General features: G+C 57.0%; 399 protein-coding genes, 7 tRNA genes, 2 pseudogenes and 2 riboswitches (1 of these 410 cut by a window edge). Of the genes and pseudogenes, 222 read left to right on the top strand and 186 right to left on the bottom strand.

Annotated elements, in window-relative coordinates:
• Positions 1-205: 205 nt before the first annotated feature.
• From FMN63_RS27320 to cydX, 6 genes are all read left to right on the top strand, one after another.
• Entirely contained in the window at positions 206-1,705 is a 1,500-nt protein-coding gene (locus tag FMN63_RS27320; RefSeq protein WP_148587205.1) for a CoA-acylating methylmalonate-semialdehyde dehydrogenase, read from the top strand.
• 286 nt (positions 1,706-1,991) lie between these two features.
• Complete coding sequence (gene cydD / locus FMN63_RS27315; protein WP_209001341.1) at positions 1,992-3,770, top strand: thiol reductant ABC exporter subunit CydD; 1,779 nt, start codon at positions 1,992-1,994, stop codon at positions 3,768-3,770.
• Positions 3,767-5,473: a thiol reductant ABC exporter subunit CydC gene (cydC, locus tag FMN63_RS27310; protein WP_148587203.1), complete on the top strand. Its 1,707-nt coding sequence runs from the start codon at positions 3,767-3,769 to the stop codon at positions 5,471-5,473. The genes cydD and cydC overlap by 4 nt, the downstream gene beginning before the upstream one ends.
• 345 nt (positions 5,474-5,818) lie before the next feature.
• Positions 5,819-7,423: a cytochrome ubiquinol oxidase subunit I gene (locus FMN63_RS27305; protein WP_148587202.1), complete on the top strand. Its 1,605-nt coding sequence runs from the start codon at positions 5,819-5,821 to the stop codon at positions 7,421-7,423.
• Positions 7,424-7,429: 6 nt separating this feature from the next.
• The gene (gene cydB / locus FMN63_RS27300; protein WP_148587201.1) at positions 7,430-8,587 is read left to right on the top strand and encodes a cytochrome d ubiquinol oxidase subunit II; all 1,158 of its coding nucleotides are present in this window, start codon (positions 7,430-7,432) and stop codon (positions 8,585-8,587) included.
• Between the two features lie 12 nt (positions 8,588-8,599).
• Positions 8,600-8,719, top strand: a complete 120-nt coding sequence (cydX, locus tag FMN63_RS27295) for a cytochrome bd-I oxidase subunit CydX (protein ID WP_148587200.1) — start codon at positions 8,600-8,602, stop codon at positions 8,717-8,719.
• Between the two features lie 86 nt (positions 8,720-8,805).
• Here cydX and FMN63_RS27290 read toward each other — a convergent pair whose 3' ends face one another.
• Positions 8,806-9,348 (bottom strand): peroxiredoxin, encoded by a 543-nt coding sequence (locus tag FMN63_RS27290; RefSeq protein WP_148587199.1) that lies wholly within the window; start codon positions 9,346-9,348, stop codon positions 8,806-8,808.
• 429 nt (positions 9,349-9,777) lie between these two features.
• Here FMN63_RS27290 and FMN63_RS27285 point away from each other — a divergent pair, with 429 nt between their 5' ends.
• The 3 genes from FMN63_RS27285 to FMN63_RS27275 are packed head-to-tail and all read left to right on the top strand — an operon-like array spanning position 9,778 to position 12,898.
• On the top strand, positions 9,778-10,251 hold the full coding sequence (locus tag FMN63_RS27285) for a TRAP transporter small permease subunit (RefSeq protein ID WP_209001340.1): 474 nt from the start codon (positions 9,778-9,780) through the stop codon (positions 10,249-10,251).
• Positions 10,248-11,813: a TRAP transporter large permease gene (locus tag FMN63_RS27280; RefSeq protein WP_148587198.1), complete on the top strand. Its 1,566-nt coding sequence runs from the start codon at positions 10,248-10,250 to the stop codon at positions 11,811-11,813. Before FMN63_RS27285 ends, FMN63_RS27280 begins: the two co-directional genes overlap by 4 nt.
• Before the next feature lie 20 nt (positions 11,814-11,833).
• The gene (locus tag FMN63_RS27275; RefSeq protein ID WP_148587197.1) at positions 11,834-12,898 is read left to right on the top strand and encodes a TRAP transporter substrate-binding protein; all 1,065 of its coding nucleotides are present in this window, start codon (positions 11,834-11,836) and stop codon (positions 12,896-12,898) included.
• 43 nt (positions 12,899-12,941) lie between these two features.
• On the opposite strand, the gene FMN63_RS27270 is transcribed toward FMN63_RS27275, so the two are convergent.
• Positions 12,942-13,823, bottom strand: a complete 882-nt coding sequence (locus FMN63_RS27270) for a DMT family transporter (protein ID WP_148587196.1) — start codon at positions 13,821-13,823, stop codon at positions 12,942-12,944.
• Between the two features lie 217 nt (positions 13,824-14,040).
• On the opposite strand from FMN63_RS27270, the gene FMN63_RS27265 reads away from it, so the two are divergent.
• Positions 14,041-14,871 (top strand): peptidoglycan-binding domain-containing protein, encoded by an 831-nt coding sequence (locus FMN63_RS27265; protein ID WP_148587195.1) that lies wholly within the window; start codon positions 14,041-14,043, stop codon positions 14,869-14,871.
• 403 nt (positions 14,872-15,274) lie between these two features.
• Complete coding sequence (dusA, locus tag FMN63_RS27260) at positions 15,275-16,276, top strand: tRNA dihydrouridine(20/20a) synthase DusA (RefSeq protein WP_148587194.1); 1,002 nt, start codon at positions 15,275-15,277, stop codon at positions 16,274-16,276.
• Positions 16,277-16,301: 25 nt separating this feature from the next.
• Here dusA and FMN63_RS27255 read toward each other — a convergent pair whose 3' ends face one another.
• The 4 genes from FMN63_RS27255 to FMN63_RS27240 all read right to left on the bottom strand — a co-directional run bounded on the left by FMN63_RS27255 (position 16,302) and on the right by FMN63_RS27240 (position 19,492).
• Entirely contained in the window at positions 16,302-17,015 is a 714-nt protein-coding gene (locus FMN63_RS27255) for a retropepsin-like aspartic protease family protein (protein ID WP_148587193.1), read from the bottom strand.
• Positions 17,012-17,194, bottom strand: a complete 183-nt coding sequence (locus FMN63_RS27250; protein ID WP_162530123.1) for a DUF1289 domain-containing protein — start codon at positions 17,192-17,194, stop codon at positions 17,012-17,014. Before FMN63_RS27250 ends, FMN63_RS27255 begins: the two co-directional genes overlap by 4 nt.
• Before the next feature lie 72 nt (positions 17,195-17,266).
• On the bottom strand, positions 17,267-18,472 hold the full coding sequence (locus tag FMN63_RS27245; protein WP_209001339.1) for an alpha/beta hydrolase: 1,206 nt from the start codon (positions 18,470-18,472) through the stop codon (positions 17,267-17,269).
• Between the two features lie 39 nt (positions 18,473-18,511).
• On the bottom strand, positions 18,512-19,492 hold the full coding sequence (locus FMN63_RS27240) for an adenosylcobinamide-GDP ribazoletransferase (protein WP_209001338.1): 981 nt from the start codon (positions 19,490-19,492) through the stop codon (positions 18,512-18,514).
• On the opposite strand from FMN63_RS27240, the gene cobT reads away from it, so the two are divergent.
• Positions 19,491-20,516 carry a nicotinate-nucleotide--dimethylbenzimidazole phosphoribosyltransferase gene (cobT, locus tag FMN63_RS27235; RefSeq protein ID WP_148587191.1) on the top strand — a complete coding sequence of 342 codons (1,026 nt, stop codon included), beginning with the start codon at positions 19,491-19,493 and terminating at the stop codon, positions 20,514-20,516. The two genes, FMN63_RS27240 and cobT, sit on opposite strands and share 2 nt — an antisense overlap.
• A 57-nt stretch (positions 20,517-20,573) precedes the next feature.
• On the opposite strand, the gene FMN63_RS27230 is transcribed toward cobT, so the two are convergent.
• The gene (locus FMN63_RS27230; RefSeq protein WP_148587190.1) at positions 20,574-22,130 is read right to left on the bottom strand and encodes a sensor histidine kinase; all 1,557 of its coding nucleotides are present in this window, start codon (positions 22,128-22,130) and stop codon (positions 20,574-20,576) included.
• Between the two features lie 129 nt (positions 22,131-22,259).
• On the opposite strand from FMN63_RS27230, the gene FMN63_RS27225 reads away from it, so the two are divergent.
• Both FMN63_RS27225 and FMN63_RS27220 read left to right on the top strand, forming a co-directional pair.
• A complete protein-coding gene (locus FMN63_RS27225; RefSeq protein WP_148587189.1) occupies positions 22,260-22,904 on the top strand; it encodes a uracil-DNA glycosylase family protein in 645 nt (214 codons plus the stop codon).
• 158 nt (positions 22,905-23,062) lie between these two features.
• Positions 23,063-23,554: an Lrp/AsnC family transcriptional regulator gene (locus tag FMN63_RS27220; RefSeq protein WP_209001415.1), complete on the top strand. Its 492-nt coding sequence runs from the start codon at positions 23,063-23,065 to the stop codon at positions 23,552-23,554.
• 45 nt (positions 23,555-23,599) lie between these two features.
• On the opposite strand, the gene FMN63_RS27215 is transcribed toward FMN63_RS27220, so the two are convergent.
• From FMN63_RS27215 to FMN63_RS27205, 3 genes are all read right to left on the bottom strand, one after another.
• Positions 23,600-24,010, bottom strand: a complete 411-nt coding sequence (locus tag FMN63_RS27215; protein WP_148587187.1) for a VOC family protein — start codon at positions 24,008-24,010, stop codon at positions 23,600-23,602.
• 67 nt (positions 24,011-24,077) lie between these two features.
• Positions 24,078-24,947 (bottom strand): helix-turn-helix domain-containing protein, encoded by an 870-nt coding sequence (locus FMN63_RS27210; protein WP_148587186.1) that lies wholly within the window; start codon positions 24,945-24,947, stop codon positions 24,078-24,080.
• A 54-nt stretch (positions 24,948-25,001) separates the two neighbouring features.
• A complete protein-coding gene (locus tag FMN63_RS27205) occupies positions 25,002-25,655 on the bottom strand; it encodes a TetR/AcrR family transcriptional regulator (RefSeq protein ID WP_148587185.1) in 654 nt (217 codons plus the stop codon).
• A gap of 169 nt (positions 25,656-25,824) precedes the next feature.
• Between FMN63_RS27205 and FMN63_RS27200 the strand changes: the two genes are divergently transcribed.
• The 4 genes from FMN63_RS27200 (at position 25,825) to FMN63_RS27185 (ending at position 30,922) form a co-directional block, all read left to right on the top strand.
• Positions 25,825-27,861, top strand: coding sequence for an NADH:flavin oxidoreductase (locus FMN63_RS27200; protein WP_148587184.1), 2,037 nt, complete (start codon positions 25,825-25,827; stop codon positions 27,859-27,861).
• Positions 27,862-28,008: 147 nt separating this feature from the next.
• Positions 28,009-29,244 (top strand): aromatic ring-hydroxylating oxygenase subunit alpha, encoded by a 1,236-nt coding sequence (locus FMN63_RS27195; RefSeq protein ID WP_148587183.1) that lies wholly within the window; start codon positions 28,009-28,011, stop codon positions 29,242-29,244.
• A gap of 4 nt (positions 29,245-29,248) precedes the next feature.
• Positions 29,249-30,322, top strand: coding sequence for an FAD-binding oxidoreductase (locus FMN63_RS27190; RefSeq protein WP_148587182.1), 1,074 nt, complete (start codon positions 29,249-29,251; stop codon positions 30,320-30,322).
• A 99-nt stretch (positions 30,323-30,421) separates the two neighbouring features.
• On the top strand, positions 30,422-30,922 hold the full coding sequence (locus tag FMN63_RS27185; protein WP_148587181.1) for a DUF302 domain-containing protein: 501 nt from the start codon (positions 30,422-30,424) through the stop codon (positions 30,920-30,922).
• A gap of 35 nt (positions 30,923-30,957) precedes the next feature.
• Here the strand turns inward: FMN63_RS27185 and FMN63_RS27180 are convergent, their stop codons facing one another.
• From FMN63_RS27180 to FMN63_RS29455, 3 genes are all read right to left on the bottom strand, one after another.
• Entirely contained in the window at positions 30,958-31,668 is a 711-nt protein-coding gene (locus FMN63_RS27180) for a DNA alkylation repair protein (RefSeq protein WP_148587180.1), read from the bottom strand.
• Between the two features lie 13 nt (positions 31,669-31,681).
• Positions 31,682-32,563: an NAD(P)-dependent oxidoreductase gene (locus FMN63_RS27175; RefSeq protein WP_148587179.1), complete on the bottom strand. Its 882-nt coding sequence runs from the start codon at positions 32,561-32,563 to the stop codon at positions 31,682-31,684.
• A 98-nt stretch (positions 32,564-32,661) separates the two neighbouring features.
• Positions 32,662-32,814 (bottom strand): hypothetical protein, encoded by a 153-nt coding sequence (locus FMN63_RS29455; protein WP_153297112.1) that lies wholly within the window; start codon positions 32,812-32,814, stop codon positions 32,662-32,664.
• A 100-nt stretch (positions 32,815-32,914) separates the two neighbouring features.
• On the opposite strand from FMN63_RS29455, the gene FMN63_RS27170 reads away from it, so the two are divergent.
• Complete coding sequence (locus tag FMN63_RS27170) at positions 32,915-33,805, top strand: LysR substrate-binding domain-containing protein (protein WP_148587178.1); 891 nt, start codon at positions 32,915-32,917, stop codon at positions 33,803-33,805.
• Positions 33,806-33,811: 6 nt separating this feature from the next.
• Here the strand turns inward: FMN63_RS27170 and FMN63_RS27165 are convergent, their stop codons facing one another.
• From FMN63_RS27165 to FMN63_RS27145, 5 genes are all read right to left on the bottom strand, one after another.
• Positions 33,812-34,978, bottom strand: coding sequence for a trans-sulfuration enzyme family protein (locus FMN63_RS27165; RefSeq protein WP_148587177.1), 1,167 nt, complete (start codon positions 34,976-34,978; stop codon positions 33,812-33,814).
• Positions 34,979-35,164: 186 nt separating this feature from the next.
• Positions 35,165-35,992: an ABC transporter permease gene (locus FMN63_RS27160; RefSeq protein ID WP_148587176.1), complete on the bottom strand. Its 828-nt coding sequence runs from the start codon at positions 35,990-35,992 to the stop codon at positions 35,165-35,167.
• A complete protein-coding gene (locus FMN63_RS27155) occupies positions 35,989-36,702 on the bottom strand; it encodes an ABC transporter permease (RefSeq protein WP_148587175.1) in 714 nt (237 codons plus the stop codon). Before FMN63_RS27155 ends, FMN63_RS27160 begins: the two co-directional genes overlap by 4 nt.
• A gap of 127 nt (positions 36,703-36,829) precedes the next feature.
• On the bottom strand, positions 36,830-37,606 hold the full coding sequence (locus FMN63_RS27150) for an ABC transporter substrate-binding protein (RefSeq protein WP_148587174.1): 777 nt from the start codon (positions 37,604-37,606) through the stop codon (positions 36,830-36,832).
• A gap of 262 nt (positions 37,607-37,868) precedes the next feature.
• Positions 37,869-38,348, bottom strand: a complete 480-nt coding sequence (locus FMN63_RS27145) for a hypothetical protein (protein ID WP_148587173.1) — start codon at positions 38,346-38,348, stop codon at positions 37,869-37,871.
• 120 nt (positions 38,349-38,468) lie between these two features.
• On the opposite strand from FMN63_RS27145, the gene FMN63_RS27140 reads away from it, so the two are divergent.
• A complete protein-coding gene (locus tag FMN63_RS27140; RefSeq protein WP_148587172.1) occupies positions 38,469-39,110 on the top strand; it encodes a glutathione S-transferase family protein in 642 nt (213 codons plus the stop codon).
• A 36-nt stretch (positions 39,111-39,146) separates the two neighbouring features.
• Here FMN63_RS27140 and FMN63_RS27135 read toward each other — a convergent pair whose 3' ends face one another.
• The gene (locus FMN63_RS27135; protein WP_148587171.1) at positions 39,147-40,130 is read right to left on the bottom strand and encodes a LysR family transcriptional regulator; all 984 of its coding nucleotides are present in this window, start codon (positions 40,128-40,130) and stop codon (positions 39,147-39,149) included.
• A gap of 181 nt (positions 40,131-40,311) precedes the next feature.
• Between FMN63_RS27135 and FMN63_RS27130 the strand changes: the two genes are divergently transcribed.
• A complete protein-coding gene (locus FMN63_RS27130; protein WP_148587170.1) occupies positions 40,312-41,307 on the top strand; it encodes an MBL fold metallo-hydrolase in 996 nt (331 codons plus the stop codon).
• Positions 41,308-41,343: 36 nt separating this feature from the next.
• On the opposite strand, the gene FMN63_RS27125 is transcribed toward FMN63_RS27130, so the two are convergent.
• From FMN63_RS27125 to FMN63_RS27095, 7 genes and pseudogenes are all read right to left on the bottom strand, one after another.
• Entirely contained in the window at positions 41,344-42,621 is a 1,278-nt protein-coding gene (locus tag FMN63_RS27125) for a molybdopterin molybdotransferase MoeA (protein ID WP_148587169.1), read from the bottom strand.
• Entirely contained in the window at positions 42,618-43,139 is a 522-nt protein-coding gene (mobB, locus tag FMN63_RS27120; protein WP_148587168.1) for a molybdopterin-guanine dinucleotide biosynthesis protein B, read from the bottom strand. Before mobB ends, FMN63_RS27125 begins: the two co-directional genes overlap by 4 nt.
• Positions 43,136-43,789, bottom strand: coding sequence for a molybdenum cofactor guanylyltransferase MobA (mobA, locus tag FMN63_RS27115; protein ID WP_148587167.1), 654 nt, complete (start codon positions 43,787-43,789; stop codon positions 43,136-43,138). The genes mobB and mobA overlap by 4 nt, the downstream gene beginning before the upstream one ends.
• A complete protein-coding gene (gene fdhD, locus FMN63_RS27110) occupies positions 43,786-44,664 on the bottom strand; it encodes a formate dehydrogenase accessory sulfurtransferase FdhD (protein WP_148587166.1) in 879 nt (292 codons plus the stop codon). The genes mobA and fdhD overlap by 4 nt, the downstream gene beginning before the upstream one ends.
• A 423-nt stretch (positions 44,665-45,087) precedes the next feature.
• Positions 45,088-45,546, bottom strand: coding sequence for a BLUF domain-containing protein (locus FMN63_RS27105; protein ID WP_148587165.1), 459 nt, complete (start codon positions 45,544-45,546; stop codon positions 45,088-45,090).
• A 204-nt stretch (positions 45,547-45,750) separates the two neighbouring features.
• Positions 45,751-46,170, bottom strand: a pseudogene (locus FMN63_RS27100) (GNAT family N-acetyltransferase); the annotation flags it as partial.
• Positions 46,171-46,176: 6 nt separating this feature from the next.
• The gene (locus FMN63_RS27095; RefSeq protein WP_148587164.1) at positions 46,177-46,857 is read right to left on the bottom strand and encodes an SDR family oxidoreductase; all 681 of its coding nucleotides are present in this window, start codon (positions 46,855-46,857) and stop codon (positions 46,177-46,179) included.
• Positions 46,858-47,230: 373 nt separating this feature from the next.
• Between FMN63_RS27095 and FMN63_RS27090 the strand changes: the two genes are divergently transcribed.
• Both FMN63_RS27090 and FMN63_RS27085 read left to right on the top strand, forming a co-directional pair.
• Entirely contained in the window at positions 47,231-48,385 is a 1,155-nt protein-coding gene (locus tag FMN63_RS27090; RefSeq protein ID WP_148587163.1) for an Mrp/NBP35 family ATP-binding protein, read from the top strand.
• A 364-nt stretch (positions 48,386-48,749) separates the two neighbouring features.
• Complete coding sequence (locus FMN63_RS27085) at positions 48,750-49,988, top strand: multidrug effflux MFS transporter (protein WP_209001337.1); 1,239 nt, start codon at positions 48,750-48,752, stop codon at positions 49,986-49,988.
• A 63-nt stretch (positions 49,989-50,051) separates the two neighbouring features.
• On the opposite strand, the gene moaA is transcribed toward FMN63_RS27085, so the two are convergent.
• Complete coding sequence (gene moaA, locus FMN63_RS27080) at positions 50,052-51,041, bottom strand: GTP 3',8-cyclase MoaA (RefSeq protein ID WP_209001411.1); 990 nt, start codon at positions 51,039-51,041, stop codon at positions 50,052-50,054.
• 395 nt (positions 51,042-51,436) lie between these two features.
• Here moaA and FMN63_RS27075 point away from each other — a divergent pair, with 395 nt between their 5' ends.
• The 3 genes from FMN63_RS27075 (at position 51,437) to FMN63_RS27065 (ending at position 54,215) form a co-directional block, all read left to right on the top strand.
• On the top strand, positions 51,437-52,873 hold the full coding sequence (locus FMN63_RS27075; RefSeq protein WP_148587161.1) for a cryptochrome/photolyase family protein: 1,437 nt from the start codon (positions 51,437-51,439) through the stop codon (positions 52,871-52,873).
• A 75-nt stretch (positions 52,874-52,948) separates the two neighbouring features.
• Entirely contained in the window at positions 52,949-53,317 is a 369-nt protein-coding gene (locus FMN63_RS27070; protein ID WP_148587160.1) for a gamma-butyrobetaine hydroxylase family protein, read from the top strand.
• Positions 53,318-53,504: 187 nt separating this feature from the next.
• Positions 53,505-54,215: a DNA helicase gene (locus FMN63_RS27065; RefSeq protein WP_148587159.1), complete on the top strand. Its 711-nt coding sequence runs from the start codon at positions 53,505-53,507 to the stop codon at positions 54,213-54,215.
• Positions 54,216-54,330: 115 nt separating this feature from the next.
• Here FMN63_RS27065 and FMN63_RS27060 read toward each other — a convergent pair whose 3' ends face one another.
• Positions 54,331-54,801 (bottom strand): nuclear transport factor 2 family protein, encoded by a 471-nt coding sequence (locus FMN63_RS27060; protein ID WP_148587158.1) that lies wholly within the window; start codon positions 54,799-54,801, stop codon positions 54,331-54,333.
• Positions 54,802-55,195: 394 nt separating this feature from the next.
• On the opposite strand from FMN63_RS27060, the gene FMN63_RS27055 reads away from it, so the two are divergent.
• Positions 55,196-55,765 carry a TetR/AcrR family transcriptional regulator gene (locus FMN63_RS27055; protein WP_148587157.1) on the top strand — a complete coding sequence of 190 codons (570 nt, stop codon included), beginning with the start codon at positions 55,196-55,198 and terminating at the stop codon, positions 55,763-55,765.
• 130 nt (positions 55,766-55,895) lie between these two features.
• Here FMN63_RS27055 and FMN63_RS27050 read toward each other — a convergent pair whose 3' ends face one another.
• From FMN63_RS27050 to FMN63_RS27030, 5 genes are all read right to left on the bottom strand, one after another.
• Complete coding sequence (locus FMN63_RS27050) at positions 55,896-56,489, bottom strand: L,D-transpeptidase (protein ID WP_148587156.1); 594 nt, start codon at positions 56,487-56,489, stop codon at positions 55,896-55,898.
• 438 nt (positions 56,490-56,927) lie between these two features.
• The gene (locus FMN63_RS27045) at positions 56,928-58,565 is read right to left on the bottom strand and encodes a fumarate hydratase (RefSeq protein WP_148587155.1); all 1,638 of its coding nucleotides are present in this window, start codon (positions 58,563-58,565) and stop codon (positions 56,928-56,930) included.
• 151 nt (positions 58,566-58,716) lie between these two features.
• Entirely contained in the window at positions 58,717-59,274 is a 558-nt protein-coding gene (locus FMN63_RS27040; protein ID WP_148587154.1) for a YceI family protein, read from the bottom strand.
• Positions 59,275-59,297: 23 nt separating this feature from the next.
• Positions 59,298-59,882 carry a cytochrome b gene (locus FMN63_RS27035; protein WP_148587153.1) on the bottom strand — a complete coding sequence of 195 codons (585 nt, stop codon included), beginning with the start codon at positions 59,880-59,882 and terminating at the stop codon, positions 59,298-59,300.
• Positions 59,883-59,934: 52 nt separating this feature from the next.
• A complete protein-coding gene (locus FMN63_RS27030) occupies positions 59,935-60,519 on the bottom strand; it encodes a YceI family protein (protein ID WP_148587152.1) in 585 nt (194 codons plus the stop codon).
• Between the two features lie 421 nt (positions 60,520-60,940).
• On the opposite strand from FMN63_RS27030, the gene FMN63_RS27025 reads away from it, so the two are divergent.
• From FMN63_RS27025 to FMN63_RS27010, 4 genes are all read left to right on the top strand, one after another.
• Positions 60,941-61,660 carry a glycerophosphodiester phosphodiesterase family protein gene (locus FMN63_RS27025; protein ID WP_148587151.1) on the top strand — a complete coding sequence of 240 codons (720 nt, stop codon included), beginning with the start codon at positions 60,941-60,943 and terminating at the stop codon, positions 61,658-61,660.
• Positions 61,661-62,111: 451 nt separating this feature from the next.
• Positions 62,112-63,110, top strand: a complete 999-nt coding sequence (locus tag FMN63_RS27020) for a FecR domain-containing protein (RefSeq protein ID WP_162530122.1) — start codon at positions 62,112-62,114, stop codon at positions 63,108-63,110.
• Between the two features lie 392 nt (positions 63,111-63,502).
• A complete protein-coding gene (locus FMN63_RS27015; protein WP_148587387.1) occupies positions 63,503-64,591 on the top strand; it encodes a FecR domain-containing protein in 1,089 nt (362 codons plus the stop codon).
• A gap of 79 nt (positions 64,592-64,670) precedes the next feature.
• The gene (locus FMN63_RS27010) at positions 64,671-67,436 is read left to right on the top strand and encodes an EAL domain-containing protein (protein WP_209001335.1); all 2,766 of its coding nucleotides are present in this window, start codon (positions 64,671-64,673) and stop codon (positions 67,434-67,436) included.
• A gap of 41 nt (positions 67,437-67,477) precedes the next feature.
• On the opposite strand, the gene FMN63_RS27005 is transcribed toward FMN63_RS27010, so the two are convergent.
• The 6 genes from FMN63_RS27005 to FMN63_RS26980 form a co-directional block, all read right to left on the bottom strand.
• Entirely contained in the window at positions 67,478-68,935 is a 1,458-nt protein-coding gene (locus FMN63_RS27005; RefSeq protein ID WP_148587149.1) for an NAD-dependent succinate-semialdehyde dehydrogenase, read from the bottom strand.
• A gap of 436 nt (positions 68,936-69,371) precedes the next feature.
• Positions 69,372-69,722 (bottom strand): helix-turn-helix domain-containing protein, encoded by a 351-nt coding sequence (locus tag FMN63_RS27000; protein WP_209001334.1) that lies wholly within the window; start codon positions 69,720-69,722, stop codon positions 69,372-69,374.
• Positions 69,723-69,940: 218 nt separating this feature from the next.
• Positions 69,941-74,287 carry a translocation/assembly module TamB domain-containing protein gene (locus FMN63_RS26995; RefSeq protein WP_148587147.1) on the bottom strand — a complete coding sequence of 1,449 codons (4,347 nt, stop codon included), beginning with the start codon at positions 74,285-74,287 and terminating at the stop codon, positions 69,941-69,943.
• A gap of 5 nt (positions 74,288-74,292) precedes the next feature.
• Positions 74,293-76,119, bottom strand: a complete 1,827-nt coding sequence (locus FMN63_RS26990) for an autotransporter assembly complex protein TamA (RefSeq protein ID WP_209001333.1) — start codon at positions 76,117-76,119, stop codon at positions 74,293-74,295.
• Positions 76,120-76,514: 395 nt separating this feature from the next.
• Positions 76,515-77,426 (bottom strand): bifunctional methylenetetrahydrofolate dehydrogenase/methenyltetrahydrofolate cyclohydrolase FolD, encoded by a 912-nt coding sequence (gene folD / locus FMN63_RS26985; RefSeq protein WP_148587146.1) that lies wholly within the window; start codon positions 77,424-77,426, stop codon positions 76,515-76,517.
• A 136-nt stretch (positions 77,427-77,562) separates the two neighbouring features.
• Positions 77,563-78,747: an AGE family epimerase/isomerase gene (locus FMN63_RS26980; protein ID WP_148587145.1), complete on the bottom strand. Its 1,185-nt coding sequence runs from the start codon at positions 78,745-78,747 to the stop codon at positions 77,563-77,565.
• Between the two features lie 236 nt (positions 78,748-78,983).
• Between FMN63_RS26980 and FMN63_RS26975 the strand changes: the two genes are divergently transcribed.
• From FMN63_RS26975 to FMN63_RS26965, 3 genes are all read left to right on the top strand, one after another.
• Positions 78,984-80,114, top strand: a complete 1,131-nt coding sequence (locus FMN63_RS26975; RefSeq protein ID WP_209001332.1) for an SLBB domain-containing protein — start codon at positions 78,984-78,986, stop codon at positions 80,112-80,114.
• Between the two features lie 73 nt (positions 80,115-80,187).
• Positions 80,188-81,537 (top strand): capsule polysaccharide biogenesis protein, encoded by a 1,350-nt coding sequence (locus FMN63_RS26970; protein WP_209001331.1) that lies wholly within the window; start codon positions 80,188-80,190, stop codon positions 81,535-81,537.
• Positions 81,521-82,843, top strand: coding sequence for a capsule polysaccharide biogenesis protein (locus tag FMN63_RS26965; RefSeq protein WP_148587144.1), 1,323 nt, complete (start codon positions 81,521-81,523; stop codon positions 82,841-82,843). Before FMN63_RS26970 ends, FMN63_RS26965 begins: the two co-directional genes overlap by 17 nt.
• A 23-nt stretch (positions 82,844-82,866) precedes the next feature.
• Here FMN63_RS26965 and FMN63_RS29515 read toward each other — a convergent pair whose 3' ends face one another.
• Complete coding sequence (locus tag FMN63_RS29515; RefSeq protein ID WP_162530121.1) at positions 82,867-83,061, bottom strand: hypothetical protein; 195 nt, start codon at positions 83,059-83,061, stop codon at positions 82,867-82,869.
• Between the two features lie 168 nt (positions 83,062-83,229).
• Here FMN63_RS29515 and FMN63_RS26960 point away from each other — a divergent pair, with 168 nt between their 5' ends.
• Positions 83,230-84,579: a capsular polysaccharide export protein, LipB/KpsS family gene (locus tag FMN63_RS26960; RefSeq protein WP_162530120.1), complete on the top strand. Its 1,350-nt coding sequence runs from the start codon at positions 83,230-83,232 to the stop codon at positions 84,577-84,579.
• Between the two features lie 20 nt (positions 84,580-84,599).
• Positions 84,600-85,409 carry an SDR family NAD(P)-dependent oxidoreductase gene (locus FMN63_RS26955; protein ID WP_148587142.1) on the top strand — a complete coding sequence of 270 codons (810 nt, stop codon included), beginning with the start codon at positions 84,600-84,602 and terminating at the stop codon, positions 85,407-85,409.
• Between the two features lie 74 nt (positions 85,410-85,483).
• Here FMN63_RS26955 and FMN63_RS26950 read toward each other — a convergent pair whose 3' ends face one another.
• The 3 genes from FMN63_RS26950 to FMN63_RS26940 all read right to left on the bottom strand — a co-directional run bounded on the left by FMN63_RS26950 (position 85,484) and on the right by FMN63_RS26940 (position 96,384).
• Positions 85,484-86,839: an aminotransferase class I/II-fold pyridoxal phosphate-dependent enzyme gene (locus FMN63_RS26950; RefSeq protein WP_148587141.1), complete on the bottom strand. Its 1,356-nt coding sequence runs from the start codon at positions 86,837-86,839 to the stop codon at positions 85,484-85,486.
• Positions 86,840-86,865: 26 nt separating this feature from the next.
• On the bottom strand, positions 86,866-94,476 hold the full coding sequence (locus tag FMN63_RS26945; RefSeq protein ID WP_209001330.1) for a type I polyketide synthase: 7,611 nt from the start codon (positions 94,474-94,476) through the stop codon (positions 86,866-86,868).
• Between the two features lie 369 nt (positions 94,477-94,845).
• Entirely contained in the window at positions 94,846-96,384 is a 1,539-nt protein-coding gene (locus tag FMN63_RS26940; protein ID WP_148587140.1) for a trimethylamine methyltransferase family protein, read from the bottom strand.
• Between the two features lie 382 nt (positions 96,385-96,766).
• On the opposite strand from FMN63_RS26940, the gene bmt reads away from it, so the two are divergent.
• A complete protein-coding gene (bmt, locus tag FMN63_RS26935; RefSeq protein ID WP_148587139.1) occupies positions 96,767-97,795 on the top strand; it encodes a betaine--homocysteine S-methyltransferase in 1,029 nt (342 codons plus the stop codon).
• 112 nt (positions 97,796-97,907) lie between these two features.
• Here the strand turns inward: bmt and FMN63_RS26930 are convergent, their stop codons facing one another.
• Positions 97,908-98,819: a hypothetical protein gene (locus FMN63_RS26930; protein WP_286192773.1), complete on the bottom strand. Its 912-nt coding sequence runs from the start codon at positions 98,817-98,819 to the stop codon at positions 97,908-97,910.
• Positions 98,820-99,066: 247 nt separating this feature from the next.
• On the opposite strand from FMN63_RS26930, the gene FMN63_RS26925 reads away from it, so the two are divergent.
• From FMN63_RS26925 to FMN63_RS26910, 4 genes are all read left to right on the top strand, one after another.
• Entirely contained in the window at positions 99,067-99,492 is a 426-nt protein-coding gene (locus tag FMN63_RS26925) for a PaaI family thioesterase (protein WP_148587137.1), read from the top strand.
• 390 nt (positions 99,493-99,882) lie between these two features.
• On the top strand, positions 99,883-100,350 hold the full coding sequence (rplM, locus tag FMN63_RS26920) for a 50S ribosomal protein L13 (RefSeq protein ID WP_006935155.1): 468 nt from the start codon (positions 99,883-99,885) through the stop codon (positions 100,348-100,350).
• A gap of 2 nt (positions 100,351-100,352) precedes the next feature.
• Positions 100,353-100,829, top strand: a complete 477-nt coding sequence (gene rpsI, locus FMN63_RS26915; protein ID WP_148587136.1) for a 30S ribosomal protein S9 — start codon at positions 100,353-100,355, stop codon at positions 100,827-100,829.
• Positions 100,830-100,931: 102 nt separating this feature from the next.
• Positions 100,932-102,380: an MATE family efflux transporter gene (locus FMN63_RS26910; protein ID WP_162855092.1), complete on the top strand. Its 1,449-nt coding sequence runs from the start codon at positions 100,932-100,934 to the stop codon at positions 102,378-102,380.
• Here the strand turns inward: FMN63_RS26910 and FMN63_RS26905 are convergent.
• A complete protein-coding gene (locus tag FMN63_RS26905) occupies positions 102,369-102,836 on the bottom strand; it encodes a helix-turn-helix domain-containing protein (RefSeq protein WP_148587135.1) in 468 nt (155 codons plus the stop codon). The two genes, FMN63_RS26910 and FMN63_RS26905, sit on opposite strands and share 12 nt — an antisense overlap.
• A 71-nt stretch (positions 102,837-102,907) precedes the next feature.
• Here FMN63_RS26905 and FMN63_RS26900 point away from each other — a divergent pair, with 71 nt between their 5' ends.
• Positions 102,908-104,131 (top strand): MFS transporter, encoded by a 1,224-nt coding sequence (locus tag FMN63_RS26900; protein ID WP_148587134.1) that lies wholly within the window; start codon positions 102,908-102,910, stop codon positions 104,129-104,131.
• 43 nt (positions 104,132-104,174) lie between these two features.
• On the opposite strand, the gene guaD is transcribed toward FMN63_RS26900, so the two are convergent.
• The 3 genes from guaD to FMN63_RS26885 all read right to left on the bottom strand — a co-directional run bounded on the left by guaD (position 104,175) and on the right by FMN63_RS26885 (position 106,880).
• Positions 104,175-105,479, bottom strand: coding sequence for a guanine deaminase (gene guaD, locus FMN63_RS26895; protein ID WP_148587133.1), 1,305 nt, complete (start codon positions 105,477-105,479; stop codon positions 104,175-104,177).
• Between the two features lie 171 nt (positions 105,480-105,650).
• A complete protein-coding gene (locus tag FMN63_RS26890; protein ID WP_148587132.1) occupies positions 105,651-105,836 on the bottom strand; it encodes a hypothetical protein in 186 nt (61 codons plus the stop codon).
• A 96-nt stretch (positions 105,837-105,932) separates the two neighbouring features.
• On the bottom strand, positions 105,933-106,880 hold the full coding sequence (locus FMN63_RS26885) for a cation diffusion facilitator family transporter (RefSeq protein WP_148587131.1): 948 nt from the start codon (positions 106,878-106,880) through the stop codon (positions 105,933-105,935).
• A 284-nt stretch (positions 106,881-107,164) separates the two neighbouring features.
• Between FMN63_RS26885 and speB the strand changes: the two genes are divergently transcribed.
• Both speB and FMN63_RS26875 read left to right on the top strand, forming a co-directional pair.
• On the top strand, positions 107,165-108,127 hold the full coding sequence (gene speB, locus FMN63_RS26880) for an agmatinase (protein ID WP_148587130.1): 963 nt from the start codon (positions 107,165-107,167) through the stop codon (positions 108,125-108,127).
• A gap of 19 nt (positions 108,128-108,146) precedes the next feature.
• On the top strand, positions 108,147-108,791 hold the full coding sequence (locus FMN63_RS26875) for a hypothetical protein (RefSeq protein WP_148587129.1): 645 nt from the start codon (positions 108,147-108,149) through the stop codon (positions 108,789-108,791).
• A 43-nt stretch (positions 108,792-108,834) separates the two neighbouring features.
• On the opposite strand, the gene FMN63_RS26870 is transcribed toward FMN63_RS26875, so the two are convergent.
• Positions 108,835-109,440 (bottom strand): DUF6653 family protein, encoded by a 606-nt coding sequence (locus tag FMN63_RS26870; RefSeq protein WP_353619243.1) that lies wholly within the window; start codon positions 109,438-109,440, stop codon positions 108,835-108,837.
• Between the two features lie 326 nt (positions 109,441-109,766).
• Here FMN63_RS26870 and FMN63_RS26865 point away from each other — a divergent pair, with 326 nt between their 5' ends.
• A complete protein-coding gene (locus FMN63_RS26865) occupies positions 109,767-112,088 on the top strand; it encodes a sensor domain-containing protein (protein ID WP_148587127.1) in 2,322 nt (773 codons plus the stop codon).
• Between the two features lie 42 nt (positions 112,089-112,130).
• Here FMN63_RS26865 and FMN63_RS26860 read toward each other — a convergent pair whose 3' ends face one another.
• Complete coding sequence (locus FMN63_RS26860; RefSeq protein ID WP_148587126.1) at positions 112,131-113,936, bottom strand: PHA/PHB synthase family protein; 1,806 nt, start codon at positions 113,934-113,936, stop codon at positions 112,131-112,133.
• Between the two features lie 725 nt (positions 113,937-114,661).
• Between FMN63_RS26860 and FMN63_RS26855 the strand changes: the two genes are divergently transcribed.
• The 11 genes from FMN63_RS26855 to FMN63_RS26805 all read left to right on the top strand — a co-directional run bounded on the left by FMN63_RS26855 (position 114,662) and on the right by FMN63_RS26805 (position 127,324).
• Complete coding sequence (locus tag FMN63_RS26855) at positions 114,662-115,795, top strand: GGDEF domain-containing protein (RefSeq protein ID WP_162530119.1); 1,134 nt, start codon at positions 114,662-114,664, stop codon at positions 115,793-115,795.
• A 345-nt stretch (positions 115,796-116,140) separates the two neighbouring features.
• A complete protein-coding gene (locus tag FMN63_RS26850; RefSeq protein WP_148587124.1) occupies positions 116,141-117,358 on the top strand; it encodes an LL-diaminopimelate aminotransferase in 1,218 nt (405 codons plus the stop codon).
• A 22-nt stretch (positions 117,359-117,380) separates the two neighbouring features.
• Positions 117,381-118,703, top strand: coding sequence for a homoserine dehydrogenase (locus FMN63_RS26845; protein ID WP_148587123.1), 1,323 nt, complete (start codon positions 117,381-117,383; stop codon positions 118,701-118,703).
• A gap of 51 nt (positions 118,704-118,754) precedes the next feature.
• Positions 118,755-119,750 (top strand): class II fructose-bisphosphatase, encoded by a 996-nt coding sequence (glpX, locus tag FMN63_RS26840; protein ID WP_209001329.1) that lies wholly within the window; start codon positions 118,755-118,757, stop codon positions 119,748-119,750.
• 10 nt (positions 119,751-119,760) lie between these two features.
• A complete protein-coding gene (gene recJ, locus FMN63_RS26835) occupies positions 119,761-121,578 on the top strand; it encodes a single-stranded-DNA-specific exonuclease RecJ (protein ID WP_148587121.1) in 1,818 nt (605 codons plus the stop codon).
• Between the two features lie 85 nt (positions 121,579-121,663).
• Positions 121,664-121,855, top strand: coding sequence for a hypothetical protein (locus FMN63_RS26830; RefSeq protein WP_148587120.1), 192 nt, complete (start codon positions 121,664-121,666; stop codon positions 121,853-121,855).
• 221 nt (positions 121,856-122,076) lie between these two features.
• On the top strand, positions 122,077-122,967 hold the full coding sequence (locus FMN63_RS26825; protein ID WP_148587119.1) for a nitrilase-related carbon-nitrogen hydrolase: 891 nt from the start codon (positions 122,077-122,079) through the stop codon (positions 122,965-122,967).
• Positions 122,968-123,080: 113 nt separating this feature from the next.
• Positions 123,081-123,566, top strand: a complete 486-nt coding sequence (locus tag FMN63_RS26820) for an NUDIX hydrolase (RefSeq protein WP_209001328.1) — start codon at positions 123,081-123,083, stop codon at positions 123,564-123,566.
• 31 nt (positions 123,567-123,597) lie between these two features.
• Entirely contained in the window at positions 123,598-125,106 is a 1,509-nt protein-coding gene (locus tag FMN63_RS26815; protein WP_286192772.1) for an inorganic phosphate transporter, read from the top strand.
• A gap of 121 nt (positions 125,107-125,227) precedes the next feature.
• Positions 125,228-125,713, top strand: coding sequence for an NUDIX hydrolase (locus FMN63_RS26810; RefSeq protein ID WP_148587118.1), 486 nt, complete (start codon positions 125,228-125,230; stop codon positions 125,711-125,713).
• A gap of 120 nt (positions 125,714-125,833) precedes the next feature.
• A complete protein-coding gene (locus FMN63_RS26805) occupies positions 125,834-127,324 on the top strand; it encodes an inorganic phosphate transporter (protein WP_148587117.1) in 1,491 nt (496 codons plus the stop codon).
• A gap of 10 nt (positions 127,325-127,334) precedes the next feature.
• On the opposite strand, the gene FMN63_RS26800 is transcribed toward FMN63_RS26805, so the two are convergent.
• The 6 genes from FMN63_RS26800 to FMN63_RS26775 all read right to left on the bottom strand — a co-directional run bounded on the left by FMN63_RS26800 (position 127,335) and on the right by FMN63_RS26775 (position 134,704).
• Positions 127,335-128,051, bottom strand: a complete 717-nt coding sequence (locus tag FMN63_RS26800; protein WP_148587116.1) for an endonuclease/exonuclease/phosphatase family protein — start codon at positions 128,049-128,051, stop codon at positions 127,335-127,337.
• Positions 128,052-128,123: 72 nt separating this feature from the next.
• A complete protein-coding gene (locus FMN63_RS26795; RefSeq protein ID WP_148587115.1) occupies positions 128,124-129,485 on the bottom strand; it encodes an HD-GYP domain-containing protein in 1,362 nt (453 codons plus the stop codon).
• 78 nt (positions 129,486-129,563) lie between these two features.
• Positions 129,564-130,139, bottom strand: a complete 576-nt coding sequence (locus FMN63_RS26790; protein ID WP_148587114.1) for a sarcosine oxidase subunit gamma — start codon at positions 130,137-130,139, stop codon at positions 129,564-129,566.
• Positions 130,132-133,134 (bottom strand): sarcosine oxidase subunit alpha, encoded by a 3,003-nt coding sequence (locus tag FMN63_RS26785; protein WP_148587113.1) that lies wholly within the window; start codon positions 133,132-133,134, stop codon positions 130,132-130,134. Before FMN63_RS26785 ends, FMN63_RS26790 begins: the two co-directional genes overlap by 8 nt.
• Positions 133,131-133,436: a sarcosine oxidase subunit delta gene (locus FMN63_RS26780; protein ID WP_148587112.1), complete on the bottom strand. Its 306-nt coding sequence runs from the start codon at positions 133,434-133,436 to the stop codon at positions 133,131-133,133. Before FMN63_RS26780 ends, FMN63_RS26785 begins: the two co-directional genes overlap by 4 nt.
• Before the next feature lie 14 nt (positions 133,437-133,450).
• A complete protein-coding gene (locus FMN63_RS26775; RefSeq protein WP_148587111.1) occupies positions 133,451-134,704 on the bottom strand; it encodes a sarcosine oxidase subunit beta family protein in 1,254 nt (417 codons plus the stop codon).
• 391 nt (positions 134,705-135,095) lie between these two features.
• Between FMN63_RS26775 and FMN63_RS26770 the strand changes: the two genes are divergently transcribed.
• Both FMN63_RS26770 and fghA read left to right on the top strand, forming a co-directional pair.
• Positions 135,096-136,208 carry an S-(hydroxymethyl)glutathione dehydrogenase/class III alcohol dehydrogenase gene (locus tag FMN63_RS26770; RefSeq protein ID WP_148587110.1) on the top strand — a complete coding sequence of 371 codons (1,113 nt, stop codon included), beginning with the start codon at positions 135,096-135,098 and terminating at the stop codon, positions 136,206-136,208.
• 162 nt (positions 136,209-136,370) lie between these two features.
• The gene (fghA, locus tag FMN63_RS26765) at positions 136,371-137,198 is read left to right on the top strand and encodes an S-formylglutathione hydrolase (RefSeq protein ID WP_148587109.1); all 828 of its coding nucleotides are present in this window, start codon (positions 136,371-136,373) and stop codon (positions 137,196-137,198) included.
• A 1-nt stretch (position 137,199) separates the two neighbouring features.
• On the opposite strand, the gene FMN63_RS26760 is transcribed toward fghA, so the two are convergent.
• The 5 genes from FMN63_RS26760 to FMN63_RS26740 all read right to left on the bottom strand — a co-directional run bounded on the left by FMN63_RS26760 (position 137,200) and on the right by FMN63_RS26740 (position 143,061).
• Entirely contained in the window at positions 137,200-138,273 is a 1,074-nt protein-coding gene (locus tag FMN63_RS26760; RefSeq protein WP_148587108.1) for a lysophospholipid acyltransferase family protein, read from the bottom strand.
• Positions 138,270-139,700, bottom strand: a complete 1,431-nt coding sequence (locus FMN63_RS26755; RefSeq protein WP_148587107.1) for a cytochrome P450 — start codon at positions 139,698-139,700, stop codon at positions 138,270-138,272. The genes FMN63_RS26760 and FMN63_RS26755 overlap by 4 nt, the downstream gene beginning before the upstream one ends.
• Before the next feature lie 58 nt (positions 139,701-139,758).
• Entirely contained in the window at positions 139,759-140,145 is a 387-nt protein-coding gene (locus tag FMN63_RS26750) for a DUF423 domain-containing protein (protein WP_148587106.1), read from the bottom strand.
• Positions 140,146-140,216: 71 nt separating this feature from the next.
• The gene (locus FMN63_RS26745; protein ID WP_205514294.1) at positions 140,217-142,259 is read right to left on the bottom strand and encodes a M3 family metallopeptidase; all 2,043 of its coding nucleotides are present in this window, start codon (positions 142,257-142,259) and stop codon (positions 140,217-140,219) included.
• 193 nt (positions 142,260-142,452) lie between these two features.
• Positions 142,453-143,061: a pyridoxamine 5'-phosphate oxidase family protein gene (locus FMN63_RS26740; RefSeq protein WP_148587104.1), complete on the bottom strand. Its 609-nt coding sequence runs from the start codon at positions 143,059-143,061 to the stop codon at positions 142,453-142,455.
• A 481-nt stretch (positions 143,062-143,542) separates the two neighbouring features.
• Between FMN63_RS26740 and FMN63_RS26735 the strand changes: the two genes are divergently transcribed.
• From FMN63_RS26735 to lhpI, 7 genes are all read left to right on the top strand, one after another.
• The gene (locus FMN63_RS26735) at positions 143,543-144,889 is read left to right on the top strand and encodes a substrate-binding protein (RefSeq protein ID WP_148587103.1); all 1,347 of its coding nucleotides are present in this window, start codon (positions 143,543-143,545) and stop codon (positions 144,887-144,889) included.
• A gap of 89 nt (positions 144,890-144,978) precedes the next feature.
• Positions 144,979-146,007 carry a branched-chain amino acid ABC transporter permease gene (locus FMN63_RS26730; protein ID WP_148587102.1) on the top strand — a complete coding sequence of 343 codons (1,029 nt, stop codon included), beginning with the start codon at positions 144,979-144,981 and terminating at the stop codon, positions 146,005-146,007.
• A 3-nt stretch (positions 146,008-146,010) separates the two neighbouring features.
• Positions 146,011-147,147: a branched-chain amino acid ABC transporter permease gene (locus tag FMN63_RS26725; RefSeq protein ID WP_148587101.1), complete on the top strand. Its 1,137-nt coding sequence runs from the start codon at positions 146,011-146,013 to the stop codon at positions 147,145-147,147.
• 11 nt (positions 147,148-147,158) lie between these two features.
• Positions 147,159-147,914: an ABC transporter ATP-binding protein gene (locus FMN63_RS26720; RefSeq protein ID WP_148587100.1), complete on the top strand. Its 756-nt coding sequence runs from the start codon at positions 147,159-147,161 to the stop codon at positions 147,912-147,914.
• Complete coding sequence (locus FMN63_RS26715; RefSeq protein WP_148587099.1) at positions 147,911-148,690, top strand: ABC transporter ATP-binding protein; 780 nt, start codon at positions 147,911-147,913, stop codon at positions 148,688-148,690. Before FMN63_RS26720 ends, FMN63_RS26715 begins: the two co-directional genes overlap by 4 nt.
• Positions 148,691-148,822: 132 nt before the next feature.
• Positions 148,823-149,923 carry a calcium:cation antiporter gene (locus tag FMN63_RS26710; protein WP_162855091.1) on the top strand — a complete coding sequence of 367 codons (1,101 nt, stop codon included), beginning with the start codon at positions 148,823-148,825 and terminating at the stop codon, positions 149,921-149,923.
• A 101-nt stretch (positions 149,924-150,024) separates the two neighbouring features.
• Positions 150,025-150,969, top strand: coding sequence for a bifunctional Delta(1)-pyrroline-2-carboxylate/Delta(1)-piperideine-2-carboxylate reductase (gene lhpI, locus FMN63_RS26705; RefSeq protein WP_148587098.1), 945 nt, complete (start codon positions 150,025-150,027; stop codon positions 150,967-150,969).
• A 34-nt stretch (positions 150,970-151,003) separates the two neighbouring features.
• On the opposite strand, the gene FMN63_RS26700 is transcribed toward lhpI, so the two are convergent.
• Positions 151,004-151,855, bottom strand: a complete 852-nt coding sequence (locus FMN63_RS26700) for a GNAT family N-acetyltransferase (RefSeq protein WP_148587097.1) — start codon at positions 151,853-151,855, stop codon at positions 151,004-151,006.
• 393 nt (positions 151,856-152,248) lie between these two features.
• Between FMN63_RS26700 and FMN63_RS26695 the strand changes: the two genes are divergently transcribed.
• The 7 genes from FMN63_RS26695 (at position 152,249) to FMN63_RS26665 (ending at position 162,146) form a co-directional block, all read left to right on the top strand.
• On the top strand, positions 152,249-154,864 hold the full coding sequence (locus FMN63_RS26695; protein ID WP_162530118.1) for a caspase family protein: 2,616 nt from the start codon (positions 152,249-152,251) through the stop codon (positions 154,862-154,864).
• A gap of 20 nt (positions 154,865-154,884) precedes the next feature.
• The gene (locus FMN63_RS29660) at positions 154,885-155,217 is read left to right on the top strand and encodes a hypothetical protein (protein ID WP_148587095.1); all 333 of its coding nucleotides are present in this window, start codon (positions 154,885-154,887) and stop codon (positions 155,215-155,217) included.
• A 24-nt stretch (positions 155,218-155,241) separates the two neighbouring features.
• Positions 155,242-156,867, top strand: a complete 1,626-nt coding sequence (locus tag FMN63_RS26685) for a caspase family protein (protein WP_148587094.1) — start codon at positions 155,242-155,244, stop codon at positions 156,865-156,867.
• Between the two features lie 160 nt (positions 156,868-157,027).
• Positions 157,028-157,708, top strand: coding sequence for a hypothetical protein (locus FMN63_RS26680; protein WP_209001327.1), 681 nt, complete (start codon positions 157,028-157,030; stop codon positions 157,706-157,708).
• Positions 157,709-157,737: 29 nt separating this feature from the next.
• On the top strand, positions 157,738-159,642 hold the full coding sequence (locus FMN63_RS26675; RefSeq protein WP_209001326.1) for an adenylate/guanylate cyclase domain-containing protein: 1,905 nt from the start codon (positions 157,738-157,740) through the stop codon (positions 159,640-159,642).
• 315 nt (positions 159,643-159,957) lie between these two features.
• On the top strand, positions 159,958-161,742 hold the full coding sequence (locus tag FMN63_RS26670; protein WP_162530117.1) for a M23 family metallopeptidase: 1,785 nt from the start codon (positions 159,958-159,960) through the stop codon (positions 161,740-161,742).
• Between the two features lie 107 nt (positions 161,743-161,849).
• Complete coding sequence (locus FMN63_RS26665) at positions 161,850-162,146, top strand: PAAR domain-containing protein (protein ID WP_148587091.1); 297 nt, start codon at positions 161,850-161,852, stop codon at positions 162,144-162,146.
• Between the two features lie 94 nt (positions 162,147-162,240).
• On the opposite strand, the gene tssH is transcribed toward FMN63_RS26665, so the two are convergent.
• The 9 genes from tssH to FMN63_RS26620 form a co-directional block, all read right to left on the bottom strand.
• Entirely contained in the window at positions 162,241-165,048 is a 2,808-nt protein-coding gene (tssH, locus tag FMN63_RS26660; protein ID WP_148587090.1) for a type VI secretion system ATPase TssH, read from the bottom strand.
• Positions 165,049-165,074: 26 nt separating this feature from the next.
• Complete coding sequence (gene tssG / locus FMN63_RS26655; protein WP_162530116.1) at positions 165,075-166,691, bottom strand: type VI secretion system baseplate subunit TssG; 1,617 nt, start codon at positions 166,689-166,691, stop codon at positions 165,075-165,077.
• Positions 166,655-168,652 carry a type VI secretion system baseplate subunit TssF gene (tssF, locus tag FMN63_RS26650; RefSeq protein WP_148587088.1) on the bottom strand — a complete coding sequence of 666 codons (1,998 nt, stop codon included), beginning with the start codon at positions 168,650-168,652 and terminating at the stop codon, positions 166,655-166,657. Before tssF ends, tssG begins: the two co-directional genes overlap by 37 nt.
• Positions 168,649-169,281, bottom strand: coding sequence for a type VI secretion system baseplate subunit TssE (gene tssE, locus FMN63_RS26645; RefSeq protein WP_148587087.1), 633 nt, complete (start codon positions 169,279-169,281; stop codon positions 168,649-168,651). Before tssE ends, tssF begins: the two co-directional genes overlap by 4 nt.
• A gap of 63 nt (positions 169,282-169,344) precedes the next feature.
• On the bottom strand, positions 169,345-169,830 hold the full coding sequence (locus FMN63_RS26640; RefSeq protein WP_148587086.1) for an Hcp family type VI secretion system effector: 486 nt from the start codon (positions 169,828-169,830) through the stop codon (positions 169,345-169,347).
• A gap of 205 nt (positions 169,831-170,035) precedes the next feature.
• Positions 170,036-171,559 carry a type VI secretion system contractile sheath large subunit gene (gene tssC / locus FMN63_RS26635; RefSeq protein ID WP_148587085.1) on the bottom strand — a complete coding sequence of 508 codons (1,524 nt, stop codon included), beginning with the start codon at positions 171,557-171,559 and terminating at the stop codon, positions 170,036-170,038.
• Complete coding sequence (gene tssB / locus FMN63_RS26630) at positions 171,560-172,114, bottom strand: type VI secretion system contractile sheath small subunit (protein WP_148587084.1); 555 nt, start codon at positions 172,112-172,114, stop codon at positions 171,560-171,562.
• Between the two features lie 270 nt (positions 172,115-172,384).
• A complete protein-coding gene (locus FMN63_RS26625; RefSeq protein ID WP_148587083.1) occupies positions 172,385-173,668 on the bottom strand; it encodes a type VI secretion system protein TssA in 1,284 nt (427 codons plus the stop codon).
• 116 nt (positions 173,669-173,784) lie between these two features.
• Complete coding sequence (locus tag FMN63_RS26620) at positions 173,785-174,474, bottom strand: OmpA family protein (RefSeq protein WP_162530115.1); 690 nt, start codon at positions 174,472-174,474, stop codon at positions 173,785-173,787.
• Between the two features lie 391 nt (positions 174,475-174,865).
• On the opposite strand from FMN63_RS26620, the gene FMN63_RS26615 reads away from it, so the two are divergent.
• Genes FMN63_RS26615 through FMN63_RS26565 form a run of 11 tightly spaced genes read left to right on the top strand, consistent with a single transcriptional unit; the run spans position 174,866 to position 191,372 of the window.
• The gene (locus tag FMN63_RS26615) at positions 174,866-176,692 is read left to right on the top strand and encodes a type VI secretion system Vgr family protein (RefSeq protein ID WP_148587081.1); all 1,827 of its coding nucleotides are present in this window, start codon (positions 174,866-174,868) and stop codon (positions 176,690-176,692) included.
• A gap of 52 nt (positions 176,693-176,744) precedes the next feature.
• Positions 176,745-177,338, top strand: coding sequence for a DUF6931 family protein (locus FMN63_RS26610; RefSeq protein WP_148587080.1), 594 nt, complete (start codon positions 176,745-176,747; stop codon positions 177,336-177,338).
• A gap of 22 nt (positions 177,339-177,360) precedes the next feature.
• Positions 177,361-179,079 (top strand): type VI secretion system-associated FHA domain protein TagH, encoded by a 1,719-nt coding sequence (tagH, locus tag FMN63_RS26605; RefSeq protein ID WP_148587079.1) that lies wholly within the window; start codon positions 177,361-177,363, stop codon positions 179,077-179,079.
• A 59-nt stretch (positions 179,080-179,138) separates the two neighbouring features.
• On the top strand, positions 179,139-180,473 hold the full coding sequence (gene tssK / locus FMN63_RS26600; RefSeq protein ID WP_148587078.1) for a type VI secretion system baseplate subunit TssK: 1,335 nt from the start codon (positions 179,139-179,141) through the stop codon (positions 180,471-180,473).
• Positions 180,473-182,077 carry a type IVB secretion system protein IcmH/DotU gene (icmH, locus tag FMN63_RS26595; RefSeq protein ID WP_148587077.1) on the top strand — a complete coding sequence of 535 codons (1,605 nt, stop codon included), beginning with the start codon at positions 180,473-180,475 and terminating at the stop codon, positions 182,075-182,077. The genes tssK and icmH overlap by 1 nt, the downstream gene beginning before the upstream one ends.
• A gap of 33 nt (positions 182,078-182,110) precedes the next feature.
• The gene (gene tssM / locus FMN63_RS26590; protein WP_148587076.1) at positions 182,111-185,764 is read left to right on the top strand and encodes a type VI secretion system membrane subunit TssM; all 3,654 of its coding nucleotides are present in this window, start codon (positions 182,111-182,113) and stop codon (positions 185,762-185,764) included.
• Position 185,765: 1 nt separating this feature from the next.
• Positions 185,766-186,440: a type VI secretion system-associated protein TagF gene (gene tagF / locus FMN63_RS26585; RefSeq protein ID WP_148587075.1), complete on the top strand. Its 675-nt coding sequence runs from the start codon at positions 185,766-185,768 to the stop codon at positions 186,438-186,440.
• On the top strand, positions 186,437-187,201 hold the full coding sequence (locus tag FMN63_RS26580) for a PP2C family protein-serine/threonine phosphatase (protein WP_148587074.1): 765 nt from the start codon (positions 186,437-186,439) through the stop codon (positions 187,199-187,201). The genes tagF and FMN63_RS26580 overlap by 4 nt, the downstream gene beginning before the upstream one ends.
• A complete protein-coding gene (locus tag FMN63_RS26575) occupies positions 187,201-189,180 on the top strand; it encodes a serine/threonine protein kinase (protein ID WP_148587073.1) in 1,980 nt (659 codons plus the stop codon). Before FMN63_RS26580 ends, FMN63_RS26575 begins: the two co-directional genes overlap by 1 nt.
• A gap of 39 nt (positions 189,181-189,219) precedes the next feature.
• The gene (locus FMN63_RS26570) at positions 189,220-189,642 is read left to right on the top strand and encodes an ExbD/TolR family protein (RefSeq protein WP_148587072.1); all 423 of its coding nucleotides are present in this window, start codon (positions 189,220-189,222) and stop codon (positions 189,640-189,642) included.
• Between the two features lie 2 nt (positions 189,643-189,644).
• Complete coding sequence (locus tag FMN63_RS26565; RefSeq protein WP_148587071.1) at positions 189,645-191,372, top strand: hypothetical protein; 1,728 nt, start codon at positions 189,645-189,647, stop codon at positions 191,370-191,372.
• Here the strand turns inward: FMN63_RS26565 and FMN63_RS26560 are convergent.
• From FMN63_RS26560 to FMN63_RS26550, 3 genes are read right to left on the bottom strand one after another with little or no spacing between them, the layout of a single operon-like run.
• Positions 191,364-192,035, bottom strand: a complete 672-nt coding sequence (locus tag FMN63_RS26560; protein WP_148587070.1) for a MotA/TolQ/ExbB proton channel family protein — start codon at positions 192,033-192,035, stop codon at positions 191,364-191,366. The genes FMN63_RS26565 and FMN63_RS26560 overlap by 9 nt on opposite strands.
• Before the next feature lie 35 nt (positions 192,036-192,070).
• Positions 192,071-192,502: a hypothetical protein gene (locus FMN63_RS26555; RefSeq protein ID WP_148587069.1), complete on the bottom strand. Its 432-nt coding sequence runs from the start codon at positions 192,500-192,502 to the stop codon at positions 192,071-192,073.
• Positions 192,503-192,558: 56 nt separating this feature from the next.
• Positions 192,559-193,017, bottom strand: a complete 459-nt coding sequence (locus tag FMN63_RS26550; protein ID WP_148587068.1) for a DUF1036 domain-containing protein — start codon at positions 193,015-193,017, stop codon at positions 192,559-192,561.
• A 145-nt stretch (positions 193,018-193,162) separates the two neighbouring features.
• Here FMN63_RS26550 and FMN63_RS26545 point away from each other — a divergent pair, with 145 nt between their 5' ends.
• The gene (locus tag FMN63_RS26545) at positions 193,163-193,588 is read left to right on the top strand and encodes an ExbD/TolR family protein (RefSeq protein WP_148587067.1); all 426 of its coding nucleotides are present in this window, start codon (positions 193,163-193,165) and stop codon (positions 193,586-193,588) included.
• Between the two features lie 126 nt (positions 193,589-193,714).
• Here the strand turns inward: FMN63_RS26545 and FMN63_RS26540 are convergent, their stop codons facing one another.
• Positions 193,715-195,283 (bottom strand): caspase family protein, encoded by a 1,569-nt coding sequence (locus FMN63_RS26540; protein ID WP_148587066.1) that lies wholly within the window; start codon positions 195,281-195,283, stop codon positions 193,715-193,717.
• Between the two features lie 470 nt (positions 195,284-195,753).
• On the opposite strand from FMN63_RS26540, the gene FMN63_RS26535 reads away from it, so the two are divergent.
• Complete coding sequence (locus tag FMN63_RS26535) at positions 195,754-196,608, top strand: hypothetical protein (protein WP_148587065.1); 855 nt, start codon at positions 195,754-195,756, stop codon at positions 196,606-196,608.
• Between the two features lie 55 nt (positions 196,609-196,663).
• Here FMN63_RS26535 and FMN63_RS26530 read toward each other — a convergent pair.
• Positions 196,664-196,739: transfer RNA gene (locus FMN63_RS26530), tRNA-Glu, on the bottom strand.
• 125 nt (positions 196,740-196,864) lie between these two features.
• Positions 196,865-197,305, bottom strand: coding sequence for a VOC family protein (locus FMN63_RS26525; RefSeq protein ID WP_148587064.1), 441 nt, complete (start codon positions 197,303-197,305; stop codon positions 196,865-196,867).
• A 54-nt stretch (positions 197,306-197,359) separates the two neighbouring features.
• On the opposite strand from FMN63_RS26525, the gene FMN63_RS26520 reads away from it, so the two are divergent.
• The 5 genes from FMN63_RS26520 to FMN63_RS26500 all read left to right on the top strand — a co-directional run bounded on the left by FMN63_RS26520 (position 197,360) and on the right by FMN63_RS26500 (position 200,667).
• Positions 197,360-198,121 carry an SIR2 family NAD-dependent protein deacylase gene (locus tag FMN63_RS26520; protein ID WP_148587063.1) on the top strand — a complete coding sequence of 254 codons (762 nt, stop codon included), beginning with the start codon at positions 197,360-197,362 and terminating at the stop codon, positions 198,119-198,121.
• 153 nt (positions 198,122-198,274) lie between these two features.
• Positions 198,275-198,856 (top strand): cold-shock protein, encoded by a 582-nt coding sequence (locus FMN63_RS26515; protein ID WP_148587062.1) that lies wholly within the window; start codon positions 198,275-198,277, stop codon positions 198,854-198,856.
• 170 nt (positions 198,857-199,026) lie between these two features.
• The gene (locus FMN63_RS26510) at positions 199,027-199,512 is read left to right on the top strand and encodes a DUF192 domain-containing protein (RefSeq protein WP_209001325.1); all 486 of its coding nucleotides are present in this window, start codon (positions 199,027-199,029) and stop codon (positions 199,510-199,512) included.
• Positions 199,513-199,649: 137 nt separating this feature from the next.
• Positions 199,650-199,726: transfer RNA gene (locus FMN63_RS26505), tRNA-Pro, on the top strand.
• 230 nt (positions 199,727-199,956) lie between these two features.
• Positions 199,957-200,667, top strand: a complete 711-nt coding sequence (locus FMN63_RS26500) for a hypothetical protein (RefSeq protein ID WP_148587061.1) — start codon at positions 199,957-199,959, stop codon at positions 200,665-200,667.
• On the opposite strand, the gene FMN63_RS26495 is transcribed toward FMN63_RS26500, so the two are convergent.
• Positions 200,639-201,145, bottom strand: coding sequence for a hypothetical protein (locus FMN63_RS26495; RefSeq protein ID WP_148587060.1), 507 nt, complete (start codon positions 201,143-201,145; stop codon positions 200,639-200,641). The two genes, FMN63_RS26500 and FMN63_RS26495, sit on opposite strands and share 29 nt — an antisense overlap.
• A gap of 95 nt (positions 201,146-201,240) precedes the next feature.
• A complete protein-coding gene (locus tag FMN63_RS26490; RefSeq protein WP_148587059.1) occupies positions 201,241-201,474 on the bottom strand; it encodes a hypothetical protein in 234 nt (77 codons plus the stop codon).
• A 348-nt stretch (positions 201,475-201,822) separates the two neighbouring features.
• On the opposite strand from FMN63_RS26490, the gene FMN63_RS26485 reads away from it, so the two are divergent.
• Both FMN63_RS26485 and FMN63_RS26480 read left to right on the top strand, forming a co-directional pair.
• Entirely contained in the window at positions 201,823-202,128 is a 306-nt protein-coding gene (locus FMN63_RS26485; protein ID WP_148587058.1) for an ETC complex I subunit, read from the top strand.
• 229 nt (positions 202,129-202,357) lie between these two features.
• A tRNA-Arg gene (locus tag FMN63_RS26480) sits at positions 202,358-202,434 on the top strand.
• Between the two features lie 194 nt (positions 202,435-202,628).
• On the opposite strand, the gene FMN63_RS26475 is transcribed toward FMN63_RS26480, so the two are convergent.
• On the bottom strand, positions 202,629-202,883 hold the full coding sequence (locus FMN63_RS26475; RefSeq protein ID WP_148587057.1) for a hypothetical protein: 255 nt from the start codon (positions 202,881-202,883) through the stop codon (positions 202,629-202,631).
• A gap of 182 nt (positions 202,884-203,065) precedes the next feature.
• Here FMN63_RS26475 and FMN63_RS26470 point away from each other — a divergent pair, with 182 nt between their 5' ends.
• The gene (locus FMN63_RS26470; protein ID WP_148587056.1) at positions 203,066-205,060 is read left to right on the top strand and encodes a BTAD domain-containing putative transcriptional regulator; all 1,995 of its coding nucleotides are present in this window, start codon (positions 203,066-203,068) and stop codon (positions 205,058-205,060) included.
• On the opposite strand, the gene FMN63_RS26465 is transcribed toward FMN63_RS26470, so the two are convergent.
• A complete protein-coding gene (locus FMN63_RS26465; protein WP_148587055.1) occupies positions 205,052-205,339 on the bottom strand; it encodes a hypothetical protein in 288 nt (95 codons plus the stop codon). The two genes, FMN63_RS26470 and FMN63_RS26465, sit on opposite strands and share 9 nt — an antisense overlap.
• Positions 205,340-205,418: 79 nt before the next feature.
• Positions 205,419-205,709 (bottom strand): hypothetical protein, encoded by a 291-nt coding sequence (locus FMN63_RS26460; protein ID WP_148587054.1) that lies wholly within the window; start codon positions 205,707-205,709, stop codon positions 205,419-205,421.
• 285 nt (positions 205,710-205,994) lie between these two features.
• Here FMN63_RS26460 and FMN63_RS26455 point away from each other — a divergent pair, with 285 nt between their 5' ends.
• On the top strand, positions 205,995-207,356 hold the full coding sequence (locus FMN63_RS26455; protein WP_148587053.1) for a YcaO-like family protein: 1,362 nt from the start codon (positions 205,995-205,997) through the stop codon (positions 207,354-207,356).
• A 152-nt stretch (positions 207,357-207,508) separates the two neighbouring features.
• Here the strand turns inward: FMN63_RS26455 and FMN63_RS26450 are convergent, their stop codons facing one another.
• Both FMN63_RS26450 and FMN63_RS26445 read right to left on the bottom strand, forming a co-directional pair.
• A complete protein-coding gene (locus tag FMN63_RS26450) occupies positions 207,509-208,057 on the bottom strand; it encodes a CAP domain-containing protein (RefSeq protein WP_148587052.1) in 549 nt (182 codons plus the stop codon).
• Positions 208,057-208,893, bottom strand: coding sequence for a phosphodiesterase (locus tag FMN63_RS26445; RefSeq protein WP_209001324.1), 837 nt, complete (start codon positions 208,891-208,893; stop codon positions 208,057-208,059). The genes FMN63_RS26450 and FMN63_RS26445 overlap by 1 nt, the downstream gene beginning before the upstream one ends.
• A 180-nt stretch (positions 208,894-209,073) precedes the next feature.
• On the opposite strand from FMN63_RS26445, the gene FMN63_RS26440 reads away from it, so the two are divergent.
• The 4 genes from FMN63_RS26440 (at position 209,074) to FMN63_RS26425 (ending at position 212,922) form a co-directional block, all read left to right on the top strand.
• A complete protein-coding gene (locus tag FMN63_RS26440) occupies positions 209,074-210,891 on the top strand; it encodes an ArnT family glycosyltransferase (RefSeq protein ID WP_148587051.1) in 1,818 nt (605 codons plus the stop codon).
• Positions 210,875-211,786 (top strand): phosphatase PAP2 family protein, encoded by a 912-nt coding sequence (locus FMN63_RS26435; RefSeq protein WP_148587050.1) that lies wholly within the window; start codon positions 210,875-210,877, stop codon positions 211,784-211,786. Before FMN63_RS26440 ends, FMN63_RS26435 begins: the two co-directional genes overlap by 17 nt.
• Positions 211,783-212,544: a glycosyltransferase family 2 protein gene (locus tag FMN63_RS26430; RefSeq protein WP_148587049.1), complete on the top strand. Its 762-nt coding sequence runs from the start codon at positions 211,783-211,785 to the stop codon at positions 212,542-212,544. The genes FMN63_RS26435 and FMN63_RS26430 overlap by 4 nt, the downstream gene beginning before the upstream one ends.
• Before the next feature lie 63 nt (positions 212,545-212,607).
• A complete protein-coding gene (locus tag FMN63_RS26425; RefSeq protein WP_148587048.1) occupies positions 212,608-212,922 on the top strand; it encodes a lipid-A-disaccharide synthase N-terminal domain-containing protein in 315 nt (104 codons plus the stop codon).
• Between the two features lie 28 nt (positions 212,923-212,950).
• Here FMN63_RS26425 and metC read toward each other — a convergent pair whose 3' ends face one another.
• Positions 212,951-214,129, bottom strand: coding sequence for a cystathionine beta-lyase (gene metC / locus FMN63_RS26420; RefSeq protein WP_148587047.1), 1,179 nt, complete (start codon positions 214,127-214,129; stop codon positions 212,951-212,953).
• A 41-nt stretch (positions 214,130-214,170) separates the two neighbouring features.
• Between metC and FMN63_RS29450 the strand changes: the two genes are divergently transcribed.
• From FMN63_RS29450 to FMN63_RS26395, 6 genes are all read left to right on the top strand, one after another.
• Positions 214,171-214,311 carry an HIT family protein gene (locus tag FMN63_RS29450; RefSeq protein WP_153297111.1) on the top strand — a complete coding sequence of 47 codons (141 nt, stop codon included), beginning with the start codon at positions 214,171-214,173 and terminating at the stop codon, positions 214,309-214,311.
• A gap of 287 nt (positions 214,312-214,598) precedes the next feature.
• Positions 214,599-215,618 (top strand): amino acid ABC transporter substrate-binding protein, encoded by a 1,020-nt coding sequence (locus FMN63_RS26415; RefSeq protein ID WP_209001323.1) that lies wholly within the window; start codon positions 214,599-214,601, stop codon positions 215,616-215,618.
• Positions 215,619-215,852: 234 nt separating this feature from the next.
• Positions 215,853-217,058, top strand: a complete 1,206-nt coding sequence (locus FMN63_RS26410) for an ABC transporter permease subunit (RefSeq protein ID WP_205514333.1) — start codon at positions 215,853-215,855, stop codon at positions 217,056-217,058.
• Positions 217,059-217,070: 12 nt separating this feature from the next.
• Complete coding sequence (locus FMN63_RS26405) at positions 217,071-218,222, top strand: amino acid ABC transporter permease (RefSeq protein ID WP_148587045.1); 1,152 nt, start codon at positions 217,071-217,073, stop codon at positions 218,220-218,222.
• A 69-nt stretch (positions 218,223-218,291) separates the two neighbouring features.
• Entirely contained in the window at positions 218,292-219,095 is an 804-nt protein-coding gene (locus FMN63_RS26400; protein ID WP_148587044.1) for an amino acid ABC transporter ATP-binding protein, read from the top strand.
• A gap of 17 nt (positions 219,096-219,112) precedes the next feature.
• Positions 219,113-219,817 carry a TIGR02117 family protein gene (locus FMN63_RS26395; RefSeq protein WP_148587043.1) on the top strand — a complete coding sequence of 235 codons (705 nt, stop codon included), beginning with the start codon at positions 219,113-219,115 and terminating at the stop codon, positions 219,815-219,817.
• On the opposite strand, the gene FMN63_RS26390 is transcribed toward FMN63_RS26395, so the two are convergent.
• Complete coding sequence (locus FMN63_RS26390; protein ID WP_148587042.1) at positions 219,800-220,432, bottom strand: TetR/AcrR family transcriptional regulator; 633 nt, start codon at positions 220,430-220,432, stop codon at positions 219,800-219,802. The genes FMN63_RS26395 and FMN63_RS26390 overlap by 18 nt on opposite strands.
• Before the next feature lie 85 nt (positions 220,433-220,517).
• Between FMN63_RS26390 and FMN63_RS26385 the strand changes: the two genes are divergently transcribed.
• Entirely contained in the window at positions 220,518-221,291 is a 774-nt protein-coding gene (locus tag FMN63_RS26385) for an HD domain-containing protein (RefSeq protein ID WP_209001322.1), read from the top strand.
• 282 nt (positions 221,292-221,573) lie between these two features.
• On the top strand, positions 221,574-222,914 hold the full coding sequence (locus FMN63_RS26380) for a globin-coupled sensor protein (RefSeq protein WP_148587040.1): 1,341 nt from the start codon (positions 221,574-221,576) through the stop codon (positions 222,912-222,914).
• Positions 222,915-222,930: 16 nt separating this feature from the next.
• Here FMN63_RS26380 and sseA read toward each other — a convergent pair whose 3' ends face one another.
• The 4 genes from sseA to FMN63_RS26360 form a co-directional block, all read right to left on the bottom strand.
• A complete protein-coding gene (sseA, locus tag FMN63_RS26375; protein ID WP_148587039.1) occupies positions 222,931-223,776 on the bottom strand; it encodes a 3-mercaptopyruvate sulfurtransferase in 846 nt (281 codons plus the stop codon).
• Positions 223,777-223,785: 9 nt separating this feature from the next.
• Positions 223,786-224,259: a GFA family protein gene (locus FMN63_RS26370; protein ID WP_148587038.1), complete on the bottom strand. Its 474-nt coding sequence runs from the start codon at positions 224,257-224,259 to the stop codon at positions 223,786-223,788.
• A gap of 26 nt (positions 224,260-224,285) precedes the next feature.
• Entirely contained in the window at positions 224,286-225,002 is a 717-nt protein-coding gene (locus FMN63_RS26365; RefSeq protein WP_148587037.1) for an alanyl-tRNA editing protein, read from the bottom strand.
• A 143-nt stretch (positions 225,003-225,145) separates the two neighbouring features.
• Entirely contained in the window at positions 225,146-225,571 is a 426-nt protein-coding gene (locus tag FMN63_RS26360; protein WP_148587036.1) for a hypothetical protein, read from the bottom strand.
• A 118-nt stretch (positions 225,572-225,689) separates the two neighbouring features.
• Here FMN63_RS26360 and FMN63_RS26355 point away from each other — a divergent pair, with 118 nt between their 5' ends.
• Positions 225,690-226,724 carry a helix-turn-helix domain-containing protein gene (locus tag FMN63_RS26355; protein ID WP_148587035.1) on the top strand — a complete coding sequence of 345 codons (1,035 nt, stop codon included), beginning with the start codon at positions 225,690-225,692 and terminating at the stop codon, positions 226,722-226,724.
• A 58-nt stretch (positions 226,725-226,782) separates the two neighbouring features.
• Here the strand turns inward: FMN63_RS26355 and FMN63_RS26350 are convergent, their stop codons facing one another.
• From FMN63_RS26350 to FMN63_RS26340, 3 genes are all read right to left on the bottom strand, one after another.
• On the bottom strand, positions 226,783-227,427 hold the full coding sequence (locus FMN63_RS26350; RefSeq protein ID WP_148587034.1) for a LysE family translocator: 645 nt from the start codon (positions 227,425-227,427) through the stop codon (positions 226,783-226,785).
• Positions 227,428-227,633: 206 nt separating this feature from the next.
• Positions 227,634-229,148 carry a cardiolipin synthase gene (gene cls, locus FMN63_RS26345; RefSeq protein WP_148587033.1) on the bottom strand — a complete coding sequence of 505 codons (1,515 nt, stop codon included), beginning with the start codon at positions 229,146-229,148 and terminating at the stop codon, positions 227,634-227,636.
• A 28-nt stretch (positions 229,149-229,176) separates the two neighbouring features.
• Complete coding sequence (locus FMN63_RS26340) at positions 229,177-230,211, bottom strand: cysteine synthase A (RefSeq protein WP_148587032.1); 1,035 nt, start codon at positions 230,209-230,211, stop codon at positions 229,177-229,179.
• 314 nt (positions 230,212-230,525) lie between these two features.
• On the opposite strand from FMN63_RS26340, the gene FMN63_RS26335 reads away from it, so the two are divergent.
• Both FMN63_RS26335 and FMN63_RS26330 read left to right on the top strand, forming a co-directional pair.
• Positions 230,526-231,182: a ChrR family anti-sigma-E factor gene (locus FMN63_RS26335; protein WP_148587031.1), complete on the top strand. Its 657-nt coding sequence runs from the start codon at positions 230,526-230,528 to the stop codon at positions 231,180-231,182.
• A 58-nt stretch (positions 231,183-231,240) separates the two neighbouring features.
• Positions 231,241-232,047, top strand: a complete 807-nt coding sequence (locus tag FMN63_RS26330) for an SDR family NAD(P)-dependent oxidoreductase (protein WP_148587030.1) — start codon at positions 231,241-231,243, stop codon at positions 232,045-232,047.
• A 47-nt stretch (positions 232,048-232,094) separates the two neighbouring features.
• Here FMN63_RS26330 and FMN63_RS26325 read toward each other — a convergent pair whose 3' ends face one another.
• From FMN63_RS26325 to FMN63_RS26285, 9 genes are all read right to left on the bottom strand, one after another.
• The gene (locus tag FMN63_RS26325) at positions 232,095-233,324 is read right to left on the bottom strand and encodes an SAM-dependent methyltransferase (protein ID WP_148587029.1); all 1,230 of its coding nucleotides are present in this window, start codon (positions 233,322-233,324) and stop codon (positions 232,095-232,097) included.
• 19 nt (positions 233,325-233,343) lie between these two features.
• Positions 233,344-234,186 carry a DUF1365 domain-containing protein gene (locus FMN63_RS26320; protein WP_148587028.1) on the bottom strand — a complete coding sequence of 281 codons (843 nt, stop codon included), beginning with the start codon at positions 234,184-234,186 and terminating at the stop codon, positions 233,344-233,346.
• Positions 234,183-235,481, bottom strand: coding sequence for an NAD(P)/FAD-dependent oxidoreductase (locus FMN63_RS26315; RefSeq protein ID WP_148587027.1), 1,299 nt, complete (start codon positions 235,479-235,481; stop codon positions 234,183-234,185). Before FMN63_RS26315 ends, FMN63_RS26320 begins: the two co-directional genes overlap by 4 nt.
• Before the next feature lie 289 nt (positions 235,482-235,770).
• Complete coding sequence (locus tag FMN63_RS26310; RefSeq protein WP_209001321.1) at positions 235,771-236,370, bottom strand: hypothetical protein; 600 nt, start codon at positions 236,368-236,370, stop codon at positions 235,771-235,773.
• Positions 236,371-237,255: 885 nt separating this feature from the next.
• The gene (locus FMN63_RS26305; RefSeq protein ID WP_148587026.1) at positions 237,256-237,669 is read right to left on the bottom strand and encodes an MlrC C-terminal domain-containing protein; all 414 of its coding nucleotides are present in this window, start codon (positions 237,667-237,669) and stop codon (positions 237,256-237,258) included.
• Between the two features lie 138 nt (positions 237,670-237,807).
• Positions 237,808-239,718: a beta-N-acetylhexosaminidase gene (locus tag FMN63_RS26300; RefSeq protein WP_148587025.1), complete on the bottom strand. Its 1,911-nt coding sequence runs from the start codon at positions 239,716-239,718 to the stop codon at positions 237,808-237,810.
• A gap of 9 nt (positions 239,719-239,727) precedes the next feature.
• Complete coding sequence (locus tag FMN63_RS26295; RefSeq protein WP_286192770.1) at positions 239,728-240,522, bottom strand: SDR family oxidoreductase; 795 nt, start codon at positions 240,520-240,522, stop codon at positions 239,728-239,730.
• Positions 240,515-241,381, bottom strand: a complete 867-nt coding sequence (locus FMN63_RS26290; RefSeq protein ID WP_148587024.1) for a MurR/RpiR family transcriptional regulator — start codon at positions 241,379-241,381, stop codon at positions 240,515-240,517. The genes FMN63_RS26295 and FMN63_RS26290 overlap by 8 nt, the downstream gene beginning before the upstream one ends.
• A 4-nt stretch (positions 241,382-241,385) precedes the next feature.
• A complete protein-coding gene (locus FMN63_RS26285; protein ID WP_148587023.1) occupies positions 241,386-241,772 on the bottom strand; it encodes a RidA family protein in 387 nt (128 codons plus the stop codon).
• A gap of 87 nt (positions 241,773-241,859) precedes the next feature.
• Between FMN63_RS26285 and FMN63_RS26280 the strand changes: the two genes are divergently transcribed.
• The 3 genes from FMN63_RS26280 to FMN63_RS26270 are packed head-to-tail and all read left to right on the top strand — an operon-like array spanning position 241,860 to position 244,972.
• Positions 241,860-242,381, top strand: coding sequence for a hypothetical protein (locus FMN63_RS26280; RefSeq protein WP_205514290.1), 522 nt, complete (start codon positions 241,860-241,862; stop codon positions 242,379-242,381).
• Between the two features lie 2 nt (positions 242,382-242,383).
• A complete protein-coding gene (locus FMN63_RS26275) occupies positions 242,384-243,901 on the top strand; it encodes a M81 family metallopeptidase (RefSeq protein WP_148587022.1) in 1,518 nt (505 codons plus the stop codon).
• 3 nt (positions 243,902-243,904) lie between these two features.
• A complete protein-coding gene (locus FMN63_RS26270) occupies positions 243,905-244,972 on the top strand; it encodes an alanine racemase (RefSeq protein ID WP_148587021.1) in 1,068 nt (355 codons plus the stop codon).
• A gap of 90 nt (positions 244,973-245,062) precedes the next feature.
• Here the strand turns inward: FMN63_RS26270 and FMN63_RS29445 are convergent, their stop codons facing one another.
• From FMN63_RS29445 to FMN63_RS26250, 5 genes are all read right to left on the bottom strand, one after another.
• Positions 245,063-245,239, bottom strand: a complete 177-nt coding sequence (locus FMN63_RS29445) for a hypothetical protein (protein WP_153297109.1) — start codon at positions 245,237-245,239, stop codon at positions 245,063-245,065.
• An 8-nt stretch (positions 245,240-245,247) separates the two neighbouring features.
• On the bottom strand, positions 245,248-246,417 hold the full coding sequence (locus FMN63_RS26265) for a Gfo/Idh/MocA family protein (protein ID WP_148587020.1): 1,170 nt from the start codon (positions 246,415-246,417) through the stop codon (positions 245,248-245,250).
• On the bottom strand, positions 246,414-247,160 hold the full coding sequence (locus FMN63_RS26260) for a copper homeostasis protein CutC (protein WP_148587019.1): 747 nt from the start codon (positions 247,158-247,160) through the stop codon (positions 246,414-246,416). Before FMN63_RS26260 ends, FMN63_RS26265 begins: the two co-directional genes overlap by 4 nt.
• Positions 247,157-248,068, bottom strand: a complete 912-nt coding sequence (locus FMN63_RS26255; RefSeq protein ID WP_148587018.1) for an ROK family protein — start codon at positions 248,066-248,068, stop codon at positions 247,157-247,159. The genes FMN63_RS26260 and FMN63_RS26255 overlap by 4 nt, the downstream gene beginning before the upstream one ends.
• 235 nt (positions 248,069-248,303) lie before the next feature.
• A complete protein-coding gene (locus tag FMN63_RS26250) occupies positions 248,304-249,185 on the bottom strand; it encodes an N-acetylmuramic acid 6-phosphate etherase (protein ID WP_148587017.1) in 882 nt (293 codons plus the stop codon).
• 204 nt (positions 249,186-249,389) lie between these two features.
• On the opposite strand from FMN63_RS26250, the gene FMN63_RS26245 reads away from it, so the two are divergent.
• The 3 genes from FMN63_RS26245 to nagA are packed head-to-tail and all read left to right on the top strand — an operon-like array spanning position 249,390 to position 252,348.
• Positions 249,390-250,151, top strand: coding sequence for a GntR family transcriptional regulator (locus tag FMN63_RS26245; RefSeq protein ID WP_148587016.1), 762 nt, complete (start codon positions 249,390-249,392; stop codon positions 250,149-250,151).
• Positions 250,152-250,156: 5 nt separating this feature from the next.
• Complete coding sequence (locus FMN63_RS26240; RefSeq protein ID WP_148587015.1) at positions 250,157-251,197, top strand: SIS domain-containing protein; 1,041 nt, start codon at positions 250,157-250,159, stop codon at positions 251,195-251,197.
• Entirely contained in the window at positions 251,194-252,348 is a 1,155-nt protein-coding gene (gene nagA, locus FMN63_RS26235; protein WP_148587014.1) for an N-acetylglucosamine-6-phosphate deacetylase, read from the top strand. The genes FMN63_RS26240 and nagA overlap by 4 nt, the downstream gene beginning before the upstream one ends.
• Positions 252,349-252,422: 74 nt before the next feature.
• Here nagA and FMN63_RS30095 read toward each other — a convergent pair whose 3' ends face one another.
• The 3 genes from FMN63_RS30095 to FMN63_RS26220 all read right to left on the bottom strand — a co-directional run bounded on the left by FMN63_RS30095 (position 252,423) and on the right by FMN63_RS26220 (position 253,774).
• Positions 252,423-252,848, bottom strand: coding sequence for a cupin-like domain-containing protein (locus FMN63_RS30095; protein WP_148587013.1), 426 nt, complete (start codon positions 252,846-252,848; stop codon positions 252,423-252,425).
• A gap of 3 nt (positions 252,849-252,851) precedes the next feature.
• A complete protein-coding gene (locus tag FMN63_RS30090) occupies positions 252,852-253,331 on the bottom strand; it encodes a cupin-like domain-containing protein (protein ID WP_148587012.1) in 480 nt (159 codons plus the stop codon).
• Between the two features lie 367 nt (positions 253,332-253,698).
• Positions 253,699-253,774, bottom strand: a tRNA-Asn gene (locus FMN63_RS26220).
• 334 nt (positions 253,775-254,108) lie between these two features.
• Positions 254,109-254,326, top strand: a riboswitch (cobalamin riboswitch).
• A 33-nt stretch (positions 254,327-254,359) separates the two neighbouring features.
• Here FMN63_RS26220 and cobU point away from each other — a divergent pair.
• Genes cobU through FMN63_RS26190 form a run of 6 tightly spaced genes read left to right on the top strand, consistent with a single transcriptional unit; the run spans position 254,360 to position 262,298 of the window.
• Positions 254,360-254,911, top strand: a complete 552-nt coding sequence (cobU, locus tag FMN63_RS26215; RefSeq protein ID WP_148587011.1) for a bifunctional adenosylcobinamide kinase/adenosylcobinamide-phosphate guanylyltransferase — start codon at positions 254,360-254,362, stop codon at positions 254,909-254,911.
• The gene (gene cobW / locus FMN63_RS26210) at positions 254,908-256,023 is read left to right on the top strand and encodes a cobalamin biosynthesis protein CobW (protein ID WP_148587010.1); all 1,116 of its coding nucleotides are present in this window, start codon (positions 254,908-254,910) and stop codon (positions 256,021-256,023) included. The genes cobU and cobW overlap by 4 nt, the downstream gene beginning before the upstream one ends.
• Positions 256,024-256,057: 34 nt before the next feature.
• Positions 256,058-259,816, top strand: a complete 3,759-nt coding sequence (cobN, locus tag FMN63_RS26205) for a cobaltochelatase subunit CobN (RefSeq protein WP_148587009.1) — start codon at positions 256,058-256,060, stop codon at positions 259,814-259,816.
• Positions 259,813-260,451, top strand: coding sequence for a cob(I)yrinic acid a,c-diamide adenosyltransferase (gene cobO, locus FMN63_RS26200; RefSeq protein WP_148587008.1), 639 nt, complete (start codon positions 259,813-259,815; stop codon positions 260,449-260,451). The genes cobN and cobO overlap by 4 nt, the downstream gene beginning before the upstream one ends.
• A 50-nt stretch (positions 260,452-260,501) precedes the next feature.
• Entirely contained in the window at positions 260,502-260,801 is a 300-nt protein-coding gene (locus FMN63_RS26195; RefSeq protein ID WP_148587007.1) for a YrhK family protein, read from the top strand.
• 6 nt (positions 260,802-260,807) lie between these two features.
• Positions 260,808-262,298, top strand: coding sequence for a cobyric acid synthase (locus FMN63_RS26190; RefSeq protein WP_148587006.1), 1,491 nt, complete (start codon positions 260,808-260,810; stop codon positions 262,296-262,298).
• A 1-nt stretch (position 262,299) separates the two neighbouring features.
• On the opposite strand, the gene cbiB is transcribed toward FMN63_RS26190, so the two are convergent.
• The gene (gene cbiB, locus FMN63_RS26185; RefSeq protein WP_148587005.1) at positions 262,300-263,277 is read right to left on the bottom strand and encodes an adenosylcobinamide-phosphate synthase CbiB; all 978 of its coding nucleotides are present in this window, start codon (positions 263,275-263,277) and stop codon (positions 262,300-262,302) included.
• Between the two features lie 9 nt (positions 263,278-263,286).
• Positions 263,287-264,270: a threonine-phosphate decarboxylase CobD gene (gene cobD, locus FMN63_RS26180; RefSeq protein ID WP_353619240.1), complete on the bottom strand. Its 984-nt coding sequence runs from the start codon at positions 264,268-264,270 to the stop codon at positions 263,287-263,289.
• Positions 264,271-264,565: 295 nt separating this feature from the next.
• Between cobD and FMN63_RS26175 the strand changes: the two genes are divergently transcribed.
• Positions 264,566-264,859 (top strand): hypothetical protein, encoded by a 294-nt coding sequence (locus tag FMN63_RS26175; protein ID WP_209001320.1) that lies wholly within the window; start codon positions 264,566-264,568, stop codon positions 264,857-264,859.
• A 44-nt stretch (positions 264,860-264,903) separates the two neighbouring features.
• Here FMN63_RS26175 and FMN63_RS26170 read toward each other — a convergent pair whose 3' ends face one another.
• Both FMN63_RS26170 and FMN63_RS26165 read right to left on the bottom strand, forming a co-directional pair.
• Positions 264,904-266,034, bottom strand: coding sequence for a carboxylate-amine ligase (locus FMN63_RS26170; RefSeq protein ID WP_148587003.1), 1,131 nt, complete (start codon positions 266,032-266,034; stop codon positions 264,904-264,906).
• A 417-nt stretch (positions 266,035-266,451) separates the two neighbouring features.
• A tRNA-Cys gene (locus FMN63_RS26165) sits at positions 266,452-266,525 on the bottom strand.
• A 250-nt stretch (positions 266,526-266,775) separates the two neighbouring features.
• Here FMN63_RS26165 and FMN63_RS26160 point away from each other — a divergent pair.
• From FMN63_RS26160 to FMN63_RS26150, 3 genes are all read left to right on the top strand, one after another.
• Entirely contained in the window at positions 266,776-267,438 is a 663-nt protein-coding gene (locus FMN63_RS26160) for a protein-L-isoaspartate O-methyltransferase family protein (RefSeq protein WP_148587002.1), read from the top strand.
• Between the two features lie 210 nt (positions 267,439-267,648).
• Positions 267,649-269,040 carry a TolC family outer membrane protein gene (locus FMN63_RS26155; protein ID WP_286192769.1) on the top strand — a complete coding sequence of 464 codons (1,392 nt, stop codon included), beginning with the start codon at positions 267,649-267,651 and terminating at the stop codon, positions 269,038-269,040.
• A 284-nt stretch (positions 269,041-269,324) separates the two neighbouring features.
• Positions 269,325-270,053 carry a PopZ family protein gene (locus tag FMN63_RS26150; RefSeq protein WP_148587001.1) on the top strand — a complete coding sequence of 243 codons (729 nt, stop codon included), beginning with the start codon at positions 269,325-269,327 and terminating at the stop codon, positions 270,051-270,053.
• 20 nt (positions 270,054-270,073) lie between these two features.
• Here FMN63_RS26150 and FMN63_RS26145 read toward each other — a convergent pair whose 3' ends face one another.
• Positions 270,074-270,502 carry a DUF1284 domain-containing protein gene (locus tag FMN63_RS26145; RefSeq protein WP_148587000.1) on the bottom strand — a complete coding sequence of 143 codons (429 nt, stop codon included), beginning with the start codon at positions 270,500-270,502 and terminating at the stop codon, positions 270,074-270,076.
• A 183-nt stretch (positions 270,503-270,685) separates the two neighbouring features.
• Between FMN63_RS26145 and FMN63_RS26140 the strand changes: the two genes are divergently transcribed.
• Entirely contained in the window at positions 270,686-273,616 is a 2,931-nt protein-coding gene (locus tag FMN63_RS26140; protein ID WP_148586999.1) for a valine--tRNA ligase, read from the top strand.
• A 177-nt stretch (positions 273,617-273,793) separates the two neighbouring features.
• Entirely contained in the window at positions 273,794-274,276 is a 483-nt protein-coding gene (locus FMN63_RS26135; RefSeq protein WP_502706278.1) for a DUF2155 domain-containing protein, read from the top strand.
• A gap of 72 nt (positions 274,277-274,348) precedes the next feature.
• Here FMN63_RS26135 and FMN63_RS26130 read toward each other — a convergent pair whose 3' ends face one another.
• The 3 genes from FMN63_RS26130 to FMN63_RS26120 all read right to left on the bottom strand — a co-directional run bounded on the left by FMN63_RS26130 (position 274,349) and on the right by FMN63_RS26120 (position 276,443).
• Positions 274,349-275,140: a hypothetical protein gene (locus FMN63_RS26130; RefSeq protein WP_148586998.1), complete on the bottom strand. Its 792-nt coding sequence runs from the start codon at positions 275,138-275,140 to the stop codon at positions 274,349-274,351.
• Positions 275,141-275,237: 97 nt separating this feature from the next.
• Positions 275,238-275,714: a GNAT family N-acetyltransferase gene (locus FMN63_RS26125; RefSeq protein ID WP_286192784.1), complete on the bottom strand. Its 477-nt coding sequence runs from the start codon at positions 275,712-275,714 to the stop codon at positions 275,238-275,240.
• A gap of 60 nt (positions 275,715-275,774) precedes the next feature.
• Positions 275,775-276,443 (bottom strand): alpha/beta hydrolase, encoded by a 669-nt coding sequence (locus tag FMN63_RS26120; RefSeq protein WP_148586996.1) that lies wholly within the window; start codon positions 276,441-276,443, stop codon positions 275,775-275,777.
• Positions 276,444-276,744: 301 nt separating this feature from the next.
• On the opposite strand from FMN63_RS26120, the gene FMN63_RS26115 reads away from it, so the two are divergent.
• The 8 genes from FMN63_RS26115 to tenA all read left to right on the top strand — a co-directional run bounded on the left by FMN63_RS26115 (position 276,745) and on the right by tenA (position 284,491).
• Complete coding sequence (locus FMN63_RS26115) at positions 276,745-277,914, top strand: cysteine desulfurase family protein (protein ID WP_148586995.1); 1,170 nt, start codon at positions 276,745-276,747, stop codon at positions 277,912-277,914.
• 103 nt (positions 277,915-278,017) lie between these two features.
• Entirely contained in the window at positions 278,018-279,490 is a 1,473-nt protein-coding gene (gene sufB, locus FMN63_RS26110; protein WP_148586994.1) for a Fe-S cluster assembly protein SufB, read from the top strand.
• Between the two features lie 66 nt (positions 279,491-279,556).
• Positions 279,557-280,312, top strand: a complete 756-nt coding sequence (gene sufC / locus FMN63_RS26105) for a Fe-S cluster assembly ATPase SufC (RefSeq protein ID WP_148586993.1) — start codon at positions 279,557-279,559, stop codon at positions 280,310-280,312.
• A 14-nt stretch (positions 280,313-280,326) separates the two neighbouring features.
• Positions 280,327-281,646, top strand: a complete 1,320-nt coding sequence (gene sufD, locus FMN63_RS26100; protein ID WP_148586992.1) for a Fe-S cluster assembly protein SufD — start codon at positions 280,327-280,329, stop codon at positions 281,644-281,646.
• 35 nt (positions 281,647-281,681) lie between these two features.
• A complete protein-coding gene (locus tag FMN63_RS26095; RefSeq protein WP_148586991.1) occupies positions 281,682-282,938 on the top strand; it encodes a cysteine desulfurase in 1,257 nt (418 codons plus the stop codon).
• A gap of 11 nt (positions 282,939-282,949) precedes the next feature.
• Positions 282,950-283,345 (top strand): SUF system Fe-S cluster assembly protein, encoded by a 396-nt coding sequence (locus FMN63_RS26090; RefSeq protein WP_148586990.1) that lies wholly within the window; start codon positions 282,950-282,952, stop codon positions 283,343-283,345.
• A 73-nt stretch (positions 283,346-283,418) separates the two neighbouring features.
• On the top strand, positions 283,419-283,796 hold the full coding sequence (gene sufA / locus FMN63_RS26085) for a Fe-S cluster assembly scaffold SufA (RefSeq protein WP_148586989.1): 378 nt from the start codon (positions 283,419-283,421) through the stop codon (positions 283,794-283,796).
• A gap of 32 nt (positions 283,797-283,828) precedes the next feature.
• Positions 283,829-284,491, top strand: coding sequence for a thiaminase II (gene tenA / locus FMN63_RS26080; RefSeq protein WP_148586988.1), 663 nt, complete (start codon positions 283,829-283,831; stop codon positions 284,489-284,491).
• Between the two features lie 74 nt (positions 284,492-284,565).
• On the opposite strand, the gene FMN63_RS26075 is transcribed toward tenA, so the two are convergent.
• The 4 genes from FMN63_RS26075 to parE all read right to left on the bottom strand — a co-directional run bounded on the left by FMN63_RS26075 (position 284,566) and on the right by parE (position 290,372).
• The gene (locus FMN63_RS26075; protein WP_148586987.1) at positions 284,566-285,627 is read right to left on the bottom strand and encodes a GGDEF domain-containing protein; all 1,062 of its coding nucleotides are present in this window, start codon (positions 285,625-285,627) and stop codon (positions 284,566-284,568) included.
• 122 nt (positions 285,628-285,749) lie between these two features.
• Complete coding sequence (locus tag FMN63_RS26070; protein ID WP_148586986.1) at positions 285,750-287,198, bottom strand: DEAD/DEAH box helicase; 1,449 nt, start codon at positions 287,196-287,198, stop codon at positions 285,750-285,752.
• Positions 287,199-287,496: 298 nt separating this feature from the next.
• Positions 287,497-288,246 (bottom strand): sulfotransferase family 2 domain-containing protein, encoded by a 750-nt coding sequence (locus FMN63_RS26065; RefSeq protein ID WP_148586985.1) that lies wholly within the window; start codon positions 288,244-288,246, stop codon positions 287,497-287,499.
• A gap of 80 nt (positions 288,247-288,326) precedes the next feature.
• Positions 288,327-290,372, bottom strand: coding sequence for a DNA topoisomerase IV subunit B (gene parE, locus FMN63_RS26060; RefSeq protein WP_148586984.1), 2,046 nt, complete (start codon positions 290,370-290,372; stop codon positions 288,327-288,329).
• Positions 290,373-290,958: 586 nt separating this feature from the next.
• Between parE and FMN63_RS26055 the strand changes: the two genes are divergently transcribed.
• Positions 290,959-291,816 carry a tetratricopeptide repeat protein gene (locus FMN63_RS26055; protein WP_205514330.1) on the top strand — a complete coding sequence of 286 codons (858 nt, stop codon included), beginning with the start codon at positions 290,959-290,961 and terminating at the stop codon, positions 291,814-291,816.
• 147 nt (positions 291,817-291,963) lie between these two features.
• On the opposite strand, the gene FMN63_RS26050 is transcribed toward FMN63_RS26055, so the two are convergent.
• The 3 genes from FMN63_RS26050 to erpA all read right to left on the bottom strand — a co-directional run bounded on the left by FMN63_RS26050 (position 291,964) and on the right by erpA (position 293,676).
• The gene (locus tag FMN63_RS26050; protein WP_148586983.1) at positions 291,964-292,281 is read right to left on the bottom strand and encodes a hypothetical protein; all 318 of its coding nucleotides are present in this window, start codon (positions 292,279-292,281) and stop codon (positions 291,964-291,966) included.
• Between the two features lie 204 nt (positions 292,282-292,485).
• A complete protein-coding gene (gene xth / locus FMN63_RS26045) occupies positions 292,486-293,268 on the bottom strand; it encodes an exodeoxyribonuclease III (RefSeq protein ID WP_148586982.1) in 783 nt (260 codons plus the stop codon).
• Between the two features lie 66 nt (positions 293,269-293,334).
• The gene (erpA, locus tag FMN63_RS26040) at positions 293,335-293,676 is read right to left on the bottom strand and encodes an iron-sulfur cluster insertion protein ErpA (RefSeq protein ID WP_148586981.1); all 342 of its coding nucleotides are present in this window, start codon (positions 293,674-293,676) and stop codon (positions 293,335-293,337) included.
• Positions 293,677-293,830: 154 nt separating this feature from the next.
• Here erpA and FMN63_RS26035 point away from each other — a divergent pair, with 154 nt between their 5' ends.
• From FMN63_RS26035 to FMN63_RS26025, 3 genes are all read left to right on the top strand, one after another.
• Positions 293,831-295,048, top strand: coding sequence for a deoxyguanosinetriphosphate triphosphohydrolase (locus FMN63_RS26035; RefSeq protein WP_148587366.1), 1,218 nt, complete (start codon positions 293,831-293,833; stop codon positions 295,046-295,048).
• Between the two features lie 97 nt (positions 295,049-295,145).
• Positions 295,146-296,915: an arginine--tRNA ligase gene (gene argS, locus FMN63_RS26030; RefSeq protein ID WP_148586980.1), complete on the top strand. Its 1,770-nt coding sequence runs from the start codon at positions 295,146-295,148 to the stop codon at positions 296,913-296,915.
• 103 nt (positions 296,916-297,018) lie between these two features.
• The gene (locus tag FMN63_RS26025; RefSeq protein WP_162530113.1) at positions 297,019-299,448 is read left to right on the top strand and encodes an SPOR domain-containing protein; all 2,430 of its coding nucleotides are present in this window, start codon (positions 297,019-297,021) and stop codon (positions 299,446-299,448) included.
• Between the two features lie 57 nt (positions 299,449-299,505).
• On the opposite strand, the gene FMN63_RS26020 is transcribed toward FMN63_RS26025, so the two are convergent.
• The gene (locus tag FMN63_RS26020; protein WP_148586978.1) at positions 299,506-300,423 is read right to left on the bottom strand and encodes a LysR family transcriptional regulator; all 918 of its coding nucleotides are present in this window, start codon (positions 300,421-300,423) and stop codon (positions 299,506-299,508) included.
• Positions 300,424-300,555: 132 nt separating this feature from the next.
• On the opposite strand from FMN63_RS26020, the gene FMN63_RS26015 reads away from it, so the two are divergent.
• Entirely contained in the window at positions 300,556-301,479 is a 924-nt protein-coding gene (locus FMN63_RS26015; RefSeq protein WP_162530112.1) for a DMT family transporter, read from the top strand.
• A gap of 23 nt (positions 301,480-301,502) precedes the next feature.
• Here FMN63_RS26015 and FMN63_RS26010 read toward each other — a convergent pair whose 3' ends face one another.
• On the bottom strand, positions 301,503-302,516 hold the full coding sequence (locus FMN63_RS26010) for an alpha/beta hydrolase (protein ID WP_148586976.1): 1,014 nt from the start codon (positions 302,514-302,516) through the stop codon (positions 301,503-301,505).
• A gap of 118 nt (positions 302,517-302,634) precedes the next feature.
• Here FMN63_RS26010 and nagZ point away from each other — a divergent pair, with 118 nt between their 5' ends.
• The 11 genes from nagZ to FMN63_RS25955 all read left to right on the top strand — a co-directional run bounded on the left by nagZ (position 302,635) and on the right by FMN63_RS25955 (position 312,628).
• Complete coding sequence (nagZ, locus tag FMN63_RS26005; protein WP_148586975.1) at positions 302,635-303,654, top strand: beta-N-acetylhexosaminidase; 1,020 nt, start codon at positions 302,635-302,637, stop codon at positions 303,652-303,654.
• An 11-nt stretch (positions 303,655-303,665) separates the two neighbouring features.
• Positions 303,666-304,505, top strand: coding sequence for a segregation and condensation protein A (locus FMN63_RS26000; RefSeq protein WP_148586974.1), 840 nt, complete (start codon positions 303,666-303,668; stop codon positions 304,503-304,505).
• On the top strand, positions 304,495-305,202 hold the full coding sequence (scpB, locus tag FMN63_RS25995; protein ID WP_148586973.1) for an SMC-Scp complex subunit ScpB: 708 nt from the start codon (positions 304,495-304,497) through the stop codon (positions 305,200-305,202). The genes FMN63_RS26000 and scpB overlap by 11 nt, the downstream gene beginning before the upstream one ends.
• Positions 305,202-306,341: an ABC transporter ATP-binding protein gene (locus FMN63_RS25990; protein ID WP_148586972.1), complete on the top strand. Its 1,140-nt coding sequence runs from the start codon at positions 305,202-305,204 to the stop codon at positions 306,339-306,341. The genes scpB and FMN63_RS25990 overlap by 1 nt, the downstream gene beginning before the upstream one ends.
• Positions 306,342-306,467: 126 nt before the next feature.
• Positions 306,468-306,692, top strand: a complete 225-nt coding sequence (locus FMN63_RS25985) for a twin-arginine translocase TatA/TatE family subunit (RefSeq protein ID WP_148586971.1) — start codon at positions 306,468-306,470, stop codon at positions 306,690-306,692.
• 41 nt (positions 306,693-306,733) lie between these two features.
• Positions 306,734-307,162 carry a Sec-independent protein translocase protein TatB gene (gene tatB, locus FMN63_RS25980; RefSeq protein ID WP_148586970.1) on the top strand — a complete coding sequence of 143 codons (429 nt, stop codon included), beginning with the start codon at positions 306,734-306,736 and terminating at the stop codon, positions 307,160-307,162.
• Positions 307,159-307,959 (top strand): twin-arginine translocase subunit TatC, encoded by an 801-nt coding sequence (gene tatC, locus FMN63_RS25975; RefSeq protein WP_148586969.1) that lies wholly within the window; start codon positions 307,159-307,161, stop codon positions 307,957-307,959. The genes tatB and tatC overlap by 4 nt, the downstream gene beginning before the upstream one ends.
• 71 nt (positions 307,960-308,030) lie before the next feature.
• A complete protein-coding gene (serS, locus tag FMN63_RS25970) occupies positions 308,031-309,311 on the top strand; it encodes a serine--tRNA ligase (RefSeq protein WP_148586968.1) in 1,281 nt (426 codons plus the stop codon).
• A 192-nt stretch (positions 309,312-309,503) separates the two neighbouring features.
• The gene (gene surE / locus FMN63_RS25965; protein WP_148586967.1) at positions 309,504-310,262 is read left to right on the top strand and encodes a 5'/3'-nucleotidase SurE; all 759 of its coding nucleotides are present in this window, start codon (positions 309,504-309,506) and stop codon (positions 310,260-310,262) included.
• A gap of 18 nt (positions 310,263-310,280) precedes the next feature.
• The gene (locus tag FMN63_RS25960; RefSeq protein WP_148586966.1) at positions 310,281-310,973 is read left to right on the top strand and encodes a protein-L-isoaspartate(D-aspartate) O-methyltransferase; all 693 of its coding nucleotides are present in this window, start codon (positions 310,281-310,283) and stop codon (positions 310,971-310,973) included.
• Between the two features lie 239 nt (positions 310,974-311,212).
• Positions 311,213-312,628 carry a peptidoglycan DD-metalloendopeptidase family protein gene (locus FMN63_RS25955; protein WP_209001318.1) on the top strand — a complete coding sequence of 472 codons (1,416 nt, stop codon included), beginning with the start codon at positions 311,213-311,215 and terminating at the stop codon, positions 312,626-312,628.
• Positions 312,629-312,748: 120 nt separating this feature from the next.
• Here FMN63_RS25955 and FMN63_RS25950 read toward each other — a convergent pair whose 3' ends face one another.
• Positions 312,749-313,621, bottom strand: a complete 873-nt coding sequence (locus tag FMN63_RS25950; protein ID WP_148586965.1) for an ATP-binding protein — start codon at positions 313,619-313,621, stop codon at positions 312,749-312,751.
• 243 nt (positions 313,622-313,864) lie between these two features.
• Here FMN63_RS25950 and yajC point away from each other — a divergent pair, with 243 nt between their 5' ends.
• The 5 genes from yajC to FMN63_RS25925 all read left to right on the top strand — a co-directional run bounded on the left by yajC (position 313,865) and on the right by FMN63_RS25925 (position 318,114).
• On the top strand, positions 313,865-314,200 hold the full coding sequence (gene yajC, locus FMN63_RS25945; protein ID WP_148586964.1) for a preprotein translocase subunit YajC: 336 nt from the start codon (positions 313,865-313,867) through the stop codon (positions 314,198-314,200).
• A 72-nt stretch (positions 314,201-314,272) separates the two neighbouring features.
• The gene (gene secD, locus FMN63_RS29950; RefSeq protein WP_148586963.1) at positions 314,273-315,883 is read left to right on the top strand and encodes a protein translocase subunit SecD; all 1,611 of its coding nucleotides are present in this window, start codon (positions 314,273-314,275) and stop codon (positions 315,881-315,883) included.
• Positions 315,884-315,899: 16 nt separating this feature from the next.
• Positions 315,900-316,850: a protein translocase subunit SecF gene (gene secF / locus FMN63_RS29945; RefSeq protein ID WP_148586962.1), complete on the top strand. Its 951-nt coding sequence runs from the start codon at positions 315,900-315,902 to the stop codon at positions 316,848-316,850.
• 10 nt (positions 316,851-316,860) lie between these two features.
• A complete protein-coding gene (locus FMN63_RS25930; protein WP_148586961.1) occupies positions 316,861-317,238 on the top strand; it encodes an Mth938-like domain-containing protein in 378 nt (125 codons plus the stop codon).
• Positions 317,239-317,262: 24 nt separating this feature from the next.
• Positions 317,263-318,114, top strand: a complete 852-nt coding sequence (locus FMN63_RS25925; protein WP_148586960.1) for a phytoene/squalene synthase family protein — start codon at positions 317,263-317,265, stop codon at positions 318,112-318,114.
• A gap of 115 nt (positions 318,115-318,229) precedes the next feature.
• Here the strand turns inward: FMN63_RS25925 and trmFO are convergent, their stop codons facing one another.
• The 4 genes from trmFO to uvrA all read right to left on the bottom strand — a co-directional run bounded on the left by trmFO (position 318,230) and on the right by uvrA (position 324,225).
• On the bottom strand, positions 318,230-319,648 hold the full coding sequence (trmFO, locus tag FMN63_RS25920) for a methylenetetrahydrofolate--tRNA-(uracil(54)-C(5))-methyltransferase (FADH(2)-oxidizing) TrmFO (protein ID WP_148586959.1): 1,419 nt from the start codon (positions 319,646-319,648) through the stop codon (positions 318,230-318,232).
• A gap of 291 nt (positions 319,649-319,939) precedes the next feature.
• Entirely contained in the window at positions 319,940-320,089 is a 150-nt protein-coding gene (locus FMN63_RS25915) for a DUF1127 domain-containing protein (protein ID WP_148586958.1), read from the bottom strand.
• Positions 320,090-320,939: 850 nt separating this feature from the next.
• Positions 320,940-321,089 carry a DUF1127 domain-containing protein gene (locus tag FMN63_RS25910; protein ID WP_006933294.1) on the bottom strand — a complete coding sequence of 50 codons (150 nt, stop codon included), beginning with the start codon at positions 321,087-321,089 and terminating at the stop codon, positions 320,940-320,942.
• Positions 321,090-321,333: 244 nt separating this feature from the next.
• Positions 321,334-324,225 carry an excinuclease ABC subunit UvrA gene (gene uvrA / locus FMN63_RS25905; protein WP_148587364.1) on the bottom strand — a complete coding sequence of 964 codons (2,892 nt, stop codon included), beginning with the start codon at positions 324,223-324,225 and terminating at the stop codon, positions 321,334-321,336.
• A gap of 621 nt (positions 324,226-324,846) precedes the next feature.
• Between uvrA and FMN63_RS25900 the strand changes: the two genes are divergently transcribed.
• Positions 324,847-325,407 carry a single-stranded DNA-binding protein gene (locus FMN63_RS25900; RefSeq protein ID WP_148586957.1) on the top strand — a complete coding sequence of 187 codons (561 nt, stop codon included), beginning with the start codon at positions 324,847-324,849 and terminating at the stop codon, positions 325,405-325,407.
• Positions 325,408-325,467: 60 nt separating this feature from the next.
• On the opposite strand, the gene FMN63_RS25895 is transcribed toward FMN63_RS25900, so the two are convergent.
• On the bottom strand, positions 325,468-325,944 hold the full coding sequence (locus FMN63_RS25895) for a hypothetical protein (RefSeq protein WP_148586956.1): 477 nt from the start codon (positions 325,942-325,944) through the stop codon (positions 325,468-325,470).
• Between the two features lie 439 nt (positions 325,945-326,383).
• Here FMN63_RS25895 and FMN63_RS25890 point away from each other — a divergent pair, with 439 nt between their 5' ends.
• On the top strand, positions 326,384-328,369 hold the full coding sequence (locus tag FMN63_RS25890) for a L,D-transpeptidase family protein (RefSeq protein WP_209001317.1): 1,986 nt from the start codon (positions 326,384-326,386) through the stop codon (positions 328,367-328,369).
• A 74-nt stretch (positions 328,370-328,443) separates the two neighbouring features.
• Here the strand turns inward: FMN63_RS25890 and FMN63_RS25885 are convergent, their stop codons facing one another.
• Positions 328,444-329,541, bottom strand: coding sequence for a zinc ABC transporter substrate-binding protein (locus FMN63_RS25885; protein WP_148586955.1), 1,098 nt, complete (start codon positions 329,539-329,541; stop codon positions 328,444-328,446).
• 267 nt (positions 329,542-329,808) lie between these two features.
• Here FMN63_RS25885 and FMN63_RS25880 point away from each other — a divergent pair.
• Positions 329,809-330,164 (top strand): annotated as a pseudogene (locus tag FMN63_RS25880) (hotdog family protein); the annotation flags it as partial.
• 206 nt (positions 330,165-330,370) lie between these two features.
• Here FMN63_RS25880 and paaK read toward each other — a convergent pair.
• From paaK to paaG, 3 genes are read right to left on the bottom strand one after another with little or no spacing between them, the layout of a single operon-like run.
• Positions 330,371-331,681, bottom strand: a complete 1,311-nt coding sequence (gene paaK, locus FMN63_RS25875) for a phenylacetate--CoA ligase PaaK (RefSeq protein WP_148586954.1) — start codon at positions 331,679-331,681, stop codon at positions 330,371-330,373.
• 37 nt (positions 331,682-331,718) lie between these two features.
• A complete protein-coding gene (gene paaI, locus FMN63_RS25870; RefSeq protein ID WP_148586953.1) occupies positions 331,719-332,144 on the bottom strand; it encodes a hydroxyphenylacetyl-CoA thioesterase PaaI in 426 nt (141 codons plus the stop codon).
• Positions 332,145-332,156: 12 nt separating this feature from the next.
• Complete coding sequence (gene paaG / locus FMN63_RS25865; RefSeq protein WP_148586952.1) at positions 332,157-332,951, bottom strand: 2-(1,2-epoxy-1,2-dihydrophenyl)acetyl-CoA isomerase PaaG; 795 nt, start codon at positions 332,949-332,951, stop codon at positions 332,157-332,159.
• Positions 332,952-333,191: 240 nt separating this feature from the next.
• Here paaG and FMN63_RS25860 point away from each other — a divergent pair, with 240 nt between their 5' ends.
• Complete coding sequence (locus FMN63_RS25860; RefSeq protein ID WP_148586951.1) at positions 333,192-334,511, top strand: HlyD family type I secretion periplasmic adaptor subunit; 1,320 nt, start codon at positions 333,192-333,194, stop codon at positions 334,509-334,511.
• 106 nt (positions 334,512-334,617) lie between these two features.
• Here FMN63_RS25860 and FMN63_RS25855 read toward each other — a convergent pair whose 3' ends face one another.
• Entirely contained in the window at positions 334,618-342,189 is a 7,572-nt protein-coding gene (locus FMN63_RS25855; RefSeq protein WP_148586950.1) for a beta strand repeat-containing protein, read from the bottom strand.
• A gap of 274 nt (positions 342,190-342,463) precedes the next feature.
• Here FMN63_RS25855 and FMN63_RS25850 point away from each other — a divergent pair, with 274 nt between their 5' ends.
• The gene (locus FMN63_RS25850) at positions 342,464-344,110 is read left to right on the top strand and encodes a peptidase domain-containing ABC transporter (RefSeq protein ID WP_162530111.1); all 1,647 of its coding nucleotides are present in this window, start codon (positions 342,464-342,466) and stop codon (positions 344,108-344,110) included.
• Positions 344,107-346,323, top strand: a complete 2,217-nt coding sequence (locus FMN63_RS25845; protein ID WP_148586948.1) for a peptidase domain-containing ABC transporter — start codon at positions 344,107-344,109, stop codon at positions 346,321-346,323. The genes FMN63_RS25850 and FMN63_RS25845 overlap by 4 nt, the downstream gene beginning before the upstream one ends.
• A gap of 74 nt (positions 346,324-346,397) precedes the next feature.
• Here FMN63_RS25845 and FMN63_RS25840 read toward each other — a convergent pair whose 3' ends face one another.
• The 5 genes from FMN63_RS25840 to eutB all read right to left on the bottom strand — a co-directional run bounded on the left by FMN63_RS25840 (position 346,398) and on the right by eutB (position 351,910).
• Complete coding sequence (locus FMN63_RS25840; protein WP_148586947.1) at positions 346,398-347,765, bottom strand: aspartate aminotransferase family protein; 1,368 nt, start codon at positions 347,763-347,765, stop codon at positions 346,398-346,400.
• Between the two features lie 32 nt (positions 347,766-347,797).
• Positions 347,798-349,294 carry an NAD-dependent succinate-semialdehyde dehydrogenase gene (locus FMN63_RS25835; protein WP_148586946.1) on the bottom strand — a complete coding sequence of 499 codons (1,497 nt, stop codon included), beginning with the start codon at positions 349,292-349,294 and terminating at the stop codon, positions 347,798-347,800.
• A 90-nt stretch (positions 349,295-349,384) separates the two neighbouring features.
• A complete protein-coding gene (locus FMN63_RS25830) occupies positions 349,385-349,900 on the bottom strand; it encodes an Lrp/AsnC family transcriptional regulator (RefSeq protein ID WP_148586945.1) in 516 nt (171 codons plus the stop codon).
• A gap of 17 nt (positions 349,901-349,917) precedes the next feature.
• Entirely contained in the window at positions 349,918-350,913 is a 996-nt protein-coding gene (locus FMN63_RS25825) for a cyclodeaminase (RefSeq protein WP_148586944.1), read from the bottom strand.
• Complete coding sequence (eutB, locus tag FMN63_RS25820) at positions 350,903-351,910, bottom strand: hydroxyectoine utilization dehydratase EutB (protein WP_148586943.1); 1,008 nt, start codon at positions 351,908-351,910, stop codon at positions 350,903-350,905. Before eutB ends, FMN63_RS25825 begins: the two co-directional genes overlap by 11 nt.
• 176 nt (positions 351,911-352,086) lie before the next feature.
• Here eutB and doeA point away from each other — a divergent pair, with 176 nt between their 5' ends.
• The 3 genes from doeA to FMN63_RS25805 are packed head-to-tail and all read left to right on the top strand — an operon-like array spanning position 352,087 to position 355,179.
• Positions 352,087-353,271 carry an ectoine hydrolase DoeA gene (gene doeA, locus FMN63_RS25815; RefSeq protein ID WP_148586942.1) on the top strand — a complete coding sequence of 395 codons (1,185 nt, stop codon included), beginning with the start codon at positions 352,087-352,089 and terminating at the stop codon, positions 353,269-353,271.
• 7 nt (positions 353,272-353,278) lie between these two features.
• A complete protein-coding gene (gene argE, locus FMN63_RS25810) occupies positions 353,279-354,454 on the top strand; it encodes an acetylornithine deacetylase (protein WP_148586941.1) in 1,176 nt (391 codons plus the stop codon).
• Positions 354,451-355,179 carry a GntR family transcriptional regulator gene (locus FMN63_RS25805; protein ID WP_148586940.1) on the top strand — a complete coding sequence of 243 codons (729 nt, stop codon included), beginning with the start codon at positions 354,451-354,453 and terminating at the stop codon, positions 355,177-355,179. The genes argE and FMN63_RS25805 overlap by 4 nt, the downstream gene beginning before the upstream one ends.
• 219 nt (positions 355,180-355,398) lie before the next feature.
• On the opposite strand, the gene FMN63_RS25800 is transcribed toward FMN63_RS25805, so the two are convergent.
• Positions 355,399-355,899, bottom strand: a complete 501-nt coding sequence (locus tag FMN63_RS25800; RefSeq protein WP_148586939.1) for a hypothetical protein — start codon at positions 355,897-355,899, stop codon at positions 355,399-355,401.
• 143 nt (positions 355,900-356,042) lie between these two features.
• Here FMN63_RS25800 and FMN63_RS25795 point away from each other — a divergent pair, with 143 nt between their 5' ends.
• From FMN63_RS25795 to FMN63_RS25775, 5 genes are read left to right on the top strand one after another with little or no spacing between them, the layout of a single operon-like run.
• Complete coding sequence (locus FMN63_RS25795; protein ID WP_148586938.1) at positions 356,043-358,010, top strand: SARP family transcriptional regulator; 1,968 nt, start codon at positions 356,043-356,045, stop codon at positions 358,008-358,010.
• 25 nt (positions 358,011-358,035) lie between these two features.
• Positions 358,036-358,452 carry a hypothetical protein gene (locus tag FMN63_RS25790; protein WP_148586937.1) on the top strand — a complete coding sequence of 139 codons (417 nt, stop codon included), beginning with the start codon at positions 358,036-358,038 and terminating at the stop codon, positions 358,450-358,452.
• 51 nt (positions 358,453-358,503) lie between these two features.
• Complete coding sequence (locus FMN63_RS25785; RefSeq protein WP_162530110.1) at positions 358,504-359,676, top strand: YcaO-like family protein; 1,173 nt, start codon at positions 358,504-358,506, stop codon at positions 359,674-359,676.
• Positions 359,670-360,398 (top strand): TfuA-like protein, encoded by a 729-nt coding sequence (locus FMN63_RS25780; RefSeq protein ID WP_148586935.1) that lies wholly within the window; start codon positions 359,670-359,672, stop codon positions 360,396-360,398. Before FMN63_RS25785 ends, FMN63_RS25780 begins: the two co-directional genes overlap by 7 nt.
• 6 nt (positions 360,399-360,404) lie before the next feature.
• Positions 360,405-361,643: a hypothetical protein gene (locus FMN63_RS25775; RefSeq protein WP_162530109.1), complete on the top strand. Its 1,239-nt coding sequence runs from the start codon at positions 360,405-360,407 to the stop codon at positions 361,641-361,643.
• 67 nt (positions 361,644-361,710) lie between these two features.
• Here FMN63_RS25775 and FMN63_RS25770 read toward each other — a convergent pair.
• Positions 361,711-361,784, bottom strand: a tRNA-Gln gene (locus FMN63_RS25770).
• A gap of 1,004 nt (positions 361,785-362,788) precedes the next feature.
• On the opposite strand from FMN63_RS25770, the gene FMN63_RS29940 reads away from it, so the two are divergent.
• The 4 genes from FMN63_RS29940 (at position 362,789) to FMN63_RS25750 (ending at position 367,556) form a co-directional block, all read left to right on the top strand.
• Positions 362,789-363,799, top strand: coding sequence for a Ppx/GppA phosphatase family protein (locus FMN63_RS29940; protein ID WP_286192767.1), 1,011 nt, complete (start codon positions 362,789-362,791; stop codon positions 363,797-363,799).
• Positions 363,796-364,503 (top strand): RlmE family RNA methyltransferase, encoded by a 708-nt coding sequence (locus FMN63_RS25760; RefSeq protein ID WP_148586933.1) that lies wholly within the window; start codon positions 363,796-363,798, stop codon positions 364,501-364,503. Before FMN63_RS29940 ends, FMN63_RS25760 begins: the two co-directional genes overlap by 4 nt.
• Before the next feature lie 207 nt (positions 364,504-364,710).
• Entirely contained in the window at positions 364,711-366,213 is a 1,503-nt protein-coding gene (gene guaB, locus FMN63_RS25755) for an IMP dehydrogenase (RefSeq protein ID WP_148586932.1), read from the top strand.
• A 50-nt stretch (positions 366,214-366,263) separates the two neighbouring features.
• Positions 366,264-367,556 carry an RsmB/NOP family class I SAM-dependent RNA methyltransferase gene (locus tag FMN63_RS25750; protein ID WP_148586931.1) on the top strand — a complete coding sequence of 431 codons (1,293 nt, stop codon included), beginning with the start codon at positions 366,264-366,266 and terminating at the stop codon, positions 367,554-367,556.
• Between the two features lie 19 nt (positions 367,557-367,575).
• Here FMN63_RS25750 and FMN63_RS25745 read toward each other — a convergent pair whose 3' ends face one another.
• Entirely contained in the window at positions 367,576-368,790 is a 1,215-nt protein-coding gene (locus FMN63_RS25745; protein ID WP_148586930.1) for a tetratricopeptide repeat protein, read from the bottom strand.
• Positions 368,791-369,056: 266 nt separating this feature from the next.
• On the opposite strand from FMN63_RS25745, the gene guaA reads away from it, so the two are divergent.
• From guaA to FMN63_RS25730, 3 genes are all read left to right on the top strand, one after another.
• The gene (gene guaA, locus FMN63_RS25740) at positions 369,057-370,628 is read left to right on the top strand and encodes a glutamine-hydrolyzing GMP synthase (protein WP_148586929.1); all 1,572 of its coding nucleotides are present in this window, start codon (positions 369,057-369,059) and stop codon (positions 370,626-370,628) included.
• Between the two features lie 298 nt (positions 370,629-370,926).
• Positions 370,927-371,640: a methyltransferase domain-containing protein gene (locus tag FMN63_RS25735; protein WP_148586928.1), complete on the top strand. Its 714-nt coding sequence runs from the start codon at positions 370,927-370,929 to the stop codon at positions 371,638-371,640.
• A 114-nt stretch (positions 371,641-371,754) separates the two neighbouring features.
• Entirely contained in the window at positions 371,755-372,282 is a 528-nt protein-coding gene (locus FMN63_RS25730) for a hypothetical protein (RefSeq protein WP_148586927.1), read from the top strand.
• On the opposite strand, the gene FMN63_RS25725 is transcribed toward FMN63_RS25730, so the two are convergent.
• Positions 372,266-372,484, bottom strand: coding sequence for a hypothetical protein (locus FMN63_RS25725; RefSeq protein ID WP_148586926.1), 219 nt, complete (start codon positions 372,482-372,484; stop codon positions 372,266-372,268). The two genes, FMN63_RS25730 and FMN63_RS25725, sit on opposite strands and share 17 nt — an antisense overlap.
• Positions 372,485-372,742: 258 nt before the next feature.
• Positions 372,743-373,705: a cation diffusion facilitator family transporter gene (locus tag FMN63_RS25720; protein ID WP_148586925.1), complete on the bottom strand. Its 963-nt coding sequence runs from the start codon at positions 373,703-373,705 to the stop codon at positions 372,743-372,745.
• Between the two features lie 124 nt (positions 373,706-373,829).
• Here FMN63_RS25720 and FMN63_RS25715 point away from each other — a divergent pair, with 124 nt between their 5' ends.
• Complete coding sequence (locus FMN63_RS25715; RefSeq protein ID WP_286192766.1) at positions 373,830-374,207, top strand: hypothetical protein; 378 nt, start codon at positions 373,830-373,832, stop codon at positions 374,205-374,207.
• A 7-nt stretch (positions 374,208-374,214) separates the two neighbouring features.
• Here FMN63_RS25715 and FMN63_RS25710 read toward each other — a convergent pair whose 3' ends face one another.
• Entirely contained in the window at positions 374,215-374,850 is a 636-nt protein-coding gene (locus tag FMN63_RS25710; protein ID WP_148586924.1) for a MarC family protein, read from the bottom strand.
• A gap of 226 nt (positions 374,851-375,076) precedes the next feature.
• Between FMN63_RS25710 and gyrA the strand changes: the two genes are divergently transcribed.
• Positions 375,077-377,887: a DNA gyrase subunit A gene (gene gyrA, locus FMN63_RS25705; protein WP_286192765.1), complete on the top strand. Its 2,811-nt coding sequence runs from the start codon at positions 375,077-375,079 to the stop codon at positions 377,885-377,887.
• A 94-nt stretch (positions 377,888-377,981) separates the two neighbouring features.
• Here the strand turns inward: gyrA and FMN63_RS25700 are convergent, their stop codons facing one another.
• Positions 377,982-378,398 (bottom strand): phosphopantetheine adenylyltransferase, encoded by a 417-nt coding sequence (locus FMN63_RS25700; protein WP_148586922.1) that lies wholly within the window; start codon positions 378,396-378,398, stop codon positions 377,982-377,984.
• Between the two features lie 165 nt (positions 378,399-378,563).
• Here FMN63_RS25700 and coaD point away from each other — a divergent pair, with 165 nt between their 5' ends.
• The 5 genes from coaD (at position 378,564) to tgt (ending at position 382,600) form a co-directional block, all read left to right on the top strand.
• Positions 378,564-379,070, top strand: coding sequence for a pantetheine-phosphate adenylyltransferase (gene coaD, locus FMN63_RS25695; RefSeq protein WP_148586921.1), 507 nt, complete (start codon positions 378,564-378,566; stop codon positions 379,068-379,070).
• A 40-nt stretch (positions 379,071-379,110) separates the two neighbouring features.
• On the top strand, positions 379,111-379,650 hold the full coding sequence (locus tag FMN63_RS25690) for a peptidylprolyl isomerase (RefSeq protein ID WP_209001314.1): 540 nt from the start codon (positions 379,111-379,113) through the stop codon (positions 379,648-379,650).
• Between the two features lie 44 nt (positions 379,651-379,694).
• Positions 379,695-380,168 (top strand): peptidylprolyl isomerase, encoded by a 474-nt coding sequence (locus FMN63_RS25685; protein ID WP_148586920.1) that lies wholly within the window; start codon positions 379,695-379,697, stop codon positions 380,166-380,168.
• Positions 380,169-380,362: 194 nt separating this feature from the next.
• Positions 380,363-381,436 (top strand): tRNA preQ1(34) S-adenosylmethionine ribosyltransferase-isomerase QueA, encoded by a 1,074-nt coding sequence (queA, locus tag FMN63_RS25680; RefSeq protein ID WP_148586919.1) that lies wholly within the window; start codon positions 380,363-380,365, stop codon positions 381,434-381,436.
• A gap of 9 nt (positions 381,437-381,445) precedes the next feature.
• The gene (gene tgt / locus FMN63_RS25675; RefSeq protein ID WP_148586918.1) at positions 381,446-382,600 is read left to right on the top strand and encodes a tRNA guanosine(34) transglycosylase Tgt; all 1,155 of its coding nucleotides are present in this window, start codon (positions 381,446-381,448) and stop codon (positions 382,598-382,600) included.
• A gap of 36 nt (positions 382,601-382,636) precedes the next feature.
• Here tgt and FMN63_RS25670 read toward each other — a convergent pair whose 3' ends face one another.
• The 3 genes from FMN63_RS25670 to galU form a co-directional block, all read right to left on the bottom strand.
• The gene (locus FMN63_RS25670; protein ID WP_148586917.1) at positions 382,637-383,071 is read right to left on the bottom strand and encodes a DUF4864 domain-containing protein; all 435 of its coding nucleotides are present in this window, start codon (positions 383,069-383,071) and stop codon (positions 382,637-382,639) included.
• A gap of 186 nt (positions 383,072-383,257) precedes the next feature.
• Positions 383,258-384,562 carry a nucleotide sugar dehydrogenase gene (locus FMN63_RS25665; protein ID WP_148586916.1) on the bottom strand — a complete coding sequence of 435 codons (1,305 nt, stop codon included), beginning with the start codon at positions 384,560-384,562 and terminating at the stop codon, positions 383,258-383,260.
• A 111-nt stretch (positions 384,563-384,673) separates the two neighbouring features.
• The gene (gene galU / locus FMN63_RS25660) at positions 384,674-385,567 is read right to left on the bottom strand and encodes a UTP--glucose-1-phosphate uridylyltransferase GalU (protein WP_148586915.1); all 894 of its coding nucleotides are present in this window, start codon (positions 385,565-385,567) and stop codon (positions 384,674-384,676) included.
• Positions 385,568-385,957: 390 nt separating this feature from the next.
• On the opposite strand from galU, the gene kdsA reads away from it, so the two are divergent.
• Together kdsA and eno are read left to right on the top strand one after the other, a co-directional pair.
• The gene (gene kdsA / locus FMN63_RS25655) at positions 385,958-386,806 is read left to right on the top strand and encodes a 3-deoxy-8-phosphooctulonate synthase (protein ID WP_148586914.1); all 849 of its coding nucleotides are present in this window, start codon (positions 385,958-385,960) and stop codon (positions 386,804-386,806) included.
• Between the two features lie 143 nt (positions 386,807-386,949).
• Complete coding sequence (eno, locus tag FMN63_RS25650) at positions 386,950-388,224, top strand: phosphopyruvate hydratase (protein ID WP_148586913.1); 1,275 nt, start codon at positions 386,950-386,952, stop codon at positions 388,222-388,224.
• 80 nt (positions 388,225-388,304) lie between these two features.
• Here eno and FMN63_RS25645 read toward each other — a convergent pair whose 3' ends face one another.
• From FMN63_RS25645 to FMN63_RS25630, 4 genes are all read right to left on the bottom strand, one after another.
• Positions 388,305-388,979 carry a DsbA family oxidoreductase gene (locus tag FMN63_RS25645; RefSeq protein ID WP_148586912.1) on the bottom strand — a complete coding sequence of 225 codons (675 nt, stop codon included), beginning with the start codon at positions 388,977-388,979 and terminating at the stop codon, positions 388,305-388,307.
• Between the two features lie 120 nt (positions 388,980-389,099).
• Positions 389,100-390,140, bottom strand: coding sequence for a PleD family two-component system response regulator (locus FMN63_RS25640; RefSeq protein ID WP_209001313.1), 1,041 nt, complete (start codon positions 390,138-390,140; stop codon positions 389,100-389,102).
• A 153-nt stretch (positions 390,141-390,293) separates the two neighbouring features.
• Positions 390,294-391,925, bottom strand: coding sequence for an AMP-binding protein (locus FMN63_RS25635; RefSeq protein ID WP_148586911.1), 1,632 nt, complete (start codon positions 391,923-391,925; stop codon positions 390,294-390,296).
• 24 nt (positions 391,926-391,949) lie between these two features.
• Positions 391,950-393,821, bottom strand: coding sequence for an extracellular solute-binding protein (locus FMN63_RS25630; protein WP_148586910.1), 1,872 nt, complete (start codon positions 393,819-393,821; stop codon positions 391,950-391,952).
• 196 nt (positions 393,822-394,017) lie between these two features.
• Between FMN63_RS25630 and FMN63_RS25625 the strand changes: the two genes are divergently transcribed.
• On the top strand, positions 394,018-394,698 hold the full coding sequence (locus tag FMN63_RS25625) for an invasion associated locus B family protein (RefSeq protein ID WP_209001312.1): 681 nt from the start codon (positions 394,018-394,020) through the stop codon (positions 394,696-394,698).
• Positions 394,699-394,801: 103 nt separating this feature from the next.
• On the opposite strand, the gene hspQ is transcribed toward FMN63_RS25625, so the two are convergent.
• The 3 genes from hspQ to FMN63_RS25610 form a co-directional block, all read right to left on the bottom strand.
• Positions 394,802-395,125: a heat shock protein HspQ gene (hspQ, locus tag FMN63_RS25620; protein WP_022998644.1), complete on the bottom strand. Its 324-nt coding sequence runs from the start codon at positions 395,123-395,125 to the stop codon at positions 394,802-394,804.
• A gap of 102 nt (positions 395,126-395,227) precedes the next feature.
• On the bottom strand, positions 395,228-396,268 hold the full coding sequence (locus FMN63_RS25615; RefSeq protein WP_148586909.1) for an HpcH/HpaI aldolase/citrate lyase family protein: 1,041 nt from the start codon (positions 396,266-396,268) through the stop codon (positions 395,228-395,230).
• An 81-nt stretch (positions 396,269-396,349) separates the two neighbouring features.
• On the bottom strand, positions 396,350-397,315 hold the full coding sequence (locus FMN63_RS25610; protein WP_148586908.1) for a lysophospholipid acyltransferase family protein: 966 nt from the start codon (positions 397,313-397,315) through the stop codon (positions 396,350-396,352).
• Between the two features lie 224 nt (positions 397,316-397,539).
• On the opposite strand from FMN63_RS25610, the gene FMN63_RS25605 reads away from it, so the two are divergent.
• Together FMN63_RS25605 and FMN63_RS25600 are read left to right on the top strand one after the other, a co-directional pair.
• On the top strand, positions 397,540-398,496 hold the full coding sequence (locus tag FMN63_RS25605) for an AEC family transporter (RefSeq protein WP_148586907.1): 957 nt from the start codon (positions 397,540-397,542) through the stop codon (positions 398,494-398,496).
• A gap of 42 nt (positions 398,497-398,538) precedes the next feature.
• Positions 398,539-398,961 carry a DUF1801 domain-containing protein gene (locus FMN63_RS25600; RefSeq protein WP_148586906.1) on the top strand — a complete coding sequence of 141 codons (423 nt, stop codon included), beginning with the start codon at positions 398,539-398,541 and terminating at the stop codon, positions 398,959-398,961.
• Positions 398,962-398,980: 19 nt separating this feature from the next.
• Here FMN63_RS25600 and FMN63_RS25595 read toward each other — a convergent pair whose 3' ends face one another.
• Complete coding sequence (locus FMN63_RS25595; RefSeq protein WP_148586905.1) at positions 398,981-400,183, bottom strand: UbiH/UbiF family hydroxylase; 1,203 nt, start codon at positions 400,181-400,183, stop codon at positions 398,981-398,983.
• A gap of 179 nt (positions 400,184-400,362) precedes the next feature.
• Here FMN63_RS25595 and FMN63_RS25590 point away from each other — a divergent pair, with 179 nt between their 5' ends.
• The 12 genes from FMN63_RS25590 (at position 400,363) to FMN63_RS25535 (ending at position 415,380) form a co-directional block, all read left to right on the top strand.
• Positions 400,363-401,298 carry a DUF2182 domain-containing protein gene (locus tag FMN63_RS25590; RefSeq protein ID WP_148586904.1) on the top strand — a complete coding sequence of 312 codons (936 nt, stop codon included), beginning with the start codon at positions 400,363-400,365 and terminating at the stop codon, positions 401,296-401,298.
• 184 nt (positions 401,299-401,482) lie between these two features.
• A complete protein-coding gene (locus FMN63_RS25585; protein ID WP_148586903.1) occupies positions 401,483-402,199 on the top strand; it encodes a CDP-alcohol phosphatidyltransferase family protein in 717 nt (238 codons plus the stop codon).
• A 230-nt stretch (positions 402,200-402,429) separates the two neighbouring features.
• Positions 402,430-403,407, top strand: a complete 978-nt coding sequence (locus tag FMN63_RS25580; protein ID WP_148586902.1) for a quinone oxidoreductase family protein — start codon at positions 402,430-402,432, stop codon at positions 403,405-403,407.
• Positions 403,408-403,420: 13 nt separating this feature from the next.
• On the top strand, positions 403,421-404,371 hold the full coding sequence (locus tag FMN63_RS25575) for a LysR family transcriptional regulator (RefSeq protein WP_148586901.1): 951 nt from the start codon (positions 403,421-403,423) through the stop codon (positions 404,369-404,371).
• A gap of 258 nt (positions 404,372-404,629) precedes the next feature.
• Entirely contained in the window at positions 404,630-406,114 is a 1,485-nt protein-coding gene (gene xdhA / locus FMN63_RS25570; protein WP_148586900.1) for a xanthine dehydrogenase small subunit, read from the top strand.
• Positions 406,098-408,434, top strand: a complete 2,337-nt coding sequence (xdhB, locus tag FMN63_RS25565; protein ID WP_148586899.1) for a xanthine dehydrogenase molybdopterin binding subunit — start codon at positions 406,098-406,100, stop codon at positions 408,432-408,434. Before xdhA ends, xdhB begins: the two co-directional genes overlap by 17 nt.
• Entirely contained in the window at positions 408,434-409,447 is a 1,014-nt protein-coding gene (xdhC, locus tag FMN63_RS25560; RefSeq protein WP_148586898.1) for a xanthine dehydrogenase accessory protein XdhC, read from the top strand. Before xdhB ends, xdhC begins: the two co-directional genes overlap by 1 nt.
• A gap of 93 nt (positions 409,448-409,540) precedes the next feature.
• The gene (locus FMN63_RS25555; protein ID WP_162530130.1) at positions 409,541-411,055 is read left to right on the top strand and encodes an ABC transporter ATP-binding protein; all 1,515 of its coding nucleotides are present in this window, start codon (positions 409,541-409,543) and stop codon (positions 411,053-411,055) included.
• Positions 411,055-412,143 (top strand): ABC transporter permease, encoded by a 1,089-nt coding sequence (locus FMN63_RS25550; protein ID WP_148586896.1) that lies wholly within the window; start codon positions 411,055-411,057, stop codon positions 412,141-412,143. Before FMN63_RS25555 ends, FMN63_RS25550 begins: the two co-directional genes overlap by 1 nt.
• Entirely contained in the window at positions 412,136-413,050 is a 915-nt protein-coding gene (locus tag FMN63_RS25545; RefSeq protein WP_148586895.1) for an ABC transporter permease, read from the top strand. The genes FMN63_RS25550 and FMN63_RS25545 overlap by 8 nt, the downstream gene beginning before the upstream one ends.
• A 98-nt stretch (positions 413,051-413,148) precedes the next feature.
• Complete coding sequence (locus FMN63_RS25540; RefSeq protein ID WP_148586894.1) at positions 413,149-414,213, top strand: BMP family ABC transporter substrate-binding protein; 1,065 nt, start codon at positions 413,149-413,151, stop codon at positions 414,211-414,213.
• 222 nt (positions 414,214-414,435) lie between these two features.
• The gene (locus FMN63_RS25535) at positions 414,436-415,380 is read left to right on the top strand and encodes a patatin-like phospholipase family protein (protein ID WP_148586893.1); all 945 of its coding nucleotides are present in this window, start codon (positions 414,436-414,438) and stop codon (positions 415,378-415,380) included.
• 25 nt (positions 415,381-415,405) lie between these two features.
• Here FMN63_RS25535 and FMN63_RS25530 read toward each other — a convergent pair whose 3' ends face one another.
• Positions 415,406-417,055, bottom strand: coding sequence for an alpha/beta hydrolase (locus tag FMN63_RS25530; RefSeq protein ID WP_148586892.1), 1,650 nt, complete (start codon positions 417,053-417,055; stop codon positions 415,406-415,408).
• Positions 417,056-417,525: 470 nt separating this feature from the next.
• On the opposite strand from FMN63_RS25530, the gene FMN63_RS25525 reads away from it, so the two are divergent.
• A complete protein-coding gene (locus tag FMN63_RS25525; RefSeq protein WP_148586891.1) occupies positions 417,526-419,484 on the top strand; it encodes a putative bifunctional diguanylate cyclase/phosphodiesterase in 1,959 nt (652 codons plus the stop codon).
• Positions 419,485-419,521: 37 nt separating this feature from the next.
• Here the strand turns inward: FMN63_RS25525 and FMN63_RS25520 are convergent, their stop codons facing one another.
• The 16 genes from FMN63_RS25520 to FMN63_RS25445 all read right to left on the bottom strand — a co-directional run bounded on the left by FMN63_RS25520 (position 419,522) and on the right by FMN63_RS25445 (position 434,501).
• Positions 419,522-419,755, bottom strand: a complete 234-nt coding sequence (locus tag FMN63_RS25520) for a hypothetical protein (protein ID WP_148586890.1) — start codon at positions 419,753-419,755, stop codon at positions 419,522-419,524.
• Positions 419,752-420,258, bottom strand: a complete 507-nt coding sequence (locus FMN63_RS25515; protein ID WP_148586889.1) for a hypothetical protein — start codon at positions 420,256-420,258, stop codon at positions 419,752-419,754. The genes FMN63_RS25520 and FMN63_RS25515 overlap by 4 nt, the downstream gene beginning before the upstream one ends.
• Before the next feature lie 4 nt (positions 420,259-420,262).
• Positions 420,263-421,501: an agmatinase family protein gene (locus FMN63_RS25510; protein ID WP_209001311.1), complete on the bottom strand. Its 1,239-nt coding sequence runs from the start codon at positions 421,499-421,501 to the stop codon at positions 420,263-420,265.
• Between the two features lie 10 nt (positions 421,502-421,511).
• Positions 421,512-422,330, bottom strand: a complete 819-nt coding sequence (locus FMN63_RS25505) for an ABC transporter ATP-binding protein (RefSeq protein ID WP_148586888.1) — start codon at positions 422,328-422,330, stop codon at positions 421,512-421,514.
• Entirely contained in the window at positions 422,327-423,148 is an 822-nt protein-coding gene (locus FMN63_RS25500; RefSeq protein WP_148586887.1) for an ABC transporter permease, read from the bottom strand. Before FMN63_RS25500 ends, FMN63_RS25505 begins: the two co-directional genes overlap by 4 nt.
• A gap of 73 nt (positions 423,149-423,221) precedes the next feature.
• Complete coding sequence (locus tag FMN63_RS25495) at positions 423,222-424,292, bottom strand: putative urea ABC transporter substrate-binding protein (protein WP_148586886.1); 1,071 nt, start codon at positions 424,290-424,292, stop codon at positions 423,222-423,224.
• A 107-nt stretch (positions 424,293-424,399) separates the two neighbouring features.
• Positions 424,400-424,515: riboswitch (guanidine-I (ykkC/yxkD leader) on the bottom strand.
• Between the two features lie 262 nt (positions 424,516-424,777).
• Positions 424,778-424,963 carry a hypothetical protein gene (locus tag FMN63_RS25490; protein WP_148586885.1) on the bottom strand — a complete coding sequence of 62 codons (186 nt, stop codon included), beginning with the start codon at positions 424,961-424,963 and terminating at the stop codon, positions 424,778-424,780.
• 60 nt (positions 424,964-425,023) lie between these two features.
• Entirely contained in the window at positions 425,024-425,629 is a 606-nt protein-coding gene (locus FMN63_RS25485) for an SRPBCC family protein (protein ID WP_162855089.1), read from the bottom strand.
• 21 nt (positions 425,630-425,650) lie between these two features.
• Positions 425,651-426,523, bottom strand: coding sequence for an XdhC family protein (locus tag FMN63_RS25480; RefSeq protein WP_286192762.1), 873 nt, complete (start codon positions 426,521-426,523; stop codon positions 425,651-425,653).
• A gap of 18 nt (positions 426,524-426,541) precedes the next feature.
• Positions 426,542-427,741: a vWA domain-containing protein gene (locus FMN63_RS25475; RefSeq protein WP_148586884.1), complete on the bottom strand. Its 1,200-nt coding sequence runs from the start codon at positions 427,739-427,741 to the stop codon at positions 426,542-426,544.
• A 3-nt stretch (positions 427,742-427,744) separates the two neighbouring features.
• Positions 427,745-428,626, bottom strand: coding sequence for an AAA family ATPase (locus tag FMN63_RS25470; protein ID WP_148586883.1), 882 nt, complete (start codon positions 428,624-428,626; stop codon positions 427,745-427,747).
• A 129-nt stretch (positions 428,627-428,755) separates the two neighbouring features.
• A complete protein-coding gene (locus FMN63_RS25465) occupies positions 428,756-431,176 on the bottom strand; it encodes an aerobic carbon-monoxide dehydrogenase large subunit (RefSeq protein WP_148586882.1) in 2,421 nt (806 codons plus the stop codon).
• Positions 431,173-431,682 (bottom strand): (2Fe-2S)-binding protein, encoded by a 510-nt coding sequence (locus FMN63_RS25460; protein WP_148586881.1) that lies wholly within the window; start codon positions 431,680-431,682, stop codon positions 431,173-431,175. The genes FMN63_RS25465 and FMN63_RS25460 overlap by 4 nt, the downstream gene beginning before the upstream one ends.
• Positions 431,683-431,704: 22 nt before the next feature.
• Positions 431,705-432,571, bottom strand: coding sequence for an FAD binding domain-containing protein (locus FMN63_RS25455; protein ID WP_148586880.1), 867 nt, complete (start codon positions 432,569-432,571; stop codon positions 431,705-431,707).
• A 422-nt stretch (positions 432,572-432,993) separates the two neighbouring features.
• Positions 432,994-434,256 (bottom strand): MHYT domain-containing protein, encoded by a 1,263-nt coding sequence (locus FMN63_RS25450; protein ID WP_148586879.1) that lies wholly within the window; start codon positions 434,254-434,256, stop codon positions 432,994-432,996.
• 155 nt (positions 434,257-434,411) lie between these two features.
• Positions 434,412-434,501, bottom strand: a tRNA-Ser gene (locus tag FMN63_RS25445).
• Between the two features lie 755 nt (positions 434,502-435,256).
• Between FMN63_RS25445 and FMN63_RS25440 the strand changes: the two genes are divergently transcribed.
• The 9 genes from FMN63_RS25440 to FMN63_RS25400 all read left to right on the top strand — a co-directional run bounded on the left by FMN63_RS25440 (position 435,257) and on the right by FMN63_RS25400 (position 443,400).
• Positions 435,257-436,402 (top strand): septal ring lytic transglycosylase RlpA family protein, encoded by a 1,146-nt coding sequence (locus tag FMN63_RS25440; protein WP_502706276.1) that lies wholly within the window; start codon positions 435,257-435,259, stop codon positions 436,400-436,402.
• A gap of 201 nt (positions 436,403-436,603) precedes the next feature.
• On the top strand, positions 436,604-437,683 hold the full coding sequence (locus FMN63_RS25435) for a D-alanyl-D-alanine carboxypeptidase family protein (RefSeq protein ID WP_209001309.1): 1,080 nt from the start codon (positions 436,604-436,606) through the stop codon (positions 437,681-437,683).
• 35 nt (positions 437,684-437,718) lie between these two features.
• Positions 437,719-438,444, top strand: coding sequence for a dTMP kinase (tmk, locus tag FMN63_RS25430; protein WP_148586878.1), 726 nt, complete (start codon positions 437,719-437,721; stop codon positions 438,442-438,444).
• Positions 438,444-439,505, top strand: coding sequence for a DNA polymerase III subunit delta' (locus FMN63_RS25425; RefSeq protein WP_148586877.1), 1,062 nt, complete (start codon positions 438,444-438,446; stop codon positions 439,503-439,505). The genes tmk and FMN63_RS25425 overlap by 1 nt, the downstream gene beginning before the upstream one ends.
• A 149-nt stretch (positions 439,506-439,654) precedes the next feature.
• Complete coding sequence (locus FMN63_RS25420) at positions 439,655-440,461, top strand: TatD family hydrolase (RefSeq protein WP_148586876.1); 807 nt, start codon at positions 439,655-439,657, stop codon at positions 440,459-440,461.
• Complete coding sequence (locus tag FMN63_RS25415) at positions 440,458-441,297, top strand: MBL fold metallo-hydrolase (protein ID WP_148586875.1); 840 nt, start codon at positions 440,458-440,460, stop codon at positions 441,295-441,297. Before FMN63_RS25420 ends, FMN63_RS25415 begins: the two co-directional genes overlap by 4 nt.
• Entirely contained in the window at positions 441,290-441,811 is a 522-nt protein-coding gene (locus FMN63_RS25410; RefSeq protein WP_148586874.1) for a regulatory protein RecX, read from the top strand. The genes FMN63_RS25415 and FMN63_RS25410 overlap by 8 nt, the downstream gene beginning before the upstream one ends.
• A gap of 254 nt (positions 441,812-442,065) precedes the next feature.
• On the top strand, positions 442,066-442,725 hold the full coding sequence (locus tag FMN63_RS25405; RefSeq protein ID WP_286192759.1) for an RNA ligase family protein: 660 nt from the start codon (positions 442,066-442,068) through the stop codon (positions 442,723-442,725).
• Positions 442,726-443,019: 294 nt separating this feature from the next.
• Entirely contained in the window at positions 443,020-443,400 is a 381-nt protein-coding gene (locus FMN63_RS25400; RefSeq protein WP_286192783.1) for a GNAT family N-acetyltransferase, read from the top strand.
• Positions 443,401-443,656: 256 nt separating this feature from the next.
• Here the strand turns inward: FMN63_RS25400 and FMN63_RS25395 are convergent, their stop codons facing one another.
• The gene (locus FMN63_RS25395; RefSeq protein ID WP_148586872.1) at positions 443,657-444,199 is read right to left on the bottom strand and encodes an AAA family ATPase; all 543 of its coding nucleotides are present in this window, start codon (positions 444,197-444,199) and stop codon (positions 443,657-443,659) included.
• Between the two features lie 401 nt (positions 444,200-444,600).
• Here FMN63_RS25395 and FMN63_RS25385 point away from each other — a divergent pair, with 401 nt between their 5' ends.
• Positions 444,601-445,101, top strand: a complete 501-nt coding sequence (locus FMN63_RS25385; protein WP_148586871.1) for a GNAT family N-acetyltransferase — start codon at positions 444,601-444,603, stop codon at positions 445,099-445,101.
• A 112-nt stretch (positions 445,102-445,213) separates the two neighbouring features.
• Here the strand turns inward: FMN63_RS25385 and FMN63_RS25380 are convergent, their stop codons facing one another.
• The gene (locus tag FMN63_RS25380; RefSeq protein ID WP_148586870.1) at positions 445,214-446,017 is read right to left on the bottom strand and encodes a class I SAM-dependent methyltransferase; all 804 of its coding nucleotides are present in this window, start codon (positions 446,015-446,017) and stop codon (positions 445,214-445,216) included.
• A gap of 286 nt (positions 446,018-446,303) precedes the next feature.
• Between FMN63_RS25380 and FMN63_RS25375 the strand changes: the two genes are divergently transcribed.
• A complete protein-coding gene (locus FMN63_RS25375) occupies positions 446,304-447,380 on the top strand; it encodes a D-alanine--D-alanine ligase family protein (RefSeq protein ID WP_148586869.1) in 1,077 nt (358 codons plus the stop codon).
• Between the two features lie 149 nt (positions 447,381-447,529).
• Here FMN63_RS25375 and arfB read toward each other — a convergent pair whose 3' ends face one another.
• Both arfB and FMN63_RS25365 read right to left on the bottom strand, forming a co-directional pair.
• Entirely contained in the window at positions 447,530-447,991 is a 462-nt protein-coding gene (gene arfB, locus FMN63_RS25370; protein ID WP_148586868.1) for an alternative ribosome rescue aminoacyl-tRNA hydrolase ArfB, read from the bottom strand.
• The gene (locus tag FMN63_RS25365) at positions 447,988-448,668 is read right to left on the bottom strand and encodes a TetR family transcriptional regulator C-terminal domain-containing protein (protein ID WP_148586867.1); all 681 of its coding nucleotides are present in this window, start codon (positions 448,666-448,668) and stop codon (positions 447,988-447,990) included. Before FMN63_RS25365 ends, arfB begins: the two co-directional genes overlap by 4 nt.
• Before the next feature lie 481 nt (positions 448,669-449,149).
• Here FMN63_RS25365 and aptA point away from each other — a divergent pair, with 481 nt between their 5' ends.
• From aptA to mazG, 9 genes are all read left to right on the top strand, one after another.
• Positions 449,150-450,478 carry an omega-aminotransferase AptA gene (gene aptA, locus FMN63_RS25360; protein ID WP_148586866.1) on the top strand — a complete coding sequence of 443 codons (1,329 nt, stop codon included), beginning with the start codon at positions 449,150-449,152 and terminating at the stop codon, positions 450,476-450,478.
• Positions 450,479-450,524: 46 nt separating this feature from the next.
• A complete protein-coding gene (locus tag FMN63_RS25355) occupies positions 450,525-451,781 on the top strand; it encodes a Zn-dependent hydrolase (RefSeq protein ID WP_148586865.1) in 1,257 nt (418 codons plus the stop codon).
• A gap of 97 nt (positions 451,782-451,878) precedes the next feature.
• Complete coding sequence (locus FMN63_RS25350; protein ID WP_148586864.1) at positions 451,879-452,649, top strand: endo alpha-1,4 polygalactosaminidase; 771 nt, start codon at positions 451,879-451,881, stop codon at positions 452,647-452,649.
• Between the two features lie 67 nt (positions 452,650-452,716).
• Positions 452,717-454,174 (top strand): dihydropyrimidinase, encoded by a 1,458-nt coding sequence (hydA, locus tag FMN63_RS25345; protein ID WP_148586863.1) that lies wholly within the window; start codon positions 452,717-452,719, stop codon positions 454,172-454,174.
• A gap of 122 nt (positions 454,175-454,296) precedes the next feature.
• Complete coding sequence (locus FMN63_RS25340; protein WP_148587351.1) at positions 454,297-455,103, top strand: ABC transporter ATP-binding protein; 807 nt, start codon at positions 454,297-454,299, stop codon at positions 455,101-455,103.
• A gap of 15 nt (positions 455,104-455,118) precedes the next feature.
• On the top strand, positions 455,119-455,352 hold the full coding sequence (locus FMN63_RS25335; protein WP_148586862.1) for a hypothetical protein: 234 nt from the start codon (positions 455,119-455,121) through the stop codon (positions 455,350-455,352).
• Positions 455,349-456,269, top strand: a complete 921-nt coding sequence (locus tag FMN63_RS25330; protein WP_148586861.1) for an ABC transporter permease — start codon at positions 455,349-455,351, stop codon at positions 456,267-456,269. Before FMN63_RS25335 ends, FMN63_RS25330 begins: the two co-directional genes overlap by 4 nt.
• Positions 456,269-457,414, top strand: a complete 1,146-nt coding sequence (locus FMN63_RS25325) for an ABC transporter permease (RefSeq protein WP_148586860.1) — start codon at positions 456,269-456,271, stop codon at positions 457,412-457,414. The genes FMN63_RS25330 and FMN63_RS25325 overlap by 1 nt, the downstream gene beginning before the upstream one ends.
• A 78-nt stretch (positions 457,415-457,492) precedes the next feature.
• Entirely contained in the window at positions 457,493-458,314 is an 822-nt protein-coding gene (gene mazG / locus FMN63_RS25320; protein ID WP_148586859.1) for a nucleoside triphosphate pyrophosphohydrolase, read from the top strand.
• Between the two features lie 44 nt (positions 458,315-458,358).
• Here mazG and hflX read toward each other — a convergent pair whose 3' ends face one another.
• The 4 genes from hflX to trkA all read right to left on the bottom strand — a co-directional run.
• Complete coding sequence (hflX, locus tag FMN63_RS25315; RefSeq protein WP_502706275.1) at positions 458,359-459,684, bottom strand: GTPase HflX; 1,326 nt, start codon at positions 459,682-459,684, stop codon at positions 458,359-458,361.
• A gap of 75 nt (positions 459,685-459,759) precedes the next feature.
• Positions 459,760-460,017 (bottom strand): RNA chaperone Hfq, encoded by a 258-nt coding sequence (hfq, locus tag FMN63_RS25310; protein ID WP_173006241.1) that lies wholly within the window; start codon positions 460,015-460,017, stop codon positions 459,760-459,762.
• Between the two features lie 187 nt (positions 460,018-460,204).
• A complete protein-coding gene (locus FMN63_RS25305) occupies positions 460,205-461,068 on the bottom strand; it encodes a D-amino-acid transaminase (protein WP_148586858.1) in 864 nt (287 codons plus the stop codon).
• 103 nt (positions 461,069-461,171) lie between these two features.
• Positions 461,172-461,373 carry the final stretch of a Trk system potassium transporter TrkA gene (trkA, locus tag FMN63_RS25300; protein WP_148586857.1) on the bottom strand. The gene runs 1,175 nt beyond the window's last position, so the window shows 202 of its 1,377 coding nt (coding positions 1,176-1,377); the start codon falls outside the window, past its right edge — the gene reads right to left on this strand; its stop codon occupies positions 461,172-461,174.

The raw sequence follows: 461,373 nt of genomic DNA, 5'->3' as shown, positions 1-461,373 counted from the left end.
GCCGGGATGACAACTGAGGGCTATTGGTCCTATCGTTCGTTTGAAACGCTAATGGAGCTTTATTGGCATAACTTTAAAAAACGCACAACGGCTCCGGAATTCTGGTTCTTGTTTGCAGCAAAAATAAAAGTCAAAAAGACAGCACCTCGGACGCTCGCCCAAAATCCTTTTGGCTGGTGTCAGAACATATTGGGAGAAACGCGACATGCGGAAGATCGGTCATTTTATTGGCGGCAAACAGGTGGAGGGCACCTCTGGCCGCTACGCAGACGTCTTTAATCCGGCAACCGGTGAAGTCGAGGCGCAGGTCGCCCTGGCCAGCCAGGAAGAAATGGATGCTGCGATTGCCAACGCCGCTGCTGCACAGCCGGCCTGGGCTGCCACGAACCCGCAGCGCCGCGCCCGCGTGATGATGAAGTTCGTCGATCTTCTGAACCGCGACATGGACAAGCTGGCTGAAGCTCTCTCCCGCGAACACGGAAAGACGCTGCCGGACGCCAAGGGCGACGTTATTCGTGGTCTTGAAGTTGCAGAATTCTGCATCGGCGCACCGCATCTCCTGAAGGGCGAATTCACGGAAGGCGCCGGCCCGGGCATCGACATGTATTCCATGCGTCAGCCGCTCGGCGTTGTTGCCGGCATCACGCCGTTCAACTTCCCGGCCATGATCCCGATGTGGAAATTCTGCCCGGCCATCGCTTGCGGTAACTCCTTCATCCTGAAGCCGTCCGAGCGCGATCCGTCCGTGCCGATCATGCTGGCCGAACTGATGATCGAGGCTGGACTGCCGGAAGGTATCCTGAACGTCGTCAACGGCGACAAGAGCGCGGTCGATGCCATCCTGGACGATGAAACCATCCAGGCTGTCGGTTTTGTCGGCTCCACGCCGATTGCCCAGTATGTTTATGCCCGCGCAACCGCGTCCGGCAAACGTGCCCAGTGCTTCGGTGGCGCCAAGAACCACATGATCATCATGCCGGATGCCGACCTTGATCAGGCAGCCGACGCTCTGATCGGTGCCGGTTACGGCGCGGCCGGCGAGCGCTGCATGGCCGTTTCCGTCGCTGTGCCGGTCGGCGAGAGCACTGCAAACGCCTTGATCGAAAAGCTTGCTCCGAAAATCGAAGCCCTGAAAATCGGGCCGTACACGGCAGGTAACGATGTCGACTTCGGCCCGCTGGTAACCAAGGAAGCCCTTGGCCGCGTCAAGGGTCTTGTCGAGCAGGGCGTCAAGGAAGGTGCGAAGCTGGTTGTCGACGGTCGCGACTTCTCCATGCAGGGCTATGAAAATGGTTTCTTCATGGGCGGCTGTCTGTTCGACAACGTCACCAAGGACATGGATATCTACAAGACCGAAATCTTCGGTCCGGTTCTGTCCGTGGTGCGCGCGGAAAACTACGAAGAAGCTCTCGATCTGCCGCTCAGCCATGAATATGGCAACGGCACCGCGATCTTCACCCGTGACGGCGACACTGCGCGTGACTTCGCGTCCCGCATCAACATCGGCATGGTCGGCATCAACGTGCCGATCCCGGTGCCGCTCGCCTACCACACCTTCGGCGGCTGGAAGAAGTCCGGCTTTGGCGATCTCAACCAGCATGGTCCGGACGGGTTCAAGTTCTACACCCGCACCAAGACAGTGACGTCCCGCTGGCCGTCCGGTCTGAAGGATGGAGCTGAATTCGCCATTCCGACGATGAAGTAAACACAACGAACGAATGTTCGACAGAACGCTCCCGGTCACCGCAGGGAGCGTTTTTGTTTCAAAACCGCGGCTCTCTGCGTCAGGGGCAGGCAAACACCTGGTGCCTGGATCGCTGAACTGGCATGGGTGGCTGCAGCTCTTTTTGTGCAGCAATATAAATTGGCCGAAAAAGGCATGGCTCCGACATGGCAAACCGGAATGCGCCGTGGCAATGTGTCCCTTGCATTTGAAATGGGAGAGCGACACTAAACGCCCGATGAAAACGAAAAGGCAAAAGATCGGGAATGTGGCTGAGGATGTGGGGCAGGGCTGCGGAACCGCAGCTGCTTTCGGCTGGCCGGACGATAGAGAAAGCCGATGCCTCAAAAGGGCCGGCAGGCTTCTTGCCGTATCCGATCTGCTGTGGATCGCTCAGGCCGGATTGATTTCCTGGGCGCTCGGATCGCTTCCCGACATTTTTTCCGCTACAGACACCGGCCGGATCGCTGACAGCGATTTGACCCGGTCAGCGTTGCTGGCTGCTGCCGGCATAGCGCTTGTCGCCCTGTTGAGAGTGTTTCTGCAAAACCGCGCAGAAACGGTTGCCCGGCAGACTGCCCGTGCGATCCAGAGCAGGGCCCGCGGAGACCTTCTCTCCATTGCGGCTACCCGCTCACCGTCGGCAGAGTTTCCCTCTTCCGGTGCCTTTGCCGCGCATATCACCGAACAGGTCGATCTGCTTGGACCCTACTATCGGAACTTTGAACCGCAGAAACTGCGTTTGCGCCATGTGCCTCTTGGGATCGTTGCCGCCACTGGTTTTTTCAGCTGGCTAGGCGCTCTTATCCTTGTTGTCTGCGGGCCGCTCATTCCGGTTTTCATGGCGCTGATCGGCCTGCGCGCCAAGGCGGCAAGCGAGCGACAACAGGAAGAACTTGTGCGGTTGAGCGGCAGCTTGCTCGACAGGATCAAGGGGCTGGAAACGCTGACGTTATTCGGCGCAATCGGGCGAACGCAGCAGCAAATTGGGGACGCTGGCGAACGCTTCCGGACCGGAACCATGCGAGTCCTGAAGATCGCGTTCCTGTCGTCTACAGTGCTGGAGCTTTTTTCTGCACTCGGTATCGCCTTTTGCGCGGTCTATGTCGGCTTCTCGCTGTTGGGGGAAATCCAGGTCGGCACCTGGGGAGGGCCTTTGACCTTCGCGCAGGGCCTTTTCATTCTCCTGCTCGCACCGGAATTCTTCGCGCCCTTGCGTGCCTACGCCGCTGCCTATCACGACCGGGCGGGGGGGCTTGCCGCCCGGGAGAGACTGGCGACGCTTTTCCCGCCGGAAGACAATCCAAAGCCGCGTCCGATTGTTGCAGTTGCCGCCGAGAAGGCCGGCGCTTGTCAGCTTTCCAGCCCGCCGGCGATAGAGTTCAGGTCTGTCTGCATTTCCCATAAACAGCGAGATGTCTTCAAGGATTTCAGTCTGGAAATTGGATCTGCCGAAACGCTTCTGCTGGAAGGACCGAGCGGCAGCGGCAAGACCACTTTGATTGATGGAATACTCGGATTTCAGGAACCGGATGACGGTGAAATCCTGGTGGATGATCTGCCCGCAGCTGCGCAGGCTGCATTGCTGCGCCGAAAAGTCATCTGGCTCGGCCAGTCTCCACGTCTGTTTCACGGCAGTCTCCGGGCAAACCTCTTGAAGGCGGTGGAAACACCAGAAGCGGTTACGGAAGACGATCTGTGGCATGCGTTGCGGCTTGCCGGGGCTGAAACGCTTGTGCAACGACTGCCTCGGGGTCTTGAAACGCTCTTGGGGGAAGATGGTTTCGGCCTTTCCGTGGGTGAGATCCGCCGGGTCGCGCTGGCACGGGCGGCCATGAGAAAAGATGCCGTTCTTTTGCTGGCGGACGAGCCGACTGCTTCGCTTGACGAGGAAACGGCGGCTGACGTCATCGACGGTCTGCGGAGCCTTTGTGAAGGGCGCACTGCCGTCATCGCCACACATGACAAGGATCTTCGGCAAATTGCCTCGCGGCGGATCGATCTGAAATCTGTAGGCGCTGTTGCCGAGGGGAGGGCCCTCGCGTGAAGTCTGTCTGGCAAATCATTCGCACCCAGCACCGGTACGACAGCTTTCATTTCTGGCTCGGGATATTTGTGGCCCTGCTGCCTGCAACTGCCGGGCTTTTGCTGCTCGGGGTCTCCGGCTGGTTCATCACGGCGGCTGCCATCGCGGGACTAAGCGGTGCATTCCTGAATATCTTTGCACCAAGCGCGCTCATTCGTGCCTTTGCGATTGTCCGCACTGCGGGCCGTTACGGTGAACGCGTTTTGACCCATGATGCGACGTTTCGCTTTCTGACCAGGTTCAGAAATCGTCTGTTTGCGTCCATGGCGCACAGGACGAGCGATGGGCGAAGATCAGGGCTGCTGCTGAACAGGTTGACGCTCGACATCGCCGTCCTCGACACTGTTTATCTGCGCCTGGTGGTTCCCCTTGTGCTGGCGCTCGTTGTTGCGGTCACGCTGCTTCTCGTATGGAGCACCATCTCTCCGCTTTTGCTTGTCACCGGTGCGGTTTTCATATCCGCCTGGGTCTTTTTGGCGGTCTGGACCTTTGTACAGTCCGATACCAAAAACGCCCGCCGTACGGATGCGGCGCTGGATGCCATGCGGCTTCGGGCGGCTGATCTGGCTGCAGGGCGGCGGGATCTTGCGATCTACGGTGGGCTGGAGACTGCGGCCGAGACGGTCCTGGCCGCGGAAAACCGCCTCGCGGAGGCACAGGAGACTGAGGATCGCCGAACCAGCAAACTGACAGCTGGATCAGCACTTCTTGGCCAGTTGTTTCTTGCGGCCACACTTCTGGTCTGTCTGCAAGAGGTTGGTCGTGGCACGCTGACGGCTGCTTTCGGCGTTGGCCTCATACTGGTAGTCATGGGGCTTCCGGAAATCTTTTCGATGAGCCTGCCAGGTCTTGCCAAATTGCCACGCGTTTCGCTGGCTGCAGGCCGGATCATGCGCTTGATGGATGATCGCCGGGAGTCTGAACCTGCTGGTAATCGGGAAGCGACACTATCGGACGTCACTACGCCTACGCCTGTACTCTCCTTCAAGGACGTCAGCTTTGGCTATCCTGGGGCTGAGAGAAGCGTGCTGGAGGGACTGAGTTTCAACGTTGCGCCGGGAGAAATTCTCGCACTGGCCGGGCGCAGCGGTTGCGGCAAGTCAACGGTTGCGGCATTGGCCGCACGGTTACGACATCCGGGGCAGGGGCGGATTGTTCTGGGCGCGGAAGATGTTAGCCGGATCCCGGAAGCTGAGCTCCGCCGCAAGATCACGGTCATTGGCCAGAAGGCCTATCTCTTCAACGAGACGGTCGCGGAGAATTTGCGTATCGCAAATCCCGATGCCAGCGATGCAGACCTGTGGCGTGCGCTCGAGCAGGCAGCGCTTGCCGACCGTATTTCGGAAAATCCGGAAGGGCTGCAAACCATTCTGGGTGAAGGTGGGCTTGGCCTCTCCGGCGGAGAGCAGAGGCGTCTGGCCCTGGCCAGAGCCTTCCTGACACAGCCGGTTCTGTTTGTTCTGGACGAGATGACCGAGGGACTGGACGCTGCAACTGCTGGCGATGTTCTGGACCGGTTTCTGTCCTATCGTGGAAATTCCGCCGTCTTGATGATTGCGCATCGTCGTCAGGAAATGGAACGGGCCGATCGCGTGCTGGATCTGACAGCGCCAACTGAGGGCGGTAATCCGTCGCCGGAAATAATTCTGTCCGAATTTCAATGAGTTCCCGCACGGTTTTCAGCAGCTTATGGTTGCCGCGTCCTATCTGTCGCATTGACCTTGCGGGGGCTCTGGGCCACGATCACTCCATAGGAAGACTCGTTTTCTAAGCCGGTTCATTGACAGGATTGGCGGTTGCAATCCGCTTTCACTGCGTAGTTGCGTGCCGCCGCTGGATCGGGACGAAATCAGGGTTTTCGATCAAGATCGACAAGGCTCTGTCCCCTCCCGACCGGGCCTCAACACGTCGATCGTCCTGATGTGCCGAAGTACCTTTTTCTGTTCGATAGAATATTGGGTGCTTTGGCGAAAATGCTCGGACCGTGTCCGGTCCGTAAGGGGTATACGATGGAACTGAACGTCGTTGACCTGTCTCGGCTGCAATTTGCCATGACAGCGCTCTACCACTTCCTGTTTGTGCCTTTGACCATCGGCTTGTCGATTCTGCTGGCAACCATGGAAACAGTCTATGTGATGACCGGCCGCGAGGTCTGGAAACGCATGGTCAAATTCTGGGGCACTCTTTTTGGAATCAACTTTGTCCTGGGTGTTGCCACAGGTCTGACCATGGAGTTCCAGTTCGGTATGAACTGGGCTTATTTCAGCCAGTATGTCGGCGACGTCTTCGGCGCGCCGCTGGCCATTGAAGGCCTGATGGCCTTTTTTCTGGAAGCTACCTTTGTCGGTCTGTTCTTCTTCGGCTGGGATCGACTCTCCAGACGCCAGCATCTGGCGGCCACCTGGGCCGTTGCAATTGGAACGAACTTGTCCGCGCTTTGGATTCTGATCGCCAATGGCTGGATGCAGCACCCCATCGGGGCGGCGTTCAACCCCGAAACCATGCGTATGGAAGTCAACAGTTTCTACGACGTGTTGTTCAATCCGGTGGCACAGGCCAAATTCGTTCATACGGTGTCCGCGGGTTATGTCACTGCGTCGATGTTCGTTCTCGGTATTTCCGCCTGGTACATGCTCAAAGGCCGCCATATCCCGATTGCCAAACGGTCCATGGCTATTGCCTCCGCCTTCGGTTTTGCATCGGCTCTTTCCGTTGTGGTTCTGGGCGATGAAAGCGGTTACGAAGCCAACCTGAACCAGAAGATGAAACTGGCGACAATCGAAGCCATGTGGGATACGGAGCCCGCGCCGGCCTCGTTCAACGTGGTTGCCTGGGCGGACATGGAAAAGCGTGAAAACGTTTTTGCCATCGAAGTGCCTTATGTGATGGGCCTGATTGCAACGCGCTCTCTCGACACGGTCATTCCGGGCATCAAGGATCTGGTGTCCCGAACCGAAGATCGCATTCGGCAGGGTGCCATCGCCTGGGACGCTCTGCAGAAGATTCGCAAGGATCCGGCCAATGTCAGTGCCGATGTCCGCGAGACCTTCCTGCAGAACGAAAACTCGCTCGGTTATGCCTATCTGCTGCTGCCGTTCACGGACAATCCGATGGAGGCGACAACCGAACAGGTGGATGCGGCTGCCTGGTCGACCGTTCCAGAAGTCATGCCGATGTTCTATGCCTTCCGGATCATGGTGGCGTGTGGCTTCTTCTTCATCCTGATAACCGCGATTTTCTTCTATTATTCCTCGTCCGGAAAGCTGGACATCCTGAGTGAAAAGCGCCGTTGGCTGTTGCACGTCGCGGTCTGGTCAATCCCGTTGCCGTGGATCGCCTGTGAAATGGGCTGGTTCGTGGCAGAATACGGCCGTCAGCCCTGGATCATCGAAAGCATGCTGCCGACATCCGTCGGCGTCTCGAACCTGAGCGTAACAGAAGTTCTGATGACGCTTGCCGGTTTCGTTGCGCTCTACAGCACGCTTCTGGTGATCGAGATCATGCTGATGTTCAAATACATCAAGATCGGTCCTGAAGACGGCGTGAACCCGGATGCAGCTCGCCCCGCATTCCGGCAGCCGGCTCCGACCGCAGCCTCAGTTCCAGCGGAGTAATCGAAAATGATCCTCTATGAAATGATCGACTACTCTGTCCTGAAGATGATCTGGTGGCTTCTGCTGGGTGTCCTTCTGATTGCCTTTGCGGTGATGGACGGATTTGACATGGGCGTCGGCGCGATGCTGCCCTTTGTTGCCGAGACGGATATCGAGCGCCGCGTCGTCATCAATACGATTGGCCCTACCTGGGAAGGAAACCAGGTCTGGTTCATCCTGGGGGGCGGGGCGATCTTCGCTGCCTGGCCACCGCTCTATGCCATCAGCTTTTCGGGATTCTATCTTGCGATGTTCGTGGTGCTGGCGGCGATGATCCTGCGGCCGGTCTCCTTCAAGTACCGGTCCAAGCGGCCAGACCCGTCCTGGCGGAATTCCTGGGACTGGGCGCTGTTTACAGGGTCGTTCGTGCCGGCGCTCGTCTTCGGTGTTGCCGTCGGCAATGTGCTGCTCGGCGTGCCGTTCTCGCTCGATAACGACCTGCGCATGACCTATGAAGGCTCGTTCTTCGGGCTGTTCTCGCCGTTCTCGCTACTGTGCGGGGTCTTGTCCGTAGCCATGCTGGTAACGCACGGCTCGGTCTGGCTGGTGATGCGGACCAACGGCGATATTGCCAAGCGCGCACGGCGGTTTGGAACCGTCGCGGCCGGTCTCAGCATCGCGCTGTTCGCCCTCGGCGGTTATCTGATTGCCAGCGGCTATGTGGAAGGCTTCCGCATCACGTCCGAAATCGATCCGAACATGGCAGCCAATCCGCTCGCGAAACAGGCGATTACGGAAGGCGGGGCATGGATGGCCAATTACACTGTCCACCCCATTCTCTGGCTCGCGCCCGGTCTCGGGTTCCTGGGACTGTTCGGAACCCTGGTGCTGTTGCAGACCCGTCTGGAAATGCCGATCTTCCTCTTTTCGAAGCTGGCGGTTTTCGGAATCATATCGACGGTCGGTGTCTCGATGTTCCCATTCATCCTGCCGTCCTCGATACAGCCTGGTGCCAGCCTGACGGTCTGGGATGCATCTTCCAGCCATCGAACACTGTTCAACATGCTGGTGGTGACACTCATCTTCCTGCCGATCATCCTTGTCTACACCGCTTGGGTCTACAAGGTCTTGTGGGGCAAGGTGGATGAAGAAACCATCGAACGCGACAACCACACCGCTTACTGAGGAGACTGCTTCATGTGGTATTTTGCCTGGGTCCTCGGAATGCCTCTGGCCTGTGCTATGGCGATTCTGAATGCGATGTGGCTGGAGCTGCGGTCGGAAGACGAACGTCGCCGCCTCGAAGGCCGCGACTAGGCGAGGCTTTTTTCCAAAGCATTGTCACGAAACGAAAAAAGCCCCGGATCGCTCCGGGGCTTTTTGCTGAGCTTGTGCCTGTTGGTTCAGGCGGCCTGCACTTTTGCAGCGCGCAGCTTTTCCAGGATGTTCTGCGGTGCAGAAACACCATAAGGGTCGCTCTCGCAGTTGTCGGAGAAGCCTTCTTCTTCGAACCACTGCTCGACAACGCCGTCGTTGACGACAGCGCCATAGCGCCAGGAGCGCATGCCGAAGCCGAGATTGTCCTTGGCAACCAGCATGCCCATCTTGCGGGTGAACTCGCCGGAACCATCCGGGATCACTTTGACATTCTCGACGCCTTGCGCTTTCGCCCAGGCATTCATCACGAAAGCATCGTTGACGGAGATGCAGTAGATGTCGTCGACGCCTTCAGCCTTGAACTCTTCGAACAGCTTTTCGAAATCCGGCAGCTGATAGGTGGAGCAGGTCGGAGTAAAGGCACCGGGAAGCGAAAACAGAACGACCTTCTTGCCTTTGAAATAGTCGTCGCTGGTCTTGTCTTCCCAACGGAACGGGTTCGGACCTTCGATGGATTCGTCGCGGACACGGGTGCGGAAGGTAACGAACGGAACTTTTTTGCCGAGCATCGCAAACTCCAGAAATTGAACGGTTGCAAACTGTCCAGAGCGCTAAAAACTGACCTTGCCCGAGGGAGGAGAACCGGGCAGGGCACGGACGCCCTGAAAGCGGATAAGGTTTTGGCCTAACGCATTTGTTGCGATGCCGCAATCCATTTTGCTCTGCAAAATCCAAGAACTTCGTGCGAAACAGCCCGCCGGGGCGATATGCCGCTTCGCACATGCGAACAACTGTCCGTTGAGGACCTTGGCGAGCAGGCGGAATTTTCCGTAATAAGCACCCAAATCATTGTATACACGCCCAATTTCGGTGTTTAAGTTCGGGCGTCCCCCCGGTTCGCTCTGGGCTTGGTGCGGGGCAAAGCCGGGGGCTCCACAGGGCCGGGTCGAGCATCCGTGCCCCGGGGCGAACATGACTTCCAGCGTCACGAGTGATGAATGCATAGGGTCTTTCGAGCGGTGCACATGCTTTGCATGGGATTGGCCGCGATTGTCTTTCTGGGCCAATTGGCTATGGTGCTGATGCGCTATCTGCTCGGCTTCGGGTTTCTGGAAATTCAGGACGCGGTCAATTATGCCTTCGCAGCTCTTGTCGCTCTTTCTGTCGCCGTTTCCTTCGATGCGGACAAGCACGTGCGTGTAGACGTCTTTCGCCAGAACTGGAGCGATCGCACGAATGGCCGCATCGACTGGCTTGGGTACCTCCTGCTGGCACTGCCGGTTTTCGGGCTCATGCTCTGGACGGCATTTCCGCTGGTCCGAAGCTCCTGGGCGATCCTGGAAGGTTCTCCTGAAACCGGCGGCCTGCCTGGCCTGTTTCTGGTAAAGACCTGTCTCGTCATCCTTCCGGCCCTTGTCGTCATCTTCATTCTTCAAAAGCTGTTTGGCGCGACCCGGCGGAACGATTCATGACAGCCGATATCATCTGGCTCATCATCCTGGCCCTGTCCGTATTCGCCTGCATTCTTTCCGGTGTGCCTGTGCTGCTGGCAATTGCCGGCGCCCCGACGCTTGTGGCGCTTGTCGCAGCCGCGACCGGGCACTTCGACCTTGTGTTCTTCCAGGCTGTTCCCCAGCGTGTCTATGGTGTGATGACCAATCCGCTGCTGCTGGCGGTGCCGTTGTTCGTGCTCATGGGGCTCCTGCTGGAAAAATCACGCCAGGCAGAGCGGATGTTGCAGAGCCTGACGGCTGCGATGGGCGGGCAGCAGTCTGCCCTGGCGCTTTCCGTCGTTCTGGTAAGTGCGCTCATTGCCGCCTCCACCGGCATCATCGGGGCAACCATCGTCATGCTTGGAACGATCACTCTGCCCGCGCTGCTGGCGGCCGGGGTCAACAAGCACATGAGCAGCGGTCTCATCTGCGCCAGCGGCACGCTCGGTCAGATCATTCCGCCATCCATCGTTCTGATCCTTCTGGGCGACCAGGTGTCCAATGCCTACTTCGAGGCGCAGCAGGAAGCCGGCAACTTCGCGCCGGACCCTGTCACGGTGGGCGATCTGTTCGCCGGGGCGTTGATCCCGGGTCTGCTTCTGGTTGCTCTCTATGCAGCCTACGTTCTGCTGCGCCTGCGCCGAAACACGCCGAAAGGGCAGGAGGGGCAAACCCGGTCAAGGCAGCCGCGCGTGCCGGGCCGTGAATTGGTCCGGAACATTGCCCCCACACTCGGGCTGATCGTGGCCGTGCTCGGCAGCATCCTGATAGGCATCGCAACACCCACGGAAGCCGCCAGCGTCGGCGTCGCCGGTGCCATCCTGATTGCTGCGGCCGCAGGCGACGGCAAGGCCGCCCGCATCGCCATGGCGTGTGCGGGCTTTGCCATCGTGCTGCTTGTCCTGCGCCGGCTCGGACTGTTCGGTCTGGAATTCGAAGGCGGGCGGATCAGCTGGACTGCGCTGACGATTGTCTCCGTTGCGATGACGGCAGCGGCGTTCGTCATGCTGGCCATCGCGGCAGCGTCTCTGATGCGGGAAGGCGTGCTTGTGCCCGCGCTGCGGGAAACAGTCACAATCACCGGGATGATCTTCGGCATCGTGATTGCCGCCAGCATCTTGTCGCTCGTCTTCCGCGGCTTCAATGGCGACGAGCATGTCGCCGAACTGCTGCATGCCTTGCCGGGTGGCGCCTACGGCATGTTGCTGCTGACCATGCTGGTCATCTTTCTGCTTGGGTTCATTCTCGAATTCGTCGAAATCATTTTCATCGTCGTTCCGATTGTCGGGCCGATCATCCTGCAGTCCGACATCAGCCCGGTCTGGTTCGCGGTTCTGATTGCGCTCAATCTGCAAACTTCGTTCTTGACGCCGCCATTCGGGTTTGCACTTTTCTATTTCCGGTCGGTCGCACCGGCGGATATCCGCACCTCTGACATCTATGTTTCGGTGATCCCGTTTGTCGCCATTCAGCTTGTGGCGCTCGGTCTGGTCGCTGCCTTTCCGGCCCTGGCGACCCAGTTGCCGGACGTCCTGTTTTGAACACCATGGGAGATTCAACAATGAAAAGACGTGATTTTCTGAAGGCAGGCGCCGTTGCCGCTCCGGCCAGCCTGCTGGCGGCCCCCGCAATTGCGCAGGGCAAGATCCATTGGAAACTGCCGACGTCCTTCCCGGCCAAGGCGCCGGGTGTCGGCACCAACGTGACTGCCTTTGCCAAACGCGTCGAGGCGATGTCCGACGGTCAGCTGACCTTCAAGGTTTATTCCAGCGGCGAACTTGTGCCGCCCTTCGGTGTCGAGGACGCCGTGGAGCAGGGCACCGCCGAAATCGGGCACTCGACGCCGTACTATGCCGCTTCGAAGAACTCGGCCCTGCATTTCTTTTCCGCCGTTCCCTTCGGCATGACCGCCGTGGAAACAACCGCCTGGCTGCGGTATGGCGGCGGTCAGGACCTGTGGGACAGCCTTTACGAAGAACGCGGCCTCAAGCCGTTCTACTCCGGCAGTTCTGGGGTTCAGGCTGCCGGCTGGTTCAAGAAGCCAGTTGAAAGCCTGAATGACCTGGCAGGCCTCAACATGCGCATCGCCGGCCTTGGCGGCGAAGCCATGCGCAAGCTTGGCGTCAACGCGGTTTTGCTGCCGCCTCCGGAAATCTTCCCAGCCTTCCAGTCCGGTGCCATTGATGCTGCCGAGTGGGTCGGTCCCATGCTGGACCAGGCGTTCGGTCTGCAGAAAGTCGCCAGCTATTGCTACGTTCCGGCCTTCCACGAACCCTCGGCAGCACTTGAAATCGTCGTCAACAAGGAAGCCTATGACAGCCTGCCGGCAAACCTTCAGGCAATCATCGCTTCTGCGGCGGAAGCTGCCTCGGTCGAGACCACAGCTCAGTTCGACTATTACAATGCAGTTGCGATGAAGAAGCTGAAGGAAGACGGCGTGACCTTTGCCAACTTCCCGGATGATGTTCTGGCCGCGTTGAAGAAGGCAGTTGCGGAAGTGATGGCGGAAAACGCTGCCGCCAATCCGAAGTTTGCCGAAGTGCAGAAGAGCTACGACGCGTTCCTGGATCTTGCCAAGGACTACGCCGCATTGGTCAAGGCGACAACCTTCACCCAGCGCATGTAAGCAGGCCTTGCCCCGCCGGCCGGCAAACCGCGCCGGCGGGGCTTCAGGTTTCAAGCTGCCGTTCGCGCAGCACGATGGCGATACCGCTGGCAATGATGATCGCCGCTCCGACGTAGGTCGCCATGTCGGGAATCTCGTCCCACAGTAGCCAGCCCAGCAAGGTCGCCCACAAGAGTGCGGTATAGTCGAAGGGCGCGACAACCGCTGCTGGAGCAAGACGGAAGGCCTGCGTAATCAACGTGATGCCAATCGTACCGAACAAGGCAACACCCAGGAACAGCCAGATGTCTTCAGCGTGTGGCTGCACCCAGACGAATGGCATCGCAAGTGCGCTGATGAGGGCACCGGCTCCGGTCAGGTAAAGCATCAAGGTCCACACACTCTCTCGCGGGTCTACAAACCGTGCGCTGAGCATCAGCATCGCATAGACGAAAGCCGTTGCGATGGGCAAAAGCGAAGCTGCCTGAAATGCGCCCGAACCCGGGCGGACGACCACCAGAACGCCAACAAATCCAACGAGCACTGCTGTCCATCGCCGCCAGCCAACTTGTTCGCGCAACACCAGTGCGGAAATCGCTGTCACGAAAACGGGCATGATGAAGACCAGTGCCGTCGCCTCGGCGAGGCCCATGAGGCTGAGGCCGGTGAAAAACAGTGTGGCGGCGCAAATCCACAGCGCGCCGCGCAGAAGGTGGGCCGCCGGACGGTGAGAAATCAGGGCGGTTCTACCACCCATTTTCAGTGCAATCAGAATGGCTATCGGCAGAGCGATGATGTTGCGCAGAAACAGGATCTGGATCGGGTTGTAGTCAGCGGTCAGTGTCTTGGCTATGGCGTCGTTGAGGCACAGGCACACAACGCCTGCGCACATCATTCCTATTCCTGCCGTTACCCGATTGCGGCTGCCGGTCATGGCCATTTCCATTCCACTGCCTCCCTTTTTGGCGCAGTGAAACACCGGGCAGGGCAGGGCAGCAAGGTGTGATTGAGAGGAATCCGGCCTGTTGGGATGCAGACAGAGATGTCCATATAAAAATGCATTTCCGCTACGTAATTTGTTTCGGTGTGTGCGTGTTTTGCAGTAAAAATCAATCTTCGATTGTTGATCGTTTACCCCTGCAATTTCCCGGAGTTCTCGTCCCATGGCATTGACGTCTCCCTATTTCCGCAATGTTCCGCAGTTGGAGGCAGCCGCAACCAACACCCCCTGGCTCAGCAGCGGATCCAGTGGGCACGGTGTGCATCTGGTTCAGTTCGGCTTGATAGACTTGGGATTTCCCATGCCAAAGTCCATCGGTGGAACAGGGCTCAGTCCTGATGGCATCTACGGCAATGAAACCGTGCAAAAGGTCAAGGAGTTCCAGCGTTCCACACATGGTGGGCCGCCTGTCAAGGACGATGGCGCCGTGGGTCGAAATACCATGACCAAGCTCGACCGGGCACTTCCGGTCTTCAAGCACAAGGTTCGTGTGCATATCTTCGTCGTGGTGACGCCGGACGCCCCGGTCTCGACAGCGGAAAGCACCGCCAGGGAACTCTACGGCCACTACGGCATCAACTTCGAGGTGACCTCCATCCAGTCTCTGGCTTTGACGGCCGCCGAAGAGACGGAGTTTTCCCAGCACGGTCTTTTGTTTGCCCGCATGAAGGAACTGGCAGAGGCACATACGTCTATCAGGGTGCTGCCGAACGAAATCATGGTGTTCTATATCCGCCGCTTCAATCCGGACAATGACCTGGCCCTTTCCAAGGCAAACCATACGGGCGCTGTCACGCGGATCAAGAAAAACGCGGATGCCAGTACTCTGGCCCATGAAGTCGCTCATAACCTCATCGACAGCCCTCGGGGAATAAGCGAGCATGTCGGGAACAAGCAGAACATCCTGGCGACGCTGCCCCGTACCACACCCTTTGTGCTGAGTTTCGAGCAAGTCGAGCAGATGCGGCGAAACATACGGTTGTTGCGGGCCTGATCTGGAAAAGCTGCGGTTCAAGGAACTGGTCAGCATCGCCTGCGAACCTGGCTTTGCGCACGCCCATCCGATTTTCCAACGACAGCGAGAGCCAAGACAGGCTTTCTTTCCAGCAAATACCGGCGATGCCGTCATCTCCTTGCCAGAACTCTGGCGTCGTTTGGAGACGGGTACCTGCGGCGCCGACGCTCTTGGCGCCACGCTGGCAGTCTTAACTGAGGTCGACGATCACGACGTTGAAATGACCCTTTCCGCAATCCGGAGCTTTTGAAAAGCGCGCAAATTTGCTATCTCGCGTCAACTTATCATGTTCGACATGAGATCTAACTCGGACAAAACCGTACGACAGTCGTCCCAGCCGGATGATGGATATCCGGTGTCAGTTCCGTGCAAATGAAGAAAAATGCAGAAGTATCAAGAGCATAAGTTTTCCGTCGCGCCGATGATGGAGTGGACAGATCGTCACTGCCGTGCGTTTCACCGGCAGCTGACACGGCATGCGCTGCTCTACACGGAGATGGTGACGACTGGCGCGGTGATCCATGGCGACCGGCAGCATCTTCTGGGTTTTTCCGATATCGAGCATCCGATCGCCTGTCAGCTTGGCGGATCGGATCCGAAGGATATGGCGGAAGCGGCGCGGATCGTTGCCGACTTCGGTTATGACGAGGTCAATATCAATGTTGGCTGCCCGTCCGACCGGGTTCAGTCTGGCCGCTTTGGTGCCTGCCTGATGGAAGAGCCGGCTTTGGTGGCCACATGTGTCGCGGCGATGAAGGCGGCCGTCGATATTCCCGTGACCGTGAAATGCCGGATCGGCGTGGACGAACAGGACACTGAAATGGCACTAGATGCCATGGCGGATGCCATTTTTGCCGCCGGAGCCGATGCCCTGTGGGTGCATGCGCGCAAGGCCTGGCTCAAAGGCCTTAGCCCGAAGGAAAACCGGGACATTCCGCCTCTCGACTATGAGCGGGTTCTGCGGCTGAAACAGCGGCTGCCGGACAGGTTCATTGGTCTCAATGGCGGACTGCAGACGCTGGATCAGGCGGAACCGTTTCTGGAAACGCTGGACGGGCTGATGTTCGGCCGCGCGGCCTATCACACTCCGCAGATCATGGGCGAGGTGGACCGGCGGCTTTATGGTGCCGCTGGGGCGGATATCTCGCCCTGGGACGCGGTCAAGGCACATATGCCTTATCTGGAAGGGCAACTGAGCAGGGGCGTGAAGCTGGCGCATATGACGCGGCACATGCTGGGCCTGTTCCATGGGCGTCCGGGTGCCCGGTCCTGGCGGCGCATTCTGACAGTGGAAGCGATCAAGCCCGGAGCTGGATTGGAAGTTGTCGAAAAGGCGCTGGCAGCGGTCAGCCCGACCGGCGCCGATCTGGCGGCTGCTGAATAGCACCCCTCCGAAAGTTTCAATCCGCTCAAGGCGTCATGATCAACTTGTCGCCCTCAATCCGCCAACTGCGAAGATGGTCGAGCGCCGTCATGCCGAAGAGGCTGGAATCGAGCGTGCCTTGACGGCCGACGAAACCCCGGATGTTGCGCAGCGTGTGATCGCCAATGGTGATCGTGTCGATTTTGACGGGGGCGACGAGGGCGCGACCATTTGCGGTTGAAACGGGCACGGAGAAGGTCAGATCCTGCGGACGGTATCCTGCCCGTATTGCGTCTTCATAGGTGAGGACAACGGCACTGGCTCCCGTATCGAGCAGAAACTCTGCGCGGGCACCGTTGATACGACCATCCAGCACAAAATGCCCGCCCGCATCCCGGACGATCAGGATGGTTCCATCCGGCTGGGTGACGGCGAGACCGGGGGCCAGCGCACCGAGAACCCGGTAACCGGCCTGAACCAGTTCCGCCTTGTAGACATAGCCGACAACAAGCAGAGCGCAGAAACCGCCCCAGAAGACAGTGCCGTGAAGGATCTCGCGTGCCTTCGGCTGGCCGAACAGGAAACTGGCCAGAAACACGAAGGCAAGAGCGGACAGCGCCACAATCCGGGGGCCACTGTCATCGAAATTGACATTTGCCGGGTCGGTCGGGTCGCCAAAAAAGGCATAGAATGCGGCAGCGGCCATCACCAGAACCAGAATGACGACCATCAATCCGCGGAAGCGTTTCGAGTTGTTCATCCGCGCTCTCCGGCCTCTGGATACTGCCTGGTCCGGTTTGGCAATTCCGCAAGGATCTGGCTGCGTTTGGCGTCGGAGTAGCCCGCCCAGGACGCGATTTCGTCCAGCGTGCGCAGGCAACCAGTGCACAGGCCTGATTTGGCGTCGATCTGGCAAATGTTGATGCAGGGTGACTTCATGAAGCGCATATGGCCGCAGATTATGGCGTTGCCAAGACTAGTTTGGGCGGAAAGCTGCGAAATGTGACAGCATCAATACCCGCCAGACGAATAGGTAAACGGTGCGGTGATGACCTTGATCGGCAAGGTGACGGCTGCCTGTGCCGTCGTGCCCACAAAGGATCCCAGATCGTCGCCGAGATTGGCGCCGCGCTGTCGGTCAGCACTGGAGCCAAGCGCCGAACTTCCGAGCGCCTTGCGCAACTCCGGCCTGAGTTGTGCCAGCTGCGCGAACTTCGAGTGGTTGGTGCTGTCCAGCGATTGCAGTTCGGTCACGTCGATAACGACCGCGCCGAGCTCTGCAAGCTCCTGGTCATTCGAATAAGCGCCAACACGTTCCTTGCCACCGGCAATGGCGCGCGAGATACGCAGAGCCTTGTCGTCCTGGGAAACGATAACCGTAAAAGGCCGGGGCTGTGGACCAAGCCGCTTGAGTTGAGCCTTGAAGAGGTCGATGTCGATGTCCGGTGCAGCCATTACGATGTCGTCGACATGTTCCGCGACCAGTCGGCGGTTCTCTGTCCGTGCCTGAACCGCGGTTTCCATCAACAGCCAGTTGCCCATGGAGTGGGCCAGGACGGTTATGTTGTCGGCCCGGGTCTTGGACAGTTCGACCAAAGTTTCTTCGAGCGCGCCACGCGCGATCGCGGCACTGTTGAGGTCATAGACATAGTCCCTCAGGTTGCCGCGTGAGGCCCAGGTAAACAGAACCGGCACACCCTCGAACTGACTGTCATTGACGAACTGGACGAAACGATAGAGCCCTTCCGCAAAACGCGTATTGTAGCCATGAATGAACAGGATGATGTTGCGTTTGCCGGGTGGCAAGGCGGCCAGCCTGGCATTGACCGATTTCCGGAAGGCAGCCTTGTCGGCGATATAGCTGGCTTTTCGCGCGACAAAATCAGTCTCGGGGTTTCCGGGCAGTCTGTCCGGCCATTCAATCTCGCCGGGTTTGTGATCAGGCGGTACGGAAATCGAAGCCTCGGCGTAATTGACCTCCGACGCGCGTTCACCGTTGAAATAGGTGTCCGGCCGCTCATCTCGTTTGCGGGTGGTGACGATCAGAATATCGCTCACCTTGGCACCGGCGGCGGGATCTTCGTTCAGAGCAAGGACGCCAACATCCGGCCGGCCGGAACAGGCGGACAAGACGGCAAGAACGATCAGCAGGACTGTCGACCGCAAACCCCACCCCTGGCGTTCCATTGAACTGCCCGATACCAACATGTCAGCCATTCCCGTGTCGCCCCGGCCTTGTGCCGGTAAATCTGTTTCTCAAGGCACCATAAGCATCCCGGTCAGAAAGCCAAGGCCGCTGAGCTGCTGAACTGCGCCTAAAACATCGCCCGTGGTTCCGCCAATTTTCGACTGGGCAAGCTGGCCGGTGCTATAGGCTGCCGCTAAGGCAATAAAAAGGGCTAGCAGCAGGGCGGGCAAGGAGAGCAACAGGACGGCCGGCAGCAGCAGGGGAAGCGTGACCAAAGCAGCCTGGAGCACCGTTTGGCGGGATGGCTTGCCGAAGCGCGCTCCGAGCCCGCCCGGTCTGGCAGAGGGCAGACACTGCCACTGCCAGACAAGCAGTGTCCGACTGAGAGCTTCGCCAGCAAGAAACAGCAGTGCCGCATCTGCCGGATCGAACTTTTGCCACAGCGCTGCAAGCAACGCGACGCGCAGCAGCACCGAGATCATCATGGCAAGGGCACCGAAGGCACCGATGCGGCTGTCCTTCATGATGTCGAGCCGTCTATCCCGTGTTGCTCCGCCAAAAAAGCCGTCGGCAACATCGCTTAGGCCGTCCTCATGAAGAGCGCCGGTGGTCGCGGCAAGGATGCCGGTTATAAGAATGGCGATGACCAGAAACGGCAGTTGTGAAAATCCGAGCGCAACGCCGACGCCGGCTGCAGGCAGCGCGATGACGGCACCCGCCAGAGGGGCTGCGCGAGCAATACGCAAAAAGTCTGGCGGAGCCAACGGATTGTCGAGTGCGTTCACGGATGGCAGTGAGAGACGGGAGAAGAATCGCACGCAGGCAGCGGTGTCCGCGACGAACTCCGTCAGCCCGTGTAGGGCGGACTGGCTTCGATCCCTTGTTTTCTTGGACCGCGATTTCACCTGTGAATCAGGCTCTTGGTCGGTTTCAGAGCTCATCAGGCCGGTCCCATGCTTGAGTTTTTGCCGGGCGAAGTTATAGAACAGCGGCAAAGCCAGACCAAGTGGCCGTTGAACGGCCGCGAACAACCGGAACCTAAAAAACATGTCCCTTTCCGAGACCGCGTTGCCTTTTGACGATATCCGCAATCTGGTGAAGTCCATGCCGGGGCCGGACGAGGATGCGCTTGCGAAGGTGAAAGCACGCGATGCGGAACTGACCAAACCTGCCGGTTCGCTCGGACGGCTTGAGGAAATCGCCGAATGGCTGGCGGCATGGTCCGGCAAGGCGCCGCCGAAGATCACACGCCCGATGGTCGGTATTTTCGCGACAGCCCACGGCGTTGCAGATGAAGGTGTGTCCGCCTTTCCAAGTGCGGTAAACCGACAGATGGTTGAGAACTTTGCGGCCGGTGGGGCTGCAATCAACCAGCTTTGCCGTTCCTATGATGTTGGCCTGAAGGTATTCGACCTGGCGGTTGACATGCCGACCCCCAGCATCACCCGGGAAGACGCCATGGACGAGGCCAACTGCGCTGCGACCATGGCTTACGGCATGGAAGCGCTCGCCGGAGGCATCGACCTCATCTGTCTCGGCGAAATGGGCATCGGCAACACCACCGTCGCCGCCGCGGTTATCAATGCGCTCTTCGGCGGCAAGGCCGAGGACTGGATCGGCCGCGGTACAGGTGTTGATGACGAGGGCCTCGCCCGCAAACGGGACGCCGTCGACAAAGCGGTTGCACGGTTGAACGGTGAGCGGGATCCGCTTGAAATCCTGCGCCGTATCGGCGGTCGCGAAATTGCAGCCATGACCGGCCTCATCATTGCCGCGCGCTTGCAGCGCGTTCCGGTGATTGTCGATGGTTTCGTCACGACGGCGGCGGCCGCTGTCGTCTATGCAATGGATCCGGCGGGTCTCGATCACTGCCTGTTCGCCCATGTTTCCGCGGAACAGGCGCATGGGAAGGTGCTGGACCATATGGGCAAGGAAGCGCTGCTTGATTTCGGCATGCGGCTGGGTGAGGGCTCCGGCGCCGTGCTTGCGGCCGGCATTGCCAAGGCGGCGGCCGAAATGCACTCCGGCATGGCGACCTTTGCCGATGCCGGCGTGTCTGAAAAGGACGACTGAGGCTTTGAAAGGCTTCGAACCGGCTGAAACGGCCCGACACTGCAGACGCGGGCTGGTTCAGGCAGACCGTGCTTTGCCCGAGGGATAACCGCTGTCCTTGTCGTTCGGATCCACCCAGATGACATCCGGCGAATAGTTCATGATCCGCGCCCTTGGCAGGGTCACGATCACTTCTGTGCCTTCGCCCGGTTTGGACGTTAGCGAGAACTTGCCGTCATGCATGTTGACAAGAGCCTGCACGATGGACAGGCCGAGACCCGTTCCCGGTTCCGCCGACTTGATGGCATGGGACCCCTGGCCAAAGGCTTCCAGAACGGTTGGAATTTCATCTTCTGGAATGCCAGGGCCTGAGTCCTTGACCGAAACATATTGGCCACCGTCTGAGGTCGGACCGACCTTGATCCAGACGTCGCCATTCACCGGTGTGAATTTCACGGCGTTGGACATCAGATTGAGCACGACCTGACGCAGGGCACGTTCGTCGGCCCACACGCGCGGCAGGTCCGGCTCGTGCGTGTGGTGCAGCGAGATGCTCTTTACGTTTGCCCGAACCTTCATCATGGTCCCGCATTCCTCGACAATGTCGTCCAGAAAGATCGGTTCCTCGTGCAATTCGTGCCGCCCGGCCTCGATGCGAGACAGGTCCAGAATTTCGTTGATCAGGTTGAGCAGATGCTGTCCGGAGCCGTGAATGTCCTCGGCGTAGGACTGGTAGTTCTTGTTGTGCATCTTGCCGAGCACTTCATCCTTCATGATTTCGGAAAACCCGAGGATGGCATTAAGCGGCGTCCGCAGTTCATGGCTCATCGTGGCCAGAAAACGGGACTTGGCAAGGTTTGCCGCTTCCGCGCGGCGGCGGGCTTCGTCCGACATCGCGTTCGCCGCTTCCAGTTCGACGATCAGGTGGTCCTTGTCGGCACGGTATTCCAACATCGTATTTGCATTTTTCAGAAGCTGGTTTCCCAGGATCAGGAAAAAGCCTTGCGCCCCGATCGCCATGGCGGCGAGCGTGTAATGGATCGGGTTTACCTGCTGCAGAAAGCTGACAGTGACGACCAGGGTCATGGGCAAGGTGCTGGCCAGCAGGCACTTCGGCAAAGTTGCCGACTGCATCGTATTCATGGCAACGACGATCAGCAGTGTCGCGAAATGAAAGATGACAAACCCGTCTGCGGATTCGCTTGTCTGCGGCAGCAGAAAAAAGCTGGCCCAGCTGCAGCCATAAATGAAATCGCCAAAGGCGAACCTGCGCCGCCAATAGATCCGGGCCTTCTGGTCGGGCTGTGCCTTCTCATAGGAATGGCTTGTGATCACCATCATGAAGTGGGTGCAAAGCGTGACCGCGAACCAGGCGCCGATGAAGAGGGGATTGATCCACAGCACGGATATGGCCGCAACGATCAACGCCAGCAGCGGCACCGCATAGGCTGCGTTGATGCGCGTGTCGGCAAACAGATGTTGGCGTTCGAGATCGAAAGTCGTGTACCTGTTGTCGGGCGCACCGAGTCGTGTGCGCACATCATTGACCGACCGCGCCATCTCCCGACGGCGCTTGGCGCGCTGTTCGTTGATGGTGACTTTTTCGTCGCCGGTATCTGATGCAACGGAGCCCATTTGCCGCCCAAGTTTTGATTTGGTTATCGCGCTACCGCGTGTTTATTCAACCTGACTCACCATTCCTTAAGATCGTCCTCAAGATCGTGGTAAGAGAAGTGTTAACCGGCTGTGCCAAGGTGCAACTCATTGTCAGAAAAGACGAATTCAGAAACGCTCGAGACACTTGCTGCTGACGTGCGCGCGTGTCGGATCTGTGTTGAGAAACCGGAAAAGTCCACCTTGCCGCATGAGCCCAGACCCGTGCTGCAAGTGTCTGGAACGGCAAGGCTTTGCGTGTGCGGACAAGCCCCTGGAACACGGGTTCACCAGAGCGGCAGGCCGTTTACCGATCCATCGGGTGACCGGTTGCGGAACTGGATGGGCATTGATGAGGAAATTTTCTACGACGCCGGTAAATTGGCGATCGTGCCGATGGGGTTCTGCTTCCCGGGACTGGACTCCAAAGGCGGAGATCTTCCGCCGCGCCCGGAATGCCGCAAGGCCTGGCATGACCGTTTGTTCGCCGCCATGCCGCAAATCGAACTGGTACTGGTCATCGGTCAATACGCCCAGGCCTATCATTTGGGCCCCAACCGGCAGAAATCCCTGACGGAGACAGTGTCGAACTGGCGCCAGCATTTCGACAAACGGGAAGCCGGTAAACCAGCCGTTTTGCCGCTTCCGCACCCATCGTGGCGCAACAATGCGTGGCTTCGGAAAAATCCCTGGTTTGAAACAGATCTGTTGCCGGTTCTAAGGGAAGAGGTGCAGCGCCTCACAGAGACGGCATAAATGCCAAAATTCGAAAATAATTCTCATTTCAGTGAGAATTGACATTTTCATTGAAACTCAGTTACGGGTTTTTATCTTCAACGAAAATGATTTCCCAACATAGTGCGGTCAGCGCGGTCGGGAATGTCTGTCGTTCCAGGCCGGATCTTGTAATCATGATTGATCGTATCGACCGTCGCATCCTGTCCATTCTTCAGGAAGACTGCACCGTGCCCGTGGCCGAAATTGGCCGCAGAGTGGGCCTGTCGACCACACCTTGCTGGCGGCGCATCCAGAAGATGGAAGAAGACGGGGTCATCACCGGCCGCGTTGCATTGCTGGATCCGGCAAAGGTCAACGCGAAGGTGACAGCCTTTGTCGCTATCACCACCAGCCAGCATTCCGAAGACTGGCTGAAGAAATTTGCCGATGTCATTCGAGAGTTTCCGGAAGTGGTCGAATTCTACCGGATGGCCGGGCAGGTGGACTATCTGTTGCGTGTCGCCGTCCCGGACATTGAGGCCTATGACGCGTTTTACAAGAAACTGATCGCCAGGATCGACATTTCCGATGTGTCGACGACCTTCGCAATGGAGCAGATCAAGAACACCACGGCCCTGCCACTCAGCTATGTGGCGCCGGAAAAACCTAAGCCCGACCGGGACAAGTGATCTGGCGGGCAACGGTATCCATTCCAACCAGTGAACTCTGCCGGTTCAGGTATCTGTCTTTGGCCAATAGGTGCCGATGCTCCAGATATTTCCTTCGGGATCCTGGCAGGTGAACTCCCGGCTGCCGTAGTCCCGCTCCGTCAGGCCTTCCAGGATCGTTGCTCCCGCTGCACTGGCACGGCTGAAGAGCGCGTCGGCATCCTCTACGGCCAGATAGATAGCCTTGCCGCACGGGCCGCTCGGATGGCCGATGGCCTTTGCAAAAGCATCGTCCCGGGCCTGACCGATCATGATCATGGCCGATCCGAACGCCAGTTCTGCATGAACGACCACGCCTTGGTCGTCTCTGAACACTTCGTGTTCGACGAACCCGAATGATTTGCCAAGCCAGGTGATCATCGCATTCGCATTTCCAAATCGGAAAACGGGGTAAACTCTGCTTGCTTCGTGAGACATGTCGTACCTCCTTTGATGAAAGGAGGTGATAGCGCGTCGCAATCTGGCTGGATTGAAGGTTTGTTACCTACCAGGCGCTGGCAGAGCCATTCAGGACCGACGCGTGCCAGGCTGCGGGTGACCTGCCGGAGAATTCGGAAAAATCCCGAATGAGATGCGCCTGATCCGCGTAGCCGCAGTCGACAGCCACACCGGCCCAATGGATGTCACCACCGCTTTTCAGATGTTTCAGTACCTGACCGAACCGAATGACCCGCGCGACAGTCTTGGGCCGAAGGCCAATGTCCTTTCGGAATTTTTGGGCCAGGTGTTTGCGGCTCCAGCCTATTTCAACCGCCAATGTGCGAACCGAAACTTGCCCACCGGTCTCGACAAGCCGGCGCAGAACGTGGTCGGCGGGTGTTGTCTGGACAGGGTTCTGACGCAAACGTCTGGCAACGGAGGCAAGGGCATGGTCGAGCCGCTCCGCCCAGCTTGTCATGTCTTCGATCTGCCGGACAAACACGGCAAGATCAGCTTCGGCAACATCGGCAAACGGCAGCATCTGGTCCGTCAGCAGGTCCATGGGAAACCGGAAAAAATGGCGCGCACCGATAGGTGTAAAATTGATCTGCAGGCATCTGGCACGGCCGTTGGACTGAATATAGACCGGCGCACAGCTGAGCCCGGCGAGGAAACTGGGAAGCCCATTTTCTGCGGTTGGAACCTGGCCAAGAGCGATTTCGAAGGGATCGCCGAAACTCAGGATAAGCGGAATGGTCAGCGATGCGGCTTCAACCTGCCTGTTCGTCTTCAGCTGCCGTTCTTCATAACCGATGATGTCGGTAAAAAGGCTGCGCAGGTCCGGTGGTGCGACACGGCGCCAGAACCCGGCATCAATGCCGGATGGAGCCGATGACGAAGGCGGTACTGGTGCCGGCGATTGCGAGGTTGTCATGATCCTTCCTGGTAAGGTCAGGATAGGATCAACTTCTGCCGCGGTCACCCATAATCAATCAGATTGGGTGGATGGCAGCTGATGGCGTGACTGAAACCTCGCAAATTCGGCGTCGGATGCGGGCTTTCCGGTAAAGATCTCGATATAATAGGGCATGCGCTGCAGCCTGGGGCCCAGCGGTTCGCTCGGTCGGTCCTTGACGATGGAGATGTAACCGATCTGCGTCAGATACATGGTGTTGGCTCTGACATCAGCAGACGCGTGTTCATAGCCGAAACGTTCGAACATTGCCGTAAACGCCTCGATGCGTACCCGGTCAGCCTCTTCCAGCATGGGTGTAAGGCTGGTGTCCGCATGTGCCCAGTTGCGCATGGCAAATTCCAGTCGAGAATCGAACAACTCCGGCAACAGCCACAAATCGAAGAGGTTCAGGATCGCTTCGGTAATGGTCTCCGCATAGTCCTCGGTCCGCTTCACCAGATTGCCGGTGTTTTTCGTTTGCCACAGGGTGATCAAGGCGTCGAGCAGGTCGTTCCGGTCTGAGAAATGACCATAGAAACTGGTGCGAGAAAGGCCGAGCCTGTCCGCAAGAGGCATCACCTTGACGGCATCGATGCCATGTTCGATCAGCGCCTGGTAGGCAGCTTCGATCCAGACCTCGCGTGTGCCTCGCCAGCCGGATGTTTTTTCGATCAATAGGTCGCTCATCAGCTTGCGATAACAAAGCTCAAGGCGTTCAACAATCAAAATTGACACCAACGTCGACAAAACCGACACATATGTCGCTTTCGTGTCTTTTCAAAAGCGTTCAGCGGGATTTAGTCTTGGCAAACCTGAGTGAATTCGCGATGCGATGGCGCGCCTGGAGAGGGAAGAGATGTCGAAAGATCCGTTGTTGCAGCCCTATCAGCTGAAGCATTTGACGCTGAAAAACCGGATCATGATCACATCGCATGAGCCTGCCTATCCCGAAGATGGCATGCCCAAGGATCGCTATAGGGCCTATCACGAGGTCCGGGCAAAGGCCGGTGTCGCGCTCACCATGACGGCAGGTTCCGCGGCGGTGGCGCGTAACTCTCCTCCTGTCTTCAATAACATCCTTGCCTACAAGGACGAGGTGGTGCCGTGGATCAAGAAGATGACGGACGCCTGTCACGAGCACGATTGTGCCGTGATGATCCAGCTGACCCATCTTGGCCGGCGTACGCACTGGAACAAGGGGGACTGGTTGCCTGCGGTTTCCTCCAGCCATCAACGCGAACCGGCGCACCGGGCCTTTCCCAAGCAGGTGGAAGACTGGGACATCACCCGCATCATCTCCGACTTCGCCGATGCCGCGGAGCGTATGAAGGCAGGTGGGATGGACGGAATCGAACTGGAGGCTTACGGCCACCTGCTGGACCAGTTCTGGTCGCCGATCACGAACACGCTGGATGGCCCCTATGGAGGGTCTCTCGAGAACCGTATGCGTCTTTCACTCGAGGTGATCGAGGCCATTCGGAAAAGGGTTGGTGACGACTTTATCCTGGGCATCCGTTTTACGGCGGACGAAACTCTGGAAGGCGGGATCACAGAGGACGAAGGGCTGGAAATTGCCCGGCGGCTGAAGGCAACCGGACATATCGATTTCCTGAATGTCATTCGCGGACATATCGAGACCGATGCGGGATTGACCGACGTGATTCCGGTTCAGGGGATGCGCAATGCTCCGCACCTGGATTTCGCCGGCCGCATCAAGAAGGAAATCGGCATGCCGACCTTCCATGCGTCCAAGATCCCCGATGTTGCAACGGCCCGACATGCCATCGCTGAAGGCCTGTTGGATATGGTTGGCATGACACGGGCTCATATGGCCGACCCGATGGTCGTCAGGAAAATTGCCGAGAAGCGGGAAGGGGATATTCGCCCCTGTGTGGGCGCTACCTACTGCCTCGACCGGATCTATCAGGCAGGTGATGCGCTGTGCATTCATAACCCGGCAACTGGCCGGGAACTGACCATGCCTCATGAGATCCCGCCTGCGGAGACAAAAAAGAAGGTGGTTGTCGTTGGGGCAGGACCGGCTGGCATGGAAGCTGCGCGCGTCGCGAGTGAGCGGGGGCACGATGTAACCGTGTTGGAGGCAGCTCCCCACGCCGGTGGTCAGATCCGGTTGACCGCGCAGTCCGAGCGCCGGCGTGAAATGATCTCGATTATCGACTGGCGCATGGATCAGTGCCTGGCAAAGGATGTGAAGTTCCGCTTCAACACTTTTGCTGAAGCAGATGATATCAAGGAAGAAAATCCGGATGTTGTAGTCATCGCTACTGGTGGCTTGCCGCACACGGACGTCCTGAGCGAAGGCAATGATCTTGTTGTCTCCTCGTGGGATATCATCGCCGGCGACGTCAAGCCTGGCAAACGCGTTCTCGTCTACGACGATGCTGGCGATCACCCTGCACTTCAGGCAGCCGAGGTCATTGCAAAGTCGGGTGCACATGTGGAGATCATGACGCCGGACAGATCCTTCGCACCCGATGTGATGGCCATGAACCTCGTGCCATATATGCGGTCTCTGCAGGACAAGGACGTCCGCTTCACCGTGACCTACCGTCTGAAAGCGGCAAAACGCTCCGGGAACATGATCACCGCTGTTGTCGGCACGGACTATTCAAGCCACACCGAAGAACGGGAATTCGACCAGATCGTTGTCAATCACGGAACGATACCGATGGACGAACTCTATTTCGAGCTGAAGCCGCTGTCGAAAAACCTTGGTGCCGTCCAGCAGGACGCCTTGATTTTCGGCCGCCCACAACCGCTTGATGCCAACCCGGAAGGCTCTTTCGCGCTCTATCGCATTGGGGATGCGGTCGCCGCACGAAACACTCACGCGGCGATCTACGATGCGTTACGTTTGGTCAAGGACATTTGATGGGATGCTGCACTGCACGCGTAAATTTTGGGCAGCGTCTTACACGGATAAGCAAATGACGCTTTTGCGCTATGGCGGCATGGGGGTGTGAGCCTAACCTGCCGGGCAAAGAAGGGCCGGGAGACTCGGCCGTAAGGGATGTTCACAATGTTCAGCGATGCAGAAATTCTGTCACTATTGATGAGCCGCCGTTCCGGGTATTCTTTGCCCCAGGCCTTTTACACCGATGCCGATGTCTACCAGGCGGACCTGAAGAATATCTGGCAGAAGGAGTGGATTTTCGCCATTCCATCGGCCGAATTGCCGAAATCCGGCAACTACGTCACGCTTCAGATCGGCGATTATTCCGTCATCATCGTGCGTGGTGCCGATGGTGTCATTCGCGCCTTCCACAATTCCTGCCGTCACCGGGGCAGCCGCATCTGTGCGGCCGCCAAGGGATCGGCTCCCAAGCTGGTCTGCCCCTACCACCAGTGGACCTATGAACTCGACGGCAAATTGCTTTGGGCGCGCGAGATGGGGCCGGACTTCAAGCCGGAAGACCACGGCCTGAAAACCGTGCATTGCATCAATGTCTCCGGAATGGTGTTTATCTGTCTCGCGGCGGTTGCTCCGGATATCGCGGAATTTGAAAAGCAGGCGGAACGCTATCTCGGCCCGCACGACCTTTCCAACCTCAAGATTGCCCATCAGTCGACCATCGTCGAGCAGGGCAACTGGAAGCTCGTGCTGGAAAACAACCGCGAGTGCTATCACTGCTCCGGATCGCACCCTTCGCTTTGCCGGACGTTCCCGGAAGATCCCAACCTCGTCGGGAGTGACGATTCCACCACGTCGAGCGTTGGCAAGGCCCATGTTGAACGCTGCGAAAGTGCGGGGCTCCCGTCCAGATACATGATCTCGCCGTCCGAACAGTGGCGTTTCGTGCGCATTCCGTTCCTTGGCGATGCGGTCAGCTATACCATGGACGGCAAGGCTGCTGTTTCCAGGAGGGTCGGATCTGTACCGTTCGACAATGCCGGCACCTGCCTGTTCTTCCACTACCCGAACACCTGGAACCACTTCCTGTCCGATCAGGTGCTGACGTTTCGTGTTCTGCCGATAAGCCCCATGGAATCCGAAGTGACAACCACCTGGCTGGTGCACAAGGATGCTCAGGAAGGCGTCGACTACGACCTCAAGCGTCTGAGTGAAGTGTGGATGCACACAAACGACGAGGACCGTCAGATCGTTGAAGAAAACCAGATTGGCATCAAATCGCCGGCCTATGAACCGGGGCCGTATTCTCCGGTACAGGAAAGCGGCGTCATCCAGTTCGTCGACTGGTATGCCCGAACTCTGGAAAACGGCCTGATGGGTCGTTTCCGTATCGCAGCGGAGTAGACCCATGATCCCGATGCCCGGACGCGATACGCCAGTCTGGTCCGACACTGAAGTTCTGGAATGCGTCAACGTTTTGCCGGAAACGCCAGGGGTGAAGACTTTCACCTTCCGTCCGCCTTCGGGTGCAACCTTCCTCTATCGGGCTGGTCAGTTCATCACGCTTGACCTGCCGGTGCCTGGCGGAAACATCCAGCGGACCTATACGATTTCCTCTTCGCCTGTAAGCAACGCCTACATATCGGTGACGGTAAAGGCTCAGAAGGACAGTATCGGCACGAAGTGGATGCTGGAAAACCTCAAGCCCGGTATACGCATCAAGGCTTATGGTCCAGCTGGCCTGTTCCATCTGCCGCGCAATCCGGACAGCAAGTATCTGTTCATCTCCGCCGGTACCGGTGTCACGCCCATGATGTCCATGGCGACGACGTTGTTCGAGCGCGGCGAGGACCCGGATGTCTGTTTTATCCAGTGTGCAAATCGGCCCGTCGATCTGATTTTCCGCAAGCGGCTTGAATATATGGCAAGCCGCGTCAACGGCCTTCAACTGCATTTCGTCGTCTCCGACAGCGATCCCTATGATGTCTGGACCGGATACCGCGGACACTTCAACCAGTTGATGCTGGGCCTGATGTGCAACGACTATCTGGAACGCGAGGTCTATTGCTGCGGCCCGGAAAGCTTCATGGAATCCGTGCGCGAAATCCTGAATTCGCTCGGCTTCAACATGGAAAACTATTTCCAGGAGAGTTTCCAGGCACCGGCAGAAACCAAGGAGGAACTCACCGAGTTTGATGACGTCGTGCCTCAGGACGACGTTAAGGCCCAGATCGTTTTCGCCAACTCCAAGGTGTCTACCTGGTGTTCGGAAACCGATACGGTGCTGGCGGTTGCCAAGGATGCCGGGCTCAATATCCCCTCAGGTTGCACGTTCGGTGTCTGCGGCACCTGCAAGGTGAAGAAGCTTTCCGGGGATGTTCATATGGTCCACTCCGGTGGCATCAGCGAAGAGGATATCGAGGCCGGTTACATTCTGGCGTGCTGCTCAAATCCGATCGGAACCGTCGAGGTCGACATCTGACGCAGTGGTAGTCGAGGAAATATTCAAAAATTGCGATGTATCAATGGCGCGGGCACGAAGAGCAGAGTATTCTGCTCTTCATATTCGGGAGGACGTCGCATGTTTGATCATTTCAGGAAGCCACTTCAGGTGGCAATCGCCTTTGCCGGTATCGCAGCTTTCGGCACGATGGCCGCCAGTGCCCAGTCCATGCCGGAGGGTGTTACCGCCTATCAGGTTTCGGCAGCCTTTGACGACGTGCGTTTCGATCTTGAAAATGCCATCGTCAACCACGGCCTGGTCATCGATTATGTCTCACACATCGGCGACATGCTGGATCGAACTTCGGAAGATGTCGGCGGCAAAAAGCAGATCTTCGTCAAGGCCGAGTCCATGCTGTTCTGCTCGGCAAATCTGTCCCGCAAGGTGATGGAAGCCAATGCTGCCAACATCGCCTATTGTCCCTATTCGGTGTTCGTTTTCGAGACCCCGGATCAACCCGGTACGGTAACCGTCGGATACCGTCACCTGGGCGAGACAGGCTCGGAAGCCTCGCAGGCTGCCATCAAGGAAGTGAATGCCTTGCTGGATGCCATCGCAAAGGAAGCGACTGGTCAGTAGAGAATGCGGTGAAGGACGTCGCCGGCGGCAACTGGCTAGACGTCCTGAACCTTGTTCAGTCGGATCAGAACCTTTTCGGATGAAAGCTCGCGCTCGGCTGCGTTGCCGACCTTGCGTGCCGTCCGGTTTTCGGAAGATGCCAAATCCTTCGCAAGTTCGAGAGCTGAGCCGTGCAAGGGCAACGAGCGCTTGCCGATCTGGCGAAGGGACCAGTGCACCGCTTTCCAGACAAAATTTCTCTCGTCGGTGGCTGCTGCTCGGATCAGGGGCAGGTAGCCCAGAAATTCGCTGTCGGGTGAAGTCTTTGCGTGAACGGCGCGCCAGGCAATCAACGCAAAGGCAGCACGGCGGACAAATTCCCGTTCGTCGGCGGCCAGTGCGGGAACGAGTTCGTTTGACCCGGCCCGGCGGGCGAGGACGTTTGTGAGCTGATCGCAAAGATCCCAGGAGCCGATGTCGTTCAGCCACTCAAGGGCAAGCTCTGTTGCCAGGTGTTTGGGCGGCGTCAGGAGGATGGCAAGCAGGCGAGCCTCGTGAAAGCCGCTGGCCCAAAGCTCTCGCGCTAGGTCCGGGCAGGGGCCAATCGACCGGGCCAGAGGGCGAAGCACCGAGAGCGGCACACCAAAGGCCTTGTCGGTTGCGATGCCGAACCGCGCCATTCCGGCACGGTTCGTTTCTGTTCCCGCTTCGCGCAGATCGTTCAAGACGCTTTCGAGCGTGAAGGTGTTGTCCGGGGAGCGGGGCATGGGTCGCGCCCGTTTATGACTTGTCGGCGTTTTCCAGACGGGCAATCAGGCTGGAGGTATCCCAGCGCTTGCCGCCCATGGCCTGAACCTCGGCATAGAACTGGTCGACGAGCGCCGTGACAGGCAGACGGGCACCGGTTTCATTGGCAGTCTTCAGGCAGATACCCAGATCCTTGCGCATCCAGTCGACCGCAAAGCCATAGTCGAACTTGCCCTCATTCATGGTCTCCCAACGGTTTTCCATCTGCCAGGACTGGGCAGCGCCGCCCTTGATCGCGGAGATAACCTTGGCAACGTCGAGATCAGCTTTCTTGGCGAAGTGAATGGCTTCGGAAAGGCCCTGTACCAATCCGGCGATGCAGATCTGGTTGACCATCTTGGTCAGTTGCCCTGCGCCGCTTTCGCCCATCAGACCGGCGAACTTGGCGAAACATTCTATGAACGGCTTGGCCTTGTCGAAAGCATCCTGGTCACCACCGCACATCACGGTCAGAGCACCGTTTTCAGCGCCCGCCTGTCCGCCGGAAACCGGAGCGTCGATGAACCCGCAGCCCTTTTCCCCTGCTGCGGCATAGAGCTCGCGGGCAACTTCAGCGGAAGCGGTGGTGTTGTCGATGAAGATTGCGCCTTTCTTCAATCCATGAAAGGCACCGTCCGCACCGGTCGTGACGGAGCGTAGATCATCGTCATTACCGACGCAGGCAAATACGAAATCGCAGCCTTCGGCCGCTTCCTTTGGCGTTTTGGCAAAGTTTCCGCCAAATTCCGAGGCCCATTTCTCGGCCTTTGCGGTGGTCCGGTTGTAGACCGTGACGTCATGGCCGCCCTTGGTTTTCAGGTGTCCCGCCATCGGATATCCCATGACGCCCAGACCGATGAATGCAACCTTTGCCATGACGACGCTCCCTTCGCATGCGAAGGCCCGGTACGAGCCGGGCCTTTTGACTGAATTGGTTCATCATGGTTTTAGGCTATTTGCCGCCTGCTGTCAGCTTAGATCCAGTAAGGACCGCGCTGCCAGAGACGGAAATGGCGTTCCCGCTTGTTCGACTTTGCATCCAGGTGCTGCTGGGTGCGCGGATCGGGACGGGTGTTGCTGGTGAAGCGGGTTGCTTCCAGGAAGCTATGTGCGTAAATACCTAACATGTTCTTACATCCTCTCGCTGCGTTGTGTGAGAATAATGTGACCGGTACTGGCGATTCATGCCAGTCAGGAAGATTTTTGAAATGTAAGGAAAAGTTACATATGGACTGGCGCTCGCTTCCATCCCTCAACAGTCTGAGAACCTTTACTGCCGTTGCCGAGACCTGCAGCCTGTCAGCTGCGGGGCGAGAGTTGAACGTCACGCACGCTGCCGTCAGTCAGCAGGTCAAGGCTCTGGAGCAGTTTCTGGGATTGAAACTGATCGTCCGCGAGGGCAGGGGAATTGCGCTGACGCCCGAAGGCAGGCAACTGTTCGAAGGCGTGAGCGAAGGCTTCGAAATCATCCACGCGACCGTCGATGAATTGACACGGGAAGATCTGGTTCGACCGCTCAATATCACCATGACGCCATCCTTCGCCGTAAGCTGGCTCATGCCGAGAATTAGCGACTTCAGGCACAAGAATCCGGACGTTGAACTGATGCTCAATCCGACGGCTGAAGTGGTGGAACTCAAACCCGGTGGTGTTGATCTTGCCATTCGCTTCGGCAGGGGCAACTGGACGGGCTTTGAGTCGGAACTGTTCATCCCGACGAATTTTGCGATTATCGGGGCGAATTGCCTGATCGGCGACAAGAAGATCGAAAGCCCCGAAGATCTTCTGGAATTTCCGTGGCTTCAGGAATATGGCACCAATGAACTGACCATCTGGCTGGAGCGCCAGGGTGTCGTTCCCAAGGGCAAGCTGAACATCACGCACTTGCCGGGCTACATGGTGCTGGAAGGGTTGCGGCGCGGCGACGGCATTTCGGCCACCGCCAAGACCTTTGTCGAACCGGAGATCGAGGCGGGCAACCTCAGGGTCTTGTTCGAAGACGGCGTTTATCCCGGAACCGGGTACCATCTGGTGACCCGCCCGGGCGTCAAACGTCCGCCGCTCAAGGCCTTCATGAGCTGGCTGCGCAGCATGCGGGCCGAGCAGCTTACCGATTAAAGCCCGTCAGGTCGCAGCGAGAGCCTGTTCCATGTCTGCAATCAGATCGTGGCAATGCTCGATGCCGATGGACAGGCGCAGCAGGTTTTCCGGAATACCGGAGCCTTCGCCTTCGATGGTGTAGCGATGTTCGACAAGGCTTTCGGTGCCTCCAAGGGATGTCGCGCGCTGGAACAGGGCGAGCGCCCCTGTGACCTTCAATGCTTCCGTCTTGTCCCCCTTGACCAGAATGGACATCAGTGAGCCGAAGCCGCCTGTCATCTGGCTCTTTGCAAGCTCGTGGTGAGGGTGGCTTTCGACGCCGGGATAAAGCACGGCTTCCACCTTCGGGTGCTTTTCGAAATGCTCCGCAAAGGCCTGCGCAGTCTGGTTCATCCGCTCAACGCGCAATCCAAGCGTTCTCATGCCCCGCAGCAAGAGCCACGTTTCGAAGGACCCGAGAACGGCGCCTGCCAGTTTGCGTTCCTCGGTGAGAAAGGCCCAGGCCTCGCTGCCGGCATCATTGGTTGTCACTACACCACCCAGCAGATCGGAATGGCCGTTAAGGGCCTTGGTTGCCGAATGCATCACGAGATCGGCGCCAAGCGACAAGGGCTTGAGAATAAGCGGGGTCGCCGCTGTTGCATCGACTGCAAGCAGGGCGTCAACCTCTTTACACTGGCTGGCAATGCTCTTGATGTCGGCGACTTTCAGGAACGGGTTGCTGGGCACTTCCAGCCAGACTAGGTCCGGGCGTGTCACGGCCATTTCGTCTTGAAAGGCCTGAAGATCACTGGCATCGGATTCCACCAGCGCGATCTTGTTCCGTGCGCACAGTTTGCGCAGGAACAGGGTGGTGCCCCAATAGATGCCGGACTGTACAAGGAGCGTACCGCCCGGCTTGACGATGCGGGCGACGGCGGCAACAGCAGCCATGCCGGAGGCGAACAGGCGGCTATCCTCGCCGCCTTCAAGCGCGGCAATCAGTTTTTCGGTCTTCTTGTAAAGGGCATTGTCGTCACGGCTGTAGATATGACCCGGATTGACCAGCTCATAGGTTTCGTCCCGCACGAAAGTTGTCGCCGTCTGGAGCGGCGGCACGACGGCACCCGTTGCCGCATCAAAACCGCCGCCGCCATGGGCAAGCAGGCTGTCAAAGTGAAGGCCATGGGCGATAGAGGGTGTTTTCGGCATGGGAGGGCTCCGTGATTGGGTGCCTTTCCGGGTTATCGCGCTCTGGTAGAATAATCAAATGAAAACAAGTGGTTTGAAACTGCAGATGCAGGTCTGAAACGCCGCGTTAAGCCGGGAGGTTGCCGCCTCGCAAACGGGCCGAGCTCAAAACGCTCGGTCCGTGTGCGATGAGTATGTCGTTCAAGCTCAGCGGATCAGGTGCCGCGTCAGACGCGCTTCGATCTTGTCCCAAAGTCGGCGCAGCATCTCCACCAGAAAGAGGTAGATAACCGCTGCCCAGATATAGGCCTGGAAATCATATGATCTCGAGTAAGCCCGTCTCGTTTCTCCAAAGAGGTCAAACACCGTCACGATAGCCGCAATGGCAGAGCCCTTCAGCATGAGGATGATCTCATTGCCATAAGGACGAAGGGCAACAATCAGGGCCTGAGGCAGGATGATCTTGTAGAAGGTAATCTTCTTGCTGAGGCCCAGGGCGGCGGCCCCCTCCCATTGACCTTTCGACACATTTTGAATGGCGCCGCGCAGGATCTCGGCCTGGTATGCAGAGGTGTTCAATGAAAATGCGAAGATCACGCAGAACCAGGCTTCCCTGAACATGCCCCATAGGCCAATTGCTTCCAGCTGCGGCTGGAAGGTTCCCGCGCCATAGTAGACAAGGAAGGTCTGCGCCAGAAGCGGTGTGCCGCGGAAGAAGTAGACGAAGCAATACGCGGGCTTTGATATGAACCACCATTTCGAAGCTCTGGCGGCCGCGATAGGGATGCTCAACAGGGCGCCAATCAGCAGGGACAGGCCGACGATTTGAAGGGTGACAAAAAAACCGCTGAGATACTCTGGCCAATATTTCAGTACGAACGGGCTGGCGATGTTTATCGCCAGATAGTAGAGCAGCCAGGCGCCCGAAACGATCCAGAGGGCCATCAGGACATGGCCGAGTATTCTTGTCTTGGTCCAGCGGCGAGCGGGTGCTGGCGGGCGGCTCATGCCGGTGGTCGGGTTTGCGGAGATCATCGCGTCGCTTCTCCCCGTTTGCTCCAGCGCTCAATGCGCACCAGCCCGGTAGACGAAATCATCGCCAGCACAAGGTAGATCAGGCAGGCGACACCAAAGAACATGAAGGGTTCCTTGGTTATGCGCGCCGCGATCCCGGACTGTCGCATCACGTCCGACAAACCAACCACGGAAACAAGGGACGTGTCCTTGAGCAGAACGAGCCAGCTATTTCCCAGTGCTGGCAGAGCAAGGCGGATCAACTGCGGTAGAACCACCAGGCGAAGCGTTTTGCCCCTGGAAAGACCTAGCGCATATCCACCTTCGTATTGTCCTTCCGGGATGCCGCGAAAGGCGGAGAGAAAGGCCTCGGAGGCGTAGGACGAAAAGACAAAGGAGAGGGCGATGACACCGGCCACGAAGGAATTGACTTCGAAATAAAAGTCGAAGCCGGCCATCTTCAGCAAGGCCTGCACCGCGATCTGAAGGCCGAAATAGACCAGGAACAATGTCAGCAGTTCCGGCAAGCCGCGGAAAAGGGTCGTGTAGAGGTTGGCCGCCAATCGCAGGCTGGGTTCCGATGACTTTTTTGCAAGTGCAATCAGAAATCCCAGAAACAATCCGAACGGCAAGGTTACGATCGCCAGGCAAACGGTCACGACCACGCCCCAGGCAATCTCGTCTCCCCAGCCCTCGGGTCCGAAGGAGAGTAGCGTCAAAGCTTTGTCCATAAGCCGGCGCTTCTTTCTGTTTGTTGTTGTTATTCCGGCCGCCCCTACGGCCTTACTGCGGGATTTTTCCCTGCAGGCGGTGCGGCACGCTCAGCGCCGCACCGATTTTCCGTCAACAGAAGGCTAATCAGCCGCCGTAAACGTCGAACGTGAAGTACTTGTCGTTGATTTCCTTGTACTTGCCGTTCGCCAGGATGCCTTCGATGGCCTTGTTGAACATTTCCTTCAACTCGCCATCATCCTTGCGGATTGCGATGCCGGCGCCTTCGCCGTTGATCACCGGGTCCGGCGTCAGGGTGCCAAGCAGCTTGCAGCAAGCGCCGTCTTCGGTGGCCAGCCAATCGGACAGGACCACAACGTCGTCGATCACTGCGTCAATGCGGCCGCTGGCAACATCGAGCTTGTACTCATCCGGCGTCGGATAAAGTTTCAGGTCCGCGGACGGCAGTTTTTCTTCCGCATAGTTGGAATGGGTGGTGGAGGACTGTGCACCAAGCGTTACACCCTTGAGGTCTTCGTCCGACGTACCGGTCAGAGTGGAATCCTTCGGCACGGCAATTGCCGGCGGAGTGTTGTAATATTTGTTGGTGAAGTCGACCTTTTGCTTACGCTCGTCGGTGATCGACATGGAGGCGATGACGGCGTCGAATTTGCCTGCCTGCAGAGCCGGGATCATGCCGTCCCAATCCTGAGTGACGAATTCGCATTCGACTTTCATTTCTTCGCAGAGTGCCTTGGCAATATCGACGTCGAAGCCAACCAGCTGGCCATCTGCAGTCAGGGAGTTGAATGGAGGATAAGCGCCCTCGGTGCCGATACGCACCTTCGTCCAGTCTTTCGCCTCGGCGCCACTCACGGCCGCCAATACTGCTACTGCTGCAGCAGCCATACGCAAAACACGCATATTTTGTTCCCCTAAAATTATCTTCGCGGCGCAAGCGGGTTCTTCCCACCTTCTTGCCCGAACGCACTATTCCATACACTTCGGGCCAAATTTCAAGCAGACAGGCGAAAAAAACAGAGCGCGATTTGGCCGTATTCTCAGTTTTTTCGGCGTATCGTTGGGGAAGAGGCGGGCCGTTGTGGAAACTTGGCGGGTGCGCCAGGCCGTCGTCGCGGCTTCAGAAGGCGCGCAACGGGTTCGAATGCCTGGCACAGGGTACGCATCAGGCTTTCGAGTCGGCTGTCGCGTCGGCGGCTTCAGCTTCCTGAGAGGCGTCATGGACCTCGAGAACGGACTGCAGGGTTATGACAGGACGGGACAGCACATCACCCGCCTTTGCACCTCGATAAGGTGTTGGCGATACAATCGGCTGCTTGGTCAATTCGGCAATCTTCTCTTCGTGGATAGCCCGGTTTCTGGGGGACAGATTGTCCAGGCTGAGTTCGGTCAATCCGTGTTCTTCCAGGTACTCGTGCCGAATTCTTTGCTCTTCGGGAAGTTCCCTCCAGTCCTGATATTGTTCGGCCAGAAAAGTCCGGAACTGCAGGAAGCGGTTTTCTGTCTCGCTCGGTTGCTTTTGTTGCGTTCGGGTGGTTTGCGGTAACGCGGCGGGGACGGGCGGAAGGGCAGACGACATCGGGTCCTCATTCTGGTAGCGGCTATCTCCATAAATACAAGCAATAAGTGTGCCGGAAAGGGACATTCCAAACCCTGATGAATTTCATGAACTTATTGAATTTGAAGCCTGAAGCCGATGCTCTTAGGAAAAGTTTACCCGGCGGCGCATGGAGATTTCTGCCGGGTATCGGAAAAGGGCGTTGATATGTCGGATTATGAACTCTTCATTGGAAACAAGAACTATTCTTCCTGGTCGTTAAGGCCGTGGATTGCTCTCAAGCACAAGGACATTCCGTTTCGGGAAACACTGGTTCCTTTTGATTTTGAAAATGGCAATCCGGAATTCGCATCATTCTCGCCGACAGGAAAAGTTCCCGTGCTCAAGGATGGCAATCTGACGGTCTGGGACAGTCTTGCGATCCTGGAGTATCTGGCCGACAGCTTTCCGGACAAGGGCCTGTGGCCGCAGAACAAGGCAGAGCGCGCCTGGGCCCGCTCTATCTCTGCGGAGATGCATTCCGGTTTTTCGGGTCTTCGCGGCGAATGCTCGATGAACATGCAGCGCCCTGCGGCGCCGAAGACTGTCAGTGAAGCTGTGAAAAACGATGTCGCGCGGATCGTGACCATCTGGAAAGAATGTCTGGAAGCGTCTGGCGGTCCGTTCCTGTTCGGCGACTTCACGATTGCCGACGCCATGTATGCGCCTGTCGTCAGCAGGTTCGAAACTTACCAGCTTTCCAGCGATCCTGTGGTCCGCAAATACAGTGAGGCTATGACGGCAACACCGGCCTGGAAGGCTTGGGAAGAGGACGCGCTCAAGGAAACCTGGGTAGTCGATACCGAGTGAGGCATGACGGCCCGGCAAACACAGCCGGGCCGTTTGCTATCGCACCACCGCGCTTCCGGTCTCGGCAGTGTCTTCAGGCCGCTGTCCTCCGAGGCCTTTCGGCGCGCGGAGATCAGTGTGCAGGAAAGCACCTTCCTCTTCGAAGAAGCTGAACAGGCTGTCGACAAAACGGCGGACCTTCAGCGGAATGAACCGGTTGGAAGGATAGACCGCATGCACAGGGTGGGGTGGATATTGCCATTGTGGCAGCACGACCTCCAACTCACCTGTGCGCAGGAGAGGCTCGATAAGCCACCGGTTGGCAATCGCGATGCCGAGACCAGCAAGCGCTGCCCGGCGCAGGGTGGAGGAGTTGTTGATCTGCATCGTCGGTGTGATCGTGATCGAGAGCTGTTCGCCAACCGGACTGATGAAAGGAACACGGTTGCCGGTCATGATGTTCTTGTAGAGAAGATAGTCGTGGTCCGGCAGTTCCTTGGGATGCGTGGGGCGGCCACGCCTGTCGAGATAGTCCGGCGATGCGACCAGGCACCGCTGCGCCAGCCCGAGCCGTCGAACGATAAGGCGGTCGTCTTCGATGTCACCCATGCGGATCGCCACATCGAGGCGTTGTTGAATCACATCCACAAACTGGTCTGACAGCGACACATCCAGCAAGATGCCAGGGTGATCGAGCTTGAAGCGGATCAGGAAGTCCGAAAGCACCGTTTCGGTAAACCCGAGCGGTAGCCCCACGGCCAGCGGGCCGGACATTTGCGCTTCCTCGCTCTGCACCGACCGGTCGGCCTCGGCGAGACGTTCCAGAATATCCCGCGCATAGGCGTAGTAGCGTTCGCCAGCCTCGGTCAGGCTGAGTTGTCGCGTTGTCCGGTTGAGCAGTCTGATGCCGAGGTCGTCTTCAAGTGCGCGGACTTGCTGGCTGACAGCGGGTTGGGAAATGCCAAGGTATTTCGCGGCCGCTGAAAAACTGCCGAGATTGACGGCCTGCACGAAGCCGGAAAGAGAGGAAAGCTTGTCCAAATCGGCCTCGTGTCTTTTGAGAGAAAACCTGAGCACTCTCATACATAAGCACGGATTATGAGTAATATAAGATATTAGGCGCTTCAAAATTGAAGCGAATGAAACACCTTTAAGGCTGCCGAACCGATCCCAAAGGTTCGAGCGTGATCGTTTTCCATCAGGTCGAGCCGGGAGGCCCCATATGACCAGTTCTCAGATTTCAGTTTCCAGACGAACGCTGCTCGGTGCGGCAGCCGGGGCAGGGGCGCTTGCTGCTGCCGGCGGAGTTTCATTCGTTTCTTCACCCGCACAAGCCGCCGCTGCCAAGGCGGGCAAACCCATGGCCGGTGCGCTTCGCTACAAGGTTGGCGACCTCGAAATCACCGCCTTGCTCGATGGGTACCTTGATGTGACGCCGGAACTGGTTATCGGCTATGAAGCCGAAGAAGGCCAGCGCCTCAGGGACACCGCAATGATCGAAGGCGAGGCGCTTCGCATTCCCGTCAACGCCTACCTCGTCAACGCCGGTGACCGGTTGATTCTTGTAGATTCCGGCACTTCGGATGCTCTCGGTCCGACAATGGGGCGCTTGCCTGATGCCCTGGCTGCAGCAGGTGTAACGCCTGATCAGGTCGACGCAATCCTGATTACCCATATGCATCCGGATCACCTTTTTGGTGTTGTCGATGGTGACGGCAACAAGGTGTTCAAGAATGCGGAATTGATCTTGCCGGAAGTCGATAACGCCTTCTGGTTCGATGATGCCGCCATGAACAGCGCTCCCGAACAATTCAAACCGTTCTTCGTGGGTGCGCGCAGGGCTGCCGACGCCTACAAGGGTAGTCAAACACTGATTTCCGGTGACAAGGAAGTCCTGCCCGGCATCCGCCCGATGCCTCTGCCGGGCCATACCCCGGGGCACACCGGCTACCTGTTTGACAGCAACGGTGAAACCCTCGTGATCGCGGCTGACATCGTTCATATGGCCGCCTATCAGTTCAGCCGGCCGGACTGGGGCATCGGGTTTGACATCGATCCGGCGCAGGCCGTCTCGACGCGCAAGAAGTTCCTGGATCAAGCCTCGGCCGACAAGCTGTTCTTTGCAGGCGCTCACATTCCCTTTCCGGGCATGGGCCGCGTTGCCAAGGACGGTGAGGGGTATCGCTTTGTGGCTGCCAGCTGGCCTTACGCCTACTGAGGAAATTGGCCTTGCTGACCCGGAGAAAGCGCCGGGTCAGCGCAATCCGAAGCCGGAGAAGGGCAGGAACGAGACCATGTCTCCCTTCCGGATCGAGGTGACGTCTTCGGGGATCTCGACAAGACCGTCCGCTTCGCGCAGGCCCGTGATCAGACCGGATCCGTCGCGCTGGAATTTATGCGCGGCCATTGACCCGTCGGGGCGCGGCTGCAGGAAGGCGCGGTAGAATTCGCGTCGGTCCGGCTTTTTCTTGGGAACGTCAAACGCCGCCGGAACCTCAAAGGCCTGAGGTTCCAGAAACGCACCTCCGCCAAGGAGGCTGAAGACCGGCCGCGCGTATAGCAGAAAACAGACCATTGCAGCGACCGGGTTGCCGGGCAATCCGAGGACGACGCACGATCCGATATTCCCAAACATCATCGGCCGGCCCGGTTTGATCGCAAGCTGCCACATGTGGCGGGTGCCGATCTTGTCCAGAACCGCGAGCATGTGATCTTCCTCACCGCGGCTTGCTCCGCCTGTGGTCAGGATCACGTCATGGCTGGCTGCAGCTTTCGCCAGAGTTTCTTCAAGCGTGTCTGCATCGTCTTTCAAAATGCCTAGGTCATCAATCTCCACGGGCAGCGTCGCGCACAGGCCACGCAGGAGAAAGTGATTGGAATCATAAACATCGCCAAGGGTGATGAGATCGCCAGGCCGGCGCAGCTCGTCGCCTGTTGACACAAGGGCAACCCTCAATTTCCGGTAAACGGAGACGTCAGCCAGTCCGGTGGAAGCAATGGCCGCGACATCTTGCGGGCGCAGCCGTTGGCCCGGGCTCAGAAGCGTTGTTCCCTCTGCCACATCCTCACCCGCCTTGCGGCAGTTCGCGCCCGTCTTCAGCCCCTGCGGCACGATCACGAAGTCCTGGCCGTCCTGCTGGTGGGGTTCGCAATCTTCCTGCATGGCGACGGTGTCAGCCCCTGGTGGCATCACCGCACCAGTGAAAATCCGGGCCGCCGCCCATGGGCCGAGGTCGGCATTGCTGGCATGGCCGGCTGCGATCCTCTGTTCCAGGCGGAAAAAACCGCCGGCTTCCTCGAAATCGGAATTGCGGAAGGCATAGCCGTCGACGGCTGAATTGTCTGCCAGCGGTATGTTGCGGGGTGCTGTCACCGCAGTGGCCAGGATGCGCTCGCCAGCATCTTCCAGGCGTACGGTTTCGGTCTTGGCTATGCTCTGCAGCCGTTCTTTCAGGATGGACAGTGCCTCGTCGTGACGCAAACGGTCCTTGTCGTGCAGGAAACAGTCGTCCAGGAGTGGTTTGCCGGTCATGCTGACGACCTCTTCAGACCGAGATGGGTTTCGATGAAATCCGCCATGGCGCCTATGTCGTCCAGATGAAACACCGGCAAGACCTCATCCGGCAAAGCGTGATCCGTCGCGATGGCCAGAATGTTTGGGTCGGAGACAGTCAGCGGCCCCCGCTCACTCGCTTCGGTTCTGCGCGCCTCGATTTTCGGATGGGGTTCCTTCTTGTATCCTTCGATCAGGATCAGGTCGCAAGGCGCAAGGCGCTCCAGAACGTCTTCCAGCGGCGGTTCGTCTTCCTGTTTCAGTTCATGCATCAACGCCCAACGGCGCCCGGAGACAAGCGCAACCTCCACCGCGCCGGCCTCACGGTGCCGGAAACTGTCCGTGCCGGGCTTGTCGACGTCGAAACCATGATGGGCGTGCTTGACGGTGGAGACCTTGAGCCCACGAGCTGTGAACTCGGCCACAAGACTGGCTACAAGTTGGGTCTTGCCGGAGTTCTTCCAGCCGGTAATGCCGAATACGGGTGTGGTGGTCATCTGGGGGGGGAACTCAGCGCGTCCCTGACGGTCGCCAGATCGTCAGGTTTGTTTGCATTGAAGAAGGGGTCCAATCCGCTGACAGGGTCCGCGTCGAAGGCGACTTCGACGCTGTCGTAACAGTCGACAAAGGCAAGCACCTTGCCGGTCTTGCCGGAGCGCAGCCAGTCTTCAAGATCCGCCTTCAGGCTGACAGGCCAAAGTCCGAAGACCGGATGCAGCTTGTCCGCAGAAGAGGCCAGCGCGATCACCGGTCTGTCGCCTGGAACGGCAGCGCAGAAGCGGGCGACAAGGCTGGTCGGAAAAAAGGGGGTGTCCCCGGCGACGGAAATAACGTGAGTGACGTCTGGCCTTTTGGTTTGTGCGTAAGTCATTCCGGCCAGAACGCCGGCAAGAGGTCCGGCAAAGTCGCCGACTGGGTCGGCGGCAACGGGCAGATTGAAGCGCGCAAACCGGTCCGGATCGCCATTGGCGTTCAGGATGATGTCGTTCAGTTGAGGTTTCAGCCTGGCAAGGATCAGATCCAGCATGGACTTGCCGCCCAGATCCATCAGGCTCTTGTCGCCGCCACCCATCCTGCGGGACTGTCCACCGGCGAGGATACAGCCGAGCACTTTGTTGCTTTCCAGCGGCTTTGCGTGTCTCGTCATGCTGCCGGCATGCTCCCTTTTCTGCGGGCGGTCTCAGGCTCGTCTTCAACATCGCCTGCCGACATGTCGAACACGATCCTATCGTGACCGGACAGAGCCACGAACCGCTTGCCGCGGGCACGCCCGATCAGGGTCAGGCCGGCCTGGCGCGCAAGCTCTACACCCCAGGCGGTAAAGCCCGAACGTGAGACGAGGATCGGAATGCCCATCATGACGGTCTTGATGACCATCTCGGAGGTCAGTCGGCCAGTGGTGTAAAAGATTTTATCGTGCGCGGGGATATCGTTCAGGACCATCCAGCCCGCGATCTTGTCGACTGCATTGTGGCGGCCGACGTCTTCCATGTAGACCAGCGGTCGGTCTTTCTGACACAGAACACAGCCGTGGATCGCCCCGGCCTCAAGATAGAGGGAAGGCGTTGTGTTGATGGATTTCGTGAGCGCATAGAGCCAGGAGGTGTTGAGGCGGGCGTCCTTGGCCAGTTGAACGGTCTCGAACCCGTCCATGACATCGCCGAAGACCGTGCCCTGGGCGCAGCCGGATGTGCGCACCTTCTTTTTCAGCTTTTCCTCGAAGTTGGTCTCACGCTCGGTGCGAACCACGACGACGTCCAGATCATCGTCATGGTCGATGCCGGTGATGACGTCGTCATCGGCAAGCATGTTCTGGTTCTTGAGATAACCGACGGCCAGAAGATCCGGATGATCGCCAATGGTCATCATCGTGACCACTTCCTGAGAATTCAGATAAAGCGTCAGCGGTTTTTCCGTGACAACTCGCGTTTCAACCGGCTGTCCGTCCTGATCGATACCGGTAACGGATGTTGAAAGGCGCGGATCTTCCGGGTCGGGTTGCAACACATATGAGCCTGACACAGGCGAACGACTCCACTTGCTTCGATTGTCCCAACACTATGGGACGCGATTGCCGGGGGGCAAGGTGTTACTTTGCCGTTTTGGTTCGCGAAAGTGTCATGAAAGGCGCCACCTGCACGCAGCGCCCGAAGTGCCCTAGAGGCACCGGATTATCAGACGCCTGAGGTTGGGCCATGAGGGCAATGATCGTGTCGTTCCTGTCAGCTGGAACTTTGGAGGCTTCGCTGATGAAGAAGGCAAAGCCGTCAATGGCGGCAAGCAAGCCGGCTGAAGGCTGGAGCGCCAGCCTGACAAGTGGCGCCTCCAACGGAGCAGGGGCGCGACGTATCAAGACTGTAGGCAAAAGGACCATGGCTCTGCGGCCACGGGCAGTATTTTACGGAACCGGTGATGAGCCGAAGCACTTTGCTGGGCCGGAGCGCCTCAGATCATCAGCATCTCGTTGGTCAGGCGGCCTTCCTGAAGCTCCTGCGCGAAGTGGCCGAACGCCCTGTAGGCTTCTTCCCGCGTTACATCAGCCGGATGGTCAAGCAAGGGGCGCAGCACATCGTGCTCGGAAGCGGCAAGGCCATCGGTCAGATCCCGGAAAAACATCAGCGAATTCGGGAACAACCGGAAATCAGCCGGTTCGTGAATGATGCCCTCAATGGCTTCCAGACGCGGATCGTTCATCACACAATAGACGGTATCAAGCACCGGACCTGTCCGGCCTTCCAGAACCTGAATAATGTGCTGATCGACCAGCAGAAGCGCTCCGGTTACACCGGCCTTTCGGTTGATCCGGCGAATGCGCAGCAACGTTTTGTCGATTTCGTCCGGCAGGGCCAGGTGCATCTTGCCCCAGTTGATCTTGCTTCGGTAGCAGGCGCGGTAAAGTTCCATGGCGTTTCCATCCTTTTGCCGATGAAACCAGCCTGCGCCTCAATTCCTCACATTTGCTTAAAATTTGAATCAAATAGGAAGAAGATCACACGGTGTTACCGGTGGGTTGCAAAGTCCTCCGCAAATGTGTGCTTTGCTGCCTGGTGAACAGAACAAGAAAACTGTGCAAAACAACGTGAGCACTTCTTTGTGTGGAAAAGGAGGTTAGCCCCGTTCTTCAAGCTTGAAATCGAGGCTGGCTTTTACCGCGGGCCACTCATGGGGAAGAATCGAATAGACCACCGTATCGCGAAGCGCCCCATAGGGTGAGCGCTGGTGAGACCGCAATACGCCGTCCAGTTTGGCGCCTAGCCGTTCAATGGCAGCGCGACTTTGGCGGTGCATGAAGTGGATTCGAAATTCAACCGCGATGCAGTCCAGCTCCTCAAACGCGTGCGCCAACAGCATGCGCTTGCATTCCGTGTTGAGGCGGGGGCGCTGGACGGCCTTGCCGGTAGAGGTCAGCACGGCAAAAGGAGGCATTGATCCAGCTTCCTGAAGCGACAACCGTCGGTAAGTTTCAGCTGGAACAGCCTCCGGCTTCGGCACGCGGGTGTGCCAAATCTTCCACAGCTCCCCCTCGGCGGCTCATCAGAACGGGCGCTCTTCACCACTCCATTTGAAGAATTTGCCGGTATCGGCGACGGTGAGGGAAGCTGCGATCTTCAGAACTCCCCGCGCAACATCCGCCGGGTCATTGTCGGCCTGCTGACCACCCATATCTGTACGCACCCAGCCCGGATCGATCAGAGCGACGGGAATGCCTTCTGGTTCCAGATCGGTCGCAAGTCCCTGCATCACCTTGTTCACCGCTGCTTTGGAAGCACGGTAGGCGAGTGTGTCGGATTTCCGGTATCCCATCCAGGCCATCTGGCTGGAGATAGTCAGGATCCGGCCAGCCCCTGACTTGCGCAGATGCGGCAGGAAGGCTTGCGAGACTGCCAAAGGCGCAAGGGTGTTGACGGCCAGCGTTTCGGCAAAGCCCTCAAAATCCATGTCCAGAGCGCTTTGACGTTCCGGAGTGATGATGCCTGCATTGTTGATCAGCAGGTCCAGCGGGCTGTCGAGGCCGCTGGCAACAGAACGAACACCGGCATGATCGGTCACATCGAAAACAAGCGGATGAAAACTTTTGCCCAGCCGTTCGGCCGTCGCGTTCGCAGCTTGCTGCGTCCGGACTGAACCATAAACGGTCCAGCCGTTCTCAAGGGCTGCGCGGGCAAGCTCGAAACCGATCCCGCGATTGGCCGCGGTGATGAGGCAGGTTGGCATGACGGGGTCCTGAGGCTTGAAATACTAGGAAGAGAGTTTGCGCAAGGCGGTTCCAAATTACCCAGGCAGTGACCCGGTTCAATGAAAACATTGTCCCCATCGCGGCTGGGTAACAATCTCGGCGTCCAATGGCACTCGGCTTCACCTTCGGTTTGGCAAAGACCCAGGGCGACAAACCATTCAGCACTGCGCGGCCATCAACTGTTGAATGGTTGGGCTTGTGTCGGAAAATGACCCCTTCTATGACTCCCCATCAGAGAGCGAAACGCGCCATGCTTCATTTTGGCAGCTTGCCTGAGTGAGGCGGCGGCCTAGATTTTGCACCGGAAAATCGGCTACGGGCAGTGGCCGGTGAACGAAACAGGACCGAAGAATGACCGACACCATAAAAAGCGCAGTCATGGAACGATTAAGGCAAATCAAGGGACCGGACCTTGAGGGCGATATTGTTTCATTGGGCCTTGTTTCGGACGTGTTCGTGTCCGATGGCCGTGTTGTCTTCTCCATCACCGTTCCCGCAGAGCGCGCGCAGGAATTAGAGCCTCTGCGTCAGGCTGCCGAAAAGGTGGTCAAGGAAGTTGAAGGGGTGGAAACGGTGATGGTCGCGCTGACAGCCGAACGGGCAGCAGGCAGCACCCGCAACACAGCGCCTCCACCAGCTGCGAAACCCGCTCCGCAGCAGCCTCGGCGCGCGGCTGAGGAACAGGCGCCAGCAAAACCCGGCGTTCCCGGCATCAAGCACATTGTTGCTGTCGCCTCCGGTAAAGGCGGCGTTGGCAAGTCCACGACAACGGCGAACCTTGCTCTTGCAATGGCTGCTCTTGGCAAAAGGGTAGGGGTTCTGGACGCTGATATCTACGGCCCGTCCGTACCGCGGCTTTTCAACGTCTCCGGCCGTCCCGAAGCCTTGTCGGGCAGGATGCTCAAGCCAATGGAAGGTTATGGCATCAAGGTGATGTCCATGGGTTTCATGGTGGAAGAGGAAACCCCCATGATCTGGCGCGGGCCAATGGTCATTTCCGCGCTCACCCAGATGCTTCGCGAAGTCGCCTGGGGGGAACTGGACGTTCTGGTGGTCGACATGCCACCGGGCACCGGCGACGCTCAACTGACCATGGCTCAACAGGTGCCTTTGGCCGGCGCGGTGATTGTGTCGACACCGCAGGATCTTGCCCTGATCGATGCCCGCAAGGGGCTCAACATGTTCAAACGTGTCGACGTTCCCGTGCTGGGGATCATCGAGAACATGAGCTTTTTCCTGTGTCCCGACTGCGGCGGCCGCCACGATATATTCGGCCATGGCGGCGCTCGGGCGGAAGCCGATCGGCTGGACGTGCCATTCCTGGGCGAAGTCCCCTTGACCATGAAGATCCGCGAAACCTCGGATGCCGGTACACCTGTTGTTGTTTCCGATCCGGAAGGTGAGGTTGCCGGTATCTACAAGGACATTGCTGGCAAGGTGCTCGCCAGCATCGATCGCGAAAGTGCCGAGCCTGCCCGCGCCGCCCCGAAAATCGTCTTCGACTGAACCGGGAACTTCCCATTCGCCTGCCGAGGAAGACCCGCAGCAGGCCGATAAAACGAAAACAGGCACGGCTTACGCCGAGCCTGTTTTTTTATACCCGTGTCAACGTCGGCAACCACTGCTGAAGATGGTGCGCCAACGCATGAAAAGTTGCCACTTGCGGACACGAACTTTCGCACCCGATACGGATTCGCGGGGGATACAATGCATGAAACAATTGCTTGAAATCGCTGAATTTTTGCGTCGCCTCGAGGCTATCGACTGTATCAATTGAAGTTTTCACGCCCGGATCACGGAACCAATATACATATTCAAAGTTGAATATTTAGCCCGCAAGGCATGACGATAAAAAGGTTCCTTCCCGGGCATGGTTACAAGCAAATCCCACACTTCCAGCGCCGGTGCGAAACCTTCGCTTGCGGTGCTTATGGCGATTTCATCTGTCAGCCCGCTTGCCATGCAGATCTACCTGCCATCCCTGGCAGGAATGATGCTGGTCTTTTCCGCGACCGCGGGCGAGATTCAGTTATCCATGTCCGCTTTCTTCATTGCGGTTGCCGTATTCCAGCTCTTCTGGGGGCCCCTGTCGGACCAGTTCGGCCGACGGCCGGTCATCATACTCGGCTCGGTGCTTTTCGTTATTGGCACCGTTTTTTGTCTGTTCGCACAAAGTATCGAAGCGCTGATCGCCGCTCGCGTGATTCAGGCTGCAGGCGGCTGCACGGGACTGGTGCTTGGCCGGGCAATCCTCCGCGACCTATATAGTCCCAAGCAAGCGGCCAGCATGATCGGCTATGTCACCATGGGCATGGCGGTGATGCCGACCGTCGGACCGGCAATCGGCGGCTTGCTGGATCATTATTACGGATGGCAGGGAGGCTTCATGCTGCTCCTGGTGTTCGGGGTTGCCACTCTTTGTGCGAGCGTTTTCCTCCTGCCGGAAACCCATATGAACCGCAATCCGGTTGGAGGGCGCCAGATCTTTAAAGCCTATGCAACGTTGTGCCGTGAACCGCTCTACTGGTGCTACACGCTCACCGCTGCTTTCAGTGCGCTCGCCTATTTCGCATACCTTGGGGGCGCACCTTTCATTGCTGCCGATCTTCTGTCCCTGAGCGCCGGCGAAATGGGCTTCTATTTCATGTTCGTTGCACTCGGCTATATCGCCGGCAACTTCATATCCGGCAGGTATTCCGAACGGGTCGGCCTGTTTCCAATGATCCTGTCGGGAACGCTCATCGCGATTGTCTGTGTGGCCGTCATTGCAGGGTTTACCTATTTTGGCGCTCTAAGCGCCCCCAGTCTGTTCCTGCCCATGTTCCTGCTCGGGCTTGGCAATGGCGTTTGCCTGCCAAGCGCCTTGTCTGGCGCGGCAAGCGTTCGGCCGGAACTGACCGGAGCGGCCTCTGGCATGACGGCGTCTTTTCAGGTTTCCATGGGAGCCCTGGCAGGATCAGTCGTTGCCTGGCTGTATGCCAACGGCATACTGGCCGGATCGCCCTGGGGAATGATCCTGGTGATGGGTGTGGGGATCGCCTGCAGCCTGATTGCTGCCCTGAGCATTCGTTACTACACCACGCGCTCCAATCTGGTCGCAGCAGAGTAGCGCCGCTGATCCAACGATCAGCAGCTGCGTCGGCTGGTTGCTTTGAAAAAAGCTCCGGCGGCTTTACCCGCCGGTGACGCTCATATGCCGGGAAACGGCAGGCTGGTTGCGGTTCCGGTCGATCACGAAATCATGACCCTTGGGCTTGCGGCCAATGGCTTCGTCTATCGCCGCATTCAAGAGGTCGTTGCCTTCCGAGGCACGCAGCGGCGCGCGCAGGTCCGACATGTCCTCCTGACCAAGACACATGTAAAGCTGGCCTGTACAGGTGACGCGTACTCGGTTGCAGCTCTCGCAGAAGTTATGTGTCATCGGCGTGATGAAACCAAGACGCCCACCGGTTTCCTCAATCGTCACATACCGCGCAGGACCCCCGGTCTTGTACGGAATGTCTGTCAGCGTGAATTCGTCAGCGAGCCGTGCCCGCACCGTTGACAGCGGCAGATATTGGTCGGTGCGATCACCGTCGATCTCGCCCAGAGGCATCGTCTCGATCAGGGTTAGGTCATGGCCGTGCTCATGACACCACTTCAACATGGTCACGATCTCGTGCTCGTTGACATCCTTGAGCGCAACCATGTTGATCTTGATCTGCAGACCTGCGGCAGTCGCCGCGCGGATCCCGTCCATCACTTTGCCAAGATCGCCCCAACGTGTAACGGCCTTGAATTTCTGCGGATCGAGCGTATCGATCGACACATTTATCCGGCGTACACCGCAATCGTAGAGCTCCTGCGCATAGCGGGAGAGCTGTGAGCCGTTGGTGGTCAAGGTCAGTTCTTCAAGAGCGCCGCTGTCCAGATGCCGACCAAGGCTGCGGATCAAGCCCATGATATTCTTGCGCACCAGGGGCTCTCCGCCGGTAAGGCGTAGCTTCCGGACACCTTTTTCAATGAAGGCCGTGCACAGGCGGTCGAGCTCCTCCAGGCTCAGCACTTCTCGTTTCGGCAGAAAAGTCATGTCTTCCGCCATGCAGTAGACACAGCGAAAGTCGCAACGATCGGTTACGGAGACACGAAGATAGGTGACGGCACGACCGAAGGGATCGATCATCGGACCTTGCGCGTCCACCTGTCCGATTGCCGCTTGTGCCGGGACCACAATCTTGCCGTCTGTCACGTTTCGCTCTCCCTAGATTTTTCTTATCCAGATCATATGGCGTCGATGCGGACAAGATCAATTGAAACCGGACTGCAGATATCCAGTTTACGGTGTCAGGTAAACTTGTCGGTGTACAGTTGTCAATTCACGAGCAGAAACGTCGCATTGCGACTTCTGCCTCAAAACGCGAAGTGCCGGAGCTGCTGCGGCGGATGAATGGATGCGCACCGACTGACGAACGCTGCCGATCCTGTATCTTGAAAACATAGGAACCAACAAAACCCTTACATCGTTGATCCGTTGGCGCTTTGCGGCGTATCTGACCAGTGGAAAGCGGTAGGAGCAGCATGACAACACTCGTTTGGTTTCGGCAGGATTTGCGCATCAAGGACAATCCAGCTTTGTATGAAGCGGCGCGCAACGGGCAGGTTCTTCCGGTTTTTATTCTGGAGCCTGCGGAGCAGACCGGCGAAACACACCCGTTAGGCGGTGCCAGCCGTTGGTGGCTTCATCACAGTCTGAAAGCCTTGAAAGAGGATCTGCCAGGACTGGTCTTGCTCAAGGGCAGTGCAAGACATCTGATTCCCGAGGTTGCGAAGGAAGCTGGCGTTGAGGCTGTCTTCTGGAACAGATGCTACGAGCCGCAAGCGATCGAGCGAGACACCGATCTGAAATCGTCGCTGAAAGACGACGGATACGAGGTCAAGAGTTTCAAGGCCTCACTCTTGAACGAACCTTGGGAAATCGAGACGCAGTCCGGTGGCCCCTACAAGGTCTATTCGCCCTTCTGGAAAGCTGCGCGGCAGATCGAGATTGATGATGACTTGCCGGCTCCGGAGAAACTGGAAATTGCCGATTATGACGGCGGTGAGGGCCTGGAGAGCTTTGGCCTTCTACCGAAGAAGCCGAATTGGGCAAAGGGCTGGGAAGACCTTTGGACACCGGGCGAAGCAGGTGCTTCGGAACGGCTCGCCAGTTTTTTACAGGAAGGCTTGAAGGGCTACGGCAAACTTCGTAACCGCCCGGACCTGCCCAATGTCTCTCGCCTGTCTCCACATCTCCATTTCGGGGAAATCTCGCCACGCCAGATCTGGCATGAAACCCAGGAGGTCATGGACAAGAAGCCGTCGCTCGGTGACGACGGCATGAAATTCCTGTCCGAGATCGCCTGGCGGGAATTTTCTCATAATCTGCTGTACCACTTCCCGAAGCTGCCATCCGAAAACTGGCGCTCCACCTTTGATGAATATCCCTGGAAGGAGCCGGATGGAGAGCTGGAGAAATGGCAGCAAGGTCAAACAGGCTATCCGATTGTTGACGCAGGCATGCGCGAACTTTGGCAAACGGGTTACATGCACAACCGCGTGCGCATGATCGCAGCAAGCTTTCTGATCAAGCATCTGCGTTTGCACTGGCGTCATGGTGAGGCCTGGTTCCGGGACACCCTGGTGGACGCGGACCTGGCGAACAATTCCGCTGGCTGGCAATGGGTCGCGGGGTCGGGTGCGGATGCGGCTCCCTATTTCCGCGTGTTCAATCCGATCACCCAAGGCGAAAAGTTTGATCCAGACGGTGAGTATATCCGCAAGTGGGTGCCTGAATTGCGTGACTTGGAAACGCAATATCTCTTTGCGCCGTTCGATGCGCCTGCTGAAGCCTTGAAAAAAGCCGGGATCGATCTTGGCAAGACCTATCCGAAGCCCCTGGTTGACCATGCCAAGGCCCGCGAGGCCGCGCTGGAGGGCTACGAAGCCGTGAAGAAGGCGGCGCAAGACGACGCTTGACGATATCGGTTCTGCCGGTATCGTCCGCGCGCAATTCCCGGTGCTGTTGGCCGGGTGGAATCAGAGGATCCGGATATGACCGACCCGACCGCGCCATGGCCGACGGAGCTGCGCGTATCGAAAGACAGAAAAAGCCTGACCGTTGCCTTCAACACGGGTGAACGGCACGAACTGTCTGCCGAATATCTGCGGGTGTGCTCGCCTTCGGCGGAAGTGAAGGGGCACAATCCATCCCAGAAACAAACGGTTCCCGGCAAGCGCAATGTCGAGATCATGAAGATTGAGCCTGTCGGCAATTACGCTGTCCGTATTCATTTCGATGACATGCATAACTCCGGGATTTTCACCTGGACGTATTTCATCGACCTGGGCAGGGACCCTGAAGCCCATTGGGGTGTCTATCTGAAGGAACTGGCAGACAAGGGCCTGAGCCGCGATCGTTGATGGGAGGTATCGCGCGCTGGCTGGTGTCTGAGCGAATCTGCTAGAAAGAAGGCGGCTCGACCCACGCCATCCCCCTCCAACTGGAGCAGCAGCCGAACTGCAGGGTCAATTCATGTTGGCAACCAGGTAATCGTGCGTTCGCATATGGAGGGACTGCGGCTGATGCACGCGATCTGGAGGTCGCAATATGAAACTCTCCGCACCCGTTTTCCGTTTGAAGCGTGAAGCCCGGGCTCTCGCCCGTAGCAAGACCATCGCGTTGAACCGGGCACTGGACGCAATTGCTGTTCGCGAAGGCTTCAGAAGCTGGAGCCATCTCGTATCAGCAACTCGTAACCAGGGCCCTTCGATCAGACTTCTGTCAGCGTTTGAGCCAGGCGATATGGTGATCCTCGGAGCACGGCCCGGTCACGGCAAGACGGTTCTGGGGCTCGAATTGCTTGCTGAAGCGGCAAAGAGCGGACGATCTTCCGTCTTCTTTTCATCCGAATGTTCTTATCGGGATGTCCGCACGAAGCTTTCCGACTGCGGATACGCCGATCCTGGAAAAATTGAAAAGTTGAGCATTGTGCTCTCAGACAGCATTTGTGCCGGAACAATTCAAGAAACGCTGGCAGATCCGGCGCCGGGCACGATAGCCGTAATCGACTACCTTCAGGTCATGGATCAGCACCGCTCGCAACCGCCGCTCGGTGATCAGATCGAAGACATGAGACAGTTTGCAAAAAAGCGGCGTGCGACGCTTGTCTTCCTCTCGCAGGTTCATCGAAGCTTTGATCCCCAGAGCAAATCGCTGCCGGGGTTCGCCGACATCAGGACAACAAATCCAGTCGATCTTGCGCATTTCGACAAGGGGTGTTTCCTGCACGACGGCAGGATGATCCTGTCTGCGCATTGAGCAAGGACTCCTGACAGGAAGATTGTTGACCGGTGTCCGGCAGAGGGCCGGGCACCGGTTGCCAGAGTGTCTTAAAAGATTCAGAGGTGGCAGTAATTGCAAGACCTTAGGCTGATCAAAGCCCGAGTTCGCTGAGCCCGGGATGATCTGCCGGGCGCGGTCCCAGAGGCCAATGCATCTTCCGCTCATTTTCGAATATGGCGAGATCGTTGATGCTTGCAAAGCGGCGATGCATCAGGCCATTCGGTGCAAATTCCCAATTTTCGTTGCCATAGGAACGGTACCATTGTCCTGTCGCATCGTGCCATTCATAGGCAAAGCGGACAGCAATCCGGTTGCCAGCAAAGGTCCAGAGTTCCTTGATCAAACGGTACTCGTGTTCCCGCTGCCACTTGTTAGTCAGAAACTCCACCACTTGCTGGCGACCGACTGGAAAATCTGACCGGTTCCGCCAGATTGTATCCGGCGTGTAGGCAAGCGAGACCTTTTCCGGGTTTCTGCTGTTCCAGCCATCTTCGGCGGCGCGCACCTTCTGGCGGGACGTTTCCAGCGTAAATGGAGGCAGGGGCGGGCGCTGTTCTGTCATCGGGTAAGCTCCAGGGCATAGATTTGAGGAGATGAGGACAGTCCCGCGTGAAGGCGTGCATCCAACGGCTGTGTAGCAGGACGCAGGGCGGAAACGATCAGCAGCGCCCCGGCGACGAATGCACCAAAGAGATAAAAACCACGTGGATATGCAGGTCTTGGTGTGAACATGGGTCTGCCTCACAATTTTAAACAGGATTAGGTGTACTGATCTGTTCATTTACAATTCGATATATGTACCGATCTGTTCATATTCGCAAGGCTGGAAGCGAGAGTGTGAGATCATATGTTTGTGAGAATAGCGCGTCGGGCAGCAGTGAGGCGCGTGTTTCCGTGCATACCTTGACCGGAGGACGATGAATGCCTATTTACTGATCGGTACAGAAAGGGAATTCATGCGACCTAGCAAACGCGATGAACTGGTGCGAAAGTCGCTGGCTGTCTTTTACAGGGACGGTTTCCACGCGACCGGAATGGACACGCTTGTTGTCGAAACGGGCATATCCAAGACCACGATGTTCAAGCATTTCAGAACCAAGGAAGATCTGATCCTTGCGGTGTTGAGATACCGGGACGAAACCTTCCGGAACTGGTTTTTGCGCAGTCTTGACGAACGCGATCTTCCCCCAAGGCAAAAACTGTTGGCGATATTCGATGTTCTCAGGGAGTGGTTTGAGGAATCCGGTTTCAGGGGATGCATGTTCATCAAGGCATCTTCGGAATTTCAGGACCCCGCCCATCCGGCTCATACCCAGTCGACTGAGCACAAACGATTGCTTTTGTCGGCGTTCAAGAGCCTTGCGGAAAAAGCGGGGGCTGCCCGGCCGGAGCTGCTGGCGCGGCAACTTCTTTTGCTCAAGGAAGGGGCGATCGTCGCAGCACAAATGGGTTTCGATCCAGACCCTGCAGGCGCGGCCAGGGAGGCAGCATCGGCTTTGATCGAGGCTCATATTCCGGACACCTGAACGGCGGCCGATTACTGGCGAGCCGAGCAGACGGCGAAGCGCTGGCGATGGTCCGATAAGGTACCCGGCACTTAAAATGAAAAAGCCGGGAGTGACCCGGCTTTTCGTTGTCGCAACCGTTGCAGCGGGATTAGCGCTTGACGATAACTTTCGACCCAACCTTGACGTGGTTGTAAAGGTGGATCACGTCTTCGTTTGCAAGACGGATGCAGCCGGATGAAACGGCAGAACCAATGGTCCACGGCTCGGTCGTGCCGTGAATACGGTACAGGGTAGAGCCGATATACATGGCGCGTGCACCCATCGGGTTGTTCGGACCGCCCGGCATGTAAGCCGGCAGGATGCGGCCCTTTGCACGTTCACGAGCACGCATCTGCGAGGGCGGAGTCCAGCTCGGCCATTCTGCCTTGCGGGTGATACGGTGCGTACCGGCCCACTGGAAGCCTTCCTTGCCGACGCCAACACCGTATTTCATTGCCTTGCCGCCAGGCAGGACATGATACAGGCGACGCTCGGACGTATCGATGATGATCGTGCCCGCAGGGTAGGGGCCATCGTATCTCACACGCTTGCGCTTGACCGGAGACGGTCCGCCCGGGTGGTATTTCGGTGTGACCCAGGTGTTCGTGCTATGGTCAAAATAGCCATATCGCGGCGCTGCCTGGGCTGTCAGCGCGAATGCGCCCGCCAGAACTGCAACCATTACAAAAAGTAGTTTCTTCATTCCGATCCCCCATCAGCATCGGGCCCATGCCTCAAAGATGCGATTCTCAATCAAATTGACGTTACGAAAATGTCGTTGCCTCACTCTTAATAAGTATGTCGCAAAACGAAGATTGGGAAAATCTCACGTTGATGTGACCGGGTCTCATGTCCCGCCTGTGTGCCGAAATTGCAACGAATTTTTCGTGAAAAACGCGTCGGTTGCGGGGGTACTCGCCGAGATTGCAGGATTTCCCGATCCCCGGCAAAAGTCGCCAGCCATTTTTGATGGAATTTTGAATATACCGCGTTCAGGTTCGAATCGAATTTATGCGGATTGCAGTGAATCAACGTGCGGTTCCCGGGGACTGCGCGCTGTCTGCAACTGGAGGCCAAAGAATAGACAAAAAAGAACCCGCGGCAGGGCCGCGGGTTGTGTTTAATCGGCAAAAGCAGGTGCTCAGCTGAGGTTCAATTCCTTGAAGAAGTCGTTGCCCTTGTCATCGATGACGATGAAGGCCGGGAAATCCTCGACTTCGATCCGCCAAACGGCCTCCATGCCGAGTTCCTCGAATTCGACGACTTCCACCTTCTTGATGCAATCCTGCGCCAGGCGGGCAGCCGGGCCGCCGATGGAGCCGAGATAGAAGCCGCCATGGGCCTGACAGGCGCGGCGGACCTGTGCGGATCGGTTGCCTTTGGCCAGCATGACCATGGAACCGCCGGCTGCCTGAAACTGGTCGACATAGGCATCCATGCGTCCGGCTGTTGTCGGGCCGAAAGATCCCGACGGCATACCCTCAGGCGTCTTGGCAGGCCCCGCGTAATAGATCGGGTGGTTTTTGAAATAGTCCGGCAGCGGCTCGCCGCTTTCCAACCGGTCACGCAGCTTGGAGTGGGCAAGGTCGCGCGCAACGATCAACGGACCGGTAAGGGACAGGCGGGTCTTGATCGGGTGCTTGGAAAGTTCACCCAGGATCTCGGACATCGGTCGGGAGAGGTCGATCTTGACCACACTGTCGGACAGATGCTCGTCTGTCACCTCGGGCAGATATTTTTCCGGGTGCATCTCGAGCTGTTCCAGGAAGATCCCGTCTTTGGTGATCTTGCCGACGGCCTGCCGGTCTGCGGAGCAGGAAACTGCGAGGCCGATAGGCAGCGAGGCGCCGTGACGTGGCAGACGGATGACGCGTACATCGTGGCAGAAATATTTGCCGCCGAACTGTGCGCCGACTCCCGTCGCCTGGGTCAGCTTGTGGATTTCCTCTTCCAGTTCAAGATCGCGGAAGGCATGTCCCAGTTCCGAGCCTTGTGTCGGCAGTCCGTCGAGATAGCGCGCGGAAGCCAGCTTTGCCGTCTTCAGATTCATTTCCGCAGATGTGCCGCCGATGACGATGGCAAGGTGATAGGGCGGACAGGCCGCGGTGCCGAGTGTGAGGATCTTTTCCTTCAGGAATTCCACCAGCCGGTCGTGCGTCAGCAGCGAGGGCGTGCCCTGGAACAGGAACGTCTTGTTGGCCGAGCCGCCGCCCTTGGCCATGAACAGGAACTTGTAGGCATCTTCGCCTTCGGCATAGAGCTCTATCTGCGCCGGCATGTTGTTGCTGGTGTTCTTTTCCTCAAACATGGAAAGCGGAGCAAGCTGGGAATACCGCAGGTTCTTCTTGAAGTAGGCATCGCGGGAGCCTTCGCCGAGGGCAGCTTCGTCGGAACCGTCGGTCCAGACCCTGCGGCCTTTCTTGCCCATGATGATCGCGGTGCCCGTGTCCTGGCACATCGGCAGAACGCCATGAGAGGCGATATTCGCGTTCTTCAGGAGATCGAAGGCGACGAACTTGTCGTTTTCCGTCGCTTCCGGGTCCTCGAGGATCTTTTTCAGTTGCTCCAGGTGACCGGGGCGCAGGTAATGGTTGATGTCCTTGAACGCTTCTTCGGCAAGCAAACGGAGGCCTTCAGCCTCTACCACCAGCACCTCTTCGCCGTTGAACTCGGCCGTCTTGACGTGGTCTGACGTTAGTTTGCGGTAAGGCGTTTTATCTTCTCCCTGCGGAAAAAGAGCACTGTGCTGGTAGGTGGGAGGTGTGAGCGGAGCGTTCATAGGAGGCTTTCCTGATCTGGCTGCTTCCACTTGCGTCCGGAAGCGCTGGAACGTTGAGTGCTGTTCTCATACGGCAAAAAGGCTGCGGACGCCAAGTGCCGCAGCCTGATCAAATGGTCGGAACTGAAAGTCTTGATTGTCCGGCTGGATCTCAGCGGATCGCGGTGAGGTCCAGGGTCACGGTCACGATGTCTCCGACAGTGTCCTTGCCGACGCCGCTGCCAAGCTGATAGTCAAGCCTGTTGACAATCGCCGTGCCCTTGGCTGTTGCGGTGTCGCCTTCAATGTCCAGCGTGAAGTCCATTTCGACAGGCTGGGATATTCCCTTTATGGAAAGCGTACCTTCAGCCCGGTAGCTGTTGCCTTCGACCAGCTTGACAGTGTCTGACTTGAATTCGGCAGTCGGGAAGTCTTCCGTGTCGAACCAGTCCTTGCCCGGCAGAGTACCGTCGAACTGGGCGTTGCCGGTCGTTGCGCTTGTCGGTTTGATTTCGGCACTGATTTTAGCGGTTTCCGGAGCTGCCGGATCAAAATCAATGTCAGCTTCCCAGGAAGCGAACACACCCGTCAGCGTGCCGCCACCCTGTTTGACTTCGAAACCGAGCTTGCTCTGGTCCGGATCGACTTTCCAGGTGTCGGCGAAGGCCGGTACGGTAAAGGTCGTCGCCGACAAAACAGCAACGGCGTAGGAAAAATGCTTCAATGTCATCTTCGGATTTCCAGTTCGTTTTGTCAGCTCTCGGCTCTGGCCGGAGCCGTCGAAATCATGCGTTTCAGCGTGGCGTCGCGTGCAATGAAATGGTGTTTCAGCGCTGCAGCCACGTGAACCACGATCAGCGCGATCAAAAGGTAGGCGCCGTATTCATGCAGCAGTTTGAAGAAGCTCTCAGCTTGCTCTTGCGAGCCGAGTGCACCCGGCACAGGAAGATGCGGCACAGGCAAGACATTGAACAGGACGGTTGGGATGCCCCAGGGCGACGCAGACACCATGAACCAGCCGGTCAGGGGCATCGCAAACAGAAGCGCGTAGAGCCCGACATGACCCAGATGCGCCCCAGCCTTTTCCAGCGGGTGCATGTTTTCGGGCAGCTTCGGTGACGGGTTGAGAAGGCGCCAGACAAGACGGAACACGGCAAGGGCCAGCACGACAAAGCCAATGGACTTGTGCAACTGGTAAAGTTCAAACGTCGCCTGCTCGGTCTGGGGCAACTGCTGCATATAAAGGCCGAGGCCCAGCATGCCGATGATCAAAAGGGCCATCGTCCAGTGGAAAGCAATCGCGATCCTTCCATAACCGGTTGAGGTGTTGCGCAGCATGGCAGCTCCTGGAAAGCGGAGGCCGGTCGGTCCGGCCCCCGTCGGTGTTTTATCAGTTGGTCGCGTCAGCCTTGAGCGCTTCGGAATAGAAGGTCACGGTGACCTCGTCCCCTACATAGGGAACATACATGTCCATTCCATAGTCAGAGCGCTTCACCACTGTGGATACGGCAAAACCAGCAGCTTCTTTCTTGGCCATCGGGTGTTCGCCAAATGCGGTAACGTCAACGGTCAGGGTCACCGGTTTGGTGATGTCCTTGATGGTCAGGTCGCCCGTGACTTCCAGCTGGTTTTCACCGGTCCGTTCGACTTTGGTGCTTTTGAAGGTCGCTTTCGGAAAATTTTCCGCGTCAAAGAAATCCGCACTCAGGAAGTGTTGGTCGCGCTCCGCCCAGAAGGTATCGAGGCTGCCGACATCGATCGTGAATTCGATGGAAGAGTTCTCAGGCTTGTCCTTGTCGATCAGCAGCGTGCCTTCCCATTCGCCGAACCGGCCTTCGGTCGTGGAGTAGCCGAGGTGATTATAAGAGAACGACAGGTTGGTATGGGACTTGTCGAAGTCGTAGGCAACAGGCTCGGCGAGGGCCGAGCCCGCGACGAGGGAAAGGGCAAGCGCAGAAGCTGCGAGACGGATCATGATCAAACCTCATAGTGTTTTCAGTGGCGTTCGCTCATGAACGCTGAAATTGGAACATAGGTTTAAAATTGTGCGGTGCAACTTGACTGACTGTTCGCAAATACTGAACAAAAATTCAGTTGATTTCTTCGTTGTTAACTTTCCAGCACCTCGGAAAACTTCAATTGAAGAGGCTTGGCTTCGGCCGCCCTGCTGTATCTCGATAGAATCGGGATAAGATGCAGAGCGTCAGGTGAAGTAAAATTTCACGCAAGTAAGGGTTGTTTTTGCCGATAAGCGTATGAAATCGTGATGGAAGTTGAACTGTCATCATTTCATCAAGAATTTCAGGCACCTATCACACCAACTTCCCTCTTAGTATCGGGGCCGGCCAGTCCCACTCAAGCTCTCGACCCCGGTCTTGAGACACAGGAGATCAAACGTGAAACAAGCCGTCGTTGTGTGTCACCGCGGAGCCAGCCTTCAGGCGCCGGAAAACACCATCGCCTCTCTGGAAGGAGCCATCGCCCTTGGCGCCGAGGTTGTCGAGTTCGATGTGCGACCGTCCAAGGATGGCGTGCTTTATGTGATGCACGATGCAACAGTAGACCGGACCACGGATGGCACAGGACGCATTTCGGATATGACCTCGGATGAGGTCGACCGTCTTGACGCCGGTTCCTGGTTCGATGAGGCGTTCGTGGGAGAGCGTGTTCCGAGACTGGATGTGTTTCTCGATGCTTGCAAGGGCCGCATCAACACCTATGTCGAAATCAAGGAAGGCGATCCCGCGGAAATCCGCGATATGCTGGCCGCCCGCGGTATGCTGGCCGATGCATGGACATTCTCATTCGACCAGGCTATCCGCGCCGAAGCGCGTGCGAAGGTACCTGACCTGAGGCGGATGGTTCTTTATGCACATGTCGGATCTGTCGAACGCGCCGTTGCGCTTGGTGCGCACATTCTGGAATTTCATGAAGACGATCTCGAAGAAGACTTGATCAACGAGGCAAGGCAGGCGGGTTTGATTACGCAGATGTTCTATGCCGGTTCTGACCGGGGTGTATTCGAAAAAGCCGTTCGTTGCGGCATCGAGCAGATGAACATCGATCAGGTGGAAATCTTCAGAACGGTTGAAAGAGACTTGCTGACGCCCGTCTGACACCGAAACACAATGTGATTTGTGCGAATATGGCCGTCTCAGAGTGCTGTGGCCCGAATTTTTCGGGAATTAGGCCACCAGTACGGGGATCTGATTGCAAAAAAATTCTGATTACAGAACACAGTTTTGACGGTGGCGCGCAGGTATCTGCGATTGCGAAACCTAGCCAGAATCCCAAAAACACAATCTTAAATAGTTTTAAAGCTAAAATTTTATCGAATGTGTGAAAATGTTGAAAACGTTAGAAGATAGAGAAAACTTTACTAAGAGTAAGAAATAAAAAAGTTCCTCAGCATAATTCAAGTCTTGTTAACGGGCCCAGAATAGCGTTCCGGAGTTAGAAAGCCTGACCAAAAAGGGGCCACTTATGTTTAGCGGGAAGATTGTCAGCGGATCAAGTAGATCAGGTCGCTCTACGGCAATTTCTGATCGCGCTGGACGTTTCTGGGAGATGAAAGTCCGCTTGGCGGCCTCGTTTCTGCTCGCAGCCCTCGCAATCTTCTGGTTCTCGCAACAGGCATTTTCCCAAGATGCGGAAACAAGTGGCGCCCCGTGGCACTGGTCCGTGGAACGAGTCAGCGGGCGTGTGATGGTTGAAACACGATCTGGCGAAACCTTTGCCATCAAGCGCGGAATGACAGTCCGAAAAGGGTGGAAGTTAAAGACCGGGGGCGGACGTGTTGTGGTCAGCCGCGGCAAGGAAACATTCGTCGTTTCACCGCATTCTGTCGTAACGCTCGAGCCCAAGGGCGTGTTGATCAAACGCATGGTCGTCTATCAGGACCGCGGTCGGGTTGATGTTGACGTACAGCGCCGGTGGTACAGGCATTTCAAAGTGGAAACGCCGTTTCTGGCAGCTGTTGTCAAGGGAACACGCTTCACAGTCCAGGTGGGAAACAGGACGGCATCGGTCAAGGTTGGCCGGGGTGTCGTTGGCGTTCACGACTTTGCGTCAGGGGACCGCGCCAACGTTGGGGCGGGACAAGCAGCTGCCACCAACCCTTCGCGCCGCGTCGGATTGTCCGTCAGCGGCAAAACCAGACCTGAGGTGCACTCCGGGCCCAAGCGGGCACCGGCATTTGAAACGCGTGTTGTAAAGAACGTGCCGGCATCGAAGGCGCAGGCGAGAGCCGCCAACGGTTTCAACCGCGGCAACGCCGTAAGTAACCGCTCAGGCAACAATGGTAACTCGGGCGGGAACGGTAACTCTGGAGGTAACAGTAACTCCGGAGGTAATGGCAATTCGGGTGGTAACGGCAACTCCGGCGGTAACGGAAACTCGGGCGGTAACGGCAACTCCGGTAACGGCAATTCTGGCGGGAACGGAAACGGCAACGGTCATTCCGGCAACAATGGCAACTCCGGCGGAAACTCCGGAAACGGAAACGGCAACGCCGGCGGCAATGGCAACGGCAACGCAGGCGGAAACGGAAACGGCAAGGGACGGTAACAGACCTCGCCCCTGAACTTGTCCAGCTCCATGCAAGCGTTTGGAGCACTTGTTCGATACGGCTTTGGGCCGAGAAAGCAAGTAGCCCGGCAGGAGTTGTTCAAGATATGGAGCGGACTGTGTAGCTCCATGAATTCCTAAATAATACTTAGTAATTTTCTTCACTAATGTGTTGTTTTGTCCTGATTAATAACGAGCATAGGTAATATTTCGGGCTCAAATTTACGTCGGGTTAAGTGCTCAAATGCTACACAATTTATGTGGTGTTTGAAAATTGATCGCGGTTTTGCCGCTTGGTTTTAAAAGTCACTCGCAGTGTGTTGAAGAGTACGATGAGAAAAGTCGCTATGTATTCGCTAAAACGAAAAGCAGTTTCATTTGTGTGCACGCTCTTGCTTGCGGCTCTGGTCCTGCATCCTGCTTCCGCGAATGCGTCAGACTGGGTCGTGAAACGTGTGTCAGGCATCGTTTATTTTGTCGCACCTGGGGTGGAAGCCTTCCGCGTTAAACGGGGCATGGTGTTCAAAAAAGGCTACACCATCGGAACGCGCGCAGGTGCCCGTGCCCTGATAGCGCGAGGCGCTGAGACCATCGCAGTCGGACCAAACACAACCTTCGCCATGTCAAACTTTCGCAGCAACGGGGTAAAAACCACTTTGCTGCAGAGAAAGGGGACAATCGAAGTCGACGTTCAAAAGCGGCAACGGCCACATTTCACAGTGGAAACCCCGTTCTTCGCCGCGGTTGTCAAAGGCACGCGATTTGAAGTGCGGGTACAGGCAAAACAGGCCCGCGTTTCCGTCGATCGCGGCGTGGTCGCGGTGGAAGATTTCGCCTCCGGCGACCGGGTGGATCTGACAGCAGGACAAACAGCAGCCAGCGCCCCCTCCAGCCGGGTTGGCCTTTCTGTCGGCGGTCGTACCAAGCCATCTGTGAAACCGGGCGCAAAGCGTGCTCCAGCCTTCGAAACGCCTGCGGTCAAGAATGTGCCCTCAAATGCAGCGGCCGCAAAATCCGCCAATGCCAACAGGAAAGCAAACAATTCTGCCAACGGGATTGGCAGAAGAAACTTCGGTGCTAATGGCAATGGAAACGCCGGCGGCAACGGCAACTCCGGTGGCAATGGTAAAGGTAATTCCGGTGGCAACGGGAACGGCAATTCCGGGGGGAATGGCAACGGGAACTCCGGTGGTAACGGCAACGGCAATTCCGGCGGGAATGGCAACGGCAACTCCGGCGGGAATGGCAACGGGAACTCCGGTGGCAACGGCAACGGCAACGGCAATTCCGGTGGCAACGGTAACGGCAATTCCGGTGGCGGTAACAACAACTCCGGCGGTAACGGAAACGGCAACTCCGGCGGTAACGGAAACGGCAACTCGGGTGGCAATGGGAACGGCAACTCGGGAAGCGGCAACAACAATGCCGGTGGAAACGGCAAGGGAAATTCCGGTAACGGAAACGGAAAAAACAGGAATTGAAGATATTCAGTACGCCTCAAGACAGCGCAGTGCTGTTGTCAGCTGATTGCGTGCTGAATGAGAAAGTGGGGCGGTGGGTGTGCTGATCGTTAGCTCGGAGCGGCTGAAAAGAATTGCGAGTGCGATTCTTATCGTGATCGGCGTCATCGCTACCGTCGCCGTTCTGCGATCAGTTGCTCTGACAACCGCCTTTGACCGGTTTCTTTGGGAATTCCGCTTTCAAAGCATCCATAGGCCGGTTACCGGCGACCTTGTGGTCGTTGATATTGATGCCAGAAGCTTGAGTGAACTTGGCGTATGGCCATTGCCCCGCCGACTTTATGCAGAGCTCACGGACCATTTGGCCGAAGCCGGCGCACGCGACATCGTATTCGATGTCGACTTCAGTTCTGCCTCCAATCCGGAAGACGACGCGCTGTTTGCAGACGCCATAGAGCGTGCTGGCAACGTCAGCCTTGCTGTCTTTCAACAGGCTGCTTCATCCGACCAAAATTCCGGTGAGATCGTCAACCAGCCCATCGACGAACTGCTGAAGGGGGCCTGGCCGGTTGTCGTCATGGTGCCGATGGAATCCGACAGTCGCATCTGGCGGAATCTTTACGGCTTTGGAATCAACGGAAATTCAGAAGTATCTGCGGCCGCTCTGCTGGGGGAGCACACCGGGAACACATTCGGGAGTTTTGGCCTCGATTACAGTATCTCTCTGGATGGCCTGGAGAGGGTGTCCCTTGTGGATGTCCTTAAAGGTACGCCGGCCCCGGGGCTCTTTCTCGACAAGAAGGTAATCGTTGGCGCAAGCGCGCAGGAGCTTCGCGATCTTTTTCCCGTTCCCGTCTACGATGTGCTGCCAGGCAGCGTTATTCAGGCCCTTGGTGCCGAAACGCTCTTGCAGAACAGGGCCATCGAAATTCGGGGCGAGTGGATCACGATCCTCCTCGCGGTGTTTGTGTTTTTCGTTCTGCTGCTGACCAAGATCGAAGGCTGGGCCCTGAAGATCGGCATTCTTTCGCTGTGCGCGATCACGTTCGAAGTTACGGCCATTGCAATTCAGAAGTCGTCTCCCATTCTTGTGCCGACTGCAAGCGCTCATCTGATCCTTATGCTTGCTGCCGCCAGCATCGTTTTGCGGGAACTCGGCTTTCACAAATTTCTCTCTCACATTGCAAATGTCAGACGCCGCAACAGCGAGCGCATGCTTGGCCTGGTGTTTGACGACAGCTTCGATGCAATCGTCGTTGTTCAGAGCGATGGACAGGTTTCTGCTGCCAGTCAGATGGCTCGAAAACTGTTTCAAAGCGAAAGCCTGGTCGGCAAGGCGGCAAGGTCCGTCCTACCGCTGGAACTGGTTGAGGAAGCCCAGTCTGTGCTTGCCAACCCGGAAAACCGGCAGCCGGTGACCAAGGTCCTGGATATGCGCCTGGACGACGGCCGCCGCCGGTTCATCGAATACGTCGTCACGCGCTCTGTGCACACAATAGCGAAATCGAAGAAGCTGAGAGATGTTGAAACGGAAGCGGTGGCCTGTCTCACGTGCAGAGACGTGACGGAAGAAAAGGAATCCGCTGAACGGCTGGCCTATCTTGCGCGGTTCGACCCTGGCACCGGACTGTTCAACCGGAACGGTTTTGAAGAAAAGATTGCTGCAACACTCAAACTTGCTCGCGGGACAGACGAGGAGGTTTGTCTGGTGCAGTTCGCGATTGCAAATTTTGACCAGATCGTTGCATCGCTCGGGTTTTCCTACGGTGACCAGCTTCGTGAAACTGTCGCGATGCGCCTGAAAAACCACCTTTCGTCACGGGTGACATGGGGCGCCATGACCGCAGACGTATTCGCCGGCGTCTTTCGATGTGAGACGGATCAGGACCTGGACTTGATCGAGGCGCTTCAGGAGGTCATCGGCGAGGACTACAAGATCGAAGGTGCCAGGGTCTCGGTGCAACTCAAGTTCGGGTACATCGTCTCCAGAGGTGATATCACACCCGAACATCTGATGAAGAAGTCGGGCAACGCCCTGGCCAAGGTACGGCGCGACAACCGTTCGCCAGTCTTGCGCTTTTTGCCGGAAATGGATGCGGCGCTGCAACGCCGCCGCCAACTGGAAACCGAACTTTTCAAGGCGATTGTCCGGGACGAACTCCATATGGTCTATCAGCCCCTGACCAATCTAGCCGACCAGTCGATCTTCGGTGTCGAGGCCTTGCTGAGATGGGACCACCGGGAACTCGGACCGATCTCACCCGTCGAATTCATCCCGATAGCCGAGGAAAACGGATACATCGTGGAGCTGGGGGCCTGGGCGCTCAACAGGGGAATGAAAGAGGCACTGACCTGGTCGAACGGTCTCAGGCTGTCCATCAATGTATCGGCTGTTCAGTTCACGCGCGGCAATCTCGTTGCCACCGTTGAGGAAGCCTTGCAGAGAACGGGATTTCCGTCTGAACGTCTGGATCTTGAGATTACGGAGTCCCTGTTCATCGATGAAACAATCGACCTGAAATTCGCGATGGAGGAAATGCGCGCATTCGGCTGCAATTTCTCGCTCGACGATTTCGGAACCGGCTATTCCTCGCTCGGCTATCTGCCGAAGTATCCGTTTTCAAAAATCAAGCTCGACAAGACATTCGTTCGTGAGTCAATCGCTAACAAGCAGGATGTCTCTGTGATTGAGGCGGTGCTCCATATGGCCAAAGGCCATGGAATGTCTGTCCTCGTCGAAGGGATCGAAACCGCCGAACAGGCGGAGAAGCTGCGCGACCTTGGATGTGTATACGGCCAGGGGTATTTCTTCGGGCGTCCCATGAGTTCCGCGCAACTTCAGTCGTTGCTCCTCAAGGCCGCATAAGGATGTCCCGGCACGAGGCCGGGACGCCAGACGTTAAAGGCCTACATGCCGAGGCCGCCGATACAGCTGTATTTAACGTTCAGATAGTCATCCAGACCGTACTTTGAGCCTTCGTTGCCCATGCCGCTGTCCTTGACGCCGCCGAACGGTGCGACTTCTGTAGTGATGACACCTTCGTTGACGCCGACGAGACCATACTGAAGCTGCTCCATGACACGGAAGGTGCGGCCAAGGTCCTTGGAATAGAAGTAGCAGGCGAGGCCAAATTCGGTGTCGTTGGCAAGACGGATGGCTTCTTCTTCAGTGTCGAACTTGAAGAGGACGGCAAGCGGGCCGAAGGTTTCTTCTCGGGCCACTTTCATCTCGGAGCTTGCGTTGGTGATCAGTGTCGGCTCGAAGAATGTTCCCGGACCATTGGGGCGACGCCCGCCCGTTACCAGCTCACCGCCCTTGGACAGGGCATCCTCTACGTGGCTGGAAACCTTGTCGACTGCGGCTTCGTTGATCAAGGGCCCCTGTGTGACCCCTGCATCGAGACCATTGCCCACCTTCAGTTGCGCATCCATCGCTGCCTTGAGCTTTTGCGCAAAAGCATCATAGACACCTGCCTGCACATACAGCCTGTTGGCACAGACACAGGTCTGTCCGGAGTTGCGAAACTTGCTGGCAATGGCTCCGTCTACAGCCCGGTCGAGATCTGCGTCATCGAAAACGATAAAGGGCGCGTTGCCGCCCAGTTCCATCGAGATCTTCTTCATGTTCCGGCCGGCATTGCCTGCCAGCAACTTGCCGACACGGGTCGAGCCGGTGAAGGTCAGCTTGCGCAGCGCCGGGTTCTCGCACATCTCTTCGCCAATTGCCGGCGCATCGCCGGTGACGATGTTGATCACTCCTTTTGGAAGGCCGACTTTTTCCGCCATCACGCCGTAGACCAGTGCGGAGAACGGCGTAAATTCGGCAGGCTTCATCACCATGGTGCAGCCTGCCGCAAGAGCTGCCCCGAGCTTGCGAGCGATCATCGAATTCGGAAAATTCCAGGGTGTGATCGAGCCGACAACACCAACCGGTTCCTTGGTGACCAGAATACGCCGGTCTGCCCAGGGCGAGGGAATGGTATCGCCGTAGATCCGTTTGCCTTCCTCGGCAAAGAAACGGATGTATTTCACACCAAGCGAGATTTCGCCCTTGGCCTCGGCCAGCGGCTTGCCCATTTCCGTGGTCAGAAGGACGGCAAGATCATCAAGGTCGGCCATGATGGCATCGCACAGCGCGTGCATGTGTGTGGCGCGTGCTTCTGCGGTAAGCGCCTTCCAGCCGGGGAGGGCAGCTTCGGCCGCTGCAATCGCTCTGGCGGTTTCAGGCCGGCCGCAGAAGGGCACGGTACCGATTGTCTCTTCGGTCGCCGGATTGGTAACGGCAACGGTCTGGCCGCTGTCCGCGTCGCTCCATGCGCCGTCGATAAACACCTTTTCCTTCAAGAGTGCAGCATTCAATGACATGGGACGTTTCCTGAACCGTGATAGGGGCAGACGCTTTCGGTCTGAAGATCTCACGGCAAGGACTGTGTCCGGTTGAACACAGAAAGCGAAGCCAGAAAGTCTGGTGGGGCCAGCTTTCAGACAGTCACTCGAGCCCGATCGTGAGAGCGTTGTCCATAGAGATAGGGGGGAGGCGCGAGGTCTGGCAAGGGATTTCCCCGGCTAGGCGTATGGGGCCACGCAAAATGAGACACGAGACAAGTGACTGACATCCGACTTGGCAGCAGTTCTCCCATCACGCACCGCTCGAGGTCTTCGCGCTGACGGATGCAGCAAAGACCTTGGTCTCAATGACCTTGACCTTCCAGACCTGCCGTTCTCGCAAACGGCATACGTCACCCGCTCTCTTCAGAGGTGGCGAGCGGAAGTCCAATGAACTGGCGACAAGAAAGAAGGATCAGGCGTCGAGCCGGTCCTGAAGTGCTGCAATCTCATCGGCAAGCGTCTGAGCCTGGCGTTGCACCCGGTCGAGGGCGACGCGCATGCTGTCGAGATCGGATGTTGGGGTGTTTTCCGAGAACGGAGGTGTACCCCGGCCAACGAGCAGCCAGGTCGGGCTGACATTCAGGATGCCGGCAAGCAATACAAGCTTGTTGGAGCGCGGCTCAGAGCGGTCGCTTTCCCAGCTTTGCAGAGTGGAGGTCTTGATGCCCAGGCGACGCGCAAGCTGGGCGGTCGAAAGACTGGAGGCATCTCTTGCCTTGCAGATTCGCTCTCCCAGAGTGTAGTCACTGCTGTTCACCGACATGATGTCACTCCCGTCATTCCCAGCTGACTCCCTCACCGAAAAAACGGTTTCCTCCGGATAGGACGGAGCGTTACTTCCATTTTGTTTGATCATGCGGGCACACTCGCACGAGACATGAGGCCACCGCAACAGCTGCCGGGAAATTTGTCGCAATAGCGGTTTCCCGCGGCGGCTACACGCTCTGACCCTGTAAGATTTGCGAGGACAAGGGGGCCGCTTTAGTATTCCCGTTCAAAAAAGATGCCGGCCTTTGAAGAACCGTCCGCACCAACTTCGCCGCGCACCTTCAATCCGCGATCCAGATCAATATCGACCTTCACACGGCTGGAGCCGGTTCCCGTTCCCTGTTCGACGCCAACATAAATATTGTCATTTATGTATTTTCCGACGGCGACCGAGGGGCCGTTTTCTCCGTCCGTGTTGATGTCGATGGCATCCAGACCGAGAGATTTCCGGATCGTTGCAAGCGGTCCGTTATCGCTGCCACCTGTGAGTGTGGCGATGGCTGCCGCAAGGCGTGCCACCTGTGTGGGCGACAGATTGCCGACGCTTTTGCCAAACAGAAGCAGGGCAAGCACCTCGTCCTGGGGCAGTTCGGGGGACGAGGAGAATGCGATCTGAGGATCATCTGCCTGACCGCTTACGGTGACGGTGATGGTTGTATCGCTCACCACGGTCGCCGCCGCGAAATCAAGGACGGGGGTCAACGAGCCCTCGAACGTGGCGTTGCCGCGTGAGAAGATCAGGCGGCGCGTGAGAATATCGAGTTGGCCGCGTTTCAACCCGAAACCACCAATGGCCTGCGGAGACGCGGTCGTGCCGACGATCTTCAAATCGCCCTGAAGTTCCGCATCGAGGCCTCGGCCGCGAATGAAAATCCGTCCGGGCGCGGACAGGACAATGTCCAGGCGCGGGGGGAAAGTCTTTTGCTGTGTCTGCGTTTGCGGAGCCTCTCCGCCCAGATCGGCAACCTGCTGCTGGACGGCCTTAGGGGCATTGATGTGCCGGACATCGACTGGGGGAATGGCACCAGGAAGATATTCGGGAATGGAGACGTCCGCTTTTTTGATCGCTACCTTTCCGCTGATCAGGGCCGAGGAGCTTGTGGAGGCAAGCGGCCCTGAAACCTTGAGATCCGCATCGACTTCCGCCGTTACCAGGCCAGGATCCACATAGCGCCCATTTGCCAGTTTGAGGCTGAGGTCTGCCGGGAAACCATCCTTCATGCCCACGGTTCCGGAAGCCGACATCGAACCGCCAGTCGCCAGATCGCCTGCAATGCCATTGAGCGAGGCCTGGTTCTGGCTGACAGATGCCGTGCCGCGGATGTTCTGTACGGTAATACCGGTCGACAGGCTGGTGATCTTCAAACTGTTTGGTGTTGCTGTGATCTGATATGTGGGCGCTGCCGCGGTGCCACCGACATTTCCGCTCAACGCAATTGTGCCTTCGCCGCGCAGACCGGAATTGAGCATCGGACGCCTGAGGGCTGCTGTCGGAACGGTCCCGTTCAGGGTGAGCGAGATCGGATTTGGTTTTTGCAAGCCGACGGTTCCGGCTGCGGTCAGGTTCAGGCCATTTGGATCCGTAACCTTGGTCGTCTGTTTGATCCTGTTGTCCTTCAAGGTGCCTGAGGTTGTCAGGTTGAGCGCCGCAAGACCGTTTTTGCGCAGCTCGCTTGCTGTCAAACCTGAACCGGAAATCGACCAATTCGCTTCGGGAGCAGACGAACTGCCGGTCGCGGACACGTTACCTGAAAGCGAGCCGCCAAGACCCAGCGATGGCACAAAGGCGTTGGCCAGGTTGAGCGGGATGGATTTCAGGTCCGCATTCAGGTCAAGCGTTTGACCCGCCTTTCCGGAAACCGCAAGCGACCCGTTGCCAAGCTGAAGCTCCAGAGGTTCGATCGTCGCTTCGCCGCCAGCGTAGGATATCGTCGTCGGGTTTTTCAACTGGCTGGCAATGCCCTGATAGCGCATGGCAAGGTCCGATAGGGCGACGACGTAAGACCCGGCTTCCGGTTCGTTTACCTGCGCGGCCAACGTCACACCGTCCTTGCCGTTCTTGTCCAGCTTGACATCCGCCGTGATCGAGGTTCCCCCACCTTGCGGCTGAGCTTGAAGCTTCACGGCATGGACCGGGGTGGCATCCGTCAGGATGTCGGAAAGTTCGATATCCGCTGTAACGGTTTGTGGTGCATAGGGGGCCTTCAGATTGGCTTTCAGCTTTACGCTGCCAATGCTGACCGACGGAACACTGATATCTTTGCCGGACACATCGAAAGCAAGTTGCTGCGTTTCCGGGGTTGCAGTCACGGTTCCCTGAACTTGTCCGGCTATTTCCGTCAGGAGCAGCGGGGAAAGCGAGGCAAGATCCGGGGCATCTATGTTCAAGGTGCCTTTAAGCGTTTCGACCGGTTTGTCGAGGTCCGCGAGGGAAAGTGAGCCGGTTACGGAATTGCCAGCCAGCTTCACGGAAAGGGGGCTGACACTTGCGCCGCCATCCTTGCTGGTTAGTTCGACATCGACTGCAATGGGCTGACCGTTCAGGCTGGCGCTGCTGGTAATCTTGGCCGTTGGGGCGGCAGGGTTGGCAGTCGCCTCGGCAGAAAGGTCTAGGTCGTCCAGAGGCGTTCCGGCGAGCATGATCTGTTTCGAAGAGGCAAGGGCCTGCACTTCGAGTGCATTGAGTGGCCCCTTCGTGCTGGCTTCAAGATCCAGAGAACCGGCAAGTTGCGGATCGACCTTTGAAAGATCGGCAAGGCTGGCAGTCAGGCTGGAGCTGAGTTCGTTCTGCTGGTAGCGAGCGTCCCCTTTGGCTTCCAGCGCCTTGTTCGAAACGGCGAGGCTGGTGACAGCAATATCGTCCGATCCCTCAAGATCGACGGAAACGTCAATGCGTGTCTCGCCTTCCAGAAGGGCGTCAGCCTGTGGCATTGCCGTGGTGATGTCCTTGGCGACAAGGGCGCTGGTGATCGTGCCCGACAATTGAGAGGGATCGAGGTCCAGCGAGAATGTACCGTCCAATGAGCCCGTGAGGTCGCGGCCTGCCAGACCGGAAAGAGCGGAAAGGTCGGCAAGGGAAAGCCTGCCGGATCCGTCAATATTGTCAGCCGAAAGACTTGTATCCGACAGGGCAAGCCTGCCGACTGCGGTCGACAGGGTCAGGTCCTTGATGTCCGCCGACTGATCGGCGCCATTCAAGGTTCCCTTGGATTTCAATTCAAGGGCGCCCGTCAGGGGCTCTGTCTGTGGCGTAATGCCTTCCAGTTGGTCAATGACGAGCGTCAGCGAAAAGGGAGAGGTCATCACGCCCTCGGAAAGGTCTGCACCGTTTCCGAAAGCTGTCAGCGTGAGGGCCCCGGTCCTTGCTTCCGTGGTCTGGAGGGACTTCAGATCGATGTCGGTTTTCCAGTCGACTGCGGACCGTTGCCCCGAAACACGGACCGATCCGTTCAATGGGCCAAACGCAATGCGCCGTTCGCCCAGATCGACCGCGATCAGTGCTCCGTTTCCGGCACCAACAGAAAGATCTGCGGTTGCATTCACCGCGTCGTTTTCCAGATCCGCTTTGGCGTCAAGGGAAACCGTCTGCGTTTTCAATGTCAGGTTTGCTGCCAGAGGTGCAAACTCCGTTGAGAACTTGGCAGACCCTTTTGCATTCGTCGTACCGAGCAGAAAGGCTTGCGCTGCAGGAGGCGCAAGGGGGGCCAGGTCGCCGTCCAGGTCGAAAGCCAGATGCCGTTCGGACGCTTTTTCCTCGATGCGGGCAGACCCGGTGACGGTGGTTCTGCCGTCCAGGGCCAGACTCAGTTTTGCCGCCCAGTCGGTCAGTGGTCCATCGCCCTTGAGGGATAGATCCAGCGCAGGCAGGTCGGGCACTTCAAGCAGACGTGCCGCCAGGCCACCGCGCGGCTCTGAGGCTTCAATATCGAAGGCCAGCGTTTCGGCCGCAGGTTCAAACTGCGCCTTGGCCATGAGGCCGGCTTCGATGCCGTCAATCCGGTGCACGTCAAGATCGGCCGTCACAAGAGCCGGATCGAGTGCGAACGAGCCAGACCCGGCAGCCGTCAGGGAAATCGGCGCACCGAGAAGCGGTGCGCCAAGATTGATTTCGTCAAGGCTCAGGCGGTCGAGAGTGACATTGAAGGGCAGTGAGAAACCACCAGAAGCGCTGCTTTCCTCCACCGCACCGGTTTCTTCTGCCGGCGGCGAGACAGGTGTTCTCTCCAGGTCAATCCGGTGTGCCGTCAAAGAAGAGATGTCAAGGTCGCCGGAAAGCAGCCGAATAGGATGCCAGTCGGCTGCGATATCCTCCACATTCAGCCAGGTTCCTTCCTGGTCCGCCAGCGTGACCTTGCCGACTTCGGCATTCAACCCGAAGCTGATGTAGAGACCTTCAATCGTGATGGTCTGATTGTCGGAAGATGCAAGCGAACTGACGACATTCGACACGAAGGTGCGTCCCGCCGGTACCTGCAGGGCACCGAGGGCAAGAACGGGAACAGCGATCGCAAGCGCGATCAGGAATCCGAAGATCCGTAAGGAAAGTTTTAGAAAACGCATGTGCGTTAGAACGCCTGGCTCAAACCGACATAAAGGGCAAAATCCGGATCATCCTGTCCCGGATCCAGAGGCACCGCTGCATCGACTCGAAGCGGGCCTATTGGAGTAAAGTAGCGCACACCAGCGCCGACGCCCACCTTCAGGCTCTCGGAAAAATCGGGAATACTGTCTTCATAGGCGTTGCCTGCGTCGACAAATCCAACAATTCCAATGGTTTCAGTTACCATCACCCGAACTTCACCGGAAAGCTCGATTATCGAGCGCCCGCCAATAACCTGCCCGTCCTTGCGAGGGCCGACGTTGCGATAGGCATAGCCCCTGATGGAGCCTCCACCGCCTGCAATGAAGCGCCGGCTGGCGGGGACCGATTCCACGGATGGCGCCAGAATGGTGCCGGTGGAGACACGGCCCGCAAGAATGAAGCGTTTGGCCTCATCAAGCGCATAATAACTTGAAACGGTGCCCTTGATGAAACCCATCGGATTGCTGTTCAGGGCATCGTAGGCGGGCTCTGCAAACAGTGCTGCGAAGATGCCCTTGGACGGATTGAGCTTGTCATCGCGATTGTCGAACGTCAGTTCGGCAGGCAGACCGATCAGAAAATAGTCATTATCGCCGAAGGCATCATCTTCGTTGGCGAAGAAAACTTCCGCGCCTGCACGGCCTTTCAACTGCTCGGAAAATTCCCGATTGAGGAAGGCGTCATAGGTGATCGACCGGCTCTTATAGGCGTCGGGATGTTCCTGGCGTGCCTGCAGGCTGGTGGAAAAACTCGTAAGTGGTCCGAAAACGCCAGGCTTTTCAAAGGCAATTCGGGCGGAGTACTCCATGTCGAGCAAGCTCTCATTGCCAATTCTGCCCACAGAGCCTTCGAGAGAAAGCAGCTCGCCTTTTCCGAAAAGATTGCGTCTGCGCCAATAGGACTCGACGCCGAACCCTTCGGTGCTGGACCAGGAGGCACCTGCACCAATTACGTGGCGCTTGCGTTCGCTCACCTCGATTGTGACCGGCATGGTGCCGTCAGGGCCTTCGATTTCTCCTTCCACCAGACGGATGGACGAGAAGATACCGAGTTCGTTCAGGCGCTTGCGTGCCCGTGCAAGATCTTCCGGAGAGTAGACTTTCCCAACGGGCAGCATCGCTTGCTGGACCACGAAATCAGGGTCGGTAACTTCCGTACCCTTCACGGAAACGGTGCCGAAACGTGCCTGATAGCCGGCGTCGGCTACGAGAGTTACGGCAAGTGTCTTGGTGCTGTGATCAGCGGTAATCCTGCGTTCGGCAATTCGCGCTTTCGGGTATCCACGCTCACGCAGAAGCACGATCATGCGCTTTTCCGCCGTGAGGATCTTGCCGGAGTCAGCGACATCGCCCTTGGTCAGCCCCCAGAAAGACGGGTCTGTCGAGAGATCGCCGTGCTGGGAAGACACATCAATGTCGCCGAAGCGGAACACCGGGCCAGGATTGACCAGAATGTCAACCTTTACGGGGCGCGCATCCGGCAGGTCGCTCTGCTCGAGGGCGGTTTCCAACGGAATGCCCGCAAGGGTGATGTCGACTGTGCCACCGTATCTGCCGTCGGCGTAGAGTTGGGCGACCAACCGTTCCCGATCTGAAAGAGAACGTGCAAGCAGACCGGCTTCGCCGGAGGGCGGCTTTTCCTGTTGCTGGACCAGCAATGAGGCGTCTTTCAGCTCCTTGGAGAGGTCTTCAGCGCCGTCGGAAATCGTGAGGTCAGCTTCATAGGGCAGGGGATCGGGAACCGCGTTCTCCTCGTCTTCCGCCGATTCGAAGAATTTCCAGCCGAAAATCTCAAACGAATGTGCCGGCACCAATCCGGCCATAAGCAGGGCGCAGGCTAAACCGGCGCCAGCTGGCCGCAAGGCAGCAAAAGAAGCACCGCCAGCCAACCGGGCTGCCAATGAAGACAATGCGTTGAAACGCGTGCCGGCGACTTTGCCGGACTTGCAAGACGGTAGACCCTTCACTCACTGCCGCCTGTTGATTTGGCCTGTTGAATTGCATCTGGTCCCTATGCAATTCAACAATCTGCTTTTGCAGCCCCTACGTTACACACCTTAAAGGGCCATGGTTAAGCGAATACAAACACGATAGAACATGGCACCGGATCGAGTTCAAGAGAGAAGGTGGCACAACACTTTAGGGGATGAGCTCATAGGTCGAGAAGCTATTTCTTGTATGCGTATTTTTGTCAGTGAGTGAATACTCAAAAAAGCGCTTCTTCCTCTGGAAGGCCAAGTAGACGGCGGGCAGCCGTCAAGGTGTTGACCATCAGCATGGCGATCGTCATGGGGCCGACGCCACCAGGAACCGGTGTAATTGCTCCGGCAACGTCGACAGCTTCAGAAAAAGCAACGTCGCCAACAAGCCGCGTTTTGCCTTCCCCGCGTTCCGGGGCTGGAATTCTGTTGATGCCGACATCGATAACGGTCGCGCCTGGCTTGATCCAGTCGCCCTTGATCATTTCCGGGCGGCCCACCGCGGCAACGACGATGTCCGCTGCGCGAACGACATTTGGCAGGTCTTTCGTACGGCTATGGGCAATCGTGACTGTGCAGCTTTTCTGAAGCAGAAGGCTGGCCATGGGTTTTCCAACGATGTTGGACCGACCGACCACCACTGCGTTGAGGCCCGAAAGCGTGTCGCCCAGTGCGCGCTTCAGCAAGATGAGGCTGCCGGCAGGGGTGCAGGGCACCAAGGCGCTCTCCAGTTCACCAGCCGTCAGCAAACCGACATTGACCGGGTGGAAGCCATCGACATCCTTCTCCGGCCGGATCAGTCGCAGCACCTTGCTTTCATCGATATGCTTGGGCAGCGGCAGCTGCACCAGAATGCCATGAATGTCGGCATCGTTGTTCAACTGGTCGACAAGCGCCAGCACATCGGCTTCGCTGGTATCGGCCGCCAGGGTGTGTTTGACCGAGTGAAAGCCGCAGGCCTCCGCCGCCCTGTCCTTGTTTCGGACATAGACCTGGCTCGCAGGGTCTTCCCCCACGAGGACAACCGCCAAACCGGGGCGTTTGCCGCTGGTTTCCAGCAGCCTGGCTGCCCGGTTGGTGATTTCTTGCCTGACACTTTCCGCGATAGCCTTGCCATCGATGATCTGAGCCTTGGGCATTCGGCCTCCTCATTGGTCGCGCGCATAACTAAAACCGGCGACAAGCTATAGAGGTCTGTCTCGAAATGAAAAAGACCGAATGCGTCTTTTCCTGCTCTGGTTTCGCCATGTCTGTGGTTTACGGCAACCAGTCAGGTCACAGTGTCCTTGCGAAGTCATGGAGTTCGGAAATCGCGCAGACGATGTGATAGAGCGAACTCGCCGGTGCCGGCTCGTCGGTAAAGGTTCCGTCAGGTGCCAGCTTGTCCCGCCAGAGACCAGCAGGAACGTCGGCAAAGTAAATCTGCAATGCCCTGCCGGCTTCGGGGATATCAGCAAGATAGGCATCGCGCTCCGTTCCGGTAGAAACATCGGCCAGCGCAATCGCTGCCTTGATCCATTCCGTCTGCCCCCAAAGGCGGGCCATCGGATCACGAACGGAAAAATCGTCGTTCAGGGCCATGAAGGCAACGCCGCGGCTTTCATCTATGCCGTAGGTCCAGGCGATATCGTAGAAGCGCCGTGCAGCGATCAGGGCACCTGCGTCCTTTCGCGATTGTCCCCATCTCGTCAGCAGCCAGGCCCATTCAAACTGATGGCCTGGTTCCATGACGCGGCCTTTGTCACCATCAAACGGAGTCCAGTCGCTGTTGAAGAATTCCCGCAGCCCACCGGAAACCGGATCTATGAAGCGTGTGAGAGCGAGTTCGGCAATTTCATCAGCCAAATCAGCCCAACAGGCGTTTTCGGAAACGGCTTCCCACGCCAGACAGGCCTCGAACATGTGCATATGAGGATTGGAGCAAAGCGGTACTCGTGCGGGAGAGGCTTCCTGAAAGCCGGCTTCCGGATGGCGATAGGTCGTCATCAGGTGTTTCAGCAAATTGTCCGCATTTTGGATGGCGCTGGCTTTACGGTCCGGTAAAGCCGCAGCAATCTGTGCGAAGCCGAAAAGAGAGAACGACTGATTGTAGAGGTCGAAGCGCGGGTCGGTGACCTTGTTGTCGATGTCGACACTAGAAGCGTAATGTCCTTCCGGCATCAGGAACGTGTCCGTGTACCAGTCGAAAAGCGCCGACGCTCTTTCCTCTGCCGGGCCCGTCCACCCAAGTCTCTTACCTTCAAGCAACGAATAGATCTGCCTGTTCACAACCCTTGCGCGCCGCGGAACTGGTAGCCCGGCCTGGGTCTTGAGATCGATGGCGTCGAGCGTGGTGTTGGTTTGCTGGTCGATGCCTGCGGTCGACCAGAGAGGCAAGGCGGAATCTCGTAGCCAGTTTGTTAATTCTGACGAGAGGTTTTTAATGTTTTTAATGTCATCATGCCGGTTGCTTGCGGTCATAAGATACCCCGAAAAGAGATGTTGGGCGCTCAGGCGGTGAATTCGATTATCGACGCTCACATGCCGAACAGAAGACGATAAATTGGAATTTTATCAATTCACTAGGAAAAGCGGGTGTAGTGTTACAGCAAAGTCACAGCCGGTAGGTTTCTCCCGGGGAAAGCCACGATGCGTCTTGGACATCCTACCAAGAGGGTGTTACCAGACTGGGCAGCAAATGGGTGGATTGGGTACTAATGCGTTTTTTGTCAGTATTGGCGGCTGCCGGGGTTCTGTTTGGATGCTCCGCCCTGCCGGGCGAAGGTCCGGCTGCAATAAATATTTCGTCACAAGACGTCGAGAACAGTGCGCAGACTGGCGATTATACCGTCGTCGTTGTCTCCCCATCCAACATTGATACCATCAAGAGCTATCGTCCGCTCGCGTTTGCTAACCAGTTCCACGGTGTGGGAAGTGGTGGTTCTTCGACCCTCCTAGGCGTTGGTGATACGTTGAACGTCACAATCTGGGAGGCGTCACCCGACGGCCTGTTCAGCAGTGCCGGTGGTGGGTCGAGCAACATCCCCTCCGTCGTTGACGAAAGCGGCTATATCTTCGTGCCCTATGCTGGCCGCATCCGGGCTGCCGGTCTGAGCATCGAAGGTCTGCGCCAGTCGGTGCAGCAGAAGCTCGTCGGAAAGGCCGTTGAACCGCAGGTTCTCATTTCCCTGAGGGACAAGCTGAGTTCGACCGCTGTTGTCGTCGGCGATGTCGCCAAGCCCGGCGTTTATCCGCTACCGCTTCGAAACACACGGCTTCTCGACCTCGTTGCGCAAGCAGGCGGCGCACGTGATGCAACCTACGAAACCGTGGTGACCCTGAAGCGCGGCAACCGCGCAGGAACCACCCGTCTGGAAGATCTCATCGATTATCCGGAAAACAACGTTCTGGTCGCGCCGAACGACAATATTCTGCTGTCGCATCGCCCGCGCACGTTCTCCGCTTTCGGAGCTCTCAAGGCCAATCAGCTGGTTCCGTTCAGAACAAAGACGGTAACGATGGCCGAGGCGCTGGCGACAGTCGGTGGTCTGCGAGATGACCGTGCAGATGCCAACGGCGTCTTCCTGTTCCGCTTCGAAGATGCGGCACTGGTGCGGAAGCTTAAGCCTCAAATTGCCGACAAACTGACAGGTGCGCAGAGCGTACCGCTTGTCTACAAGTTGAGCCTTCGTGACCCCAAGGGCTTCTTCCTGTCGCAGAAATTCGAGATGAGAGACAAGGACATCCTGTTCGTTTCGAACCATCCGACTGCTGAGCTTGGCAAGTTCCTGCAAATTATCGCGCCGCTCATCAGCAACTACTCTGTGGTAAGTAACCTCACGGATTAACAGTTGCCGTAAGAAGATTTAACGGCTCAGATAAACAGGGTGGGCCGTTAAAGCCGGTAGGTTGGCAAATTGCATGGTTTCAGTCAGTTCAATGGTGGTGCTGTTTCTGCAAGGGCCGCCTGGTGTTTTTGCGAAAACCATTGCCGACAGTCTTGAAAAGGCGGGAGCGTCGACACGCAGGATAAATCTGTGTGCCGGAGACTGGATCGCTTGGCATGATCGCAGGTGCACGTCCTATAGAGGGTCTTTGCGCAAATGGCCCGACTGGCTGAGAACCTACTGCCGGGAAGAGAAGATCACCCACATCGTTTATTACGCAGACCGCGTGCCCTATCACGTGGCTGCCGCGGAAGTGGGGGCTGAACTTGGCATAACCTGCCTGACCTTTGAAAACGGCTATCTTCGCCCGGACTGGATAACGTTGGAACATTGCGGAATGTCCGCGCATTCCAGGTTCCCGGACAGTCCGGACCACATCATGCAGGCTGGCAGCAGCCTTCCTGATATTGACCGTCAGCCACTCTACAAATACCCGTTCATAAACGAAGCGGTGAACGAGGTGACCTATAATATGGCCAACGTAATCTTTGCGTTGTCCTATCCACGATATGTCCGGGACAAGCTCTATCACCCGCTGATCGATTACCTGAGCAACATTCCGCGGTTTGCGCGTGCGAAAAGCCGGAACAGGCATGCGCACCACGTGATTGACGACATCATCGCAACCGGCTTGCCCTATTACGTCTTTCCTCTTCAGCTCCAGAGTGACTATCAGCTTCGCTACAATTCCCAATACGATCATATCGCCGATGCTGCGGAGGAAGTGATCAAGTCCTTTGCAGGAAACGCTCCATCCTCTGCACGTCTTGTCTTCAAGGTACACCCACTAGACAACGGCATGGAGCCCTGGGGCCGTATCCTGCGGACCCTTGCCAAAAAGTACCGGGTGAAAAAGCGCGTCTTGCTCGTGGATGGGGGGAACCTGAACCGTCTTCTGGAGCATGCAGCAGGATCCCTGACGATCAACAGCACCACCGGGCTGCATGCTCTCAGAGCGAATTGCCCCACGAAAGTGCTTGGTATCGCGCTTTACGACATCGCAGGGCTGACCTGTCAGAATCCTCTCGATGATTTCTGGCGCAACCCGACGATGCCAGATCAGAACCTGCTGGATGCGCTTGAGCGGCTGCTCGCAGCGTCCATTCAGGTCAAGGGATGTTTCTACACCAAGGAAGGCAGGGAAGCGGCTGCCGATCTCATGGCGGAGCGGATGATTGCCGACACGGTAAATCTGCCGCAAGCCTTCTGCGAAACGCCACCGCGTTTACAAAAGGCACAGGCAAGAGGGATTGTGACCACCTTTGCCGAACAGTTGGACCGTCGTGGCAAAACCGAAAGGTGGACGCATGTCTGGCGTGGCTGAGCATTCTGTGCCTACGGAAGCTCGCTCAAACGCTGAACGACAGGTCCTTTTTCTGCAAGGGCCGTTATCTCCACTCTACAAGCTGACGGGGGATCGTCTCAAAGCCCAGGGCTTCGGTGTTCACCGGATCAACTTCTGCGCGGGCGACTGGCTGCATTGGCACGGAAAGGGCTGCGTCAGCTACAAGATGCACCCGTCGGAATGGCCGGTCTTCATAGACGACTACCTGCGCAATCACGGAATAACCGATCTCGTCCTTCATGGGGACCAGCGCCTTTATCATCGCGTGGCAATCGAAAAAGCGATTAAGCAGGGTGTTTATGTTGCCGTGACAGAACTCGGGGCTTTGCGGCCCGGCTGGATGACACTGGAGCGCAATGGCCTCTCCACTCTCAGTCATTTTCCTTCCGATCCGGCTTCGATCCGGCGCGTAGCGGAAGCTGCAGGTCCGGTGGACCTAAGCCCTCGTTACCCTTCAAGCTTTTGGCTGCAGACGGCCCCTGATGTTGTCTACAATCTGACCAATGTGTTTCTGAAACCTTTGTATCCAGCGTATCAGCGCCATACGATCTATCCGCCTATTCAGGAATATCTGAGAGGCGCGGCGCGGCTGTTGAAAGAAAAACAGAGAGATCGGGCAGCGGAAAGCTTGCTGGCAGGCCTCAGGGATAAGGCGGTTCGCTACTATGTTTTGCCATTGCAGCTTGAAGGTGATTTCCAGCTTCGCAGACACTCTCCATTCGAGAGTTTTAAGCAGGTCCTTGAGATCGTGTTCCGGTCATTGGCCAACGAGGCCCCTGAAGACGTCCATCTGGTTTTGAAAAGTCACCCGCTTGATGTCGGCTTTGAAGATTGGCCGGGTGTTTCAAAAACGCTGGCGGATCGCTTTGGTGTGCGAGACAGGGTTCATTTTCTCGATGGCGGAGGCCTCGCAAAGCCATTTGAAGAAGCTCTTGGGGTTGTGACGCTGAATTCAACCGCTGGACTTGAAGCCTTGCAAGCTGGCCTGCCGGTAAAAACACTGGTACCGGCCCACTATGACATCGCTGGTCTGACCCACCAGGACGATCTCGCAACTTTCTGGCATGCCCCGGCCTATCCGGATAAAGACCTGCTTTCTGCATACATTCAGGCTCTCGCCGCTTCGACGCAGGTTCGTGGATCGATCCACAATGCCGAAGGTGTGTCGGTTGCCGCGGACAACATTGCCCGCAAGGTTGCCGAAAGGGACTTGAATGCCTTCGGTGCCTACGTCGATCCTCCACCGAGGCTTGCAAGGGCGCGTGCGCTCGGGGTGCCGTTATGATCGGTTGGTTGAAAAGACAAAGGTCAGCGGTAAAGATCATCGACCCGGACCTTCACCCAGTGGCAGACCGACTGCGTGCGGCTGTAGAAGCCGGACTTGCAGAGGGGGCCGGTACCAAACCGTTGCACGCGGGGTGGCTGAGGAATGCCAATCTGCCTGGCAAGGCGCTTACTAATGCCGGTGGAGCCCTTCTGATCCTGGAAGGACCGACGCCTCATCAAGCACGTCGCCTGCCATCCAGCCTCATTCTTTTACCGGTGTCGGGTTCCAAGCAGAACGACCAATCCTTGAGGAGTGCCGCCTGTAAAGCGTTGCTCAGGCAGTTCGACAAATCGAATGGGAGCAACGCGTCGGTCTACGATTTTACAGGGATATGGCGTAAGCGTTTGTTTTCCTGCGCCGCGGCGGGCGAGGATGCCAAGCTCGGAACAGATGGTCTAAGCCTGGAGAGAATTCTGGCCGGCGAAGAAGGCCAAACAGACGGCGAAACGTTCTGGACCGAGCTACTGAAGAAGGCTGCGCGCGAGCAGATAGCTATCGACAGCCTTCTTAATTGGGTTCTTTCTTGCCGGACCGCCTGGTTCTCGCCTTATGGAAATTCTCTTCTGAGCCCTGACGAAGCGATAGAAATCTATACGCTGATGCAGGAGCAGTGGCAGGCCAATTCCGTTCCCGGCCATTGTTACGGCGCACAGTACTGGAACCACCCGTCCATCAATGCCACCTTTTCCGGAAAAGGTGGGGCAGTCAGGTTTCACGATGTACAGCAAGACGCAGTCGCAGCCGCCCGAGCCGACAGCGGACGCATATACTCCTGGGCCGGCCGAACCGATCCTGCGTTTGAAGCGCTTTGCGCACGGATTTCAGTTCCGTTGTTGCGCATTGAGGATGGTTTCCTGCGATCTGTAGGTCTTGGCGCGGGCCTTGCAAGGGGGGCGATGCTGGCGGTAGACGACCTCGGGATCTATTACGATCCTTCGCGACCTAGCCGGCTGGAAGTTCTGCTGAAGGAATACGAGCTGACGCCTGCTGAAAGGCAACGCGGCGAAGCGCTGATCGACCTCATCATTCGCGCCCGAGTTTCGAAATACAATTTCGGCAAGTCGCAGGAGTTTGACTATCCGGCCGACAGGGAAAAGATCCTTGTGCCGGGCCAGGTCGCTGACGATGCGGCAATCAGAAAGTCCAGGTCCGCGACAATCGATTGCGCCAACACGCCGAATGTCAATCTAGACCTGTTGCGGCTTGCTCGTGAGCGTCATCCGGAAGCATTCCTGATATTCAAACCGCACCCTGACGTTGAAACAGGTTTGCGCAAGGGCCGGGTGCCGCGTGAGACTGCTTTGCAATACGCTGATGATATTGCTGAAGATGCAAATATCATCGATCTCATCGAGGCCGTTGACGTCATCGAGACCTTTTCGTCCTTATCCGGCTTCGAGGCGCTGTTGCGAGGCAAGAAGGTTTGCGTTCACGGAGCGCCCTTTTATGCGGGTTGGGGGCTTTGCGAGGACCTGACGGAAATTGAGGGCAGGGGCAAAAGCCGCACCTTGCCGGAACTGGTCTATCTGGCACTCGTTAAATACGCCCGTACAATAGACCCGGTGTCCTTGCTGCCTTGTTCTCCGGAATTTCTGGTCGCAAGGCTTGCAGAGCAGCGGACTGACAAGCGGCACCTTCTGGTGACCTCCCTCAAGCGTCATTCATCGTGGCTGGGCAGAAAACTTGGAATTTAATCCTCATGGGAGAGGCGATTATGGCAGGCGAAACGCAGAAGGTCATCGTATTGACCGGTGCCAGTGGAGGCATAGGACAGGCGCTCGCGCGTGAATTCGCCGGCCCCGGCATCTATTTCGCCCTGATCGCCCGCGACCAAACCCGGCTTGAAGCTCTGTTGACGGAAATACGGGCGCTTGGCGCCGACGGCGAAACCAGCGCTGTCGACATTCGTGACCGAGACGCATTGCACGCCTACCTGAGCGACCTGGACATGCGGCATCCACTGGATCTGGTCATCGCGAATGCCGGCGTTACGGCAGGACTTGGTCCGAACCGGACACGGGAATCGAACGCTGACAGTGATCGGCAGATCGACGTGAATTACCGCGGCGTGGTCAACACCATCTCCGGTGTTGTCGATGGGATGCAAAAACGCCGGAAGGGACAGTTGGTGCTTATTTCATCTCTGGCTGGAATGCGCGCCCTGCCTGACATGCCAAGTTACAGTGCCACCAAGGCGGCGCTGATAAGCTACGGCCATTCTCTGCGTGGCTGGCTGAAACCCTTCGGTGTGTCCGTGACGATCATCTGCCCGGGCTTCGTGACTTCACCGATGTCCGCCCGCCACCAGGGGGCAAAACCTTTTGAAATGCCGGCCTCTAAAGCCGCAATGTTGATGCGGCGCGCCATCGATCGCCGCAAGCCGTTTTACGCATTTCCGTTTTTGCTTGCGTGGGGGATCCGGCTTCAGAACCTTCTGCCGACGAAAATCGGCGATCTGTTCATGGGCGGTTTTGACGTAACAATTGATCAGGACCCACGCTACCGGGATGGTTCCGACAAGTAGATTTTGATCCCTTCCGGACACGACACAAACGCCGTGTCCGGGTCGTTCTGCAACGAGGCTGAGCCGCTGGAAGTTTAGCGCGCTGCCTTGATCAGCCTGTCGACGGCAGTTCCATCGGCGCGCATTGCGTCCAGTTCCGAAGCCGTTGTCTCGACGGCGCGACGGATCTGCTCTTCCGTATGTTCGCTCGTGATGAAGAACCGGATACGTGCGGACTTCTCCGGAACTGCCGGGAAAATGATCGGAAGGGCGTTGATTCCCTTTGCGAGCAAACGATTGGAAAGCGTTGCAGCACTTGCAGAATCGCCGACAATCACTGGAACAACCGCATAGCCGGCACTGGGGCCGGTGTTCAGTCCGGCTTCCTTGGCAAGTTTCAGAAAAAGAGCACCGTTTTTCTGAAGTTTTCCCACCCGCTCCGGTTCCTGCTCTAGCAGTTCGGCAGAGGCAATGGCTGCCCCTGCAAGCGCGGCAGAAAGTCCGACGGAAAAAACGAAGCCCGGAGCCGATACCTTGAGATAGTCGCAAAGCACTTTGGAACCGGCGATATAGCCGCCACAGGACGAGAAGGTCTTGGACAGTGTACCCATCCAGATTTCGACTTCCGTAGGGTCTATTCCGAAATGTTCTGCAATGCCCTTGCCGGTCTTGCCGAGGACCCCGATGGAATGTGCTTCATCGACCATCAGCCAGGCGTCGTAAGCCTGTTTGAGCTTCACGACACGTTTCAGATCCGGGAAATCTCCATCCATCGAATAGAGACCTTCGACGACAACCAGCACCTTGTCGAACTTGTGCCGCTGATCTGCGAGCATCTTTTCCAATGCATCCAGATCATCATGCGGGAAATTCATTCGGGTAGCGCCGGACAGACGAACGCCTTCGGCAATGGAGTTGTGGACAAAGGAATCGGTCAGAACCAGATCGCCTTTGTGAACAAGATGGCCAATCGTTGTGACGTTGGTGGCATGCCCGGACACCATCACGATTGCTGATTCCACACCGTGAATTCTGGCCAGGGCTGCTTCCAGCTCCGCGTGAAACGGCCGCTCACCCGCAACGATCCGGCTTGCTGAAACGCTTGTGCCGAACTTGTCGACATGCGCTTTCGCAGCTTCATTGACCTTGGGATGCCCGTTGAGACCAAGATAGTTGTAGGAGGCGAAATTGTCGTAGTTGTTGCCGTTGATGAAGCTCGTTCCCGCAGCAAGTCCATCATGCGGGCGGAAAAACGGGTTTTCAATTCCCATCATGTCCGCCGCAGCCCGGTGCATTTGCAACTGCTTGACCTGCGGAAGCTCCTTGAAATCATAGACCTTTCGCTTCGGGGCTGCTTGCGGGCGAGCCGACGAAGACGCCGTACGTCCGCGCGCAGAACGGCGGTTGGCTTTCAAGCTGTCCATCAGCTTGGCGCGATCATCAGCGCCCATACCAGTAAATCCTTTTATGAGGCCGCTTACAGGAAGGAACCAAGTTCGCGGCTCTTGTTCTCAACTTGAGTAGCGATATCGGAAAGATCTTCCGATTCCTGACGCTGGTCATCCACATGAATGCTGGCAAGTTGCTGTGTTTCATCCGAAATACCGGAGGCATTTTCTTCGCCCAGAACCCGGTTGGCAACTCGGCCAGACAAGTCGATCAGTGTTGCGCCATTTGCCAGAGACATCAATGGAATGTCGATCCCCAGCTGCCGTTCCGCACTCATGCGCAGTTCCAGAGCCATCAGCGAGTCCATGCCGATATCGGACAGCGGCTTGTGCGGATCAATCTCCTCGGGAGCAATTCGCAGGATCTTGCCGATTTCAGCAGCCAGAAGCTTGGCAACCGTCTGAGCGGCAGTTACCTGATCCATGCCGTCCAGCATGGCAGCCAGATTGATTGCTCCATCTGCGCCGGTCTCGTCCTCGTCGCCAAGGCCGAGCAGGCTGACAAGCGGGGTTCCAACGAGAGTCAGATCTTTCCGTGCTGCTTGCCAATCGATACGCGCGTAGCCCATAGCGGCAAGGCCGGTATCTTCCTGTGACGGCTGCACCATAAGCGACATCAGGCCATCGAGAGCTTCCTTGGCGGTCAAGGCATGGCGCCCGAGCTTGCGGGACAGCATCTCGTTGACCTCTTCGTTGCGGGCAAGGTAGCCCGCATCGGAGATCGCACCCCACGCAACAGCCAGTCCGGGACGGCCTTCTGCGCGGCGTTTGCGCGCAAGCCCTTCCAGGTAGCCGTTGGCGGCAACATAGTTTGCCTGCCCCGGATTGCCGACAAGCGTCGTGGCGGACGAATACAGCACGAAGTGATCGAGCGGATCGTCGGCCGTCAGCCTATCCAGGAGCTCCGCACCGCGAATTTTGGGTGCCAGCACTCTGGTCAGGCCATCGTGATCCATGTTGGCGATCAACACGTCATTCAGCACCATCGCGGTATGGAACACGCCCTTGATCGGGCGCCCTTCGCCTCGGATCTCCGCAAGCGCTTTCTTGACAGCAGCTTCATCGGTGATGTCGCACGCGTAACCTTTGATGGAGACGCCACGCTTGGTCAGTTGGCGGATGACTTCCTGAGCGTCTTCACTGGAATCGCCCCGCCGGCTGAGAACCGCCAGTGACTTGGCTCCGTGATCGGCAAGGCGGTGAAGCAATGCCGCACCGAAACCGCCGAACCCACCAGCAATGAGGTAGACGGCGTCGCCGTCGAACGAGATTTCACGCTTGGTCGGCACGCTTTCGGGAACTGCCGGTGGGCGGATCACGATCTTGCCGATATGTCCGGCCTGCTGCATCAGGCGGAAAGCATCGACCACATCCGCCGCCTCGAACAACCGATGCGGCAAGGGACGCAAGGTTCCGGCTTCGAAGAGCTCGACCAGCTTGACGAACAGATCGACAGCCAGTTGGGGTTGGCGGGTCAGCAACTGGTCGGCGTCGATACCGAAGTAGGTCAGGTTCTGACGGAATGGACGCAGGCCGATCCGGGTGTTGCCGTAGTAATCGCGCTTGCCCAGTTCCAGGAAGCGGCCGAATGGTTTCAGAACCTCAATGCTGCGTTCCATGGCCTCGCCAAACAGCGAGTTCAGAACCACATCGACGCCTTCGCCGGAAGTTTCTTCCATGACGGCATCAACGAACGCCAGGCTTCGAGAATCCAGAACAACGTCGGCCCCGAGCAGTTTCAGCGTGTTGCGCTTGTCTTCCGATCCGGCTGTCGCGATAATTTTGGCACCGCGCCACTTGGCGATCTGCAAAGCAGCCAGACCGACACCACCTGCGCCGCCGTGGATCAGGACGGTTTCACCTTCGCTAAGGGCAGCCAGATGCACGAGGGCATAATAGGCGGTGAGGAAGGTAACCGGGATCGTAGCTGCTTCTTCCGCGCTAACCGTACTCGGCATCGGTGCACAGCCGCTTTCATCGACCGTCACATGAGAGGCAAAGCAGGCCGGGGCGAAGGTGATGACCTTGTCGCCCGGTTGGAAGCGGGTCACATCCGGACCGCAGCCGACGACATGACCACAGCATTCCATACCCAGTGTCGGGCCGGCAAAACCGTCTTCGAGAGCTTCTTCCGGCAGCAGGCCAAGCGCCCACATCACATCTCGGAAATTGAGGCCGCTGGCTTCAACGGCGATTTCGATATCCTTGCCTTCAAGCGGCTTGCGCTCCACGGCATGCCAGGCGAGCTGGTCCAGAGATCCTTGCCGAAGGATATCAAGCCGCATGGCCGGTTTTGCGCCTTCTGGCAAAGTGAAGCTTGAAAGCACACCGCCTTTTACCAGGCGGATGCCGGAGCGAGTCTTGCTGTCGAGTACGATTTCCCGTTCGCAATTGGCAATCAGAATTTCATCTGCCACTCGGGCGGCGGCAATGCCCGGTTCCAGATCTGGCGAAACGTCGATCAGCTTCAGGTTCGCATCCGGGTATTCGTTCATGACTACGCGGCCGAACGCCCAGATACCGGCCTGCTCGGGGGCGGCGGGTTTGCCGCCGGCAATATCCTGAGCACCGGCTGGAGCCAGAAGCGTGAATTCACCACCATTCGGCCCGAGCGCCTTGAGGAGTGTCATCAGGCTGTAGGCACGGCCATCGACAGAGGCCAGAGCATCTGCCGGAGCAGCATAGGCACCCAGCAGATGAATGACCCGGCCATTGTGGGCCGCCACGAGTGCGTTGAGCGCTTCGTCTTGTGCTTGGGCGTCACCTTTGTCACCAAGCGCGACGCTCCAGATGTCGTCGCCAAGTTGTTCGGTAACTTCGCCCGGTACCAGAAGGGTGGCCGCGTGACCTTTCCGATTCAGGCAAGCCTTCAGGCCTTCCGCGAGACGGTGAGACGCGCCTTCGGAACTGGTCAGGAGCAGATACTTTTTCTGCTCGGCCTCAACGTCCGATGCTTCCTCGCCTGTCGTGTCTGCCACTTCGGCGACGTGCTCGCCAGCACGTGCGCAGATCAGATCGGCTTCGATCAACGCACTCTTGAGCGGCACGGTCTGGACGTCCGTCAGGCCTGCAGCTTCCAGCGCCTTGGTCCAGTCGGCTTGCTGTCTGGAAATCGGGAATTCGGCAGTGGCGCCTTCGTCCCACCAGGAAGAACCGACACCCATGATAAGGTCGGTGAGAGGATGCGGCAGCGGTTCCGCGCCCAACACAAGACCGCCGGGGACAATGGACTTCGTGAAACGCTTCAAGCTGTCGGCATCGATCTCGGCAAGAGACGTGTCGAACAACACGATGTCGAAATGCCGGTCATACGTGAAGGAAGTTTCGCCCGGTTCGACAAATTCTGTCGCCGAGCTACCCTGCCAAAGCCGCTCGCCGCGACCGACTGCAGACGATGTAGCATCGGTCACAGTCAGCGCCATGTAGGTAGGATCGAGCGCGTTGTCGATTGCCGCCGCAAGTCCGCTGTTGGCTCCAACCAGAAGCACTCTGAGAGCCTGATCATTCGGCCAGCCGGCAATGAGGCTCTGTACACCCGCCTGCAAGGCAGAGGAAAGCGCGTGCTTTGCCGGAGACGACGTACGGTAGGCATCGAACAGGCTTGAGGAATATTCCTTACCGGAAGCTTCCTGCAGGCCGAATTTGAGAACATCCGGCAAACCGGTCCAAAGACGTGCCAGCAAGGCCGCCTCGGCAATATGTTCGCCGCCACCATCGGTCAGGGCTTGCAGAAGCTGTGAAGCATCCGGATTGCCGGATGGGTCCGAAAGCTCGAAACCATCGTCGCTTTGCGTGCACAGACCACTTTCCACCAGCCAGCCGAAGAGGCTCGCTGCCAGAGGGATCGCGCTTTCATGCAACTCTCCAGCTGTGACCAGCGCTTCCAACTCGACCTTTCGACCCGAAAAGAGATCGAAGAGAGTCTTATGCGCAATCGTTCGGCCAAGAGCTTCTATCAGAACCCTGCTGTCGTCGAGTTCCTGATCGTCCGAGCCCAGAAGATCGAGGTTGCCAGCCAATGCAGGTAAACCTTCGAAGGTTTCCTTTAGCGGGGAGATACGGTCCTGTGCGGGGAGAAGTGTAGCAATCTGCCGATAGACCAGATCATCGGGGCGTGTATCCTGCCCAAGGGTCACCGCTTTGAAGCGGGTCTTGGTGAGGCGGGCGATTGTCAGCCCCTCGGCATCCAGGAACTCGAAGCTTGCTTCGATTGACCGCGGCGAGGCCTTGGTCACTTCAATGCGCACGGAAGCTGGAAGAGTTTCCGGCGCCAGAAGACGCAAGGTGCCGAGACGGATCGGAAGGAACGACGTGTTTTGCGGAACGTCCTTGACGCCGTCGAGCAACGCAAACAGGCCGTGGAAACCGGCATCCACCAACGTCGGGCAGAGCGAGAACGAGTAGTCAGCCAGGATTTCGTCCTGCGGCAACAGCGTGACGGTTGCGCTGGTGTTCGAGTGTTTGACGACTTTATCTGCCCGGCGGAAGGCCGGGCCGTAGTTAAGGCCGAAGCCCTTGGTGACCGTATAAAGGGTCTCGTGATCAAGTTCGGAAACGACGCCGTCACCTGTCTTCAGCCAAGGCGTTCGGGATGTGGTCGAAGGCGTCAGAAAAGTTCCGCGGGCGTTCAGCGACCAGTCGTTGTCGGACAGGCGCGGGCGCGACAGGATCTCAAGCACATGGTCGTCGGGCGAAATACGGACCTGAGTCTCCCACACTTCGTCGCCTTCGATCACCAACGGGCGCAGAATGTCGAAATCGCGCAGTTCGATCTGGTCGCTCCGGCTCCAACGGAGCGCTGCGCGCAGGCTCATCTCGATGTAGCCAGCAGCCGGATAGACGACGCTTTCCTCAACCTTGTGATCCTGCAGGAAGGGAAGGGAAGCGCTGTCGATGTGGTTGAACCACTCGGCGGTATCCTGACGCAGCCGGTAGCCGAGCAGCGGCCAGGTCTGACCGAACATGAAATCGACGCGTTCAGAGCTGTTTTCCGGACGATACTCGGAATTCTGCCAGGGATAGGATGGCAGCGGAACCAGATGGCCTGGGCGTTCACCAACGAAACTGAGCAGATCCGTCTGACCGCCATGGGCAAGAACGGACGCCGCGATCCGATCAAGCGGGTTGCCTTTGGTCGCAACTGCCTTCTTGGACGGTTCCTTCAGTGTTTCCAGAACCTTGGCCTTCTTGCCCTTCGCCCGGAGAACATCGTTCACATAGGTGCCGAGTACAGGCTTCGGGCCGATCTCGATGAGGACGGAGAAATCATCGGCAGCCATGTTTTCCATCGCGGCTGCAAACCGGACCGGCTGGCGCACGTTGTGCCACCAGTATTCGGCATCAACGCTCACATCGCGCTCATCCGGGGTAACGGTGGAATAAAAGGGCAGTGACGCGGCGGTGGGCGAAAGGCCATCCAGAGCTGCAAGAAGCGGTTTCTCGATCGGGTCAACCAGGGCGCTGTGGAAAGGGTACGCCAGGTTAAGGCGGCGCATGGCCCACTTTTTCTTGCGGGCAAATTTCGCGAAGGCATCAAGGCTTTCGCTGTCGCCGGAAATGGTGACGCTGCGCGGGCTGTTGTCTGCGGCAAGCTCCAGCTTGGGTAGACCGCTTTCCTTGATCGCGGCAATTGCCTGATCTGCCGGCTGAAGCAGGGCGGCCATCGAACCCAGGTCGCGAACGACTTCCTGTTCACTGGAACGCGCACGGATAACCCGAACCGCCTGTTCGAGGTCAAGAGCACCTGCACACCACGCTGCGGCCACTTCACCGACCGAATGGCCTGCCGTACCGGCCGCGGTAATGCCCCGCTGTCGCAGGGACTCCACGATACCGACCTGAATGGCAAACAGAAGTGGCTGAGCGATCTCGGAGCGCTCCAGATCGGCTTCAAGGTCTTCCGCAAAAAGCGTCGTGACGAGAGACCATCCGCTCAGACCCATGAAGATCTTGTCGACCTTGTCAAAAGCAGTCCGGAAGGCGGTATCAGCCTGATAGGCTTCCTGCCCCATGCCGGCCCATTGAGACCCGTTACCGGAAAAGACAAACCCGACTTTCGCGTTTGCCTTGATGACGCTTCCGGACACAAGGTCGGTGCTTTCATCGCCACTTTCGGCAAACGACCGCAGTGCGTCGAGTTTTTCCGCTCTTGTCTTGCCAAGCACGACCAGACGCTCCGACAGAAGGTCGCGGCCATGGGCGCTCGAGGCAATGATGTTTCCGGCGGTTTCATCCGCTTCGCTGTCGAGGCAGTCGGCGAATTTTCCGGCGAGTTGCTGCAAGGCATCCTTGGATCGGGCACTGATCACGAGAGGCGCTTCGACCGGCGCGGACGAAGCCGCGTTGGTGACGGGATCCGGATCGCCGATGACCGCGTGCGCATTCGTACCGCCGAAACCGAAGGAATTGACACCTGCAAGCCTGCGGCTGCCATCACGCTCAAGGGCCATGGCTTCGCCGGCAACCTTGAGGTTCAGCTCGTCAAAGGGAATATCCGGGTTGGGGTTCCTGAAATGGAGCGACTGCGGCAGCAGATCTTCCCGCAGAGCCATGATGGCCTTCAGAAGGCCGACGAGGCCCGACACAGGTTCTAGGTGACCGACATTTGTCTTGACCGACCCGATGGGCAGCACCTTGTCGCGTTTCTGACCGATAACCTTGCCAAGCGCGTCAGCTTCTGCGGGATCGCCGACACGCGTACCCGTGCCGTGAGCCTCGATGAAGGCAAGCTCGTTCGGATCGATCTCCAGGCCGTCGTAAATTTCGCGCAGAAGATCTGCCTGTGCGTACGGGGAGGGCAGCGACAGGCCAACGGTGCGGCCATCGGCGTTGATGCCGGTCGCCAGCAGCTTGCCGTGGCTCTTGGCACCTTCCGGAACTCCCGCCCGGGCTGAACGCAGAACGATCACTGCGCCGCCTTCCGAGCGAACGTAACCGTCACCATTGGCATCGAATGCCTGGCAGAGGCCGGTCGGAGACAGCATCGTGGCGCGAGAGAAGCCGACAAAGGCAAATGGGCTGAGCAGAAGACTGACGCCGCAGACGATGGCAGTGTCTATCTGGCCGGACTCGATGGCTGAACCAGCTTCGTGAAGGGCAACAATGGACGAGGAGCACGCGGTATCGACTGTAAAGCTCGGGCCGCGGAGGTCGTAGATGTAGGAAATCCGGTTGGAAACGATCGACAGCGTGTTGCCGGTCATGAACTGCATGTCGGCCATGGCCGGATCGACCAGGAAACGATGGTGGTAATCCAGCGAGGACGCACCTACATAAACGCCGGTATTTGATCCCGCCAGGTCGCTCGGGCGGATGTTCGCGTGTTCCAGCGCTTCCCAGACCAGCTGCAGCAGCAGGCGCTGCTGCGGATCCATCTGCACGGCTTCACGCGGGGAGACGCCAAAAAAAGACGGGTCAAATCCCCAGACGTCATCAAGCTGTCCGGCGGCCCAGGTGTAGCTTTTGCCCGAGGTGCTTTGAACAGGATGGCCAAACCGGGCGAGAGGCCAGCGGTCATTGGATACGGATGTGACGGCACATTTGCCGTTTTTCAACAATGTCCAGAATTCGGCAGAATCATTGGCGCCGGGAAGTCGGGTAGAATAACCAAGAATATCGATGTTTGATGTAAGCGACGCCACAGAACAACCTGTTTTTATTAGTTGGGAACAGTCAAGTTATTGAGTTACATATGGAAACTTACAATTTGTAAACAGTCATTCGTGCAAGCTCCCTCAAGAAAAATCGAAGACCGGCGCGACCCAGTCCCACTGCTGCCCTGCGTAAGCTTATCCCATGCCAAACAGCGTTTCCAGCTACCTCGCAAACGCAGGGTTTGGCAACCTTTATCCCATGCAGAAATGCTGGAAAAGGCTACATACATAAAAAAACGTAGTTCTTCTGATTGTTGTTAAAAAACGTGGCAGGTTTGCAAGAGCAGGATTTGAAAATCACTTTAAAACAAACGCCCCGCAAAATTGCGGGGCGCGTAGCTGAATTTATGAACAGGATCAGACGTTGCTGTCCGGGAAGGAGCTCTTGCGCTCGGTCATGAACGCTATCAGGGCCTCGTCAATGCCAGGGTCCAGCTCAGGGCCGGTATAGCCCGCCAGCTGTTCCTTCCAGCGTGCGTTGGCCCGCTGTGCGGCATTCAGTTGCCCGTCGGCAAGCCATTGCTCGTATGAGTTGTTGTCCGCGATGGAGGACCTGAAGAAGGCGCTCTCAAAGTTGCGCTGCGTGTGCGCGGCGCCAAGGAAATGGCCGCCTGGGCCCACTTCCTGAAGCGCATCCATCGCCAGGGTCTCTTCGGAAATCTCGATCCCCTTGGCCAGAACATGCATCATGCCGAGCTGGTCCGCGTCCATCACGAATTTTTCGTAAGACGAGCACAGGCCACCTTCCAGCCAACCTGCCGCATGCAGACAGAAGTTCACACCGGATTGCACTGTCGCCAGAATGGTCTGGGCGGACTCCTGTGCGGATTGCGCGTCCGGGGTCTTGGAGGCGGTGAACGAACCGCCCGAGCGGAATGGCAGATTATGCCTGCGGGCGAGCTTCGCTGCACCATTGAGAAGCAGGGACCCTTCCGGGCTGCCGAAGGTCGGTGCGCCGGACTGCATGGAAATCGAGCTCACGAAGGCACCGAAAACGACCGGCGCACCGGGACGAATCAACTGTGTGAGGGCGCAACCTGCCAGGGCTTCTGCCAATACCTGCGACAGTGTACCGGCAACCGTCACCGGGCTCATGGCACCTGCCAGAATGAACGGCGAAACGATACAGGCCTGATTATGCCGGGCGTAGACCTTCAGGGCGCCAAGCATGGTCGCATCGAAAACCAGAGGTGAATTGGCATTGATCAACTGGATCATGACGCAGTTCTGGTCGACGAATTCTTCCCCGAAGGTGATCTGCGCCATCTTGACGGAATCTTCGGCGCGCTCCGGCGCGGTGACCGATCCCATGAACGGTTTGTCGGAGTACTTGATATGGGAATAGACCATATCGAAATGCCGCTTGTTGACCGGCAGGTCGACAGGCTCGCACACGGTGCCCCCGGAATGGTGCATCCAGGGCGACATATAGGCCAGTTTCACGAAGTTGCGGAAATCCTCGATCGTGCCATACCGACGACCCTTGTCGAGATCGGTGACGAAGGGAGGACCGTAGACCGGAGCAAAGACGAGGTTGTTGCCGCCGATCTCCACGTTGCGGGCAGGATTGCGTGCGTGTTGGGTAAATTGCGAGGGAGCCGTTTTCACCAGCTCCTGCAGCATGCCTTTGGGAAAGCGGACGCGTTCGCCGTCGACATCAGCACCGGCTTCCTTCCAGATGCCGATAACCTCCGGATCGTCCCGGAATTCGAGGCCGATTTCGGCGAGAATTCGGTCGGTGTTGGCTTCAATTCGTTCCGCGCCTTCGTCGCTCAGAATGTCGAAGTTCGGAATGTTGCGCGAGATATACGGAATGGCCAGGCTGGCGGGGCCTGCTTGCCGGCGTTCGCGGCGTGCGCTTCTTCCTCGACGGCCAGATGGGGCGGCGTCTGACATCTTATGCTCCCAAGATGAGTTTGGTTGCGCTTAGTCTTTCTCAGGAGCCTTGACAACCCGGCTCCATAACCGTCGCACAATACCGTAAAAGCGTCATAGCGCTTTGTTGCTTCATTTTGGCAGGAAAGTCCATTGACTTTGCACCCTGAAAAGTGATTTCGGAAATGGCATTCAGGCGAGGGAAGACGTTTCGTTTCCAGGATGGCCCGGCAGTCGTTTCAGGGGAGTGACCCACCGAGGGCAACACTCGCTCGGCAACAACCGCAGGTTCGATTATTTTGGAAGAAAAGAGGCGTCTATGGATTTTCTTTCGCGGTCTGCTATTGCAGGCGAAAGCCCCCGAACGGGTACAAACGACACCAACAAGACGAAAGACTGCTGAATGTCCAAGCTGGAAGAGCTGCTTGCCCGAAAGGGAGCGTTGCTTGCCGACGGCGCTACCGGAACCAATTTGTTTGAAATGGGTCTCGTTTCCGGCGATGCGCCGGAACTGTGGAACACAGACGAACCGGAAAAGATTATCGCGCTTCACAAGTCCTTTGTCGATGCCGGATCCGATATTATTCTGACGAACACCTTCGGCTGCAATCGTCATCGGCTGAAGCTGCACAAGGCGGAAGGTCGCGTTGGGGAACTCAATATTGCCGCCGTGAAACTGGCGCGCGATGTGGCGCAAGCCTCGGGACGAACGGTTCTGATCGGCGGTTCTGTCGGACCAACCGGTGAGCTTTTTCAGCCTCTGGGTGCGCTCAGCTATGAAGAGGGCGTCGCAGCCTTCAAGGAGCAGATGGAAGCACTGGTCGAAGGTGGCGCCGACATTCTGTGGGTGGAAACCATGTCTGCCGTCGAAGAGATGAAGGCGGCCGCAGAAGCTGCGCAGAATTTCGACGTGCCGCTTGTCATTACCGCCAGTTTCGACACTGCCGGCAAGACGATGATGGGCCTGTCTCCCAAGGGGCTGGGCGATCTTCAGGCGCAATTTGCCTGCACGCCGGTTGCAATCGGTTCCAATTGTGGTGTCGGTGCTTCAGATCTTCTGGCAGCCATCATGGACATAACCGAAGCCTACCCGGATGCCATCGTTGTTGCGAAAGCCAACTGCGGCATCCCGCAGATCAAGGGCGATGAGGTTGTCTACACTGGAACCCCGGAACTGATGGCCAAATACGCACATATGGCGCTCGATGCGGGCGCACGGATTGTCGGTGGTTGCTGCGGCACGTCACCGGTTCATCTCGCGGCAATGCGTGCCGCGGTGGATGCGCATCAGGCAGGTGACCGGCCTACGCTCGAAGAGGTCATCACCGAAATCGGCCCGCTTGTATCCCCGCCGAACAAGGAAGCCGACGCTGCCCGCGCGGAAAACGATGCCTCTGGTTCCGGACGACGCAGAGGCCGCCGGCGCGGCTAGAGGCCGCCCGTCAGCTTAACAACAAAGCCCTCGCTTCTGGAGACAGCCAGAAGCGAGGGCTTTTTTCGACTGGTTCAAGAACTCCGGGGGATCTGCAATCCTGCTGCAGGCTTCACTGCAGCCAGGGAGCCGATGCGCTCCAGAAGATGATGTCGACCCCGAGATATCCTGTGGCATACTCGACAAATTCCGACCGGGTAAACGCCTTGCCCGTGTCCGGATTGACGTATTGCAGGGTGGGCTCCTGAATCGCCATCGCGATCACCGGCAATTTGTCCTGATACTGGTGGAAGAAAGGGTAGGAGTTTTTCATCTGCGCCTTTCGGTTTGGAACGATGTCCGGCCCACCCAGACCAATGCCCAGTTCTGCTGCCTTCTCAAAACTGCGCTGCATATAGCCTTCGCTGTTTGCCCATTCGCAGGGCCAGAAGTTTATGTATTGCACCACTTGGGATTTCTGGAAGGCGCTTCGGGCAAAGGCCATGTTCTCCAGGGTCGCATCGAAATAGGCATCGCAGGTGAATTCTGTCTTGTCCTTTGCTCTATCGATGTCCATGGAGCTTTCCGGCAGGTTGAGACCTTCGATGCGGCCATCGAAATTCTCCGCGAGGGCGGTCAAAAGGGCCTGAAACCGACCGCGAAGGGCTTCGTTCCACTGAACGGCGACCCAGCCCTCCGGCTTTGGGTTTTCAGCTTCGCTGTCATCGACCTGACGGGCCAGGCCACCTGCATAAACAGGATCTTCCAGAATGTAGTCCGGCAGGTAGCGGGCATCTTCGGAGAAGAAACGGTCCTGAAGCTGAAGGAAGAATGCCTTGTCATACTTTTCAGCAATGGCCAGATCGCGTTCGATTGCCGTGAAATCGTAACGCCCTTTTTCAGGTTCAAGCATTCTCCAGTTGTAGAGGATCTGTACTCCGGAAAGCTCTGGATTGGTCAGCAGAGACTGCGTCTGCGAGAACGCGCCGGCGCTTGTGTAGAGATAGTTTCTGACCTCGGCCAGGGCGGCCTGAGGTGAGATCACGGCAGAGACCACCGCTACAAGCGGGGGCAAAGAGTGAAAACTTCGAACGGAAAACACTTTGCTTAAAGCTGAAATCAGTTTGGTCAACGGACGAACCCTTTGTCTGAAAAAGGAAGGCAACCCGACAAAGGTTTGAAGTGAGGCACTTGTGTGACCGGATATGGTTTTGCTCAAGAAACAAATTGACGCAAACGTAAGATGAAATCAGATTACGGTCGGAAAATGAGAAGGATAGGGGGGAGGCTGAATGACGCCGGTAATGACAGGTACGGAAATCATGGAGATGCTGGACAGAGAGTTCCCGCAAATCCATGCCGGTGGGCGCGTTTACGCGATCGACAGTGTTTCACCCGGAGAAGCGGTGGTACGCCTGTCTGCCAACGAGTTGCATCTGCGTCCAGGTGGTACTGTGTCCGGTCCTTCTATGATGGCGCTGGCTGACCTTGCCGCCTATGTCGTGATTCTGGCTCACATCGGCCCGGTGGCGCTTGCGGTCACCACCAACCTGAACATCAACTTCCTGCGCAAACCGGACGCGGGCGATCTTCTTGCCACGTGCCGGCTCCTGAAGCTTGGCAAGCGTCTTGCGGTGGTTGATTGCTCAATCGCAGGTGAGGGGCAGGAAGAACTCGTTGCCCACGCGACGGCTACATATTCCGTACCGCCGCGATGATCGCACCCCGATCAGTTCGTGTTGATCCCGGATATCCGCCTGATCGTCGCCGGGATCTGCCAGGCAAGCTGCAAATTTGGAATGTGTTTCGAGGCCAACAAACAGCGCAATCAAGCTTCCATTTGGGGTAAAGCGTGCTGAGAAATTCTCGGGACGCCTCGAATTGCAGGAGTCTGGTACGCTCAAACAGGCGAAAATATACGGTATTATGATACCGTTTTTTTAAGTAATTGAAAAATAAAAGAAAAATAGAACGTTGTGAGAAATAAGGTTCTTGACGCCCATTCCGGGTAAGCGTATAAGCGCCACCGAACGAAATTTTGGTCCGTTCGCTGGCTTGATACAGGCCGCGCGGGCCTTTTCTTTAACCGACCAGTACGGATCAATCTCATGAAGACCTTCTCTGCCAAGCCGGCTGAGGTCGAGAAAAAGTGGATCTTGATCGACGCAGAAGGAATGGTTGTCGGCCGTCTTGCCGCATTCATCGCCAATCACCTGCGCGGCAAGCATCTGCCGACCTTCACGCCTCACATTGACACTGGTGACAACGTCATCGTCATCAATGCCGACAAGGTTGTGTTCACCGGCCGCAAGTACGACAACAAGAAGTACTACTGGCACACCGGCCATCCGGGCGGCATCAAGGAGCGCACGGCTCGTGCCATCCTGGAAGGCCGTTTCCCGGAACGCGTTCTGGAAAAAGCCGTACAGCGCATGATGCCGGGCGGTCCTCTGTCCAACAAGCAGCTTAAGAACCTCAAGGTCTACGCTGGTCCGACCCACCCGCATGAAGCTCAGTCGCCGGAACTCGTCGACGTCAAGGGCCTCAACGCAAAGAATGATGGCAAGAGGGCTTAACGATGGCTGAGCTGCAATCCCTGGAAGAACTGGGCGGCGCGGTCGAAACCGCTGCCCCCGAAGCTCCGGTCCATGTCCAGAAGCTGGACTCCAATGGCCGGGCCTATGCAACTGGCAAGCGTAAAGACGCTATTGCCCGCGTCTGGATCAAGCCGGGCACCGGCAAGATCGTGGTCAACAAGAAGGACTACACCGAGTATTTCGCTCGTCCGGTTCTTCAGATGATCCTTCAGCAGCCGATCATGCTGACCGACCGTGCAGGCCAGTACGACGTTATCGCAACGGTTACCGGCGGTGGTCTGTCCGGTCAGGCTGGCGCCGTGCGCCACGGCCTGTCCAAGGCTCTGACCCATTACGAGCCGGAACTGCGTGGCGTTCTGAAGAAGAACGGCTTCCTGACCCGCGACAGCCGCGTTGTTGAACGTAAGAAGTTCGGTAAGCGCAAGGCACGCCGGTCGTTCCAGTTCTCCAAGCGTTAATCGCTGGATCTGGAAGTTACCAGTTCGGAAAACCCGCCGGAGCGATCCGGCGGGTTTTTTGTATGTAGCAATACCTGCCGGCGCTTGGGATAGTCTGGGGCCATGCACGACGAGGGCAAGCCGCTGAATTCGAATGTGAAAGATCAGGAGCCTGCAACAGAGGCAAAATTTCTGTCCGGCAGTCTGTTTCGCCATGTGACCGTGATGTCGCTGACAGCATCTGTGGGACTGATGGCGATCTTTGCCGTCGATTTTGTCGACATGATCTTCATTTCCATGCTGGGCAAGGCTGAACTGGCAGCCGCGGTGGGCTATGCCGGCGCGATCCTGTTCTTCACCACATCGTTCAACATCGGAGTTGCCATCGCTGCGGGTGCGCTTGTGTCCAGGGCGCTGGGGGCAGGGGACAGAGAAGGTGCAAGGCAGCAGGCCTCCAATGCCCTGACAGTGGGCGTTCTCTTCAGCGCTGTCTTTGCCGTGGCTGTCTGGTTTTCCCTGGGGCCGCTGGCCACGTTGATCGGTGCAACAGGACGAACGCACGATCTTGCGGTTCATTATCTGGCGATCATCGTACCGACCTTGCCCTTGCTGTTGCTTGGTATGGCGGGCGGCGCCGTTCTGAGGGCGCATGGCGATGCCCGTTGGGCAATGATGTCAACCATCATCGGAGGCATTGTGAATGCGGTGCTCGATCCGATCCTGATCTTCGGCTTCGACCTGGAGCTGACGGGTGCGGCGATAGCAAGTGCAGCGTCTCGGGTTGCCATAGCCGTTTTCGCGCTCGCACCAATCTTTCGTTTTCACGGTGGTTTGGCTTTGCCGCGTCCTATGGCTCTTTTCAGGGATATGCCGTCGATTGCGGCAATTGCCTGTCCTGCCATACTGACCCAGCTTGCGACGCCAGTCGGGCAGGCCTGGGTAACCCGGTCCATGGCCGAATTCGGAGAAGACGCCGTGGCGGGAATGGCAGTGGTTGCCCGCATGTCGCCTCTGGCCTTCGCAACCATCTTCGCCCTGTCCGGTGCTGTGGGCCCGATTGTGGGCCAGAACTACGGGGCCGGACGGTTTGACCGGGTTCGTGACACGTTGCGCGAAGCGCTTCTGTTCACAGCCCTTGTGGTCGGCTTTGCCGCACTTGTTCTGTTCTTGCTCCGCGGTCCGATTGCACATCTGTTTGAAGCGGATGGCGTCGCCCTGACCCTGATTTATCTGTTCTGCGGCCCCTTGGCTCTGGCCTTCTTTTTCAACGGCGCGATTTTCGTTGCGAATGCCTGTTTCAACAACCTGGGCCGTCCGTTCTATTCCACCATGCTCAACTGGGGGCGGCACACCGTCGGCACCATTCCCTTTGTCTGGGTCGGTGGAATGCTATACGGAGCGCCCGGGGTTCTGATCGGACAGGCGGCCGGAGGTATCTTGTTCGGGGTTGCCGCCATCCTGATCGTGCGCGGTGTCATTCGGTCGGTCGAAGAACATCACGAAAAGCCACCGAAACGCGGGCTCTTCCAGCGGCAGGCACGTCAGCTCATCTTGTTCTTTTCAAGACGGTGATGACCTGCGGCGTCCGGAAATCGATCCGGCTGGTTTTGGTGGCCAAAGAACCCGTTCACCACGGTTTCTACGTCCGCTGATCCGGATCAACTGCTGAAATTTCGGACATTCCGTGTGTGAGGAGGCCGGACAGTCGGCGACGTGACGGATCATGTCGCGCAGCGCTTCCAGGGTGTGGATCTGCCTGTCGAGTTCATCCGCTCTCTGGTGAAGGCCTGGCCGGGAGAGGGCGGGTCGACCGTCAGGACCGAACATCGCCTTGATCTCTTCCAGTGAAAACCCGCCGGTCTTGCCAAGGGTGATCAGCGCGAGCTGGTCCAGAACGTCGGGCCCGAACAGACGTTTCAGCCCCCGGCGCCCCACCGACGTGATCAGGCCTTTTTCCTCATAGTGGCGAATTGCGGACGCTGCGATGCCGGTATGCTTCGACACTTCTGAAATATCCATGAATTTCATCTATTGACCTCAAGTCGACTTGAATTTGTAGGCTGTGCTCCTGGCTTTCAAAACGCAAGGAAAAAACAAACATGTCGGATAAAGCTTCATCATCGGGGCGACCGCTCTGGCTGGAAACGGCGGCAATCGCGCTGCTGATGACGGCTACTTTGAAAATCATGGCCAATGCCACCATAAGCCCGGCCTTGCCGGCGCTTGAGGCAAGTTTCCCGGATGAACCCGGCGCGGCCTACCTGACCCGCTTCCTGGTCGCAGCGCCGTCTCTCTCGGTTGTCCTGATTGCACCGTTTGCAGGTTTGGCGGCTGACAGGTTCGGTAGAGGGCCGCTGCTTTTGTTCGGCGTTCTGCTGTTTGCCCTTGCTGGCAGCGCAGGCGCATATCTGCCGGATCTGCAGTCGATCCTGATCAGCCGACTGTTGCTGGGTGTTGCTGTCGCCATAACGATGACAGCCCAAGTTGCGCTGGTAGGAGACCTGTTTTCCGGTCAGCGCCGAAGTGCCTTCATGGGTTGGCAGACAGCGGCGGTCAATTTCAGTGGGTTCCTGTTCATCGGCTTTGCCGGTTGGCTCGCGGGACTGTCCCCCCGATTGCCGTTCCTGGTCTTTATGTTGCCGGTTCTGCTTGTGCCATTGCTGCTGCCGATCCTGAAGCGGGAACGGAACACCCGGCGCGAAAACTCTGGCGACAGATCGGCAAGCCACGTCGCTGTGCCACCAAAAGGCTGGTTCGTTCCCGCTCTGGCCTTGGGCTTTCTGACAATGGTCACCGTGATGTTCTTTTTCCTGATGCCCAGTCAGTTGCCGTTTTATCTGGAGGAAAACGGCCTTGAGAGCGCGTCGGGCACAGCGATGGGGCTCGGTGCACTAACGCTCACGGGAGGCATCGTTGCGATAGCCTACCGGCGGATCAGCACGCTTCTGGGTCTGTCAGCGTCTTTTGGTGCCGGATTTGCGTTGATGGGGCTGGGCTTCGCCGTTCTTTCGGTTGAAGCCATCTGGCCGCTCATCCTTGGTGGGGCCGCACTGGTTGGGGCTGGCTATTCTCTGGTCCAGCCGTCGTTTCTGCTGCTTGCCTTGCAAGTCGCGCCTGAGGAACGGCGTGGCAGTGTTTCGGGAATCGTGACGACGGCGATGTTTCTGGGGCAGGTCGTCTCGCCGCTACTCTTGACCATGCCCATACAGGAATTCGGTTTTGCTGCTGTCTATCGTGGGACGGCTCTGGCGTTGTCCCTGTTTGCGGCAGCCGGGTTCAGTCTGCTCCTGTTCCGCCCTTTCCGGGCAGGGCACGCTGGCTGATGCGGCCGAACGCCGGGGCATGTTGTATGCCCCGGCCAAAGTGTCACGACTTCAGGGCTGTTCCGGCAGCATAGGTTTCAACGACAGCACGATCATCGCCAAGGGTTTGCAGCACGAAAAGTTCTTCCGACAGTGTTTCGGCAGTTTCCATCCGCAAGGCCATCGGCTGGGTCGCCCGCGCATTCAGCACCACCAGGTCTGCGTCCGTGCCAGGCTCAAGGGTGCCGATCCTGTCTTGCAGGGACAGCGCTTCGGCATTGCCGAGCGTAACCCAGAAGAAACACGCGAGCGGGTGGAGGCGTTGGCGCTGGAGCTGCAGCACCTTGTAGCCTTCATCAAGGGTTCGCAGCATCGAATAGTTTGTACCGCCGCCGACATCGGTGGCAATGGCCGTGCGAACGCCGGCTTGCTCCAGCCCGGCCTTGTTGAAGAGACCACTGCCCAGGAAAAGGTTGGATGTCGGGCAGAATACGGCAACGGCGCCGGTCTCCCGCATGGCACCCAGTTCCCGCTCGTTCATGTGGATGCAGTGACCGAGCAAGGTCTTTCTGCCAAGTAGACCGTACCCTTCGTAAACGCCGAGATAGTCTACCGCTTCCGGATAGAGCTCCAGCGTATAGGCGATTTCGTTTTGGTTCTCGTTGATATGCGTCTGCAAATGGCAGTCAGGATGTTCCTTCAAAAGCGTTCCGGCGGCTTCAAGTTGCCCGGGCGTCGACGTGATAGCGAAGCGCGGAGTGATGACATAATACGCCCGTCCGCGCCCGTGCCACTTCTCCAGCAAAGCCTTGCTGCCGTCATAGCCACTTTGAGCGGTGTCACACAGGTCGGCAGGCGCGTTCCTGTCCATCATTGTCTTGCCGCCAAGCATCAGCAATCCGCGCCGCTCCGCTTCCTCGAAATAAGCATCGACCGAGGCAGGATGACTGGAGCAATAGGCGGACGCCGTGGTGGTGCCGTGGGCGGCAAGCGCGTCGAAAAAGGCGGCTGCGATCCGGTTCGCGTGCGCCTTGTCGGCAAACTTCATTTCCGCTGGAAAGGTGTAGTCGTTCAGCCAGTCCAGAAGTTGATCGGCCCAGGACGCGATCACCTGTGCCTGCGGAAAATGAATATGTGTGTCGATGAAGCCGGGCAGGATCAGATGCGGCCGGTGATCGATCACGGCCGTTTCTTCACCTGAAACGGAAACCACGTCCTGAAAGCTTCCTCTGGCCGCGATCTTGCCGTCCCGAACCAGCAGGGCGCCGTCCTCGATATACCTGTAGGCCTGCGTATCGTCTGGTCCCTTGGGGGCCGCGGAAAAGGAGAGCAGCCTGCCGCGCAGGATCTTCTGGGTCTTGTCTGCCACGGCAGGAAATCCTCATGGAAATGGAACGGCGTTCGCCGGTTTGGTTTCCCGTTTTAATCCCGGGGGCTGAAGGCGACAACGGCTCAACCGTATTTGCCAGAGGGAATCAGACACTTTTTCGGGAAGGTCGAGGAATATGCCCGAGGACACTGGGGCCGTGGCGAGCGAGGATTACGAACCGAATCCGGCCGCGGCAGACAGGGCGCCGCCCAGGGCAACAAGCGTTCCCAGAATGGCAAGGCACACGTAGACCGTAAATATGGCTGGAGCACCGTCCGAAGGAGCGGTGTTTTCGCTTCTGGCGTTCCAGGCCGGAGGAGCCGGATCCTGCGCCGAGTTTCTGTCATAGCCAGCCATCAGACCCGCACCTTACCTGCCAAGATATAATCCTGTGTAAACGGGCCGAATATTTGGCCGCCGCTGTTTTCGTGCCCGAAGTCCGGGCCTGGACCCTCAAGAGCGTTCGCTTGTCTCGATGGTTACGTGGCCGATTCCGTGCCGGGCTTTCAACCGCTCGCGAATTTGCCTGAGCACGATTTCCGCATTGTCTTCCCGCTTCAACGTGGCATGCATGGTTGCGTTGACCTTGCCCTCTGCGAGCGACCAGAGATGGATATGATAGACATCTTCCAGGCCGGGAACTGCGTTCAGCAAATCGGTTTTCAAGGTTTCCCTGTCGATGTCATTCGGCGCCCCTTCAAGCAGAATATGGGCAGACTGGCGCATGACCGTGACAGCGGAGCGAACAATCAGCAGAGCCACGAAAACTGACAGGATCGGATCAATGGGATACCAGCCCGTGAAGTAGATCACGACGGCGGCGGCAATCGCTGCAACCGAGCCGAGGAGGTCACCAAGCACGTGCAGGATAGCGGATCGCATATTGAGCGATCCGTCACCACCGCGCTGAAGGATGAAAAACGCACCTATGTTCACCAAAAGACCGATGACGGCGATCACGAACATCGGTCCTGCAAGCACGGTTTCAGGCGTCATAAATCGCCCGGCGGCTTCGATGCAGATCCAGCCTGTTACCACCAGCAGGAAAATGGAATTGGCGAAGGCAATCAACACCGGTAAACGGTCACGGCCATAAGTGAGCCGGGCGTCTGCCGGTTTCTTGGATTGCTGGAACGCCCACCAGGCCAGCCCCAGCGAAGCGGCATCCGTTACCATGTGGACGGCGTCCGCCATCAGTGCCAGCGATCCTGCAAGCCAGCCTCCAACCAGTTCGGCAAACATGAAGGCCGCGATCAGCAAACCGGCCCACGCGACGGCGCGCGCGTTCCTGTCGGTCACTTCCGGCGTGTGATCGTGACCATGTTCGTGGTTGTGGCTGTGACCGTGAGAATGACCGTGGGAAGCGCCGTCGGCATGGTCGTGTTGGCCGTTGTCGCTCATGACAATTTCCTTTGGTCGGAGGCTGAAAAGATCATGCAATCTTTCGACATGTACCACCGGTTGACAAGAACTGCATCCGGATCAGCCCCCTTCAAAGGGGATGAACACAATCGCAGGTGCTACCAACGGGCATCGCCGGCCGGGATTGGCGGGAGGTGACTTCGCTGGTAAAACCTGAAGCACCGTCCTCGGGTGTCCGGTAAATGACACACCCGGCAGTCCGTGCCGATTGATCCGGATCGGCACACCAAGATCCTGCCACACCAGACTTCAAGGAAATTGTCATGTCAGCAGAATTGCCTCGGGAAACCGACAACGCATTTCTGGGTAAATCGATCAAGGGCGGTTCGCATGAACCGACGTATGCTGGGGCGCTGTCTTTCATGCGCCGCCGCTACAGCCGCGATTTGACGGGGATTGACCTGGCCGTTTGGGGCATCCCGTTCGATGCTTCCGTTTCCAACCGCCCCGGCGCCCGGTTCGGGCCTCAGGGTGTTCGCCGTGCATCCGCCATTTTCGATGGCGATCCGCAATATCCGTTCGACATGGATCCTTTCGAGGTTCTCGCCTGCGTGGACTATGGCGATTGTGTTTTCGATTATGGTCGCAACGCGGACGTCCCGGGGCACATTCAGGCCCAGGCGGCCGACATTCTCGCCTCAGGCGCCCATTTGTTTTCCATTGGCGGGGACCATTTCGTCACCTATCCGTTGCTCAAGGCCCATGTTGCCAAGCATGGACCGCTTGCCCTGGTGCAGTTCGATGCCCACCAGGACACCTGGAACGATGAAGGCGACAGGATCGACCATGGCACCTTTACCGGACGAGCCGTTCGCGAAGGTCTGATCGATCCGGACAGGTCAATCCAGATCGGCATCCGGACCCACGCGCCCGAAACTTGCGGGTTGGATATCATTTACGGCTACGAGATGGACAACCTGGGCATCAGTGGCGTGATCGAAAGGATCAAGGAACGTGTGGGGACCGGACCGGCCTACATGACCTTCGATATCGACTGTCTGGACCCGGCTTTTGCTCCCGGTACGGGAACACCGGTTGCAGGTGGCTTGTCATCTCGCGAGGCGCTCTCGGTGCTGCGGGAACTGGGGTCTTTGAACTTCGTGGGCGGTGATGTCGTCGAAGTCGCTCCGGCCTATGACCATGCGGATATCACGTCCATAGCCGGTGCAAGCGTCGCATTGACCTACATTGGCCTGTTTGCTGAGAAGCGCAAACAGGCTGGCTAGACCAGGGCAGGGCTGCAACATGGCGAAGGTCCTCAGTTTGCGGTTTGTGAAAACGCCGGGCAGCATTTCCTTGCCGCCCGGTGTCGCCCGACAGTTCAAGGTGTTCTCGGGGGATCACTGCCTTGAAGGCACTCCTGCGATCGTGTTTGAACTGGACAAGGCGCATATGAGAGGCGTCACATGCATTCACTTGCGTGAAAGGCCTGATTGGTCGCTCGAATGCACGGCCAAGGCCGGAACCGGAAGCTGGGATCTGATTTCCGATGCCGGTGTCAGGACGGGCCACATCGCCGGACGCGGATCATTGAAGCAGGGCTGGAAACTTGAGCTGCCGAGGAGCGGTGCGCTTTATGAACTTGCCGATCCTGACAGCATCGCCAGGCAGACCGTTCGAACCATGCTTGGCGGTGATATGGACGCGTTGGTGCTTCTCGAAAACGGTAATCTCGCGGGAACATTGATCCGCAAACACCGGGATCAGTCAAACGGCAAGAGGGCCGGGTTGCTGGCGGGGCTGAAAAGGTTTGTCACTGGCAGGGACTGGGTGCTCGACGTTCAGCAACAAAATGGCCGGCTGGAACTCGCGGGCACGGACCACCTGGCCGCTCTGGCTTGCCTAGGGTTGGTCGCTGTTGTGAGCCTTGACCTGAGCACTGCCGACTGAACTCGCTTATTTCCCGATGACAGGTGCTGAAAGCGAAGCAGGTTTAACGACGGTTGCTGCGCGCGACGGTTTTCGGGAGATTGTCGTTTTGCGGAACGGCCGTCCAGAAGCGATAAAGCGCGGTTTTATCCTTCATGGTCCGGTAAAGCTGGACCAGCTTGACGAAGCTGACGAACTGGGCCGCGTGCGCGACGGTCAGGCCGGTCAGCGAGAGGATCGGCGACATCAGGAAGCCACCAAGCAGGGCGATCATCCCCCCCATCCAGAAAACGAGGTAAAGCGTCGTCAACCTGGTGCTGTCAGTAGCCGGGACCGGGAGGAACAACCTGTTCAGCCAGACCTTTTCGCCGAAGCTCACCTGTTTGGCCCAGGATGTTGTCTTGCCGGTTTCTCCGATGAGCCCCGGAAGGATTATGACGCATGCCAGAACGCCGACAGCAACCAGAAGCGCGCCCCAAATTCCAAGCCAGACCTGCGACCACAAGGCGGCGGTCAGCAAGCCTGGGGCAACGATCTTCATCATTGTAGAAAGAGCTGGCGCAGGTTTGCCCGATGCAGCTTTCGGCAAAAGAACGGGAGCCTTCGGGCCATTGGCATTTTTCAATGCCGGACGGGCAAGGGGACTCAAGTGACGTCGCGAGGTTTGCATATGCCGCAGCCAGCCTTTCAGATAGGCATCAATCTTACTCGGCGACATGGGGGCTTGGCAAATGACAATCTGTCTCAAGCAACATCAATTTCCGTAAATTTACCAATGTGGACATGTGGTGCGAGGAAGTATTGAGTGCGACGTCACGCGGAGGATTCGGTGTATCCTCAAAGAGCTCGACCGTAATGGCCGGCTACAGGAATGAATAATAAATAGTCAAGAAGCTAACCGAGCCGCCTTCTATTCGATTCATTGTTTTTTAGTCTGAAATCAGTAAAAACATACTAATTGTTGAGTGCGTTAATTTCTATCAATTGGGTTGGGGCATGGTCTTACATACGAGCCAAGATGAAAGGGGCGTTGAAAACAGCGAGATTATTGCGTCTCTGGGCTCCGAGCTGGACCGGCTGAACCGCATTGCGACGTTGTCCGCAAGCGATGAACTGCGGCTAAGCAGTGTCTCGCTTCATACGCTGCTGAACGAGGTTTCCGATTACCTTTTCGTGAAGGATCGGAGCTCTCGCTTCGTTATGGCCAACCTCCAAGTTGCACTTGATGTTGGACTGCAAGACGTTTCTCAATTGATCGGCAAGTCGGATCTGGACCTTCAGCCGAAAGAGGCAGGCTTGAAATTCTATGCCATCGAACAGGAAATCATGGCATCGAATATTCCGCGCATCGATTTCGAAGAACCCTTGGTTCTGGAAAACGGCAAACGGAAATGGTTTTCCTCTTCCAAGTATCCGGTGACAAACAGCAAAGGTGAGGTTGTCGGCATCATCGGTTTGTCCAGGGATATCACTGATCGCAAGAGAGCCCTGCTGCTGCAGCAGGGGCAAAACAAGGTTCTTCAGGAAATTGCTGCGGGCAAGCCGCTGGAACAGGTGCTGACAACCCTGGTGCTGACCATTGAAGACCAGCTGGACGGTGTCATGGGGTCGGTCATGCTGCTGGACGACGCCGGCGAAAAGCTCTTGTCGACCGCAGGGCCCAACCTGCCACAGGAATACCTGGACCTGACGCACGGTGTACCGGTGAGCCCCAAAATGGGGTCATGCGGTACAGCTGTTTTCCGTCGTGAAAGCGTTATCGTTGAGGATGTCCAGAAAGACAGCCTCTGGGAGGATGTCCGCCATCTCATTGCGCCCTTTGATCTGCGATCCTGCTGGTCAGTGCCGTTTTTCGGCAAGGATAGCAAGGTTCTGGGCACTTTCGGGCTCTACACAAGGTCGGCTCGCAGCCCGACCGATCACGAGTTGAAACTGGCGTTCGAGGCGGCCCGGCTGGCTTCAGTGGCGGTTGAACGTGACCGTGCCGAACGCAAGATTCGCTATCTGGCGAACCATGATGTTCTGACCGGCCTGCCCAACCGGCAGGAGTTCAAGACCAAGCTGGAAGAAAAGGTTTCCGAAAGCGACAGAACCGGAGATCCCGTTGCCGTCGTTTTTGTCGACCTCGACAATTTCAAGTTCGTCAACGATAGCTTTGGACATGCGATCGGCGATCAGGTCCTGATGATTATCGCCGAGCGCATCATGTCCGTTCACACCGGCACACATCAAGCCATCCGGTTCGGCGGGGATGAGTTTGTCCTGATCGTCGATGGCGAGTCGGCGCTGAAACCCGCTCTGAATGAATTCATGACGAGGTTGCGCGACGAGGTTACCAAGACGATCCACATTGATGATTTGTCTTTCCACGTTACCTGCAGCATAGGGGCCGCCTGTTACCCGCAGGATGCGGACTGTGCGGCGAAGCTGCTGAGCAATGCCGACAAGGCCATGTTCGAAGCCAAGTCCGCCGGGCGTGACAGCTACAAGGTTTACGAGAAGACCCGTCCGGAACGTTCAGTCAACAAACTGACGCTTTTGGAAGAAATGCGGAAGGGCATCGATAACGGCGAGTTTTTCCTCGAATATCAGCCACAGTACAACCTCGTCAGTGGACGTATCGTGGGTGCAGAAGCGCTGGTCCGCTGGCAGCATCCTGTCCTCGGGCGCATGATGCCTGGCGAGTTCATTGCTCTGGCTGAAGAAAGCGGTCTCATCGTGCCGCTCGGCAGATGGGTGACGCGAGAAGCCTGCCGGCAGAACAAGGAATGGCTGGACAATGGCCTGTTGCCGATTACGGTCGGCGTCAACGTGTCCGCCCGCCAATTCCGGGACGACAGCCTGATTTCGGACGTCCGTGAGGCGTTGTTGGAAACGGGGCTCGGATCGACGTATCTGGAGCTGGAACTGACGGAAAGCCTGTTGATTCAGAATGCGGAGCAGGCCGTCGAACTGATGGACGAATTCCGCCGGCTGGGCGTGAAACTTGCGATAGACGACTTCGGAACGGGGTATTCAAGTCTTACCGCATTGAAGATCTTTCCGCTGACCAGGCTCAAGATTGACCGCAGCTTCATCAGCGATCTGGACTTTGACGAGAGTGACCGCTGTATCGCAAAGGCGATCATCTCTCTTGGCAGGGAACTCGGTCTTTGTGTTGTGGCTGAAGGCGTGGAGACGGCAAAGCAGCAGGCGTTTCTCGCCAGTTGCCAATGTGAAGTCGTGCAGGGCTTCCATTTCGGACGTCCAATGGAAGCGAGCAAGTTCGGCAAGCTGCTAGCGATGACGCTGACACCTCTGGACGCACATTTCGGCTGAAAACTCATTGCACGTAGATGCTTGCTGACTAGCCTGCGCGCGTCACACCTTCATCATCACATACGATCCCGGTGCATCTTCCAGGATCTTGATCCGGTTTGCACCCGGTTTGCGGGCCTTGACCTTGGTGTCGTCGTGCGAACGGATCCACTGATCCCAGTACGGCCACCAGGAGCCGGGATGTTCCTCGGCATTCTTGAGCCAGTTTTCCAGCGCGCCCTTGGCAGCAGGACCCGTCCAGAACTGATACTTATTCTTGGCAGGCGGGTTGACCACACCGGCGATATGACCTGAGCCGGCCAGCACATAATCGACCGGACCGCCAAAGCAGCCTGAGCCAAGAAAGACCGATTTCGGCGGGGCAATATGGTCTTCACGCGTTGCCAGGTTGAAGATCGGGATCTCGACCTTGGCAAGATCAAGCTGTTCTCCGGCGATTTCCATCTCACCCTTGGACAGCTTGTTGTCCAGGTAGCAGTTGCGCAGGTAGAAAGAGTGGTTGGCGGCTGGCATGCGCGTGGAATCGGAATTCCAATAAAGCAGGTCGAACGGGAAGGGGTCTTTGCCTTTCAGATAGTTGTTGACCACGTAAGACCAGATAAGGTCGTTTGAGCGCAGCATATTGAAGGCAGACGACATCTTCGAGCCGTCCAGGTAGCCGTGCTCGGCCATCCTCTTTTCAAGTACCGAGATCTGTTCTTCATCGACGAATACCTTCAGGTCACCAGCGAAGGTAAAGTCCACCTGCGTGGTGAAGAAGGTTGCTGTCTTGATCCGTTCGTCACCGATCTTCGCCATATAGGCGAGCGTGACTGCAAGCAGAGTACCGCCGACGCAATAGCCGATGGCATTGACCTCTTCCTGTCGGGTTGCCCGTTTGATCAGGTCGAGCGTATTGAGGATGCCTTCCTTCATGTAGTGCTCAAAGCTCTTTTGAGCCTGCCGCTCGTCCGGATTGACCCAGGAGATAACAAATACGGTGTGTCCCTGGTCCACCGCCCACTTGATGAAGGATTTTTCCGGATTGAGGTCGAGAATGTAGAACTTGTTGATCCAGGGTGGAACGATCAGCAGAGGGCGTTTGAGGACCTCATCGGTAGACGGCGAATATTGGATCACCTGACAGACGTCGTTCTGCGAGATCACCTTGCCGGGGGTCGTGCCAAGGTTCTCTCCGAGCTTGAACTTGGTCGGATCGGTCTGCCGGATCTTGAGGTCGCCCTTGCCGGTTTTCAGGTCCTCGACCAGATGCCGCATGCCTTTGACCAGGTTTTCGCCATTGCTTTCCAGCGTCAGGCGCAGCAGTTCCGGGTTCGTCAGAACGAAGTTCGAGGGAGAGACGGCGTTTGCAATCTGTGTGACGTAGAACTCGGCCTTATGACGCGTGTGTTCATCCAGCCCCTGGGCGTCATGGACCATGTCCTCCGCCCATTTGCTTGTGATCAGGTAGAGCTGCTTGATGAAATCGAAGAACTGGTTCTTCTCCCATTCCGGATCGGCAAAGCGCTTGTCCCGGACCGGCGTTTCGATTGCCGGTGCCGAGGGTTCGCCCATCATCCGCTTCAGCGAGGAATTCCAGAGGTCGATATAGCCGCTCCACAAGCGCGACTGCGCTTCGATGGCGCGCTGGGGATCTGACACCCAATACTCGCCAACCTGCGCGAGGGTTTTGACGACACCCGTCAACTCGTCGGTTGACTCGTGAGTGATCTTGCCTTGTTCCCGGGGCTCGATATAGGCCGCCAATGCCTTGCCTGCCTGCTCGAGTGTCTTTGCCAGATTCTGTGCAAAGGCCTCCGGGTTGTTGATGATATACTGCAACATGGGATGGTCGCGGTCATCAGCCATAGGCAGGATCTTCCTCCGGTTTTTTGCCCCGTTTGGCCCAGGGAAGGCCAGCGAGCCCTTGTTATTAAATCGCGTTATCTTGTTATTTTTTCGCCGATATTTTGAACTATCGGCTATTTATGACACAAGGTAACAGCTCCGTCGATTGGATTTCAATCTACAGTCATGCGCTCTGGCTAGAGTAACTTTGTGACGATGGAAAGGACAAGGAGCCAAAGTTGTGGAGGAACGATTGATCTGCAAGCGGAACATGCTGGCTCTCGGAGGATGCCTTTTTTTGCTTCTTGCTCTATCGGCTTGTGCGGTTGGGCCCGGAACACCCTTGATTGATGCAATGAAGACCGGGCCTGGAAAAGGCAACGGCAACGTGCCGCGGCCGGAAGGGTATGGAGCAATCGTCAATCCTGGTGAGTCCGCCGGTCTTATCAATCCTGAGGAGAGGAAAGAAACGCAGGCCTATCTTGAGACGCTTGCGTCGCAGTGACGCAGGGGATTCTGCGATGCAGCCGTGAAAGAGTCGTGTCCAATATAGATGAAGTAGTATTGGCGAATATACTGATTAAATCATTCCTTTACGACTGACGATCTAGGCTGCAAACCTTGATCGCAAGGCCCTCTTTTTCATGACGCTCGACATACCGACATTGTTTACCTGCATTATGATCGCCGAGTTTGCCGGTAGCGTCATCCTGTTGGTTTTTTACTTGTTCTGGCCAAGCCGAAGCATGGCTTGTTCAAGAAGCCTGGCTCTGTGGTCCGTCGGTATGTTCCTGGCCGGGTGCGGCACCGTTCTCTTCGCGCTGCGCGGGACGGCTCCGGACATCTTGAGCATCGTCGCCGCCAATTTCCTGCTCATTCTCGGAACGGGGATAAGGCGAAGCGGGTTCGCCGTCTTTCTGGGGCTTCGCAGCCATGTCTGGCTGTTTGCCACGATCGCCTTCGCCTGGATCGTTCTGTACCAGTTTCCGGAATTTCGCGACAATTTCATTGTCCGCGTGAACTATGTTCAATCGGTCATGATCCTGAGTGCGCTCTGGATGGTCTGGATGGCGTTTTTCGAAAACCGGGAAAAACTGTATTCCGCCCGAATGCTCGGCATGACGACCCTCGTCGAAGCGGCAGCCTTCATGTGGTACACGGTGAACCAAAACATCTTGGCTTTACCGTCCTTCCAGTCGGGCTACGCGGAAGGCTTCATGAGTGTCTATCTGCTCATCGTCATGTTCTCGATCATCATGACCATCGTGTTGCCGGCCTCCATGGTGATCGAACGATCCCAGCATGGTTTCAGGGAGCAGGCACTTCAGGATGAGCTCACAGGATTGCCGAACCGGCGTGCTTTTCTCAACGATGCGGAGGACTGGATTTCCGTAAACGCATCGCCATCGGGCGTCTACAGCCTCATCCTGTTCGATATGGACCAGTTCAAGTTGGTCAACGAGCGTTTCAACCAGGCAATGGGCGATGCATTGCTTCAGCTTTTCGCGCGCATTCTGAAAGACACCTTGGCCGAAAATGCTGTTCCAGGCCGCGTTGGTGGAGCGGAGTTTGCTGTGTTCCTTCCGGCGGGCGACAAGGAACTGGCTAATTTGACCGCACAGAGAATCTGTCGACGCTTCGGACTGGAATGCCAGGAAGCGTCCGGCGGCCGGTTGATCGTGACGACGAGTGTTGGCCTTGTCAGCGCGGGTGTCTCGACGCCGCTGGAACGTGCCATGGAAGCGGCTGAAGGTGGCCTGCACCGCGCCAAAAAGCAGGGGCGCGCCCAGATTGTCACCATGGATCTGGCGCCCAACGGAAAGCTTGTAAAGGATGCGAAAACAACCGGTTTCTCGGTTCTTCGCAAAAAGGCAGCCTGATCTTTCCGCATCCTTGAACCGCTAATGCTCTCACCCGAAGCTGGGTGGCGAAGGTCGTTCTGAAACCGCCGGGGCTTTCAGGAGACCAATTGCCTCGTTCCCGTAGGCTTCGATGCCAGGCGTACCACTTGTATTTGTAGGACATTTTCGCCCGCTTATCGGCTTGGGAGTGGGCTGCCCGGTGTTAGAGCAATCCTGTTCTAAAAAACGATACAAATTTAGTCTGCCAGCGACGCAAAGACGGGTGCGCATTTTTTTCCGGACTGCTAAAAGAGCCCCGCTGCGCTGCCATCGCGCCTGGCATGGGCGCGCAGCTGATACTGTCAACTCGCAAGGATATGCGCCATGGAGGAATTCCATAAGATCAAGCGGCTGCCGCCGTATGTCTTCGAACAGGTGAACCGTTTGAAGGCGAAGGCGCGCGCGGCGGGAGCGGACATTATCGATCTCGGCATGGGCAATCCGGACCTGCCGACACCCAAGCACATCGTCGATAAACTGACGGAAGTCGTGCAGGACCCGCGCACGCACCGCTACTCCGCGTCCAAGGGGATCGGAGGTCTGCGCAAGGCGCAGGCGTCTTATTACGGTCGTCGCTTCGGCGTCAAACTCGATCCGGAGACGCAGATCATAGCGACGCTCGGCTCCAAGGAGGGCTTCGCCAACATGGCACAGGCGATCTCTGCGCCCGGCGATGTTATCCTGAGCCCGAATCCCAGCTATCCGATTCATACATTCGGCTTCCTGATGGCCGGTGCCTCGATCCGTAACATTCCAGCAGAACCCGGACAGGCGTTCTTCGACGCGCTGGAACGTGCGGTGATCCATTCCGTACCGAAGCCGATTGCCATCATCCTTTGTTACCCGGCGAACCCGACGTCCTATTGCGCGGATCTCGAGTTCTACAAGGATGTGGTCGCATTTGCCCGCAAGCACGACATCTTCATTCTGTCCGACCTGGCGTATTCCGAGATCTATTTCGGCGAGACACCTCCGCCCTCGGTTCTGGAAGTGCCCGGTGCGATGGATGTGACGGTGGAATTTACGTCGCTTTCCAAGACATTTTCCATGCCAGGCTGGCGAATGGGATTTGCTGTTGGCAACGAGCGTTTGATTGCCGCGCTGTCCCGGGTGAAATCCTATCTCGACTACGGAGCCTTCACGCCCATTCAGGTGGCTGCGACCGCTGCCTTGAACGGACCCGACGACTGCATTCGGGAAACGCGCGAAATCTACAAGAAGCGCCGCGATGTTGTCGTCGACACGTTCGGCAGGGCCGGCTGGGACATTCCGGTGCCGGAAGCCAGCATGTTCTGCTGGGCGCCAATTCCTGAAAAATTCCGGTCACTTGGCAGTCTGGAATACTCGAAACTCCTGTTGGAGCAGGCCGAAGTGGCCGTCGCACCGGGAATTGGTTTCGGTGAGCATGGCGACGATTACGTCCGCATCGGACTGGTGGAAAACGAACAAAGACTGCGGCAGGCAGCCAGAAATATCCGTCGCTTCCTTGAAACAGCCGACCAAAAGCTGCACAACGTCATCCCGCTTGGGACCAAAAGTTGATAAGAACTGGACTCATTTTTGTATGGCAGACGCATTGAAGGTAGGCATCGCTGGCCTTGGCACCGTGGGGGCGGCCGTGGTGCAGCTCCTTTCAAAACACGGCGGACGGATAGCAACGAAAACCGGGCGCGCGGTCACCGTGACAGCGGTCAGTGCCCGTGACCGAACCCGTGACCGCGGCATTGATGTTTCAGCATTTGAATGGTTCACCGATCCCGTGGAAATGGCGCGGTCGGCGGATGTCGACATTTTTGTCGAACTGATCGGCGGCGACAACGGTCCGGCTGAGGAAAGCGTGCGCGCTGCGCTGTCGCGTGGCATTCACGTTGTCACGGCCAACAAGGCTCTGCTTGCGCGCCATGGTGTGGAGCTGGCGGCGCTGGCGGAAGCCAACAACGCTTGCCTGAACTACGAGGCTGCGGTTGCCGGGGGCATTCCGATCGTCAAGACGCTGCGCGAATCCATGGCCAGCAACGACATCAGCCGCATCTACGGTATTCTGAACGGCACCTGCAATTACATCCTGACCCGCATGGAAGCCGAAGGCATCAGCTTTCAGGACTGTCTGTCGGATGCGCAGCGGCTCGGTTATGCCGAAGCGGATCCAACCTTCGATATCGAGGGCAACGATACCGCGCACAAGCTTGCCATTCTCACCAGCCTGGCCTTCGGAACGGAAATATCGAGCGACGACATTTACGTCGAAGGCATCACTTCCATCACGACTGCCGATATTCAGGCCGCCGACGAACTCGGCTTCCGTATCAAGCTCCTGGGCGTTGCGCAGCGCACCGATACGGGCATCGAGCAGCGGGTCCATCCAACCATGGTGCCGAAGTCATCGGCAATTGCACGGATCGACGGCGTCCTGAACGCTGTGGCGGTGGACGGTGACTTCGTCGGCGAGATCATTCTTGTCGGTCCCGGTGCCGGTGGCAATGCCACCGCGTCATCTGTCGTTGCCGATCTGACCGATATTGCCCGCGGGGATGAAACGCCGGTTCTTGGCATGCCTGCTGCCGAGCTGGACAGTTATCAGCGCGCCCGAATGCGTCTGCACGAAGGCGGCTATTACATCCGCCTGTCCGTTTACGACAGGCCCGGCGCTTTTGCCGAAATCGCCAGATGCATGGGCGAAGCCGGCATTTCGCTGGAATCGATTGTCCAGAAACGTCACGCAAATAAGGACGTTCGTGTGAAATTTGATGCGGACATGCCTCAACCTGTCATCCTGATTACATATGAAACGACGGAAGTGGCGATCAAAGAGGCGTTGGACGTGATCATGTCCAAGGGGGTCGTTTCCGAACAACCCCAGATGATCCGCATTGAAAAACTGAATTGATGAGAGAGTGCCCGCCGTTGTTTCTTGTGGGGGGATAGACTGGAGATGTTGATGTCCAATACTGATAAACAACCGTCGAGTGGCCTGGACCGTATTCTGACGCTCGAGTTGGCCCGTGTGAGCGAAAGAGCTGCTGTATCGGCGGCTCGGTTGCGCGGTCACGGCGACGAAATGGCAGCCGACCAGGCGGCCGTGGACGCAATGCGGCGCGAGCTGAACCGGCTTCCTATCGACGGCACTGTGGTTATCGGTGAGGGCGAGCGCGACGAAGCTCCGATGCTCTACATCGGCGAAAATGTGGGCACCAAGCAGGGGCCGAAGGTCGATATTGCACTCGATCCTCTGGAAGGCACCACCATCTGCGCGAAGAACCTGCCGAATTCTCTGGCGGTGATCGCACTGGCTCCGGCAGGCGATCTTCTGAACGCTCCCGACAGCTACATGGACAAGATCGCCATCGGCCCGGGCTATAAAGCCGGTTTGATTGATCTGGATGCGCCGATTGCCGAAAACATTGCTGCTGTCGCCAAGGAAAAGGGTGTCAAGGTCAACGAAGTGACCGCCTGCGTTCTCGACCGTCCGCGCCACGCCCGCCTGATCGAAGAAATCCGCGCAACAGGGGCCTCGATCCGCCTGATCGGCGATGGCGACGTTGCCGGCGTCATTCACACCACTGATCCGGATGAAACCGGCATCGATATCTACGCCGGTATCGGCGGTGCTCCGGAAGGTGTGCTTGCCGCTGCCGCCCTGCGTTGTATTGGTGGTCAGATGCAGTCTCGCCTCGTCATCACACGTGATGAGCAAGTCGAGCGGGCGCATCGCATGGGCATCGAGGACATCAAGAAGAAATACACGCTTGAAGAAATGGCCGGCCCCGATGTGCTTTTTGCAGCAACGGGCGTGACCGACGGCAATTTCCTGCAGGGCGTGCGCTTCGGCCGTCATCACATCACCACGCACACCGTTGTCATGCGGTCCTCCACGGGCACGGTGCGCTACATCAAGGCCCAGCATACGGATCTTGAGAAATTTCATTTGGATTAAGCGCGGCTGAATGCTGGGACAATCCGGAGAAGATGACAGGCGGCTCGTACTTGGGGTCGCCCGTTCCGCAAATGACAACGCCTGGCGTGAGCGTCTGAGCGCGGCCGACCTGCGAACCGCCATGGCTATTTCGCAGGTGCACGGCCTTCCGGACGTTCTGGCACGTGTCATGGCGGCGCGCGGTGTTCAGGCGGACGAGGCGACCGCTTTCCTGGAGCCGTCGCTCAAGCAGCTGATGCCCGATCCCTCCGGCCTGGTTGACATGGATGCCGCCGTGGCGAGGGTTGCGGATGCGGTTCAGGCCGGTCGCAAGATCGCGATTTTCGGCGACTATGACGTCGACGGAGCAACCTCTTCGGCGATTTTTGCCAAGTATCTTCAGTGGCTCGGCCTGGATCCGGTGATCCATATCCCGGACAGGATCATCGAAGGTTACGGACCCAATGGACCGGCCATTGAGCACCTTCGACAGGGCGGTGCAGATCTGCTGGTGACCCTCGACTGCGGCAGCACTTCTTTCGAAGCTTTTGAAACCGCCCGGCAACTCGATCTCGATGTTGTCGTGATCGACCACCACCAGGTCGGCGAAACGCTGCCGGCTGTCGCAGCACTCGTCAATCCAAACCGGCAGGACGATCTGTCCGGGCAGGGGCATCTGGCGGCTGTTGGCGTTACGTTCCTGTTTCTTGTCGGACTGAATCGAGAATTGCGGCGGCGTGGGGTGTTTCAGGGCGCGCAGGAGCCCGACCTGATGGCTCTGCTCGATCTGGTGGCGCTTGGCACCGTATGCGACGTTGTTCCCTTGCAGGGGCTGAACCGCGCCTATGTCACACGCGGCCTTGCGGTGATGCACCAGCGCCGGAACTACGGTCTGACAGCACTTGCCGACACAGCCCGCGTCAGCGGAAAGCCCGCTCCCTATCACCTCGGTTTCCTGATAGGTCCGCGGATCAATGCGGGCGGCCGCATCGGTGATGCTGCCCTTGGAGCTAGACTTTTGACGACGGAAGATCTGCACGAAGCCAGAGCAATTGCCGAGCGGCTGGACCAGCTCAACACGGAACGCCAGGCCATGGAAGCGGTGATGCTGGAGCAGGCCGGCGCCGAAGCCGAAATGGCAATCCAGGCGCGTGATCCGGCGGTGCTCCTGACCGGTTCCGACGATTGGCACCCGGGTATCGTTGGCCTGATTGCCTCCCGTCTCAAGGAAGCCCATCGCAGGCCTTCCTTCGCAATAGCCTTCGACGAGACCGGCAAAGGCACCGGTTCGGGGCGCTCGATCCCCGGTGTGGACCTCGGCAAGGCTGTTCGCAGCGCGGTCGATCAAGGTCTGCTGGAAAAGGGCGGTGGCCACGCCATGGCGGCGGGGCTGACCGTTCTGCGAGAAAAGAGAGAAGATCTGGAGGCGTTCTTCAACGATGTTCTGAAGGACGACGTCGAAGCGGCAAGCGCGAACCGGGAACTGAAGATCGATGCCGCACTGACGGCAACGGGTGCGAATCTCGACCTTCTTGAACTTCTGGAAAAGGCGGGTCCTTATGGTGCCGGCCATGCCGAGCCCGTGTTCGCCTTTCCCGCCCACCGGATTTCCTTTGCCGATGTGGTTGGCAAGGGGCATGTCAGGGCATCGATCACGTCAGGTGACGGCACGGCGTTGAAAGCGATCTGCTTCAAGGCGGATGACAAACCGCATGGTCAGATGCTCCTTCAGGGCAGGGGGCAATCGTTGCATGTGGCTGGCACGCTCTCGATCGACACCTGGCAAGGTACACCCAAGGTGCAATTGCGTATTCTGGATGTCGCGGATCCGCGGAAAACCAAGCTTTGACAAAGTAACTGTTGGTTCGAATTAACCAAACGCTAAGTCAGCACGCCTACACTTTGATCCTACGAAGAAATCGTGAGGATCAGGCATGCGCGCTCAGAATGAGCTTTCGCCATATTTCGCGGAAATCGACAGGCGCACCGACCGGGCCCTGAAGGGGATTCGGGAAGTGAGACGTTCAGCAAAGCTGACAGCTCTGCCGCAGGAGCCGAAGGCAGCTGTTGTCGGCACCGGATTTCTGATTGTCCTGATGGCCTTCCTCGGATTGTTTATCGACTAGAACGCGTCGCGCTTCACCGGGAGCATCATGCATCGCTTCTTGCGTTGAAATCTTTGATTTCAGACAGCGAAATGCGATTCCGATAAAACGTGACATGTTCTAAAGCAGCGGAAAATCCGCAAAGCTTCCATATTCGGAGGTTTGTGGGACAAACGGGGCTTGCAACGCTCCGTGGGCTGTTCTTAAGTCTGGCGTCTGATTTGAACGAGACACCGGACACCATGACTGATTATCCCATTGCACTTTGGTCCTTTAACCTCGGGCGCGCTCCGTCTTCTGTGTCTGCATTCGCTTCGCAGATAGAAGAGGGACTGAAACGCGCGGCCGCAGACGGTGCCAAGCTTGTGATGCTTCCGGAATACCTGGTGGAGTGCTGTCTGGCGTTCAAACCGGAAGGACTGCCGCCTGATCGGGAGATGGCGTATCTGGCAGAGGTTGGAACTGATCTTCTCAAGCTGCTTGCGCCCTTGCCAGCCAGATATGGCGTGTCGCTGATCGCCGGATCGATGCCTGTTCACACCTCAGCAGGCTTCACCAACACAGCTGTTCTGCTGACCGCCGATGGACGGGAGATCCGCCAGGACAAGTTGTGTCTCACGCCATTTGAGCAAGATCCGGAAATCTGGCACCTGGTGCCCGGTGCGGAGTTGAAAACGTTCGAACTCGACGGCCTGAAAATGGCGATTCTGATCTGTCTGGATGTGGAAATGCCGGCGCTTAGCAGCCTGCTGGCCAAACAGGATCTGGATCTTCTTCTTGTGCCGTCGATGACGGAAAAACTCTCCGGTTACCACCGTGTGTTTGGGTGCGCCAAGGCACGTGCGGTCGAACTCATGTGCGCGGTTGCCGTATGTGGTGTTGTCGGCACGTCGAAGGGGACGACCCAGAACGAAACAAATGTTTCGGGTGCCGCACTCTATCTTCCTTGCGAGGAGGAATTCGGTTTTTCAGGTGTTGCCGCAGAGGTAGCCGCGACTTCTGGAAGCAATGGTGAAGAACCGTTTCTGGTTACTTCTGTTCCACTCGATGAGTTGCGAACGCTGAAGTCCGGAAAGGCTGAGGTTTGGCCGGGGGCATGGACCGCTGATCATGTTTCCGTCACGGTCGCCTGAAGGCAAATTGTAATATTTGTAATAAAAATGTGCGCGCACCGAGTGCACTTTTCTGTAGACCTTCCTAAAGGAAATCCCTATACACCTGCAGTTCCTGAACAACAGGTGTGGAGATGGGATTCGCTAAGGCACTTACAGCGCGGGATACATCATGGCTGCACGGGATTACCGGTTTGTTTGTCAAACCGCTCCGTCTGCAGATCGCGGCTGTGTGCGTGCGTCCAGGCGAGACAGAACCAGAAATCCTGCTTGTTTCGACACGGGACACGGGCCGGTTGATCTTGCCCAAGGGCTGGCCGGAAAAGGATAAACCTGCATTTGAAACGGCGTTGATCGAGGCATATGAGGAAGCGGGCATTGTCGGCAAAGCCGAACCGCGTGCCATCGGCAGCTTCCGGTCTTACAAGGGTCTCGCAGACGGATTGAAGATCCGCACCAAAGTGGTTGTCTTCAAGATCCGTTTTGAAAAGCAGTTGAAGGAATATCCCGAACGCGGACAACGCAAAACAGTATGGCTGCCCTTCTCAAAGGCAATCGAAACGGTGGAAGAGCCGGCGCTGAAGCGGTTTTTACGGCGGCACAAACCGCAAATCTGCTAGACGTTTCCTGGGGATAGCAAGGCGTGTTTGAGTGCTCACCAGCAAGGATTTGAACAAGAAGGCACTGGACAAGGATCTCGACAAGATCAGCTTTGTCAGTGAGGCGGGAGAGGCCATGGGCCGGCGCCTCGTCGGACCAGGGCTTGCGTTGGTCTTTCTGGTGATCTGTTCCTGCGTGGCTGCGTTTCAGGTGTCAGCCAGCGGTTTTTCCCACATTGTCATCCTTGTTGCCGCCAGCGCCATCGGTGGCTACATGGCGCTGAACATCGGCGCAAACGATGTTGCCAACAATGTCGGTCCGGCCGTCGGCGCGCGCGTTGTCAGCCTCACCGGTGCCCTGCTGATTGCTGCTGTTTGCGAAAGTGCGGGAGCCCTTCTGGCCGGGACGGATGTTGTGTTGACTGTTTCCGGCGACATCCTGAGCCCTGGCGATGTCCGCAACAGTTCGGAATTCACGCTGGCAATGCTGACCGCAATGGCGGCCTCTGCTTTGTGGATCAACTTTGCAACCGTGGTCGGCGCGCCTGTTTCAACAACGCATTCGATTGTCGGTGGTGTTGTCGGTGCTGGTATTGCGGCAAGCGGTTTTGCGGCCATCAACTGGACGACCATTTCGACAATTGCGGTTTCCTGGGTTCTCTCGCCGGTGCTGGGTGGTCTCGTCGGGGCCGGGATCATGGCCTTTATCAACTCAAGGGTCATCTATACGCCCGACCGTTTGCAAGCGGCCCGATACTGGTTGCCGATACTTCTGGGTCTGATGGGCGCAACATTTACCGGTTATGTTCTGCTGAAGATCTCCGCTCGGCTGGTGTCTGTTCCCGAATGGCTTGCCGTCGTCCTGTCGCTTTCCGTCGGCTTCATTGTCTGGCGAATCTATTGCCGAGTGATCGTTGCCCAAACGCTGACGCTCGAGAACAGTGGACGCGCCTTTCGCAACCTGTTCGCGGTTCCGCTCATGATCGCAGCCGGTTTGCTGTCCTTTGCGCACGGCGCCAATGATGTTGCAAATGCCATCGGACCGCTGGCGGCCATTGTGCTGAGCCAATCCAATGATTTTCCGGACCTCGTGTTCTGGTATCTTGGAGCTCTGAACCCCGAGGTGCCGATCTGGGTGAGTGCAGTCGGGGCATGCGGCATTTCCGCTGGCCTGCTGCTGTTCGGCAGGCGTCTTGTGACCGTTGTTGGCAAGAAGATCACCAAACTTAGCCCGGTACGGGCCTTCTGCATCACATTGGCAACTGCCGCCACGGTGCTGACAGCGTCTGGCGTAGGGCTGCCGGTGTCGTCCACCCATATTGCGATTGGTGCCTTGTTCGGTGTCGGCTTTTACCGGGAATGGTATCGCAACAAGTATGTTGCCGAGGGCGGCGTCATGAAACCGCGCAAGATGATGAAAAACAGGGAAGAGCGCCGCAGACGTCTTCTTGTCCGCCGGTCAAGCCTGATTACCATAGTCGCTGCCTGGGTGGTTACTGTTCCGGCATCGGCCCTCCTGGCTGCGGTTCTTTTTACGGTGCTCAAGCTGGTCTTGTCTTGAGATGCCGACCCCGGCCAAACAAGTTGCCAGGATAAATAACGGCACACAGTGCGCATTTTCTGGACAGGTGCCTCTTTGCGCCGTATCCTGTTGATGCTGTCAACTATCGGGAAAGGGCACTATGGCGCAGCTTTATTCAGCAATCGATGAGCGGACTTACTGGTTCCAGAACCTTCTTCTGATGTTCAGGAGACCGTCAAGATTGCAGATCGCGGCGCTGTGTCATCGTTTGCGCGACGGGCAGCGAGAAGTGCTGCTTGTGACGACCAAGTCGACGAATCGCTGGATTCTTCCCAAGGGTTGGCCAATCCTCTCTCATAATGCGCACCACACCGCAGCTGTGGAAGCTTTCGAGGAAGCAGGCGTAATCGGAACCGCGCAGAAGAAACCTTTTGCCAGCTTCCAGTCCCACAAGGGCGGCGAGGGTGGTTTGCGTTTGAAAACGGAAGTGCTTGTTTTTCTGGTGGATGTCGAGAGCACGACGAGCAGTTTTCCGGATAAGGAGGCGCGGGACGTCCGTTGGCTTCCGATACAGGAAGCTGTCCGACTTGCCAGCGATCCGGGGCTGGCGAAAGTGCTTCGAAAGCTGGAAAATTTACCCAACTAAGAAATATTGGCGAATAAGGGCCGTTTTGGTTGACCTTTTCGGACGATTGTTTAAGGCAAGCGCCAGAAGACGCTTGGCTTGCAACACTTGCCTTCAAAGGACTTCCCGACAGGAACGCCCATGCCAAATTTGAAAAAGCCAACCCTCGACAAAGATCTCGACAAACTGAGCTACATGGAAGAGGCCGCTGGGTCTCTTGGCCGTGGGTTGATTGCGCCCGGTATTTCTCTGGTCTTTATCGTCTTGTGTGCCCTAGGCGCCGGGGCTTCCATGTCGGGAGCGCCGGGAACGGTTATCATCGTGGCCGCTGCCGCCATTGGCGCCTACATGGCGCTCAACATCGGCGCGAACGATGTTGCCAACAATGTTGGCCCCGCCGTTGGTTCACGGGCCATGACGCTGCTGACAGCGTTGATCATCGCAGCCGTCTTTGAAAGTGCCGGTGCCCTTATCGCCGGCGGGGATGTCGTCAGCACAATCTCGAAGGGCATCATCGATCCCGCTTCGGTTGCCGATGCCAACGTCTTCATGGCAGCGATGATGGCGGCGCTGGTGTCCTCCGCGCTCTGGATCAATCTGGCCACCTGGATCGGCGCCCCCGTATCGACCACGCATTCGATTGTTGGCGGCGTTATGGGCGCCGGCATTGCAGCGGCAGGTTTCAGCGCGGTCAATTGGGCAACAATGGGCGGCATCGCAGCAAGCTGGGTCATTTCGCCGTTCCTTGGCGGTCTGATCGCCGCCGCGTTCCTGGCCTTCATCAAGACCTTCATCATCTATCAGGACGACAAGATCGCCGCGGCCCGCAAATGGGTTCCGGTCCTGATCGGGGTGATGTCCGGAACCTTTGCCAGTTATCTGGCGCTCAAGGGCCTGAAGAAAATCGTGAAAATCGACATGCCGATGTCACTGATGCTCGGGGTTGTCGTCGGGCTTGCCGTGTGGGCGATTGTTCGCCCGCTTATCCGGCGTCAGTCGGAAGGGTTGGAAAACCGCAACCAGTCGCTCCGCATCCTGTTTTCCGTGCCGCTTGTGTGCTCGGCGGCATTGCTGTCTTTTGCCCATGGGGCCAACGACGTTGCGAATGCCGTCGGGCCGTTGGCCGCCATCGTGCATACGGCGGCACTCGGTGATGTGGCCTCGAAGGTGAGCATTCCGCTGTGGGTGATGGCCGTCGGCGCTTGCGGTATATCTTTCGGCCTGCTGCTCTTCGGGCCTCGTTTGATCGAGATGGTCGGCCAACAGATCACCAAGCTCAATCCCATGCGGGCCTACTGCGTCTCGCTGTCCGCCGCCATCACGGTGATCGTTGCCTCGGGTCTCGGGTTGCCCGTCAGTTCCACCCATATCGCTGTGGGTGCGGTCTTTGGCGTCGGGTTTTTCCGGGAATGGTATACGGAGCGCTCGCAGCGGCGGCTGGACTATGTGAACAAGATGCAGGGCGACGGCAAAGTGGTGCGGCCTGTCCGCAATCGCGAGGAGCAGGCCCGCCGCCACCTTGTGCGCCGCGCGCATTTCATGACCATCGTCGCCGCCTGGGTGATCACCGTTCCGGCAGCTGCCGTGCTGTCAGCGGGGCTCTACTTCGTCATGGTCAAGCTGATCGCCTGATTTCAGTGTTTTATCCGGGAAGATGTCCGGCCGGTTCAAGGGTCAGGTTGGCCCAGACCGGCAGGTGATCCGATGCAACGCGCGCTGTCTTGGATTTATGAACGCCTGCCTGCCTGACGATGAATTCCGGGCTGGTGATGATCCGGTCCAGGCTGCCGACGGGAAGGGGGCTTGGAAAGCTTCGTCCCGGGGTTGTCACTTCATAGCGTTCTTCGAACAGTTTGATGCTGCCTGCCGAATCGCGCCACTCGTTCAGATCGCCGATGAGTACTGTGGGCAGATAGGCGAGATGCTCATGCAACTGGTGCATCAGAGACGTTATCTGCTTCTTGCGGAAGTGGCTGAGCAGGCTGAGGTGCATGGCCGCCACACGGATTTTTTCTCCGGCAACCATCAGGTCTACAGCAACGGCTCCACGTGGTTCCAGCGTCGGCAGATCCAGCCGGCGGTGTTCCAGAATGTCGATGGAATTTCGCACAAGAATGGCGTTCCCATGCCAGCCGAGGCTTTTGTCCCCGGTCGCGAAGGGCACGGGACGATAGTCGGTCTCATGCAGAATAGTCTCTCGGTCGAGCGTGCTTTCGCGCGGTCCGAACCGTTTATCGGCTTCCTGCAGGGCCAGGATGTCGCAGTCCAGTTCCTGAATCACCTTGAGTGTCCGGTCGGGCCGCCTGCGCGCATCGACACCTATTGATTTTTGAATGTTGTAAGAACCGATTTTCAGCATGAGCGCAGAATGAGAACCTTGCGGGAAAGGAAAGGAGAGTAACAGATTGTTTTGGGCTTCCGTGCGTTCAATTTAGGCAGCGTTGGAGTGCTCCATGCGTTCCGTTGCCCGTTTCAGCGCCGCAAAGCATTTTGGATCCAGCGCTGTGCCCGTGTCTCCTTCCATGATGCCAAGAGCCTTTGCCATTGGCATGGGACCACGATACGGCCGCGATGCAGTCAAGGCATCAAAGATATCTGCAGTGGTAACGATCCGCGTTTCCATGGAAATCCTGCTCGCTGTCAGCCCGTCCGGATACCCGCGGCCATCCAATTTTTCATGATGACCCCGCGCAATAGGCGAAAGGTCCTTGAAGGTGTCGATCCTCGACAGGATCTCATCGGAATAAACGGGATGCATCCGGATTTGTTCCCACTCCAGATCATCTAGCTTGCCGGGTTTGTCGAGAACCGAATTGCTGACACCAAGTTTTCCGATGTCGTGCAGCAGTGCGGCTCGCTTCAACAGTTGGCGGTCGCGTGTTCCATATCCCAACTCCTCGGCGATCATGTCCGTGTAGAGCGTGACCCGCTCACTGTGACCTGCGGTGTAGGGACTTTTGGAATCGATTACCAGCGCGAAGCCATGGGCAATGTCGTCGAGCTGTTCTTCATCTACAAAACGGGTGTTTTGCGCCGGCTCGAGACCATAGACGATCTGGTCGAGGTTATCTGATTTCAGTGTGTTCCAGAACACGGGATCACTCGCAACACGTTCTGCTGCTGCGACGAGAGCCGGGTCAAACCAGCTGCCGGCCCTTTCCCTAATTTCCTGCAGGGCGGCCTGTTTGCCGGCATTGATCTGAAAGACATCAATCACCTGCGCCAGCAAGGCAATCTGGGAAAATGGCGAAATGTCTGAGCCCGCAATGCCGTGGGGCCGGCCCTTGCCGTCCCAATGCTCATCTAGGCTGTAAATTCCGGAAACGACCGTTTCGGAAAAATGCATCTGCCGGGCAATGTCGCCCCCGCGCGTACAGCGCGTTTCGATCATCTCGTTGGCAATGTCACCGCCATTTTGAAGTATGTTGACGATGGCACGTACCCGTTCTGCAAACCCGTGTTTCAATCCGGTATGGGAAAGAACGAAACGCAAAGCTGCAGGCAGACTGTCGCTGATCGTCTTGAAGTCGTGTTTGAAAGTCAGATCGTCGGTGAGATACAGCTCGCAGATCCTGGCGGCATTGCTTGAGCAGCCGAGATCTTTCAGAAGCAGGGTGTAATAGAGGTCGCTGAGTTGGGTATTGTCGAGGCCGATTTGCCGACCGACATGAATGCCGATCCAGCAACAGCGCACGCAGTGGCCTCGGGGCTGCCCTTCTGTCAGGTCCAGTGCGTGACTGAGCGCACCTAGCAGCTCGGCCAGCCTGAGTTTTCTGGAAACCTGTTCGGACATAAAGCGAGCCTCGCGCAGCAATCAGTTGCGCGAGGCTCGCAGAGCTTTGTTAAGATCGGGTGTTTGCACCAAGTCCTGTCAGGCTGCTTCAAGCTCTCCCGCGGATTGCACCAGCAGACCGGCCACATACTCCATAAAGGAGACCCAGGCTTCGACCACGAAGGTGTCCGGGCCGGTGCGCCAGATCATGACCGGTGCCTTGTGAAACAGTGTCCGCGTCACCGTGCCGACGGGAAAGAGCTCCAGCGAGAAATCGATGAAGATCCCGGTGTTGAGCAACCAGACGGCTTTATCGCCGCTGACGATGACGGCTTCTGACCTGTCGGAAATATCGACCAGGGCATGTGGCTGTGCAGAGAGCTTTTCCTCGATCCCGTCAAAAACAGTCCGGAGGTCGTCTTCCGGAGCCAGCAACGTCCACTCGTCCGGACCCATCCAAAGTGCGGCCCGCTTTGCCGCTGTCGAGTTCGACAGGGGCGACAGCGGTAGCTCGGCACCAAATGCAGCACCGGCGTCCTTTTGAGCGGCTTCACGGCAACGCAGCGAAAGGCGCGTCAACGGGGCGGCTTTCAGTATCGAGATCGACGGCAGGCTGAGGAGCGGCGTTTCACCTGCATCCGGCGTGATCAGGTCGCTTGCCAGAAGTTCAGACATTGATCCGTGCTCCTTCCTTGTCATAGAAAACCGTGCCGGTCACCTCGACCGGAATGCTGCCGGTCGGCATCGGCACATAGAGCGTCTTGCCTTCCAATGCGTGGCCGTTTTTGACGATCGCAAGAGCAATCGTTCGGTCAAGCGCCGGGCTGTAGTAGGAAGATGTTACGTGACCTTCTGCAGGCGTCCCTGTCGCGGGCTGTTCGGCAGTCGTGATCTGCGCGCCTTCTTCCAGCTTCACTTTCGGATCCTTCGTCAGAAGGCCGACAAGCTGCTTGCGACCGTCAGCAACAAGGTCCGGACGGGCAAGACCACGCTTGCCGACGAAGTCGAACTTTTTCTTGCCGATGGCCCAGGTCATGCCCGCATCCTGCGGGGTTACAGTACCGTCCGTGTCCTGACCGACGATGATGTAGCCCTTCTCTGCGCGCAACACGTGCATGGTTTCCGTGCCATAAACGGTGCCGTTGTGTTTTTCGATTTCCTTGGCGAGCGTTTCCCACATCATCTTGCCGTGACGTCGAGGCACGTTGATTTCGAAACCGAGTTCACCGGTGAACGAAATCCGGAACAGCCGACAGGGAACGCCGCAGAAGGTGGCTTCCTTGACGCTCATGTGCGGGAACGCATCCGCCGAGAGATCGAGACCTTCGATAAACGGCGCGATGACTTCGCGCGCTTTCGGCCCCTGAACCGCAGCGACCGCAAACTGTTCCGTGGTCGAGGTGATCCAGACATCGAGATCCGGCCATTCGGTTTGCAGGTAGTCTTCCATGGTCGCGAACACGCTCGGCGCACCGCCGGTCGTGGTGGTCACGTGGAACCGGTCTTCCGCGAGACGGCCGATAACACCGTCGTCGGTGATGAAACCGGCATCATTGAGCAGCAGGCCATAGCGGCAGCGCCCTGGTGCCAATTTCTTCCACGGGTTGGTGTACATCCTTTCCAGGAATTCAGCCGCATCCGGACCGACAATCTCGATCTTGCCGAGGGTGGAGGCATCGAATAGGCCGACGCTTTCCCGAGCCGTTTTGCATTCGCGCGCAACGGCCGCATGCATGTCTTCACCGGACTTCGGGAAATACCAGGCGCGTTTCCATTGGCTGACGTCTTCAAAGACACCGCCGTTCTCGACCACCCAGTCATGAGACGGCGTCTTGCGAACCGGGTCGAAAAAGTCACCACGGGAGATACCGGCAAAAAGACCGAAGGTCGTCGGCGTATAGGGCTGACGGAACGTTGTGAGACCAACATCCGTCATCGGCTTCTGCAAGGCGCCTGAAGCGATTTCCAGAGCGTTCATGTTCGATAGGCGGCCCTGGTCTGTGGCCATGCCGGTTGTGGTGTAGCGCTTGATATGCTCGATGGACTGCATGCCTTCACGCACGGCCAGCTTGACGTCCTTGGCGGTCACGTCGTTCTGATAATCGACGAAGGCCTTGACCCGTGACGCGTTGCGGTCGTGAGGCAGGGCACCAAGGATTCCACCGGACCCGGCTTCTCCACCGCTTGCGGAAACATAGGTGACTTTGGCGGACTTGCCGGTTGCGGTCTTTGCGGCTTCTTCACCAGCCGCATAGCCGTCTTCAAGAGTAGCCTGCAGGCCATAAAGACCTTTGGCGCCACCCGCGGAACGTTCTTTCTGAACGGAGCGACCTGGAACATAGGCGCCCTTGTCCGCATCCCAAACGACCTTGCCGCGAGACTGGGAATAAAGGCTGACAGTCGGTGTCCAGCCGCCGGACATCAGGAGTGCATCGCAGTCGATCTGGCCGCCGGAGGCAACCTGGCCGGAGGTCATCATGCGGCCGAGCAAGGCTCCCTTGACCCGTTTGCGACCGAGCGTGCCGGTGACAACGCATCCGGCCTCTACGCGAATGCCACGGGCTTCAGCGATGGACATCAGGCTTTCCGGCGGTGTTTCACGCATATCGACGATTGCGGCAACGTCTACACCATGATCGGCAAGGTCGAATGCTGCCTGCCATGCGCTGTCGCAAGCCGTTGCCACAAGAACCTTGTGTCCGACCTTGACGCCGTAGCGGTTGAGATAGGTCCGTCCAGCGTCCGCAAGCAGAATGCCGGGCCGGTCGTTTTCCGGAAACACCATCGGACGTTCGATGGCACCGGCTGCGATCACCACTTCCTTGGCTCTAACCTGCCATAGCCGTTCGCGCGGCAGCTTGGGATCCGGGGTCGGCAGGTGTTCGGTAACGCGCTCAGCAAGCGAAATGTAGTTATGCGCAAAGTAGCCGAAAGCCGTTGTTCGCGGAAGCAGTGTGACATTGTCCATCGCTGCAAGTTTGGCGATGGTTTCCGCCACGAATTCCGCAGGGTCCTTTCCGTCGATGCTCGCACCGGCTTCAGACAGCAGTGAGCCGCCGAATTCAGCCTGCTCGTCAACCAGCATGACCTTGGCACCGGTTTCCGCGGCAGCCAGTGCAGCGGCAAGGCCGGTGGGACCCGATCCAACGACGAGGACGTCGCAGTGGGCATAGATGTTGCCGTAGAAGTCGTGATCCGGATTCTTGGGCGGTTTGCCGAGCCCGGCAGCCGAACGAATAATCGGCTCATAGACCCTGTCCCAGAAAGCGTGCGGCCACATGAAGGTCTTGTAGTAGAAGCCGGCCGGAAACAGCGGCGACAGCAGGTCGTTCACGGCGCCGATATCAAACCCAAGCGACGGAAACCGGTTCTGCGAAACGGCTTCGAGGCCTCGATAGAGTTCGACCTGGGTCGCGCGCAGGTTGGGCGTCTGGTCGCCGTTGCGGTAGACCCCGACCAGAGCGTTCGGCTCTTCCGAACCAGCGGTCAGAATCCCGCGCGGACGGTGATACTTGAACGACCGGCCAACCAGATGAACTCCGTTGGCAAGAAGCGCTGAGGCAAGGGTGTCGCCCTTGTGACCCTGCATCTCCTCGCCATCAAAGGTGAAGGTCAGCTGCTCGGCGCGGTCGATCCGGCCGCCTTTTTCAGTACGGAATGGCTGGCTCATTTGCCGGCCTCCTTGGCAAGCGCTTCAAGATCCGGCTTCGGTTCGCCGGCCTTGTAGAATTTCAGGAAATTGTCGCTCACGGTATCGCGGACCGCGTTGAAAAAACGCCCGCACCCGTGGATATGTCGCCAGCGTTCAGCGGCGATGCCCTTGGTATTGTCGCGCATGTACAAAAACTCCACCCACTCTTCGTCGGTGGTCTGGCTCGGATCGGCCGGACGCGCGATATGGGCTTCACCGCGGCAGGCAAATTCCGTTTCCGCGCGCTCAACCTGGCAATAGGGGCAATAAATCAGCAGCATTCTTGTGATCTCCCCTAGTGGGCTACGGCCGCGGCAGCGGCTTCGTCGATGAGGCGGCCGGTGCGGAACCGGTCGATGCTGAAAGGTGCGTTGATCGGGTGTGGCTCATCCTTGGCAATCGTATGCGCAAAGACATTGCCGGACCCGGGTGTCGCCTTGAAACCGCCAGTGCCCCAGCCACAGTTGACGTAGAGACCCTGAACAGGCGTTTTGGACAGGATGGGCGAACGGTCAGGGGTCGTATCGACGATGCCACCCCAGTTGCGCAGCATGCGCATCCGCCGGAAGTGCGGGAACAGTTCGCAGATCGCGTCGATGGTATGGTTGGTAATGTGGATGCCGCCTGCCTGGGAATAGGAGACGAACTGGTCCGTACCGGCACCAATGACAAGCTCGCCCTTGTCGGACTGCGAAATGTAGGCATGGATCGTGTTCGACATGACCACGCAAGGGAAGGCGGGTTTCACCGGTTCGGATACCAGAGCCTGCAGCGGGAAGGATTCCAGTGGCAGACGGACGCCGGCCATGTCCATGACGACGGACGTGTGACCGGCCGCGACGACCCCGACCTTCTTGGCCTTTATGAACCCCTTGACCGTTTCGACACCTTCGACAGCCCCGTTCTGGCCACGGCGGATGCCGGTAACGGCGCAGTTCTGGATGATGTCGACACCAAGGGAATCCGCACCGCGTGCATAGCCCCAGGCAACGGCGTCATGGCGTGCGGTTCCCCCAACACGTTGCAGGGCCGCACCCATGACCGGATAGCGGATGTTTTTGGAAATGTTCAGCGGCGGGCAGTATTCCTTCGCCTCTTCGGGCGACAGCCATTCGTTCTGAACGCCAGCCAGACGGTTGGCGTGGATGTGTCGCTGCGCGCTCTGAACGTCGTGGACCGTGTGCGCCAGCATCAGCACACCACGTGCGGAATACATGACGTTGTAGTTCAGTTCCTGCGACAGGTTTTGCCACAGACCAATGGCGTGATTGTAAAGCGCGGCGCTTTCCTCCCAGAGGTAGTTGGAGCGCACGATTGTCGTATTGCGACCCGTATTGCCACCGCCGAGCCAGCCTTTTTCGATCACGGCGACATTGCGGATGCCGTGTTCCTTGGCAAGATAATAGGCCGTTGCCAGGCCGTGCCCGCCAGCACCGACGATGACGACGTCATACTCGGCCTTGGGTTCCGGAGCGCGCCATTGACGGCCCCAGTTCTGGTGCGCGGAAAAGGCGTTTTTCGCCAGTTCCAGAAAGGAATATCGCTTCATGAAGCAGCGGCTCCGCACGTTGCCGGCAAGCAAATCGGGTGAATCCGTTCGGCAGGCCGTCAGGGTCAATACGCAATAGGAAGATGACTTTACCGTTGCCGATAGAGCTTCATCCATTGCGAGCATATTCGCGATTAGGGTCGAGGTTGCGTATAAGGTTTCAGTCGCATGCTTGTCTGAATGCGACATGGGTGTCGCAGGGCTTGCGGCGAATTGCTCCAGGCGAGCGATATCCGCCGGGAAACAAGGAAATTCAGCGCTTCACGCAAGGTGTTGGACAGAGCAAATTTCGTTGAGATGCGTATTCTCGACAAGGTAAGCCGCATCGGTTCTTGCATTTGCTGATATGGAGGTTAACTCTGCCGGAGAAACACACATCAGGAGATCCTTCATGGAAGTTCGCGCCGCTGTGGCCGTTGGGGCCGGAAAACCGCTTGAAGTTACCACTGTAAGGCTGGAAGGTCCGCGCGCTTTTGAAGTGCTGGTGGAAATCAAGGCCACCGGCATCTGTCACACTGACGAGTTCACGTTGTCGGGAGCGGATCCGGAAGGCTTGTTTCCAGCCATTCTCGGGCACGAAGGGGCAGGCGTCGTTGTCGAGGTCGGCCCGGGCGTGACCACCTTGAAACCGGGTGATCATGTCATTCCGCTTTATACGCCGGAATGCCGGACCTGCGAATACTGCCTCAACCCGAAAACGAACCTCTGCCAGTCGATCCGTACGACACAGGGGCAGGGGCTGATGCCGGACGGCTCATCCCGATTCTCGACCCTCGATGGCGATCCGATTCTGCACTACATGGGCACATCGACGTTCTCCAACTACACGGTCGTTCCCGAAATCGCTCTTGCAAAGATCCGTCCGGACGCGCCTTTCGACAAGGTTTGCTACATCGGCTGCGGCGTCACCACAGGCATCGGCGCAGTGATCAACACTGCAAAGGTCGAAATCGGTTCTCGTGCGATCGTCTTCGGTCTCGGTGGAATTGGTCTCAATGTGCTTCAGGGCCTGCGTCTCGCCGGTGCCGACCAGATTGTAGGCGTTGACCTGAACCCGGAAAAGAAAGAGATGGCCGAGCGCTTCGGCATGACCGATTTCGTCAATCCAAGCGAGGTCGACGGAGATCTGGTCGCCCATCTGGTGAACCTCACCAAGGGCGGCGCCGACTACACCTTCGATGCAACCGGCAACGTGAACGTCATGCGCACCGCGCTGGAATCTGCCCACAAGGGCTGGGGCGAAAGCATCATCATCGGTGTTGCTCCGGCAGGCGCCGAAATCTCGACCCGTCCGTTCCAGCTTGTGACAGGACGCGTTTGGAAAGGCACCGCATTCGGCGGCGCTCGCGGTCGTACGGATGTTCCGAAGATCGTCGACTGGTACATGGACGGCAAGATCGAGATCGATCCGATGATCACCCACACGATGCCGCTCGAAGACATCAACAAGGGTTTCGACCTGATGCACTCCGGTGAGTCTATCCGTTCTGTGGTGGTCTACTGATCGGACGCCAAGCGTAGAGCGCCGACACTTTACCGAAGCGTCGTCCCTGCGGTAGCAGGGACGCGTTTGCTGTGAGCACAGACATCTCTCTGGTCTGGCGCCACAAAGCCGGAGAGACACCATTCGGGTTCGCGGCTATTCAGAGATTGGAATTGACTGACGATGAAAACCCTTTCCGAAAACAAGTCCTTTGGTGGCACGCAGGGTGTCTACAGCCACATGTCGGAAGCCTGCGGCTGTGAAATGACCTTTGCGGTCTACATTCCCCCACAGGCCCAGGACGGGCCAGTGCCGTGCCTTTGGTATCTGTCAGGTCTGACCTGCACCCATGAAAACGCCATGACCAAGGCCGGGCTGCAAGCCCATGCTGCGGAGTTTGGTATTGCTGTCGTGTTCCCGGATACGAGCCCGCGCGGCGAGGGTATTGCCAACGACGAGGCTTACGATCTGGGTCAGGGCGCCGGATTTTATGTCAATGCCACCGAAGCACCTTGGGCACCACACTTCCAGATGGAAACCTACATCGCCAGTGAACTGCGCGACCTGGTGACCGAAAACTTCCCGGTCTCGGTCCATCACGGAATCACGGGGCATTCCATGGGCGGACACGGCGCGCTGACACTGGCGATGAAATATCCTGGGCACTACCAGTCGCTGTCCGCCTTTGCGCCAATTGCAAACCCGACAGCTTCCGACTGGGGCCGCAAACAGCTTGGTGCTTATCTCGGAGACGACGAAGCGCTTTGGAAAGCGCATGACGCAACGCTTCTGGTCGGGGAAACGGGCTGGTCCGGCGACGTCCTGATCGATCAGGGTGCAGGCGATCAGTTCTACGATCTGCTCAAACCCGCTGCGCTCATCGACGCTTTGACCGAAACGAAGACGCCTCATACCTACCGGCTGCAGGCAGGCTATGACCATTCCTACTATTTCATCGCGACATTCGCGCGCGACCATGTTGCCTGGCACGCCGAGCGATTGAAGGGATAATCTAGCGCCTGCTGGCCTGGTTCTTCTTGCTCAAAGCTTTGATATAGGCACTTTGGGCGTATTCTGCGGGTAACCTCAGTTCGCTCAACATGTACCATTCTTCGATGTGTTCGAGGACGACTGGCTCGAACACATCGTTCATGGACTGAACAGTTTCCCGAACATCGTAGCTGTCGCGGCCTTCTTGCCTTTCCAGGGGCGGCAGAAGGACCATCTTGAAACGGGCCGGTCCAAGCCGGGTCAGATAGGTCGGGATGATGGTACCGCCGCAAGAGTTGGCGAGTTTTACGGCAACAACCGCATTTCCCTTGGTCGGCAGCGGACGGCCGAAACACGGTAGATGAACCTGTTTGTCGCGAACTTCATCCACGAATATGGTCATGGAATACCTGCCACTGGTCATCAACCGGTGCAGCCGATAGGCGCTTCGCTGGCCTGGCGGGAAGAGATACTGGTTCCGTTCCTTGCGGATGGCATGAACGATGCGGTTCTTGAAGCGGTTTGGTTCCGGTTGAAACGGTCCAATACTCGGTCCGGCAAGACCCTCGTGGATTGCAACGAAAAGCGCTTCCCAGGTGGCAAGATGCATGGAAGTGAAGATCACCGGCGCGCCATTGGACTGCGCGTTTTTCAGATGCTCTAGTCCTTCTACTTCAATCTGAGAGGTTTTCCATAACCTATTGACAATACAGAACTCTGATATTGTCCGCCCGATGTTGCACCACCACCTGTCCAGTGCCGCTGCCTGGTCTGCTTCATCGCTCCAGCGGCCCTGGGTCAGGGTTTCAAAGTTCCAGCTGATACGCTGTGGAAACAGTTTGTCGCGATAGGACCAGCGCATCATCGGTACGAGCAGATTGCCGAAGCCCGAGACGAAGGTCGGGGGACACACTTTCAGCACATGATGAAAAACGCTGTTGAGCACACCGTCTTTCACATGACGGAGCCAGTGAAGGCGAGCGGCCTCCCGCTTTGCATCATCCTGAGATAAGACATCACGAAGGCGAGGGGCAGCCGGCTCATCCGCAAGGGTTTCGGCGAAGGGAATATCTTCCAGCCGTGTCTGTTTCGTCATCTATGGCGCGGGTGCAGTGTCATCGGCAGGTTTTCGCCCGGGCGTAGTGTCAGCCGGGCGACCGGTTGAACGTCCGTTCCCTCTTTCAGCTTCAGCTCAAAATCCTGAGCGAGAATAGCCAGACTGAGAATGGCTTCCGTCATGCCGAACTGAAGTCCGGCACAAATGCGCGGTCCGATGCTGAAGGGTACATAGCCATATTTGTTGGGCTTCTTCGACTTCGGATCAAGGAACCGTCCCGGATAAAAGACATCCGGTTTTGACCACAGCACCGGATTGCGGTGCATCAGCCATGGCACCACCATGACCAGGGACCCCTTGGGAACGGATTTGCCGCCAATGCTGGTGTCCGCCATTGCTTCGCGTGCAAGGATCGGCACCGGCGGGTAAAGCCGCAAGGTTTCTTCAATCACAGCCTTGGTGTAAGGCAGGTTCGGAACGTCCTGGAATGTCGGTGACCGGCCGGCAAGGACCGTATCGAGTTCGGCCTGTAGTTTGGCGCGGCTCTTGTCGCATTGGGACAGCAGGAACCAGGCCCAGGCGAGTGTGTTGGCGGTTGTCTCATGTCCGGCCATGAAGATGACCGCCGCTTCGCTGATGATCGCGTCGCGGCTGAGCGGCTCACCGTTTTCATCTCTCGCGTCCAGCAGGCCTCCAATGACGGATGCCTCACCATTTTCCTTTTGCGCTTCGTAGCTGGCGATAATCTTGTCGAGCACCGTCATGATACGCTCGACAGGCTTTTTGATCGCGCGGCCACGAAAGCGCGGCAGCCACTCGGGCAGACCGAGCAGGGACAGAATATCGATCTGGTCGATATGGCGCTGGTAATCTGAAAAACCCTGAACGACTTCCGCAGCATAGTCCTTTCCGAGTTGCCGTCCGAAAATGGTTCGGCAAATGATTTCTGCGGTCAGGTGGGCCATGTCGGCCAGTGCGTCAACTTCAACACCTTCGCCCTGGGTAGCCCAGTCGGCGCGTTTTTCCTCAATGGTTTCGATCATGATCGGAGCGAAGCCTCTGACCCGCGAGCCGTGGATGATCGGCGCTACCACCTTGCGGCGTCTGGCCCAGGTCTCCGTATCACTGATGAACAGTCCGTCGCCGAGCAAAGGCTGCAGCGCATGGCGCATTTGTGGGCTTTTGCGTTGCAGCACTTCATGATTGGTCTGAAACGCCTCTCGCACCACGTCCGGCCGGTTGCAGATCACCAGTTCCCGCGTGAAGATCTTTTTGCTTCTGAGGCGGCCTTGAAAATCGTCAACACCCCAGATGGAAAGGAAATTGCGCTTGGCCATCCCGATCAGACTCCACACCGGCGGCATCTTTTCATAGCGGAACGGGTAGGGTGGCACGAAGTCTTTGGCTTTGGCGGTTGTTGCTCCGCCCTTGCGGGTGTCACCTGAATTTTGCGCGGAAACAGTCACTAAAAAAATCCGAATTCGGTCTGGTTTTACCGGGAATAACCTACCAGATGGCTTTTAGTCACTTGGGTCGAACACGTAAAGCACAGAGCGCAAGCACCAGCCATCCAAGGATCACCATCATGCCGCCGATCGGAGCGGACATCGGAAAGAGGCGCCTTTCCAGAAAGGCGCGCATCAGCAGATCACCGCAGAACAAGGTCAGGCCCGCAGCAAGCAATACCAGAACGGCAGGAAGCAGCGGCACTCGTCGGATTTGAGCGAGAAGGCCGATGCCCAGAATAACCGGCGCGTGAAACAGAAGCATATGTGCGGCGGTTTCGATCAGGCTCGATGCGTTGGCATGGGCGGAAAGCGCCAGGCTCACGACACCGCCAGCACCCAGGATGCCGGCCAGGATCAGGCCCACTCTGAGCATTGGGGCAGTTGCGGTGGCCTGTGGCTGCATGATGGTGATGTCCGGTGCTTGGGAAAAATTTGCCCGCCGGGTTGACCCGGCGGGCAATGATGATGAGTTGATCAGGCGGCGAACCCGCGCTTTTCCAGAAGAGCATCAATTCGGGGAGATCTGCCCCGGAATGCCAGGTAAGCAGCTTCCGGGTCCTGTCGGCCACCGGCAGAGTAGATGTGAGTCAGCAGTTTTTCTGCCGTTTCCGGATCGAACACATTGTCCTTCTCCTCGAAGGCTTCGAAAGCGTCGGCGTCCATGACTTCCGACCACATGTAGCTGTAATACCCGGCCGAATAGCCATCGCCCGAAAAGACATGCTGAAAGTGCGGAATGCGATGACGCATCGTGATGGCACGCGGCATGCCAATCTTGCCGAGCTCTTCCTTTTCAAAGGCCGCAATATCGAGTTCAGATGGTGCGTCCAACTGATGCAGTTCGAGATCCATCAGTGCGGAGGCGGTGTATTCGACGGTTGCAAAACCCTGGTTGAAATTGGCGGCAGCGAGCAGCTTGTCGAGAAGCGCCTCAGGCATCGGCTCGCCAGTTTTGTAATGAACTGCATATTTCGAAAGCACTTCGGGCTGGGACAGCCAGTGTTCGTAAAGCTGCGACGGCAACTCGACGAAATCGCGCGAAACGCTGGTGCCCGAGATGATCGGGTAGGTGACGTTCGACAGAAGCCCGTGAAGGCCGTGACCAAACTCGTGAAACAGCGTGCGGGCGTCATCGAAGGTCAGAAGTGTGGCCTGCCCCTTGGCGCCTTTGGAGAAGTTCATCACATTGACGATAATCGGCGTGACGTCGCCCTCCAGCCTGTGCTGTGAGCGGAAAGCACTCATCCAGGCACCGGACCGTTTCGATGACCGTGCGAAATAGTCTCCAAGAAAGAGACCCACATGTTTGCCGTCCTTGCCGAAAACTTCAAACACCCGAACATCGGGATGGTAGACCGGCACGTCTTTCAGTTCTTTGAAAGAAAGCCCGAAGAGACGCGTTGCGGTGTCAAAGGCGGCTTGGATGATGTTTTCAAGCTGCAGATATGGCTTCAGTTCCGTTTCATCCAGATCGTGCTCCGCCTTGCGGACTTTTTCTGAATAAAAGCGCCAGTCCCAGGCTTCTATCGAATGGTTTTCGCCGGCACTGCGTGCCATTTCCGCCAGCTTGGCTTCTTCTTCCCTGGCCTGGGCGACAGCCGGTTCCCAAACTTTTTCGAGCAAACCTCTGACATTGTCAGGCGTTTTGGCCATCGTGTCGTCGAGCTTGAATTCCGCAAAATTCTTGAAACCCAACATCCGGGCTTTCTCGTCCCGTAGCTTGAGCGTTTCGATGATAATGGCCTGGTTGTCCGTCTGGCCTCCGTTTTCGCCGCGGGCAGACCAGGCTTTGAAGGCTTCTTCGCGCAGGCGCCGGTTCGTGGAAAACTGCAGGAAGGGCTCAATCGAAGATCGGGAAAGCGTGATGACGTGTTTTCCATCCAAGCCGCGTTCGTTTGCAGCTTCGGCTGCCGACGTCAGCAGAAAGTCCGGCAGTCCGGCAAGGTCTTCCTCGGTTTCCAGAACGAGCTGATAGTCCGCCTCGTCCTTGAGAACGTTTTGGGAAAAGCTGGTGCCGAGGGTGGCGAGCCTTTGCGAAATTTCCGCCATCCGTGCCTTGCCCGCCTCGTCGAGACCAGCTCCGGCGCGCTGGAACATTTTCTGGTACCGCTCCAGAACGCGTGCATCCTCGGCGTTAAGGCCGAGCGTGTCCCTCTGTTCCCACAGCGTCTCTATACGGCTGTACAGCTTGGAGTTCAGCAGCATTTCCGATGAGTGCTTGGCAAGTTTGGGTGCGACGTCGCGTTCGATCTTTTGCAAAGCCTCGTTGGTATGGGCGCCGCTCAGGTTGAAGAACGTTCTTGCAACCTTCGTAAGCGTCTTTCCCGAGGTTTCGAGAGCGACAATGGTGTTCTCGAATGTCGGCGGCGCATCCTGGTTGGCAATCCTGTCGGTGTCTGCCTGGGCTTCTGCCATGGCAACGTCGAACGCTTCCTCGAAGCGCTCTGGAGCGATGGCTTCAAAGGGCGGCAGGTCGAACGGTGTGGTCCAGTCGGCAAGAAGCGGATTCGCGGTCATTTGAGCCTCGGAAGGTAGCTTGAGGGGTGTGAGCGACATATGGCGTAGTTTACAGCCGGTTCCAAGCACTCGGCTGCCAAATTTTCGATCGAGGCTACACCGGCAGCGTTCAGCGCGGAGGGCCTGACGATGGGAAGACCTTTGCTATGTCTGTTGCCGGCTGGGCGGTGCGGCTGCAAAAGCCTGGAGGTTTCTACCACATGGAGGTTTTCGCACGCTCAGGCCACTCCTGATCATAGGTTTCGCCATCGAAACTAGATTTGATTTCCTGCATGATTGCACCGGGTGTCGGAAGATCCCCTCTGGCAATTTTGTTCTCGGGGTCCCAAAGACCGGCGCGCATGATCGCCCGGGCACATTGAAAGTAGACAGAGCCGACCGTGACGACGATGACGGAACGCGGCAAATGGCCTTCCTTTTCGAAGCTGGCGATAAGGTCTTCGTCGACAGAGACGACCGCCTTGCCGTTGATTCTCAGAACGTTGTTCCAGCCGGGCACCATGAACATGAGCGAGACGCGCGGATCGCGAACGATATTGCGCAGTGAGTCGATCCGGTTGTTTCCGCGCCTGTCGGGCATCAGCAGGGTCCGGTCATCTCTTATCCTGACAACCATTCCGTCGTCTCCGCGCGGAGAACAATCCAGCCCTTCTGGCCCGCTGGTTGCGAGCGTGCAGAAGCTCGACGCTTCAATAATGGTTCGGTAAGCGGGGCTCAGGTGGTCGATTTCCTTGACCAGGGACGCTTCACCGGCCGTGCCGTAATGTGCGTGAAGGTCCTCAAGGGAGGTGAGGATGCTCATGTAAGTGAATCCGGGCGGTTTGCGCAAAAGAAGGCGAGGGCCGCAGCTTATCCGTCCGGATTGGTCTCCGTCAATTTTGCACCGGAGGCACTCGGACCTTCATACGGCATTGCACTTTGGTCTAACGCCTTGAATTCTTGGAATTTTGACTTCTTCCGTTAAGGTAATTGTGCATTGCGGTAAAAGAGAGGCGCAAGTAGCTGAATTTGAACAATATTAAAAATGATGCAATGCAAAATTGATCGAAAGAAAATCGTGCATTCTCTGAAAATACTTCAAAAGTATAATGACTGTTTGAGGCTAGTCGATCCGATAGTCGTATTGCTGTTTTGTAGATGAATTTTTTACAGTCATTGCAGCTTGCAGTTTTGGTTCGGAGGAATCGGGTTCCCACACGGGAAAAAGCCGGAATTGCTTGCAGCTGTACAGCTATTGCAGGCGTGCCCGAGGTGGGCACGCAACGCCTTTCTGGGAGGAAAGTATGAGCTTTTTTCGTAAACCCCTCAATCGTCGCTCCATTTTGCGCGCTGGTGCTCTGGGCGGTGCCGCTTTGGCAACACCGACCATTTTCACAAGCCGCGCATGGTCTGCCGGTTATCTCAACGAGCCGACCGGCGCTGAAGTCGTTCTGGGCTTCAACGTTCCGCAGACCGGCGCTTACGCCGACGAAGGGGCAGACGAACTGCGGGCCTATCAGTTGGCTGTGAAACACCTGAACGGTGAAGGCGACGGCGGCCTGTTGAACACCTTCTCGTCCAAGGAGCTTCAGGGCAACGGCGTCAACGGCAAGAAGGTTGCCTTCGTAACCGGTGACACGCAGACCAAATCCGATGCGGCCCGTGCATCCGCAAAGCGCATGATCGAAAAAGACGGCGCTGTGATGATTACCGGTGGTTCGTCCTCCGGCGTGGCGATTGCCGTGCAGTCGCTCTGCCAGGAAGCTGGCGTCATCTTCATGGCCGGCCTGACCCACTCCAACGACACCACCGGCAAGGACAAGCGCAAGAACGGTTTCCGGCACTTCTTCAATACTGAAATGTCCGGCGCTGCGCTGGCTCCGGTGCTGAAGAACGCCTATGGCACCGACCGCAAGGCCTATCATCTGACTGCCGACTACACCTGGGGCTGGTCTCAGGAAGAATCCATCAAGAAGTACACCGAAGGCATGGGCTGGGAGACGGCAGCTGCCGTACGTACGCCGCTTGGCGCAGGTGACTTCTCGCAGTACATCACGCCGGTTCTGAACTCCGGTGCCGACGTTCTGGTCCTGAACCACTACGGCAAGGACATGGTGAACTCCCTGACCCAGGCCGTTCAGTTCGGTCTGCGTGACAAGCAGGTCAACGGCAAGGAGTTCGTAATTGTCGTTCCGCTGTATTCCCGCCTGATGGCACAGGGTGCCGGTGATAACGTGAAGGGCATCTTCGGTTCCACCAACTGGCACTGGTCGCTGCAGGATGAAGGTTCCAAGGCTTTTGTGAAATCCTTCGGCCAGGAATACGGCTTCCCGCCGAGCCAGGCTGCCCACACCTGCTACGTGCAGACACTGCTTTATGCCGATGCTGCGCAGCGGGCAGGCACGTTCGATCCCTGCGCGATTGCCGCAGCCCTCGAAGGTTTCGAATTCGACGGCATGGGCAACGGCCCGACACTTTATCGCGCCGCAGACCACCAGTGCTTCAAGGACGTTCTGGTTGTGAAGGGTAAGGAAAACCCGACCTCCCAGTTCGACCTTCTGGAAGTGGTGGAAATCACTCCGCGTTCGCAGGTTGAATACCCGGCAGAGATGCTCGGTGGCGAACTCGGCGCGTGCAACAACGGCGCATAAGCCCTTGAACGTTTGCAGCCGCCGGAGGGTCTCCGCCGGCGGCTGCTGCTTATCAAGAGGCAAGTGACGCAGCAGATAGCGGCAAAACCATGGATGTGATTATTCTTCAACTGCTGAACGGGTTGGACAAGGGCGGAGCCTATGCGCTGATCGCTCTCGGGCTGACCCTGATTTTCGGAACCCTCGGGGTCGTCAACTTCGCGCACGGTGCCTTGTTCATGCTGGGTGCGTTCTGCGCGGTAACGTTCAACAAGCTGCTCAGCCTGGAGATCGTGACCACGGACCCGACCAAGACAACGGCCTGGGGCACTCCTCTCGAGATTCGGACTCCGTACATCGAAGCTTATCTCGGCGATTTCGGTCACTGGGTTCTCAATTACTCGGTGCCGTTTTCCATCCTGCTTGCCATTCCCGTCATGCTGCTTTTCGGCTTCATCATGGAACGTGGCCTGATCAAGCACTTTTATAACCGGGCGCATGCCGATCAGATCCTCGTTACGTTCGGTCTGGCCATTGTCCTTCAGGAAATCATCAAGTCGATTTTCGGGGCCAACCCGATCCCGCAAGCAGCGCCCGATGCTGTGCGGGGTGCCGCAGATATTGGCGCTGCCCTCGGTATGGATCCAGGTGTGATCGTCTATCCTTACTGGCGCATGGTCTATCTTGCCTTTGCAGGCGCAGTCGTCGCGGCCGTGTTTGCCTTTCTGCAATTCACCACATTCGGCATGGTCGTGCGTGCCGGCATGGCTGACCGCCATACGGTCGGGCTGCTCGGCATCAACATCGAACGCCGTTTCACCATTGTTTTCGCGATTGCTGCCGTGGTCGCCGGTCTGGCCGGGGTCATGTACACGCCGATCCTGCCTCCGGACTATCACATGGGGATGGACTTCCTTGTCCTCAGCTTCGTCGTGGTGGTGGTTGGTGGCATGGGCTCGCTGCCGGGTGCGGTTGCTGCAGGTTTCCTGCTTGGCATCCTGCAGTCCTTCGCGTCGATGAACGAAATCAAGGCCATCCTGCCTGGCATCGATCAGATCATCATCTATCTCGTTGCCGTGGTCATTCTTCTCGTGCGTCCGCGCGGGCTGATGGGCCGCAAGGGCGTCATGGAGAACTAAGAAATGTCAGCAAAAACATCTCCTGCACGCGACTACATCCTCTTTGCGGTCTTCGCTGTCGCGGTGCTGACCATGCCGATCTGGCTCGCGCCTATCGGCGCCGGTTATCCCGATCTTCTCCAGAAGTTTGCAATCTTCGGTCTCTTTGCAACCGGGTTCAACATTCTGTTCGGTCTGACGGGATACCTGTCCTTCGGTCACGCAGCCTTTCTGGGTGTCGGGTCCTATACCGCGGTCTGGACGTTCAAGCTGCTTGGAATGAACCCGGTCCCTGCCGCAATCATGGCGATCATCGCGTCCGGTATCTTCGCGCTTGGCATTGGCTACGTTTCGCTGCGCCGGTCGGGCATCTACTTCTCGATCCTGACGCTGGCGTTTGCCCAGATGTCTTACAATCTGGCCTATTCGGTTCTGACACCGATCACCAACGGCGAAACCGGCCTGCGTGTTCTGCGCAGCGACCCACGCCTGTTTGATGGCAAGGGCGCTGAACAAGGACCGTTGATCGCAAACCTGTTCGGAATTGATATGACCGGGTGGGGCGGGTTTTACTTCTGCGCAGTCATCCTGTTGATTGGCTTCTTCATCGCCCAGCGGATCTTCCGTTCGCCTTTCGGCATCATGCTGCGCGCCGTGAAGACCAACCAGAACCGCATGACCTACACCGGCCTCAATCCGCGTCCCTACACACTGGCGGCGTTTGTGATCTCTGGCATGTATGCAGGTCTCGCCGGAGCTTTGATGTGCATCACGGATCCGCTCGCAGGTGCTGAACGCATGCAGTGGACCGCGTCCGGGGAGGTTGTTCTCATGACCATTCTCGGCGGTGCGGGCACATTGCTCGGTCCAATCTTCGGTGCAGCCCTGATCAAGTATTTCGAGAATATCTTCTCAGCCTTCAACGAGCAGACCCTGCACGAGATTTTCAGTTTCCTTCCGGATTTTATCGAAGGGCCGGTCATTTCTGTTGCAGGCCTGTTCGTGGGTGAAGGCTGGCATCTCACGCTCGGTGTTCTCTTCATGCTGATCGTTATCTTCCTGCCTGGTGGCATCATGGAAGGCGTGTCCAGGATCGGCAAGCTGTTCAAGCGGTCGTCCGGCAAGTCCGAGCCGAACCGCGCAACGGCCCCTGCAGAGTAAGGAACAAGAAAATGGAAATCCTACGTGTAGAGGGTGTCAATAAGTCGTTCGGCGGTTTGAGAGCTCTCAACAATGTCAACTTTTCAGTAGAGCAGGGCACCGTTCACGCGATCATCGGACCGAACGGTGCAGGCAAGTCGACCTTCCTGAACTGCATGATTGGCCGGTTGGTGCCGGATACGGGCACCGTCAAGTTCGGTAATGTCTCGCTGACAGGCATGAAGCCCTACGAGATCAACCAGGTCGGGGTATCGCGGGTGTTCCAGACACCGGAAATCTTCGCAGAACTCACTCTCCTGGAAAATGTCATCATTCCAACGATGGCCAAGCGTGACGGCCAGTTTTCGCTGCGACCGTTCAAGCGGCTCGATGGGGATGCAGAGATCCAGGACAAGGCGCTCCACATGCTGGAGGACGTTGGTCTGGCGGAGAAGAAGGACGTCATCTCAGGTTCCCTGTCACGAGGTGACAAGCGCCGGCTTGAACTGGCCATGTGCCTCTCGCAGGATCCGAAGCTTCTGCTTCTCGACGAACCGACTGCGGGCATGTCCCGTGCCGACACGAACAACACGATCGATCTTCTGAAACGGATTGCCGGTCGCGGTATCACCAAGGTGGTCATCGAACATGACATGCACGTCGTGTTCTCGCTGGCCGACAAGGTGACCGTGCTCGCACAGGGAACGATCATTGCGGAAGGCAAACCCGAAGAAATCAAAGGGGATCCGCGCGTGCAGGAAGCTTATCTCGGAGGAGCGCATCTGTGACCCTAATAGACGATCAGTTCAGCGGCAGATCCGCTCCCGGCGTGCCGCCGCGCAAATCAAAAGGCGGGGCCCCGGCGTTTTTCTCGGCGTGGGATCTGCATGCCTACTATGGCGAAAGCTATATTGTTCAGGGTGTCAGCTTCGACATTCGCGAAGGCGAGATTCTCGCTCTTCTTGGCCGCAATGGCGCTGGCAAGACCTCGACATTGCGTGCGATCGCCCGCATGGACGACCCGCAACTGAAGCATGGCGAGATCTGGCTTGATCACAAGCCGCTCCACTCCATGAAAAGCTATCAGGCAGCCCGTCAGGGTGTTGGCCTTGTGCCGGAAGACAGGCGTATCATTCCGGGGCTCACAGTTCAGGAAAATCTGGAACTGTCGCAGATCGCCGAGCCGGTTGGCTGGTCTATCGAGCGAATCTACGAGCATTTTCCCCGCCTGGCAGAACGCCGGTCGCAAGAAGCAATCACCATGTCCGGCGGCGAACAGCAGATGCTGGCCGTTGCGCGTATTCTTGCACGCGACATCAAGCTGCTGTTGCTGGACGAGCCCTACGAAGGTCTTGCACCGGTGATCGTTCAGGAGATCGAGCGCATTCTTGAAGGCGTGAAGGATCTCGGAATCACGACCATAATCGTCGAGCAGAACGCGATTGCGGCGCTTCATCTGGCGGACAGGGCTGTCATCCTTGACATGGGCGAAGTCGTGTTCGATGGATCGGCACAGGATGTTCTCGACAATGCCGACTTGCGTCAGGAATACCTGGCGATCTGACCCGCCGAAGTATTTAGGGATAATCGACCGGCGCAATGCGCCGGTCTTTTTTGTTTGCGGGGATTGATTGAAGGTAGTCGCAGCGGCCTATAGTGTGTTCTCAATGCTTTCATTTCTTAATCGGGTTTCTTTGTGACCAGCCTAAAATCGGAATTGCCTAGCCTCGCAGGTTTCGCGGTCTTCGCTGCCTTCATCTTCTCGGGCGATGTGTTGAAACCGGAAAAAATCGGGATCGTCCCATCGCTGTTGCTGCTTGCAGTCATTTTCGTGACGGTGATGTGGTGCGCATTTTCGGTTGTCCGGCATGCGGAATGCCTGGCAACACTCCTCGGAGAACCCTTCGGGACATTGATTCTGACACTGGCTGTCATCGGCATCGAGGTTGCGCTGATCGTTGCGGTCATGCTGTCGGGAGACGCCGTGCCGACAATGGCGCGCAACACAATGTTCTCTGTGGTGATGATCGTCCTCAACGGACTGGTTGGGGTGTGTCTTCTGGCGGGAGGTCTGCGTCACAAGAACCAGACCTATAACCTGCAGGGTGCAAATGCGTTCTTGTCGGTTCTGGTCCCGCTTGCCATTTTTGCGCTGGTGCTGCCGCGCATTACCCACTCGGCGCCCGGTGGAGAATTGTCTCCGTTGCAATCGGTGTTCGATGTCAGCATGTCCTTGCTGCTTTACGGCGTCTTCCTGGCGATCCAGACGGTCACGCACAGTGATATTTTCCGGCAGCCTGATCTCGACGGCGAAGAGGAGGGGCATCATCCTGTAGTCGTCCGGTCAATGCCGTTTCACATCGTTGGTTTGCTTGCTTCTCTGCTGCCGATCATTCTCCTTTCGAAGAAGCTCGCGCTCTATGTTGAATTCGGCATCGAAGGACTTGGAGCGCCGCTGGCGCTGAGCGGCTTTATCGTCGCAGCTCTCGTCTTGATGCCCGAAGGTCTCAGTGCTCTGCAGGCCGCCCGCGAAAACAAGCTGCAGCGCGCTGTGAATATTTGTCTCGGCTCTGCCGTGGCAACTATCGGTCTGACAGTACCTGCCGTTCTTCTCGTTGGGTGGGTCACCGGTTTGAAAATAGAACTTGGACTGGAACCCGCTGAAATCATCTTGCTTGTTCTAACTCTGTTCATCAGCTTGCTGACGTTCGGCAGCAAGGCAACGAATTATCTCCAGGGCGCTGTCCATCTGGCACTTTTCGCCGCTTACGTGATGATGATCTTTGATTTGTCCTGAAATTTCGGCGCCACATAGATTTCAATCAGTCTTTTACTTGGACTGCTCTCGCGAATGTGATTTGTATCCTTAAAAGTTAACTCTCAACAGATTGGCCCAACATGCTGCTTTTGACCGAAAACCAGACCCGCGATGCGTTGCCATTTCCTGATTTGATAGACGCATTGGCAAACATGTTCCGGTCGGGCTGCGTGATGCCGACACGTCATCATCATGACATGGAAGTGCCCGGCGAACCGGATGCAACAGTGCTGTTGATGCCGGCCTGGGTACCGGGAGGCTACGCTGGGGTGAAGGTGGTCAACGTGGTTCCGGGCAATTCAGAACGAAATCTTCCCGCTATTTCCGCGCAATATCTGTTGTCCGATGCCCGGACCGGGGAAATGCTTGGATTGATCGACGGCGGTGAACTGACTGCCCGCCGCACCGCGGCCGCTTCCGCACTGGCTGCCAGTTATCTGGCGCGCTCTGACGCGCGGCACCTGTTGGTTCTGGGAACGGGACGGCTCGCGCCCAACCTCATCGCCGCGCATATGGCCGTTCGTTCCATCGATGAAGTCACCATCTGGGGGCGGTCCAGAGACAAGACCGACGAACTCGTGCGTTCGCTGACTGAACAGTTTCCGGTGAAGCTCAGGACTGCAGTAAGTTTGAAGGAAGCGCTCGGGGAAGCGGATATCGTGAGCGCTGCGACGCTTTCATCAGAGCCGCTGATAAAGGGGGCTGTATTAAAGCCGGGCACGCATGTCGATCTGGTCGGAGCCTTCAAGCCGAGCATGCGTGAGAGTGACGATGATCTGATCAAACGAGCCGAGATCTTTGTCGATACGCGAGACGGATGCCTGTCTGAAGGCGGCGATATCGTGCAGCCGATCAAGTCCGGTTTGTTGACGCCAGGCGAAATCAAGGCTGATCTTTACGAGCTTTGCCGCGGCGAACACCCTGGCCGGCAGAGCGACGACGAGATCACCATGTTCAAATCCGTCGGCGCTGCCCTGGAAGATCTTGCCGGCGCCATTCTCGCCTATCAGTCCGTCGAACATTGATTGAACGAGCAGAAGGGTGGGGCCGTCCACGGCCTCAACCCAGTTCGAATGTCGTGATGCCATAGAGCTGGTCAAGCGGCAGATCGGGCACCGGGCCGCGGTACATCCGGAAGGTTTCGAATTCCGGTGACAGCTCGTATTTCTCTGCCATCAGCAGCGCTGCGGCGTTGGGCTCGGGCGTATCCAGGATAACGGTTTGTCCTTTGACCTGGCCGGCGAGCGTGCGGAAGAGGGTGTCGGCGATTTCCGGTTCATCGGCAAACAGCGGCCCGATCTTGAAGCCTTCATGGCACTGGCGGATCACGCCGTAGCCCCTCACATGGCCATCTTCAACAAATGCGAAGCCGCGGCGTGTTTCCAGCATGGGCGCAACCCATGTTTTTAGAAACTCAGTCCGTTCTTCGGGGAAAAAGCGCCGGTCGTAATCCCTGATACCGGGAAAGAGGCCATGGCCGAGCGGCGCAAGGCGCGGGTCCATGGGGGTGTCGCACATCGAAATCCCTGCATGCCGAATGTTCCGGTACACGGACTTGAAGCCATGCTGGGCATAACTTGCGGTTTGTTCGTTGACCGCATCCAGCCCGATAACCCTCGGTCCCAGGTATTCCATCGCATGGGCCCATATCCGGTGGCCATAGCCCATGGTCCGGAATTCCTGCTTGCAGATGTAAAGTCCGATGAAACCGAATGTCTCGCCGTAGCGCACAGCGGATATGACGTTGATCAGCTTGCCGTCAATTTCGCCGGCAAAGAACCCGTTCGGGTCTGCCCTGAAAAAGGCTGCCCCGTCTTCCAGTCCAGGATTCCATCCTTCCTCCATAGCCAGCTCCAGCGGGATATGGATCTCGTTGTCAGTCAGTTGGCGAATCCTGAATGCGTCAGTCATCTGGCCTCCGAAGAATTTGCAGGCTGTTGTCTCAGCGTAGGATGACTCGGAATGAAAAGAAACACTTGCACCAGAAACGGATTTTAGCCGTACTTACATAAGCTGGCGTCGATTGCGAACGCCGTCTCCCTTGTTTCGGCATTGCAAGTGTGCGTCACTTTCCCCTAGGTTATCTGGCTGTTGGGCACGTCGCATACATTGGAGTTGGAAGCGCCTCTATGTGAGTCTTGTCACAGACATGCAGTTCCTCTCGCGCTACAGTTGTGCGCGAATATTAACGCTGAGGATGTTATGCAACGCAGGGATTATCGAGCTCTAGCCACTCAGGTTGGCAAATTAATGAGCCCCAATAAACCGGCCGTTAAATTGAAGAAAGCTGTCAGGATTGGGCTTTTGAGCCTTCCGGTCGGCATTGCTCTTGCGTTTCCATCCACTGATGTGAACGCGCAGACCGACGACGGCAGGAGAGTAGCGCTGGTCATTGGTAATCAGGATTACCAGTATGTCACGCCACTGGACAATCCCGTCAAGGACACAACGGAAATCGCCAGGATCCTCCGGGAGGCGGACTTCGACGTAACTGTTGGCACCAACTTGGACAAGAAGGATCTGGAGCAGGTCGTCCGCCGCTTCCTTCGCGAGCTGAATGATGGCGATACCGCTCTGTTCTATTACTCAGGTCACGCGCTGCAGGTTGGCGACGCCAATTTCATTCTTCCCGTCGATGCGAAGCTATCGTCTCAATATGATCTGGAGTTCGAAAGCCTCAACGTTTCCAATCTCCTCGACTACATGAAGGCTGCGTCGAGCCTGCAAATCGTCATGCTGGATGCGTGCCGTGACAATCCGTTCGAAATCGCCAGCCTTTTTTGGGGTGAGGAAGAATACTCGCTCGGCAAGACCAGAGGGCTGCGCCGGATTCCGAACAAGCTCGGCACTTTCATTTCCTACGCAACGCGTCCGGGTCAGGTTGCCTATGACGGCAAAGGTCCGTTGAGTCCGTTCACATCCTCGGTGGTCGAGAATGCGCTCGATCCGGCGCTCGAAATCAAGGACCTGATGACCAAGGTTCGGGACGATGTGGTGCGCAAGACCGGTGGACAGCAGATCCCCTATGAGGATTCTACACTCGTCACCAGTTTCTACTTCGTGCCGCCCAAGCCGGCGCCGATCGTGACGGCCCATCATAGAGTGAGTGTCCCGGCATCCGCGGATCCCGTGCCGATTGGAATACCCGAACCGGTCCAGCCGGAAGGCGGATGGCTCAAGGCGAAGCTCACCCTGGTTCCCGAAAAGGGGTCCCTGAAGCTTCCCGGCGGAAGGGCCGTTGCCGAAGGTGACGTAATCGACGCGGCACAGCTTGCCAGTCTCCAGTTCGTCCCGGAAGGTTCACAGCCAGGCGACGTGGAACTGATTTCCTACGAGGTGGAAGACCAATGGGGCGGGGCAGCGTCGGCGATCGCCTCGATTACCGTGGCGCAGGCTGAAGCGCCGGTTCAGGACAACAAGGCGGATGAAAACCGCACCAAGCGTCTTGAGGCCCTTTTGGCATGGCTTGAAAATGCGGCGTCCAAGGGCGCGGTTGAAGCCGACATCGGTGTTGGCGCTGTACCTGTCTATCCGGAAGCTCCGGTTCAAGATCTGCCGGCCACCAGTGAGTGGCTGAAGGTCGTTTCGGTCGATGCCGATCTGCAGCTTTCTTCCGACAGCCGTCTTCTGCAGGCTGGCGACAGGTTCCCTGTCTCTGCACTTGCGTCGTTGACTGTTCGCCCGCAGATCGGCAGCGAACGCGAAGCGCAGAAATTTGCTCTGGAATTGCCGGCTGTCGAAGGCGAGGCAGCTCAAACCATTACGCAGATAGTGCAGCCCCGCGTCACGCAATGCGACCGCCTGGCAACCCAGCCGTTCGATCTGCAGGCCGTGACGGAAGGTCGTCTGGCAAATGATCTGGATGCGGCTGCAGTGGATGCAGCCTGTGCGGACGCGATGGCATCTTATCCGGAGATTGGCCGTTTCGTTTTCCAGCGTGGCCGTGGTGCATTTGCCGACGGTAACCTGCAGAAGGCAATCGGCTACTTTGAACAGGCCTACCAGATGGGGCACGTCCGGGCAGGCCAGGTGCTGGGCCGGATGTATTTTCTGGGCGCCGGCATTGACCGTGACCGCAAGAAGGCCGTCGAACTTTATCGCAAGGCTGCGGAGCGCGGCGACGCCTATGCGCTTCATTCCCTTGGAATGGCTGAAATCAAGGGCGAGGGTACCGCACAAAACGAAAAGGACGGGCTGCAGAAACTGCTTCAATCGGTGGAAGCAGGGCACACGTTCTCGTTCAATGCCATCGGTGGGTTCTATCTCAATGGCCAGCACGTGGAAGAAAACATCGACCGTGCCGTTTATTACTACAATCGCTCGGCATCGCGGGATGACATTTACGGCTTCCTGAACGTGGGAACGCTCTATCGCGATGGCAAAGGCGTGCCGCAGGATTATGAAGCGGCACTTGGCTGGTTCATGAAAGCGCACGAAGGTGGCCATCCCGCCGCAGGGACCGCCATCGGACTGCTTTATTACAACGGCCAGGGTGTAGAGAAAAACGACGAAGAGGCGACGCGCTGGTTCCGCGAGAGCGCCCAGCATGGAGACCCCTGGGGCGCGTTCAACACTGCGTGGATGCTCGGCCAGAAGAATGGAGAAGCGGCCGGGAAGGACCGTGTTCGCATGCTGGCCATGGCAGTGGCTGTCGAACCTTCCTCGCAGGCTGCGGACCAGGCAAGGAAAGCTCTCGGCGAAGCGGGGAAAAACCTCAAGGCGAAGGTGCTGCAGCAAACCCTGACCGACCTTGGTTTCGATCCGGGTCCGGTCGATGGTCAGCCTGGCCGGAAAACCCGTGAGGCCCTTGCGGAGTTTTTCAAAGAATCGGGACGCTCGCCTACCGACGGCGACCAAGCCCTGATTGCACTGATCAAACATCAGTGGGAACAGGATCGTCCCAGATATGATCTGTTTTAATCACTGAAGGAGATAGTCAGGTGAAAGCCTTTTTGTATTTATTGCCGGTCACCGGAATGCTCGGACTGATGCTCGCAGGATGCCAGACACAGCAAAACCCGGCTCCGCAGACAGTAACGCAGCCAGTATCAGCTCCTTCAACGAGCACTCGGGCATCCAGACCCACGTACGACCCGATCAACGACCCAACCGCACGCGATAACGACAATGGCGGTGGCAACAGCGGCGGCGGCAACAGCGGCGGTGGTAATAGTGGCGGCGGTGGCAACAGCGGGGGTGGCAATAGCGGCGGAGGCAGCGGCGGCGGCGGCGGTGGCGGCCCGAGCGGAGGTGGCGGTGGTAGCTGGGGCTGACCTAGCGCAGAAAAGGTAACACCGATGTATGTTTCAATTGGCCTGGCAACCAGACGAGATGTCTGGGCCAGACTGTGCGGCCTGTTTTTCCTTGCAGTAAGCTTCAGCACGTCTGCTGATGCCGGGCAGTGGCGTGCGCTTGTCATTGGCGTGGATGCCTATCAGCATGTATCGCCTTTGAAAGGGGCCGTGAATGACGCCAGGGACATTGCCGAAACATTGACCGCCGCCGGTGTTACCGATCTGACCGCGTTATTCGATGAAGATGCGTCCAGGCAGGCCATTCTGTCGTCCTGGGAAGACATGATTTCCCGATCCGATTCCGATGATGTTCTTGTTTTGTCCTACGCGGGGCACGGAGCCCAGGAGCCCGAATGGGTAAAGGGATCGGAAGAAGACGGCATGGATGAAGTGTTTCTTCTTGCAGGCTTTGACACTTCTGCTCCGGGAAATGGCGAAAGACTGAGAGACGACGATATCGCTGCAATGCTTCGGGCCGCAGGAGGGCGCAATGTGCTGGTCCTGGCCGACAGCTGCCATTCAGGAACAATGACCCGGTCTGTGGACCCTCGTATCACGAAGTTGGGAACACGGCTGGTCGGTCTGCCTCCATTCGAGAACGATGCCCTGCGCTCTCAAGCTCTTCCCCCCATGTTGGCCGAAAACGCGCCCCAGTCCGGGGACGTTCAGGACCTTCCCAATGTCATCTATGTCGGAGCTACAGTAGACGGACAGGTGATCCCTGAATTGCTGATCGGCGGAGAACCGCGTGGTGCGCTGAGCTGGGCGTTTGCGCGGGGTGTTGAGGGAAGGGCAGATCTCGATCGCGATGGCGGAATATCCATGGAGGAGCTTAGCCTGTTTCTGAAGGAAACCGTGCGGGTTGCCACAGAGGGCCGCCAGTCGCCCAGCCTGAGCATCAGCAGTCAAAGCCGCGCCGCTGTCCTGCCACGCGTCAACCAGCAGCTTTTTGTAAAGGAAGCAGGTGTCTTGACCCTCTCCGCAAGCACGGACAAGGCCACGCCGGCGTTGCAGCAACTTGCCCACAAACAGGAAGGCCGCTTGAAAGTGGTTGAGGATGGAACGGCGGATCTGTTCTGGGATGTGGAGGAAGGTGACGTCCTGACAAAATTCGGCGACGTGGTGCTGCGTGGCAAGGCGGCAAATATCGACCGGTTTGCGGACGTTGTGACCAAATGGGGCTTTCTTGCCGATCTTTATGCCTTGTCCCGAGAGCGGCAGCCTATCGAAGGAACGCTCCAGCCCTCTGTCGGTCATATACCCGAAGGCGATCCCTTCAAGGTTGGACTTACCTCGGACCAGGCAGGGAATATGGTTGTGTTCGCACTGGAGGCAGATGGCACGCTGCGTCTGCTTGCGCCCAACAAGAAGGCAGACCCGCTGGGCAAGGACACCATGGTCGAGGCGCAAAGGCCCTACGTGCTGAATCTGCGAGCGGCCTTGCCGTTCGGTGCCGATCACATCATCATGGTGCGGTCATCTAAACCGATGCCTCAATTGGTCGGTGTGTTGTCTGCGCTGGACGGAACACCTCTGAGCGCTGAGCTGACCCCTAAATTGCTGGAGTTGATCAAGCAAAATGCCGATGCCGTTGGTATCGCAGGTGTCTATACGCAGCCTGCCGGCTAAGGTCTGGGATCGGCTACTATCCCGTTGCGGCTGAAGTGAATTTTTGTGACCATGGCCACACTCATTTCGCCATGCTCTGGTAATATCGAAAAATAGTCAGCGCCTGGCTGCAAAATAATGGCCGGGCGCATTGGAAAGACCAGGGAATCAGGAGCCTTTCATGAAAAAGATTTTGAAGCATGCCTGTTCAAGGCGAAGTCTGCGGAGCACTTGTGCTTTCGCCGGTATGATGTTCGCAGTGTCTGCGGGGTCTGCACTTGCCGACCCGATCGCGCTTGTGCTCGACAAGTCGGAAGATGTTGATGTGTCCGCATTCACAGAACTTAAGCCTGGCGATGTCGTGGAGCTCGGTACCGATGGACATGTCGATCTGCTCGATTATTCGGCGTGTCAGGAAGTAAGGATTCAGGCAGGTGTCCTGAAGGTATCTTCCGAAGGCTATACGACCGAAGGATCTGAGCAACAGGTTCTAAGGGCAGGCAACTGCCTGCAGGCCGACAGCGGAACCGAAAGCGAGAAGGCAGACAAAGGCCTGACTGTTACGCTCCGTGGCCTGACGTTGGAAAACAAGAAAGCCGCGTCACTGATGCTGCGTTTCGACAACAAGTTGCGCGATCAATACGACACTGTCTTTGTTTCCTTCGGTGGAGGCGAACCCAAACGCTTCGACATGCTCGACAACATCCTCACCGACATGCCAGACCGCGAGCCGGAAGACGAGGCCGTTGAAGTTGAGCTGTTCCTGCAGGGCAAGGCACCGGACTATGGTGTCGTCATGCGTACGATCACCATAGACCCGGTCCAGGTCGGACGGAAAACCGCTGTCGTCATCGTGAAATGATATTTGGCGGCCGATTTACGGACGCAGCCATGGGACGAAAGCAGCTCATTTTTCTCATCGCATTCGTTGCGGTGGGGGCTGGCATCGCCATCGGTTTATCCGCCCAAAAGGCCATCTGGGAAGGGTGGGTGACAGACCGCCTGTTCCAGATCAAGGCCCTCTTGCACAACAAGGAGCAGGCAGAACCTGCGCCTGTGGTGGTGGTCGGTCTTGACCAGAAAGCCCTCAACTCCGACCGGCTGGCGCCTATACCGCGGGTTCTGATGACCCCGGTTCTGGCGGAAGCCGGGCAAGCGATGTTGAACGCCGGGGCAGTGGCGCTGGGCTATGATTTCGTGTTCGCCTACAGCGCAGATGGTTTTGTGGATCCAAGTACAGGCGAAGCAAGGTTGAAAGGGTTTGACCAGCCATTTCAGCGGTTTCTCTATCAAAACCGGGGCAAGGTCTTTATTGCGCACACCGAAATAGGCGTGCCCCAACGCATGTTTTCCGCTGCGGCCGGTGAGGGAGGGGTGAGGTCGGTCATCGTATCGACGGATAGCGACGGTGTGGTGAGACGGCACGAGCCGCAGTTGCCTCTCGGCGCCTCACCCCATTTGATCGATGCGCTGCTCGGCATTGCGGAGGCAGAGGTCACTGAAACCTATATTCCGGTTCCCTCAGCCCGCCTGGCAACCTCCATTCCATATCTTTCCCTGATCGATGTCTTGCAGCTTTTGGAAAGTGAGGAAGGCAGACAGGAATTGGCCCGGTTTGCCGAAGGTCGGATCGTGCTGTTTGGGGGGCTGCTGCCTTATGAAGATGAGCACCTGTTTTCCGACCGTTTTCTGCCGCATAACGCAGGCGAGCAGGCGGAAACAGGACCAAGCGGAAGGCCTCGGGTGCAGCCTCAAACGGCTGGTGTGTTCGTACTGGCCGATTTCATCGGTGCTCCGCTGGCTGGCAAGATCGTGACCGAGCCGCCTGCCGGGTTTGTTCCGGCTATTGCCGTGCTGTTCGCAGTGATCGGCACCCTTGCTGGCCTCTCCCTGCCATTGTTCGTTTTGCCCTTTGTTGTCGTGGGCGGTGTGCTCTGCGGCCTTGGGGTCAGCCTTGGCGGCATCGAATTTGGGATGTTTCTTTCACCGGGTGTCGCGCCGGTTGCCTTTGTCTCCGCAACCGTTGTCGCCGCTGTCGGAAAAGTTGGCATCCTGCAACGCCGTCAAAGATCTCTGGTCAGGCTCTTCGGTCACTACCTTGCACCCGATGTCATCAAGCTGATGGCGAGTTCAGAACAATTGCCGGCGCTTGGAGGGGAGACCCGGCATGTTGTCGTGGCTTTCATCGACATCGTCGGGTTTACCAAGATGTCGGAGAAGCTCGCGGATCAGGACGTGGTGCGCGTGGTAAACTCCTGTTTCGACAGGATCGGGCAGGTGATTACCGCCCATCAGGGGTACATCGACAAATACATCGGCGATGCCATCATGGCGGTCTGGAACGCACCCAATACGGTCGATCACCCGGAACAATCGGCCGTCGACGCCGCGACAGAAATCATAAATCTGCTCGACCGGTTACGGGAAATCACCGGTCAACCGCCCCTGGACTTGCGTATTGCGCTGAATGCAGGACCGGTCCTGGTCGGTGATATTGGCGGCGAACATCGCCGTTCCTTTACGGTTATGGGAACGACCGTCAACACGGCCAGCCGGGTTGAATCCGTTGCAAAGGACCAGAAGGTTCGTCTGGCGGTCAGCCAGACGGTCGCTGAGAAACTGCCCGGGTCCTATCCGGTTTCGGAGATCTGGCGGGGGCAGTTGCGTGGTCTCAGTTCCGACATTTGTGTTTACACACTGGACCTTCCTGAAATGTACATGGAGCCGGAAGATGCGCGGGTGAAAGCCGGCGAAGAGCAGAACAGGAGCAAGCTGGTGACCTTTCCACGTTCCTGAGGAAGTTCCTTCAATCACAGCATTTTTTGCATCTTTTCCAATCATCCGGCATGATCGGATAACTGTTTTCGGCAGCCTGAGCAGCTTAGGCGCTGCGCTTAAGGTCTCACTATGGTCCAATGGTCTGATAACCAAAATCCGGGTGCAAATCGCCCTGAGTTTGACAGGACCGTTATCCGTCCGTCGCACAAGGCCCCTCCAGCAGCTGGCTCTGCCGGCAACGGGTCGGCGAAGCCAGCCGCTTCAACTGAAAAAGCAGCAGTTCCAAAACGGTCACCCATAATTCTCTATGCCGCACTGGCAATAGGCTTTCTCGTGCTGGGCGGCGCTGCAGGAGGGATTGCGCACCTGATTTCCACCGGCGCGATTTCCCTCTCTCCGCCCGAGGAAGCAGGACCGCAGCAAACCGCCGACACGCTGGCGAGGAGTTCGGAAACGGAAAATGCTCCGCCACAAGATCCAGAGGAAACCGGTGGCACTGACCAGCCCCTTGAAGAGGAGGGTGAGAATGCGGCACTGACCAACGAGGAGGATCTCGACGTCCCGGCTGACCCGTTTTTTGATATGGCTTTGTCAGCCGTCATTCCGTTGGCAGGAGACCCGGTACTCTTGAAAGACGGTGCTGCCAACCGGCGCATCGATCTGTCGGAACGGCCGGTACCTGCTGCTGCAATCGGCGACGGTTCAGCATCAGTGCCATCTGCCGCGGCGTACATTCTCGACAGTCAGATGCTGGACGATGATGGCAATCTGGTTATTCGTGCACCTGGCAGCGAAGCGGACTTTCAATTCGGTAATTTCGGCGGTGGCGACGAGGCTGAGGGCATTGTGGTTGAAGAAGACGCCCGTCCCGCGGACGATAGTTCACCCGACTTGCCGGTGTTCTTGAAACCGTCGACCGACACGCTGAACCTTTATCTGACCGAGCGCCCGATCGGCCAGGGACGAAGCCGGATCGAAGTTCGCGAAGAGGTGGAAAAGCCTGGCTCACTCAAGGATTTTCTGAAAGGCAAGGGCTTTGACGAGGAGGTCCTTGAGCCGCTGGTGAAATTTGTCCGGGACCGTTTTGATAAAGGCGATTTGATCGCGGGCGATAAAATCGCCGTTCGTGGTGTTCGTATACCGAATAAGCTGGGTCGGATCGGCGACTACTACCGGCCTGTGCAGTTATCGATCTACACGCGCGAAGGATACCTTGGGACAGCTGCATATTCAGTCGGCCGAGATGGGGACGGTTATGTCGCTGGCGCCGATCCCTGGTTCGGCAAGACCATCGTTGCGGAGAAACCTTCGGGCGAGGAGGCCAAGCAACCTGCCAGCACTCATCGCCTGATCGACGGGCTTTATGCGACAGCGGTCCGCAATGCCGTGCCCGCTTCTATCGTGGGCGAGGCAATCGCGTATCTCGCTCCGATGACCGACCTCAAGCGGGCGATCAAACCGGACGAAAGGGTCACACTCGTTTTCACGGACACCGCCCGGGACGAGAAGCGTGGTGGTGGCAGGGTGCTCTTTGCTGGTGTTCGGCGGGGAGACGATTGGTCAGTTCGCTGCTACGTGCTCAAGGCACCTGGCAATCGCGGTTTTGCCTGTGTGAACGAAGGCGGCAAGGTCAGCCTGTCGGGTGCGATGCTTGTGCCGGTGAAAGGTGTCCTGACCTCAAAATTCGGGTTGAGGTTTCATCCGATCAAGAAGACCGAACGCCTCCACGCCGGGGTCGATTGGGCGGCTCCCACCGGAACTGCGATTCACGCGGCATTTTCCGGAAAGGTCACTTACCGGGATGTCCGAGGAGGCTACGGCAACTTCATTGAACTTACCCATAAGGGCGGCATCACAAGCCGCTATGCGCATATGCATGAGTTTGCCGACGGTATTCAGCTTGGATCGGTTGTGCAGGCTGGCGATCTGATCGGATATGTGGGAACCACGGGACTTTCTACCGGCCCGCACCTGCATTTTGAAATCAGGCACAACGGCGAACCGACAGATCCGCTGGCCTTCGAAATGGAAACCGGAGCAGATTCACCGCAGTCTGTCGGAAGCAAGGATCTTAAAGATTATCGGACGGTGATCGCCGACATTCTGAGCGTGCAGTGAAACAGGCCTTGCACAAGCGCTGAAATGCCCCAGACTGTGATCCATGTCCCAGTAATTTTTGCAGGAAAGTTCATTCTGGCAAGAGCGTAACAGCACAAGAGGCTGCCATGACGAAACCAGCTGCCCGACTGGGCGACTTACATATGTGTTCGATGACGCCGGTCCCTCCCGGACTGCCGATCGCACCACCTTGCAAGATCAATGTTCTGATCGGCATGCGTCCTGCCGCGAGAATGACGGATCTATGTGTCTGTGTCGGTCCACCACCGGCAAATGTTGATCCCATCGTAATGGGGTCTATGACGGTTTTCCTCGGAATACTGCCGGCTGCACGCATGGGTGACCCAACACTCAAGGGCGGGATGATCACCACGGGTGACTTCACCGTCCTGATCGGTGGCTGACTTCAGGTTTTCAATAATCTGAGAAATTTCTACTGCACAGATTCGAAACGCCGGACAGGTATAAATTCCTGTCCGGCGTTTTCTGTTCGATCCATCAACTTTCCGGTTCGATTTCGATACCGGTCTCTGTGGCCTTCAAGGTAACGCTTTTCAACTCCTCACCGTTCATCTGCGCAGTCAGGAACGCGCGCGAGAGTTTGGGCAGAAGATCGTTGGTCAGAATGTTATCGATCATGCGCCCGCCACTATCCGGATCGCGGCACAGCGATACGATGTAACTCACAACATCTTCACCATAGTTCAGCATGGCGCCCCGGTTCTGCTTGACCCGTTTGACAATGCGGTTGAGCTGCAGCCGGACAATAAACCCGAGCATCGAAGGCGATAGCGGATAATAGGGTATGGTCACGATACGGCCGAGCAGGGCCGGGGGGAACACGTCGAGCAAAGCTGGTCTCAGGGTCTCCGCAAGCTTTTCCGGATCGGGTGCATTGGGGTCAGTCGCCGCGAGTTCCGGATCACTGGAAACCGGCGCATCCAGCATATGGCTTGCCGCATTCATGATGATGTCGGTGCCGACATTCGAGGTCAGCAATATCAAGGTGTTGCGGAAGTCGATCTTCCGGCCCATGCCGTCTTCCATCCAGCCCTTGTCGAAAACCTGGAAGAAAATTTCATGAACATCCGGGTGAGCTTTTTCGACCTCGTCCAGGAGGACTACCGAATAAGGCTTGCGGCGCACCGCCTCGGTCAACCGCCCACCTTCGCCATAGCCTACATATCCTGGAGGAGCGCCTTTAAGACCGGAAACTGAATGCGCTTCCTGGAACTCCGACATGTTAATGGTGATCAGGCTTTCTTCACCACCGTAAAGTGTTTCTGCAAGCGCAAGCGCGGTTTCGGTCTTGCCGACACCGGAAGGACCGCACAGCATGAACACCCCGATGGGTTTGTCCGGATTGCCCAACTGGGCACGGCTGGTTTCGATGCGCTTCGAGATCATCGCCAGCCCGTGAGCCTGACCGATCACCCGTTTGTTGAGACTGTCCGTGAGCGAAAGGATCGTTTGCATTTCATCTTGCACCATCCTGCCGACGGGAACGCCGGTCCAGTCGGAAATAATGCTGGCCACAGCTTCATCGTCGACATAGGCATAAACCATGCGCTCGTCTTCCGGGATTTCTGAAAGCTCCGTGCGCATGGCCACGAGGGCTTCCCGAATGGCGTCTTCGCTGGTCAGGTCGACATCGAGATCAAGCTCGATCTCATCGATAGAAACGAGAGCAGGTTTGTCGTCCTGCGGATCTTCGATTTCCTCGCTTTCCGGGTGAGGCGCAGGATCACCGCCGCGCAGCTTTGCGAGTGCAGCATTCAGGCGCCGGATGCCGGCAACAAGTTTGCGTTCGTTTTCCCATTGCGTGCGGACAGTCTCGATATCGCGTTCGGTTTCCGCAATCGCATCGGAAAGAGCGTCGAGCTGTTCCTGATTTTCCATGCCCAGTTCGGCGTCGTTCGTAAGAGCCTTTTTCTCGGTCTCCAGAAAGCCTTTCCTTGCAACCAGGTCCAGCAATCGGGCGGGCTGGGCTGCTTGCGAAATGTTGACCCGTGCCGAGGCAGTGTCCAGAACACTCACTGCCTTGTCCGGCAACTGGCGCGCTGGAATGTAACGGTGGGACAACGACACGGCAGAGCGAACAGCACTGTCCAGAATGCGAACCTGGTGATGATCTTCCATCGGGCCGAGAAGGCCACGCACCATGGCAAAGCATTTCTCTTCGTCAGGTTCATCAACCTGAACCGGCTGAAAACGGCGGGTCAGGGCCGGGTCTTTTTCAAAATGCTGTCGGTACTCCGACCAGGTCGTGGCAGCGACGGTTCTGAGTGTGCCGCGCGCAAGCGCGGGCTTCAGAAGGTTGGCGGCATCACCTGTTCCCGCTGCGCCGCCGGCGCCGATCAGCGTGTGCGCTTCATCAATGAACAGAATCGTCGGGACGATGGACCCGTGAACCGCATCAATCACCGCACGCAACCGCTTCTCGAACTCGCCTTTCATGGAGGCGCCAGCCTGAAGCAGTCCAAGGTCCAGGGCACAAAGACGTGTGCCCAAGAGTGCAGGGGGAACGTCCCCGGCGACAATTTTCTGCGCGAAGCCCTCAACGATAGCCGTTTTGCCAACGCCGGCTTCCCCAGTCAGGATTGGGTTGTTCTGGCGGCGACGCATCAAGACGTCGATGACCTGACGAATTTCCTCGTCCCGTCCCACGATTGGGTCGAATTCCTCGGCGCGTGCGCGGGCAGTGAAATCCACTGTGAACTGGCTGAGCGCATCTTCTCCAGGACCGCCCGCGGACAGGGGCTCCGATCCCGGCTCGCCGGAGGCTGAACCGGGAACAGGGCCGGAGCCATCGATTGGCCGGGCCCGTACTTCGCCGGATGATCCGGCAATGGCATCCAGTTGGCTCTCTATTTCATCGTGCTTGAGCTTGTTGAGAGCTTTAGACAGCCGGAAAAGCTGCGTCCGCGTGCTCTCGTCCCCAAGGATTGCAAGAAGCACGTAGGCTGTCCGTATCTTGTAGTCGCCGTGGGTAAGCGTTCCAACGAACCAGGCTCCCTGCAAGGCTTCGCGAAAGGGCTTCGACATTGTGGGGAGTTCGGTTTGATTGATCTTCAGTTCCGCGAGGGCAGCCTGCAGATCCTTGTCAACGGCACTCAAATCGACATCGAAATGGCGAAGAATATGAAACAGGTCGGAATTTTCGTTCCGGATCAGATAATAAAGCCAGTGGAGCAATTCGAGATGCCTGTGGCCGGCATCCTTGGTAAGCCGCATGGCCTTGTCCAGGCTTTCGTAGGCAACCGAGTTAATTTTGCTGGTAACTTTTTCAACCGTAATGTCACTCATAATTTCCGGTCCTTCGGACTTGAGACCTATTGATAGACGGTAGTGTGGCGGCGCACTGGCCGGAAACGGGTGTCGGTAAGCATGTCTTCTTCCTCTGCCTCCGGGGCGGCATCATCGCCGGATCCGGAAACAGCTGGCTTCAGCCAACCGATATGTCCCAGTGTTGCAGAATTGGTCGCATCCATCCGAACGGAAGACGCGCATCTCTTGGGCAGGGCCAACTCGATTTCGTATTCGATCTCGAGGCCAAGATAAAAATCGATGAGGTCAAATAGTTTTTCTGTCCATGGATTGGGTTTAACCCGTGTTGGTGGAAGAAACTTCCGGTATTCCTCCAATGTGCTGGTAAAAATTCTGATCCGGATCTTGTCGCTAACACTGTAGACTTTTGAACCCACAATGGTGTCGGCGCCAAGTTGCCCGGCACCTCCCGGACCGAAACCGCCCAGCTTGAGCTGATCATCCTTGTCCAGATGAAGCCACGTTCCCACGCACTGATCGATTTCCACCTTCACGTCGAAAACACCCGTGATGAGGGCTTTCAAACGGGCAGCGCTTTTTGTCTTTGGCGACATAAGCCCGCCATAGAGCAGCTTGAGCCGGTCATCTATCCTGTCGAGATCGCGGTAGATGGGAGAGCCGATACCAATTGTCGAGCCGAGGTAGGCAAGGAACCGGTCATCGTCTGGCCGGTCATGCTGAACGATTGGTCGCGCATCCGCCCATGCGCGGTAAAACAATTGCACGAAGCGATTGTTGAACATGTCCAGGAACCGCGGAAAGCTGTCTTCGCCCTTCAGCCCGCTCATAATCGCTTCGTCGGTATAGGCGGAGGGAAGGGCGCCTTGCGGGCCGAGCATGCCGAGGAAACGCTCCAGCAAAACGAGCCCGCCGTCACCGTCACGCGTAGCGCGTTCTATTGTGGACGTCGCGAACTCGCTCGACGGGTCCTGGCCGAAGCGAACGATGTCTTCCATCATGCGCCGACTCTTGCCGATCCTGGGAGGGGCAGGTTCTTCGGCGTTCTTGGGTTTCACGCCAGGCTCGGAATGTCCGGGTGCTGTCTGCCCTTCAAGCATTCTCAACACGGCCAGAAGGTCGTGTCCGCCGGGATGTTTCTGGATGCGCTCAGCCAGCGCTGCGAGCAGTGAAGCGTATTGCTGCTGGACAGGGACTTCGATACGAGGCGCTTCCGGCAGAGATTCTTCATCTGCTGGTTCTGTCGTGGGAGGCAAGGCTTGCGGGCGCAGGTCCTCGTCAACCTTCTCCGGGACTGCATCGTTATCAGAAGAAACTTCTCTATCTCTCGTTTCTGACTGCTGTGGTTCGGACAAGGTAGGGGTGGCGTCGACTACTGCCGAAGCAGGCCTTGCCTGTTCGATCGCGTGCGATTTTCTTTCGTGCGATTCAATCGAGTGCTCGGACGGGTCGTCTTCTTGAGCGACTTCGGCCCAGACCGTGTCCGAACTGGCGGTTTCGGAGCCGTCTGCCGTCGTCGTCTCGTCTTCTTTTTCAGGCCACAGCGGAGCCTTCCGTGCAGACGATGGTACGACGGTCTTGTCTCGTGCAACGCTGGTTTTGGTCAGATCCTTGTCCGCCGGCCCAGTCATAGAATTCCTTTCGCCCCTATACGCGGCGGCCACTTCATGATTATCCCGCGCTCAGTCGTTGCGATCACGCATTGGGTGAAATGGTTGATTGAAGCGTATTCCGCCAGGAACCGGTCAAGAACAGCCCCCAACAGGAAAGCACTTGCACCTTCGAAGGCCTTGTCATCGAGTGTGATCGTGACTTCCAGACCTCTTGCAACGCCTGTTCCGGACTTTTGTTGCAAACGACGCACCACCGGCCTGGTCGATACCGACTGGACGGATTGGGCCTGACGGTCAGCTGCACTGTCTGAAAGCGGCGCGAACACGCTCAGCACATCGCGAAAGGACTGGCCGTCGCGGCCGGCAGCATCGTGAACGAGACCAGTATGGTTCAAAGCCAGAATATTGATCAGTCTCCAGGCAATGGCTCCGGCATGGCCCTGTTCCCCGAGCCTTTCGTTGTAGGATAGCAGCGGCGGTCTTGGGGATGTCGGTCCGGCCACGCAGTCCACCTTGAGACCCGTATCTTCCAGGATCCGGAAATCCCCCATAGTGGACTTATCCGGATTTGTTCCCACGGGGAGATCTGCTGCGAGTGACCGGTTGGACGCCAGCACCTTCAGCGACAACTCCGAAAGGCGTTTCTTGCCTGTTTGCATGAGAGCGGCGGCCTGAGCGCCGCTGGAAATGGAGATGAAGGTTTCCGTACCAATGTAAGAGCTCGGCTGCATACGCCGGACTTCGGAAGATGACTGACGCCTCGGCAGACGGCGGATGGTATAAAACCATTCGTGGCCGGCTTTTTCAGTATCTGGAGCAACACTGTAGAGCGGTTCGACCGGGCGCTTTTCGCCGCCCGAGAAATGAGCTGACACCTCTGTAACCGCATGTACCTCGTAATCCAGCGGCCTCGTCCGGTCCGTTATGACCGCAAATTCGTGCTGTCCTTTCTTGATCGGTACCCTGTCAGTCTGCCGCTCGAAAAGGTTGACGGCGGGTGCTGAATGGAGCGCGAAAATCTTGCGCTCAACGTGCGCCGGCAAGCGGTTTTCTACTTCGTCAAAGACAAAGATCAAGTCGAAGGACTTGGCTTTGATCCTGTCCAGGTACCGGCGCAAGCCTGTCAGGCGGAAGCCCAGGAAACTGCGTGGAAAATTGAAATAATCGCGAAGATGGTCGAAGCCGGTGAACAGGCGCAGATCATTGTGCAGCAGGGCATCTTCTTCGTCGAAACCAAGTTGTTCGATGGCATCGACAGGCAGACGCTGCAAACTGGACTGACCGAAGGCGTCCTCGGTGCGGATGTAGAGCGCAATCGTGTGTCCAAAGATCTGCTCGTAGACCTTTGCCGCCAGATCCAGTGGCCCAATCAAGCGGACAGGAAGCGTGTCGATCCTGCAACCCGATACCTGGTACTCAGGTTTTTTCAGAGCCTCCTCGGCGGATACTTCGTTTTCCGCATCATCGGACATCCTGTGGGTCATCGAGATCGAAAGGCCCGCGCGGGTCCGACGGTCCTCGGCCATCTCGGCACCGAGACCAGACACCTGAGCCGCCGAACTCAGATACTTTGCCCCGGTGAGTTCAAGCGGAGTGAGTGTGATCGGTGAGGTGAGGGTGAACCGGCAGCGAACCTCTCCCTGCCGTTCACGGAACACAGCTTCCATGGGAGCGTGACGTTCGATCTTTATGCCATTTCGTAGATTTGCATCGCCATACTTCGGAGTGATCCGTGCAAGTACGAGAGAGGGAATCGGTGCAAGCGCGGTCGGATAGAGTTGCTCGAACAGGTTTGAGGTGAATTCGGCAAATTCGTGCTTCATTTTCAGTTGAACGCGCGCCGAAAGGAAAGCTGTGCCTTCAAGCAAACCGGACAGCATGGGGTCGGACCGGTCTTCCAGGAGACCGCCCAGACGTTCTGCGACAGCCGGATAAGCCTCCGCAAACGAGGCCCCTTGTTCCCGCAGATACGTCAGTTCCTGATTGTAAAGGTCGAGAAATTCGCGGTTCATGCAGTCGCCCCGATGATCTTGATGCGGCCAAAGGCAGGATCGACGTCTGCAACGAATTCACTTGCGACCCGGATCGGATCGCATCGAATCTCAGCCTTGATGATAAATCTGACCTTGAACGTATCGCTTTCGAGACTGTCGTCGCGCTCAACCTTCAATGTGCGAGGATCCATGCGAGGTTCGAAATGAACAAGTGCCTGGCGGATGTCTTCGGCGAGCCGATTGATACGGATGGTATCGACGATATGGACAGACAAGTCTGGCAGGCCGTAATTGATGATTGAACTCTCGACTTCCGGAAAGTCTGATAGGTCCTGCGCGGAATTGAGGTTGACCGTGTTGAGCAGCGCTTGAAGGTCGCGGCGGACTTCGGCAAGTAACGCGTGCTCCGAAACACCGTAGGATCTGGAAAGTCGACGGCCGGACCTGAGGTTTTCGTCACCCTGTGTCTCTTTTTGTTTGGCTTGAGCGGCCTTGTAGTCCGGGTCGTCCATTGCACGGAAGGCCCACATCAGCGGGGAGTGCATTTTCACATTTGATTTAGCCATCGGCCAAGCCCACGCTGACTGCTGCCTCAGAAATTCTAAAGTATGACCTTCGCGGAACTGCTTAGACGGGCGAAATTCCACATCGCAGGTCCAAACCAAAAAAGGCTGCCGCACCGAAGCGCGGCAGCCTGACCGGCCGAAGCCTTATTTCTTTTCGTTTGCTGCAATGTCCCAGGCAAACTCGGGAGTTGCACCCTTGGAACCGTCCGGCTTCTGCTCGGTGTACATATATTTGTACTCACCGAAGTTCAGCGTAACGCTTTCCGTGATGCGGTCATCAGAGCCGCTGCCGCCGCTCGACACGTTGGTCACGATAATGTCCTTCATTTCGAGTTTGATGTATTCCAGCGGGGTTTCACCGGCAGCCTTGCGAACGAACAGGGTGCCTTTGGCGATATGCTTGCCGGTCGACACATGCTGCAGCAGTACCGGGGTTGATTTGTCGACGAACTTGGTGACGCTCAGGTCCTGGAAATGTGCCTTGCCGGAGCCTGAACCCGAACCCATGTGGGTGGTACCGGACTGGGAGGCGCCCCACGACCAGGACAAAACGTCAATCTCATCCTTGTGGCTCTTGTCCTGAGATTCGCCGTTGATGCCGTCAAGTTTCAGAAAAAAATCTACAGCCATTTTAATAAATCCTTTTGGTTGTTGAGGGCCAGGTAAATAGTCCTGGCTCAAACTCTGCTATTTCTAACAACTACCTCGGACCTCATGGTCCAAACCCCTAAGCGCATGCGCGCCATGTTCTTACCTCCGCCCGGGAAAACCGGGTTGCATCCGGTGAGGATGCTTGCCGTGGGGCGGGCTTCCGCCCCGCCGGCAATTCGTGAAATCAGTTGCCGTCTTGCGGAATGCGGGACGCCAGGCTCATGCCGATGTCCATGCCTTCCAGCTGATAGTGCGGACGAAGGAAGAACTGAGCCCGGTAATATCCGGGATTTTCCTCGTCGGGCACGATCGTGACCTTGGCTTCCCGCAGCGGCTTGCGCGCCTTGGTTTCCTCGGTCGAATTGTCCGGATCACCATCGACGTAGTCCATGATCCAGTCGTTCAGCCAACGTTGAAGCTGCGCCGTTTCCTTGGTCGAACCGATCTTGTTGCGCACCATCACTTTCAGGTAGTGGGCGAAACGAGTGGTTGCGAACATGTAAGGCAGACGGGCGGACAGGTTGTCCGATGCCGTTGCGTCCTTGCCGTCCGGTCCGGAGAACTGGCGAGGCTTGAAGACAGACTGTGCGCCAAGAAATGCTGCCTGGTCCGTGTTCTTCCGGTGGATCAGCGGGATCAGACCCAGACGGGAGATCTCGTGTTCGCGCCGGTCGGAAATCGCAATCTCCGCAGGGCACTTCTGATCCACACCGCCATCGTCGGTTTCAAAAACGTGGGTCGGCAGATTTTCCACCAGACCGCCACTTTCGACACCGCGGATACGCACGGTCCAACCGAATTCCTTGTAGGCGCGGTTGACATTGGTCGCCATGGCGTAAGCCGAACTCATCCAGGCGTAATTTTCGTGGCTGTCTTCGCCAAACTCTTCTTCGAAGGCGAATTCTTCCACCGGGTCGGACTTTGCTCCATATGGCTGGCGGGCCAGAACGCGCGGCATTGTCAGGCCCAGGTAACGGGCGTCTTCGGATTCCCGCAATGTCCGCCACTGAGCATGGATCTCTGTATCGAAGATCTTGGACAGGTCGCGCTTGGCGGGCAGTTCCGTCCAGCTTTCCATCTGCATCAGCTGCGGATCGGCCGCAGCCAGGAACGGTGCGTGTGCAGCCGAGGCAATCTTGGCCATGCCGCGAAGGACGGTGATGTCCTGCGGATCGTAGGAGAATTCGTAGTCCCCCACGAGGCAGCCATAGGGCTGACCACCGAGCTGTCCGAATTCGGCTTCATAGATCTGCTTGAACAGCGGGCTCTGGTCCCACTTTGCGCCACGGTAGCTCTTGAACACGCCTGCAAGTTCTTTCTTGGAGATGTTCAGGAACTGAAGCTTGAGCGACGCGTCGGTCTCGGACTGATGCACGAGGTAATCGATACCGCGCCAGGCGCTTTCCAGGGTCTGGAATTCGGGCGCATGAATGATCTCGTTCACCTGTGCCGTGAGCTTTTCGTCCAGCTTGGCAATCATCTCGTCGATCGTGTCGTAGACGTCTTCCTTGATGAGCGCCTGATCGGAAAGGGCTTCGGCAAGGAAGGTCGACATAGCGTTGTCAACCAGCTGATTGGCCGTATCGTTTTCGTTCTTGATCCGGAAATTCTGCTTCAGGATCGAGGCGAATTCCTCGGGGCTTTTTTCAACCGCGACTTCGCCGGCTGCTGCGCCACCTGCTTGGGCGCTGGTATCGGTGTTGCTCATTTATGCCTCCTCCGTGCCTTCGCCGTCTGCCGGCTTGTCGGCGGACGTTCCCTTGTCAGCTTCCATTTTCTGAGCAAGTGCCTGCATCAGGGCCGGGTCTCGCGTCAGCTCTTCCAGCTGGGAGATCGCCTGAACACGCCCGTCCATCATTGTGCGCAACGCGGCAAGGCTGCGACGTGCATCGAGCAATTTTTTCAGGGCAGGAACCTGTTCGGCAACATGGCCCGGGGTGAAGTCGTCCATGCTTTTGAAGCGCAGCTGAACGCTCATCTTGGAGCCTTCGTCGCCGGACAGTTTGTCCTTGACGGTGAAGGAGGTGCCGGGTTCGATCGCTTCCATGCGCTTGGAAAAATTATCCATGTCGATGTCGAGAAATTTGCGATCATCGATGTCGGCTTTTTCAGCGCCTGGGTTGTCGCCGGAAAGGTCGGCCATAACGCCCATCACGAAAGGCAGCTCTACCTTTTGTTCCGCGTCAAAAGGATCTTCGTAGAAAATGTGGACCCGCGGAGGTCTGTTTCGTTTGATAAAACCTTGCCCACTGTTCGATGCCATTTTACTTGCCTTTCAGTTTTTTGACCCAGAAGAAAAAAGGTCAATTTTAATCAAAAACTATCGCGCAACTCTTTTTGTCTAATTTTCTTATTGGGTTGGCGCTGTGTTTCGTTGATATCTATGTACTTCGTTTTTGAGGGTTTGGAAGTGATGACTGTCACACTATCTATGGTTTGTATTTTTCTGAAAATATTGAGGACCCGTTGGCGTTTTGAGTCAAGTAAGAAGCTGGAAACCCAAGGTAATGGGCGGGTTGTATCTCCTGTCGGCTCAGTCCTCTTCGGGCCGCAGAAACAGGTTGAGAAGACCGGCAAATGACCCGGAACTCATGTTTTGAGCCTCATCCAGCAACAGGGGAATAGGGCTGGTGGGTTCGTTGGACGTATAGTAACCCTTGACCGCTGCAATTCCCTTCATTGCGTCGTTCCTGCTTTCGATCACCATCACGGTAAAATCGTCAATTTCACCCAGGTCCCGATCACCGCCGTCGTTCAGATCGACAAGACGGTCGTTGGAAAGCTGAAGGCCACTTGCGCCCAGTATCAAGGAAACATCGTCGAACCGGCGAGGCATCAGGATTTTCAGGGCATCCAGATAGGACTTGCCGACCAGGCCGCGCGCTTCGCGAACGAGAAAAAGAGCAGGGTGGGAAGGTTCCCGTGTGGCAAAGTATTCCTCGACCGCATCAAGAATGAGTTTCGCCTGGGCAGCGTTCTTTATTTCAGACTGAGCCGCCTGCGGGGTGGTTGCTTCTGCCGTGTTCGAATCGTCGTCTTCGGCTGAAGACGCTTCCGTCTCCTCGGGAGAGAGACGTCCGAGGCGAGTGTTCAGCTCGACATTCATCTCCTTCAGGAGAGTCGACAAGGTCTCGTAATTTGGAGGCGCGGCCTTTGCGCCGCTCGCCTTCAGCTTCTCGGTACACAGCTCGGCAATCTGCTGTAGTTCATCAGGAAGCTCGCCGAGATCCTTCAGAACTTCTTCGATGGCATCTTGTTCAAGCTCGCCAGAGGTCAGTGCGGCCTCGATGGCGCCGAGCGAAATCGTATGCTCATCCGGTCGCGGGGTTGTGTCGCCGTTGGCAATCTGAATGGCGCGATAGCTGATAGGCCCTGTTCGGCGGGTCTTCAGGAGCGGCGCAGCTTCCAGTGGAAGTATGACTGAGGGCCGATCATTGAGTGACTCTAGAGCTCCGATTCGCTCCATATGGCCGAAATCGGCATCGCTCGGATGAACGTCGTCCCAATGGTTTTCCAGCAGCTTACGAATGATTCGAATGGCGTTTGCAAAGGTATGGACCTGCCCGCCCAACAAACCGAACTGAGCGAGAATCACCAGCAATCTCAGGTCTCTGGACTGCTTCAGAAAACCGTCCATCTGCTTGAAGAGATCGGTGAAGTCGATCTCCGTCCGGTCGAATTCGCTGAACCGTTCAGGCAGCAGCTCCTCGCACGAATCCAGCAGTGCCGCGAAGGCAGGCTCCGTATCGTATAGGTCCGGCCCGCAGCCTGCACCCGGCGCAATCTCAGTGCCGTAGGTTTCCGGATCGAAATTCATTCGTGCTCCCCAGCCCGGTGTGCATGCCGGATCTATTTTCGGGACCGGTCCCGCTTATTGTTCAGGCAAGCCGGACCGGAAAGCTCACCGGTCCGGCGTTTTCGATGTGTGGAAAGTTACTGTTCAAGCACGAGCTTGCTCTCGACGCGGCGGTTGGCCGGGTCGTTGACGTCGGCAACCTTCGGCCGTGTTTCGCCATAGGCAACGGTCTTCAGACGTGCCCGGCTAACCCCGAGGTTCACCAGAAACTGCGTAACAGCTTGTGCCCGGTCTTCGGAGAGGCGCTGGTTGTAAGAGGCAGAGCCAATTCCATCCGTGTGGCCTTCGATGACGAAGGTGGCTTTGGCGAGATCCGGGTCGTTGATGCCCTTGGCAAACTCGCGCAGATTCGCCTGCGCGGATGGACTTAGTCGCGCCGATGCATATTCGAATGAAACCAGCAGATTGAAAGCCGCGTCGATGGCGTTGGTTTCCGGGTCGACAACAAGTGTCTGCTCGGTTTCACCGCCATCCTTGGAGACTGCAACCTGGCCGCCTTCGTTCGGTTTGGCATTCGGATTACATTCATCTCGCGTCCCGATGCACAGTGCCCGGGTTCCGCCGGCCGGCTTCAGCGAACGCGTTTTGAGTTGCTTGAAATGCTTGCTGACTTCATCGGCCGAGTAGGTGGCATCCTGGGCGAACGCAGGCGCCGAACCCACGATCGGCAACGCTGTGGCAAGCGAAATCGAGGCGGCAAGCAAAGAGCGGCGAAGGCCGGAGCGAACGGCAGGGGCTTGAGCGAGCGAAGTTGCAAAAAGGGTCACGATTTCAATCCTCCCTTGTGGAGTGTTCAGATGCGATAGCGCATTGGGCTTCGAAATGGATCGTGCCATATGAATAAGAATAATAGTGTGGCGTAAGTCACTAAAGTGCGATTTGATGTCAGTATGTCGTTTTGCAGGCAAGAAGCAAGAGGAGAGCTTTGGGGGAGACGTGGGTGAGCTGGTCTTAATATATTAAGGCGGCAGGAGCCCTTCCGACCGCAGTCGGGGAGGGGTTTACCCTCTTCGTCACAAAAGGGTTTGAAGTTCAAAATAATTGCATCAACTGTGTTGTTGAGCACACTATTTTTGCCGGAAACGCCCTAGTGTCTGAAACGTGGTAGCCGCCAGGCTGCCAGATGCTCAAAGCGCGTTATTTCCGAGGAGACTTTTCGTGGCCGTAGGACAACTCAAACAAGCCAAGCGAATGGCCGAGCTGACATCGGTCTTTGGCCAAGACGAGCTTTCCGTTGTCACCATCGAGTGCGACGAAGGACTCAGCGAGGATTTTGAGATCAGGCTTGAGGTTCTGAGTCAGAAAGAAGACCTGAATTTCGACAATGCCATCGCGACTCACATGACGGTGAAGGTCGTCACCAACAACGGTGACACGCGACATTTCGATGGTCTGTTGACCGACGCGAAATGGATGGGCTATCGAGATTCCTATTACATTTACAAATTGACACTGCGTCCCTGGTTTTGGCTGCTCACCAAGAATTCCAATTGCCGAATCTTCAAGGACATGTCCGCGCCTGAGATCATTTCTTCTGTTCTTGGGGAACACGATTTTGCCGATTTCCAGAACAAACTCACGGAAGCCTATGACCAGATCCACTACTGCGTCCAGTACAGGGAATCGGACTACGATTTCTGCTGCCGGTTGATGGAAGAATTCGGCATTTCCTATTTCTTCGAACAGCGCGACGGCAAGCACACCATGATCCTGGCGGACGCGAAATCGTCCTTCAGCTCAATCGTGGGAAGCAGCTCCATCCCCTATATCGCTCTTGGCGGTGACAGCCAGAGGAAGGAGGAGCACCTCTACCACTGGATCCCGACCCGCAAGTTCCGGACTGGAAAGTTTGCGGTCAATGACTATGATTTCGAAAAGCCGAGCGCGTTGCTGGAAGCTGAACGCGACGCCGGGGCTCGCTATCGGGCTGGGTCACTTGAAAATTACGACTATCCGGGCCGCTACACCGAAACGAACCAAGGCACCAAATTCAGCAAAATTCGCCTGGAAGCCGAACAGGCTGCCGACAAGCGAATTGAAACTGCGGGTGAAGTACCGCGTTTCTTCGCAGGCGGTCTGTTCACGCTGAAAGACCATCCCCACTCTCCGCAGAACAAGGAATACCTGATCGTGCGGGCGAGCCATCAGATCATCACCGAGCAATATCGTACCGGTGGTAGCGGGGCCCAGGGAGAGGCCTACACCGGGACATACGATGTTCTGTCTTCAGACATACCGTTCCGCTCGCCAGCCGTGACTCGCAAACCGCGGATCCCCGGTCCTCAAACGGCGAAAGTCGTGGGACAAGGCGAGATCGACGTGGACGAGTACGGCCAGATCATGGTCGAATTTCACTGGGATCGCGAGAAGACTCAGTCTCGGCGCGTGCGTGTGGCTCAGGTGTGGTCAGGCAAGAACTGGGGTGGCATCTACATCCCGCGTGTGGGTCAGGAAGTCATTGTGCAGTTCCTGGAAGGTGACCCGGATCAGCCGATCATCGTCGGCACGGTCTATAATGCCGAAAACATGCCGCCATACGATTTGCCTGGAGAGAAAAATAAGGCCGGAATCAAGTCTGATTCGACAGTTGGCGGCGGTGGATACAACGAGTTTGTGCTCGACGATACCAAGGGGCAGGAACTCATTGGGATGCATGCCCAGAAAGACATGGAGACCGTTATCGAGAATAACGAATTGCTGCATGTCAAGAATTGCCGGGAAACGAAGATCGATGTCGACCGGACAGAAAAGGTCGGCAAGAACACGACAGAAAAGATCGGCATGAATTGGAAGGTGACCGCTGGTACCCAGATTCAGTTCATCTGCGGCACAAGCAAGATCACCATGACCCCGGCGTCGATCAAGATCGAGGCATTGAAGATCGATGTGGTGGCAACGACGGCGGTGACGACGAAGGGCCTTTTCAACAACGTGAAAGCCGACGCCTTGGTCACGGTCAATGGCGCTCTTGTGAAGATCAACTGATGCATTGGTCCTTAGCCGCGGAAACGACAAGACAAGAAACGGAGTAGAGCTGATGGGATCACGAATCCGCTTTACAAAGGCAAAGCAGGTTTTCGAAACATATCCGGAGTTGTCGGAGACGGTCAGCGAACCAGGTGGTGATGTAGCTCCTGAAGACTATACGATTGAACTTCAGGACAGCGAGGAGCCGAACACGGCAATTGAATACTTCGCCCATGTTTTGCCGAAGCGCGAGGCGGTCTGGTGGGCCATGAATTGCGTCAAGGGACTTGAGAACGTCACAAGCGAACATGACCGTGAAATCCTGAAGCTGAGCGAAAACTGGGTCCGCGAAGGCGATGAAGAGGCCCGGGCTGCCGTGCACGCGGCGGCGGAAGCTGCAAAGAGCGACAGCGCCTCCGTTTGGGTTGGATTTGCCGCCGGCTGGTCCGGTGGGTCGTTGTCTCCGAACCCGGAATACCGCGTCGAGATGCCGGACCATCTGACGGCAAAAGCCGTGAATGCAGCCGTCCTGATTGCTCTTGGAAAACTCCTGCCGGACGAACGCGAGCAAGCTCTGAGATCCTGTCTTTCGGCAGGTCTGTCCTTCGCTGGTGGTGATGCCATGCCGGTGGTGAGAGTGAAATCTTCGGCGTCTGCCGTTTAAAAAACAAAGGAAAGACGCGGGAATGCGCATAACGCTCCAGATTGAAAATGTTGACCGGTTGGAGACCGGCGGTCAGCTGTCTTACAGCTGTGCCGACCGTGGCTTTGATATTGGCCGGCACGAACATCTGGACTGGAGCCTGCCGGATCCGCAACGTGTGATTTCCGGCAAGCATTGCGAAGTGCGTTTTGAAGACGGGCAGTTCATTTTGTACGACTGCTCCACGAACGGCACCTTCCTGAATGGCAGCCAGACGCGTATGGATAAGGCACATGTGCTGCGTTCAGGCGACCGTCTGATGATTGGCGATTACATAATTGCGGTTTCGCTGGAAGCCCCTTCCGCCTATCAGGCGGGGTCGGCGACACCAGTTGCCACTGCACAATCTCATCCGTGGGACGCCCCGCAACATTCGTCCCCGCCCGCAGGCTCGGCGTGGCCTACTGGTCCCGGTCCGGCCGGTGCTGCGCCGGCTCACTATCCGATGGACAACCAGGGTGGCCCCTGGGCATCTCCGGTAACCGGCATGGAAGGGCGGCACGCACCGCCGTCTTCTAACCCGGGCGTCGGCACGCCAGTAGATGATGTCTGGAGCCAGCAGGGCCATGGCTGGGGAACGGCTGACCCGTCGCTCTACGATCCAAATGCGCATGTTGGTGAACGGGAAGCCGCGCGGCCTGCTCAGGCGGATCCGCTCGATCATCTGGCCCAGCAACCCCACCTGCAATCTGCCGGGTCGTCTCCGGTCGATCCGGTTTTCAGCGCCCCTTCGCCGGACGCGCAGTCTCCTTTCCCGGCTCTTTCCGACAATCCAGGCGGGGAAGCTGGCGAACCGCTCTTCCAGATGCCGGAACTTCAGCAGGACACGCCACCGCAGGAGAAAGCTTCGGAAACGGTACCGGCACAAGCAAGCGAACCAAGCGCATCACCTTTTCCAGAGGCCCCGGTCTGGACCGCTCCGGTTTCAGAAGCAACGCAAAGCGAGCCTGTGCCTGCGCAACTGCCTGAACAACCAGCGCCCGTAAAGCAGGCTGTTGAGGAGGCACCTGTCATTGGTGCCACACAAGAAACTGGACAGGCATCCCTTGCACCGCGAGAAATGGCGGTCACTTCCGAGGCCGGGAACGTGGCGGCCAATCTCGACTTCATAAAGGCCTTCGCGGAAGGAGCCGGTATTCCGGTAGCCGCGTTGGAAGGGCGCGACCCGGAGGCATTCGCTCGGGAAATCGGGGCCATTCTGCAAGGCATCACCGGTGATCTCATGGGGCTGCTCCAAGCCCGCAGCCAGGTCAAGGCGATGACGCGCAATACGAACCGCACGCTGATCATGCGCAGCGGCAACAACGCCCTGAAGTTTTCGCCAACCCCGCAGATGGCGTTGCAGACAATGCTGGCACCGGGCGCAGAGGAAAACGGCTATTTGCCAATTTCAAAGGCGATGCAGGCGGCGTTCAAGGACATCCAGAAACATCATGTCTGGACGTATGCAGCCATGCAAAAGGCTGCCGGAAGGTTTGAGGAAAAGCTGTCCCCAAAGGCAATCGAAGCGGAAGGCCAGATTGCCAAAAGCACGTTCGGCAACCAGAAGGCCAAGCTTTGGGAGCGAATTGAGGAACGCTGGAGTTCCCTGTCCGGTTCGTATGACGATGGCGTGGTCGGGCTTTTCACGCAATACTTTACCGAAAGCTATGAAGAATTGAGCAGTGACGATCCGGAACAGAACTCCGGATTGATGAATTAAGACCTTCGTGAGTTTTCAAGAACGCGAAGGCGCGAAAGCGTTAAGGGAGCAGTACCTTTATGTCGTGGTATAGCAAGGTTGCATGGACCGAAGGCCTGTTTCTGCGGCCTCATCATCTCCAGCAGAGCGACCGCTACGCGGAGCATCTGGTGGACGAACGGGTCCGTTTTGCCTCTCCCTATCCCTGGGGTTTCTCGGAACTGGAAATAGACCAGGACGTCGGCCAGCAATGCCGATTTGCACTGCGCTACGGGCGCGGCATCTTCTCCGATGGGACAGTGTTCAATTTCCCGGCAGATGGTACGCCGCCGCCTGCCATCGACGTTCCAGAGGATGCTGCTGGACAGATTGTCTGGTTGGGCATTCCTGAGACGACCGTCAATGCGGTTGAAGTCGCCAACGGCGGCGACGATGCCGCCACGCGCTACATTCAGGGCAGAGAGACCATAATAGACTCGACCTCCACCATTCGGCAGGAGGAAGAGATCGACGTCGCGCACCCGCGCTTGCAGTATTCAATCCGCTCGACACCGCACCCCGGGCAGGTCTGCTTGCCGGTTGCCCGTATTACGGAAATCAAGGACCGTATCGTCATCACCGACGGCACCTTTGCTCCGCCGGTCCTGGCCTGCCACGTTCATCCGGTCATTACCGGCTGGATTGATTCCGTTATCGGCTGGGTGGAGCGAAAACTGAGTGAACTGGCGCGTTACGCGGCCGACACGTCGGCTGGTGGCGGGCTGCAGAATTTCGATTATCTGACCCTTCAGTTGCTCAACCGCACGTACCCTTTGCTGATGCATCTGCGCAAGTCGGCGTATGTGCATCCGGAACGGCTCTATTCCCAGTTCTTGCAGCTTGCAGGAGAACTTGCGACCTTCGCGACGGAAGAACGCCGGGCCCGTAACTACCCGGTTTACGATCACGACAAGCTGCATGATGTTTTCAAGCCAGTCCTTGCCGATATTCAGGCGTTCCTGTCTGCCGGATACGACAGGCGGGCCATCCGTCTGCCTCTGGAGCAACTCGCGCCGAATGCGTTCAAGTCGACCATTGTCGATCGCAATCTGTTCTCGCAGGCGGGCTTTGTCATCGAAGTGGCTGCCCGCAGGCCATTGACGGAAATTCAGAACGAGTTTCCCCGGCTCTTCAAGGTTGGCCCTTTCGGCCAGATGCGCCAGATCGTTTACTCCAACCTTCCAGGCATCCCTCTGATCCACATGCCGGTGCCGCCGGCGCAGATCAGGGCGCTGACCGACCGGGTGTATTTCCGGTTGGACAAGACAACGCCTCTTTGGCGCGAATTCAGCCAGGATTCGGCAATCGGGCTGCAATTTTCCGGCAACTGGCCGGACCTGCAGCTTGAGTTCTACGCCGTCCGGGAGGGCCGCTGATGTCGGACAATGACGATCCCTTTGGCGTCTCCAAACGCAAGGGAAAGACAATTGTTATGCCCAATCCGGGCGGGCGATGGAGCGAAGGGCAGCAGGGGCAACAGCCACCGCAGCAACCAGCTCCGCCGCAGCCGGCACCACCTCATGCGCCGCCCGGACACGCGGCGCCTCCGCCGCCCAATCCGCCAGCCGGGGGGCGTGACCCCTGGCAAAGTGGTGGAGGAGGTGGCCGGGACCCTTATGCGCCGACGCCGGCCGGTTACGAATATGGCGAGCAACAAGCACCGGATCTCAGAACGCCGCCGGGAGGATATCAGACACCGCAGGCCGCGCCTCCGCAGCCGGGTGCAGCTCCAGCGCAAGGGGCCGGGAAATTGGCCCATATGCCGGACATCAACCAGATCCGCGTTGCCAACAGAAACCCGATTTCCCGCGCGGCAGCACCGCTTCTTCTTCTTCTGGGCCGGCTTCACCTGACAATGACGGATGCCCAGTTCGACCAGTTGATGCGGGATGTTTACAGCTCCATCAAGACGTTCGAAAAAGAATTGCGCAGCGCCGGAATTACGGACGATCAGATCCGTTCTGCTGCCTATGCGCTGTGCGCGACTTCCGATGATATCGTGCAGAATCTCCCCTCGGCGGGACGTCATCAATGGACACAATATTCCATGCTGACGCAGTTCTTCGGTCAGGCAACCGGCGGCGTCGAGTTTTTTCAGTTGCTGGAAAAGGCGAAGCAGGACCCAGGCCGCAATTATGGTGTGCTGGAGGTTATGCATTCCTGTCTGTCGCTCGGTTTTTACGGAAAATACCGCGCGATCCAGGGAGGGCAGCAGGGCCTTGAACGCGAGCGTCGCGACCTTCACGAAATTCTGCGGCGCGTCCGGCCGCGGCCTGGCGACGATCTTTCTCCTCATTGGCGCGGCCTCGACCTGTTGCAGAAGCGGACAGGGTTTACTGTGCCGATCTGGTCTGTTGCGGCAGTCGCGGGCGCCTTGCTCCTCGGCGGCTATGTGACCCTGATGCTTCTTCTGTCCAGTGGTAGCGAAGTTGTCGCCGGACGGGCGACCGCGCTTTATCCGTCAGGTCCGATAGAGTTGGCGCGCGAGGGCTATCAACCCAAACCGCCGCCAGCGCCACCGCCGCCCGAAGACGCAACCATCGATGAGGTTTCCGCACAATTGGCTGGTCTCGAGGGGCTCGAAATTTCCCAGGCCGGTCCGGCGATCATGCTGCGCATGCGCGCGCAATTCGATGTCGCAGCGGCCACATTGCGTCCGGAATTTCAGCTACTGGTCGAGCAGGTCAGCCAGACACTCGATAAGGTGGATGGGGAAATTCTGGTCGTCGGTCACACCGATAGCGACCCGATCCGCAACAATCCAAGGTTCCCGACCAATTGGCACCTGTCTGTCGAAAGAGCGAAAGCCGTCGCAGCCGTCATGGAAGCCGTCTTGCAGGAACCTGGGCGGGTCGAAGTGGAAGGCCGCGGCGCCGACGAGCCGATTGCTCCCAACACGAGCAGGGAAGGCAAGGCGCTTAACCGACGCGTGGAAGTCTTCCTGAAACCACCGGCCAAAGGGCTGGTGATTGACAACTGATATCCGGGGCAACCGCAGAACAAGGCTGTATTTATGAAATTCTGGCTCGGAATAACGGCAATCGTTATCGGCATACTCGCCCTGATCGGTCTGATCTGGTTTGGCGGGCCGTTCCTGTCGATTGCCGGTGTGAGGCCCTTTGAACCTCTCTGGGTAAGGTTGTCGCTGATCGCTCTTGTTCTGCTGACAATTGGCGGTTGGACTGGCTACCGGATCTACAAACGCATCAAGGCAAATCGGGAGCTTGAACGCGAGATCCTGCAGCCCAAGGCAAGCGACGCCGACTTGCAGATCATGTCGGAGCGGATGAAGGATGCTCTGAAGACACTCAAGAGTTCGAGTGGAAACGGCCGCACCTATCTCTATGACCTGCCCTGGTACCTGATGATCGGCCCTCCGGGCGCCGGCAAGACCACGGCCCTCATGCATTCAGGTTTGAAATTCGCAGGCTCGCGCGCCAAGGGGGAGGCCCAGAAACTGGAGGGCCTTGGCGGCACCCGGTATTGTGATTGGTGGTTCGCTGAAACCGCTGTGCTGATCGACACGGCAGGGCGTTACACGACACAGGATTCCGACGAAGAACATGACCGCGAGGCCTGGCTCGGCTTCCTCAATATCCTGCGCAAGGCCCGGCCGCGGCAGCCGATCAATGGCGTCATGGTGTCGATCAGCCTTGAAGACCTGATGACGCTGTCGGACGATGAACTGAAGCAGCATTCCGATGCTATCCGGACCCGGTTGATCGAACTCTACAAGACCTTGAAGGTCGATTTTCCGGTCTACGTAATCTTCACCAAGGCCGACACGGTTGCAGGCTTCATGGAGTTTTTCGGTTCCTATCCGGAAACCCGCCGCAATCTTGTTTGGGGTGCGACCTTCCAGACGCGCGAAAAAACCAAGAACATGGTGTCGGAAGCCCCTGCGGAGTTCGACCTTCTGGTGGAACGCCTCAACGAGGAAATGGCGGACCGTCTTCAGGAAGAACCGGATCCGCGCGCCCGCTTGATGCTTTACGGTTTCCCGACACAGGTCGCGGCGCTCAAGGACCGTTTGACCGGGTTCCTCAATGCCATTTTCGAACCGAGCCGGTATTATCCGAACGCCGTCCTGCGTGGTTTCTATTTTACCTCCGGCACCCAGAAGGGCACCGCCATCGACCGCGTGATTGGCTCCATGAGCCAGGCCTTTGGCACAGCCTATCAGGCAGCGGCCCTGTCCGGTCAGGGCAAGAGCTACTTCCTGCGTGATCTGCTTTCGAAAGTGATTATCGGGGAAGCGGGCTGGGTGACGCACAACCGTCAGGCCGTGCGAATGGCGACAGCATCCCGCATTGCGGCTTATGCGGCCATTGCCCTTGTAACCCTGGGTCTCGGCAGCTTGTGGGGGATCAGTTATCTCAACAACAAGGCGTTGATCGACGAAACCGCCAAGGCCGTGGACACGGTGCGCGTCAACGGTGAAACCGTTCTTGCGGAGCGAGTGGTGCGTGACGATAACTTGGCGGACACAGCCTACATCCTGTCCATGTTGCGTGACTTGCCTGCCGGCTACGACACTCGTGACACGCCCACGCCCATCATGGAGCAGTTTGGTCTAAGCCAGCGTGATCGTCTGGAAGCGGCCGGAGTGACCTCCTACCGAAGTGGTCTGGAACGGCTTTTGCGACCACGATTGCTTTTGAGAATCGAAAAGCAGATGACCGAGGTGCTCGACAACCGCACCGGGCCGGGTGGGCAGGATGTTGACACGCTCTACAGTCTTGCGAAGCTCTATCGCATGGTCGCGGGCGACGCGCCGGAGATCGACAAGGATCAGATCAAGAATTCGTTCCGCGCCGACTTCCTGCAGAGCTTTCCAGGTCCGCAGGGCGAGCTCCTGCGGAATGAACTTAACACCCATGTCGCGGCGATGCTGGATCTCGACTTTGGCGGCAACGTCCTGACCGATCAGCTTGACGGCATTCTTGTTGCCGAGGTGCAGCGGGAACTTGGTCGCGTCAGCCTTGCAGAACGGGGTTATGCGCTACTCAAGTCACGCGCCAAGGGGTTGGCCAGTGAGGACTGGATCGCGGAACAGCGTGGCGGGTCCGACATGGAGACGGTTTTCGAAACCGTAAATGGCGACACGCTGGATACGGTCTCGGTCGACAAGTTCTTCACCTACCCGGGTTTCCATCTTTCGGTGCTGCCCAACCTTGCCGGTATCCGTGAGGAACTGGAGCGTGACAAATGGGTGTTTGGCGACGTGGGTGAAGCCGATGCCTTTTCCGATCAATACCAGTCGCTCCCCGGTGAGATTCTGGCTCTCTACACCCAGGATTTCATCGAAGCCTGGGAAGAGGCGCTCAGTAACCTGAAGTTCAAGTCGATGCGCAACGACAAGCCGCTTTATACGACGCTTCAGGCCGTGTCGGCGCCCACGTCACCCGTCGTGCAGCTTCTGGAAAGCATTCGACGCGAGACCCTTCTGACACAAGACATCTCCAGCGAAGGCCTTGCCGCAAACCTGTCAGGTAGCAGTGCGCAGAATGCTGGCACTGACGCAGCGCAAAAAATATTCCAGCGCTACGTGTTGGATTCGTCGGGCGGTTTGAAGCGTATCGGCCTTGAAGCCGGACTTCAGGCAATCGCTCCGGGAGGTTTGTCCGGTGCGCTTGGTGCGGCCACAGGCAGCGGTGGTCCGGCCATCATTCCAGGCAAGGCAATCGAAGATCATTTCCGGCCCTATCATGTGCTGGTGGAGGGGGAGAACAGCCGCAAGATCGATGCCTTGCTGCTGAACTTCAAGAACATCCTCGACAACCTTCTGATCGTGGCCAACAACCCGCTGCAAAGTGAAACCGCGAATTCCAACGTGCAGATCCAGGCGTCTCTTCTGAGAAGCAACGCCACGCGTTTCCCGCCGCCTTTTGACAAGCTGATCATTCAGGCCGCGAAGGAATTCGACGAGGAATACAAGGAAACCTCGATCACGCAGTTGAACGAAAAGCTGAGTACCCAGGTTGTTGGTGAATGCCGCAGGATCGTTGCCCGGAACTATCCGTTTGAAAACGGTCGTTCCGAAGTGCCGATGACGGAGTTTGCGAAGCTGTTTTCTCCCACCGGCATCATGCAGCGGTTTTTCGACGAAAACCTGAAGCCCCTTGTCGATACCTCGACGCGACCGTGGAACTGGAAACCAGAAGTCTCGCAGGCAGACCGCCTGTCGAATGCAACGCTCAGACAGTTCGAACGCGCGGACCTGATCAAACAGGCCTTCTTCCCGACAGGCAATGCGTTCCCGTCCGTTGGACTTCAGGTGGTTCCCCGGGCGCTGTCACAGCAGGCTGACGCGGCCAGCCTGGAGGTAAACGGTAATCTTGTGCTGGTGACGCGTGGCCCCGGTTTCAATGCGGAAATCGAGCCGCTGCCGGCCAACTTCGACTGGCCCAGCAACACGGCAACGCCGCGTGTGGTTCTGGTGATTCAGCCGGAAGTTCCGGGCTACCGGTCACGCCGAGAAATCCATGGCGACTGGGCCTTTTACCGCTTCGTCCGCGACAACAGGGTCAGTTCCGGTCAGAACAAGTTTGTTGTTCGTGAGACGCTCGGCGGCAGACAGGTTGCCTTCACGGTGACGTTGAGAACGAAACCGAACCCGTTCTTCCTGTCGGCAGTGGGGGACTTTAGCTGCCCCACGAGTTTCTAGAATGTGGGCCGGCTATTTCGGCAAGTTGCCGGCACGTGCGGATTTCGTAACGGGGCAGTGCCCCGCCGGGTTTCTGAAAAGCTGGGAGGCTTTTCTGATGGCAGGACTTGCACAGTCTCGTCAGGATCTGGGTGAGGGGTGGGAGGAGGCTTTCATGACCATGCCGGTGTGGCGCTTCTGGCTGAAGCCCCGCGAAGAAGGTGAAGCGTTTGCTCAGCCTGTCGCAGGTGCTCTGATGCCGAGTGTCGACAAGGTTGGCCGGACATTTCCGCTGACGCTGGTCAGCAGCATTGAACCGACCAAGCAAAACAGTCGGCCCGCGGAGGACTGGTACGACCGTGCCGAAGAGATCTTGCGTGCCACGCTGCGGGAAGAGGCGAGTCTGGAAGATTTTCAGCAGGCAGTCGCTCACCTGGAAATGCCGCACGTAGGAGAGGTCCGCAGCGTGAAAGGCCGCGAGGCCGAACTGCGGCCGATGCCTGGATCGGAGGCTGTACGGTCCGAATTCTGGTGCCAGGCAGGCGACGCGGGATTTGAGTTTTCGTGTGCCGGCCTGCCGGATGCAGGCGCCTTTAGATGGCTGCTGCTGCCGGAGGCTTTTGCCGACACGGAAACTGCAGAAAAAGTGGTGGGGAATAGTCATGGGCGACTTCTTCCGGAGGATCATCGAACATGATCGAGCAAATGGACGCTTCCATGCGTGGTTTTGCGATTGGACTGACTCACGTTGGGCGGGTTCGGCAGCAAAATGAGGACACGTTTTACGTGGACGAAGACAAAGGTATTTTCGCGGTGATGGATGGGGCAGGCGGTATGCACAACGGTGCAATGGCGTCCGGTCTCGTCAGGGAGGCCCTTACCAGCATAGCGCAACCCCGCAGCGCGGAAGAGCTATTGGAACAATTCGAAAGCAGGTTGATTACTGCGAAGGAGCGGATTGAAAACGCGGCCGCCAAAGCGAACGGGGCTGCCATGGGCACGACGATCGCGGCGCTTTTGATTTCCGGGTCGAACTTTGCCTGCCTGTGGGCAGGTGATAGCCGCGTCTACCGATTGCGCAACGGTCGTCTCGAACAGTTGACGACAGACCATACAGAGGCTCAGGAACTTGTGGATCAGAACGTTCTGACACCTGAAGAGGCCAGGACCTTCGCACGCAGGCATGTCATTACGCGTGCAATCGGATCCGGGATTGAGCTTGAGCTTGAACTCGTGTCGGGAAATCTGCGCCAAGGCGATCGATTTCTTTTGTGTTCCGATGGCCTGACGGGTCACCTGGACGATAATGTAATCGGTACTTTTTTGATGAACGGTGCACCCAAGGCTACGGCACAAAGCCTTATCAACGGTGCTCTTGAAGAGGGTGGGTCGGACAACGTGACCGTTGTGATTGTCGATATCGATGCAATGTCTGCGCGCGAAGGAGTTCGCAACTGATGACCGTTGGTGACCACCTGTTGCCCGCCGGAACCCGGCTCAACAATCTCTATGAGATTGAAGAACATCTTGCCGATGGCGGTATCGGGACGGTTTATAAGGCGAAGGACGTGGAAAGCGGCGACCCGGTCGCCATCAAGGTCCTTCTGGCAAGTTTCTCACGCGACCCGATGATCCTTGATCTGTTCAAACGGGAAGCCAAGATCCTTCGCAAACTCAAGCATGATGCACTGACGCAATATTACGTCTTTGCAAAGGAGCCGACGCTCGGCATCTACTACCTTGCAATGGAATTTGTCAGCGGCCCGTCACTGAGCACTCGTCTTGAAGCCGGCCCGCTGGAGCCGGAAGCCGTCTTCCGGCTCATTAAGCGGCTCGCCGAAGCCTTGCAGGCTGTTCACGATCGGGAGGTGATCCATCGGGACCTTTCGCCGGACAACGTGATCCTACAAAATGGTGATGTCGCCCAGGCCAAGATCATCGATTTTGGTATCTCCCGGGCCAATACGGGCGGCCCAACGATCATCGGTGACGGATTTGCTGGAAAGGTGAACTACGTCTCGCCTGAACAGGTCGGTATCTTTGACGCCAAGGTCACCCCGCGCAGCGATATCTATTCGCTGGGGCTCGTCATAGCGGAAGCGCTCACTGGCAAGCAGATCGACATGGGTGGCACGCAGGTGCAGATCGTCGACAAGCGACGCCAGACACCGCCGCTGGAGGGAATCGACAATCGTTTTCGCCCTTTGCTGGAAGCGATGCTGCAGCCCGATCCCGCGAACCGCCCGGCCAGCATGAAGGAAATTGCGGACTGGACCCTGGGTGCCCCCATGGGGCGGCAGGATCAGGACCGCACGATAATTCGGCCGTCCTCCGCTCCGCCACCGGAGCAATCGTCACTTGATCAGCCACCGCCTCAGGCAAACTGGGGCAAACGCATTTTGGTCGCTTTGTCCCTTCTTGGGTTCGCGGGTATCGGTGCTGGCGGCGTCTATTTCCTTGTGGGGCAATCGGTGCCAGAGCAGGACCAGAAACCCGTCCTCGTTGCCTCGCCGCGACCGAATGCGCCTGACGCGCCCACGCAGCAGACAAATCTGAAACCTCCAGCTCAGACGCCAGCACCCCAGCAACAGGCGCCTCAACAACAGACGACCCAGCAACCGCCTGAAACGCAAACACCTCCGGTGCAGCCATCTTCAGGGCAAACGCCGGAAACTCAAAAGCCATCGACGTCACCAAGCACAACCGTGCCGGAAATTCCGACCAAGCCTGCACAGGCGCCAGTCGAAACCAAATCCGAACCGACTGAAACCGTTAGGCCACCGGTGGCAACCAACACGCAGCAGGCTACCGAAGACGTAAGTCCCGAAACGCGCATCCGGAACTTTATTGGCAGCTATCAGGCTGGCGACTGCATGTACTTGCAACCGATTGAGATTGCCAACCGAACTGCAAGGATCGAGGGGTTCGCCTCGAGAACGCCGCCTTTCATCAGTTTCGATAGCGACTTTACGCAGTCCCAAGGGTTTGAAGCGAAGATCCAGGTCAATCTGGTCAGCGATGCCCAATGTCCGGCGATTGCCTTTCTGAGGGGAACACCTCAGGGGAGCGCGAACACCGAATTGCATCTCGATATGCAGCGAACGGTTGTCCCGAATGGCAGCAACATGGCAGGACGTATTTCCGGCTATGACCCATCGACAGGCGGGCTCGGGTTGATATTCGTCAACAGCAAGGGTGAAGCGGTCAACCTGTCGCCATATCTCCAGATGGAGGACCGTGGAGCGGGCTTCGTTGTACCTCTGACGTTGAAAACGTCTACGGAAGAAACCGGTTTGATCATTGCGATGGTCGGGACGGACATTTCCAAAATGCTTGCCGAACGACGAGAAAAAGACCCACAGGACTATTTCGAAAAGCTGATGCAGGATGTTCCGGTCTTGCGGGCGACAGCAACCACGGTCAAAGTGGTACCCTGACCGGGAAAGACCCTGGCGCAGCGGACCTTCTGGCCAAGCATGAAACGCTACACCAAACCGATCCACTTGCAGGAGTTGAAGCCGCATCGCAGGGCGGACAGTTCGCTCGCGCTGATCAACGTGGTGTTCTTGCTGCTGCTTTTTCTGCTGGTCTCCGGAACGCTTCGGCCACCATTGCCAGAGGGGTTCGACTGGGCTGAAACGCAGCAAGGCGAGGGCAGCGGCAAGTTGGAGGGAAGTCTTGTTCTGGACAGGGAAGGGACTGTCTGGCTCGATGGTGACATTCTCTCCGAAGACGGCCTCGGCTCATATCTCGAAACCCGGCAATCCGACAAAAGCCGCATGGTGGTTCAGGTCGACAGGCGGACCCGCATGGAGGCTGTTTCTGCTCTTGCCGACCGGTTGAAGGCTGGCGGCGTAAAGCGACTGACACTGATGACCGTTGAGGCAGGTGCACCTTGACGGTGGCGGCCTACAACCAGGACCGGCAATCGGATATTCCGGGATATGTCTGGCCGGCTGTTCTGGGTGTTTCAGCAGCTATGCACATTTCAGCTCTGGTCTATGGTTTGCCGGCTGTGCCTTGGGTAGAGGAAGCCCCTTTGCCGCCGGTCGAGACCGAAGTGATCTTGGAAAGTGGCGGTCTGCCGTTCGAAGAACTTTCAAGTGTTGAAGGGGAAATAGCGCGCCCGCTTGAGCCGGAAACTCCCCTGATGGTTCCGACGGAGACCCTGGTGGAAACAGTTCCTGGTTCCGGCAACACAGCTGTCTTGGAACCGGTGACGGCAGAGCCGGTCTTGATGGAAAGTCAGGAGACTTCCCTGATTGAACCAACTCCAGTCAACGTTGTAGAACAAGCGGTTACCAGCAATTCACCCATTATTGAAGCTGAAGATGTTGCACCGGCCAACCCTGAAACGGTCTCGGCAGCATTGCCGGAGCAAGGTGAAATCCTGCAGCCATCAACCGTTCCGGAAGTGGCTCCTGCTGTCGTTGCGGTCACACCTGTTCCTGAAGCTGTGGCTGCGCTAACGCCAAACGAACCGAATTTCATGGTGCAACCGGACGTTCCAGTAACCAGTGTTCAAGTTCCTACTTCTGTCCAAGTGGTTCCATCAGCGTCCGTCGTAACGGAAATTGGTGAGGTTGTTCCAGCAGGAACGCCAGCTACCGTCACTTTGGCCGATAAGGACAGCCCGATTCTGGCCCCGCTCGCACTCGATCAGCTTCCTGGCGAAACAGTAACCAGCGCAGCCTTGCCAGAGGTTTTTATACCGCAAACTCAAGCGCCGGAAGGCGGTGGCATCGATGTCACACCGCACACCGTTGTTCCTGTGGATCCGGTGGTTACGGCAGAGGTCGAGGCTGTGTTGCTGACCGAACAGCAGATTGCTGCTCTCCAGCCGACCGAAACGGAAACGCCGGAGATAGCCCCCAGCGCACCTGTTTCCTCAACAGTTCCGGCAACTCAGCCTCAAGGTGAGCCAACGGAAAACGTCGCGCCTGTCGCCGTTGCCTCCATCGATCCGCTGGCAAAGGTGACGGACTATGTCACCAGCTACGCATTCGGCGACTGTACGCACATGTCCGTTCTTTCGGCGGGGCCAGACAGCGCGGAAGTCACGGCCTTTGGTGCGGGCATCGCACCTTTCGCGATCTTCGATAAGCGGTTCAAGGACGAACAGGGCTTTGAAGCGAAGATCGAGGTCAGGCTGGTGACGCGTAAGCAATGTGCCTTGCTGAATGCCCTCGGCATGTCCGAAGGGATCGAGACTGCAGGGCTTGTCGATCTCGATCGGACAGTGGTTCGCAGCGGAACGCAGGTATCGGGCGTGATCCAGCGTGATCTTCCGCTGGAGCGGATCGCAACTGCGGAGCAGTCCGGACTGGATCTCAGCGGGAAGGGACCACCCGAGCTTTATCTGATCGACAATACCGGACAGATACACGATGGCCGGGAGTTTCTGCTTCCCGCATCGAACAGCCAAACGGCAGGCGGCTGGCGTTTCAGAGTGCCGGTCACTATGACAGCCAGTGACGAAACTGATGAGACTGCGCTTGTACTGGCCATTTGGAACAGACCCGCTAACCGTCAACCAGCCCGTTTCGGACGGCTTCCGGCAGAACGGGTCGCAAAGATACTGGCAGAGCCGGGCGTCTACTCGCTGACCGCGTTCAAGGTGTCACGCTGACGTTTGCGAAGTTGAGGCCCCGGCTGTGAAAACACCGGTCAGGAGAACCTCCAGAGCAGCGCGTTCCTTTTCCAGTCTTGTTTCAAACCAGGTGACTGCAATGGATACGGGCATGGCGACAGCCAGGCCGCAGGCTGTTGTCAAAAGCGCTACCCAGATACCGCCGGCAAGTGTTGCAGGGTTGGCGGAGGCTCCCGATTCCTGAAGGGTCTGAAACGTCTCGATCATCCCGAGGACGGTACCGAACAGGCCCAGCAAGGGCGAAATTTGCGTCACCAGATCAAGCGCTTTCAGCCAACTGGCGAGCCCGAACAACCGATCCGCTGCCCGTGCCGAGATTTCCTCGCGTAGCCGTTCCTCCCTGATGTCCCGCACCTGGGAAGCCAGAGCTTGCTGATCCAGCATCTGGATGGCGTCCATTGCACTGCGTACCAGGGCACCAGACATAGACCGGTCCTTCAGAAGGTTCTGGGAGGCTTTGGCGCGTTCGCCGCTTCGCCATTGCGAAACCGCTTGCCGGACAGGTCCGTGTCGGCCCACACGGGCGGTCGAAAACTGGACGGCTTTCGCAAGGATGACAGCGATTGCGGCAATGGAGATTGCAAGCAGGATGAGCACGACCGGCCCGCCAAGTTCCAGAAGGGAGGAAGATGTCTCGACCATGCGCAAGACGCTCCATCAGGTGTTGAAGGGAAGGGTCAGTCGCCGAATTCGATGGGGGTGCGATTGCTCAGGTCAAGCAGATCCGGGCAATAGACATCGGTGATGCTGGGCGGTACACAATTCTTGACATCGTTGATATGAAGCCTGGAAAGACTGTCACATGCCTTTCCGGCCAGGTCGAATTGGAGGACCTTGGTTTTTCCAGCGGAAATGCGGGAGAACTGAAGCCTCAGAAACTGGTCAACGAGACCTTCTTTGTTGAACGCGACCATTTCCAGGCCGAGCTTGTCCATGGGGCGTTCCAGTCCATTGGTTGCGATGATTGACAGGCGGCAGCCGCCGTCTGCAGTTGGCTGCAACTGATTGAGCTCCAGGCTGATCTTGCCCGTGACTTGCTGCGCCTGCACTGGCGCTGCGAAGACCGCAATCGCAATCCCTAAAATGGCTCGCTGGACAAATATCCGCATCTTGTTCCCCCGATTATGCGTCAATGAATGATGGAAAGGTATCGTGGTCGCCGACCTTAGTCATAGGACAAAAGAACCGTCCAATCCTGTTTCCCTTCGGTTTCAACCTGAAAGAAGTCTGCCTCGATCAGGCCGCGTTGCCAGCACTGGTCGCCATCATAAAGAACGAATTTTTCCTCGCGAATGCACAGCGTGATATCGCCCCCAAGCCGGCTTTCACCGAAACCATCCGCCACATGCAGATAGTAGCGAGCTTTCTTGAGCGGCTCCTGCAGCACCTGGCTGCAGGCATTGGCGGTAATGGTCCACCAGCCTTCAGTGCGCATGCCTTCATCGGTCTCATAACCGAGCGCAACATTCACGAGATCGACAGAGCCGTTACACACGCGCAGCCCCGCGTGCGCGCTAGAGGCCGACAAAATGCCGCCCAGTGCCGCCGCGCCCAAAAAAAACAACCAGCGGGTACCTGTCAGGTGTCTTGCGAGGAGTTTGCCGCTGTCGCGGTCAATTGTCATGGGCGTGTTTCCAGTTTGCCAACCTGCAAAATACGCTAAGGAATTGCACGTCCCTGGTCAATTTAGGAAAGACGATTGAGTTGACGAAGTATTCGGTTGAAACTCGATGTGTTGAAAGACCAGCAGCTCCGGAATTGCGTGATCCATGATTTCCATTGAAACACCGCTCGTGAGACGGAAACGCATTCCGCTGACCCCTCTGATCGATGTCATTTTTATCCTGATCATGTTCTTTTTGCTGTCATCCACCTTCGGCGTCTGGCGTCCACTGGATGTGGTTCTTGGAGGCGGCGCTCCGGCCGGGGGAACTGAGGAACAAAAGCCCGCAAGCGTGGCAGCTGTTTTGATCGTGGTGAAGACAAGACCCGGCGCCGAGGCAATTGCCCTTACGGTCAACGGCCGTGATCTGGCTCTTTCGGCTCTGGCGGAGGAATTGGACCGACTGGCAGACGCTGGTGCAAGGGATGCGGTGCTCTTGCCGGACAGGGGGATGGATTTCCAGCAGGTTGTTCGGATCCTGGATGAGGCCCGAAGCTCAAAACTGACAAGTGTTCGTCTGCATCTGAACTGAAAAGGTGCGTGTTTCCGCTCACATCCGAAAAACGCAGAATATGCGATGTATCGCACCGACAAACAAAACGGCCCGGTCTTTGAGATCGGGCCGTTCTGATTTTGCAGATGGTGATGTGGTGTACGATCAGCGGCCAATAGCACCGCCGATGATGCCACCCACAACACCACCAATGAAGGCTGCACCAGCCGGGTTGAAGCTACCACCGTTGTTATTGTTGGTGTTCGCACGGCGGGTCGTGGTGTTATTCGTGCGGCGGGTGGAGGTCGCACTGCGTGACGCGCTTGCAGCAGCCTGCTTCTTCCGGTTCACTTCAGCCAGGTACGCCGAATATTGCGTTGCTGTCTGGGTGGTCAGCAAGGCATATTGAGCGGCTGTGAAGTAACCGGTGGCAACGATACCGTTTGCAGTCTGCCAGGCAATTACACCGGCGCGGGTCTTCGGACCGAAGGCACCATCCGGGCGGCCAACATTCTGACCGGCCAGGTTCAGGCGGGTCTGAACTTCGCGGCGCGCTGTCCGGTTCCAGCCGAGAGACGCTTCAGTTGCCTGAGTGCCCGCAACAGCCTTTTGCGGATCAGGCAGGGTTGCTGTGACGCCGGCAGTGCTTGCTGCAGGAGCCGTTGTTGCACCCGGGACGACGGTCGGGTTGACCGAAGCGACCTGATTGCCGGCTTCAAGCCGTTTGATGGAATTGCGCGCGAAATCCGCGAACAGACCAGACGGGTAGGCGTCCAGGTAAGCCTTGTAATCGGCAACAGTGTTGCTCGACTTGGCTGTTTCCCAGATCAGCTTTTCGCGTTCCCAGGCAATCGCGGACTGGCTGGGGGAGGTGCTGACGGCATTGTTGACGGCCGGCTGCTGCGGAGTGGCAGTTGCAGTGTTGCCAAGCGATGCGACGGTCGTCGTTGCAGCAGGAGCTTCCTGCTTGTTCAGGAACACTTCTCCGATCAACGAGGCATTCACCCACGGGCGCTGCTTTTTTTCCGTCTCTTCATAGACTTCGCCGGTGACGCGGGTCATGACGGTCTGGATAGACGCGTTTGGTGTGTCGATGTGTCTGATCAGGGCGGACGTGAAGGGCGAATTCGCACCATCGCCGTCCAGAGCGACATCGCCCGGGCTCGTCGCGAATGCGATCACGGAACCTTCGCCACCGGTTTCCTGAATTTTGATTTCAGCAAGTCCTGCCCCCACGCTGCCGGAGCGGCTCGGGCCCATGCGGCGTGCGAGTGTGCGTGCCAGCGGGTTGTCCCGGCAGGCATCCAGGAACACCATCTGAACCTTCACGTCCTTGGACATCTGACGCATGATGAAATCGACTGTGATCGTTTCAAAGTCGAGTGAGGTTTCATCCTCAATCGTTGCGTCGATTGGTACCAGATGGTTCTGACCGGCGACTTGCAGGCCGTGCCCGGCGTAGAACAGAATGGCGATATCAGCGCCATAGGCCTTTTTCGCAAAATCCATGACGGACCTGCGCATTTCACCGTAAGTCTGGTCCTGACCGGCAACGACATCGAAACCGAGAGACCTTAGTTTTGCGGCCATCTGTTCGGCATCGTTCGCCGGATTTGGAAGTTGTACTGTGTGCTCGTAAGCGCCGTTGCCGAGTACGAGGGCAACGCGCTTGGCCAATGCCGGAGCCGTCCCTGCGAGAATTATCGTCAGCACGGCGATCAATCGTTTGAACATGTCCTGTCCTCTCGTAGATCAAGGTTGCCTGTCGGTTGCACCGATCTTTACACGAGGTTTTTTGTCCTCTTGAGAGGAACAGGTACCCCGGATGGCCCCATAGTTCTGTAATAAGCGTCACAGGAACGTCAAAACGAGAAAGCTGTCCTGCAACAATTGAAGCAAGTCCGGAATGACCCGGTCATGGCTTCATTAAAATCAGGCTCGTAGAATAGCCATATAATTCCTAAAAAAGCCACTTTTCAACGGTGGGTTGTCACCATACTTGCATCGCATCAAAAATACCTTAGGGAAAGTGGTCAACGCCGGTCTTTAGACTCCGCGTGATGTGAAAAGCAACTCCTTTCGATCATCAAAATCAGGTTTGTGACGTCAGTCACTCCGGTGGCACGCCGAACTGGTAATCTGCATTCCCTGCAAATTGCAGTTCGGCATACTCATGGAGTTTGCAAGCGGCGGAGGAGCGACTGATGGCCGGAAGAGCAGATATCCTCAAACATCTTGAAACCAAACATATAGGCGTCTTCCAGTCTGCGGCCCGGCTCTACAACGTTGCCATTCTCGTGCGGCGGACCAACACTGCATCCCTGCAGCATATCGGGGAACCCCACGCCACGCCAAAGCGTCTGGATTGCAAGGCCAAGACAGCGGACTATGACATCAGGCCAAGAGAAAGCACGTGTGCGGAGGCTCGGCGCAAAAGTTTTGCCGGACTGGTGGTCGACCCAAAACTTGCCAGCGAAAAGGCCTTCAAACCAGGCAAATACGCGAATGTGATCGAGGCCTGGAACGACTTCAAAAAACAGTTGCGACCGGAAATGGCCACGTTTGAACAACAAAAAGCGATGACATACGTTCCCCGTGGCGGACTTTATTTCGTCGAGCGGAACCCGGAAGACCCGTATTTCGCCTGTGTGAAATTCACATCCAGTTCACTGATCACCGCGGCGAAATGTGTGCATGGAGACTTTGATCTCTACGGTATCGTCGATATGGATGCCCCGCACCTGATCGTGCGTGTGAGGGAAGACCGCCTGGGCGCCAAACATACGCGCTCGCCGAAGTTTTTTGACGTGCAGAATTTCGTCAACAGTCGTCTGGGAACTGCGATGGTCCTGCATGGATCGCAGGAAACCTACGCAACGGAGCACAAGGACGACGATCTGGACATTTTCTTCCCGAGCGGGCGCGTTGAATATGCCGGCCCGTCGGCGATGGACATCGAAGCATTCTACAAGAAGGAATTTCCAGGCCGGACCTTGTTTCGAAAGAACGAACCTGCGCAGGAAATCGAGGGCAGGTACATTTCGCCAGGTTCCGTTTGACATCCAGCATGTGCTGAATGTCATGTGCCTGCTTCTAAGCCGAAAGGGAAGAAATTGGCACGCCCAACGGGACTCGAACCCGTGTTTCCGCCGTGAAAGGGCGGCGTCCTAGACCGCTAGACGATGGGCGCGCGGTCGACGCGGCTGCGTCGTGGGGAGGCTTATAGGCGGGATTGGATCAGCCCGCAAGAGCCTTTACGACAATTTTTTGCAAGCCCGGAAACCCGGGCCTGCACCTGTTGAAAACTGATCGAATTTACCATTCGCCGGTGTTGGGCATGGAGGCCCAGGGTTCTTTAATTTCAAGCGCTTCACCCTTTTGGAGCAGCTCGAAGGAAATGTTGTCCGGCGAACGGACGAAGGCCATGCGGCCATCGCGCGGAGGCCGGTTGATGGTGACGCCCTGTTTCTGAAGGTTCTCGCAGAAATCGTAGATGTTATCGACTTCATAGGCGAGGTGGCCGAAGTTGCGTCCGCCCGAATAGGTTTCAGGATCCCAGTTGTAAGTCAGCTCAAGCAGCGGCGCTGAATTGGCCTTGCCGGCTTCGACGTCGTCGGCACCAGCGAGAAAGATCAGGGTGAATCTTCCTTTTTCGCTTTCATGACGGCGGATCTCCGTCATGCCCATCTTGTTGCAATAAAAATCGAGAGAGTCTTCAATGTTGGTCACGCGGACCATCGTGTGCAAATAACGCATGTCCTATCCTTTTCCTCATCCGAGGTTTTTTCCCAACGGGCACCGGACCAGCCGATGAATTGCATTGACACCTTGCCCGAAGCTCAACGCTTTGTGGCACAGTTCAAAGTCGGTTCCTACCGGCGGATCGTTGCCCTGACCGGGGCGGGAATATCGACGGAATCCGGAATTCCGGATTTCCGTTCACCCGGCGGGATATGGTCCCAACGCCAGCCTGTTCAATACCAGGACTTCGTCGATGACGAGAACAGCCGTCTGGAAGACTGGGACAGACGCTTCGAAATGATGGATTATTTTGCGAGGGCAGAGCCGAACGCGGCACACTTGGCGCTCACAAATCTGGCGCGCGCAGGAAAGCTCACCTGCCTCATTACGCAGAATGTCGATGGTCTGCACCAGCGTGCCGGGTTTCCGGAAGATTTACTTGTCGAGATACATGGCAACTCCACCTATGCGACCTGTCTGTTCTGCGGCGCCCGGGCCGACCTGGAATCGCAGAAGCCGGCTGTCGAGATAGGGAGAAGTCCGAGATGTTCTCGATGCGACGGATTGTTGAAGGCAGCGGTTATCAGTTTCGGCCAGCAGATGCCGGAACTTGAGCTTCAGCGTGCTGCTGAAGCCGCGGCAGACTGCGACCTGTTTCTGGTCCTTGGGTCTTCACTGGTGGTACACCCGGCCGCGCAATTGCCAGCCATCGCGGTGCGTGCGGGCGCCGAACTGGTGATTCTCAATGGTCAGGAGACGCCCCTGGATTCCTATGCATCAACAGTCGTTCGAACGCCCTTGGCGCAAACATTTGCTGATTTCGGCGAATAAAGGGACTGATTTCCGTAAATGGTCTGTGGTTAGTCCGACAATTTTCCTTCTCGCAAGAAAGCGCAATGTTATCCTTTTGTTAGGAATCAGCTGGCTGGTGAGTCGAATTTGCCTTCAGCTTTATAATGCGGACCAGAGACGGGACAAAAGGCTATGGGGGTCAAAACCGCACGGGAAGCCCGCGCACTCGAAACATTGACGGACGATGTTGCCGTCGATGTACTTGAGATTGCCGGAACGATTAAGTGGTTCGACGTCGGAAAAGGTTATGGCTTCATCGTGCCGGACAGCGGCAATGGCGATATCCTTCTGCACGTCACCTGCCTCCGACGGGACGGGTACCAAACTGCTTATGAAGGCGCGCGCGTTGTGTGTGAAGTGCTCGACCGGCCTCGTGGGCTTCAGGCGTTTCGCATTCTGTCGATGGACGAAAGCACGGCGACACACCCTTCGCAGCTCCCCCCGTCGCGCACACATGTTCAGGTTGTTCCGGAAGGCGGCTTCGAGAAGGCGACCGTGAAGTGGTTCAACCGTGTAAAAGGCTTCGGGTTTCTGACGCAGGGTGAGGGATCGGAAGACATCTTCATTCACATGGAAACCCTGCGCCGGTTCGGAATCACCGAATTGCGCCCCGGTCAGGATGTTCTGGTGCGCTTCGGTGAAGGTCCTAAAGGGCGTATGGCCGCCGAAATCCGGCCGATGGGTACGGGCACGCATATTCCCGCCTCCCACTGATTGCTTGTTTCCGTCATTCTGCACATCGACTCGGCCGGACATGATCCGGCCTTTTTGTTTGTCGACCTTGAGACGATCAGTTTCGACCGGCGGGAAATGGTATTGAATGCCGACCATTGACTGCCAGACATTCAATCCGGTCCGGCCGGGTCTTTCAGGAAGTTTCCAGAATGCGTCCTCTCTTAATGTTCCTCTCGATTTTTGCTGCAACGCTTTGGATCGCCTTGCCGGGCTCGGCAGGACCGGCGATGGCACAGGAACCGCAACTGGGCTTGCCGGTAGAAGATCTTGTCATCCAGTCCGGTGACAAGGAACACAGATTCGAGGCCGAAGTCGCGTCGACGGACAAACAGCGCTCAAAGGGCTTGATGTTCCGGAAAGAAATGCCGGAACAACGAGGCATGCTGTTTCTGTTCGAAGGGGAGGGGGACCGCTATTTCTGGATGAAAAACACACCGCTTCCGCTCGACATCATTTTCATCGACGCTTCAGGGGCTATTGTCAGCATTGCTGACAATACGACACCGTTCTCCGAAGATGTCATCCCCTCGCTTGGCCCGGCGAAATTCGTGTTCGAGATCAACGCTGGTCTGGCAGAAAAACTTGAGATTTCTGCCGGAGACGCCGTCATCAGCCCGTCACTGGGGCTGGATTGAACCAAGTGGAATTCAGGCCAAAATGTCGGGCTAGCCCTTGCCTGCGATGTTAGCCTGTCCACAATCAACCGTATAAGCTGATGCTTCTCCCTTGACGAATGCGGCCCTTGGAGATACACCCGCAAAAATCAACGGATCGGGGTATAGCGCAGCCTGGTAGCGCATCTGGTTTGGGACCAGAGGGTCGCAAGTTCGAATCTTGCTGCCCCGACCACTCACTCTTCCCAAAATCTATTCTTTCACGCCCATGTGAACAGGCATTCGGAAACGAACAGCCCTGCGACTCCGGCTGTGCTGTGTCTAAAGGCCGGGATAACTACGGCCAAGCTGCGCTCGCGTCTTGTGCAACTTCTCGCAGAACAACAGACTGTTCCAATGGGCGTTTTCACGCCTTGGGAGCTGACACAGTCTGCGAGGGCATGCAGGCTGCGCCGGATGGGGTGTATGATACCGGATCCTGACGACCAGGCGACGCTGGATGTATCGGCGGCGATCGCCGCGCTGCAGTCCAGAATTGAAGAGGCCGGGCTTTCCCTCAAAGAAAGCGCGGATTTTTCGCTTTTCGAAAAAACCGTCAGAGGGACAGAAGACAAGTACCTGATGGAAGATTTCTCCCCGCGGTTTTTCGATCTGCATGGGGCGACAGCATTCTGGGTGGCTGCCGTCAACAGTCACGGAAACGTGGTGTCAGTCCAGGCTGCCAAGGTGGAAGACCTGAAAGACCGGAGCCTGGCCGAACACTGGCAGCAGCAGCAGCGCCGGATCTTTGTCGATCCCGATCCTCAGGTCCGGTTCGGAACCGACCACGCGCATGACGCTTATTTCATGCGCGGGCGTATCGTTTATCACGGCAATCTCTGGCTGCGGCGCGACATACGGGGGCAGGGCCTTGCAGAGCCCTTGACCCAGCTGGGCTTTTTGCTGTCCCTTCTGAAATGGTCACCGGACTATCTCTATGGACTGATGGCTGCGAAAAGTGCCGAGAAAGGTTTCGGCATTCGAGTTGGCTACCGGCGCTTCGTGCCGCGCGGCACTCATTGGGAAATTGCACCCGGGCATATCAGGCCGGATGACTGGCTGGTCTACGCGACCCGAAGCGATCTTCACGGCCTGGTCAAACTCATCCTCAGAACGTGCGCTGAAGATCCTGAATAACGCCAAGATAGGCACAAAAGCGAAGATCAGAGTGGGCAGATGGCCGCACTGCGACGATCAGCCGTTCGAATGCGATCTCGTACAGTTCGCCGTTGACCTGAATCTTCGTACGGGCATAGCCGTAGTAGGGAGTGCCCTCCAGAGCCTTGCGATATCCGTCCGCCGAAGCCTCTTCCAGATCCGGGTCGGGGGTACGCAGCCCTGAGGTGGATTTTGCAGGGCTTGCCCAATCTTCGCCGAACAGGTGCCGTTGACCGCTTTCCTTGCCCACATAGAAAATTGGAGGCGGAGCGTTGTCGGGCATCTTGTCCGAGCAGAGGCTCAACTGCGGCAGAAACGGTTTCAGACATTGCTGGATATGATTCGCGTCTGTCGACATGATGCTGTCGTAGAACGCAGACACAGCAGGATCGGCAAGTCCCTTTTCAATGGACTTGATACCGAGTTCCGAAAAATAAGTGTCGGGGCGTGTCAGCACGTTCCTCTCTCGGGTTCTGGTATGCTGAAACCGGGATGAGTTCACATCGCTCAGCACATTGATTTGCCGGCTCGCCAACGGTTGTTGGGGTCAGCCTACCGGTCGAAGGCCTTTAGCAGCAGCGACATGACGTTGATAAATTCATCGCGTTTCTCCGGCGAGAGTTCATCTGCGTCTGAAACAGAATAATCCAGCGCTAGGATCATATCCCACATTTCGGTGAGATTGGCTGCGTCGATTGCATCTTTCAGATTGGCTGGCGCTGCCGGGACCGGCTGCACGTGTTCTGGAACATAGTTTTCCAGTCTTTTTAGAAATTCGTAATGCATGTCAGAGCCTTATCGTATTCTTCCGGGAAAAGGACGTAGTGCTTTGTCCGGCCCTTAGATACTTTTTTTACGGAACATGTACTGTTTCCGGAACGTCGGCGACGTAAAGACAAGTTCACGCAAGGGTAGTTAATAGCACGAAATGCGCTTCCCTGTCATGTTACGAGATTGTTATAAACTGCCTCTCCGCCAACACCGTTAACGCTTGATTGTTCGAGAGGTTGACGTGCTTCCCGGATAAAGATTGCGGGGTATGGCCAATATCGGTGTTGACACCGGCGGCAAAGGCAGGAAAAAGCTGATGCAAGGAATTGCATCTCACACTTTCAGACTTGAGGGCACTGTCACATGGTTGCGCGCATCTACCGTCCGGCTAAAACCGCCATGCAGTCAGGCAAGGCGAAGACCCAGAGATGGGTTCTGGATTACGAACCGGAGGTCGCCAAATCCGTCGAACCGCTGATGGGCTACACGTCTTCGTCCGATATGAAGCAGCAAATCCGGCTTTACTTCGAAACTTCGGAAGACGCTGTCGCTTATGCGAAGCGCCACGGCATTCCGCACAGGATTGAAAAGCCGCAGGAACGCAAGGTGCGCGGTTCCGCCTATGCGGATAATTTCAAGTTCAACCGCTCAGCGCCCTGGACACACTGAACCTGTCTATCCGGTCGCGAGATAACTCCGTAGAAGCCGGATTGCCTGTTGAAAGCGGCAATTTCGGATCGACAGAGACCGGAGTTTTGTCGCAATAGGGCAACCGAGGCAATTGCGGGATCGATTTTGCCTCCGGAAAAGCAGGTCGATCCAAATTTGCCGGATTTCTTTCCGGCCCTGGTTGCAATCGCAAGCGGTCCGATGTGGAACGATTGCCATTGCTGAAAATGGCTCCGTAGCTCAGCTGGATAGAGCACTCGCCTTCTAAGCGAATGGTCGCAGGTTCGAATCCTGCCGGAGTCGCCATCCCCCTGAAGATTCTTTGAAAACGCCTGCCGACTGGCCAGATATGCTGCATTCCGGTTGTTCAAGAGCGTGCGAGTTCGCCGGATAGGCTCGTCGTGGGAGGCGCCGGAAAATCCACTGAAAAACAAAAAAAACCGCCAGCCCCTGCAATATAGGGGCATGGCGGCATGTCAGAACACAAGCATATTGAAGGTTCAGAGTGTCTCGGACTTGGCCGTTTCCACCTTCTGTCCAACCATCAGCGGCGTGATCTTGGTTTTAAGGATCATGTCCACGTCTTCAGACCCATCCTCAAGGGACTGAAGCGCCATATCCAGGAAATAGGAACAGAACGTCCGTCCGTCCTTGTCCGATTCTTTTTTCGTGTACCGGATCATGCGCTTGATAGCTTCGATTGCAGGTTCCTGCTCGAGCCCTGCACGGTCCGGTTTGCTAACGGTCTTAGACATTTTTACTACCCACCAGTATTAGATTTGCCGATTGCAGCAACGCTGCTGTGACCATCCGATAAAAGCATGCTGTTGCAGCGTGAAATGAGCGTGATAAGGTGCTGTTGTGTTTCAGGTTGCATTATATTCGCGGTTGCGTAACGGCAACATATAAAAGTCTGCATTTCAATTACGGGGAATTAATGGCAAACGCGTTCTGCTTTGCGTGCCTTGGGCGGCCTCTGCTCCTTAATAGTGAACAGGAACCTGTTGCGGTAAAGACGCGGAAGGCCCTGGCGATTATGGGGTATCTGAGCCGCATGAGCGGCATGGCGTCACCAAGGGAAACCTTGGCGGACCTGCTGTGGAGCGCTGCGGACCGCCACAAGGCAATGCAATCATTGCGTCAGGCATTGCGCCAGTTGAAGACCGCCGAGGAGGCTGCGGGCATTGATGTTGTCAGGTCTGCAGCTGGCCATATTCAGCTTGACCCATCCACTTTCACTTCCGATCTCATGCGCATCCATTCGCTTCTTGAGCATGGGAAGGCCGCTCATTTTCGAGAAGCGGAGACACTGTGGCGCGGTGAATTCCTGACCGGTTACGACGACATTGATCCTGAGTTTTCTGAGTGGCTGACGGTTGAGCGTGAGCGGGTGCGCTCAGAACTCATAAGTGCCGCGTTCAAGCATCTGAACAGGATATCCACTGATGACGGCGGCGTTCTGGCTGAGGCAGGGGCGCGTTTCGTTCTGAAACTCGATCCTGCGTTTGAAGCGGCCCACCGTGTGCTCATCCGTCTTTATGTGATGCTGGGTCAGATTGAACGTGCGGAACAGCAGTTGGTGTCGTGCGAACGGGAGATGCGGCTGCAACTGGATGCAGAGCCCGATGAAGAGACGCGGAACTTGCTGAGTGAGCACGACGTCGGCGCTTCGGCATCTACTTCCGTGCCAAATGATGGGAGCAACACCACCAACAGAGGTTTCCTGCCCAACTATGACGACCAGGTGCCGTTGCCCGAGATATCCATTGTTTCATCGTCGTTGATGAAAAAGGGCTTGAATGACGCTATTCACCTGAGAGAGGAAATCGTCTCCGGTCTGTCTTCGTTCCGTTCCTTCGAGCTGTTTGAATCTGAATATTTCGGCGAGGAAAACATTCCTAAGCCGACATTGATGGAAGGTCATGAACTTGGTAGCTACATGCTGCGTTTCCGTCATGATCAGCGATCTGGCAAAGTCGTCGTTCAGTTTGAAGACAGGGGCAACGGTCAAATTGTCTTTAATGAAATCATCGATATGCAGTTCTGGGATGGGCTGGTCCCTGCAGCGAGCCAGATTGTAAGCCGGATCCACAACCACGCGACCAACAGGCTGCGAAATCCTGCCAAGACTTCCGTTTTTGCGCGCTGGTGTCAGGCAGAAGCCCTGCTTTGGGATTTCACACCACAGTCTGATGAAAAGGCAATGCGGTTGCTGGATGAGCTGGAACGCACAAACCGCTCATTCTCGATGACCTATGCAGGCAAGGCTTCGATCATCATGAAGCAGGAACTTCATTTCCCGCTCCTGAACAAGCCATTTGCCGGCGAAGAAAACAATCTCCTGAATCTGGCCGAGAAATCGATCAGGCTTGATCCTTGGCAGGCCGTCAATCAGCGTGTCTATGGTTGGGCGCTTATCCTGTCCAATATGCCTGAAGAAGCCCGGCGGGCGTTCCACAACGCAGGCCGGTTGAGTTCCGCAGATCCGGCCAACCTGATGTCCGTGGCTGAGGGGTTGGCTTTTTCCGGTGATATCAACGAAGCGCGCGCAACCGCAGACAGAGCGTTCTCGCTCTTCGCTTTCGTCCCGCGCGTGTTTTACGAGTACCTGGCCAACATCTTTTTCGCAGCAGAAGACTACGACAGCGCTATCAAGCAGATTGAGCGTGGATCGGGTGTGGGTATCAGTGGATTGACGACACGCGTGGCAGCGCTTGTATGCTCTGGTCGGGAAGAAGAGGCGATACAAACACTCCAGCGCTTTGGAGAAAACCGGACTGCCTTGTTGAAAAATTCGCCTGTGCTTGCTCAAGACCCGCAGAGCTGGAGAAAGAAGATCAATTTCTTTCAAAACGAAAAGGTCCGGAACGATTTCGACAAAGGCGCTGCCTTGGTGCAACGGTTCCTTTTTAACGGGACGGGCTCAATTTAGAGAGAACGTTGCGCTCAGGCCCTTCAAGTATGCCTCATTGGAGCTTTCCAGCTTCTTGTCGTTCAGACGAAACGGCAATGCCACTGCATTTGGATTGCTTTTCTGATCGACGATCTTGAATCGCATCAGTGCAACAGTTTCTTTGGGTAAGCCGATTTGGGACAGTGCTCCCTCCGGGTCTCTTTCGAGTTCGCGTCGAAAAAGCTCGTCGGTCGCCGCTTTGGCAATAAGTCTGCCTAGTTCTTTTACGTTGCGCTGATAGTAGGGAAATCTGGCCATCGTAGCATCCACTCGGAAGAACGGCGGCCTCCCTGCACCAGGCAAGGAGGCCAGAGAAATGTCGTGATGATCGTGCCGGTTACTCCGGCATATCTTCGTAGAAGCAGTTGCCAAGAGCTGCCTTGCCGAGTTCCTCATAATAGCTTTCATCGCCGTCGGAGAGGCGAACAGCATCGATTTGTGCCGGAATGACCAGGTGAACCAGGTCGGCAGTATCCGCAAAGATTTCGGCATCGGACTCGATGCCAACTTCGGCCAGCACTTCAGTCGGATTGGCAACCAGACGCTCACGGGCCGTTGCATTCTGGATAATTGCACCAAGTTTTGCGCCAATTTCCAGTTCATTCCGGGAAGTTGTATCAGCGTGCATAATGAGCCTCCGGTAGTTTAGGTTGCAATGAATCCTGCCTGGTGGTGGGATGGCCGCCCGGCGTTTTTGAAATTCGGTCAAACTTTAGTAAATGGTTATGTATTGGGTATATTTACTACTGATTGACTGCTTTCCAGAAGAACGTAGAACGTGGAAGTGAACTCACTCAATGGTGGTATTGTTATTATATGGTGGGTGCAATTTCAGGGTGAGCAGTAGTAAAAGAAGCCATGAAGACATTGGTCGTTGGCGTCTGGGCCCGCCAGTGCTCGAAGTGTCGTTGAAATGAGTATTGAAACTGAATTTTCCAGCACCGTTCTCTCAGATTTGTCACGGCTCGGTCTCGTTTCGACACAAGCCGTGTGCGGGACGGGCGGGACCCAGGTGCTTGAACCTGACCTGCATCTGTTTTCCAAGCTCCTATCGACATATGCCCCGAGGCTCGTCCCCTTTTCACGCTCAGGGTGCCCGGTGCATTTTTGTACCGGGTTACTCAAATTGCGAGGTGTAGAGGGGACGAAGGGCGGACCTCCGTTTCCTGCAATTCCTGCCGGCGGACAAGGGGCAACAGAGCAATTTGCAGCTTTGAGTTGTCTTGGTGAGCTATCGGAAAGATTGAGTCTTTGTAGTTTTGGTGCTTGCGACAATCGGGTAGTTGCGCTTGATCATAATCAACCACAGGTAGATTTTGCTTCATTGATGGGCTTGAGTGAAAGTCAGGCGAGCGCAGCCTTCGAAAACATGATGCATGGGGGTGAATTGCCCTCTGGTTGGGGTGGTCTGTCTGACAGGAGAATTCAGCTTCGCAACCTGCAAACAGGTGAGGGGGCGCAATGCCTGAGCTTGGGTGTTTTGTTCCATGAGGTCGATGAGGCGACAGGTAGGCGTTTACCCTTTGCGTCAAGTGTCGGATGTGCTGTCTGGCATGATCTTGAAGGAGCGCGAAGGCGTGCACTTCTGGAGCTCGTTGAACGCGATGCAGTGGCGCAGGCCTGGTACAACCGCCTGGGGATAACCTTTCTGCCGGAAGGTCTCTTGGTGGAAATTCTTCCGCCTGAACTTACGCAATATCTGAACGATCAACCGCGGGCTTGGGGGCTCTATCACGTCGAGACAGACCTTCCGGTTCAGGTGGTGATGGCCGTTTCTCATGACGGATATGGCCGAGGCTGTGCGTTTGGATCCTCTGCCGGCTGGGATATCGGGCAAGCATGTGTCAGCGCTCTTCAGGAGATGCTGCAATCAGAAAACGCTCTGTCTTTGATGAATAAGGCTTATCCTGTCACCAGCAGTCCGTCAGGATCTGCCACCCCCCTGCCGAAGCAACTGGCATATGCCAGAGAGCGCGTCATTTTTGATGACCTCCCGCTCAAGAAAGTGATCTCCTTGGGCAAAGAGAGCGCGCAGAGGACATCCTCTTTCGAAGCCTTGCTGCAAAGCTGCTTTGAACGCGGGATTGGTCTTTGGGAATTTGATGCAACACGCCAAGACCTGGGCATACCCTGCATAAAACTGATGTCTGACGAACTTTGCTCATGGGAGCCACGTTTCGGAAAGAAAAGACTATTCCATGGGGTCATCGAACGTGGTTTGCGTAACGCACCCGCAACGGAAACAGAGTTTGCCGAACGGCCGTTTCCGTTTTGAGCGATTGGCAGGGCGCATAGGCGTTTTTAATGAAACACGAGTAGCACGCATCCTTGTATGGGACGAGAGCATCCGGAGGACGACTGCCGTCTCCGTGATCTGGATGAAACCTATCTAAAAAGGTGTTAATCCGCTCGTTTCGTGAAAAACCTTTACCGGACTGTTGGCCGGCCATCCGCATAGGGTCGGGCCAGCGTCATTACCCAGAAATTGCGCCACTTGCCATTGTTTCGGTTGGTTCTGGCAATGCCTACGCGCGTCACGTAGGGGTTGAGAAGGTTCTTGTTGTGTCCTTCGGATCCCTGCCACCCGCGAAACGCTGCTGAAAGATCCGCATAACCTGCACCGAGGTTCTCAGCACCCGCGTAATTGGCGTATCCCGCCTTATCGAGCCTCTGAGACAGACCGAACGCACTGTGTGCCCAGGTGTCCATGCTGTCACGTTCGGCAATATGCCGTGCCATTTTCTGGGAAACCGCATCCAGTTCCGGGTCGTGGCGCAAAGCGGGCAGCCCCTTTTGCTGGCGATAGGTGTTGATCATCGACAGCATTTGAGCCTTGTCGACCGGCTGGTCTGTCAGCACGGTCTTGTCTTCCAGCTCGCTTGACCCGGGCAGCGCGCCACAGGCGCTGAGCGCCGCTGAAAAGACGATCAACAGGAACGCTGAAAAAATGTGTTTTTGCAGAGCTCTTGCTGACATCAGGCTTCATCTCCCGGCCAGACGACGCCTTCATCGGCGTAAAAATGATGAGGTCCTGGAAAGGCTTCCACATAGGCCATGTGAGATACAACACCGGTCTTAGGCGCGTGATAATGCAGAAAGTAAGCTGCCGGTTCGAAGTTGAACATGGCCGGGCCGTCCTCTGTCAGGTCGAGAACGACCTGATGTCCCGTGCTCGGTGCAAGCGTCATGATCTTTCCGGCGAAGCTTGCGATGATGGGGCGGTGGAGGTGACCGCACAGCAGGCGGGCAACATGTCTGTGTGGTGAGATGACTTCCGCAAGTGCATCGGCATCCACCAGTCCGATATCGTCCATGTGACGGATTCCGGAAAGCGCAGGGGGGTGGTGGAGGGCGATCAGTGTCGGTTTGTTGCTTTCTTTCAGTTGACCATCGAGCCAGTCAAGCTGCGCTTGCCCGAGCCGCCCTCTCGGATCTCTAGGAATATGTGTGTCCAGAGCGATCAGACGAATGTCGCCAATATCAGCGGTGTAGCAGATCTTGTCTTCCAGGCCGTCAGCAAGACCGGGAAAGCCTGCCAGTTCTCGGCGCATGACTTGTGTTCCGTCATGATTCCCCGGAACAAGAAAAACCGGCATGTCGACGCGAGATAGAATGGAGCGCGCCAGCGCATATTCCCGCGGGTCGTTTCCATCGGTAATGTCGCCGGTAATGACGAGAGCGTCGGGTTTCGGGGTGAGGCTCTTCAACGACCGGATTGCACGCTCAGCAAGCATGTTGGTGTCGGAGACGCGATAGCAGGCCAGTCCCCGTGGACGCAGATGCAGGTCCGTCATATGAGCGATCAATGTCATGGAAAACCTTGTGACTCGTCAGGTGGATGTTCTGCTCGGACGATAACCGGGCGGTTGAAGAGGGCAAGCACTAGTTTCCCTTTTTGAAAAGCTCATGTAGGAGAAGCGTTAAGAAACGGGCGGACTGGTGCGGACCGCCCAATGCAGGAAACCGGACGCAGGAACTGGACAAGAAAGTTGATGCCGGACACGCGCGACGATCACAAGCCTGAGGCAGCAAACGGTTCTGCCGCGAATACCGAACGCAAAGACAAGGCAGACGGTCCTCCGGCTGTGCCGGTTCGAAAGCCGGTCTGGCTGCACATTTTCGGGCATGACATAACGGCTCCGTTCCTGTTGTTGTTGCTGTCGCTTGTTTTGTTCGCTCCCGGTCAATGGACCGTGCCCCCGCTTGACAGGGATGAGCCTCGTTTCACCCAGGCAACCAAGCAGATGCTGGAAACGAACGATTACATCGATATCCGTTTTCAGGATCAGGCCCGCTACAAAAAGCCCGTCGGCATTTATTGGCTTCAGGCGGCCGCCGTGAAACTGACCGGGCAGGGGGCGGACGCACCGCTTTGGACCTATCGATTGCCCTCGATCATAGCCGCCACGATAAGTGTTCTGGCGACCTTCTGGCTTGCCCGGGCGTTCATGGGGCCTGCCGGCGCGCTCCTGGCCGCCGGTTTCGTGGCGATGGCCATTATCGTCGGGGTTGAGGCTCGGCTGGCGAAAACCGATGCGGCGCTATTTGCAACGATCATCATTGCACAGGGGACGCTTGCAAGAATCTGGCTGAAGGACCCGGGTAGACGGTTATGGGGGCTCGGGTTTTTGTTCTGGACCGCTCTTGCGGCCAGTGTGCTCATCAAAGGCCCCGTCGGACCCATGGTAATTGGCCTCACGGTGGTGGGGCTTATGGTGTTGAAGCGGAAGGCTGCCTGGTTCAAGGGAACCGCTCCTCTTCTTGGGGTGTTGTGGTTTGTCCTGCTCGTTTCCCCCTGGTTCGTTGCCATCTGGCTTGCGACCGACGGCACGTTCTTCACCGAAGCGATTGGCAAGGATCTTCTTGGCAAGGTCGGGCAGGGGCAGGAAGGCCATGGAGCGCCGCCTCTGACCCATCTTGGAGCGATGTTCGGCATTTTCTGGCCGTTGCCGGCGTTCTTTCTGCTCGCCCTGCCACGCATCTGGCAAGAACGGAAAAGCCCGCTGGTAACGTTTGCCGTGGCCTGGTTCATTCCCAGCTGGGTTGTCTTTGAACTGGTCGCAACGAAGTTGCCGCATTACACGATGCCACTCCTGCCCGCCCTGGCGTTGCCTGTTGCCGCTGCCCTGATGGAAGGCGCCGGAGCCACCGCAAAAACCTGGCTGCGTTGGGTGGCTGCAGTACTGCTGGTGGTCCCCGCGGTGGGTTTGGCTGTTGCCGCGTTTGCCGGTCCCGTGGCGCTGGGAGCCTGGCCATCGCCTCCCGGCGCCGTACTGCTTTCTCTTGGGGCTGTTTTCGCAGTTGCTGCAGCATCACGCCTTTTGCGCGGCCCGGCTCTCTATGCATATCCAGCCATCTGTTTGACTGCTGTGTGCGTCAGCATCGGTTTCTGGGGCTTCGTCGGCCCGGCTCTCACGCCTATCTGGGTCAGCCCGCGGCTTGTCGCTGCCATGGACGAGATCCCCGGCTGCGCGGACAAGTCGAAGCGGCTGGTCGTGACCACAGGCTTTCACGAACCCAGTTTCATTTTCCTGGAGGGGACGACGACGAAGATTGTTTCAGCGCAGGACGCGGCAGCCTTCCTGGCGGCCACTCAAGCCGATAATTCCGACACCTGCCGCATTGCCGCTATCGAAAGCCGGGAAGAACCGGCGTTTTTGGCTGCTGCAAAAGAGATTGGTCTTGTACCGAAGGCGGTAAAAAGGGTAGACGGCCTCAATATCAATGGTGGGGACGATGTCGACATCGGGCTGTATCGCAAGTCCGTGCCGACGGCGGTTTCAGAAGACGACAATGAGCAACAGCAGTAAATTTGTCTGGCATATTCTGGCGCGCATGCGCGGGAATTCCCGGCGCGCTGCCATACTGTTTTCCGGGCGCAAGGAACGTGTGCGCCACAACAGGGATCCGTTGCCTCCCGGGCAAAGGCCGCAGGATATCCTTGCAATCCTGTTGCTGACGGTCGGTATAGCGGTCGTCGCGTTCGACGTGCCAACCTATCCATGGCTGCGCTCCCTGCCGGGAGAATACAGGGCAGCATTTCGGACTTTTACCGACATCGGCAAGGCAGACTGGATCCTGGCATCCACCGGAATTGCCTGCCTCTATCTGCTGGCGCTGGATGCAGGGCGTTACGCATTTCGCCTGCGCATGGCGATTGGCGCCGTGTTCACCTATGCAGCGTTCATTTTCTATTCGGTCGCCGCAACAGGCCTTTTGGCAATCGCTTTCAAATGGTCGTTAGGTCGGGCCCGTCCGAAGCTTTACGAAGAGGTTGGCCCCATTCGGTTTGACTTTCTGGCCTTCGACGGCACGTTCACCAGCTTCCCATCCGGCCACTCAACCACAGTTGCAGCACTCGCAACCGCGCTGGCGTTTATTTTCCCTGCCTATCGCTGGCTCATCATTGTGGCGGGCTTCTGGCTTGCATTCAGTCGTGTCATGGTCGGTGCGCATTATCCAAGTGACGTCATCGCAGGCACGCTTCTGGGAATGACCTTCACCTTTTTCACGGTTCGCGCCATGGCCCGGCGCCGGATCGGTTTTCACCTGTCTTCCTCCGGAAAGATTGAACCCAACATGAATGCCCTGTCTGCCAAAGCTTGTGTGCGGGCGGTGTGGCAGGTGCTGCGCGGTCAGCGCGGCGCCGCCCGTGTGGAGGCCAACCTCCCCGTTGCAGACAGGACAGAACGGACAAGCGCATGACACAAAGTTATCTGGAGGCACTGGCTGCCAGCAAAGGCACGCTCGCTGTCACGGTCGTGGTTCCCGCGAAGGACGAGGCGGAGAACCTGCCAATCCTGCTGGATGAAATCGAAGCAGCGCTCAAGAACAGGCGTTTCGAAGTTATCGTCGTCGATGACGGTTCATCCGACGGCACGGATATCGTGTTGCAGGACTACGCGGCCACCCATGACTGGCTTCGACCGGTCAGGCACGAGAAATCCTGTGGCCAGAGCTGCGCTGTGCGCACCGGTCTTTTGAATGCAAGGGGCGATGTCGTCGCGACCATCGATGGCGATGGTGAAAATGATCCCGCATATATCCCGGCACTGCTGGACGCGCTCGAGGCAGCGGGGCCTGCTGTCGCTCTTGCTGCCGGACAGAGACTTGGCCGCAAGGCCAGCGTTGCCAAGCGGTACGCGTCCAAATTCGCCAACAAGCTGCGCGGCGCCATCCTGCGGGACAACACCCGAGACAGCGGCTGCGGCCTTAAGGCCCTGCGGCGGGACGTGTTCCTGCAACTGCCGTACTTCGATAGCTGGCATCGCTTCCTGCCCGCGCTGGTGATCCGCGAAGGCTACGGCGTAACACACATCGACGTGCAGGACCGGCAACGACGTCATGGGACGTCAAAATACGGGATTTTCGACAGGGCCCTTGTTGGCGTGCTCGATCTCTTCGGTGTGTGGTGGCTGCGCCGACGCCGGAAAAAAATTCCCGATGTCCGGCCGCTGACCTGATTACTGCCCCAATCCGGGTGGAGAAGCCCGCCGACCTTCCAAAACACTGACTGGACGTGAGACATGAGTGCTCTTTACGAATGGATCCACACGGTTTTCATCGCGCAATTCGATTTCTGGATCATCCTCGGTTTCTTTGCCCAGGGGATGTTCATGATGCGCTTCGTGATTCAATGGATCGCGTCCGAGCGGGTCGGTCGCTCAATTGTGCCCGTCGCATTCTGGTTCTTTTCCATTGCAGGCGGGGCATTGCTGTTGATCTACGCAATTCAGCGTAAGGACCCAGTGTTCATTGCCGGGCAGGGACTGGGGCTTTTGATCTATTTCCGGAATCTGTGGTTGATCTTCAAGGAAAAGCGGAACGACCCGACGATCTGAGCCGCTCCGCTTTTTGGGTCGCATTCGTTTAACCGAGTGCTTTCGTCAGAGCCTGCTCGAGATCGCCAATCAGGTCTTGCGGGTCTTCAAGGCCGATATGCAGGCGGACGGATTGCAGATCCGGGTTCACCGGAGTGACCGTGCGCGAGCCTTTCAGGCGAACGGGAATTGCAAGGCTTTCAAAGCCACCCCACGAGTAACCGAGACCGAAGAGTGTCAGCGCATCCAGGAAGGCATAAGCCTGTTCCTGTGTCGTCCCTTCGCTGAAATCAAAGGCGCACAGTCCCGAAGCGCCGGAGAAATCCCGTTTCCAAAGCTCGTGTCCGGGGTCACTCTCCAGGCCCGGATACCGGATACGGCCGATCTGTGGCTGATCCTTCAACCAGCCAAGCACGGCCAGTGTGTTGCGCTGGTGCCTTTCAAGGCGCACCGAAAGCGTCCGGAGGCCGCGCAGGCCGAGGTAGATATCGTCCGGTGCTACATGACAGCCCATGGCGCCACAGAGCGTGTCCAGCTTCTCCCAGGCGCGTTCGCTGGCAGCAATCGTGCCGAGCATGGCGTCGGAATGACCAACAAGATACTTGGTGCCAGCCTGGATCGACAGGTCTACCCCAAAGGACAGGGGCTGGCAGTAGAGCGGGCTGGCCCAGGTGTTGTCCATCAGAACGGTCGCGCCGATGGCGCGCGCCTCCACGGCAATCGCCGGAACATCTTGCATCTCAAAGGTGAGCGAGCCCGGTGCTTCGGTGAAAACAGCGGTCGTGTTGTCCTGAAACAGCGTCTTGATTTCCGCACCGATCCGCGGGTCGTAATAGGTCACGGCAACGCCGAGACCCGGGAGAACCGTGTCGGCGAAATGGCGGGTAGGTCCGTAAGCGGTATCGGCGATCAGGATGTGGTCGCCGGTCTTCACGCAGGACAAAATGGCCAGCGCGATAGCGTTTAACCCGGAATTTGCGATTTTGACCCCAGCCGCTCCCTCGATCTCCTTCAGGGCGCCTTCAAGGGAATCGGAGGTCGGTGTGCCTCTGCGGGCATAGGAGTAGGTCTGGGCGCCCGTGACCATGGTTTTGGTATCAGGGAAGAGGACAGTCGAAGCGTGCACGACAGGCGGATTGACGAAACCGTGAAATGCAAGCGGGTCGCGCCCGGCATGTGCAAGCTTGGTATCTTGCTTCAATGGCTGCTTGGAGCTGGTGGAAGACATGAAAGCTCTTGAGTGTGAGTGCGTGGTGGGAAGGCGCGGCCATGAGCAGCCGTGCGCCGGGGCACACTTTAGTCATTCGCCTCATGGCTGCAACCGGCATTTCAGACGCAGGTGCAGGCATTTTTCAGCAAAGAAATTCCAGTCAACAGCACCTCGCTCAAGAACTCACCCAAATGGATTGAACCCTTTTTAGGCATTCAATGATTTCGAATTAGACATGTTCGCTGTTTGTGCATCCGTGCCGATGGCAAATGGCGGATACCTAGAGAAATTTGACGAGATATCCGAAGCAAGTACTTGACCCGAACAGCTAAATGCCATCGTATGGAAGTGTTGGGTGGAACGGAAGATGTCTGGAGGAAGCAGCCGTTAAGGCTGGCATCCGTCCGCAATTAAGAGACGGAGAAGATGTCTTTCGAACAAACCCGACATAATAAAACTATGGGTAACAAATAAAGGCTGCATATCCATGTCCAACAAATTCCTTCCGCTCGTAATCGGCGCTGCTATGGGAGTCGCCGTAACGACGGCTGCTGGTGCAACGACGCTGGAAGACGTCAAGGCAAAAGGCTTCATCCAGTGTGGTGTGAGCCAGGGCCTGCCGGGCTTCTCGAATCTGGATGCTCAGGGGAACTGGACCGGTATCGACGTTGACTACTGCCGCGCTATGGCTGCAGCAGTGTTTGGCGATGCTTCCGCCGTGAAATTCACTCCGCTGTCTGCAAAAGAGCGCTTCACCGCACTTCAGTCCGGCGAAGTTGACGTTCTGTCCCGCAACACCACCTGGACCATGTCACGTGACACCCAGCTGGGCCTGAATTTTGCTGGTGTAAACTACTACGATGGTCAGGGCTTCATGGTTCGCAAGGACCTGGGCGTGACCTCCGCACTGGAACTTTCCGGGGCTTCGGTCTGCACCAACACCGGTACCACCACTGAGCTGAACGTTGCCGACTACTTCCGCGCCAACAACATGCCGTACGAAATCGTTGCCTTCGAAAAGGCTGACGAAGTTGTGGGTGCATATGACGCTGGCCGTTGCGACGTTTACACCACTGACGCCTCCGGCCTCTACGCACAGCGCCTGAAGTTGACCAACCCGGGCGACCACATGGTTCTTCCGGAAATCATCTCCAAGGAGCCGCTTGGCCCGGTTGTCCGTCAGGGCGACGATGAGTGGTTCAACATTGCAAAGTGGACGCTGAACGCGATGCTCAACGCAGAAGAGCTGGGCGTGTCCTCTGAAAACGTTGACGAGATGAAGTCTTCCGACAACCCGGCCGTCAAACGCCTTCTGGGCGTCGAGGGCGCATTTGGTGAAGCTATCGGCCTGCCTAACGATTGGGCCTACGCCATCATCAAGAACGTCGGCAACTATGAAGAGTCCTTCAACGCAAACGTTGGCCCGGACACTCCGCTTGGCATCTCCCGTGGCGTGAACGCTCTGTGGAACGACGGCGGCTTCATGTACGCTCCGCCGGTCCGCTAATCCTCTCCTTGTTTGAGGATTGAAGGGGTTCCGGCGGATTTCTGCCGGAACCCTCAATAAATTCCACGCAACAAAAACCGGACGTCAAAGCCGGCAACCGCGTGGGGGAACAGACCGCTTCCGTCGATAGGGGAGTGCTGCCAATGCGCAGCCAGGAAGCGGATCAGACACGATTGAGGAGAGGCTTCGTGCCGGGCTCTCTCGTGAAAACTTGGGCGAGGTTTTATGTCAGTAATGGAGCAGGACTCGGCGGGGGCGCCGGCGCGTGCTTCGCTGTTGAACGATCCTAAAGTCCGCGGCATCTTTTACCAGATTGTTCTGGTCGTCGCGATTACGGCTTTGGGGTACGTCATCGTTACGAACACGATAGCCAACCTGGAGAGGCAGAATATCGCCTCCGGTTGGAGCTTTCTTGAAAATACAGCCGGGTTTGGAACCAACCAGTCTCTGGTTTCCTACTCGGAGACATCGACTTACGGAAGAGCGATCTTTGTCGGCTTCCTGAACACTTTGCTTGTAGCGGCTGTTGGCATCTTCTTCGCCACGGTGATCGGTTTTATCATCGGTATCGCCCGCTTGTCGAACAACTGGGTCATTAATCGGCTGGCGTATTGCTACGTCGAGCTGGTCCGCAACATTCCGCTTCTGCTGCAGATCTTCTTCTGGTACTTCGCGGTGCTTCGGTCGATCCCGGGAAAGCGTGAAAAGTGGTCATTGTTCGATACGTTTCACCTGAACATCGGCGGGCTCCGGCTACCCAAACCTATCATGGGAACCGGGTCTGAATGGGTCGGTTACGCATTCCTCATCGGGATCGCGATTGCAATCTTCGTGGCTCGTTGGGCGCGCAAACGCCAGGAAGCCACCGGTCAGCCGTTTCCGGCTTTCCTGACCGGTGTCGGACTGATCATCGGGCTGCCCATCCTGACCTATTTCGTTATGGGCATGCCGATCGGTCTGGAATTTCCGAACTTCGTCGAAACCGGACCGATCCTGCGTCAAGGCTTCGAGTTGAATGTCGGATTGAACATCATTCCTGAGTTCCTGGCTCTTACCGCTGCCTTGTCGATCTACACGGCGTCGTTCATTGCAGAAATTGTACGCGCAGGGATTCAGGCAGTCAGTCACGGTCAGACCGAAGCGGCACATGCTCTTGGACTGCGGAATGGACCGACCCTGAGACTTGTCGTCATTCCGCAGGCGATGCGCGTGATCATTCCACCGCTGACAAGCCAGTATCTGAACCTGACCAAGAACTCGTCGCTGGCTGTGGCCATTGCCTATCCGGACCTTGTTTCGATGGGCGGTACGGTGCTCAACCAGACTGGTCAGGCGATTGAAATCATCGGTATATGGATGGCTGTCTATCTGTCGCTCAGCCTTATCACATCGGCCTTCATGAACTGGTACAACCAGCGCATGGCACTCGTGGAACGGTAAGGGGCACATACAATGGCTAATACTGATCTGTTTCATATCAGAACCGAGGAAGCGCCGCGTCTGCCGGCGCCGATCTCGACCACCGGTGTCATCGGCTGGATGCGCCAGAACCTGTTTTCGTCAGTTGGAAACACGGTTCTGACGGTAATCGGCATCTTGATTGCCTATTCGCTCATCGAACCCTTGATCAAGTTTGCTTTGATCGATGCTGTCTGGAGCGGTAGCAATCGCGAGGCCTGCCTGCCTCAGGATGGCGGCCATGGCGGTGCTTGCTGGGCCTATGTGGAAGCCTTCTTTCCGCAGTTTATCTATGGCCGATATCCGAGCGAGGAAATCTGGCGTGTGAACATCGTCTACTTCCTGTTCGCGGCGTTGCTTGTGCCGTTGGCGATGCCTAGCGCGCCATTCAAGAAATTGAACGCGATCCTGTTCCTGGTCGTCTTCCCGATAGTTTCCTACTACCTTCTGACCGGTCTGGTCTTCGGGGATTGGGTTATTCTCCCGATTGTGGAAACAGCAGTCTGGGGAGGCTTGCTCGTTACGCTTGTCATTGCGGTAACCGGCATCGTTGCCTCACTGCCGCTCGGCATCGCTCTGGCGCTTGGACGGCGGTCGAAAATGCCGATCATCAAGCTGGTCTCGATCATCTTTATCGAGTTCTGGCGCGGTGTTCCGCTGATCACCGTTCTGTTCATGTCTTCGGTGATGCTGCCGTTGTTCCTGCCGGAAGGCGTGACGTTCGACAAGTTGTTGCGCGTGCTGATCGGGGTGACCCTTTTCTCGGCGGCCTACATGGCCGAGGTGGTTCGGGGTGGCCTGCAGGCAATTCCGAAGGGTCAATACGAAGGCGCCATGGCGCTCGGGCTCCGGTTCTGGCCGATGATGTATCTCATCATTCTGCCTCAGGCTTTGAAGCTCGTGATCCCCGGCATCGTCAACACCTTCATTGGCCTGTTCAAGGATACGACCCTGGTTCTGATCGTCGGCATGTACGACCTTCTGGGCATGATCCAGTCGTCCTTTACGGACCCGACCTGGTCGACCCCCAGCACCGGTCACACGGGTTACCTATTCGCCGCATTGGTGTTTTGGACCTTCTGCTTCGGCATGTCGCGCTACTCCATCTTCATGGAGAGGAAGCTGCATACAGGGCACAAACGTTAGCAAATCACATCCGGGGCGCGCGATGGACCGCGGCGCCCCGGCCAGAGGACACTTTTGGAGCTAAGAACTATGTCTGAACACGCTGTACGCGATGAGGAACTCGCAGCCGACCGTACCAGAATGGTCATTTCCGACACGGATGTGGCTGTCGAAATCAAGAAAATGAACAAGTGGTACGGGGATTTCCACGTATTGCGCGACATCAACCTGAAAGTCATGCGCGGCGAACGCATCGTTATCTGCGGACCGTCCGGTTCCGGCAAGTCCACCATGATCCGTTGCATCAACCGTCTGGAAGAACATCAGGCCGGGCAGATCCTTGTCGATGGCATCGAACTGACGAACGATCTCAAAAAGATTGACGAAATTCGCCGGGAAGTCGGCATGTGCTTCCAGCACTTCAACCTGTTTCCGCATCTGACGATCCTGGAAAATTGTACACTGGCACCAATCTGGGTTCGAAAGATGCCCAAGAGAGAAGCCGAAGAAATCGCGATGCACTATCTGGAGCGCGTCAAGATCCCCGAGCAGGCAAATAAATATCCGGGTCAGTTGTCCGGCGGTCAGCAGCAGCGCGTTGCCATTGCACGGTCGCTCTGCATGAGCCCGAAGATCATGTTGTTTGATGAGCCGACTTCGGCACTTGATCCGGAAATGATCAAGGAAGTTCTGGACGTGATGGTCGGCCTTGCCGAAGAAGGCATGACCATGTTGTGCGTGACCCACGAAATGGGTTTTGCGCGCAAGGTTGCCAATCGCGTCATCTTCATGGATGCGGGCCAGATCGTGGAACAGAACGAGCCGGAAGAGTTCTTTACCAACCCGCAGCATGAACGCACGAAGCTGTTCCTGAGTCAGATCCTGCACCACTGATCTGCAATCTCCAAAAGATGATGAAACTGCTGCGCAGGACACTCACTGGATTATTTCTTGTCGTTTGCACCATCATCCTGGCTCTGGGCCTCGGAACACTCGTTCCGAGGCCCTTGTTTGATAGTGCGCCAGACACAGGTGCCGCTTTGCAGCCGTCAGATGGCCGGCGCATTCTTGTCCTGAGCAACCCCATTCATACAGATATTGCTCTTCCTGCTGATCCAGATGTTCTGGAGGCATTCGATTTCATTTCCGATGCCGGCCTGGACCTCGATTATCCTGGGGTCTTTTGGGTCGCATTCGGCTGGGGAGGCCGGTCCTTTTATATCGAAACGCCAACCTGGGCAGACTTGAAGCCGGGACCGGTGATTGACGCCTTGACCTGGGACACGTCAGTCATGCATGTCCGCCGGACCGGGGATATTCCGAGTGATCTCGACAGCGTCAGGGAACTTTACCTCAGTCAGCAGCAATTTGATGAGCTGGTCGCCGATATCAAGGCCAGTTTCCAAGCAAACGACACAGAAACGCCGCCAGCTATTCCTGGCGGTGCTTATGACGCGCACGATATCTTCTTTCCAGCGGTAGGTGGTTTCAATGCGCTGATGGGATGCAACACCTGGACAGCCGACATATTGAGGCGGGCAGGGGTGAAGACAGGCGTTTGGACACCGCTTCCTGTAACGCTTGACTGGTCGCTGGATTTACACAACCGTTTGTGATGCCGTTTCCGGTACAAGCCGGTCGACGGCAGCTTCCGCCAACTCCTGAAGTGCGGTTCTCGATTCACCGGTGCGAGCCCGAACTGAAATACCATGCAGGATCAGGGACAGATGCTGGGCGGTAAAGCGCAGGTTCGCCTCGGGAACGAGGCCTTTCGTCTCTTCGCGTATCAGATCGGCGAAACCCTGATCCATTCGCTCGACGACGTGGGCCATCATGGACTTGAAGTCCGGATCGTCAGCCACTTCTGTGGTCAGGGTGGAAATAGCCAGACACCCGTAGGCCGCGTTGCAGAGTGAAGACTTGCCGCAATAAAGATCGATTGCAGCTGTCATTATAGCCTTCAGCCTTGGGTGTAGTCCGCTTGCCGTCAGCCCTGCGTCATGCAAGTGGGCCTGCATCTGGTCGGCGAAGCGCCCAATCACCTTGAGATACATTTCCTTTTTGCTTCCAAATGCGGCGTAAAGGCTTGGTCGGTTCAGGCCGGTGGCTTCCGCAATCTGATCGAGACTGGTGGCTGCGTAACCTTGGCGCCAGAAAACCAGCATGATGCGGTCGAGCGTAACGTCTTCGTCAAATTTGCGCGGACGCCCGCGTTTGGTTTCCGTCTTCATTTTATACCACTTCGCATATAATCATCGACATGTCTATTTATGTGCGATACGGTACAAAAAAAATGAGAAGGAGATGCGTCGGGAAATGCCTGAAAACGCTGCAGACATGGGTACGATCGCCTGGGGAAGACGACAGGGTGAATTCAGCAAGGGGCGGTTGACCAGAGCTGAAAAACTGAAAGTCCTCTCGAACCTGGGCCGGATGGGCATGCTGGAAGCCTTGGACGCCTTGAAAGCAAAGCTTGGGCTTATCAACACCTACGGCGCAGACCTGGAAGGGCTGCAGCCACCTGACACGGCCCTAACCAGGGACGCGTTTGACTTCGCTGACGAGGTGCAAAACCTGGTCCTCATGAGACATAGCTGGCGGACGTATTATTTCGGCCTTTTGCTGGGTGGCTATCGGAAGCTCACCGTGGACAAGGAAATTCTCTTTTGTGCCGCAATACTGCATGACGTTGGCTTGGCCTTCCGCCGCACCAGCGAGCCCGGGGATTGTTGTTTCGTCGTTCATGGGGTCGAACGCTGCCATCATCACCTGACTGGCAAGGGACACGACCGAGCCAGGGTCCGTCGGATTGCCGATGCCATCGGCCTACATCTCAACGGCTACGTTTCTGAAAGAACCTACGGTGCAGAAGCGCACCTTCTTTCTCGTGGGGCAATGTGCGACGTATTTGGATTGGGGCAGCGTAGGTTTACTCGGGAGGTTCGCGAAGACATCTCCTTACGACATCCAAAAGGCAATCTTGCCGATGCCCTGGAAATTTGGCCCGGTCATCACCTGCCCGGAACGCGAGCGGACTTCCTGATTAATCTTGAGACATCGCGAAAAAGGGCTGACGGGATGAAAGTTTGACCTGGACCAGGTAACCGAACTGCCATTTTTGGGACCGCGATTCGGTCAATACCGGGTGATTCTCTTTTTGGGGTTGTATTTGTTATTCGCCTTTGGAAGATTCACCGACGGCTATCGTTTCGGGAATAAACCGCAAAATCCTGCGGTGTTGTCAGTATTTCTGAGGCATCAATGTTCGTGGTTCGGTGAGGCATTGTCACTATGTCGTACGTAAAAATACAATTTATGGTTTTTTTATAATTGTAGGAGACGTTGGGTCAGTTCTTATCAAGGTAAATTGCCATGAGCGACCAGGAATACGATTTTCAGACCCGTTTAAAATTCGCCCAGATCGATGAAGCGACGATCGAGAGCCTCAAAAAGCTCTGGCCGGTGATCGAGCCGGTGTTGGACGATGTGTTGGCAGGGTTCTATGAGCACATCAAGACCCAGCCGAACCTTGCAGCTCTTGTCGGGACACATCAGCCTCGGTTGGTTTCAGCGCAAAAGGGGCATTGGAAGAAGCTGTTCACATCCGGCTTCGATGAGGGCTATCAGCAAAGCATCAATCAGATCGGACATGTTCATTGTCGCATTGGTCTGGAGCCGCGCTGGTACATCGCTGGTTACCTGTATGTCCTGCGTCACCTGCAAGCGCATTTGACTCGCAAATACAGGCGGACATTTCAAAACCTCGCTGTTCTGTTAAACGATGTCACGGCCGCTGTTTTCCTGGACATGGACCTCGCGATTTCGACTTATGAAGAACAGCTCCTTCTGGAACGCGCCGCACAAACGGAACGGTTGAACAAAGCCATTGAGAAATTTCAGCTCAATGTCCAGAAGCCGCTTGCAGATGTTGAAGACGGCGCGCGCAGTGTCGCAGGGGAAGCGGAAAATCTGACGAACGTATCGCAGACCGCGAGAAGCCAGGTTGAAAATGCCGGCCATGTCTCGAAAGACTCCAGCGTGAGCGTGCAGACGGTTGCGTCGGCGACGGAAGAGCTCTCCAGTTCTATCCAGGAAATTTCCAAACAGATTGCGGGGGCATCCCGTATTGCAAGCCAGGCAGCTGGAGGAACCGAACAGTCGAGCCTTCAGGTGGCAAGCCTGGCTGGCGCTGCGCAGAAGATTGGCGATGTGATCGGGCTTATCCAGGCAATTGCCGAGCAGACCAACCTTCTGGCTCTCAACGCCACGATTGAGGCTGCGCGTGCCGGTGATGCGGGGAAGGGCTTCGCGGTGGTCGCCAGCGAGGTGAAAACCCTGGCGGAGCAGACCGCGAAGGCAACGGAAGAAATCAGCCTGCAAGTGAACGAGATTCAGAGCTCGACCGACAATGCGGTTGCGTCCATCCAGTCAATTTCCGAAGTGGTGAAACAGCTAGATGAAATGACCTCCTCCATTGCAGCCGCCATTGAAGAGCAGGGGGCTGCGACGCAGGAAATCTCGCACAGTATCCAGACAGTGGCTTCCGGTACGCAGTCTCTTGATGAGAACATCAACGGGGTCGAACAAGCGATCAATGCCACAGATCAGGCCGCCGACAGTCTGATGACGGCGTCGGGCAGAATGTCATCGAGCACCAATTCGATTTCAGATGAGATCCGTGACTTCTTCGAGACCTTGAAAACCGGAACCTGAAAAAAACCGTCTGGGGTTATTCCGTATCGGTGACGACATCCGTGTCGTCCCGGCTTCCCCATTCCGCCCAGGAGCCATCGTACAAAGCAAGATCACGTACTCCCAGCACGGTGAGGGCCAGTGTCAGGATTGCTGCAGTGACGCCCGAACCGCAAGTCGTTGTAACGGGCTTTTCAAGATCCACTCCCGCGTCCTGAAAGGCCTTTGCCAGGTCTTCCTTAGGCAAGAAAGTCCCGTTCTCGGCAATGAGCTGGGTAAAGGGCAGGTTGAGGGCAGTTGGCATGTGTCCTGATCGAAGGCCCGGGCGGGGTTCGGGAGCTTCTCCGGCAAACCGTTCGGCGGATCGGGCATCCAGGATCTGGCGTGATCCGTTTTCAATTGTAGAACGGATCTGAGCTAGGTCCGCCACCGCGCCGTGGTTCAGTCGGGAAGAAAAATGGCTTTGTACCCGGCGGGGCGTGTCATCGTTGAATGCCCGGCCTTCTGCGCGCCATTTGGGAAATCCTCCATCAAGGACATAAACCCGCTCGGCCCCCATGCTGCGCAGGGTCCACCAGACGCGCGGCGCGGAATAGAAACCGAAATCGTCATAGACGACGAGTGTCTGGCCATCCCCTATACCCATTTTCCGCATGGTCGATGAAAACACGTGCGGAGCAGGCAGCATATGCGGCAGGTCCGTGTCCTTGTCACAAACTTCGTTGACATCGAAAAAGACCGCGCCGGGAATATGGGCATTCGGATAAACGGCGGGAGCGTCCGGATGCGTTACTGGCGGCATCCAGGCATTGATCACAATCAGATCGGGCGAGGAGAGATGATCGTCCAGCCATTGGGTCGATACGAGAGGATGGTCGGTCATTGGGTCTCCTTAGGTCTCCAGCAAGCCTTTTGACTTGTGCCAGTCTTCGATGGATAGGTCCGGATAGTTCTGGAAATGAACATGTCCGGGACCGTTCGGCACCTCTATCCAGTCAGGCTTGTACGCCAACATGATATGGACAATCTCCGGCGGTGTTGGCAAGGGGCTATCGACGGCGCCAGCGTGTGGATGCACAAGCTCTGGCCAACGCGGGTCGCTGACCCAAAGATGAGAACCGCAGGCCTTGCAGAAATGACGTTCCGCGGGGCTGGTTTCGCCATCGATGACGGCGTTGTAGGTCGCCTTCGTTTCCGCACCCATCACTTTCAGGCTGCCTGCCTCTCCCATGAGGTTGATGGCATAACCTCCACTGCCGCCTGTCTTGCGGCAGATCGAGCAGTAGCACCGCATGAACGGGTAGGGTGTTTTGCTTTCTACTTCGAAGGAAACAGCACCGCACCGACAGCTACCTGAGAGTTTCATGCTTACCACTCCATTCGTTCATTCGGTCAATCCGTCAGACGAATTCGAACGCGCCTGTTCTGCTTTCCCTTTTTTTCGATCTTTCCAAGTTCGAGCGCGCCGATTTCGGATGTCCTGGTCACATGTGTTCCGCCGCAAGGCTGCAAGTCAACATCGCCACCGATCCTGACTAGTCTCACCTTGCCTGACCCGCGCGGCGGCTTGACCGACATGGTTTTGACCAGGCCCGGATTGGCGTCGAGTTCTTCGTCCGTGATCCATTGGGTGGTGACCTCATGATCTCCTGAAGCGAGTGCGTTGAGCTGCTCGACAAGCTCTTCCCGGTCGATCGTCTCGTTACCCATGTCGAAATCGAGCCGTCCTTCAGGATCTCCAATCTGGCCACCGGTAACGGGATAGGGCAGGGCCACGGACAAAAGATGCAGCGCCGTATGCATGCGCATCAGCCGGTAACGCCTTGCCCAGTCAATATGGGCGGTCACAAGGGCACCGGGGCTGGGCAGGCTTTGCCCTTCGGACGGCACATGGACGATTGTTTTCTTGTCCTCTTCATAAACAGCGGTAGCAATCACAAGTTTTGTGCCGTCTTCCAGTTCAAGGGTGCCGCTGTCCCCGGGTTGTCCACCGCCAGTGGCGTAAAACACCGTTCTATCCAGCAAGATACCGCCCCGCTCGTTCACGCCGACCACTTCAGCTTCACAAGTTCTGAGGTAGGCGTCGTCGCGAAACAGTGGCGTGGTCATCTTGAACTCCCTGGACTTAAGAGCGTTGAATTGATCAACGAAACGCCTTTCGCGCAAGGTCTATTTGACGTTCACCAGGGCTTGAAAAACCAACGCCCGCAATCCGGCCGGATTGCGGGCGTCGTTCTTAAGTGAAAGAAAAATCAGTCAGCAAAATTCAGGTCGACAAAGCCTTTGGTCCAGTTCTGGCTGTTTGACTTGCCCTTGGCATTGGTGAAAACCGGTTTGGCCGGGTCCTCCCGCGTCACCGTGAAACAGAGCTTGCCCCAGCCATCGCCGCTCCAGTCTTCGCAATAGTGTCCCGTCCCGTCTATTTCGACAGCCTCCCACGGAATGTTCCGGATCTTGTCGCCCTTGACGACAACAACAGCAATGCCATCGGCGTGGTTGTTCTGCCTGTAGGCCGTGACGCCGTCTGGAAAGAACCCGTGGATGGAGTTACCCGACATCATCTCGTCGATTTCAGCCACTGTCAGGTTGGCCGGATCGGCAAGCGCGGAAGTGGTCGCGGACAGTGTGGTCAGCAATAGGAAGGATAACCCCGGCAGACCAGTTCTCAATGTGCGCATGTTCCCTCCATTTCGATGCTTGCATTTACCCTAAACCCTTGGTTTCGTTTGAGGGCACCTAGCATCCTGCAACGCGGTCGAAAGAAGGCCTGTGAATATCGACGCCAAAATTGTCCCCGTGAACCGCAAATCTGCGGGAAACCAGCGCGTCAACGAGCCGCTCGGCGAAGCTTATTCTGCCTATTGGAACTGGTGGCTGGACCATTTCGCACGCCAGGCCGAGACACGGTTTCCGGATGTTTATGAAAAGTGCTCTCTGCGGGACGACCATGGCAAGGATACGTTGTCTCGCATCGGCATGCTGAATGACGCACGCGGATGCGGTGTGATCTTCGATCTGGCTCGTGCGCTCGGGCGGCCTGCCGGGTTCGATGTGATCAGTCATCTTCTGACAAGTGCACCAAGTGTTTCAGCCCTGGTCCAAAGATGGTCGGGTGTTCTGGCGTTGCAGTCGTCCATACGGTTTCAGGAGAGCTGCCCCAGACAGGAATTTATTGTCGCTGATCAGCACAATTCACTGGTCCTGTCTCCCTACAAGGTGCGCCCAGCCAACCAGAAACCCTTCGGGCCGGCAATGCTGGCAGGGGTTGCGACGGGAACGCTGGAAAGTGCCGGCGCGCATATTCAGGGTATCTGGTCGATAACACGCGGTGGCGCTTCCTATCCGATTTACCGGTTCGGCACCTTTCTGGGAGACCAAATTGACTTCGATAGCGATATCCTGATCGTTCTTTCAGAAGAGACAACCGGCCTCAAAAGCGACGTCGGGTTGGTGCCACCTGCTCGCAGCCTTTCGTTTGGCCACCTGTTGAACAGTCAATCGGGCGCTCGGGGGAACCGTCTTCTGGTGCGGGTTGTCGGCAGCCTTGAAAGGTCCGAGGGAGAGCACCCCGGTTTGATGTCGACAGCCGCTGAACTCGGATTGTCTCCGAGAAGCCTTTCACGCCGGTTGACGGAGGCAGGGTTGGGCTATGCCAGGCTGGTGCGTTTCGTCCGTTTGCGCAAGGCAACGCGCCTTTTGGCGTCCGGCAACTGCTGCCTGGATGATGTAGCCTACCAGGCTTCCTATTCAGATCGGCATCACATGAGTCGGGATTTTCGCATGATGGCTCAAGTCACACCTGCAGGTCTCAGGGAGTTGCTGGCCCGCTAGTAAATTCAGCACGGGTTAGCCCGTCAGAGGAGACGACGAAACGCAACAAGCTGCCGGATCAGTTGTTTGCCTTGGCCACAAGAAGCTTCAAGGCGAAGGTTCCCATGATGCCGGCAAAGGCCCAGTCGAAGGCGCGCATGAATTTGGGCGAGTTTTTCAGGAAACGAGCAAAGGCGCTGGCGCAAAGAACCATCGCGATGCAGATCGGCATGCCCAGCGCAACGAAGTAAAACCCGAGGAACATGAGCTTTCCCGTCGCATTCGGATCGGATGCGCTAACGAATTGAGGCAGGAAGGTCACGAAGAACAGAACGATCTTGGGATTTAGAATGTTGATCCCAAGCGCCTGAAGCCAAACCCGGTGAAACGGCTGTCGCTTCGCGGAAGCTGCTTGCAGCGCAAGGCTTGACCCATTTCTGACAGCCTGGACCGCCAGCCAGATCAGGTACACGGCGCCAACGATTTTCAGCACCGTAAATGCAAGCGTTGAGGCTGAAAGAAGGGCCGAAACACCGATGGCAGCGAGCACTGTGTGCAGGATCAATCCGCAGGTGGCTCCCAACACTGCGGCTAACCCGGCGCGGCGCCCTTGCGTCAGCGTCTTGCTCATGAACAACGTCATGTCTGGTCCGGGTGTTAGCGCCAGAACCAGCGCCGCGGCTGTGAAGGCAAGCAGGGTCGTGTCGTCAGGTACGTAAGTCATGGTTTGCAAGTGCCGGTGAAGGTGGTCTGACAGATGTTTAGATCATTCGCCTCTGCGGCACCAGCTCTGACCAGCCGCCTGCAAACTGCTCCATGACTGATTTCAAAGGACCAAATTCAATCCTCGGGATTGAGCGCGCGAAAAAATCAGCAGCAACAGTTAAATGTCCAACGGCCCTACGTCCGATGTCAGTTGGTTTGGTCTTTTTAAAGGATCGGAGACAACAGCCGGGCACCCTGGGCCAAGACACGGAACACATAGCTGCGCGACTGAAACGCGTCGGGCCAGGTTAGACGTGAGTTCTGGAAGTCAGTCTCCAGCATGCGTTCAACATTGCTGATCGTACGTGGATGAGTGAACCAGAGGGTCAGTTCAAAATTGATCTGGAATGACCTGTTGTCAAAATTCACCGTGCCGATGGAAACGAGTTCATCGTCCATGAGCGTGACTTTCTGGTGCAGGAAGCCATCGATGTAGCGGTAAACCTTAACCCCGCGCTGCACCAAGGTGTCCTCATAGGCGTGGCTTGCCAGCCAGACAGTCCAATGGTCCCGCTTTTCCGGCATCAGAACACGTACGTCCACACCACGCATGGCCGCTGAACACAGAGCCGTCTGGATGTCGAGAGAGGGCACCAGATAGGGTGTCGTGATCCAGAGCCTTTTGCGTGCGCGGGCAGCCGTTTCTACAAAGGCTAGCGCACATTCCTCAAGCTTGTCTGCCGGCCCGGTTGGCATGACCAGCACGGCTTCGTCGCCCGGCATCGGGATCTCGCCGACCTGGGGCAGGTCGATGCGTTCGCCACTTGCCCACAACCAGTCTTCCACGAAGGACAGCGCGCAGGCAACGGCGGCCGGGCCTGCGACGCGTACATGCGTATCGCGCCAGTGCCCGAACCAACTGTCCCGGCCCACATACTGGTCCGCAACATTGTGTCCACCGACAAAGGTCACCTGGTAGTCAACGACAACCAGCTTGCGGTGATTGCGATAATTCAGGCGCATCGGTCCGAGAAGACGCAGGAATTTGTGGTTTTCATTGAACCCGCAAACCCTGACGCCGGCAGCCTTCAGGCGGGCCAGATAGTCCTTCGAAAGGGAATGGCTACCGACATCGTCGTACAGAAAATAGACCTTGATGCCGTCCTTGGCTCGCGCGATCAGGGCGTCGGCCATTTCACGTCCCAGTTCGTCGTCGTGAACGGCGAAGAACTGAAAGAAGATGACGTTTCTGGCCTTTGCAATCTCATCCTTAATGGCACCAAAGGTAGCATCGCCATCGATTAGAAGATCCGCCTTGTTGCCGGCCATGAAGGGCACACCGGCAACGCGGGACAGAACGGGCCAGTCCCTTGTTTCTGCGTGATCGGTCAGGCCCAGTTCGTCGGCACGCCTGGCACGCTCTGCCCGGCCAAGGGTCGCCTGGATCTTCTCGTAGTCGGAAAAAGACCGCCAACCGAATACGAAATAGAGTGGAACCGTGAGATACGGCATGAAAAACAGGGACAGCAACCAGGCAACAGACCCCTGGGAGGTCCTGGAGTTCATTACTTCACGGACAGCGCAGATACCTGCGGTCATATACATGATCGCGACAAAGGCCGCGACCAGTCCGAGATTGTTTGCCATGACATCCAGAACACCGGCGTCGGTGACGGCATCGTGGATGACCGCTTCCGCGGCATTGCCACCTTGTGCCAGTGCTTGTTCTTGCGAACTCATGAAATGTCATACCCCCGGTTTCGATAAATCAGGCAAACGGAGGCTGGATCGTGACCTTTCGTTCCAGCCAGTCGGGAACAGGCAGGTTTTTCGATCTGAGGAAGTCCGCATTATAGAGCTTCGACTGATAGCGCGATCCGTGGTCACACAGGATGGTCACGATGGTTTTTCCCGGGCCGAGTTCGCGCGCAAGGCGTCGTGCACCTGCAATGTTGATTGCTGAAGAACCTCCCAGCAGGAGACCTTCCTTCTCGGCAAGGTCGAAGACCAGTGGCAGGGCCTCCTCATCGGGAATGGTGTAGGCGTGATCGATTTTGAGATCGCCGACAATCGGTGTGCTGCGGCCCAGTCCGATGCCTTCGGAAACCGAACCACCTTCGGAAGCAACTGCCTTGCCGGTCGTGAAAAGCGATTGCATCGCAGCACCGCGCGGGTCGGCACAGCCAATCACAATGCCGGGCTTGTTTTCCTGAAGGTGGGTAGAAACACCGGCCAGCGTGCCGCCGGAGCCGACAGCGCAGATGAAGCCATCAACACGCCCGCCCGTTTGCGCCATGATTTCAGGACCAGTCGTAACGAAATGGGCTTTCCGGTTGTCCAGGTTGTTCCACTGGTCAGCGAAGATGACGCCGTTGGGCTCCGTGCGCGCCATGTCTTCTGCAAGACGGCGGGCAACGTGCTGGTAGTTGTTTGGATCGGAAAAAGGCTTGGCTGGAACTTCGACAAGCTCGGCACCGCACAGGCGCAGCATGTCCTTCTTTTCCTGGCTCTGCGTTTCTGGAATGACAATCACGGTCCGGTAACCGCGCGCACTGGCAACAAGCGCCAGGCCAATGCCTGTGTTGCCGGCCGTGCCTTCAACAATCACACCGCCAGGTTTCAGGTCTCCACGGGCCTCGGCTTCGAGAATCATCTGACGGGCAGGGCGGTCCTTGACCGATTGACCGGGGTTCATGAACTCGGCCTTTCCGAGAATTTCGCACCCCGTTTCCTCGGACAACGCTTTCAGGCGTATTAGGGGCGTGTTCCCGATTGCATCGACAACAGAAGCGGACACAGACATTTATTCTTTCCCGGCTGATCTGGTCCGGTTGCACTGACCGGCCAGAAGAAATCTGATGAGCCCAGGACGCTAAAGGTCTGATGGGCCTTGATCAAGGTCGCAATGTAAGGGTTCAAAGGGGGATTGCCAGCACCAGAAGGCAATCAGGTTTACTTTTCCCTCTGCCGTGAAAAACGCGCCATCAGTTGTTCCGCTCAGGCTGCTCACTAAAATTCTATTTCCAACAAATTTGGTGTAATTAATGATCTGAATTTTGTTGCTTGTCGTATGGGCGGTAGGGCAATTTAGGATTCTGCAGCCAAATGAGAGTGGTAATGGAAAAAAATGTGACTGGAATGGACGAGTTACTGGCAGGTTATGCGGCCGGAAGCTTGACCTATCCGGCACAGGCTCTGGTCGGTGCGCATCTTGAGATGAGCGACTGCAACAGGTCCTATGTAAGTTCACTCGAAACACTTGCCGGGTTCGAACTCGAAACGGTCCAGCCGGTCTCAATTGCCAACCGAGACTCAATTCTGGGATCTATCCTCGATGGCCAGATCGATAGTCTGAACGACAATGTACCTCCTGCCGAGATGGACGACGGCGGCGATTCCGCGGTTCCCGCATCTCTTCGGTCGATTATCGGGTCTTCCATGGACCAGCTTCCCTGGAAAACGCTTCTGCCGGGTGTGAAGGAATGTAAGCTCGGCGAGATAGACGGCTGTACCAGCAGCCTTCTGTGGGTGCGGGCCGGCCGTGCGATGCCATCCCATACACACCACGGCACCGAGTTGACGCTGGTTCTGAAAGGCGGCTTCAAGGACGAGGACGGTCACTACGTGGCTGGAGACGTGGCCTTTGCCGATGGCGACATTGATCATAAACCGGTGGCCGATGAGGAGGAGGACTGCATTTGTTTCGCCGTCACCGCAGGTCGCCTGCAACTGACCGGCCCTGTCGGCCGATGGTTCGCGCCGTTCCTTCGCTGAAAAACGATCCAAATTCCGGTCTGTTTGCGTAGAAAGGCAAACAGACTCGGAGACTGAATTGCCCAAGACAAACTACGTCGCCAGACCCGACCATGGATGCGCCTGGATAACGGGCGCGAGTTCCGGTATCGGCCGAGAACTTGCACTCGATCTTGCTCGTTCGGGGTGGACTGTCGTTGTGACTGCCCGCTCTGAAAAGAAATTGGCCGAGCTGGAGAAGCAGTCGGAAGAACTGTCAGGGGCCATTCATTCTTTGCCGGGTGATGTCACGAAGACGGACGTGATGGCTGAGCACGTGAAAAAAATCGTGCAAGACTACGGTGGTTTGGCCCTGCTGGTGGCAAATGCGGGAGTTTATCTGCCGCAGGACGGTCTCGATGCTGACACCGAAGCCTTTCGCAAGAGCTTTGACGTCAACCTCATGGGCACCGTCAATGTGCTCGTGCCCGCTATCGCTGCCATGAAAGCAGCCGGAAGAGGACAGATCGCGGTCGTCGCATCTGTAGCCGGGTATGGAGGTTTGCCGACCTCGGCAGCGTATGGGGCAACCAAGGCGGGGCTCACCAATTTGGTGGAGTCGCTGAAATTCGATCTGGACCTTGCCGGTATCCGTCTTCAGATAATTAATCCCGGTTTTGTGGATACGCCAGCAACACAGTCCAATCCATTCCCGATGCCATATCTGATGTCTCCAGAGGAGGCCGTTCAGGAAATCAGGAAAGGCCTGTCCCATCCGAGCAGGTTCGAAATCGCCTTTCCACGTAAATTTGTCCTGCAACTCAAGGTCTTGCGCTGGCTGCCTTACAGCGCCTATTTCGCGCAGGTCGCCCGATCAACGGGTTGGAACAAAAAACAGGCCGGATAATTCCGGCCTGCCGACAGGAGAGCGTTCAGGTCCAACGATCACTTGGTTCAGGCGGACTTGACGTAAACCATCTGGCGAACGTCAATATTGCCGGACCGGAAACCGGCTTCGCAATAGTGGAGGTAGAACTCCCAGAGGCGCTTGAAACGTTCGTCAAAGCCCAGTGGGCTGATCCTCGGCCAGGCCTGCCGGAAACTCTGCCGCCATTCGGCAAGCGTCCGCGCGTAGTCCTGCCCGAAGATTTTCTGGTCCATGAGGTCCAGCCCAAGCGATTTGCCGATTTCAGCCAGACGTCCGGGTGGCGGCAGCATACCGCCGGGAAAGATATAGCGCTGAATGAAGTCCGTGCCTCTGCGGTAATCCTCGAACATCTTGTCCTGGATCGTGATGATCTGCAGACCAGCCTTGCCGCCAGGCTTCAGGCATTTCGACAATTGACGGAAGTAGGTCGGCCAGTATTTTTCGCCGACGGCCTCGAACATTTCGATAGAGGCTATCCTGTCGAAGACGCCGTTTTCGTCCCGGTAATCCTGAAAGACCACTTCGACCTTGTCGTTGAGGCCTGCCTTGTAGATCCGTTCGCGCGCATAGTCGAACTGTTCCTGAGAGATGGTCAACGCACGCACATTGGCACCAACTGATTTCGCTACATATTCGGCAAAACCACCCCAGCCACATCCGATTTCCAGCACCTTATGCTCCGGCTCGATACCGGTTTGGCGCACCAGCGAGGCGTATTTTTCCGCCTGTGCCTGCTCCAGATTATTGGTCTCGTTGCTGTAGATCGCCGAAGAATAGGTCATCGAGGGATCGAGCCATTCCCGATAGAAAGCATTGCCGAGATCGTAGTGGGCCGAAATATTGCGTTTCGATCCACGTTTGGTATTGGAATTCAGCCAATGGCGAACAGACATCAGAAAGCGTGTGAACGGTTTTCCCTGGAGAGCTTCCAACGTCGATTCCTGGTTGATGCAGAACAGTTCGAGAAACGTTGTCACGTCAGGTGACGACCAGTAGCCGGCCATGAACGCTTCGCCGACACCGACGTCGCCAGACTGAACGACCATCCGGAAAAACGCCCAATTGTGGATTTTGAGGACACCGTGTGGGCCGGCTTCCAGCCCTTTTATGTGAAACCTTCGACCGTTCGGAAATTGAACTTCGAGTGATCCGTAGCGGATCTTGAGAGCAAGACCGGCAGCCATTCTGGCGATGCGTGGCGTTCCCTTCAACTCCGCACGGAAGTTGTCCTTGGTCAGAACAATAGGCTCACTCATAGCAGAACCTCTTGGAATTTCAGTTGTTTGAAAGTGGCAGAACAGTTTCCGCCTGCCTGGCCAACTCTTCGTCCCCTGTGGGTCGTGCGTGAAATGGTACACGCTTGCGCCAGATTTTAAAGGCCTCCCAATGGATGGCGCCGATGACCTTGTAGGTCAGCAGCGGCACCCGCAGACAGGCCCGCAGGATCGACTTGCTGGTGAGCGGGGACTTCGTTCCGGAAAATGTCGCTGACAACAGTGGCCCTTCGGCATCCTTTTCCAGGATACGCACGCGAACGGTGTTTCCAGGCGGCAACATGCGGAAGAAGTAGTGTTGTTCCATGCTGATGAAGGGGGACACATAGAACAGCTTCTTCTGGTCTTGCCGAATGCCGGCGTTGCTGGACTGAGCGTCTAGAACGGGGGCAACGTAAGTGTGCATAGCGCCAAATGTGTTGCTCACCTCGTACACGAGGGCAATCAGCCGATCCGACCGATCGTAGGCGTAATAAACGCTGAGTGGGTTGAAGCCATAGCCCAGCATTCGCGGATAGGCGAGCAGCAAAATACGCGCTGGTGATCCAAGGCCTTCCTTGGCCAGGAGGTCGTCCACATAAGACCGCAGGTCCGAACCATCTCTTGGCCCGTGATCCTTTTGGTGAAACGACAGAAGATTGAACCGGTTGACGGAGAAGAACGCACTGGATTTCGCTGCCTCCTCCAGACGATCCAGGTCGAGCAATACGGAAAACACCTTGTAGGAAAACCTGTGTTCACGAGGTTTCATACGATGATGCATGACCGTACCCGTGAACAGGGAGGCCGCCGAGTTGGGGGGCGGTCCATTGTCGTTCAGACGATTGCTCGGCCTTGCCTTCATTCGGCAGCCTCCAGATAGGTGCCTTCGGTGGTCTCCTTGTCCCATGGTAGGCGCGCGCCAAGCGATCTGGCAACGTCGAGACCCGAGGCCAACCCGTCCTCATGAAAACCGTGGCCACGCCATGCCCCACAATACCAGGTGTTGTTGACGCCCTGTATGTCTCCAAGGCGCTCCTTGGCCTGCCGGGCGGCGGCATCAAACTGCGGATGGTCATACACATACTTTGCGAAGGTCTTGTCTTCGCGCGGCGGTGCGTAGGGGTTCAATGTCACAAAGACTGGCCTTGAATGATCGAAGTTCTGCAAACGGTTCATCCAGTAGCTGACAGTGACATCCCGGGTTTCACCGGCCTCGCGGTCAGACATGTAATTCCAGGAAGCCCAGACCTTCTTGCGCTTGGGCATGAGGGCCTCATCCCGGTGCAAATAGACCTCGTTTGGACGGTACCGGATTGAACCCAGTATCTCACGCTCTTGCGGACTGGAGTCGCCCAGCATGGCGAGGCTCTGATCCGTGTGGCTTGCCAGGATCACATGGTCGAAAACATCCTGATGGCCTGAGGTGTCACGCACGAGAACCTGACCGTTTTGCCGCAGAATTTCGGCGACCGGTTTTCCAAGCCTGATTTTGCCTTGAAGGGGAGCCAGAAGCTTTTCGACGTAGTTTCGGCTGCCTCCGGAAATCGTCCGCCAAAGTGGACGATCGAAGGACAGGAGGCGGTGGTTTTCAAAGAAAGCGACGAAGCTTTCAGCCGGATAGTCGCGCATTTCATTGATCGGGGTCGACCAGATTGCAGCTCCCATCGCCAGCAGATAATCGTTTATGAAACCGGCGGAATAACGCTCGCGTTCCAGATAGCTTCCAAGCGTTTCCGCGCGCAGGCGCCCAGCCTTCAGATCTTCAACGGACTTGCTGTTAAAGCGGAAAATATCGCGCAGCATCCGTAGGAAGCGCGGAGATACCAGATTGCGTCTCTGGGCGAAGACCGAGTTCAGAGAATGCCCCGACCATTCAAGTTTGCCGTTGTCCGCTGACAAGGCAAAGCTCATGTCGCTTATTTCATTGGCAACACCAAGATGGTCGAGCAGGGCAGTGAAGTTCGGGTAGTTAAGTTCGTTGTAGACGATGAAGCCGGTGTCTACCGAAATCTGTACACCATCATAGTCGATATCTGCTGTGGCGCTGTGGCCACCGGGGCGCTCACGCTTTTCGTAAAGAACAACGTCATGAAGATCGTTGAGGGCCCAGGCTGCACTGTTTCCGGAGATTCCGGAGCCGATTACGGCAATCCGCATGTCTTATCCTTCGGCGCGTCGCTGTTAGCGCGGAAAACCTGTTCGCGTGTCTGGTTTTCCGGTTCATATGCAGCGGTTACGCCTCGGCGAAAACGGCGGATCACATAGAACGATGAATTTTCTGGATTATTTTTGACGAGGCACCGTTGAAAAGCCTTCCGCAAACGGCGTCAGGCCGAGAGATGCCGAAAAATGGCGGGGAAAGCCTAAACGCAAACCGACCCTGCCCGGTAAAGCCCGGGCAAGGGTAGTCGTCCATGTCGGCAAACCATTTTGACCAGTTTGCGCATCAGGCCTGGATTGTGTCGACAATCCAGTTCCAGGCGACCTGCACGCGTGTTCTGGCTGCGTCGAAGAAGGCAACAACCTTCTGCCAAACGAAGTCACCAAAATCTGCGACCTGCAGCATGGTGCCGCGTTTTTGCGTGGGTTCCTGACCGGTTTCAATCAGTTCGATCGTGGCCGCCTCTGCACCTTCATTGACCACACGCCGTGTGACCGTGAGAGTGCCTTCATTGACCAATCTGGATTCGTCCTTGCTAGCGACGACGGTATCCTGATCCATGGCGCGAACGACAACGGCTCTGCCATCTGGAAGCAGATGGGTTTCGTTGGTGTTCACCTCACTGTCGTAGATCACTTCGCCGAAGGAATCGATCAGTTCTACCCAGATCGTTTTCCGACCTTCCAATTCGATTTCGCCCACCCAAATGGTGAGCTCACTTTCCAGCGGATCGGCCTGATCCTTTGAAGCTGACGCAACTGTGACCGCAAGGCGATCCTCAGGTAACGTAATCGTTTCCTGAGGCAATGGGGCCGCTGCAGCGCTTCCCGCAAAAGCGAGGAAAAGGCCAAGCGCAAGAGTTCCTGCTCTGGTATTCCGTTGCATGTACGCCTCCCAAGGCTAATACAACTTGATTTACCGCGCGTGGGGTCTTTGAACGGTGGTCCTTGAAAGGACTTTTTGGTCTTCCGCGCTTTTGCGCCCCATTCGTGCGGTCACGATTTTGCCATTATCGCACCACAGTTTCCCAAATGCGTGTAACAAAGATCACAAATTCGGGCATTTTCAGTTACATTTCGGTAATAAGTATGGTTTGACCCCTGAAGTTCAAGGCCAATCACTGGTTTGTGAACGTTTGGGCATCGTCATAACTGACAATGTACGTAGAGTAAGAATCTTGACTGTTGCATCTTTGTCGAAGGTTTTTGATGATTTTAAACGCATGACGGGAACTGCTTCGAGCTTGATTTGACCGTTTTCTGAAGTCGGTATTCCCCAAGAGTTTATCAGCCTGGTAAACCAGACCTAAAAACAAAAGCTCCACCGGGCTAGGCCAGATGGAGCTTTTCGGGATCGGCACGGTCGATGGGGTGAGTGCATATGTCCCTTGGGACCAATTCCTTTATGTTTTTCGGGCCGTTTGTCTGCCCGTTTATCAGCCTGTGGGATTTGGTCCCAAGGCTTGAATTTGGTCACGTCACAAATTGATACTGACCGGCCATTCACATTCAACCTTGGTAAAAATAACAATAATCGTGAGTGACGGGTCGCTTTCAGGCTTAAGGTCCCACCTAAGGCTATGATAGATTTGAGAAATGTATTTCTGTGCGAGTGTTGCAACTTAAATTCGATGTTGAAATTAATATGAATAAAATTTTGCGAATGCTTTATCTTTGAATAAAAACAGAGCGATCCCTAGCTCATCGATAGAGTTTGAGGAGCAGTGCTTGCGTTTTTACCTTACGTATACGATAGCTGGTCAATCAGCACTTACGATCGCATCGGGGACAAACTTTGTCCGGCGTGCCAACCTGGAAACCGGAGGCCAATCGAAGGACCGTCGATAAGGGAAGCTTGGATCCGGTCGGTGCCTGTTTTCGTGCCTTTCGATGTCCTGATTGACCGCCCATCCGTGAGAGCTGTGCGGGCGGGCTTGGCGATGGGGCCCAATTCTGGCGAAAGATACCCAGACTTGACGATCAGGCAACTGACGGTCCACGGCTCGATTTCGAAACGTCGAAAATTGTCAAAATAAAGGATCGGGCGCCTGTGTTTTGTCAGGACGGTCTTGTTGTCTGCGACCTCTATCAGAACGTCCCGGTCGCGAGCTGTTTCACCGCCTGTTCCAACCAGCTTCACAGGTAACGGACGGACAAAAGGTGACGACCGCAAATTGCTAATCATCGACGCCGGCCTTGCTAAGCGGATGCGCCCCACGGGCAACCTTGAACTCAGCGGCAGTCTGGAGAGCCGGCGAATGAGTGCTGCAGCCGGTGTGAATACCGCCAACTGCGATTTTTATCTTTTTACTTCGCCACGCTCTCATAGCTGGGGGAAGAAAGGGGCCTGCGCCGCAAATCTTAGCCATGCCTTGTTGGCAGGCTCGGTCCAGCCCGCTTCGGCGACCGCATAAAGCCTGGGAAAGACCATGTGGTTGAATATGGTGTTGTTGGTCATATGCTCGCACCAGATGCAGGCCTGAACACCCTTGAGGCGGTTTTCGCTCCCGGCGCTGAGACCAGCGGATGCCTCATACGTGTAGCAGTCTTCCGGTGTCGAAACGCCAGCCCAGCCCGCGCCCGGTTCCTGCCAACCTGAAGCCTGAGCCATGTCCATGTAATAACTCTGGCCCGGGGTGCAAACAACGTCATAGCCCTGGTCTATCAGGTCTTTGGTGACTTCCTGCTTTTGCCAGGCCATCAGCAGGACACCGTCCGGATCAATGCCTCCGCCGTGAGAAACCTCATCCCAACCCGCAAGTTTCCGGTTGAGCTTTTTCAGCATGTCACGCACGCGGCCCATAAAATAGGCTTGCACCTCCAACGTATCCGCAAATCCCTTTTCCTCCATGAGGCGTTGGGTCTTGGGAGAGTCTAGCCACGATTTGACGCCCACTTCATCGCCGCCGATATGAATGAACTCGAAAGGGAAAAGGCTTGCGACTTCTGCAAAAATCTTTTCCAGAAACGCGTAGGTTTCATCCATTGCGGGGTTAAGGGCATTGTTCGGAAACCCCTGAACAGAGTGATAACTCTCCGGTGCTTCCGCCTGATCGGCAAAGTGCGGGTAGGTTTTCAAGACGGCAGTCGAGTGTCCGGGAACATCGATCTCGGGAAGAATGTCGATGTTGAGGCTGGTCGCATGGGCAACGATCTCGCGCACCTCGTCTTGCGTGTAGGCGCCTTCATAGACTTCGGTTGCAAAGCCAAGCTGAGGAACCTGCTGACAGCCTGGCCCGCGCCGAGCGCCGCTAACGGTCAACTCGGGATAGGCCTTGATTTCAAGCCGCCAGCCTTCATCGTCGGTCAGGTGCCATTGGAAAACGTTCATCCGGCCCCAGGCCAGAATGTCGAGCAGCCGCAATATGTCCTTGGGGCCCCGGAAGTGACGGGAAACGTCCAGGTGCGTGCCGCGCCAGGAAAATCGGGGAGCGTCCTCAATCGTTCCCCGCGCCGGAAACTTGAACGTCTCCGGGGCCCGAAAGCTGCCAAAGGCGATCTGGGCGAGTGTTGTCAGGCCATAATCACGGCCTGCAGCTCCGCTGTAGCTCAAAGTTGTCTTTGAATGGTCAAACTCCAGTCGGTAACCGTCATCTGCAAGGCTGGTGTCTTGCCGGAATTCGATTCCGATCTGGTGATGCGATGGCGCAAACCGGAATGGGTGGGGTGAGTCTGGAAAGAGTCTTGCAGCGAGTGCACTGATCTTTGCGGCAGCTGCCTTTTCTTCAGCAGAGCCTCGATCAACAAGGAAGCTTGTCTTGTTGTCGGCATACTCTGAAACGTCAACCTTTTGAGGCCAGGGGACAATATGAAGAGGTCCGCAGAGCTCTCCGTCCGGTATGCAGCGCCGTTCTCCGCTGTCCAGTTCTTCCGGTGCTTCCAGGTGATTGCACATGACCTCGATGACACCGCCTTCAGTACTGACGTAGGCCGACTTCGGACCATCGAGGCGGTGCCTTGCTACATTCGCGAGACCGGTTATCGCGAAAGACCAGGTTTCACCGGGCCCAATTGTTGTGCCGGCCTCCGGCGTGATTTCATGAAAGCTTGCGACCCGGCTGAAGCTTTTGGCGTTTTCGAGTTTTGCATCAGCTGATGCCCGATTGAGCGCCGTAAAAGCCAGGGTAAAGGCCTGCAGGGGCTTGGAGCCGGTATTGGTCAGCGCAAATTCCTGTCGCGAATCTGCAAGGTCCTCTGCAGGGCGATAGAAACAATCGAGCACAAACCTGGTCATGATCTGAATTCAGTCGAAGTCGGCAGATTGAGTGAAGGTTCGCGCCAGGGAGGGCGACCCGGCGGTCAGTCCGCTGTCGACTGGCAGGCAGACACCGGTGATGCAACGGGCCGCCGGACTGACCAGAAAGGAAACGGCTGCGGCAATGTCGTCTGGCTCCGGGAGTGATTTGAACGGATACCAGGCGAGGGCTTCTGCAAAAACCTGCGGATTGGCTTCCTGACGGGCCTTCCAGGCTTGGGTTTTAACGGTTCCAGGCGCGATGGCATTGGCCCGGATGCCATACTTGCCATACTCGACAGCAATGGACCTTGTCGCCTGGATCAATCCGGCCTTGGCTGCGCTGTAGGAAGGGTGACCTAAAACGGACAGTCCGTTGACAGATGCGATATTGATTACGTTGCCGGCACCGCAAACAATCAGGGACTTTTCAAACGTCTTGAAGCAATTGAGCGCGGCTTCCAGGTTCAACGCGAGATCCCTCGACAAGGTTTCTGCGGTCATCTGATGCAATGACAGGGCAGCTGCCGCCCCAGCATTGTTGATGAGCGTAGCAACCTCACCCAGCCTTAAGGCTTCTTGGGAGAGCCGAACAAGATCGGCCGGTTGGGTCAGATCGCATTGGATTGCGGCAACCCGTGCACCATGGTTCTCAAGTTCTTCTACCGCGCCTTCAAGGGCCGTCCTGTCGATGTCGACGGCGGCAATCACGTGTGTTTCTGACAATTGGGTTGCAATCGCCATGCCGATGTCACCGGCAGCGCCTGTCACCACCGCAACAGGCTTCGTTGTTTGATCAGTCACCGAGTGCTTCCTTATCGTCAAGATCGCGCGTGTTGCTAAGCTGGTATTTGACTCGTCTGAGGTTCTCCCGTGCCTCATCCCCCCGCCGCATTGCGACGAGCGTTGCCAGAAGGTCCGTTACAAACAGAAAGGCATAGCGACTGGTGCTCGGCCGCAGGATGTTTTCGCCTTCCGGCAGATCAATGGCGATCGTGATATCTGCATGGTCCGCAACTGGACGGGCGGGCCGGGTGAGGGCGATCACGACGGCTCCATAGGTTTTCGCAGCTTCCAGGGCGCGAACCATCTGAAGGTTTCGGCCGGAAACGGATGACGCGACGATGACGTCACCGGTGCGCATGGTGGCGGCCTGCATCAACTGCATGGCATGATCCGTGACGCTGACCGTGCGTAGGCCAAGGCGAAAGAAACGGTTCTGGATTTCATCTGAAATCATGGAGGACGTACCGCCTGCACCGAAGGCCGCCAGCAGCTTGGCCGTCGAGATGGCATCCGCCGCGGCGAGAACGCTCTCCATGTCGAGCGCTTCGCGCGTACGGGCCGCAGCATCCTGGAACTGCGCCAGAAGGCTGTCGGCGATGTCCGAAGGTGCGTCGGACGCTGCGTTTGCGGTCAGGTACCTGGTTCCGGCGAAGGTGACCTGTGCGACCTGAACCTTGAAGGCCGTGTAGCTTTCGCAGCCGAGGCGGCGGCAAAAGCGGGTAACCGTCGGCGGCGAGACACCTGCGCGTTCTGCAACATCCGTAATGCCGGCGTTGACGATGAATTCGGCATCGCTGCGCAACAAGGCCGCCAGGATCCGTTCCGATTTGGAAAGGTCTGGCTCGATCTGCTGCAGAACGGACAGGAGATCCCGCATGGGATCAGGCCGGTTTCTTGTAGGCGACGCAGTCGATTTCGACCTTGCAGTCGACCATCATGGTTGACTGCACGCAGGCGCGTGCCGGCGGATGCTCGCCGAAATAGGTCTTGTAGACACCATTGAACGACCAGAAGTCGCGCGGGTCATCAAGCCAGACACCAACACGCACAATGTGCTCAAGTCCGTAGCCGGCTTCTTCCAGGATCGCGATGACGTTCTTTATGGTCAGGTGGGTCTGTTCGACAATTCCTGTGCCGACGATCTCACCATCCTTCATTGGCACCTGTCCGGAAACATAAAGCCATCCATCAGCTTCGACGGCTCTTGCGAAGGGCAGGTTCTGGCCGCCGGCACCAGATTTTTCAGCCCCGTAACGTTTGATCGACATTTTAAGCTCCAAAATGAAAACGATTTACATAGTGGTTTGACATTGGTTTTATTTCACCCGTATATTTTTTAAAAATCAACCGTCAAAATGAAAATGGTTTCCGGTATGCAGGCGCTTCCCACCAGTCAGACAAATCCCTTCGCGGGCGAAGACGAAGATCGGGCAGCGATCTGGGAGATGCTCGTTTCGCGTGATATCGATGCCTTTGTTTCGGCGGACTGGTCGAAGGTTTCCAGCGATTTCGACGAGCCTGCGTTCTTCGGTATCGACGGCCGAAGGGAAGACAATCCCGACAACTGGCGTCTCGGTTTTCCTGACCTGGAAACCTACAGAAACGAATGGCTGCGCCAGGCCAATGAGTTTTCCAAAACAGAGTTTGCCGAAGATGCCCGCGCTGCGATCTTCGAGGCGACCCGCTTGAATGACATTGAGATAACTGGCGCGCGTGCAATCGCCCGCAAGAAGTTCGACGGCCGGATCAGAAAGGCCAATGGCGGTGAGGATCGCCTATTGTGGCAAACGCTTTATTTCTGTGTCCGAAAAGAGGGGCGCTGGAAGATTTGCGGGTTTGCCGGATATCTGCCTAATCCCCTTGGAGCCGTCTCTTAATCATGACCCAACCACGCGCCTTCACCGCTGTTCTGGCAACGGAAACCAACACGTTCTCGCCAATCCGGATCGATATCAACGCGTTCAAGGCCTCGTTGCTGGCGAGGCCGGGAGAGCATCCCGAAACCCCGACATTGTGTTCGGCGGTCGTCACGGTCGGCCGCCGGTTTGCCCGGGAAAACGGTTGGGAACTGGTTGAAGGGACTGCCGCCTGGGCGGACCCCGCTGGACTCGTGTCCAGGCAGACCTTCGAGGGTTTGCGCGACGAGATCCTGGAGCAGCTTGCCGCCGCCGGACCGTTCGACGTCGTTGTGATCGGTTTGCACGGTGCGATGGTGGCAGACGGCTATGACGATCCGGAAGGGGATTTTCTCAGCCGAGTTCGATCCATCGTCGGCCCGAGCGTTCCGGTCATCGCGACATTCGACCCGCACAGTCATCTGACAGCAAAGCGTGTTGCGGCGGCAGATGCCCTTATCGCCTTCAAGGAGTTTCCGCACATCGATTTTGTGGACAGGGCTGAAGACGCCTGGCGGATTGCCGGTCAGGCGGTTGCCGGCGAGGTCAAGCCGGTCATGAGCGTCTATGACCCAAAGATGATCGATGTTTTTCCGACCACGTCCGAGCCCATGCGAAGCTTCGTCGATGACATGATCCAGCTGGAAAAGGAAACGCCGGGCCTTTTGTCTGTCTCGGTCGTCCATGGTTTCATGGCAGGAGACGTTTCCGAAATGGGAACCAGATTGCTGGCGGTGACAAACAACGCGCCGGAGTTGGGGCAAAAGACAGCGCACGACCTGGGCGAGGCTCTTTTCAAACTGCGCGGCAAGGTGCGCAGCCCCGAACTGACACCGTCCGACGCCTATTCAACGGCATTGGAATATGATGGCGGCCCGGTCACCATAGCGGATATGTGGGACAATCCCGGCGGAGGAACGGCGGGCGACGCTACAGTGCTTCTGGCGGAAGCCATGGCCAGAAAGCTGGAGAGCATTGCCTTTGGTTCAATCTGGGATCCAATAGCCGTCCAGCTTTGCCATGCGGCGGGCGAGGGGGCACGGATGATGCTTCGGTTCGGCGCAAAATCTGCGCCGGAAACAGGTGATCCCATAGATGCCGAAGTCGAAGTTGTCCGCAATATTCGAAACGCCGAACAAGCCTTTGGCCAAAGTGTCGTTCCCATCGGGGATGCGAGTCTGATCCGGGTCGGCGGTATCGAGGTGATCCTGAATTCGACACGTGCCCAGTGCTTCGACACCAGCCTATTTTCGAACTTCGGCATTGATCCGGCCAAACGAAAAATCCTCGTGGTAAAATCGACAAACCATTTCCATCAGTCTTTTGCTCGCATCAGTCCGCTGATCCTTTATTGTGCAGCCGGACGTCCCTATCCCAACGACCCCCGGGTTACGCCCTACAGGAAAGCGCCGCGGGACATCTGGCCTATCAACGAAACTGTTCCGGCGAGCAGCCTGGCAACCGGGACCAGTGCAGGCCGCGCCGGACGTAATGGAGACTGAAAGATGAGCGTCGGGTTATCCATCCAGGACCTTCTGACCCCGGTTGCCGTAATCGACGAAACGGTTATGGAAACAAACATCAAGGTCGCGCAGGAGTATTTCGACCGGATTGGCCGCAAATTCCGGCCTCACATCAAGACCCACAAGATCCCGGCACTGGCGGCAATGCAGCTCGCCCATGGCGCATGCGGCATCAATTGTCAGAAATTAAGCGAAGCGGAAACCTTCGCGGAAGCTGGTTTCACCGACATTTTGATCACATTCAACATGCTCGGCAAATCACGGCTCGACAGGCTCAAACTGCTGAACGCCAAAGTGAATTTACAGGTCGTTGCTGATAGTGATGTCGTTGTTGATGGCCTTTCAGGGGTGTTTTCGGGAGGTCAGCCGTTAAAGGTTCTGGTTGAATGCGACACCGGTGGCGGACGAAACGGCGTCCAAAGCCCGGCTGCTGCAGCCGACCTTGCAAAGCGGATCGATGAATTGCCCGGGCTGGTGTTTCACGGTCTTCTGACCTATCCGAAACCATCATCTGAAGCGGCAGTAGAGGCCTTTTTTTCGGAAACGCTGGCGCTCCTGAAACAGGCCGGTCTTGAATGTCCCGTCGTCTCGCATGCAGGTTCGCCGAGTTTGTTCGACAGTGATCAGGTCCCGAGCGCGACGGAACACCGAGCCGGTACCTACATTTTCAACGACCGCGCCATGGTGCGTGCCGGCATGTGCGACCTTGATGATTGCGCCATGCATGTTCTAGCCACCGTTGTCTCGCGGCCCACCGAAAATCGCGCGGTCCTGGATGCCGGTTCCAAGGCCTTGACGTCGGACCTGCTGGGCTTTTCCGACCACGGTTTGCTGATTGACTATCCTGAGGCGTCCATTGCGTCGCTCAGCGAGGAACATGCGGTTGTGGATCTGACGAACTCAGGCAGCAAACCGCAAATCGGTGAACGGGTCCGGATCATTCCGAACCATACGTGCGTCGTTTCCAACCTGTTCGACCGGTTGGTGTTTCACCGAGACGGCGTGGTGACTCGCATTGAAGCTGTCGCCGCGCGTGGGCAGGTCGTCTGATCCTCCCGACGGCTTGCCCGCCTCTTGCCACCACAGAAACGGCCACCCTTCGGGGTGGCCGTTGTGTTTTTTGACCTCGGGCGGCGTTTGTCAGATGTGCTTGTCCGGTGCTACCAGTGAGGGCAGGTCGGGGCTCAAGTTTGTGTTTGTGACAGAGAGTCGGAACGTTTCGAACAACGGGTAGGCAACGATGGCCAGCATCAAGAGCGAGGCCGACACCAGCAGAAGAAGCGGGAAGGCGTCTTTCTTTCTCGATGATCGCGTCATTGTGCCCCCTATGCCACGCCGTAGCTGTCGAACTGCTGCCAGGTGTCGGTGAGATCTATGACGCTACGCGTCCGGCGCGCTTCATCCAGTTTGATTGCCGTCAGACCGGCTTCCAGTGCATCCAGAACCCCAACCGGCAGATTTCCGCCATTCTTGAAATAATCGACGAGGTCTCGCGCCATGGCTTCATCCGCGCCGTAATGGCCGTGCCTGCTTGCATCGACGACCTTGGGTTTGTCGACCAGACAGGCAGAGGTGAGGGCGTCATGAACGCGATAGTAGTTGCGGATGAAGTCGCCTTCCGCCATGCCCTTAGTGCCCATGACCGCAAATCGGCGGAATTCGTCCGGCACATACATGTTGGTGTGAAAGCAAAGGTTTGCGCCGTCCTGATATTCGATCAGCGCCGTCTGATAGTCGATGATGTCGCCGTCGCTGTCGAAGTCGGCATTGCCCCCGCCCCAGCGAGGGGTGAAGGGGTCAACCCTGCCTTCGATCTTGGGTGTCGGGAAAGTGTGGTCCTGATCCGGCCGGTTTTCGGGAACGAAGCTTTTGCGTCCGCCGAAGCTGGACACGAAACGCGGACGGCAGCCGGTGACACCCTGATAAAGGTCGAGGTCGTGGCAACATTTTTCCAGCATGAAGCCGCCGGAGTTTTTGTCGTAGCGACGCCAGTCGCGCATGAAGAAGGAGCCATGGTAGGGGCCGATATGCTCTGAGGCCTCGATGGAGACCACCTTGCCGATCTGTCCGGATTTCAGGCTCTTCTGAAGCTCGGTGTAGAGCGGCGAATAGCGCAGGACCAAACCGACAAGGACACGCTTCGATCCGCCATGCTTCTTCATCAGGGAAAGAAGCTCGAACGTTTCCTCCTCGCTGACGACAATGGGCTTTTCGCAGAAGATGTAGCGGACATCAGTCTCCAACGCGATTCTGAGGTGATCCAGATGCATGAAGTTGGGCGACCCGATCATCAGAAGATCGAGCTTCTCCCTTTGGATCATCCTGGCGAGATCCGTATAGGCAGTCAGGCTGTGGCCGCACTTCGCTTCGACATGCTTGAGGCCGGTCGGTGTCGGGTCGACGTAGGCGCAGGGCTCAAGATCTCCAGAAACCTTCTGCAGGCAGTTGCTGACGTTGGCAATTCTCGCACCCAATCCGACATAGCCGGTCTTCATACTGCGGTCTCCGTAAATTGATCCATGGCTTTGCGAAGGGCCTGGACTGCGTTTCCATCGGTATCCTTGCTGCCTGCCTCGGCAACGAAGCCGAGGCGCGTTTCCAGGTCCTGCGGCTGCTGCGAACGCTTCACCGAAGAACAGGAGGCATGCAGTTCACTCACTCCGGATGTCTTGAGGATGCGATTGGCATTGGCGGCGGTGATGCCTGATCCGGCCATGACCGAAATCCGGTCGTCCGCGAGCCTGACAGCCTGTTCAAGCAGGAGAAGCCCCTCTTCTGCTTTGGGGGCCTGACCAGACGTCAGTACCCTCTCGAAGCCGAGTTCGATCGCATCTTCGATGGCTTTCAGGTAATCCTGAACGGTGTCCACGGCGCGATGCAGAGTCGCCGGTAGTCCGGTGCCCTTAAGGGCCACGGTCAGGAAGTCGCGATCGAGATGACGCTGGTTGTCGACTGCCCCGATAACGATACCGGCCAGCCCGGCCTGTTCAGCTGCTTCCATGTCGCGCAGCATCACGGTCTTTTCCAAATCCGAATACAGAAAGTCTCCGGACCTTGGACGTATCATTGCATAGACGGGGACGGGGAGCTTGGCGGCCGCCACCATGAAACCGTGGGATGGAGTCAGGCCGCCTTCGGAAAGGGCCGCGCACAGTTCGATGCGATCGGCTCCGTTTTCGGCTGCCGTCCAGGCACCTTCGAGGGTGTCTACACATACCTCGAGGGAAAGCCTGGTCACCGCAGCGCCTGCTTGAAAAGCGTCCGGGCAACGATTCCGGCCCCGTGCAGGCCGCCATTGGCGGCAAACGCGCCTTTGATGACCAGCGGTTCGCTGTAGTCTGCTAGCACGAGGTCCCGCGTCTTCCTGTCGATCACGTCCAGAAGGACAAGATCGTTGGAAAGGCCTCCGCTTACCGGAATGACATCCGGTCCGAGCGTGTTGACAAAGGCAGAGAGTGCGCGAGAGAGCAGTGTTGTGAAGGCCTCCAGCGTTTGCGTGGCAGCTGCTTCACCAGAATGCCAGGCGGCGGTAATGTCCTTGCTCGGTTGATAAATTCCATGCAGCGACCGATGGATCTTTTCCATTCCGCGCGCCGAGCAAATCGCGTCAATGCACCCAGTCTGGCCGCAGCCGCAGGGATAATGCTCAATGCCCTTCAATTGCCCGCCAGCGGTCGGGTCCATGATGGGGCCATGTCCCCATTCGCCCGCGATACCGCCATAGCCGGTGACGAGATTGCCATTGACGACAAGACCGCCGCCGACCCCGGATCCCAGAATAATCCCGAAAACGACAGGTTTGCCGCGTCCGGTACCGTCAACGGCCTCGGCAAGGGCAAAGGCGTTGGCATCATTTGTAATGGCAACGGGGCGGTTGAGGGCAGTCTCCAGATCCGATTGAACTCGTCGCTTGTGAAGGCAAGGGATATTGGCCACATCGGCGATACCGCTGCGCGCATCGAAGGCACCGGCAAGTGAAATCGAGATGGGGGAGCCTTCGGGTCCAGAGCAGGTCGCGATGGCATCGACAAAGGCCTGCCAGTCGTTTCCAGGCGTCGCTACCCGGCCCCTTTCCGCTACGGTTCCATCCACTTGGAGCTCTCCATGTCGAATGAAGGAGCCTCCAATATCAAAACAGGTGGTCATTGCCTGCTCAAACGCCTCTGGGTTATATTTGTTAACGACCAGTTATAATACCAATATGCAACCAATAACATGGATAGTAAACTTAAAAAGGAAATTGGCATCGTTTTTAAAACGAATTGGACTTTTTAAACCTTTCAAAAACGACGGTTAATGCTGCGTTGCGGCAAAGGGGGTAGCATGGCATCTTATTTCGAGGGACGATGCCGACGAGGGCTTGGCCTGCGCACCAAGGGCCTTAGAGGAAGGGGCGCAGGTTTCCGTCATGCTCAGCAAGGGACTTTTCAGCGTCTACCAGATCGAGACCTTCCCGTATCATAAGCACCGCGATCTTGACCCGCCCCCCGGCCTGCTGAAGCTTTTCAGCGGCAGCCTCGGCCGTGCAGCCCGTGAGATCCTGGAGAATACGATAGGCCCGCTGGCGCAGTTTCTCGTTGTCGGCCACGAGGTTGACCATGTGGCCACGAACCGCGTGCCCCAATCGCAGAGCAACCAGCGTCGAGATCATGTTGAGCGCCGCTTTTTGCGCGCTTGCTGCGCCGAGGCGTGTTGAACCGGCGATAATTTCCGGGGGCGTTTTCAGGAAAATCGGGAAATCCGCCTGGTGGAGCAGGGGAGTGTCTGGATTGTTCGCCAGACCAACTGTTCGTGTGCCAGCCGCCTGTGCGCCTCTGAGCGTTCCGAGCGTATAAGGCGTTGATCCGCTGGCGGAAACAGCGATGAGAATGTCTCCTTCGCCGAGGCCGGATGTCTGGAAGTCCGCAAATCCCGCTTCTTCATCATCTTCGTAAGTGCCGGCAAGATGGAGCAGGTTTGCGGCGCCCCCAGCATAGAGCATTCGCATGCGTTCCACAGGGAAGCCGAAAGTGCCGGGCAGTTCCAGACAATCTGCCAGCGCCGTCAAGCCGGCGCTGCCGGCACCTGCGTACCCGATCTTTCCGCCCGACACCGTTACGGCCTGCAACGCTTCGGCTGCCTTTGCGATGTTCGGGATGGCTGCTTCCGTGGCCTTCAACGCATCTTTCTGACGTTGCAGCAAAAGGGACAGAACGTCTTCATCAGACCTTTTGGACAGGCCGATGGAAAGCGGGTCACGGTCTTCTGTGGTTGGCAAATTCATGGGGCAGGAGCTCGGAGATACGCCGGGTTTCATGTCTTGGAATTAGGTCTCTCGGCCAACCCCGCCTACGGACGGCGTGTCCGGGGGGACTCCGATTGCGGTGACGCAGGTACGCAAATTGTTTTAACACTTGATTTTGGGTTTCGATAGAGTTTAAATTGGTATCGGAAAGGTATTATTTTCATCTCCAAGGCGCCTTGTTTAATGACTGACTTCATTTCCCTGCTGGAAAATGGTGACTGGCTGGCGAACTCCAGCGGTCCACGATACTTGCAGCTGCGGCGTCGCATTCAGCAGGCAATTGACGACGGCGTGCTGAGGGAGAATGAACCGCTTCCGTCCGAGCGCGAAATTGCGTCCATCACGGACCTTTCCCGCGTAACGGTGCGCAAGGCGGTTGCTGGTCTGGTCGAGGATCAGGTCGTTGTCCAGAAGCGTGGCAGCGGATCGTTCGTGGCGCCCAAGGTCCACAAGGTCGAACAGCGTCTTTCCAGTCTGACCTCCTTTTCCGAAGACATGGCACGCAGGGGGCTTTCCGCTAGCAGCGAATGGCTGCGCCGTGGGTTGTTTCCGGCATCACCAGAGGAAATGTTCACGCTGGGTCTTACATCCGGTCAGCGTGTTGCCCGTGTCGACCGGCTTCGCAAGGCTGACGGTACCGCGATGGCAATTGAGCGCGCGTCCCTGTCCGAGACCGTTCTGCCGCATCCTGAACGTGTGACAACATCCCTCTATGCCGTCCTGAGGGCGGCAGGCATGCAGCCGGTGCGCGCCATTCAGCGCATCTCCGCGCGAAACCTTGAGCCCATTGATGCTGACATACTCGGTGTGCCGGCGGGGTCAGCAGGGCTCAAGATCGAGCGTGTGTCCTATCTCGCATCCGGAAATGTCGTCGAATTCACCCGTTCCGTTTACCGCGGCGATGCCTATGACTTCATCGCCGAACTTCAGATTTCGGAAGACTGATCCTGATGAGTGAAGCAAGTACCCTTGCCACGCCGACGCATATGCGCCGGGAAATTGAAGAAATCCCGGACGCTGCCCGTCGTCTGTTGGCTGATGGACATCCGCTGATCCGCGACATCGCAAAAAAGTCGGGCGCGCCAGTGTTTCTGGCAAGTGTTGCCCGCGGTTCGTCTGACCACGCCGCGACGTTTCTGAAGTATGCCTCGGAAATCTACCTCGGCCTTGCCATGGCCTCTCTGGGACCGTCCGTTTCCTCGGTCTATGGCGGCAAGGTCAAGCTCGGCCAGGCGCTGGTGATTGCAATCTCTCAATCCGGCGCCAGCCCGGACAGTCTCTCGGTCGTCGAAAATGCTACGAAAGAGGGCGCTTTCACAGTTGGCTTAACCAACACATCGGATAGCGAACTCGCAAGGCTGTCCAGTGCTGCCATCGACATCTGCGCGGGGCCTGAGCGCAGCGTCGCCGCGACCAAGACCTTCGTCAATTCCGTATTGGCCGGACTGCTGTTGCTTGCGGAGATCGGCGGCGACAAGGAATTGCTTGAGGCTTTGGCAGCGTTGCCGGAGCATTTCGAGAAAGCGATCGACAAGGACTGGCGGGCCCTCGCCAAGCCGATCGAACAACGTGGCTCGCTCTATGTCATTGGTCGCGGCCCGGGTTTGGCCATAGCCAATGAAGCCGCGCTGAAGTTCAAGGAAACCTGTCAGGTCCATGCCGAGGCTTATTCGTCTGCCGAGGTAATGCACGGTCCTGTGTCCATTGTCGAAAACGGATATCCGATCCTCGCCCTTGGCGTACGCGATGCTGCTGAAGAGGGCCTTGCTCAGGCCGCGGATCGCATGGTGGATCAGGGCGGCAGTGTTTTTGCAACGACGGACAAAGTCAGCCGCGCAGAAAAGCTCGCCTTCCAGGAGACGGGACATCCCTTGACCGATGCATTGGTCCAGATCGTCTCCTTTTATGCCTTCATCGAGTGGTTCGCGCGGCACCGAGGTTTCAATCCGGATGTTCCAAAGCACCTGAAGAAAGTCACCCAGACGGTATGACCTCCAGAACCGCCTATCTGTGCAGCCAAGTTTTCGATGGAGAGAAAATCCATGCGAATACAGCCCTGCTTGTCGAGGAGGGCAAGGTGGCAGGTCTGTGTCCCGCTGAGCAAGTGCCGGCTGGTATGGCGTCTAAGGACCTCGGAGACGGTCTTCTCACCCCGGGGTTGATCGATCTTCAGGTCAACGGCGGCGGCGGCTTGATGCTGGGAGATGCCGAAACGGTCGATGATATCGAACGTATCTGCGCTGCCCACGTGAACCTTGGAACGACGGCCCTGATGCCGACCCTGATTACGGACACTCCTGAGACAACTCGGAAAGTCGTTGATCTTGGAATTGCTGCCTGGGCGAGAGGCGTGAAGGGGTTTCACGGATTGCATCTGGAAGGGCCACACCTCTTTGTCGGGCGCAAGGGGGCGCATGACCCGGATCTTATCCGGCCTTTGACCCGGGAAGACATGTCTCTCTACCTGCGCGCGGCGCGGGAAATGCCGAGCCTGATCATGACTGTGGCACCGGAAACGGTGCCGCCCGAGCAGATGCGGGAATTGGCCGACGCGGGAATTCACGTCAGCCTCGGCCACAGCAATGCGACCTATCGTCAGTGCAAGACAGCAGCGGAAGCAGGCGCTTCGATGGTCACCCATCTCTTCAACGCCATGAGCCCGTTGCAACACCGCGAACCGGGCGTTGTCGGCGCTGCGCTCGATCTTGGCGCGCTCAACGTGGGCATCATTGCTGATGGTGTCCATGTCGATCCGGTCGCAATGCGGGTTGCATTCAAGTCCAAGACGGGTCCGGGCAGGATCTTTATCGTGACCGACGCAATGTCGCAGACCGGCACCGATGTCACATCCTTCTTCCTGGGTGGGCGCGAAATCTTTCGCCGGAACGGCACTTTGACCCTGGAAGACGGCACTCTGGCCGGCGCCGACATCGATCTTCCCGCGTCCCTGAAGTTTCTGACGGAAACGCTCCAGCTTCCGCTTGAAACGGCGCTGGCGATGGCTACCAGCGATCCCGCTGATGTGCTTGGTCGCCCTCTCGGCCGTTTCGAAGAAGGCTTTCCGGCCGATTTTGTGCAGTTCGGCAAAAATTTTGGCGTTGAGAGCGTTTGGATTGCAGGACAGCAACAGGCAAGAGCTTAGCCATGAAAGTATGACGGCGAAAAGCTGTCTGCCTGGTATTCGAGGGGGGATGGGAAGTCTTGGAGTCTCGTCGCTTACGTCTTGTCGACCTTTTTCAGCGTTGATCGAACATTTGGAAGCGTCAGTAGTGTGTTCGGTATTTGCAGCAGTTCCTTGAAAAATCGGCTAACCAGAGCAGCGCGGCTCGGTCTATAGGGCGATGAAATGAACGATTTCAGACCCCAGCCAATCCCGCCGACATTGGGAAGGGCGCGAATGGCGGTGTCATAGCTGCGCCGAACCAGCGCGGAATCGCTGTTCTTGAAGGAATGCAGCAATCCGCAGCGCTCCATATCTCGCTTGAATTCCTTCGAAACGACCGAGGTTTCGCGCTTCGTGAACGTCCAGTTGATGTTGATGTTCTCGTCTTCCTTGGCAACCACGCGGTGGTACCAAAGCGGCGGGAGGTAAAGAAGATCGCCTTCCTCCAGGTCGAATTTGTAAAACTGTTTGTTTTTCAGAAGTTATTCTTCGTCTTTCAGAAGGGAAAAATTGGTGAACGGATAGCAGGGCAGCGGAGTGTCAGGCGATACGAGCACCCATTCCTTTCGCCCCTTAACCTGTACGGTGATGACATTCTCTGCGTTGGTATCGTAGTGAAATTCCGTTCGGTTGTTCCTGCTGTTCACCCAGAATCTCCAGGCGACGGAATCTTTCATTATCCGGTCAGAAGAGAGGACCTCCTTCAAAAACTCCGGCATCTCGATGTCCTGCTCAAGAACAGGTGACCGGCTTACGAAAAAGACGCCTCTGTCGCGAACGGATGGCAGGCTATGCAGGTCCGACCGCAGTCCTTTGGAAATCCATTTTTCTCGCGCTGGCCAGCTTTTAGCCAATCCCTTGATGAGCAAGGGCTGCTCCTTGTCACAGTAGCTTTCGAGAAACTCCGCATAACCGGGAGCTGCTGTGACTGCTGGAATGGATCGCTCTGTATCGCCGATCATGAGAGGTGTCCGGCTTTTGAGATCTGCAGGTGCAATTCTGGCGATGAAATTGCCCAGAAACCAACGCAAGTAACTTAACGTTATTTCACGATACGAGACGTCGTGGATTTTATCAAGAAAGGGACTCTCGTCATCGTCTCCTGCGCGCATTCACGCGAGAGCCGTCAGGGATCAACGGATGAATGTCGACGTGACGATAGGGAGATGTTCTGCCCCGGAACGCGGCTCACTTTTTCGGTCCGCGGCGATGTGACCTGTTGGTTGCAAGGCGCAAGAAAACCTTGCCGCATGCAATCGCGAACGGGAGGAACTCGTTGTTTCCAACCAATTTGAATCGGACGTTTTGGGAAAAAAGAAGAGGTGGTGATGGCTCCCCAGGCCGGACTCGAACCAGCGACCCAGCGATTAACAGTCGCTTGCTCTACCAACTGAGCTACTGGGGATCACCACGCTCGGGGCCAGCGCGTTGCCGCCCCGTCGATGGAGATGCGTATATCAAAGGCTTCATCCGTTTGCCAAGCCCCCGAGGGTGTTTTTTTCATCGCGCCGTCATTTTTTTGAAGGCTATGTGGAAAACTCGATATATTTCAGAACGCTAGACCGACTGTGGAGCTTGGAAAACCCTACGTTCCGCGCTGTTTGATAGCGCCCTTGCGAGGCAATTGAGCAGTGCCATCGCCGGACTTTGACTCAAGATGGCGTAGGCGTGGGTGGATATGCCGGATCACCGGGGCAAGTGACCGAGTCTTTCTGCTGCTTGTGTCGGCCTCAAGATCCGTTTAGGAAGAAACCGACGGTTCCGGAACAGGCAATGCCCGATCCGGATGAAACGGGAATCCGGTGCGGACTTTTTCAAGTCCAGGTCCGGAGCTGCCCCCGCAACTGTGAGCGGTGAGTGGCTGTACGAAAACCACTGGCGTCCTTATGGGGCCGGGAAGGGGTACAGACCGCGCTGAGCCGCAAGCCAGGAGACCGGCCGTCGCATTGGCAACCCTATGGCGCTGTCGGGCGGACGGCGGGGAGAAGGAATGACGCATTCAACTGGCGAGAGGACGACACTGGTCCTCGGCGGTGCCCGCTCCGGCAAAAGCCGGTTGGCGGAAAAGCTCGCCCATGAAACCGGTCTGCGGAAAATCTATGTCGCGACTGGCGCTGCCCACGACGACGAAATGGCCAGTCGCATCGCCGCCCATAAGGATCAGCGCGGCCCGTCCTGGTACACCGTGGAAGAACAGCTCGATCTGGTTTCCGTTCTTCAAGGCGAATGCGGAGCAGACCGCGTGGTTCTGGTCGATTGCCTCACGCTCTGGCTTTCCAATCTCATGTTCGCTGACAAGGACGTTGTGGCTGAAACTGCGCAACTTCGCTCCGTTCTTAAGGATCTGAGAGGCCCTTGCGTCTTCGTTTCCAACGAAGTCGGCATGGGAATTGTGCCGGAGAACAGACTGTCGAGGTCGTTTCGCGATGCGCAGGGGCGTTTGAACCAGGATATGGCACAGGAGTGCCACCAGGTCGTCTTTGTCGCTGCGGGGCTGCCGCTGCTTTTGAAACCCAATTCACAACCGGATATCAAACTATGACCACTTCTTCCTTGCAGCCCGGCGCGAAAATACCGGCAACCATTGTCACTGGGTTTCTGGGCGCCGGCAAAACCACGCTGATCCGCAACTTGCTGACCAACGCCAATGGCAAACGGATCGCGTTGATCGTCAACGAATTCGGTGACATGGGATTCGACGGCTCCCTGGTAAACGGATGCGCGGACCCTGATTGCGCCGCAGAGGAAGTGGTTGAGCTGACCAATGGCTGCATCTGCTGCACCGTTGCCGACGATTTTCTCCCGACCATGGAAATGCTGCTCGCGCGGGACAATCCGCCGGAGCACATTGTCATCGAAACTTCCGGTCTTGCGCTGCCGCAGCCGCTTGTGCGGGCCTTTTCCTGGCCGAGCGTGAAACCGAAGGTAACGGTCGATGGTGTTGTGACCGTGCTTGACGCAGCCGCACTCGCCGAAGGCCGGATCGCACTTGATGAGGATGCGCTTGCTGCACAGCGTGCTGCTGACGAAGCCCTGGATCACGACAGTCCGGTCGAAGAACTCTTCCATGACCAGCTGCGGTGCGCCGATCTTGTTGTGCTGAACAAGGCCGATCTCGTTTCGGAAGACGCCCTGAAACAGGTGCACGAGAAGATCGCCGCCGATGTCCGTCCAGCCGTTCACGTGGTGGCATCCGAAAACGGCACGCTCCCGATTGAAGTTCTGCTCGGTAGGGGCTCTGCTGCCGAGGACGACATGACGGACCGTCACGAACATCATCACCACCATGATGACCATCATGATCACGACGATGACCACGACCACGACCACGATGATGACCACCATCACCACGATCATCACCATCACGATGATTTTGAAAGCCACGTGCTGGACGTCTCGTCCTTCGTGAGCCTGAAAGAGGCCGAGACAAAGGTTCTTGAAGCCATGACGCAAAAAGGCGTTCTGCGCATCAAGGGCGCCGTGAAGATCGAGGGTAAGGCGGCGCCGGCAATGGTGCAGGCCGTTGGTCCACGGGTCGAAATCTGGTTCGCCGCTGGAGCCGAAAGCAGCGGCAAGCTTGTCGTGATTGGTCTGAAAGGTCTGGATCTGGCTGCGGTGCGTGGTCTGCTGGGTGAATTGACGGCTGCTGCCTGACACGCTGAAAACAAGCCGGAAATAAAGACCAAGCATGCACATTCTTGCCAGTCAGACACGCCGGATCGATGACGGTGGGGACGCGGTCGATCTCGGCCAGTCTCCGGCCGACATTCTGTTCCTGTCCGCTGCAGACACCGAACTGGGCAGCTTTGCTGCGGCGCAAGGCCGTCTCGGGGCGGACCGGGCGGAGCTACGGCTCGCCAACCTGATGGCCTTGTCGCATCCCTACTCGGTTGATCTTTATGCGGAACAGACAGTTCGTGGGTCCCGGTTGATTGTTCTGCGGATTCTGGGCGGAGTGGAATACTGGCGCTACGGCCTGGAAAGGTTCGAAGAGGAAGTCCGTGCGAACGGTATCGATCTGATTGTCGTTCCGGGTGACGACAAATGGGACGAAGACCTGACGTCGCGGTCCACCAGAACATCGGCCGAAGTGCACCGTTTCTGGCGGTACTGTGTCGAAGGCGGAACGGAAAATTACGCCAACGCCCTGAGATACGCAGCCTATCTGATTGGAAAGGGCGAAGAACCGGCGCATCCGGTGCCCCTTCCTCGTGCCGGAATTTATCTTGCCGGGAAAGCAGCACCCGACATTGCACAATTGAAGGCATCCTGGCGTGACCCTGCCAGACCGGTGGCCGCAATCACCTTTTATCGCGCCCTGGTTCAAGGCGCCCAGACCGCGCCTCTGGACGCCCTCATCGATGCGCTCGACAAGGCAGGCATCAATGCGCTGCCGATCTACGTTTCCAGCCTGAAGGAAGCGGAATCCGTCGCCATCCTGCAAGGCCTGTTCGACGCGGCTCCACCCGACGTTGTCTTGAACGGCACGGCCTTTGCTGTCTCCAAAGCCGGTGCTGCCCATCAGCCGACACCGCTGGACCGACCGGGCAAACCTGTGCTGCAGGTCGTCTTCTCATCATCCTCGAAAGAGGGCTGGCAAGAAAGTGATCAGGGCCTGTCGATCCGCGACCTTGCCATGCATGTCGTGTTGCCGGAGATCGATGGCCGTATCCTGACGCGGGCGGTTTCGTTCAAGGAAGAAGGTGTCTTTGACGAGACCACGCAATCGACTCCGGTTGCCTTTACGCCTGTGCCTGACCGGATCAGGTTCACAGCAGAACTGGCAGCCGCCTGGGCCAAACTCGGACGGAAACCGGCAGAGGCCAGGAAATCCGCGCTTATTCTTGCAAACTATCCGAACCGGGACGGGCGTCTTGCCAACGGCGTCGGGCTTGACACACCGGCGTCTTGCGTACGCCTGCTGAAGACCATGACCGCTGCCGGATACGACACCGGAGACGGGCCGCAAACATCAGCCGATCTGATGGATATCCTGACGTCCGGCGTAACCAATGCGCTGGAGGGCCGGGCCGGCAAGGCAGACTATCAGGCGCTGTCACTTGAAGACTACGAGCGCTCGTTCAACAGATTGCCTGACGCCGTGCGATCGGCCGTTGTTGAGCGCTGGGGCGCCCCTTCAGACGATCCCCACGTAACAGGTGGTCACTTTCGGCTGGCGCTGCACCGGTTCGGCAATCAGGTGGTCGGTATTCAGCCCGCGCGTGGCTACAATATCGATCCGAAGGAGACCTATCACGATCCAGCGCTTGTGCCGCCGCATCACTATTTTGCCTTCTACATCTGGCTGCGCGAGCATTTCGCGGTCGATGCCGTCATCCACCTCGGTAAGCATGGCAATCTGGAATGGCTGCCCGGCAAGGCCTTGGCACTCGCCGAAAGCTGTTTTCCTGAGGCCGTTCTGGGGCCGGTTCCGAACATCTATCCGTTCATCGTCAACGACCCGGGCGAGGGTGCCCAAGCCAAACGGCGCACGGCGGCTGTCATCGTCGATCACCTGACGCCGCCCCTGACGCGCGCAGAGAGCCATGGCGTTGCGGAAGAGCTGGAGACCTTGCTGGATGAATATTACCTGGCAAGCGGTGTCGATCCGCGCCGTCTGAAGGCGTTGACGCGCGACATTCTGGACGCCGCCGCACGACATGGTCTGGACAAGGATATCGGCATCACCGACGCGATGGACGAGGAAACACGTCTTGCGCGCCTGGACGCCCATCTGTGTGATCTCAAGGAACTGCAGATCCGGGATGGGCTGCATATTCTCGGGGAAAGCCCGGTTGGCGATCTTTTGACCGACCTGCTGGTTGCGCTCGCAAGGGTGCCGCGTGGCAGCAAGCCAGAGCAACAGAGCCTGCAACGGGCCATCGCAGCGGACCTTCATTTCGATGGCTTCGATCCTCTGGATTGCGATTTCGCTGCCCCCTGGCAGCAAGGTCGGCCAGACGTCCTGGCAAATGTCCTTGAGGCTCCCTGGCGCTCACAAGGCGACACGGTCGAGCGGATTGAGAGGCTTGCTCGGGAGTTCGTTGCAGGGAGCCGTGAAGTGCCTGAAAGCTGGCTTTCGACGCTTGCCGTTATGGGCGATCTGAACGCGGTCCTGCGTCCGGCTGTAACCGGCTCCGGCGATGCTGAAACATCGGCGGTGCTGACCTCGCTCGCTGGCGGCTTCGTAGCCCCTGGACCATCCGGAGCCCCGTCGCGTGGGCGTCCGGATGTGCTGCCCACCGGCCGGAATTTCTATTCTGTCGATGTGCGCGCCGTTCCAACCGAGACCGCATGGCGGCTCGGCTGGCAATCCGCGTCACTCGTTGCTGAACGGTTTTTCCAGGAAGAAGGCGAATGGCCGCAATCACTCGTGTTGACGTGCTGGGGCACAGCCAACATGCGAACCGGCGGCGACGACATTGCCCAGGCACTTGCTCTGATTGGCGCGCGGCCGGTCTGGGAACAGGGATCCGGTCGGGTCACCGGGTTTGAAATCCTGAAACTGGCCGAACTTGGACGTCCGCGTATCGATGTCACCTTGCGGGTTTCGGGGTTCTTCCGCGACGCCTTTCCCCACCAGATGGACCTTTTTGACAGCGCTGCCCGTGCGATCGGTGCGCTGGAGGAGCCGGACGAAGCCAACCCGGTTGCTGCGCGGATGCGGTCGGAAAGCATGAGGCTTCAGGCCGAGGGGCTGGACAAGGCCGAAGCCGACCGCAGAGCAGGGTTCCGCGTCTTTGGTTCAAAACCGGGTGCCTATGGTGCAGGCCTTCAGGCATTGATCGATGAGAATCTCTGGGAAGAACGCGCGGATTTTGCCGATGCCTTCCTCACCTGGGGCGGATACGCCTATGGGGGCGGAGCGGAAGGCGCTGTTGCCAGAAACGATCTTGAAACCAGACTAAAAACCGTCGATGCCGTCCTGCACAATCAGGACAACCGCGAGCACGATCTCCTCGACAGTGATGATTACTACCAGTTCGAAGGCGGGTTGGCGGCCACGGTGGAAGCGCTGAAAGGCGACGCGCCATCGGTCTATCACAACGACCATTCGCGGCCGGAAAGCCCTGTGGTGCGCACCTTGTCTGAGGAAATCGGCCGGGTCGTGCGTGGACGGGCGGCAAATCCGAAGTGGATCGCGGGTGTCATGCGGCATGGCTACAAGGGGGCTTTCGAGATGGTTGCCACGCTCGACTATCTCTTTGCCTTTGCCGCAACGACCCGGGCCGTTGGTGATCACCATTTTGACCAGCTCTATGATGCCTATCTGGACAACGAAGCAGTCCTGGACTTCCTCAAGGACGCCAATCCGGCCGGGCTCAATGAAATGCTGGACCGGTTTCTGGAAGCAATCGAACGCGGCCTCTGGACGCCGCGGCGCAATTCGACCCATGCTGTACTAAATGATTTGAAAACAAGACTGGAAGGGACGGACGCATCGTGACCGCCGACAAGGACAAGCCGGAACAGACCGAAGAAGAACTCAATGCCCGCCATGCGGAAAAGATGCGCAAGAAAAAAGCCGCGCGTGACAAGATCATGGCGACCAAGACCCTTGAAAAGGGCTTGCTGATCGTCCACACCGGCAAGGGCAAGGGCAAATCGACAGCCGGTTTCGGAATGGTGTTCCGCTCGCTCGGTCACGGCCACAAGGTGGGCGTGGTGCAATTCGTGAAGGGGCGGATCGAGACCGGCGAGCGCATGGCTCTGGAACGCTTCTCCGATCTTGTCACGATCAAGCGGATGGGTGAGGGCTTCACATGGGAAACTCAGGACCGTCAGCGGGATATCGATGCGGCGAACGAAGCCTGGCAAGCCGCCAAGGAGATGATCACTTCCGGCGAGTATCGCCTGATCCTGTGCGACGAGCTCAACATCGTGCTGCGCTACGACTATCTCGACATCAACGAGGTCGTCGACTTCCTGAAGAACGAAAAACCGGAGGACGTCCATGTCGTCATCACCGGGCGCAATGCCAAGGACGAGCTGATCGATATCGCCGATCTCGTAACCGACATGACCCAGATAAAACACCCGTTCCGGTCTGGCGTGAAACCCCAGGAAGGCATCGAGTTCTAGGACCTGTCCTCAGGGTCGCTCAACACGATGAAAATTAGGGGGAAACGAGGATGAAAAAGCTATTCGACCATCGTCTCCGCACGGCCTCGCAGACGCATGTGGAAATAGTTCGAAAATACGAACTTTATCGAACCATCGTCGAGTTTCTGGCCGCCTTGACCTTTCTTGTCGGCAGTATCTTCTTTTTCTACGACAGCCTGATTTATGCGGGTACCTGGTTGTTCGTTATCGGGTCTGTTCTGTTCGCTGTGCGTCCGACGGTCCGCTTGATACTCGAGCTGCGGCTCGCCAACCTGCCGATCCCCTCCGAGTTCCGGCCTTATGGGGCGCCTCCTTTCGGCAAAGACTGAAATTGAATGGCAGAACAGATGTCCACCGGCAAGGTGCCGGCAATCATGATCCAGGGTACGGGTTCGAATGTCGGCAAAAGCCTGATCGTTGCTGGTCTGTGCCGTCTGTTTGCCAACCGCGGCCTGTCGGTTCGCCCTTTCAAGCCACAGAACATGTCGAACAATGCTGCCGTGACCGCCGATGGTGGCGAGATCGGGAGAGCCCAGGCGTTGCAAGCCATGGGCTGCCGCGTGCCCTTGAGTGTTCATATGAACCCGGTTTTGTTGAAGCCCGAGACGGACATCGGTGCGCAGGTGATCGTCCAGGGGCAGCGCCATGGGACGATGAGGGCACGGGAGTATGGAAAGCAGAAAGCGGAATTATTACCGAGAGTTCTGGAAAGTTTCTCGATAAACGCTTCAGGTGCGGATCTGGTGATTGTGGAAGGCGCTGGCAGCCCTGCGGAGATCAATCTAAGGTCTGGTGACATCGCTAACATGGGCTTCGCCGAAGCCGCTGATCTGCCGGTGATCCTGTGTGCAGACATCGACCGCGGCGGTGTCATCGCCTCCGTTGTGGGAACCTGCGCGGTTCTGGAAGATGAAGAACGTCAGCGCATCAAGGGCTTTTTCATCAACCGGTTCCGGGGCGACCCAAGCCTGTTTGATGAGGGCTTGCGGGAAATCGAAAGACGCACCGGATGGCAGGGTCTTGGCGTTGTGCCGTGGTTTGCCGACGCAGCGAAACTTCCTGCGGAGGATGCACTCGGTCTGTCAGACGGTTTTGGGGATGGCGGCCTGAAGATTGTCGTGCCCGTGATTTCACGGATTGCCAATTTTGATGACCTCGATCCGCTCCGGCTTGAACCGGGCGTAACACTGGAGCTTGTTCAGCCCGGCACGCCGTTGCCGGGAGACGCCGACGTTGTGCTTTTACCCGGGTCGAAGTCCACGGTCGGAGACCTTGCTTTCTTTCGAAAGCAGGGGTGGGACATTGATCTCAAGGCACACCATCGCCGGGGCGGGCATATTCTGGGCGTTTGTGGCGGTTACCAGATGCTGGGCAAGACCATCTCCGATCCGGAGGGTATCGAGGGATCTCCTGGAACGGCGGAAGGACTCGGATATCTGGATGTCGAAACCATCCTGACGGCAGAAAAATCAACCATTGCCGCACGCGGTACCCATGTTGCCAGCGGAGCCCCTGTCTCCGGATACGAAATTCATGTCGGCCGCACGTCCGGGCCGGATTGTGCCAACCCCATGATGCGACTTGATGAGGGGCGGGCAGATGGTGCGGTCTCGACGGATGGTCGCGTCTATGGAACCTACATCCATGGCCTTTTCACCGACGATGATTTCCGTGCCGCATTTCTGGAGGCTCTCTGCGTCCGGTCAGAGCTCAGCTACGATCAAGACATCGACCGGATTCTGGACGATCTCGCACGGCATCTGGACCAGGTCCTCGATGTAGAGTCCATCCTGAAGATTGCACGCAGAACAGGTGACAACGCCTGATCTAGAAGGCCAACAACAGCGCCAGACCTGCAATCAGCAATGCTTCAAGCGCGAAGCAGCCGACCAGGATCCTCAAGGCGCGCGTGATATCTTCCGCCCTTGCATCCTTGCGTCCGCTTGTATTCAGGTAGCGGTCGTTGACCGTATACCCCGGATAGACCCGCGGCCCTGCAAGCGCCAGGTTCAGCGCACCTGCCATGGCGGCTTCCGGCCAGCCGGCATTCGGCGAGCGGTGTTTTCTCGCATCATCCAGAATACAGGCGATGCTCTTGCGCACCGAACCTCGGGACAAGGGCGCGCAGAGAGCGATAAAAAGACCCGCGAGGCGTGACGCGGGCAGGTTGATCAGATCGTCGAACCTGGCAGCGGCCCAGCCGAAGTCGGCATAAACCTCGTTCTTATGGCCGATCATGCTGTCGGCCGTGTTCACTGCCTTGTAGGCGATCAATCCGGGAAGGCCGAGCATGGCGAACCAGAAGACAGGTGCCATGATCCCGTCAGAATAGTTCTCGGCGCAGGACTCGATGGCTGCCCGCGAGACACCGGCCTCATCCAGTCGGTTCGGGTCGCGTCCGACGATCATGGAAACCGCTTTGCGCCCCCCGTCCAACCCGTCTTTGATCAACCCGTCCCGGACCGCGGCGACGTGACGGTAGAGACTGTTCTGGGCAATGAAAATCGCGGCCACGACAGCCTCAAGCACCCTGCCATAAGGCAGCCAGTTGGCGGTTGCCTCAATTGCGGCACCGATAAATCCGGCACCGGCGAGCAGAACAAGCAATGTCAGAACGCCACCGAGTTTTCGCGTTTCAGGGGCGTATTCCGTCTTGTTGAAACGACGGTCGAACAGCCCGATTACTTTGCCGATCCAGACGACCGGATGTGGCAAGCGTTGCCACATCCAATCAGGATCGCCGATCAATGCGTCCAGTAACAGCGCGGCGAGAAGCAGCCAGAGGGCGTGGTCGTAGAGGAGCATTCCAGTCCGTCAGACCTCTTGCAGCGCTTCGTCAAGAGCGTCGGTCAGACGTTTCAGGTTTTCCGGGCCACCGGGCAGGCCGAAACGGATCCAGGTTGGGGCGTAGTCGAATATCCGTGTCCAGATCCGTCTGCGGGCGAGGCTTTCATGCAAGGCCTTCGGATTCCGCAGACCGGCGAGCGCATAAAGAGGTGTGCCGCCGAATACGCTAAGGCCGGCTTGTGAAAGGGCAACGGTGAGGTCCGCCATATCCTCAATCAACTGCCGGGTGATCCGGTCCTGCCAGGCACTGTCTCTCAAGGCTTTGGCACCGATTTCCAGTGCCGGACCGCTGAGGCTCCAGCTATTGAGAAGTCTGGACATGCTGGAGATCGCAGTCTTTTCACCGGCGAGAAAGCCGATACGCAAACCGGCAAGACCGAAGAACTTGCCGAAGGATCTCAGCACGACGACGTTTTCCGTACCGATATGCGGCAGCAGGCTGGCTCCCGGAACGACATCCGCAAAGGCTTCGTCAACCACCAGATAGCCGCCTCTTGCACTCAATGTCTGTGCGATCTCGATGAGGCTTTTGACATCTGTCAGACGCCCGTCCGGGTTGTTCGGGTTGACGAGTACCAGGATTTTCGTATCGGCGGGCAGGGAGTAGACGCTGGACACCTCAATTGGTGCGCGGCTTTCCCTGGTCCAGGCATCCTTGTGACTGGTGTAGGTCGGAGTGGCCACGACCACCGGTCCATCCGGCAGGATCGTCGGCAGCAGCGACAGGAGGATCTGCGTCCCCGGCGCTGCAATGACACCGAGATGGTCTGGAATACGGTATGCGTTTCGGGCGGCTGCAATCAGATGTTCTTCCGCGCCGCGTGCGGGCAGGGCGGTCCAGGCTGAAGACGGCAGAGCGTCCGGCACAGGGTAGCTGTAGGGATTGATCCCGGTCGACAAATCCAGCCAGTCGTCCCGCGTTCCGCCAAAGCGCTCAATCGCAAGGGTCAAATCCCCGCCGTGTTCCATCGAATATGCCTCTTGCAGTTGGCGGATCGGACAATCCACCCTTCGTCCAGTCATCTAGCCGGTTGAAAGATCAAAAGTACAGACGGTTCCCGACATGCGCTGCCGCAGGAACGTCTCCAAAGTCTGCTCGGAGGCAGCATCTCGTTGTTAAGCGCAAGGTGCTCGTGCTTTCAAGCGTTTATGGCGAAACCTGTCAGTTCGGTTACCGATTGCGTGCAAGGGCGGCGGGTACGGCACACCACAAAGCAACCTGAGGCGCATTGACAGGCCTGGCGATTTGCAGAAGAAAGAACAAAAGAAGAACAAATTGATCATAAAGTGCACGAAAGGACGCCCGATGCCAAAAAGCAGCCGTCATTCACCATTGCAGGATACCGAACGTGAAGCTCTGCTGGTTCAGCTTGCCCTTGCACGGCAGGCGTTGATCAAGGCACAGCGCGGCATGCGCCCCAGGTCGGGCCTGTCACGCTCGGCAGCGGCGGTTATAGAGGAAATTGACGAGTTTGCGTTTGTGCTCACCGGTTCTTCGGACTTTTTTCACACAGGCACACATGGCACGCCGCCGCGATAATTCGGTTGTTATCACGTTTCAAGACCTGGGAAGGTTTCCTTCCGTCAAAGCCCTTGTTGAGTCTCCGAAATCAGTTGGTCGACAACCTTTACAAGGGTGTCCTGAGGTATCTGACCGTCCTCTGGAATGTCTCCGGCCAGTTTGAGTTGGCGTTCAGCGGATGTTCCCCTTGCAGCAATCTCTCTCAGGTGGGCCACATCGGCCTCACAGCCAAAATGAACGGCGTCGGGTTGGATGAGTTCGATCAGCTCTTCGATCATGTCCGGGAAAGCTGTTGTTTCATTCAGGCCGAAATCGATCAGTCTGGCAGTGCTTCCGTGCCGTTGTGCCTGCCAACGGTTTTCCGCCAGCAGAAACCGCGAATACTGCCGCCAGCCCTGATTGACACGGCGCAACCTGAAAAGCATTCGGCATAGGCATCGGAAAGTTGCTGCAATCGCCATTGCATCGTCCAGCAGCGGGCAGACATCGGTTATGCGCATTTCCAACGTTGGAAACCTGTCCGAGGGTCGCAGGTCCCACCAGATCTTGGTGGCATCCTCAATGGCGCCGGCGCGAACGAGAATATCAACCGTGTGCAGATAGTCGAAATAGCTATTGAAACCGGGCGGCAGCCCCGTTCGCGGCATCTCGTTGAAAACCGACAGCCGGTACGATTTCAGGCCGGTGTTCCGGCTTCGCCAAAAAGGCGACGATGTGCTGAGGGCCAGCAAGTGCGGCAGGAAATAGGCGAGCTGGTTGAACAGCTCGATGCGCAATTCCTCATCCTCGATGCCGACATGCACATGCATGCCACAGATCACCATGCGCTTGACCACGACTTGCATGGTCCTGGCGATTTCGTTGTAGCGTTCCTTGTCTGTGTGCGGCTGGTCCGTCCAATCTGCGAACGGGTGCGTTGAGGAAGCAATTGGTGCCAGGTCGAACGCTGCGGCTTCGTCCGCAATCGTCTTGCGGAGGAACCCGAGTTCAGATCGCACCTCCTGAAGACTGGAGCAGACCGGTGTGCCAACCTCTATCTGGCATTTCAGGAATTCAGGACTGACCCGTCCTTCAAGGGCGCTTTCGCAAGCCTTGAAGAGCTCGGGCGGCGGCGAACTCGCCAGCTTGCGGGTCGATTTGTCCACAAGGAGATATTCTTCCTCGACCCCGATGGTGAAACTCGGTTCCTTCATGAGGTGAGCTTCCGGGAAATTGTAACGTCAGGTCAAGCCAGAAAGTAGGCGCATGGGATGTTCAGGGACCGACGGACCGCTGCGATCTGTCCGGCTCGGCTATAGGTCTTCGACATCAAACGTCGAGGCAAAGCGGGCAAGCGGGCAAAGGGGGGGAGTTGAAGGTCGCCGTTTTCGGCAGGCCACGAATCCTAAAAAAGGGGAGCACATCCTAGTCGTTTTCCAGCGGTCTTGAAGTTGCTGCGTGAAGATACGCTCAAAACTTACCGTTCGGCAGCGGCGTTTTCGGATTGCACATTCACGAGGATTTCCCGTTTGCAGCGCTTCTGAAAAGAGGCCAAGGTGCAACGGATCAAGAAATCACCAGCACCGTCCAGGCGACGGCACGTGAAAAACGATCTGAGCGAAAACAGGAAGTGGAGGCCCCGACCGGAATCGAACCGGTGTACACGGATTTGCAATCCGCTGCGTCACCACTCCGCCACAGGGCCCCTAGGTGGTGTGCCGCGCCTTATCAAACAGTTGCGCGATTTGGTCAAGCCCTGAATTTAACGCCGTACACATTTCCACCGTTGCGGGAGACCGATTTGAAGAAACCCCTTTGTCGCAGTCTATTTTCCGCAGAAACGTGGTGCGATTGCGGGATCTGTTTGCACGGATACTTGTCAGGCAGCCTTTGCATCGCTAATGAACGTTTCTCAAGAGGCGCCGGTAATCCGGCATGTCAAAGTGAGGGCCGATATGACGGACTTTAATCAGTCCCGCCGCAAGATGGTGGATAACCAGCTGCGTACCAACGATGTGACCGATCACCGGATTCTGGACGCAATGGAACTGGTGCCGCGCGAGCGCTTCGTACCGGCATCCAAGCGTGCCGTTGCCTATATTGATGAGGACCTTCCGGTTGGCGGGGCCGATACGGGCCGCATGCTGATGAAGCCGCATATTTTCGGAAAGCTGGTGCAGCTGGCTGAAATCCAGGAAGGCGATATCGTTCTGGTCATCGGCGCGGGAACTGGCTACAGCGCAGCCGTGGTCTCCAAACTTGCTGCTTCTGTCGTCGCTCTGGAGGAAAATCCGGATCTCGCCAAGACCGCCACTGAGGTTTTGGTAGACCTCGGCATTGAAAATGCGGTGGTCGTGGAAGGGGCATTGGCCGAGGGCTATTCCTCCGAGGGCCCTTACGATGTCATTCTTGTGGATGGTGCTGTTGAGGTATTGCCACAGACGCTGACAGACCAGTTGAAGCCCGCTGGCCGCCTGGCCGTGATCGAAGGTCGCGGTGGATCCGGTGTCGCCAAGCTTTACCAAAAGTCGGGCACTGCGGTCAGCAGCCGATTCGGCTTCAATGCATCTGTGAGCCTTTTGCCGGGCTTCGCCAAAGCGGAAGAGTTCGTATTCTGAAGCGTCGACGCCATGTCAGATAATTGGAAACCCGCTGGAGTCCGGCGGGTTTTTCTTTGACAATCAGATTTGGACTTTATGCAGCGGGAACTTGTTGCCATTAAGCCGCACTCGGGGAAATTCGCAATTATCCGCTCTCAAACGGTTGAAGAATAACACCCATCAGTTTACTCAACATGATCAAGTCGGTTGACCCGTAAGGAGTGTGGGGTGTCTGGTCGTTCAACTCTAAAAGTTTTGACCATTGCTGTAGGGCTGATGGGGGGCGTTTCCGCTGCCTCGTTAACTGGTGCCTCCCTGTCTCCCGCTGAAGCGGAAACGATCAGAGAAGCGCTGGCTCTTGCCTATTCCAATAACCCCACCTTGAATGCAGCCCGTGCGCAGCTTCGTGGTGTGGATGAAAACGTGCCGCAGGCGTTGTCCGGATGGCGGCCGACAGTGACGGCATCAGCAGCGGCCGGGCGTCTCGCAACAGGGGCCGACTCGACGATCGACTACCGCAACAATGCGTCGATCTCCCTGACCATCAGTCAGACCCTGTTCCGTGGCTTCCGGACGATCAACTCCACTCGTCAGGCAGAAGCTGTTGTTCGCGCTCAGCGCGAAAGCCTTATGTCGACGGAACAGGACACACTGCTCGACGCCGCCACATCCTATGTGGATGTGATCAGGGATACCGCTCTTGTGTCGCTGCAGCGTAGTGACCTTGCTTTCCTCCAGGAACAGGTCAGGGCCGCTCGCGACAGGTTCGATGTAGGTGAAGGCACCCGGACGGATGTGAGCCAGGCGGAAGCCCGTGCTTCCGAAGCACGTGCCAGCCTCAACACCGCAATGGCCAACCTGAACACCAGTCGTGCCATCTATCGCCAGATCATCGGTGTGGAAGCACGCAGCCTGTCGGCCGACACGTCCATCAGCCGTTTTGTTCCGAAGTCCATCGAAAACGCGATGCAGATGAGCGAAACGCACCAGCCGCTGATCCGTCAGGCTCAGCATCTGGTCGATGCCGCCATCTTCAACATCAAGACGATCGAAGGTGAGCTTCTGCCGACAGTAACACTTGATGGCAGCGTTTCCAGATCTTGGAACCCGTCACCCGTGACCGACTATAGCGACAATGCCCAGATCTTCGGGAATGTCAGCATTCCGCTGTACCAGGGTGGTGGCGTGTCCTCGCGGGTTCGTCAGGCGAAGGAAGAACTGGGCCAGACCCGATTGCAGCTGGATGTCGCACGCGATCAGATTCGGGCCAACGTCATTTCCGCCTGGGGCAATTACCAGGCTGCTGAAGCGTCCATTGTTGCGGCACAGGCCGCCGTCAAGGCGCAGCAGCTCGCCTTGGAAGGTGTCATTGAAGAGCAGCGCGTCGGTCAGCGGACAACGCTTGATGTCTTGGATGCGCAGCGTGAACTGGTGATACAGCAATCAAATCTCGTGACCGCACAGCGTAACCGGATCGTAAGTGGCTATCAGCTGGTCGCCTCTGTAGGCCGGTTGGATGCAGAATCGCTCGGCCTCAGTGTTGCCCGCTACAATCCGAAACAGCATTACCAGGCCGTGCGCGATCAATGGTTCGGACTGCGTACACCGGATGGGCGCTAAGAAACTCGTAACTTGTCTCCGTCACGATGGTGGCTGATGGTCGAAAGATCTTCAGCTGCTTTTGTTGTTTGGCATAACATCCTGATAAATTTACGAAGGATGACGAGAAACGCCTGGGCGATATCCACCCGTGGTCGGTAATTTCCGACTAAAAAGGGGATAAGGCGATGCATCGGAGCGCGTTCACTTTGCGCGTTTCCTATGGACCCTCATAATTTCGGTTAACGAATCATTTTGACGGAACCGATTGTTCCTGAGCGTAGCCGGTAAGTACGGGGGAAGTCATGGCGCAGGCGAAGAAGGCTGATGAGCCGTCGATGGAGGAAATCCTCGCATCGATCCGCCGAATCATATCCGATGAGGACTCCCAGGGAGCCGACGAAGGCGAAAACGGCAGCACTGAACCCGTAGAGACACCAGTAGAAGAAGAGGCGACGGACGATATGGGCGATGCCTCCGAAATGTCCCAGGACGATCTCGACAAGCTGTTCGACATGAGCAGCGACGACGAAGAAGACATACCCGCGGAAGACGATGATGCGGATGATATGGCAGCGGCGATGGCCGCGGATGCCGAGGAAGACGAAGGCGACGATGTTCTTGAGCTGACTGAAGAATTGGCCATTCCCGAAGACGATGCAATGGACATGGTCGAGGGTATGGCTGAGGACCTGGACGGTGACGACGGCGACATATCTTTCGCGGCTTCTCCAGCACCCGAGCCGGAACCGGCATTCGATCCTGAGCCGGCCATGGAGACCAGCCCGGTACCGGACGACCTGCCGGATGTGCCCGTCGACGCCCCTCTGACCTCGATGAACACTGGCGAAGCGGTTCACGCAGCTTTCGACAATCTGTCGAACATGTTTGTGGGGACCCAGGCGCAGACAGTGGAAGAGCTGGTCAAGGAAATGCTGCGGCCGATGCTGAAGGCCTGGCTCGACCAGAATCTGCCCGGCATGGTGGAGCAGATGGTCCAGAAGGAAATCCAGCGCGTGACGCGCCGGCGCTAGGCCGAAATTGTCCGACGTTTTCAGTCAGGGGGTGCCAGATGGCATCCCCTGTATTTTTTCCGGGCAATTGACGAACACAGGTCATGCCATTCGCATCCTTCGCAAGCCTTTCGGAGTGCGCCGTTGGCGAATGCATTTCTCAAAAGAGCTATGTCCTGGCCGGTTAAAACGAAACTGTCGCCGGTTTCGACAGAGTGCCCGAGAGCATGTGCGATATCGTTGGCCGCCGTCCGGTCTCTGTTACGAACGCTTTCATTTCGGCAATGGCAGCACGGTTCGCTCAACATGGGGTGACACAAGGCGTCAGGACCATCCACCAACGCGATTGGCTCACCGTCATTCAGGCGTTGAACGATTATGCTGTAGTTCTCGACGAAGGCGGGCGTATAGCCCTTGCCCAGATAGGTCAGCATACAAAGCAGGTGGTGCGGACGGATTGAAACGGTCATGATCTGCTTATCGCAGCAAACGCCTTCGGACCCAAGTTCGGATCGACGGATAGGCGTTTCTCCTTCCAAAAGCGCCACATGGCTGCGGGATTGGCCTGCATAGGCGGTTGACTTGCGGCATCGCATCCGATTTACACGGTGCTTCACGAAAATCGAAATTCATTCTCCCATTGAGTGACCCTGATGCTGGATAAGACCTACGATGCGGCCAGCGTTGAGCCGCGGATTTACGAAACCTGGGAAAAGGCGGAGGCCTTCAAGGCCGGAGCTGGTGCCAAAGAGGGCGCAGCCTCCTTTTCCATCGTAATTCCGCCGCCCAACGTGAACGGTTCGCTGCATATGGGGCATGCTCTCAACAACACCCTGCAGGACATCCTGATCCGCTGGAAACGCATGCAGGGTTTCGACACCCTTTGGCAGCCGGGAACGGACCATGCAGGCATTGCGCTACAGATCGCTGTCGAAAGACAGATGGCCGAGCGCAATGAGCCAAGCCGCAGAGAAATCGGCCGCAAGGCATTTGTCGAACGGGCGTGGCGCTACAAGGGAGAAGTCGGCAGCGCAATCATCGCTCAGCTGAAGCGTCTGGGGGCGTCGTGTGACTGGTCGCGCGAACGCTTCACGATGGACGAAGGCCTGTCCGAGGCTGTTCGCAAGGTTTTTGTCGACCTCTATAACGAGGGCCTGATCTACAAATCCAAACGGCTGGTCAACTGGGACCCGAAAATGGAGACCGCCATTTCGGATCTTGAGGTCGAGAACATCGAGACCGATGGCCACATGTGGCACTTCCGCTATCCGCTGGCCGGCGGCGCGACCTATGAATACGTCGAGAAGGACGAAGAGGGGAACATCACTCTTCGCGAGACCCGCGACTATATTTCGATTGCCACGACACGCCCGGAAACGATGCTCGGCGACGGCGCGGTTGCCGTTCATCCGGATGACGAGCGATACAAGCCGATTGTTGGCAAACTCTGTGAGATTCCGGTCGGGCCGAAGGAGCATCGTCGCCTGATCCCGATCATCACAGACGAGTATCCGGATCCGGATTTCGGCTCGGGTGCGGTCAAGATCACCGGTGCGCATGACTTCAACGACTACGGCGTCGCGCAGCGTAACAAGATCCCGATGTACCGTCTCATGGACACCAAGGGTGCGATGCGCGCCGACGGTGCGCCTTATGTCGAAGAAGCCGGCAAGGCTCAGGCGATCATCAATGGCGCTGAGATGACCCTTCAAGAGGTCGACCTGATCAACATCGTTCCGGAGGACCTGCGCGGTCTCGACAGGTTCGAAGCGCGTAAACGGGTGATTGAACAGATCACGGCGGAAGGTCTGGCCGTCACGGTTCCGGCCGATCATCCAGATGTCGCATGGATGAAGGGACAGGCGCCGGAGTGGAATTCACTTGGCCGGGCAGTCGTTCGTCCGCTGGAAGAAGGCGCGGACGCGCCCGAACGTCTTCCACTGGTTGAATCCAAGAAAATCATGCAGCCGTTCGGAGATCGGTCCAAGGTCGTCATCGAACCCATGTTGACCGACCAGTGGTTCGTCGACGCCAAGACATTGGCGGCACCGGCCCTGAAAGCCGTTCAGGACGGCACGACCAAACTTATTCCCGGCAACGCCGACAAGGTCTACTTCAACTGGCTCAACGACATTCAGCCCTGGTGTATTTCGCGCCAGCTCTGGTGGGGCCATCAGATCCCGGTCTGGTATGACGAAGACGGCACGGAATACTGCGCGCATTCCGAGGAAGAAGCCGTTGCAATGGCCGGCGGCAAGGCGCTGACGCGGGATGAAGACGTTCTGGATACCTGGTTCTCTTCCGCGCTCTGGCCGTTCTCGACGATGGGCTGGCCGAACAAGACGCCGGAACTGGCACGCTACTACAAGACCGATGTGCTCATTACGGGCCTCGACATCATTTTCTTCTGGGTTGCCCGGATGATGATGCAGGGACTTCATTTCATGGATGAAGTGCCTTTCCACACGGTCTATTTCAACTCGATCGTCGTCGACGGCAAGGGCAAGAAGATGTCCAAGTCGACCGGCAATGTGATTGATCCGCTGGATCTGATCGGACGGTTCGGGGCCGACGCGACCCGGTTCGCGCTTGCAAGCCAGGAAGTCCAGGCCCGCAGAATGCTGCGGATGTCCGACCAGGCTGCCGAAGGCGGTCAACGCTTTGCAACCAAGCTCTGGAATGCGGCAAGGTTCGCGGAAATGAACGGATGCGCGCGCGTGCAAGGGTTCGATCCGGCAGCAACCACGCACACGCTCAACCGCTGGATTGCGACCGAGACGGGCCGCTGCATCGCCGAAGCAACCGCGGCTCTGGAAGACTTTCGGTTCAATGATGCATGTGGTGCGATCTACCGCTTTACCTGGAACACGTTCTGCGACTGGTATCTTGAACTGGCCAAGCCGATCTTCAACGGCGAAGACGAAGCTGCCAAGGCAGAAACCCGCGCGACTGCTGCTTGGGCACTGGACGAGATCCTGAAGGTTCTGCACCCGATCATGCCGTTCCTGACGGAAGAGCTTTGGGAGCGCCTGGGTGATGAAGGCAATGCTCAGGACAGTCTGCTTATGTTGGCGGCCTGGCCGGAAGCGAAGGTTTCTGACGAGGACGCAGCTGGGGAAATCAACTGGCTTGTCGATCTGATTTCCGAAATCCGGTCAGTTCGCGCGGAAATGAACATTCCGGCAGGGACAAAGGTCTCCGTGATCGTGACGGGGGCCAGCGAGAAGACCAAAGCCCGGCTGCAGACCCACGAGTCCGCCATTCTTCGTTTGGCCCGAGCTGTGACAGTGACGCTGGCAGATGCGGCTCCTTCAGGCGCAGCCCAGATCATTGTTGGTGAAGCCACGGTTTGTCTTCCGCTCGCCGGTGTGATCGATCTCGGCGCCGAAAAGACTCGTCTTCAGAAAGAAGCCGGCAAGCTGGAAGGTGAAATCACCAAGATCGAGAAGAAGCTTTCAAACCCGGCATTCGTTGCCAAGGCCCCGGAAGAGGTTGTCGACGGTGAACGGGAAAAAGTTGCCGAATCCAGAGAAAAGCTGGAGAAGGTCCAGACGGCTCTCGGCCGTTTGGCGGAAATCGGCTAGATCATTTCGAGGCTCGGAACAAGCTTTGTCTTTTCCGGGCCGCAATTCGGTGCTAGCGCCGCATAAAAGAACATACGTATGCTTGGCATCCGAGGAATCGAATTGAAGCTGATGGCGGACCAGTTTGACATCATGAGAGCGGTTAGGCGCCTGCGCGCAGGCCTTGGAATAGCGGCGATGGCGGCGGTAATGCCCCTGGCTTCGGCGCACGCGGAAAAGATCGAGAATCCGGTCGCTGTCTTCTCGGGGCTCGACAAGATCACTGGACGTATCATCTCCTTCGATGTCTACATCGGCGAGACAGTTCAGTTCGGGGCGCTGCAAGTCACGCCAAGGGTCTGTTACACACGTCCTCAGACAGAGTCGCCTCTGACGACAGGATTTGTTCAGGTCGATGAAATCACGCTCAACAACGAAGTGCGGCGGATTTTTTCCGGCTGGATGTTTGCGGCCAGTCCCGGCCTCCATGCTGTCGAACATCCCGTCTACGACATCTGGCTGACTGATTGTAAGGCCGCCTCCACCGTTCCGCCGCCTGACGACTATGCCGGACCGCCGATAACAGGCACCGCTGCAGAAGGCGATGACCCGCTGGCAGGTCCTGAAGATGGTCAGGATCACGGCCCAATTGTGCCGCGTGCAAAACCTTTTGAAGGGTAATACCAACCTCAAAAGAGCGGGTCTTGTGTGTCGAGGCTGGGATAAGCCGCTGGGGAGGCTGGTTTCGGAGCACTAACGGGTGAAGCGTTCCGCTCCGCTCGTGGCCAGCCCGGAATAAAGCTGTCGTGACAGGGATAGCCCACAACCTTCCACCATGCGGCGTGACGTCATATTCGTCGCCGACACCAGCTCATATAGATGGCTTGCCGCAAGCCCGGTCAGGCATGCGTCCGCCATCAGTGCGTTGACATAGGTGCCCAGGCCCTTACCACGATGAGCGGGGGCAACCGCTACGAGACCGCCCCACGCATAGCGGCAAAATGGGCTGTGCCGATTGTGTGGCAGATAACCGTGCGCGCAGGCCGCGAAACCGCCCGTTGCATCCAACACTCCGACGGAAACAACGGAGCCGTGGTCTCCATTCAGAAATGAACCGGATAAAGGCGCAATGCCAGCCGCGGCAACGAATTCCTGAAACGAACCCGTCAGCGGCCCCTCGGCTCCGTCCAGTCCAGAAAATGTATGAAGTCCGTCCGGAAGGTCCCTTGAAAGGATTGGCGTCGTTGCAGCTTTGATTGCCTCAGCGTCGCCGACAAATACATCCCAGGTGTCCAGCCGGTAGCCCTTTTCAGCCAGTGTGTTCTCCAGATCTGCGTGTCCGTTTGTGTCAAGCAGGCGAAATCCGAAGACACCGTCTTTTTCGAGTGAGTTGAAGATAGTGTCGAAACCCAAAACCTCAGGGGCGTCTGTCCCGAGCATGCGGACGTTACAGCAGGCACCAGGAGTTTCCATGGTCCAGCCATACAGCTCTTCAGCGCGTTGCTGCAGTTGAACCTGCTGCTTTGTTCCGAAGTATCCGGCCATGATGTTTTACGCCTCCCGTTTTTGCCTTTTGAAATGAAGGCAGGCAAATGCGGGTCTGTCCAGACCGGGGAGCGTGATTGAAGCAAAGTGCTTGCGTCTATGTCCGTGCGGGGTATCCGGGTGCGCGCATTTCAAACCCCGTCTTTGTGGTGGCAAAACCAAGGTCTTTGTAAAATCGATGCGCATCCTTGTTGGCCGCACCAGACAGCAGCATCACCTTGAAAGAACCAGACGCAAAGGCCGTGTCAGTGGCGCTTTCAAGCAGCGCTCTTCCGATTCCCTTGCCGCGCCAGTCAGCGTGTGTGACGACATTTTCAATAAGAGCGAAGGGCGCACAGCCACGTGTGATGTTCGGAACTATGACCAGCATGCATGTCGCAACCAGTTCGCCGTTCAGGTCTGCGACAAGCAAATTGACGCCAGGTTGAGCCAGAATTTGGTCAAAAGTTTCGTGCTGCAACTTTTCAGCGGCGTCAATGTCATCCGAAATAAGCTGCGCGTAGAGTGCACACAGACCTTGAAAATCTTCTTTGGTAGCCGATCGGATAACGGGAGTGCCTGTTGAAACGGGCATGAGAACCACGGGCGTTCCAGGAAACAAAAAGCCCGCCGGGTGGCGGGCTTCGATGTCGTGTCAGTCGATGTCGACGTAATCGGATGGCGAAAGCCCCAGCCGGCCATCGACATAGGTGCCGCAACGCTGCATCAGATCATCCATATCGTTCTCGAAGAAATGGTTGGCGCCCGGAATGGTCTCGTGATCGATTACGATGCCTTTCTGGGTCTTCAGCTTGTCGACCAACGTCTGCACATCCTTTTGCGGAACAACCTTGTCGTTGTCTCCATGGATGATCAGGCCGGAGGACGGGCAGGGGGCGAGGAAGGAGAAGTCGTGCAGGTTCGCCGGCGGAGCAACCGAAATGAACCCTTCCACTTCTGGACGGCGCATAAGAAGCTGCATGCCGATCCAGGCACCAAACGAGAACCCGGCAATCCAGCAGGCGCGAGCGTCCGTATGAACGGTTTGCACCCAGTCGAGAGCGGCAGCCGCATCGGAAAGCTCACCCTGGCCGTGGTCAAACGTACCCTGGGATCGGCCCACGCCACGGAAGTTGAAACGCAACACCGCAAATCCGCGCCGGGCGAACATGTAGTACATCTGGTAGACGATCTGGTTGTTCATCGTGCCACCGAATTGTGGGTGCAGATGCAGAACCAGGGCGATCGGCGCGTTGCGTTTTCTCGCGGGATGGAACCGGCCCTCAAGCCGGCCGGCGGGACCGTTGAAGATCACCTCAGGCATGAAACGCTATGTCCTTGTCATTTTGTCGCGCGAGTGAAGGTCGCGCGGGAATTCTGGGCTCACGATACGTGGTTTCCCGTAAGTCTAAACTTGACTCTTTGTCTCCGAGTTTCTAGAACCCTGTTTAGAATTATTCGAAAGTTCGCACCTTACCTCAGCAGGCAGACGATGCTCGGTTCGACCGGTTGGGGGCAGTTATCGTCATGATGGCGGAAAAATTCAAGGTTTTTCGCACATCTACCTGACAACAAAGCAAGTTTTCGATTTTTGCAAGGCTTGAGATCAAACGATAAGAGGCGCTATGCAGCATCAGCCTGCTCCGATCTATCTGGACCACAACGCGGGCGCACCCCTGCGCGATGCCGTTCGTGAGGCCATGATCGAAGCACTGAATGATGCTGGTAACGCGTCCTCTGTCCACGCACATGGCCGGAAGGCGCGTGGTCGTATTGAGACAGCGCGCGACCAGGTCGCACGGCTTTGCAACGCGAAAACCCGCGCCGTGACATTCGTCTCCGGCGGCACCGAAGCAAACATGACGGCCCTGTCACAGGGCTGGCAGGATCAGGGCGCTCCGGTCTATCTCGACAAACTCTTCAGAAGTGCCGTTGAACATCCTTCCGTAATGACCGGCGGGCGGTTCCCCGTTTCCGATCAGGTGGTCATACCTGTCGACGGAAACGGCCGCGTTGTACTTGACGCTCTGGAGCAGGCTCTCAAAGACGTCGAACCAAGTCTCATTTCCGTAATGGCCGCCAACAATGAAACCGGTGTCATTCAGCCGTTGGCTGAAATCGGTGCCATTGCCGAAAAATACGGTCACTTTTTTCATGTGGACGCGGTTCAGGCTGCCGGCCGGATGCCGATCGATCCTGACAGCTGGCAGGCGGATGTGCTGACGTTGTCGGCTCACAAGTTCGGCGGTCCACAGGGCATCGGTGCTGTTGTGGTGCGTTCCACGGCCCGCGTTCCAGCGCCGTTGATGGTTGGCGGCGGACAGGAGAACTGGCGCCGCGGCGGAACGGAAAATGTTTCCGCAATTGCCGGCTTCGGCATTGCCAGCAAAGCCGCCCTTGAAGAAGCCGCCGACATGCGCCATTTGAGAGAGATGAAGGCGAAGCTCGAAGCCGGGCTGTGCGCGATTTGTCCTTCGACAGTGATTTTCGGCGACAAGGCGGAAAGACTGTCCAACACCTGTTGTTTTGCCGTTCCGGGCATTCCGGCAGAAACCGCGCTGATCGCTTTTGATCTCGACCATATTTCGGTTTCATCCGGTTCTGCCTGCTCCTCCGGCAAGGTGTCCGTGTCCCATGTGCTGACCGCCATGGGCGTTTCGGAAGATCTTGCACGTTGCGCCTTGCGCGTCAGCATGGGGTGGAATACCAGCGGCTCCGACATAGACAGGTTTCTCGAGCTGTGGCCAAAAATCGTTGGCAGGCTCAACCCGCAAGCTCGTCACCAGGCAGCTTGATGACAGGAATTCGGCAGCTTTGCTGCCAGACATGGCGCAGGTGACAAGGTCCCTGCAGGGAATAACCGAAGCAGGCACGGGGCCTGTTGAATGGAGGCAAGATATGCCAGCTGTACAGGAAACCATCGATAAGGTGAAAGCCATCGATGTCGACCAGTATAAATACGGCTTCGTGACCGATATCGAGTCGGATAGAGGCGCCAAAGGCCTGTCCGAAGAAACCGTCCGCTTTCTGTCGGCAAAGAAGAACGAGCCGGAATGGATGACGGAATGGCGCCTGGACGCGCTTCGCCGTTTCCAGCAGATGGAAGAACCGACCTGGGCGCGTGTTTCCTACCCGAAAATCGATCTTGACGATCTCTACTACTGGGCATCGCCGAAATCCGTCGAGGGCCCGAAAAGCCTGGACGAAGTTGATCCGGAACTGCTGGCGACCTACGAAAAACTTGGTATTCCGCTGCAAGAACAGGAAATCCTGGCAGGTGTCGAGCCGAAGAACAGGGTCGCCGTCGACGCTGTGTTCGATTCCGTTTCCGTTGTCACCACGTTCAAGGAAGAGCTGAAGAAGGCCGGTGTCATCTTCTGTTCCATTTCCGAAGCGCTTCGCGAATATCCGGACCTGGTAAAGAAGTATCTCGGTTCCGTCGTTCCGGTCACCGACAACTACTACGCGACGTTGAACTCGGCTGTCTTCTCGGACGGGTCGTTTGTCTATATTCCTGAGGGTGTTCGCTGCCCGATGGAGCTGTCGACCTATTTCCGCATCAACGAACAAAACACCGGTCAGTTCGAGCGAACGCTGATCATTGCAGAGAAGGGCGCCTACGTCTCCTATCTGGAAGGATGTACGGCACCTCAGCGTGACGAGAACCAGCTTCATGCGGCTGTCGTTGAACTGGTGGCCCTGGATGATGCGGAGATCAAATACTCCACCGTCCAGAACTGGTTCCCCGGCGACAAGGACGGCAAGGGCGGCATCTACAACTTCGTCACCAAGCGTGGCGACTGCCGTGGCAAGAATTCCAAGATCTCCTGGACCCAGGTCGAAACTGGCTCGGCGATCACCTGGAAATACCCGTCGTGCATCCTGCGCGGCGAGAATTCCCGTGGTGAATTCTATTCGATCGCCGTTTCCAACGGATACCAGCAGGTCGACAGCGGTACCAAGATGATCCATCTGGGCAAGAACTCGTCCAGCCGGATCATTTCCAAGGGCATTTCTGCAGGCAAGTCACAGAACACCTATCGTGGTCTGGTTTCCGCTCATCGGAAAGCGTCGCATGCACGAAACTTCACCCAGTGTGACTCGCTGCTGATCGGCCAGGACTGCGGCGCGCATACCGTGCCTTACATCGAGAGCAAGAACGCCTCGGCCCAGTTCGAACACGAGGCGACCACCTCAAAGATTTCGGACGACCAGATGTTCTATTGCCTGCAGCGCGGCCTTTCCGAAGAAGAAGCCGTGGCGCTGATCGTCAACGGTTTCGTCAAGGATGTCATCCAGCAGCTGCCGATGGAATTCGCCGTCGAGGCACAAAAGCTGATCTCGATCAGTCTGGAAGGATCCGTGGGCTAACGGCCCTGCAAACTTACGAATTGATTGGGGCTCTGAACGCCCTCCGAATTACGAGGAACAATCTCAATGCTTGAGATCAAAAACCTGCACGCCCGCATTGCGGAAGACGAAACAGAGATCCTGCGCGGAATCGATCTGACCATCAATGCGGGCGAAGTACATGCCATCATGGGACCGAACGGCTCTGGCAAGTCGACGCTGTCCTACATCCTGGCTGGCAAGGACGACTACGAGGTTACCGAAGGCGAGATCCTGTTCAACGGAGAGAACCTTCTGGAAATGGAGCCGGATGAGCGCGCTGCTGCGGGCCTGTTCCTGGCGTTCCAGTACCCGATCGAGATTCCAGGGGTTGCCACCATGGAATTCCTCAAGACGGCGATGAATGCACAGCGCAAGGCGCGTGGAGAAGATACGCTGTCGATCCCCGACTTCATGAAACGAGTGAAGGAGGCCGCAGGCCACCTGAACGTCTCCATGGACATGCTGAAGCGCCCGCTCAACGTCGGTTTCTCCGGTGGTGAGAAGAAGCGCGCGGAAATTCTGCAGATGTCCTTGCTGGAACCGAAGCTTTGCGTGCTCGACGAGACGGATTCTGGCCTCGACATCGACGCACTCAAGATCGTTTCGGAAGGCGTGAACAAGCTGCGTGGTCCGGATCGTGCCATGGTTGTGATCACCCACTATCAGCGTTTGCTCGACCACATCGTTCCGGATGTCGTCCACGTTCTGTCCAAGGGCCGCATCGTAAAGACCGGTGACAAGGACCTGGCGCTGGAGCTGGAAAAGAACGGTTACGCCGACTACATCGACACGGCCGCCTGAGGGAGCAAAGCTATATGAACGCCAGCGCACCCATCAAACACACACAGGCGGAAAGCGACCTGCTGGAACGTTTCGACCGCGCGAAAGACGGTTTGGCCGGTTCGGTTGCCGTCAAGGCTCTGCGCGACGCCGCGCTTGGCCAGATCCGTGACCGTGGTCTGCCGCACCGCCGGGTTGAGGAATACAAGTATTCCGACCTTCGCGCCTACATGAAATCAGCTGCCCCGCTTGCTGGCGCGGCTGATGAGGCTGAGGCTACAAGCCTGATTGAGACTCAGGACGGTTTCGGAGATATCGACCGCTACCGTATCGTCGTCGCCAATGGCTCTTTTCTTGCCGGGCTTTCGGATGTTGAAGCACTTGCCAGTGAAGGCGTGACGCTGACAAGCGTTGCTGAAGCGCTTGCCGGCGAAACGGGCACCCAGTTGGTTGCTTCGCCGAAGTCGGGCCTCACTGATGGCGTGGTCGCCTTGAACACTGCGTTTCTCCAGGGGGGCGTTGTCATCACGGTCAAGAGCGGTGTGGAAGTATCCAAACCGGTCGAACTGGTTCAGGTGGCGACAGCCAAAGGTGCTCAGGCAGTCCGCAACCGCGTGGAACTCGGCGAGGGGGCTAAGCTGCGTCTTCTGGAAACCTTTGCCGGAGATACCGGCGAGGGGGAACTGAACACGGTCTTCGATTACGATATCGCCGACAAGGCAGCGCTCGCCGCCACGCGTCTGATCGTCGGCAAGACCGACGCAGCGCAGCTGTTCACGACAATCGCGACGCTTGGCGCAGAGGCGGAACTGAAATCGCTCGGCTTCATTGCTGGACCGCAATTTACCCGCAACCAGCAATTCATCAACTTCACGGGCGAAAACTCCGAAGCGAAGATCTACGGAGTGACCATGGCTGGTGGCAAGTCGCTTGCCGACCAGACATTGATTGTCGATCACGTCGTGCCGAACTGTAACAGCCGCGAGTTCTTCAAGACCGTGCTCGACGGCGAGGCCAAGGGTGTTTACCAGGGGCGGATCAACGTTGCCCAGCATGCCCAGAAGACCGATGGCGAGATGATGACCCAGGCTCTGCTCCTCTCCGAGGACGCGGAAATGGCCAACAAGCCGGAACTGGAAATCTTCGCGGACGACGTATTGTGTGCCCATGGTGCGACCAGCGGACAGATCGATGAGGATCTGCTCTTCTATCTGCGCGCTCGCGGCATTCCGGAAGACGAGGCGAAGACCTTGCTGGTACTCGCATTCCTTTCCGAAGCGATTGAGGAATACGGCGAAGACGATGTGACGGAAGGCCTGGAAGCACGCGTGCGTGACTGGCTAGCCGACCACTGACATCTGAAGCGAACGGGAATAAGGAGCAGCGCCGCATGACGGTCGCGACCGCAGAAAAAACAACCGGCAGCGCCGGTTACGATGTCGATGCCATCCGCCAGGATTTTCCAATCCTGGCGCGGGAGGTTTACGGCAAGCCGCTGGTCTATCTGGATAACGGTGCTTCCGCCCAGAAACCCCGGCAGGTGATCGATGCGGTGACCAAGGCTTATTCCGAGGAATACGCCAATGTTCATCGTGGCCTGCATTTCCTGTCCAACACCGCAACGGACAACTATGAAGCTGCGCGCGAGAAAGTGCGCCGCTTCCTGAATGCACAGTCGGTCGACGAGGTGGTTTTCACCAAGTCCACCACGGAGGCAATCAATCTGGTGTCCTATGGCCTTGGTGGCGACCTATTCGCTGATGGCGGCGAGATCGTTCTGTCGATCATGGAACACCACTCCAACATCGTACCCTGGCATTTCCATCGCGAGCGTCACGGCGCGAAGCTTAAATGGGTCTATGTCCGGGAGGATGGCTCGTTTGATCTTGATGCCTTTTCTGATGCCTTGACGGACAAGACAAGGCTGGTTGCGATCACGCATATGTCGAATGTTCTTGGTACAGTCGTTCCGGTCAAGGAAGTCTGTCGTATCGCGCATGAACGTGGCATTCCGGTCCTGGTGGACGGCAGTCAGGCGGCGGTCCATCTACCCGTCGACGTTCAGGATATAGACTGCGACTATTACGTCTTCACCGGTCACAAGGTCTATGGGCCGTCGGGCATCGGTGTTCTTTGGGGCAAGCCTGACAGACTTAACGCTTTGCGCCCATTCAACGGCGGTGGAGAGATGATTCTCGACGTAACCGAAGACATTGTGACCTACAATGAGCCGCCACATCGGTTTGAGGCCGGTACGCCGCCGATCGTACAGGCGATCGGCCTTGGCGCGGCGCTCGACTACATGGATGCGCTCGGTCGGGACAACATCGCGCGGCATGAAGCGGATCTGAAGGACTATGCCCACCAGAAGTTGCGCGAGATCAACTCGCTGCGGATCTTTGGGGATGCGCCTGACAAGGGAGCAATTGTCTCCTTTGAACTGCAAGGTGCTCACGCACATGACGTTGCCACGATCATCGACCGGGCGGGGGTTGCGGTCAGGGCAGGGACCCATTGTGCTCAGCCGCTCTTGGCAAAATACGGTGTGACTTCTACATGTCGGGCTAGTTTCGGGCTTTACAACACGCGTGCGGAAGTGGACGCGCTGTATGAAGCCCTGTTGAAGGCTCAGAGCTTTTTCGGGTAAGGACGGACCCTATGGAAAACGCTACCACAATTGATACCAGCGCGGATGGCGAAGAGTTGCAGACGGAAGTCTCGGCAAAAAGCGCGATTCCGGCAAACGAACTCGACCAGCTGACCACCGATATCATCGGTGCTCTGAAAACGGTTTATGATCCGGAAATCCCCTGCGACATCTATGAGCTTGGCCTGATCTACAAGGTCGATATCGAAGACGACAGATCGATCAACATCGATATGACGCTGACAGCTCCCGGGTGTCCTGTGGCAGGCGAAATGCCTGGCTGGGTGGAAAATGCCGTTTCAGCCGTTGCCGGTGTTGGACCGGTCAACGTCGATATGGTCTTCGATCCACCCTGGACACCTGACCGGATGTCGGACGAAGCCAAGGTTGCGCTCAACTGGTATTGAGCTTCAAGCCTTTAATCGGATAAGCTGACACCCCATATCAGGTTTAGCATTCGCTTCACTGAACGAGGATCATATGGCTTCCGCCGCTAAATTCCAGGTTATGACCCTGACTGACGCTGCCGCCGAGCGCGTGAAGGAACTTGTCGAGAATTCTGACAAGAATGCCATCGGCTTGCGTGTCGGTATCAAGAAGGGCGGCTGTGCCGGCATGGAATACACCATGGAAATGGTGGATGCCGCGAAGCCCGGAGATGACACGGTCGAAGACAAGGGGGCGAAACTCTTTGTCGATCCGTCTGCGGTGCTGTTCCTGCTCGGGACTGAAATGGATTTTGAAGTCACCAAGTTCCGGTCCGGTTTCATCTTCAAGAACCCGAATGAAGTGTCTGCCTGCGGTTGCGGTGAATCCGTCTCGCTTCAGGCGGCGGACGTGAACGCCCTGGCGCGCTGACCACGCTTGTTCATTCTTTCAAAGAGTGTTTCATGAGCCTTTTCGAGCGGCTGAAAGCCGACGCAGGCCCGCAATGGGCCGACTACACCCGTCACGCGTTTGTTCAACAGCTGGGGGCCGGAACGCTTCCGCTGCCTTGTTTCAAACACTACCTAGTTCAGGACTATCTGTTTCTCATTCAGTTTGCCCGTGCCTATGCATTGGGGGTCTACAAGAGCTCTTCCATCGCCGACATGCGTCAGTCTTTGGAAGGGGTGAAAGCCATTCTGGATGACGAACTCGATCTGCATGTCGAGATGTGCCGTGACTGGGGCATGGATCGGTCAATGATTGAGACTGCTCCGGAAGACACACCAACGATGGCCTACACGCGCTTTGTGCTGGACGCTGGCATGGCAGGAGACCTTCTGGATCTGCAGGCAGCGCTCGCCCCTTGCGTGATCGGTTATGCGGAGATTGGTGCAAGGCTCTCGGCGGAAGGTTGCGACACTGACAGTAATCCCTACAACCGCTGGATCCAGGAATACGCCGCAGAAGGCTATCAGGAGCTGGGACAGGGCTTCGTGGCCTGGATGGATGGGACTGCAAGCCAGGTACTGACGGGGCACCGCTATCCGCGTGTTCTATCGATTTTTGAAAAAGCCTGCCGCCTTGAAAGCGACTTCTGGCAGATGGGGCTGAACGCAAAAGCCTGAGACAGAAATCTACTCAAGCCTGACCAATCTTGACCGGTGCGGAAAACAAGTAATTGGAAAGAAGGGGCCTGAGTTCAGGCGACGTCTTCCTGCTCTTGCGTATCATTAAGTTCTTTTTCGGTTTTGACAACGTTCCGGCCGGCGTCCTTGGCAAGGTACAGTGCCTCGTCCGCGCGTGAGACGATGGAATGCGCCGTATCCATGTCTTCGAAGGTTGCTATCCCGACTGAAATGGTGACCCGGCCGAGGTTCTCGCCTGTCGAACGCTTCACCAGTTCCTTGGACATCACGGCGTTGCGGATGTTCTCACCAATCACAGCTGCTTCTTCCAGTTCGGTATGCGGCAGAATGATCGCAAATTCTTCACCGCCGTACCGGCAGGCAATGTCCTGCGCCTTGATATTCTGCTTCACTGCAAGCGCTACAAGCCTCAGAACCTGATCGCCTGTCTGGTGACCGTAGGTATCGTTGAACTTCTTGAAGTGGTCGATATCGGTCATAAGCAGCGAGAAACCACGCCCGCTTTCCTTGGAGTGATCGATGACCCGTTCAATCGAATTCTCGAAGTGTTTGCGATTGTTGAGCGTGGTCAATTCATCCGTCAGGGATTCGTAGCGGATCGCTTCCAGAGAAGACTGCAGGTTCTCGATGTGCTTTTTGGATTCCAGAAGCTGGCTCTCAAGCTTCCGATTCGACCCAACTGCGTTTTGGGTCGACTTGACCAGATGGGTGACATAGATCTGCAGTTTTTCGGGATCCGAGACCGATTTGATTTTCTCAACGGCCTGTTCAAGAGCACTGCCATAGTCGGATGTGGCATCTGCGCTCAGCTTCAGAGTGTCGACGAGTTCTTCGACTTCTTTGGAAACCTTGGAGCCAACCTCATCCAGACGATCACCAAGCCTCGTTGGTGACAGGAAGCGGCCATAAAGAGTCAGCATCTCGTCAGTGCTGATTCTGCCGTTGGATTTGATGGATTCATTGACGGCCCGGTTCAGGCCCTGATTGTAACCAGCAGCGTATGTGTACCAAAGTTCGTAAGAACGAGGGTAGGCTGGCAGTACGTTTTTCTTGATGTAACTGATTGCGGATTCTCCGTACTGGATAGTCCGCTTATGGTCATCTTCATCCGCCATCAAGTTTCTCTCACCCATGCCTTGCGTATCCCCCCACAAGGACACAAGAACTAGGGTTTAAACTCCAATGGAAGGCTTAAGGAGTCGTTAAGCTTAAAGCGAAACCTGGAGAGTTTCCGTGGTTAGGACGCCTTTTTCGGCCGAGGCTCACGCAGAAGGAAAGCAGGAATATGAACGCCAGCACTGAAGGCCGGTTCCAGCTTCTCGTTTCTGGAACGTTTCCCGGTCTGTCGTTGCGGAAGATTTGAGACCGGAGTCGGGTTCAGCATTTCCGGAAGCTCCTCAACCTGCTCTTCCACGACTTCGCGCGGCTTGTTCTGTGACCGGCGACGATTGGACGGCTTGGCCTCAGCGGCCTCGTTGTCGTTGCTCGAACGCGCGTTCCTGGGCGACTTGCCGCCACCCTTGCGGCGTGCCTTGCGCTCTTGCGCCGCAGCTTCGAAGTCTATCGCGTCGCCCAGCCAATCGATGTCTTTCTTGATCAGCGTCTCAATGGCATCGAGATATTTCTGGTCGTCACCCGTTACAAGCGTAAAGGCCGTTCCCTTGCGCCCCGCACGACCGGTTCTGCCGATCCGGTGTACGTAATCTTCAGCGTTGCTCGGGACATCGAAATTGAAAACGTGACTGACCTCGGGAATGTCCAGGCCACGGGCCGCGACATCGCTTGCTACCAGCAGCTTGATCGTTCCCTTTCGGAAATTGTCCAGCATCATCATGCGTGTGCGCTGATCCATGTCGCCATGGAGCGCTCCAACGTTGTATTCATGACGCTCGAGAGACCGATAAAGGGTCGTGACGTCCCGCTTGCGGTTGCAGAACACAATCGCGTTCTGAAGATCTTCAGCACCTTCAAGCAACTCGCGCAGGGCAGCGCGCTTTTCATAATCCTTGGATTCAGTCGCTTTGAGAAACTGCGCGACGTTCTCGGCCGTGGACGAGGTCGGCGCAACTTCGATGCGGGCCGGATTCTGAAGGAACGTTTCCGTCAGACGTTGGATTTCAGGCGGCATGGTTGCCGAGAAGAAAAGGGTCTGGCGCGTGAACGGGATCAGTTTGCAGATCCGTTCGATATCCGGAATGAAGCCCATGTCGAGCATGCGGTCGGCTTCATCAATGACCAGGATTTCAACACCCTGAAGCAACAGCTTGCCGCGTTCGAAGTGATCGAGCAGGCGGCCCGGCGTCGCGATAAGCACATCCGTACCACGGTCCAGCTTCTTGTCCTGCTCGGAGAAGGAAACGCCGCCAATCAGCAGAGCGACGTTGAGTTTGTGGTTCGTGCCGTAACGCTCAAAATTCTCTTCAACCTGCGCAGCGAGTTCGCGCGTCGGTTCGAGAATGAGCGTGCGCGGCATGCGTGCCCTGGCGCGGCCCTTTTCAAGCAGCGTCAACATGGGCAGTGTGAAACTAGCGGTCTTGCCGGTTCCGGTCTGGGCGATGCCAAGAATGTCGCGGCGCTCAAGCACCTGCGGAATGGCTCCCGACTGGATTGCCGTGGGTTCTTTATAACCTGCTGCTTCAACTGCAGCGAGGACCTTCTCGCTAAGACCGAGAGTATCAAATGCCATGGAGCGTTTTGCCCGAATGTTGTGATTGTTAATCGGCGGCGCCGTGGGGACCACCGGTGCCAACGTGCGCACACCCTACATTCATGCGCTCAGGTGTCAATGCACTTGTAGGTAAATTTTCAAGAAAACAGAGTAATACGGGGTACGATTTGCCATCTCAGTTAATAGTGCAGTCAAGTTGGATCATGAAAAAGGTTGGAACATCAGTATGCATTGCCCAAAAAGACGGCGTGGTCAAAGGTGTCTGTTTCCGAAAAGTTCGCTTCAGCCGGTAATTAATACGTAAAATTGCGCAGCGTCAGGCAGTAAGTGCAGCTGGCTTGTAGAACAGGTCGTAATCCGTCTTGTAGCGGCGCCTCAACTGCTGAACCAACCGGTCTTCGGTGAAAGACAGCAGCGTATCCCGTGAAATGTAATTGCTCACGTTATAGGTGACTGGTTCCTTTGAGCGAAGTCTGAGCGAGCTTTCAGAAAGAAACTTTGCGAAAGACCGGTCGAAATCTTCAAGCTGCAGAACCAGATCGGCCGTCAGTACGCCTTTGTAGGTCAGTGCGGCGGTCTGGCTCCGGAAGAGGTTGTCTGCTTCCAGATCCGAAATCGACGCAACATGGGACACGAATTGCTGTGGCGTCATGTCCTGAGTGAACTGTCGTTCTTCGTAGTAGGCGGGAAGGGAATCTGAACTGAGAATGACTTTCTCATAGCAATAGGCAAGCCTATGCATCGGGTCCTGGACCCAGGCAGCAACTGTCATGTCGGGGTGGCGGCGCTTGAGCTCCCGTGCCGTCAACAATTCAACATTTCCATGGAACAGCAGACGCTCGGTGGCCGCAGCCTTGAGATCAATTTCGGAAAGAGCCTTGAGCTTGTCGGTGCCGGCGAGCCGATGAAGAACAGGGCGCAACAAATGGAATGCTGGCTCTGCAATACGGGCAAACGCGATTTTATGCTTTGGAAAAGCCAGGAAGACGTGATTTCGCAATGGGCGAAGTCGTCTGTCCATTATCGAATACATCCAGTTTAACATACTGCTTTTCCGACCGGTCAATTAGGCCACGCGGGTAAAACAAATTACACCCGATCCGCCACCTCAAAAAAAGATTTAGATCAAACTACTCATTATTGCGGCTAAATATCAAGATCCTCAGCGAATTCAGCGTTGTCCTGAATGAAACGGAAGCGCGCTTCCGGTTTGTTGCCCATGAGACGCTCGACGGTGTCGTTGGTATCCGCCACAGCGTCTTCTTCGACGACGACTTTCAGCATCGTTCTCTTGGACGGATCCATGGTCGTTTCTTTCAATTGCGCCGGCAGCATTTCGCCCAAGCCCTTGAAACGGCCGATTTCCACCTTGGACTTGCCTTTGAAGACAGTCTCCATCAGTTCGTCCTTGTGGGCATCGTCGCGTGCATAAAGGGTTTTGCCGCCCTGGCTGAGACGATAGAGCGGCGGGACGGCCAGGAAAAGGTGACTGCCACGGATCAGTTCAGGCATTTCCCGGTAAAAGAAAGTAATTAAAAGTGAAGCGATGTGGGCGCCGTCGACGTCGGCATCCGTCATGATGACGATCTTTTCGTAGCGCAGGTCGCTTTCCCGGTACTGGGAGCGGGTGCCGCAGCCAAGGGCCTGAATGAGATCGGCGAGCTGCTGGTTGGCGACGAGCTTGTCACGTCCGGCATTTGCAACGTTGAGGATCTTGCCCCGCAAAGGCAGAACAGCCTGGTTGGACCGGTTGCGCGCCTGTTTGGCGGAGCCACCTGCCGAGTCACCCTCCACGATAAACAGCTCGGTTCCATCCGACTGGTTCGCCGAACAGTCGGCAAGCTTGCCCGGAAGGCGGAGCTTGCGCACGGCGGTCTTGCGAGCGACGTCCTTTTCCTGGCGGCGGCGCAAGCGCTCGTCGGCGCGGTCTATCACCCATTCCAGAAGTTTGTTTGCCTGGTTGGGGGAAGCCGTCAGCCAATGATCGAACGCATCGCGGACGGCCGTTTCGGTGATGCGGGTGGCTTCGTTGGTCGCAAGCTTGTCCTTGGTCTGGCCGACAAACTCGGGCTCTCGAATGAAGACTGACAGCATCCCGCCGGCGGATGTCATGACATCGTCGCCGGTGATGATGGAGGCCTTCTTGTTGTTGGTCAGTTCGCCATATGCCTTCAGTCCACGCAGCAGCGCGTAGCGGAAACCCGCTTCGTGGGTTCCACCTTCCGGCGTCGGCACGGTGTTACAATAGGAATTGACGAAGCCATCGCCAGCATACCAGCTAACGGCCCATTCCACGGACCCATGTTTGCCGGCATTGTCGGTGCGTCCAAAGAAGACATCATCCACGACGCGGCGTTCCTTGGACAGCCGCTCATTGAGGAAGTCACGAAGTCCGCCGGGAAAATGAAAAACGGCCTCGGCTGGTGTTTCGTCCTTTTCTGACAGCAATTCAGGAGCGCAGTGCCAGCGGATCTCGACACCACCAAAAAGATAGGCCTTCGACCTGGCCATCTTTAACAGGCGGCCAGGAGTGAACTTGGCGCCTTTGCCGAAAATCTGCTCGTCAGGCTTGAAGCTCACCTGTGTGCCGCGCCTGTTCTGCGTGTCGCCGACAAGTTCCAGCGGGCCTTGAGCATGCCCCCGGCGGAAGATCTGGCGATACAGCTTACGGCTGCGTGCGACTTCGACGATCAGTTCTTCGGAGAGGGCATTGACCACAGAGATGCCGACGCCGTGCAGGCCGCCGGAGGTCTCGTAGACCTTGCTGTCGAATTTACCGCCTGCATGAAGCGTCGTCATGATCACTTCGAGGGCAGATTTGTCCTTGAACTTCGGATGAGGGTCGACCGGAATGCCGCGGCCATTGTCCGTGATCGTCAGGTAGCCATCTGCCGAAAGGGAAACGTCGATCCAGGTCGCATGACCGGCGACCGCTTCGTCCATGGAGTTGTCGATCACCTCCGCAAAGAGATGGTGCAACGCCTTTTCATCCGTGCCGCCAATATACATGCCTGGTCGGCGTCGGACCGGTTCGAGACCTTCGAGAACCTCGATATCGGCCGCGGAATAGTCGTCGCTGACCGCGACGGGCGCAACGGGACGCGGTTTTTGCGGCGCGGGGGCGGGTTTATCCCGTGTCATTGGGGCAGAGACAGCCGCGTTGCCTGCAAACAGATCGTCTTTTGCGCTCATTCCGTATCGCCTGATGGGTCTTGGGTCACAGTTTTTACAAACTCAGCGCTGGTACCTACACCGAATCATGCCCCAGTTTGAAGGACAAACATAGAACGGCAAAGGCAATTGGCCAAAAGCCCCCGTTTTCAACAGCCCTCGGCGCAGAAACGCCTGTCTGGCAACACATCATCAACCCGCATGTGTTGAAATGCAGCCCTTGAATGGGAGGGGTGGCAACGAAATGTGCCAATTCCGCAACAGTTGCTGACAGAGTCTTTTGCCGGGTCCCGGTTTGCCTCAGTTGCCCCTGTTCGGCCATGTTTGCCCGTCACCCGTTACGCTAATGTTTTGAGACAGTCCGACCGGTAGTTGCTTCCGGGCTGGACACCGTCCGGACATAAGAGTCAGGAAATTGTCTTATTTCGGCGCCGTATGGCCCAACTTAGGACGAAATGATCGGCCAATTTGGGCCACTCCGAAAAAGTTGATCCTGCGAGCGAAAGCTTTGGGGTCGAAGAGACAGCAAATGCGCTTTGCGCGGACAAAAAACAAGAGCGTCCGTCGGGTATCTGTTTCGTTGCCGACGGATAATAGTGTGACTGGGATGCCTAAGAACAGCACAAAGCTTCAACGCATGGGAAAAGCCGGAACCGTGCTCGGTGCGTTGATCCTGATCGGACTGACCGGTCCTGTAGCCGCCTTTGACGGGCAGCCGGCGCCTGCACGTGCGATCGGACCGACAGATCTGTCCCCCTCTGAAGCATTGCGGGCAGGTGCCCGCCAGTATTATTCCGGCGACAAGGCTGCAGCGCTCGGCTCGCTGCAATATGCGGCCGAAAATGGTCAACCGATGGCCGCCTGGAAGTTGGGGGAAATGTATGCCTCCGGCGATGGCGTCAAGGAAGACGACCTCAAGGCCTTTGAATATTACAGCCAGATCGTTCGCGAACATGGTGAAGACCGTCCGGATGCGCCGGATGCGCCTTTTGTGTCCAGCGCTTTTGTCGCCCTAGGGACCTATTACCTGAATGGCATAGATGGCGCTGTTCCCAAAAATGAACCGCGTGCGCGGCAGATCTTTACGCATGCTGCATCTTATTTTGGTGATGCCGATGCGCAGTATGAACTGGGCCGCATGTACCAGGAAAACAACAGCCGCATGGCCGTGCGGTGGTATAATCTGGCGGCACTGAAAGGGCATGTCGGAGCTCAGGCCCGGCTTGGTGAAACGCTTTATGCGCTCGGCACGTCAGACAAGAAAAAAGCACGCGGCCTCATGTGGATGACGGTTGCCCGCGAACAGGCAAAAGGAACGGATGCGAACTGGATCCATTCCATGCATGAGCAGTATTTCGCGGTTTCGCCCGAGCCTGTCAGGCAGATGGCAAGATCCATGGCAGATGGATGGCTGAAGCAGAACCGTCCGGACATGCTCACCGCTCAGCAACTACCCGCACAATAACCAAAACCTGCTGAAACCGGCTCCTCTGATCGGAAGCGCGGCGCCCATCGGGCGCCACGCATACGCAGACCATTGCCGCAGGTGCGTTGTATCGCACGCGGTGTGGTTCTCTTCCGTACCTTTATGTCGTCTTTGAAGAAGCTGGACTTAAAGTGTGGCTCGCGCCCAACGCGTTTGATGGATGTTTCCGGATTGGTTGGGGATGAGCCTGTCGATAGCCGGGCTCTGGTTCTGCGTGAGCGGGCAGGGGGCGTTGCTGAATTGCCAGGACGTGTTGTTCAGCACCATTTCACAAGTTGCCATTCGCAATCCGGATGGGCTTTTCAGGCAAATGGATTCACCGATACCGTATTTCTCGCCCTTGTAACGACACGTGCAAGAAATGTCTTGAGCGATGGCGCTTGCGCGGAAACCCAACACCTCTGCAAAAATCAAACCGGAAAAAACAAAAGTTGCAACGGTCAACAACCTACGGCCAGCGACCTTTGTCGTTGCCGGAAAGTGATGTCCGCATGTCGCCGTCGCGGAAGTTGGTCGGCCGAGCGTTATCCCATGATGGTAAAAGTTTACCATGAGTTCTGCCGACTGCAAGCCTGGTTTTCACGTTTCAGCAGTGCGGACAGGCAAACACAACCTGTGGGCCTTCGAGTGATTCCGCAGAATTCAGGCTCAAGCGGCGAGTTTGACCCACACTGGTACATGGTCGGACGGCTTTTCCCACCCGCGCACATGCTTGTCGATACCGCAGCCGGAAAAACGATCCGTCGCCTGTGGTGACATCAATATGTGATCGATGCGAATGCCGTTGTTCTTCTGCCACGCACCGGCTTGATAGTCCCAGAAGGTGAACGTTTCCGGCGCTTCGGTGCAGGATCTCACAGCTTCGGTAAGGCCAAGATGCGTAAGCGCGCGGAAGCGCTGCCTGCTCTCGGGTTGAAAGAGCGCGTCGTCCAGCCAGTTTTGAGGGGTCTTCGCATCAACCGGATCCGGAATGACGTTGTAGTCTCCGAGCAGCAGGAACGGCGTCTCTTCATCAAGACGCTTTTGCGCATGCGCGATCAACCGGTCCATCCACTCGAGCTTGTAGGGGAATTTCTCCGTTCCGAGCGGATTACCGTTCGGTAGATAGAGGCAACCGATCCGAACAGGACCTTTGTCCGTCGAAAGACTGGCCTCGATATACCGGGCCTGTTCGTCTGCGTCATTTCCCGGCAAGCCGCGCTGCACATCGGAAAGCTGTGTTTTCGACAGGAGCGCGACACCATTGAAGCCCTTCTGGCCATGCGTCTCGACCACGTATCCGAGGTCTTCAAACGGCTGTCGAGGGAAGTTTTCGTCAACGGATTTGATCTCCTGGAGGCAGGCAACGTCAGGGGAGCTTTCCTTGAGCCACTCGAGGACTGTGTCGATACGTGCCTTGACGCCGTTGATGTTCCAGGTCGCAATTTTCATGAGCGCGGTTGCCTCAACTGTTCGAAAGTGCCGGGGCAACCGGCTGCAAGGATGGAGCCTATGGGATCAGATCGTAAAACTGGTGCCGCAGCCACATCCGGCGACTGCATTTGGATTGTTGATCTGAAAAGACTGTCCGATCAGATCGTCCACGAAATCGATTTCCGATCCGCCCATGTATTGCAGGGAAATGGAATCGATCAAAACCGTCGCTCCCGGTTTTTCGATCACCAGATCATCATCCTCGCGGCTGTCGACCACGTCATATTTATATTGCAGTCCGGAACAGCCGCCGCCTTCCACGCTGACGCGCAGCATGCTGCCGCTCGGTTCCTTCGACAAAATCGCAGCAATGCGCTTGGCAGCGCGGTCGCTGACTGTTACGCCAATTTCAAGTGTTTCGGTCATGTTTCACCGACTCGCTCTGTTCCGGCCATGTGCGGGAACGTTAAACCTGATTTGTTCAGATAAGTATGTTTTGCGGTCGCTCACGTCAATGTATTGCCAGCGGCTGATGGAACAGGAAACACGGACGAGGTCTGTGAAGGATGGCTGGAAGCAGATGAAGGCGGATATCGGATTTGGGGGACAATCGCGCGCGATCTACGCGCAAAACCCTCTGGAAAGCCGGGGCAGGCTCTTCCCCGAGCCTGACAGCCCGACGCGTACACCCTTCCAGCGGGATCGGGATAGAATTATTCATTCCTCCGCTTTTCGCCGTCTGAAGCACAAGACGCAGGTTTTCGTTTATCACGAAGGCGATCATTTCCGCACACGGCTGACCCATACCATCGAGGTATCGCAAATCGCGCGCTCGCTGGCACGTGCTCTTCGGCTCGACGAAGATCTGGCAGAATGCCTGGCTTTGTCGCACGATCTGGGACACACACCTTTTGGTCATGAGGGCGAAGATGTCATGCATGAGTGCATGGCACCTTATGGTGGGTTCGATCACAATGCCCAGTCGCTCAGGGTCGTGACGCATCTGGAGCAGCGCTACGCGGAATTCGATGGCCTGAACCTGGCATGGGAAACGCTGGAGGGGCTGGTCAAGCACAATGGGCCACTGGTTGATGCCAACGGAGCCCCCCTTGGAAAGTTCAAGGGGAGCCAGTTGCCGTTTGCGATCCGCGACTATGCCAAACAACAGGATTTGCTGTTGCACACCTGGCCGGGCGCTGAAGCACAGGCCGCGGCGATTGCTGACGACATTGCCTATGACGCACATGATCTGGATGACGGATTGAGGGCAGGTCTCTTCGCGATCGAAGATATGCGCGACGTACCTTTCCTGGCCGATATCCTCGAAGAAGTGGACGGCAAGTACCCCGGCCTTGAGGAAAGCCGCCGTATCCATGAGATTGTCAGGCGGTCGATAACGCGAATGGTTGAGGATGTCATTCGCGAGGCGATACGCAATCTGAACGAGGTCGAGCCCCAAAGCGTGCAGGAGATTCGTATGGCCGGCCGTTGCCTCGTTGGTTTCTCGGCGGAAATGGCTGCTGCGGAAAAGGAAGTGAAGCGATTCCTTTTTTCCAGGGTGTACCGGCATGAAGATGTGCTGGCAGTTCGAAGACTGGTTGCAAGGGTCGTTCGGGACCTGTTCACACGGTTCCTGGCCGAGCCGGACCTTATGCCGAAACCCTGGAACAGCGGCCTAGGCACTCTGAGTGACACGGAAACTGCGCGGCTGGTTTGCGACTATATCGCCGGCATGACGGATCGTTATGCCATAGAGGAGCACCGCAGACTGTTTGACGATACTCCCGATTTGGGGTAGGCGCAGTAGCGACTTACAAACCCTGTGGCGCCGAAGGCCTCACCTTCGCAGCGCGCGGGGGCTTTGTGTTTGAAAACCAAAACCTGACCGGTGTTCTATGAATATCTTCGCGGACTTCACGCTGCGCGTCAAAGACGCTCTCCAAGAACTTGATTTAAAAGATACAAACGGAGAGTCGCCAGACCTTTCGCGAGTGGTCGTGGAAGCGCCCCGCGATCCTGCGCATGGAGATCTTGCCACCAACGCTGCAATGGTGCTGGCAAAGCCACTCGGCATGAAGCCGCGCGATGTTGCCGAGCAGCTTGTTGCCAGGCTCAACGCCGACCCGGAAATCACCGAAACGTCCATTGCCGGACCCGGCTTTATCAACCTGCGCGTGGCACATGTTGTTTGGCACAGGGTTCTGGCCAGCGTTCTGTCTGAAGGGATCTGGTTCGGCGCCCAGGAACGGTCTGCTGCGCGCAAGGTCAACGTCGAATACGTTTCCGCCAACCCGACAGGCCCAATGCATGTCGGCCACATCCGCGGCGCGGTCGTCGGCGATGCCTTGGCGAATATTCTGGCGTTTGCCGGAAATGATGTGGTCAAGGAATACTACATCAACGATGCCGGCTCGCAGATCGACACGCTGGCGCGGAGCGCGTTCCTGCGTTACCGCGAGGCGCTTGGCGAGGGCATTGGCGAGATACCAGCCGGTCTTTACCCAGGGGACTACCTGAAACCGGTCGGCGAAAAGCTGAAGTCCGAATTCGGGTCTTCACTTACCGGCATGGAAGAAGGCGAATGGTTGCCGCTGGTGAAGGAGCGGGCGATCGCCGCCATGCTCGAACTGATCCGTCAGGACCTGGCTGCGCTTGGGGTCGAGCATGAGGTGTTCTATTCCGAGAGAACCTTGCATGATCGCGGCGATGGCAATGGTTCCAAGATCGACCACATGCTCGAAACGCTCCGGAACAAGGGGTTGATCTACGAAGGAACGCTGCCGCCGCCGAAGGGGCAGGTTCCCGATGACTGGGAAGACCGCGAACAGACCCTGTTTCGCGCAAGCGACTTCGGAGACGACACCGACCGGGCTCTGAAGAAATCCGATGGCTCCTACACCTACTTCGCTGCCGACGTGGCCTATTTCCAGGACAAGTTCGAGCGCGGGTTCTCTGAAACGATTTATGTGCTGGGTGCCGATCACGGTGGCTACGCCAAACGCCTGCAGGCTGTCGGCAAGGCGATCTCAGACGGCAAGACGGAAGTTGTTGTCAGGTTCTGTCAGCTTGTAAAGCTGATGCGTGATGGCGAGCCGGTGAAGATGTCAAAGCGCTCCGGCGACTTCATCACCTTGCGCGATGTCGTTGACGAAGTCGGGTCGGACCCGGTTCGCTTCATGATGCTGTTCCGCAAGAATGACGCGCCGCTGGACTTTGACTTCAAAAAGGTCACGGAACACTCGAAAGACAATCCGGTCTTCTACGTTCAATACGGGTATGCGCGTTGCTGTTCGGTTTTGCGGCAGGTGGCTGATGAATTTCAGGATGCCGGGTTCTCGGACGAAGATCTCGCCGGAGCCGACTTCTCCTTGCTGGACGATGCGGGTGAGCAGGAACTGTTTGCCAAGATGGCTGAATGGCCGAAAGTGGTAGAAGCCGCAGCAGAAACACATGAGCCGCACAGAATTGCATTTTATCTACACGAACTCGCCAGTTCTTTGCACGGACAGTGGAACAAAGGCTACGAATTGCCTCATTTACGTTTTATTCAATCCGGTAACTTGAAATTAACCCTAGCGCGTCTTGCTTTGGTTCGTGCAGTATCTTTGGTGCTCGCTTCAGGTCTAACGATTCTCGGCGTGAATGCTCCTGAAGAAATGCGCTAGTTTTAATGGGCGCTGGGAACGACTTAACGGTTCACCAGCGACTTGAAGTGGACCGGTTTTCGTACAGCTCATGTCACAAGACTACGAAACAAAGCGATCAGATTTGCGCGCCTCGCAAAGCGAGGCAGGCGACGAACGGCCGGCTGCGGAAGATCCGCTGGTTGAATTGGCGCGGATTGTCCACAAGAATAAGCAATCGGGGGCAAATGTGAACAGCGGCCGCGTTGGTAGTACTGATTATTTTGCGGGGCTTGACGATGTTCCGGGTGATGGGCGCGAGCAATCCTCCCCAGCACCGTCGCGCATCGAACCATCTTTTTCAAATCTGCAACCGGTATCGAATACGCCGGCGCCCAACACCGAAGAAACGACCGCTGAAGAGCCAAGCGTAACACCTGGCGTTTCAAAGGACGACTATTACGAGGCAGCGCCGACCACCGGTTACGAGCAGTCCTACGAAGCGGATACACAGGCAGACGTGCCGCCGGTGATGCCATCGTCACACGTGTCATCTCTATGGCCGAGCCAGCCGGAGCCGGTACAGCCGGTGGAAAGCACTCAATCGCCGGAGCCGGTTGATCAGGGCGCTCAGTTCCGCACGCCGCAGGCGCCTACGGTGCAGGCCGATCCTGAAGGTGCTGATGACTCATCTTATCTTGCCCCTTCAGTCGCCTTGTACCTTGAGCAGAACCTGACTGCTGAACTCGAAGACGAACTTATAGGCGCGTTGCGCCAATCTGTTGACGAGACCCAGTCGGCAGTTCTGTCGGATGTGGGTTTCGAACAAGAAGCAGAAGATGCTGCGCCCGCCCAACCGCAGACGCACATTCATGGGCGTGAGACGTCCGAGGCCTCGGGTTCCGACACCCTTTCCCGTGCTGGGCAGTTGCCAAGCGGCTCGAGCTTGTCTTCCGGCACGGGCTTTGCGGCATCAACAGTGTCAGCGCCTGCCGAACCAGTGCGTCCGACACAAGATTATCGTCTGGGTGGTGTTCGGCATGAGGAGCCTGCTTCTCCGCCCTCAGTTGATGAGACGCCTGAGAAAACACCAAGCTATCAGCAGCCGGTGACCAATGATCGTCCGAAGATTGACGAGAATGATTTCTTCGCAGCTCTTAACCCGGTCCAGTCCGCGCCTGTTTCGCATGACGTGGAACCCGAAACCGAAAAGGCCGGGGACCCTGCTGGAATAGACGCCCTGTTTGCCGATCTCGATTTTCCGGCTCCAACAGCGCGAAAACCAGTTGGTGCGCCTGTTAATACGCCAGTTGATCAGCCCGTCCAGGACGCACCGGCCGCGGAGCCGGATGTGGATGACATGACGTGGCCAGCTGCTGCCACCGCCGTTCCTCAGTCCGAAGACGACGAAACACCGCCGCCGCCGGAAGGTTATGATCTGGATGCGGTTGCACGGGCGATGCAGGAAAGCGATCCAAGCCTTACCGGCGCTGGTGTTCTGCCCCCTCATTCGTCTGCGGAGAAAAATGCGGTTCCTCACGGGGGCGAAAAATCCCGCAAGGGCTTGTTTGTTGCTGCCGGTGTCCTCGGCGTGGCTGTTCTGGGTGGCGCCAGCTTCTTTTTGTTCGACAGCGATGCCGTTCCTGTGCCCAGCGGACCGCCGCCGATCATCGCCGGTTTGCAAGAGCCTCTCAAGGTCTATCCGGAACAGAGCCAGGAACCCACAAACGACCAGGCCGGCAAGCTGATTTACGACCGGGTTGATGGCACCGGTGTCGCCGGTCCCGACAGGCTCATCCCGACAGAATCGCCACAACTGGCGGAATTGCCGCCGGCTCCGGTCGGAACAAACGGCGACGCCGATCTCGTCCCAGGAACACCAAAGCGGGTGAGAACTGTCGTCGTGCGTCCTGATGGAACCATCATCCCCGAAGGTGAAGAACCTGCTGCGGCAGCACCGGCGCAGCCGCAACCGGCAACGCCCGTGCAACCTGATGCGGCTTCCGGGGATAGCGGCTCCCAGGTGGTAACAACGACACCTGTCGTGACAGGCGCGGATGTTGCGCCGGCCGATCCTTCGGATGCAGTACCAGAGCCGGCTCAGCCCGGTACACCGGCAATCGTGACGGGTGCCGACGTGGCACCGGAGCCGGCTGCAAGTGAACCTGTCGCGCCAGTGCCGACTGTCATTCCGCGTAAGAAGCCGGCTGCACCGGTTCAGGTTGCCAGTGCGCCGCCAGCGGCAACCGCTCCGGCAACACCGGCGGCAACGGCTCCGGCAGCACCAGCGACCCCTGTTGCCAGTACGACCGGCAGCATTCCGTCAGGTACCTACATCGTTCAGGTGACTTCCCAGCGTTCGGAAGCGGCTGCCAGAGATGCTTACTCTGGACTTCAGCGTCGATTCCCCTCTGTTCTGGGTAACCAGAGCGCGGTGATCGTTGCCGCGAATGTCGAAGAAAGAGGCGTGTTCTACCGCGCACGAATTCCGACCGGTTCGCGTGATGAAGCGATAAGGTTGTGCGAAAGCCTTCAGGCTGCTGGCGGGGATTGCTTCGTGCGCAGACAGCCCTGACGGTGGGCGATTGATTGCAAAAGATGTTTCACAGACGGCCGGGATTTCCCGGCCGTTTTATTCTGCGGCGGCAACAGGTTTATCCAACTGCCCACCGAGCAGATGCGGCGCCATCCGATGGAAGACTTCAGTAATGGCATCCATCGCCTTGCGGACAGCAGGTTCCCTGCGCAGGTCTCGATGAACGATGATGTGCTCGACGTTTGTAAGCTCAGGAATCGGGTCGGTCAGTCTGACCAGATCCTGATGATTGTCTCCCATGAAAACCGGCAGAAGACACAGTCCAGCGCCGGAGGCTGTCATGTTCATCAGCGTGGTCATGGTGTTTGAGCGCAGCGTAGGCATGTGAGGAACCCGGGTTTCGAGCCAGCGCATCTGAGCCGGGTACCAGAGGTCGTCGGGAGCAAAGCCCAGCCAGGTGCACAGCTTGTAGCGGTCAGTGGTTCTGGCGGCCGGATGGTTGGTGACATACTTCGCCGAACCGTAAACCGCATAAGCAAGCTCACCGATTTTCCGGGCAATCAGCGTGTCTGTTTCAGGCAGGCAGTTACGGATCTGGAGCTCAATACTGCGGGACTGATGATTGACATGCTGATGGCTGGAGATGAGTTCCAACTCAACACCGTCGAGCAGCGCGGTCAGCAGGTCGAAACGGTCGGTCAAGACACGCGCACGCACTTCGTCTACGGCAACGCGAACAACCTTCAATGCAGACCCCGATAGATCTGGCAGGATCCTCGCAGCCGCCTCGGCTTTTTTGCGCATGTCTTCTGCAAGCGGGATCAGGCGCAGACCCGCATCAGTCGGTTTCAGCCCAGTCGGCGTCCGGTCGAACAGCCTCGCACCAATTCGGTCCTCGAAGCTCTTCAGGCGGCGGCTCAGTTGCGGTTGGCTGATGTTGAGAGCCTTCGCAGCACCTGAAAGCGAACGCATGCGCGCAGCGGCATCGACAAGTTTGAGATCATCCCAGTTCATGACAGGGTTATACCAATTTACAAAGGCAGCGGCAATGCGATGCGTTTTTGCATACCCGTTATTGGAATTTCAGGACTGATCCTGACGAGTACCTGGTGTTATGACCGGAACAAATTCAACTGGTCTTGGTCTATGTCGCAAAACTCGATCTATCACCGCCCGGAAAATATACTGCTCGCCCTTGCGTTGGCCCTTGCAGGCATGACTGCCTTCACCCCGATATTTGCCGCAGGCAAGCTGTCGGGAGGACTGGTGCCGGTCGTGGTTCTGGTCTGGCTTCGGTACGTGGGCGGAGCGGCTACAATTGTCAGCGTCGCAACCGTCAGGCGGGTTCCGGTATTCACGCGTTTGAGTGCACTCTGGAAGCTCCACCTCATGCGCGCCTTTTGTGGGGTTGGCGGGCTTGCCTGCTCCATTTATGCCGCCAGCGCATTGCCGCTGGCGGATGCGACGGCGATCGGTCTGACAAAGGGCATAATCGCTATTGCGTTGGCCGGTTTGATCCTCAAGGAAGTGATCTCCGGCCGTCACTGGATCGCAGGTGTCTTGTGCGCCGCTGGTGCGTATCTCGTGGTTCGGTCGGCGGAAACAGGCGCCGGATATGATGAACTCGCGCTCTCGGGCGTCGTTGCAGCTCTTCTGGGAGCCGTCTTCATGGCCTGTGAAGCCTTGATCATTCGCTATATCGCCCAGCGTGAAGATACAGTCACCATTCTGGCCTATGTCAATGTTTTCGCAGCAGTTCTGCTGACCGGACCTGTTCTCTGGCTGATCTTCAAAGGTGGGGTTTCCTGGCAGGACCTGCTTTTGTTTGCCTGGATGGGGCCACTGGCAATCATTGGCCAATCCATGAATATCTCCGCCTACAGGCGGGCGGGAGCGGCCACGCTGGCACCCATCTATTATGGCTCGGTACTGTTGTCCGCGGCGTTCGGCTTTGCAGTCTGGGGCGAAATACCAACGCGTATCGCGGTTCTGGGCGCTGTGCTGATCGTCGCCGGCGGGGCGGTCCTGACGTTGCCGAACCCGTTCAGTAAAATCCGCCAGGCCTCCTGAGAGGCCCGGCGTCATCCGTTCACTCAACTACTGAGTTTTTCCGCAAGAAACGGCAGGCTTTCATCCAACCGGTAATCCACGGAGGAGTGATTGTCGTTGAACTCCTGATAAACGTGGTCAACGCCGGCGTTGGTCAGTTTCCGGTGCAGGCGGCGGGCGCCATAAACAAGGTTGTACTGATCCACGTCACCGCATTCGATCCAAAGACCTTTCAGGGACTTCAGCGCATCGATGTGATTGCCGACGATGTGCACAGGATCCCAATTCAGCCAGGCGTTCCAGCGCTCTTCGATCAGTTCGCAGGTTTCCAGATCAACAGGCAACCGGATGCCGCAAAAGACGTTGGGGTCGGGATCGGGATCGTAGGTTGCTGCCATCGCGAAGGTCATCAGATCGTGGAGCGAATTGCCCGGATATTTTGGTCCCTTTTCGAAATCCTTGACAAAGGCTTCGATGGAACCAGCCTTGGCAATCGTTCTCAAGGCGTTCGGCATGTCGGACAGGTAACACAATTCGAATGCCATATCCCCGGAATGGCAAGCTGCAGCTGACCAAACGTCGGAATGTTTCATGGCGTGGATAATTGCGCCGTAGCCGCCGGATGACTTGCCGAAGATGCCACGTTTGCCGGCTCCTCCACACTTGAAACGGCCTTCGACGTCCTCAAGCATTTCGGTTGTCAGCCAGGTTGCCCACGGTCCCATGGCGTCACTGTCGATATACTGGTTCCCTCCAAGGCGTGTGAAACAGTCGGGAAAAGCGACAGTGACAGGGGGCATGTGGCCGTCGTGGATGAGCCGGTCGAGCCGTTCGGGAACATTCTCACCGAAATTCTTCCAGTTGGTATGCGCCGGACCGCCGGCGGTAAAGCCAACGATATCCACCAGAAGTGGCAAACCGCTGCCGTCGTGGCCATGCGGCGTATAGACGTTGATTTCACGCGTTGCCGTGTCGCCCAGCCGATTTCGCCCAAGGATTTCAGATCTATGGGAAAAACGGTGCAGGGTGCCGGCAGGGATGTCGAGACGCGCGCGCATGGAGGCTCCAATCAGATCTGGGGACGATTGCCGTCTAGATTGCAAGATCGTGACAAGCGCGCAAGGGGCGCAGGTAGCATTTCTTGACGGGTCCGGGCGCTGCGGCTAAGCCGGATCAATGACCAAAGCCTTCGTATCCGGATGTGCCGGACTGACCCTGACAATATCCGAAATCGATTTTTTCCGGCAGCAAGACCCCTGGGGGCTGATCCTGTTCGCGCGCAATATTGAAACGGCGGATCAGGTCAGGGCACTCACAGCAGCCTTCCGGGAAGCAGTGGGCCGTGAGGATGCTCCTGTGCTTGTCGATCAGGAAGGCGGCCGGGTTCAGCGTTTGAAACCACCGCACTGGCCGAAGTATCCCGCTCCCAAGACATATGGCGATCTTTTTTGCCGGGATGCGGACGGTGGCAGAAGGGCCGCATGGCTCGCCGGGAAACTGATCGCCGATGATCTTTACCAGGTCGGCATTTCCGTTGATTGTCTGCCGTGTCTTGATGTCAGGTTCCCCGACACTGTCGATGCCATTGGAGACCGAGCGTTTTCGCAAAACCCGGACGTGGTTGCGGTGCTGGGCAAGGCGATGGCGGAAGGCGCCTTGGCGGGAGGGGTTCTGCCGGTGATCAAACACATCCCGGGTCACGGCCGGGCACGTGTCGACAGCCATCTGGAGCTTCCACGTGTCGATGCGCCTATTTCTTCTTTGGAAAGCGTTGATTTCCGGCCCTTCAAGGCGCTTTCTCACGTGTCATTGGGGATGACAGCCCATATTGTGTACGAAGGGATCGATCCGGACACAGCCGGTACGCAGAGCGCGAAGGTCATTCAGGATATCATCAGGGGTGAAATCGGGTTCGACGGTTGCCTTATGAGCGACGATATTTCCATGAAGGCGCTCGGAGGAAGTTTTGAGGATCGGTCCGGCAAGATCATCGAAGCAGGTTGTGACATCGTTTTGCACTGCAATGGTGATATGAAAGAAATGATCGCAGTCGCGAAGGTTGTCCCCGAGCTTGAGGGGGAGGCCAGGCGTCGATGCGACAAGGCCTTGAGCGGGTTCCAGGTTCCTGATCCGGAATTCGACAGACCTATGGCCTTTAAAGAGTTTCACTCCTTGACCGGCTGGCAGGGCGTTTGACCGGAGCAGCAATGGCGGACATGGAAAACAGCACGACGCGACAGGAGGATGGCTCCTATGACCTCCTCAGTTCTGTCAGTGCTCCGGAAGAGCGGGCCACGTCCGATCCGCAGCTTGTTGTCGATGTTGAGGGTTTCGAAGGACCGCTCGACCTTCTTTTGGGTCTGGCGCGAACGCAAAAGGTTGACCTGGCGCGTATTTCCATTCTCGAACTCGTTGAACAATATCTGGAATTCGTGGCCGAAGCCCGCAGGATGAGACTTGAGCTTGCCGCGGACTATCTGGTGATGGCCGCCTGGCTTGCCTTTCTGAAATCCAAACTGCTGTTGCCGGAGCAGAAGAACGAAGATGAACCGACCGGTGAGGAACTTGCCGCTGCCCTTGCTTTCCGCCTCAGACGTCTGGAAGCGATGCGTGAGATATCCGAGAAGCTGTTGACGCGAAACCGGCAGGGCAGGGATGTGTTCCATCGCGGTGAGCCTGAGACCGTGTCGGTGCAGCACAAAAGCATCTGGGACGCTTCCATCTACGATCTTCTGTCCGCATATGCCATGCAGCGCCAACGTCAATCCGTGACCTCCGTCCGCGTCTTGCGCAGGACTGTCTGGTCGTTGCAGGAAGCGCGTGAATTGCTCACCAAGCTCGTTGGCAGGATCGGTGAATGGGCGCCAATGAATGCCTATTTGCGTGACTATCTTTACGATAACAAGGATTGGGCGACGATTGTCGCAAGCACATTCAGCGCAAGCCTGGAAATGGTGCGGGAAGGCCAGGTCGAAATCCGTCAGGGCGAGCCTTTCTCGCCGGTCTATATCCGCGCTGTCAAAAAGGAGCCGGAACATGGCGCCTGAATTCGATCTCTTGCAGAAGGAAAGCGAAGAGCCTGCTGACCGCCCTAAGCCGCTGGATCCGTCAGGCCTTCGGATGGTCGAAGCGTTGCTGTTTGCCTCGTCCGAACCGCTTTCACTTGAAGAACTGACTTTGCGTCTGCCGGAAGGCACAGATGTGCTGTCCCTTCTGGAACACTTGCAGATCACCTATGCGCCAAGAGGCGTCAATCTGGTGAAGGTGGCTGGAAAATGGTGTTTTCGGACAGCTGAGGATCTCGCTTATCTGATGCACCGGAACGTTGAGGAGCAGCGCAAATTGTCGCGCGCGGCTCTCGAAACGCTTGCTATCATTGCCTATCACCAGCCGGTCACGCGCGCCGAGATTGAAGAGATCCGAGGCGTTTCCACGTCGAAGGGAACGCTGGACGTGTTGCTTGAAACAACCTGGATCCGAATGCGCGGACGCCGCAGAACTCCGGGCCGTCCCGTCACTTACGGGACCACGGACCACTTTCTGATACATTTTGGCCTCGAGAGCGTCAGGGATCTGCCGGGCATGGAAGAGCTGAAGGGGGCAGGGCTGTTGGACAGCGCCGTACCGGCCTCTTTCCTGGTGCCGACGCCGAATGACGATAACGCATTGACGGAAGACGAAGATCCTCTAGAAGACGGGTCTCTGTTTGATGACGATGAAGCGGACGAGACCGCCGGATCCTGATGCAAGATCGCAAGAAGCCGACTTCAACCAATGGCAGCGGCCATCCGCTGAGCTGGGGTGCGCCTGGAACAGCCGGTGCCACCATTGCCGCCGGCCTCGTCTTTGAGAACGTGTCCCACGACTATGATGGCGTCACTTCGGTTCAGGATCTCAGCCTGTCCATAGCGCCTGGCGAGATCTTGTGTCTGCTCGGACATTCCGGCTGCGGCAAGACCACGTTGATGCGTATTGCCGCAGGCGTTGAGCGCCAGAGCAAGGGCAGGGTACTGATCAACGGTCGGGAAATCGCCGGCGACGCGCAGTTTCTGCCGCCTGAAAAACGTGGCGTTGGTCTGATGTTCCAGGACTACGCGCTCTTTCCGCACATGAGCATTCTGGCAAATGTCATGTTCGGTCTGACAAACATGCCCAAGCGCGAAGCCCAGGCAGCGGCCCTGAGTGCGCTCGGCCGCGTTGGCCTGGCAGATTATGCAGCCGACTATCCTCATGCGCTTTCCGGCGGTGAGCAGCAGCGTGTTGCACTTGCTCGTGCACTTGTTCCCCGGCCTGGCATCCTCTTGATGGATGAACCGTTCTCGGGCCTCGACAAACGGCTGCGGGACAATGTGCGCGATGAAACACTTGCGGTTATTCGCGAAACGCGTGCCACGTGTATTATCGTGACCCACGATCCGGAAGAAGCCATGCGCATGGGCGACAGAATTGCCTTGATGCGACAGGGACGTTTGGTGCAACACGGAACGGCAGCGGATCTTTACAAAGCGCCTGTAGATCTTTTTGCAGCCAGGTTCTTTTCCGAATTGAACCAGCTTGAGGGCATTGTGACGTCAGCCGGGGTCGAAACTCCGGTCGGTGTGTTGGCCTCGGATGGTCTGCCCGCCGGGCAAAAGGTAGACGTTTGCGTCCGCCCGCAAGGTGTTTTGCTGAATAATGCCGGTTTATGCGGCGTTCCGGGCAGAATTCGTTCGAAACGATTCGTCGGCGAGGTCGATTTGTTGTCTATTGTCATAGACGGGCTCAATCATCCGCTTCAGGCACGGGTTCGTGCGGGAAGCCCATGGGAGCGTGGAATGGACGTCGCCGTCACGACTGATCCGAAAGACGTGCTTGTTTTTCCGCGTGTACAGTCCCAAGTCTAGGGGAAGGGCAACTTATTCTTCTGTCTGGATGATTGAAAACAGATAGACTGACTTGTTGCAGGGAGTGGGCCGTTTTTGTAAGAAGGGCCTTATGGCTTTTAAAGCCGCTTATCAGGAGTTTGGCGTATGGGCATTAGTATTTGGCAGATCTTGATCATTGCAGTGGTCGTTATTCTGCTGTTCGGACGTGGCAAGATTTCCGATCTCATGGGTGATGTCGCGAAGGGAATCAAAAGCTTCAAAAAAGGCATGGCCGAAGACGACACTGCCGACGCTCCGAAGACCATCGACCATAAGAACAGCGAAACGGCTTCGTCCGTAAACGCTGAAGATCAGACCAAAGCGAGCTGATCTTAATCTGCATCGCGTCTCCTTAAGGGACGATACATCTCATGTTCGATATCGGGTGGACCGAACTTTTGGTGATCGCCTGTGTGGCGATCATCGTCGTGGGGCCAAAAGACTTGCCGCGCATGCTGCGGATGCTTGGCCAGACGGTTGGTAAAATGCGAAAGCTTTCGCGTGAGTTCCAGTCGACCTTCAATGACGCGCTTCGCGAGGCCGAACAGCAGGCCGATATTGCGGACATGAAGAAACAGGTCGAATCGGCGGCCAACTTCAATCCGCTGGGTGATTTGAAGAAATCCATCGAAGAAGACGCGACCAGAAAAGCCGACAAGCCCAAAGAGGCTGCCAGCGAACCGGCGTCGCCGCCGGCAGATAACGCAAATGCGAACAAGGCATCCTCGACCGACTCAGCCAAGGCTGAAGCCGAGGCCACGCCGAAAGCCGCGCCGGTGACGGAAGATGTAAAGGCATGAGCCAAGACGATATTGACGCCTCGAAGGCGCCACTGATCGAACACCTGATCGAATTACGCCAACGGCTGATGTGGTCGATCGGCGCGATTCTCGTGATGTTCGCTATCTGCTTCTACTTCGCCACGGATATCTACAACATCCTGACAGTGCCCTACCTGCAGGCCGCGGGTGATGGACATCCGGTGGAAATGATTTTCACCGCGCCGCAGGAATGGTTCTTCACCCAGTTGAAGCTGGCCCTGTTCGGCGCGCTTTTCCTGGCGTTTCCCGTGGTGGCCAGCCAGATCTACATGTTCGTGGCGCCCGGGCTCTACAAACATGAGCGCGGAGCTTTCATTCCGTTTCTGATCGCAACACCGGTATTGTTCCTGATCGGTGCCTGCCTCGTCTATTTTCTTGTCATGCCAATGGCCATGGGCTTCTTCCTGTCACAGGAACAGGCTGCCGGCGCAGGCAAGGTTGCCATTCAGCACCTGGCCAAGGTGAGCGAATACCTCGGCCTGATCATGATCCTGATTTTCGCCTTCGGACTGGTTTTCCAGCTTCCGGTGGTACTGACCTTGCTTGGCAGGGCCGGTCTGGTCAGCTCCGAAACGCTTCGCCATAAACGCAAATACGCTATCGTCGGTGCATTTGCCGCTGCTGCAATTTTGACACCACCCGACCCGATCTCGCAGATCGGTCTTGCGCTGCCAACGCTGCTTCTCTACGAAGTCTCCATTCTGTCCGTCAAACTGGTGGAACGCCAGCGTGCCGAAAGGGAGGCTCAACGCGAAGCCGAGGATGCGGCTGCCTGACGCCCTGGTCGCTTTGCTTCCTGGATTGACCGACGGAATGAATTGAAACGACCGTCGTTCGGGAAGTGAAGATGTTTGATATTAGATGGATACGGGAAAACGCAGCCGCCTTTGACCAGGCCTTGGCGAAACGGGGTTACGAGGCCTCCGCGGCCAAACTGATCGCGCTGGACGATTCCCGACGTTCCCATATCACCAAGCTTCAGGAAGCCCAGGAACGGCGCAACGCCGCCTCCAAGGAAATCGGCAAGGCCAAGGGCTCGGGCGATGATGCCCGCGCTCAGGAGCTGATTGACGAGGTCGCGCAGATCAAAGCTTTCATTCAGTCGGGTGAGGAAGAAGAGCGCAAGCTCATCGCCGATCTGGAAGCAGCCATGGCTGTCATTCCCAATCTGCCGCATGATGATGTGCCGGTGGGTGCGGATGAAGCCGACAACGTGCTGTTGAAGACCCATGGTGAAAAGCCGGTGCTCACCTTCAATGAAGCGCCAAAAGAACATTACGAACTGGGCGAAGACCTGGGCGGTATGGACTTTGCCGCGGCAGCGAAGCTGTCCGGATCGCGTTTCGTGGTCCTCAAGGGTCAGATCGCCCGGCTGGAACGTGCGCTTGGCCAGTTCATGATTGACCTGCACACCCAGGAAAACGGCTACACCGAGGTTTCGCCGCCGCTTCTGGTTCATAGCGAACCGCTCTATGGCACCGGGCAGTTGCCGAAATTCGAGGAAGACCTCTTCAAGACCACAACGGATCACTACCTGATCCCGACCGCGGAAATTCCTCTGACCAATCTCGTTGCCGGCGAGATCCTGCCAGAAGATCAATTGCCGCTGCGCGTAACCGCGTTGACCTATTGTTTCCGCTCTGAGGCCGGTTCGGCAGGGCGTGACACGCGCGGGATGCTGCGCCAGCACCAGTTCCAGAAGTGCGAACTCGTTTCCGTGACCAAACCGGAAGAGTCGCTCAACGAACTGGAACGTATGCTGGGGTGCGCTGAGAAAGTTCTGCAGAAACTCGGCCTGCACTACCGTGTGATGACGCTGTCCACCGGCGATATGGGCTTTGGTGCGCGAAAGACCTACGACATCGAGGTCTGGCTACCGGGGCAGGATACCTATCGTGAAATTTCGTCCTGTTCCGTTTGTGGAGATTTTCAGGCGCGTCGCATGAACGCCAGGTTCCGCCCGGCAGATTCCAAGCAGCCGCTCTATGTGCACACGCTCAACGGATCCGGCATTGCGGTCGGTCGGGCTCTGATTGCCGTTCTGGAAAATTATCAGAATGGCGATGGGTCGATCACCGTTCCCGATGTTCTGCGGCCTTACATGGGCGGGTTGGAAAAAATCGGCTGACTTAAAAAGGCGGGAAGGGGCTCCAATTGGAAGTCCCCCGACCCATCAGCATCGGCGTTTGGATACGACATTTCGCCGATCGATTTAATAGGTATGGACGGCAACCGAGCAAGATTGCCGTCCATCTTCATTTCGGGCGGCTCTTCCGTTCTTGTGACGGGAGGCCTCGTGGGAAAACGGAGCAGTATCTAGATGCGTATCCTCATCACCAATGACGACGGCATTCAGTCAGCGGGATTGACCGTTCTGGAAAACATTGCCAGGACACTGTCTGACGACGTCTGGGTCATCGCTCCCGAGACTGACCAGAGCGGTGTCGCCCATTCCTTGACGCTCAGCGACCCCTTACGTCTTCGCAAGATAGATGATCGGCACTTTGCCCTTAAAGGAACGCCGACTGACTGTGTGATCATGGGAGTGCGCAAGGTGCTGCCAGCTCTACCGGACCTCGTGCTGTCCGGCATCAACCGCGGCCAGAACCTCGCAGAGGATGTGACATATTCGGGAACCGTGGCAGGTGCCATGGAAGCTGCCATTCTCGGCATCAGATCCATTGCCGTTTCCCAGGCCTACAATTGGGATGTGCGTGCAGAGCCGGACTATTCCACCGCCGAAACGCTGGCTCCGGATCTCTTCCGAAAATTGATCGATTTCAAGCTTCCGCAATACACGCTTCTAAACGTCAACTTCCCGGCCTGCGCTGCAGAGAATGTGAAGGGCGTGAAAGTGACCGTCCAGGGCCATCATGAACAAAGTGGTTTGTCCATCGACGAGCGACAGGATGGGCGCGGCTATCCTTATTACTGGCTGCGTTTTCAGGATCGCGGCAAATCCGTGCTTGATAATTCCGATTTGCATGCGATTGCGGATGGATATGTTTCCGTTTCGCCGCTACGCATAGATCTAACAGCCCACGATCTGGTGACTCACCTGGCGGAGGCGTTGGGTTAAACCCTGGGGGAACGGTTTATGGCCGGTCATTTGTCCGGCAAGGACAAAAGGGCGACAGCGTCCGCATTGCCGGATGAGGCGGAAGCCCGCGCATCGTTGGTTCTGGCCTTGCGACAACGCGGTGTCGGGGCAAGGGACGTCCTGGCGGCCATAGAACGCGTGCCCCGGCGGCTTTTTCTGTCGGCTCGCCATCACAGCCTTGCTTATGAAGACGCGATGCTGCCAATAGAATGCGGGCAGATTGTTTCAGCCCCTTCCGTTGTTGCCTACACGGTGCAAGCACTCGCCATCACGAACAGTCAGGCCATTCTGGAAATCGGGACGGGCTCCGGTTATCAGGCCGCCGTTCTTTCCCATCTCGCTGCCCATGTCGAAACGCTGGACAGATTCGCGACCTTGACCGACTTGGCGACCCGCAGGTTCGAAGCCTTGAAACTGACAAACGTGAAGGCTCGTCAGGCGGACGGTTTGAGCGAATTTCGTCAGAAGGCACCTTACGACAGGATTGTCGTCAATGCAGCGGTGGAAGAAGTTCCGGATGCCTGGCTGCAGCAGTTGAATCCGGGAGGCATTCTGGTGGCTCCGGTTGGCAAAGCCAAGCAGCCGCAGGCACTCATTAAATTCCAGAAGACCGAGAGTGTCGTGACAGCGGAAACGCTGATGATGGTGCGGACGGTCATGTTGCAGCCGGGAATCGCCAAGAAGCTGTAAATCGAGGTTTCTGACCGATTCTTAGCGATTTTCATGCAGAGCGCCTGCTCGTCCATTTTCCTGATTAAATTTACTATAAGTGGCGTGATTGCTGGCTTTCTGGCTTGCTTTAATACTGAGAAATCTCGGTTTTTCACCATAAGTCGAAGCGGTCTTTAGCCTTTATAAACCTTACTGGCGTCTACTCTTAACCATAACAGCCATAGTTAGCGGTTAGAGTTAAGGCGATGATGAAGCGGATGCGTACCCTCCGCAGGGATCTGATGGGCAAGGTGGCGACAGTGTCGCTGGTTGCAGTTGCTCTCGCAGGATGTTCCGGCGCGGTCGAGCGATTTGGTGAACCACCCTATTATACGGGCAACACCCAGAATCAGCGGGATATTCTCAACGGCGGCCAGAAGCAGCCGTCCTATCAGGACATCGTGAATGGCCCGGGTGGGACCTCTGCGGGGCTTCCGCAGGGGACGTCCCAGCCAGTGACGACCGGGTCCATTCCAAGTAGAGCGTCGCAGGTTCAGTCCGCGCCGTTGCCGTCGCCCGTGACGACAGCGCAGCGCGCCGCACCTGCCCGGACCGCTCCTGTGGAGACGCTGGCAACTCCAGAAATTGTGACCGCTTCAAGCGGCGCAAAAAGCTGGAAGGGGTGGACGTCTGCTGGTGGAACAAGTGTTCAAATGCGCCAGGGCGACTCCCTAAATTCCATGGCACGACGGTATGGTGTTCCGATCCAGGCTATCGTCGCGGTCAATGGCATTAAAGATCCGGCACAGGTACAGCCGGGTCAGAGCGTTATCATCCCGACTTACGTATATGCCGAACGCAACGGCTCAACGAGCACGACCGATGGCGAAAACCGCAAGGTGAAGCTGCCCAAGGTTGGGCGTAACGATAACGTTGTTACGGGGACGGTGCCGACGTCAGTCGGAAACATTCAGCGGCCCAGTGGGAAAAACGGTCAGCAGCCGACCTTTGCCGACATACGTCAAGGCAACGTCGACATTGTTCACGTGAGCGCCTTGCCGAAACGCAAGCCGGGCGGCTCCGATCAATCTCTGACCACCGCTTCCATTTCCTCCGGCGCATCTTCCGGCGTTCCGACACCGCGCCGTCAACCGGCTACACATTCCTCCGGTGCAAAGGCCGTTGCTGCTGCCCCTTCCGGAACGGTTGAGAAAACCAAACTGCCGCAGCCGGCCCTTACCCAGGAAGCCAAGCCGACCAAACCGATCAAGACACCAACTGTCGTTGCCAAGGTTCAGGACGATGATGGTGTCGATGCCAAGTTCCGTTGGCCAGTTCGCGGCCGCATCATCTCCGACTTCGGCGCCAAGCCGGGTGGCGGCAAGAACGAAGGCGTAAACCTTGCTGTTCCGGAAGGAACGCCTGTGCACGCTGCCGACGACGGATCCGTGATCTATTCGGGTAATGAATTGAAGGGGTACGGCAATCTGATCCTCGTTCGTCACAATGACGGATGGGTCTCTGCCTACGCGCATAACAGTGAGCTGAAGGTCAAGCGGGGCGATACCATCCGCCGTGGCGACGTGGTTGCGCTCGCCGGTGCGAGTGGATCGGTCAACCAGCCGCAGCTCCATTTCGAACTGCGTCAGGGCAACAAGCCGGTCGATCCGCTGAAATACCTGCCGCGACGCTGACGCTTGCCAAAGTCACATCCGGCCGGACCATCGTTCCCGCCGGGTGAGACACAAGTTCAGCGACATAAGAGACCTGAGTGTCTTTCAATAAGCCCGGCCTTTGTGCCGGGCTTTGCTGTTTCAGGAAATCGTCTTGCCAAGACGCCCTGCAATATCCTGGATGAACTGGAAGGCGACACGACCGGACCTGCTTCCACGCGTCGTTGCCCATTCAAGAGCCTTTGCCCGCAGCTCTTCAGCTTCGATTTCCAGGTCAAAGTGTGCGGCATAGCCACGCACCATATCCAGGTAATCGTCCTGGCTGCACTTGTGGAAGCCCAGCCAGAGGCCAAACCGGTCTGACAGAGAGACCTTTTCTTCAACGGCTTCGGCAGGGTTGATTGCTGTTGAGCGTTCGTTCTCGATCATGTCCCTGGGCAGGAGATGACGCCGGTTCGAGGTGGCATAGAAGATGACGTTGTCGGGCCGACCCTCGATTCCTCCCTCAAGCACCGCTTTGAGTGATTTGTAGGAAGTATCGTCATTGTCGAAACTCAGATCGTCGCAAAAGATGATGAACCGGCAGGAGGTATCCCTGATGAGGTTCATGAGTTTGGGCAGGGATTCAATGTCTTCGCGATGAATTTCGATAAGTTTCAGGCCATCGGATGCCTTCTCCCTGGCGATTGCCGCATGGGCTGCCTTGACGAGCGAGGACTTGCCCATGCCTCTGGCACCCCAAAGCAAAGCGTTGTTGGCAGGAAGGCCTTTCGCAAAACGGCGGGTATTGTCGAGCAGAAGGTCGCGGACATGAGAAACCGCACATAGAAGTGTGATGTCGACGCGGTTGACCTTTTTAACCGGAACCAGTTCTCCCGGATCCGGCGACCAGATGAAAGCATCAGCAGCTGAAAAATCAGGTTTGCCAGGAAGGGCCGGCACCGCACGAGCAATCAGGTCGATCAGGGAATCGAGTTTGGCATTTAATGCCGTGAGGTCGTTTTCATCGTTCATTCTTCTTGCAAGCCCTGTCAAAAAGGCCCATGTGAGGCCCTGAATTAAGTGGTGGCAGGATTAACACGGTGCGGGAAACGCGAAAACGTCAGTTATTCCCATACCGGTACGCTGGAAACTGCTTGCAAAGCTTGAAATGAGGCGCGCCACAGTTATAGTCCGCGCCACCAGAATGAGAGCGTTTTTGCCGATGTCCCGCCAGTAGGGGCGTTGGTCATCAAAAACGCCACTTAGGAGAAGTGAATGTTTATAACCCCAGCCTATGCGCAGGGAGCCGGTGCGGCAGGCGCTTCCGGATTCTTGATCCAGATTCTGCCTTTCGTGGCGATCTTTGCAATCATGTACTTCCTGATCATCCGCCCGCAGCGCCAGCGCATGAAGAAGCATCAGGAAATGGTTGCCAACCTTCGTCGTGGCGACACCGTCGTGACCACCGGTGGCCTGATCGGTAAGGTTTCCAAAGTCGTAGACGACGGTGAAGTGCAGGTGGAACTGTCAGAGGGCGTCAAGGTTCGCCTGGTCCGCTCCATGGTGCAGGAAGTGCGTTCCAAAACCGAACCGGCCAAGGACAACGCGTAACGCGATCCCCGCTGCTTCGATGATATCGCCGGGCCGGTTTCAGATCGGCCTGGCTGCATTTAAGGCTTGACCATGCTCTATTTCGCACGCTGGAAAATCGCGCTTATCGTGCTTGTGGTTGCCGCTGGCATCCTGACCACGCTGCCGAATTTCTTCTCCCAAAAACAACTTGAAAGCTGGCCGGACTTCCTGCCGAAGAACCAGATGGTTCTGGGGCTCGACCTTCAGGGCGGTGCTTATCTGCTCTATGAAATCGACAAGCAGGACTACATCCAGAAGCGCATGAAAGCGCTTGTCGGTGACATCCGGTCGACCCTGCGCGAAGATCCGCGCATCGGGTATACAGGGCTTGGAGTTCAGGGAGACACGGCTCAGGTCCGCATTCGCGATTTGACCCGGCTGGCGGATGCGCAGGAGCGTTTGCAGCCTCTCGTCAACCCGCTGGTGTCCAGCGTCTTTGGCGGGCAGGCGGTCAATGAATTCGACATGACCGCCTCGGAAGACGGACTGATCCGTTTTTCCTATTCCGAGCAGGGCCTCGAAGATCGCATGACGAACATCGTTCAGCAGTCGATCGAGGTTATCCGGCGACGTGTTGATGAAATCGGCACCACCGAGCCCAGCATTCAGCGGCAGGGAACCGATCGGATCCTTGTTGAGGCACCGGGTGAAGACGATCCGGAACGCCTGAAGGCTCTCGTTGGTCAAACCGCACAGCTCACGTTCCACATGGTCGACACATCCATGTCCGGCGAACAGGCACTTCAGAGCCGTCCGCCTGCAGGTACGGTTGTCATGATGTCGGTGGACGATCCCCCCATTCCATATCTTCTTGAGGAAGCTCCGCTTTTGTCTGGGGAGGATCTTGTCGATGCGCAGGTCAGCTTCGATTCCCGAAACAACGAACCGGTGGTGAACTTCCGCTTCAATCAGTCCGGTGCACGCAAGTTCGCCCAGATTACGCAGCAGAACGTCAACCGTCCGTTCGCGATCGTTCTCGACGATGAGGTGATTTCCGCGCCGGTCATTCGCGAACCCATCACCGGTGGGTCCGGTCAGATTTCCGGTAACTTCACGGTTGACGGTGCCAACGACCTTGCCGTGCTGCTGCGCGCAGGCGCGTTGCCGGCTAAGCTGACCGTCATTGAGGAACGTTCCATCGGTCCTGGCCTTGGTGCGGACTCCATTGAGGCGGGCAAGCTGGCGTCGATTATCGGTGGTGGTCTGGTCATCATCTTCATGATCCTGGCCTACGGCCGCTTCGGTATCATCGCTGACCTCGCCCTGTTAGTGAACGTCTTCCTGATCTTCGGGGCATTGACGCTGCTGCAGGCAACACTGACCTTGCCCGGAATCGCCGGTATCGTTCTGACGATCGGTATGGCGGTGGACGCGAACGTGCTGATCTTTGAGCGCATCCGCGAAGAAGCAAGGGCAGGGAGGTCTGTCATATCAGCCGTGGATGCCGGTTTCAGCCGCGCCCTCGGCACCATCCTGGATGCCAACATCACGACGTTGATCGCAGCCGTGATCCTGTTTCAGCTCGGCTCGGGCCCGGTCAAGGGCTTCGCCGTGACACTGGCCATCGGTATCTTCACCACAGTGTTTTCTGCTTTCACGTTCAGCCGGTTGCTGGTTGCCATTTGGCTCCGCCGCCGCCGTCCGTCGAAATTGCCGATTTGATCCGGGAGACTGACAAATGTTGCTGAGAATTGTTCCGGACAACACGAAAATCAAATTCATGTGGCTGCGGAAAGTCAGCTTTCCGCTGTCCATCATCCTGGTGATTGCCTCGTTTGCGGCGTTCTTCACAGTAGGGCTGAACTACGGCATCGACTTCAAGGGCGGTACAATCATCGAGATCAAGACCGATGGTCCAGCCGATATCGCCTCGATCCGTTCAGATCTGTCGTCTCTGAATCTGGGTGATGTTCAGGTGCAGGAATTTGGCGGGTCGGACGATATCCTGATCCGCATTGAAGAGCAGCCCGGTGGGGAGCTTGCGCAGCAGGCCGTCGTCGGCAAGGTGCGGACCATCTTCGAAGGCCAGAAAGTGGACTTCCGCCGGGTCGAGGTTGTCGGCCCGCGTGTCTCTGGCGAGCTTGCGCAGGCAGGTGCAATCGCGGTTGCGGCCTCTTTGCTCGCGATCCTGTTTTACATCTGGTTCCGGTTCGAGTGGCAATTTGCGGTTGGGGCTATCCTGACGACAGCAAACGACGTCGTCATTACAATTGGTTTGTTCGTGCTGCTGCAGCTCGATTTCTCGTTGTCCAGTATCGCTGCCGTGCTGACCATCATCGGTTATTCCCTCAACGATACCGTGGTCGTCTATGACCGGATTCGCGAAAACCTTCGCAAATACAAGAAACGGCCGCTGACGGAAGTGCTCGACATGTCGATCAACGAGACCCTGTCTCGTACGACCATGACCTCCCTCACGACGTTGCTGGCGCTTTTCGCGCTCTACATCTTCGGTGGTGAAGTCATCCAGTCGTTCACGCTGGCGATGATCTTCGGTATCGTCATCGGCACCTATTCGTCGATCTTCCTGGCTGCTCCGTTTCTGATCCTGTTCAATCTCCGTGCGGAGGCCATGTCGCCGAACGACGACGATGGTGAAAAGGATCCAAAAACCAAAGCGTCGGTTTAAGGACGGTACGATGGACATCCGCGATGCGCACTTTCCGGGCCGGGCGCCGCTTGAAGCCTATGGCAATGGCGGCTTCCGGTTTGCCGGTATGTCTCATCGCGGATCGTTGCTTTGTGTTCCGAGTGGCATTTACGGCTGGGACGTGCACGATACGTCTGCTTTTTCTCCTGAAGCCTTTCAGAAGGTTCTGGACGAACAGGAAGATATTGAAGTGCTTCTGGTTGGAACAGGCAAGGAACTCCAGCCCTTGCCGGCAGATCTGAAAAACCTGTTTCGCGAGGCGGACATCTTGTCCGACCCCATGTCGACCGGAGCGGCGATACGCACGTTCAACGTGCTTCTGTCAGACGACCGGGCAGTCGCTGCTGCACTTATTGCTGTCGACTGACGCTCTTCAAAGGCTATCGGCTCAATGACGACCGACTTTGATCATGCCGCCGATGTGGTTCGTCAATTCGACAAGGACCGCTATCTCAGCGCGTTGCTTGCACCTGAAGCGCATCGTGATGGTCTGATGGCGCTTTATGCTTACAGCGCCGAGATCGCCCGCATTCGCGAATTGGTGTCGGAGCCGCTTCCTGGCGAAGTGCGGCTGCAATGGTGGCGGGACTTGCTGGAAGGCACGGAACATGGAGCTGTTGCGTCCAATCCGGTTGCCAACGCGTTGCTTCAGACCATCGAAAGATACGCATTGCCAAAGGGCAGCCTTGTGGCCATGGCGGATGCGCGGGTCTTCGATCTCTACAACGACCAGATGCCAACCCTTAATGACCTTGAAGGATACGCCGGCGAGACCGTTTCCGGTCTGATCCAGCTAGCGTGCCTCGTCCTGAACAATGGCAAGGAATCAGGTACGGCGACAGCTGCCGGGCACGCGGGTGTAGCTTACGCTCTGACCGGGCTGATGCGCGCGCTTCCCTGGCACGCCTCCAGACAGCAAATGTATCTGCCAAAGGACGTTTGCGACCGGCATAATCTCAATACCGAAATTGTCTTTCGCGGCGAGACGACACCGGAACTCCGTGCGGTACTTGCCGAAATGCGCGGCCATGTTCGCCATCACCTCGGGCGCGTTCGTCAATCGGCCAAGGATGTTCCTGCCGCCTGCCAGTCAGCTTTTCTTCCGCTTGTTCTCGTGGAACCGTTCCTGAAGAAACTGGAAAAGGACAACCTGGATCCATTGAAGCAGGTGGCGGAGCTTTCTCAACTCAAGCGCCAGTGGATACTCTGGCGGGCCTCAGGAAATGTCCTGAAGGCCATCTGATCCGGTCGAAGCATTAAATGCGAACAGGCGCCTTCGCAAGAAAAGTGCCTGTCGTTGGAAGCTCAGAAGTTGACGCAGCCAGGTGCTGCCTGAAATCAACTCCCGACAACTTGTCTTATTCGGCCGCCTGTTTTACGAGGCCGAGCTTTGCCTGCCAATCGGCGAAATCCGCCTTTGCACGGTTGGTCATGGCCAATTTCTTGGCCCGTGTCTTGTCCTTGCCCTTCAATCGCTTGCCGTTCTCGTCCTTGTTTGGCGCGTCCACTTCGGGAAACAGCCCGAAATTGACGTTCATTGGCTGGAAGGATCCCGGTTTGCCGGCACCGTCGTTCCGTGTGATGTGCCCACCGGTTATGTGGCCGAGCAGTGCGCCCATGGCAGTTGTCGCCGGTGGTTGGACGATATCCTGACCACGGGCTTCAAGGACGGCGAAAAGACCGGCAAGGCAGCCGACACTTGCCGACTCCACATACCCTTCACAGCCGGTAATCTGACCAGCAAACCGTAGCCGGGGATCGGCTTTCAACCGAAGCGTTCCGTCGAGGACCTTCGGCGAGTTCAGGAACGTATTGCGGTGAAGTCCGCCAAGGCGGGCAAATTGCGCACTTTCAAGGCCTGGAATCATGCGGAAGATATCAGCCTGGGCGCCATATTTGAGTTTCGTCTGGAACCCGACCATGTTGTAGAGCGTACCCAGTGCATTGTCCTGGCGCAGCTGTACAACGGCGTAGGCTTTTACATCCGGGTTATGGGCATTGGTGAGGCCCATGGGCTTCATCGGTCCATGACGCAGCGTTTCCCGACCGCGCGCGGCCATGACTTCAATCGGCAGGCAGCCGTCGAAATAGGGCGTATTCTCTTCCCATTCCTTGAAGTCGGCAGTTTCGCCAGCAAGAAGCGCATCGATAAAGGTTTCGTATTGAACTTTGTCCAGCGGGCAGTTCAGATAGTCCTTGCCGTTACCTCCGGGGCCAACCTTGTCGTAGCGGGATTGGAACCAGGCCTTGGAAAGGTCAACGCTTTCGAAATGGACGATCGGGGCAATGGCATCGAAGAACGCGAGAGCATCTTCCCCGCTTTTCTCCAGAATGGCCTTCGAGAGGGCCGGTGATGTCAGCGGACCCGTTGCAATGACCACTTTGTCCCAGTCTTCAGGCGGTAACCCGGCAATTTCCTCGCGGGAAATCGTCACATTCGGATGATTTTCAAGAGCCGACGTAACGGCGTTCGAAAAGCCGTCCCGATCTACCGCAAGCGCGCTGCCTGCAGGCACTTGATGGGCATCCGCACAGGACATGACCAGGGAGCCGAGCTGGCGCAGTTCGTGATGTATCAAGCCGACTGCGTTTTGCTCCGAATCGTCCGAACGGAAGGAATTGGAGCAGACAAGTTCTGCAAGACCATCAGTCTGATGGGCATCCGTTTTACGGACTGGGCGCATTTCGTGAAGAACGACCGGCAACCCGGCTTGTGCAATCTGCCATGCGGCCTCTGAACCGGCAAGGCCGCCGCCTATGATATGGATGGGGGTCATTTTGTGTCCCTGGGACTGATCCGGCCGCCTGTCGTCGCCGTCATACGGCACGGCGCACCCGGACAATTGCTTTGCCGTCCTGATTACAGGCAAAGTCGGGCTTCCGCAATCTCCGCAAGGCCATCGCCTCTTGATGTCACGACGGGCTCTTGCGAATGCGCTGCTGAAAAGCAAAAAAAAACGCCTGCCGGTGGGAGGAGGTACCGGCAGGCGCTTTTGAAGTTCCACACACGAGGTGTGGAGATGCGGTCATCAGATTGGGAGGAGGATACCTTCTGACCGCGAAACTTTTTACTTTGCGGACATGCGCGCGTAGCGAGCGATGTCGGAGCGGGCAATGCCCAGGTCGTCCAGTTCGCGGTTGGACAGGTTGGACAGCTCGTCATAGGTCTGACGGAAGCGTTTCCAGTTATTGTATTTGCGAACAACAGTATCGATCATGGTTTAGGCCTTTCGCTATCTCATGGCCATGGCACCGCGGATCGGCGTCTGGCCCGTTCATCTCTTACAGGCCGGAAGATAGGAGCTTTGTGCAGTGCGAGGTAGATCTAAAATCGCGAAGCAGATATGCAGAAAACGCAGATTAATAGAGTCTTAAAAGGGTTGAAGTGGCAGTTAGCTGCGCCCCTGTCGCATACCTGTCATGTTTTTCGTGTTCGCACATGCGAGAAGGAAGGGGGGGTAACCCATGGCATTCCGGCGGGCAGGCACGTGGTGCGGAAGCACAAAAGGCCAGTCCTGACTTTCGAAAGCAAAATACTGTTTGTAAGGGGACATCACTCATCTACGCTTGCCGAATTGCGGCATCTGCGGCGATGAAAGTCTCCGGGTCGTGACAGGCATATCCTGCGAAATGATCGAATCGGATCATTTCGAAGTCGTCACGGGCAACCACACACCTTGCATGCAGCACAGTCGGGAGCGTGAATCCGTTTTTCCACAGGCTGCTTCAAATGATCTGATGCGTGTTTCCTTTCTCGTTGGTCCTGCAGTCATCTGTCAAAGCAGATCAACGCGACTCAACGAGGCAGCGCCACCTGGTTCCAATCCAAGATGGGCATAAGGTGACAAGCTGAAGCTGAACGATCGGGAACTGTCGTTTTTGAAGAATGCCGACTTGCCGAATGATGTGAGGCAGAATCGCTACGCCAGAAAAACGAACGCCCGCCAGCGGGAGGAGGTGCTGGCGGGCGACGTTTCGACGTGACAGGGCTGGGAGGAGGATGCCCTGCGTGTCACACGTCCGTTGGCTGGGAGGAGGATGCCTCGGGACGCGATCTCTTTATTTCATTCAGCCAATCTGACGGCGGGCGACAAACTTAATGTCGCTGCGGCAGATGCCGAGGTCGGCAAGCTCACGGGCCGAAAGGCGGGACAACTCGTCAACCGCACGGCGGTAGCTTACCCAGTTGCTGTACTTTTGGCGCACGGTGTCAAACATCTTCTTATTCCTTATTTATCGAAACGCGTGTGCGTTCCGCGCCGTTGTTGAAACATTATATATTTCACCACGCGAAATAAAAGAAGTGCCATCTCTGCATGTCTGACATGCGTTTGGTGCAATGCAGCAAAGTCTGAGCAGCGTGAGCCATGCCGATTCGGATAACATTCAGAACAACAAACGGAAAAGGCCTGTGTGCGGCGCACACAGGCCCATCGTCGCGTAACTAAAGAATGGTTAAGGCTTATTCAGCCGCGTCGTGAGCCCTTTGTGGCCGTCGCTGGAGCAGTTCCTGCAGAAATTGACCCGTGTAGCTTTCGGTCACTTCGGCAACGTCTTCCGGTCGTCCGGTCGCGACAACCGTACCGCCGCCGTCACCACCTTCCGGCCCAAGGTCGATAATCCAGTCGGCCGTCTTGATGACTTCCAGATTGTGCTCGATCACCAGCACCGTGTTTCCCTGATCAACAAGCTCATGCAACACTTCCAGCAGTTTGGCGACATCATGGAAGTGAAGGCCCGTTGTCGGCTCGTCCAGAATGTACAGCGTACGTCCTGTCGAACGTTTTGAAAGTTCCTTGGCGAGCTTTACCCGTTGCGCTTCACCACCCGAAAGCGTCGTTGCCTGCTGGCCGACCTTGATGTAGCCCAGACCGACACGTGCTAGGGTCTCCATCTTGTCGCGCACTGACGGAACTGCGGAAAAGAAGACGGCCGCTTCATCTACGGTCATGTCGAGAACGTCGGCAATCGACTTGCCCTTGAACTCCACCTCGAGCGTTTCCCGATTGTAGCGTTTGCCTTTGCACACGTCACAGGTGACGTAGACATCCGGCAGGAAGTGCATCTCGATCTTGATAACGCCGTCGCCCTGACAGGCTTCGCAGCGACCGCCCTTCACGTTGAAGGAGAAACGGCCGGGCTGATAACCTCTGGCCTTCGCCTCCGGCATGCCGGCAAACCATTCACGGATTGGGGTAAAGGCGCCTGTGTAGGTCGCAGGGTTGGACCGGGGCGTCCGCCCGATGGGTGACTGGTCGATGTCGATGACCTTGTCGAGAACCTCCAGCCCTTCGATGCGATCATGCGGGGCAGGGTTGTCCCGTGCACCGTTGAGGCGGCGGGCAGCCGCCTTATAGAGTGTATCGATCAGGAACGTGGACTTGCCGCCACCGGAGACGCCGGTAACACAGGTGAAGGTGCCCAGCGGCACGTCGACATCAATATCCTTGAGGTTGTTTCCGCGGGCACCGCGAACGGAAATCTTCCGCTTCTTGTTGATTTTCCGGCGCTCTTCATTGCACGAAACCATCTTTGCTCCCGACAGATACTGGCCTGTCAGCGAGTTCGGATTGGCCATGATTTCGGAAGGTGTGCCCTTGGCGACGATCTCTCCGCCATGGACACCGGCACCCGGTCCCACATCAACCACGTAATCGGCCGTGATAACCGCATCCTCATCATGTTCAACGACAATCACCGTGTTGCCGAGATCGCGCAGATGCTTGAGCGTTTCCAGAAGGCGGGCATTGTCGCGTTGATGAAGGCCGATGGAGGGTTCATCCAGCACATAAAGAACACCTGTCAGCCCAGACCCGATCTGCGATGCGAGGCGGATACGTTGGCTCTCACCGCCTGAAAGTGTTCCCGAAGACCGGGACAGCGTCAGATACTCGAGCCCGACATCGTTCAGGAACTTCAGTCTCTCCCGAATTTCCTTCAGAATGCGGCCGGCGATCTCTGTCTGTTTGTCGTTCAGCTGCGCCGGAAGAGCTTCAAACCATTTGCTGGCATCACGAATGGAATGTTCCGTGATCTGACCGATATGCTTGCCGGCAATCTTTACGGCGAGTGCTTCGGGCTTCAGGCGAAAACCGTTGCAGGCCGGGCAGGCGTGATCCGACTGGAACCTGGAGAGCTCTTCGCGAACCCAGGTGGATTCCGTCTCGCGCCATCGCCTTTCGATATTGCCGATGACACCTTCGAAGGTCTTTTCGGTCCGGTAGCTGCGGACACCATCGTCGTAAACGAACTCGATCTTCGCATTGCCGGTGCCGTGCAGGATCGCTTCGCGAACCTCAGACGGAAGATCTTTCCAGGGTGTCGCCATGGACACTTTGAAGTGACTGCAAAGCGCTTCAAGCGTCTGCGCATAATAAGGAGACGTTGACCCGGTCTTGGCCCAGGGCAGCACAGCACCTTCGCGCAAGGACAGTGAGTGGTCAGGCACCACCAGATCATCCTCGAACGCGAGCGTCGTGCCCAGACCGTCGCACGTGGGGCAGGCGCCGAAAGGATTGTTGAACGAGAACAGGCGTGGCTCGATTTCGGAAATTGTGAAACCGGACACGGGGCAGGCGAATTTTTCGGAAAAGATCATCCGTTCCGGATTGCCGTTCTCATCGGTCTTGTCGGCAAATTCGGCGATGGCGATGCCATCTGCGAGTTTCAGCGCGGTTTCCAGAGAATCGGCAAGCCTGCCCGAAATATCGTCCCGAACGACAATTCGGTCCACGACAACATCAATATCGTGCTTGAACTTCTTGTCGAGGGCAGGGGCTTCTGAAATTTCGTGGAAAGTGCCGTCGATCTTGACCCGCTGGAAGCCCTTCTTCATCAGCTCGGCAAGTTCCTTGCGGTATTCTCCCTTGCGGCCGCGTACCATTGGAGCGAGCAGATAAAGGCGCGCGCCTTCTTCCAATTCCAGGACACGGTCGACCATCTGACTGACAGTCTGGCTTTCGATCGGCAGACCCGTCGCGGGCGAATAAGGTATGCCAACACGCGCAAACAAAAGGCGCATGTAGTCGTAGATCTCGGTAACCGTTCCAACCGTGGAACGCGGGTTACGAGACGTGGTCTTCTGTTCAATGGAAATTGCCGGTGACAGGCCATCGATCTGGTCGACATCCGGCTTCTGCATCATTTCCAGGAACTGACGAGCATAGGCCGAGAGGCTTTCCACGTACCGGCGCTGTCCTTCGGCATAGATGGTGTCGAAGGCCAGTGAAGACTTTCCGGATCCCGATAAGCCGGTCATCACAATCAGCTTGTCGCGAGGCAGGTCCAGGTCGACACCCTTGAGGTTATGTTCCCGCGCGCCACGAATGCTGATGACCCGGGTGGGGTCCGCCATCCAGGTTTCCTCCGACTGCGATCCCTTGGCTGTCTTCATCGTCGTTCTTCCTGACCGCACGCGGCGCCTGATGCCGTTTGATGCTGCGCGTGCGTTAGAGATGTTCCATTAAAGATAATGTCTGTTGCCCCGATATAGCAGTTTCGGGCGGAGCTTCCAGTGAGGCATATCCGATATCTTGGTCAAAGCCGTTTCAGTTTCGATGCCTGATTGAATCGCTTTTACAGAAATGATAAGAACAAAACAAGTACATTGACAGGCACCGCGTCAGGAAGCGGTTCTGAAAGGGAAGCCAAACCGGGGAAAAGCGTGTGTTCACGTCCGCCCAGACAGCCCGGAGGCGCCCGGAGTGACAACGGAGCAAATTGTAACGAACTGCAATTCATGGTGGTATCGTTCAGAGGTGCTCGAATTTTGGGCGCATGAAACAGGCCGCTGAGTGCATGCTGCCTTGTGGAAAATGGGTGAAGGCAGGCGAAAATAGCGGCGAAGCTGTTGGCGTACCGTTAGGGTTCTGGTTTCTAGCAGCGAAGCTTGCAGCGCGGGCTGATTGCCGGAACGTGCCGGAGAAGCACGTGGAAATCGGCAGTCACTTCAGCGAAAAACAAACAGGAGTGCAGTATGGCGGGCAGCGTCAACAAAGTAATTTTGGTCGGCAATTTGGGAGCAGACCCGGAAATCCGCCGCACGCAGGATGGCCGCCCGATCGCCAATCTCCGGATTGCGACGTCGGAAACCTGGCGTGATCGCAACACCGGTGAACGTCGTGAAAAAACGGAATGGCACCGTGTGGTGATCTTCAACGATGGCTTGTGCAAGGTCGCTGAGCAGTATCTGCGCAAAGGCTCGAAGGTCTATCTCGAAGGTCAGCTTCAGACGCGCAAATGGCAGGATCAGTCCGGTCAGGACCGGTACTCAACTGAAGTCGTGCTGCAGGGCTTCAACTCCAACCTGACCATGCTTGATGGCCGCGGCGAAGGCGGCGGTGCCTCCGGTGGTCTTCCCGATTACAGCAATGACTCTCAAGGTGGCAGCGGCGGCGGCTTTGGCGGTGGTGGTTCCGGTTCCGGCTCCGGCGGGAATTTTGGTGGCGGCTACGGCGGCGGTTCCAGCGGCGGTGGCGGTTATGGTGGCCCGTCCGGTGGCGGCAGTGGCCCGATGGACGACGAAATTCCGTTCTGATCCAGTCCGATTTCTCCATGTGCGGCCCTGACATTAGGGCCGCGCACCATGGAATGTTGATCAGCCACCTACGTCGGGATCGTAAGGTGTGCTTGGATCGTCAACACCGTCATAATATTCCTTCGCAGTACCCAGGCCGCAATGATAGACGGCCTCTTCGGCGCGCGTGTCGCCACCTGTGATCGGCGCACCGTTGTGATGTGCGAACTCGTGGATAATGGTCGCCAGCACCATCCACCTGCCCATACTGAAGGCTCTGTCGCCAACCGCGATCTCACCAGTGGCGGCATGTATTTCCCCGTGCAGCGGCGATATCGTCGGGCCGTAGTTCACCCAAATCGTGCTGTCGTTGATCATGTCCGTGAGGCTGCGCCCTTTGGGCAGCGTGCGGAAATAGGCATTACAGGAGGGATTGTTCTTGACCATTTTGAACAATTTGTTTCGAGCCCACTTCAGCTTTGAATACTGGGATGAATCGAAACGGCTGTATTTCCAGACGGGTGACGAATGATCACCGACATTGAATTGAAACGGCATGTTGCTCTCCGGCTTTTCTCACTTAATCGTGAAGCCGTGATACGTCTTTGAAGTGACGGGTGAAGTGACACCTGTCACTTTGAAACGCTTTTGGAAATTACAGCGTTACCGCATGAGGAGAGTTCGCGAAGGCCAATTCGGTCGCATCGGGTACGAGGCATAATCGTCACACTCGACGGATATCAAAACCTGTGCATGACGACGTCCCTTAACCATCTGATGAACCCTGTTATAGTATCAATCGGGTTACAGATGCGGTTCCAGGGAGTTGAAGGGTGCGCTCCGGTCACATTGAAGCTGCAATGTCCGCATAATGCGCATCGAACCGAAGTCGGGAGCGCTTATGACGGAACGCCGTCGGCCCTGACAGGGAATGAAAATACCTGGAAGACTTGGCAAGGCGTCGGGTTCTAACAGACTAAAAAAACGGGTTTAAACAATGCGAGCGAATGAAATGGCACTGGGCGAAGGTTCCAGGAAAAACCGGACACGCTCTGTGCTTGGCGCCTCCCTCAGGGCCGGCCTGATGGCGACGGTCCTTTTTTCCGGGGTTAATCTTGCGACCGTGGAAACAGCGTCTGCGCAAGGTCTGTTCCAGCGCCTGTTCAATCCTGAAGCGCACCGGCGCCAGCAGGAACGGGAACAGCAGCAGCAACAGAAGGACCTGCGCAAGAAGGCAGCCAAGGCCAGGGTCTCCGCGCCGCGGTACCTGAATTACACGCCCGATAAATGGAAAACGGTCTCTCTGGCCGAACTGTCAGAGATGAAGACGGCGGAAGTAAAGCCGACCGTGCAATCTGCTGACATTCCGGAAGCGCCGGCTGTCGAGAACGATAGCGTGCCTCAGGCTCCGGTCGTTTTGACAGCGTTCGATGCTGCGCGTCCGGCTTTGAAGGACATGTCTCTGACCGTCCTGCCGGAGGTTGGGGCTGCAGTCATATCTTTTTACCGCGAGCATCCTGATTTCGTGTGGGTCAAGGACGGCAAACCGACCGACAAGGCAATTGCCGTGCGCCGTGGCCTTGGCGACACTGCCAAATACGCGCTGAACCCGGATGACTACCTTGTTGATCTTCCCTCGACCGCTGGACTGGAAGGCGAGGCGCTCGATGCCGCGATGATGCGGTTCGAAATGGAGATGAGTGCAGCCGTTCTGACGTATGTTCTGGATTCCAGACGCGGTCGTGTCGATCCGAACCGGATCTCCGAGTATCACGACCTGCCTCGGCACGAAGTCGATCTCGTTGGCGCGTTGGAAGGTTTCAAGAATACATCGGACGTCGAGAAGGAATTGGCCGATGTTCAGCCGCAAAGTGATCACTTCCGCGAACTGACTGAAGAACTTGCCCTCTTGAGGGCGGAAAACGAAGACGCCGACCAGATTGTCATCGCACCTGGAACATTCCTCAAGGCAGGCAAGTCCAGCCCTGAAATGAAGAATATTGTTGCCGCGATCAACAAGAACGGCTCCGAAGAACTCAAGACGGCTCATGCCGAAACGCTGACCGCATACAACGGAGCTGAGCTTTATTCTCCGGAACTTGTGGACCTGGTGAAGGCCTTCCAGAAGGAAGCAAAGCTTACGCCGGATGGCATCATCGGCAAGAACACCATCAAAGCGATGGTGGGGGAAACCAACGCGGCGAAGATCGCAAAGGTCGAACTGGCAATGGAGCGCAGCCGCTGGCTGCCGGAGAACCTTGGCGAGCGCAAGGTCTTCATCAATCAGGCCGCCTTTACGGCAACCTATACGGCACCGGGTCAAGATCCGCTGAGCATGCGCGTGGTTGTCGGCAAGAAGTCCAATCAGACCAACTTCTTCTACGACAAGATCGAGACCGTTGAATACAATCCCTATTGGGGTGTGCCGTATTCGATCATCGTCAACGAAATGCTGCCGAAACTCGCCAAAGATCCCAGCTATCTGGACCGCGCCGGATATGAAGTCACAACGCCGGGCGGCCGCAAGGTTTCCTCGTCGGCCGTGGATTGGTATGCGGTGGCCTCCAAACAGCAGTCCATCAATGTGCGCCAGTACCCGGGCAGGTCAAACGCACTTGGGGAGGTCAAAATTCTCTTCCCCAACAAGCATCACATCTACATGCATGACACACCGTCGAAGAGCCTCTTCAAGAAGGACATGCGCGCCTTCAGCCACGGTTGTGTCCGCCTTCAGGACCCAAGGGCCATGGCTGCTGCCGTTCTCGGAAAGTCGAAGGATTATGTAAGCTCCCGTATTTCGAATGGCCAGAACGAACAGGAACAGGTGACCGGTGATATTCCGGTTTATGTGTCCTACTTCACAGCATGGCCACAACAGGACGGGACTATCGCGTTTTATACCGATGTTTATGACAGGGACATGCACCTGTTGAAGGCAATCGAGAAAACGGAAACAGCGCGCGAAAAACTCAGAGCCTCCTGAGCAGGAACTGACAAAAAAACCGCCGAAGGGAGACCTTCGGCGGTTTTTTGCGTTTATCGATTAAACGGCCCGTCTCAGGACGCGTCGCCCAGACATGCTTTCAAGGAGACTGCAAGCCCTTCGAGCATTTGCGGGTAAAGGTTCGGTCCGTTTTCAAGCCCTGTTCCCAGCGGATCGAGTGTGGCCGATTTTGCGTTGCTGCCTTCCATGACAACGGAAACCAGCTTGGCGTCGAATTGCGGTTCCTGAAAAACACAGCTGACATTGAGTTCGCTGATCTTGTTCTGAATTGCCTTGATCCGGTCCGCACTGGCCAAAGCCTCCGGAGAAACGGTAACCGAGCCGCTTGCCTCAATATCGTAATGATGTTCGAAGTGGTGGTAGGCATCGTGGAAAACGATGAACTTGCGATCCGCCAGGGGGGCGAGTTCAGCGGAAATCTCCTTGTCGAGGTCACCGATCCGATTGGCGAACGCTGCTGCATTCTTTTTGTAGGTATCGGCATTGGCAGGATCCCGTTCTGCAAGGGTATCTGCCATTATCTTAGCAATCTCGACGCCGTTTTCCGGGTTTAGCCAGATATGCGGGTCAACGGCTTCGTGCTCCGCGTGATGATGCTCTGCTTCGTGGTCATGATCATCGTGATCGGAAGCGCCATGGGCTTCGTCGTGGTCATGTTCATCGGCTGAATGATCATGGTCATGATCATGGTCGTGACCAGCATGTTCGTCTTCTTCGCCGCCCTCATCATGATGGTGATCATGAGCGTCGAAGGTAGCGCCTTCCCGGACGTCGAGTTGATGGATTTCCGGGGCCTCGATCAGCTCGACAGTCACGGCATTCTTTGCCATGTTTTCAATCGGCTTCTTGAGGGAAGGGGCCAACTCCGGCCCGACCCAGAACACAACATCGGCACCCTGAAGCAAAGAAGCCTGTGACGGTTTCAACGCATACCCGTGCGGGGAAGATGCTCCGTCGATAAGGACCTGCGGAGTGCCGACACCTTCCATCACGGCCGAGGCAATGGAATGGAGCGGTTTGATGGAGGTGACAACCTCCGGGACTTCAGCATGCGCGAACACTGTCAGGCTCAAAAGCGCAGCTGTGGTTGGAGCCACTAGACGGAGCGAGCGGGTAGCGCCGTTTTGGATGGCGGGAAAGGAGAGGGGCATCAGGTATTACCTTTAGAAAGATGTAATCTTATTACGTGTTATTTTATAACGTTCAGGATTTTGTTTTTCAAGTCCACGTGTGCCGGTTTGTTTGCGGGAGTGTTTGCGAACGTCTTGGTTTGCCGGAAACCAACGGGTAAACCTGCAAAAATGCCGATGGATCAAAAGCTTCATGCACTCTGGCAAAGAAACTCTGGCGCGCAGTTTTCTACAGCCATTTCCGCCCAAAGCTGCACAACTGATCATGACAATCCCCTGACCGCATAAGCGGTGCATTCGGTAGAGGCGTTCGGTCCGGTAGCGACATTGATGCCCTACGACGAGTTGGAAGAATCTGTTGAACTAACCCACAGAGGCGAGGGGGCTCTGGTCGCGTTTCTTTTCACGAACGATCCGTCCGTCGCCGAAGAAGGACCGGTTCTGGCGAACTACGGCGTCGACAACCTGCGCTTCATGACGCCCGTCAATGCGGGCGATGCACTCAAGGTGCAACAGACCGAAAAGGAAATCTCGCCAAGAACTTCAGCCAGCTACGCGAAGTCCGGTGGGAGTGTCTTGTGACCAATCAAAAGGGCGAGTCGGTCGGCCAGTATACCGTTCTGACACTTGTCGCTAAGGAATAGCCGGTATCTGCCTAAGGCTCCTGCATCTTCAAACGAAAAGGCCACCTGATCGGGTGGCCTTTTTCTTTGTCGAAAGCGTTTGGCAAAGTTGCCGCCGTTTCTTCCTCGGTTCAATGATCCCAGCGCGTTTTGCCTGGCCGAGACAAGAGCGAGGGCTTTGTGCGTCCAGGAGAGCTGCCTCCCAACGGGAGGCTTACGCGTCTTCGTTACTTCTTGGAACGGTTATCGACCACCCGTTTTGCCTTTCCAGCAGAGCGTTCGACCGCGCCAGGTTCGGTGACGTTGATCTTTGCCGAAACGCCGACCACGCTCTTGATATGGTGTGAGAGTTCACGGCCGGAGGCCTGCCGTGCATCGCTCGCGGCCGCATTCGGCAGGGCTTCCACATGCACTGTCATGACGTCGAGACGGTCAGACCGGGACAGCTCGATCTGGAAATGCGGAGACAGCCCTTTACATTTCAGGATCTGTTCCTCGATCTGGGTCGGGAACACATTGACACCGCGCAGAATGATCATGTCGTCGGAGCGACCCGTAATTTTTTCCATCCGCCGCATGGACCGGGCCGTCCCAGGCAAGAGCCGGGTCAGGTCGCGGGTGCGATAGCGAACCATCGGCAAGCCTTCCTTGGTGAGGGTGGTAAACACCAGCTCACCAATTTCGCCGTCCGGCAGAACGTCGCCAGTCACGGGGTCGACGATTTCAGGGTAGAAATGATCTTCCCAGATATGCAGGCCGTCCTTGGTCTCCACGCATTCGTTCGCGACACCTGGGCCGAGCACTTCCGACAGGCCGTAAATGTCGACGGCATGCATGTCGAACGCGTCTTCTATCTCCAGACGCATGGCATTGGTCCAGGGTTCGGCACCAAAGATCCCGGTGACCAGTGAGGTTTCACGCGGATCGATACCCTGTTTTCGGAACTCGTCCAGAATAGACAGGAGGTACGATGGCGTTACCATGATGATGCGCGGTTTGAAGTCCTGTATCAGCGTCACCTGGCGTTCCGTCATGCCGCCCGAGACCGGAACAACAGTACAGCCGAGCTTTTCAGCGCCATAGTGGGCGCCGAGCCCACCGGTAAAGAGCCCGTAGCCGTAGGCAACGTGAATGATATCGCCAGGCCGTCCGCCGGATGCACGAATAGAGCGCGCGACAAGTCCGGCCCACATGTCGATGTCGTTGGCTGTGTAGCCGACCACCGTCGGTTTTCCCGTTGTTCCTGAAGAAGCATGCACACGTACGATCTTGTCGCGCGGGACAGCAAAGAGGCCGAAGGGATAATTGTCCCTGAGATCGCTCTTTGTCGTGAACGGAAATTTCGACAGGTCGGCGAGGGTTTTCAAGTCTGAAGGATGCACGCCTTTTTCATCGAAGCGTTTCCTGAAAAGCGGAACATTTTCGTAGGAATGATTGAGAGACCATTGCAGCCTTTGCAATTGCAGGGCCGACAATTCGTCCCGGCTTGCTCTTTCAATAGGCTCAAGATCTCCCGGTCGCGGAGCCAGATCTTCCATAGTTTCCTCCCTTTGGCAGCCCGTAGGCCACCAGCCGTCAATCCGGCAAAATTGTACCCTTAGTTGTTCTGGAATTTCCTCGGAATTCTGCAATAACAGTGCCCATCTGGTTGGCCACTGTTATGTCGTAAAGACCTGACCGGCCCGTACGCGATCTTTCGCTGGCCACGGCCGTCAAGCGGTCGCCCAGGTGGGCAGGGGCCAGAAACGTGATGTCACAATGTTGGGCGACCGTAACCTGGTTGTAGGTGTTGCAGGCAAAGGCAAAAGCGCTGTCAGCAAGCGTGAAGATATAGCCGCCGTGGCAGATCCCGTGGCCATTGGTCATGGCATTTGTAACCGTCATTGCCATTGTCGAATGGCCGGCGCGCACGGCCTCGAGTTTCATATCGAGGTTCTGTGACGCTGTGTCCTGAGACCACATGCGGTCGGCGCAGGCACGAGCTAGTTCGTCCGGTGTCATGGGGGGCCTCATTCAAACGCCGGTAAACCGGGCAGACCGTTTTTCCAGGAAAGCGGTTACGCCTTCACGATAGTCATTCGTGCGACCCGCCTGGCGCTGGCTGTCACGTTCGGCATCGAGTTGCCGGTCGAGCGACTGGTCGGCTGCAGCCTGAATGAGGTCCTTGGTGAGTGCCAGTCCCGTGGTCGCCCCGGTGGCCAGTCGCGTCGCCAGCGTTCCGGCTTCTGTCATCAATTCCGCGTCCGGAACCGACTTCCAGATCAGCCCCCAAGAGGCAGCGGTTTCGGCTCCCAACGGTTCCCCGGTCATTGCAAGCGCCTTGGCACGCGCTTCGCCGATCAACCGTGGCAGCAACCAGGTGCCGCCCGAATCGGGCACCAGTCCGATCTTCGAAAATGCCTGTATGAAACGTGCCGACTGAGCGGCCAGGACAATGTCGCAGGCAAGCGCAATATTGGCGCCAGCGCCCGCTGCAACGCCGTTGACCGCACAAATGACCGGCTTTTTGAGGGCTCTGATCTGACGGATCAGCGGATTGTAGAGCGTCTCAATCGTCACCCCAAGATCGGGAGCCTCGCCACCATTGCGCATGTCACGGTCGGAAAGGTCCTGACCTGCGCAAAACGCGCGGCCGGTTCCTGTCAGCAATACCGCACGGATTGAGCTGTCTTGCGTCGCGGCGGTCAAATGCTTGCGAAGCGCATGATGCATCGCCTCGTTGAAAGCATTGAGTCGATCCGGTCGATTCAATGTTAGAAAAAGACAACCATCGCGCTGTTCAGCGAGCACGGTATTAGCGTCCGTCATACGCCCCTCCCAAAGCATCACGTGTTTTTCAAGCAATAGGATATTCTTGTGACATCAATGCACGACGATCCGTTCTGGTCAAAGCCAGAATGCAGATTATCCCTCCGTTTGCTCAATTTTGGCCGTCTGCGGGGCGGGGATCCTTCTTAGAAACCGAGGAAAAATGGTAAACGCGCGATTCAGCTCATATTTACTTTAATCATCGATAGTTAGCGCAGCTACAGCCAGCTCCAGGGCATCATGTTTATCCGTAAAAATACCGCTGACAATTTTTCGTGGGACATCCCCCTGGAACTGGAGGAGGGGCCGCCACCGGTTGCCTACCGTCGCGTCCTTCAGGTCTTGTCGGTGACTGCAGCTGCATTTCTTGTCTGGGCTGCTATCGGTCAGGTGCGTGAAGTTGCAAATGCTACGGGTGAAATTGTTCCCGCAGGCAAGGTCCAGACTGTTGGCCATCTTGAAGGCGGTATTGTTGCCGAGGTGATTGTTCAGGAAGGCCAGCTGGTTAAAAAGGGAGATCCGATCGTTCGCCTGCAGGAAGCAGCGACGTCGAGCGACCTCGAAAAAGTGCAGACCCGGCTGAAATTTCTGGCAACGGAAGAGCAACGCCTCGGCAATCCCGACCTTGGTACCGGCGCGAATGGTCTGAGGCTCGGTGCTGAAGCTGGCTTCAGCGAGGCCCAGCAGGCTGCTTACGATGCACAGCGCCTCGCGTTGGAAAAGGAACAGCAGGCCCTGCAGGCCAGGGTCAGCGAAAAGCAGGCCGAGCTGACCAGTATTCTGGAACGGATTGCGCTTCAGGAAATGCAGGTCGAGATCGAACAGGAAAAATACCAGATCCAGGAAAGCCTCTTCGAGCAGGGATATACTTCCAAACGGCGTTTTCTGGATTCCAAGTCAGCTCTTCAAGTTGCTCAGAGCCAGCTGAGTGAACTGAAAGGTATGAGCGGCAGCGTCAAGGCACAATTGGAAGAGGCAACAGCCAGCCTGGAACGGTCGATCGCCGTCGCAGAAGAAGAGCAGGCCGTTGAGCGCAGCCGTGTCACGCAGGAGCGCAGCGAACTGATTTTTGAAGCCGACAAGCAGAAAGACCGTTTCGATCGTCTGTTCGTGCGGGCCCCTGTCAGCGGACACGTGAAGGCGCTTTATCTCAAAGGTCCAGGAAGCGTTCTGGCGCCCGGTGATGTCGTGGCCGAAGTGGTGCCAAGCGACAGCGATCTTGTCGCCGAGGTTCGTGTTTCCCCGCGAGACATTGGTCATGTGGATGTCGGCGACGAAGCGGAGATTGCCGTTACAACATTTGATCCGAACATCGAGGGGACCTTGAAAGGCGAGGTGTCCGTTATCTCGGCCTCAAGTTTCCGGGATGAATACGGCAACTACTATTTCAAGGCCACGATCCCCCTCAAGACCAACACCATCGGTCACGGCGCGCATGCGGAAACAATCTCGCCCGGTATGGTCGTTGATGCGAAGATCGTTACCGGCTCCAAGTCGGTACTGCAGTACATGCTGAAACCTGTGACCCGCGCAATCGGTGATCCACTCAGCGAACGTTGAGCGCGCGTTACAAGACTATCCGGTTTTCCTCGATAGTGCGGCAAATGAAAAGCCCCGCCGTTTCCGGTGGGGCTTTTGGTCAATTGCCGCTGTCTGGTAGCATGGGCTACCAGCGAATTTCCTCGACATCGTTGAAGTTGACCCGGCTGCCATCGGCAAAGTCGATATAACCATCGGCATCCTGTGAAAGGTCAATCCTGCCGCCGTCGGTGTCTGTCGATTCAATCGAGCCGCTGGTGATCGTTACAGTCCAGTCCGTCTCATAGACGCCAGCCGACGCGATGTCAGGCCCTCCGCCCAGATCGATGACGTCTGTCCAGCCAGCCCCTGCGCCGGCATCGATGGTGTCGTTTCCATCGCCAAGGCCGTGCATGAAAAGGTCCGAACCATCGCCGCCGTAAAGCGTGTCGTTGCCGGCTCCGCCGATGATCGTATCGTCTCCGGCGCGACCGTAGATTACGTCGTCGCCGCCGCGGCCAAACATCAGATCGTTGCCGCCGCCGCCGTCGAGAGTGTCGTTTCCGCCGTTTGCACCGCCGTCAAGCCGGTCGTTGAAGTCACCGGTCGTGATGGTGTCGTCTCCGCCACCACCGTCAACACTGTACGATTTGTCGGTGCCGGTGAATGATCCTGCTTCGTCTCCACCGGTGAACGTACCGTCGTATGCCCCCGTGACAGAGACCGCGAAAGACTGGTTCGACTGGGACCCGTCCTCAGAGGTGGCAGTAACGGTCAGGTCGATGGAGTTTTCGACCTGGCTGTCAAAAAACGCGTGATCGGCAACTGTGACCACGCCATCGGCACCAAATTCGAAACGGTCGTCACTCAGTGTGTAGGTGATTGCCTCACCGTTCGGATCTTCGGCAAATGCAGTGATCCCCACATGCGTGCCGGCTCCGTCCAGTTCGTGTATCGTGTTTTCAGCGGAGTCGGTGTCGCTGACATCGCCAACTGGCCTGTCGATCAGTTCGTCAGACTGAAGTTCGACATCGGCAAACCGATAAGATTCCACGTTGGACACTGTGTCGACACCATCTGGAGCATCGGCGCGAAGATCGGAAATCGTGTAGCTGCCATCGTCGTTGTGTACGATGTCATAGTCTTCCCAATTACCCGAGTAGATGGCGGTGTCTGTACCGGCGCCACCGACAAGAGTGTCGTTGCCTGCGCCACCGAACAGGGAGTCGTTGCCTTCACCGCCAAGGATCGTGTCGTTGCCAGCTCCCGTCCAGATGATGTCATCGCCTACACCACCGTCAACCGTCATGTCCGTGGTGTAGGCATGGGTGTCGCTGGTCATGTCCAGGATGTCGTCACCGGCTCCCAGGTTGACATTTTCAATACTGACAAGCCGCGGTTCTGATGCGTCGGCATGCTTGTCGGAATAGGTATCATGCAGGAAGATCGCATCGGAGCCATCTGTGCCCAGAAGGGTGTCCGTGCCTTCGCCGCCCTCGAAAACATCGGAGCTTCTGATGCGTCCAGTAATAGATACAGTTTCATCGGTGACGGTATTCTGCGCTGAATAACCTGATGACCACGTGCCGTCGCCGCCGACCTGGAAAGTGTCGTCACCGGCGCCGCCCTGCAGAAGGTCGGCTCCTGCGCCGCCAATCAACATGTCGTTTCCGGCACCGCCCTGGAGTTTGTCGCTGCCATCTCCGCCGTCGATGGTCGTACCGCCATCGTTGTGTGCGGTAATCGTGTCGTCGCCCGTGCCGCCTGTAATGGCGGTTTCGGCGACACCGGTGTCGGTGAAGGTGACGCCACCATCGGCCAGCTGCAGGTTTTCCGATACATCTGACACGCTCAAGGAAAAGCTCTCGCTAGAGCTGGAGCCATCCGTGGACGTCGCGGTCACGGTGATGTTGATCTCGGGCTCGCTCTCGTAGTCGAAGCTTGCACCGGCCGCAAGACGCACGGTCCCGTCATCATCCACCGAGAAACGGGCGTCATTGACACTGTATGAGACGGAGTCGGACGTGTTGGCGTCATCGGCAAATGCCTTGATTCCGACCGTGGACCCTTCTTCTCCATTTTCAATGATCGTATTGGCGGCTGTGTCGGAATCCGAAACCGTAGAAACATCTTTTGCGACTAGATCGCCTGCGAGAACATCGCCATCGGAAAAGCAGAATTTCTCAACGTTCGCAACGGTGTCGGTGCCGTCAGGTGAATCGGTCCTGGTGTCGATGACAGTGTAGGAGCCGTCGGAGTTTTCCGTGATGTCATAGTCGGAACGGGTCCCCGAATAGTAAACCGCATCATTGCCGCTGCCGCCGTCGATACTATCGTCACCAACCCCACCTACAAGGATGTCGTCGCCGTCTCCGCCGTCCAGGGTGTCGTCGTCACCTTCACCGCGCAGAGTGTCGTTGCCGGCCCCGCCGATCATCGTATCGTTGCCGCCACCCCCGTACATGGTGTCGTTGCCTTCACCACCATCCAGGTAGTTGTCTCCTGTATTGGGCTGTGAACCGCGTTCATCGTCGATGAAATCGTCACCGGCCCCACCGTAGACGACATCGGCGCCTTCGCCGAAGAGGATCGTGTCGTCACCCGCACCGCCGTAAATGGTGTCATCGCCGGCGCCACTGTAGATGGTGCTGCCGTCGTCATGGGCAGTGATGGTGTCCGCACTGTCGTTGCCGGTGATCGATGTCTCGGCAACACCGGTGTCGGTGAAGGTCGTCTGGCCTTCGGCAAGTTGATAGGTTTCTGCGACGTCAGAAACCGCCAGTTCAAAGGTTTCCTGCGACGTGGACCCGTCTGAAGACGTAGCTGTGACGGCAACTTTGATGGTCGGCTCGCTTTCGTAGTCGAAAGTCGCACCGGCTGCCACCGTGATCACCCCGTCGTCACCAACAGTGAACCTGTCATCGGAAACCGAATAGGTCACCGTGTCGGTTGCGTCTGCATCCGTTGCCTGGGCGGTGATACCCACCACGGTGCCTTCTGTGGCATCTTCCGCAAAGCTGTTGGCCGACGTATCAACGTCAGTGACAGCAGAGACAGATGTTTCATTCACATCGGAAACTGCGATCGTGAAGGACTCTTGCGATGTTGAACCGTCTGTGGAGGTTGCCGTCACCAGGATATCGATGGAACCCTCAGTCTCCGCATCGAAACTTGCACCGTCTGCAACACGGACAACTCCGTTATCGTCCACCGTGAAGCGGTCATCATCGACGGAGTAGGAAACCGTGTCGGACGTGTTCTCGTCGTTTGCGGAAGCGGTAACGCCAACTTCCGTTCCGGCCGCGGCATCTTCTGCAACCGTATTGGCGGCTGTGTCGGAATCCGAAACCGTGGAAATATCTTTTGCGACTAGATCGCCTGCGAGAACATCGCCATCGGAAAAGCAGAATTTCTCAACGTTCGCAACGGTGTCGGTGCCGTCAGGTGAATCGGTCCTGGTGTCGATGACAGTGTAGGAGCCGTCGGAGTTTTCCGTGATGTCATAGTCGGAACGGTTCCCCGAATAGTAAACCGCATCATTGCCGCTGCCGCCGTCGATACTATCGTCACCAACCCCACCTACGAGGATGTCGTCGCCGTCTCCGCCGTCCAGGGTGTCGTCGTCACCTTCACCGCGCAGAGTGTCGTTGCCAGCACCGCCGATCATCGTATCGTTGCCGCCACCCCCGTACATGGTGTCGTTGCCGTCACCACCATCCAGGTAGTTGTCTCCTGTATTGGGCTGTGAGCCGCGTTCATCGTCGATGAAATCGTCACCGGCCCCACCGTAGACGACATCGGCACCTTCGCCGAAGAGGATCGTGTCGTCACCCGCACCGCCGTAAATGGTGTCGTCGCCGGCGCCACTGTAGATGGTGCTGCCATCGTCATGGGCTGTGATGGTGTCCGCGCTGTCGTTGCCGGTGATCGATGTCTCGGCAACGCCGGTGTCGGTGAAGGTCGTCTGGCCTTCGGCAAGTTGATAGGTTTCTGCGACGTCAGAAACCGCCAGTTCAAAGGTTTCCTGAGACGTGGACCCGTCTGAAGACGTAGCTGTGACGGCAACTTTGATGGTCGGCTCGCTTTCGTAGTCGAAAGTCGCACCGGCTGCCACCGTGATCACCCCGTCGTCACCAACAGTGAACCTGTCATCGGAAACCGAATAGGTCACCGTGTCGGTTGCGTCTGCATCCGTTGCCTGGGCGGTGATACCCACCACGGTGCCTTCTGTGGCATCTTCCGCAAACCCGTTCGCTGCTGCATCAACGTCAGTGACAGCGGAGACAGAAGTCTCATTCACATCGGAAACGGAAATGGTGAAGGACTCTTGCGAGGTCGAACCGTCGGAAGAGGTTGCCGTCACCAGGATATCGATGGAACCCTCAGTCTCCGCATCGAAACTTGCACCGTCTGCAACACGGACAACTCCGTTATCGTCCACCGTGAAGCGGTCATCATCGACGGAGTAGGAAACGGTGTCTGTGACATCGTCATCCTTTGCAAACGCGGCTATGCCGACCTGCGTGCCAGCTTCCGCGTCTTCCGCAACCTCGTTGGCCGCTGCGTCGGTGTCTGACACACTGGAGACGTCGTATTCGTCAACATCGGACACGGAAACGGTAAAGGTCTCCGCTGAGGTTGAGCCATCGCTGGATATCGCTGTCACGGTGATGTCGATGGAGCCCTCAGTCTCGGCATCGAAACTTGCGCCATCTGCAACACGCACAACACCGTTTTCATCGACGGTGAAACGATCGTCGTCAACCGTGTAGGAGACTGTGTCGGAGGTGTTCTCGTCCTCTGCGAAAGCGGTAACGCCCACTGCCGTTCCGGCCGCAGCATCTTCCGCAACCGTGTTCGCGCCGCTGTCCTTGTCCGAAACTGCGGAAATATCTTTTGCGATCAAATCGCCTGCCAGAATATCGCCATCCGCAAATCGGAAGTTTTCAACGTTTACAACGGTGTCGGTGCCGTCGGGGGATCCTGCACGGTTGTCTGTAACAGTGAAGATGCCTTCGTTCTCGGTGATCGTGTAGTCAGCGAAATTGCCGCTGTAGGTCGCTGTATCAGTACCAAGACCGCCATCGATAGTGTCATCGCCGGCACCGCCTGTCAGAGTGTCGTCACCCGCGCCGCCTGCCAGGGTATCGGCAGCACCGTTTCCGGAAATGGTATCGTCACCGTCGGCGCCATAAACGTTGCCGCCGTCGGCATGCGCCACGATGGTATCGTCTCCTGAACCACCGGTGATGCTGGTTTCAGCTACAGAGTTATCCGTGAAACTCTGACCGCCATCTTCGAGCTGATAGTCCTCGGCAACATCTGTTACGGAGACAGCAAACGCATCTGAAGAGGTGGAGCCGTCTGAAGAAGTTGCGGTTACCGTCAGCGAGATGTTGGGTTCGCTCTCAAAGTCGAACGACGCGCCATCCGCAACGCGAACAACACCGTTTTCGTCCACTGTGAAGCGGTCATCATCGACGGAATAGGAGACCGTGTCGGTAATATCGCTATCGGTCGCAAGAACCGTGATGCCGACTTGCGTTCCTGCGGAGACATTTTCCGCAATCGTATTTGCGCCTGTATCCGTATCGGCTACAGAAGAAACAGCGCTTTCGTTCACATCAGAAACGGCAATCGTGAAGGTCTCTTGCGACGTTGAGCCGTCCGTTGAGGTCGCGGTCACAGTGAGGCTGATGGAGCCTTCGGTTTCAGCGTCAAAGCTTGCGCCTTCTGCAACGCGAACGACACCATTTTCATCCACGGTGAAACGAACATCATCGACCGCATAGGAAACCGTATCTGTGGCGTCCTTATCTTCAGCAAAGGCGGTGACGCCGCCCTGCGTACCCTCGGTCGCATTTTCAGCGATGGAGTTCTCAGCACTGTCCGTATCCGTCAGTGCGGAAACACCGTATTCATTGATGTCGGAAACTTCGACTGTGAAGGTCTCCTGCGACGTTGAACCATCCGTAGAGGTCGCGGTCACAGTGAGGCTGATGGAGCCTTCGGTTTCTGCGTCAAAGCTTGCGCCATCCGCAACGCGAACAACACCGTTTTCGTCCACTGAGAAGCGGTCATCGTCGACGGAATAAGAGACCGTGTCGGTAATATCGCTATCGGTTGCATGAACCGTGATCCCGACTTGCGTTCCTGCGGAGACATTTTCTGCAATCGTATCTGTGCCTATATCGGTATCGGTTACGGAAGAAACAGCGCTTTCGTTGACGTCAGAAACGGCAATTGTGAAGGTCTCTTGCGACGTTGAACCGTCCGTAGAGGTCGCGGTCACAGTGAGGCTGATGGAGCCTTCAGTTTCTGCATCAAAACTGGCGCCTTCTGCAACGCGAACGACACCGTTTTCGTCAACGATGAAACGTGCGTCATCGACCGCATAGGAAACCGTATCTGTAGCGTCCTGGTCTTGCGCAAAGGCCGTGATTCCAATCTGTGTACCTGGCGCAGCGTCTTCCGCGACAGAATTGGCGGCTGTGTCGATGTCCTGAATTGCGGAGGTTGCAAATTCATTTTCGTCTTCGACCGACAGCGTGAAGGTTTGCTCTGATTGCGAGCCGTCGGTTGATGTGGCTGTAACGGTGAAAGAGACGGTTGCTTCTGTTTCGGCATCAAAGACGGCGTCGTCGGCAATGCTGACCACACCCTGGTCGTCAATCACGAAACGCGGGTCATCGACTGAGTAGGAGACACTGTCCGACACATCTTGATCGGTAGCGACAACTGTGATGCCAGCTTCACTGCCGCCGGCCACACCTTCTGAAATTGTATCCGCTACCGCGCCAACCGTTTCGATCGCGCTGACGTCATGTTCGTTTACGTCGCGGATCTGAATTGTAAAGGTTTCGGTTTGAGTCGAGCCATCAGACCCGGTCGCAAGCACGACGATCTGATGGCTTCCGGCCGTTTCAGCGTCCAGGGCACCTGCGACGGTAACAATTCCCGTTTCCGGGTCGATGGCAAAAAGCCCGCCAGCATCATCGAGGAGGCTGTAGACAACACTCGCGCCATCCGCAGTACCGGCTTCTGCCTGAATGCCTGTCGCGGAACCAGCAGCAGAATTTTCGTCGACCGCGTTTTCGCTTTCATCAATATCCGCGACCGCCCCCAGATCGGAAGCTCTTGCGCCAGCAGCTGTGTCGTCGCTTTCGCCGCCAAAGGGTGCCGCGAAAGAATTTGTGTCATCCTGGGTGCCAAACGAACCGTCAAACTGTCCTGAAGACGTGCTGCCGGCGTAGGTCAGGTCAGGACCCGCGTTCAGAACAGACGCGATGCTTGCTGAAGAGCTACTCCCTGCCGGCGCACTGTCATGGTCGAAATCAGGACGATCTTCGGGGAAATCATCAATGTTCGCTGATAGATCTATGCTTGGGCCTGGCGTTTCGCCGTCGTCGTGAGATGAGGGCTCGACAGTTAGATTTTCAAAAACCAGGCTCTGCGCGCCGAACGAGGGATTTTGTTGCTCGACGTATCGCTGCTCTTGCTCTTCGTCACCAAGATGCAGGTTGGCATTCACCTGCTCCATGGAGTCGCCCATGTCCTGGTCGAGATGATAGTCGTGCGCCTTATCGAGAGTCTGGTCCCGATCATCGAGAAGACCCGAATGCAGAGCGTTATCGGAATTCAGGGTCGTCCTGGTTTCCGTCGTTTTGCCTTCTGCACCGGCTTTGTTCTGGGTGTCTCGATTTTGAGTATCGCTTGCCATTCCGGTCGCACGTCCGCACAATTTACGATAACGTCAGTGAACGGCAGCACCCTTAACAAAGCGCAAAATTGCTCTTAGAATCTGAAAGTTAGTTCTAATAAAATTTAGAAATCAAGGCATAGGGTAAACGGTTTTTAAACCCGATCAGCACAGTTTGAGTGAGTAAATTCATCACCCCGGTCCGACTATGCTGAAATTGCTACTTTCATCGTTCTTTTTGCCACGTTTGAAAATTCGGCATTCACCGTCCGGACATTGGATCTCTTCACCCGGTTTGCCGCGCGATGTAATCGTCGCATCCGTTTTTGCGAACATCATGGGCCTGGCACTGCCGTTGGCTATTCTCCAGGTGTACGACCGTGTTCTGCCGAACGCCTCCACGGACACGCTTCTCGTCCTCGTCCTTGGTGTTGTTGTTTTCCTTGTTGCCGATGCAATCATCAAGGTGTCGAGGATCGCAGTTGTCGGCAGGCTGGGAGCCGGTTTCAATCATCAGGCTCATATGGAGCTTTTTCGAAGGGTGCTCGGCGCGGAGCCTTCCGAGTTTGCCAAAACGCCGGTTTCCGTTCAGGTGCACAAGCTTCGCTCGTTGCAATCCATTGCAGATCACTACGGTGACCAGAAACGCCTTTTGGCGATCGATCTACCGGCAGGAGGCATCTTTCTAGCGGCTCTGGCATTCATTGCAGGCCCACTGGCTCTGGTTCCAGTCACTTTTTTGGGCATTTTCATGCTGTTTGCGCTCAACAGAAACAAGGTGCTGCAGAAGGTCGTTGCAGACAGAGCGGATCAGGACGACAGAAAGTCCGATTTTATCCTCGAGGTGCTGTCCGGGGCAAAGACAGTCAAATCCCAGGCCATGGAAGCGCTGATCATGCGCCGTTTCGAACGGCTGCAGCGCGCTACCGCCGAACTCAGTTCCAGGTACATGCGGCTGTCCGGGCGGGCGCGGGATGCTTCGGCTCTTTTCGGAACCCTGACCACAATCTTTGTCGTCATTTTTGGGGCATTGATGACCATCGACGGCAATTTCAGTGTGGGTGGTGTCGCGGCCAGCACCTTGTTGTCCGGGCAATTCGTGCAGCCGTTCCTGCGCGCGATCAACCAGCTCACCGACATGCAACGCCTGAAACACGATTACAGCCAGGTCGACTCGCTGTTCCAGCTGCCGGAAGTTGCGCCGCAAGAGCCATTGTCCATAGAGACCGATGGGTCCATTCACCTGGTCAACGTGTCCGTTGAACGGGGAGAAAACCGCCGCCGGGTGTTCGACGATATCAATCTGACGATTGAATCCGGTCAATCCGTCGGGTTCCGTGGAGCCGACGGCAGCGGCAAGTCAACGCTCATGAAGTTGTTGACTGGCGAAGTTACGCCAACGTCCGGCAAGGTCATGATCGGGGGACAGGACTACGAAGGCATTCATCAGCACGCACTGCGCAAGACGGTCGCCTACGTCGACAATCAGTCTTCCATTTTCAACGGAACCATTCTCGAAAACATCACCATGTTCGGCGCCATTTCCGATATTGCCCGCGCCCGCATGGCCGCAAGCCTGATTGGCCTCGAAAAGGAAATCCATCTTCTGCCACGCGGCTATGAAACGCAGCTCGGTTCGGACCTTGGAGGCAAGGTGCCCACGTCAACGCTTCAGCGTATCTGCATTGCCAGGGCGCTGGCAGGTGAGCCGAAGATCCTCATTTTGGACGAGGCAAATGCGCAACTCGATCAACAGGCCGAAAAGCTACTTGTCGAAGCGCTGATCCGTCTGAAGGGCCATCTGACTGTGATCATCATCAGTCACCGTCCTTCGATGCTGGCAGTCGCCGATCACCAATTCGAACTCAGCGATGGCAGCCTTCACGATCTTGGCTCCATGAATGTCACCGGAACCCTGCAAAAGTTGGGGATGCCGGCATGACCAGGCCGCTATTCAACCTCAAAGATATTCAGACCGCCGAAAATGCCGTGCACAGGCAGTGGCACGATCTTTCGGAAAAGCTGTCAGCGAACGGCGGTGCATCCGGCAGTTTGGGTCTGCCGGACGAAGATGCTGCTCCTGCGGAACGGTGCCTGATCCCACTCTTGAGAGAAATGCGCTGGCAGGGAAATAACAGGTTGCTCTTCGAGGCATTGCCGCATTTCGACCGCATCGAAACGTTCCTGGCAATGCGCACCGTTCTCAGCCGACTGGCGGTGAAGACGACACTGTTCCACGGAAACGCTGCAGAGCTGACTGCAGCGCACTTGCCCTGTCTGCGCGTCACCGGCGACGATGTTCAGGTGATCGTGGGCAGAACCGAAACCGGTGAGTTTCGGGTGTTTTCCGGACGGCAGGGAGCGGCGGTTGTCCTTCGTGCTGCGGACATTCTGAAAAACGAGATTTATCTCGCGCAGGAAGACACCGGGGAACAAAGCCAGGTTCAGAACAACCGAAGCTGGTTCTCAACCGTGACCCGGCGTTTCCGGACCAGCATCATTTCGATTTTGGCTCTGGGATTTGTTCTGAACATTCTCGCCCTGGCACCGCCATTGTTCATCATGGCGATTTACGACAAGGCGATAGGAGCAAAATCGACAGAGGTCCTTCTGACCATGGCTGTCGGAATTGTAATCATCCTCCTGTGCGAAACCACACTACGGCGGATGAAAACATGGCTGCAATCCTATCTCGGTGGACGGATCGATGCCATCGTCGGCAACAAGACCTTTGAACGGATTCTGCATTTGCCGTACGCGAGGCTGTCTGAAGCGCCGATTGGTACGCAGGTTATGCGGCTGCGCTATTTCGATAGCGTGCGAGACATCTTCCAGAGTTCGCTGTTCAACGCGATCGTCGATATTCCCTTCACACTGATTTTCATTGCCGCGATTTTCCTGATCGGCGGCCCGGTAGCGCTGCTTCCGCTCTCGTTGCTCACAATTTACACTCTTCTGGCGGTTTACGTCTTGCCCAAGGTGCAACGCGAAGTCGCGTCGGTTGGTGAGCAAAAGTCGAAGCTGAACAGCTTCATGATCGAAACCTTCCGCAATCAACGTGCGCTCAGAAACCTCTCGGTGGAAGATACCTGGCTTGAAAGGTTTTCCGGCCTTTCGACCAACTTCAACAAGCTCAATATTCATGCGCGGCTGATCACGCATGTTCTGCAAATCCTGTCGCAGACCCTAATGACCATTTGTGGCGTTCTGGTTCTGGGTATCGGGGCCATGCGTGTCATGGAAGGGGATATGAGCCTCGGAGCCCTGATCGCCACCATGGCCCTGAGTTGGCGCGTGCTCAACCCGATGAACCAGGCGTTTCTGAGCGTAACCCAGCTTGCGCAAAGCCGGACTGTGATCGAGCAGATCAATAATCTGATGCAAGTGCAGCTCGAACGTGAGCCAAGTCATTTGCCCAAGATAACGCGCGACATTCGCGGCGACCTGAAAATGTCATCGCTCGTTCTCAGATATCCAGGCGCAACGGAAGCTTCGTTGAAAGGGATCGAACTAACCGTGAAGGAAGGCGAAACCGTCGCCATCACAGGGCCTAGCGGATCGGGCAAGACTGCGCTGTTTCAGTCAATCATCGGTCTCTTCCAGCCGCAGGTCGGATCCATCCTGTTCGACGGTCTGGACGTGCGCCAGCTGGACCCGGCCGAGTGGCGATCTTCCATTGGCTATGCGCCGGACGATCTCGACTTCTTCTACGGCACTGTAAAACAGAATTTGCTGATGTCAGATCCCGCTGCAAGCGATGAGCGGCTTGCCGAGGTTACCGGCAGACTTGGCTTGCTGTCTTATCTGGAAGAAAATTTCAATGGACTGGAAACGCGGCTCAACGGCGAGGTTTTGAAGCAGATCCCGGACAACATGAAACAGCGCATCGTGTTGGCCCGTGCCTTCGTGAAGACCGCACCGCTCTACCTGTTTGACAATCCGGGAACGCATCTCGATTTCGACGGCGACAAGAAGTTCATGTCAATGATCGAGGAACTCAGGGGCAAGGCGACCATCGTCATCAACACCCAGCGGCCCAGTCACATGAAGATGGCCAACCGGGTGGTCGTGCTCAGAAGTGGTCAGATTGCGATGATGGGTCCGCCGGAGCAGGTGGTGCCGGCATTGATGGGACAGACTGCGAAAGCCGGATAAGAAGATCTCGGCTTGCAAGCAAAAAAGCCCGCCGGATCGTTCCGACAGGCTTTGTCATATCGTTTGCCTGGGGCTCAGAAAACGGATTTCACCGCTTTTGCGGCCGCATCGACAACCTTGTCGATTTCACTTTCCGAAATGCACAGGGGAGGGGCAAACCCGAGGATGTCGCCCTGTGGCATGGCCCGTCCGATAACCCCTTCCTTCAACAGTGCCGCAGCTACCTGCGGTCCGGTTTTGCTGGCCGGGTCGAGATAGGTTCTGCTGGACTTGTCTGCAACGAACTCGACGGCACACAGAAGACCATCGCCGCGAATGTCGCCGACATTCGCATGATCGCCGAGGGCATCCGTGAGAGCTTTCTTGAAGTAGGCACCCGCGGACTTGGCGTTGGTGACCAGGTCCAGGCTATCGATAAGCTTGAGGTTGGCGACGCCTGCCGCTGCCCCGATCGGGTGCGCGGAATAGGTCCAGCCATGGCCGATCGGGCCGAATTCATCTGTACCGTCTTCGAGCACCTTCCAGACCTTGTCGGAAACGATGGAACCGGACAGAGGCGCGTAGGCAGACGTCAGGCCCTTCGCGATGGTGATGAAATCAGGTTCAATCCCGTAATGGTCAGATCCGAACATGGAGCCGAGACGGCCGAAACCGGACACGACTTCATCTGCGATCAGAAGGATGTCGTGTTTTCTGAGAACGGTTTGAATGGCTTCCCAATACCCTGCCGGGGGCGGCACGATCCCGCCTGTTCCAAGGGCGGGTTCGCCGATGAAGGCCGCAATCGTGTCGGCGCCTTCCCGTTCGATCAGGGCTTCGAGATCCGCGACGCAATAGGCAACGAAATCGGCTTCGGAAAGAGAAAGATCTTCCCTGCGGAAATAGTCAGGAGCAACTGTATGCAGAACCTGCGACAAGGGGAGATCGAATTTCTTGTGAAACAGTTCGAGACCCGTCAGGGAACCGGTCATCAGCCCGGAGCCATGATAGCCTCTCCAGCGGGAGATGATCTTCTTCTTTTCAGGACGGCCGAGAATGTTGTTGTAATACCAGACCAGCTTGATGTTCGTTTCATTCGCATCTGATCCGCCAAGCCCGAAATAGACCTTGGACATGTGATCGGGTGCCCGCTCCATCACCATCTTTGCAAGCGTGATCGAAGCTTCGGTGCCGTGTCCGACATACGCATGATAGTAGGCCAGCTCACGCGCCTGTTCGGCGATTGCATCGGCAATTTCAGATCGGCCGTAACCGACGTTGACGCAGTAAAGTCCAGCAAATGCGTCGAGAAGCTTTGTGCCGTCGCGGTCTTCGATATAGACACCGCTGCCACCGGTCACGATCCGGTTCGGGCTTTCTCCACGTGCATGCTGTGCGAGATGGGTTGAGGGATGGAAGAAGTTTTCTCTGTCCCAGGCATCCAGTTGATCGTTCTTGAGCATGTTCAGGTCCTTCTTGTGTATTCGTGGCCAGGTCAGCTCCAGTCCCGGCAGACATATTTGATTTCGGTAAAGGCCTCCAGACCGTAGCGGGCTCCTTCGCGGCCAAGTCCGGATTGCTTCACACCTCCAAAGGGGATCGGATAACCCGTCACTTTCGTACGGTTGACGGCAACCATGCCGTACTGAAGCGCGCGGCTGGCCCGGTAGATGCGGCGAGGATCCTGGGTATGGAGATAGGCGATAAGTCCATATTCGGTGTCGTTCGCTCTTGCGATGACCTCTTCTTCCGTGTCGAAGGCCGCGAGTGCGGCAACGGGGCCAAAGGTCTCTTCCCGGAAGATCGCCGCATCGGCGGGAACATCGGCAAGCACTGTCGGCTCAAAGAACAAGGGTCCGGCTTTGTGACGTTGGCCGCCGGTCAAGAGGCGCGCACCGCGCGCGATTGCGTCGCATACATGGTCCTCCTGCTTGGCGATGGCCCTTTCATGCATCAGCGGACCGATATCCGGATCCGTAAGCCCGGGCCCGACGGACATGCTTTCAACGCGATTGGCAAAAGCTGCGCAAAACGCCTGGTAGACCGGTCTTTCAATCAAAATTCGATTGGCAGCGAGGCAGTCCTGACCGGAGGTCGCGAATTTTGCTGCAATTGCCTGATCGACGGCATGGTCCAAATCAGCATCTGCAAAAACCAGAACAGGGGCATGGCCGCCGAGTTCCAGCACAAGGCGCTTCACCGTTTCGGCGCCCTGCGAATAGAGAAGCCTGCCAATCTCGGTCGATCCTGTAAAGGAAACAGCTCTGACACGCGGATCGGACATCCAGGGCTTTACGATGGCGCTGGCGTTTCCCGGAATCACGTTGAAGACACCAGCCGGAAAACAGGCCTGGTCGGCCAGTTCAGCAAGAGCAAGTGCTGAGTAGGGCGTTTCCTGCGAGGGATGAACCACCACGGTACAGCCTGCTGCAAGTGCGGCCGCCGCCTTTCGCGTGATCATCGCACAGGGAAAGTTCCAGGGCGTTATCAATGCCGCAACGCCGACAGGCTCACGCCAGACTTCCATCTCCGCATCGGGCAGATGTGAGGTGATACTCTCTATGTTCGGGCGCTTGGCTTCTTCCGCATAAAACGAGACGAAAGAGGCCGCATAATCGATCTCTCCCCGGGATTCGGAGATCGGTTTGCCCTGTTCACGAGTCATGAGGCGTGCCAGGTCCTCGCGGTTCTCAAGGATCAGGGCATGCCATGCCATTAGAACCGTTGCTCTTTCCTGCGGCAACAGGGCGGACCATTTTGAAAAGGCGTCATTGGCAGCATCAACGGCTTCGGCGGATTCTTCCCCCGAGAGGGACGTCACTTCGCCGAGAAGACTTCCGTCCGCCGGATCCGTGACCGGAAAAGTCTCACCACCTCGTGCGGCTATCCAACGGCCACCGGCATAGGCAAAATGCTTGACCAGATGACGATTGTCGATCTGGTGAAAAAGCGAACTTTCAAGAGTTGTCTCGGCAAGGGTTCGGGACTGCATGGTGTTGCTCTCCAAGGTGGTGAGCAAACGATAGAAGCGCGATCGGGAACGAAACGCCTTTTATCAAAAGGCAATGCAGTCGTTTCGTTCTTATTCGGAGTGGTCCGAAGTCACATCCGTTCCCAGCATGCCGGTGAGCAACAAATCGAGGGCAGGAGAGGCGCTCTGTTTGACCGGCTTGGTGACCACATAAGTGAAGTAGCGCACCACCCCGAGTCCCCGGTTGAGCAGCGCATCCATGAAGCGTTGGTAGCTGTCGATATCGCGCGTGACGGTCTGCATCAGATAATCAAGCCCGCCGCCGATGGCCCAACAGGCCACGACTTCCTCGCTGCTGCGGATTGCCCTTTCAAAAGCTTGAAAATATTCAGCGCGGTGATGTTCCAGCTCAACCGTCACGAACACCGTGACATGAGGTGCAATATGCCTGAGAGAGAGGCGAGCGCCATAGCCTTCAATGATACCGGCTGCCTCCAGTCTCTCGAGGCGCTTCCAGCACGGGCTTGGACTGAGGTTGATGCGCTTGGCAAGATCGGCTTTCGAAATGCGCCCTTCTTCGGCGAGAACTTTCAGAATTTCCAGGTCTCTGTTGTCCAGTTTCAACATGCAGATCTCTTGCCCGTTCAGGAAAGGAGCGTAGTGCCCGCGTTCGATTTCTTGACCATGCCAAGTGCGAGCGTTGCAATGGCCGTATCCTGAACACCTGTGCCGGTCAAATCGCAGACTGTAATATCCGTTTCTTGCTGCCTGCCGATGGCACTCCCTGCAACAACGGCTCCCAATTCGCGCACGGTGCTTGTGTCCTGCAAAGCCCGTTCTTCAAGTGCCGTCCGCAATTCACCAAGTTTTTCACATTGGCTGATCCGGTCGCAGACAACGGCATCTGCCCGGGCCAGAATTTGAGGGTCCAGCTCGTTCTTGTCTTCCTGATCGGATCCCATGGCCGTGATATGCAGGCCGGGATGAAGACAATCTGCGCTCAGGATGGCTTCTTTCGCGGGGGTCGTTGTTACGACAAGCTGGCTGTCGGCAACAAGCTGTGCTGGGTCCTCGACAGCGGTAACACCGATCCCGAGGGCAGTGGCCATATCCTTGGCCAGACGCTGTGCCTTGTCTCGATCCCGACCCCAGATCAACGCTCTTTCCGCAGGACGTACTTTGGCGGCTGCAATCAGTTGCAATCTGGCCTGAACACCGGTGCCCAGAATGCCGATAGTCGAAACGTCCCTGGGGGCCAGTTGGCGTGCCGCAACGGCTCCTGCAGCGGCTGTCCGGATGTCTGTCAGGTAACCGTTATCCAGAAAGATGGCCAGGACCAGGCCTGTCTTGGCGGAAAAAAGAACCATCAGACCGTTGAGACTGGAAAGCCCAAGCGTTGGATTGTTGAAGAAACCGGGAGAAACCTTGATCGCAAACCCATCCAGTCCGGGCACATAGGCCGTTTTTACATCGACTTCGGCGTTCTCCTCAGGCAAGGCCATGGAAAGGACGGGGGGCATGACCACCGTACCGGTTGAAAGCTTTGCGAAAGCCTGTTCGATACAGTTGATGACCTCCAGATCCAGGTGAACGGAGCGACGCAAGTCAGCCTCATTTACCAGTCTGATTTCATGCGCCATAACGCGTTCCCTTTACCAAATAGCCATCAAGGTGCACGTCCTGACCCATCATGATTTTCGTGAACTGGGTCATGTCGACGTTCCGCCCGGTAATGATTGTCGCAACAGGGCCTTTCAGACCGGGGAGCTTCCCGGCAAGACACGCAGCAATGCCGACGACACAAGCCCCTTCGGCAACGTGGCTGTCTTCATAATAGAGCGTCTGCATCGCACGGTAGATCTCCTCTTCGTTCACAAGAACGATTTCATCGAGAAGATCCCGGCACATGGCGAAGGACAGCCTGTTTTCCAGCCCGATGCCGCCACCCAGCGAGTCTGCAAGGCTCGCCACCTCCTGCACTTCCACGGGATGCCCGGCATCTATGGAAGCTTTCATGGCGGCACCCCGGTCCATCGTAAGGCCAACAATATGGATCGACGGATTGATGGACTTTGCCGCGAGCGCAACACCGGCGGCAAGCCCTCCGCCAGACAGGGGAATCAGGAGCGTGCCGAGGTTTGGAAGGTCTTCGAGGATTTCAAGACCGATGGTTCCTTGACCCGCGATTACATAAGGATCATCGAACGGTGAAATTTCGAATACGCCGGGTGATTGCGCGAGCGCCCGGCAGTCGGCGAGAGCGTCATCCTGACTGTTGCCGACGATGCGTGTTTCAGCGCCAAGAGCCCTGATGCCATCAAGTTTGGTTTGCGGCACCAATGAAGACATGCAGATAACGGCCTTCATTCCGAGTTGGCGCGCTGCAAAGGCAACCCCGCGGCCATGATTGCCGGTCGAACAACAGGTGAGGGTGTTGGTGCCTTTGGGCGCGTTCAAGGCGGCATTCATGGCACCACGCAGTTTGAAGGCACCTGTCGGCTGCATGGTTTCCATCTTCAGAAAAAACGATTGACCCGACTGCTGCGACATAAAGCGTGAGGGCAGCAAAGGTGTCCTGACGACGTCGCCTGCGATGGCCTTTCGCGCTTCGAGAACATCTGCAAGCGATAACTGCATCGACCGTCTCCGGTACCGTTCGTGGCTGAAAATGAATCCTGCATGGGAGATGCGTCACGTATTTGTGTACAAATGCACCCAGTCACGCAAGAGGCACCATCGGGAAATGGTTATTTCCTTGATTTTTGAAATGCCTGAGTTCTTATTTGTGTACAAATAACCGACGAGGCCCAATCATGCCAGGTCACGACCTTCCTTTCAGCGATGCCGAGTACCAGCGCCGTCTCAACCTTGTCCGTACTGACATGGTCAAGCGGGGCATAGATGTTCTGTTTCTCGAGGACCCCTCCAATATGGCCTGGACCACCGGCTATGACGGCTGGTCTTTCTATGTGCACCAGGGCGTCGTCGTCTTTCTGGACGAAGAACCGATCTGGTGGGGACGCAGACAGGATGCCAACGGGGCCCGCCGCACCGTCTGGATGGATGACGCGCGTGTGGCGTCCTATGCCGATCATTTTATCCAGTCGTCCGAGCGGCACCCCATGCAAGACCTGGCCCGTTTGCTGGAAACCAGGGGCTACGCGGCCAAGAAAATCGGTGTTGAACTTGAAAATTACTACTTTTCGGCCAAGGCGTTCCTGACGCTGCAGCACGAACTGCCAAACGCTGAATTCATCGATGCCACCAGCATGGTCAACTGGTTGAGAGCGGTCAAATCGGATGAAGAACTGGTCTTCATGCGCAAGGCGGCACGAATTTCCGAGAAAATCATGGACGGTGTTTTCCAGCGTGTCGTACCTGGCATGCGCAAGGCTGACCTGGTCGCGGAAATCTATGCCGATGCCATTCGCGGTCTGGACGATGCCTGGGGAGACTACCCGGCGATCGTGCCGCTTCTGCCAAGTGGCGCGGATGCGTCTGCGCCGCACCTGACATGGGACGGACGGTTCATGCAGGAAGGCGAAGCGACGTTCTTCGAACTTTCCGGCTGTTTTCGCCGGTACCATGCCCCCCTGTGCCGTACCGTATTTCTCGGGAAGCCTGAGCAATATCTGCTCGATGCTGAAAAGGCTCTCGTCGAAGGACTAGAAGCCGGCCTGGACACCGCCAGGGCAGGCAACACAGCTGGCGACATCGCTCGGGCATTGGCGAAACCACTTGAAGCGGCAGGTATCGAGCGTGGCGCGCGGGCAGGGTACCCAATCGGCATTTCCTATCCTCCCGATTGGGGGGAGCGTACGATTTCCATTCGTGAGGAAGACACCACCGTGCTGAAACCCGGTATGACCTTTCACTTCATGCCGGGGCTTTGGATGGATGGCTGGGGATTGGAAATCACCGAGAGCATTCTCATCAAGGAAAATGGCCGCGCGGAATGCCTGTGCAACAGACCCCGCGAATTGTTCGTGAAATCCTGAGGTGGAGATGCGCTCGGACCTGTTGAACCGGACGATTTCGATTCTGGACCGGCTGATCGGTTTTCCGACCGTCTCCGCGGACAGCAATCTTGAGCTGATCAGCTTTTCTGCGACCTTGCTGCGCGAAGCCGGCGCACGGGTGACAGTCTCAAGGGACGCAACAGGCAGGAAGGCCAATCTCTTTGCCACGATAGGACCAGATGTTTCCGGCGGCATCGTTTTGTCGGGGCACACCGATGTCGTCCCGGCTGATCTGGCGGAATGGACCTGCAATCCTTTTCAGATGAGGGAAGACAACGGGCTGCTCTACGGGCGCGGCACCTGCGACATGAAGGGCTACATCGCTGCCGTGCTCGCCAAGTCGCAGGATTACGCGTTGCTCAACCTGAAGCGGCCGCTGCATGTTGCCCTGACCTATGACGAAGAGGTCGGATGCTTTGGCGCGCGGCACCTGGTTGAAGAACTTCAACAAAGTGCCATCCGCCCCTCTGTGGCAATTATCGGCGAACCGACGGAAATGCGGGTCATTGAAGGCCACAAGGGCTGTTACGAATACACAACCGCCTTCCACGGCACGGATGGACATGCCTCGGAACCGGACAAGGGCGTCAACGCAATTCACGTTGCTGCTGCCTACATATCCCGGATGATGCAACTGGCTGAAACCATGAAGGGAAAGTCCGGGCCGGACAGCGAACGGTATTCTCCCCCCTGGACGACGCTACAGGTCGGCAGGATTGATGGTGGGTCCGCTCGCAACGTCATTGCCAGACATTGCGCTGTCGAATGGGAAATGCGCCCGGTGCGCACGGAAGACGCGCTCCAGATAAAGACGGCACTTGAGGCCTACTGCCGGGATGTGTTGTTACCGCAAATGACGTCCGTTTACCCCGACGCGGAAATTGTTACGGAGATAATTGGCGAAGTGGCGGGACTGGCCGTGATGCCACAAAACGAAGCACGGGATATCGTTACCTCGCTGACCGGTGCGAACCTGTGTGATGTCGTTTCTTTCGGCACCGAAGCGGGATTGTTTCAGTCGCTTGGCCTATCTGCCGTGGTCTGCGGGCCCGGCTCCATCACGCAAGCTCACAAGCCGGATGAATTTCTGGCTGTCGAACAGCTCGACAAGTGTCTTGCCATGCTTACGGGGCTGGAAAGAACCCTGTTGCAGGCCCCATGACCGATCAGGATGTGACCGCGTCGTCAGACGTCGCAGAACTGCTCAGCCAGGCCTCCAGCGCGCTGGAACGATTCCAGATCATGTATTCTGTCCTGAGGGATAGAATTTGCATGCTTGTGTATCCACCGGGGACGCAATTGAGCGAAGAAGCCCTGGCGTCGGAATTTGGCGTCAGCCGATCGCCTTTGCGAAAAGCCTTGCAGATCCTGGAAGCCGACGGACTTCTGCTGTCGCAGCAAGGCGTCGGCACCCTGGTAACGGAAGTCGACCTTCAAGAGCTTTCACAAGTCTACGAACTCAGACTGGAGTTGAACGAATTGACGGGCAGGCTCTGTCCACGTCCACTCGATCAGAAACTGGTGGCCTTGTTCGACAGCCTCAAGCGCAGGGCCGAACGACTGAGCGCGGCACCGGACCGGGCAGTTTTCGCCCGCTTGAATATCGATTTCTTTCATGCTTTCCAGCAGTTGACACTGAACGAACCACTGCGGGACGTTTCGGAAAAACTCTTTTACAGGACCTGTCGGATCTGGCTGACGTTGATCGATGAAAAGGATCTACCGAAAGAGGTCACTATTTTCTGTGGTGAGATCGTGGAAATCGCAAATGCTGTGCGTCTTGGTGATTATCAGGCCGCAGCGTTGATACGGCGAGCCCATCTCTCCATGGGGTTCAACCGGCTCAAAACCGCCATACAACGCAGTGCCGACCTGAAGGCTAGCTAGCAATGTGTTTGTCCCCGATACGCTGGAAATGACGGAGCTGAACAGGACCGCCCCCGGAAGCGATTGTGGTGGGAGACAATCGTATGCTTCCGGGAGGAGCCTGGGCTTTCAAAGAAGATGAACAAACTTCTCTGAACTTATTTAAGTGCAACAACCTAAAAATAATGCAGTCAAGTTTAATTCTAATATTCAGCGGGATTTCAAAAGGTCTAAAAAATCTCAGTGTTTCTTTGATATCTTGGTCAATCTTCTGACCGTAGAAGTGGAAACCTTACAATCAGATTCTATATTTCTTTGAACGTATTTTCCTTTTTCAAGGGAGTATTCCAAAAAGACGCACAGCTCGTTTGCATGGGCCACAAGGACCCTGTGGCCGGACACAACAGTGTCGGTCACTTCCAAATCCTGACCCCAGGCCCACCCCCCGTAAGAGGTCCCACCGCTCGACCTGAGAACGATTTCAAAGAAATTGCCTCCGTCGCTTTCGGGCATTTTAAAAACGAGGTCCAGATTGTCCTCATCATCTTTCGTCGGCTCGCCTGCACCGAGCCAAACGGAACTGATAGTCGCAGAGACCAAGTCGCCAAATGGATAAAATGGGGCGCCTTCGTACCAAAGAAACTCCGTAATAACGGAACCGATGTCGTTAGCTCTCTCAAATGGTCGAACATTGTCTCCGTATGCTGCGTAGTTCCTCCTGAAGGAGATCTTACCAGACATGAATGGCTTCCTTACTATCTGATAATACGAAGTGTTTTGCTTTTAGCCGCGAAGCGTCAACACACTTCGTCCCGCCGGCATGCCTACAGTCACAATTGCACCGTCACACCGGCGTGACACGCGCATAGGACTGGTATTCTTCTGTGCGGGGAACTGTGTTAGAAAAAATCACAAGGGGTATAGTGATGAATAAAAGTAGTTCAGACTCTAATATTCGACTACTTGGCGTTCCGTCAGTGTATTATTCACGGAATACCCCGTTCCCTGCCAAGGGATACGCACTGCTCGCAGTATTACTTCTGGTTCCCGGCAACGAACTCGCTCGCCAGAAAGTTGCAGCCTTGCTTTGGGAGGATGTTTCTCAGTCCAGAGCGATGGCGAATCTCCGGCAATTGCTGGTGAGGGTTCAAAGCCGCCAGCCTGAAGCCGGACCACTTATCGAAACGACCCAGACGAGAGTCAGCCTTGGCCCCGGGGCACAAGCTTCTGATCTGTCCGCTTTTCTTCAGTCATGCAGCGCAACCGATCTCGAGGGCATGATGGCCGGCATCGAAAAGTTCGGCGGCGAATTGCTTGACGGAATGGAATTTGAGGGTGAACAACTCAATCTGTGGCTTTTGACCGAGCGTGCGAGCCTCCGGGAAAAGCTGTTCAACAGAGCGGCGGCAGCGCTTGAGGAAACGACGCGTTTCGGCGCTGACCGAGGCGGCAACATTGCGAAGATTGCCGACAAGCTTCTGGCATTCGAGCCAGACAGCCCCGAATGTTACCGGATCATTTCAAAAGCCTATGGCCGGTGTGGAGACCAGGATGGTGTCGACCGTATCGACCGGTTGATGAATTCGGTTCTCAATCCGTCCTTGCCGGGCGTTCCTGGCAATGTCAGTGGAAAGCCGGCCGGGCAGGGAACGACTGTTCCGGCGAGTGTCAAAACTGTAGAGCAGCGTGCTGCGGCCCCACAGAAGGCCCCTGTTCCGCGAGTCGCTTTTTCGTCGCCGCGCCATATTGATCAACATCCTGACGCTCAGCTTGCGGAAGCGTTTGTCGAGGACGTTGCCAACAGTTTCTCCCGGTTCAAGACGTTCGTCGTGGTGTCGCCTTTCAGCACGATGCGAGACTTTCGTGGAGGAAACATCAGCAAATGGGAAAAGATCCGGTCGAACTACTCTGTTCAGAGTTTCCTGCTCCCCGGCAGCCAGAGGATCTCCTTCACTGTTCTTGACGACGGCACTGGCGAGATCGTCTGGTCTGCCGAATATTCCATGGAGCCCGACGACCTCCACTATACATTCCGGCTGCTGGCGAAAACCGTTGCAGCCAATCTTGCCCAGCAGATTGAGCGTCAGATGCTTGATACTGGGCGGGCGATCAATGCTCAGAGTTATCTGCATGTCCTAAGGGGGCAGAACCTCATCAAGACGTGCAATCTCAGCATGATACGCCGGGCGCGGAAAGAGTTTCGCCAGGGCCTGACCTATGACAAGGATCTGTCGATTGCCCGTGCGCGCATCGCACAGACGATGCAACTGGAATGGCTGCTGCTCGGGGGAACGGATCCTCACCTTCTTCATCGGGCAAAAGCGGAAGCCGATGCAGCCATCGAAATCGATTCATCTGCCGGCATCGGTTACTGGATGGCGGCCGTCATTGCGTTGTATCAGCGCGATTACACGTCCTCGGAAGCAAAATTCCACGAAGCCGAAACACTGAGCCCCAATTCCTCGGACCTGCTTATCCAGCACGCAGACGCACTTGCACATTTTGGCAAGCCCAAGGAAGCCTGGAAACGCTTCAAGCACGCGATCGACCTGAACCCGCTCGCACCGGATATCTACTGGTGGGCAGGAGCCAGCATTGCCTTCAAGCTGGCTGACTACGCTGAAGCGGTCCGGCTTTGCAAACAAATGGAAGACGAGGAGCCGGCATTGCGCGTGCTGACAGCGAGCCTTGCACTCGACGGCCAGATAGAGGCAGCAAGACAATACGCGCGGCGTCTGATGGATGTTTATCCAGGAATGACCGCACAAGAAATCGTTCGCTTCCAACCAGACAAAAATCCCGAGAACAACAGGATCTTTCTGGAAGGCCTGAGACTCGCCGGTTTCGACTAACGCACGGTATTAAAAGGAGAAAATTATGGCTCAATCATCATTTTACGTCATTGGAAAACGTGGTCACGGTGTCGTCTTCCTCAGGATGGATCCGTTGCGCGTGTCACGGGTCTCTCATGAAACAATCATGAGGTATGAGGAACAAAATGCTGGCGTGGACGGTTACGCCAAGATCGCTGCCGCCGCCCGCGTTCTGTTTGCCGAAAGTGACGGTAATCCGGAAACCAGCCTCAGCCAGGTCGAGTCGGAAGGTATCTACCAGGTCATCAAGCAGGGCAGCACCATTTCCGACGTCGACTTTGCCTTTCTGACGGACGTCGACGACAGCGATTGGGACCTCAACAGGCTGAGCTGGGCTCCGATCCAGGACCCGGTCTCCAAGACCGGTTCAGGCCTGGGTAATTCCGAATCGCTTCAGGACGCAGTTCTTTCGGACGATTGATCCGCAAGGCATCACCACCGCGAAATCATGGCGCTACAGGAGGTATTCGTTGTGCAATGCGATCCTTTCTCTCCGCAATTCCTGCGCAGCTTCGGCATTACCAGATTGGGTGAGATCACCGGACTGGACACGATCGGGATACCCGTCTGGTTTGCGACCAGACCAAATTCCCGGTCACTTTCCATTTCGCAAGGGAAAGGCGTAACGGACGACCAGGCGAAGATTTCGGCGGTCATGGAAGCCGTGGAATGTGCCGTTGCGGAACAACCGCGACAGCACGTAACTGAATTTGCGACGATTGAAGATATGGCGCGCCAGCACAGAAAAGTCATACCGTTCTTCGATCTGGCGAGGGTCAACTCGCATCAACTTGATCCGACACGCCAGCGTGCCTGGGTTCCCGGAACGTCTCTGATATCCGGGGAGGAGCGTTTCGCGCCTTATGAACTCGTCGGAATGGACATGCGAAGCGATATGCCGTGGGATCGACAAGCGTTCCGCATGACGTCACAGGGCTTGGCAGCTCACTTCTCGATCGACAAGGCAATCGAACACGCATTGCTTGAACTTGTGGAACATGATGCATCGAGCCTGGTCGACACCTTCGGCCTGTCCGTCAACAACGTCCGTGAAGTGACAGACTACAGGGGCGCAGATTCGGATCTCGACACCATATTGGACAAGGTGGCCAAGGCTGGCCTTGATCTTCACGTCTATGCTCTGCCGGGTCGCGTCAAGTTGCCCGTGATTGCCGCTGTGATATCGCGCCAGGTGAACGGTCCGACTGGTGTCATTTCACGGGCTCCCGCCGGCATTGCCTGCCGAACCACTGTTGCCGAAGCCATACTTTCGGCTTTGTTGGAGGCGGTACAATCGCGCCTGACAGACATAGCCGGTGCACGCGATGATCTTGCGATGGAGCGCTTTCAGCAGTCGAAGGAGGGCGTAAGCACCAAGCAACCGCCGCTCGTCACTCTTGCGCAGCTTGAAACAGAGCTACAGCCGGCCAGGCAAAACTCTTCCATGTGTTGGCAGGATATCCTGAAACTGATGCAGGCAGCCGGCGTCAAGGATGCTTACCTGTTCCCGCTAAAATCACCTGTTCCCGATGTTCACGTCGTTCGAGCGATTGTCAAAGGTCTGGACGCGCATTCAGGCAGCTTTTCTGAAATGTCCATGAATTCGATCCTGCTGACGACGGAAGTGCTGAGCACTGCATGCTAAAACCCGTCGTCTTCGCCGGTCCGAGCATCCATGGACTGTCCGGTGATCTTTTGGGAGGGCTGGACGTTCGGCCTCCCGCCTCGCGAGGTGACATCCTGCGTGCGGCGGGGGAGGGGCGAACCGTGATCGGACTGATTGACGGGTATTTCAACTCGACCCCATCTGTCTGGCACAAGGAGATCCTGTTCGCTCTCCAGGCCGGTTGCTGCATCTTCGGCGCTGCCAGCATGGGGGCGCTTCGGGCGGCCGAATGTTCAGTGTTCGGGATGGTCGGCGTGGGATCGATCTTTGAAGACTATCGGGCAGGTAAGCGCCTTTCCGACGCCGACGTGGCAGTCACCCATGCGCCGGCGGAATTGGGCTATTGCCCGCTTACGTTGGCAATGGTGGATGCTGAATCGACACTCTCTGCCGCTGTTCAAAAGGGCTTCATCTCCGAGAGCATCCACGACCGTTTACGGAACGCTGCAACCGGCCTGCATTTTACGAGACGAACCTGGCCGCAGGTGATCAAGGATGCCGGACTGTCTGAAAACGAAGGTGCCCGGTTCATGGACAAGCTTCCTGAGTTTGAGCGCAGTTCGAAACGGAACGATGCGGAAGAGCTTCTGCTCATGCTCAAAGAAATCACCGAACCTGAGAACGACGATGGTCCGACCAATTGGAAACTTCAGAACACCCTGTTTCTTAAGTCTCTTGAAAAAGACATTTTCGGCAGGTGACAGGCTATGAAAATGGAGAGCATCGAGGCAAATACCAGATGGTCAATCGTTCCGGATTGCGGAGGCTTGATTGACAGGTTCGCGGTCTCCCTGCCCAACAAAGTGTTTGATTCTGAAAATCCACACGCCGCGAAGATCCTCACTGCGATAGGCAATTTGCTGCAAGCCATGCCACCTGCCGTTTCGATCCTGGTCTTTACCGACGCCTGCAATGAAGCGGCAGCGGAAACCTGGCTCAATCAGCAAACCTCCTGCCACCATGAGATTATCCTGGCGAAGGGCGCCCCTCTGAAAAGCGCGGATATCTGGGCGCAGGATTCCATCCTTGTTCAAGCCCATGGTAACGAATTGCGACTGGGTGCGCCGAAATGCGACTGGCCCGATGGAACCTTGCCATCGCTGCTCGCAGATCACCTGTCGGTTGCCTGCCATGACCTGCCGCTGTTTCTGCCGGGGGGCGACCAGATCGTCGGCGAGGACTTCCGACTCATTGGACAAACGAGCCGGTTGAGGTCTGCGGCCTCGAAGTTTGGCGGCGATGGAACGTTGCTCGAGGCGGACAGGCGCATCAACCAACTCGATCACAGGCCTGTCTGCTATTGGGGATACCGTAGAAATGACCTGACAGAAAAGCCATCTGTCCTTTTGAGGAACACCAGTTCCGACAACGAGACCGCCTTTGATCACGACCGGAAAGAAGACCTCGTCGTATCGCATACGGTTTTGCAAAGAGCCCTGCAGCTGACGCAGCTTCGGCCGGATCTGGTAACCAGGATCGAACGCTGCGAAAGCCACGTCGACAGATATGTTTCGCCGACAGGGCTCCGGCTCAACGGCAAAAACCTGCTCCTGCTCGCAGATCCCGTGGCTGTTGCTCCTGAAGCGGCAAGCAAGGCAAAAAGGGAAAAGCGGCTGCTCGATGCATCCGAACATTGGTTGAGGGATCAGGGCTTTGAGATCATCCGCAACCCTGTTCCCTTTGGCACTGACGTCAAAAACGCAGTCCGCCCACGCCTTTACAACAATATCCTGCTGGAAAACGCCATCCGGGAGGGAAACGACAAACCAATGATGTGGCTACCGTGCTTCGGCGACGATGAGCGATTCACGGAATACGATCTGGAGAATAGCAGGATCTGGAAAGATCTCGGTTTCGAGCCAAGACATGTCAACGGCTGGGAAAGCCTCGCCCACGCAAACGGCGCACTCCGCTGCGCTTCCAAAGTCATCAGCCGGCTCCCATGAACCGGTTAAACCGCCCTGAATCTAAAGCGCTTCAGAGGTGAGTTATCTACTGTTTTTGGAAGAAAGTTGGCTGGGGAACCTGGATTCGAACCAGGACTAACGGAGTCAGAGTCCGTGGGTCTACCGTTAACCTATTCCCCAACACGGCTCATCAGATGAGCTGCCAATCGATCGGTAGTGAGCAAGAAGGGTGTCTCGCTCCCGATTGGTGTGCCGCATATACATCTATCACATCGGCGATTGCAAGACCTGCCTCGGACTTTTTTCTGAAATCGAACACCTGTGGAAAGTCTGGCGAAAGACTGCATGCATTCGTGTCACGGAGAGCTTTTCCAGCGACGGGCAACCTGTTACAGTTTTGTCAACGAAAGACGCGGTCTTCAGAAGCGCCCCTTTGAAACGGCGGAAGCTCTGAAGATCTGAAAGGCAATAACGTGACTCAGTCAGGTCAGGAACCGCCCGAAAAAGGGCGTCGTACCCCTGATGTGTCCGGAACCAGCGGGGCTCCCATGGAGTCCAGGGGACCGTCCAGACGGCGCCGAAAGCGCAAGTCCGGCAAGGGCCCCAAAGGCAATCCTGCGGCACAGGCGAACTGTGCCGAAAATGGTGCGCCTCCAACGGACGGGCAAAATCCGTCCAAGGCTGTGAACGGACCCGTCGACCAAGCACTCTCCGTGCAGGGGCAACCTGCGCGCAAGGGGGAGGGTGCGTCATCATCCCAGAAGCGCCGCAAGAAAAGAAAACGCGGGCACACCCAGAAGGCTGAAGGTGCGCAACCGGTCGGCGCGGACGCAGCACATGGCTCTTCTGTTCAGCATGGATCGCAACCGCAATCAGACACAGCAACCAGTCTGAAAGGCAAGAAAGCTGCGCGCAGGCGTGGTCGTCGCCGCAAACAGGCTTCCAGAGGTGCTGAACAGTCTGTTGCTGCTCAAAATGCAGAAGCCAGCATTGCGGTCTCTCCGCAGTCCACCGGTCGTAGCCAATCTACGCCAGTGGACCGAAACCAAGAGACACGTTCGCGCAGGAACGGCGAAAACCGTTTTCCCTCCGGCCACAGGGAGCAAGGGGACGGGGCTCGAAGCGGCGCGACCTATGAAAGACCTTCAAGCCGATTCAGTGCGCCACTTTATGCCGCGCTCGACTTGGGAACCAACAATTGCCGCCTCTTGATCGCCCGGCCGGAAGAGCGGGGATTTCGTGTCGTCGACGCTTACTCCAGAATTGTTCGCCTTGGAGAAGGCGTCGACTCCAACAGATTGTTGAGCGACGCCGCAATGGAAAGGGCCATCGATGCCCTGGCGCAGTGCCATCGGAAACTTGCCGACAGAGGTGTTGTCAGGTCCAGGCTAATTGCGACCGAAGCCTGCCGCGCCGCAGAAAATGGCGCCGCTTTCATCGAGAGGGTCCAGGCGGAAACAGGACTGGCTCTGGAAGTCGTCAATCGCGAGACGGAAGCCAGGCTCGCCGTTGCCGGCTGCGCCTCGCTTGTGGATCACGATGCAGACGGTGTGATTCTGTTCGACATTGGTGGCGGCTCTTCGGAAATCGTCTGGCTGGATCTGCGCAACCGTTGCGGCGCGCGAGGCTATGCGTTGACCCGCTTTATCCGGTCGTGGATTTCCCTGCCTGTCGGCGTGGTCAATCTCGCCGAAAGGCATGGTGGTGTCCATGTGACCCCAGACATCTTCGAGGCCATGATCGAGGATGCGGCTGAACACCTTTCGGCCTTTAACCTTGCCAACAACCTGACAGAGGCTATTGCCTCTGGAAGGGTGCATATGCTGGGCACATCGGGCACAGTCACGACCCTGGCGGGTGTTCATCTGGGCTTGAAACGCTATGACCGACGCAGAGTTGACGGAACATGGCTAGAGGACGGTGACGTCTCCAGAATGATTGATCAACTGCGTGACATGCCTTATGAGGCGCGCGTGGATAATCCCTGCATTGGTGCGGATCGGGCTGATCTGGTTCTGGCGGGCTGCGCCATTCTGGAAGCCATACGGCGCCGCTGGAGTTGCTCGCGTCTGCGTGTTGCGGACAGGGGGCTGCGCGAAGGCATTCTTACGGAATTGATGGCGGCGGACGGTGTCTGGTCGCACAGGAAAAACGGCGCGCGCCAGGATCGTGGGCGCCAAAGGAACAGAACATGAGCCGAGGCAAAAAAGGAACGGGTGACCGGGGTCTCAATGTCAAGGTGAAGACCTCAGCGGGCCGGAGAGAATCCTCAACCCGCTGGCTTCATCGGCAATTGAATGACCCTTATGTTCGCCGGGCCAAAATGGACGGCTACAGGTCGCGCGCCGCCTATAAACTGATAGAGATCGACGACAAGCACAAAGTGTTGAAGCCCGGCTATCGGGTGGTCGATCTGGGCTGCGCACCAGGTGGCTGGTGCCAGGTGGCCGTGGAGCGTGTGCAATCGTCTGTCGAAGCGCCCAAGGTGGTCGGCATCGATTACCTGGAAATGGACCACGTGCGCGGCACGACGTTTCTGCAGAAAGACTTTCTGGACGACGATGCACCAGCAGCCTTGCTGGAAGCTCTGGGAGGGCACAAGCCGGATGTCGTCCTGTCCGACATGGCGGCTCCCACAACCGGTCACAAACAGACAGATCACCTTCGGACGACCCATCTGTTCGAAATCGCGATCGATTTTGCGAGACGCAACCTCGTGCCAGGCGGCTCCTTCCTGGCGAAGGTCTTTCGTGGCGGAACGGAGCACGCTCTGCTGAACGATCTGAAGCGGGAATTCAAGTCAGTCGCCCACCTCAAGCCTCCGGCAAGCCGCAAGGAAAGTCCGGAACTTTACGTGATCGCCAAAGGCTTTCGCGGTAGCGATCTCGATCCTGACTGATGTGATTGCCGGGCAATACCGGACACCGGCTTTCAGCTACGAACGAGGGCGAACATCGCAGAGCGGTCGGCACCCCCTTTTCTTTCTGTCACCTGCGTGTTATTGACCCGCGCCAACTTCTCCGGCACAGCCGAAGCGACTCGAAAGATGCAGGCTTTTGAAAAAAAGCGTGCGTCTCAGCTATTTTTTTACAAAGGGGAATTGGCAATGGCATCCTTCTACGTCCCTACCACCGGACAGCAAGCCCTGACGTTCGACGACGTCCTGCTGATCCCCGGCCACTCGGAAGTTATGCCGGGTGAGGTCGATCTGCGGACCCGCGTCACGCGGGAACTTGAACTTAACATTCCGATCATTTCGTCCGCCATGGATACCGTCACCGAGGGTCGTCTGGCGATTGCCATGGCTCAGGCTGGCGGCATTGGCGTTATCCACCGCAACCTGTCTCTCGACCAGCAGGCCGAAGAGGTTCGGATGGTCAAGAAGTTCGAATCCGGAATGGTCGTCAATCCGCTGGTGATTGGACCGGACGCGACGCTTCAGGATGCGCTGGATCTGATGAAACGATACGGCATCTCCGGTGTTCCGGTCGTGCAAAACGGCGGATCGGGCGGTCAGACCAGTGGCAAGCTGGTCGGCATCCTGACGAACCGGGATGTTCGTTTTGCCTCAAATCCGGACCAGAAAATTCATGAGCTGATGACGAAAGAAGATCTCGTCACAGTGAACGAGAATGTCACCCAGGACGACGCCAAGCGTCTACTGCATCACAACCGGATCGAAAAACTGCTGGTTGTTGATGAAAACCGCAACTGCATCGGCCTGATCACCGTCAAGGATATGGAAAAGGCCCAGCTCAATCCCAATGCGTCTAAAGACGACCAAGGGCGCTTGCGGGTTGCCGCGGCAACCAGCGTCGGCGAAGAAGGCTTTTCACGTGCAGAACGTCTGATCGACGCAGGCGTCGATCTTCTTGTCGTTGACACCGCGCACGGTCATTCCCAGAAGGTTCTGGACATGGTTGGCCGGGTGAAAAGCCTGTCCAACTCCGTTCAGGTTCTTGCTGGAAACGTGGCAACGACCGAAGCGACAAAGGCCCTTATCGATGCAGGTGCAGATGCCGTGAAGGTCGGCATTGGGCCGGGATCCATTTGCACCACCAGAATTGTCGCGGGCGTCGGTGTGCCGCAGCTCACCGCGATCATGGATTCGGTGAACGAAGCAGACAAGCAGGGTGTGCCGGTTGTCGCGGACGGCGGCATCAAGTTTTCCGGCGACCTTGCCAAGGCAATTGCCGCCGGTGCGGCATCTGTCATGGTCGGTTCACTGCTGGCTGGCACCGAGGAAAGCCCAGGCGATGTCTATCTGCACCAGGGACGTTCCTACAAATCCTATCGTGGTATGGGATCCGTTGGAGCCATGGCGCGCGGCTCTGCCGACCGCTACTTCCAGGCAGAAGTAACCGACAGCCTCAAGCTCGTTCCGGAGGGGATTGAAGGCCAAGTGCCTTACAAGGGCCCCCTTAGCAGCGTATTGCATCAGCTTGCCGGCGGCCTGAGAGCTGCCATGGGCTACGTTGGCGGCAAAACGATTCCCGACTTCCAGGAAAAGGCACGTTTTGTGCGTATTTCCGGAGCTGGCCTGCGCGAAAGCCATGCGCACGATGTTACCATTACGCGGGAAAGCCCGAACTACCCGTCCAACGTATAATCACCCGGCATCGGGGCACCTGATGACAGGCGCCCCCGCAAAGGAACAGCATGAAAGACGGCGGACGCCTTGCGGCGGCGATAGAAGTTCTGACAGAAGTGGAAACACGCCACAGACCGGTGCAACTCGCCTTGAAAGACTGGGGCGCCGCGCACCGGTTTGCCGGGTCTGGTGATCGCACGGTCATTGGCAACCTCGTGTTCGACGCCCTTCGCAACAAGGCGTCTCTTGGCGCGCGGATGAACGACAATTCGGCGCGCGCGGTCGTAATGGCAACCTATTGCGTAAGCTGGGGCAAAGGACTGGAAGCGCTGACGGACGTCCTGGAAAAGGACCATCACGCACCTGAGGCCTTGTCAAAGACAGAAATCGCACGCCTGACGGCAGCTGAGGACGAAACACCGGCTCCCCATGAGCAGGCAGATGTTCCGCAATGGCTGTGGCCACTGTTCGAAGCTATCTTCGGTGAAAATGCCGTCGAAGAGGGGCAGGCGCTGGCAACGCGCGCTCCTGTCGACATGAGAGCCAACACGCTGAAGGCTGATCGTGACAAGGTTCTCAAACGCCTGGCGCACACCGGAGCGAAGCCAACGCCGCTGTCACCCGTCGGCGCACGCATCGAGGCAAAGCCGGATCTTGGCCGCATGCCGCATGTTCAGGCTGAAGAAGGGTACCGTAAGGGGTGGTTCGAATTGCAGGACGAAGCGAGCCAATTGGCAGCGCATCTCGCCCAGGCCAAACCCGGGGAACAGGTACTGGATTTCTGCGCTGGCGGAGGAGGGAAGACGTTGGCACTTGCTGCGGCCATGCAGAACAAGGGCCAGCTTTATGCCTATGACGCCGACCGCCTGAGATTGGCTCCAATCCATGAACGCCTGCAGCGGGCTGGCGTTCGCAACATTCAGGTGAAGGACCCTGCGAGTTCCAGCCTGGACGAACTGACGGGTCAGATGGATCTGGTGTTCATTGACGCACCCTGCACGGGGACGGGTGTATGGCGCCGTCGGCCGGACTCAAAATGGAAATTGGCGGAAAAGGCACTGCAGGATCGGATCGAAGATCAGCGCCGTGTTCTGGAGGCCGCGAGCAAATACGTGAAGCCGGGCGGGCGGCTTGCGTACGCCACCTGTTCAGTCCTTCGCGAGGAAAACCAGGATCAGGCAAGCTGGTTCCTGGAGCAAAATCCGTCATTCAAGCCTGTTTCCGCACTGGATATCTGGGAAAAGACGCTGCCTGAAGCTCAGCTTCCCAAATATGTTTCCGACCGCGGCGATATCTTGCTGACGCCGGCCTCAACAAATACCGACGGTTTCTTTATTGCCCTGTTTCAGCGAGAGCAGTGATGTCTCGCGGTTTTTGCCGTCAGGATCTGTCCTGACGGCGTAGCCCGAGAACATTCGGCAACTGATCGCCATCAGTGCCGATATGCTGTTTTGACCCGGCAGGCTTCTCTTTGGGTTTATCTTTTTCCTGATCTGGTTTTGCCTGTTGTGCGCCTTCAGCTTCTGAAGTGTTCGAAGGCGTGCTGTCAGGTGTTTCTGAAGACCCATCTTCTTCTGCCGAATGCGACTGTTCCGTCACCGCCTTGGTTTCGGTCTTGTTGTTGTCGGCGTCGGCCAGGCCTTCAACAAGTTTGCGAATTGCTGGCTCAAGGCCGTCACCGCGAGACATGGCCGTAAGGACGGAACGGGCCTGGTTCGAATATTTCAGAGCTGCCAGAGCAGCCCCCAGAGCGTTGAGAGGCTCCTTCGCCGATTTGTCCAGATCATGCGCAGCCAGGGCGTGTTTCAGCGCAGCGCCATGATCGCCAAACTTGCGCGCAATACTGCTGAGCCGGACGTGCGTCGGGATGGAGCGGGGAGAAAGTTCCAAAGCGGCAAGGGCGGCTTCCCTTGCATCTTCCAATGCGCCTTTCCCAACCAGAGCATCGGACAAGAGATCAAGCGGCAGCGGATCGGCCGGTGCGCGTTCATTTGCGCGTATGGTCAGCTCGATAACTTCGTCAAACCGTTTTCGAAGCAACAGTGTCTGCGAAAGCCCGATCAGCGCCGGTCCGTAATCCGGATCGGCCTTGAGGGCTTTCCGGTAGGCCGCAATCGCCGCCGCCTTCTGATCGATACGTGCCTGAGTGTCGGCAAACAGCGACAAGACCGCCGGCGTATCCGGCAAAAGCTCTACCAGCCGTCTGGCTGGGGCGGCGGCTTCCTCGGGCTTGTCTTCCTTCAGCAACACGCTGGCAAGACCATATAGGGCATTGCGATTGTCGGGCGAAAGGGCGAGCACATCTGCAAAATTTTGCTGGGCATTCACCGTATCGCCGAGCAGCAGCTGGCAATTGCCTAGGCTGGCGCGCGCATTCAAATGATCGGGTTCGGCAAAGACAATCCGGCGCAGCTGCGATTGTGCTTCGTCCAGATACCCGGTTTGAAGAAGGGCGGATGCCGTTCTATAGGCAATTTCCGTGTCGTCGGGAGAAAGTTCCTGCGCCTTGAGATAAGATACCAACGCCCTGTCGAGATTGCCGGAATTCTCCAGAGCAATGGCTTCTTCGAACGCTTTACGGGCGGCTGCGGTCATCTGGGTCGTTTTTCCTAAAAGCACCTGCCTGCAGCTTGTCTCACCGGAGACGAAGCAGGGGGCTTATGGTTAACCTAAGGAGCGGGTGGGCCCCGGTCAAAAGCGAAATTCAGCCGTACACAGCTTGTCCGCCGGAAACGTCCGTCAGCCAAACTTAGGCCACAGGAATGCCATGGAAGCGACTACGCTGGTAAAATATTGTGCGGGACAGCAACTGGTGTGAAATTCGGGTTCAATTTACTGAAAAGACCGGTTAAAAGCTGGCCATGACCCACCATCAGCGCCTCCTTATCATCGACTTCGGCTCCCAGGTCACGCAGCTCATCGCGCGGCGCCTGCGCGAGTTGAACGTTTATTGCGAAATTCACCCCTATCAGAACGTCACCGACGCATTTCTGGCCGACTTCGCGCCAAAGGCGGTGATCTTCTCGGGAGGACCGGATTCGGTTACGCGAGCCGGTTCGCCGCGTCCGCCGGAAAGCGTCTACGCAATGGGCGTTCCGATCCTGGGGATCTGCTACGGCCAACAGGTCATGATGCAGCAGCTCGGCGGGCAGGTCGACGGCGGCAAGATCTCCGGCGGTGGTGGAACGGCGGAATTCGGCAGGGCCTTTGTGACACCTGCCGAAAGCAAGATTTCTTTGCTGGATGGGTGGTTCGCGGACGGAAAAGAACAGGTCTGGATGAGCCACGGCGACCATGTCAGCCAGATCGCGCCAGGCTTCGAGGTTTTTGGAACCTCCCCGAACGCGCCTTTCGCGATTACGGCAGACAAGGCGAAAAACTTCTACGCCGTTCAGTTCCATCCGGAAGTGCATCACACGCCGAACGGCAAGAAGATTTATGAAAATTTTGTCCGCCTGGCCGGCTTTTCCGGTGACTGGACCATGGGCGCCTACAAGGATGACGCGATTGCCAGGATCCGTGAACAGGTTGGCGACAAGAAAGTCATTTGCGGTCTGTCCGGCGGTGTCGACAGTTCCGTTGCCGCTGTCCTGATCCACGAGGCAATCGGGGATCAGCTTACATGCGTCTTCGTCGACCACGGCTTGTTGCGCCTGAATGAGGCCGATGAAGTGGTCTCCATGTTCCGCGACAACTACAACATTCCCCTGATCCATGCGGACGAAAGCGACCTGTTCCTTGGAGAACTGGACGGCATTTCCGACCCTGAAACCAAACGCAAGATCATCGGGAAGCTGTTCATCGACGTGTTCCAGAAACACGCTAATGAGATCGAAGGCGCAGATTTCCTAGCTCAAGGCACGCTCTATCCCGACGTCATCGAAAGCGTCAGTTTTTCCGGCGGTCCGTCCGTAACGATCAAGTCGCATCACAACGTCGGCGGTCTGCCGGAAAAGATGGGCCTGAAGCTGGTCGAGCCGCTTCGCGAACTCTTCAAGGATGAGGTGAGGGCGCTTGGTCGAGAACTCGGCTTGCCCGAGACGTTCATCGGCCGTCATCCGTTCCCAGGACCAGGTCTTGCAATCCGTTGTCCAGGCGAAATTACGCGCGACAAACTGGATATCCTGCGCAAGGCGGATGCTGTTTATATCGACCAGATCCGCAAGCACGGCCTCTATGACGATATCTGGCAGGCTTTCGTTGCGATCCTGCCCGTACGCACAGTCGGCGTCATGGGCGATGGACGAACCTACGATTATGCCTGCGCTCTGAGAGCAGTAACGTCGGTCGACGGAATGACAGCCGACTACTATCCTTTCACGCATGACTTCCTGGGAGAAACCGCAACCCGCATCATCAACGAGGTGCAGGGCATCAACCGGGTAACCTACGACATCACGTCAAAACCTCCCGGCACGATTGAATGGGAATAAAAGCGGGCAAGCCGGATCGCACAGGTCCGGCTCCGCAGGCAAGACGTACCCAATGAAGTTGGTTGCATGTAGCCGGCAAGGCCCACCAGGCGCCGCAAGAATTGACGTAAATTTGGACTGAATCTGGAAGACACCCGTGAATTGAAAAGGGTGGTCGTTTTCCACAACTCGCTCTTTAACCGTGAGCCATCTACAGGTAGCGGTTGTTTGACTGAATACCTGTAGGCGTTCAACGTTTGATGAACCAGACCAACGCCGAGCAAATCCCTTTTTCAGGCGCAGGACAGGAAGATAAATAGTGAGTATATTTACTAAAATTATTGCTGGATATGAAGGTGATGGCTTCAGCCTAGGGAAAATTGCAAGAAAAAGAAGAGTTAAAAACTTTTGCGACCTTATTGAAAAGGTGTTCAACCAAAAGGGATCGGTAAAAATTCTCGATATCGGTGGAACCGTTCAATACTGGAAGATAATCGACGAAGAATTTCTTGAACGAAACAAGGTACAGATAACGCTTCTCAATCTACCGGAGTCGCAGGCGTTTGAGGCTGTTGGCAGATTTGATTTTCTAACTGGAGACGCAACGGATGACATATGGAGCCAGTTGAACCAGCAGGACTTCGACCTGATACATTCAAATTCAGTGATCGAACATGTGGGTGATTGGGCCCAAATGAGGAAGTTTGCGTCAAATATCAAAAAATTCCATGGCGGATATTTTGTTCAGACTCCCAATTTCTGGTTTCCTGTTGAACCGCACTGCTTGACGCTCTTTTTTCATTGGTTGCCGAAACCGCTCAGGGTCTGGCTTGTTACCCGCTTTTCACTAGGGCACTGGCCAAAAGGCGCTAACACGGACGAAGCCGTCGAAATTGTCGAAAGTGCTCGTCTGTTGAGCAAAGCCATGTACCAGGCGCTTTTTGATGACGCGTTGATCAAAAAAGAAAAGATACTGTTTTTGACCAAATCCTTCATGGCTGTCAGGCAGGACGGTGACAAGGTCTCGTCCTGACACGAAAGGCTGTCCGCAGGCGCCTTTCGATGCGGAAAATAGGCAACTCCCTTAAGTGGGCGCCGTGATTGAGCAGGCTTGGCACTTGTGACAGTTTTTTGAGTTTGGACCTGAATGAACACAGCGCGGCATCCAGATCTGACAGCAGACTGCGCATCGTGCGCTGCGCTTTGCTGCGTTGTTTTTGCGTTTGATCAGTCCGAGTCCTTCGGCATCGACAAGGCAGCAGGCGAGGTTTGTCCAAACCTGGATTGTAACGGTAGCTGCAGCATTTTTGACGACAGGTCCCGACTCGGGTTCAGCGGCTGCATTGCCTATGATTGTCATGGGGCAGGCCAGGTGGTGACACAAGAAGTGTTTGATGGGCGCTCCTGGCGGGATGATCCCGGGCTAATGACGCGGATGGGCGACGCGCTCTCGGTCCTTCGTCAAATTCATGAAAAGTTGCTGCTGTTGTCAGCCGCCGAAAAACTCCCTCTTGGCAAATCGGAACAACTGGAACTTTCGGAGCTCCAGCTTCAGCTTGCTCCTCAAACGGAATGGACCGAAGCAAAACTGAGGGAATTTCCGTTGGTCGAAGCCTCGCGTCAGGTCTCAGATTTCCTCACTGGCCTTCGTCGGCATATCAACATACCGCGTTGAAGAAACGCCAAAGGGTTTTTCCGGCGCATTCAATCATCACTTCATCGACGAACAGGCGCGCACCAAACATGCAGTGGGCGGGCGACCTGAAGCCGGCGACAGCCTTAATGGGATCATGAAAAAGCATCATGCCTTGGCGCTGGTCCAGCGGTTCAATTGAGACCGCGCACTTCTTCCCAAACACGGTGCGATCTAGGGTCAACTTTCATCCAGCCCCCAGATTGCCAGGAATGCCGCTGTTTCAGCCTCCCGAAAGTTGGGCTGTCAGCGCTTCCTGATCTTGCCTGCACCTCATCACCGGAAAGCGCCTCCCTTGGCTTGTCATTCTGCGTGATTCCGCAGAACTGACATCCTCCTTCAGTCTAGGCACTGCGGCTGATCGTCAGGACGTCACGAGCGAACACGTCGATGTCCTGCGGGTCGATGTGGATGTAACCCGTGGGGAGGCACATGCCCGCCGCTATTCCTTAAGCTCAAGGGCGGCAGCCTGCTCCTCGGCCAGCATTTGCTCATGATGTTCCTTTGCCTGAACTTCGATGAACAGACGTGTCACCGCAGGCATTTCCATCTTGATGGTTCTTTCCAGGGAATAGATCGTTTCTTCCACAGTCCCTGCTGTCACTTCGTCAATGAAGTCGACGGAAAGTGCGAGCAGGATATCCTGGGGCCCTCGATGCAATGTCCGAATTTCATTCAGGTTATTGATGGCAGCAGTCGCGTCGATGATGGCTTCTATCTTTGCGATAATTTCCGGCGACGCGCCTTCGCCAATCAGCAGTCCCTTGGTTTCATAGGCAAGCAGGGTAGCTGTTCCCCCGAGGATGACGCCGATCAGGATTGAAGCAACACCGTCCAGCCAGGGGAGGCCCAGAAACTGCACACCGAGCAATCCGACAAATGCGACGACCAGACCGAGCATGGCAGCGGAATCTTCAAACAGGACGGTGAAGACAGTTGGGTCCTTGCTGTCCTGGACGGCGGAAAAGATGGACTTCTTTCCCCGCGCCTTGTCGAATTCCTTGAACGCAATCCACCAGGCCGTGGCCTCGAAAATCATCGCAAGTGCCAGAACGATGTAAGCAACGTAAGGATCGGACACAGGATGAGGATGCAGGACCTTCTGGATTCCTTCGTAAATAGAGACACCGGCACCGACGGCAAAAATCAGGATCGCAACGACAAAGGACCAGAAATAGAGTTCGGCTCCGTAACCGAAGGGGTGTCTCTTGTCTGCCGGCTGCTTGGCTTTCTTCAGGCCATAGAGAAGCAGGCCCTGGTTGCCGGTATCGACGAGAGAGTGGATACCCTCCGACAGCATCGCCGAAGAACCGGTGTAGGCTGCCGCCGCAAACTTCGTTATGGCGATCAGGGAGTTGCCCGCAAGGGCCGCGAATATCACTTTTCTGGATCCATGGCCTGCCATGCTTGCCCTTTCCGGTCGGCTTGTTCCTGTCTCTTTGCACCGCAGCCTATGACGCATTCGTGACTTTGTTCAAGCACGCTGCATTGCAAGGATACCCCCGCATACGCCAAGGGAGACTTGTTTCATGATTGTCAGAAATTCGGCAGTGGTTGCGCTGTTTGTGGTCCTGTCAGGGTATGGACTGAATGGGTCCATTGCGGGCGAGGTGGAGATAGTCACGGCAAAGGCAAGCAGCTCCACAAGAGGATGGACCTTCTCAGTAACCCTCAAACATGACGACACAGGTTGGGATCATTATGCGGATCTCTGGCAGGTCTATACGCCAGAGGGACACCTGCTCGGCGAGCGGGTTCTTCTCCACCCGCATGTTGACGAACAACCCTTCACGCGCTCGCTTTCAGGCGTCAAGATCCCTGAAAGCGTTTCGCAAGTCGTAATTCGGGCGCGAGACACGGTGCATGGCGTCTCTTCACAAGAATACAAGCTGAACTTGACGCGCTGAAGCGGTTTCAGGTGCGGATGAAAGCCAGCACGCCGTCTGCCACAAACTGAACGGAGAGCGCGGCAAGCAGCACCCCCAGCAGGCGGGTAATCACCAGTTGCGCGGTTTCCCCCAAAAGCCTTTCGATCTTGTCGGCCAGCAGAAACGCGCCCATGCAACTCAACAGAATAATCGCGATGACGGCGCCCAGCCCTGCATAAGCAAGCGTGTCCGGGGCCTGGCTGGACAGCAGAATGATTGCCGAAATTGCGGCTGGTCCGGAGATCAGGGGGATCGCCAACGGAAAGATTGCCAGTTCGTTCAGCGTTCCGTGATGCGTTTCAGATTCCATCGCCTTTTCGGCGGTCTCGGTTTTGCGGGCCTGACGTTTGCCGAAAATCATTTCGATGGCGATCAGGAACAAGAGGATGCCGCCGGCAACTCGGAAGGCCGACACGGATATACCGAGAACATTGAGCACCGTCTGTCCCGACGCATAGAAAATCAGAAGAATGCCAGCAGCCGTAATGGTTGCCCGAACGGCGACTTTGCGCCTGTCGTGCTTGCTCATTCCCGCCGTGATTGCCAGAAACATCGGGGCCAAACCAACCGGATCGATGGTGACGAATAGCGTCGCGAAGGCATTGATGTAGTAGTCCAGCATATCGATTCCCGGGCCGGTTTTTCAGGTGCTTTTGCCACCTTACTATAGTGCTTTGCGGGGTCCGCAGACCTTGTCCGGCGAAATGATTTTCAATCCCTGTGTATATTTCTCGTAACACATTGAAAATTAGACCTTATTACTTTGGCGGAAAAGCTCCGGGAATTTGGAGCGGCGTCTTGAATCGGATATAAAAGGAGCAGCAATAACAATGAAATGAGTGTCTTCCTTGGCTGACCAGGACAATAGCACGCCCACTGACGGTCTTCCGTCCGATATCAAACCGGTCTCCATCGTCGATGAAATGAAGCGCAGCTATCTCGATTACGCGATGAGCGTGATCGTTTCGCGTGCGCTGCCTGACGTCCGCGACGGCCTCAAACCGGTTCACCGGCGCATTCTCTACTCGATGCACGAAAACGGCTACGAGTGGAACAAGCCCTATCGTAAGTCCGCCCGCGTGGTCGGTGACGTGATGGGTAAATATCACCCGCACGGCGACAGCGCGATTTACGATGCTCTCGTGCGGATGGCGCAGAATTTCTCGCTGCGGCTGCCGCTTATCGACGGGCAGGGCAACTTTGGGTCCATCGATGGCGACCCGGCCGCGGCCATGCGTTATACCGAGTGCCGGCTGCAAAAAGTCGCCCACAAGTTGCTGGACGATATCGACAAGGAAACGGTCGACTTTCAAGAGAACTATGATAACTCCGAAAGCGAACCTGTTGTTCTTCCTGCCAAGTTCCCGAATCTTCTCGTCAACGGGGCCGGCGGTATTGCGGTCGGCATGGCCACCAACATCCCGCCGCATAACCTGGGCGAAGTCATCGACGCCGCCATTGCCGTGATGGAAAATCCGGCGATGTCGCTTGAAGAGCTGATGCAGATCGTCCCTGGCCCGGACTTTCCGACAGGTGGCATGATCCTGGGTCGGTCTGGCATTCGCAGTGCTTATGAGACTGCCCGCGGATCCATCGTCATGCGGGCAAAGGTCGATGTCGAGGAAGTGCGCAAGGACCGCACCGCCCTGATCGTTACGGAGATCCCGTATCAGGTCAACAAATCGACCATGATCGAGAAGATTGCCGAACTGGTGCGCGACAAACGTATCGAAGGCATCTCCGACATCCGCGATGAAAGCGACCGCTCTGGCATGCGTGTCGTGATTGAACTGAAGCGTGATGCGGTTCCGGACGTGATCCTGAACCAGCTTTACCGCTTCAGCCAGTTGCAGACGTCCTTCGGTGCGAACATCGTTGCGCTGAATGGCGGCAAGCCGGAGCAGATGACCCTCTCCGACATGCTGCGCGCCTTCGTAGCGTTCCGTGAGGAAGTGATCCAGCGGCGCACCCGTTACCTTCTGAAAAAGGCGCGTGACAGGGCCCACATCTTGGTCGGTTTGGGTATCGCAGTTGCCAATATTGATGAAGTCATCAAGCTGATCCGTGCGGCACCGGACCCCGCGACGGCCAGAGCGCAGCTCATGGAGCGCAACTGGCCGGCAAAGGATGTGGAATCACTCATTCTTCTGATCGACGACCCGCGCCACATGGTGCAGGACGACGGCACCTACAAGCTGTCTGAAGAACAGGCGCGAGCTATTCTTGAACTGCGTCTGCAGCGTCTGACGGCGATGGGCCGCGACGAGATCGAGGAAGAACTCAACAAGATCGGTGCGGAAATTTCCGACTATCTCGACATCCTGCGCTCACGGGCCAGGATCCAGGAGATCGTGCGCGACGAAATGCTTGAAATCAAGCAAGAATTCGCCACGCCACGCAAAACGGAAATTATCGAAGGTGGCGCCGATTTCGATGAAGAAGACCTGATCCAGCGCGAAGACATGGTCGTGACGGTCTCTCACGGCGGATACATCAAGCGTGTACCGCTGGCCACCTACCGGGCGCAGCGGCGGGGTGGCAAGGGCCGGTCTGGCATGGCGACCAAGGACGAGGATTTCGTCACCCGGCTGTTCGTTGCCAACACCCACACGCCGGTTCTGTTCTTCTCGTCGCGCGGCATCTGTTACAAGATGAAGGTGTGGCGTCTACCGCTCGGCGGACCAACCTCGCGCGGAAAGGCATTGATCAACCTGCTGCCGCTCGAGCAGGGCGAGCAGATCACCTCAATTCTTCCGTTGCCGGAGGACGAGGACAGCTGGGCAAACCTGGATGTGATGTTCGCCACCATTCGGGGCACCATCCGCCGCAACAAACTATCCGATTTCGTCAACATCAACCGGAACGGCAAGATTGCCATGAAGCTGGAAGATGGCGACGGCATTGTCGGCGTCGACACCTGTTCCGAACATGACGATGTGATGCTCACGACCAACTTCGGTCAATGTATCCGCTTCCCCGTCACCGATGTTCGCGTGTTCGCTGGCCGTAATTCCGTCGGGGTGCGCGGGATCCGTCTTGCCGATGAGGACCGTGTGATCTCCATGCAGATCCTGCACCACATCGATGTGAGCGCGGAAGAGCGCGCAGCCTATCTGAAACTTTCCCGGGCGATGCGCGGTGAAGCGGATGAAAACGGCAATGGCGCAGATGAAGAAGGCGTTGTCGCCGGTGAGCTGCCGCAGGAACGCTACGCACAGATGAGCGCGGCTGAACAGATCATCCTGACCATTTCGGAAAACGGCTACGGAAAGCGGACATCTTCGTTCGAATACAGGGTCACGGGCCGAGGCGGAAAAGGCATCACGGCCATGGCCGTCAACAGCCGGAATGGCGGTCTGGTATCGTCCTTCCCCGTTGAAGACGGCCACCAGATCATGCTGGTGACGGATGGCGGTCAGTTGATCCGCTGTCCGGTGCACGGTATCCGCATCGCCGGCCGAGCAACGCAGGGGGTTATCGTCTTCAAGACGGCAGCCGACGAAAAGGTTGTTGCGGTCGAAGGGATCTCCGAAGTCGACGAGGAAGATGTTCTCGAAGATGGCCTGGAAGGAGACAGCGAGGGCTCTGCTGCCCCAGGCGAAGAGAAGGATGCCGGTACCGACACGGCCGAAGGAGATGACACACCTCCTGAAGCCTGATCTTTGATTGGCTAACCTTTAAACGACAACAGCGGCCAGGGTGGAACCTGAGCCGCTGTTTGCCGTTACGGGGAAGAGAGGTCTGAGGCGAAACTCAGTTGGCCACGGGATAACGCGCCAGAATGGTCTCGTTGACAGTCGGCGCGCTTCTTTCGACTGTAACAAAGGAAACATTGCGAACGCTAGTGGCACCAGTCAGGGCCGCAGCACAATCTTCGCTCCAGGCGCCCCAGGCTTGGGATTCGCAAACTTTCGTGGCGGGAACCTGCACCGCGCGGTCTGATTTGGTGCTTGCAAGCCCCTGCGTCGCCATGCTGGTCAGACCTTGCGCCTGGGATACGTTGCCCGGGTACATGGTCATCATGCCCGCCCCAATCATGGTCAGCAAAGCCAGAACGAAAATGGCTGCCATCTTGAAATGGCCGGCCGGATCGATTGCCTTGGCCGGAAATGAAAACGGGCGCAGCGCGATTGCGGTTGCGGTCCGGTCGATTGTGGTAGTGCTCCTCATGGTGCTGGCTCCTGCTCACGCCAATTGATTTCGATGGAGCCAACATTACCCAAGCCTGCATAGAGAGATGTGACGACCGTCACACATTGTCAGTTACTGGCAAAAGTCTCGTTCGGGTCTGCGTTCCACTTGTTAGGCCGAAGCAGGCAGAGTAAGGAAGGGACCATGAATCGTATTGCGCTTTATCCAGGATCCTTTGATCCTGTCACAAACGGCCACATGGATATATTGCGCCAGTCGCTTGCGCTGGCAGACAAGGTTGTGGTTGCCATTGGCGTCCATCCCGGCAAGACACCCCTGTTTTCCTTCAAGGAACGGGTCGAACTGATCCACGCATCCGCAAGGTCCGAGTTCACAGCAGACGAAGCTGATAGGATTGATGTCATTGCGTTCGACAATCTGGTGATCGAGACAGCAAGACAGCAGAAGGCTGCCTATCTGGTTCGCGGCCTGCGGGATGGCACCGATCTTGACTACGAAATGCAGATGGCCGGCATGAACGGCACGCTGGAGCCGGACATTCGGACGGTATTTCTTCCTGCATCCCCGACGGTGCGCCACATCACGGCCACCTTGGTGCGTCAAATCGCAAAGATGGGCGGTGAAATTTCCGCTTTTGTTCCGGAACCGGTAGCCGAACCATTACGGCTGCGGGCAACAACCGGCGCATGAACCGAAGCCAAGCTCTAGACCTGAACCTTAGGAGTCTCCAGTGTCGCGCTTTTTTGCAGTTTTTGCCGTTCTGGCATCGCTCTTGATCCTGCCTTCAGCTGTAAACGCCCAGGCAAATGATCCTGAAAACACGCTTTATCTCGACCTGAAAGACGGTCGGGTCGTCATCCAGTTGCGCCCGGATCTAGCACCGGCGCACGTCGAGCGCATCAAGAAGCTTGCCCGCGAAGGGTTTTACGACGGTATCGTCTTTCACCGCGTGATTGACGGATTCATGGCACAGACCGGTGACCCCACCGGAACAGGCACCGGCCGCTCCGACGAGCCCAACCTGAAAGCCGAATTTTCCGACGCGCCGTTCAAGCGTGGCACGCTCGGCATGGCCCGGTCTGCCAGCCCGGATAGCGCAAATTCGCAGTTCTTCATCATGTTCGCGGACGGTGACTGGCTGAACGGTCAGTACACTGTATTCGGTGAAGTGGTCGATGGCATGGAATACGTCGACAACATCAAGCGCGGCGAACCGCCGGCGAACCCGGACAAGATCATCAAGATGCAAGTTGCTGCAGACGCACAATAAGCATCTGGCCTCACAGATTTCAAAGACACTCAAGGAGATACTCGATGGCTGATATCAAAGACGCCGAAAACACCCTTCTCATGGAAACTAGCCAGGGGCCGGTCGTGATCGAGATGAAACCCGATCTTGCACCAACCCATGTCGCCCGCATCAAGGAACTGGTTCGCGAAGGCTTCTATGACGGCGTCGTGTTTCACCGCGTGATCGACGGCTTCATGGCCCAGACCGGTTGTCCGCAGGGAACCGGCACCGGCGGTTCCGGCAAGAAGCTGAAAGCGGAGTTCAGCAACGAAAAGCACGTGCGTGGCACCTGTTCCATGGCCCGTGCCATGGACCCGAACTCCGGAGACAGCCAGTTCTTCATTTGCTTCACCGACGCACCTTGGCTTGACGGTCAATACACCGTTTGGGGCAAAGTCATCGAAGGCATGGACAATGTTGACAAGATCAAACGCGGTGAGCCGGTGTCCAATCCGGACAACATCGCGTCCCTGAAGGTGGCGGCTGACGCAGCCTGAACCTGCTGAAAATCATTGGTCTTGAGGCAGCGCGGGCAAACACCCGCGCTGTTTTGTTTTGGATCAGGCTCCAGAAGGTTGACCTGCTTCTCCGTCGCCAGTAAGAGCCGCTTACAGTATGTGCGGTTACCGGTCGAAACGGATCTGGCGCTGCATCCTGAAGCTTTCCAGATATTTGGCAGTAGCAAAACGCCATGCGCGTCGACCAATTCGATTTTGAGCTCCCAAACGAACGGATCGCCCTGCGTCCCGCCCGACCGCGCGATTCTGCCCGCATGCTTGTTGTGCGACCAGATCAGCAACCGCAGCTATCTGACGCGGGGGTTCGTGACCTGCCGCAACTGCTGGAACCTGGCGATGCGTTGGTCTTCAACGACACCAGGGTAATCCCCGCGCAACTCGAAGGAACGCGCCTGCGTGGTGAAATTAGCGCAGGCATTGGTGCGACGCTTCACATGCGTGCAGGACCCGACCGCTGGAAGGCTTTTGTCAGGCCGGCAAAGAAGCTCCAGGTTGGCGATACAGTGCTGTTCGAAGGATTCGGTACCCGGTTGACGGCGGACGTGACTGAAAAAGGCGACAGCGGCGAAGTGCTGCTGACATTCGACCGTTCCGGCCCTGACCTCGACGTAGCCATAGCTTCTGTCGGACACATACCCTTGCCACCCTATATCGCGCAAAAGCGTGGTGAGGACGACCAGGATCGCAAGGACTACCAGACGATATTTGCCGAGAAGGACGGTGCGGTTGCCGCGCCGACGGCGGGGCTTCATTTTACACCGGAATTGCTGCAGGCCGTGAGCGATCGCGGTATTGAGCAGCACCGGGTAACGCTGCATGTCGGCGCGGGCACCTTCCTGCCGGTGAAGGCGGAAGACACGTCCGATCACAAGATGCACGCCGAATGGGGCGAAATCTCCGAAGAGACTGCCGCGGCCCTCCTGGCTGTCAAGGCGCGGGGAAACAAGGTCGTCAGCGTCGGTACCACATCCCTGCGTATCCTTGAAAGCTCAGCCCAGAAAACCGGTGCCATTGCCGCATTTGCTGGTGAAACATCTATTTTCATCACGCCGGGCTACCGTTTCAGGGCAATCGATGCGTTGATGACCAACTTCCACCTTCCGCGCTCCACGCTCTTCATGCTGGTGTCGGCTCTTTCGGGCCTGGACACAATGCGTGAGGCCTATTCACACGCGATCTCGCAGGAATACCGTTTTTACAGCTACGGCGACGCTTCACTGCTGTTTCCGCAGGAAGGGGCTCTCTGAGGACCGAACATGACAGAAGAAACCGGCAAGACATTCGGCTTCAAGCTGATCACGACCGACGGCACGGCGCGGCGAGGTGAGATCACCACACCTCACGGCGTCGTCCGCACGCCTGCATTCATGCCGGTCGGCACCCAGGCGACCGTAAAGGCGATGTACCCGGAACAGGTACGCGAAACGGGGGCCGACGTCGTTCTCGGCAACACCTATCACCTGATGCTGCGTCCAACCGCGGAACGGGTTGCTAAACTTGGCGGGCTCCACACCTTCATGAACTGGCCGCACACGATCCTGACCGATAGCGGCGGGTTCCAGGTGATGTCACTTGCGCAACTTCGCAAGCTGGATGAAGACGGGGTGCGCTTCCAAAGCCATATCGATGGTCAAAAGTACCATCTGACGCCGGAACGTTCGGTCGAGATCCAGGGATTGCTCGGGTCAGACATTCAGATGCAGCTGGATGAGTGCATCAAATTGCCGAGCCCGCGTGAAGAAGTCCAAAGAGCGATGGAATTGTCTCTCAGATGGGCAGAGCGTTCCCGCACCCAGTTCGAAGCCATGGGCGGGCCTGGCAAGGGGCAGGGGCTATATGGCATCGTTCAGGGCGGCGACCAGCCGGATCTTCGGATTCGGTCCGCGGAGGAGCTCGGCAAGATGCCATTTGAAGGTTACTCGGTCGGCGGACTGGCGGTTGGTGAGCCGCAAGACGTCATGCTGAGCATGCTCGACATCACCACACCGGTGATGCCGGTGGACAAACCCCGTTACCTGATGGGTGTCGGTACACCGGACGATCTTCTGGAAAGTGTGAAGCGCGGCATTGATCAATTCGATTGTGTGATGCCGACAAGAGCCGGACGTCACGGTCTGGCCTATACCCGCTATGGCAAGGTCAATCTGAAGAATGCCCGCCACCAGGAAGACCCGCGTCCGCTGGATGAGGCAAGTGCCTGTCCCGCAACAAGCGTCTACAGCCGTGCCTATCTGCACCATCTGGTGCGCACAGGGGAAGGGCTGGGCGGCATGCTGCTTACCTGGAACAACATTGCCTACTACCAGTTCCTGATGCAGGGCATGCGCGATGCGATCGAGAACGGACGCTTCGAGGACTTCTATGCCGAAACCAAGGAAGACTGGGCACGCGGAGATATCGCGGCGCTGTAACCCCGCACAATCAATCTTGGCTCCGGCAGAAACAGACTAGGCGGAAAACCCGTCCGCTGTTGTCAGGTAGCAGCCGGAAATTTTCCACGTGCCATCTTCCTGCTGCTCGAAACTGTAGAGCGCCAGCCAATTCTTGCCTTTGGGACCTGTCACATAGACTTCCTGTGTCGGCCCGAGCTTGGTCATTTTTGATCGGCCGAACGTGACGCTTTTAGGCTTGTAGACCGGTTGATAGCCTTGACGCACCATTTCCATGAAGAACTCAGGCGTCTGGAATCTCTGTTGCAAGGAACTTGTTGCGAAAGAGAAGGCCGCCTGGGCATTTCCCTTTGCAAAGGCACTCATCTGATTTTTGATGATATTGTGAAAGGCACTGCTGTCGAGGCTGTCCTCGGCACGGACCGACCCGGAGGCCAGCAAGGCACTGACGCCGGCAACCGCCACCATCTTCCAGAAACGAGCATGAGCCATGTTCGGTGTCTCCTTTCCTGAAACCCGATAAGTATACGGCTCAAAACCCTTTTTAGATTGCTAAAATACCAGCAATCCTCTGCGGTAATTATCAGCAAGCTGAAGCATTTGGAGGCAGGTTCCTGTCGTCGTTTCCAGACAGTGCGGAGTGGTCTGCGCTTTGTTCAGGACAAAAGTCCTGTAAAATCAAAGACGCCAAAGCCGAATTCCATCCGGACACGTTGACCGGTCGAGCAGCGCGGGAATATCGGCAACAAGACCGCGCTCGTTTTTCAGGATTTCCTTCAACACCTGCCAACCCGTGCCATCATGGAAAAAATGCTGATGCGGGACAGCCAGAACGGCGACGTCTGCTGCGGCAAGTTCATTGGCAGGGGTAAGAGTGATTCCGTATTCTGCGCTTACTTCATCGGGATGCGCGAGCGGATCGCAGACCTGAACGCTTGCGCCGAACTTCTCCAGCTCCCGGATAAGATCGACAACCTTGGAATTGCGCGTGTCGGGCACATTGGCCTTGTAAGTGATGCCGAGAACAACGACCTTCGGCGGCATGGGCATGCCGAGCTTCACGCTTTCCTGAAAAATCTTGCCTGCAATGAACGTCGGCATTGCCTCGTTGGTCCCGCGTCCAGCCAGAATGACCTGAGGTGTCATGCCGATTTCATGCGCCTTGTGCGTCAAGTAATAGGGATCGACACCGATACAGTGACCACCGACCAATCCCGGCTGAAACGGCAGGAAGTTCCATTTGGTCGAGGAGCCCTCCAGAACATCCCTGGTGTCGATGCCCATCTGGTCAAAAAGCATGGCCAGTTCGTTCATGAGAGCAATATTGAGATCGCGCTGCGTGTTCTCGATGACTTTCGCCGCTTCCGCCACCCGAATCGACGGCGCAAGATGAATTCCGGCCGTTACGACCGCGCCATAGAGTTTGGCGAGCGTATCTGCAGCTTCCGGGCTTGAGCCCGAAACGATTTTGGTAATGTCCGCAAATCCGCGTTCGGTGTCGCCTGGGTTGATACGCTCCGGAGAATAGCCGACAGCGAAATCCCTTCCGAGGGTCAGCCCCGATTGTTGCTCCAGAATTGGAACGGCAACTTCCTCGGTTGCCCCTGGGTAGACGGTCGATTCAAACACAACGATGGCGCCGGATTTCAGGTTGCGGCCAACAGTTGCCGCTGCACTCCTGAAAGGCGACAGGTCAGGCCGCTTTGCATGGTCAACCGGTGTCGGCACAGCCACGATAAGAACATCCCGGTCGCTCAGATCGGTTTCCTGACTGGAAAAAACGAGCGTTTCCTGCCGCAATTCAGCTTTCCCGACGGAGGCCGTGCTGTCGCATCCGCTGCGCAATTCGCTTAGCCGGTTTTCGTTAATATCAAATCCGAGAACATCAAACCCCTTCGCGGCGAAAGCGGTTGCGACCGGCAAACCGACATAGCCAAGACCGATGACTGCGATCCTGGTGGCGTAAATGGAATTGTCGTGCATAAGGCATCCGGGATTGGTGCGAACGAAATAGGCCGGGTCTGCGCAAGACCCGGCCCACTCCTAAAGGCTTCTGGCGAACCTTTTCAAGTCCGCAGTGAAGACGGTCGCGGTTTATTCTGCGGCCAACGGTTTGCGGATCATCTCTTCCATGAACGGAACCAGTTCCCGAGCCAGTTTTGGATCGTCCATGCCGAATGCGATATTGGCGCTCAGGAAACCGGCCTTGTTGCCGCAATCATAGCTTCGACCTGCAAATTTGAGCGACGCGAAGTGTTGTTCCTTCATCAATGCAAGCATGCTGTCGGTCAGCTGGATCTCGCCGCCTGCACCCTTGCCTTGATTGGACAGAAGATCGAAAATCTGCGGCTGCAGAATGTACCGCCCCGTGATCATCAAATTGGACGGGGCCGTACCGGGGGCAGGTTTCTCGACCATGTTGGAGATCTTGTGAGCGTTGTCTCCGATTTCTCCGGCAAGTTCCACGATGCCGTATTGGTCGGTCTGATCTTCCGGAACCTCTTCCACGGCTATGATGTTGCCACCAACATTTTCATAAAGATCGACCATCTGCTTGAGGCAGCTTACCTGAGACTTGATGATCACGTCCGGCAGCAGGATGGCAAAGGGTTCCTCGCCAATGATATCGCGCGCGCACCAGATCGCGTGGCCGAGGCCGAGTGGAGCCTGCTGGCGGGTAAAGGAGGTTGAGCCGGGAACAGGCCGGTGCTTTTCAAGCAATTCCAGCGCCGCCGTCTTGTTTCTCGCCTTGAGCGTATCTTCAAGCTCATAGGCAATGTCGAAATGGTCTTCGATGACGTGTTTGTTTCGCCCTGTAACGAAAACAATATGTTCAATGCCAGCGGCCCGCGCTTCGTCCACCACATACTGGATGATCGGCCGATCGACGATTGTCAGCATTTCCTTGGGGACTGCCTTGGTTGCGGGCAAAAAACGCGTACCAAGACCTGCCACCGGCAGGATCGCTTTGCGAATGGGCTTGTTCATGTCAGGCCTTCCAATTGTCTACAAATACGAACTCAATCGTTTTTTTCACTAATAGTCACAAGAGCCGTCAAACGCACGTTCAATACTCAGTTCGTCCGTTATCTCGACCTTATGCCCCGCACCGCAAGCGACAACCGGACCAGTTGCCTATCGCGGGTTGTGGGCTTGTGAACTGCAATGCTAGCGCAATAACTTCTACAAAGTGATCATATTATGTCGTTGATCGCTTTCACACTTTTAAATCGATTTAAGATCGAATCGCGTTCCACCAGAGCAATGTTGCGAGGAGAGCAAAAGAGCGCTATGGAACAGCGCAAGTTCCGGTACCGGATCTTTTTCTTGCAATGAGTTGCTGCACACAAGCGACAACCTTACGGCGAATGGTGGAAAATGACCGAGGCAAACCGCGTAGTTTCCGTTGGCAATGTAACTTTCAGCAATGACGCGCCTTTCAGCCTCATTGCCGGCCCTTGCCAGCTTGAAAGCCGCGAACACGCACTGGAATGTGCTGCGGCCATCAAGGAAATTGCGGATCGCCTTGGAATCGGCGTCGTTTACAAGACGTCCTACGACAAGGCCAACCGGACATCACTCGCTGGAAAACGTGGAGTCGGCATCAACGAAGCTCTGCCAATTTTCGCGGAAGTGAAAGAAAAATTCGGCATGCCGGTTTTGACCGATGTGCACAGCCCTGAGCAATGCGCACCGGTTGCGGAAATTGTGGACGTTTTGCAAATTCCTGCATTTCTCTGCCGCCAGACTGACCTTCTTGTTGCCGCAGCGAAGACTGGACGCGTGATCAATGTCAAGAAAGGCCAGTTTCTGGCGCCTTGGGACATGAAGAATGTTCTGGGCAAGGTAACCGGTTCAGGCAACGCAAACGTGATGTTGACCGAACGCGGAGCCAGCTTCGGTTACAACACGCTGGTCACAGACATGCGCTCACTGCCGATCATGGCACAGACCGGTGCTCCGGTTATTTTTGATGCGACCCATTCGGTTCAGCAACCGGGCGGGCAGGGGGCATCCACCGGTGGCGACCGGACCATGGTGCCTGTTCTTGCCCGCGCGGCCGTCGCTGTTGGCGTTGCCGGTCTTTTCATCGAGACGCACCCTGATCCGGACAACGCTCCGTCGGACGGTCCGAACATGGTGCCGCTCAATCAGCTCGAAGCGTTGCTGGCGCAGTTGAAGGCTCTCGACAACGTCGTCAAGGCCCCGGCCGTCGCCGCAGAATAATCCAATTAAGCCGCGCCTTGTGTGCGGCTTTCTTTTGTGGGGCAAACGCTCCCGGAAAAACCGCCGGTATTCCGGCTTCCGAACGGCCGGAGAATCTCCGGCGAACTTTCAATTCAGGTGCATGCGACAAGGGAGTTCTTTCCATGACCGCCATTATCGATGTCATCGGCCGTCAGATTTTCGACAGCCGTGGTAACCCGACCGTAGAAGTCGACGTTTTCCTGGAGGATGGCTCCTTTGGCCGGGCTGCCGTGCCGTCCGGCGCTTCCACCGGCGCACATGAAGCAGTCGAACTGCGCGATGGCGGCGACCGTTTCATGGGCAAAGGTGTCCAGAACGCCGTTGACGCTGTCAACGGGGAACTCTTCGAGATCGTTGGCGGTCTGGATGCTGAAGACCAGCTTCAGATTGACCAGGCGATGATCGATCTCGACGGCACCCACAACAAGTCTCGCCTTGGCGCCAACGCAATCCTGGGTGTTTCGCTTGCCGTCGCCCGCGCAGCCGCCCAGGCATCTGGCCTGCCGCTCTACCGCTATGTTGGTGGCACGTCTGCCCGCACTCTGCCGGTTCCCATGATGAACATCATCAACGGCGGCGCGCATGCAGACAATCCGATCGACTTCCAGGAATTCATGATCATGCCGGTCGGCGCCGAGTCCCTTGGCGATGCCGTACGCATGGGGTCGGAAATATTCCACACGCTGAAGAAGGCGCTGAGCGCAGCCGGTCACAACACCAATGTTGGCGACGAAGGCGGTTTTGCCCCCAATCTGGAATCCACCGATGCTGCTATCAGCTTCGTCATGAAGGCAATCGAAACTGCCGGTTACAAGCCAGGCGAAGATGTCTTCCTGGCTCTCGACGCAGCTTCGACCGAGTTCTTCAAGGACGGCAAATATCTGCTGGAAGGCGAGGGCAAGACCCTGGCGCCTGAAGAAATGGCGAAATACCTCGCTGACCTCGCATCCCGCTACCCGATCATTTCGATCGAAGATGGCCTTGCAGAAGATGACTGGGACGGCTGGAAAGCAACGACCGACCTTATCGGCAACAAGTGCCAGCTGGTCGGCGACGATCTGTTCGTGACCAACTCTGATCGCCTGCGCAAGGGCATTGATCTTGGTGTGGCCAACTCGATCCTGATCAAGGTCAACCAGATCGGAACGCTTTCTGAAACGCTGGACGCGGTTGAGACCGCCCACAAGGCTGCCTACACCGCAGTCATGTCCCACCGCTCGGGCGAAACCGAAGACAGCACCATTGCCGACCTGGCTGTTGCCACCAACTGCGGCCAGATCAAAACCGGTTCGCTGGCGCGTTCAGACCGGCTTGCAAAGTACAACCAGCTTATCCGTATCGAGGAAGAACTGGGCGCACAGGCCGTTTACGCAGGTCGTTCAATCCTGCGCGGCTGATTTCCGTCAGAACTGAAAATCGAAAAAGCCCCGTACTTTCGTGCGGGGCTTTTTTAGGTTTTGACCTCAAGAGGAAACCGCTAGTTAGAGATTGCGGCCTGCGGATCGGTTCGTGTTTCTTCCGCGTGGAGAAGTGCCGCAGCAATAGTCTCCGGTTTTTCAGCGCCGGCCAGCACAAACCGACCGTCTATGATGAAACAGGGCACTCCGGTGATGCCGGACTTGTGCGCATTGGCAATCTGCGCCTCAACCTTGTCGAGATCTGTTTCCGTTCCCAGTAGGTGCTCTACCAGATCGGATTGCATACCCGCTTCCTCGGCAATGCGAACCAGAACCTCTGAGCGCGTAAGGTCTTCCCCGTTCAGGAAGTAAGCCTTGAAGAGCAGCTCAACGACCTCATCCTGCAGATCATCATCGCGAGACCAGAGGATCAGCCTGTGACAGTCGAGCGTGTTAGGCGATAAGGTGATGTCTTCAAAAGCAAAGTCTATACCTTCTTCCTGCCCTGCGGCCCTGATCTGACCATAGAAAGCTTCCGCCTTGTCCAGGCCGCCAAATTTGTCGCTCAGATACTGTTTTCGGTCCTTGCCCGATTTGGGCAAGGTCGCGTCGAGCTGGAATGGATGCCAACGAACCAGCACATCGAGCTGGGGAACCGACTTCAGCGCCGCTTCCAGGCGCCTTTTTCCAATGAAGCACCAGGGGCACATCACATCGGATACGACATCGACGGTAAGAGCGGACGGTAAGGTCATCGGACATCCAGAACGTTGGAGATAATTTTATCAGGCTAAAGGCTCTGACAAATATGCCAACCCCAAATTCGCGGCAGTGTTAAGGCAATCACCAAAACATACCGCAGGAACTGCATACCTTCACAGAACAGTGTGCGTAAGGATCGAGCTGATCCGTTTCTGTAACCTGGTTGTGCCGGCTTCATTTTTCAAAACAGCCACCGGCCCGAAGTCCTTCACGAGACAGACGAGGTCTTCGTCCCGGCTGGTCGCGTCGGCAATGGACAACAACGTCGTATTGATATCTTCCAGTTCCTCAGGAGACGAAGCGACAATGCCGAAACTTTCCGGTTGAAGCCTCATTTCCCAAAGATCTAGGCCTCGCGCGGCAAGGGCATTGCTGCAGGCTTCCAGATACCTGGTGTACTCTTCCACACCAAGACCGCCTTGGGTGATCTGCTGGCGCAACCACATGTGACTTTCCGCAAGCACTCTGTCAGCAAGGCGCCGCCGTTTGCCAAACCGGGTCGCGGTGTTCAGGCGTCGGGCCAGGGTTTCCTTTCGGTTTTCTCCAACAAGAACGTCGGAAGCACCATTCCTGAAGAGATGCGCGAAATCTTCCTCACGCTCGCAAACTGCCAGCACCGGCAGTCCGGCAAAGCGGGCATCCCTTCTGATCTGCTGCATGTAATCGACGGCGTCATCAAACGGCGCGTCGATCACAACCGCGTCGAATGCACGCTTCGACATGAATTCGACTGCCATGTTCCCGTCGAAAGCGCCAACAACTTCCACCTTTTCCTCGCTGGCATCTTGCCACTCCAGAAACCGGCCGCTGAGGCCGACCACAAGCAGGCTACTCGTTCCGGAATGATGCGGGGCACGACCGAAACCCGGAATTCTGCCAAAGATACGTCTGCGAAGTTGTGCCTCGTCTGATCGGAGCAAGGCACGCTGATGAACGCAGATCAGCATCAACAGCACTTCGTCGGGCACCACTCTATCGATGATCGCGGTCGGTTGAAGGCCGTTTGGAAGAATATCATCGCTACCGGTGAGAACGTAAAACGGGACTTCGCTCGCAAGGTTTTTTATCTGGGGCAACAGCCAGGAAAAGAAGTCGTCGTGGTGCTCGCTCTCAAGGCTGCTGATATCGACAACGATCGCAGCTGGCAGAGCCATGGGAAGCATGCTCCGCCGTTCGTACATGTTGACGAGAGAGACGTCTAAATCCTCAGGCGCATCGCCACTGCTGCTTCGCCTCGGGCGCCGTCCTGCATACCAGTAAGGGCCGCGCCAGGAAAGCGACGTTTCAACATCCATACGCTATCCCACCTACGCCACGGCAGCAGGCAATCGCTGCGTCCGCATGGTCAGCCGTTCCCGGTTGATCGTTCCATCCGCGTTCCGCGGCAGAGACTGCAAAATCAGCACACGATGGGGGATCTTGGCAAGATCCACACCTTCGGCATCCAGATAGGCAAAAAAGGCGCCTGCGTCAGGCACATTCCCGGCCTCTGGTACGAGCGCTGCGTACATCCTGGCTCCCAGGAGAGGATCTTCCACAATGAAGGCTGCTGCTTCCCTGATCCCCGGATAACCAGCATAGACCCCATCTATCGTCTCGAGATTTCCAGTACCAAGGGCGTAGTGCCCCGGCACTCCGAACCCGGCGATACCGCCATCTGTCAGTTCGACCTTGATGTTGGTGTTCAAAAAACCGGTACCTTCCCAACGAACGCGCCGCTGATCGCCGTTGATGGTGCGCCAGCCAACATCGGGAACGATGGGCCCCTTTACCAGAAGCGTTGGAAATTGCTCTTCCACCTCGTCGGTGACCGCAATTTCAAGGAGGGCTGGCCCGCTTTCGCACCCGATTGGCCCACTATGCTTTCCCAGCGCAGTGGCTTTCATTTTTGCCGAAGGACCTCGTGCCTTTGCCACGAGAGCAAACTCGTCAGCGATTTGAAGGTCTACGAGCCGGCGCCTGGCAACAAAAGTCGTCGGGTGAGGCGCTGCAATGTTCCAGGCCGCAAGCAGGGTTGTTTTTGTGTTTTCCAGTTTCCGGTCGAGCGTCTGCGCAAGCGGTCCGGGCGTCATTACGATATCCGCTTGAACCTCGTTTGCATGTGCGGCGAGATTTGCAAGTGATGTCGGGTGATGCAGGTGCAACGTGCTGCCGGTCAAAAGCCAGGGCGCAAGTCCTCCGCCAAGGCCGGTCAGACCGCTGAGCGAGTAAGGCAGAACGATCGAGCTGGCATCGCGCACATGGGCTTCCTGCACGATCATTTGCGCGACGGACACCCAGTGATTATGGCAGCGTGTGACAGGTACGTTTTCTTCGCCGCTGCGGCTCCAGCAAATGGTGGCGGTGTGGTCCGCCGGATCTGAGCGCTCACTGGGTGTGAACTTCAACTCATCACCCATTTCGGCAAGCATCGGCCCAAGCTCGATCAAGCCGTCGGGAATATCCTTGCCAAGCCCGAAAATAAACCGCAACGAGAACAGATCCGCTGCAACATCACGTGCGGCAACGCCGACCTGACGCGTTTCGACACGGTCTGCAGCGACAAACCCCTTGGCACCGATGGAATTCAGGGCTTCCAGAACGTTTTTCTGCCGCCAGTGCAGTGGCAGGGGGGAAATGATCAGATCAGCCCGCAGCGCAGCCAGGATCGCAATGACGGTATCGACCGTGTTGGGGGCCTGAACACCGACAACGTGATCAGATGAAAGGCCAACGGTCGTATAAAACGCCGCAAGCCGATCAATCTCACGGTCAGCTTCTGCATAAGTCAGCGCACGTGGGGCGCCGCCGGTCCAGTTGGCCCTGTCCGGAGCATCGACCAGAGCGACCCGGTCGGGGTGTTCAGCGGCTGTCTTTCGGAACATTTCATCAAGCGGCACATCGGACCAGGCTCCGCTTTGATGGTATTCCTCGGACAGGCTTTCAGGCGTGGCTTTCATTTTTTTCTTCGTCCATTGGTCCGATTATTGCGCTTTGGCTGACCACCAGGTGTCGTACTCATGGCCATAAAGCGACTCGTTTTGAGGTGGAACGATCTGCTTCCAGTGAGCAACCCAATCATCTGCGACGTGGTAGAGCGGAACTGCGTAGGCCCCGGAAATCAGGACGCGATCGAATGCGCGAACAGCTGCGATGAAATCATCCCGGCTCCGCGCGCCGACGATCTCGTCGATCATCGCATCGATTGCCGGCTCGTGGGCGCCAACAAAGTTGAAGGAGCCTTCCGCTTCCGCGGCTTTTGACGACCAGCGTCCATATTGTTCGGCACCGGGAGACAGTGACGCGTACCAGGTGTTGAACACCATATCGAAATCGCGTTTCGTCCTGCGGTCTTCAAACTGGGATGGGTCGACACTGCGCACGCTTGCGTCAATGCCGAGCAACTCCAACGTCCGAATGTAGGCGAGCGCCAGTTTTTCTTCGTCTTCGTTCTTGGCAAGTATTTCAAAAGAAAGCTGGTTTCCGGTTTCAGCGTGAACGAGTTTCCCGTCCTTCAGCCTGTAACCAGCTTTACCGAACGCTTCGAGCGCCGCCCGAAGCACCTTCCTGTCCCGCCCGGAACCATCCCCCTGGGCCGGACGCCAGGTGCCGTCCATGACCTCTGGATCCACTGCATCGGGGAAGGGGGCAAGCAGTTCCTTTTCGCGATCGCTCGCCGGGCGGCCGATCGACGACAGCTCAGAATTGTCCCAGTAACCAGCAGTACGCGTATAAAGACCGTAATAAAGGTTACGGTTCACCCACTCGAAATCGAACAGCATGCGCAAAGCCTTGCGCACAGCTGGATCGGAGAATTGGTCTCGACGGGTGTTGAACGCAATGCCCTGCATGGCGGCCGGGATACCGAGCGGAAGTGACCGCTTGAGAACGTCACCATTTTTCACAGCTGGAAAATCGAGGCCGGTTGCCCAGCGGGCCGGATCCCTAAACTGAAGAGCCTGAACCAGGCCCTTTTTAAAGGATTCCTGCAAGGTGGTCTCGTCGCGGAAATATTCGATCCTGATTTCATCGAAGTTGTCGAAACCGGCCTTTACAGGCAGATCCTTGGCCCAGTAATCCGGGTTCTTCTCATAAACAACCAGCCGGCCCGGCTCGATGGTCTTGAACGTGTAAGGCCCGCTTCCAACCGGCGGGTTTAGAGAGGACTTGTCAAAATTCTCCGCATCAGTGCTGGCCTTTGAGTAGATCGGGGCCAAAGCTATCAGGAGAGGCAATTCGCGATTGTCGCCGTTTTCAAACACCAGCTTCAGCCGGTTGGGTGCGGTCACCTGTTTCTCGGTGATGGCCGCATACCAGTTCCTGTAAGGCGGGCGTCCCTTGTCGCGGATCACGTCCAGAGAAAAGATGACGTCATCTACGGTAACTGGCGTCCCGTCGGAAAACTTGGCATCCGGGTTTAGCTCAAATTCGATCCATTCCCTGCTCTCCGGCATGCGTACGCGTTGAGCCAGAAGCCCATAAAGCGAAAAGGGTTCTGCATAAGAGCGAACCATCAGGCTTTCCAGAACGTTGTTGCCGAACTCGCGTTCCCGCATGCCACGGGCCGAGGTCCAGCCGCCCTGAACAATGAAGGAATTCAGGCTGTCGAAGGTTCCCTGTACACCAAGAGTAATCGTACCGCCTTTGGGCGCATCGGGATTAGAGTAGGGAAATGCTTCGTCTGGACCTAGAGTGGGCGTTCCATGCATGGCGATGGCATGCGTCCAGGGTACGGTTTCTTCATCCGCAATCGCAGGCAGGCAGAAAGAGATGGCGAGCACACAAACGCTCGAGGCCGCCAAACCGATCGCCCGGCCGGCACGAAAAAGGAGACCGGAAACTGTCGAACTACGCATCACCACCGCCGGAGATTCTATTGATTCCCAGCGTTCAGAATAACACACGGTTAACAGGGAAGCGCCCGGGACAAACAACAAACCTCAAGATATTCAGCTCTGAATTGCCCATTGGGCGTGCGTTGCAAATCGGCCACCCTCTCGCCCAAATTAAGTGTCTTACCATGGTTTCACGGTTTGAATGTTGTTACGGGCCTTGCGGTTGGTTCCGGAATGCCCCAGAACAACGCGAAAGTTTCGTACACGCACGATTGAGGACGTTTCGATGACGAGTGTTTTGAAAAGAGGATTGTTCGGATGTGCAGTAGGTGCATTCGTGGCCCTATCTTCTTTTGCTGGTACACCCGCAATCGCCCAGGAGGAAAAAAGCCCATGGACGAAAGCGTGTAACACCAATCCGAACACGCAGAAGCAAATCTGCTTTATTTCGATTGAATTGCGCACCAATACCGGACAGTTCCTGAGCAACATTGCTATTCAGGAAACTGAAGGGGAAGCCCGCAAGAAGCTGCTGGTCGCCGTACCGACCGGCGTTCTGATCCAGCCCGGCGTTCGCATTCAGATCGATGATGGCAAGCCCGTTCAGGGCAAGTACAGCATCTGCGCACCCAACGCCTGCTATGCAGAACTGGCGATTGATGACTCCTTCATCAACACCATGAAGCAGGGCGGCGAAATGATCGTGGCTCCGTATAACCAGCAGGCCAAGGAAATCGTCTTCAAGATGACCCTGATCGGCTTCACCAAGGTTTACGACGGCGAGCCCATGAACCTTGCTGAACTGCAAAAGCGTCAGGAAGAGCTGCAGAGCGAATTGCAGAAGCGGGCTGACGAAGCACGTCAGAAGCTGATCGACGCTCAGAAGCAAAGCCAGTAAGAAACTGCGTTTTCAGAATTGAAGAAGGCCGGAACTTTCAAGGTTCCGGCCTTCTTCGTATTTGAACTGCCATGTCAGCAGACAAGCCGGATACATCGCCCGTTCAGTGGATCTCCACGCTGCGCGGCAGATAGGACCCGTCGGTCTGTTCCTCGAAAATTTCTTCCACCTGCGGATGGCGCACCGGTTCACCGGTCATGTCTGCTTCCAGGTTCTGTTCGCTGACATAGGCCACATATTCGGTTTCCTCGTTTTCGGCGAGGAGGTGATAAAACGGCTGATCGCGCAGAGGACGCACGTCTTCCGGGATCGCGTTCCACCATTCTTCCGTATTGCTGAAGGTCGGATCGACATCGAAAATAACGCCCCGGAAGGGGTAAATCCGGTGCCGGACGACCTGGCCAATTCTGAATTTTGCCGTTCGCATGGTTACTCGTCCGCATACTGCATGCACTGCCGGGATACCGTGTCAGCCCCCGGCGTGCAAGCATTGTAACATTAAACCTTAAATGACGAGCATTGCGAAAGTCTAAAGGCCATAGACCTCCGCGAGTTCCGAATCCTTCGATGCAACCAGTTTTGCAAGATCCACGATCACCTTCGCCTGTTTCCAGGTTGCATCATCCTGCATCTTGCCATCGATCATCACCGCACCGGTGCCGTCCGGCATTGCATCAAGGATTTTGCGCGCGAATGCAACTTCGCCCGGGTCTGGAGAAAAGACCTTTTTGGCGATCTGGATCTGCGTCGGATGCAGGGACCAGGCCCCCAGACACCCCATTAGAAAGGCATTGCGGAACTGGCTTTCGCAAGCGTCTGCGTCAGAAAAATCGCCGAAAGGCCCATAGAAAGGCTTCAGGCCGTAAGACAGGCAGGCATCGACCATCTTGCCGACCGTGTAATGCCACAGATCCTGCTGATAAGCCGTTCGCCCGTTTGCACCGTCGACGTCGGACAGGACCGCGTAGTCCGGGTGGCCGCCGCCGACCCTTGTGGTTTTCATGCCGCGAGATGCTGCGAGATCTGCCGGTCCAAGGCTCATGCCATGCATGCGCGGGCTTGCCGCCGCAATCTCCTCAACGTTCTTCACGCCTTCCGCCGTTTCCAAAATGGCGTGGATCATGATCGGTTGGGAAAGTCCGGCCTTGGCTTCCAACTGCGCCAGCAATTGGTCAAGGTAGTGAATATCCCACGCGCCTTCGACCTTGGGCAGCATCACCACATCGAGTTTTTCACCGACCGCGGGGACGATTTCCAGAAGGTCATCCAAGAACCATGGGCTATTGAGACAGTTTACCCTGGTCCACAGACCCGTGGTGCCGAAGTCGTTATCCTGTGCCATCTGGATAAAGCCTCTGCGGGCATCCGTCTTGGCATCTGCGGGAATGGCGTCTTCCAGGTTGCCAAGCACGACATCGACGTTCTTGATCAGATCCGGCACCTTGGACCGCATCTTCTCGATATGCGGCGGGACAAAATGGATCATGCGCTCCAGCGAGACGGGAAGCTCACGGAACGGGTCGGGCGCGCCGATGGCGAGCGGCTTGTAGAATGCGCTTGGGGTTTTCATGAAACAGCTGTCCTCCACCAGTTGAAGTCATAGCTATAACGTCAATGTTGCGCTGCAACCATACCCCGAAAGGAGAACAGGCTAATCGTCTTCCAACCGCGCTGCTGCCGCACGTCGGGCCTGCTTCTGCGCGGACGTTTTTCCCGGAGGCGCCCACTTCTTGTGGATCCACATCCATTGTTCGGGATGTTCGCGGATCCATCCCTCGAAAATCGAATGGATTTGTGCTGTTACCGCCTCGATATCCGCCTGGCGGTTGTCCGTTACGGGCACTTCGACAGCCTGGGCTTCTATTCGGAAATGCACGCCCTTCTTGCGCACGACCCGGCCCAGAACAATCGGCACATTACAAGACCTGGCAAGAGAGGCCGGAACGGGCGTCGCGTAGGCCATCTGGTTGAAGAAGGGAACTTGCACGCCCCGTGTTTCACGCAGATCGCCCATCATGGCAACAATCCCGTCGCCCTTAAGGGTCGCCAGGATCTTGCGTGCTGTCTGATGGCCTTTCGACAAGAGACCGCCCTTGTAGAGATCTTTTCTGAGCGCCTGAAGAGCCTTGTCGGCTTCCGGATTGCGGAGCGCCTGGTAAACACCTGTGATTTCAATGCCGCGGCGCACTGCAGGCTGAACGCACAGTTCCCAGTTTGCGCTGTGAAACGACACGAACAGGCAGGACCGTTCACCGTTCAGAACCTGTTCAGCGGTCTCGTCCGCCACCGCCTCGAACCGGTAGTCTTGCTTCAGAAGTCGGTCGATATGGAAGGTCTCCGCCGCCACACGGCCAAGGTTTTCCCACATCCCGCGCACAATCTTTTCTCGCTCTGCGCGCGGCATATTGGGAAAAGCCTTCTTCAGATGCCGAAGGGCGCGTTTATGCCTGGCATTGAAGGGCGCCAGCCGGCGCCAGAAAGCGCCCATGACGTAGGAAGCAATGTCGACGGGGATCAGGCGGAAAAGCCAGATGGCCACAGTCAGCGCAAAGCCTTCCACCCGGTTTTGCACAGCTGTCAGCTTCGGGTGTTTACGCTGCTTTTTTTTGCGGGACATTACGACCGAATGCTTTCATGTTGTCCGCCCGTCCTGAAAAGAGGGCACTTCCGACCTTGTCCGAATGAATGGGCCTTGCGATGCGCCTTCAGACCTGATTGGAATGCGGATCACCGGGGTGACCCTCTAGTCACGCGTCCATATCCAAGCCAGGCGCAAGATGCAAGCGCCTTGAGACCCACCAAACCGCCGTGCAGCGCGTCGTCTTCATCTTTGGTAATTGAATGCAGAATGTCATTTCACTGGCTCTTCCGTTTTTCGGGCTGATCCTTCTCGGCTTCGGAGCTGGCAAGATCAAAAACCTGCCTGAGGCAGGCCTGAGCTGGATGAACTTCTTCGTAATCTACCTGGCGCTTCCGGCGCTGTTTTTCCGCCTGTTGTCGGAAACGCCTATCGAGGAACTGGCAAACGCGTCCTACATCACTGCAACGACCTTCACGACCTACATCGTGTTTGCGATCTCCTTCTGCATTGGCGTTGTGGCAACACGCGGCAACATTGGCGAATCCACAATCCTGGGCATCGCCGGTGCCTATTCCAACATCGGCTACATGGGGCCGGGACTGACGCTGGCGGTTCTGGGCGAACAGGCGACTGTTCCAACAGCCCTCATTCTGGCCTTTGACAACGCGCTGATGTTCATTCTGGCGCCGCTGATGATGGCTTTGGCCGGTACGGACGACGAATCGATCCTCGGAACCTTGAAGAAGATCGGAATCAGGATCTTCACCCACCCCTTTATCCTGGCGACCATTGCCGGGGTCATAGCCGCCGCCTTCCAGATCAAGCCACCGGAAGCAGTGGACACGCTGTTGCGCTATCTCAGCAACGCAGCTGCTCCCTGTGCCTTGTTTGCGATGGGTGTCAGCATAGCCTTGCGGCCCATCGGCCGGATTCCTCTGGAACTGCCGATTGTACTTGGGGTGAAGCTCTTGCTGCACCCGATCCTGATTTTCCTGCTGTTGACCTGGCTGGGAGGCTTTGATCCCAACTGGATTGCGACCGCTGTCTTGATGTCCTGTCTTCCACCGGCCACAAACGTCTTTGTCATCGCGCAGCAATATGGAACCTATGTACAGCGGGCGTCGAGTTTCGTTCTCATCGGAACTGCCCTGTCGATCATCACGGTGACCGGTTTCATCTGGGCCTTGACCAGTGGGTTCCTGCCAACCGGTGGCTAAACTGCCCGATTGAACGGTCGTTCGAGATCAAGAGGTCATTCCGTGAAAGACAATCCGGACGTTCTGGCACTTTTTGAAAGCTTTCCATCGGACATACGAGACTGCGTGCTGACGATCAGGGCGATGATCTTAGACACAGCTACGCAGCGGGACGATATCGGAGAGCTCGAAGAAACCCTGAAATGGGGTCAGGCCAGCTATGTAACAAAGCGGCCCAAGACCGGAACCACCATCAGGATCGACCGTGACAAATCAGGGGCAGGAGACGTTGCTCTTTTCGTCAATTGCCAATCGTCGCTTGTTTCCGATTGGCGTGCGATGTTCCCGGATCTTGTCTTTGGCGGCGACAGAAGCGTTCACTTCAGTCTGGCAAAGCCACTGCCCGAGGACATGCTTCGCCAGATGATTGCCATGGCGCTGACGTACCACGCCGCCAAGCGAACGGCGGCCAAACCACGCGCTTGAACGCAGCGCGCCCTTGTCCCTATCTGTGAAGTTGGAACGCCGTTCCCGGCGCCAGGCCTTCCCGCATGAGAATGCGACGCAACGGCCCGACCTTGCCGGTCAGATACATACCGGCGCTTCGCGCAGCCTGAACCGGCAGGAATTCCGTCAACAGCGATCTGTTCAGCACGTCAACCGCGTTGGTACGGGACCGGATATCACTGAACCGTTTCTTTTCATAAGAGGCGAGTAAGGCCGCGGCCCCTATGTCTGCGTGCGAACGCGTAGCTGCAGCGACGACGGTGGTCAGATCGCGAATGTCTCTCAAGGAGAGATTCAGCCCTTGCGCACCGATGGGCGGGAACACGTGAGCGGTTTCACCAACGAGGGCAAGGCGCGGCCCCACGAGAGACGTCGCGGTGAGACCTGCAAGCGGAAAACTTTGCGGTTTAGATGCAAGTTTGAAGCTCCCCAGAATTGAATGGGCCCGCCGCTCAAGCTCCGCTTCCAGCTCCTCCTGGGTCATCGCCAACAGGTTTGCTGCACCTTCCGCAGTCTCCACGCAAACCAGCGATGATTGCCTGCCGGGCAACGGTACCAGAGTGAACGGCCCCGTTGCTGCATGAAACTCTGTCGAAATCTGCTGGTGCGGAAGACGGTGCTCCAGGTTCAGAACCACCGCAACCTGCGGATAAGACCAGCGCTTGACCTCGATCCCGGCGGCTTCACGCAGTGTGGACCTACGGCCATCTGCGGCAACGGCAAGCCTTGCGGAAATTGTTCTGCCGCCGCTTGTGAAAAGTGTGGCCCGCTCATCACCGAACTCGGCGGTCTTGACGGTGTCCGATATCACCTCAAGACCGGATTGAGCAGCACAGGCCTTTTCAAGAACTACATTAAGTTCGCTATTCAAGATATTGAAACCGAACTCTTCCAAACCAAGTTCGCTGCAGTCGAAGACGACTTCGGGCGCTCGGAAAAGCCGCCCTGTGCTGTCGATCATCCGCATCTTCTTCAAGGCCTCAGCGCTGCCTTCAATAGCCGACCAGACGCCAATATCACGAAGAAGATCTATGGATCGCTGCCACAATGCGGTGGTGCGGCCATCCTCTCGGTTCGCCGATGGTGCAATCAGAACGCAGGAAAGGCCCTGCTGAACCAACGCAAGAGCGGCGATGCGCCCGGAGGGACCTCCGCCGACGATTGCGATATCGAATTTTTCCGGCGAGTGGCTGCTGGACATGCTGAAAATCCATCTGGTTTATGCGTACCGACTTAATTGCTGTTTGCCGATCGAAAATCAACGGGACGAATACACGCAGGGCATCCGCAGCCAGTTATGAGCAAAATCAAACACCAGACCGGAAAAATGCTCTAAGACATCTCGATTGCAACCAAGAGAAACATCGCTTTACGGCCACCATGACGAGTTTGCGCACCATCCGTTCCAACGAAACCGGTTCCACTCCTCAGGAGCAGAACCTGCGTGGCTGGCCACTTGTTCTGGCGCTTGTTGCCCTTTTGACTGCCTGTGGCTGGGCGTATCTGATTGCGATGGTCGCCGACATGATCCCGGTGATGGACATGAGCGAAGCCGGGCCCGGCATGGTGATTCTCAACAGTTTCAACCAGTTCGCGGGTTTGCCGGAAGAAGCAAGAGCCGCACTTGCCGTGCTTTGCCTGCCAACCAGCGCGACCTTCGGCATGCCAGGCACAGATATGACAGCTGTCGATCTGGCGAAGATCTTCCTCATGTGGGCAATGATGGCTCTCGCGATGATGCTGCCAACGGCCGTGCCGATGCTGCGCGCCTATCATTCCGCGCTCGCGGCCCGTCCCGGGAAGACAGCTCAACCCGGAAGACCTGTGGTCGCCGCCATGGTCGGTTACCTGGCAGTTTGGCTTGGGTATGCCGTTGTGGCCACAGCAGCTCAATGGGCATTGTCTGTTGCCGGAGCCATGACGACCATGATGGCGCCCGCCAGCATGGCCTTGACGGCGTCCGTCCTTCTTGCCGCTGGGTTGTACCAATTCACGCCGGCCAAAAAGGCCTGCCTCAGCCGATGCTGGTATCCTCGCTGGGTCTTCGTCACGGACGAGGCATCCGCCGGCGTCTTGTCTGGATTACGGGAAGGGCTGGTCCAGGGGTGGGTTTGCCTTGGTTGCTGCTGGGCCGTCATGACCGTCATGTTTGCGGTCGGGTTGATGAACATCGTCTGGATCGCCTTGCTCGGGGCATTGATGGCCGTTGAAAAGACCTTCCCGAGCAAAATCCTGCCACCGGCAATCGGCACCGTTCTGCTTGTGTGGGCAGGCATCCTTGTTTCGCTCATCCTTTTGGGAAACGCGGCAGGTTAAATTCACGGCTATTGGCGTTGGGACTGTTTTTTCAGTTCACACTGTCATACGATTGCAATAAAGGATCGTGTCAGCATAGGTGTGTGCTCCATCGGGTCTGAGGCCCATCGCGGGCAGTGCACATCTCAGAACGACGCCAACGCTCCGACATGTCGTGTTCGGATCACAAAAGCGAGGAAACCCCGTGGCGGATATCACACCAGGCAAAGAGAGGACCGAGCCCGCTCTGTTCCTGATCCATATCCTGACGGCTTCTGGCGCTCCAATCGCTCTGATCGCCCTTCTGGCAGGTGCCCGGGAAGACTGGGCCGAAATGTTCGCCTGGCTGGGGCTCGCCTTTTTCGTCGACGGTATCGATGGTCCCCTGGCTCGCCGCTACAAGATCGCGGAGCGCCTGCCTCGCTGGTCAGGTGCGTCACTGGATTTTGTGATCGACTACGCCACCTACGTATTTCTTCCCGCTTTCGCGCTTTCCTGGAGCCTGATGCTGTCCAGTCCCTGGAACTGGATTTGCGGCGGTCTCGTGGTGTTTACCGGCGCTCTCTATTTTGCCGACAACGGCATGAAGACGCCGGACGGCTCTTTCAAGGGCTTTCCCGCCGGCTGGAACATGGCAGTGTTCGGCCTGATGGTATTGTCACCATCACAGACCTTCACGATCTTCTTCGTGCTCTTGTGCTGCGCATTGACTTTTGCTCCCATTCGCTTTGTCCATCCTGTCCGCGTACGCCGGTGGCGCATGATCACCTTGCCGGTGACGTTGCTCTGGATGGGACTGGCCGCCTACGCCATTCTTGATGGCATGGCGCTCAATGGCCCGGCCGCATGGGTGTTCACGGCAGCCAGCTTTTACCTGCTTCTGGTCTCTGCCGTTCAGCAATTGCTGGATAGGGTCGACTGATCTTTTCGACACTTGAGAGATTTTGTCTGCATCGGCGCACCGTTTAGCGCCGGTGAAGAGCCGTGCTATTTCTCCTGGCACCCGGTCAGCACGCGGTCCACGGATTGCCGAAAGGCATTTCCGTTTCTGAATGACCTTTCCCGATCGCGTTGAAATCATTTATGGTCTTGCCAACATCAATTACCGCAAGACCAAAAACGGTCTCGGCCCATCACTTCGGGGTAAAAGTCATGGTTCAAGCAATCTGCCTACACGAAACTGGTGGACCGGATGTCATGCGTTGGGAACACATTGAAGTCGGTGAACCCGGCCCAGGCGAGGCACGTATCCGGCACACCGCGGTTGGCCTCAATTTCATCGATACCTATTTCCGGTCCGGTCTCTATCCAGCGCCCAATGGCGTGCCTTTCACGCCCGGCAATGAAGGGGCAGGGGTTGTTCTTACGGTCGGCGAGGGCGTGACACACCTCAATCCGGGAGACCGGGTGGCTTATGTCGGCCCGCTCGGCTCCTATGCTCAGGAAAGACTTGTCCCGGCAGACCGTCTCGTTGTTCTGCCGGAGGGGATCGATGACAAGACAGCAGCCGGCATGATGCTGAAGGGCATGACTGCGCAATACCTTCTGCGCCAGACGTATTCCGTCGGCCCCGGTACAACGCTGCTGTTCCATGCGGCCGCCGGAGGCGTCGGGCTTATTGCCGGTCAATGGGCATCGCACCTTGGCGCGACCGTCATCGGCACCGCTGGTTCGGAAGCCAAGGTCGAGCTGGCAAAAGCGCATGGCTACGACCACGTCATCAACTACCGGACAGAAAACTTCGTCGACAGGGTGAAGGACATAACCAGCGGCAAAGGCTGTGACGTCGTTTATGACAGCGTCGGCAAGGACACCTATCCCGGATCGCTCGATTGCCTGAAACCGCGTGGCCTGTGGGTCACCTTCGGACAATCCTCCGGCCCGATCACCGACTTCAACCTGGCCCTTCTCGCCCAGAAAGGCTCGCTATTTGCGACCCGTCCTTCTCTCTTCAGCTATATTGCAACTCGCGAAGCGCTGGAAACGACCGCTGGAGAATTGTTCGATGTCGTTCAGAAAGGCATCGTCAAGATTGGCGTCAATCAGGAGTACCGGCTCGCCGATGCGGTGCAGGCGCATCAGGACCTTGAAGGCCGAAAGACCACCGGCACCACAGTTCTGATCCCGTAAGGCCGGCAATCTCATGCGGTCCGCACGAGCACAGGATCTGTCTCGAAATCTCTACAGCCCGGCGATGCGCTATTTTCTGGCCGTCGCCGACGCTGGCTCGATCCGCGCCGCCTCCCGAGATCTCAATGTGGCATCCTCTGCCGTCAACAGACAGGTTCTCTGGCTGGAACAAGCCCTCGGCCTGCAATTGTTCGACCGTGTCGGCCGTCGCTTGCGCCTGTCTCAGGCAGGGGAGTTGCTGCTGGCGCATATCCGGCGCACCTATTCAGACTTTGAAGGCACGGTTGCCGAACTCGACGCGCTGAAAGGACTGCGCCGCGGGACGGTGTCTATCGCAAGTGTGGAAAGCGTTGCCGAAAAACTTCTCCCGGCAGTCATCAGCACATTCCGCAAGAGTTATCCCGGCATTCATGTGAATGTCTCGATTTCATCTTCAAAGGAAGCCGCTCGCAAGGTGGAGGCTGCGGAAGCGGATGTTGGCTTCACGTTCGATCCGCCGGAAACCTCAACCCTGACCATCGCCTTTCACCACGATCTCGTCATCGGGGCACTGATGCGTCCGGATCACCCGCTCGCGGGAGCAAAATCTCTCGGTCTGCAGGACTGCCTGAAATATCCGGTCGCGCTTCCCGCGGAAGGCCTGTCGCTCCGCACGCGCCTCGACATCGTCCGCAGCCGGATCCCCGGAGCGTCCCGCACGTATGTTGAAGCCAATTCTCTCAGATTGATGCGGGCTCTTGCCCGGGAGGAACAGGTGATCGGCTTTCAGACGATGATTGGCTGTGAAGACGATCTCGCCAACGGTGTTCTAATCTTCAAACCGCTGTCCGATGCGCCGCTTCAGGCCGACAGACTCTGTGTGGTAACGTCGTCTCTACGTGCTCTTGCGCTTGCGCCTGGCATGTTTTTCGATCACGCCGTGCTCGCTTTGAAGGACCAACTTCCGTCACTTGATGCCAAATAGGCATCATTACGGTCTCAAATGAGCGCTTTGGTTCCTGGTTTTTTTAAGGCACATTTTTTGTGACAGTTTTGCGGCAGCGCGCCGCACAAGGGAGAAAATTGATGGGGCGTTTGTCAACGCAGGTTCTGAACCCAGCCTTGGAAAGCTCAGCCGGGCGCCTGATCGCCAGACTGAGAAGCTGCACATGCGCTTTTCTTTCGTTTCTTGTAGCCTCTTTGGACGCCGTCCGACCTTTTGCGGAAGAAGGAGAGCTCCACCATGCGTGATACGGTTCGTTTTCTCAAAGGTGGCAAGGTTGTCGAACTGGGAAATGTCGGCCCAACGGAAACAGTTCTCGATTACCTGCGCCTGCGCCGCCGCGAAACGGGTACGAAGGAAGGTTGTGGCGAGGGCGATTGCGGCGCCTGCACCGTGGCGCTTGGCCGCCTCGTCGATGGCAAGCTGGTCTACCAACCCGTCAATAGTTGCATCCAGTTGCTTGGCATGATTGACGGCGCTGAGCTGGTGACCGTGGAAGATCTTTCGCAGGACACAAGGCTCCACCCCGTCCAGGCCGCCATGGTCGAAATGCACGGATCCCAATGCGGGTTCTGCACACCGGGCTTCATCATGACGATGTTCACGCTCTATCACGACGCGGGGGCGGAAAAATCACGGAAGACCGTGACTGAATGGCTTGCGGGAAATTTATGCCGTTGCACAGGTTACCGGCCGATCATAGATGCCGCGCTCGAAGCCTGTTTCGACGCTGCCGACGATGCATTCTCCTGGCGGGCGCACGAAACGCGGGAACAACTGCGGCAATTGTCTGACAGCAGTGACATCTTCATTGGAGACAGCGACTGCTTCTTTTCCGCCCCGGCATCACTTGACGGTCTCGCGGCGCTTTATGGTCAGCACCCGAACGCAACACTGGTCGCCGGCGCAACCGATGTCGGTTTGTGGATCACCAAGCATTTACGTGACCTTCCCAGGATGATCTGGCTTGGCCGGATAGAAGGTCTCGACCGTGTGGAAGACAGCCCGTCGGGCGTTCTCATCGGCGCAACAGCAACCTATGCCGCCACTGAGGAGGCGATGACCGGCTTGTCCTCGAATCTGGGCGAACTCTGGCGCCGGATCGGCTCAAAACAGGTGCGCGCCTCGGGAACAGTCGGTGGAAACATCGCCAACGGCTCGCCGATCGGCGATACACCGCCGGCATTGATTGCACTAGGAACGACCCTTGAACTGCATTCGGCGGATGGCTCCAGAGCCCTGCCGCTTGAGGACTATTTCGTCGACTACGGCAAACAGGACCGTCAGCAGGGAGAATTCGTCACCGGTCTTTTCGTGCCCCGGCTTTCCGCCAATCAGGCGTTCCGCTGCTACAAGATCACGAAACGCTTCGATCAGGATATTTCCTCTGTCATGGGCGCTTTCCGGCTGACGCTGGACGAGGAGGGCGTGATAACAGAGGCGCGGATCGCCTTTGGCGGCATGGCCGGCACGCCGAAACGGGCATCAGGAGCGGAGGCCGCCTTGAACGGAGCCACGCTGGACGACCCGTCCACATGGGGAGCAGCCATGCAGGCGCTCCTGTCAGACTTCACACCCCTGACGGATATGCGCGCTAGCGCCGAGTATCGCATGGAGACCGCAAGGGCCTTGCTCGCCAAGGCCCTGATGGAGGTCAGCGGAACTGCACCGGAAGAAGTTCGGGTGCTTGCGAAGCGGGAGGCAGGCCATGACCGCGCAGCTTGACCCTAACGATCTGGACACACCTTTGAAGCACGTCCGCAAGGCGTTACCGCACGACAGCGCAGCAAAGCACGTTTCCGGGACGGCGACCTATATCGATGACATGGTCGAACCTGTCGGCACACTTCACGTAGTCCCGGGCTGGTCGCGGCAGGCTGTCAGAGGCAAGATCCTGTCAACGGATCTTGACGAGGTCAGGTCGGCCCCGGGTGTGGTTGCCGTCCTGACTGCAGAAGATATCCCTGGAAAGAATGACTGTTCGTCTGCCTTTGGTGACGACCCGGTTCTCGCAGAAGGTGAAGTCCTGTTTTACGGTCAGGCCGTTTTCGCAGTCGTTGCCGAAACGAGAGACCAGGCGCGAAAAGCAGCGCTGAAGGCGAAGATAGACGTTGCCTCGATCACGCCCATTCTGACGGCGGAAGACGCGGTGGATGCCGACACGACGGTTCTTCCTGACTATCAGTTCCGGCGCGGGTCCCCCGAAACCGGGATGAATGCAGCCGAGGAAATTCTTTCCGGAAGCATGCAAATCGGCGGTCAGGAGCATTTCTATCTGGAAGGCCAGGTTGCCATGGCGCTGCCGCAGGAAGACGGCGGGATGCTGGTCTATTCCTCAACGCAGCATCCGACCGAAATCCAGCACACGGTTGCCAAGGTACTTGGCGTTCCAGATGCAGCCGTCACGGCTGAAGTGCGGCGCATGGGCGGTGGCTTCGGGGGCAAGGAATCGCAGGCAAACCAATGGGCAGCCCTCGCGTCCATCGCCGCCAGCCACACCGGGCGGGCCTGCAAGATCCGCCTGGACCGCGATGATGACATGATCATGACCGGCAAGCGCCACGACTTTAAGGTCAATTGGCAGGTCGGACATGACGGCGAGGGCCGCATCCGCGCTGTCGACATGGAGTTCCTGGCCCGCTGCGGCTATTCTGTCGACCTCTCGCTAGGCGTGAATGACCGAACGCTTTTTCATGCCGATTCCAGTTACTTCTACCCAGACGCGCTCATCCGCTCACGCCGTCTCAGGACGGACACTTGCTCCAACACGGCGTTCCGCGGTTTTGGTGGTCCTCAGGGCATGCTCGCCGCTGAAAGAATGATCGATGCGATCGCGATCACTCTCGACAAGGACCCGCTGGAAATTCGCAAACTGAATTTCTATGACGGCGAACGAAACCTGACTCCCTTCGGCATGCCGGTCGAAGAATTTCAGGTCATGCATGACCTGATTGCCCAGTTGGAGGAAAGTTCAGACTATTGGGCCCGCCGGGATGATGTTCGTTTTTTCAACGAAAACAACGCCGTTCTGAAAAAGGGGCTGGCCCTGACGCCGGTCAAGTTCGGCATTTCCTTCACGCTGAAACATCTCAATCAGGCCGGCGCGCTCGTCCACCTTTATACCGACGGTTCCGTTCATCTGAACCATGGCGGCACCGAGATGGGGCAGGGGCTCTACCAGAAGGTGGCCCAGGTTGTTGCGGAGGAATTCGGCGTCAGCCTGAACAAGGTGCGTATCACCGCCACCAACACTTCCAAGGTTCCCAACACCGGCCCGACCGCGGCCTCCTCCGGCACCGACCTGAACGCCATGGCGGCTAAACTGGCAGCCAAGGAAATCAAGAACCGCCTCATCACCTTCCTGTGTGAGCAACACCAATGCGGCCCGGAAGCGATCTTCTTCGGTGACAACAAGGTGGTTGTCGGAGACCAGAGCTTTTCTCTGGCGGATGTCGCCAAACAAGCGCATATGGCGCGCATCCAGTTGTCCCATGCCGGGTATTACGCAACGCCTGGCATCACCTGGGACAGGGACAGCGCAACCGGCCGTCCTTTCTTCTACTTTGCCTTTGGCGGCGCTTGCGCAGAGGTAACAATCGACACCATGACCGGTGAAATGACCGTGGACCGCGTGGATATTCTTCACGACGTCGGCCATTCGCTGAACCCGGCCATCGACCTTGGCCAGATCGAAGGCGGATTCGTGCAGGGCATGGGGTGGCTTACCACCGAAGAACTGGTGTGGGACGAGGCGGGACGCCTGCGCACCCATGCGCCTTCCACCTACAAGATCCCGACCGCCTCAGATATACCTGAGGAATTCAATGTCCGGCTTTATCAGGGCAGCGGAAATCCGCAGGCAACCGTTTACCGGTCAAAGGCTGTCGGCGAACCGCCTGTCATGCTGGCCAATGCGGTGTTTTGCGCTATCAACGATGCGGTAGCCAGCCTCAGTCCTGGCCTTGTACCGAACCTGGACGCCCCTGCAACGCCTGAGGCGATCATGAAGGCCGTGCAGGATATGCGCCGGAGGAAAATCTCCTGATGAGGGTCTGGGGGCACATTGCCGACTGTTTGAAGCGGAGCGGCGCTTGTGCTCTCGTAACCATTGCCCGCGCCGATGGCTCGACACCACGCGAAGACGGTGCGCGAATGGTGGTAACGGCTGAAGGCGGCTTTTATGGCACCATAGGGGGCGGCACGCTTGAGTTCGAAGCTATCCGCCGCTCTGTTGCAGCGATCCGTGAAGGTGTCGCTTCCTTCGTACTCCAAAATGTGTCACTCGGACCCGATCTCGGCCAGTGCTGCGGTGGCCGCACACAGATTGCCATCGAGGTTCTGACAAGGGCATCGCTTGAAATGGCGCAGGCACTCTCGCAGAAAGAGGCCGAACGTCACCCAATTTCAACCGAGGCTCTGATTGTGGATGGCGTCGTGCAACAGCGTCGCCTGCTTACGGATGATCCAACGAGCAGAATATCTCTTCAGCACGATCAGGAAACGGGCAATCAGTTGCTGGTCGAGAAATTCGGTAGCCAACGGCGCGAGCTTTATCTGTTCGGGGCTGGTCACGTCGGCAAGGCGGTGGTTCTGGCCCTTGCACCGCTGCCCTTCAGCGTGACGTGGGTTGATAGCAGAGCAGACCAGTTTCCAGGCGCAGTTCCCGGAAATGTCAGGAAAATCGCCAGTACAGATCCGGCAGCTATCCTCGATCAGGCGCCCGAAGGGGCGTTTGTTCTGGCGATGACCCATTCACACGCACTGGATGAAGACATCATGGCACGTGCCCTGCTTCATCAGCGCTTTGCCTATTGCGGCGTCATCGGCTCCAAAACCAAACGCGCGCGCTTCCTGAAACGCCTGAAAGCGCGAGGGCTGACCGACGCCTTGACGTCCAACATGGTCTGTCCGGTGGGCGTGACAACTGTCAGATCAAAAGAGCCTGCGTCAATCGCCGCAGGAATAGCTGTCGATCTTCTGGTTCGGGACGAAGCTGGAAATAGTCAACAGGCAGCTGCAGGCGGGGGGCTTGCACAAAAACTAACACTTGGTCAATAAGGCGGCATTCGCTCGGGGGACGGCGTGGCAGAAACGGTAACAACGACAGGGGACGCCAACACGGGACGGCAAAGCAGATCCGGCAAGGATACTTTGCTAGACGCCCGGGGGCTGACCAAACGCTTCGGCGACATTTTGGCAAACGACAGGGTCGATCTCGTCATCAACAGGGGCGAGATACATGCGCTTCTGGGTGAAAACGGCGCGGGAAAGTCCACCCTGGTCAAGATGTTCTACGGCTCGCTGGAACCGGATGGCGGAGAAATCCTGTGGCAGGGCCACCGGGTGGACATCGGCAATCCTGCTGCAGCGCGCGATCTCGGCATCGGAATGGTGTTCCAGCACTTTTCGCTGTTCGAAGCCTTGAGTGTCGTTGAAAACATCGCGCTGGCTTTGCCCAATCCCGGACGGATGTCGGACCTCTCAAACCGCATCCAGACCGTGTCGCGCGACTATGGTTTGCCACTCAACCCCAATGACATTGTCGCGGATTTACCGGTCGGTATCCGGCAGCGCATCGAGATCGTCCGGTGTCTGCTTCAGGAACCGCAGCTGATCATCATGGACGAGCCGACTTCGGTGCTCACCCCTCAGGAAGCGGATCTCCTGTTCCTGACGTTGGAACGTCTGGCAAAGGAAGGTTGCGCTGTCCTTTACATCAGCCACAGGCTGGAAGAGGTGAAACGCATCTGTCACCACGCCACGATCCTTCGCCATGGCCAGGTGGTGCGCGAGTGTGACCCGACAAAGGAAACACCAGCTTCGCTGGCCAGCATGATGGTGGGCGCGGATGTTGCCTCCGTCAGTGCCAGTTCTCAAAAACCGGTCATCGGTGAAACGCGCCTTGCCTTGAAGAACCTGTCCGCGAAAGCCGCGACACCCTTTGCAACTGCCCTCAACAACATCTCGCTGGATCTTCGTGCCGGTGAGGTTGTCGCGATTGCAGGGGTTGCCGGCAATGGTCAGGGTGAGTTGTTCGATGCAATTTCCGGCGAAATGCCGCTCGCAGCCGATATGGTCGTCCTGGACGGAAAGCCCTGCGGTAACAGGAACATAACCTGGCGCCGCCGGCAGAAAGCGGCTTTCGTTCCAGAAGAACGACTCGGTCACGGTGCCGTACCGGGCATGAAACTGTCACAGAATATCGTGCTGACACGTCACAGCACGGGCGACAAGCTGGTGAACGCCGCATTCGTTTCAACCGCCAACGCCGGCAAAATGGAACAGCGCATCAAGAAAACCTTCGACGTGCGTATGTCACACGACGACCCGGAGGCCCGGTCTCTCTCCGGGGGCAATCTGCAGAAATTCGTCGTTGGCCGGGAACTTGACCGAAAGCCCGGTGTGCTGATCGTCAATCAGCCTACATGGGGTGTAGACGCCGGTGCCGCCGCCCTTATCCGGCAGGCATTGATCGACCTTGCCCGTTCGGGATCGGCGGTTCTGGTGATCAGCCAGGATCTCGATGAAATCTTTGAAATTGCAGACCGAATCGCGGTGATATCAAGAGGATATCTGTCAGAAGCAGAGCCAACGGACAACATGAATCGCGAGCGGGTCGGGCTGCTCATGGCTGGCGGCGCGGAAGCGCAAGGGGAGGTTGCCTGATGCGCGTCGAACTCGTGAAACGTAAGGAACGCAGCCGCAAAATGGCGCTGCTGTCCCCCTTGATCGCCGTCGGACTGACCGCAATCGCAGCCGGAATCATTTTCTCAATATCCGGACACAACCCATTGTCTGGACTATATAAGTTCTTCATTGAACCGCTCACGCAGGAGTGGTCGTTCAACGCAACGATCGCCAAGGCGACACCGCTTATCCTGATCGCTTGCGGCTTGTCCGTCTGTTACCTGTCGAACAACTGGAACATTGGTGCGGAAGGTCAGTTCATCGTTGGAGCGCTGTTTGGGTCTGCCCTACCTATCCTGATGCCGGAGTTCGAAAATGCGGCGACGCTCCCGTTGATGATGGTCTTCGGCATGATCGGGGGAGCCCTCTGGGCGTTGATCCCGGCACTGCTAAAAACCAGGTTCAACACCAATGAAATCCTGACAAGCCTGATGCTGGTTTATGTCGCGAGCCTGCTTCTGGACTATCTGGTGCGCGGACCTTGGCGAGATCCAGGCGGCTACAATTTTCCGGAATCAGCGCTCTTTTCTGACGCAGCCACCTTGTCCACGATCCCCGGAACCTCGATCAGCTTTGCGGCGCCGATCACCTTGATCGTCGCAATCGTTCTGGCTGTCGTCCTTGGCAAGACCCTCAAGGGTTTCGAGATCAGGGTGATGGGGGAAAGCCCCCGCGCGGGTGGCTTCGCCGGTTTCTCGGCCAGGAAGCTGACCCTGTTTTCCTTCGCGACGGCCGGGGCACTTGCGGGCCTTGCCGGAACGATGGAAGTGTCCGGCGCGCTCAACCAGCTCCTGCCGACAATCTCACCGGGCTATGGCTTTACCGCGATCATCGTTGCCTTTCTCGGGCGGCTGAACCCGTTCGGGATCATCGTCGCGGGCTTCGTCCTGGCATTGTCCTATATCGGCGGGGAGGCGGTACAGTCTGCCATGGGGGTGTCCAACAAGATTGCCAGCGTCATTCAGGGGCTGCTGCTGTTCTTCGTGCTCGCCTGCGACACGCTCATCCTCTATCGCGTCCGATTTGTCGGCCAGCGCGGGTCTGCCGGGGAGGCCTCCCATGTTTGAAGCTGTTCTTCTAACCATCATCACCGCGGCAACACCGCTGCTGATTGCCGCAATCGGCGAGCTCGTTGTCGAACGCTCCGGTGTTCTGAACCTGGGTGTCGAGGGCATGATGATCATGGGGGCCGTCGTCGGCTTCGCGGTTGCCAACCAAACAGGGTCCGGAACGCTCGGCGTCATTGCCGCAATTGCCGCCGGCATGGCCATGTCGGCCCTGTTTGGTTTTCTGGTCCTCGTTCTGGTTACCAATCAGGTCGCGACGGGCCTGGCCTTGACCATCCTCGGCATCGGGTTTTCCGGCCTGATCGGAGAAGCCTTCATCGGCATTCCGGGATTGAAACTTCCGGACCTCTACATTCCGGGGCTGTCGGACATTCCCTTCATCGGGCCGGTCTTCTTCCAGCAGGATGCTCTGGTTTACATCAGCTTCGCGCTGGTCATCGCGGTCGCCTATTTCCTGTTCCGAACGCGCCTTGGCCTCGTGCTTCGTTCCGTCGGCGACAATCATGGTTCCGCCCACGCGCTCGGCTATTCGGTCATCCGGATCCGGTTTGCGGCCGTTCTCTTCGGTGGCGCCTGCGCCGGTCTTGCCGGCGCTTACATGTCGCTTGCCTACACGCCGCAGTGGGTTGAAAACATGACGGCGGGCAGGGGCTGGATCGCGCTTGCGCTTGTCGTGTTTTCGTCCTGGCTGCCTCTGCGTGTCGTGATCGGCGCCTATCTGTTCGGTGCGGTCAGCGTCCTGAACCTTCATGCACAGGCTGTTGAACTGGACATACCCTCGCAGCTTCTGTCCAGTTTGCCGTACCTTGCGACTATTTTGGTGCTTGTGCTCATCTCAGCAAACCGCAGACTGACGCTCGTCAATACGCCGGCATGTCTCGGCAAACCCTTCGTTCCAGACCGGTAAGCCTCCCAGCTACCGGTCGGCCAGGCCCCGGTGCGATCGGGGGTTCGGCCAGAAACAAGATCGCAACCAAGAAATCGAACCATAGGGGAAAGATTCAGATGAAATCTCTTTTGAAAGCAACCGTCGCCGCCGTTGCCTTCGCCGCAGCCGGTTCCGCAGCAAACGCTGCGGACGTTAAGGCCTGCTACATCTATGTCGGACCGGTCGGCGACTTTGGCTGGTCCTATCAGCACGACCAGGGCCGTCTTGAAGCGGAGAAACATTTCGGCGACAAGCTGGAAACAGCCTATCTTGAAAGCGTTCCGGAAGGTCCGGATGCAGAGCGCGCGATCGAGCGTTTTGCCCGCGAAGGCTGCAACATCATCTTCACGACCTCGTTCGGCTACATGAACCCGACGATCAAGGTTGCCAAGAAATTTCCAGACGTGAAATTCGAACACGCCACCGGCTACAAGACCGCCGACAACGTTGCGACCTATAACTCCAAGTTCCATGAAGGCCGCTACATTATCGGTCAGATTGCGGCAAAACAGTCGAAGACCGGCGTCGCAGGGTACATCGCTTCATTCCCGATCCCGGAAGTGGTTTCCGGCATCAATGCGTTTTTGCTGGGTGCCCAGTCAGTCAATCCGGATTTCAAACTGAAGGTCGTCTGGGTCAACTCCTGGTTCGACCCGGGCAAGGAAGCTGATGCAGCCAAGGCCCTGCTCGATCAGGGCGCCGACGTCATCACGCAGCACACCGATTCCACGGCGCCTCTTCAGGTAGCTCAGGAACGCGGCGCTCATGGCTTCGGTCAGGCATCCGACATGATTCAGTTCGCTCCGGAAGCCCAGTACACCGCAATCGTCGATGATTGGGGTCCTTATTACATCGAACGCATCCAGGAAGTCATGGACGGAACCTGGGAATCCAAGAGCACGTGGGGAGGTCTTGCAGAAGGCCACGTCGTCATGGCTCCCTATACAAACCTTCCCGATGACGTTGTTGCCATGGCCAAGGAAACCGAAGCCAAGATCGCCGGTGGTTGGGAACCGTTCACCGGCCCGATCACCAAGCAGGACGGTACCGTTGCGGCTGAAGAAGGTGTCACCCTCGATGATGGCGCCATCCTCGGCATGAACTGGTACGTCAAGGGCATCGACGACAAGCTGCCCCAGTAAGAGCGTTTATCGCCTTTCAAATGCGGCCTGGAGCTTTACGGTTCCGGGCCGTTTTGTATCCAAGGCCTGATGTCTGGACCATAAGCCATGACACTGGTTGCCGGGCACGGTCTGTGCTTCCATTGCTTGAAGCCGATTTCCGGCACCTTGCAAAAAGAACAAAGGTCTCCGTTCCTCCTCCTGGTGGACTGAAGGCATGAACCAATACAGGATCCGTGAAGTATGATCCGCCGCCGCGAACTTATGCTGGCTGCAGCCGCTGCCGGGTCCGGCAGCATCGCCGACCTGGCGTCAGCAAACCTCTCCGCGCAGACTGAGTCAGCTCCTCAGGAACTCCAATCGGAAAAGGGGTTCAGACTTGCCCTTGGGGGCGGTGCCGCAAAGGCCTTTGCTCATATCCCCATTCTCGAAGCGATGGATGATCTGGGCGTCAAACCCGTTGAGATAGCCGGCACGTCAATGGGCTCCATCCTCGGAGCATTTTATGCAAGTGGTATGAGCGGTCGTGAAATCAGGCAGTTTGCAATCGATCTTTTCACGCAAAAGACGCAGTTGATCCAAAAACTGTTTCTGACGGACGGTCGCACATGGTCGTCGCTGTTCAATGTTGTCCGCCCGGCGATCATCGATCCGGTGGTTCTGTTTGAAACGCTCTTCCCGTCGGCCCTTGCGGAACGTTTCTCGGATTTGGAAATACCGATGAAAATCATCGCAACGGATTTCTATACCCAGTCGCAGGTCATTCTCGACGACGGACCTTTGCTTCCGGCGATCGCGGCATCTTCCGCTCTTCCCATGCTTCTGACACCGGTCAAGAATGATGGGCAAGTGCTGATCGATGGCGGCTTCGTCAACCCGACACCCTTTGATGTCTTCCCGGATGACGGAGTGGCGACGGTCGCAGTCGATGTAACGGGAAGTGATTTCACGGAACGAAAAAGCGGGCTTCCAACTGGCCTGGAAACCTGGATCGGTTCGTTCTCGATTACGCTACACTCGCTTGTCGCCGCCAAGTTGGCCTGTATGAAACCTGATCTGTTGATCGAACCACCAATAGGCCGCTTCAAAACCATGGAATTCTTCAAGATTGCGGACATTGTAAAGGCTGCAGAACCAGCTGGAGAGGCCTTCAAGCGCGGGTTGGCCAACCTTCTGGAAAACCGGTAACTTATCAGCTGATTCCGGCATTTCCTCACATGGCCTTGTCACGTCGCTGGAAAATTTTCTTCAGCACCTCTGCTTTTTCAGCTGACCATCCCTCCGGATCAATGACCGCAGCCCAACCGTCGATGTAATCCGGTGCGACGTAGTAGTGCCCGTGACGGGGCACATCCAGTGCAAACAACGAATCCAGCGCGATCTGAAGCATCGTTACCAACGGAAACCACGACAGTTTCTCCGATACGTCAGGCGCACATGGCGTCGCCATCCAGGCTGGCGGTCTGAACGCTGTATCAAACGTGAAATTGACAATCGGATCGCTGCCGTAGTTGAGAAACACAGTACGGATTGGACCCCACGGCGCATAATTGCCCTTCAGTCCGCCATATTGATCCATCACCCGGACAAGCGAGCCATTCCCATAGGTTGGACGCCAGGCAGGACTACCGGCATTTCGCTGGTTACGAACTTCCGACCAATAGCGGGAGAAAAAGGGAGATCCCGCCCAAAAGGCGCCCTGTATCGGATCCCCCAACATATCGAACAGCGGCAGTGTTGCCTGGGAATTGAAAGCACCCTGACTGAGACCTTGCACATAAAGATCCGGCCGGCTGTCCTTGGGCAACTGCGTCCAGTGAGCGTACACCGTCTTGAAGAGAACGCGTGCCTGATCGACGCCATAGTCCGGATGTGCAAGCAACGCCAGAAAACTGGAGAGATAGGAATACTGCACAGCCACCGTTGCGACATCGCCGCCAAGCATGAAATCAAGCGTGTCGTAGGCTCCGGGGTCCATCCAGCCTGTGCCGGTTGGCACCACGACAACAAGAGCGGACCTTTCGAAACCGCCTGCGCGGATCAGTTCACGCAAGGCAAGTTGCGCACGCGCTTCCGCAGTGTCGCCGGATCTGCGTCCAACATAGACACGTACCGGATCGATAGCGTTGCCCGGCGAAAATTCGGCGATCTCTTTGGCCGTAGGAGCGGTAGCGACGTAGTTTCGGCCCCAGCGGCCCATTTCCTCCCAGCGAACCAGCGACTGGCTGCTACCGGTCTTTTCCGGTGCCATGGGTTTCTCGATGTCCGGTTCAAGCATCATGTCGGCAGCCAGCAAGGATGCATCAGCCGCTCGAAATGCGTTGCGCACCAGAGCTCCATCGACGATGGCCCAAAGAAACCAGCCGACCAGAACAACGGACAGGACAACACCAACACGCCTGGGCAGGACTTTCGCCAATAGGGCGGCAACGGCCCGCCGAGCAGCTCCTGCCATCCGGAAAATCACCCAGAAAACAAGAGCAATCAACAAACCGACGGTGACGATGAACAGGGGGGCTGCGGTTTCTAGGGGAGGCAGTCCGACCGCTTCTCGGGTGGCATTTTGCCAACTGGCCGCTTTCGCAAGGCTATAGACGATGATCGCGAGTGAAATCCCGATAGCAGCGAGAAGCCAGAGCCTGCAGATCCGCCCTTTCGGCTCCGGCAATTCAAGGTAACGCCAGATGCCTCGCGCAAAGAGGGTTATTTCATAGCCGACCGACGCAGCAACCGCGGCCAAAGCGGCCTGGACAATCGGCTCTCTTGGCATCATCGAGGGTGTGAGAGCGGCGCCGAAGAAGCTGGCCGCAACAATCAGACCTAGCGGCGAAATCCCATCTCTGAATGTCTTCAAGACCGGCATTCGCACACACTCCCCGATGCATTTTGCTTGGTCTACCGCAGAATTTCGTGATGGAGACGAGACGTCAAGACAACCTTGCGCAAACAATGGCAGCACTGAAGCAATCTTTTGCCAATCCCCGTTATCCACCTAAAGTTGAAAAAAGTTACGTTGCGTCTTTTGGAGTTTAGACGGTCTTAACCGTTGTCGGCTCTAATTTTCATTGTCGTGGATCGATGGGCAGAAGGATCTATCCGCGCAGATTGATCACGTTGTTTTTCGTTCGCAATTTTCTTGAAAGATTGCGGCGCTAAAAAACGAACGTGATCCAATGCCGGTCCAGCGCAGCAGGTCCAAGATCTCTCGCTGATGACCGGACATGACAAGCCGGGGGGCACCGGTTCGTCTGAGGCAGAGACATTTGGGCCGGCAGGACTGTTAACAGGCTCCATTCGGGAGCTAAGGACTCTGTCATCAGGGCGGTAAAGCCAATGCGTTTTGATAAACTGTTGCGAATTGGGTTTCCGGCGCTCTGCGTTACCCTTACGCTTTTTCTTGGTGCAAACGCCTCTTCTCTCTACCGTGCACAAGCTGACTACCTGCACAAGGATCAGTTGGAACGCTCTGTTCTCATTGATGCGCTGGGTTTCAACACAAAGACGCTTGTAAAGCTGATTGCGCGGTATGGCGCACTGAAAAGCCCGGAAGACGCTGCTGAAGCCAGGCAAACATACGAAACCCTGGTAACCGCTTTCGAAACATGGCCCAGCGATGCCTACAGCGAGATCGTTGGTCCGTCGGACTATATCCAGCAAAAGTTGATCAACATTGTCTACGCGAGCAATCGGGTTGAACCGTACCTTGACGCACTCGACGACCAGACATCTGTCAGCAACGCACTCATCATTTTGCAGGGAATAGAAAGTTCTCTTGAGCAGATAAACCAGATGGTGACAGAGGAAGCCGGTGCGCAGATGGCGGCGGCCAGAAACACCTTTCACTTTCATCAGATCGTACAAGACGTTCTGGTTGTTGCGTTCCTGCTGGCGAGTCTCGGGTGGATATGGTTCGCCAACAGGCGCAGCCAGATGCTGCAACGCCAACTGGATACAAGCCGCGAGCAAACAGACCTTCTGGAGCACCGGTTAAACCATGACAGCGTAACCGGTCTTATAAACTATCGCATTTTTGCCGAAACCGTACGGTCTGCCCATGAAAAGCTATCGGATGGGCAGACCTTGAGCATTCTCAATATCGATCTGGAGTCCCGGCTGCCCGCGATCAACAAATTCAGCCTGGCGACCGAAGAAGCCATCCTAACGTCGACTGCGGACTTGTTGCGACACGCCGTTGACCGGATGGAGGGAGAAAACTGTCTGGCTCGATCTGGCGGCAAGGGATTCTTGCTGATGACTATCAGCGACGAGGACCTTGGTCTCACCGCATCTGTGATAGCAAAGCGCATCCACGATATTTTTCTGCGTCCGGTTCCCACAACGGTAGGCTCATTCTTGATTTCGCCAGCCATCGGCTACGCGGATTCGTCAACTGTCGAGCGAGATGCGGCAGACATTATCCGCAATGCTGATCTGGCTGTCAGCAACGCGGTCAGTTACAGCCGCCGCCGCGTCGTGACATACGAACCGGCCATGCGCGCGGAAATGGAACGGCGCACAATCGTCGAAAATGCACTTGCCCGTGCTATCGAGGCGAACGAGTGCCTGCCTCACTTCCAGCCGCAGTTCAATCTCATGACCGGGCGTATCTTCGGCGTGGAAGCTCTGGCGCGCTGGTATCATTCCGAATTGGGCTGGATTTCCCCATCGGAATTCATCCCGATTGCCGAGCGCAATGGCGACATCGTTTCACTCGGCTGGAAGATCCTGGAGACTTCCTGTTCTGAAGTTCAGTTGCTTCCAGTGGACCTGAGCCTTTCGGTCAACCTGTCGGTCGCTCAAATTCTCAGCGATGATGTCGTCGCAATGCTGGACGAGTGCCTGGGACGCACCGGATTACCGGCTTCCAGACTGAAACTGGAAGTCACCGAAACAACCCTGATGAGCGATTTGCGCCGCATTCAAACAACACTTTCCGAATTGCGGTCGCTGGGTATCGGCATTTCGCTGGACGATTTCGGCGTCGGGTATTCGGCTCTGTCATATCTGACGGAATTCGACTGGGACGAAATCAAGATCGACCGTTCCTTTGCAACAAAGGCAGTCAAGGACAAGAAACTGCGCGACATCCTCAAGATGGTTCTCGGTATCGCCGAAACCATGGGCTCACAGGTCTTGATCGAAGGTATCGAGACCGTTGAGCAGCGCGATGTGCTGGTAGATATCGGCTGCACCATAGGCCAAGGCTATCTCTTCGGTGGCCCGATGGCGATTGACGACATTACGACGCTGTTCTTCTCCGATCACTCCAGAAGCACCCTGGCGGGACTTTGACAGCCGAAAGGCAAAGTCCCGCCTAAGCGGCCGTTGCTCAAGATGTGCGTTTGGCTGCCAATTTCTTCTTTGTTTGTCTCGACTGCCTGACCAGAGAAACCAGCAGAACGAGACCTCCAACGGCTGCAACGAACACAAGCTGATGGAATGGCGATCCAAGCAGGTGCGCTCCTGCGCTTTCCAGGCCGGTCAAATGATCATGCGCACCAGGGTGGGCGAGGGCCGGTGTAGAGGCCACGGCGAGAAGTGACGTCGTCACAAGCTGTTTCATTCTGCGATATCTCCATGGGACAGGCGAGTGGTGAGGATGTCGATCAGGTCGATGTCTGACCGCTCCGACAGGGATACAAAAGTGAAGGTCATGGTTTCCCGGGCTTTGACCATCGAGCCGGGCAAACTCATGTAGACGAGTTCACGGGACGCGAAGGCAGGCGAAGCTGTGCCTACCTGCCAATTACTGACAATCTTCGCGTCGACCAGGTGCTGCACGAGACCATCGGTGCCGGGGCGGTGAAATGGGACGCCGGCAAGACGCAGATAACTGGTCTTGTCTTCCGCTGCCCGAAAGCCATCGATGAAGCTCTCCGCAAGCGCCCGCAGTTCTTCCGCCCGGCCTGTTTGGGAAGCCCCATGCACATGTGAATGCAAATGGTCCGGGCCGGCATGATTGTGGCCGGCGAGGTCTCCATGATCGTGCGTGTGCTCATGGGAATGTTGGTGGTGGTGATGACCATGGTGAAAGTGGTGGTCATGCGTGTGATGATTTCGCGCCATCTCCTTACTCCACGTCCGGACCGGCCGGAATGGACACCGGCTTGTCGATGATGGATTTATGCGCGCCCATCTTGCCGTGGGAAACCAGCGTACCGAGGACGTCCACAATCACACGTGTCGCAAGCAGGGCCGTTATATCGGAGCAATCGTAAGGCGGTGAGACTTCCACAACCTCCAGACCGCAGATGCCTTCCTTGGCCACCAGCGACACCAGCTCAAGCGCCTCTCTCGGCAGGAAGCCACCCGGTTCCGGCCATCCGGTGCCTGGCACAAACCCGCAGTCGACACTGTCGATATCAAACGAGATATAAACCGCATCGGCGTCCTTCCACGCCAGCTCAAGGGCGCGGGCGGCTGTTTCCGCCAGTCCCAGTTCTTCAACATCGCGCATGGTGAAGATGTTGGTGTTGCGTTGACGGGCGACTTCCACCCCTTCACGCGGCACCTGCCAACCACCGATGCCGATCTGAACCAGATTGACAGCCGGCACGTTGACGAGATCCGTCGCGTGGAACCAGGGCGTCGTATGCATCCGTTCATCCAGATCCTTTTCCTGAATGTCGATATGCCGGTCGAAATGCACGATGCCGATACGTTTGGACGTGCACTGGGCAATCCCGCGGACACAGGGAAAACCAATCGAGTGATCGCCGCCAATCATGATCGGCAGGGCTCCGGACGAAGCGACGTGGGACACTGCCCGCGTGATCTGGTCGAAGGTCTTCTCGATATTGGCGGGAATGGTGAAAATGTCGCCGACGTCGCAAAGCGTCATCTGTTCCCGAAGGTCGACGCCCATCTCATAATTGTAGGGCGTGTAGAGGGCGGAAATCTTGCGAACGCCCTGTGGCCCGAACCGTGTGCCCGGCCTGTAGGTGGTGCCACCGTCGAAAGGAATGCCGATGACGGCCGCATCATAGGCGCCGACCTTCGTAACATCCTCGATGTAGGGTGCCTTCAGGAAGGTGTTGATACCCGCGTAGTGGGGCAGTTCACCACGGGCGAACGTCGGGATGGATTTGTCGGTGAGACTATCCGATCCGGTCAGTCCCATCCGCAGAGCCCAGGCTTTTTCCTTTTCCCAGGCGGCAGAGGGCAGGGCACTTTCCTTCTCAGCAGCCTTCCAGCCACGCAGTTGCAATTTGTCAAAGTCTGGATGGTGCTGTCGCCGGTTGGGGCCTCGGTTGACATACCCCGCGACACGGTGTTGCGTCCTGGGGCCTGAGGTTCGATGGAAACTCATGGGCTTGTCCTCATTCCTGAGCGTTTTTGGTAAAGGGTGATTGTTGGGCCACGCCGATGGCCCCGGCGATTGCCTCCGGAGACTGCACCGGCTGTCCCGTTGGCGATTTGAGTGGCAGGTCGTAAGTAACGGTCGCGCCATAGGCCTGTGGCGCTTGCGGGTCATGACGGATCTTGTCGAACACCAGCAGCCGCGTACCCAGCTTGAAGGCCTCATGGATATCGTGGGTCACCATGAACACTGTCATGGAGAGCTCTTTCCAGAGCCCCAGAAGCAATTCATGCATGTCAACGCGTATGCCGGGGTCCAGCGCGCCAAACGGTTCGTCGAGCAGCAGGATGCTCGGCTTCTTGACCAGGGCTTGAGCTATCGCGAGCCGTTGCTGCATACCGCCGGAGAGCTGCGCCGGGTATTTGTTTGCAGCCGGCTGCAACCCGATCCTGTCTAGAAGGTCATCGATCGTCTGAAACGCCGCCTTGCGGGCCGTCCCGAAAAGCCGTCCCGACCAACGCGAGGCTTCAAATTCCTGGGCCAGTATCAGGTTTTCAGCCACGGTCAGATGCGAAAACACCGAGTATTTCTGAAAGACGATCCCGCGGTCCGGTGTTGGTTCCAGCGGCAAAGATGTTCCATCCAGCAGGATCTGGCCACGGCTTGGATGTTCCTGTGAAAGCAGCATGCGCAGGAATGTTGATTTGCCGCAGCCGGATGCACCAACGATTGTGCAGAAGGACCCGCTTCCGACTTCCAGGTTGACCCGTTCCAGAACAGGCATTCCGTCGTAGAACTTTGCCAGGCCCTGGACGGAGAGTTTGGGCGAAGTGGTCATAACGCATCCCCTCCCAGATGGTGCCAGCGGAAGGCGCGGCGCGACAACAGGAGCAAAGCTCTGTCGAGCAGGAAGGCCAGAAGCGTGATCCAGACGACATAGGGCAGGATGATATCCATCGCGAGATAGCGTCGAACCAGGAAAATCCGGTAACCGAGCCCGGAAGTGGACGCGATGGCCTCAGCGGAGATCAGAAAGATCCAGGCCGGCACGAGAGAGAGCCGCAGGCTGGTAATCAGGTGCGGGAGGACTTGCGGCAGAACAAGCCGCGTCACCATTTGCCAGACGCTTGCCCCAAGCGTTTCCGCCTTGATGATCATCTCGCGCGGAATGTCCAGAACGGCCTGTGCGGTGGAGCGGATCATCACCGGCGCCGTGCCGATCACGATCAGGGCAATCTTGGCAAGCTCGCCAAGACCGAACGTGATGAACAGGATCGGCAGGATGGTGATCGGCGGGATGAGCGAGAAGGTTGACAGATAAGGTGCCAGCGCGCTGCGCACATGCGGAATGAACCCGATGGCGATGCCGAAAGAAAGAGCCAGCACCGTTGAGACCGCCATGCCCGTCCCGAGCCGCCATAGGCTGTCGAAACTGTCCAGCCAGAGCAGCAGATCGCCCGACCGCCGGTCCGGCACAGTCGCCATACGCCAGAAGGCTTCCCCCATTCTGGCAAAGGACGGAAGTAGTTTGTCAGCCGGGTTGTCGAGCCGACGATAATGACTGGCAATCGCGTAAGTGATCACCGTCAGCGCGAAGGGCAGGAGCCCAAGCGCCAGGGCGGTAACCGGGGAGGGTTTCCGGTTGATGATGCGCATGAAACGGTCCGATCGGTCTCTGGCTGCGGTCCCGGCACAAAGGCACCGGAACCGCCGGGTCAACAGCGGATGCTTAAAGCGTGCCTTCTGCGGCCATCGCCATGAAACTCGGGTCGAATTTCAGTTTCACATTGCCCTTGTCGCCATAGATCGAGCCGTCCGGGAAAGAGACGCCGACGAATTCCGGGCTCGGAGCCCCTTCACCCAGGATTCCCTTGTCGAAGAGAAACTCGGCAACGAATTTCATCGTCTTGGGCAGTTCAGCGGATTTGGTGAATTCCACGGCCTCTTCGGGGGTATAAAACATCTTGGTGGTTGCGAGCTGAGCGTCGTAGCCGTCAAGATCAGTGCCGGACGCTTCGGCCATGGCGGTGCGTGCCGCGACGCCTTCTTCGCTATCGGAAGACATGATCGACATCAGTTCGTACCAGGCGCCGACCAGGGCCTTGCCGAAGGCGGGGTTGTCCGCAAGCGTTTCGGTATTGACCATCATCACATCGATGATTTCCCCTGGAATGCCCGAGCTGTCGAAAACCTTGGTTGCATTTGGTTCCGCCTCGATTTCAGACAGGAGCGGGTTCCAGGTCACCACCGCCGTAACGTCCGGCGTCTGATAGGCCGCGATCATGTCCGCATCGGATGTGTTGACGACAGTCAGGTCCTGTTCGCTGAGGTCAACCGTGTCGAGTGCCCGGGCAAGCAGGTAGTGAGAGACCGAAAGCTCCACCAGATTTACATTCTGACCCTTGATATCGGCGAGGGAGCTTTTGTCCTTCAGGATGATGCCGTCGTTACCGTTGGAGTAGTCGCCGACGATAAGCGCAGTCGTGTCGACGCCGCCGCCTGCAGGAATGGAAAGAGCGTCCATATTGGTCATGGAGCAGCCGTCATATTCCCCGGCGGTGTATTGATTGATCGACTCGACATAGTCATTGATCTGAACAATCTCGACGGAGATGTCGTATTGGTCGGCCCATTTCTTCATAAGGCCGCTGTCTTGCAGATACCCCCAGGGCATCCAGCCCACATAGATGGACCAGCAAACCTTGAAATCCTTCTTTTCCTCGGCCTTGGCCGAAGTGAGGGAAAGAGGCAGCGTCAACGCTGCGGCGAGGAGGGAAGCTTTGGCAATCGATTTCAACATCTGTGCGCGTCTCCTGTCTTGGGCCCGGTCATCAGAACCGGACTTACGTCATGAGGTTTTTGCGCACGGCCGGGAGCAGGTTCGCGCGCGCGAAACCTCGTGCAGTTGTCTCCCGGGTTTTTGTCCCGCCGTGTCACCGGTCTATGTTGGCATATGCCACGCAACCGGCTTGCGCCTCTCGGTCCTGCATCGTCTTGCGATCGGATCCCTAGGCGCTCTGCACATCAGTTGTTAAGCAAGAGGGGTGCCAGAAAGGTCAGGAGGCGAATTTATCTTTAGGTTTCAGATAATTAAAAAGAAAATGATGAAATAACCTTACAAGCCGATCTGGAACTGATCGTTGCAATGGGCAGTTTCTGGGCACAGTGGTCAAGTTTGCACCACGCCAGGACTTTGAGCTGCCACCTTCTGCATGACCACTCGAAACCTTCAAATGGCGGTTAGGTTCGCAGCCAACCGTGAACGTTCGAGCAGGCGAAAGGTCGCTAGTTCGCAAAGGAACAGATTTGCACCGCGGGCAGGAAATGCTGTTCGGTGATACCCAGACAGCAGGCGTGAGCCACCAGCAAAAAAGCGGTCAAGGCAGAACCGGTAACGAGTGCCAGCAGAAGCGTCGGATCGCGCAGAACTTCGCGAATGTCGCCCAGCGTTTGAATTTCGGTATGTGCCATAACAATTCCTCCGGTTTGAATATTCTCAAGAGCCAAGCTGGTGCCTCTTGAGGTTAGGACTTATTCGGCAGGTTCGTCGATCTTACCCTTGTCACCAGGATCGTCCTGTTTTTTCTTGCCCCCGAAAATACCTTTGATCCACCCTGTCTTCTCTTCACTGCCAGCAGGGGGAGCGTCTTCTTCGAGGGTAGGGGCATCTGCCGGGTCCCCTGTTGCGGATGTTTGCGGAGCGACCTGTTCGCCAAAAGCGGCAAAAAATTCGCCAGCCAGGCGTTTGGCCGTCGAGTCGATCAATCTGGCACCAAGCTGCGCCAGCTTACCGCCAACCTTTGCATCAACATCGTAGTAAAGGATCGTCGCGTCAGGACCGTCTTCTTCCAGACGCACCTTGGCAGCTCCTCTGGCAAAGCCGGCGACCCCACCGGAACCTTCACCCTCGATAGTATAGCCATTCGGCGGGTCGAGATCGTTGAGGGTGACCTTGCCGCCGAACGTTGCCTTGACCGGCCCCACCTTCAGGCGAACCTTGGCCTCCAGTTCGGTGTCGGAATGCTTGATCAACTCTTCACACCCCGGGATGGAGGCCTTCAGGACGTCCGGGTCATTCAACGCTTCCCAGACCTTTTGCTTGGGCGCTTCGATCCGCTGGCTGTCATTCATTTGCATGTGACTGTTTCCCTGATGGGTTCAAACATTGAGAGTGTCGGCTTCGCGATGCCCGCTTCGGCGGATCATCAAAAGTTCGGCAAGGATGGAGAGTGCGATTTCTTCCGGCGCAATGGCCCCCAGATCGAGGCCTGCCGGCCCCTTGATCCGATCAAGGGTCTGTTCCGATACCCCTTCCTCGCGCAGCTTTTCCTTCAGTGCCGCAATTTTTCGGCGACTGCCGACGAACCCGATATGACGGGCATCCGTCATGAGCGTTGCCTTCAGGGCTGCAAGATCACCGCGCCCCTGAGTGGAAATGATTGCGTAGATTTGACCGTTGCTTGGAACGGGACTTTCGAACCCGTCCACCCTTGTACCTGAACCTGGAAAAACCGACAGATCGTCGCCTGGCGCACACAAGGTCAGATCGAAACCAATGGCGGGTGCCTGGTTTGCCAGCGCCACAGCGACCGGGCTGGCGCCGTAGATCACAAGCGTTGGTCGGGGCAGGACCGGTTCTATGAAAATATCCATCGTGCCCTGGCTGGGGCACATGTTTTTCGCAAACTGGATGCCCTCGCGTTCGTCACCGGCCGCCACACCGATTTCTGCCAGGAGTTCTGCGGGTTGAAGGGAGATCAGTCGAGTCTGTCCATCCTCAAAGGCGGACTTTGCCGCCTTGACGACAGCCGATTTTGCACACCCACCACCGATCCAGCCGCCGACAATGTCGCCATTCCGGTCTATCACGGCCTTGGCGCCCGCCTTGGCCGCGGTCACCGAAATGGTGCGCACGACGGTTGCCAGAACGAAAGGTTCGTTCTCGTCCTGCAAACGATTCATCAGTCGCGGCAGGTCTTGCACGACATCAGCCGAGGCTTTTTTGCCGGATACGGGAACGGAATGCTTCATCTGAACATCTCCCATCGTTCAAAGTCTCGCCAGATAAGGTTCCAGGGCTGAAAGACTGGCGAGGTTGTGCGCCGGCGCGAAGAAATCGACGTAGGGCAGGGCAGCGGCCATGCCCCCGGCTGTCGGTTCATATCCCTGCCAGCCAAGCAGCGGGTTGAGCCAGACAATGCGCCGACACCGACGCCGCAACCTTGCCATTTCATCCCCAAGCGCTTCCGGTGCACCGGTGTCATAGCCATCCGACAGGATCAGGATGCAGGTGCGTGAATGGACGACACGGGCAGCGTGCCATCTGTTGAAGTCAGCCAATGCGGCACCGATCTTCGTACCACCGCCAACCCCTTGCGCCATCAGTCCCATGCGATCGAGTGCACGGCCCGCATCCCGCTCAGAGAGAGCGGAAGAAACGTGGACAAGACGGGTGTGAAAAAGAAACGCTTCTGCCTCGCGGAAGCTGTCCAGCAAACCGTGCACAAACCGTGTGAAAACACCGGTGTAATTGTTCATCGACCCAGACGCATCAAGGAGAATAACCAGCCGCAACTGTTTCTCGCGCGGCCCCTTGCGCACAAGATCGATAGGCGTTCCGCCATGGGCTATGGAACGCCGAATGGTCCTGCGCAGATCCAGCTTTTTGCCCGATCGTTTCTGCCTGTCCCTGCGGGTCAGTCGTATGCGCATGGCCCGGGCGAGCCGTTCGGCAAGGTCATGCGCCTGCTTCAACGCGTCCGGATCGCTGAGATTCCGAAAATCGACCTGCCCGAGATTTTCGGCAATGCTTGCTCCCTCCCGCCGCCCGGAGGGTGTGTCATCGCTCAGTTCATCCTCTTCCCCGGGAAGGCGCTCAACATCGCCGACAATTGTGTCCTGACGCCGTCCACTCGCATCGATCATCTCGCGTATGGTCTTCATACCCTTGCGCGTGCTCGTACCGGAGACCTTGACGCCCGATTTGACACCCTTGCCGGACCAATAGGCGTCGAAGATTTCATCGAAACGCTGCCAGTCGGACAACCGACCGCAAAAAAGGCTGCGAAAAGCGGCTTTCAGACTGTCGGGGCGCTTGATCACCTGCGTACACAACAGCCTGCTCGCGTCCCGGGTTTCAGCCAAACCAACCTTGAACCCACTGTCGCGCAACGAATGGACGAACCCGGCAAGACGCAGCCTGAGCACCGGACCGATGTCTGCACTGCTTTCAAGGCGAAGGCCAGACATCGCTCAGGCCACCTTTCCCAGAAGCCTGTCGGTGACTTCACGGCTGACCCGGGCACTGTCCTCCCGGGTTTTCAGAACACAGGAAAGCGTTTCGAAAACGAGTTCGCGGTTATCCTTCAGGTTCTTCGCACCAAGACCGAGCAGAGCAGCGGCCCAGTCTATGGTCTCTGCAACGCCGGGAACCTTCACAAGGTCTTCCTTGCGCAGTTTGCCCATGAGATCAGCGATCTGCACGGCGAGAGCGGCATCCAGACCAGGGACACGCGCGAGCAGGATGCGGGTTTCGCGGTCGGGTGAGGGGTAATCGACGAAATGATAGAGGCAGCGGCGACGCAACGCGTCCGAGAGCTCGCGCGTACCATTGGAGGTCAGAACCACGCGCGGAATAGACGTTGCCTGAACCGTTCCAAGCTCCGGAATGGACACCTGAAAGTCAGACAGGATCTCCAGCAAAAAGGCTTCGAACTCCTCGTCCGCCCGGTCAATTTCATCGATCAGCAGAACAGGCGGCACGTCCCGGCGGATGGCAGCCAAAAGAGGGCGCTCCAGAAGATATTTCTCGGAGAACACAGCCTCCTCGACAGTTTCTGCACTGTCACCCGATCCTTCGCGCGCCTTGATGGCCAGTAGCTGTCGCTGGTAGTTCCATTCGTAAATGGCGTCTGACCGGTCAAGGCCTTCGTAGCATTGCAGACGGATGAGATCGGTATTCTCCAGCCGCGCCAGGGCTTTGGCCACTTCCGTCTTGCCGACCCCGGCTTCACCTTCCAGAAGCAGCGGGCGCGCGAGCATTGAAGTCAGGAGAAGCGCCGTCGCAAGTCCCTCGTCCGCGATATATCCGGCTTCTGTGAGCTGAAGTGCTATCTGATCCTTGGTCTGGGTCATGCTGATCCGTTTGGTGAGAAGGTCTTCCGTCGTATTCGCCCGGCCTGATCCGGGATCAGGTCATCAGAGGACGAACGAAAAGGCACCGCAGACCAATTCCCGGCAGAACCGGCCTGCGGTGATGCGCCCTTATCCGTGCGCGCCAAGATCCTTGGCCGCCTGCCAGATCCGCCAGGCGTCGTGCGGCATCTGGATATGAGTTGACCCGAGGAACTTGAAGGCGTCGTTCACCGCGTTGGAGAATGCCGGCACACCGCCGACATTCGGGCTTTCACCCACACCTTTGGCTCCAATTGGATGGTGCGGGCTGGGGGTGACGGTGAAATCCGTTTCCCAATGTGGTGTTTCAACCGCCGTCGGCAGGAAGAAGTCCATGAAGGAGGCACCGAGCACATTGCCCATCTCGTCGTAGCGGATCTCCTGTCCCATCGCGATGGCGAAGGCTTCTGTCAGGCCGCCATGGACCTGTCCTTCAATGATCATCGGATTGATCCGGGTGCCACAGTCGTCGAGGGCATAAAAGCGCCGTGTCTTGGCAACGCCGGTATCAACATCGATGTCCATGACGCACAGATACGCTCCGAACGGATAGGTCATATTGGGCGGGTCGTAATAACTGACCGCTTCAAGACCGGGCTCCATGCCCGGAGGTGGGGCATGATAGGCAGCCCAGGCGATCTCCTTCATGGACTTGCGCGCCTGCGGATTGCCCTTCACCTGAAAGCCGTCGACATCCCATTCCAGATCGTATTCAGAAACTTCCAGCATATGGGCGGCAATCATCTGCGCCTTGTTGCGGATCTTGCGAGACGCAAGGGCGATCGCGGCACCGGCCACCGGCGTGGACCGCGACCCATAGGTCCCAAGACCGTAAGGGGCTGTGTCCGTGTTGCCTTCCTCCACCATGATATCGGCTGCCGGAATGCCGATTTCTGTCGCGATGATCTGGGCCCACGTGGTCTCGTGCCCCTGGCCTTGCGATTTGGTGCCCATGCGGGAAATCACCGAGCCGGTCGGGTGAACGCGGATTTCGGCGCTGTCGAACATTGCGACACCCAGGATATCGCAATTCTTGGACGGACCGGCGCCGACGATCTCGGTAAAGAACGAAACGCCAATGCCCATGATCTCGCGGGTCTCACCGCGTTTGAAGGCTTCCTGCTTGGCCTTTTGTTCGGCGCGCAACTCGCGATAGCCGATGGTGTCCATCGCCTTTCGCATGGCGGTGTGATAGTCGCCGCTGTCATATTCCCAGCCGAGGGCCGAGTGATAAGGGAACTGTTCTGACTTGACGAAGTTCTTCATCCGCAAGTCCGCAGGATCCATGTCGAGCTTCTGGGCCAGAATGTCCATGGCCCGCTCGATGCAATAGGCAGCTTCCGTCACACGAAACGAACACCGGTAGGCCACTCCACCGGGCGCCTTGTTGGTGTAAACGCCGTCGACTTCCAGATGCGCGGCCGGAAAATCATAGGAACCGGTCACGATATTGAAGAAACCGGCCGGCCATTTCGAGGGGTCGGCGCAGGCATCGAAGCCGCCGTGATCGGCCAGAACATGCACCTTGAGCCCGGTAACAGTGCCGTCGTTCTTTGCGGCGATTTCAGCCGTCATGTGATAGTCGCGGGCGAAAGAGGTGGTGGAAAGGTTTTCCATCCGGTCCTCGACCCATTTCACCGGAACCCCGGTGACGATCGAGGCAACAATGGCACAGATGTAGCCCGGATAAGCCCCGACCTTGTTACCGAAGCCACCGCCGATATCCGGTGCAATCACATGGATCTTCTGCTCGGGGATGGTCGACAGAAGCGAGGCGACCGTGCGGATGACATGAGGGGCCTGGAACGTGCCCCAGACCGTCAGTTCACCCTTGATCTTGTCCATGGACGCAACGCACTGACAGGTCTCAAGCGGTGAGGGATGCGTCCTGTGATAGGAGATCAGTTCCTTGATGGTGACATCGGCCTCCTCAAAGGCCTTGTCGGTTTCCTCGCGGTCGCCCACTTCCCACGTGAAAATGTGGTTGTGGTGTTTGCGCGGCCCGTGGGCCCCTTCTGTCTTGCCGTCGAGATCCGGCCGCAGAACAGGGGCATCCGGGTCCATCGACTTGAAGGGATCGGTGAGGACGGGAAGCTCTTCGTATTCGACTTCCACAAGCTGGATGGCATCGTCGGCGATATAGCGGTTTTCGGCCACCACAAAGGCAACTTCCTGGTTCTGGTAAAGCACCTTGCCGTCGGCCAGCACCATCTGCACGTCACCGGCCAGGGTCGGCATCCACGCCAAGTTGACGCCTTTCAGATCTTCCGCCGTCAGAACGGCGATCACGCCAGGCAGTTTCAGGGCCTCGGAGGCGTCGATCTTGGTGATCTTCGCGTGGGCATGGGAGGAGCGGACAAAATCGCCGAACACCATGCCGGGCAACTTCAGATCGTCGACATACTGGCCCTTGCCCTGCGTGAAGCGAATATCTTCCACGCGCTTGCGCTTGCAGCCCATACCTTCCAGAGCGGCCTCACGCTGTTCCCGTGTCGGGGTCATGTCGTTCATTCTGCAGCCTCCTGAAATTCAGTGCCGTTCAGCTTGGCAGCGGCATACTGGATCGCCTTGACGATGTTCTGGTAACCGGTGCAGCGGCAGAGGTTGCCCGAAATGCCCATGCGGATTTCCTCTTCCGTCGGGTTCGGGTTTTCCTTCAGCAGCGTGTGCGCGCGCAGGATCATGCCCGGCGTGCAAAAGCCGCATTGCAGCCCGTGCATCTGCCGAAACCCTTCCTGAAGCGCGGATAGGGTGCCATCCGCATTGGCCATGCCTTCAATGGTGGTGAGTTCGGCCCCGTCTGCCTGCACGGCAAACATGGTGCAGGATTTCACCGACATACCATTCAGTTCCACCGTGCAAGCTCCGCAATGGGAGGTCTCGCAGCCGATATGCGGTCCGGTGATGTTAAGATCCTCGCGCAGAAAGTGAATCAGAAGCGTGCGCGGTTCCACGAAGCGCTGCACCTTCTTGCCGTTGACGGTCATGGTGACCGGGATCTGTTCGATATCGCTCATGATTTATCTCCTGGGTCCCGGTTCAGCTCGCGGCGCGTGTTGCAGCTCTTGAGAGAGCCTTCTGCAGCATCACGCCGGCCATCTTGGTTCGGTATTCCGCAGGTCCCCGACCGTCCGATGCGGGCTCGGTGATGGCTTCAGCCGCCGCGACAGCGCGGGCAACGGTTGCCGTATCCAATGTGGAGCCAGTCAGGATCTCGCCGGCCTCCTTCGCATAAAGGGGCGTATCGGAGACATTGGTGAGCGCGATGGAACAGAAGGTGACGGTGCCACCGTCCAGTGTCAGCACCACGGCCGCAGCAGCCGTTGCATAGTCGCCAACCTTGCGCTTCAGCTTTTCATAAGCGTAGCCATGGCCCGCTGGCGGGACGGGAATTTTGACGGCCGTCAGAATTTCTTCCGGAGCAAGAGCGGTGAAATAGGCCGCTTCATAGAAATCCCGCGCCGGAACGTCGCGCTCGCCATCCGGACCGGTCAGGACATAGGCAGCATCCAGACACTGCATCAGCGCCGGCATGTCGTTGCCCGGATCTCCATTGGCGACATTGCCGCCGAGCGTGCCGACGTACCTGATTTGCGGATCGGCAATCAGAAGCGCCGTCTCACGAATGATCGGCAGTTTTTGTGCAAGCAGGTCCGAGGCAATCAACTCGTGCTGCGTGGTCATGGCGCGAATGGTGATCGTGCTGCCGTCATCCGTAATGCCCTTGAGATCGGCGATGCCGCCAAGGTCGACCAGATGTTCCGGCGCCGCCATGCGCAGCTTCATCATGGGGATCAGGCTATGTCCGCCTGACAGGGGCCGCGCCTCGTCGCCATGACTGACCAGGATCGCAACCGCTTCTGCAACGGACGATGGCCGGTGATAGGTGAATGCACCAGGTATCACGTCTTTCTCCTCCCTCTGCCGGCCACAAAAGGACCGGATGCCGAGCGTTCCGAACCACGACAACGGTTCACCCTCGGCCGGCAATGTCGTGTCCAGACGCAAAACGGCTGGACAGTTCACGTTCACAAAGGGTGCGGAAGGGTGCGGCGCACACTCAAGGCTGCTTGCACAAACGGCTCGCAAGTCCACACGGACGGCGGATTGCCTTGCACGAATTGCGTCAGTTTTGCTGTCGCATATCATGAAGAAAAATCACGAAATTCATGAAAGGCATTTTTAGTTTCAGGGACTTCCCGTGTCTTTTACTGCGCCGAGGGCAAATCACAAAGGAAGCCCTCCAACCATGCAGGTTTGCACGAACAGCGTGTTTTCAGTCCGGAAACGCACTGCAACACGCCTAAGTCAGCGAAGCGGAACTGTTCTTATTGCGCAGCAACTGGCTGTTCGCGTCCCGCATGGCGTTGATGCCGGTTTTGACCAAGCGTTTTCAGACGCGCTTTCACCCGTCTCCAGCGAGACCGGCTGACCGGAACACTTTGCGCAGCCTGGCCGGCCAGAACAAGAACGCCGCCGTCACCGGAGCGCTTGTAGCTGACGACGCGGTTGAGGTTGACGATGTGGCTGCGGTGAACCCGGTTGAAAATTTTCGGATCGAGCTGCTGTTCCGCCTCGCTGATGGAAAGGGGGCAGAAGAACTCCCTGTTGCCATCACAGATGCGCGTGTAATGCGCATCCGCATGAACGGCGCAAATGTCGACAATGCCAATCTTGGTCTTCTGGCCATCCCGCTCAATCGGCAGCATTCCCTTGGCAGCAGGTTGACCCGGCCGAACAGCTTGCGCTGCGGCCTGTAAACCGGATGCAGATTTGCCTGTTGTCGCTGACACGGGTCGCTCTGACAGATCCGTCTTTTCCGCGCCTGTACCTTGCAGGGCGTTTTCAGGCTCAGTGTTGGTTTGCCTTGAGGAATCGGCTTGATCTTCCTGCGCGGGAACAAGCGCCAGAAGAAACAGACCAGACACAAGAAACGCAACGCAGGAAACCAGAATGGCGAGCATTCCAGGGCTCAGTGCCGGAGCAAGCCCCATGGCAATCGGTTGCCGCGTTTCATAGGTCAACCCTGCCATGGCCGTGTAGTGCATGGCCGAAATCGCAAGTGCGAGAACCGCCGCCGAAATGACCAGAGGCGGGCGGCGGCCGAGCCCGAAAAGAAGCCACATGGCAAGCCCGGCAGCGTTGAAGGCAATCAGGAAGCTTGCAAAGACGTAGGCAGGGTCATGCTGCATTCGCAAAGACCCGTGAAGGGCATACATGCCGAGATAGTGCATGGTGCAGATACCGCTTCCCATGACGAAAGCGGACAAGCCGAGCCGAATAGGCGTCAGGCGCGCATTGCTGGCGGCAAAAACCGCAATGCCGACAACGAGAACACAGACGAGAAACGACAACAGCGTCGGCAAAACAAGAAAGTCTACAGCGACCGGCAATTGCGCTGCCAGCATGCCAACGAAATGCATGGACCAGATGGCAAGCGCAAGCGTCAGCGCAGCACCCGCAAGCAGAAGCCGCCGACGCTGATCAACCGCGTTTCTTACCTGAATGGCAAGGTTCAACCCCACAAAACTGCCCTGAAAAGCCATCAACAGGGACAGCGCAACAAGCCAGGGCTCGTGCATCACCGACATGTCGGCTATCTCCTCCCAGTAGCCGCCGCCGCATCGAGCGACGGGTTCCTCCGGATTCAGATGATAGGGGAAACAGAAATCCGCATCAAACTGCGAGTTGCGCCAAAACCGCCATCGGCTTTCGGATTCGAGATACTGAAGGTGAAATTGAAAAATGGCGGTGAGGGTGGGATTCGAACCCACGGTACGCTCTCACGCACGGCGGTTTTCAAGACCGCTGCCTTAAACCACTCGGCCACCTCACCAAACCGAAGCCGTGGCGGCCCGGTTGTTCAAACCGTTTCCTTTTTCTCAATCGGAAAGTCAAGCCGGAATCACCCGCAAGAGGTTCAAGCTTGAGAAATGGTGTGGATGCACGGCGGGAGAGGGCTCCTTTGGGATGTTCCTGCGTCGCTCGCTTAACAGGGGCAGGACGGGCACTGCGAGCGCAGGAACATCGCCAAAGGGCAGGGCCGCCGGTCCGGTGTCGTGGGCAGGGTTTTGAACCGGCGGCCAAAGCTGGAGGTGGGGTCCAGCATTGCTGTGACAGGGCGGTCATCAGCAACAAATTCACCCTAAGCGGAATTGACAGGGCAGAATGTGACCTGCGTCACATCCGAACCGAATGACGATTTCTTGTTACCTGTGCTCTGAGAGCAACACGTGAAATTAGGTGAATTGGCACAAATTTTCGTACTATATTTCAGAGAGTTACGCCATCTGGACTTGAAGGAACAAGCCTCAGGTTCCCTGAAAGCGGTGGAGAGTTGAAATTGGGCAACGCCTGGGTCTCGACGTTTAGTTTACTTTGAAGTAATAAAACTGCGCTTAAACAAGGGCATATGCAGGATGTACAGCGGGGGCAGTGCATCTTGCGGGGACTGATCTGAAGATCGGAACAATGCCTTGAAAACCGTTGCGGACCGAACCACGCACCGGAATGATCGCGTGAGCCGCGGGGCCGCCAGCGCGTAATGAGTAGGACGGCAGTATGCAAGGGACAGGCGGGAAATCTTGCCGGGTGAAAAACCAGGTGGCAGGAACGTCTTCAGGGGAGCTGGCTGCGACGCTTGAGATTAACTCGCGTCCGGGCAGCAAACTCGGTGCGCAATTGCGCACGGGGTTGATTGTTGCGGCCGCTGTTTCGGCTGTTGCCGCATGTAGCAGTGCCCCACAGCAGAAATCCAAGTTCAGCCCGGAAAAATATGGCGTCAAGGGCAGTCCGCGCGTGGTCGCGGAAGGCCAGGCCGTGCCGAAAGGTGGCGGACGCTACATTGTGGGCAAGAAATACAAGATTGCCGGCAAGTGGTATTATCCGAAAGAAGATCCGGATTATAAGAGAACCGGTCTTGCTTCCTGGTACGGGCCGACATTTCACGGCCGCAAGACAGCCAATGGCGAAATCTTCGACCGGAACTCCATTACCGCCGCACACACCACCATGCCGCTGCCGTCTTATGCCCGCGTAACAAACGTGGCAAACGGCCGTTCAATGATCGTGCGCGTCAATGACCGCGGACCGTTCCACGGCAACCGCGTGATCGACCTGTCGGAACGTGCGGCAACCATGCTTGGCACCAAAAGCGCCGGTGTCGGCAAGGTGAAGGTCGAATATGTCGGTCGCGCACCGCTGCACGGACAGGATGAAGCATTCCTGATGGCGTCTTACCGCGGGCCGGGTGCTGTCGAACCTGGCGCGACTATGCCCGGCACGTTGCTTGCCCAGGCAGACCCCAAGCAAGTCGCACCTCAGCGGACCACTCCGCAGGTTACATTCGGTGCCGTGCCCGCTCCAAGCACCCGTCCTTATATGACCACCGCATCGTCAGCTACGGCTTTCCGGGCTCAGCGAACCACAGTTGCAGTCGCTTTCGACCCGGCACTGGCATTCGAAGCCGGCAGACCAAACATCGAAGTTGCGTCGAACAATCGTTTCGAGCCGGTTGAAACGGCGTATTCGCCGTCAGGCCAGGCACCTGCAGAAGGAACGCTTGGTGTGCTGCGCGTTCCGGCACCGGGCACATCCACCAATCTGGTCAACGGCAGTGCGATTTCGTCCTTCGCAGCAAATCGCCGAGTTTCCGACGCGCATTCGCTCCTGGCAAATGCTTCCGCCACGGGCCTTTCCATGCGGGAGTTGGTGGTCAAACTGCAAAACGGCGGCTAATCGGACCGGAAGCCGGATGATGTCCGGCTTTTTCCGCGAACCGCGCCTGTATGGATGAATAAGGCAAGCGGTTTTATGGCCTCCGCACATTCTGTATTCGTACTTCTAAAAGCGTCCCGTCGCCTGTTGAGGCGAGGGGCGCTTTTTTCGTTCCTGCTTGCTTCATCCCTTTCGGTCCCCACGCAGGCTGCCGAAACCATCGTGACCAAAGCTCCGATGGCTTTTCTCTTTGAGCCCGCGTCCGGCACTATCCTGTTTGCGAAGGAACCGGACCGTCCGTTTTCCCCCGGTGCGCTCGTCAAGGTCATGACAGCAGCGACGGTTTTCAAAGCGCTCAAGGACGGTGAACTGAAGATCGATCAGACCTGCAAGGTCAGCGAGCATGCCTGGCGAACCGGCGGTGCGCCCTCTGGGCGTGGCGCAACAATGTTCGCCGCCATCAAGTCTGACATTCCGGTTGAAGATCTGCTCAAGGGTCTGCTGGTACACAACGGCAATGATGCCGCAATCGTGCTGGCGGAATGCCTTGACGGATCAGAAGAAGCCTTCGCGGTGCGCATGACCGAACTTGCGCAATCCATCGGCATGAAAAACAGCCGCTTCGGCAATCCCACCGGCTATCCTGAGGTTCCCAGTCAGACAACGGTCCGGGACCAGGCAAGGCTTGCGGAATATATTCTGGAGAACCACGCCGATCTCTATCCGATGTTTGCAATCCCAGATTTCACCTGGAACAAGATATTTCAGCGCAACAAGAATCCCTTGCTTGGCGAAATCCGGAACCTCGACGGCCTTGGCGGCGGCAGTGATGCTGAGGCTGGGTATTCCGGCCTTGGTTCGGTGGACCGGAACGGGCGAAGGGTGATCGCGGCCGTTGCCGGTCTCTCCTCCGACAAACACCGGCTACAGACGCTCAAGGAAGTCATTGAGGGCGCCTGGGAATATTTCTCCGTCCAGACGCTGTTTTCAGCGGGCGAGGTTGTTGCCGATGGCCGTGTTTTCGGCGGCGTTTCCGGGTCTGTGCCCTTGATCTCCGAAAAGAGCGTCAACGTGCTTCTGCCGCGTGGCGGCACGCTGGACTACCGCATCAGGGTCATCTACAACGGCCCGCTTCCAGCGCCTGTCCAGGCCGGAGAGAAGGTTGGCGAAATCCGCGTGATCGGCAAGGACGGCATCGTCTACCGGTCTCCTCTCGTGACCGGAAATGCGGTTGCGGAAGGGACCATGATCGGACGTGCTCTCGACGGCCTGCAGGAACTTCTGTTTGGCTGGATCGGCTAAACGGTCCACAACGATTGCATTTGCTGTTAAAGCCGGTGACAAAGACCAACAAGAACAAGCGGAGCCGGGAACGGGTGGCAGGATATTTCATCACCTTTGAAGGCGGCGAGGGGGCCGGAAAATCGACCCAGATCACCCGCCTGAAAACCTATCTGGAAAGTCTGGGCCAGTCAGTCGTTGTCACGCGGGAGCCTGGTGGCTCACCGGGGGCTGAAAAGATCCGGGCTATGCTGCTTTCTGGCGGCGCCAAGGATCTGGGACCGCGCGGTGAGGCAATGTTGTTTGCCGCTGCACGGGCAGACCATGTCGATACGACCATCAAGCCGGCGCTTGAGCGCGGAGATTGGGTGCTTTGCGACCGGTACGCCGATTCAACCTGGGTCTATCAGGGCGAGGCAGGTGTCGACCGTGACTATCTGAAGCTGCTGGAAACGGCAGCGGTCGCCGGTGTTTATCCAGACCTGACGATTCTGATCGACGTTCCGGTTGAAATCGGGCTTGCCCGGGTGGCCGAACGGTCTCGCACAGATGACAGCGGCGGACCGGATCGGTTCGAGGACGAAGATCTCAAGGTTCATCAGTGCAGACGCGACCTGTTTCTCGAACTCGCAAAAAACGAATCCTTTCGATTTGCGGTCATTGACGGTTCAAAGGACCTTGATGAAGTCACAGCCGCCATTCGTGATGCCGTGGTGAAAACCTTTTCCGGCGACCTGCCACAAGACAAAACCTCAACCGGCATACCCGCAGAGGCATATTGATGGCCCGTGCCAATGAACCAATCGACATTCCAGAGGTCGATGCCCTGCCGGGGTATCCATTGCCGCACGAACGCGACCGCCTGATTGGGCACGCCAGGACCGAACAGGCGCTTCTGGAGGCTTACAGATCCGAACGGCTACATCATGCCTGGATCCTGGGTGGGCCGAAAGGCATTGGCAAGGCGACACTCGCCTTTCGTTTCGCGCGTTTCGTAATCGCCAATCCGGACAGATTCGGCCCACAAGTCTCCGCCGCACGGGACCTTGCCGTCCTGACGGATCATCCCGTTGCACGTCAGCTCAAAGCAGGCGGACATCCGAATATCCTGCATCTGCGCCGCCCCTGGGACGACAAGTCTAAGCGGTTCAAGGCTGATCTGCCGGTGGACGAGGTTCGCAAAACCGTCTCCTTCTTTGGCACAACCGCATCGGCGAAGGCCTGGCGAGTCTGCATTGTCGATGCGGCGGACGACATGAACATCAGTTCCGCCAACGCTCTTTTGAAGATCCTGGAAGAACCGCCGCAAAGGTGCCTGTTCCTGGTCTTGAGCCACGCGCCCGGGCGTCTTTTGCCGACCATCAGGTCCAGATGCCGACGGCTCGATCTTGATCCGTTGACCGAGGAAGAAATCGCAGAGGGCCTGCAGGATCTGTCTGGTGCCTCGGTTGGCTCACCGGAGGACCTTCGTGAATTGGCGCTGACAGCTGATGGCAGCCTTCGCTCTGCCATCACGTTGCTTTCCGGCGATGGTTTGGCCATTGCCAAGGGCGTTCGTCAACTTGCCGATCGGCCACAACAGCTAGATCTGGCGGCAGTCCATGCACTGGCGGATCTGGTTGCCGCTCGTGGCCAATCCGACAATTGGGAAAGCTTCCAGCACATCATGCAGATTTGGCTGCATGACCGCATGCGCCGGAACCTTGCCAACGGTGTCCGCGAAGCTCACGGAATCGTCGAGCTCTGGGACAAGATGAACAAGGCGGTCCGGGACGCGGATGCGCTCAATCTCGACAAGAAACAGGTCGTGCTGGACTTCTTCTTCGCGCTGCGCGCCGCCTGACGGCCACAAGGTGTATCAATGATGCGCCGGAACGAGACGAAAATCGCTCTAGTCGGCGCTTCGTGACTTGGGCAAGATCCGATTCTCTTGTTAAAAGGCTGCTATAGCACCTATATGCGGCTTACCAATCAATGACATTTGGATCCTAAATGCTCGTCGACAGCCACTGCCATCTCGATTTTCCTGATTTTAACGGCGAACGCGCCGACCTGATCGCCCGGGCCAAAGCGGCCGGTGTGGAGCTGATGGTGACCATCTGCACCCATATCCGCAAATTCGACCAGGTGCGTGCAATCGCGGAAGAATATCCGGACGTCTATTGTTCGGTTGGAACACACCCCCACAACGCCGGGACGGAGCGCGGCATAACAGCCGACGAAATCGTGCAGTTGACGAACCACCCCAAGGTGGTGGCGATTGGTGAGGCTGGTCTGGATTTTTTCTACGACAAGGCTCCGCGCGACGCACAGGCGGAAGGTCTGCGCATCCATATTGAGGCAGCACGGCGCACTGGTTTGCCGCTTGTCATTCACTCACGCGACGCAGATGACGACATGGCCACGATCTTGCGCGAGGAAATGGGGAAGGGGGCCTTCCCCGCCCTTCTGCACTGCTTCTCGTCCGGCCGCGATCTCGCACTGACGGGTATCGAGCTTGGCCTTTATGTTTCCTTTTCCGGAATATTGACCTTCAAGCGCTCTGAAGAGATCCGCGACATAGCCCGTGAACTGCCGGCCGACCGTTTGCTGGTGGAAACCGACGCTCCCTATCTGGCCCCGCAGCCCAAGCGCGGCAAGCGAAACGAACCGGCCTATACGGCCATGACAGCAGCGGTTCTGGCGGAAACGCGCGGTGTCTCGAAAGAAGAGATTGCCCGGCAAACCACAGACAATTTCTTTCGCCTTTTCAACAAGGTGCCTCGCAAGAGCCAGCAAACAAAAGCGATTGCTTCATGACATTGACGCTGACCATTCTCGGATGCGGTTCGTCCGGTGGCGTGCCGCGTGTCGGCAACGATTGGGGCGACTGCGATCCCAATGAGCCGAAGAACCGACGCGGCCGCTGTGCGCTTCTTGTGGAAAAGCGTGTGGATAACAAGTGCACAACGGTGTTGATAGACAGCGGCCCCGACATCAGGTCGCAGCTTCTGGCTGCGAACGTGAAGCAGCTGGATGCCGTTCTATACACCCATTCCCACGCCGATCATCTGCACGGAATTGACGACTTGCGAGCCTTCTGGGTCCAGTCCGGCAAAAGAGTGCCTGTCTACATGGATGACGTAACCTCCGACAGGGCACTCTCGGCATTCAGTTATTGTTTCGAAACACCGGCAGGGTCCAACTACCCACCCATTCTGGAGCGGCGTGAACTTCAGCCGGGTAAGCCTGTTACAATCGATGGAAGCGGCGGCGCGATCACATTCGAACCATTCGATGTCGTCCATGGCGAGATCCATGCACTCGGGTTTCGCATCGGTGGCGCTGCCTACATTCCAGATGTTTCGGACATTCCCGAAACGACCCTTAACCAGTTGAAAGACCTCGATCTTTTGATCCTGGATTGCTTGCGCCGCAGACCGCACCCAAGCCATTTCTGCCTTACGGATGCGCTTTCGTGGACTGGTAAAATTGCACCGAAACGCGCCATTTTCACCAATCTTCACAATGACTTGGACTACCACGTTCTGTCCGCTGAACTGCCTGAGACCGTAGAACCGGCATATGATGGAATGGTTCTGACCGCGGAAAACGCCGTCATGGGCAAAGAAAGCATCCTATCGACCGATGGCTGATAAGCCGCGATATAAACCACCGACCGAAGACCGGCTGATCAGGTCTGCGCTTCATTATCTGGAACGCTATGCAACATCGGCAGCCAATCTTCGCAAGGTTCTCGAACGCAAGGTGCTCAAAGCCTGTTTGAGCCTTGAGCTTGAACCGGCCGACTATTCGGATGTGATCGACGCTGTCGTTGAAAAATGCGTCCAGACAGGTCTCGTCAACGACAAAACCTACGCGGAAACCAAAACCGCCGGATTGCGGCGCCGTGGCGGATCAACCCGTAAGATCGAAGCGCAGCTCACAGCCAAAGGTGTCGACAGAACCACAATTCAGACGGTGCTGGCACAGGACGAGCGGAGCGACGAAGAAGCTGCCCAAATCTTTGCAAGACGCAGACGTCTCGGACCGTTCAGAACGACACCGGCACGCGATGACCGCCGCGACAAGGACCTGGCTGCCTTGTGCCGCGCCGGATTTTCCTACGACATCGCGCGAAAAGTGATCGACGGCTCCGAAGGCGACTGAGCCACGTCGTCGACCAGTCAGCCGTACATGAAACGACGCGCTTTCCAGAGCAAATCTCAAGCGACAGTCGATGGCTGCAGCTAAGGCACTGGTACACCGAAACAAACTGCCACTAACACAGATGTTCCATAATATTGATTATGCGATTTGTTTGTGTAGACGCCGGACTAAAATGTCTCACATGTCCAATTCAAGAACGTCACGCTTCCCGCTTTGTTGAGCGTCGGTCGCTAGAGCATGGAATACAAGCCGACTTGCTTGCCATACAGAACAACGTCTATTTCTGCAGAATGAAAAAGTATGGACGAACCTTCCATTTGCCCATGTCGCCTGGAAGCACCAGCGACGACAAGACCATGGGATCGGTGCGAGGTCTCATGGTGGAAGATCTCGTCATTACCGAAAAGATGGATGGTGAAAACACGACAATTCACAACGGTGGTACATTCGCCCGCAGTCCTGATAGCCGTTACCATCCGTCCCGTGACTGGCTGAAGGCTTTTGCTGCCAGCATTTCTCCGCAATTGGCAGACGATGAACGCATCGTTGGCGAAAATCTTTATGCGTGGCACTCTGTCGCCTATACTTCGTTATCGTCCTATTTCCTTGGGTTCGCATGGATTATCGGCGAGGAGATCCAGAGCTGGGACAAGACCTTGTGCAGGTTTGAAGAACTCGGCATCAGTTCCGTGCCGACGCTCTTTCGCGGGGGATTCAGAGCCAGTCTGTTCGAAGAGATTATTGCGTCTTTGGACTTCACCAAACAGGAAGGCTTTGTGGTGCGCATTGCCGACGCGTTTAACGAAGGCGACATGCCAGTTTCTATGGGCAAGTATGTCCGAGCCGGTCATGTTCAAAGCGAGACGCACTGGATGAAGGCCGAGTTGATTGCCAATCAGCTGGCACGCGACTGATCTCTGATGCGTCAATTCACAAAGTTCCCAGCGCACCTTATCCGTCCTCCCTGGGATAGCGGACAGCCTCCTCCCCTGACCAGCATGTCAACCTGTTGGCTTCGTGGCGAAGGCTATAATCTTGGCGTGAGGCATTTGTAAGATGGCGAACTTGGAAACCGATCGCTTGCAACTGTCTCCTGTACGTTCTGAAGACTGGGAAGCGTATCACGCCATTTTGTCGGCACCAGAAATATCCGAATATACCGACCTGCCCCGAAAGCCTTCTGAGAAACGAACGAAGGCACTAGTCAACTGGATGGTCCAGGCTGCCAATCCAAAGGGTATGGCTGGATGGTTCGAGAGAGCAGGACGGGAGCCATAGTAGGTTGCATTCGCTTGAACTCCATCAGCAGGCAAGCCTCGTTTGCGGTTGTCGGTTACGAGTATGACAAACGCTATTGGGGCAAAGGATATGCGACAGAAGCATTGATAGCGGTCACGAACCACTGTCATAAAAACATGCTGCTATATCGTCTTGAAGCTTGGACATTGGCAGGAAACGAAGCGTCGGATCGCATTTTGCAGAAAGCTGGCTTTCGACTGGAAGGCACCCAGCGGCAGAAAATGATCCTGCGTGGACAGCATTTTGACCAGCGGCTATTCGGGAGATTGGCAGACGATCATTTTGCGTGATTTAACGCGCTGCCAAGCCCAATTCCGGAATAAGAACGCCCTCCTTCCACATCATGGCAAAGAGAGGTAATCGAGCATGGAACGGTGAAACGGTTCGCCTCTCCCGAGGAACGCCGGCCCTTGTTGGTTTCTGAGGTCCCTTTCCGTTCTTTCTCCTATTCAGCAAGACGATGCATCGTGCAACTCCATCGGCATTCCATAATTCGGCGCAAGGCGAAGCTGGCAAGAACCGAATACTGATTTTGAGCGTCAGAAGTCAGCACAGACGTCTCAGAACAAAGTCCGCACGGTTTTTGACGTCAATCTTTGGCAGGATGATTACATCGTACCCAAGCTGCTCGAAGGTTGCGAGCAATCGCTGGTATTCTGCAAGAGCCTCATCAAAAGAATGCTGACGTTCACTGTCTGTCTCATAAATCTCAAGCCAGGGCGGAGTCAGAAAAACCTGGTGATGATACCGGGCTGTTTTGCTGACAGTATCAGATGCTGCTATCCCGGTTGCGTGCTCCAACGCGACCGCTGCGTCGATAAGACCGCGATCGAAAAAGACCCAACTGTCGGCACTGGAAAACTGTTCCCGGTCTCGGGATGACATCTCGATGGCACGCCTTGCGAAAGCTTCAAGACTAACCCAGGGAAGCGCCTTCCCCTCGCCGCGCTGTTCTTCCGCGCCAATCCTGCGGCCTGGTTCCGGAACTGTCTGAAACTCGCGTCGGGCAAGTTCCTCCAAAAGGGTCGACTTTCCACCACCGGAACATCCGGAAAGAATGACGTGCCGGCTGTAAGTGTAATTCTGCATCGCGATTTCCTGTTGGGAACAATCTGTTCTGAAGACGACGCCTCACGGGCTCGGTAACCCGCAATGAACCGCCGTTGAGTTTCCATCTGACATGGATCTCTATTCTTCGTTGCACATTGCCTGCAAAGCTCTGGCTTGTGTCCCATCGATGTCTGGGCTCGACAACCCAGACCGGCAAACCAGAGCCTTCCAGAGCGCCCACGCCTTTGCCCTTTGCCAGGTCTGATTGTCTGTCGCGCAGGTCTCTCGGAAGGCCTTTCAAGCGTCGCCAACGAAATAGGTCCAGGCCATCACCAAATCGCACGCAGGGTCTCCGATACAGCTTTGGCTTCCGGAGGATTACACGATGTGACGAACAGGAAGCCGTCCCGCTTCGATAATTCCTATGATATTTAACGGACATGTCAGCAACCGATCGATACGCTTTTCGAAGGGTAACACCAGCCGATTTTGGTCTGCTGGCGGAATGGCTATCCCGACCGCATGTTCGTGCATGGTGGGACAATGTTGAGCCTTACACAGAGCAAAAGCTGGCAGATCCTCAGGTAAGACGATGGATTGTCTCAACGGCGGAAGGCGCCTTTGCCTACATACAGGACTACACGGTCCATGGCTCTGAAGATCATCATTTTTACGGGCTTCCCGCGGGCGCCAGAGGCATTGACCAATACATTGGCGACCCTGTTCTGACAGGCAAAGGTCATGGACCTGCTTTTATCTCGCAGCACGTGAAGATGCTGTTTGAGGAAGGCGCTCCCGTCGTCGCAACCGATCCTCACCCGGAAAACATTCGTGCCATCACGGCATACAAAAAGGCTGGATTTCGCGCGTTCGGGCCGCCTCAGGAGACACGCTGGGGCCTGATACGCCCCATGAAAATCAGTTCACCCTACTTCGCATAGCGCTTATTACGCCCCTCGCCTGCCCGTCATTTGCGGGCTGAAATCGGGTTAAAAACACGCTTGCTGAGCTCGCCCGCACACCATCACCAGGCTGGCATTCGGCTGGCGACATCTAGGGCTTTGCTGCAACCAGACAATACGACATCGGCACCTGGGCATCCCGGTTCTCATAGAGGTCGTACTCAGGTTCGCGAATGGAATGGCCGTATTCCTTCAACTCGATAATTTGTAGACCTGACGCGGCGGCCGCGCTGACGATGTCACCGAGTGAATGAATAAACCAATAGCCGGTCTCCCCCTTCCCGTGGTTCTTGCCGTCGTAACTGATGGCATCGGATACGACTTGCGGTCGACGGTCAAAATAACTGAATGAAGGTTCGTACGGCGTTTTGCTGTCCGGATCGAACATCTCGAGAAACGGATGTGTCTCGTAAATCACCAGAGCCCCACCGGGTTTCAGGAGACCGGCCACAATGCGGAAAAAGCCGAATAGATCGGGCATCCAGTTCAATACACCGATGGTGATAAGGGCCAGATCGTAACTGCCAACATCTTCTGGCAGATCATAGACATCAGCTTCCAGGAAGCGAAGCGCCAAACCGGCGGCGTCAGCAAGCTGACGAGCCTGCGCCAAAAATTCACCTGATTGATCGATCCCCAGGGCGGGTCGAATTCCAAGGGATGCCAGTGACAACAGCTCTCTGGCGTTGTTGCAGCCAATTTGAACTGCTGTTTTTCCTTTGAAATCCATACGTTTCAAAGTTGCAATCAAGTGCTCGTCCAGAACACTGAACCCGGGTCTTGAAGCCTCTTCCAGCAAAAGCTTCCACCGTTCACCACTGCTGTGCAACGATGCTGACGCATTCCAGGCCGCCTTGTTTGCTGACGTATATGTTTTGCGGAGTTCGTCTTTCATTTAACAAATTTCTTCTGAAAATTTCACGTTGCCAAACGGTCTTTTTCTATCACCATCTCAGCTCGGCCAATGCGTCAATTCAAAACCATCCTTTTCGGAAAACCAATACCACGACGGTAAGATTACGATCGGAAGTTCTCTCAGGTCGGTCACGCCGCGGATAGATAGAAGGCCGGTGTCGCGTGAAATGCTTGCGTAAAAGGTCGTCAGACTTTGCGGCGCCGTAATATCGCGCTATCGCTGATGCCAAGTTCAATTTTCTTATGCGATTCTACTGGAGACTTTTTTGACCTCTCAATCTCAGAAACTCCACGTTGCCGTCCTCTTCGGTGGCCGTTCCGCCGAACACGAAGTCTCAGTTCTTTCCGCCACGAATGTCATGCACGCGCTGGACCCTTCCAAGTACGACGCTGTACCCGTGTATGTGACCCGAGAGGGGCAATGGCTGTTGAGCAGTTATGAAAATGGAAATCTGACACGGCCCTCTTCCGGCAGTGAGATTTGCCTCGTTCCGGGTGGCAAGGGACGAGCGATAGCGCTGGACGAAAGCGGAGCACCTCATGATCTTGCAAAGCTCGATGCATTGTTTCCGGTGCTCCACGGTCTCCACGGTGAAGATGGCGCCGTGCAAGGGCTTGCGGAAGTGGCTCGGGTACCGCTCGTTGGATGCGGTATCGCCGGGTCAGCGAACGCGCTCGACAAGGACCTCGCAAAACGGCTTCTGACCGAGGCAGGCCTTCCAACCGCCCGTTCGATTACCATTCGCCCGGATGATGCTCCGGCTTTCGAGTTACTGAAGACTGATCTTGGCCAGCCTGTTTTTATCAAACCTGCGCGGCAAGGGTCCTCTGTCGGTGTCAGCAAGGTTACGACCGCGACCGAGTATGACGCTGCCCTTGAAGAAGGCTTCAAGCACGACAGCAAGCTTCTTGCCGAAGAATTTGTGCTTGGACGTGAGATCGAGTTTGCGGTTCTGGAAGAGTGCGATGGCACGCTGTTCGTCTCCCGGCCAGGAGAAATCGCCCCTGCCGAGAGCCACGGCTTTTACACCTACGACGCCAAATATGTCGACGAAGACGGTGCGGCGCTGAAAGTGCCGGCGGAACTGCCGAGCGAAGTTGAGAGCCGGTTGAAAGAACTGGCAGCAAAAGCCTTTCGCGCACTCGGCTGCGATGGAATGGCCCGTGTTGATTTTTTTGTTACCCAGAGCATGGACGTCCTCATCAACGAACTCAACACGATCCCGGGCTTTACAAACATCAGCATGTACTCGAAAGCCATGGCGGCGAGCGGTGTCAGCTATCCGGAAATCATCGATCGCCTGATTGCCCACGGCATTGCCCGATCCGGGCGGGATATCTGAAAAATCAATTCCACACGTTCAAGGCAGAGATTTCCGCTCGGTCTTGTCATCAATGACCAGAAGCGCGGCGGGGTGTGAACCGGTCCAACAGCGGATATGCGCCCATGTTACCAACCAGGGATGCCCCGGAAAAAGCAGCCGGCTCCGGTTTACGAACCGTCGTAACCCGCTGACCGGCCGCGCATCTTCTTGATCTGGCCACGCTGTTTCTTTGCATCGAGACGGCGTCTCTTGGAGCCGAGGGTCGGTTTTGTCGCCTTGCGAGGCTTTGGCTTTTCCGTCGCCTTTCGAAGCAATCCCAAAAGACGCTCCAGCGCGTCTTCCCGGTTCCGTTCGCGTGTCCGAAACCTATCTGCCTGCAAGACAATCTCGCCGCCGAGGGTCAGCCGGCTTCCGGCAATTTTTGCGGCACGCGACTTGACGTCCTCCGGCAGCGTTTCATTGCCCGCAAGATCAAACCGAAGCTGAACAGCCGTCGACACCTTGTTGACATTCTGCCCGCCAGGCCCGGAAGCTCGAATAAAGTCTTCGGTCAAATCTTCCCTGAGTATGAAAAGCCGACCGGTCACCTCGATTCTGGATGACGCGTGCGGATCATCGCCGCCGCTCATTCCGCCAGTCCGTCTTCACTTGGCAAACTCAGGCCGACACCGTTCAGGATCAGCGTCGTCACCGCGGCTTCCGTTTCAGCCTGGAAGGCCGCATCGGAAAGGTCTTTTCCGGTCAAAGCTTTGATCTGTACGGAAAAATCAGCGTAATGCTGCGTTGTTGCCCAGATCGTGAAAATGAGATGCACGGGATCGACACTGCGCATCTTGCCTGCCGCAATCCAGTCTTCGATCACCTGGCTCTTTTCGGCAACCAGCCGCTTAAGGTCCGTTTGCAGGATCGGCAATATCTGTGGTGCGCCCTGCATCACCTCATTGGCAAACAGCCGCGACGCCTCGGGAAATCTGGCCGACATCTCGATCTTCTGACGGATATAGGCGGCTAATTCCTGCGCCGGCTCTCCGTCCGGATTAAGCGTCTTCAGGGGCGCCAGCCAGACTTCCAGAATATGAGCCAACGTCGCGTTGTAGATCGCTTCCTTCGATGAGAAGTAATAGAGCAGATTGGACTTCGACATTCCCGCATCCGCGGCAATGCGTTCAACGGTCGCGCCGGAAAATCCCTTCATGGAAAACTCGCCGAGAGCCGCCTCCAGAATCAGGGACCGGTTCTTTTCCTGGATCCGGCTCAGTCCGCCTGATTTCAAAGATGCCTGTGCTTGCCCGCCCAAATCCGCCATCAATTGTTCCGCTTTCTGCCCCGAAGGATACCAACCCTGTTCCCAATTCATAACAGTGTAATTTCCTGAAATTACACCGATTCAACGCTTGGCAAATGCGGCATCGGAAGGAATGACCAGAAATTAGTCATGACAACCGGATTTGCATCTTGACCATTTGGTCAAATCCCTCCTAGGGTAAATTGACCAGTTGGTCAGAAGGCTAGTCGATTGATCCGTCCCTCGCAATGGGGATGTCTTGAACCACCGGCGACCTTCGGCCACTACATAAATCCGGGCAAAACCGGACAGGCTGCAAGGCCAGACAGAGGATTAAGGCGGACAGGAAAGAGGCAAAAGCCCATCCGGAACGCCTAGGAACAGTGTGGGGAGAGGACCGGCGCAGTGGGCACTGCCGTTGACGCGGTGCGCGTGCTATTCCTTCCAACACAATTTCGCAACAGTCGGCCGCTTCCATAACGAAGGGTCGCAAGGAGGACGTATGTCAGCATCGAGCCAGGCTGCCACCAACAATCTCGAAGCTTTCTGGATGCCGTTCACGGCCAACCGGCAGTTCAAACAGTCTCCGCGCATGTTCGTATCCGCCAAGGACATGCACTATACCACCGCCGACGGCAGGCAGGTGCTCGACGGCACGGCAGGGCTCTGGTGCTGCAATGCCGGCCATTCCCGGCCCAGGGTCGTTGAAGCGGTGCAAAAGCAGATTGCCGAACTGGACTACGCTCCCGCTTTCCAGATGGGCCACCCCAAGGCGTTCGAACTGGCCGCCCGTCTTGCAGCGATGATGCCCTCCCCGCTGGACCATGTCTTTTTCACCAACTCCGGATCGGAAAGTGTCGACACCGCTTTGAAGATCGCGCTTGCCTACCAGCGCGCCATCGGTCAGGGCACACGCACCCGCTTGATTGGTCGCGAGCGCGGGTATCATGGTGTCGGCTTTGGAGGCATTTCGGTCGGCGGCATTGTCTCCAACCGCAAGACCTTCGGCACGATGCTCACCGGCGTCGACCACATGCGCCACACGCACGACCCCGAACGCAACGCATTTTCCCGCGGCATGCCGGAAAGCGGCGCCGAATATGCCGAAGAGCTGATCCGTATCATCCAGCTTCACGATCCTTCGACAATTGCCGCTGTGATCGTCGAACCTGTTGCAGGCTCGACCGGCGTTCTGATCCCGCCGAAGGGGTATCTGGAACGCCTGCGCGACATCTGCTCACAGAACGGCATTTTGCTGATTTTCGATGAGGTCATCACCGGCTTCGGCCGTCTGGGATCGCCGTTTGCGACCGACTTCTTCGGTGTCACACCGGATCTCGTTACAACGGCGAAGGGGCTGACCTCCGGCGTCATTCCAATGGGCGCCGTATTCTGCACGTCCGACATCTATCAAGCCTTCATGACCGGTCCGGAACACATGATCGAATTGTTCCACGGTTATACCTATTCCGCGCATCCCCTCGCCTGCGCGGCCGCACTCGCAACGCTCGACACCTATGAGGAAGAAGGTCTCCTGACGCGCGCCGCCGACCTTGCCCAATACTGGGAGGACGGCCTGCATTCGCTAAAGGATTGCCCGAATGTCATCGACATCCGCAACCTGGGCCTGATTGGCGCAATTGAACTGACCCCGATTGCCGGCGAACCGACCAAGCGGGCGTTCTCGGCCTTTCTGAAGGCCTATGACGACGGGCTGCTGATCCGGACCACTGGAGATATCATCGCCCTCTCTCCACCCCTGATTATTTCAAAGGAACAGATCGACGAACTGTTCGGTAAGCTGCGCAGCGTGCTGAACGCAATCGACTGACATCCGGCAAGACCAGAGACATAGACACGTTTTAGGAGACACAGACATGGCAGCCCCCGGCGAAAACCTGAGGATCAACGCAGAACGCCTCTGGGACAGTCTGATGGAGATGGCCAAGGTTGGACCGGGTGTTGCCGGCGGCAACAATCGCCAGACCCTGACCGACGCAGACGCCGAAGGCCGTAAGCTGTTCCAGAAGTGGTGCGAGGAAGCCGGCATGAGCATGGCTGTCGACACCATGGGCAACATGTTCATGACGCGTCCGGGAACAGACCCGGACGCCCTGCCTGTCTATGTCGGCTCCCACCTCGATACGCAGCCGACCGGCGGCAAATACGATGGCGTTCTGGGCGTTCTCGGTGGGCTGGAAGTCGTCCGCACCATGAATGACCTCGGCATCAAGACAAAACATCCGATCGTTGTCACCAACTGGACCAACGAAGAAGGCACACGCTTTGCTCCGGCAATGCTTGCCTCCGGCGTCTTCGCCGGTGTTCACACCCAGGACTGGGCCTATGACCGGAGTGATCACGAAGGTCTGAAATTCGGCGACGAGCTGAAACGCATCGGTTGGGTTGGCGATGAAGAAGTCGGTGCCCGCAAGACCAAGATGCACGCCATGTTCGAGCTGCATATCGAGCAGGGCCCGATCCTGGAAGCGGAAGGCAAGGACATCGGCGTCGTTACTCATGGCCAGGGCCTGTCGTGGACACAAGTCACCGTTACGGGCAAGGACAGCCATACTGGTTCCACACCGATGCCCTTGCGCAAGAATGCCGGCCTCGGCATGGCCCGCATTCTTCAACTGGTCGACGAAATCGCCTGGTCGCATGCACCACATGCCGTTGGCGCCGCAGGCCATATCGACGTCTTCCCGAATTCTCGAAACGTGATCCCCGGCAAGGCCGTCTTTACCATCGATTTCCGCTCTCCCGACATTGCCGTCATCAAGGATATGGAAGACCGCCTGAAAATAGGCGCGAAGAAGATCTGCGATGAGATGGGACTGGACGTGGAGTTCGAAAAAGTCGGTGGCTTCGACCCGGTGGAATTCGACAAGGGGTGCGTCAAGGCTGTCCGCAGTGCAGCCGAACGCCTCGGCTATTCCCACCAGAACATCATTTCCGGCGCCGGACACGATGCCTGCTGGATCAACAAGGTCGCTCCAACCGCGATGATCATGTGCCCCTGTGTCGACGGCCTGTCGCACAACGAGGCAGAAGAGATCTCCAGAGATTGGGCAAAAGCTGGTGCGGACGTCCTGTTCCACGCGGTCGTCGAAACGGCGGAGATTGTGGAATAGCAAAAGATCGGCAGACCGGTGCGGATCCGCGCCGCGTTTGTACAAGCCAAACTGTCCCGGGCTTGATCCGGAACCGGAAAAGAGGAACGGCGAATAGATGCTCGCAAACGGAAAGGCATTGGTACTGCTCTGCGGCCTGCTCCTGGTCGCAGCACCTGCCCATGCCTTCTCCGTTGGCGACAGTTGGGATTGGCAGCTCACCGAACCGGTCGATCTGAACCGGCAGGTCAGCGTTCTGGATCTTCACCCCGATCTGGTGACACCGGACGACCTTGCCGCGCTGCAGCAGAAAGGGGTCCGAACCATATGCTACGTCAGCATCGGTACGCTGGAAGCTGGCTCGAAGGACTACAAAGCCTTTCCGGAAGACGTAGTGGGCAAGACCTATGAAGATTGGCCGGATGAACGTTTTCTCGACATTCGCCGACTTGATGTCCTGCTTCCCATTATGAAATCCCGTTTCGAGGCCTGCAAGAACGAAGGCTTCGACGCGATTGAACCTGACAACATGGACGTTCATGACAACGACAGTGGATTTCCGATCACTGCGGATGATGTCGTCGCCTATGTCGCCAGGCTGGCTGCCATCGCACATTCTCTCGACCTCGGTATCGGTCAGAAAAATGTGCCCGACCTTACAGCCGACCTGATCGATCACATGGATTTCCTGATCGCCGAAAGCTGTTTTCAGGACAGATGGTGTGCCGACGTTGGCGCTTATGTCCGGGATGGCAAACCGGTTTTCGACGCAGAATATACGGACCGACCGATAGACTTTTCAGAAGCCTGCGAGGTCGCCGCGCAAGAGAATATCGCCATGATCCTGAAGGACCGGGATCTAACGGCACCGGTAGAAACCTGCCCCTGAGGCAGACTACCGCCAGAAATACCGGCAATTCGCACCGGGCAAGTGACAAACGAAAAGGGGAACACAAATGGCCAGCAAAGTGATCAAGGGCGGTACGGTTGTTACCGCCGATCTTTCCTACGAAGCCGATGTGAAAATCGAAGACGGCCGCATTGTCGAAATCGGACCCAACCTGTCCGGTGACGAAACCCTGGATGCGACCGGCTGTTACATCATGCCAGGCGGCATCGATCCGCACACCCACCTGGAAATGCCCTTCATGGGCACATTCTCGACGGACAATTTCGACAGCGGAACGCGCGCGGCACTTGCCGGCGGTACGACCATGGTTGTCGATTTCGCCCTGCCCTCGCCCGGCCAATCCCTGCTGGAAGCGCTGCAGATGTGGGACAACAAGTCGTCAATGGCCCACTGCGACTATTCCTTCCACATGGCGATCACCTGGTGGGGCGAGCAGGTCTTCAATGACATGCAGACCGTTGTGCAACAGAAGGGCATCAACACCTTCAAACACTTCATGGCCTACAAGGGCGCCTTGATGGTGAATGACGACGAGATGTTCGCCTCGTTCTCACGCTGCGCCGAACTCGGCGCCTTGCCACTGGTGCATGCAGAAAACGGAGACGTGGTTGCCACCTTGCAGCAAAAACTACTTGCAGAAGGCAACAACGGTCCGGAAGCCCATGCCTATTCCCGTCCGCCGGAAGTGGAAGGCGAAGCCACCAACCGCGCGATCATGATCGCAGACATGGCTGGCGTGCCGGTCTATATCGTTCACACGTCTTCCGAACAGGCGCATGAAGCCATTCGCCGGGCCCGTCAAAATGGCATCCGGGCTTACGGCGAACCGCTTATCCAGCACCTGACGCTTGATGACGGCGAATACAAGAACGCCGATTGGGACCATGCAGCCCGCCGGGTCATGTCGCCTCCGTTCCGCGACAAGAAACACCAGGACAGCCTTTGGGCAGGTCTCGCCTCCGGCTCGCTGCAGGTGGTTGCAACGGACCATTGCGCCTTTACGACCGATCAGAAACGCACCGGTGTCGGCGATTTCACCAAGATCCCGAACGGCACCGGCGGCCTTGAAGACCGTATGCCGATGTTGTGGACCTATGGGGTGAATACCGGCCGTCTGACACCGAACGAATTCGTCGCCGTCACTTCAACCAACATTGCAAAGATCCTCAATATCTATCCGAAAAAAGGAGCAATTCTGGTTGGCGCGGATGCCGATCTCGTGGTCTGGGATCCGGAAAAATCAAAGACCATTTCCGCCTCCAGCCAGCAGTCGGCCATCGACTACAACGTGTTCGAGGGCAAGGCTGTCAAAGGGCTGCCACGCTATACGCTGACCCGTGGCCGCGTTGCCGTTGAAGATGGCACGGTCAATCACAGCCAGGGTCACGGCGAATTCGTCGCGCGCAAACCGCATCAGGCCGTCAACAAGGCGCTGAGCACGTGGAAGGAACTGACCGCACCGCGTAAGGTGGAGCGTACCGGCATTCCCGCCAGCGGCGTCTGATCCAAATTCGTCCCCGCCCTTCAGAAGGGCGGGGACTTTCAAGAAACGAAAGTGTCAAACCGGACCCGTTTCGTGCCGCGAGGAAATTGATGACTGCACTTGCCAGCGCAAAGGACACCGCAATGGTGGAAAACAAACAAAGCGCCAGCCCGAACCGGGTAATCGATATCGAGAACCTCTCGCTCACGTTCGAGACCAACGACGGGCCGGTTCATGCGCTTTCAGACATCGATCTGAAGATCGAAGAGGGAGACTTCGTTTCCTTCATCGGTCCCTCTGGCTGCGGCAAGACCACCTTGCTCAGGGTCATCGCCGATCTTGAAAAACCGACAGCCGGTTCCATCTCGGTCAACGGTGTGTCTCCGGAAGACGCCCGCCTTAACCGGGCCTATGGCTATGTCTTCCAGGCTGCCGCCCTTTACCCCTGGCGCACGATTGCCAAGAACGTGGCGTTGCCGCTGGAAATCATGGGGCTGTCAAAGGCTGAACAGCAAGAACGCATTTCCCGCAACATGGAACTGGTCAACCTGACCGGCTTTGAGAAGAAGTATCCCTGGCAGCTCTCCGGTGGAATGCAGCAGCGCGCTTCCATCGCCCGTGCCCTTGCCGTCGAGCCGGATCTGCTCTTGATGGACGAGCCTTTCGGCGCGCTTGACGAGATCGTTCGCGACCACCTGAACGAGCAGCTTCTGCAACTTTGGGCAAAAACCAACAAGACCGTTGTCTTTGTTACCCACTCAATCCCCGAAGCTGTTTTCCTGTCGACCAAGATCGTCGTGCTCTGCCCGCGGCCGGGACGTATCTATGACGTTATCGAAAGCGACCTTCCGCGCGAGCGCAGTCTCGATGTTCGCGAAACACCTGAGTTTCTGAAAATTGCTCACCGGGTGCGCGAAGGCCTGAAAGCGGGACATTCCTATGAGGATTGATCGAGGTGCAGACAAATGACAATTCGAAGCGATCTCGAAGATTGGATTATTTCAGCAATAGATTTTCATGGCGGCAAAGCAAGCGTCACTGCGATCAGCAAATATGTATGGGAGAACTATGAGCCACAGATAAGGGCTCATGGGAACGCTCTTTATACATGGCAATATGATCTTCGTTGGGCAGGCGAAAAACTTAAAGACAAAGGCAAGCTGATCAAACAACGAACCGGATGGGAGATTGTCACATGACCGACACCTCTCTTTCCCCGTCCCGCAGCACCAATCCGTTTTCCGGCCTCATGTCCGGCACAGTTGGCCCAGTCCTCGTGGTGGTGCTGGCCATTCTGGCGTTGTGGTACGTCTCGGCAGTTGCTCTCAACGCGCCTTTCCAACGAGACATCTATAAACGAGCCGGCCAGGAGAACGTCGCGTTTTCACAGCTCGTTGCCGATACGCTTTATCAGGAACGCCCGGTCCTTCCCGCTCCGCACCAGGTGCTGGTGGAAATCTGGGACACGACGGTGAACAAGAAAATCACCTCCAAGCGGTCCCTGCTCTATCATACCGGCATTACGCTGTCCTCGACGCTCCTAGGATTTCTCATCGGCACGACGCTCGGCATAGTTCTGGCGATTGGAATCGTCCATTCGCGTGTTCTCGACAAGTCGCTGATGCCCTGGGTCATTTCCTCGCAGACCATACCAATTCTGGCCATTGCGCCCATGATCATCGTGGTTCTGAACGCAGTCGGTATCTCCGGCCTGCTGCCGAAAGCCATGATTTCGACCTATCTGTCCTTCTTCCCGGTTACGGTTGGCATGGTGAAGGGGCTGAGATCGCCTGAAGTCATCCACATGGACCTGATGCACACCTATTCGGCGACGCGTATCCAGGCCTTCTGGAAATTGCGCCTGCCCTATGCGGTGCCCTACCTCTTCACCTCCATGAAAATCGGCATGGCGGCCTCGCTCGTCGGGGCCATCGTCGGTGAACTGCCAACCGGTGCCATTGCCGGCCTTGGAGCAAGGCTGCTTGCGGGATCTTACTACGGCCAGACCGTCCAGATCTGGTCCGCACTTTTGATGGCCGCCTTCCTGGCAGGGGCTCTGGTTGCACTGATTGGTGTGATCGAAAAACGCACGCTGAAACGCATGGGGATGGCCTGATGAGCACCATGACCGCGAAAAAAAGCCGCCTGGATATGCCCGCGCTGCTGGCTTGGTTCATCGTTGCCATGGTCGTAATCGGCCTCTTCAGTCCGATCTTCGGCCCCGACTACGGCGTCATGGATGTGCCTCGGCTGGCCATCTGCCTTGTGATCCTGGCAATTGCCGGTGTGCGTTACGAACTTGGTTTCATGCGCAATCCGGTTGGCGATGTTGTACTTGGTCTCGTGACCGCCGTTGCTGCCTGGTTGCTGATTGCGACGGCCTCAAACCATATCGGAGAGGCCACGCTCGGTTTCTGGGCTCTTGTTGCAGCTACCTGGGCGGCGTCATGGCTGTTCGTGGAGCGTCTTGCTACGTGGCGCCGCATGTCTCCGCTCGCAACCCGGCTCATCAACATCGCCATTCCGACACTCTTTGGCATCACGCTTCTGGTGCTGTGGCAGATCATCGTGACGGGCGCAGGCATTCCAAAGGTTCTGCTACCGGCCCCGTCCGAAATATGGGTTCGCCTGACGAATTCCGGTCCGACACTCTGGGCTGACTTCCGCCAGACCTTTCTGAAGGCTGTTCTGGCCGGTTACGCCATCGGCTGCGGGTCCGCGTTCATCACCGCAATCCTGGTGGACCGGGTGCCTTTCCTCCGCCGAGGGCTGCTGCCAATCGGCAATCTGGTGTCTGCCCTACCGATCATCGGTGTCGCCCCCATCATGGTGATGTGGTTCGGCTTCGACTGGCCATCAAAGGCTGCGGTCGTCATCATCATGACCTTCTTCCCCATGCTGGTGAACACGGTTTCGGGCCTGTCCGCCTCCGAGGCCATGCAACGCGACCTGATGCGCACCTATGCCTCCAACTATTGGCAGACGCTCTTCAAGCTGCGCCTGCCGATGGCCATGCCCTTCATCTTCAATGCGCTCAAAATCAATTCGACGCTCGCCCTGATTGGTGCCATCGTCGCGGAATTCTTCGGCACACCGATCGTCGGCATGGGTTTCCGCATCTCCACGGAAGTCGGCCGGATGAATGTCGACATGGTCTGGGCCGAGATTGCCGTCGCTGCCCTCGCCGGTTCCCTGTTCTACGGCCTCGTGGCACTTCTGGAACGCGCCGTCACCTTCTGGCATCCGTCTCTCAGGGGGTAAATTCTCACTCCACTTGTCATCCTGGATATGTCAAAAGGCATCATCCCGGATGACAAGAAGACAGGATGTTTTCCCTCAATGACACCCAGCCGCGATATCACCCGCCTGATTGAAATCATGGCAGCGCTCAGAACGCCCATGACCGGTTGTCCCTGGGATCTGGAACAGACATTCGAGACCATCGCGCCTTATACGCTGGAAGAGGCCTATGAGGTCGCGGACGCCATCGCCAAGAACGATGTGGTGGAACTGCGCGAAGAACTCGGCGATTTGTTGCTTCAGGTCGTCTATCACGCCCGCATGGCGGAAGAAGAAGAACACTTTGATTTCGGCGATGTGGTGGAAGCCATCACAAAAAAAATGATCCGCCGGCATCCGCATGTTTTTGGTGACGAGAACGGCGAAAAACCGGAACATGTCAAAGGTATCTGGGAACGGATCAAGGCGGAAGAGCGGGCAGAAAAACGCGCAGCCAAGGAATCGCTCGGCATCGAAGAAGCAGCAAAGGGCTTCCTCGACGACGTCCCGACTGCCTTCCCGGCCCTCCAGGAAGCTGACAAGCTTCAGCGACGGGCTTCAAGGGTTGGATTTGACTGGAATGACGCAAGGCTGGTTCTGGACAAGATCCGAGAAGAAACCCACGAGCTGGACGAGGAACTTGCTGGGCCGTCACCGGACAAAGACCGGATATCAGATGAACTCGGCGACACGCTGTTCGCGCTTGCAAATCTCGCACGGCACCTGGACATCGATCCGGAAGAGGCACTTAGGCGCACCAACCGAAAATTCCGCAAACGTTTTGCAGCCATTGAAGAGCAGGCTGTGAAAACGGACACGACGCTTGAAGCAATGACGCTGGATGAGATGGAAGCAGCTTGGCAAGCCGCCAAGAACAAATAGTCCGTGCGGCTCGTCCCGATTTTGCATACTTTCGACGTGACTAGCTAAAGATAAGCTGCATAAAACTCGCGGAACGGACCGCGCTGCTTGTCGGAAACGCGCACTTCGGCCGTCACGAAATCTTCGGCGTCCGTACGTTCCATCACCTCGGCCATCTGATAGAGTTTCGCCAACAACGCTCCTTCGGCCACAGGTATCTTGACGGTCAGAATGTCATCATGCTGCGCCATAAAGGCATCGACGCGCGCGTAAAGCTGCTCGATCCCTTCGCCCGTCAAAGCGGAAAGGGCAATCGGACCTTCTTCGCCGGCATCTTCCAGCAGCTTTTCGCGATAGGCAGGATCGAGGCAATCGATCTTGTTCCACACTTCGATGATCGGCGCACCGGTCAAAGCATCGACACCAAGATCCGTCAGCGTCTTCTTGACGTCCTCTGCCTGCGCTTCTGTGTCTGTATGCGAAATATCCCGCACATGCAGGATGAGATCCGCTTCAAGCACCTCTTCCAGCGTCGCCCTAAAAGCGGCCACCAGATGCGTTGGAAGATCGGAGATGAAACCCACCGTGTCCGACAGGATAACTTCCTTGCCATGCGGCAAGGCGACCTTACGTAAGGTTGGATCAAGCGTCGCGAACAGAAGATCCTTGGCGAATACATCGGATTCGGTCATCCGATTGAACAATGTCGATTTTCCGGCGTTGGTATAGCCGACAAGAGCAATCACCGGCTGCGGGATCTTTTTGCGCTTCTTGCGGTGCAGATCACGCGTACGGCGAACCTGCTCAAGCTGCTTCTGAAGCGCAATGATACGATCCTGAATCTGACGGCGGTCAGCTTCGATCTGGGTTTCGCCCGGACCGCCCATGAAGCCCGCCCCACCGCGCTGACGCTCAAGGTGGGTCCAAGACCGCACAAGACGGCTTTTCTGCCAGGTTAGATGCGCCAGATCGACCTGAAGGCGACCTTCCTTGGTCCGTGCCCGGTCACCGAATATCTCAAGGATCAAACCGGTACGGTCGATCACTTTGGTCTCGAGACGGCGTTCAAGGTTACGCTGCTGAACCGGCGTAAGTGGATGATCGATAACGACGAGGTCAAGATCCTCGCTCGCGACGATGCCGGCAAGTTCGGCAACCTTGCCATCCCCAAACAGTGTTGCGGGCCTGGGATTATTGATCCGGACAACGCCGGAATGCGCAATTTTGAGATTGATGGCGGCGCTTAGGCCGAGGGCTTCTTCCAGACGCGCTTCCGGACTGCGGTTGCCACGAAGGTCTGCCTGGCTGGACTCGCCACGCAATTGCAGAACCGGCTCCAAAATCATCGCACGAAAAGGCTGGGGCAGACGGTCAACCCCAGTATCCTTCAACCTTAGCGATTTCTGGCCTGGTTCTTCGGAACCATTGGATTTAGAAAAATCGTCTGCGCGAGACTTCGGTTTCAATCAGCTTGCCTTTTCAGCGTTTTCCTCTGCCTGATCGAACAGTTGAACAGGTCCGTTTGGCATAATTGTGGAAATCGCATGCTTGTAGACAAGCTGGGAATGCCCATCACGACGCAGCAGAACGCAGAAGTTGTCGAACCATGTCACAACACCCTGCAATTTCACACCGTTGATCAGAAAAATCGTCAGAGGAGTTTTTTGCTTGCGAACGTGATTTAGAAAAGTGTCTTGAAGATTTTGTGCGCGCTCAGCCATCAGTCTTTTTATCCTATTTGCCCCGGATGCGGCCGAGCATCCGGCGTTTCAGCAGCATTCCGTCAAAAGCCGTTGAATATCAAAGGCTAAGGTTTGACGCACCGCCCGCTTTTCGTATAGCCCACCAGTCAAGACCGTCTGCCTCGGTCTGAAACAGTTTCGTATTCTCGGCCCAAAGAAGCCAATCGAATCATACCGCCTGCAAATCAGTAGCAGTATGGAACAATTCGCGCAATCGGGTTGCAACGTATCCAGGATGACCGTTTCCGATGGTTCTTCCATCCAGACGTGTCACCGGCATCACGACAGTGGTGGCCGCCGTGACAAAGGCCTCCTTGGCGTCGAAAGCCTCTTCTAGGCTAAACGCCCTTTCGTCGAACGTCAGCCCTTCCTTTTGTATGAGATCCAGAATCACTGCTCGGGTTATTCCCCGAAGGATGCCGTTTTCAGCCGGACGGGTGACCAGAACGCCATCTTTTGTCACGATCCAGGCATTGGTCGATCCGCCCTCGGTGACATTACCGTCGGCATCGACATACCAGGCTTCCTTGCCACCGTGTTCCTTTGCGTTCTGCTTCGCCAGCACGTTAGGCAAAAGAGCGACGGTCTTGATATCGACGCGCGGCCACCGGTTTTCAGGATAACTGACAACCGAAATACCCTGTTCCGCCTGCGCCTGCGCAGCAGCCGGGCTGGCCGAACGGGCCGTCACGACAATCGACGGCACAACATGTGCCGGCGGGAAGAAGTGATCGCGCTTGGAAACACCACGTGTCACCTGAATATAGACCAGTCCGTTGCGGACAAGGTTTCGGCGAACCACCTGATGAAGCACAAATTCGACGGCTTTGCGCGCCATCGGCCATTCGATGCGCAGCTCACTCAACGATCTTCCGAGGCGATCCAGATGCCTTGGAACATCGACAATCTTGCCTTGCCAGACTTCACACACTTCATAAACGCCATCGGCAAATTGATACCCGCGGTCTTCTACATGCACCGCAGCGTCGGCATGACGAACATACTGGCCGTTGACATAGGCAATCCGGCTCATGGATCCTCCAGAACAGGGTGGTTCGAAACGAACCGATTGGTATTTTTGAAAGTTTTGGCCTGTAGATCACACAAAAGCAAGGCCAGAAAGAAGCCAGTCAGCCTTAAAAGAAGTCAAGACTCACGCGGAACATTTGTTCTACCTGACGCACACGGTTCGCAACCGCGAAGATCACGATACGATCCTGCGCCTGGATTTGCAGTTCGCCGTTCGGAGTGAGCACTTCGCCACCGCGGAAAACCGCACCAATACGGATGCCGGACGGAAGATCGATGACCCGCAACGGCTTGCCAACCAGCGGGGAC

It is taken from the genome of Stappia sp. BW2 (assembly GCF_008107695.1).
GTDB lineage: Bacteria > Pseudomonadota > Alphaproteobacteria > Rhizobiales > Stappiaceae > Roseibium.
The sequence above is the reverse complement of the archived record's forward strand: the minus strand, read 5'-3'. Positions and strand labels throughout refer to the sequence as shown.

Excerpts from the sequence above, each read along its gene's own strand:
- FMN63_RS26490 (WP_148587059.1), bottom strand. The coding sequence starts at position 201,474 with ATGCATTACGAATTTCTAAAAAGACTGGAAAACTATGTTCCAGAACAC.
- surE (WP_148586967.1), top strand. The coding sequence starts at position 309,504 with ATGCGTATCCTCATCACCAATGACGACGGCATTCAGTCAGCGGGATTG.
- FMN63_RS26195 (WP_148587007.1), top strand. The coding sequence starts at position 260,502 with ATGAAAAAGCTATTCGACCATCGTCTCCGCACGGCCTCGCAGACGCAT.
- secF (WP_148586962.1), top strand. The coding sequence starts at position 315,900 with ATGTTGCTGAGAATTGTTCCGGACAACACGAAAATCAAATTCATGTGG.
- FMN63_RS25800 (WP_148586939.1), bottom strand. The coding sequence starts at position 355,899 with ATGTCTGGTAAGATCTCCTTCAGGAGGAACTACGCAGCATACGGAGAC.
- xth (WP_148586982.1), bottom strand. The coding sequence starts at position 293,268 with ATGAAAATTGCGACCTGGAACATCAACGGCGTCAAGGCACGTATCGAC.
- xdhA (WP_148586900.1), top strand. The coding sequence starts at position 404,630 with ATGCGTGATACGGTTCGTTTTCTCAAAGGTGGCAAGGTTGTCGAACTG.
- FMN63_RS27045 (WP_148587155.1), bottom strand. The coding sequence starts at position 58,565 with ATGAACGCTCCGCTCACACCTCCCACCTACCAGCACAGTGCTCTTTTT.
- FMN63_RS27165 (WP_148587177.1), bottom strand. The coding sequence starts at position 34,978 with ATGCCGAAAACACCCTCTATCGCCCATGGCCTTCACTTTGACAGCCTG.
- FMN63_RS26850 (WP_148587124.1), top strand. The coding sequence starts at position 116,141 with ATGGAGGAATTCCATAAGATCAAGCGGCTGCCGCCGTATGTCTTCGAA.
- yajC (WP_148586964.1), top strand. The coding sequence starts at position 313,865 with ATGTTTATAACCCCAGCCTATGCGCAGGGAGCCGGTGCGGCAGGCGCT.
- FMN63_RS25505 (WP_148586888.1), bottom strand. The coding sequence starts at position 422,330 with ATGACCACTTCGCCCAAACTCTCCGTCCAGGGCCTGGCAAAGTTCTAC.
- FMN63_RS26010 (WP_148586976.1), bottom strand. The coding sequence starts at position 302,516 with ATGCGCGCGCGTCTCGACATCCCTGCCGGCACCCTGCACCGTTTTTCC.
- FMN63_RS26795 (WP_148587115.1), bottom strand. The coding sequence starts at position 129,485 with ATGTCCGAACAGGTTTCCAGAAAACTCAGGCTGGCCGAGCTGCTAGGT.
- FMN63_RS26570 (WP_148587072.1), top strand. The coding sequence starts at position 189,220 with ATGAAACGCTACACCAAACCGATCCACTTGCAGGAGTTGAAGCCGCAT.
- FMN63_RS26140 (WP_148586999.1), top strand. The coding sequence starts at position 270,686 with ATGCTGGATAAGACCTACGATGCGGCCAGCGTTGAGCCGCGGATTTAC.
- FMN63_RS26845 (WP_148587123.1), top strand. The coding sequence starts at position 117,381 with ATGGCAGACGCATTGAAGGTAGGCATCGCTGGCCTTGGCACCGTGGGG.
- FMN63_RS25910 (WP_006933294.1), bottom strand. The coding sequence starts at position 321,089 with ATGTTTGACACCGTGCGCCAAAAGTACAGCAACTGGGTAAGCTACCGC.
- FMN63_RS26245 (WP_148587016.1), top strand. The coding sequence starts at position 249,390 with ATGACTGACTTCATTTCCCTGCTGGAAAATGGTGACTGGCTGGCGAAC.
- FMN63_RS26820 (WP_209001328.1), top strand. The coding sequence starts at position 123,081 with ATGGGATTCGCTAAGGCACTTACAGCGCGGGATACATCATGGCTGCAC.
- FMN63_RS26890 (WP_148587132.1), bottom strand. The coding sequence starts at position 105,836 with ATGGCTGGCTATGACAGAAACTCGGCGCAGGATCCGGCTCCTCCGGCC.
- FMN63_RS26870 (WP_353619243.1), bottom strand. The coding sequence starts at position 109,440 with ATGCAAACCTCGCGACGTCACTTGAGTCCCCTTGCCCGTCCGGCATTG.
- FMN63_RS26405 (WP_148587045.1), top strand. The coding sequence starts at position 217,071 with ATGGCTAATACTGATCTGTTTCATATCAGAACCGAGGAAGCGCCGCGT.
- FMN63_RS26255 (WP_148587018.1), bottom strand. The coding sequence starts at position 248,068 with ATGACCACCTGTTTTGATATTGGAGGCTCCTTCATTCGACATGGAGAG.
- tssH (WP_148587090.1), bottom strand. The coding sequence starts at position 165,048 with ATGAGTGACATTACGGTTGAAAAAGTTACCAGCAAAATTAACTCGGTT.
- FMN63_RS26340 (WP_148587032.1), bottom strand. The coding sequence starts at position 230,211 with ATGTCTGTGTCCGCTTCTGTTGTCGATGCAATCGGGAACACGCCCCTA.
- FMN63_RS25885 (WP_148586955.1), bottom strand. The coding sequence starts at position 329,541 with ATGCCCCTCTCCTTTCCCGCCATCCAAAACGGCGCTACCCGCTCGCTC.
- FMN63_RS25500 (WP_148586887.1), bottom strand. The coding sequence starts at position 423,148 with ATGCGCATCATCAACCGGAAACCCTCCCCGGTTACCGCCCTGGCGCTT.
- scpB (WP_148586973.1), top strand. The coding sequence starts at position 304,495 with ATGGCGCCTGAATTCGATCTCTTGCAGAAGGAAAGCGAAGAGCCTGCT.
- mobB (WP_148587168.1), bottom strand. The coding sequence starts at position 43,139 with ATGACCACCACACCCGTATTCGGCATTACCGGCTGGAAGAACTCCGGC.
- FMN63_RS26550 (WP_148587068.1), bottom strand. The coding sequence starts at position 193,017 with ATGACAATTGACCGCGACAGCGGCAAACTCCTCGCAAGACACCTGACA.
- FMN63_RS26925 (WP_148587137.1), top strand. The coding sequence starts at position 99,067 with ATGACGCCGGTAATGACAGGTACGGAAATCATGGAGATGCTGGACAGA.
- FMN63_RS25460 (WP_148586881.1), bottom strand. The coding sequence starts at position 431,682 with ATGAGCGATATCGAACAGATCCCGGTCACCATGACCGTCAACGGCAAG.
- FMN63_RS26400 (WP_148587044.1), top strand. The coding sequence starts at position 218,292 with ATGTCTGAACACGCTGTACGCGATGAGGAACTCGCAGCCGACCGTACC.
- FMN63_RS26130 (WP_148586998.1), bottom strand. The coding sequence starts at position 275,140 with ATGGCCGGATACTTCGGAACAAAGCAGCAGGTTCAACTGCAGCAACGC.
- FMN63_RS25780 (WP_148586935.1), top strand. The coding sequence starts at position 359,670 with ATGCTAAAACCCGTCGTCTTCGCCGGTCCGAGCATCCATGGACTGTCC.
- FMN63_RS27105 (WP_148587165.1), bottom strand. The coding sequence starts at position 45,546 with ATGGAACTTTACCGCGCCTGCTACCGAAGCAAGATCAACTGGGGCAAG.
- FMN63_RS27035 (WP_148587153.1), bottom strand. The coding sequence starts at position 59,882 with ATGCTGCGCAACACCTCAACCGGTTATGGAAGGATCGCGATTGCTTTC.
- eutB (WP_148586943.1), bottom strand. The coding sequence starts at position 351,910 with ATGCAGTTATCGCTTGCAGATGTTCTCGAAGCGCGAAAGGCCATCGCA.
- FMN63_RS26510 (WP_209001325.1), top strand. The coding sequence starts at position 199,027 with ATGCGTCCTCTCTTAATGTTCCTCTCGATTTTTGCTGCAACGCTTTGG.
- tatB (WP_148586970.1), top strand. The coding sequence starts at position 306,734 with ATGTTCGATATCGGGTGGACCGAACTTTTGGTGATCGCCTGTGTGGCG.
- FMN63_RS25665 (WP_148586916.1), bottom strand. The coding sequence starts at position 384,562 with ATGCACGACAATTCCATTTACGCCACCAGGATCGCAGTCATCGGTCTT.
- FMN63_RS25515 (WP_148586889.1), bottom strand. The coding sequence starts at position 420,258 with ATGGCGCGAAATCATCACACGCATGACCACCACTTTCACCATGGTCAT.
- FMN63_RS26735 (WP_148587103.1), top strand. The coding sequence starts at position 143,543 with ATGAGCTTTTTTCGTAAACCCCTCAATCGTCGCTCCATTTTGCGCGCT.
- FMN63_RS25325 (WP_148586860.1), top strand. The coding sequence starts at position 456,269 with ATGAGCACCATGACCGCGAAAAAAAGCCGCCTGGATATGCCCGCGCTG.
- guaB (WP_148586932.1), top strand. The coding sequence starts at position 364,711 with ATGGCATCCTTCTACGTCCCTACCACCGGACAGCAAGCCCTGACGTTC.
- doeA (WP_148586942.1), top strand. The coding sequence starts at position 352,087 with ATGCCAGGTCACGACCTTCCTTTCAGCGATGCCGAGTACCAGCGCCGT.
- FMN63_RS27290 (WP_148587199.1), bottom strand. The coding sequence starts at position 9,348 with ATGCTCGGCAAAAAAGTTCCGTTCGTTACCTTCCGCACCCGTGTCCGC.
- FMN63_RS26740 (WP_148587104.1), bottom strand. The coding sequence starts at position 143,061 with ATGAGCATCCTCACCTCCCTTGAGGACCTTCACGCACATTACGGCACG.
- FMN63_RS25415 (WP_148586875.1), top strand. The coding sequence starts at position 440,458 with ATGACATTGACGCTGACCATTCTCGGATGCGGTTCGTCCGGTGGCGTG.
- FMN63_RS25305 (WP_148586858.1), bottom strand. The coding sequence starts at position 461,068 with ATGAGCCGGATTGCCTATGTCAACGGCCAGTATGTTCGTCATGCCGAC.
- FMN63_RS26860 (WP_148587126.1), bottom strand. The coding sequence starts at position 113,936 with ATGGCTGATGACCGCGACCATCCCATGTTGCAGTATATCATCAACAAC.
- FMN63_RS27270 (WP_148587196.1), bottom strand. The coding sequence starts at position 13,823 with ATGGAAATGGCCATGACCGGCAGCCGCAATCGGGTAACGGCAGGAATA.
- serS (WP_148586968.1), top strand. The coding sequence starts at position 308,031 with ATGTTTGATATTAGATGGATACGGGAAAACGCAGCCGCCTTTGACCAG.
- FMN63_RS26940 (WP_148587140.1), bottom strand. The coding sequence starts at position 96,384 with ATGTCAGACGCCGCCCCATCTGGCCGTCGAGGAAGAAGCGCACGCCGC.
- FMN63_RS25890 (WP_209001317.1), top strand. The coding sequence starts at position 326,384 with ATGCGAGCGAATGAAATGGCACTGGGCGAAGGTTCCAGGAAAAACCGG.
- FMN63_RS29445 (WP_153297109.1), bottom strand. The coding sequence starts at position 245,239 with ATGACGCGATCATCGAGAAAGAAAGACGCCTTCCCGCTTCTTCTGCTG.
- erpA (WP_148586981.1), bottom strand. The coding sequence starts at position 293,676 with ATGACCGAAACACTTGAAATTGGCGTAACAGTCAGCGACCGCGCTGCC.
- tssM (WP_148587076.1), top strand. The coding sequence starts at position 182,111 with ATGAAATTCTGGCTCGGAATAACGGCAATCGTTATCGGCATACTCGCC.
- cydX (WP_148587200.1), top strand. The coding sequence starts at position 8,600 with ATGTGGTATTTTGCCTGGGTCCTCGGAATGCCTCTGGCCTGTGCTATG.
- FMN63_RS25330 (WP_148586861.1), top strand. The coding sequence starts at position 455,349 with ATGACCGACACCTCTCTTTCCCCGTCCCGCAGCACCAATCCGTTTTCC.
- FMN63_RS26610 (WP_148587080.1), top strand. The coding sequence starts at position 176,745 with ATGGGATCACGAATCCGCTTTACAAAGGCAAAGCAGGTTTTCGAAACA.
- FMN63_RS26280 (WP_205514290.1), top strand. The coding sequence starts at position 241,860 with ATGAAAATGGTTTCCGGTATGCAGGCGCTTCCCACCAGTCAGACAAAT.
- FMN63_RS25485 (WP_162855089.1), bottom strand. The coding sequence starts at position 425,629 with ATGCAAATGAATGACAGCCAGCGGATCGAAGCGCCCAAGCAAAAGGTC.
- FMN63_RS25670 (WP_148586917.1), bottom strand. The coding sequence starts at position 383,071 with ATGGCTCATGCTCGTTTCTGGAAGATGGTGGCGGTTGCCGGCGTCAGT.
- FMN63_RS25645 (WP_148586912.1), bottom strand. The coding sequence starts at position 388,979 with ATGACCTTACCGTCCGCTCTTACCGTCGATGTCGTATCCGATGTGATG.
- FMN63_RS27210 (WP_148587186.1), bottom strand. The coding sequence starts at position 24,947 with ATGACAACCTCGCAATCGCCGGCACCAGTACCGCCTTCGTCATCGGCT.
- FMN63_RS25420 (WP_148586876.1), top strand. The coding sequence starts at position 439,655 with ATGCTCGTCGACAGCCACTGCCATCTCGATTTTCCTGATTTTAACGGC.
- FMN63_RS26730 (WP_148587102.1), top strand. The coding sequence starts at position 144,979 with ATGGATGTGATTATTCTTCAACTGCTGAACGGGTTGGACAAGGGCGGA.
- paaK (WP_148586954.1), bottom strand. The coding sequence starts at position 331,681 with ATGGAAGATCTGGCTCCGCGACCGGGAGATCTTGAGCCTATTGAAAGA.
- FMN63_RS27160 (WP_148587176.1), bottom strand. The coding sequence starts at position 35,992 with ATGATCTCCGCAAACCCGACCACCGGCATGAGCCGCCCGCCAGCACCC.
- FMN63_RS26440 (WP_148587051.1), top strand. The coding sequence starts at position 209,074 with ATGCCGGACACGCGCGACGATCACAAGCCTGAGGCAGCAAACGGTTCT.
- FMN63_RS27060 (WP_148587158.1), bottom strand. The coding sequence starts at position 54,801 with ATGACAGAACAGCGCCCGCCCCTGCCTCCATTTACGCTGGAAACGTCC.
- FMN63_RS26390 (WP_148587042.1), bottom strand. The coding sequence starts at position 220,432 with ATGAAGACGGAAACCAAACGCGGGCGTCCGCGCAAATTTGACGAAGAC.
- cobU (WP_148587011.1), top strand. The coding sequence starts at position 254,360 with ATGACGCATTCAACTGGCGAGAGGACGACACTGGTCCTCGGCGGTGCC.
- FMN63_RS26640 (WP_148587086.1), bottom strand. The coding sequence starts at position 169,830 with ATGGCTGTAGATTTTTTTCTGAAACTTGACGGCATCAACGGCGAATCT.
- FMN63_RS25450 (WP_148586879.1), bottom strand. The coding sequence starts at position 434,256 with ATGTCGGTGATGCACGAGCCCTGGCTTGTTGCGCTGTCCCTGTTGATG.
- FMN63_RS27095 (WP_148587164.1), bottom strand. The coding sequence starts at position 46,857 with ATGCCAACCTGCCTCATCACCGCGGCCAATCGCGGGATCGGTTTCGAG.
- FMN63_RS27175 (WP_148587179.1), bottom strand. The coding sequence starts at position 32,563 with ATGGCAAAGGTTGCATTCATCGGTCTGGGCGTCATGGGATATCCGATG.
- tgt (WP_148586918.1), top strand. The coding sequence starts at position 381,446 with ATGACAGAAGAAACCGGCAAGACATTCGGCTTCAAGCTGATCACGACC.
- FMN63_RS26430 (WP_148587049.1), top strand. The coding sequence starts at position 211,783 with ATGACACAAAGTTATCTGGAGGCACTGGCTGCCAGCAAAGGCACGCTC.
- FMN63_RS26285 (WP_148587023.1), bottom strand. The coding sequence starts at position 241,772 with ATGTCGATCAAACGTTACGGGGCTGAAAAATCTGGTGCCGGCGGCCAG.
- FMN63_RS27280 (WP_148587198.1), top strand. The coding sequence starts at position 10,248 with ATGACAGCCGATATCATCTGGCTCATCATCCTGGCCCTGTCCGTATTC.
- FMN63_RS25895 (WP_148586956.1), bottom strand. The coding sequence starts at position 325,944 with ATGCCGTTTCAATTCAATGTCGGTGATCATTCGTCACCCGTCTGGAAA.
- FMN63_RS25605 (WP_148586907.1), top strand. The coding sequence starts at position 397,540 with ATGCAGAATGTCATTTCACTGGCTCTTCCGTTTTTCGGGCTGATCCTT.
- FMN63_RS26115 (WP_148586995.1), top strand. The coding sequence starts at position 276,745 with ATGCAGCATCAGCCTGCTCCGATCTATCTGGACCACAACGCGGGCGCA.
- FMN63_RS26350 (WP_148587034.1), bottom strand. The coding sequence starts at position 227,427 with ATGACTTACGTACCTGACGACACGACCCTGCTTGCCTTCACAGCCGCG.
- FMN63_RS26865 (WP_148587127.1), top strand. The coding sequence starts at position 109,767 with ATGGTCTTACATACGAGCCAAGATGAAAGGGGCGTTGAAAACAGCGAG.
- FMN63_RS26535 (WP_148587065.1), top strand. The coding sequence starts at position 195,754 with ATGGCCGGAAGAGCAGATATCCTCAAACATCTTGAAACCAAACATATA.
- FMN63_RS26475 (WP_148587057.1), bottom strand. The coding sequence starts at position 202,883 with ATGTCTAAGACCGTTAGCAAACCGGACCGTGCAGGGCTCGAGCAGGAA.
- FMN63_RS26560 (WP_148587070.1), bottom strand. The coding sequence starts at position 192,035 with ATGGTCGAGACATCTTCCTCCCTTCTGGAACTTGGCGGGCCGGTCGTG.
- FMN63_RS27245 (WP_209001339.1), bottom strand. The coding sequence starts at position 18,472 with ATGGCTGACATGTTGGTATCGGGCAGTTCAATGGAACGCCAGGGGTGG.
- FMN63_RS26675 (WP_209001326.1), top strand. The coding sequence starts at position 157,738 with ATGGGACGAAAGCAGCTCATTTTTCTCATCGCATTCGTTGCGGTGGGG.
- FMN63_RS26760 (WP_148587108.1), bottom strand. The coding sequence starts at position 138,273 with ATGACGAAACAGACACGGCTGGAAGATATTCCCTTCGCCGAAACCCTT.
- FMN63_RS27240 (WP_209001338.1), bottom strand. The coding sequence starts at position 19,492 with ATGTTTTTTAGGTTCCGGTTGTTCGCGGCCGTTCAACGGCCACTTGGT.
- xdhB (WP_148586899.1), top strand. The coding sequence starts at position 406,098 with ATGACCGCGCAGCTTGACCCTAACGATCTGGACACACCTTTGAAGCAC.
- moaA (WP_209001411.1), bottom strand. The coding sequence starts at position 51,041 with ATGATCGATCCCTTCGGTCGTGCCGTCACCTATCTTCGTGTCTCCGTA.
- FMN63_RS25640 (WP_209001313.1), bottom strand. The coding sequence starts at position 390,140 with ATGGCTCTGCCAGCTGCGATCGTTGTCGATATCAGCAGCCTTGAGAGC.
- FMN63_RS27285 (WP_209001340.1), top strand. The coding sequence starts at position 9,778 with ATGCATAGGGTCTTTCGAGCGGTGCACATGCTTTGCATGGGATTGGCC.
- FMN63_RS25530 (WP_148586892.1), bottom strand. The coding sequence starts at position 417,055 with ATGCCGGTCTTGAAGACATTCAGAGATGGGATTTCGCCGCTAGGTCTG.
- FMN63_RS26805 (WP_148587117.1), top strand. The coding sequence starts at position 125,834 with ATGCCAAATTTGAAAAAGCCAACCCTCGACAAAGATCTCGACAAACTG.
- FMN63_RS25335 (WP_148586862.1), top strand. The coding sequence starts at position 455,119 with ATGACAATTCGAAGCGATCTCGAAGATTGGATTATTTCAGCAATAGAT.
- FMN63_RS25510 (WP_209001311.1), bottom strand. The coding sequence starts at position 421,501 with ATGAGTTTCCATCGAACCTCAGGCCCCAGGACGCAACACCGTGTCGCG.
- FMN63_RS25930 (WP_148586961.1), top strand. The coding sequence starts at position 316,861 with ATGGACATCCGCGATGCGCACTTTCCGGGCCGGGCGCCGCTTGAAGCC.
- arfB (WP_148586868.1), bottom strand. The coding sequence starts at position 447,991 with ATGAGCGGCGGCGATGATCCGCACGCGTCATCCAGAATCGAGGTGACC.
- FMN63_RS25575 (WP_148586901.1), top strand. The coding sequence starts at position 403,421 with ATGCGGTCCGCACGAGCACAGGATCTGTCTCGAAATCTCTACAGCCCG.
- recJ (WP_148587121.1), top strand. The coding sequence starts at position 119,761 with ATGCTGGGACAATCCGGAGAAGATGACAGGCGGCTCGTACTTGGGGTC.
- tssK (WP_148587078.1), top strand. The coding sequence starts at position 179,139 with ATGTCGTGGTATAGCAAGGTTGCATGGACCGAAGGCCTGTTTCTGCGG.
- FMN63_RS25470 (WP_148586883.1), bottom strand. The coding sequence starts at position 428,626 with ATGACCCAGACCAAGGATCAGATAGCACTTCAGCTCACAGAAGCCGGA.
- FMN63_RS27265 (WP_148587195.1), top strand. The coding sequence starts at position 14,041 with ATGGCATTGACGTCTCCCTATTTCCGCAATGTTCCGCAGTTGGAGGCA.
- FMN63_RS26750 (WP_148587106.1), bottom strand. The coding sequence starts at position 140,145 with ATGCAGCCACAGGCCACCGCAACTGCCCCAATGCTCAGAGTGGGCCTG.
- cbiB (WP_148587005.1), bottom strand. The coding sequence starts at position 263,277 with ATGCTCCTCTACGACCACGCCCTCTGGCTGCTTCTCGCCGCGCTGTTA.
- FMN63_RS25775 (WP_162530109.1), top strand. The coding sequence starts at position 360,405 with ATGAAAATGGAGAGCATCGAGGCAAATACCAGATGGTCAATCGTTCCG.
- FMN63_RS27000 (WP_209001334.1), bottom strand. The coding sequence starts at position 69,722 with ATGTCGGTGAACAGCAGTGACTACACTCTGGGAGAGCGAATCTGCAAG.
- FMN63_RS25350 (WP_148586864.1), top strand. The coding sequence starts at position 451,879 with ATGCTCGCAAACGGAAAGGCATTGGTACTGCTCTGCGGCCTGCTCCTG.
- FMN63_RS27200 (WP_148587184.1), top strand. The coding sequence starts at position 25,825 with ATGTCGAAAGATCCGTTGTTGCAGCCCTATCAGCTGAAGCATTTGACG.
- FMN63_RS27205 (WP_148587185.1), bottom strand. The coding sequence starts at position 25,655 with ATGAGCGACCTATTGATCGAAAAAACATCCGGCTGGCGAGGCACACGC.
- paaG (WP_148586952.1), bottom strand. The coding sequence starts at position 332,951 with ATGACGGACGCTAATACCGTGCTCGCTGAACAGCGCGATGGTTGTCTT.
- FMN63_RS26980 (WP_148587145.1), bottom strand. The coding sequence starts at position 78,747 with ATGACCGCAAGCAACCGGCATGATGACATTAAAAACATTAAAAACCTC.
- FMN63_RS26000 (WP_148586974.1), top strand. The coding sequence starts at position 303,666 with ATGGCGGACATGGAAAACAGCACGACGCGACAGGAGGATGGCTCCTAT.
- FMN63_RS26725 (WP_148587101.1), top strand. The coding sequence starts at position 146,011 with ATGTCAGCAAAAACATCTCCTGCACGCGACTACATCCTCTTTGCGGTC.
- FMN63_RS26090 (WP_148586990.1), top strand. The coding sequence starts at position 282,950 with ATGGAAAACGCTACCACAATTGATACCAGCGCGGATGGCGAAGAGTTG.
- argE (WP_148586941.1), top strand. The coding sequence starts at position 353,279 with ATGCGCTCGGACCTGTTGAACCGGACGATTTCGATTCTGGACCGGCTG.
- dusA (WP_148587194.1), top strand. The coding sequence starts at position 15,275 with ATGCAGAAGTATCAAGAGCATAAGTTTTCCGTCGCGCCGATGATGGAG.
- FMN63_RS26015 (WP_162530112.1), top strand. The coding sequence starts at position 300,556 with ATGTCGCAAAACTCGATCTATCACCGCCCGGAAAATATACTGCTCGCC.
- FMN63_RS25835 (WP_148586946.1), bottom strand. The coding sequence starts at position 349,294 with ATGCAGTCCCGAACCCTTGCCGAGACAACTCTTGAAAGTTCGCTTTTT.
- FMN63_RS27145 (WP_148587173.1), bottom strand. The coding sequence starts at position 38,348 with ATGTCCCTTTCCGGCACACTTATTGCTTGTATTTATGGAGATAGCCGC.
- FMN63_RS27030 (WP_148587152.1), bottom strand. The coding sequence starts at position 60,519 with ATGATCCGTCTCGCAGCTTCTGCGCTTGCCCTTTCCCTCGTCGCGGGC.
- guaA (WP_148586929.1), top strand. The coding sequence starts at position 369,057 with ATGACCCACCATCAGCGCCTCCTTATCATCGACTTCGGCTCCCAGGTC.
- FMN63_RS26955 (WP_148587142.1), top strand. The coding sequence starts at position 84,600 with ATGGCAGGCGAAACGCAGAAGGTCATCGTATTGACCGGTGCCAGTGGA.
- FMN63_RS27170 (WP_148587178.1), top strand. The coding sequence starts at position 32,915 with ATGGACTGGCGCTCGCTTCCATCCCTCAACAGTCTGAGAACCTTTACT.
- FMN63_RS26800 (WP_148587116.1), bottom strand. The coding sequence starts at position 128,051 with ATGCTGAAAATCGGTTCTTACAACATTCAAAAATCAATAGGTGTCGAT.
- FMN63_RS25955 (WP_209001318.1), top strand. The coding sequence starts at position 311,213 with ATGCGTACCCTCCGCAGGGATCTGATGGGCAAGGTGGCGACAGTGTCG.
- tagH (WP_148587079.1), top strand. The coding sequence starts at position 177,361 with ATGCGCATAACGCTCCAGATTGAAAATGTTGACCGGTTGGAGACCGGC.
- FMN63_RS26335 (WP_148587031.1), top strand. The coding sequence starts at position 230,526 with ATGGAAAAAAATGTGACTGGAATGGACGAGTTACTGGCAGGTTATGCG.
- FMN63_RS27195 (WP_148587183.1), top strand. The coding sequence starts at position 28,009 with ATGTTCAGCGATGCAGAAATTCTGTCACTATTGATGAGCCGCCGTTCC.
- FMN63_RS26685 (WP_148587094.1), top strand. The coding sequence starts at position 155,242 with ATGTATGTTTCAATTGGCCTGGCAACCAGACGAGATGTCTGGGCCAGA.
- tatC (WP_148586969.1), top strand. The coding sequence starts at position 307,159 with ATGAGCCAAGACGATATTGACGCCTCGAAGGCGCCACTGATCGAACAC.
- FMN63_RS26250 (WP_148587017.1), bottom strand. The coding sequence starts at position 249,185 with ATGAATTTGCCAACCACAGAAGACCGTGACCCGCTTTCCATCGGCCTG.
- FMN63_RS27020 (WP_162530122.1), top strand. The coding sequence starts at position 62,112 with ATGAAAGTCCGCTTGGCGGCCTCGTTTCTGCTCGCAGCCCTCGCAATC.
- hspQ (WP_022998644.1), bottom strand. The coding sequence starts at position 395,125 with ATGCGAACGGCAAAATTCAGAATTGGCCAGGTCGTCCGGCACCGGATT.
- FMN63_RS26095 (WP_148586991.1), top strand. The coding sequence starts at position 281,682 with ATGACGGTCGCGACCGCAGAAAAAACAACCGGCAGCGCCGGTTACGAT.
- FMN63_RS26855 (WP_162530119.1), top strand. The coding sequence starts at position 114,662 with ATGGCTTGTTCAAGAAGCCTGGCTCTGTGGTCCGTCGGTATGTTCCTG.
- mazG (WP_148586859.1), top strand. The coding sequence starts at position 457,493 with ATGACACCCAGCCGCGATATCACCCGCCTGATTGAAATCATGGCAGCG.
- FMN63_RS26150 (WP_148587001.1), top strand. The coding sequence starts at position 269,325 with ATGGCGCAGGCGAAGAAGGCTGATGAGCCGTCGATGGAGGAAATCCTC.
- eno (WP_148586913.1), top strand. The coding sequence starts at position 386,950 with ATGACCGCCATTATCGATGTCATCGGCCGTCAGATTTTCGACAGCCGT.
- FMN63_RS25630 (WP_148586910.1), bottom strand. The coding sequence starts at position 393,821 with ATGCGTAGTTCGACAGTTTCCGGTCTCCTTTTTCGTGCCGGCCGGGCG.
- FMN63_RS25410 (WP_148586874.1), top strand. The coding sequence starts at position 441,290 with ATGGCTGATAAGCCGCGATATAAACCACCGACCGAAGACCGGCTGATC.
- FMN63_RS25840 (WP_148586947.1), bottom strand. The coding sequence starts at position 347,765 with ATGCTCAAGAACGATCAACTGGATGCCTGGGACAGAGAAAACTTCTTC.
- FMN63_RS25845 (WP_148586948.1), top strand. The coding sequence starts at position 344,107 with ATGACCAGGCCGCTATTCAACCTCAAAGATATTCAGACCGCCGAAAAT.
- FMN63_RS26315 (WP_148587027.1), bottom strand. The coding sequence starts at position 235,481 with ATGCGGATTGCCGTAATCGGCTCCGGAATCTCCGGAAACAGTGCAGCC.
- FMN63_RS25750 (WP_148586931.1), top strand. The coding sequence starts at position 366,264 with ATGAAAGACGGCGGACGCCTTGCGGCGGCGATAGAAGTTCTGACAGAA.
- tssC (WP_148587085.1), bottom strand. The coding sequence starts at position 171,559 with ATGAGCAACACCGATACCAGCGCCCAAGCAGGTGGCGCAGCAGCCGGC.
- FMN63_RS27190 (WP_148587182.1), top strand. The coding sequence starts at position 29,249 with ATGATCCCGATGCCCGGACGCGATACGCCAGTCTGGTCCGACACTGAA.
- FMN63_RS26810 (WP_148587118.1), top strand. The coding sequence starts at position 125,228 with ATGGCGCAGCTTTATTCAGCAATCGATGAGCGGACTTACTGGTTCCAG.
- FMN63_RS25925 (WP_148586960.1), top strand. The coding sequence starts at position 317,263 with ATGACGACCGACTTTGATCATGCCGCCGATGTGGTTCGTCAATTCGAC.
- FMN63_RS29455 (WP_153297112.1), bottom strand. The coding sequence starts at position 32,814 with ATGTTAGGTATTTACGCACATAGCTTCCTGGAAGCAACCCGCTTCACC.
- FMN63_RS25985 (WP_148586971.1), top strand. The coding sequence starts at position 306,468 with ATGGGCATTAGTATTTGGCAGATCTTGATCATTGCAGTGGTCGTTATT.
- FMN63_RS25700 (WP_148586922.1), bottom strand. The coding sequence starts at position 378,398 with ATGAGGAGCACTACCACAATCGACCGGACCGCAACCGCAATCGCGCTG.
- kdsA (WP_148586914.1), top strand. The coding sequence starts at position 385,958 with ATGACCGAGGCAAACCGCGTAGTTTCCGTTGGCAATGTAACTTTCAGC.
- nagZ (WP_148586975.1), top strand. The coding sequence starts at position 302,635 with ATGACCAAAGCCTTCGTATCCGGATGTGCCGGACTGACCCTGACAATA.
- secD (WP_148586963.1), top strand. The coding sequence starts at position 314,273 with ATGCTCTATTTCGCACGCTGGAAAATCGCGCTTATCGTGCTTGTGGTT.
- FMN63_RS25710 (WP_148586924.1), bottom strand. The coding sequence starts at position 374,850 with ATGCTGGACTACTACATCAATGCCTTCGCGACGCTATTCGTCACCATC.
- FMN63_RS26190 (WP_148587006.1), top strand. The coding sequence starts at position 260,808 with ATGGCAGAACAGATGTCCACCGGCAAGGTGCCGGCAATCATGATCCAG.
- coaD (WP_148586921.1), top strand. The coding sequence starts at position 378,564 with ATGAATCGTATTGCGCTTTATCCAGGATCCTTTGATCCTGTCACAAAC.
- FMN63_RS25490 (WP_148586885.1), bottom strand. The coding sequence starts at position 424,963 with ATGGCACATACCGAAATTCAAACGCTGGGCGACATTCGCGAAGTTCTG.
- FMN63_RS26450 (WP_148587052.1), bottom strand. The coding sequence starts at position 208,057 with ATGTCAGCAAGAGCTCTGCAAAAACACATTTTTTCAGCGTTCCTGTTG.
- FMN63_RS27250 (WP_162530123.1), bottom strand. The coding sequence starts at position 17,194 with ATGAAGTCACCCTGCATCAACATTTGCCAGATCGACGCCAAATCAGGC.
- tagF (WP_148587075.1), top strand. The coding sequence starts at position 185,766 with ATGTGGGCCGGCTATTTCGGCAAGTTGCCGGCACGTGCGGATTTCGTA.
- FMN63_RS26995 (WP_148587147.1), bottom strand. The coding sequence starts at position 74,287 with ATGCGTTTTCTAAAACTTTCCTTACGGATCTTCGGATTCCTGATCGCG.
- tenA (WP_148586988.1), top strand. The coding sequence starts at position 283,829 with ATGAGCCTTTTCGAGCGGCTGAAAGCCGACGCAGGCCCGCAATGGGCC.
- rplM (WP_006935155.1), top strand. The coding sequence starts at position 99,883 with ATGAAGACCTTCTCTGCCAAGCCGGCTGAGGTCGAGAAAAAGTGGATC.
- tssF (WP_148587088.1), bottom strand. The coding sequence starts at position 168,652 with ATGAACCGCGAATTTCTCGACCTTTACAATCAGGAACTGACGTATCTG.
- FMN63_RS25685 (WP_148586920.1), top strand. The coding sequence starts at position 379,695 with ATGGCTGATATCAAAGACGCCGAAAACACCCTTCTCATGGAAACTAGC.
- FMN63_RS26395 (WP_148587043.1), top strand. The coding sequence starts at position 219,113 with ATGATGAAACTGCTGCGCAGGACACTCACTGGATTATTTCTTGTCGTT.
- FMN63_RS25480 (WP_286192762.1), bottom strand. The coding sequence starts at position 426,523 with ATGAAGCATTCCGTTCCCGTATCCGGCAAAAAAGCCTCGGCTGATGTC.
- aptA (WP_148586866.1), top strand. The coding sequence starts at position 449,150 with ATGTCAGCATCGAGCCAGGCTGCCACCAACAATCTCGAAGCTTTCTGG.
- FMN63_RS26305 (WP_148587026.1), bottom strand. The coding sequence starts at position 237,669 with ATGATTAGCAATTTGCGGTCGTCACCTTTTGTCCGTCCGTTACCTGTG.
- FMN63_RS27255 (WP_148587193.1), bottom strand. The coding sequence starts at position 17,015 with ATGAACAACTCGAAACGCTTCCGCGGATTGATGGTCGTCATTCTGGTT.
- FMN63_RS26445 (WP_209001324.1), bottom strand. The coding sequence starts at position 208,893 with ATGACATTGATCGCTCATATGACGGACCTGCATCTGCGTCCACGGGGA.
- FMN63_RS26950 (WP_148587141.1), bottom strand. The coding sequence starts at position 86,839 with ATGGGCGCTGATGATCGCGCCAAGCTGATGGACAGCTTGAAAGCCAAC.
- FMN63_RS26120 (WP_148586996.1), bottom strand. The coding sequence starts at position 276,443 with ATGCCTGAGGTGATCTTCAACGGTCCCGCCGGCCGGCTTGAGGGCCGG.
- FMN63_RS25730 (WP_148586927.1), top strand. The coding sequence starts at position 371,755 with ATGAACACAGCGCGGCATCCAGATCTGACAGCAGACTGCGCATCGTGC.
- FMN63_RS26720 (WP_148587100.1), top strand. The coding sequence starts at position 147,159 with ATGGAAATCCTACGTGTAGAGGGTGTCAATAAGTCGTTCGGCGGTTTG.
- FMN63_RS27150 (WP_148587174.1), bottom strand. The coding sequence starts at position 37,606 with ATGCGTGTTTTGCGTATGGCTGCTGCAGCAGTAGCAGTATTGGCGGCC.
- FMN63_RS27090 (WP_148587163.1), top strand. The coding sequence starts at position 47,231 with ATGACCGACACCATAAAAAGCGCAGTCATGGAACGATTAAGGCAAATC.
- FMN63_RS25805 (WP_148586940.1), top strand. The coding sequence starts at position 354,451 with ATGACCGATCAGGATGTGACCGCGTCGTCAGACGTCGCAGAACTGCTC.
- FMN63_RS26270 (WP_148587021.1), top strand. The coding sequence starts at position 243,905 with ATGAGCGTCGGGTTATCCATCCAGGACCTTCTGACCCCGGTTGCCGTA.
- FMN63_RS25525 (WP_148586891.1), top strand. The coding sequence starts at position 417,526 with ATGCGTTTTGATAAACTGTTGCGAATTGGGTTTCCGGCGCTCTGCGTT.
- FMN63_RS25900 (WP_148586957.1), top strand. The coding sequence starts at position 324,847 with ATGGCGGGCAGCGTCAACAAAGTAATTTTGGTCGGCAATTTGGGAGCA.
- sufD (WP_148586992.1), top strand. The coding sequence starts at position 280,327 with ATGAACGCCAGCGCACCCATCAAACACACACAGGCGGAAAGCGACCTG.
- FMN63_RS27065 (WP_148587159.1), top strand. The coding sequence starts at position 53,505 with ATGAAACTCTCCGCACCCGTTTTCCGTTTGAAGCGTGAAGCCCGGGCT.
- tssB (WP_148587084.1), bottom strand. The coding sequence starts at position 172,114 with ATGGCATCGAACAGTGGGCAAGGTTTTATCAAACGAAACAGACCTCCG.
- FMN63_RS25495 (WP_148586886.1), bottom strand. The coding sequence starts at position 424,292 with ATGTTGAAATCGATTGCCAAAGCTTCCCTCCTCGCCGCAGCGTTGACG.
- FMN63_RS26680 (WP_209001327.1), top strand. The coding sequence starts at position 157,028 with ATGAAAAAGATTTTGAAGCATGCCTGTTCAAGGCGAAGTCTGCGGAGC.
- cls (WP_148587033.1), bottom strand. The coding sequence starts at position 229,148 with ATGAGTTCGCAAGAACAAGCACTGGCACAAGGTGGCAATGCCGCGGAA.
- cobN (WP_148587009.1), top strand. The coding sequence starts at position 256,058 with ATGCACATTCTTGCCAGTCAGACACGCCGGATCGATGACGGTGGGGAC.
- FMN63_RS26905 (WP_148587135.1), bottom strand. The coding sequence starts at position 102,836 with ATGAAATTCATGGATATTTCAGAAGTGTCGAAGCATACCGGCATCGCA.
- sufC (WP_148586993.1), top strand. The coding sequence starts at position 279,557 with ATGCTTGAGATCAAAAACCTGCACGCCCGCATTGCGGAAGACGAAACA.
- sufA (WP_148586989.1), top strand. The coding sequence starts at position 283,419 with ATGGCTTCCGCCGCTAAATTCCAGGTTATGACCCTGACTGACGCTGCC.
- FMN63_RS26360 (WP_148587036.1), bottom strand. The coding sequence starts at position 225,571 with ATGCGCACATTGAGAACTGGTCTGCCGGGGTTATCCTTCCTATTGCTG.
- FMN63_RS26370 (WP_148587038.1), bottom strand. The coding sequence starts at position 224,259 with ATGAAACTCTCAGGTAGCTGTCGGTGCGGTGCTGTTTCCTTCGAAGTA.
- FMN63_RS25715 (WP_286192766.1), top strand. The coding sequence starts at position 373,830 with ATGATTGTCAGAAATTCGGCAGTGGTTGCGCTGTTTGTGGTCCTGTCA.
- FMN63_RS25475 (WP_148586884.1), bottom strand. The coding sequence starts at position 427,741 with ATGTCTGGCCTTCGCCTTGAAAGCAGTGCAGACATCGGTCCGGTGCTC.
- FMN63_RS25465 (WP_148586882.1), bottom strand. The coding sequence starts at position 431,176 with ATGAACGACATGACCCCGACACGGGAACAGCGTGAGGCCGCTCTGGAA.
- FMN63_RS27130 (WP_148587170.1), top strand. The coding sequence starts at position 40,312 with ATGACCAGTTCTCAGATTTCAGTTTCCAGACGAACGCTGCTCGGTGCG.
- FMN63_RS26665 (WP_148587091.1), top strand. The coding sequence starts at position 161,850 with ATGACGAAACCAGCTGCCCGACTGGGCGACTTACATATGTGTTCGATG.
- FMN63_RS26470 (WP_148587056.1), top strand. The coding sequence starts at position 203,066 with ATGGCAAACGCGTTCTGCTTTGCGTGCCTTGGGCGGCCTCTGCTCCTT.
- metC (WP_148587047.1), bottom strand. The coding sequence starts at position 214,129 with ATGTCTTCCACCAGCTCCAAGCAGCCATTGAAGCAAGATACCAAGCTT.
- FMN63_RS26265 (WP_148587020.1), bottom strand. The coding sequence starts at position 246,417 with ATGAAGACCGGCTATGTCGGATTGGGTGCGAGAATTGCCAACGTCAGC.
- FMN63_RS27075 (WP_148587161.1), top strand. The coding sequence starts at position 51,437 with ATGACAACACTCGTTTGGTTTCGGCAGGATTTGCGCATCAAGGACAAT.
- lhpI (WP_148587098.1), top strand. The coding sequence starts at position 150,025 with ATGCTGCTTTTGACCGAAAACCAGACCCGCGATGCGTTGCCATTTCCT.
- FMN63_RS26310 (WP_209001321.1), bottom strand. The coding sequence starts at position 236,370 with ATGCAACGGAATACCAGAGCAGGAACTCTTGCGCTTGGCCTTTTCCTC.
- FMN63_RS26425 (WP_148587048.1), top strand. The coding sequence starts at position 212,608 with ATGAGTGCTCTTTACGAATGGATCCACACGGTTTTCATCGCGCAATTC.
- FMN63_RS26320 (WP_148587028.1), bottom strand. The coding sequence starts at position 234,186 with ATGAAGGCAAGGCCGAGCAATCGTCTGAACGACAATGGACCGCCCCCC.
- xdhC (WP_148586898.1), top strand. The coding sequence starts at position 408,434 with ATGAGGGTCTGGGGGCACATTGCCGACTGTTTGAAGCGGAGCGGCGCT.
- FMN63_RS26035 (WP_148587366.1), top strand. The coding sequence starts at position 293,831 with ATGAAGGCGGATATCGGATTTGGGGGACAATCGCGCGCGATCTACGCG.
- FMN63_RS26500 (WP_148587061.1), top strand. The coding sequence starts at position 199,957 with ATGATACCGGATCCTGACGACCAGGCGACGCTGGATGTATCGGCGGCG.
- FMN63_RS26275 (WP_148587022.1), top strand. The coding sequence starts at position 242,384 with ATGACCCAACCACGCGCCTTCACCGCTGTTCTGGCAACGGAAACCAAC.
- FMN63_RS26875 (WP_148587129.1), top strand. The coding sequence starts at position 108,147 with ATGGCGAAGGTCCTCAGTTTGCGGTTTGTGAAAACGCCGGGCAGCATT.
- FMN63_RS26300 (WP_148587025.1), bottom strand. The coding sequence starts at position 239,718 with ATGACCAGGTTTGTGCTCGATTGTTTCTATCGCCCTGCAGAGGACCTT.
- icmH (WP_148587077.1), top strand. The coding sequence starts at position 180,473 with ATGTCGGACAATGACGATCCCTTTGGCGTCTCCAAACGCAAGGGAAAG.
- FMN63_RS27125 (WP_148587169.1), bottom strand. The coding sequence starts at position 42,621 with ATGACCGGCAAACCACTCCTGGACGACTGTTTCCTGCACGACAAGGAC.
- FMN63_RS25595 (WP_148586905.1), bottom strand. The coding sequence starts at position 400,183 with ATGTCCAGCAGCCACTCGCCGGAAAAATTCGATATCGCAATCGTCGGC.
- paaI (WP_148586953.1), bottom strand. The coding sequence starts at position 332,144 with ATGACACCGGACGAACTAGCTCGTGCCTGCGCCGACCGCATGTGGTCT.
- FMN63_RS26700 (WP_148587097.1), bottom strand. The coding sequence starts at position 151,855 with ATGACTGACGCATTCAGGATTCGCCAACTGACTGACAACGAGATCCAT.
- FMN63_RS27005 (WP_148587149.1), bottom strand. The coding sequence starts at position 68,935 with ATGTCATTGAATGCTGCACTCTTGAAGGAAAAGGTGTTTATCGACGGC.
- FMN63_RS25825 (WP_148586944.1), bottom strand. The coding sequence starts at position 350,913 with ATGGCGCATGAAATCAGACTGGTAAATGAGGCTGACTTGCGTCGCTCC.
- FMN63_RS25385 (WP_148586871.1), top strand. The coding sequence starts at position 444,601 with ATGTCAGCAACCGATCGATACGCTTTTCGAAGGGTAACACCAGCCGAT.
- hydA (WP_148586863.1), top strand. The coding sequence starts at position 452,717 with ATGGCCAGCAAAGTGATCAAGGGCGGTACGGTTGTTACCGCCGATCTT.
- FMN63_RS26785 (WP_148587113.1), bottom strand. The coding sequence starts at position 133,134 with ATGAGCCAGCCATTCCGTACTGAAAAAGGCGGCCGGATCGACCGCGCC.
- FMN63_RS25635 (WP_148586911.1), bottom strand. The coding sequence starts at position 391,925 with ATGAAAGCCACGCCTGAAAGCCTGTCCGAGGAATACCATCAAAGCGGA.
- FMN63_RS27040 (WP_148587154.1), bottom strand. The coding sequence starts at position 59,274 with ATGACATTGAAGCATTTTTCCTACGCCGTTGCTGTTTTGTCGGCGACG.
- FMN63_RS26455 (WP_148587053.1), top strand. The coding sequence starts at position 205,995 with ATGAGTATTGAAACTGAATTTTCCAGCACCGTTCTCTCAGATTTGTCA.
- FMN63_RS25855 (WP_148586950.1), bottom strand. The coding sequence starts at position 342,189 with ATGGCAAGCGATACTCAAAATCGAGACACCCAGAACAAAGCCGGTGCA.
- FMN63_RS26070 (WP_148586986.1), bottom strand. The coding sequence starts at position 287,198 with ATGGCATTTGATACTCTCGGTCTTAGCGAGAAGGTCCTCGCTGCAGTT.
- FMN63_RS27180 (WP_148587180.1), bottom strand. The coding sequence starts at position 31,668 with ATGCCCCGCTCCCCGGACAACACCTTCACGCTCGAAAGCGTCTTGAAC.
- FMN63_RS25590 (WP_148586904.1), top strand. The coding sequence starts at position 400,363 with ATGACGAGTTTGCGCACCATCCGTTCCAACGAAACCGGTTCCACTCCT.
- fghA (WP_148587109.1), top strand. The coding sequence starts at position 136,371 with ATGAAAACCCTTTCCGAAAACAAGTCCTTTGGTGGCACGCAGGGTGTC.
- FMN63_RS25340 (WP_148587351.1), top strand. The coding sequence starts at position 454,297 with ATGGTGGAAAACAAACAAAGCGCCAGCCCGAACCGGGTAATCGATATC.
- FMN63_RS27275 (WP_148587197.1), top strand. The coding sequence starts at position 11,834 with ATGAAAAGACGTGATTTTCTGAAGGCAGGCGCCGTTGCCGCTCCGGCC.
- FMN63_RS27140 (WP_148587172.1), top strand. The coding sequence starts at position 38,469 with ATGTCGGATTATGAACTCTTCATTGGAAACAAGAACTATTCTTCCTGG.
- FMN63_RS25580 (WP_148586902.1), top strand. The coding sequence starts at position 402,430 with ATGGTTCAAGCAATCTGCCTACACGAAACTGGTGGACCGGATGTCATG.
- folD (WP_148587146.1), bottom strand. The coding sequence starts at position 77,426 with ATGCCCAAGGCTCAGATCATCGATGGCAAGGCTATCGCGGAAAGTGTC.
- sseA (WP_148587039.1), bottom strand. The coding sequence starts at position 223,776 with ATGACCGACCATCCTCTCGTATCGACCCAATGGCTGGACGATCATCTC.
- FMN63_RS26910 (WP_162855092.1), top strand. The coding sequence starts at position 100,932 with ATGCACGACGAGGGCAAGCCGCTGAATTCGAATGTGAAAGATCAGGAG.
- FMN63_RS26020 (WP_148586978.1), bottom strand. The coding sequence starts at position 300,423 with ATGAACTGGGATGATCTCAAACTTGTCGATGCCGCTGCGCGCATGCGT.
- FMN63_RS25915 (WP_148586958.1), bottom strand. The coding sequence starts at position 320,089 with ATGATCGATACTGTTGTTCGCAAATACAATAACTGGAAACGCTTCCGT.
- FMN63_RS26520 (WP_148587063.1), top strand. The coding sequence starts at position 197,360 with ATGAATTGCATTGACACCTTGCCCGAAGCTCAACGCTTTGTGGCACAG.
- FMN63_RS26965 (WP_148587144.1), top strand. The coding sequence starts at position 81,521 with ATGTCTGGCGTGGCTGAGCATTCTGTGCCTACGGAAGCTCGCTCAAAC.
- FMN63_RS27215 (WP_148587187.1), bottom strand. The coding sequence starts at position 24,010 with ATGTCTCACGAAGCAAGCAGAGTTTACCCCGTTTTCCGATTTGGAAAT.
- FMN63_RS25550 (WP_148586896.1), top strand. The coding sequence starts at position 411,055 with ATGCGCGTCGAACTCGTGAAACGTAAGGAACGCAGCCGCAAAATGGCG.
- FMN63_RS26900 (WP_148587134.1), top strand. The coding sequence starts at position 102,908 with ATGTCGGATAAAGCTTCATCATCGGGGCGACCGCTCTGGCTGGAAACG.
- FMN63_RS25615 (WP_148586909.1), bottom strand. The coding sequence starts at position 396,268 with ATGAAAACCCCAAGCGCATTCTACAAGCCGCTCGCCATCGGCGCGCCC.
- FMN63_RS26240 (WP_148587015.1), top strand. The coding sequence starts at position 250,157 with ATGAGTGAAGCAAGTACCCTTGCCACGCCGACGCATATGCGCCGGGAA.
- FMN63_RS25760 (WP_148586933.1), top strand. The coding sequence starts at position 363,796 with ATGAGCCGAGGCAAAAAAGGAACGGGTGACCGGGGTCTCAATGTCAAG.
- FMN63_RS26885 (WP_148587131.1), bottom strand. The coding sequence starts at position 106,880 with ATGAGCGACAACGGCCAACACGACCATGCCGACGGCGCTTCCCACGGT.
- parE (WP_148586984.1), bottom strand. The coding sequence starts at position 290,372 with ATGAGCGCAAAAGACGATCTGTTTGCAGGCAACGCGGCTGTCTCTGCC.
- FMN63_RS26170 (WP_148587003.1), bottom strand. The coding sequence starts at position 266,034 with ATGAAGGAACCGAGTTTCACCATCGGGGTCGAGGAAGAATATCTCCTT.
- FMN63_RS26525 (WP_148587064.1), bottom strand. The coding sequence starts at position 197,305 with ATGCGTTATTTGCACACGATGGTCCGCGTGACCAACATTGAAGACTCT.
- speB (WP_148587130.1), top strand. The coding sequence starts at position 107,165 with ATGTCAGCAGAATTGCCTCGGGAAACCGACAACGCATTTCTGGGTAAA.
- FMN63_RS26290 (WP_148587024.1), bottom strand. The coding sequence starts at position 241,381 with ATGCGGGATCTCCTGTCCGTTCTGCAGCAGATCGAGCCAGACCTTTCC.
- FMN63_RS26145 (WP_148587000.1), bottom strand. The coding sequence starts at position 270,502 with ATGACCGTTTCAATCCGTCCGCACCACCTGCTTTGTATGCTGACCTAT.
- FMN63_RS26465 (WP_148587055.1), bottom strand. The coding sequence starts at position 205,339 with ATGGCCAGATTTCCCTACTATCAGCGCAACGTAAAAGAACTAGGCAGA.
- FMN63_RS25540 (WP_148586894.1), top strand. The coding sequence starts at position 413,149 with ATGAAATCTCTTTTGAAAGCAACCGTCGCCGCCGTTGCCTTCGCCGCA.
- FMN63_RS26970 (WP_209001331.1), top strand. The coding sequence starts at position 80,188 with ATGGTTTCAGTCAGTTCAATGGTGGTGCTGTTTCTGCAAGGGCCGCCT.
- FMN63_RS25380 (WP_148586870.1), bottom strand. The coding sequence starts at position 446,017 with ATGAAAGACGAACTCCGCAAAACATATACGTCAGCAAACAAGGCGGCC.
- trmFO (WP_148586959.1), bottom strand. The coding sequence starts at position 319,648 with ATGACCCCCATCCATATCATAGGCGGCGGCCTTGCCGGTTCAGAGGCC.
- argS (WP_148586980.1), top strand. The coding sequence starts at position 295,146 with ATGAATATCTTCGCGGACTTCACGCTGCGCGTCAAAGACGCTCTCCAA.
- FMN63_RS26625 (WP_148587083.1), bottom strand. The coding sequence starts at position 173,668 with ATGAATTTCGATCCGGAAACCTACGGCACTGAGATTGCGCCGGGTGCA.
- FMN63_RS26055 (WP_205514330.1), top strand. The coding sequence starts at position 290,959 with ATGCCTAAGAACAGCACAAAGCTTCAACGCATGGGAAAAGCCGGAACC.
- FMN63_RS25425 (WP_148586877.1), top strand. The coding sequence starts at position 438,444 with ATGGCCCGTGCCAATGAACCAATCGACATTCCAGAGGTCGATGCCCTG.
- FMN63_RS25520 (WP_148586890.1), bottom strand. The coding sequence starts at position 419,755 with ATGAAACAGCTTGTGACGACGTCACTTCTCGCCGTGGCCTCTACACCG.
- FMN63_RS27230 (WP_148587190.1), bottom strand. The coding sequence starts at position 22,130 with ATGGGCTCCGTTGCATCAGATACCGGCGACGAAAAAGTCACCATCAAC.
- FMN63_RS26415 (WP_209001323.1), top strand. The coding sequence starts at position 214,599 with ATGTCCAACAAATTCCTTCCGCTCGTAATCGGCGCTGCTATGGGAGTC.
- FMN63_RS29450 (WP_153297111.1), top strand. The coding sequence starts at position 214,171 with ATGAGCAGCCGTGCGCCGGGGCACACTTTAGTCATTCGCCTCATGGCT.
- cydB (WP_148587201.1), top strand. The coding sequence starts at position 7,430 with ATGATCCTCTATGAAATGATCGACTACTCTGTCCTGAAGATGATCTGG.
- FMN63_RS26160 (WP_148587002.1), top strand. The coding sequence starts at position 266,776 with ATGACGGACTTTAATCAGTCCCGCCGCAAGATGGTGGATAACCAGCTG.
- FMN63_RS26125 (WP_286192784.1), bottom strand. The coding sequence starts at position 275,714 with ATGCCCGTTTCAACAGGCACTCCCGTTATCCGATCGGCTACCAAAGAA.
- rpsI (WP_148587136.1), top strand. The coding sequence starts at position 100,353 with ATGGCTGAGCTGCAATCCCTGGAAGAACTGGGCGGCGCGGTCGAAACC.
- FMN63_RS25860 (WP_148586951.1), top strand. The coding sequence starts at position 333,192 with ATGTTTATCCGTAAAAATACCGCTGACAATTTTTCGTGGGACATCCCC.
- FMN63_RS25830 (WP_148586945.1), bottom strand. The coding sequence starts at position 349,900 with ATGTTGAAACTGGACAACAGAGACCTGGAAATTCTGAAAGTTCTCGCC.
- queA (WP_148586919.1), top strand. The coding sequence starts at position 380,363 with ATGCGCGTCGACCAATTCGATTTTGAGCTCCCAAACGAACGGATCGCC.
- FMN63_RS27055 (WP_148587157.1), top strand. The coding sequence starts at position 55,196 with ATGCGACCTAGCAAACGCGATGAACTGGTGCGAAAGTCGCTGGCTGTC.
- FMN63_RS25610 (WP_148586908.1), bottom strand. The coding sequence starts at position 397,315 with ATGTCCCGCAAAAAAAAGCAGCGTAAACACCCGAAGCTGACAGCTGTG.
- FMN63_RS27185 (WP_148587181.1), top strand. The coding sequence starts at position 30,422 with ATGTTTGATCATTTCAGGAAGCCACTTCAGGTGGCAATCGCCTTTGCC.
- FMN63_RS26775 (WP_148587111.1), bottom strand. The coding sequence starts at position 134,704 with ATGAAGCGATATTCCTTTCTGGAACTGGCGAAAAACGCCTTTTCCGCG.
- FMN63_RS26435 (WP_148587050.1), top strand. The coding sequence starts at position 210,875 with ATGAGCAACAGCAGTAAATTTGTCTGGCATATTCTGGCGCGCATGCGC.
- nagA (WP_148587014.1), top strand. The coding sequence starts at position 251,194 with ATGACCTCCAGAACCGCCTATCTGTGCAGCCAAGTTTTCGATGGAGAG.
- FMN63_RS26825 (WP_148587119.1), top strand. The coding sequence starts at position 122,077 with ATGACTGATTATCCCATTGCACTTTGGTCCTTTAACCTCGGGCGCGCT.
- FMN63_RS26410 (WP_205514333.1), top strand. The coding sequence starts at position 215,853 with ATGGAGCAGGACTCGGCGGGGGCGCCGGCGCGTGCTTCGCTGTTGAAC.
- FMN63_RS26325 (WP_148587029.1), bottom strand. The coding sequence starts at position 233,324 with ATGAGTGAGCCTATTGTTCTGACCAAGGACAACTTCCGTGCGGAGTTG.
- FMN63_RS26365 (WP_148587037.1), bottom strand. The coding sequence starts at position 225,002 with ATGACCACGCCACTGTTTCGCGACGACGCCTACCTCAGAACTTGTGAA.
- FMN63_RS27085 (WP_209001337.1), top strand. The coding sequence starts at position 48,750 with ATGGTTACAAGCAAATCCCACACTTCCAGCGCCGGTGCGAAACCTTCG.
- FMN63_RS26385 (WP_209001322.1), top strand. The coding sequence starts at position 220,518 with ATGCCTGAAAACGCTGCAGACATGGGTACGATCGCCTGGGGAAGACGA.
- FMN63_RS29515 (WP_162530121.1), bottom strand. The coding sequence starts at position 83,061 with ATGAGGCGTCGGTCCTTCCAGGATCAGAAGGGCTCCACCGGCATTAGT.
- FMN63_RS25355 (WP_148586865.1), top strand. The coding sequence starts at position 450,525 with ATGGCAGCCCCCGGCGAAAACCTGAGGATCAACGCAGAACGCCTCTGG.
- FMN63_RS26770 (WP_148587110.1), top strand. The coding sequence starts at position 135,096 with ATGGAAGTTCGCGCCGCTGTGGCCGTTGGGGCCGGAAAACCGCTTGAA.
- FMN63_RS25365 (WP_148586867.1), bottom strand. The coding sequence starts at position 448,668 with ATGGCGGATTTGGGCGGGCAAGCACAGGCATCTTTGAAATCAGGCGGA.
- FMN63_RS26485 (WP_148587058.1), top strand. The coding sequence starts at position 201,823 with ATGGTTGCGCGCATCTACCGTCCGGCTAAAACCGCCATGCAGTCAGGC.
- FMN63_RS27070 (WP_148587160.1), top strand. The coding sequence starts at position 52,949 with ATGACCGACCCGACCGCGCCATGGCCGACGGAGCTGCGCGTATCGAAA.
- FMN63_RS25960 (WP_148586966.1), top strand. The coding sequence starts at position 310,281 with ATGGCCGGTCATTTGTCCGGCAAGGACAAAAGGGCGACAGCGTCCGCA.
- FMN63_RS27305 (WP_148587202.1), top strand. The coding sequence starts at position 5,819 with ATGGAACTGAACGTCGTTGACCTGTCTCGGCTGCAATTTGCCATGACA.
- FMN63_RS26745 (WP_205514294.1), bottom strand. The coding sequence starts at position 142,259 with ATGACCGCGAATCCGCTTCTTGCCGACTGGACCACACCGTTCGACCTG.
- mobA (WP_148587167.1), bottom strand. The coding sequence starts at position 43,789 with ATGACGAGACACGCAAAGCCGCTGGAAAGCAACAAAGTGCTCGGCTGT.
- cobW (WP_148587010.1), top strand. The coding sequence starts at position 254,908 with ATGACCACTTCTTCCTTGCAGCCCGGCGCGAAAATACCGGCAACCATT.
- FMN63_RS26515 (WP_148587062.1), top strand. The coding sequence starts at position 198,275 with ATGGGGGTCAAAACCGCACGGGAAGCCCGCGCACTCGAAACATTGACG.
- FMN63_RS26830 (WP_148587120.1), top strand. The coding sequence starts at position 121,664 with ATGCGCGCTCAGAATGAGCTTTCGCCATATTTCGCGGAAATCGACAGG.
- FMN63_RS26975 (WP_209001332.1), top strand. The coding sequence starts at position 78,984 with ATGCGTTTTTTGTCAGTATTGGCGGCTGCCGGGGTTCTGTTTGGATGC.
- FMN63_RS25745 (WP_148586930.1), bottom strand. The coding sequence starts at position 368,790 with ATGACCGCAGCCGCCCGTAAAGCGTTCGAAGAAGCCATTGCTCTGGAG.
- FMN63_RS30090 (WP_148587012.1), bottom strand. The coding sequence starts at position 253,331 with ATGATCGGCGATACAGAGCGATCCATTCCAGCAGTCACAGCAGCTCCC.
- FMN63_RS26575 (WP_148587073.1), top strand. The coding sequence starts at position 187,201 with ATGACCGTTGGTGACCACCTGTTGCCCGCCGGAACCCGGCTCAACAAT.
- FMN63_RS26780 (WP_148587112.1), bottom strand. The coding sequence starts at position 133,436 with ATGCTGCTGATTTATTGCCCCTATTGCCAGGTTGAGCGCGCGGAAACG.
- FMN63_RS26460 (WP_148587054.1), bottom strand. The coding sequence starts at position 205,709 with ATGCACGCTGATACAACTTCCCGGAATGAACTGGAAATTGGCGCAAAA.
- FMN63_RS25990 (WP_148586972.1), top strand. The coding sequence starts at position 305,202 with ATGCAAGATCGCAAGAAGCCGACTTCAACCAATGGCAGCGGCCATCCG.
- bmt (WP_148587139.1), top strand. The coding sequence starts at position 96,767 with ATGTCCAAGCTGGAAGAGCTGCTTGCCCGAAAGGGAGCGTTGCTTGCC.
- uvrA (WP_148587364.1), bottom strand. The coding sequence starts at position 324,225 with ATGGCGGACCCCACCCGGGTCATCAGCATTCGTGGCGCGCGGGAACAT.
- glpX (WP_209001329.1), top strand. The coding sequence starts at position 118,755 with ATGTCCAATACTGATAAACAACCGTCGAGTGGCCTGGACCGTATTCTG.
- FMN63_RS25720 (WP_148586925.1), bottom strand. The coding sequence starts at position 373,705 with ATGGCAGGCCATGGATCCAGAAAAGTGATATTCGCGGCCCTTGCGGGC.
- sufB (WP_148586994.1), top strand. The coding sequence starts at position 278,018 with ATGCCAGCTGTACAGGAAACCATCGATAAGGTGAAAGCCATCGATGTC.
- FMN63_RS26135 (WP_502706278.1), top strand. The coding sequence starts at position 273,794 with ATGGCGGCGGTAATGCCCCTGGCTTCGGCGCACGCGGAAAAGATCGAG.
- FMN63_RS25395 (WP_148586872.1), bottom strand. The coding sequence starts at position 444,199 with ATGCAGAATTACACTTACAGCCGGCACGTCATTCTTTCCGGATGTTCC.
- FMN63_RS26580 (WP_148587074.1), top strand. The coding sequence starts at position 186,437 with ATGATCGAGCAAATGGACGCTTCCATGCGTGGTTTTGCGATTGGACTG.
- FMN63_RS26075 (WP_148586987.1), bottom strand. The coding sequence starts at position 285,627 with ATGGCGGATGAAGATGACCATAAGCGGACTATCCAGTACGGAGAATCC.
- FMN63_RS27155 (WP_148587175.1), bottom strand. The coding sequence starts at position 36,702 with ATGGACAAAGCTTTGACGCTACTCTCCTTCGGACCCGAGGGCTGGGGA.
- FMN63_RS26380 (WP_148587040.1), top strand. The coding sequence starts at position 221,574 with ATGAGCGACCAGGAATACGATTTTCAGACCCGTTTAAAATTCGCCCAG.
- FMN63_RS25535 (WP_148586893.1), top strand. The coding sequence starts at position 414,436 with ATGATCCGCCGCCGCGAACTTATGCTGGCTGCAGCCGCTGCCGGGTCC.
- FMN63_RS26790 (WP_148587114.1), bottom strand. The coding sequence starts at position 130,139 with ATGTCTGAACTTCTGGCAAGCGACCTGATCACGCCGGATGCAGGTGAA.
- FMN63_RS27320 (WP_148587205.1), top strand. The coding sequence starts at position 206 with ATGCGGAAGATCGGTCATTTTATTGGCGGCAAACAGGTGGAGGGCACC.
- FMN63_RS25950 (WP_148586965.1), bottom strand. The coding sequence starts at position 313,621 with ATGAACGATGAAAACGACCTCACGGCATTAAATGCCAAACTCGATTCC.
- galU (WP_148586915.1), bottom strand. The coding sequence starts at position 385,567 with ATGAACAAGCCCATTCGCAAAGCGATCCTGCCGGTGGCAGGTCTTGGT.
- FMN63_RS27050 (WP_148587156.1), bottom strand. The coding sequence starts at position 56,489 with ATGAAGAAACTACTTTTTGTAATGGTTGCAGTTCTGGCGGGCGCATTC.
- FMN63_RS25545 (WP_148586895.1), top strand. The coding sequence starts at position 412,136 with ATGTTTGAAGCTGTTCTTCTAACCATCATCACCGCGGCAACACCGCTG.
- FMN63_RS25790 (WP_148586937.1), top strand. The coding sequence starts at position 358,036 with ATGGCTCAATCATCATTTTACGTCATTGGAAAACGTGGTCACGGTGTC.
- cobT (WP_148587191.1), top strand. The coding sequence starts at position 19,491 with ATGTCCCTTTCCGAGACCGCGTTGCCTTTTGACGATATCCGCAATCTG.
- FMN63_RS26555 (WP_148587069.1), bottom strand. The coding sequence starts at position 192,502 with ATGCGGATATTTGTCCAGCGAGCCATTTTAGGGATTGCGATTGCGGTC.
- FMN63_RS26540 (WP_148587066.1), bottom strand. The coding sequence starts at position 195,283 with ATGTTCAAACGATTGATCGCCGTGCTGACGATAATTCTCGCAGGGACG.
- FMN63_RS26545 (WP_148587067.1), top strand. The coding sequence starts at position 193,163 with ATGATTTCCATTGAAACACCGCTCGTGAGACGGAAACGCATTCCGCTG.